This window comes from Chryseobacterium artocarpi (assembly GCF_001684975.1).
Classification (GTDB): domain Bacteria; phylum Bacteroidota; class Bacteroidia; order Flavobacteriales; family Weeksellaceae; genus Chryseobacterium; species Chryseobacterium artocarpi.
On sequence record NZ_MAYH01000045.1, the window covers coordinates 345,484 to 670,500 of the forward strand.

292 protein-coding genes, 4 tRNA genes and 3 riboswitches (1 of these 299 only partly in view) are annotated in these 325,017 nt (G+C 35.4%); of the genes, 167 read left to right on the top strand and 129 right to left on the bottom strand.

Going from position 1 to position 325,017, the window contains the following annotated elements; translation table 11 throughout:
• Together BBI01_RS16410 and BBI01_RS16415 are read left to right on the top strand one after the other, a co-directional pair.
• On the top strand, positions 1-485 hold the 3' portion of the coding sequence (locus BBI01_RS16410) for a pseudouridine synthase (RefSeq protein ID WP_065395721.1). It extends 211 nt beyond the left edge of the window; only the last 485 of its 696 coding nucleotides appear in the window; its start codon lies off the left edge, out of view; its stop codon occupies positions 483-485.
• 436 nt (positions 486-921) lie between these two features.
• On the top strand, positions 922-1,959 hold the full coding sequence (locus BBI01_RS16415; protein ID WP_065395722.1) for a quinone-dependent dihydroorotate dehydrogenase: 1,038 nt from the start codon (positions 922-924) through the stop codon (positions 1,957-1,959).
• Positions 1,960-2,153: 194 nt separating this feature from the next.
• Here BBI01_RS16415 and BBI01_RS16420 read toward each other — a convergent pair whose 3' ends face one another.
• Both BBI01_RS16420 and BBI01_RS16425 read right to left on the bottom strand, forming a co-directional pair.
• A complete protein-coding gene (locus BBI01_RS16420) occupies positions 2,154-3,044 on the bottom strand; it encodes an alpha/beta hydrolase family protein (RefSeq protein ID WP_065395723.1) in 891 nt (296 codons plus the stop codon).
• A 25-nt stretch (positions 3,045-3,069) separates the two neighbouring features.
• Positions 3,070-4,314 (bottom strand): DUF445 domain-containing protein, encoded by a 1,245-nt coding sequence (locus BBI01_RS16425; RefSeq protein WP_065395724.1) that lies wholly within the window; start codon positions 4,312-4,314, stop codon positions 3,070-3,072.
• Positions 4,315-4,548: 234 nt separating this feature from the next.
• On the opposite strand from BBI01_RS16425, the gene msrB reads away from it, so the two are divergent.
• Both msrB and BBI01_RS16435 read left to right on the top strand, forming a co-directional pair.
• Positions 4,549-5,076, top strand: coding sequence for a peptide-methionine (R)-S-oxide reductase MsrB (gene msrB, locus BBI01_RS16430; protein ID WP_065395725.1), 528 nt, complete (start codon positions 4,549-4,551; stop codon positions 5,074-5,076).
• A 129-nt stretch (positions 5,077-5,205) separates the two neighbouring features.
• A complete protein-coding gene (locus BBI01_RS16435) occupies positions 5,206-5,967 on the top strand; it encodes a murein L,D-transpeptidase catalytic domain family protein (RefSeq protein ID WP_065395726.1) in 762 nt (253 codons plus the stop codon).
• 15 nt (positions 5,968-5,982) lie between these two features.
• Here BBI01_RS16435 and BBI01_RS16440 read toward each other — a convergent pair whose 3' ends face one another.
• Positions 5,983-7,362 carry a sensor histidine kinase gene (locus tag BBI01_RS16440; protein ID WP_065395727.1) on the bottom strand — a complete coding sequence of 460 codons (1,380 nt, stop codon included), beginning with the start codon at positions 7,360-7,362 and terminating at the stop codon, positions 5,983-5,985.
• Positions 7,359-8,045 carry a response regulator transcription factor gene (locus tag BBI01_RS16445; RefSeq protein ID WP_065395728.1) on the bottom strand — a complete coding sequence of 229 codons (687 nt, stop codon included), beginning with the start codon at positions 8,043-8,045 and terminating at the stop codon, positions 7,359-7,361. The genes BBI01_RS16440 and BBI01_RS16445 overlap by 4 nt, the downstream gene beginning before the upstream one ends.
• 240 nt (positions 8,046-8,285) lie before the next feature.
• Between BBI01_RS16445 and BBI01_RS16450 the strand changes: the two genes are divergently transcribed.
• Genes BBI01_RS16450 through BBI01_RS16460 form a run of 3 tightly spaced genes read left to right on the top strand, consistent with a single transcriptional unit; the run spans position 8,286 to position 10,545 of the window.
• Positions 8,286-9,614: a hypothetical protein gene (locus BBI01_RS16450; protein WP_065395729.1), complete on the top strand. Its 1,329-nt coding sequence runs from the start codon at positions 8,286-8,288 to the stop codon at positions 9,612-9,614.
• Positions 9,615-9,625: 11 nt separating this feature from the next.
• Positions 9,626-10,045, top strand: a complete 420-nt coding sequence (locus tag BBI01_RS16455; protein ID WP_065395730.1) for a Dabb family protein — start codon at positions 9,626-9,628, stop codon at positions 10,043-10,045.
• Between the two features lie 20 nt (positions 10,046-10,065).
• The gene (locus BBI01_RS16460) at positions 10,066-10,545 is read left to right on the top strand and encodes a cupin domain-containing protein (protein WP_228394027.1); all 480 of its coding nucleotides are present in this window, start codon (positions 10,066-10,068) and stop codon (positions 10,543-10,545) included.
• 160 nt (positions 10,546-10,705) lie between these two features.
• Here the strand turns inward: BBI01_RS16460 and fabF are convergent, their stop codons facing one another.
• The 4 genes from fabF to BBI01_RS16480 all read right to left on the bottom strand — a co-directional run bounded on the left by fabF (position 10,706) and on the right by BBI01_RS16480 (position 14,558).
• Entirely contained in the window at positions 10,706-11,947 is a 1,242-nt protein-coding gene (gene fabF / locus BBI01_RS16465) for a beta-ketoacyl-ACP synthase II (protein ID WP_065395731.1), read from the bottom strand.
• Between the two features lie 190 nt (positions 11,948-12,137).
• Positions 12,138-13,406, bottom strand: a complete 1,269-nt coding sequence (locus BBI01_RS16470; RefSeq protein ID WP_065395732.1) for an acetyl-CoA C-acetyltransferase — start codon at positions 13,404-13,406, stop codon at positions 12,138-12,140.
• A 10-nt stretch (positions 13,407-13,416) separates the two neighbouring features.
• Entirely contained in the window at positions 13,417-14,022 is a 606-nt protein-coding gene (locus tag BBI01_RS16475; protein ID WP_065395733.1) for a TetR/AcrR family transcriptional regulator, read from the bottom strand.
• Between the two features lie 119 nt (positions 14,023-14,141).
• Positions 14,142-14,558, bottom strand: coding sequence for an OsmC family protein (locus BBI01_RS16480; RefSeq protein ID WP_065395734.1), 417 nt, complete (start codon positions 14,556-14,558; stop codon positions 14,142-14,144).
• 244 nt (positions 14,559-14,802) lie between these two features.
• Here BBI01_RS16480 and BBI01_RS16485 point away from each other — a divergent pair, with 244 nt between their 5' ends.
• The 11 genes from BBI01_RS16485 to BBI01_RS16535 all read left to right on the top strand — a co-directional run bounded on the left by BBI01_RS16485 (position 14,803) and on the right by BBI01_RS16535 (position 33,234).
• Complete coding sequence (locus BBI01_RS16485; protein ID WP_065395735.1) at positions 14,803-15,681, top strand: AraC family transcriptional regulator; 879 nt, start codon at positions 14,803-14,805, stop codon at positions 15,679-15,681.
• A 340-nt stretch (positions 15,682-16,021) separates the two neighbouring features.
• Positions 16,022-18,982, top strand: coding sequence for a SusC/RagA family TonB-linked outer membrane protein (locus tag BBI01_RS16490; RefSeq protein ID WP_083190130.1), 2,961 nt, complete (start codon positions 16,022-16,024; stop codon positions 18,980-18,982).
• Between the two features lie 16 nt (positions 18,983-18,998).
• Entirely contained in the window at positions 18,999-20,627 is a 1,629-nt protein-coding gene (locus BBI01_RS16495; RefSeq protein WP_065395736.1) for a SusD/RagB family nutrient-binding outer membrane lipoprotein, read from the top strand.
• Between the two features lie 161 nt (positions 20,628-20,788).
• Positions 20,789-22,081, top strand: coding sequence for an MFS transporter (locus tag BBI01_RS16500; RefSeq protein ID WP_065395737.1), 1,293 nt, complete (start codon positions 20,789-20,791; stop codon positions 22,079-22,081).
• A gap of 43 nt (positions 22,082-22,124) precedes the next feature.
• Entirely contained in the window at positions 22,125-23,096 is a 972-nt protein-coding gene (locus BBI01_RS16505) for a glycoside hydrolase family 130 protein (RefSeq protein WP_065395738.1), read from the top strand.
• Between the two features lie 121 nt (positions 23,097-23,217).
• A complete protein-coding gene (locus BBI01_RS16510) occupies positions 23,218-25,449 on the top strand; it encodes a GH92 family glycosyl hydrolase (RefSeq protein WP_065395739.1) in 2,232 nt (743 codons plus the stop codon).
• 32 nt (positions 25,450-25,481) lie between these two features.
• Positions 25,482-26,909: a glycoside hydrolase family 125 protein gene (locus BBI01_RS16515; RefSeq protein ID WP_065395740.1), complete on the top strand. Its 1,428-nt coding sequence runs from the start codon at positions 25,482-25,484 to the stop codon at positions 26,907-26,909.
• Between the two features lie 113 nt (positions 26,910-27,022).
• Complete coding sequence (locus BBI01_RS16520; RefSeq protein WP_065395741.1) at positions 27,023-29,425, top strand: endo-beta-N-acetylglucosaminidase H; 2,403 nt, start codon at positions 27,023-27,025, stop codon at positions 29,423-29,425.
• 115 nt (positions 29,426-29,540) lie between these two features.
• A complete protein-coding gene (locus tag BBI01_RS16525; RefSeq protein WP_065395742.1) occupies positions 29,541-30,407 on the top strand; it encodes an ROK family protein in 867 nt (288 codons plus the stop codon).
• Between the two features lie 16 nt (positions 30,408-30,423).
• Positions 30,424-32,706 (top strand): GH92 family glycosyl hydrolase, encoded by a 2,283-nt coding sequence (locus tag BBI01_RS16530; RefSeq protein WP_065395743.1) that lies wholly within the window; start codon positions 30,424-30,426, stop codon positions 32,704-32,706.
• 30 nt (positions 32,707-32,736) lie between these two features.
• Positions 32,737-33,234, top strand: coding sequence for a cupin domain-containing protein (locus tag BBI01_RS16535; RefSeq protein ID WP_065395744.1), 498 nt, complete (start codon positions 32,737-32,739; stop codon positions 33,232-33,234).
• A 251-nt stretch (positions 33,235-33,485) separates the two neighbouring features.
• Here the strand turns inward: BBI01_RS16535 and BBI01_RS16540 are convergent, their stop codons facing one another.
• The 5 genes from BBI01_RS16540 to BBI01_RS16560 all read right to left on the bottom strand — a co-directional run bounded on the left by BBI01_RS16540 (position 33,486) and on the right by BBI01_RS16560 (position 39,723).
• A complete protein-coding gene (locus BBI01_RS16540; protein WP_065395745.1) occupies positions 33,486-36,191 on the bottom strand; it encodes a TonB-dependent receptor domain-containing protein in 2,706 nt (901 codons plus the stop codon).
• A gap of 69 nt (positions 36,192-36,260) precedes the next feature.
• A complete protein-coding gene (locus BBI01_RS16545; RefSeq protein ID WP_065395746.1) occupies positions 36,261-36,623 on the bottom strand; it encodes a hypothetical protein in 363 nt (120 codons plus the stop codon).
• 19 nt (positions 36,624-36,642) lie between these two features.
• A complete protein-coding gene (locus BBI01_RS16550; RefSeq protein WP_065395747.1) occupies positions 36,643-37,287 on the bottom strand; it encodes a hypothetical protein in 645 nt (214 codons plus the stop codon).
• A gap of 72 nt (positions 37,288-37,359) precedes the next feature.
• Positions 37,360-38,046, bottom strand: a complete 687-nt coding sequence (locus BBI01_RS16555) for a response regulator transcription factor (protein ID WP_002982671.1) — start codon at positions 38,044-38,046, stop codon at positions 37,360-37,362.
• 138 nt (positions 38,047-38,184) lie between these two features.
• Positions 38,185-39,723, bottom strand: coding sequence for a sensor histidine kinase (locus BBI01_RS16560; protein ID WP_065395748.1), 1,539 nt, complete (start codon positions 39,721-39,723; stop codon positions 38,185-38,187).
• Positions 39,724-39,923: 200 nt separating this feature from the next.
• On the opposite strand from BBI01_RS16560, the gene BBI01_RS16565 reads away from it, so the two are divergent.
• Positions 39,924-40,421, top strand: coding sequence for an SRPBCC family protein (locus BBI01_RS16565; protein ID WP_065395749.1), 498 nt, complete (start codon positions 39,924-39,926; stop codon positions 40,419-40,421).
• 116 nt (positions 40,422-40,537) lie between these two features.
• On the opposite strand, the gene BBI01_RS16570 is transcribed toward BBI01_RS16565, so the two are convergent.
• From BBI01_RS16570 to BBI01_RS16605, 8 genes are all read right to left on the bottom strand, one after another.
• A complete protein-coding gene (locus tag BBI01_RS16570) occupies positions 40,538-41,365 on the bottom strand; it encodes a hypothetical protein (RefSeq protein WP_065395750.1) in 828 nt (275 codons plus the stop codon).
• 1 nt (position 41,366) lies between these two features.
• Complete coding sequence (locus BBI01_RS16575; protein WP_065395751.1) at positions 41,367-42,206, bottom strand: hypothetical protein; 840 nt, start codon at positions 42,204-42,206, stop codon at positions 41,367-41,369.
• 1 nt (position 42,207) lies between these two features.
• A complete protein-coding gene (locus BBI01_RS16580) occupies positions 42,208-43,095 on the bottom strand; it encodes a hypothetical protein (RefSeq protein ID WP_065395752.1) in 888 nt (295 codons plus the stop codon).
• Positions 43,096-43,649: 554 nt separating this feature from the next.
• Positions 43,650-43,988 carry a hypothetical protein gene (locus tag BBI01_RS16585; RefSeq protein ID WP_065395753.1) on the bottom strand — a complete coding sequence of 113 codons (339 nt, stop codon included), beginning with the start codon at positions 43,986-43,988 and terminating at the stop codon, positions 43,650-43,652.
• Between the two features lie 58 nt (positions 43,989-44,046).
• Positions 44,047-46,092 (bottom strand): S9 family peptidase, encoded by a 2,046-nt coding sequence (locus BBI01_RS16590; RefSeq protein WP_065395754.1) that lies wholly within the window; start codon positions 46,090-46,092, stop codon positions 44,047-44,049.
• A 128-nt stretch (positions 46,093-46,220) separates the two neighbouring features.
• Positions 46,221-48,167, bottom strand: a complete 1,947-nt coding sequence (locus BBI01_RS16595; protein ID WP_065395755.1) for a T9SS type A sorting domain-containing protein — start codon at positions 48,165-48,167, stop codon at positions 46,221-46,223.
• A gap of 170 nt (positions 48,168-48,337) precedes the next feature.
• The gene (locus BBI01_RS16600; RefSeq protein WP_065395995.1) at positions 48,338-49,078 is read right to left on the bottom strand and encodes a uroporphyrinogen-III synthase; all 741 of its coding nucleotides are present in this window, start codon (positions 49,076-49,078) and stop codon (positions 48,338-48,340) included.
• 12 nt (positions 49,079-49,090) lie between these two features.
• Positions 49,091-49,759: a DUF4271 domain-containing protein gene (locus tag BBI01_RS16605; RefSeq protein ID WP_083190132.1), complete on the bottom strand. Its 669-nt coding sequence runs from the start codon at positions 49,757-49,759 to the stop codon at positions 49,091-49,093.
• Between the two features lie 240 nt (positions 49,760-49,999).
• Here BBI01_RS16605 and BBI01_RS16610 point away from each other — a divergent pair, with 240 nt between their 5' ends.
• The 4 genes from BBI01_RS16610 (at position 50,000) to BBI01_RS16625 (ending at position 53,398) form a co-directional block, all read left to right on the top strand.
• On the top strand, positions 50,000-50,716 hold the full coding sequence (locus BBI01_RS16610) for a polyprenol monophosphomannose synthase (RefSeq protein ID WP_065395756.1): 717 nt from the start codon (positions 50,000-50,002) through the stop codon (positions 50,714-50,716).
• Positions 50,713-51,081 carry a DUF4296 domain-containing protein gene (locus tag BBI01_RS16615; protein WP_065395757.1) on the top strand — a complete coding sequence of 123 codons (369 nt, stop codon included), beginning with the start codon at positions 50,713-50,715 and terminating at the stop codon, positions 51,079-51,081. Before BBI01_RS16610 ends, BBI01_RS16615 begins: the two co-directional genes overlap by 4 nt.
• A gap of 66 nt (positions 51,082-51,147) precedes the next feature.
• Positions 51,148-52,278, top strand: coding sequence for a tRNA guanosine(34) transglycosylase Tgt (gene tgt, locus BBI01_RS16620; RefSeq protein ID WP_065395758.1), 1,131 nt, complete (start codon positions 51,148-51,150; stop codon positions 52,276-52,278).
• Positions 52,279-52,285: 7 nt separating this feature from the next.
• Positions 52,286-53,398 carry an LptF/LptG family permease gene (locus tag BBI01_RS16625; protein ID WP_065395759.1) on the top strand — a complete coding sequence of 371 codons (1,113 nt, stop codon included), beginning with the start codon at positions 52,286-52,288 and terminating at the stop codon, positions 53,396-53,398.
• Here the strand turns inward: BBI01_RS16625 and BBI01_RS16630 are convergent.
• Positions 53,392-54,105: a biotin--[acetyl-CoA-carboxylase] ligase gene (locus BBI01_RS16630; protein WP_065395760.1), complete on the bottom strand. Its 714-nt coding sequence runs from the start codon at positions 54,103-54,105 to the stop codon at positions 53,392-53,394. The two genes, BBI01_RS16625 and BBI01_RS16630, sit on opposite strands and share 7 nt — an antisense overlap.
• An 87-nt stretch (positions 54,106-54,192) precedes the next feature.
• Here BBI01_RS16630 and rsfS point away from each other — a divergent pair, with 87 nt between their 5' ends.
• The 5 genes from rsfS to BBI01_RS16655 all read left to right on the top strand — a co-directional run bounded on the left by rsfS (position 54,193) and on the right by BBI01_RS16655 (position 58,873).
• Positions 54,193-54,558 (top strand): ribosome silencing factor, encoded by a 366-nt coding sequence (rsfS, locus tag BBI01_RS16635; RefSeq protein WP_065395761.1) that lies wholly within the window; start codon positions 54,193-54,195, stop codon positions 54,556-54,558.
• Positions 54,559-54,579: 21 nt separating this feature from the next.
• Complete coding sequence (gene ftsH / locus BBI01_RS16640) at positions 54,580-56,601, top strand: ATP-dependent zinc metalloprotease FtsH (RefSeq protein ID WP_065395762.1); 2,022 nt, start codon at positions 54,580-54,582, stop codon at positions 56,599-56,601.
• 135 nt (positions 56,602-56,736) lie between these two features.
• Positions 56,737-57,318 carry an LUD domain-containing protein gene (locus BBI01_RS16645; RefSeq protein WP_065395763.1) on the top strand — a complete coding sequence of 194 codons (582 nt, stop codon included), beginning with the start codon at positions 56,737-56,739 and terminating at the stop codon, positions 57,316-57,318.
• Between the two features lie 24 nt (positions 57,319-57,342).
• Entirely contained in the window at positions 57,343-58,215 is an 873-nt protein-coding gene (locus BBI01_RS16650; RefSeq protein WP_065395764.1) for a phosphatidate cytidylyltransferase, read from the top strand.
• A 4-nt stretch (positions 58,216-58,219) separates the two neighbouring features.
• Positions 58,220-58,873, top strand: a complete 654-nt coding sequence (locus BBI01_RS16655) for a phosphatidylserine decarboxylase family protein (RefSeq protein ID WP_065395765.1) — start codon at positions 58,220-58,222, stop codon at positions 58,871-58,873.
• Positions 58,874-59,012: 139 nt separating this feature from the next.
• Here the strand turns inward: BBI01_RS16655 and BBI01_RS16660 are convergent, their stop codons facing one another.
• The 4 genes from BBI01_RS16660 to BBI01_RS16675 all read right to left on the bottom strand — a co-directional run bounded on the left by BBI01_RS16660 (position 59,013) and on the right by BBI01_RS16675 (position 62,985).
• Positions 59,013-59,363, bottom strand: a complete 351-nt coding sequence (locus tag BBI01_RS16660) for a DUF1801 domain-containing protein (protein ID WP_065395766.1) — start codon at positions 59,361-59,363, stop codon at positions 59,013-59,015.
• Positions 59,364-59,384: 21 nt separating this feature from the next.
• A complete protein-coding gene (locus tag BBI01_RS16665) occupies positions 59,385-61,223 on the bottom strand; it encodes an ABC transporter ATP-binding protein (protein ID WP_065395767.1) in 1,839 nt (612 codons plus the stop codon).
• Positions 61,224-61,567: 344 nt separating this feature from the next.
• Positions 61,568-62,488 (bottom strand): M28 family metallopeptidase, encoded by a 921-nt coding sequence (locus BBI01_RS16670; RefSeq protein WP_065395768.1) that lies wholly within the window; start codon positions 62,486-62,488, stop codon positions 61,568-61,570.
• 107 nt (positions 62,489-62,595) lie between these two features.
• Positions 62,596-62,985: a DUF4293 family protein gene (locus tag BBI01_RS16675; RefSeq protein WP_065395769.1), complete on the bottom strand. Its 390-nt coding sequence runs from the start codon at positions 62,983-62,985 to the stop codon at positions 62,596-62,598.
• Between the two features lie 144 nt (positions 62,986-63,129).
• Here BBI01_RS16675 and rho point away from each other — a divergent pair, with 144 nt between their 5' ends.
• The gene (rho, locus tag BBI01_RS16680) at positions 63,130-64,941 is read left to right on the top strand and encodes a transcription termination factor Rho (RefSeq protein WP_065395770.1); all 1,812 of its coding nucleotides are present in this window, start codon (positions 63,130-63,132) and stop codon (positions 64,939-64,941) included.
• Positions 64,942-65,152: 211 nt separating this feature from the next.
• Positions 65,153-65,749: a superoxide dismutase gene (locus BBI01_RS16685; RefSeq protein ID WP_065395771.1), complete on the top strand. Its 597-nt coding sequence runs from the start codon at positions 65,153-65,155 to the stop codon at positions 65,747-65,749.
• A gap of 67 nt (positions 65,750-65,816) precedes the next feature.
• On the opposite strand, the gene BBI01_RS16690 is transcribed toward BBI01_RS16685, so the two are convergent.
• Together BBI01_RS16690 and BBI01_RS16695 are read right to left on the bottom strand one after the other, a co-directional pair.
• Positions 65,817-66,239, bottom strand: a complete 423-nt coding sequence (locus tag BBI01_RS16690) for a DUF6146 family protein (protein ID WP_065395772.1) — start codon at positions 66,237-66,239, stop codon at positions 65,817-65,819.
• Between the two features lie 51 nt (positions 66,240-66,290).
• Entirely contained in the window at positions 66,291-67,490 is a 1,200-nt protein-coding gene (locus BBI01_RS16695) for an endonuclease/exonuclease/phosphatase family protein (RefSeq protein ID WP_065395773.1), read from the bottom strand.
• Between the two features lie 417 nt (positions 67,491-67,907).
• Between BBI01_RS16695 and BBI01_RS16700 the strand changes: the two genes are divergently transcribed.
• Positions 67,908-70,637, top strand: coding sequence for a carboxypeptidase-like regulatory domain-containing protein (locus tag BBI01_RS16700; RefSeq protein ID WP_065395774.1), 2,730 nt, complete (start codon positions 67,908-67,910; stop codon positions 70,635-70,637).
• A gap of 11 nt (positions 70,638-70,648) precedes the next feature.
• Complete coding sequence (locus tag BBI01_RS16705; protein ID WP_065395775.1) at positions 70,649-72,853, top strand: DUF5689 domain-containing protein; 2,205 nt, start codon at positions 70,649-70,651, stop codon at positions 72,851-72,853.
• A 370-nt stretch (positions 72,854-73,223) separates the two neighbouring features.
• Here the strand turns inward: BBI01_RS16705 and BBI01_RS16710 are convergent, their stop codons facing one another.
• From BBI01_RS16710 to BBI01_RS16730, 5 genes are all read right to left on the bottom strand, one after another.
• A complete protein-coding gene (locus BBI01_RS16710; protein ID WP_228394029.1) occupies positions 73,224-73,694 on the bottom strand; it encodes a DUF6702 family protein in 471 nt (156 codons plus the stop codon).
• 58 nt (positions 73,695-73,752) lie between these two features.
• A complete protein-coding gene (locus BBI01_RS16715; protein WP_065395777.1) occupies positions 73,753-74,505 on the bottom strand; it encodes an LOG family protein in 753 nt (250 codons plus the stop codon).
• 9 nt (positions 74,506-74,514) lie between these two features.
• Positions 74,515-75,228 (bottom strand): nucleotidyltransferase family protein, encoded by a 714-nt coding sequence (locus BBI01_RS16720; RefSeq protein ID WP_065395778.1) that lies wholly within the window; start codon positions 75,226-75,228, stop codon positions 74,515-74,517.
• A gap of 44 nt (positions 75,229-75,272) precedes the next feature.
• Positions 75,273-75,689, bottom strand: coding sequence for a RapZ C-terminal domain-containing protein (locus tag BBI01_RS16725; protein WP_083190134.1), 417 nt, complete (start codon positions 75,687-75,689; stop codon positions 75,273-75,275).
• Between the two features lie 66 nt (positions 75,690-75,755).
• Positions 75,756-76,772, bottom strand: coding sequence for an aminoglycoside phosphotransferase family protein (locus tag BBI01_RS16730; protein WP_065395780.1), 1,017 nt, complete (start codon positions 76,770-76,772; stop codon positions 75,756-75,758).
• Positions 76,773-76,868: 96 nt separating this feature from the next.
• Here BBI01_RS16730 and xrtF point away from each other — a divergent pair, with 96 nt between their 5' ends.
• Complete coding sequence (xrtF, locus tag BBI01_RS16735; RefSeq protein WP_228394030.1) at positions 76,869-77,549, top strand: exosortase family protein XrtF; 681 nt, start codon at positions 76,869-76,871, stop codon at positions 77,547-77,549.
• Positions 77,536-77,979, top strand: a complete 444-nt coding sequence (locus BBI01_RS16740) for an exosortase F system-associated membrane protein (protein WP_065395782.1) — start codon at positions 77,536-77,538, stop codon at positions 77,977-77,979. The genes xrtF and BBI01_RS16740 overlap by 14 nt, the downstream gene beginning before the upstream one ends.
• A 15-nt stretch (positions 77,980-77,994) precedes the next feature.
• On the opposite strand, the gene BBI01_RS16745 is transcribed toward BBI01_RS16740, so the two are convergent.
• From BBI01_RS16745 to BBI01_RS16835, 19 genes are all read right to left on the bottom strand, one after another.
• Complete coding sequence (locus BBI01_RS16745) at positions 77,995-78,993, bottom strand: cation diffusion facilitator family transporter (protein WP_065395783.1); 999 nt, start codon at positions 78,991-78,993, stop codon at positions 77,995-77,997.
• A gap of 57 nt (positions 78,994-79,050) precedes the next feature.
• Positions 79,051-80,040: an aspartate-semialdehyde dehydrogenase gene (locus BBI01_RS16750; RefSeq protein ID WP_065395784.1), complete on the bottom strand. Its 990-nt coding sequence runs from the start codon at positions 80,038-80,040 to the stop codon at positions 79,051-79,053.
• A gap of 67 nt (positions 80,041-80,107) precedes the next feature.
• Positions 80,108-80,545 (bottom strand): hypothetical protein, encoded by a 438-nt coding sequence (locus BBI01_RS16755; protein ID WP_065395785.1) that lies wholly within the window; start codon positions 80,543-80,545, stop codon positions 80,108-80,110.
• Between the two features lie 84 nt (positions 80,546-80,629).
• Positions 80,630-83,200, bottom strand: coding sequence for a TonB-dependent receptor (locus BBI01_RS16760; protein ID WP_065395786.1), 2,571 nt, complete (start codon positions 83,198-83,200; stop codon positions 80,630-80,632).
• A gap of 208 nt (positions 83,201-83,408) precedes the next feature.
• Positions 83,409-84,269 (bottom strand): carboxylating nicotinate-nucleotide diphosphorylase, encoded by an 861-nt coding sequence (gene nadC, locus BBI01_RS16765; protein ID WP_065395787.1) that lies wholly within the window; start codon positions 84,267-84,269, stop codon positions 83,409-83,411.
• Between the two features lie 13 nt (positions 84,270-84,282).
• The gene (gene nadB, locus BBI01_RS16770) at positions 84,283-85,854 is read right to left on the bottom strand and encodes an L-aspartate oxidase (protein WP_065395788.1); all 1,572 of its coding nucleotides are present in this window, start codon (positions 85,852-85,854) and stop codon (positions 84,283-84,285) included.
• 30 nt (positions 85,855-85,884) lie between these two features.
• Complete coding sequence (locus BBI01_RS16775) at positions 85,885-86,511, bottom strand: NAD(P)H-dependent oxidoreductase (protein WP_065395789.1); 627 nt, start codon at positions 86,509-86,511, stop codon at positions 85,885-85,887.
• A 121-nt stretch (positions 86,512-86,632) separates the two neighbouring features.
• Complete coding sequence (locus tag BBI01_RS16780) at positions 86,633-88,894, bottom strand: FIDD domain-containing protein (protein ID WP_065395790.1); 2,262 nt, start codon at positions 88,892-88,894, stop codon at positions 86,633-86,635.
• Between the two features lie 102 nt (positions 88,895-88,996).
• Positions 88,997-91,255: an FIDD domain-containing protein gene (locus tag BBI01_RS16785; protein ID WP_065395791.1), complete on the bottom strand. Its 2,259-nt coding sequence runs from the start codon at positions 91,253-91,255 to the stop codon at positions 88,997-88,999.
• A 162-nt stretch (positions 91,256-91,417) separates the two neighbouring features.
• The gene (rnhA, locus tag BBI01_RS16790; protein ID WP_065395792.1) at positions 91,418-91,894 is read right to left on the bottom strand and encodes a ribonuclease HI; all 477 of its coding nucleotides are present in this window, start codon (positions 91,892-91,894) and stop codon (positions 91,418-91,420) included.
• A 106-nt stretch (positions 91,895-92,000) separates the two neighbouring features.
• The gene (gene dnaB, locus BBI01_RS16795) at positions 92,001-93,587 is read right to left on the bottom strand and encodes a replicative DNA helicase (RefSeq protein WP_065395793.1); all 1,587 of its coding nucleotides are present in this window, start codon (positions 93,585-93,587) and stop codon (positions 92,001-92,003) included.
• Between the two features lie 154 nt (positions 93,588-93,741).
• Positions 93,742-95,880: an FIDD domain-containing protein gene (locus BBI01_RS16800; protein ID WP_065395794.1), complete on the bottom strand. Its 2,139-nt coding sequence runs from the start codon at positions 95,878-95,880 to the stop codon at positions 93,742-93,744.
• Positions 95,881-95,979: 99 nt separating this feature from the next.
• Positions 95,980-98,076 (bottom strand): FIDD domain-containing protein, encoded by a 2,097-nt coding sequence (locus BBI01_RS16805; protein WP_065395795.1) that lies wholly within the window; start codon positions 98,074-98,076, stop codon positions 95,980-95,982.
• 606 nt (positions 98,077-98,682) lie between these two features.
• Positions 98,683-100,770, bottom strand: coding sequence for an FIDD domain-containing protein (locus BBI01_RS16810; protein WP_065395796.1), 2,088 nt, complete (start codon positions 100,768-100,770; stop codon positions 98,683-98,685).
• A 436-nt stretch (positions 100,771-101,206) separates the two neighbouring features.
• Positions 101,207-102,442 carry an MFS transporter gene (locus BBI01_RS16815; RefSeq protein WP_065395797.1) on the bottom strand — a complete coding sequence of 412 codons (1,236 nt, stop codon included), beginning with the start codon at positions 102,440-102,442 and terminating at the stop codon, positions 101,207-101,209.
• Between the two features lie 92 nt (positions 102,443-102,534).
• A complete protein-coding gene (locus tag BBI01_RS16820) occupies positions 102,535-102,897 on the bottom strand; it encodes a hypothetical protein (RefSeq protein ID WP_065395798.1) in 363 nt (120 codons plus the stop codon).
• A gap of 69 nt (positions 102,898-102,966) precedes the next feature.
• Positions 102,967-104,466 (bottom strand): GH3 auxin-responsive promoter family protein, encoded by a 1,500-nt coding sequence (locus BBI01_RS16825; RefSeq protein ID WP_065395799.1) that lies wholly within the window; start codon positions 104,464-104,466, stop codon positions 102,967-102,969.
• Between the two features lie 135 nt (positions 104,467-104,601).
• Positions 104,602-104,904, bottom strand: coding sequence for a hypothetical protein (locus tag BBI01_RS16830; protein WP_065395800.1), 303 nt, complete (start codon positions 104,902-104,904; stop codon positions 104,602-104,604).
• Positions 104,905-105,081: 177 nt separating this feature from the next.
• A complete protein-coding gene (locus tag BBI01_RS16835; protein WP_065395801.1) occupies positions 105,082-105,477 on the bottom strand; it encodes a hypothetical protein in 396 nt (131 codons plus the stop codon).
• Positions 105,478-105,728: 251 nt separating this feature from the next.
• On the opposite strand from BBI01_RS16835, the gene mfd reads away from it, so the two are divergent.
• The 7 genes from mfd to pth all read left to right on the top strand — a co-directional run bounded on the left by mfd (position 105,729) and on the right by pth (position 114,584).
• Complete coding sequence (mfd, locus tag BBI01_RS16840) at positions 105,729-109,097, top strand: transcription-repair coupling factor (RefSeq protein ID WP_065395802.1); 3,369 nt, start codon at positions 105,729-105,731, stop codon at positions 109,095-109,097.
• A gap of 374 nt (positions 109,098-109,471) precedes the next feature.
• Positions 109,472-110,293, top strand: coding sequence for a hypothetical protein (locus tag BBI01_RS16845; RefSeq protein ID WP_065395803.1), 822 nt, complete (start codon positions 109,472-109,474; stop codon positions 110,291-110,293).
• A gap of 7 nt (positions 110,294-110,300) precedes the next feature.
• Entirely contained in the window at positions 110,301-111,113 is an 813-nt protein-coding gene (locus BBI01_RS16850; RefSeq protein WP_065395804.1) for a hypothetical protein, read from the top strand.
• An 8-nt stretch (positions 111,114-111,121) separates the two neighbouring features.
• A complete protein-coding gene (locus tag BBI01_RS16855) occupies positions 111,122-111,859 on the top strand; it encodes a hypothetical protein (RefSeq protein WP_065395805.1) in 738 nt (245 codons plus the stop codon).
• A gap of 152 nt (positions 111,860-112,011) precedes the next feature.
• A complete protein-coding gene (locus BBI01_RS16860) occupies positions 112,012-112,908 on the top strand; it encodes a hypothetical protein (RefSeq protein WP_065395806.1) in 897 nt (298 codons plus the stop codon).
• Positions 112,909-112,995: 87 nt separating this feature from the next.
• Entirely contained in the window at positions 112,996-113,934 is a 939-nt protein-coding gene (locus tag BBI01_RS16865) for a hypothetical protein (protein WP_065395807.1), read from the top strand.
• 86 nt (positions 113,935-114,020) lie between these two features.
• Positions 114,021-114,584, top strand: coding sequence for an aminoacyl-tRNA hydrolase (gene pth / locus BBI01_RS16870; protein WP_065395808.1), 564 nt, complete (start codon positions 114,021-114,023; stop codon positions 114,582-114,584).
• Positions 114,585-114,674: 90 nt separating this feature from the next.
• Here the strand turns inward: pth and BBI01_RS16875 are convergent, their stop codons facing one another.
• From BBI01_RS16875 to BBI01_RS16910, 8 genes are all read right to left on the bottom strand, one after another.
• Complete coding sequence (locus BBI01_RS16875; RefSeq protein WP_262487298.1) at positions 114,675-115,331, bottom strand: carbonic anhydrase; 657 nt, start codon at positions 115,329-115,331, stop codon at positions 114,675-114,677.
• A 39-nt stretch (positions 115,332-115,370) separates the two neighbouring features.
• Positions 115,371-116,963 (bottom strand): SulP family inorganic anion transporter, encoded by a 1,593-nt coding sequence (locus BBI01_RS16880; RefSeq protein ID WP_065395810.1) that lies wholly within the window; start codon positions 116,961-116,963, stop codon positions 115,371-115,373.
• A 147-nt stretch (positions 116,964-117,110) separates the two neighbouring features.
• Positions 117,111-117,410 (bottom strand): hypothetical protein, encoded by a 300-nt coding sequence (locus BBI01_RS16885; RefSeq protein ID WP_065395811.1) that lies wholly within the window; start codon positions 117,408-117,410, stop codon positions 117,111-117,113.
• Positions 117,411-117,432: 22 nt separating this feature from the next.
• The gene (locus tag BBI01_RS16890; RefSeq protein WP_065395812.1) at positions 117,433-118,101 is read right to left on the bottom strand and encodes a carbonic anhydrase; all 669 of its coding nucleotides are present in this window, start codon (positions 118,099-118,101) and stop codon (positions 117,433-117,435) included.
• 672 nt (positions 118,102-118,773) lie between these two features.
• The gene (locus BBI01_RS16895) at positions 118,774-120,264 is read right to left on the bottom strand and encodes a sulfatase-like hydrolase/transferase (protein ID WP_065395813.1); all 1,491 of its coding nucleotides are present in this window, start codon (positions 120,262-120,264) and stop codon (positions 118,774-118,776) included.
• A 516-nt stretch (positions 120,265-120,780) separates the two neighbouring features.
• Positions 120,781-121,335 carry a serine O-acetyltransferase gene (locus BBI01_RS16900; protein WP_065395814.1) on the bottom strand — a complete coding sequence of 185 codons (555 nt, stop codon included), beginning with the start codon at positions 121,333-121,335 and terminating at the stop codon, positions 120,781-120,783.
• An 11-nt stretch (positions 121,336-121,346) separates the two neighbouring features.
• Positions 121,347-122,495, bottom strand: coding sequence for a glycosyltransferase (locus BBI01_RS16905; protein WP_065395815.1), 1,149 nt, complete (start codon positions 122,493-122,495; stop codon positions 121,347-121,349).
• A 38-nt stretch (positions 122,496-122,533) separates the two neighbouring features.
• On the bottom strand, positions 122,534-123,010 hold the full coding sequence (locus BBI01_RS16910) for an acyltransferase (protein ID WP_228394031.1): 477 nt from the start codon (positions 123,008-123,010) through the stop codon (positions 122,534-122,536).
• Between the two features lie 147 nt (positions 123,011-123,157).
• Between BBI01_RS16910 and BBI01_RS16915 the strand changes: the two genes are divergently transcribed.
• The 3 genes from BBI01_RS16915 to BBI01_RS16925 are packed head-to-tail and all read left to right on the top strand — an operon-like array spanning position 123,158 to position 125,150.
• On the top strand, positions 123,158-124,132 hold the full coding sequence (locus BBI01_RS16915; protein WP_083190135.1) for a ketoacyl-ACP synthase III: 975 nt from the start codon (positions 123,158-123,160) through the stop codon (positions 124,130-124,132).
• Positions 124,133-124,158: 26 nt separating this feature from the next.
• The gene (locus BBI01_RS16920; protein WP_065395817.1) at positions 124,159-124,392 is read left to right on the top strand and encodes a phosphopantetheine-binding protein; all 234 of its coding nucleotides are present in this window, start codon (positions 124,159-124,161) and stop codon (positions 124,390-124,392) included.
• Entirely contained in the window at positions 124,392-125,150 is a 759-nt protein-coding gene (locus tag BBI01_RS16925) for an SDR family NAD(P)-dependent oxidoreductase (protein WP_065395818.1), read from the top strand. Before BBI01_RS16920 ends, BBI01_RS16925 begins: the two co-directional genes overlap by 1 nt.
• A 1-nt stretch (position 125,151) precedes the next feature.
• Here BBI01_RS16925 and BBI01_RS16930 read toward each other — a convergent pair whose 3' ends face one another.
• Genes BBI01_RS16930 through BBI01_RS16940 form a run of 3 tightly spaced genes read right to left on the bottom strand, consistent with a single transcriptional unit; the run spans position 125,152 to position 127,675 of the window.
• Positions 125,152-126,309: a glycosyltransferase gene (locus tag BBI01_RS16930; protein WP_065395819.1), complete on the bottom strand. Its 1,158-nt coding sequence runs from the start codon at positions 126,307-126,309 to the stop codon at positions 125,152-125,154.
• On the bottom strand, positions 126,306-127,112 hold the full coding sequence (locus tag BBI01_RS16935; RefSeq protein ID WP_065395820.1) for a glycosyltransferase family 2 protein: 807 nt from the start codon (positions 127,110-127,112) through the stop codon (positions 126,306-126,308). The genes BBI01_RS16930 and BBI01_RS16935 overlap by 4 nt, the downstream gene beginning before the upstream one ends.
• A complete protein-coding gene (locus BBI01_RS16940; protein WP_228394032.1) occupies positions 127,112-127,675 on the bottom strand; it encodes an acyltransferase in 564 nt (187 codons plus the stop codon). The genes BBI01_RS16935 and BBI01_RS16940 overlap by 1 nt, the downstream gene beginning before the upstream one ends.
• 126 nt (positions 127,676-127,801) lie before the next feature.
• Between BBI01_RS16940 and BBI01_RS16945 the strand changes: the two genes are divergently transcribed.
• Complete coding sequence (locus tag BBI01_RS16945; RefSeq protein WP_065395822.1) at positions 127,802-128,845, top strand: acyltransferase family protein; 1,044 nt, start codon at positions 127,802-127,804, stop codon at positions 128,843-128,845.
• A 42-nt stretch (positions 128,846-128,887) separates the two neighbouring features.
• Here the strand turns inward: BBI01_RS16945 and BBI01_RS16950 are convergent, their stop codons facing one another.
• The 20 genes from BBI01_RS16950 to BBI01_RS17045 form a co-directional block, all read right to left on the bottom strand.
• Positions 128,888-129,826: a glycosyltransferase family 2 protein gene (locus BBI01_RS16950; RefSeq protein ID WP_065395823.1), complete on the bottom strand. Its 939-nt coding sequence runs from the start codon at positions 129,824-129,826 to the stop codon at positions 128,888-128,890.
• A 44-nt stretch (positions 129,827-129,870) separates the two neighbouring features.
• Positions 129,871-130,701 carry a glycosyltransferase gene (locus tag BBI01_RS16955; RefSeq protein WP_065395824.1) on the bottom strand — a complete coding sequence of 277 codons (831 nt, stop codon included), beginning with the start codon at positions 130,699-130,701 and terminating at the stop codon, positions 129,871-129,873.
• On the bottom strand, positions 130,698-131,519 hold the full coding sequence (locus BBI01_RS16960) for a glycosyltransferase family 2 protein (RefSeq protein WP_065395825.1): 822 nt from the start codon (positions 131,517-131,519) through the stop codon (positions 130,698-130,700). The genes BBI01_RS16955 and BBI01_RS16960 overlap by 4 nt, the downstream gene beginning before the upstream one ends.
• Before the next feature lie 314 nt (positions 131,520-131,833).
• Complete coding sequence (locus BBI01_RS16965; RefSeq protein WP_065395826.1) at positions 131,834-132,502, bottom strand: NAD-dependent epimerase/dehydratase family protein; 669 nt, start codon at positions 132,500-132,502, stop codon at positions 131,834-131,836.
• A gap of 55 nt (positions 132,503-132,557) precedes the next feature.
• Positions 132,558-133,403 (bottom strand): glycosyltransferase family 2 protein, encoded by an 846-nt coding sequence (locus BBI01_RS16970; protein WP_065395827.1) that lies wholly within the window; start codon positions 133,401-133,403, stop codon positions 132,558-132,560.
• A gap of 2 nt (positions 133,404-133,405) precedes the next feature.
• Positions 133,406-134,521: a glycosyltransferase WbsX family protein gene (locus tag BBI01_RS16975; RefSeq protein ID WP_065395828.1), complete on the bottom strand. Its 1,116-nt coding sequence runs from the start codon at positions 134,519-134,521 to the stop codon at positions 133,406-133,408.
• Positions 134,518-135,630, bottom strand: coding sequence for a glycosyltransferase WbsX family protein (locus tag BBI01_RS16980; protein ID WP_065395829.1), 1,113 nt, complete (start codon positions 135,628-135,630; stop codon positions 134,518-134,520). Before BBI01_RS16980 ends, BBI01_RS16975 begins: the two co-directional genes overlap by 4 nt.
• A 130-nt stretch (positions 135,631-135,760) precedes the next feature.
• Entirely contained in the window at positions 135,761-136,681 is a 921-nt protein-coding gene (locus BBI01_RS16985; protein ID WP_065395830.1) for a glycosyltransferase family 2 protein, read from the bottom strand.
• Between the two features lie 46 nt (positions 136,682-136,727).
• On the bottom strand, positions 136,728-137,828 hold the full coding sequence (locus BBI01_RS16990) for a DegT/DnrJ/EryC1/StrS family aminotransferase (protein WP_065395831.1): 1,101 nt from the start codon (positions 137,826-137,828) through the stop codon (positions 136,728-136,730).
• 37 nt (positions 137,829-137,865) lie between these two features.
• Positions 137,866-139,362 (bottom strand): hypothetical protein, encoded by a 1,497-nt coding sequence (locus tag BBI01_RS16995; protein ID WP_123862162.1) that lies wholly within the window; start codon positions 139,360-139,362, stop codon positions 137,866-137,868.
• A gap of 9 nt (positions 139,363-139,371) precedes the next feature.
• On the bottom strand, positions 139,372-140,325 hold the full coding sequence (locus BBI01_RS17000; protein ID WP_065395833.1) for a glycosyltransferase: 954 nt from the start codon (positions 140,323-140,325) through the stop codon (positions 139,372-139,374).
• A 27-nt stretch (positions 140,326-140,352) separates the two neighbouring features.
• Positions 140,353-140,904: an acyltransferase gene (locus BBI01_RS17005; RefSeq protein ID WP_065395834.1), complete on the bottom strand. Its 552-nt coding sequence runs from the start codon at positions 140,902-140,904 to the stop codon at positions 140,353-140,355.
• Positions 140,894-141,316, bottom strand: a complete 423-nt coding sequence (locus tag BBI01_RS17010; protein WP_065395835.1) for a sugar 3,4-ketoisomerase — start codon at positions 141,314-141,316, stop codon at positions 140,894-140,896. The genes BBI01_RS17005 and BBI01_RS17010 overlap by 11 nt, the downstream gene beginning before the upstream one ends.
• Positions 141,306-141,707, bottom strand: a complete 402-nt coding sequence (locus BBI01_RS17015) for a sugar 3,4-ketoisomerase (protein ID WP_065395836.1) — start codon at positions 141,705-141,707, stop codon at positions 141,306-141,308. Before BBI01_RS17015 ends, BBI01_RS17010 begins: the two co-directional genes overlap by 11 nt.
• Entirely contained in the window at positions 141,704-142,963 is a 1,260-nt protein-coding gene (locus tag BBI01_RS17020; protein WP_065395837.1) for an ABC transporter ATP-binding protein, read from the bottom strand. The genes BBI01_RS17015 and BBI01_RS17020 overlap by 4 nt, the downstream gene beginning before the upstream one ends.
• Before the next feature lie 41 nt (positions 142,964-143,004).
• On the bottom strand, positions 143,005-143,853 hold the full coding sequence (locus BBI01_RS17025) for an ABC transporter permease (protein ID WP_065395838.1): 849 nt from the start codon (positions 143,851-143,853) through the stop codon (positions 143,005-143,007).
• A gap of 173 nt (positions 143,854-144,026) precedes the next feature.
• Positions 144,027-144,890, bottom strand: a complete 864-nt coding sequence (gene rfbA / locus BBI01_RS17030; RefSeq protein WP_065395839.1) for a glucose-1-phosphate thymidylyltransferase RfbA — start codon at positions 144,888-144,890, stop codon at positions 144,027-144,029.
• A 6-nt stretch (positions 144,891-144,896) separates the two neighbouring features.
• Positions 144,897-145,346, bottom strand: coding sequence for a hypothetical protein (locus BBI01_RS17035; RefSeq protein ID WP_065395840.1), 450 nt, complete (start codon positions 145,344-145,346; stop codon positions 144,897-144,899).
• A 7-nt stretch (positions 145,347-145,353) separates the two neighbouring features.
• On the bottom strand, positions 145,354-146,433 hold the full coding sequence (gene rfbB, locus BBI01_RS17040; protein WP_065395841.1) for a dTDP-glucose 4,6-dehydratase: 1,080 nt from the start codon (positions 146,431-146,433) through the stop codon (positions 145,354-145,356).
• Positions 146,434-146,437: 4 nt separating this feature from the next.
• Positions 146,438-147,751, bottom strand: coding sequence for a UDP-glucose dehydrogenase family protein (locus BBI01_RS17045; protein WP_065395842.1), 1,314 nt, complete (start codon positions 147,749-147,751; stop codon positions 146,438-146,440).
• A gap of 215 nt (positions 147,752-147,966) precedes the next feature.
• Here BBI01_RS17045 and rimP point away from each other — a divergent pair, with 215 nt between their 5' ends.
• The 3 genes from rimP (at position 147,967) to infB (ending at position 152,721) form a co-directional block, all read left to right on the top strand.
• Complete coding sequence (gene rimP, locus BBI01_RS17050) at positions 147,967-148,434, top strand: ribosome assembly cofactor RimP (RefSeq protein WP_065395843.1); 468 nt, start codon at positions 147,967-147,969, stop codon at positions 148,432-148,434.
• Positions 148,435-148,450: 16 nt separating this feature from the next.
• A complete protein-coding gene (gene nusA, locus BBI01_RS17055; protein WP_065395844.1) occupies positions 148,451-149,686 on the top strand; it encodes a transcription termination factor NusA in 1,236 nt (411 codons plus the stop codon).
• A 77-nt stretch (positions 149,687-149,763) separates the two neighbouring features.
• A complete protein-coding gene (gene infB / locus BBI01_RS17060; protein WP_065395845.1) occupies positions 149,764-152,721 on the top strand; it encodes a translation initiation factor IF-2 in 2,958 nt (985 codons plus the stop codon).
• 69 nt (positions 152,722-152,790) lie between these two features.
• Here infB and BBI01_RS17065 read toward each other — a convergent pair whose 3' ends face one another.
• The gene (locus BBI01_RS17065) at positions 152,791-153,468 is read right to left on the bottom strand and encodes a hypothetical protein (RefSeq protein ID WP_065395846.1); all 678 of its coding nucleotides are present in this window, start codon (positions 153,466-153,468) and stop codon (positions 152,791-152,793) included.
• Positions 153,469-153,907: 439 nt separating this feature from the next.
• On the opposite strand from BBI01_RS17065, the gene BBI01_RS17070 reads away from it, so the two are divergent.
• From BBI01_RS17070 to pckA, 8 genes are all read left to right on the top strand, one after another.
• A complete protein-coding gene (locus BBI01_RS17070) occupies positions 153,908-156,760 on the top strand; it encodes a SusC/RagA family TonB-linked outer membrane protein (RefSeq protein ID WP_065395847.1) in 2,853 nt (950 codons plus the stop codon).
• A 12-nt stretch (positions 156,761-156,772) separates the two neighbouring features.
• Positions 156,773-158,398: a RagB/SusD family nutrient uptake outer membrane protein gene (locus tag BBI01_RS17075; protein ID WP_065395848.1), complete on the top strand. Its 1,626-nt coding sequence runs from the start codon at positions 156,773-156,775 to the stop codon at positions 158,396-158,398.
• 87 nt (positions 158,399-158,485) lie between these two features.
• Positions 158,486-160,426: a putative porin gene (locus tag BBI01_RS17080; protein ID WP_065395849.1), complete on the top strand. Its 1,941-nt coding sequence runs from the start codon at positions 158,486-158,488 to the stop codon at positions 160,424-160,426.
• Positions 160,427-160,438: 12 nt separating this feature from the next.
• Positions 160,439-162,025 carry a bacillithiol biosynthesis cysteine-adding enzyme BshC gene (gene bshC, locus BBI01_RS17085; RefSeq protein WP_065395850.1) on the top strand — a complete coding sequence of 529 codons (1,587 nt, stop codon included), beginning with the start codon at positions 160,439-160,441 and terminating at the stop codon, positions 162,023-162,025.
• A 38-nt stretch (positions 162,026-162,063) separates the two neighbouring features.
• On the top strand, positions 162,064-164,004 hold the full coding sequence (locus BBI01_RS17090; protein ID WP_065395851.1) for a LysM peptidoglycan-binding domain-containing protein: 1,941 nt from the start codon (positions 162,064-162,066) through the stop codon (positions 164,002-164,004).
• 69 nt (positions 164,005-164,073) lie between these two features.
• Positions 164,074-164,949 carry an ACP S-malonyltransferase gene (gene fabD, locus BBI01_RS17095; RefSeq protein WP_065395852.1) on the top strand — a complete coding sequence of 292 codons (876 nt, stop codon included), beginning with the start codon at positions 164,074-164,076 and terminating at the stop codon, positions 164,947-164,949.
• Between the two features lie 12 nt (positions 164,950-164,961).
• On the top strand, positions 164,962-165,867 hold the full coding sequence (locus BBI01_RS17100) for a GYDIA family GHMP kinase (protein WP_065395853.1): 906 nt from the start codon (positions 164,962-164,964) through the stop codon (positions 165,865-165,867).
• Positions 165,868-165,994: 127 nt separating this feature from the next.
• Complete coding sequence (gene pckA, locus BBI01_RS17105; protein WP_065395854.1) at positions 165,995-167,611, top strand: phosphoenolpyruvate carboxykinase (ATP); 1,617 nt, start codon at positions 165,995-165,997, stop codon at positions 167,609-167,611.
• Positions 167,612-167,794: 183 nt separating this feature from the next.
• Here the strand turns inward: pckA and BBI01_RS17110 are convergent, their stop codons facing one another.
• Complete coding sequence (locus tag BBI01_RS17110; protein WP_065395855.1) at positions 167,795-168,202, bottom strand: type II 3-dehydroquinate dehydratase; 408 nt, start codon at positions 168,200-168,202, stop codon at positions 167,795-167,797.
• 243 nt (positions 168,203-168,445) lie between these two features.
• Positions 168,446-168,542, top strand: a riboswitch (SAM riboswitch).
• Positions 168,543-168,625: 83 nt separating this feature from the next.
• Here BBI01_RS17110 and BBI01_RS17115 point away from each other — a divergent pair.
• The gene (locus BBI01_RS17115; protein ID WP_065395856.1) at positions 168,626-171,571 is read left to right on the top strand and encodes a SusC/RagA family TonB-linked outer membrane protein; all 2,946 of its coding nucleotides are present in this window, start codon (positions 168,626-168,628) and stop codon (positions 171,569-171,571) included.
• A 17-nt stretch (positions 171,572-171,588) separates the two neighbouring features.
• Positions 171,589-173,082, top strand: coding sequence for a RagB/SusD family nutrient uptake outer membrane protein (locus BBI01_RS17120; protein ID WP_065395857.1), 1,494 nt, complete (start codon positions 171,589-171,591; stop codon positions 173,080-173,082).
• Positions 173,083-173,161: 79 nt separating this feature from the next.
• Here BBI01_RS17120 and BBI01_RS17125 read toward each other — a convergent pair whose 3' ends face one another.
• The gene (locus BBI01_RS17125) at positions 173,162-173,626 is read right to left on the bottom strand and encodes a hypothetical protein (RefSeq protein ID WP_065395858.1); all 465 of its coding nucleotides are present in this window, start codon (positions 173,624-173,626) and stop codon (positions 173,162-173,164) included.
• A 67-nt stretch (positions 173,627-173,693) separates the two neighbouring features.
• Entirely contained in the window at positions 173,694-174,269 is a 576-nt protein-coding gene (locus BBI01_RS17130; protein WP_065395859.1) for a hypothetical protein, read from the bottom strand.
• Positions 174,270-174,462: 193 nt separating this feature from the next.
• Between BBI01_RS17130 and BBI01_RS17135 the strand changes: the two genes are divergently transcribed.
• The 19 genes from BBI01_RS17135 to BBI01_RS17225 all read left to right on the top strand — a co-directional run bounded on the left by BBI01_RS17135 (position 174,463) and on the right by BBI01_RS17225 (position 198,652).
• Complete coding sequence (locus BBI01_RS17135; RefSeq protein WP_065395860.1) at positions 174,463-174,789, top strand: DUF6660 family protein; 327 nt, start codon at positions 174,463-174,465, stop codon at positions 174,787-174,789.
• Between the two features lie 139 nt (positions 174,790-174,928).
• A complete protein-coding gene (locus BBI01_RS17140) occupies positions 174,929-179,290 on the top strand; it encodes a CusA/CzcA family heavy metal efflux RND transporter (RefSeq protein WP_083190137.1) in 4,362 nt (1,453 codons plus the stop codon).
• Positions 179,291-179,336: 46 nt separating this feature from the next.
• Entirely contained in the window at positions 179,337-180,566 is a 1,230-nt protein-coding gene (locus BBI01_RS17145; protein WP_065395999.1) for an efflux RND transporter periplasmic adaptor subunit, read from the top strand.
• A 134-nt stretch (positions 180,567-180,700) separates the two neighbouring features.
• Complete coding sequence (locus tag BBI01_RS17150) at positions 180,701-181,582, top strand: bestrophin family protein (protein ID WP_065395861.1); 882 nt, start codon at positions 180,701-180,703, stop codon at positions 181,580-181,582.
• Between the two features lie 13 nt (positions 181,583-181,595).
• Positions 181,596-182,495: a cation diffusion facilitator family transporter gene (locus tag BBI01_RS17155; protein ID WP_065395862.1), complete on the top strand. Its 900-nt coding sequence runs from the start codon at positions 181,596-181,598 to the stop codon at positions 182,493-182,495.
• A 17-nt stretch (positions 182,496-182,512) separates the two neighbouring features.
• Positions 182,513-182,932 (top strand): Fur family transcriptional regulator, encoded by a 420-nt coding sequence (locus BBI01_RS17160; protein ID WP_065395863.1) that lies wholly within the window; start codon positions 182,513-182,515, stop codon positions 182,930-182,932.
• Between the two features lie 44 nt (positions 182,933-182,976).
• The gene (locus BBI01_RS17165; RefSeq protein ID WP_065395864.1) at positions 182,977-184,959 is read left to right on the top strand and encodes a heavy metal translocating P-type ATPase; all 1,983 of its coding nucleotides are present in this window, start codon (positions 182,977-182,979) and stop codon (positions 184,957-184,959) included.
• Positions 184,960-185,546: 587 nt separating this feature from the next.
• Positions 185,547-185,909 (top strand): hypothetical protein, encoded by a 363-nt coding sequence (locus tag BBI01_RS17170; RefSeq protein ID WP_065395865.1) that lies wholly within the window; start codon positions 185,547-185,549, stop codon positions 185,907-185,909.
• Between the two features lie 223 nt (positions 185,910-186,132).
• Positions 186,133-186,405: a YHS domain-containing protein gene (locus BBI01_RS17175; RefSeq protein WP_065395866.1), complete on the top strand. Its 273-nt coding sequence runs from the start codon at positions 186,133-186,135 to the stop codon at positions 186,403-186,405.
• A complete protein-coding gene (locus tag BBI01_RS17180) occupies positions 186,392-187,069 on the top strand; it encodes an SCO family protein (RefSeq protein ID WP_065395867.1) in 678 nt (225 codons plus the stop codon). The genes BBI01_RS17175 and BBI01_RS17180 overlap by 14 nt, the downstream gene beginning before the upstream one ends.
• A 144-nt stretch (positions 187,070-187,213) precedes the next feature.
• Complete coding sequence (locus tag BBI01_RS17185; protein ID WP_065395868.1) at positions 187,214-187,888, top strand: superoxide dismutase; 675 nt, start codon at positions 187,214-187,216, stop codon at positions 187,886-187,888.
• Between the two features lie 4 nt (positions 187,889-187,892).
• The gene (locus BBI01_RS17190; protein WP_083190138.1) at positions 187,893-188,264 is read left to right on the top strand and encodes a hypothetical protein; all 372 of its coding nucleotides are present in this window, start codon (positions 187,893-187,895) and stop codon (positions 188,262-188,264) included.
• A gap of 246 nt (positions 188,265-188,510) precedes the next feature.
• Entirely contained in the window at positions 188,511-189,341 is an 831-nt protein-coding gene (locus BBI01_RS17195; protein WP_065395870.1) for an MbnP family protein, read from the top strand.
• Positions 189,334-190,383: a cytochrome-c peroxidase gene (locus BBI01_RS17200; RefSeq protein ID WP_083190139.1), complete on the top strand. Its 1,050-nt coding sequence runs from the start codon at positions 189,334-189,336 to the stop codon at positions 190,381-190,383. Before BBI01_RS17195 ends, BBI01_RS17200 begins: the two co-directional genes overlap by 8 nt.
• 12 nt (positions 190,384-190,395) lie before the next feature.
• Complete coding sequence (locus BBI01_RS17205) at positions 190,396-191,343, top strand: transporter (protein WP_065395871.1); 948 nt, start codon at positions 190,396-190,398, stop codon at positions 191,341-191,343.
• Positions 191,344-191,590: 247 nt separating this feature from the next.
• A riboswitch (cobalamin riboswitch) is annotated at positions 191,591-191,775 on the top strand.
• A 110-nt stretch (positions 191,776-191,885) separates the two neighbouring features.
• On the top strand, positions 191,886-193,937 hold the full coding sequence (locus BBI01_RS17210; RefSeq protein WP_065395872.1) for a TonB-dependent receptor plug domain-containing protein: 2,052 nt from the start codon (positions 191,886-191,888) through the stop codon (positions 193,935-193,937).
• A complete protein-coding gene (locus BBI01_RS17215) occupies positions 193,934-195,070 on the top strand; it encodes a YncE family protein (RefSeq protein WP_065395873.1) in 1,137 nt (378 codons plus the stop codon). Before BBI01_RS17210 ends, BBI01_RS17215 begins: the two co-directional genes overlap by 4 nt.
• 14 nt (positions 195,071-195,084) lie before the next feature.
• Positions 195,085-196,302 (top strand): cell surface protein, encoded by a 1,218-nt coding sequence (locus tag BBI01_RS17220; protein ID WP_065395874.1) that lies wholly within the window; start codon positions 195,085-195,087, stop codon positions 196,300-196,302.
• A 31-nt stretch (positions 196,303-196,333) separates the two neighbouring features.
• Entirely contained in the window at positions 196,334-198,652 is a 2,319-nt protein-coding gene (locus BBI01_RS17225) for a DUF5074 domain-containing protein (RefSeq protein ID WP_065395875.1), read from the top strand.
• 228 nt (positions 198,653-198,880) lie between these two features.
• Here BBI01_RS17225 and BBI01_RS17230 read toward each other — a convergent pair whose 3' ends face one another.
• The 9 genes from BBI01_RS17230 to BBI01_RS17270 all read right to left on the bottom strand — a co-directional run bounded on the left by BBI01_RS17230 (position 198,881) and on the right by BBI01_RS17270 (position 203,878).
• Positions 198,881-199,660, bottom strand: a complete 780-nt coding sequence (locus BBI01_RS17230) for a T9SS type A sorting domain-containing protein (RefSeq protein ID WP_065395876.1) — start codon at positions 199,658-199,660, stop codon at positions 198,881-198,883.
• A gap of 216 nt (positions 199,661-199,876) precedes the next feature.
• Positions 199,877-200,650 carry a T9SS type A sorting domain-containing protein gene (locus tag BBI01_RS17235; protein ID WP_065395877.1) on the bottom strand — a complete coding sequence of 258 codons (774 nt, stop codon included), beginning with the start codon at positions 200,648-200,650 and terminating at the stop codon, positions 199,877-199,879.
• 298 nt (positions 200,651-200,948) lie between these two features.
• Positions 200,949-201,020, bottom strand: a tRNA-Glu gene (locus tag BBI01_RS17240).
• Positions 201,021-201,085: 65 nt separating this feature from the next.
• Positions 201,086-201,157, bottom strand: a tRNA-Glu gene (locus tag BBI01_RS17245).
• A gap of 81 nt (positions 201,158-201,238) precedes the next feature.
• Positions 201,239-201,310, bottom strand: a tRNA-Glu gene (locus tag BBI01_RS17250).
• A gap of 9 nt (positions 201,311-201,319) precedes the next feature.
• A complete protein-coding gene (gene rpsT, locus BBI01_RS17255; protein ID WP_002983073.1) occupies positions 201,320-201,574 on the bottom strand; it encodes a 30S ribosomal protein S20 in 255 nt (84 codons plus the stop codon).
• 67 nt (positions 201,575-201,641) lie between these two features.
• Positions 201,642-201,962, bottom strand: coding sequence for a hypothetical protein (locus BBI01_RS17260; protein ID WP_065395878.1), 321 nt, complete (start codon positions 201,960-201,962; stop codon positions 201,642-201,644).
• A 499-nt stretch (positions 201,963-202,461) separates the two neighbouring features.
• Positions 202,462-202,533 (bottom strand) — tRNA-Glu (locus BBI01_RS17265).
• Positions 202,534-202,591: 58 nt separating this feature from the next.
• Entirely contained in the window at positions 202,592-203,878 is a 1,287-nt protein-coding gene (locus tag BBI01_RS17270) for an N-acetylmuramoyl-L-alanine amidase family protein (RefSeq protein ID WP_065395879.1), read from the bottom strand.
• Positions 203,879-203,931: 53 nt separating this feature from the next.
• Between BBI01_RS17270 and BBI01_RS17275 the strand changes: the two genes are divergently transcribed.
• The 3 genes from BBI01_RS17275 (at position 203,932) to BBI01_RS17285 (ending at position 207,483) form a co-directional block, all read left to right on the top strand.
• A complete protein-coding gene (locus tag BBI01_RS17275) occupies positions 203,932-206,517 on the top strand; it encodes a putative LPS assembly protein LptD (protein ID WP_065395880.1) in 2,586 nt (861 codons plus the stop codon).
• A 130-nt stretch (positions 206,518-206,647) separates the two neighbouring features.
• Positions 206,648-207,028 (top strand): RidA family protein, encoded by a 381-nt coding sequence (locus BBI01_RS17280; RefSeq protein ID WP_045491236.1) that lies wholly within the window; start codon positions 206,648-206,650, stop codon positions 207,026-207,028.
• Positions 207,028-207,483, top strand: coding sequence for a hypothetical protein (locus BBI01_RS17285; RefSeq protein ID WP_065395881.1), 456 nt, complete (start codon positions 207,028-207,030; stop codon positions 207,481-207,483). The genes BBI01_RS17280 and BBI01_RS17285 overlap by 1 nt, the downstream gene beginning before the upstream one ends.
• A 122-nt stretch (positions 207,484-207,605) precedes the next feature.
• Here the strand turns inward: BBI01_RS17285 and BBI01_RS17290 are convergent, their stop codons facing one another.
• Positions 207,606-209,132: a trypsin-like peptidase domain-containing protein gene (locus tag BBI01_RS17290; RefSeq protein ID WP_065395882.1), complete on the bottom strand. Its 1,527-nt coding sequence runs from the start codon at positions 209,130-209,132 to the stop codon at positions 207,606-207,608.
• A gap of 348 nt (positions 209,133-209,480) precedes the next feature.
• On the opposite strand from BBI01_RS17290, the gene trhO reads away from it, so the two are divergent.
• Together trhO and BBI01_RS17300 are read left to right on the top strand one after the other, a co-directional pair.
• Positions 209,481-210,839: an oxygen-dependent tRNA uridine(34) hydroxylase TrhO gene (trhO, locus tag BBI01_RS17295; RefSeq protein ID WP_065395883.1), complete on the top strand. Its 1,359-nt coding sequence runs from the start codon at positions 209,481-209,483 to the stop codon at positions 210,837-210,839.
• A gap of 14 nt (positions 210,840-210,853) precedes the next feature.
• Positions 210,854-211,429 carry a 5-formyltetrahydrofolate cyclo-ligase gene (locus BBI01_RS17300; protein ID WP_065395884.1) on the top strand — a complete coding sequence of 192 codons (576 nt, stop codon included), beginning with the start codon at positions 210,854-210,856 and terminating at the stop codon, positions 211,427-211,429.
• Here the strand turns inward: BBI01_RS17300 and BBI01_RS17305 are convergent.
• Both BBI01_RS17305 and BBI01_RS17310 read right to left on the bottom strand, forming a co-directional pair.
• Positions 211,378-211,956: a hypothetical protein gene (locus BBI01_RS17305; protein WP_065395885.1), complete on the bottom strand. Its 579-nt coding sequence runs from the start codon at positions 211,954-211,956 to the stop codon at positions 211,378-211,380. The two genes, BBI01_RS17300 and BBI01_RS17305, sit on opposite strands and share 52 nt — an antisense overlap.
• Positions 211,940-213,115 carry a hypothetical protein gene (locus BBI01_RS17310; protein ID WP_065395886.1) on the bottom strand — a complete coding sequence of 392 codons (1,176 nt, stop codon included), beginning with the start codon at positions 213,113-213,115 and terminating at the stop codon, positions 211,940-211,942. The genes BBI01_RS17305 and BBI01_RS17310 overlap by 17 nt, the downstream gene beginning before the upstream one ends.
• Before the next feature lie 183 nt (positions 213,116-213,298).
• On the opposite strand from BBI01_RS17310, the gene BBI01_RS17315 reads away from it, so the two are divergent.
• Positions 213,299-213,628 (top strand): hypothetical protein, encoded by a 330-nt coding sequence (locus BBI01_RS17315; protein ID WP_065395887.1) that lies wholly within the window; start codon positions 213,299-213,301, stop codon positions 213,626-213,628.
• Positions 213,629-213,782: 154 nt separating this feature from the next.
• On the opposite strand, the gene BBI01_RS17320 is transcribed toward BBI01_RS17315, so the two are convergent.
• From BBI01_RS17320 to BBI01_RS17340, 5 genes are all read right to left on the bottom strand, one after another.
• Positions 213,783-214,550, bottom strand: coding sequence for a TrmH family RNA methyltransferase (locus BBI01_RS17320; RefSeq protein ID WP_065395888.1), 768 nt, complete (start codon positions 214,548-214,550; stop codon positions 213,783-213,785).
• Between the two features lie 20 nt (positions 214,551-214,570).
• On the bottom strand, positions 214,571-215,362 hold the full coding sequence (locus BBI01_RS17325; protein WP_165602267.1) for a CPBP family intramembrane glutamic endopeptidase: 792 nt from the start codon (positions 215,360-215,362) through the stop codon (positions 214,571-214,573).
• Positions 215,363-215,452: 90 nt separating this feature from the next.
• Positions 215,453-216,283: a LytTR family DNA-binding domain-containing protein gene (locus BBI01_RS17330; protein WP_065395890.1), complete on the bottom strand. Its 831-nt coding sequence runs from the start codon at positions 216,281-216,283 to the stop codon at positions 215,453-215,455.
• A 54-nt stretch (positions 216,284-216,337) separates the two neighbouring features.
• A complete protein-coding gene (locus BBI01_RS17335; RefSeq protein ID WP_065395891.1) occupies positions 216,338-216,742 on the bottom strand; it encodes a hypothetical protein in 405 nt (134 codons plus the stop codon).
• Positions 216,743-216,755: 13 nt separating this feature from the next.
• On the bottom strand, positions 216,756-218,249 hold the full coding sequence (locus tag BBI01_RS17340; RefSeq protein ID WP_438830674.1) for a DNA recombination protein RmuC: 1,494 nt from the start codon (positions 218,247-218,249) through the stop codon (positions 216,756-216,758).
• Positions 218,250-218,379: 130 nt separating this feature from the next.
• On the opposite strand from BBI01_RS17340, the gene BBI01_RS17345 reads away from it, so the two are divergent.
• The 5 genes from BBI01_RS17345 to BBI01_RS17365 all read left to right on the top strand — a co-directional run bounded on the left by BBI01_RS17345 (position 218,380) and on the right by BBI01_RS17365 (position 226,446).
• Positions 218,380-219,054, top strand: coding sequence for a response regulator transcription factor (locus tag BBI01_RS17345; RefSeq protein WP_065396002.1), 675 nt, complete (start codon positions 218,380-218,382; stop codon positions 219,052-219,054).
• Positions 219,055-220,413, top strand: coding sequence for a HAMP domain-containing sensor histidine kinase (locus tag BBI01_RS17350; protein ID WP_065395892.1), 1,359 nt, complete (start codon positions 219,055-219,057; stop codon positions 220,411-220,413).
• A 488-nt stretch (positions 220,414-220,901) separates the two neighbouring features.
• Positions 220,902-222,176 carry a TolC family protein gene (locus tag BBI01_RS17355; protein ID WP_065395893.1) on the top strand — a complete coding sequence of 425 codons (1,275 nt, stop codon included), beginning with the start codon at positions 220,902-220,904 and terminating at the stop codon, positions 222,174-222,176.
• 62 nt (positions 222,177-222,238) lie between these two features.
• Complete coding sequence (locus tag BBI01_RS17360) at positions 222,239-223,348, top strand: efflux RND transporter periplasmic adaptor subunit (protein WP_065395894.1); 1,110 nt, start codon at positions 222,239-222,241, stop codon at positions 223,346-223,348.
• Positions 223,348-226,446, top strand: a complete 3,099-nt coding sequence (locus tag BBI01_RS17365) for an efflux RND transporter permease subunit (RefSeq protein ID WP_065395895.1) — start codon at positions 223,348-223,350, stop codon at positions 226,444-226,446. Before BBI01_RS17360 ends, BBI01_RS17365 begins: the two co-directional genes overlap by 1 nt.
• A 66-nt stretch (positions 226,447-226,512) precedes the next feature.
• Here the strand turns inward: BBI01_RS17365 and BBI01_RS17370 are convergent, their stop codons facing one another.
• Both BBI01_RS17370 and BBI01_RS22585 read right to left on the bottom strand, forming a co-directional pair.
• Positions 226,513-227,268: a DUF5995 family protein gene (locus tag BBI01_RS17370; RefSeq protein WP_065395896.1), complete on the bottom strand. Its 756-nt coding sequence runs from the start codon at positions 227,266-227,268 to the stop codon at positions 226,513-226,515.
• 69 nt (positions 227,269-227,337) lie between these two features.
• Positions 227,338-227,574, bottom strand: coding sequence for a hypothetical protein (locus tag BBI01_RS22585; protein WP_123862165.1), 237 nt, complete (start codon positions 227,572-227,574; stop codon positions 227,338-227,340).
• Between the two features lie 262 nt (positions 227,575-227,836).
• On the opposite strand from BBI01_RS22585, the gene BBI01_RS22880 reads away from it, so the two are divergent.
• Positions 227,837-228,010 carry a hypothetical protein gene (locus BBI01_RS22880; protein ID WP_165602268.1) on the top strand — a complete coding sequence of 58 codons (174 nt, stop codon included), beginning with the start codon at positions 227,837-227,839 and terminating at the stop codon, positions 228,008-228,010.
• Positions 228,011-228,064: 54 nt separating this feature from the next.
• Here BBI01_RS22880 and BBI01_RS17380 read toward each other — a convergent pair whose 3' ends face one another.
• The 3 genes from BBI01_RS17380 to BBI01_RS17390 form a co-directional block, all read right to left on the bottom strand.
• Positions 228,065-228,532, bottom strand: coding sequence for a YciI family protein (locus BBI01_RS17380; RefSeq protein WP_065395898.1), 468 nt, complete (start codon positions 228,530-228,532; stop codon positions 228,065-228,067).
• Positions 228,533-228,536: 4 nt separating this feature from the next.
• The gene (gene pncB, locus BBI01_RS17385) at positions 228,537-229,715 is read right to left on the bottom strand and encodes a nicotinate phosphoribosyltransferase (RefSeq protein ID WP_065395899.1); all 1,179 of its coding nucleotides are present in this window, start codon (positions 229,713-229,715) and stop codon (positions 228,537-228,539) included.
• A gap of 95 nt (positions 229,716-229,810) precedes the next feature.
• The gene (locus BBI01_RS17390) at positions 229,811-230,287 is read right to left on the bottom strand and encodes a Dps family protein (RefSeq protein ID WP_065395900.1); all 477 of its coding nucleotides are present in this window, start codon (positions 230,285-230,287) and stop codon (positions 229,811-229,813) included.
• A gap of 397 nt (positions 230,288-230,684) precedes the next feature.
• Here BBI01_RS17390 and BBI01_RS17395 point away from each other — a divergent pair, with 397 nt between their 5' ends.
• The 11 genes from BBI01_RS17395 to BBI01_RS17445 all read left to right on the top strand — a co-directional run bounded on the left by BBI01_RS17395 (position 230,685) and on the right by BBI01_RS17445 (position 243,003).
• The gene (locus BBI01_RS17395) at positions 230,685-232,184 is read left to right on the top strand and encodes a DUF8728 domain-containing protein (protein ID WP_065395901.1); all 1,500 of its coding nucleotides are present in this window, start codon (positions 230,685-230,687) and stop codon (positions 232,182-232,184) included.
• Positions 232,185-232,293: 109 nt separating this feature from the next.
• Positions 232,294-232,707 carry a 30S ribosomal protein S12 gene (gene rpsL, locus BBI01_RS17400; RefSeq protein ID WP_002983146.1) on the top strand — a complete coding sequence of 138 codons (414 nt, stop codon included), beginning with the start codon at positions 232,294-232,296 and terminating at the stop codon, positions 232,705-232,707.
• A gap of 23 nt (positions 232,708-232,730) precedes the next feature.
• Positions 232,731-233,207: a 30S ribosomal protein S7 gene (gene rpsG / locus BBI01_RS17405; protein ID WP_027371737.1), complete on the top strand. Its 477-nt coding sequence runs from the start codon at positions 232,731-232,733 to the stop codon at positions 233,205-233,207.
• A gap of 6 nt (positions 233,208-233,213) precedes the next feature.
• A complete protein-coding gene (fusA, locus tag BBI01_RS17410; RefSeq protein ID WP_065395902.1) occupies positions 233,214-235,331 on the top strand; it encodes an elongation factor G in 2,118 nt (705 codons plus the stop codon).
• 16 nt (positions 235,332-235,347) lie between these two features.
• Positions 235,348-235,653: a 30S ribosomal protein S10 gene (gene rpsJ / locus BBI01_RS17415; protein WP_002661363.1), complete on the top strand. Its 306-nt coding sequence runs from the start codon at positions 235,348-235,350 to the stop codon at positions 235,651-235,653.
• A 122-nt stretch (positions 235,654-235,775) separates the two neighbouring features.
• The gene (locus tag BBI01_RS17420) at positions 235,776-236,603 is read left to right on the top strand and encodes a GLPGLI family protein (RefSeq protein WP_065395903.1); all 828 of its coding nucleotides are present in this window, start codon (positions 235,776-235,778) and stop codon (positions 236,601-236,603) included.
• Between the two features lie 73 nt (positions 236,604-236,676).
• The gene (locus tag BBI01_RS17425) at positions 236,677-238,071 is read left to right on the top strand and encodes a leucine-rich repeat domain-containing protein (protein WP_065395904.1); all 1,395 of its coding nucleotides are present in this window, start codon (positions 236,677-236,679) and stop codon (positions 238,069-238,071) included.
• Positions 238,072-238,312: 241 nt separating this feature from the next.
• Positions 238,313-240,319, top strand: a complete 2,007-nt coding sequence (locus tag BBI01_RS17430) for a TonB-dependent receptor domain-containing protein (protein ID WP_065395905.1) — start codon at positions 238,313-238,315, stop codon at positions 240,317-240,319.
• Positions 240,320-240,349: 30 nt separating this feature from the next.
• Positions 240,350-240,970: a hypothetical protein gene (locus BBI01_RS17435; RefSeq protein WP_065395906.1), complete on the top strand. Its 621-nt coding sequence runs from the start codon at positions 240,350-240,352 to the stop codon at positions 240,968-240,970.
• 155 nt (positions 240,971-241,125) lie between these two features.
• A complete protein-coding gene (locus tag BBI01_RS17440) occupies positions 241,126-242,322 on the top strand; it encodes a PepSY-associated TM helix domain-containing protein (protein ID WP_065395907.1) in 1,197 nt (398 codons plus the stop codon).
• A 177-nt stretch (positions 242,323-242,499) separates the two neighbouring features.
• Positions 242,500-243,003, top strand: a complete 504-nt coding sequence (locus BBI01_RS17445; RefSeq protein ID WP_065395908.1) for a low affinity iron permease family protein — start codon at positions 242,500-242,502, stop codon at positions 243,001-243,003.
• A gap of 29 nt (positions 243,004-243,032) precedes the next feature.
• Here the strand turns inward: BBI01_RS17445 and BBI01_RS17450 are convergent, their stop codons facing one another.
• The 6 genes from BBI01_RS17450 to BBI01_RS17475 form a co-directional block, all read right to left on the bottom strand.
• A complete protein-coding gene (locus tag BBI01_RS17450; protein WP_065395909.1) occupies positions 243,033-245,777 on the bottom strand; it encodes a hypothetical protein in 2,745 nt (914 codons plus the stop codon).
• A 111-nt stretch (positions 245,778-245,888) separates the two neighbouring features.
• On the bottom strand, positions 245,889-246,860 hold the full coding sequence (locus BBI01_RS17455; RefSeq protein WP_065395910.1) for a hypothetical protein: 972 nt from the start codon (positions 246,858-246,860) through the stop codon (positions 245,889-245,891).
• A 139-nt stretch (positions 246,861-246,999) separates the two neighbouring features.
• Complete coding sequence (locus BBI01_RS17460) at positions 247,000-247,809, bottom strand: hypothetical protein (RefSeq protein WP_065395911.1); 810 nt, start codon at positions 247,807-247,809, stop codon at positions 247,000-247,002.
• Between the two features lie 8 nt (positions 247,810-247,817).
• Positions 247,818-248,549 carry an MIP/aquaporin family protein gene (locus BBI01_RS17465; protein WP_065395912.1) on the bottom strand — a complete coding sequence of 244 codons (732 nt, stop codon included), beginning with the start codon at positions 248,547-248,549 and terminating at the stop codon, positions 247,818-247,820.
• 24 nt (positions 248,550-248,573) lie between these two features.
• A complete protein-coding gene (gene glpK / locus BBI01_RS17470; RefSeq protein ID WP_065395913.1) occupies positions 248,574-250,070 on the bottom strand; it encodes a glycerol kinase GlpK in 1,497 nt (498 codons plus the stop codon).
• Between the two features lie 10 nt (positions 250,071-250,080).
• Complete coding sequence (locus BBI01_RS17475) at positions 250,081-251,679, bottom strand: glycerol-3-phosphate dehydrogenase/oxidase (RefSeq protein ID WP_065395914.1); 1,599 nt, start codon at positions 251,677-251,679, stop codon at positions 250,081-250,083.
• 116 nt (positions 251,680-251,795) lie between these two features.
• Here BBI01_RS17475 and BBI01_RS17480 point away from each other — a divergent pair, with 116 nt between their 5' ends.
• The 31 genes from BBI01_RS17480 to rplQ all read left to right on the top strand — a co-directional run bounded on the left by BBI01_RS17480 (position 251,796) and on the right by rplQ (position 268,135).
• Complete coding sequence (locus BBI01_RS17480) at positions 251,796-252,557, top strand: DeoR/GlpR family DNA-binding transcription regulator (RefSeq protein ID WP_065395915.1); 762 nt, start codon at positions 251,796-251,798, stop codon at positions 252,555-252,557.
• A gap of 164 nt (positions 252,558-252,721) precedes the next feature.
• Complete coding sequence (locus BBI01_RS17485) at positions 252,722-252,964, top strand: hypothetical protein (protein ID WP_065395916.1); 243 nt, start codon at positions 252,722-252,724, stop codon at positions 252,962-252,964.
• A 75-nt stretch (positions 252,965-253,039) separates the two neighbouring features.
• Positions 253,040-253,855 carry a GLPGLI family protein gene (locus BBI01_RS17490; RefSeq protein WP_065395917.1) on the top strand — a complete coding sequence of 272 codons (816 nt, stop codon included), beginning with the start codon at positions 253,040-253,042 and terminating at the stop codon, positions 253,853-253,855.
• Between the two features lie 473 nt (positions 253,856-254,328).
• Positions 254,329-254,955: a 50S ribosomal protein L3 gene (gene rplC / locus BBI01_RS17495; protein WP_050020602.1), complete on the top strand. Its 627-nt coding sequence runs from the start codon at positions 254,329-254,331 to the stop codon at positions 254,953-254,955.
• Positions 254,946-255,575, top strand: coding sequence for a 50S ribosomal protein L4 (gene rplD / locus BBI01_RS17500; protein ID WP_065395918.1), 630 nt, complete (start codon positions 254,946-254,948; stop codon positions 255,573-255,575). The genes rplC and rplD overlap by 10 nt, the downstream gene beginning before the upstream one ends.
• Before the next feature lie 3 nt (positions 255,576-255,578).
• Entirely contained in the window at positions 255,579-255,869 is a 291-nt protein-coding gene (rplW, locus tag BBI01_RS17505) for a 50S ribosomal protein L23 (RefSeq protein ID WP_045491154.1), read from the top strand.
• A gap of 22 nt (positions 255,870-255,891) precedes the next feature.
• Positions 255,892-256,713 carry a 50S ribosomal protein L2 gene (gene rplB, locus BBI01_RS17510; protein ID WP_027381305.1) on the top strand — a complete coding sequence of 274 codons (822 nt, stop codon included), beginning with the start codon at positions 255,892-255,894 and terminating at the stop codon, positions 256,711-256,713.
• A gap of 2 nt (positions 256,714-256,715) precedes the next feature.
• Positions 256,716-256,994: a 30S ribosomal protein S19 gene (gene rpsS / locus BBI01_RS17515; RefSeq protein WP_002983209.1), complete on the top strand. Its 279-nt coding sequence runs from the start codon at positions 256,716-256,718 to the stop codon at positions 256,992-256,994.
• Between the two features lie 2 nt (positions 256,995-256,996).
• Positions 256,997-257,395, top strand: a complete 399-nt coding sequence (rplV, locus tag BBI01_RS17520) for a 50S ribosomal protein L22 (RefSeq protein WP_029297778.1) — start codon at positions 256,997-256,999, stop codon at positions 257,393-257,395.
• Positions 257,396-257,402: 7 nt separating this feature from the next.
• Complete coding sequence (rpsC, locus tag BBI01_RS17525) at positions 257,403-258,152, top strand: 30S ribosomal protein S3 (protein ID WP_034694675.1); 750 nt, start codon at positions 257,403-257,405, stop codon at positions 258,150-258,152.
• Positions 258,153-258,250: 98 nt separating this feature from the next.
• A complete protein-coding gene (gene rplP, locus BBI01_RS17530; protein ID WP_047096817.1) occupies positions 258,251-258,676 on the top strand; it encodes a 50S ribosomal protein L16 in 426 nt (141 codons plus the stop codon).
• Between the two features lie 12 nt (positions 258,677-258,688).
• The gene (gene rpmC, locus BBI01_RS17535) at positions 258,689-258,874 is read left to right on the top strand and encodes a 50S ribosomal protein L29 (RefSeq protein WP_027381309.1); all 186 of its coding nucleotides are present in this window, start codon (positions 258,689-258,691) and stop codon (positions 258,872-258,874) included.
• 12 nt (positions 258,875-258,886) lie between these two features.
• Positions 258,887-259,141, top strand: coding sequence for a 30S ribosomal protein S17 (rpsQ, locus tag BBI01_RS17540; RefSeq protein ID WP_027387210.1), 255 nt, complete (start codon positions 258,887-258,889; stop codon positions 259,139-259,141).
• Between the two features lie 2 nt (positions 259,142-259,143).
• Complete coding sequence (gene rplN / locus BBI01_RS17545; RefSeq protein ID WP_002983226.1) at positions 259,144-259,512, top strand: 50S ribosomal protein L14; 369 nt, start codon at positions 259,144-259,146, stop codon at positions 259,510-259,512.
• Positions 259,513-259,533: 21 nt separating this feature from the next.
• The gene (gene rplX / locus BBI01_RS17550; protein ID WP_065395919.1) at positions 259,534-259,860 is read left to right on the top strand and encodes a 50S ribosomal protein L24; all 327 of its coding nucleotides are present in this window, start codon (positions 259,534-259,536) and stop codon (positions 259,858-259,860) included.
• A gap of 13 nt (positions 259,861-259,873) precedes the next feature.
• A complete protein-coding gene (gene rplE, locus BBI01_RS17555) occupies positions 259,874-260,425 on the top strand; it encodes a 50S ribosomal protein L5 (protein ID WP_034694682.1) in 552 nt (183 codons plus the stop codon).
• A gap of 3 nt (positions 260,426-260,428) precedes the next feature.
• Complete coding sequence (gene rpsN / locus BBI01_RS17560; protein ID WP_002983233.1) at positions 260,429-260,698, top strand: 30S ribosomal protein S14; 270 nt, start codon at positions 260,429-260,431, stop codon at positions 260,696-260,698.
• A 145-nt stretch (positions 260,699-260,843) separates the two neighbouring features.
• A complete protein-coding gene (rpsH, locus tag BBI01_RS17565; protein ID WP_034694686.1) occupies positions 260,844-261,242 on the top strand; it encodes a 30S ribosomal protein S8 in 399 nt (132 codons plus the stop codon).
• 17 nt (positions 261,243-261,259) lie between these two features.
• Positions 261,260-261,805 carry a 50S ribosomal protein L6 gene (rplF, locus tag BBI01_RS17570; protein ID WP_065395920.1) on the top strand — a complete coding sequence of 182 codons (546 nt, stop codon included), beginning with the start codon at positions 261,260-261,262 and terminating at the stop codon, positions 261,803-261,805.
• Positions 261,806-261,820: 15 nt separating this feature from the next.
• Positions 261,821-262,174 carry a 50S ribosomal protein L18 gene (rplR, locus tag BBI01_RS17575; protein WP_065395921.1) on the top strand — a complete coding sequence of 118 codons (354 nt, stop codon included), beginning with the start codon at positions 261,821-261,823 and terminating at the stop codon, positions 262,172-262,174.
• A 19-nt stretch (positions 262,175-262,193) separates the two neighbouring features.
• Entirely contained in the window at positions 262,194-262,715 is a 522-nt protein-coding gene (gene rpsE / locus BBI01_RS17580) for a 30S ribosomal protein S5 (RefSeq protein WP_065395922.1), read from the top strand.
• Between the two features lie 11 nt (positions 262,716-262,726).
• Positions 262,727-262,903, top strand: a complete 177-nt coding sequence (gene rpmD / locus BBI01_RS17585) for a 50S ribosomal protein L30 (RefSeq protein WP_027371710.1) — start codon at positions 262,727-262,729, stop codon at positions 262,901-262,903.
• Positions 262,904-262,924: 21 nt separating this feature from the next.
• On the top strand, positions 262,925-263,374 hold the full coding sequence (rplO, locus tag BBI01_RS17590) for a 50S ribosomal protein L15 (protein ID WP_065395923.1): 450 nt from the start codon (positions 262,925-262,927) through the stop codon (positions 263,372-263,374).
• Between the two features lie 9 nt (positions 263,375-263,383).
• Positions 263,384-264,763, top strand: coding sequence for a preprotein translocase subunit SecY (secY, locus tag BBI01_RS17595; RefSeq protein ID WP_065395924.1), 1,380 nt, complete (start codon positions 263,384-263,386; stop codon positions 264,761-264,763).
• A 3-nt stretch (positions 264,764-264,766) separates the two neighbouring features.
• Positions 264,767-264,982, top strand: coding sequence for a translation initiation factor IF-1 (infA, locus tag BBI01_RS17600; RefSeq protein WP_034684855.1), 216 nt, complete (start codon positions 264,767-264,769; stop codon positions 264,980-264,982).
• Positions 264,983-265,046: 64 nt separating this feature from the next.
• The gene (gene rpmJ / locus BBI01_RS17605; RefSeq protein ID WP_007839480.1) at positions 265,047-265,163 is read left to right on the top strand and encodes a 50S ribosomal protein L36; all 117 of its coding nucleotides are present in this window, start codon (positions 265,047-265,049) and stop codon (positions 265,161-265,163) included.
• Positions 265,164-265,170: 7 nt separating this feature from the next.
• Positions 265,171-265,548 carry a 30S ribosomal protein S13 gene (rpsM, locus tag BBI01_RS17610; RefSeq protein ID WP_034694696.1) on the top strand — a complete coding sequence of 126 codons (378 nt, stop codon included), beginning with the start codon at positions 265,171-265,173 and terminating at the stop codon, positions 265,546-265,548.
• 12 nt (positions 265,549-265,560) lie between these two features.
• Positions 265,561-265,950, top strand: coding sequence for a 30S ribosomal protein S11 (gene rpsK, locus BBI01_RS17615; protein WP_034694697.1), 390 nt, complete (start codon positions 265,561-265,563; stop codon positions 265,948-265,950).
• A gap of 19 nt (positions 265,951-265,969) precedes the next feature.
• Complete coding sequence (gene rpsD / locus BBI01_RS17620; RefSeq protein WP_065395925.1) at positions 265,970-266,578, top strand: 30S ribosomal protein S4; 609 nt, start codon at positions 265,970-265,972, stop codon at positions 266,576-266,578.
• A gap of 33 nt (positions 266,579-266,611) precedes the next feature.
• Complete coding sequence (locus BBI01_RS17625) at positions 266,612-267,607, top strand: DNA-directed RNA polymerase subunit alpha (RefSeq protein WP_027371705.1); 996 nt, start codon at positions 266,612-266,614, stop codon at positions 267,605-267,607.
• Positions 267,608-267,613: 6 nt separating this feature from the next.
• Positions 267,614-268,135, top strand: coding sequence for a 50S ribosomal protein L17 (gene rplQ / locus BBI01_RS17630; protein ID WP_065395926.1), 522 nt, complete (start codon positions 267,614-267,616; stop codon positions 268,133-268,135).
• A 104-nt stretch (positions 268,136-268,239) separates the two neighbouring features.
• Here the strand turns inward: rplQ and BBI01_RS17635 are convergent, their stop codons facing one another.
• Positions 268,240-268,674 carry a hypothetical protein gene (locus BBI01_RS17635; RefSeq protein ID WP_065395927.1) on the bottom strand — a complete coding sequence of 145 codons (435 nt, stop codon included), beginning with the start codon at positions 268,672-268,674 and terminating at the stop codon, positions 268,240-268,242.
• A gap of 280 nt (positions 268,675-268,954) precedes the next feature.
• On the opposite strand from BBI01_RS17635, the gene eno reads away from it, so the two are divergent.
• Both eno and BBI01_RS17645 read left to right on the top strand, forming a co-directional pair.
• On the top strand, positions 268,955-270,247 hold the full coding sequence (gene eno / locus BBI01_RS17640) for a phosphopyruvate hydratase (RefSeq protein WP_065395928.1): 1,293 nt from the start codon (positions 268,955-268,957) through the stop codon (positions 270,245-270,247).
• An 81-nt stretch (positions 270,248-270,328) separates the two neighbouring features.
• Positions 270,329-271,615 carry a citrate synthase gene (locus BBI01_RS17645; protein WP_065395929.1) on the top strand — a complete coding sequence of 429 codons (1,287 nt, stop codon included), beginning with the start codon at positions 270,329-270,331 and terminating at the stop codon, positions 271,613-271,615.
• Between the two features lie 89 nt (positions 271,616-271,704).
• Here the strand turns inward: BBI01_RS17645 and BBI01_RS22885 are convergent, their stop codons facing one another.
• Entirely contained in the window at positions 271,705-271,869 is a 165-nt protein-coding gene (locus tag BBI01_RS22885; RefSeq protein WP_165602257.1) for a hypothetical protein, read from the bottom strand.
• A gap of 290 nt (positions 271,870-272,159) precedes the next feature.
• On the opposite strand from BBI01_RS22885, the gene BBI01_RS17650 reads away from it, so the two are divergent.
• From BBI01_RS17650 to BBI01_RS17685, 9 genes are read left to right on the top strand one after another with little or no spacing between them, the layout of a single operon-like run.
• On the top strand, positions 272,160-273,074 hold the full coding sequence (locus tag BBI01_RS17650; protein ID WP_065395930.1) for a dimethylarginine dimethylaminohydrolase family protein: 915 nt from the start codon (positions 272,160-272,162) through the stop codon (positions 273,072-273,074).
• 44 nt (positions 273,075-273,118) lie between these two features.
• Positions 273,119-274,042 carry a citrulline utilization hydrolase CtlX gene (gene ctlX / locus BBI01_RS17655; RefSeq protein WP_065395931.1) on the top strand — a complete coding sequence of 308 codons (924 nt, stop codon included), beginning with the start codon at positions 273,119-273,121 and terminating at the stop codon, positions 274,040-274,042.
• 20 nt (positions 274,043-274,062) lie between these two features.
• Entirely contained in the window at positions 274,063-274,422 is a 360-nt protein-coding gene (locus BBI01_RS17660; RefSeq protein ID WP_065395932.1) for an S-adenosylmethionine decarboxylase family protein, read from the top strand.
• A 1-nt stretch (position 274,423) separates the two neighbouring features.
• On the top strand, positions 274,424-275,890 hold the full coding sequence (locus BBI01_RS17665) for a DUF4178 domain-containing protein (protein ID WP_065395933.1): 1,467 nt from the start codon (positions 274,424-274,426) through the stop codon (positions 275,888-275,890).
• 3 nt (positions 275,891-275,893) lie between these two features.
• On the top strand, positions 275,894-276,085 hold the full coding sequence (locus BBI01_RS22390; RefSeq protein ID WP_083190140.1) for a hypothetical protein: 192 nt from the start codon (positions 275,894-275,896) through the stop codon (positions 276,083-276,085).
• 13 nt (positions 276,086-276,098) lie between these two features.
• Entirely contained in the window at positions 276,099-276,314 is a 216-nt protein-coding gene (locus tag BBI01_RS17670) for a DUF350 domain-containing protein (protein WP_065396003.1), read from the top strand.
• Positions 276,307-277,821, top strand: coding sequence for a polyamine aminopropyltransferase (locus BBI01_RS17675; protein ID WP_065395934.1), 1,515 nt, complete (start codon positions 276,307-276,309; stop codon positions 277,819-277,821). The genes BBI01_RS17670 and BBI01_RS17675 overlap by 8 nt, the downstream gene beginning before the upstream one ends.
• Complete coding sequence (locus BBI01_RS17680) at positions 277,796-279,385, top strand: NAD(P)/FAD-dependent oxidoreductase (RefSeq protein WP_185114360.1); 1,590 nt, start codon at positions 277,796-277,798, stop codon at positions 279,383-279,385. The genes BBI01_RS17675 and BBI01_RS17680 overlap by 26 nt, the downstream gene beginning before the upstream one ends.
• 7 nt (positions 279,386-279,392) lie before the next feature.
• Positions 279,393-280,418 (top strand): hypothetical protein, encoded by a 1,026-nt coding sequence (locus BBI01_RS17685; RefSeq protein ID WP_065396004.1) that lies wholly within the window; start codon positions 279,393-279,395, stop codon positions 280,416-280,418.
• A 9-nt stretch (positions 280,419-280,427) separates the two neighbouring features.
• On the opposite strand, the gene BBI01_RS17690 is transcribed toward BBI01_RS17685, so the two are convergent.
• The 6 genes from BBI01_RS17690 to recJ all read right to left on the bottom strand — a co-directional run bounded on the left by BBI01_RS17690 (position 280,428) and on the right by recJ (position 289,009).
• The gene (locus tag BBI01_RS17690) at positions 280,428-281,282 is read right to left on the bottom strand and encodes an alpha/beta hydrolase fold domain-containing protein (protein WP_065395935.1); all 855 of its coding nucleotides are present in this window, start codon (positions 281,280-281,282) and stop codon (positions 280,428-280,430) included.
• Between the two features lie 78 nt (positions 281,283-281,360).
• Positions 281,361-283,619: a TonB-dependent receptor domain-containing protein gene (locus tag BBI01_RS17695; RefSeq protein WP_065395936.1), complete on the bottom strand. Its 2,259-nt coding sequence runs from the start codon at positions 283,617-283,619 to the stop codon at positions 281,361-281,363.
• 44 nt (positions 283,620-283,663) lie between these two features.
• On the bottom strand, positions 283,664-285,943 hold the full coding sequence (locus BBI01_RS17700) for an outer membrane beta-barrel family protein (RefSeq protein ID WP_065395937.1): 2,280 nt from the start codon (positions 285,941-285,943) through the stop codon (positions 283,664-283,666).
• A 241-nt stretch (positions 285,944-286,184) separates the two neighbouring features.
• On the bottom strand, positions 286,185-286,523 hold the full coding sequence (locus tag BBI01_RS17705; RefSeq protein WP_065395938.1) for a DUF3817 domain-containing protein: 339 nt from the start codon (positions 286,521-286,523) through the stop codon (positions 286,185-286,187).
• A gap of 84 nt (positions 286,524-286,607) precedes the next feature.
• Positions 286,608-287,192, bottom strand: coding sequence for a nicotinate (nicotinamide) nucleotide adenylyltransferase (gene nadD / locus BBI01_RS17710; RefSeq protein WP_065395939.1), 585 nt, complete (start codon positions 287,190-287,192; stop codon positions 286,608-286,610).
• A 104-nt stretch (positions 287,193-287,296) separates the two neighbouring features.
• The gene (gene recJ / locus BBI01_RS17715; RefSeq protein ID WP_065395940.1) at positions 287,297-289,009 is read right to left on the bottom strand and encodes a single-stranded-DNA-specific exonuclease RecJ; all 1,713 of its coding nucleotides are present in this window, start codon (positions 289,007-289,009) and stop codon (positions 287,297-287,299) included.
• A gap of 109 nt (positions 289,010-289,118) precedes the next feature.
• Here recJ and BBI01_RS17720 point away from each other — a divergent pair, with 109 nt between their 5' ends.
• Positions 289,119-289,931 (top strand): M48 family metallopeptidase, encoded by an 813-nt coding sequence (locus tag BBI01_RS17720; RefSeq protein WP_065396006.1) that lies wholly within the window; start codon positions 289,119-289,121, stop codon positions 289,929-289,931.
• Between the two features lie 76 nt (positions 289,932-290,007).
• Here the strand turns inward: BBI01_RS17720 and BBI01_RS17725 are convergent, their stop codons facing one another.
• Positions 290,008-291,630, bottom strand: a complete 1,623-nt coding sequence (locus tag BBI01_RS17725) for an ABC-F family ATP-binding cassette domain-containing protein (RefSeq protein ID WP_065395941.1) — start codon at positions 291,628-291,630, stop codon at positions 290,008-290,010.
• Positions 291,631-291,751: 121 nt separating this feature from the next.
• On the opposite strand from BBI01_RS17725, the gene smpB reads away from it, so the two are divergent.
• The 5 genes from smpB (at position 291,752) to BBI01_RS17750 (ending at position 296,572) form a co-directional block, all read left to right on the top strand.
• Positions 291,752-292,210 (top strand): SsrA-binding protein SmpB, encoded by a 459-nt coding sequence (smpB, locus tag BBI01_RS17730; protein WP_034694839.1) that lies wholly within the window; start codon positions 291,752-291,754, stop codon positions 292,208-292,210.
• Positions 292,211-292,287: 77 nt separating this feature from the next.
• Positions 292,288-293,799, top strand: coding sequence for an OmpA family protein (locus BBI01_RS17735; protein WP_065395942.1), 1,512 nt, complete (start codon positions 292,288-292,290; stop codon positions 293,797-293,799).
• A 95-nt stretch (positions 293,800-293,894) separates the two neighbouring features.
• On the top strand, positions 293,895-294,635 hold the full coding sequence (locus BBI01_RS17740; RefSeq protein WP_065395943.1) for a YebC/PmpR family DNA-binding transcriptional regulator: 741 nt from the start codon (positions 293,895-293,897) through the stop codon (positions 294,633-294,635).
• A gap of 141 nt (positions 294,636-294,776) precedes the next feature.
• The gene (locus tag BBI01_RS17745) at positions 294,777-295,601 is read left to right on the top strand and encodes a UDP-2,3-diacylglucosamine diphosphatase (protein ID WP_065395944.1); all 825 of its coding nucleotides are present in this window, start codon (positions 294,777-294,779) and stop codon (positions 295,599-295,601) included.
• A complete protein-coding gene (locus BBI01_RS17750) occupies positions 295,601-296,572 on the top strand; it encodes a glycosyltransferase family protein (RefSeq protein ID WP_065395945.1) in 972 nt (323 codons plus the stop codon). Before BBI01_RS17745 ends, BBI01_RS17750 begins: the two co-directional genes overlap by 1 nt.
• Here the strand turns inward: BBI01_RS17750 and BBI01_RS17755 are convergent.
• Entirely contained in the window at positions 296,561-296,851 is a 291-nt protein-coding gene (locus BBI01_RS17755) for a GNAT family N-acetyltransferase (protein ID WP_065395946.1), read from the bottom strand. The genes BBI01_RS17750 and BBI01_RS17755 overlap by 12 nt on opposite strands.
• A gap of 57 nt (positions 296,852-296,908) precedes the next feature.
• Complete coding sequence (locus tag BBI01_RS17760) at positions 296,909-297,658, bottom strand: RDD family protein (protein WP_065395947.1); 750 nt, start codon at positions 297,656-297,658, stop codon at positions 296,909-296,911.
• A 28-nt stretch (positions 297,659-297,686) separates the two neighbouring features.
• Here BBI01_RS17760 and BBI01_RS17765 point away from each other — a divergent pair, with 28 nt between their 5' ends.
• The 8 genes from BBI01_RS17765 (at position 297,687) to BBI01_RS17800 (ending at position 304,965) form a co-directional block, all read left to right on the top strand.
• On the top strand, positions 297,687-298,670 hold the full coding sequence (locus BBI01_RS17765) for a stage II sporulation protein M (protein WP_065395948.1): 984 nt from the start codon (positions 297,687-297,689) through the stop codon (positions 298,668-298,670).
• Positions 298,654-299,616 carry a DUF4013 domain-containing protein gene (locus BBI01_RS17770; RefSeq protein ID WP_065395949.1) on the top strand — a complete coding sequence of 321 codons (963 nt, stop codon included), beginning with the start codon at positions 298,654-298,656 and terminating at the stop codon, positions 299,614-299,616. The genes BBI01_RS17765 and BBI01_RS17770 overlap by 17 nt, the downstream gene beginning before the upstream one ends.
• On the top strand, positions 299,609-300,397 hold the full coding sequence (locus tag BBI01_RS17775) for a DUF4129 domain-containing protein (protein ID WP_065395950.1): 789 nt from the start codon (positions 299,609-299,611) through the stop codon (positions 300,395-300,397). Before BBI01_RS17770 ends, BBI01_RS17775 begins: the two co-directional genes overlap by 8 nt.
• Positions 300,398-300,408: 11 nt before the next feature.
• Positions 300,409-301,566 carry a DUF4350 family protein gene (locus tag BBI01_RS17780; RefSeq protein WP_065395951.1) on the top strand — a complete coding sequence of 386 codons (1,158 nt, stop codon included), beginning with the start codon at positions 300,409-300,411 and terminating at the stop codon, positions 301,564-301,566.
• A gap of 108 nt (positions 301,567-301,674) precedes the next feature.
• On the top strand, positions 301,675-302,706 hold the full coding sequence (locus BBI01_RS17785; protein ID WP_065395952.1) for an AAA family ATPase: 1,032 nt from the start codon (positions 301,675-301,677) through the stop codon (positions 302,704-302,706).
• Between the two features lie 70 nt (positions 302,707-302,776).
• Positions 302,777-303,127, top strand: a complete 351-nt coding sequence (locus BBI01_RS17790) for a four helix bundle protein (RefSeq protein WP_065395953.1) — start codon at positions 302,777-302,779, stop codon at positions 303,125-303,127.
• A 72-nt stretch (positions 303,128-303,199) separates the two neighbouring features.
• Positions 303,200-304,522: a DUF58 domain-containing protein gene (locus BBI01_RS17795; protein WP_065395954.1), complete on the top strand. Its 1,323-nt coding sequence runs from the start codon at positions 303,200-303,202 to the stop codon at positions 304,520-304,522.
• Positions 304,523-304,545: 23 nt separating this feature from the next.
• Entirely contained in the window at positions 304,546-304,965 is a 420-nt protein-coding gene (locus BBI01_RS17800; protein WP_065395955.1) for an OsmC family protein, read from the top strand.
• A gap of 262 nt (positions 304,966-305,227) precedes the next feature.
• On the opposite strand, the gene BBI01_RS17805 is transcribed toward BBI01_RS17800, so the two are convergent.
• Complete coding sequence (locus BBI01_RS17805; RefSeq protein WP_065395956.1) at positions 305,228-307,843, bottom strand: MGH1-like glycoside hydrolase domain-containing protein; 2,616 nt, start codon at positions 307,841-307,843, stop codon at positions 305,228-305,230.
• A gap of 188 nt (positions 307,844-308,031) precedes the next feature.
• A riboswitch (SAM riboswitch) is annotated at positions 308,032-308,140 on the top strand.
• A 60-nt stretch (positions 308,141-308,200) separates the two neighbouring features.
• Between BBI01_RS17805 and BBI01_RS17810 the strand changes: the two genes are divergently transcribed.
• The 8 genes from BBI01_RS17810 to metF all read left to right on the top strand — a co-directional run bounded on the left by BBI01_RS17810 (position 308,201) and on the right by metF (position 319,138).
• Positions 308,201-309,139, top strand: a complete 939-nt coding sequence (locus BBI01_RS17810) for an alpha/beta fold hydrolase (protein ID WP_065395957.1) — start codon at positions 308,201-308,203, stop codon at positions 309,137-309,139.
• A 4-nt stretch (positions 309,140-309,143) separates the two neighbouring features.
• Positions 309,144-310,682 carry an ACT domain-containing protein gene (locus tag BBI01_RS17815; protein ID WP_065395958.1) on the top strand — a complete coding sequence of 513 codons (1,539 nt, stop codon included), beginning with the start codon at positions 309,144-309,146 and terminating at the stop codon, positions 310,680-310,682.
• A 180-nt stretch (positions 310,683-310,862) separates the two neighbouring features.
• A complete protein-coding gene (locus tag BBI01_RS17820; RefSeq protein WP_065395959.1) occupies positions 310,863-312,023 on the top strand; it encodes an O-succinylhomoserine sulfhydrylase in 1,161 nt (386 codons plus the stop codon).
• Positions 312,024-312,121: 98 nt separating this feature from the next.
• Positions 312,122-313,132: a homocysteine S-methyltransferase family protein gene (locus BBI01_RS17825; protein WP_065395960.1), complete on the top strand. Its 1,011-nt coding sequence runs from the start codon at positions 312,122-312,124 to the stop codon at positions 313,130-313,132.
• 83 nt (positions 313,133-313,215) lie between these two features.
• Positions 313,216-314,298, top strand: coding sequence for a fatty acid desaturase family protein (locus BBI01_RS17830; RefSeq protein ID WP_065395961.1), 1,083 nt, complete (start codon positions 313,216-313,218; stop codon positions 314,296-314,298).
• A 1-nt stretch (position 314,299) separates the two neighbouring features.
• Complete coding sequence (metH, locus tag BBI01_RS17835; RefSeq protein WP_065395962.1) at positions 314,300-316,960, top strand: methionine synthase; 2,661 nt, start codon at positions 314,300-314,302, stop codon at positions 316,958-316,960.
• A 7-nt stretch (positions 316,961-316,967) separates the two neighbouring features.
• Positions 316,968-318,134 (top strand): hypothetical protein, encoded by a 1,167-nt coding sequence (locus tag BBI01_RS17840; protein WP_065395963.1) that lies wholly within the window; start codon positions 316,968-316,970, stop codon positions 318,132-318,134.
• Positions 318,135-318,178: 44 nt separating this feature from the next.
• Positions 318,179-319,138 (top strand): methylenetetrahydrofolate reductase [NAD(P)H], encoded by a 960-nt coding sequence (gene metF / locus BBI01_RS17845; protein ID WP_065395964.1) that lies wholly within the window; start codon positions 318,179-318,181, stop codon positions 319,136-319,138.
• A gap of 51 nt (positions 319,139-319,189) precedes the next feature.
• Here the strand turns inward: metF and BBI01_RS17850 are convergent, their stop codons facing one another.
• On the bottom strand, positions 319,190-319,900 hold the full coding sequence (locus BBI01_RS17850) for a hypothetical protein (protein ID WP_065395965.1): 711 nt from the start codon (positions 319,898-319,900) through the stop codon (positions 319,190-319,192).
• A 96-nt stretch (positions 319,901-319,996) separates the two neighbouring features.
• A complete protein-coding gene (locus tag BBI01_RS17855; RefSeq protein ID WP_065395966.1) occupies positions 319,997-321,148 on the bottom strand; it encodes a hypothetical protein in 1,152 nt (383 codons plus the stop codon).
• Between the two features lie 99 nt (positions 321,149-321,247).
• Here BBI01_RS17855 and folE point away from each other — a divergent pair, with 99 nt between their 5' ends.
• From folE to cysS, 3 genes are all read left to right on the top strand, one after another.
• Positions 321,248-321,913: a GTP cyclohydrolase I FolE gene (gene folE, locus BBI01_RS17860; protein ID WP_065395967.1), complete on the top strand. Its 666-nt coding sequence runs from the start codon at positions 321,248-321,250 to the stop codon at positions 321,911-321,913.
• Between the two features lie 2 nt (positions 321,914-321,915).
• Positions 321,916-322,392, top strand: coding sequence for a hypothetical protein (locus BBI01_RS17865; protein ID WP_065395968.1), 477 nt, complete (start codon positions 321,916-321,918; stop codon positions 322,390-322,392).
• 107 nt (positions 322,393-322,499) lie between these two features.
• Positions 322,500-323,966: a cysteine--tRNA ligase gene (cysS, locus tag BBI01_RS17870; protein ID WP_065395969.1), complete on the top strand. Its 1,467-nt coding sequence runs from the start codon at positions 322,500-322,502 to the stop codon at positions 323,964-323,966.
• Positions 323,967-325,017: the final 1,051 nt, after the last annotated feature.

Sequence of the window (325,017 nt, forward strand, 5' to 3'; positions counted from 1 at the left end):
GAATAATGAGCGAACAGTTTTCATCACGAGAAGTAGAGAAGAAATATCTGGCAATTCTCCGTGGCTGGACAAAAGAAGAAGAAACGATTGATTATGACTTAATTAATGAGAATGAGGTCAAGCAAAATGCTGTTACTTACTATCGCCGTTTGCAGACTTCGGAGATCGATTTACCTTTTTTAAAACATCAGACTTCGAGATATTCTTTGGTAGAAGCCATTCCTGAAACTGGAAGATTTCATCAGCTAAGAAAACATTTTAAACATATTCTGCATCCTATTTTGGGGTGTAGAAAACACGGTTGTAACAAACAAAATAAGTTATGGCTTCAAACATTTGAAATCAACAAAATGACGCTTCACGCTCATCAATTGATTTTTAATCATCCTGTATCTAACGAAAGAATTACGGTAAATGCTACTATAGATGAAGAATTTAAAAGAGTAGGAGATATTCTGAATTTTGATTTGAGCCAGTATTCTTAATCGATAACGAAAAGAAAAAGCAAATCCTAAATCCTTGTCAAGGTTTTAAACCTTGACAAGGATGGTGTTTCTATGTGCCTGAAAAGTATCCCATTTCGTTTAATGAATAGTGGTGGTATTTCTCTGTGCTTATTGTTTTAACACAATGTTCGCAGAGTTTTTATGATTAAATGACTTTTATTTTTCGATCGCTGAGGCACTTCGTTCAGCAAAGATTGATAATGCGTACTTCGCTTAGTGAAACGCCCTTGCGAACCCAATGTTTTTAGGATGGTAATATTTCTTTGCGATGGTAGCGTTAAAAAATATCACTGATTTGTTGAATATATAGTTGTTTTCCAACTTATAGATACTATAGATCACACAATTTGATAAAATATCATAGGTTAATCTATCATTAATTTTAAAATGAGTAATTTTGTAAAACTTTTTTTCAATGTACAAATCGCTCATTCGTCCGATTCTTTTCAAATTTGACCCTGAAGATGTTCATCACTTTACATTTTCAATGCTAAAGAATTTTGGATTTCTTACTAAATTATTTTTCCCAAAACCTATTGAAGACAAACGTCTGGAAAGAGAAGTTTTCGGATTGAAATTTAAGAACCCTGTAGGACTTGCAGCAGGTTTCGATAAAAATGCGACACTTTTTAATGAATTGGGAGATCTAGGGTTCGGATTTGTAGAAATTGGGACTGTGACACCAAGAGCTCAGGCTGGAAATCCTAAAAAGAGACTATTCCGCTTAATAGAAGATGGCGGAATTATCAATAGAATGGGATTCAATAATGATGGTCTTGAGGCAGCCATTGAAAAGCTGAAATCCAATAAAGGAAAAATAATCATCGGTGGAAACATCGGAAAAAATACAGATACAAAACCGGAAAACTATACCCAGGATTATCTGGATTGTTTTGAAGGACTTCATCCGCATGTAGATTATTTTGTACTGAATGTAAGCTGCCCGAATGTGGGAAGCCATGCGAAATTGGAAGATGTAGAATACCTTCGTGAGCTGATCACTGAAGTAAAGAAAATCAATCAGTCGAAATCTGTACAGAAACCCATATTACTGAAAATTGCACCAGACCTTAATCATACTCAATTAGACGAGATTGTTGAGCTTATTGCAGAAACAAAAATTGATGGAGTAATCGTTTCCAATACTTCAGTAAACAGAGAAGGTCTGAAAACTTCAGCTGAAACATTAGCACAGATAGGAAACGGAGGATTAAGCGGAAAACCGATTCGTGAGAGAAGTACAAAAATGATCAAATATCTTTCTGATAAAAGCAACAGAGCATTCCCGATCATTGGAGTAGGAGGAATTCATTCTGCGAAAGATGCTATTGAAAAACTGGATGCCGGTGCAAGTCTGGTTCAGCTATATACCGGGTTTATTTATGAAGGTCCGGAATTGATCAATGAGATCAACAAAGAGATTCTAAAAAGAGCAAGCAGATTGCCAAGATAATATTGAGAGACCGTTTGGTCTCTTTTTTTGTTTTAGCCACTAATGCACGAATTTTCTTTGTTGTGCTTTTGTAAATTCACAAGGATATTCTGCTTCAAAGTGGTTACTTAAAAAGACTGTAATCAATTACGATCTATACTTTTAGAACACATAATAAAAATTTGTGCATCCGTGACAAAATAAAATGTAACTCATTACTTTGACTTTACGATAGAAGAATTTTTAGTGTCAACTGTCAAAGTATAAGAAGGTGAAGAATATGATTTTGGGACTTTAAACTGAAGAATATTTTGGTCTTTGGTTTTTACTTTTTGAGTTTCAAATATACCTTCCCGACAGCTTTCTGTTAGATATTCTTCATAGTTTTTATAATTCCAGTCTTTGGTAAAGTACAGCATTCTATATCCTTTTTCACCGTCACTGGCTCCGCACATGCCGCAGAAATTAAAATTGGAAACCTCTTCAAAATACAGCAGAATTCTGTTTGCATTACTTCCTGATGTATATGAAATCAATTGATTTCCACCTGCCTTATTAATAATGTCATACGTATTGATCTTTTTATTATTTGGTAAGGTCAGATAATTGTTGTAACGATAAATCATATCATTACCGGTGAAAAGCTTTGCGGGATGTACTTTTTTATTCAGTTGAAAATGACCGGAAATAATGTTTTCTTTGGATGAAGAGTGTTCAAAGATGAGAGATTCCTGAGGTGCTAATGTTTGTGCTATCTCATTAGTTTTTTCTATTTTTTGTCGGGATGTAATTTGTTGTTTGAAAATTTTCGAGTTTATTTTTTGCTTATTACCAAAGTTATATAAGGATAGATTTCCATAAAAATCATAGATTCCTGTTAATGGAATTTTCTTCTGATATTTGTCATAATAATACCATCCGTCTACATAATGCTGATACTGGTCACAATCTACAATTCCTGTATAATTAAGCATAATAGTAATAGGAACGCCTGCAATTTCTCCTTTAAAAGTCTGAGAAGAATCAGTCACAGCTTTTAATTCAATCTTTTGACTTTTCCCGAAAAAGAAAAAGGATAGGAAGAGAAGAACAAAAATTTTTTTCATGGTTGTGAAGTCGGTATTTTACTTTTTAGATGAAAAAATGAGCAATTGTGTAAATAATTAATCCAACCAAGCCACCTACGAGAGTTCCGTTTACACGTATAAACTGTAGATCTTTTCCTACTTCCAGTTCCAGCTTTTCACTGAGTTCTTTTCCTTGCCAGTTGCCAACGGTGGTACTGATGAGGTTTCCGAATTGATGTGTATTTTTCAGGATATATTTGTAAGCCGTTACACGAACCCAATGATCAATTTTATTTTGAAGATTTTCATCTGTTTTTAAGTTTTGAGAAAACTCATTCAAATTTTTTGAGAGATAATTTTTGAGAGCAGAATGATCTTCCTGTAATTCTTTCATGAGTGTTTTCTTAATGGAAACCCAGATATCATTGGAATATTCATCAAGTTTATCATTTTTCAGAAGTCCATTTTTAATAGTTTTGAATTCTTCATCCCATTTAGGATCTTCCTTCAGATCTATAGAAAACTCATGTATTTTTTGAGTAATTAATGCTCTTACTTCATGTTCCGGATTTTCCTCAATTTCTTTAAAAAAGTCTGACAGTCCATCGGCAATCTTATCGGCAATCTTATTATCTACAAAAGATGGAATAAACGAGTAGCTTCCTTGCTTTACACGATCTTTGATCATCTCATCATTGGCGATAATATATTCCTTAATTTGTTTTGAGAGATTGGTAACGATTCTTTGATGGTCATTTTTTTCCAAAATATAATTGATTCCGTTTCCTACTACTTTATTAAGTTTAATGTCATCGGTCATATCAGAAACTTTTTTACTGATAAACTGACTTACTGTAGAATCATCAAGTTTGTTGAGAATATCAAGAATGATGTCTGAAATATTTTTGATCAGAATCTCCTGACTTTTTTCCTTTCCAAGCCATTCTCCTACAAAATTGGAAATTTTAAGCTTTTGGATATAAGGACGAATATTTTGTGGCGAAAGGAAGTTACTTACTACAAAACTTCCGAGATTATCACCAAGCCTTTGTTTACTGCTTTCAATCAGATTGGTATGAGGAATAGGAAGCCCGAGCGGATGACGGAATAAAGCGGTTACTGCAAACCAGTCTGCTAAAGCACCTACCATAGCTGCTTCTGCAAAAGCACGTACATAACCGATCCAATGAGAATCATTAGACTTCTGGAGAATTGTCGTAACAATGAAAATAAGAGCCATCAGAACAAATAATCCTGTTGCAAATGCTTTGTATTTTCTGAGTTGTTTTCTTTTTGCTTCGTCATTCATATTCTCAAATTTACTAAATTTGGTTATCAAATCATCCAATATTTGAACCACAATAACCACAAGAGTTTTATTTGAAACACTTTAGAGCAATTAAGGGAGTTTAACATCACGTCTTATAAGTTCACATAAGATGAAAATAAATAATTTTCATAAACTAAATTGGACTTCTTAAACTTAAGTGTTTTCAATATGCTATCACTTTTGTGGTTAAGAAATAAATAATTAAAATTTGTGATGAAATTTTTAGTTTCAATCATCATATTAATCTTTCTGCAGGCTTGTAAGCAGAAACAACAACCCATTAAAATTACTTCTATGGAAAATACAGATGCAAAAAATAATCCATACTATTCAAGAACTGATACCACAAAACTGAATGTTTCCAACGATGAATGGAAAAGAATTCTTGCTCACGATCTTTATGCAATAGCAAGAGAAGCCGCTACTGAAAGGGCTTTTACCGGAAAATACAATGAATTTGATGAAGTGGGAGATTACTATTGTGCTGTTTGTGGAAACCATCTTTTCCGTTCTACCTCCAAATTTGCAAGCAGCTGTGGCTGGCCAAGTTTCTTTGAGGCAGATAAAGAGGGTGTTTATTATAAAAGAGATCAAACCTACGGAATGGATAGGGTAGAAGTGCTTTGTAAGAGATGTGATTCTCATTTAGGGCATGTCTTTGATGACGGTCCAAAGCCTACTGGGCTGAGGTATTGCATGAATTCTGTGAGCCTTGAATTTGTGGGAGATTCACAAAAATAATGAGCTTTATTTCACAGAATCAGGACGTTAAAGTTTCTTAAATTGAGTTAAACTTTGTGGAGTTATAACTCGTTGATAGCTATGTTTTTATAATTTTGCCCCACTAATTTGGAATTAATATATTATTGAATGAAAGGATTTTACGGCGTATTAAGCCTTGTTTACATGGTGTCGACTTCATTCTATCTTTCTCCAAGAACGGTGGTAAAGAATGAAAATTTAAACACAACAAAAACCGAAAAAGTAGCTGAAACGAAATCTGAGAAGAATAAAGCAGCTGTTGCAGTTTCTTCATCAGAAGCATTATACCAATCAATTGAATTTGATCCGGAGCATGAACTTAATTATGAAGTTTTCTCTAAGGCATTAACGGGATTTGAAAATCTTAAAAAAGCAGGATTGCTTACCGATGAGTCGCATTTATTGACTATCTGCGATTTTTCTATGTCTTCTAATACAAAAAGACTTTGGGTAATTGATCTTAATGACAAAAAAGTACTGTTCAACTCATTGGTTGCGCACGGTAAAAATACAGGCGAAGAATTTGCTACGAATTTTTCTAACACGGAAAGTTCGCGGCAGAGCAGCATGGGATTTTATATCACAGATGCAACGTATCAGGGAGACAACGGATACTCATTAAGACTATTGGGAATGGATAAAGGATTCAATGATGCAGCGTATAGAAGAGCTATTGTAATGCATGGAGCAGATTATGTAAGTGATACATTTGCTACAATACATAAGAGAATTGGAAGAAGTTGGGGATGCCCGGCAGTTCCCAGAGAATTATCACAATCCATGATCAATACAATAAAAGGGAGAAATTTACTTTTCATTTATTATCCTGATCAAAATTACCTTTCCTCCTCGGAATGGTTAAAAGCATAAGAAAAAGCAGTCTAATCAGACTGCTTTTTTATTTTTAGATGAAAACTCTATGGTAAATATACTTCCTTTAGAAATCTTCGAATCTACATAAAGGTTTCCACCATGAATTTCTACAATTCTTTTTACAATAGAAAGCCCAATTCCGTTTCCTTTTTCAAAATTTTTATTGGAACCTCTGTAAAACAATTCAAATATTTTTGATAGATCCTGTTCTGATATTCCTATACCATGATCTATAAAACGGATTTTTATAGATTGGCTGTGTGCTTCAATTTCTACACGGCAGCTTTTGTCTTCAGAATATTTACAGGCATTTTCCATAAGATTTGAAAAGGCAACTTGCAGTAGATAAGGGTTGCCATACCAATCATAATTGCTTTCTTCTTCATCATTACTTATATAATTGATCCCGATTTTATAATGGGTGTTTTTTTTAATCAGTGCCAGCTTTGCTTCTGCTAAAATTTCATCTAAACGAATATTGGCAAAACTAATCTGTGAAACGTCATAACTAGCTCTCGCAAAATCTAAAAGTGCTGATGAAAGTTCTGATGCATCATTAGCATCCTGAAGAGCATTGTCAATAGAAAGTTTATAGTCATCCAATGTTACATTCAGCTCTTTCGCAAGTTCCAGTTCTGCAATAAGGATAGAAAGCGGCGTCCGAAATTCATGAGAAATGGTAGTAACAAATTGTTTATGATTGTTAAACGACTTTTCCAGCCTGTTAAAAGTAGAGTTGAACGTTTCTGTAAGTTCGTAAATTTCATCTTTAGCTTTTGGAATATCAAGACGTTTGTTGAGATTATGTTCTGAAATATCACGGATTTGAAGAATGATGTCTTTTAAAGGTTTCAAAGTATAATATGAAAAAAGAAACCCGATAATAAAAATAACAATAACTGAACTGATATAAATGATAATAATATCTTTCTTAAACTCTGCGATATGAGCATTTCCCGTTACATCCACTGCACTTCCGATTATATAATAATCTTCTCCTGCTGATTTGAATTTAATAGCGATGTATTGGCGGTCACCCTGTTGCCAGAATATTCTGTTTTTGTTGGATTTAATGATTTTATCAAGATACTTTTCATTGCTTTTCAATGGTGGAATATCCGTAAATGTCAGATCTTTTTTACTGTTATAAACACTGATATCAGCCTCATTCAATAATTTCTGATTTCTCTGGTGCAGTTCACGGATTTTTTCATCACTGATTCGGACATCAAAAATAAATTCAGAACGCCAGATTACTTTATATCCTAAACGATCATTAAATTCATCTTCCCTGTTTTTTTCAGAAACAACATAAAGGACATAGGCAAACATAAAGAGAATACCTGCTGTAAGGATTGCGTAAATTAATGCTGTTCTGGTTGCTATTTTCATAATTCTGAAGCGAAAATAAATCCTACACCCGGCTTGGTGTGAATAAGTTTAGTATCAAAATTTTTATCAATTTTTTTTCGTAGATAGGCTATGTAGACATCAATGTAGTTGGTTCCGGTATCAAAATGATTTCCCCAAACATTATCGGCAATTTCTTCACGGGTGAGAATTCTTTCCGCATTGCTTACCAGAAAAACAAGGAGTTTGAATTCTTTCGGCGTAAGTTCTATTTCTTCGCTGTTTCTGAAGACACGATTAATTTTTTTATTAATCTTAAGATCATGATATTCCAGATCGTTGAGGTAGGTTTCTTTGGTTTTGTTTGAGCTTCTTTGGAGAATGGCTTTTATTCTGACAAAAAGTTCTCTTATTTCAAAGGGCTTTACCATATAATCATCAGCTCCTGCATCAAATCCTTCTACCTTCTCATCAATTGTTCCTAATGCTGTAAGCATGATAACCGGTAAGTCAGGATATTTCTGTTTAATAAATTTGCATAAATCTATTCCGTTCATTTTGGGAAGCATAATGTCTGTAATTGCCAGATCAAAGGTTAATTTATTAAGCAAAACGACAGCATCTTCCGCGTCTTCTGAAATGTATACCTGATAGTCCTGGCTTTCAAGACCTCGCTTTAATAAACTTGAAACCCGTGAATTATCTTCTATTATTAAAATTCTCATAAGGAAATATTAAGGGTGTTGAAGGCTGATATTCAGGTTAGTATTTTGTTTTTAAAATATTGATTCTCAGATTGCCTTAAGCCCTTTGCAAAGGTATTTCTTATTTTCTTTTTATGGTAACAGATTAACTCTTTTAATAGTTTTCTATAAGATTTCTAATAGTTTTCTAATAACGGTGCCGGCTTTCCCGATCTAATTTTGTCCCGTTGAAATCAACAAAAAAGATTAGAACAGAAAAATATGAAGACAAGATCTTTCAGAACCGGAATCGCTTTATTTGTCCTGTTGGGAATTGCGGGAAAATTAGAAGCTCAGAAAAAAAATGATTTTAATAATCCGGGATTGACTCATTATTTTAATGATGAACATTCACGTTATATTTCCCTGAGCGGTTATGCAGAATTATGGGCAAGATATACCCAGCTTAACCCTGGGAGCCTTATCAATAACGAAGCTAAATCAGATGCTTCCGACCTTTCTCTTCGCAGAGTTCGGGTAAAAATGACGTATAAACCTACTGAAAAATTAATGTTTGTATTACAGGGAGGAACTACTAATGTCAATGTCAATGCAAAAGGTAGTAATTACTTTGATTTATTGGATGCTTATGCAGAATATGCTTTTAGTGATAAAATAGCTTTTGGGGCTGGGCGTTCTACATGGAGAGGACTTTCAAGATTTACCACAGGTCCTTTGAATACACTGCTGTATGATTTACCGGCATATGCGACCTCTAATGCAGGTGCTACCGATTATACTGTACGTGAGCTCAGTGCTTATATTAAAGGGCAGCTTGGTAAATTTGATTATCGATTGGTTGTTGCGGATCCTTATACCATGGCTACTTCAGATCCTAAATTTAATGTGGCTACTTTCAGTAAAAATTCCCCAGGAAAAGATTTTTCAGGTTATTTCAGATATGCTTTTTTGGATAAAGAAAATATTTCAACACCTTTTAATTCAGGTACCTATGTTGGAAAAAAGAATGTGTTGAGTCTGGGAGCAGGTTTTGATTATATCCATAATGCTTTATGGCACCAGGATGCTGCTAAGAATACTGTGAATGATGATATGAAGAGTTTTGCGGTAGACTTGTTTTATGATGCTCCTTTAAATAAAGAGAAAGGAACCTCGGTAAGTGCGTATGGAATGGCAATGCATAACGACTATGGACCTAATTATATCCGCTATGTAGGGACAAACAACCCAGCTACTTCAGTAGACGTCACACAAGCCAGTCTAAACGGTCCCGGAAATGCTATGCCGGTGATTGGAACAGGAAATACCTATTATTTACAATTAGGAGGAACGCTTCCTTATTTAGATAAAGAAAAGAAAAATCTTCAGCTTCAGCCTGCTGTTGGAGTACAGTTGTCCGATTTAAAAGGGCTTCATGATAATGCTGTAGTCTATGATGCAGGAATATCACTATTGATGAATGGAATGTCTTCGAGATTAACCTTTGATGCTCAGAATAGACCTGTCTACGCTAATGATCCTTCGAATAATGCGGTTGTTTCAGATAGAAAATGGCAATTTGTCCTTAAATACAGAATTGATTTTAATTAAAATATATAACTATGGAGAGAAGAAAGTTTTTATTCCGGTCGGTACAGGCTTCAGCTTTGTTACTTATTTCCGGAAATATGTTTGCCTCTGCTTTACCAATGTTTAATCCTATAAAAAAGAAAAAAATGTACTTCCATTATTTATTATTCTGGCTCAGAAAAGACCTTTCGGAGCAAGAAGTTAAAGAGTTTGAAAATTTTTTTGAAGGTCTTAAAAAACTTCCTTACCAGAAAAATCTCCGTTACGGAAAGCCCGCAGCTTCAAGCCCGCGAAATGTTCTGGACAATACGTTTACCTATAATGCATCTATGGAATTTGACAGCCTGGAAGAACTGGAAGCTTATGGGCAACTTCCTGAACATCTTGCATTGGTGCAAAAATACAAACCATTCTTTGAAAGAATGTTAGTTCATGATACTGTATATAATTAAAAATAAAATTTAAATTTATAATGAAAAAAATCATTAAAGGCTTCAGCCTTGTTTTAGCATTAAGCACCGTAGGATTTATGAATGGACAACATAAAAATCATAAAAACGTAAGCGTAACTCCGGAAGAATCTACAGAGTTTATTCCTGCTATAAGATTAATTAATAATCCGGATGGCTCATGCTCTTTCGAAAAAGGAAAGATTCCGACTCTTAAACACATGAATACAACCACTTTCTGGATGAGCAACAAGACAGAAGAATGGGAGAAAAATGCCCATCCTGCTCCCAGAAGGCAGTATGTGATTACCATTAAAGGAAATATCAGATTTAAGGTAACTGATGGCTCTACTTTCATGATTAAACCAGGAGTGGTACTTCTTGCTGAAGACCTTAAAGGAACGGGACACAGCTGGGACATGGTGAAAAGTAAAGAGTGGGAAAGATTATATATTCCTATTGCGGAAAATGCGGATGACTTTTTCGTACGCGACGGACAATAACTTTTAATACAACTCTTTTATAGAGTATATTCGTTATGTTTTGAAGCAGCCAATGGGCTGCTTTTTCTTTATAATAAAATCTGCTTTATCTGCTCAATCAAGGAAACAAAATAAAAATCCCTATGCAAAAGCACAGGGATTAAAAATTATTATTTTAGAACTAGCTGAATTTTTTGAAAACTAAAGTAGCATTATGTCCTCCGAATCCGAAGGCATTACTTAATGCAAAATTGATATCTTTCTCTTTAGCCTCTCCGAATACAATATTAATATCTTTCGGAATAGCCTCATCAATACTATGAAGGTTAATCGTAGGAGGAATAATACCGTTTTCAATAGCTTTAATAGAAAGGATAGCCTCTACAGCTCCTGCGGCTCCCAATAAGTGCCCCGTCATAGACTTTGTAGCACTGATATCAAGATTTTTACTTCCTTTGAATGCTTTGTTGATTGCTTTTAATTCAATAAGATCACCTAATGGAGTAGAAGTTGCATGCGGATTGATATAATCAATGTCTTCCATATTAGCACCTGCTTCTTTTACAGCTAACTGCATGGCTTTGATCGCTCCCACTCCTTCCGGATGAGGTGCTGTCATATGATAGGCATCTGCTGTCATTGCTGCTCCGGCTAATTCTGCATAGATCTTTGCTCCTCTTGCTTTAGCGTGTTCGTATTCTTCAAGAATTAAAGCTCCTGCACCTTCACCCATTACGAAACCGTCTCTATCCGCGTCGTAAGGACGGCTTGCTGTCGCAAAATCATCATTTCTGGTAGACATTGCCTTCATGATAGAGAAACCTCCTATTGAAGCTGGTGTAATGGCTGCTTCGGAACCTCCACTGATGATTACTTTTGCTTTTCCAAGACGAATATAATTGAAAGCATCCATCAATGCTGTATTTCCTGTAGCACATGCAGAAACCGTTGTATAATTGATTCCCTGAAGTCCATATTTCATAGAGATCATTCCTGAAGCCATATTGGCAATAAACTTAGGAACAAAGAAAGGATTGAAACGTGGTGAACCATCACCTTGTGCAAAATCCATTACTTCCTTTTCAAAAGTCCACATTCCGCCTTGCCCTGTTCCCCAGATCACTCCAGTGTCAAATGGATCCATAGTTTCAAGCTCCAGACCTGAATCTTGCAAAGCTTCAGCAGAAGCATACATAGCATATTGTGTAAAGAGATCACTTCTTTTGATCTCGTTGTGATTAAGATATACCTTTGGATCAAAATTTTTCAGCTCACAAGCGAAGTGTACCTTAAATTTTTCCGAATCGAAATGAGTGATTAATCCCGCTCCACTAGCTCCGTTAATGCTATTTTGCCAAAAATCTTCGACATTGTTTCCCAGGGGCGTCACTGCTCCCAATCCTGTAATGACAACTCTTTTCATATTAGTTATTAATTTAAACAGATTAGATTTTCATGCGGTAAATCCGATTTACCCATGCTTCATTTCACGTCTTTCTTCTATCGTTGTGTTTTTGCGTTTGCAATATTATCATTTTAATTTCGCTACGAACGAATATTTTAGTGTATTATTTGTAGCATAACGAATTTTATTTTGAAAAAATCACTATTTCTTACTTTTCTATGATCATCGTTACTCCCTGTCCGCGGGCTGCACATATAGAAATAAAGCCTTTTCCACTACCTTTTTCATTCAAGAGTTTAGCTAATGTTGCGATGATTCTTCCTCCGGTTGCAGCAAAAGGGTGTGCTGCTGCAAGGCTTCCTCCTTTTACATTAAGTTTATTTCTATCAATTTTACCCAGTGCTTTTTCCAATCCGAATTGTTTCGCCAGATCGTCATTTTCCCAGATCTTTATAGTTGCCAGAACCTGTGCGGCAAAAGCTTCATGAATTTCGTAATAATCAAATTCTTCCAGATTCATTCCAGCTTTTTTGAGCATCCTTTCTGCGGCAAATACAGGTGCTAATAATAAATTCTGTCTGTTTTCTACATATTCTATTCCGGCAAGTTCAGAGAAGGTAATGTATGCAAGAATAGGCAGGTTATTGGCTTTTGCCCATTCTTCACTCGCTAGTAAAATAGCCGATGCACCATCTGTAAAAGGCGTAGAATTTCCTGCAGTTAAAGTACCGTTTTGCTTATCAAAGGCAGGTTTTAATTGGGAGAGCTTTTCAAGGCTGGTATCACGGCGTAAGTTATTATCTTTATCCAAGCCGAACGCGGGTGTAATCATATCATCAAAGAATCCTTCATCATATGCATTTGCCATATTCTGATGGCTCTTCAGTGCTAATTCGTCTTGCTCTTCTCTTGAAATATTGTAATATTTTGCTGTAATCTCAGTATGTTCACCCATTACCAATCCTGTTTTAGGTTCCTGCCCTTTATAAGGAATAGGCATCCAGTCTTTCAGTTTTGGACTTAATAGCTGCTTTAGCTTTCCAAAGACAGATTTTTCTTTATTAGCATTTAAAAGAGCTTTTCTCAATCGGGGAGAAGATTCGAATGGAATATTGCTCATTGCCTCTACACCACAAGCGATACCGCTTTCTATTTGCCCTAAAGCTATTTTATTTCCAATGTAAATAGCTGCTTCTATTCCTGTATCACAAGCTTGTTGAAGATCACAGGCAGGTGTAGCAGGGTCTAATGATGTATTCATTACCGTTTCTCTGATGAGGTTACTTTCAGAAATATGTTTGATGACTGCACCGCCGGCAACTTCACCGAGTAATTTGCCTTTTAATTTATATTGATCTATCAATCCGTTAAGAGAAGCCAACAATAGATCCTGGTTTCCTTTTTCTGCGTAGGCTGTATTCATTCTTGCGAAAGGAATTCTGTTGTATCCTACAATTGCTACTTTTTTTGTTTCCATATTGTGTTATTTATAAAGGAAGAATAGTTAATTCATATTCGATTATGTTTTTAATTTTATCTAATGCCTGATTCAGGAATTTTTCGTCATCCATTGTTTTTGAAAGTAAAATACCACCCTCAATAAGCATAATAAATAAAGAAGCATATTCCTCTGCATTTACTGATTTATTCAGTTCTCCGGTTTGTTGCCCCTGTTTTATTACCAAAGAGATTCTTTCAGTCCATAATGTAAAAGATTGCTGAACACATTTTTTAAGGATAGGGAAGGAATCATCTGCTTCCGTTGCTGCATTCATTAACGGGCAACCTCCATTTGAAAATACAGAGCGCCAGTTTTTTCTGTAAAAAGCTACAAAAGCATTAAGTTTTTCCGTTGAGGTTGAATATTGTTCCCCAAGAGATTCATTCATTACTCTGCTTACAAGTCCGGCATTGTATTTATAGACTTCAATAGCTACCTGATCTTTATTCTCAAAGTTTCCATAAATACTTCCCTTGGTCAGCCCGGTTGCCTGGGTAATGTCTGACAGTGAGGTAGCACCATAGCCTTTGGTATTGAACAAAGTTGCTGTTTTCTCAATGATAAATTGTTTTGTCTTTTCTGCCTTTGACATTTTAAGTGCTTAATTATTATGCAAATATACAAAAATATACCAATCGGTATATTTTATTTTAAAATAGAGTCTGAGTACTTAATCAGAACCCAGACTTATTGTATTGGTATCTTTGAATTCTATGCTAAAGTAGCATTCAGAGTAATCTCAAAATTAAAGGCAGCACTTACAGGGCATCCTTCTTCTGCGATTTTAGCAAACTTTTGAAATTCTTCCTCAGAAATTCCAGGAACTTTTGCAGTCAATGTCAATTCTGATTTTGTAATTTTTCCTATGCTTGGGTCAAGAGTGATGACAGAAGTAGTTTTTAACTCTTCAGGGGTATAGCCAGCTTGTGAAAGTTCTGCATCCAGTTTCATCGTGAAACATCCGGCATGAGCAGCTGCCAGTAGCTCCTCAGGGTTGGTCCCTACGCCATCAGCAAAGCGGCTGCTAAAAGAATATTGCGTTTGGTTCAGAGCTGTGCTTTGAGTAGTTAAATGACCTTTACCTTCTTTGATTGTTCCGTTCCAAACGGCTGTTGCATTACGTTTCATACTATTATATTTTATTTAAAATTAATGTGATACTACGTCCTTTTTTGTAAAAAAAGCTTTTAATATTTTATTTAAAGATACAAAAAAGCATAATGCTAAACGCATCTAATTACTTAGAAGAAGCTCATTTATACGTTTCTTATGAAAAAAAGAAAAATGTGTCGTTATATTAATATTATTTTATCAATTTTACGAAGACTTGTACTTTACTCCGAATTATATTAACCTTTTGAAAGTGGGCTGTATGAATGAATTAGAAAATATTCTACGAGAAATAACTCCACTATCTCCTGAAGATAGTTTTTTGGTATTTGACAGAATCAAGGAATCTTTTGAATTTCCATATCATTATCATCCTGAAATTGAGATCAATTTTGTGTACAAAGGGAAAGGTTACCGCAGAATGATAGGAGATCATACAGGAGAAATTGGGAACTTGGAATTGGTATTGGTGGGTCCCAATTTACCACATTGCTGGGCAAATTACAGATGCAAACATAGAAAGACCCACGAAATTACAATACAATTCAATCAGGATTTCTTTAATCAGTTTATGATGCAGAAGAATATCCTTAAGCCGATCAATAATCTGATGAAGGATTCCATAAGAGGGATTCTTTTTTCAACGGAAACTGCTGAGAAACTAAAAGATTCGTTTTTAAATCTTTCCAAGATGAGTAGTTTTGAATCTTTTATAGAAATAATGAAGATTCTCAACGAACTTGCCACAGCAGAAAACAAGACTTTACTATCTTCTTACAGTATAGAGCTTGAAACTTTTGTAGATAATGATAAAATGAAGGTTATTCATGATTTTGTGCATGAAAATTTTGAAAATAAAATAACGCTTGATACCGTTGCTGCGCTCGTGAATATGAGTAATGTAACGTTCAACCGATTTATCAAAAAGAGAACCGGAAAAACATTTATCAATTATCTGAATGAAATAAGAATCAGCTATGCCGCAAGATGGCTGATGGAAAAAAATCTTACCGTTTTTGAAATTGCTTTTGAATCGGGATTTAATAATATTGCTAATTTCAACAAGGTTTTTAAGTCGATTAAAAATACCACTCCTACTGAATTTAGAGAGCAGTTTAAAGGAGTGAAAAAGATTGAATAAGTCTTATTTTAACAGTTATTTTCTCATTTTTTTTGAAAAAATATTAAGATAAATTCTCGTTTTTTTAATGCCGGGAGTGTGTTTTAATGTGTTGGTATTTAGTGTTTTACTGGCAGTTGTTTTTGATTGCTGAAAAAATAATATCGTTTTATGATAAAATAGTATTATATCAGGCTGGTAACAAAATTTAGATTTGTGAATGTGAATTAAATCTTAACAAAACGTTGAATAATTTAATGCAAAAACAATAAAATATTGTTTAAAATTTAATAAAATATTTGCATTCAATTTATAAAGTAATGTCATTGATTCTCAACTAAATCTAACTAATCTAAGCCTTATGAGAAAAGCAGTTATACCGGTTCTATTTGTTTTTTCACTTTCTGCTAATGCACAGGAGAAAAAAGTAACCGATACTACGAAGACAACCGATATTCAGGAGGTCGTAGTCACCTCTTTGGGGGTTAAAAGGCAGTCACGTTCACTTACTTATTCCAGCCAGCAGATTGGCGGAGATGAGCTGACAGAAGTGAAAACGCCTAACCTTTTAAATTCTATCAACGGAAAAGTTTCCAACGTACAAATCAATAGGACCAATGGTGTAGGAAGCTCGGTAAGGGTAATAATGAGAGGTAATAAATCTGTTTCTAATAGCCAGCCTCTTTATGTAATTGATGGGATTCCTATTATAAACGGAACGGGGAAATCAGCGGATATTGGACAGTATTCCAATATGCCGGACCCGGGAGATGTATTAAGTTCCATTAATCCTGATGATATTGAGAGCATCAATTTCCTTAAAGGGGCTTCTGCTTCTGCGTTGTACGGTTCTGCCGGAGGAAATGGAGCCATCTTGATTACGACTAAAAAAGGAAAAATGGGCAAAAGTTCTATTACATATAGCACCAGCCTTACTGTAGAAAGAGCTTATAGCCTTCCAAAACTACAACACAGTTATTTATCATATGATCCATCTGTACCGGATCAGCAGCCTGGGCAATCTATATATAGCTGGGGTGCAAAAGGAGTGTCAAAAGATTATCTTAAAGATTTTCTGCAAACCGGAACTACATGGGTGAACAGCCTTTCCTTCCAATCTGGAAATGAAAAATCAACAAATTATTTCTCTATCGGGAATACAACGAATAAAGGAGTGGTTCCGATGTCTTATTTTGATCAGTATAATATCTCTTTTAGAAATTCAAGTAAGTTTCTGGATGATAAACTGACGTTAGATGCTAATTTTATCGGATCATTACAGGAAAGTAAAAACAGACAGACTCCGGGAGCTTCTTTTTCTCCTTTAACGAGTTTGTACTGGTTGCCAAGAGGCGTAAATTTTGATCAATATGGTCCTGATAATTATACTATTTGGGATAAAACCAGATATTTGCCTGCGCAGAATTGGTGGGAAGTTAATCCAAACGGATCTTTCAAAGGAAATCCGGCAACACAAAATCCTTATTGGATCTTAAATAGAAATCCGGTGACAGTGAGCAATAAAAATGCTTATGGTGCTCTTTCATTATCTTATCAGATCAATCCATGGTTGTCTGCCAGGGTAAGAGGTAATTATAGCTGGAATACATCGGATAGCCAGCGTGATATAGCAGCTTTTTCAGCACCTAGTTTATTGGCGGATGGTGCTAATGGAAGAATGCTTAAAAATATCTATGAAAACTCTTCTACTTACGGAGATGTCTTGCTAATAGGTAGCCCTAAGATAAATGATGCTCTTTCTTTAGATTTTACGGTTGGAGGAAGTATCAATACGACAAGAAACAAAATCACTCAGATTGATAATGCTTATCTGGCTGTTCCGAATCTTTTCGCCGCTAATAATCTTCAATGGAATGTAAACAGGTCACCCGGAGATGGTTATCATAATATTTACACTAATATGAAAAAGCAGGTACAATCTGTATTTGCTAGTGTTTCATTAGGATATAAAAACATGTTTTATGTCGATATGACATTCAGAAATGACTGGGATTCTACGTTAGCTTTGACAGATCAAAAAGGAGTTGATTACGAATCGATAGGGGCAAATGCAATATTATCTTCTATTTTCAAACTTCCGGAAACGATCAACTTCTGGAAAGTAAGAGGGTCATATGCAACTGTCGGATTAGGATTGCCTGCCAATATTTCCAATGCAATGGTAGAATACAGTAAAGGATATACTTATGGAGTAGATGCCGGAACTATTGTATATCCTAAGAGCTCTTTTGCTACGGGAGCTGGTTTTGAAGCTTTACTTCCAAGACCGGAACTTAATAAAACATTTGAAGCCGGAACCGAAATAAGGATGTTAAACAACAGACTAAGCTTTGATATTACTTATTATAATTCCAATACAAGTAACCAGCTGCTGGAAACTTCTATTTCTTCCAATTTAGGAGGGTTGGCACCAGGATCATACTACATTAATGCAGGAAAGATCAGAAATACAGGTTTTGAGTCTTCTTTATCCTATAAAATCTTTAATTCTGAAAAATTTGGCTGGACAACGATGGTGAACGCATCGGCAAACAAAAATAAAATTGTTGAGCTTTTCCCATCAAGTTTGAGTATCAAAGAAGATCAGCTATTCTCATTGACGGGAGGAGGAGATTATACAAGACTTAAACTGGGAGGATCTTTTGGAGATATTTATGGAATAAAATTCAAGAGAGATGATCAGGGACGTATTTTAGTGAATGAAAAAGGAGCTCCATTGGCAGAGGGAACACCAGCCTATCTTGGAAATCCGAACCCTAAATTTATCCTTGGATTTAATAATACATTTAATATCGGTAAAGTTGGAGTTTCCTTCCTTATTGACGGGAAATTTGGAGGGAAAGTTCTTTCTCTTACAGAAAAAGCAAATGACTTATATGGAGTTAGTAAAGCGTCTGCCGATGCAAGAGATGCAGGCGGAGTGTCTATTCCCAATGCTGTATATGCACCGGGAACACCCAATGCAGGTCAGGCTTATACAGGTTTAACAAATCCTCAGGAGTATTATAAGGCTGTAGGTACATCAGAAGGTTATGCAAAAGGAATTGATGAAGCTTATATGTACAGCGCTACAACAATACGTTTACGTCAGGCTTCAGTTTCTTATACTTTTGATATCAATTCAAAATACATGAAAAATGCTACGGTAAGCTTAGTGGGAACTAATTTATTCTTCTTCTACAAAAAAGCACCGTTTGATCCTGAACAAGTTTCCGGGAATACACCTGGAGGGGTAGGAGTAGATTCATTCGGACTGCCGGTTACCCGTTCTATAGGATTATCATTAAAGGCAAACTTCTAACTTTTACAATTACAAAATGAAAATCAATACCATTAAAATATTAACATTCGGAGCAGTAGCATTATTTTCTGCTATAGGATGTACCAATGACTTTGAAGAATATAATCAGGAGAAATTAGGAGGACCTGAAAACTTTTATGCGGATTTTTACGCCATTGTGGATCCTATGAAATCCATACAGAGAGGATTGCAGGCAGATTATCAGCGTTACCCCAATCTAAGTGCAGATATGTACAGTGGAATGTTCAGTACTGCAACTCCATTTAATGGAGGTGTAAATAATCTTACCTATTCTATGGTGGATGACTGGAATAGTAAACTTATTGCTAAGCAACAGGATATTTTCAATTACTCTATCATTATTGATAATACGGCTAAGGTAACCTACAAAGGAGTAGATTTTACAGGAACATTTGCGGTTAAAAAAATTCTGAAAGTGATCACTGCAGCAAGAGTAGCAGATAGCCATGGTCCTGTAGTATACAGTAAATACGAAACTCCAAATGCTAACGGAGTTACTGATTTTGATTCTCAGGAACAAGCGTACAACTATTTCATTGCAGACCTTACATCTGCAATCAATGACTTACAAAAAGTAATAGCAACATCGGCAACAGAAAGTGTAGAAGATAAGTCTGCATTGAAAAAAGCAGATCTGGTATACGGTGGAAGTATGATTAAATGGGCAAAACTTGCCAATTCGCTTAAGCTAAGGCTGGCAATGAGAATGAGCTATGCAGACCCCGCAAAATCAAAACAATATGCAGAAGAAGCATTGTCTTCATCAGCAGGACTGATTACGGAAAATACAGATAATGCTTTAATAAGTGTAGGACAATCTGAGTTGAGTTTTATTATTTATACATATGGAGACTGTATGATAGGAGCACCTTTGATGGCTTACATGAATGGATATAAAGACCCGAGACTTTCAGCGTATGCAATTCCGGCAACGGACACTCAGGTACAAGGAAAGTTTATTGGAATACGTCAGGGAATTGATCTGTTAAATGGTAAAACAACCTATGGCGGATTTTCTCAGCCTCAGGCAAAAGCAGCCTCAGGAGACTATTTCTCATCAACAGATGGTAAACTTAAATTATTCACAGCAGCAGAAACATGGTTTCTGAAAGCAGAAGCAGCCTTGAGAGGATACGCAGGAGCAGGAGATATAAAGACAAACTATCAAACCGGAGTTCAGCAATCCTTTGGAGAATGGGGGAAAAGTGCAGATGTTGTTAGCTATCTTGCCAATACAACAGATACCGAAGCTCCTTATGTGGATCCTAAAAATACAGCCAATAATATAAATGCAGGAGACTCTCAGCTGAGTACCATTACAATTGCATGGAATGACGCAGATTCTAATGAAAGAAAGCTGGAAAGAATCATTACTCAAAAATGGCTTTCTCTTTACCCGAACGGACCTGAAGCATGGGCAGAACAAAGAAGAACAGGGTATCCTATCCTTTTCAAAGTGAGAAAAAATGATAGTGGAGGAGCCATCAGCACAGAAGCAATGATCCGAAGAATTCCATATACGATCAGCACAAAAACTTCACTTTATAATTATCAGCAGGCACTGCAAATGCTTGACGGACCTGATAAAGGAGGAACTAAGCTATGGTGGGATAAAAAATTATAATACCAACATCACTTAACAATACAGAAACATCTCAAAGTCAGATTGCATCTGATTCATTCAGATAGGAGAGTAACGTAGGCTCTCTGATAAATTTATAGTTTCGTTTTTAGCTGAATGAGCTTTGAGATGTTCTCTTTTTCTTTAGAATCTTATTTTTAAATATGGGAAAAAACAACTCCGGAACCCGTCGGATTCAGCCAATTCTCTGGATATCCACATTATATTTTGCGATGGGTGTACCCTTTGTAACCATTAATGCAGTGTCGGGAATCATGTATAAAGACATGGGTGTTTCGGATTCGCAGATCACTTTCTGGACAGCTCTTATTATGTTTTCATGGACATTGAAACCATTCTGGAGCCCTTTTTTGGAGATCTATAAAACCAAAAAATTCTTTGTTGTTTTTACCCAGTTTGCCATGGGAATTCTCTTTGCTTTGGTGGCATTAAGCCTTCCTTTGCATGATTTTTTCAAGTATAGTATTGCTCTTTTTGCTGTCGTTGCATTCTGTGGAGCAACTCATGATGTAGTGGCAGACGGAACTTATATTGGGTTTCTTACCAATAAAGAACAGGCAAAATATATTGGCTGGCAGGGAGCTTTTTATAACCTTGCTAAAATTATCAGTAGTGGAGCATTAGTCTATTTTGCAGGCATTTTAGAAAAAACAAAAGGAGTTACCCATGCATGGATGATCATTATGGCAATCTATGCACTGCTCTTTTTTACATTAGGTATTTATCATTACCTGATTTTGCCGAAAGAGAACAAAGAAGAGGATAAAAAAGATGAAAAAACAGCAGGAAACGTTCGTAAAGAACTGTTGGATATCATTACCTCCTTTTTTACCAAGAAGAATATTCTGTGGTCTGTACTGTTCATTATTTTATACCGTTTTGCAGAAGGTTTTGCTATAAAAATTGCACCATTATTCTTTAAAGCACCAAGAACTTCAGGCGGATTAGGATTATCTACCTCAGATATTGGACTCATTTACGGAACCTACGGATCTGCAGCTTTTATCTTAGGGTCTGTTCTTGCCGGATATTTTATTTCCGCAAGAGGGTTGAAAAAATCTTTGATATGGCTATGTTGTGCATTCAATATTCCTTTTGTGGTTTATGCGCTGTTAGCTCATTATCAGCCGACAGAACTTTTACCTGTAGGAATTGCTGTAGTTGTGGAATATTTCGGCTATGGATTCGGATTTGTGGGATTGATGTTGTATATGATGCAGCAGATTGCGCCAGGAAAACACAAAACAGCCCATTATGCCTTTGCAACAGGAATCATGAACCTTGGAGTAATGATTCCGGGAATGTTCAGTGGGATGATCAGTGACTGGATAGGATATAAAATGTTTTTTATCTGGGTATTGGTCGCTACAATTCCTGCATTCCTTGTGACCTTATTTGTTCCTTTCCCTTATTCAGAAAATCAGAAAGAAGAATAAAATCAATTATTAAATAAAAATTAAATAAAAGTAAAAATACTTTATGACAACTCAATCAGTAATGATTCCTTGGCAGGATCGCCCGGAAGATTGTAATGATATTATGTGGAGGTTTTCGGAAAACCCGATCATTAACAGATATGCTATTCCTACATCGAACAGCGTGTTCAACAGTGCCGTAATTCCTTTTGAAGATGGATTTGCAGGAGTATTCCGTTGCGATAACAAAGCCGTACAGATGAATATTTTTGCAGGGTTCAGTAAAGATGGAATCAATTGGGATATCAATCATGACCCTATTGAAATGAAAGCCGGAAATACTGAAATGATCGAATCTGATTACAAATATGATCCCCGTGTCACATTTATAGAAGACCGTTACTGGATCACATGGTGTAACGGATATAATGGTCCTACCATCGGAATAGGGTATACTTTTGATTTTAAAGAATTTTTCCAGTGTGAAAATGCTTTCCTTCCTTTCAATAGAAACGGAGTGCTTTTTCCAGAGAAAATCAATGGTAAATACGCAATGTTGAGCCGTCCAAGTGATAATGGGCATACTCCTTTTGGAGATATTTATATCAGCTACAGTCCTGATATGAAATACTGGGGAGAACATCGTTGTGTAATGAAAGTAACTCCTTTTGAAGACAGTGCATGGCAATGTACGAAGATCGGGGGAGGTCCGGTTCCAATCAAAACAGATGAAGGATGGTTGCTTTTCTATCACGGAGTAATCAATACCTGCAGAGGATTCAGATATTCAATGGGAGCAGCATTACTTGATCTTGAAGATCCTACAAAAGTATTGTACAGAACAAAACCATATCTATTGGCTCCTGCAGAAGTTTATGAGCTGACAGGTGATGTTCCGAATGTAGTTTTCCCTTGTGCTGCATTAACGGAAGGTGACAAAGTAACAGTATATTACGGTGCAGCCGATACTGTGGTGGCAATTGCCTTTGGTTATATTTCAGAAATCATTGATTTTATGAAAAAGAATTCAATCTAAATCATATAAAGTTTTTTTAACATGTTGAACGCCTTAATTTCTTTCATTTCTGTGATTTTTATTACGGTTTTCATATTTTTAAACCAATTTTATAATTAAAAAAATCTTGACCTCTATTATCATGAAAAAAGAACTGCTTATTTCCCTTTTTACAGCTCTGGTTTTTACGGCAAATGCCCAGCAAAATAAAAATGATGTTTTATCCTGGGTAGACCCTTTTATAGGAACAGGAGGACATGGGCATACGTTTCCGGGAGCAACTACACCCTTTGGAATGATTCAGTTAAGTCCGGATCAGAATACCAAAAGCGGAGACTGGGATTGGTGTTCCGGATATCATTACAGCAGCAAAACGATTATGGGATTCAGTCACAATCACCTGAGTGGAACAGGCTGGGCAGATCTTGGAGATATTTTGGTGATGCCAACAGTAGGACAGGTAAAAATGACTCCCAGATCGGAAGATCAGCCAGGATCAGGATACCGTTCAACATTTAGTCATGATAAAGAAACAGCTTCTCCGGGATATTATTCCGTAATGTTGGATAGCTATGGTGTAAAAGCTGAACTTACAGCTTCTCCAAGAGTAGGATTCCATAAATATACTTTTCCTAAAAGTGAAGAAGCCAATATCATTATTGATCCTACCAATAAAATTTTCGGAAATATTTACCATACTTTGGTGAGTGTAGAAGGGAATAATAAAATAAAAGGGTATTGCTACAGCAATGGCTGGGGCGGAAAAAGATTCGCTTATTTTGTAATGGAATTTTCGAAACCTTTTAAATCTTACGGAGTTTATGCAGAAGGAAAAATTAAAAACAATGAAAAGATTGCATTAGCAAAAGACGCTAAAGCATTTGTAAGGTTCTCTACAGAAGACAGTGAAAGCATCGAAGTAAAAGTATCTTTATCTCCGGTAAGCACAGAGAATGCGCAGGCAAACTTTGACGAAGAAGCCCAAAATGTAGATTTTGAACAAGCGAAACAAACGGCACAAAAAACATGGCGGGATCTTATCGGGAGATTTCAGGTATCAGGAGGTACAGACAGTCAAAGAAAGATTTTCTATACAGGCGTTTATCACACTTTTATAGCTCCTAATCTTTACATGGATACCAACGGAGATTATGTTGCCGCTCAGGAAAACATGAACACGAAATGGTTCACAAATTACAGTACCTATTCCTATTGGGATGGCTTCAGAGCAACACATCCATTGCTTACTATTATGGATCAGAAACATACTAAAGAATTTGCCAATTCTCTGATCAGCAGATATACAGACCGTAAAGATCACATGCCTATCTGGGAGCTTTGTGGTTATGATAATTTCTGTATGTTGGGTTACCACAGTGTTTCTGTAATCTGGGATGCTATTTCCAAAGGAGTACCGGGAATTGATGGTGAAAAAGCTTTTGCTGCGATGAAAGATGCTTCTCTTACCGATAAAATGAGCAGCAGTGATGGTGGTGGAGGTCTTAATGACTATATCAAATTAGGATACAGCCCCTCTGAAAATGGAGCTTCCGTTTCTGCAACTTTAGAATATGCTTACGACGATTGGTGTATCCAGCAATTAGCTGAAAAATTAGGTAAAAAAGAAGAAGCAGAAGTTTATAAGAAACGATCAATGAACTTTCTGAATACGTTCAATAAAGAAAATAACCACTTCTGGCCAAGACAGAAAGACGGAAAATTTATAGCGGATTTTGTACTTAATGACTGGAAAAAGCTTCAGCCACATTGGGTTTCAGGAAACATCTGGGCGTACGACTTCTTCGTTCCGCATCAGATTGACGAGATGATGAATTTATATGGTGGAAAAAAAGGGTTTGAAGAAAAACTTGATAAAACCTTTACAGAAGCTTTAAATATGGAAGGAGAGCAACATGTTGATATTTCAGGATTTATTGGATCTTTAGGGTTTGGAGATGAACCGGGGCATCATGTTCCTTACTTGTATAACTATGCGGGAAGCCCGTACAAAACCCAGAAAATGGTAAAATACATCCGTGATAATATGTATGCTGCAAAACCGGATGGAATTGTCAATAACGAAGACTGCGGACAAATGTCAGCGTGGTATATTTTCTCCTCATTAGGATTCTATCCTGTTACACCAGGGAAACCTGTATATGCTATTGGAGCACCTCAGTTTCCAAAAGCTTCTCTTCAATTGGAAAATGGTAAAACATTCACTGTGATAGCAGATAAAATATCAGATAAAAATATCTACGTTCAGAAAATGTTCCTGAATGGAAAAGAATACAAAAGCTGGGAACTGAACCACTCTGACATTATGAATGGTGGTGAGCTGAGATTTGTAATGGGAAGTAAACCTGTAAAATAAGACTAATAAAAATAAACGAAACAAAAGTATCAATGGAAAGGAGAGATTTTATTAAAACAAGTGCATTGGCAGGAGCCGGATTGCTGTTTACACAAAATGTTTTTGCTAAAAATTTGGTTACGGAAGGTTTTCCTGTAGTTCGTGTACCTAAAGATAAAAGACATTTTACCAGTGAATCCGTGGAAAATGCAATCGTGACTTTTAAAAAGAAAGTTAAAAATAAAGAATTAAGCTGGCTGTTTGAAAACTGCTTTCCAAATACATTGGATACTACCGTTTATTATACTGAAAAAAATGGTACTCCAGATACTTATGTGATTACAGGAGACATTGATGCCATGTGGCTTCGTGACAGCTCTGCACAGGTTTTTCCTTATCTGCAGTTCTCAAAACAGGATGAAAAGCTACACAAGTTAATATCAGGAGTTATTCATAAGCAAACGACATTCATACTGAAAGATCCTTATGCGAATGCGTTTTACAATGATGACAACAAAATAAGTAAGTGGAAAGAATATGACCACACCGATATGAAACCGGGAACCCATGAAAGAAAGTGGGAAATAGATTCATTGTGTTATCCTATCCGTTTAGCATATCACTTCTGGAAAACAACAGGAGACACTAAACCTTTTGATGATAATTGGTTAAAAGGAATTAAACTTACCCTACAGACTTTCATCGAACAGCAAAGAAAGAAAGACCTTGGACCTTACAAATTCGAGCGTACAACTGCTTGGGCAACCGATGGAGTTCCGATGGGAGGATATGGCTATCCTACGAAACCTGTGGGATTGATCAGCTCAATGTTCCGTCCAAGTGATGATGCTACGATCTACGGATTCCTGATCCCTTCCAATTTATTTGCGGTAGTAAGTTTACGCCAGGCAGCAGAAATGGTTTCTCAGATAAAAAATGATAAAGTATTGGCTAAACAGCTTACAGATCTTGCTGATGAGGTAGATGCTGCTATTAAGAAATACGGAATTTATAACCATCCTGAGTATGGAAAAATATATGCTTTTGAAGTAAATGGTTTTGGAAGTTATAACCTGATGGATGACGCCAACTGCCCAAGCTTATTAGGATTACCTTATCTGAATGCTGTAAAGGCAGATGATCCTGTTTATCTGAATACAAGAAAATTTGTATGGTCAGAAAACAATCCGTTCTTCTTTAAAGGTAAGCTGGCAGAAGGAATAGGAGGACCACATATTGGACTTGATATGATCTGGCCAATGAGTATCATTATGAAAGCACTCACTACAAATGATAAGAGTGAAATCAAATGGTGTATTGATACTTTGCAGAAAACACATGGTGGTACAGGTTTCATGCACGAATCCTTCCATAAAGACAATGATAAGAAATTCACCAGAGAATGGTTTGCCTGGTCAAATACCTTATTTGGAGAGCTGCTATGGAAGACCTTTAATGAAAATCCTGAACTGCTGACGTAGATTTTTTTGAATTTATATTGACTTGATTTTTAAGTGCTTCTCTTGATAAAAGAGAAGTGCTTAAGGATACTTATGTCAAATTTTAACACAAAACATTTCCAAAAAATTATATTATGAAAAAAAAATCCCTTCTTATTCCCCTGATGGCAATGATGCTTCATACAGGTTCTCAACTCAATGCACAACAGCTCAATCCGCTTGGAGTTTGCTATGTGGAAGTGAATAACAATAATATGCTGAATGCAGGTTCTTATACACTTCAGAACACAAACAGACAGCTTTTTGACGTTGCAATCATCTTTGCAGCCAATATCAATTATGATGTTTCCAAAAGCAGAGCCTATATTTCAAGTAACAACAACGTTACCAAGGTTCTGAATGATGTAAATACCTATGTGAAACCCCTACAGCAAAAAGGAATTAAAGTTCTTCTCGATATCTTAGGAAATCACCAGGGTGTGGGAATTTCCAATTTCCCAAACCGTGAAGCAGCAAAAGATTTCGCTTTACAGGTTGCCCACACTGTCAATACTTACGGACTGGACGGCGTAGATCTGGATGATGAATACGCTGGATATGGTAACAACGGAACAGGACAGCCTAATAACAGTTCTTTTGTAATGCTCTTACAGGAACTTAGAGCCGCAATGCCTGATAAACTGATCACATTCTATTATTACGGACCAGCAACATCAAGACAAAGTTACAACGGGGATGCAGCCGGAAACTATATCAATTACAGCTGGAATGCCATGTATGGAACCTACAGCGTTCCAAATGTTCCTCCTCTTAATAAAACAAAGCTTTCTCCAGCCGCAATATGGATCCAAAATACCAACTCTGGCTCTACTTCTGCCTCTACACTGGCAAATTTAGCAACAAGTACAAAAAATGATGGCTATGGCGTTTTCATGTGGTATGATTTGGGTTCTGCCAATGTTGCCAACTATCTGAGCACAGGCTCTAATATTCTTTATAACGAAAATACACAGCTCAGCGGACAGTTATATTCTTGGTCCCCAGGGCAAAGCTGTGATCCGCCATTAGGATTGGATGTAAGTAACGTTACAGGAACTTCGGCAAAATTGAATTGGACTTCCAATGGATCTCAAACCTATAATGTTGATTATAAGCCTGCCAATTCAACAGTTTGGACTAATGCAACCACTAATTATTCAGGAAATAATGTAACTATCAATAACCTTACCCTGAATACCGATTACGACTGGAGAATACAATCCAACTGTTCGTCAACATTAACGAGTACTTATCTTTTTGCTCCGAGATTTAATTCAGGAAACGGATGTGCAACTCCTTCAGGGTTAACATCTGGTAGCTATCTCGGAAATACCACCCAATTATCCTGGACAGGAACAGCATCTTCTTATACATTACAATATAAAACAGCTGCGGCAACTACATGGAACGAGGTTCAGAATATTACCACAAATAATTATTCCTTACAAAACCTCACCCCTAATACAAACTATGTATGGAAAGTACAATCTGTCTGTAATGGAGGAACCACAAGCGCTTATTCAGCAGATGGAACATTTAATAGCGGTTTGGCTCCTATCACAAGCCCTGGTCCAAGATCACTTTCCTTCAACGGAAGTACAAATTATCTTAATGCAGGACAATTCAATCTAAGTGGGAATGCTTTGACATTTGAAGGTTGGGTAAAAGTAAATGCTTTTAAAACAGCGTTTCCTAACATTTCATCTGTCATGGGAATTGAAGTAGGAGACAGTAATTCTGCAATGTTAAGATTTGGAGATGGAAATCTTGCCAATAACAAACTTCAGTTTATATTAAGCTTTGGATCATCACAGGTAAAATTAAACAGTAATGCCTCATTTAATACAAACACATGGTATCATATCGCAGCAACATATGATGGAGCGTCCATGAAACTTTATGTGAATGGCAGTCTGGATGCAAGTTCACAGGTAACAGGTAACTTTACTGCTAACGGAATTCTTTATCTTGGAAGAAACTATGATAACTCACGTACAATCAATGGTTCATTGGATGAATTCAGAGTGTGGAAAAGAGCATTGTCTGCTCAGGAAATAATAGATAATAAATGTAATGTAGCTCCCAATTCAACAAATCTTGAAGCCAACTGGAAAATGGATGAAGGAAGCGGAACCGCGGCCTTGGATTCAACTCCAAATACACACTTTGCAACATTGGTGAGTATGACAGATACAAACTGGAAGACAGATGTTCCTTGTACAGCTTTATTATCCACAAGAGAGGCTGATCTATTAAAAGAAAGCGGAGCATATCCAAATCCGGTAAGGAAAGGAAATGACATTCATTTTACAATCAATGACAGTTCTGCTAATGAAGTGGAATTGTATGATAACGCCGGAAAATTATCAAAAAAACAGAATATTAGTCAAAATAATAATACAATCAATACACAGGATTTAATTAGTGGTACTTATATTTACAAAATCACATCATCAAATAATAAAGTCCTGTCGTCAGGTAAGATTATAGTAAAGTAAAATACAGATATAGACTGTTTTAACTAAAATATAGTTAAATTGTAAACAGGCAGACAGGTTGTATATTCTTGTTTGTCTGTTTTCAGTCATAAAGAATTGATTAAAATTAAAAACGATGCAGAATATATTAGGAATTGATATTGGCGGATCACATATTACGCTGGCGCAGGTAAATGCAGAAAAACGAGAAATTATTACTTCAACCTATGTAAGAGAACATGTCAATTCATTTGATGATAAAGAAACTATTTTCTCTGCATGGGTTTCAGCCATTGAAAAAGCAGCTCATGATCTGGTAAAAGATGATCTTATAATCGGAATTGCCATGCCCGGACCCTTCGATTATGAAAACGGAATATCTTTGATGCAGCAAGGAAAGTTTATCGATATTTATCAGGTTAATATTAAAGAAGAATTGGCAAAAAGGTTATCTGTTGATCAGAATCAGATTCATTTTGTGAATGATGCTGCTGCATTTATGGAAGGAGAAGTATTCGGCGGATGTGTCCAGGATTTCAAAAGAGTTTTTGGAATAACACTTGGAACAGGCTTGGGAACTACTTTTTACAACGGAGACACAGCAACCGATGAAGACTTGTGGGATACCGCATTTAAAAATTCAATATCAGAAGATTATCTGGCAACCCGTTGGTTTGTTAATCGCTATGAAGAACTTACCGGTGAGAAAATTTCAGGAACAAAAGATTTATTGGATAAGCCCAAAGAAATTCAGAATCAGATATTTAATGAATATGCCGATTCCTTTTCTGAATTTATCATAAAATACGTAGCTCATTACACTCCCGAAGTGTTAGTTCTAGGAGGGAATATTGCAAAAGCCTATCCTTATTTTGAAGAAAGATTTGTTCAGAACTTAAATAAGAATAATATTAATTTAGAGGTGAAAATTTCTGCTATTTTTGAAGATGCAGCTATTTTAGGAGCCGCAAGCTATGCTTCGAAAAAGGTAACAATAAACTAATAAACGAAACGATATAATGAAGTCAATATTTTCTACTTTCTTTCTACTGTTACAGGGCTTGGCTTTCGGGCAAAACCTATCCCCTGTAGACTATGTAAATCCATTGATGGGAACCCAGTCAAAACCTTCCTTATCAACAGGAAACACTTATCCGGCAGTAGGATTGCCATGGGGAATGAATATCTGGACTCCGCAAACCGGAAAAATGGGTGACGGATGGGCGTATACTTACGATGCAGACAAGATTAAAGGATTCAAGCAAACCCATCAGCCCTCTCCATGGATGAATGATTATGGCGCATTTTCTATCATGCCGGGAGTAGGTAAAGTTAAATTTAAAGAAGATGACAGAGCAAGCTGGTTCAGTCATAAAGCTGAGGTTTCAACTCCCTATTTCTATAGTGTATATCTGGCAGACATCAATGTGACTACAGAGTTTACTCCTACCGAGAGAGCTTCCTTTTTTAAATTTGATTTTCCAAAAACAGACAGTGCTTACGTCGTAATTGATGCTTTAAACAAAGGCTCATACGTTAAGATTCTTCCTAAAGAAAGAAAAATTTTAGGATACACCACCAGATATTCTACAGGTAAGTATGACAATTTTAAAAATTACTTTGTTATCCAGTTTGATAAAGATTTTGAGCTTACAAAAGGCTGGAAAGACGATAAATTTGTTAATTATCAGTTGGAAATTACAAGTGATCACGCGGGAGCGGTAGTAGGTTTTAAACTAAAAGATAAAGAATCGGTGTATGCTAAAGTAGCATCTTCCTTCATTAGCTTTGAGCAGGCAGAGCTGAACCTTAAAAGAGAAATTGGAAACAGAAACTTTGAGCAGGTAAAGACAGATGCTAAAAATATCTGGAATAAAACTTTAGGAAAAATAGAAGTAAAAGGAGGTACAGATCAACAGATGAGAACTTTTTACTCATCTCTGTACAGAACTCTATTCTTTCCACAAAAATTATATGAAATTGATGCTCAGAACAAAGTAAAACACTGGAGCCCATACAATGGTAAAATTCTGGACGGAAAAATGTTTGCAGGAACAGGATTTTGGGATACTTTCCGTGCGTTATACCCTTTCCTGAACCTTGTTTATCCAAGTATTAATATGGAAATGCAGGAAGGGCTAGTGAATGCTTATAAAGAAGGAGGATTTTTGCCGGAATGGAGTAGTCCTGGGTATTCTGATATCATGATTGGGAACAATTCAGCGTCAGTAGTTGCAGATGCTTATATTAAAGGACTTCGTGGTTACGACGTAGAAACCCTTTGGCAGGCAGTAAAACATGGGGCTGATAACGAAGGACCTATAGAAGCCGTAGGGCGTGCAGGAGTAGAATATTACAATAAACTAGGTTATGTTCCTTACGATGTGAAGATTAATGAAAATGCAGCCAGAACATTAGAATATGCTTATGATGATTTTGCTATTTATCAATTAGGAAAAGCGCTGGGAAAACCTGCATCAGAAATTGATATTTATAAAAAAAGAGCGTATAATTACAAAAATCTGTTTGATAAAGAAACAGGCTTGATGCGAGGTAAAAATAAAGACGGTAATTTTCAAAAGCCTTTTAATCCATTTAAGTGGGGAGATGCTTTTACAGAAGGAAACAGCTGGCATTACACATGGTCAGTTTTTCAGGATGTGGATGGTCTTGCCGAGCTGATGGGAGGTAAAAAGAAATTTGAGGCTAAACTGGATGAGGTGTTTTCACTGCCACCTGTTTTTGATGATAGTTATTATGGTGGGGTAATCCACGAGATCAGAGAAATGCAGATTATGAATATGGGACAATATGCTCACGGAAATCAGCCTATTCAGCATATGATTTATTTGTATAATTATGCCGGGGCTCCTTATAAAACACAATATTGGGCAAGACAGGTGATGAACAAATTATACCAGCCGACACCTGATGGATATTGTGGAGATGAAGATAACGGGCAGACTTCTGCATGGTACATTTTCTCGGCTTTAGGTTTTTATCCTGTAACACCGGCAACAGATCAATATGTATTGGGAGCACCATTATTTAAAGAAGCTACCATTCATTTGGAAAACGGAATGAAAATTGAAGTGAAAGCACCGGAAAACAGCGCAGAAAATTTATATGTAAAATCATTGAATGTAAATAAACAGCCTTATTCCAAGAACTGGCTAAGTCATCAGGAACTTATTAAAGGAGCCGTGCTGGATTTTAAAATGGACAGCAAGCCAAATAAAGAGAGAGGATCACAGGAAAAAGACTTCCCGTATTCAATGTCAAAAGAAGAATTAAGAAAATAAATTTTAAATTAGAAATACAATTATAACTGTATGAGTACAGAAAAAAAAGAAATATTCGATAGAGTAGAAGGCATGCTGCAGGCACAAGGTTTTACCATTGCAGCAAAAGATGATACAAGACCATGGGGTGGTTTTTTCGTTATTGATGAAACACAGGCGCAGGATTTTGCCAATCAGTATTTTGATGGGATAGATGTAGAAAACCTGAGAATAGGAGGGAAGCTAAGCCCAAAAATTCTTATTGTAGCTCCCGAAGCCAGACTAAGCTGGCAATATCACCACAGAAGAGCAGAAATCTGGCAGGTCGTTGAAGGAACTGTAGGAATCAAAAGAAGTAACACAGATGAAGAAGGTGAACTTGCAGAATACAAACCGAAAGATCAGATCAAACTTCAGCAAGGCGAAAGACACAGGCTGATTGGTTTATCAGGATGGGGAATTGTAGCTGAGATCTGGCAGCATACAGACGCATCCAACCCTTCAGATGAAGATGATATTGTAAGAGTACAAGATGACTTTGGAAGATAAAATAAAAAGCAGCATCAATTCTGATGCTGCTTTTTTATTTTGGTAAGGAAGCTGGGCACGGGAAGAGGGAAGTTATTGGAGGTTTTATGAAAGGTCATTTTGGGAAATAATCTAATTGTTCAAACTGAAGTGAGCAGATAAAAAATAAACGTTATAGGTTTCAAAAACCTATAACGTTTTACTTATATTAATTTATCGTAGCTAAAGAAGTCTGTCGATGAAGAGTCCCTCCATTCTCCATTTTCCTACTCTTAAAAAGTCACATCCAATCCTACATAGAAATTCGCTTTCATAATAGGAGCATATACCATTCCGCCATCAAAATAATTTCCGAAAGGATTTTTGAAGTCTATAATCGCATTTTTCTGATAATAAGAAGTCAAATTTTCTCCCCCCAAATAAGCTCTAAGCTTCTTGTTGAAGTTTTTTGAAATCTGCGCATTCAATACAGCATAAGAGTTTGAATAAACCGGTAATTGAAACTCTGCAGGATTACCAGCCATATCAGGAAGCCTTTGTTTTCCAACCCAGTTTAAAGTCGTATCAAAACTCCAGAATCCACCCTTATCATTTTTATTGGTAGAATAGGCAAGGTTTACAAATCCTCTGTGTTTTGCCATAAATGGAACCTCTCTTCTTCCATCAATATAATCAGCCTGCACATCATAATATTTATAAGCAAGCCTTACATCAAAGTTTTTGAATGGAGTGAAATCCCACTGAGTCTGGAATGAATTGGCAAATGACTTTCCATCAAGGTTATAGAACGTCAGCTGCTGAGGAGATCTATCCAAATCCACCAATACCTGATCCTGGAAATCTGTTCTGAAAAAATCTGCAATAATGCTGGATTTTCTTCCGAAAAGCTTAAACTCCTGCTGCAAACTTGCTCCATAGTTCCATGCAATTTCTGGCTTTAATCCATAAATATTTCCACCGTTTGGTAAGATATTGATTGCTCTGTTTGATGCAAAATACTGTTGGTTTTCCGCAAATACATTCGCCGTTCTGAATCCTCTTCCCGCAGAAAGTCTTAAAATAGTCTGTGGCGTGAAATCATACTTGAAATTTACCCTTGGTGTAAACTGAGTACCCGCCAGATTATGAAAATCAACCCTTGTTCCTGCTACTAAAGTATATTTTAAACCTGTTAAAGTATATTCAGCAAAAATTCCCGGAACAATTTCGTTTCTCTTCATATTATCAATCAGATAATTCTCTTCATAACCATCATATAAGAAACTTGCACCAGCTTTATATTTATGATTAGTATTTCCAAGAACACTCTCAAATATTAAATTGGAATAATACGTATGCTGTTTTCCTGCATAATTTCTCAAACCAAAAAAACTGTCTTGCTGATGATACACGTACTGGTTCATCCAGCCAATACTTTGGTAAGGTTTTCCCTTAAAGACATATCCTGTTTTATTCCAAACCTGAAATCTTGAAATATCAATACCCACACCGTATGCAGGCTGCTTATCCTGAGCCAGATTTTTATCAAAGCCAATCTGTCCTGCAGTTCTTTCATCTCTGATAAAATTAATTCCAAAGTGAGACCCAAATCCTGACTTTTCAAGATCATTATAATTTAATAAATAAGCTGCGTTGATCTGCGTTCCCTTTGGTCTGTCAAGGAAACCATCATCATTCATATCTGTATTCCCGAATGTTCCGTTTCCGTGAAGTAAAAAAGTCTGTGACCATTTATCATTGATAGGAGAGACATTGGTAATATTGATTTCTGCTCTTCCGTTAAAATCAGAGAAAAGATTCAATGATGTTTCTGGAGTTTTTGCGTTTTTCAGAAGCTCAGTATTGATTTGTCCTGTGATACTCTCGTAGCCATTTGTTACAGTACTTCCTCCTTTTGTTAGCTGAATACTTTCAATCCATCTTCCGGGAATGAAATTTAAACCATATGCAGAAGCCAATCCTCTGATCTCAGGCAATTGTTCCTTTGTCAAACTGGTGTATTTCTGATCCAAACCAAGCATTTTCAGCTGTTTTGTACCCGTTACCGCATTGCTGAAAGATACATCTACTGTTGCATTCGTTTCAAAACTTTCGGATAGATTACAACATGCAGCTTTTAATAGCTCCTTTTTATCAATATTAAAAACAAGCCCTGTTTCTTTTTTACTTACAGAAGTTGCCGCTTTAGAACCGGTTACAACAACACCTTCAATGTTTTTTTCATGTTTGCTCTGAGGTTCATCATTAGAGGGAGTCTGGTGTTCTTTATGACCTTCATGTTTTGTTTCTTCTTCATAATGAACCTTTGGATTAGCTTCCCCAAAAGCAAAATCCCTGTCATACAAACAACAACCCGGCAGCCCGTTATAAACATCATCAGAAGCCTTATACTTTTCATTATCATGCCCTGCATCCGCAATTGATTTTAAAATCTTATCTGATGAGGTTTTTGATGAATCGAAGTTTAAGATAACGGTTTGTTTATCTGCATTCCATTCAGCTAGATCTGCGCCTGCATTTTTAGCTGCTTTTTCAATTCTTGCCTTGCATGAAGCACAGTTTCCCCTTACATAAAACTCATTATCTTTTTTAGCTGGAGCAGCAGTATTGGTATGATGTTCATGGTGAGATTCTGCTTGTTCAGGTTGTAGATCTCTGTCGTATAAACAACATCCCGGAAGGCTTTTGTAGACATCATCAGAAGCTTTGAATTTTTCATTGTCATGACCAGCTTCTGCCACTTTTTTCAGAATATCATCTGTAGAAACTTTATCTGTTTCTATAGTTAGTGTTTGAAGATCAATAGAATAAACAGCCTTTTTTGCGCCTGCTTTTTTAGCAGCTCCTTCAATTCGGGTTTTGCACATTTCACAGTTTCCTTTTACCTTGAATTGGTTTTTAGAAAAACTTTGAGCTGATATAAATTGTGTAAATAAGAATAATGCACCAAGTATAAACCTGGAAATATATAATTTCATTTTGTTTAAAAGTTTAGATTAATTAAAAAACGATTCATTACATAATATAATGAACGCACAATGCTTTAATTAACCTATTTTAGGCGGTTGCCAAATTTCCTTTAAACGATCTGAAAGATGCGGAGCTGAGTATTGAAACTGTGGATTCTTATTCGTTTTGTAATAAGACAGTTCCAATCTTAGATTTTTTGAAAACGGAGTTTCAATAAAAGTATAGCAGACCACACATGAAGAACAGCAGTCGTCATTACAAGATGATTGTTTTGAATCATCTTTGCCGTCTTTTTTGGAAGAATGATTTTTACAGCAGTCACTCTTTTTAGACTCAGCTTTACAGCATGTATCCTGCATAGATTGAGTATAGAAGCTATCCTTGGGAACTAAGAAAATTCCCAGACAAAATACTATTGCAAGTATGTGAAACAGCTTCATGCCTGCAAAATTACAAAATTTATAGCAATGGATCACCAACTTTTAAGGAACAGTTGTGCCAAGGCTCTCCATGTGCAGGATTTAATTTTGGTTTTTCACCCTTTGCAATATTTTGCGCTGCTGGGGCAGGAGTAGGAGCAGGTGTAGGTTGTACAATGTTTTGCGCAGGTTTAGATGTTGGAGTTGCTTTACTGTTTAATGGCTGTCCTACAGGTATATCACAACGGTGTCCTGGCTGTCCGTGAGGAGGATTCATTCCTGGAGCAGTTTTAGCCAGTCTGGCATTATTTGCAGCTACGAGATTTGCCGGTACTGTATTAGGGTCTACCTGAATAACATTTTTATTTCCGGTGCTGACATTTTGTGGGGAAGGAGTAGCTGCAGGCTGGCTATTTAATGGTTGCCCTACAGCAATATCACAACGGTGCCCTGGCTGTCCGTGTGGAGGATTCATCCCCGGAGCAGTTGCCATGGGTGTAGGAGTTGGGCTGGATTTAATTCCTGCCTGATCCATCAATGCTGTTTTAGACGTATTGTTTATTGCTACTGCGGGTTGCTGAGAACCTGCTTCTTCTTTTATATAAGTTGCTCTTTCATCCTTTTTACAAGAGACTGCTAATAATGATACAGTGATCAAACCTATAAATGTATTCTTCATATCCATTGGTATGAAACAAAATTAGCAAAACATTTTCAATTGTTTTGCTAATTTTATATTTATAATACTATTTTTAGATTAATTTTTCACAAGAAGTCTAAATCCTTCTCCGTGAACGTTGATAATTTCCAATCCTTCGTCATCTTTTAATAATTTACGAAGCTTAGCAATATAAACGTCCATACTTCTTGCTGTAAAATAGTTTTCTTTTTTCCAGATCTTTCTTAAAGCAAGGTCTCTTGGCATGAAATCGTTTCTGTGGATGCAAAGAAGCTTCAATAGTTCGTTTTCTTTAGGAGAAAGTTTATATTCTTTATCACCTACTTTAAGCTGTCTCAGCATAGAATCAAAGAAAATATTGCTGATCTTGAACTGTTCCTGTTCTTCGTTTTCAAGGGTAGAGCTTCTCTGAAGAATAGCTTTAATCTTATATAAAAGAAGTTCAGTGTCAAATGGTTTGGTGATATAATCGTCTGCTCCCAGCTGGTATCCTTTCAGAATGTCTTCTCTCATATTTCTTGCTGTAAGGAATATGATGGGTGTATTTTTATCAATTTTTTTTACGTCTTCAGCTAATGAAAATCCATCCTTCTTAGGCATCATTACATCAAATATACAGATGTCGAATTCATTTTCTGTAAATTCTTTAAGTCCCTGTTCTCCGTCAGTTGCAAGGGTAACTTCAAAATTATTGATTGTTAAATAATCTTTAAGCACCGCTCCGAAACTCTGATCGTCCTCTACTAATAATATTCTGTTGCTCATAACTTTTACTAATTAATAATTAACAATTAAGAATGAACTCACTCACTCTCTCTTCTTATATTTTGTTATTTGGTTTCTTATTTATAATTAATGATGATCAATAAATTTTAAATTATTTATTACCCATCATTTATGCTTTTAGCTCATTGGCAATTTAATCGTAAACGTACTTCCGTTTCCTTTGTGAGAGTCTACAATAATCTGCCCTTTATGTAATTCTACAATCTTTTTAACATAGGAAAGACCTAATCCCTGTCCTTTTACATTGTGAATATTTCCGGTTTCTTCCCTGAAGAATTTTTCGAAAATTTTCGTTTTGTTCTGGGTTTCCATTCCCATTCCTTTATCTGAAATCTCAATTACATACCAATGTCCTTCATTTCTTGTTTCTACATGAATTTCCGGTGCTTCGGGAGAATATTTGTTTGCATTATCCAAAAGGTTGACCAGCATATTCGAGATGTGAAACTCATCTATTTTAAAATTATATTGAGTAGCATTGAATTTTTGGGTAAGCGATCCGTTTCTTTGCTGTACAATCAGGTTGAAAGATTCGGTAGTTCTCTTGATCAATTCTCTTACATTGGTTTCTTTTAGGAATAGCTCTACTTCATTTCTTTCCAGTTTAGACATATTCAGAACATTTTCTACCTGTTTTTTCATCCTCAGGTTTTCCTGTTTGATCAACTCTGAATAATATTTTACTTTGTCCGGATTGGTTGCAATTTTGTCATTTGCCAGAGAATCTGTTGCTACAGAAATGGTTGCCAGTGGAGTTTTGAACTCATGAGACATATTGTTGATGAAATCTGTCTTTACTTCAGCAAGCTTTTTCTGCCTCATCATATAATTGATAGAAATAATATAAATTCCTAAAATAGTTAATAAGGAAAGGAAAGTACCCAACAACATTGGCCAGTTGTTCATTGCCAAAGAATATTCCTTTTTAGGGAAAACCAATGCAAGGCTGTATAAAGTATTGTACTTTTTATCTGTAAAAAGAGGATAGCTGTAAGTATTGCTGTCTTTTTTCTCTTTATAGGCTTTATTGGCAATGCTGGTAAGTTTATTGTCTTTATCAACGATTCCATACCCGAACTTTGCTGTAATTCCTCTGATTTTAAGCTCTTTTGCAATAACTGAGTCAAGGGTGGCTGGATTTACTCTTTGAGCAATCGGAAGGTTGTTTCCGTATACTTTTACGAATTCTTTTACCGCATAATCTCCGGTTTCAATATCCTGATTGATATCTGAAGTAAGAATTTCCCGACTGGTTGTGTCTCTTTTTATTTTGTATGCGGCTTCATCGGTATATAACGTTGTAAGCTTTACAGAATCACCTTTTTTAGAGATAGGAAGCTGCGCATTGGAAATAATATTCTTGGAATAAATGATTTGTCTTTGAGTACCGGAATCTTCTACCTGTTGAATTGTTGTAAGGGAAGGATTTTTGCTGTTGGCAAGAATGGTACTTCTGTTGTCTTTGGTAAGGTATTTATCTGCTTCAATTTCCTCGACGGTTTTTGAAGTGTTTTCCAAAACAGAGTAAACTTTATTTGAAAAATCCTGTTCCAGTACACCGTAATACCCTTTCAGCCAATAAAATTGGAGCGTAACGAAGACAATCAGTGAGATTGTCATAAACACCGAAATTATTGGGATGAATTTATTATTCATTATTTAATTATATATGTTTTGGAAAAATGAATGTTAAAATTAATTGTTTTAAGATTACATAAACAAAAAACGAGCCAAAAAATTATATTTTTTTTCTTAAAAGAGTGTTTTTTAACAATTATTTATGAATGAATAATTACTTGTCATATGAAAAGTCCTGTCAGTAAATAAAACGGTAACTTTAATAAAAATAATTACTTATGGAATCTAATATCGTTTTCAACAAAGATTTTGATTCAGACAGTGTATATGTAATGAAAATTTACAAAGCTGATGTTTCAACAGTGTGGAACTATTTTACCCAATCCGGATTATTGGATCTGTGGTGGGGACCAAGACCCTGGAAATGTGAAACTGTAAAACAAGATTTTAAAGAAGGAGGTATCTGGCATTATGCTATGGTAGGTCCTAACAGTGAAAAGTCTTATTCTCAATCTAAATATGGAGAAATTATGGAGCACAGAAGCTTTGACTGGATGAGTTCTTTCTGTGATGAAAATGGAAATATTAATAAAGATTTTCCCAGCTCCAATTGGTTATTTGGATTTACAGGAGTGGAAGAAGGAACGAAAGTAACGGTGAATATTCATTACCAAGCTCAGGAAATTATGAAAAAAATGCTGGATATGGGATTTGAAGAAGGTTTTAAAATGGGATTAAACCAGTTGGAAGAAATTTTAGAAAACTTGAAGAAGTAATGATTTGAACGATTAAAAATGAAGAAGAAAGTAATGACGAAATTAATTTTGTATTATATAAGAACAGAGTACTCCAATGGAATACTCTGTTTTTATTTTTTCATTTTTTGCTAAAACTATAACTTTTCTATACTGATGAATGTTCCGTCTGTAGGAACAATTTTGTAATTATCAGCAACGGTAAGGATAGAAACACCTCCGGATACCTGTACTTTAAGCTGATCGCCTTTATCAAACATTGCCAGAAACTCCATGGTTCCGACTCTGTTGGCTCCGGCTGTAATTAAAATGGCTTCGTTCAAAGAAACATCATTTCTTGCAAGCACATTTCCGTTTTTTAATGCTCTGAAAGAAATCACCGGAGGGCTTACGTGTATTCCTGAGCTTTTTACTTTTAAGCTGATGAGAACTCTGTAAAAGCCAGATTCCTTAAAGGTAAAATTATTAAAATTATTGTTCACCGCTCCCTGAGGATCAATGATTCCAAGCTTATCCGAATCTAGAGAACTGTTGTGAAAACCGAAAGGGACATCTTTTTCTCCACAACCGATAAGAACACAGGTTACTGATGGAAAATCATCTTCTGGTGTTGCCGGATTCATGCTGGCTCTTGTGGTTCTTCCGCCACTTTCATAGAAGGTAGGTTTCCATTTTTCTCCATCATATACAACGACTCTTTTGATGTCTTTTTGATAGAATATCATTCCCTGCATGGTTGGATCATCGTTAAAATGATCTGGTTGATTGATATTGTACAATGGCAGTTCTGTCTCATTATTTACTGTGGAAATCATCATTCCTTTGGATTTGGAAGGATTGTCTTCTTTATTCACCACTGTGAACATTGAATTTGTGCTTGGGTTATTGTTATCTCCCACAATGACTTGGGCAGACGCTATTTTAGCTATTAGCAAAAATGCTGTGAAGTATATTTTTCTGATCATCCTAGTTTAATTTTTCTATGTATAAAAATGTGTCTTTATCACTCATTTTAAAAGTAACTCCTGCTCCTACATTTAATCCTGAATCAGCCTGAATACCTCCTCTTAATCGGATTTTATCGCCAGCTTTAAGAAACTTTGTGGTGGAAAAACTGTTGATGGAATTTGAGCTTCCTGCGGTCACCAGCAATCCTGATAACAAAAAGCTGTTTTCATGAATTTTCTGCCATCCGTCTCCTGAAGCGTTTACATATAAAGCCTGAAGTGAGATAATAGTAGCCGCATTTCCTACTGAAAGCCCTCCCGCATTACTTGATTTTACTGAAGGGTTGATTCTGTAGAAGCCGTCTGAAGGGATCGTTATTTCTCCATCTGTATTGACGGTTAAATTTAAATTGTTGATATTGTTTCGATCCGGATTATTCAAAATTTGAAACTGTAGCGTGGGACGTCCTGTTATTCCAAGTACATTGGCAACAGTCACATCTGCAGAGCCTGATCCAAGGATGCTTAGATTTTTATAATTTTTTATGCTTTTTTCTGTTGCTGCAATCCATCTGTATCCGTCATATTTTACAACGTCTTTTATTTCTTTGCTGTAAAATATCAATCCGTTATCTTCCGGTTTATTCTCATATAAATCTGGTTGTGAAGGATTGTAATGAGGAAGTTGGGTGTGGTTCTCAACATTGGGCAGCATGATTCCTTTAGTATTATTTTCTACCTGTAACATCGCTCGGGGATGTACAGCTTCCGGTCTGTTGCCGATTTTTACCTGAGCAAAAGCCATACTTCCTATAGCTGTTACAATAAATACGTTTAATGCAATGGTTTTCTTAGTCATCTTAATCACTTACTTTGGTAAACATTATTTCTCTTGGATAATATTGGGCTATGTTAGCATTGGTTGCAGCAGTAAGGGTAATTGCTACCGAAACTGTTGCCAATGGAGAATGTATCCTGGAAACGATATAATCACCAGGGTTTAAACGAATTCTGGTTGTTGTAAATGCTGCTGTATTATTATCACCTCCAATTCCAAGGATACCATAATAGTCAGGGAAAAACGTAGAAAGTTTTACTTCGCTGTGAGTTCCGTTACTTTGTTTAAGGTAGGCTCTCAGCTGATACTGTGGACCGCTCGTTAAAGAAACGGCTCCTCCTGTCTTTGAAGGGACATTCAAGTAAATGTCATAAACGCCAGGTTCATTGATGACGAATTTAGCATTGTCATAGCTTCTGTCAACATAAGCTCCTCCGCCAGGAACTACAACAGTTTCTCTTGTAATATTAAGATTATTATAAGATAGCTGCCCGTCTAGCGGAGCACTAAAACTAAGACCCACATGTCGTCCGCAGCCAAGAAGTACACAAACTACACTTGTTTCTTCATTGGCAGTAGACAAAAATCTGGACTGATTCATTTTGAAGTCTGCAGCGGTAGGCTCATTGTTCCATTTGGCTCCGTCATATGAGTAGAAGGTAGCGTGAGTTTTTTCAAACATTATCATTCCTGTCATTTCATTGTCTGAGACCGGAGGATTGTAGAATGGAAGATTCTCCGGCTGTGATACTTCAGGGAGCATCATGCCGAGATTCTTTCCTTCATATTTTCCATCTATCTGTAAAATGGCTTTGTTGTGAATTTCAACGGTAGGATTTTTGGAAATACCTACTTGTGAAAAAGCCAAATTAACAATGAGCAACATCAAAGAAGTGTTAATTTTTTTCATGGTTGATTTCTATTTAAATTTTAATCTGTTTTATCCAGAAGAATTTTTATCGAAATGCATAGTTTTTTTCAGTTTTTAGTTTTTTTATATTTTTCCAAATCTTTTCCTTCCCGGCTCATAATATGAACTGGGGTCTTCACTTGTTTTGTCGTTTTTTTCGAACTTATACATGGTGTGTAAGTTCAAAGAAATTGACCATAATATTCTGAGGGAAATTGACCATAGTAGCAGGTCAAAAGAATGCGGTCTGTAAATGCCTAAAGTACAAATCTAAAATGGTATCAACCAACCATTTTGTGAAATATTATATAGATTACATTGAATGTTGAGAAAATAAAATGATAATACGTTGTAAATGAATTGGTTTAAAATTTTAATTGTATTTATGTTTTTATAACATGTTTTTCTTTTTCTGATTGATTATATCTAAAAAAAAATAGAGATAAGTTTGTGCTTATCTCTATTGTATGCGTAAAATGCTGTTTTTTAGATGCTTTTTTGATAATTAAGACATTCTTTTATTATCAAATTTTCAAATTTCAACATTTTTAAATTTAGATTAATTCCTCCTCCTGAAAGTACTGAATAATCGCTTTTTTCATAAGCAAGGACTGTTCATTAGGTCTTAATTCCGGAAGTTCTTCTAACTTTTCGAATTGAGGCCATCCGTCTTCATAGTGAGTGAATTTATAATATCCAAAAGGTTCAAGCAATCTGCATACTGCAATATGAATGAGATTTACTTTGTCATCCTTTGTATATTTCTGCTGCCCGCTTCCCAGTTCTTGTAAGCCTATTAAAAACAATAAAGTTTCAATAGGAGGATTCTTTTCCGTTTGAAAATTGTCTTCAAAGAACTGTTCTATTTTTTTCCAGTATTCTGCTTCGTTCATATGTTGATATCTGTCACTTTTTATAATGACGATATATTTTTAAAAATTATTGTTTTCCTTAATTATTTTTATCAATCTTCAATAAGAATGCATACTCTAATGCATCTTCTTTTAGTGATTCAAATCTGCCGCTTGCTCCTCCGTGTCCAGAACTCATATCAGTCTTAAATACCAGAATATTATTGTCTGTTTTTAATTCTCTAAGTTTTGCAGTCCATTTTGCTGGTTCCCAATATTGTACCTGAGAATCATGGAATCCTGTTGTGATCAGCATATGTGGGTAATCCTTGGCTTCTACATTATCATAGGGAGAATATTCTTTCATATAATGATAATACTCCTCATCGTTTGGATTTCCCCATTCATCATACTCTCCGGTTGTTAACGGGATTGTATCGTCCAACATTGTAGAAACGACATCCACAAAAGGAACCTGAGCTACAATTCCGTTGAATAATTCAGGCTCGTAGTTAACAACAGCTCCTACTAATAGACCTCCGGCACTTCCACCCATTGCGTAAAGATGTTTTGATGAAGTATAGTTTTCTTTGATTAAATATTTCCCGGCATCAATAAAGTCGAAGAACGTATTTTTCTTGAATAACATTTTTCCATCCTCATACCATTCTCTACCTAGATATTCACCACCTCTGATGTGAGCAATGGCATAAATAAATCCACGGTCAAGGATTGACAATCTTACATTGGAAAAACTTGCATCTACAGTATGTCCATAACTTCCATAACCATATAAAAGAAGAGGAGTATCAGCTGACTTTTTCGTGTCTTTATGATAAACCAAAGAAATAGGAATCTTCGTTTCTCCGTCTCTGGAATCTGCCCAGATTCTTTCTGAAATATAATTTTCAGGAATAAATTTTCCGCCCAAAACTTCCTGTTGCTTCAAGAGCTTGGTCGTTTTGTCTTTCATATTATATTCATAGGTAGAGCTTGGCTGCGTCAAAGAAGTATAACCATAGCGTAAAACTTCAGTGTCAAACTCTAGATTGATTCCTATGTAAGTCGTATAAGTAGGATCAGAGAAAGGAAGATAATGAGATTCCTGTGTTTTTTCGTCAATAATTTTGATTTGAAGTAAACCTCTTTCTCTTTCTTCAAGAACCAGATAATCTTTGAAAATTTCAAAACCTTCCAACAGAACTTCAGCACGGTGAGGGATTACATCCACCCAGTTTTCCATACCACAGTTTTCAATCTTTGTTTTAACGATTTTAAAGTTTGTAGCATCATCAGCATTGGTGATGATATAGAACTCATCTTCGTAATGTTCCACTGAATATTCAAGATCATCAATTCTTGGCTGGATCACCGTCCAGTCTGCAAAAACATTGTCAGAAGGAATAAAGTGATGTTCATCCGAAATTGTGCTTGAGCTTGCGATGAAAATGTATTTTAAAGACTTGGTTTTAAAAACGTTTACGTCAAAAGTTTCGTCTTTTTCATGGAAGATTAGAACATCTTCAGAAGAGTCTGTTCCCAATTGGTGTCTATATACCTGGAATGCGCGAAGGCTTTTATCTTTTCTGATGTAAAAAATATGCTTATTATCATTAGCCCAAACTGCTTTTCCTGTAGTATTAAGGATTTTATCATCAAGGATTTCACCTGTTTTCAGGTTTTTGAAATTTAAGGTATAGATCCTTCTTCCCACATTGTCTGATGAAAACGAAGCTAGTTCATTATTAGGACTTACCGCTACACTTCCGACTTCAAAAAAATCTTCACCTTCTGCTAAAACATTAACGTCAAGTACAATCTCTTCAGAGTTGTCTAAGCTCTTATGTTTTCTACAGAAAATAGGGTATTCTTTGCCTTCTTCATAACGTACAATGTACCAATATTCATTAAAAAAATAAGGCAGAGATTCATCATCCTTTTTATAACGCGCTTTCATCTCTTCGAAAAGCTCTTCCTGAAGCTCTTCGGTATCTTTCATGATGAATTCCTCATAGGCATTTTCCTCTTCAAGATATTTGATGACTTCGGGATTTTCCCTTTCATTAAGCCAGAAGTAATGATCTGTTCTTCTGTCACCATGGATTTCCAGTATTTTTTCTATTTTTTTTGCCTGTGGAGCTTTCATCCTATATTTTTAGTTGTTTGCATTCTGTATATTTTACAGATATGCTATATTCAATGTTAATTCTTGTTCAAATATAAGAAAGGCTACCAAATTTTTGATAGCCTTTTTATTAATATTAGATAGCAGGGTTATTTTTTAATTGCTTTAATTGTTTTTTTACTTCCGTCTTTCATCGTTAAGGTTACAAAATAAAGACCTTCTTTTAAATCATTAAGATAAAGAGAGGCTGTAGGTTTATCTATAGTTTTGACCATTCTTCCTGCAGTATCTGTAATGAAAATTGAATTTACATTAGAAATATCGGATATCGTGAGGATATCATTAAAAGGATTAGGGAACGCTGTAATCTCCTTTCCATTTTTAGAAGTTTCGTGAGTGGATAATATAGAATCATCGTATGCTGAAATTAGGAAATTTCCGTTGTGGCTATATGGATTGTGTTTCCATACACTTATATACAATGCAGTACCAGGAGTCTGTGATGTTAAAAATACAGAAGGATCAAAGCCCTGTTTGCATTCAATTTCAGTTAAAGAAGTGCAATCTCCATTATATACGGTAATTATTGGATCATAAAACGGTGAATCGGGAGCGTCATTTGTTTCTATTGTAAGATTTCCACTTGCTGGAACAATAACTTTAAACCAAACATTGTCTTTTGCCTCTGAATTACAACTAGGTAAAGTACCATCAGTAGAGGCTTCTGCATTGGTAGAAGTAATTACATTTGAATCAAAATCGGGTCCTACTGTTAAAAGTGTTGCCTGGGAGCAGTTATCATTAATAGGTGGGATAGGATCGTAAGTGGAAATTTGAAACTTTCCATCTTCAATATCTTGATCTTTTTTCCAGACACTAATATATATGGTTGTACCTGGTACTTGATCTGTTAGTAATATGGATGAATAATCATAATCAACACTACAACCTATTTCAATTAAAGAATCACATGTGCCGGTATAAGCACTAATGGTTGGGCTATGAAATAAAGATTCGGGAATGTTTTTGGTTACTATTTTTAACTGACCACTTTGAGGGATTACTGCGGTGAACCAAATATTATTAATAGAATATGGGTTACACGAAGGTGGGGTTCCATCACTAGTAGCTTCAAAATTATTGGTAGTGATTGCCCCTGAATCAAAATCAGTTCCTACTGTTAAAGGCTTTGCATTTGAGCAGTCATCATTTGCTGGAGGTATAGGATCATAAGCTGAAATTTGAAACTCCCTGTCGTCTATGTAAGAATCTTCTTTCGATGCACTTATGTAGATGACTGAACCCGGTGTTTGTCCTATTAATGTTATTGTTGAATTCGCATTGGTATTACAATCAATCTCTGTTAAAGAATCGCAGGTACCATTATAGGCAGTAAGTGTAATTCCATAAAGTGATGAATTACTTGTGCTTAATGTAGTGACTTTAAGATTTCCACTTTGAGGAACTACTGCTGTAAACCATATGTTGTTTAATGCATTTGGTGCACATGAAGGAGTTGGACCGTCAGTTGTTGCTCCCGTATTGTCTACGGTGGTTGCTCCAGTTGAAAAATCAACTCCTACTGTTAAAGATTTGGCTTCTGAACAGTTATCATTAGTAGGCGGAAAGGGTTCATAAGCAGAAATTTGGAAATCTCCATTGTCTATTTCTGAATTATATTTCCATACACTTATATATAAAATGGCTCCTGGAGTCTGCCCTGTTAATTGGATCTTTGAAAGACTATTTTCATTACTATAATTATCATCATTACAGCTGACTTGGCTGAGAGAGCCACAGGTTCCACTGTATACGGTAAGTACAGAATCATCAAACGCAGAGTTGTCTATTTTACGTGTTTCTATGGTGATTTTCCCACTTTGAGGTACTACAGCAGTAAACCATACGTTATCTACAGCATCTGAAGCGCAGGAAGGAAGCTCTCCATCAGTCGTAGCTCCTAAATTGCTAGAGGTAACCACACTTGAACTGAAACTTGTTCCTACATTTAGAGAGGTTGCTTCTGAACAATTGTCGTTTTGGGCACTGACAAATACAATTGTCAATAAAAATAGACAAAATAATAATTTTCTCATTCTAAAAGTTTTTTTAAATATATATAAAAAAGACTGTCAATAGGGGAAAGGGGATAATATTCTAACTATTTGATTTTTGCTGTGAAAATGTTAATTCTTGGTTTGTTTTATAATAAAAAAACCATCCTTTCGTACTGAAAAGATGGTTGATTATTTTATAAAAGTAAAGGCTATTTATGAAGAGCTTTTACATATTTCTCAAGAGCCATTGTCATAGAAGGTGTTTCCTTCGTTGGCGCCATTAAATCTACTTTTAGTCCTGCTTCTTCTGCTGCAGCTAAAGTGGTGTTTCCGAAAACTCCTATTTTGGTTTCATCCTGTTTGAAATCCGGGAAGTTTTGTTGCAGAGACTTTATTCCTTGAGGACTGAAGAAAATCAACATGTCATAATCTTTAATGTTGATATCTGTAAGATCACTACATACCGTACGGTACATGATTGCTCTTGTCCATTCTACATTTGCAGAATCTAAAGTTTTTACAATGTCCGGACTTAAAACATCTGAAGATGGCAATAGATATTTTTCAGTTGGAAACTTTTTGAAAAGAGGAAGCAGATCCGAGAAGTTTTTCTCCCCAAAGCTGATTTTTCTTTTTCTGTACACAATATGCTTCTGAAGGTAGTTGGCTATTGCTTCCGACTGGCAGATATATCTCATTGTATCCGGAACTGCAAAACGCAGCTCTTCTGCAAGTCTGAAGTAATGGTCAATCGCATTTTTACTGGTAAAAATGATACCGGTATATTGCGTCAGATCTATTTTCTGAGTTCTGAGCTCTTTATTGTCAACCCCTTCGACGTGGATAAATGGACGGAAATCAATCTTTATTTTTTCCTTCTTCGCTATATCCAGATATGGAGAAGACTCACTAGGCGCTGGTTGAGAAACCAATATAGACTTTATTCTCATCTTTGACATTTATTAAAAAAATAACAACTTCCAAAGCAGTAATAATGGTGCGATTTGGAGCGTGCAAATATACAAAAATTTATAATACCATTTCTCCGGAAGAATCTTGTTCTTGTGAAATAAATAGAAAAAAACTTTGAAAATGAATACAAAAGAAAAGAAGGAGACATAATATAAGAATATTTTATTTCTGTCTATAGGGAAGTAATAATGCGTGATACACAAGATTATTAGTAAAAAAGACAGAATAAAATAAAATTTTGTAGAGGTGAAATAAAATATAGTCCATTTTTTTCCATCCCCTATACTTTGATAAAATAAAAAACCTAAAGCAGACTTTGTTAAATAAAAAAAGATTACCGCCAATAAAGTATAACCAAACTTATTAAGCTGATATCCTCCAACCTGTAAATCCGCAATATATTTGGGAACTACCGGAATATACTGTGAAATCAGTACAGATAGTGTAAGCGTGATCACACATGAAGTAATGATCCAGCTTGGCAGGTTATTACTGGCATCAAAATACTTTTGAAGCAGAAAATCCTTAAGACTGGCATCTCTTTCTATAATGTTCATCATGAAAACATATAAAAATATACAGCCTACTAGTATAAAAATTACCCAATCATTGTTCTCAGGTATTCTTACATGGTTGATGAAGTTTTGTGATGACGGCAAATTTTAAGTTTTTTATTTTTTTATTTAACGATAAATAACACAACTTGGCATAGATTTTCTTTATTGCTTCACTTATGAAATTTATGCTAAAGTATATTTCCCCAATGATTTTCACACTATTCAAAACTGATAAATAAAGTTCCTGATGTAATGATATAATCTCTGAGTAATATTTTTGCAAAATTATAGATTATTTTGTATAAAATAAAAAGGTTAAATAAACTATCTTTGCAAACTGAAATGAAAAAACTCGTCATCATCCCAACGTATAACGAAAAGGAAAATATTGAAAATATTATTTCCGCGGTTTTTGCATTGGAGGATGACTTTCATATCTTAGTAGTAGATGACTCTTCTCCAGACGGAACAGCAGAAGTAGTAAAAGAATTACAAAGAAAATATTCCCACCACTTACACTTGTCTATAAGGCATATTAAAGACGGTTTGGGAAAAGCATACATTCACGGGTTTAAGTGGGCTATTGAGAATAAATATGACTATATTTTTGAAATGGATGCCGACTTTTCTCATAATCCGAATGATCTCCCTAAACTTTTTGAAGCATGCCTGAATGCTGATATGGCAATCGGGTCCCGTTATTCAAAAGGAGTAAATGTAGTAAACTGGCCTATGGGAAGAGTGCTGCTGTCTTACTTCGCTTCAAAATATGTGAGATTTATTCTAGGACTTCCTATTCATGATACCACAGCCGGTTTTGTTTGTTTCTCACGTAAAGTGCTGGAAGAAATAGGATTAGATAATGTGAAGCTGAAAGGATATGGGTTTCAGATTGAAATGAAATTCAGAGCTTATAAAAAAGGCTTCAAAATTGTAGAAGTTCCTATTATATTTACCAATAGAATTTTAGGAGAAAGCAAAATGAACGGCGGAATTATCCATGAAGCTGTTTTTGGTGTTTTAAATCTGAAATGGAAATCAATTATTAACAGGCTATGAAAAAACTGATCTTTATTTTCGTTTTGCTGACTATGTTTTCATGCAGCGATTATATCGATAAGCCTAAAAACCTGATCGATCAGGATGTGATGGCTGAAGTGATTGCTGATCTTATGATTAATGACCAGGCTATTTTTACATATCAGGACAAAAACATGGAAGCAGGTACACGTTTCGTTTTGAAATCTCATAACGTAAAACCAAGCGACTTTACAGAAAGTTTCAAATATTACGTGATCAAAGAGAAAATGAACGACATCACAAATAATGCGCAGGAAATTTTACTCAAAAAAGATCCGAAGGCAGAGAAATACGTTAAAGAAAAATTGAAACAAAGCGGAAACACATCCTCTTTTGTACAATAAATAAATGATGAAGTTGGGTTTTCCCAAAAAAGATCGCTGATGGCGGTGAATTAAAATAGTATACAGATGAAATTTTTTAATATAGAAAAAACCTCTGAAGGAAAAGCTAGGGCAGGGGAGATTACTACAGACCACGGAAAGATTCAAACTCCTATTTTTATGCCTGTAGGAACTGTTGCAAGTGTAAAGACAGTTCATCAGAGAGAATTAAAAGAAGACATTAAAGCTCAGATTATTCTGGGAAATACTTACCACCTTTACTTGCGTCCAGGAATGGAAACAATGCAGGATGCCGGTGGATTACATAAATTCATGAACTGGGACCTTCCTATTCTTACAGACTCAGGAGGTTTTCAGGTATTTTCATTAGCAAGTAACAGAAAAATGACAGAAGAAGGTGCGAGATTCAAATCTCACATCGATGGAAGCTATCATATGTTTTCTCCTGAAAGATCAATGGAAATCCAAAGACAGATCGGAGCAGATATTTTCATGGCTTTTGACGAATGTACACCTTATCCTTGCGATTATAACCAGGCAAAATCATCAATGGAGCTTACACACCGTTGGTTGAAGAGATGTATTGAATGGACAAATGATAATCCTGAACTTTACGGACATAAGCAAAGACTTTTTCCAATTGTTCAGGGATCTACATACTCAGATCTTAGAAAAATCTCTGCGGAAGTGATTTCTGAAGCCGGAGCAGAAGGAAATGCTATCGGAGGACTTTCTGTAGGAGAACCTGAAGAAGAAATGTATAGAATTACCGATGAAGTAACAGACATTCTTCCAAAAGAAAAACCAAGATACCTTATGGGTGTAGGGACTCCTTGGAATATCCTTGAATCTATCGGATTGGGAATCGATATGATGGATTGTGTAATGCCGACCAGAAATGCCAGAAACGCAATGCTTTTCACTTGGCAGGGGGTAATGAACCTTAGAAATGAAAAATGGAAGCGTGACTTCTCGCCTTTGGATGAATTCGGAACCAGTTTTGTGGATAAAGAATATTCAAAAGCGTATCTTCGCCACCTCTTTGTTTCCAAAGAATATCTGGCAAAACAGATTGCTTCAATACATAATCTTGCTTTCTATCTTGATCTGGTAAAAGTAGCAAGAGAACACATCCTTGCAGGAGATTTCTATGAGTGGAAAAATTCTGTAGTACCAATTCTTAGACAAAGACTGTAATAAAGATATGCTTAAAATTGTAGACAAATATATTATCAAGAAATACCTTGGAACTTTTAGTTTCATGCTGGTACTATTGTCTATAGTGGTGCTTGTCATCGATGTACAGCAAAAAATCCCAAGGATTGAAAATGCAAAAGCCCTTGATTCAAAGCTTGATCTGGGGTATTTTCTTATTCATTTCTATCCTTTCTGGATCATCAATCTTGTGGTGACATTCCTTTCCATTCTTGTATTTATTACAGTGATTTATTTCACTTCAAGAATGGCAAATAATACTGAAATTGTAGCGATTATCAGTAGTGGAGCAAGTTTTCACAGATTCTCGAAACCTTATTTGTATACATCCATTTTAATTGCAATGATAGCGCTTTTGGTATATCACATGATACTTCCTTGGGCAAATATTAAAAAGAACGAGTTGGAAGCTTATACCTATAATGCAGCCAATAAAGAAAAGATATTGGGAACTGCTCCTGCTTCCTCACAGCTTAGTAAAACCGAATATATCTTTGTAGACTCTTGGAATAAAAGAGAAAAAAGAGGTTCCGGGTTTGTTTATCAGAAGTTTGATAAAGGCAGAAAAATGACGTACGAGCTTAAGGCAAGTGATGTATATTGGGACCAGGAGAAAAAACAGTTTGTCTTAAATAATTACTACGAAAAGACCATTAATAAAGATAATTCAGAAAAATTAGGTAATGGAACAGAGCTTAGGAAAAACTACGGACATGCACCGGAAGAACTTTTCCCGAATGAGCTTTTAGGACAAAATAAAACCACTCCGGAGCTTCTGAAATTTATCGAAAGAGAAAAAGCAAGAGGAAACAGTAATCTGAATTCTTACCTGAATGAACTTCATCAGAGGACTTCTATGCCTGTTTCCATCATTATACTTACTTTCTTGGCACTTTCCCTGTCGTCTCAGAAGAAGAGAGGAGGATTGGGAATTAACCTTGCCATAGGTATTTCATTGGCATTCCTTTTTGTATTCTCATTTGAGGCTTTAAAAGTGGTTTCAGAAAACAAAAGCTTATCACCAGCATTGGCGATGTGGTTGCCGAATCTTGTATTCCTTCCCCTTACCCTTTATCTTTACCTTAAAAGAGCCAATCAGTAAAGGAGTTTTACTTCTTTGTGATAAAAAGAATGCATTCCGTCTTCCAGTTCGATCCAAAGCTCACCTTTGTCATCTGCCTTTCGGATAATGCCATTTTGTCTTTCTTTGTCAATTTCAAAGACAGATATGGTGTCTTTTCTGAAAAGATTTTCATTAAATCTGTCTAAAATTTCCTGGTCATTCGGAATGTTTTTCAGTTTTTCAGAAAGAAATTTATGGTAGCTTAAAGCAAAGTCTTCAAGGTCAAATACCTTACCTGTTTGTGTCAGAAGTGAACCTGCGTTGGATATTTCTTCAAATTTATCCTGAAGAATATTGATCCCGGTTCCGATGATGAAATAATTATTTTGACTAATTTTTTTCTTTTCAATTAGAATTCCTACGATTTTTTTACCTTTAAGGATGATGTCATTCGGCCATTTAATCTTCACATCATTATCAGCCAAATTGGCAAGGAAATCCCTGACAATAATTGCGGTATAATAATTGAATATAAAGTCGGAGCACAGGATGTTTTGGGTATTCACTGCCAGCGTATATGCCAGGTTTTTTCCGGCAGTCTGAGTCCATACATTTCCATACTGACCACGACCTTTTGTTTGATTGAAAGTATGCAATCCAATAAAATCTGAATTTTCATAAAGTAAAAACTTTGATATTTCGTCATTAGTAGAAGAACATTCTTTCAGAGAGAATAGTTGACTCATTTAAGAAAACTTTAAGACATTAAGGGAGTAAAAGTAAGGTTAAAGTAAAGAAAAAACAATAAATTTGCAGATTATAGTATTTTTTTAATGAATAAAACAGCAGAAAAACAAGCACTAATAGATAAAATCGTTGAAGCACTTCAAGATGTAAAAGGTGAAGATATTATGATCTTTGATCTTTCTAATATTGAAAACTCAGTGGCGGAAACGTTCGTAATATGTAGCGGTAACTCGAATACACAGGTTGCGGCATTAGCGGGTAGTGTAGAGAAAAAAGTGAGAAACGATCTTAAAGACAGACCTTGGCACGTAGAAGGTACGGAAAATGCAATGTGGGTATTGGTAGATTACGTTTCGGTAGTGGTTCATATATTTCAAAAAGATGTACGTGAGTACTATGATATAGAAGAGCTTTGGGGTGACGCAGTCATTACCAAAATTGAAAATGAATAATAAAAATTTTAAAAAGTATAAATGAATAACAAAGGATTCAACTGGTTCTTTCCTATTGTAATCGTAGCTCTTTTGCTATATTTTGGCTCCAATTTCTTAGGAGGAGATGTTGCAAAATCTATTGATGAAGATGGTTTCTTTAGAGAAATGCAGGCGGGGAAAGTCCAAAATATAATTATATACAAAGACATAGAGAAAGCTGATGTTTTCCTTACCAAAGAAGCGAAATCAGCAATGGTTTCTAAAACAGCTAAAGAAAACAACCCTCTTTCCGCATTTGAAATGGCTCCTAAAGCAGATTATTCTGTAAAATTTGGAGACCTTCAGCTTTTCCTTCAAAAATTTGAACAAATCAAAGCTACGGATCCTGCTATTAAAACAGCTAAAGATTACGGAGCAGGTAAAAGTCCTTTCGCAGATATTTTAATATCCGCATTGATTTGGATTGCTATCTTAGGATTATTCTACTTCCTTCTGTTCAGAAAGATGGGCGGCGGCGGAGGTCCTGGCGGACAGATCTTCTCTATCGGGAAATCTAAAGCTAAGCTTTTCGACGAAAAAGAAAGAATTCAGGTAACATTTAAAGATGTTGCAGGATTGGAAGGTGCCAAAGAAGAAGTTCAGGAGGTCGTAGACTTCTTAAAGAACTCTGAAAAATATACAAGATTAGGAGGTAAAATTCCTAAAGGAGTATTATTGGTAGGTCCTCCGGGAACAGGTAAAACCTTATTGGCAAAAGCTGTTGCAGGAGAGGCTAAAGTTCCTTTCTTCTCACTTTCAGGATCAGATTTCGTGGAAATGTTTGTTGGGGTAGGAGCTTCAAGAGTAAGAGATCTTTTTGCTCAGGCTAAAGCTAAATCTCCGGCGATTATCTTCATCGATGAAATTGATGCTATCGGACGTGCAAGAGGGAAAAATAATTTCTCAGGCGGAAACGACGAAAGAGAAAATACATTGAACCAGCTTCTTACTGAAATGGATGGTTTCGGTACCGATACAAACGTTATTGTAATGGCTGCAACCAACAGAGCAGATATCCTTGATAAAGCTTTGATGAGAGCAGGACGTTTTGACCGTTCTATCTATGTAGACCTTCCGGAGCTTCATGAAAGAAGACAGATCTTTGATGTTCATTTGAAAAAAATCAAGCTTGATGATAATGTAGACAGAGAATTCCTTGCTAAGCAAACTCCGGGTTTCAGTGGAGCGGATATTGCAAACGTTTGTAACGAAGCAGCGCTTATTGCAGCAAGAAATAATCATACTTCAGTAACAAAACAGGATTTCCTGGATGCTGTAGACAGAATTATCGGTGGTCTTGAAAAGAAAAATAAAGCAATCAAACCTTCTGAAAAGAGAAGAGTAGCTTATCACGAAGCAGGACACGCAACTATTTCATGGTTAGTAGAGCATGCTTCACCACTTTTAAAAGTGACCATCGTTCCAAGAGGGCGTTCATTAGGAGCAGCGTGGTATCTTCCGGAAGAAAGACAGCTTACAACTACTGAGCAGATGCTGGATGAAATGTGTGCAACATTAGGAGGTAGAGCTGCTGAGCAGGTGATCTTCAATAATATTTCAACAGGAGCACTTTCTGACCTGGAAACTGTTACGAAGAGAGCACAGGCAATGGTAACGATCTACGGATTAAGCCCAAATATCGGTAACATTTCTTACTATGACAGTTCAGGGCAGTCTGAATATTCATTCGGAAAACCTTATTCTGAAGAAACAGCCACTAAGATTGATGCAGAGATCAAATCAATTATTGAAAATCAATATGAGAGAGCGATCAGAATTCTTGCGGATAACAAAGATAAGTTGGATGCTCTTGCGAATAAGCTTCTAGAAAAAGAAGTGATCTTCCGTGAAGACTTAGAAGAAATCTTCGGTAAAAGAGCTTGGGATCCTGAATTGACAGAGAAACCGGTTACCAATACAATTCCTGAAAAAGAACAACTGGAAGTATTGGAAACACCTCAGATTAAAGAAAAAGAGGAAGAAAGCGAAATACAGGCACCAGAAAGCCCAACACAGCTTTAAAATCCTTAAAAAATTGGATATATAAAACCTGACAACTTTAAAATTGTCAGGTTTTTTCATATTTAAGGAGATATTTTGAAATCTATTGTAATTTATTTTCTATTTTTGTATAAAGTTGACTAAAAATAGATTAAGTTGAATTTATTCAAGAGGATTGTAAGCAAACTTACCAACCAGCCTGAGGAAGAAGACAAACAGAGCCTGGAAAAGCTAGGGGACTCGCTGAAAAATGCGGATCTTGACTATAAGTTTGCGCAATTATTTACGCATTCGGGAGGATTTTTTAATTATTGTGCAGATGAAGCGGAAGCTCTACAAACTTTAAATCAAATTATCAAAATAGAAGGTATAAACAACCTGTTCTGTTGGGATAAGGAACTTCAGAACTTCTTAAATGTAGTGAAGTCTCCTTACACTTTAGAACTGCAGCCATCCAACGATGCTGCATTTATCACTTGTGAATACCTGATAGCATATGACGGAAGAATTATGCTTTCTCACAATAATATCCTTCATTATCATTCCTCAAGGCTACCTGAGAAAATTATTATCATAGCCAATGTTTCACAGATTGTAAACAACCTGAATGATGCCATGGGGAAAATAAAAAGGAACGGAAATATCAAGAACCTTACTTCCATCAGCGGAAGCCAGTCTAAAATGGATAGTTCTTCGAATTCCAATACAAAATTGTTTTTATTGCTGCTTGAAGATTAAGCACCCACATCTAAATTTTAAATTTTGGACAAAAACCTCATTCAAAGAACCATTTCAGGTCTAGTTTATGTAGCCATTATCATTCTTTGTACGACTCCACTGGGAGTGCAACTTATCAATAGTGTTTTTCCTGATCTTATTCAGCAACAGTATCTTTATCATGGTTTGATAAGTTTCTTGCTGGTTGTAGGAACATGGGAATGCATTAAAATAATGAAATTCGGAAAAGGATATGAAAAATGGGTTGTTTACCCGTTGGTAATTTTCATCTTCTATATCTTTTCCAAAAGATATTTTCACCACGATTTTTTCTTTGACTTCAGATTAAGTGAGATATTAGCACTGGCATTGATTGCGATTGCTGTAGTGACTTTATTTAATTTTCCGAACGAATTGTATTATGACAGCGGGAAACTGATTTTTACGGTCATTTATGTAGCTCTTCCGTTTAGTTTTGCTTTGGGGTTACCAAAGTTCTCAAGTTATGATCATACTTTTTCACTGGAAGTCCTTTTTCTGTTTATTCTGATATGGAGTAGTGATACTTTTGCTTATCTGGTAGGAAAGTTCTTCGGAAAACATAAAATGGCTCCTAAAATCTCACCTAAAAAAACATGGGAAGGATATGCAGGAGGTGTTGTTTTAACATTGGTTTTATCTTACTTCATAGAACATTATCAGCCTGAGCTTCGTGCGAACTGGATGGTAGTCGGATTTTTGGTGGCTGCTTTTGCTCCACTGGGGGATTTGGTAGAGAGTCAATTGAAAAGAAATTTCGGTGTAAAAGACAGTGGAAACATCATTCCGGGACACGGAGGAGTATTAGATAGGCTGGATAGTTTTATTATCTGCGTTCCTGTCGTATATTTGTACTTTATTTTAGAAAAATTTATTTAGTCTCATGAAATTGCATAGAGAATCAAAAGGAACGATTACGGTAGCAACAATACTTTTTCTAGTATTGGGAGCTTTAGCCATTTATTTCCTTAAAATATGGTCATTATTGATCATCATGCCTTTGTTGGTAATTTACTGTCTGGTATTCTGGTTTTTCAGAGTTCCGAACCGTACTATTCTTGACCACAAAGAGAATGTAATAGCTCCGGTTGACGGAAAAGTAGTAATGATCAAGGAAGTGGAAGAAAATGAATTCCTAAAAGGAAAGGCAATTCAGGTTTCTATCTTCATGTCTCCGCTGAATGTACACATTTGTAGATATCCGGTTACTGGAAAAGTAATCTACAAAAAGTACCACCCAGGGAAATATCTGGTAGCCTGGCATGAAAAATCTTCTACAGAGAATGAAAGAACAACAGTAGCTGTAGAAACTGAAACAAACCATAAAGTGGTATTCAGACAGATTGCAGGATATGTAGCGAGAAGGATCGTGTTCTATTGTAATGAAGGAGATAAGGCTAGTGCCGGACATGAATTCGGGTTTATTAAATTCGGGTCAAGAATGGATGTATTCCTGCCTCTAGACACAGAAATCATCTGTAAGATTGGTGACATTACCAAAGGTGGTTTGGATGTGATCGCTAAATTGAAAGATTAAGATTTATAATCATCATACTAAAGACTGTTCTGAAAAGAGCAGTCTTTTTTGTATGTAAACACTAATTACACTAATGGGTTGCACGAATGTCACTAATAAAAAAAACGGAGATTATCTCCGTTTTTTATAGATTAGAAACTTAAGCTTTAATATACTGCTTTATTTCATCTAATAAGCTTAATATAAAGTCTACAGGTAAATCCTCTTCGGCATCTATTAAAAGAATCTTAAACTTCTTTCTGCCATCCTGGGTAAGCTCCGGGTAATCCAGTTTATCACCATGATAGAAACTCAGGTAGTGTTTTTTATATTTTTTGCTGTAATAAAAATAACACAGCATTTTCTTTTTGTATTTGATAAAGGGAAGTCCAAAGCTGAAAGTTTCTGTAATATTTTCAGGATCTGAAGCCAGAATCGTTTCCCGTAAAAAAAGAAGAGTACTTCTTTCAGGCTCTTCGATTCTGTAGAAATACTCTTGTATTGGGTTCATTTTTATATGATTTTAAAAAAATTAGTCAAAGTTTTGTAGCTCAACAAGCTTGTTGTACATTCCCTTTCTGGCAATAAGATCATGGTGTGTTCCTTGTTCTACAATGGTTCCTTTTTCCATTACTACGATCCAGTCTGCCTTTTGGATGGTTGAAAGTCTGTGGGCAATAACAAGAGAGGTTCTGTTCTCCATCATTTTTTCAAGGGCATCCTGAACGAATCTTTCGGATTCTGTATCCAAGGCTGAAGTAGCTTCGTCAAGGATCATGATCGGTGGGTTTTTCAATACAGCTCTTGCGATAGAAACTCTTTGCTTCTGACCTCCGGAAAGTTTATTTCCATCATCTCCGATATTGGTATCATAACCTTCAGAAAGACCGGTGATAAAAGTGTCTGCATTTGCAATTTTGGCAGCAGCAATTACTTCTTCTCTGGTTGCATCAGGTTTACCCATCAGGATGTTATTGTAAACAGAATCATTGAATAATACGGATTCCTGTGTTACCATTCCAAGAAGCTGGCGGTATTCCTGTAATTTTAAATGTTTAATATCTGTTCCGTCAATTAAGATTTCTCCTTCTGAAACATCATAAAATCTGGCTAAGAGATTGGCAATTGTTGTTTTACCACTTCCACTTTGTCCTACTAAAGCAACAGTTTTTCCTTTTGGAATCGTAAGATTGAAGTTTTTAAGGATCAGATTGGCTTTATCATAGTAGAATCCAATGTTCTTAAATTCAATATTATTCTGAAGGGTAGAAATAGAAACAGGTTCTGCAATTTCTTCAATTTTAACATCTGCATCAAGGATTTCCAATACTCTTTTCAGAGAGGCTTCTCCTTTTTGTACGTTAGAAATAGATGAAGATAAAGTTTTTGCCGGTGGTAAGATCTGGAAGAACATTCCTAAAAATACTAAGAAACCTGCTGGTGATAGACTTTGATCAACAATAATCTGTTTTCCTCCATACCATGCAATGATCAAAAAGGTAATAGAACCTAGAAACTCACTCATTGGCGATGCCAATTCCTTCTTTCTTCCCAAGCTCATTGAACTTGAAATCCATCGGTTCATAGATTGCATAAAGCGGCTATCCATGATCTTTTCAGCATTAAATATCTTAATCACCTTTGAAGATTTCAACGTTTCATCTACAATAGAGAAAATAGTTCCCAATTCATGTTGTGCTTCATGAGAATCCTTTTTAAGGCTTTTTCCAATTAAGGCGATCATCGTTCCCATTACAGGAAGTACCAATAAAGAGAAAAGTGTCATTTCCGGACTTACAATAAATAAAGAGATCAAAGTACTGATCAACATAAAAGGAGCGTTGATTAACTCAACTAAACTCCCCAAAATACTTCCTTCAACTTCTCCCACATCATTAGACATACGGGACATCATATCTCCCTTTCTGCTTTCGGTAAAAAAGGAAACAGGTAATGACAGAATTTTTCTGTACATCGCTCCACGCAGATCTTTGGTAACACCTACACGGTAATTGATCAAAAGCAATGCTCCTAAATATCTGAAAACATTTCTTAAAAGGAACATAAAAGCTGTAATAATACACAACCAGGCAAGAACCTTCAGAGAACCGTACTCGGAAACTAAAGATTGTATATAATAAGTGGAATATTGCTTAGCATAAGAGAAGAAGTCTATGATTTCACCGGAATAAACTGGCGCAGCATCTTGTTTTTCTGATTGTATAGTGCCGAAAAGCATCCCTAAAACCGGTAAAATAGTTCCCAGAGAAGCAATCTGAAACACGGAATACAGAATATTGAAAAATAAACTTCCGTAAATATATTTTTGGTGGGGTCTCGCGAACCTCAGAATTTTTTTATACTCGTTCATTCAATGAAAAAATTGGATAGCAAAATTACGCAAAATTAAAAGATAAGACGTTCTTAATCTTGTTTTACTTTAATGGATATGTTTCAAAATATTTGTATTTGTTACAAATGACTGAATTTTAAATGTATAATATCGAAATCCGCATTCTGCATTGATAGGTAAGATGCCTAATTATGGGAAATAGTTTTGCGTAAAAGTATGAAGTAGGAAAGTGGAAGAACACTCAAGGGAAAAGTGTTGAAACCCTTCTGTTTTTAGATGGTATAGCATTTTTTTAGCCACGAATGCACAAATAAAAATAATTCGTGCATTCGTGGCAATTAAAATATAGTATTGAGAAAATTTTAAAATTTCACCTGATCGTTATATTTTGGAGCGAAATTTTTAGGATTCAGTTTTTCCAGCGATTTACCTAAATTATTGATGATCTGCGTCATATTATCAAGGTTTACAACACTCATATCATCCTTTTCATGGTGATAATGAGTTGCTTTTGACATATCAACTGTTGAAAAGGAATGGGCAATAATTTTCTTTTTTACAAAGCTTACATTATCTGAACGGTAAAAAAGCTGTTGTCTGGCATATGGATCAGCATTTATTTTCAATCCATTTACAGCATATTTGTTAAATAGTTCATCAAGATCTGAAAACCCGTCTCCTGTCATGTACAATGCGTTTTTTCCCCATTGAGATTCCGTAGCGACCATTTCAAAATTGAAAAGAGCAGTCATATTATTGTAAATAGGATCAAGATTCTGATCTACAGAAATTGCTTTTGATCCCAGCATTCCTTTTTCTTCTCCATTAAAAGCCATGAAAACCATTGAAAACTCAGGTTTTTTATTTTTGAAATAATCGGCAATACCTACTAAAGTAGTAATTCCGCTGGCATCGTCATCTGCTCCATTATAAATATTGTCACCTTCGTTATTACTGGTCCCGATATGATCAAAATGACCTGAGAATCCTAGAAACTTATTTGCTTTACCCTTTTTTACACCACATACATTGTAGGCAGTTTTTCCTTTGTAATCAAAAGGAATCAGATAAGAATTTCCTGTGCAATATTCAAGGTTGTTTTCTTTGAAAAGATTTGCAATGTAGTGGGCTGCGTTATCGTTTTCAGAAGTTCCGATTTCACGCCCTTTCATTTCGTCAGAGGCAAGTGTTGAAATTACTGTTTTTATTCTTTCCTGTGATACTTCCTGTGCGAAAGTAAAGGCTGAAAACAGAGATAAAGTGAGATAGGTTATTTTTTTCATATGGTGATGATTGATATTATTTTTAATGATTATAAATATCTTGCCGTGTAAAAATAAAAAAACAGCTCCAATAAGGAACTGTTCTCACTCAAAAAATCGTTGTAAGGCTATCGAAGTCTGTCTACAGATTTTACGAGCCTCTCATCTTTACGGACGTATACGTTTGCTATAAGCAGACATATTACCGCAATTAATGGGAAAATCGGCTCAATACCCTTCTCAGGAAAATGAATTCCTCCGGATAAGTTTAGTAACCAGTACGCCAATACACCAATCAACAAAGCGTTTATAATGATGCTGATGGTATTCAGCAAAATTTGTCTTTTTCTGTTTTTGAAACTAAAAATACTTAATGCACCAATGATGACAAGTACTATTGCTCCGATATTAATTACCGGGATAGTGTCTGATAAAACAACATCCTGTCCCGTTATAAAAAGGAAAACAGCAGCTAAAACTGCTAATAAAGTCCATATAGTTTGTATTCTCTGTAGCATTGAATATTAAATTCTTGGCAAAAATAACATAAATTTTGCACAATTCAAAAATAAGTGTAGATTTGCATTATACAATGTACTTGAAAACAAAAGTCACCGGACTTACTTTTCTTACTCACAATTAATTACATTTTTACATTAAATATGTTTAACATAGAAACGTTAAGGTCAAAATCCGTAACGGAACTGACTAAAATCTTAAAGGATTTGGGCGTTAAAGTTGCAAGAAATAGCAATGAAAATGACAAGATCTTTGCAATTCTTGACTTTCAGGCTTCCAACCCAAAAGTCTCAAAAGATTATTTCAACGCCACTGAAACCAGCACAAATACTGAAGAAGCTCCAGCAGAAAAAACTGTAAAGGCTCCGGCAAAAAAGGCTGCCCCAAAGAAAGCACCAGCTAAACCAAGAGTGGCAGCAAAAGCTCAGACAGAACCCGTAGTAGAAGAAAAAGTAGAGGATAAAACGCCGGTTGCTGAAGAAATAAAAGCTGAGGAACCCAAAGCAGAAACAGCTGCAACAACAGACGAAACATCTGCCGCAAATTCAGCTAAAAAGAAAAGAAAAAGAGTTCCTACCAACACTGGTAATACTGAAGTCTCACAAGATAAACCAGAAGCTCCTAAAAACACAGAATCCCAAGAGCCTGCTCAGGCTGAAGAAAAGCCAAACAACCCTCAACAACAGGCTAATAAATCTCCAAGAGGAAACAATCACCCGCAAAACAGCGGAAACCAACATAAAAATCAACATCAGCATCAAAACCAAAATCCTAATCAGAACCAAAACAGGCATTCTGAAAAGGCAGAGGAGCACGCGGACCACAAAAAAGAATTCAACTTTGACGGAATGGTAAGCATTGAAGGTGTGTTGGAAATTTTACCTGATAATTACGGATTCCTACGTTCATCAGACTTTAGCTATATCTCATCTCCTGATGATGTGTATGTTTCTACAGCACAAATCAGAAACTTTGGTTTAAAAACCGGAGATACAGTAAAAGGAATTGTAAGATTACCTAAAGAAGGTGAAAAGTATTTTTCATTATTAAGACCTACAGAAGTTAATGGACGTGATCTAGCGTTTATTAAAGACAGAGTAGCATTTGAATATCTTACACCACTTTTCCCTGAAGAAAAATTCAACCTTGCAGGAAGCGGATCTACTGTTTCTACAAGAATTGTTGATTTGTTTGCACCTATTGGTAAAGGACAAAGAGCAATGATTGTTGCACAGCCTAAAACAGGTAAGACAATGTTGCTTAAAGATATTGCTAACTCTATCGCAGCTAACCACCCGGAAGTATATATGATGGTTCTTCTGATTGACGAACGTCCGGAAGAGGTAACTGATATGGAAAGAAGTGTAAATGCAGAAGTAATTGCCTCTACATTTGACGAAGCAGCAGAAAAACACGTGAAAGTTGCCAACCTTGTTCTTGCAAAAGCACAAAGAATGGTAGAGTGCGGACATGATGTTGTAATTCTGTTAGACTCTATTACCAGATTAGCAAGAGCATACAATACAGTAACTCCTGCATCAGGAAAGGTTCTTTCCGGTGGGGTAGATGCCAATGCACTTCACAAGCCGAAGAGATTCTTTGGAGCTGCTAGAAAAATTGAAGGTGGTGGATCTTTAACGATTATTGCTACTGCTCTTATTGATACAGGTTCTAAAATGGACGAAGTGATCTTTGAAGAATTTAAAGGTACAGGTAACATGGAACTTCAGCTAGACAGAAAAATTGCAAACAGAAGAATTTATCCTGCGATTGACCTGGTTTCATCCAGCACACGTAGAGATGATCTTCTTCTTGACGAAGTTACTTCACAGAGAATGTGGATCTTGAGAAAATATCTTTCTGAGATGAATCCTGTAGAAGCAATGGAATTTGTAGATAAGAACATCAAAGGTACCCTTAATAATGAGGAATTCCTGATGTCTATGAATAAATAAATTTAATTATTGTTAAATAGAAAGCACGTATCGTATTATATGATCCGTGCTTTTTATTTTTAGTCTAAATTCAGGATAGAAAAAATATTTTAAAACTTAATTCATTCTAAATCAATATATCAATGTTAAAGATTTATTAAAGTAATCCCCAATCTTTGATAATACCTTAAATATTGGCTAATTTTGAAGTATAACATTAAAAATAAAGATTATGTCATTTGAATTACCAAAATTAGGATATGCGTACGATGCATTAGAACCTACGATCGATGCAAGAACTATGGAAATCCACTATACGAAGCACCACCAGGCGTATATTGACAACTTAAATAAAGCAATCGAAGGAACTGATCTAGCAGGAAAAACTATTGAAGAGATCTGCCAGACAGGAACTGACAAACCAGCGGTAAGAAACAATGGTGGAGGACACTTCAACCACTCTTTATTCTGGGAAATCTTAACTCCTGGAGGAAGCAAAGAGCCTGTAGGAAACGTAAAAGCTGCTATCGAAAACTATGGTGGTCTTGAAAAATTCAAAAATGATTTTTCTGATGCTGCTAAAACAAGATTCGGTTCAGGATGGGCTTGGCTAGTAAAAAATGCTGACGGTTCAGTATCTGTATCTTCTACTCCAAACCAGGATAACCCATTAATGCCTGTAGCAGACGTTAAAGGAACTCCTGTATTAGGATTAGATGTTTGGGAGCACGCTTATTACTTAAACTACCAAAACAGAAGACCTGACTATGTTTCTGCTTTCTTTGAAGTAGTAAACTGGGATAAAGTAGAGGAATTATTCAACAAATAATTTTCAGCTATTATAAAAATAAAAGGTTCAGAATTTTCTGAACCTTTTTTATTTGTAAATATTAAGATTACCATCTCACAGCATCGCTTCCGGATAATCCGTTCATTCTTAATTTATACTTCCAGTTTACATACACGAAAACCTGATATAGTTTATATTCAAATTTGATCCCGTAATTTTCTTTAGGGTCATAGTCTATTCCTGATTCTATAATGTTTTGATATCTCCCTGAATTGTAATAGCTATTCCATTCATTCACAAGAAATGTATTTTTTGTCTTAAGGTAAGACTCAGAGTACTGGCTGATAGGTTTTGCCACAGCACTAAGAAAGTAATCGAATTGAGTATCAATTACAGTAAGATCCCATTCTCCGTCTTCATTTTTTGAAGGCTTCATTTCATGCTGCTCTTTATCTTTTTTCGGTGTTTTTTGTGAATAACAACTGTAGGGGATAAGAGCAATACATAATAATAGAATAAAATTTTTCATGATTGATTATTTACATAAAAAAAGCACTCCAATAAGAGTGCCTTTCTATATTTATTTTTTAACAAATTCTTTCTGAATTACAGAAACCGCTGGGAAGTGGTCACTGTATCCACCTGTAAATCTGTCTCCGTCCCAAGAACGTAACGGGTATCCTTTCCATTGTCCTTCTTTGTTTACTAAATAAGCAGGAGCATAAATCTCAGCTTTGTAAATACTATAAGTAGGAGTTAATTTTTCTGGAGAATAAAGATTTCTTGAAACAATAATCTGATCAAATAAGTTTGGAGCGTCTCTATAAGCTAAAGAAGCTACACCAGCCTTATATAATTTATACATTAAGTTGTAATAAGGAGTCTTGTCTGATAATTCACTTGGATCACCTACAGCTGCAAGGTGTTTTTTCAAACTTGGGCTTACAGGATCATCGTTATAGTCACCCATTGCGAATAATTTAATTCCTGGATTTTCAGCAGTTACTTTATCCATTTCGTTTTTTAGGACTGTGGCTGCAGTATTTCTTTTAGCAAGAGAAATTGCTTCACCTCCTCTTCTGGAAGGCCAGTGATTCATAAAGATACCTACTTTTTCACCGTCAAGTAATCCTATTGCAATTACAATATCTCTGGTGTATTCTCTTTTTCCGTTTTCATCATAGATCTTGATTTCTTTTTTATAAGAATCAAGTACAGAGAATCTTCCTTTCTGATAAATGATCGCTACATCAATACCTCTGGCATCGTAAGAATTGAAATGTACAATTCCATAATTACTTTTTGCCAACGCAGGTTGTTTGATAAGATCTTCAATAACCTGTCTGTTTTCAACTTCGATTAGTCCGCAGATAGCAGGATTATCGTTGGTGTATTGTCTTCCAAGTTCTGAAATTACCTTAGCTTCATTTGCAAGCTTTTGGTTATAATATTTTGTCCCCCATCTTTTTGGGCTGTTTACAGTAAAATCTTCAGACAGGAACTGTTTTCTGATTACTTTTTTTCCGATTAAAAGATCGTCACTCCATTCTCCCTTGTAATCCTCTGTAGTTTCAAGATACTTCAGAGAGTCTACAGGTACACTTCTGTGAAATTTAGGGTTGGAACGAGGTAAGGTTCCATCAATATAATCCGCGGAAGGAATTGTGTCCCAAAGGTTTTCTACGTTCAGGAATGCGACAGCTGCTCTTCTTACCTGCTTCTGTTGTGAGAAAGCAGTACCAAAGCAAAATATGGCAGCAATGACTAAATATTTTTTCATATTCTTAGTATATTCAAAAAATTGAGGGGGTAAAATTACTAATTTTATATAAGAATAAAGAGTAAAATGATCTGAGTTTAGTTTAAGAAAAAGTTAAGTATCAGATTGAATGATGAAAAGATGAGTATTGAAAGGGATGTTGCTGGATTTATTGATTTTTTTCATCATCTGTGATTTTTTTATGAAATAAGTTATTTGTTTTGGAATTAATAATTTTAATACAGGATCATTATGGTTTCTTTATAGAAAATCATTCTCACCTTTTTGTGATTCATTAAAATTGGGGGATTTTTTTAGGATAATGGAGGTAGGTTAAGAAAAATTAATAGAATAAATAACTAAAAATGTTTGAGTTAATGAAAATAGTCCTAAATTTGTTGCCCCTTAAATAAAGAAGGAGTTAAAAATAAGTTTATTATGATTAAAAAACTATCCCTAATCTCTTTGTTTACGTTAATGCCGGCATCTTTTTACTTTGCGCAAACAACTGTTTATGCGTATGTTAAAGATCAGGATGGTAAGCCTTTAGAGAAAGCAGAAGTAGATCTAGCACAATCCAGCAACGATGTTGCAGCGGATAAAATTGGGTACTTCCAGTTTGTGGATTTAAAACCTGGCCATTATCTTATCACAGTAACAAAACCAAGCTTCGAGTCTAAGATCTTAGAGTTTGATGTGACTGCGGATGAGAAGAGAAAAGATTTAGGTGTTATTACACTTAATTACAACTTAGGATCAGATGCAGGAGTAATAGTTATTGATGATTCAGCAAATGATACCGAAGATGGGGGCTCTTCAATGCAGCCTACGGTAGGGCTTTTAAGCTCAGGAAGAGATGCTTTCCAAAATGTTTCCGCTTTTGAATTAGGTGCTTACTGGTTCAGACCTAGAGGGGTAGACAACAGATTTGAGGATGTATTATTTAACGGGGTTTCCATGTCTAAAAATGATGATGGAAAAATAGACTTTAATAACTGGGGTGGTTTGAACGATGTTACAAGATACCCTTATGAAAATGTAGATAATATCACTCCATCTGAATATACTTTTGGGAATTTAGGTGGGGCTGTTTATTATAATACGAGAGCTTCCAGCTACAGAAAGCAGACTTCACTAGCGTACTCATTTACAAACAGAAGTTATTTGCACAGAGCAATCGCAACTTATTCTTCAGGACTTACTAAAAATGGCTGGGCATTTACATTCTCAGCAAGTAGAAGATGGGGAGACAGAGCTATTCTTGATGGAGTATATCAGGATGCTTACGCTTATTTTGCATCCATTGAAAAGAAATTCAGTGACAGACACTCTATTAACTTAACAGCTTTCGGGTCTCCTACTTACAGAGCTTCAAATTCTCCAAATACACAGGAGGTTTATGACCTTATGGGGAAAAATTATAATTCATACTGGGGATGGCAAGATGGAGAAAAGAGAAACTCTAGAATCAGAAATGTTTATGAACCGGTATTCATGTTGACAGATTACTTAAAAGTAGGTAAAAATTCAAACTGGATTAATACAGTTTCTTATCAGTTCGGTAGTGATGCAAGAAGTAGACTAGATTGGTTCCACGCTGCAGACCCGAATCCAACATATTACAGAAAATTACCAAGCTTCGGACTTTTGACAGCTGATGAATTCAGAGAACAGGCTCAAATCGACTGGAACTATATGTATAATTCCAACCGTTTGAACCTTACCAATATGGATAAGTCTAAGAGAGGAGCTTCTTATACATTGGTAGAAGATGTAAACAAAGACAAAACATTTAATTTTGCATCACACTTTGATACAAGATTGAAAGACAACTGGAAATTGAATATTAACTTCAATTATCAGAACCTTAAATCTGATAATTTTAGAAGAATTAAAGATTTATTAGGAGCTAATTATGCAAATAACCTTAATGCTTTTAATAATGATGTTCAATATAATGTTGATGACCCTAATACGGAAGTTAGAGTAGGAGATAGAACCCAGTATTCTTATGAATTGACTAAAAATCATTACTCATTAAATATTTCAACAGAAGTTGATTTCAATAAATGGAATGTTGTAGCTTCAGTATTCTCATCTTACTCAGAATCTTACAGAGATGGTAAGTTCAGAAGTGCATTGTTTATGGACAACTCAAAAGGAAAGAGTGCTGTTTATAGTGCGTTAGATGCGGGAATTAAAGGAAAAATCACTTACAAAATCAACGGTAAAAACTTTATCGTTTATAATGGAGCTTTATTCAGTTTAGCACCTACATTTAATGAAATCTTTATTAATCCAAGAGTAGGAGACTTCTTAACTCCGGGAGTTAAAAATCAGGTGATTAATTCAAATGATATCAGCTATATCATGAGAGGTCAGATTTTAAAACTTAGAGTTTCAGGGTACTATACCACAATCAGTAATTCTACAGAAATATCAAGATATTATTTAGCTGTTTCTTCTAACAATACAGGATCGTACAATACATTGGTAAATGAGGCTATGAGCGGTGCTGATAAGAGATATATTGGTGCAGAATTAGGGTTCGATGTGAAAGTTACTCCTACCATTAATGCAGTTGGGGTAGCAAGTATAGGTGAATATAAATTTACAAATACACCTAATGTATATACATTTGATGATCTTAATGCATTCAGAAGCTATGGTAAGGCTAATATCAAGGATTATAAAGTAGCCGGAACACCTCAGAAAGCATTTTCTTTAGGCTTAAAATATAATTCACCTAAGTACTGGTGGGTTGGAGCATCTGCCAACTATCTGATGGACCAATATTTGGATTTCTCCGCAATCAATAAAACAGCAGCAATGTACACTATTCCAAATACAGGAGGCATGTTATATGACGGTGTTACACCAGAACTTGTTCAGATGTTGACTGCACAAACGAAATTTGATGATCAGTTTATGTTAAATGCTAATGCCGGTAAATCTTTCCAATTTGGAAAATATAGAGTAGGAGTAAGTATTTCGGTAAATAATATTTTAAATAACAGAAATTATGTAACTGGTGGATTCGAGCAAGGAAGATATGCCAACTTCCCGGATGCACTAGCAGAATACCAGAGAGGAACTCCTTATTTCGGTCCAAAACTATGGTATGACAGAGGAAGAACATTCTTTACTAATGTTTATTTAAGATTCTAATAACAACTAAAATGAAAAAATATAATCCAATTTTAAAATACATTTTTATCACTGCTGCCACTCTATTGTTAACCGTAGGGTGTGTACAGGATGATAATTATGATGAGCCGAATCTTGAAGGTTACCAATGTGTACAGGATTTTCAGGCTAATGTTACCTTAAGTGAATTAAAAAAGAAATTTGCAGAAAATAACCCGGGAAAAGCAGCATATGTTTTCCCTGAAGACAAAACCCCGAATGACTCAAGTGATGATTTGTATATCCAAGGATATGTGACTTCTACAGATGAGACGGGTAATATTTATAAAACAATCTATATTCAGGATGCATTAGAAAACCCTACCCATGGTTTTACAATTAGTGTTGATCTTGTAAGCTCCTATACAAGATTTCCTCAAGGGTCTAAAATTTATGTTAAGCTTAACGGGCTTGCTGTAGGTACTTATGGAAATGTAGTACAGTTAGGTGTAAGAACAGGAAGTGAGTCTGGCGTTAATGCAGTTTCCAGAATTCCTGAAAAAGCAGTCCCTAATATTATTTTCAGATCTTGTACAACAAGAGGAGAAATTAAACCATTAATAAAAACTTTAGCTGAACTTGCAACTAATGAAGACCTTATCGGATGTTTAGTACAGCTACCTGAAGTAGAATTTGATTCAAGATCTTTATGTTCAAACTTCGCGCCTAACGGTCAGACTGTAGACAGAGGTATTGGTGAGAAATTTAATGCTTCTACAAAGAAATATACCTCAACAGCTGTTATAAGAAACAGTGGATACGCTTCATTTGCAAACCAGACCCTGCCTGCTGGAAAAGGAAAGATGACAGGTGTTTACAGTAAGTTTAACAGTACTACTCAGCTTTATATTAACAAAGTTGCCGATTTGGATATGGAAGGAGTAAGTGCGGATGGAATAGATCACCACTTCCCTCGTTTAGACTTACTACCTAATAATCCTTGTAAATTTAGTGATAACGGTCTTACTGCTAAAACAGTGGTTGATGTGAAGCAATTAGCTGCAGGATTAGCTTCAGGTGGTTTGGTTCAGATTACAGGAGACTTCTATGTAAAAGGACAGGTTACTGCTAATGATGAATCAGCCAACTTATTTAAATACCTTTATATTGAAGATGCAACAGGAGGTATTAAAGTAAACATTAATAAGGCTGACCTATACCTTGACAGTAGATTTAAGCTAGGAAAAGATCTTATGATCAAATTGAAAGGACTTTATATTAGAAACGTAAATGGTGAGCTTCAGTTAGGATCTAATGACAGTTCTTCAACAATAGGATACAGAATTAAAGAAGAAGATATTTATCAATATTTATATGATTCTAACGCACCTGCAAGACCAGTAGTAGCTACAGAAAAAATAATTTCTCAGTTGACTATGGCTGATGTTGGAAGATGGATCAAAATTAAAGATGTTGAATTTATTAATGGTGATCTTGGAAGAACATATGCAGAAGGAACAAATACTTCAAACAGAACATTAGAAGACTGTTTCGGAAATAAAATTGATTTAAGAACTAGCGGAAAAGCAACATTCGGAATCAAAACTGCCGGAGCAATTGAAGTTGCTGGAGGAAAAGGAGATATCTATGCTGTTTTAAGTGTTTATAATAATAGTTATCAGTTATGGATTACCCAACTTACAGATGTTCGTTTTAATAATCCAACAAGATGTGATGGTAGCGTTTATACACCACTTCCTGTTATTTATAGTGATAGTTTTGGTGCGGGAGGTTTTGGTGCAGATTGGACTACAGTAAATAAAATAGGACCAAACCAATTCTGGCAATCTATTAATCAGGGTGGAAACGGAAGTAATTATTATGCTTATATGAATGGGAATGCAGGGGGTGCTAATAATAACTTTGCTAATGAAGATTGGTTAATTTCAAAAGCGGTAAGTTTAGTTGGAAAGTCAAAGGCTTCTGTAACCTTTACTTCTGACGTTAGATATTCAGGAAATGCAATCCAGATTTTTGCTACTGATAACTATACAGGTGATGTAGATACTACAACATGGACTCCACTACAGGCAACTTTAGATACTAATACAAGCGCTTTTGGAGACTGGGTATTCTCAGGAAATATAGACTTAAGTGCTTTCATTGGTAAAAATGTAAGAATTGCATTTAAATATACATCTACAACATCCGCTGCTGCAACATGGCAGATTGATGAATTCAAAATTAAAGGAGAATAATTATTATTCCTATACTATCAAAACCGGTTCATTAGAACCGGTTTTTTTATGGATAGACTTGAAACTTTTCATGGTATTACGATCAAAAGTTTTCGTGTTTTTAAAGTTGTATCTTGAATGATTCTCAAATGTAAATAAATTGACAAATGGAATATTTTTGATGTATTAAAATCATATCTATATCAACTAAAATATGATTAATGCTAAGTCTACAGGAATCTTTAATCTATTAAGAGCTAAAACAAGGTTAAATAATAACTTAAAGATCATTCCGATGCGAAAGTATTATGTATGAAGCGGGATTTGGGGATGCTTAGCAAACAAAAAAACCACCGCTAATGCAGTGGTTTTATATTACAAAATTATTTGATTAAAAAGAAACTTCATTCACTTCTTTTCCTCTCTGGAAGTTCATCGTTTTCTGGCTGCCTTTGTAGGCGATATTAACCAGGTTGATTTGCTTCGGAAAAGCGCTTAAAAGGATCGTATTTTTTATCTTTAAGGTATTAATGTCCGAAACCCCTCCGGTCTCAAAATATACCCATACAGTTTCTCCGCTTATCTGACTGCCGGTGAAGGTAATTGTTTTGGGAGCACCATTCACAAATACATCAAAATTATTATTCACGTATTTTTTCACTTCTGCTTCAAATCCGGCTGTGTTCGGATTGATCTTAATTGCATCAGAGATATGGCTTGTATTCATTTTTGTGGTAAACTTCAATGTCTTGCTTCCATCAATATAATCCACCTTGGTCATTGAAGAGAAAAAGTCTACATACATAAAACTCATTAACACAAAAAATGTTAAAATTCCTGATATATATAAAAGTTTTTTCATCTTAATTAATAGATTTACAATCATACTTGTTAGTTATAGTTCACAAATAATATGCCAATTAAAAATTTACATTCACAGAATATTTATCATAAAAAGCCTTAATGTGCGCTACTGCCTCATCTGCAGTGTCTACCACTCTGTAAAGATCAAGATCGTCTTCAGCAATCATTCCTTCTTTTAAGAGAGTTGCCTTGAACCAATCTAATAATCCACCCCAAAATTCACTTCCTACTAATACAATCGGGAATTTACCGATTTTGTTGGTTTGAATAAGAGTAAGTGCTTCAGTCAGTTCATCCAAAGTACCAAAACCTCCAGGCATTACTACGAAACCTTGAGAATATTTCACAAACATTACTTTTCTCACGAAAAAGTAATCAAAGTTCATAGAATAAGACTTATTGATATATGGATTAAAATGTTGCTCAAACGGAAGATCAATATTAAGCCCGATTGATTTACCCTTAGCATTGAAAGCACCTTTGTTTCCAGCTTCCATGATGCCGGGACCACCTCCGGTAATGATTCCAAAACCTAATTTGGTTATTTTTTCAGCAATTTCAACAGCCATTTCGTAGTATCTGTCCTCCGGTTTCAGACGTGCTGAACCAAAAATAGATACACAAGGACCAATCTTGGCAAGTTTTTCATACCCATCCACAAATTCAGCCATGATCTTAAAGACCATCCAGCTGTCTTTGGTGATTGTTTCATCCCATGTTTTTTGTCTGAAGCTGTTGTGTAGCTTTGTTTCGTTAATGTCAAATTCCGGATTCACTAAACTTTCATCCCTAGTTCCATCAATTTCCATTTGCAAAAATTATTTAAAATGTTTTTCGGCTTCTATTACAGATTCCGGTCTTCCGACATCTATCAGAATACTGTCATGTACAAAACCGTGAATATGCTCGGTCTGCATTAAATCCAGATATTCTTCCATAACAGAAAATTTGCCCTTTCTTTTTATTTTTTCAAAGATGACAGGATTGATGCAATGAACACCACTGAAGGCAAGTGCTTTAAACCCTTTGTTGAATTCAGCAAGCCTTTGTTCTCCTGATTGTACATTCAGCCAACCTCTTAAAACCATGTCATCATTGAAAAGGAGTTTTCTCGAACTTTCACGGTCCGAAACTGCTAAAGTAGCAAAATCTTTTATCTTTTTATGATATTCTACCAATGCATTGATGTTTATATTGGTTAAAATATCAGCATTCATGATTAAAAAATCTTCTCCATGATCTAGAAATTTTCTAGCAAAAATCAAGCCGCCTCCGGTTTCCAGTAGTTCGTTGGTTTCATCGGAGATTTCAATTTTACAACCGAATTGATCATTTTTATTTAAAAAATTAACAATCTGATCTCCAAAGTGATGGATGTTGATCACAAAATCCTTTATACCAAAACTTTTAAGATAATTGATATTTCTTTCCAAAAGAGGAATACCATTTACCTTTGCCAGAGCTTTTGGGTGATGGTCTGTAAAGGGCTTCAGTCTGGTACCTTTTCCTGCTGCGAAAATAAGAGCCTTCATATAATATGAGTAATAAATGATAAGTAATGGGTAATGTAAAGATATTACGGATTACTAATGTTCAGTTGTGGTTGTTCGTCGTGGTGAATGGTAACTTCTGTTCCGTTCGGATATTTTTCCTTGATGAATTCAGCAATTTTTATCGCCGAATATACAGATCTGTGTTGCCCGCCAGTACATCCGAAGTTGATTTGAAGATTTTCAAATCCTCTAGCCAGATAATCTTCAATATTAATGGATACAAGAGATTTTATCAGGTCTAAAAACTTTGGCATTTCAGTTTTTGTTTCTAGATACTCCTGAACTCCAATGTCATTACCGGTTTGAGTTTTATATTCTTCAATTCTTCCTGGGTTTAAGATTCCTCTGCAATCAAAAGCAAAGCCGCCTCCGTTTCCTGAATCATCTTTTGGAATTCCTCCTTTCTTGTACGAAAAACTGTGTATGTCGATGTGTAGCATTTTCTTCTTTATTTTTTAGATTTAACCATTAAGGTATTTTAAGTTAGGTAAAAAATGATTTATGAATCAATTTAATATTCTCTCAATTTTTATTTTAGTTTCTTCTAATGTCAATTGCTGAATTACTTTTGTGAGCTCCGGATAATTTTTCATCTCATCCCAGGAAGCCACAAATTGTGTAATATTTTGTATCCCCTGTTCAAGACTGGTAATGAAATGCTGTTTCCTTTGGATCAGTCCTCTGAAGCCATAAGCGCCTAATACCTGAAGAAATCTCATCATTTGAATTGGCTTAACCGAGTCTTTTAGTTGATTTTGGATTTCTTGATTTTCAAACAATTGAACGTAGAAATTTAACATTTCATTTTTAAAATCCTCGGGAAAATTTGCTTTTGCCTGAAATAAGAAAGAAATGACATCATACATCAATGGTCCTTTCATCGCAGACTGGTAATCAATAAATGAAACTTCGTCTTTTGCGTTTACCATTATATTTCTTGCCTGAAAATCACGAATCATAATTCCTTTGGGTTCAAGTTTCTCAACCCGTTCAGCTATTCTTTTAAATTCTTTCAGTAGAGTAGATTTGTTATATTCAAGCTCCAGAACATCCGCAACAAAGTTTTTAAAATAATAAAGATCATGAATAATGGGAAGTTCATCATAACTTTCATATTCAAACGTCTTGGTGAAATCTATTTTTCCTTGAGTTGCAATTTGCAGCTTGAAAAGTTTTTCCAGTGTTTGTTGTACTAAACTTTTTATTCTAGGCGATAGATTTTCCTTAGTAATAATTTCTGAAAGTGTGTTTTCACCTAAAAACTCCTGTATATACATTTTCCTGTCCTCAGAAATAATGAAAATAGAAGGTGTATTAAGTTTCAAATCTGAAAAGACCTTAGAATAATACAGAAAGCTTTCGTTTTCCGGAATATTTTCATTGTAAGTGATGATGTATTTTTCAGAATCTGTTTCGGACAGGAAATTTACTCTCGCCGAACCACTTTGAGCCAGTGTGATAAATTCAGTGGATTTTTTCCCCAGATGGTTTTCAAAAAATCGTTTTGCGTTTTCGGAAGTCATAATATGAAAACAAATATACTAATTTAACATGAGTTGGAAATGGAGAGTTAATTTTGTTTTTAATTAGAATGAAATAGGGGAAAAAGTGGTGTTTGAATGGAGATTTTTATTAATGTTAAGAAGATAATTGTAGTGATTTATCACTTATTAGTGGCTTTTTATAGGATTAATTCCTTTGATAGAACGGTATTTGAACTTTCTCCATTCGGGTTCAGGATATTACATTCGAATTTTTATCTTTGTAGTATGCTAAAGGACTTTAAGCCGGTGTTGGGTATTTTACTTCGTTTCATCATTATTTATTTGGTGTTGCTTTTTGCGTATCAATTTTATCTGAATGGAAGCAAGGATTTCGGATTGGACCCTTTTTCAAGGATTATTGCGAATCAGGTAAATGCTGTACAGAATGTGTTGAATTATCCATCAGCACTTTATGATGATGTGAAAAATGAACAGGTTTGGTTTTACGTAAAAGAACAATATGTAACGCGAATGGTGGAAGGTTGCAATGCAATTTCAGTAATGATATTATTTGTCTCTTTTATTTTTGCTTTTTATAAAGGATCCAAAACTTTTGTTTTTGTAGGGGCAAGCTTGGTTATACTTTATATCATGAACCTTTTGAGAATTGTAGGTTTAAATGTCGTGATGGCTGAGCACAAGGAATACGGAAAAATGTTTCATGATTTTGTGTTTCCGGCTGCAATCTATGGAAGTGTTGTCGTACTTTGGTTGATATGGATTAAATTTTTTGCTTTAAAACATGAAAGTGCTTAACTGGATTTTAATTATTTCAGGAATCTGTGGTCTGATAGGAGTAAGAGGACTGGAAGAGAGTCTTTTTTATGATCCTTTTCTGGGATATTTTCATGAAGCGAATAAGAATATAGAAATTCCATCTTTTGAATGGGGAAAACTAATCTTAGGGCATCTTTTCAGATTTGCTCTGAATCTGTTTTTTTCCTGTCTGATTATTCAAGGGATTTTTAAGAATAAGCAATGGACGATGCAGGGAGCTGTGATGATGATGATCGTTTTTGCTATTGCGTTGCCTATTTATTTTTACTGTATCTATGATCAATTCGGAATAGGGTATCTTTTTTCCTTTTATATGAGAAGGTTTGTGATTCAGCCTTTGATTATTTTACTGATCATTCCCATGTTCTATTATAGGAAGCAGATGTTGGTTAAGAATAAAAAAAGCTAGGATTATTTTTTTCAGTTATTCTGTGGTATGTTTATCTACGCTTGTCACATTTTCAGGAGTCCATTCCACTCTTTTTACGAACTCTTTTTCACGAACAGGGCAGTCTTTGATTTGACAGATGGTGCATGAAATAGGTTTGCAGTCATCCATGTGGAAATTGAATTCAATGCTGCGTTTGATGTTTTTTGCAAGAAGAATAATGACTTTTTCCATTTCACTGTGAGCGTCTCGAAGGTCATAATACCAAGGAAGGGTAATGTGAGCATCTATATGAAGTGAAGCCCCGAATTGCTGAATTTTCATATTGTGTACATCAATCCATTCTATTTGTCTGTTTTCTTCAAGGATTCTGATGACCTGGTTTAAAATTTCCGGGTCTTGCTCATCCATAATTCCGCTTAGCGATTTACGAACGATCTTATAGCCTACAAAGATGATATAAAGCCCAAAAATTAATGCAACAACAGAGTCCAGCCAATAGATCTTTGTAAAATATACGACCACTAAACTCGCCACCACACCCAGTGTTGTAATGGTATCAGATTGAAGATGTTTTCCAGAGGATATAAGCACCAGAGAGTTTTCCTTTTCTCCTTTTTTGATGGAAATATATCCTAAAAGGTAATTGATAACAGCTGTGGCTGCAATGATCCAGATTCCCAGATCAATTTTGCTCAGGGTTTTCCCTACGATAAGACTGTGTACGCCTTCATAGATGATCATAAGCCCTGCAATGGCAATCAAAGCCCCTTCAATACCCGAAGTGACGAATTCTACTTTCCCATGACCATACGGATGGTCTTCATCTTTAGGTTTGGCTGCAAGATGGAGTGAATAAAGCCCCATAAATGCGCTGATAACATTGACAATACTTTCCATTGCATCAGAAAATACAGCATCAGAATTGGTAAGTTTCCAGGCGATGATTTTGCCAACGAAAAGAATGACTCCGAAAGTAGCAATGATCTTCTGGAATCCTATTTTGTCTTTGTGGGTATTCTTCTGGGTTTTCATACTATGTTTGATAAAAAAAAGAATCTCAATTCTGAGACTCTTTTTTATTTTGTTAGTTTATACTAAGTTGTTTGCTACAAGGTATTCTGCAATTTGTACAGCGTTGGTTGCGGCTCCTTTCCTTAGGTTGTCTGCTACAATCCAGAGATTAAGCGTTTTCGGCTGTGAAAGGTCTCGTCTTATTCTTCCTACGAAAACTTCGTCTTTTCCTTCGGAATACAGAGGCATCGGGTAGTGGTTGTTTTTAACGTCATCCATTACTACGACTCCTGGTGTTTCAGATAAAATTTTTCTTACTTCATCCAGTTCAAATTCATTTTCAAACTCGATGTTTACACTTTCTGAGTGACCTCCCTGTACCGGAACTCTTACTGCAGTTGCTGTTAAATTGAATGTATCATCTCCTAAGATTTTCTTAGGCTCTTTCATCAGTTTAATTTCTTCTTTAGTATAATCATCATCAGCGAATACATCACAATGAGGTAATGCATTCTTGAAGATCTGATATGGATATACTTTTTCAGTTTCATTTCCACTGATTTCACCATTTAGCTGATCTACGGCAGCTTTTCCTGTACCTGTTACAGATTGGTAAGTAGAAACAATTACTCTTTTTAAATCATACTTTTTGTTCAAAGGTCCTAAAACCATTACCAACTGAATGGTAGAACAGTTCGGATTTGCAATGATCTTGTCTTCTTTAGTCAATACATCTGCATTGATTTCAGGAACAACCAATTTTTTATCTGGGTCCATTCTCCATGCTGAAGAGTTATCGATTACCGTTACTCCTGCTTCTGCAAATAGAGGTGCAAATTCAAGAGATGTAGAACCGCCCGCAGAGAAAATCGCAATATCCGGTTTGGCAGCTATAGCGTCTTTCATGCTTACGATCGTAAATTCCTTCTGTTTATACTTCACCTTTTTACCTACAGATTTTTCGGATGCTACCGGAATTAATTCTGTTACAGGGAAGTTTCTCTCCTCCAAAACTTTAAGCATAACTTGTCCAACCATTCCTGTTGAACCTACTACAGCTACTTTCATTGATTTAATTAAAAATTTAAGATTAAACTATTTATAAATTATAACGCATATAATTTCTTTGTTTGTTTTAAGCTCCAAAGACTCTTGTCCAAGGGAAAGCGAATGCAAATAAACCTACTGCAATCAATCCCATGATCACAACTCCGATAGAGATGGTATCGTTTGATTTTACTTTTTTGTTAACGATAGTCATTAATACTGCTGCAATAAGCATAGAGAATGGGTGTTCAACATATTGGAATCTTGCATAGGCATCGCTCATTAATGTTCCGGAAGCCAAAGCTGCCTTCACACCAGGTGAAACAAATAATAAGAAAAGTCCTGCTAGAAATTGAACGTGAAAGAAAATCATTGTGAAAAGTGTAGTTTTCTTTAAAAACTTGTTCACTTTTCCACTGAAACCAAACATGGTTGCTAAAAGTGCAATGATAAATAATGTCACTAAAAGTAATTCCAGATATCCGAATCCTTTGTGGGCATTAAGTAAAATCTTGTAAAAATCCATAATCTATTTTTTTTATAGACAAAGATAACAAAAATCCCGGCTCAAAGCCGGGATTCATATTTATAAAATCTAATATTGTGATAATTAGAAGTTGAATGATAGAGTTGCAGTCCAAGTTCTACCGAATCCGAAGAATACCTGGTTAGTTTGGCTAACTCCTTTATAATTACCTGCTGCTTGATAAGCTGCATATTCTTTAGCAAGACCTGCAACAGTTCCACCTTTGATTTCAGCATATTCCTGAGCTGAAAGGTTAGCGTGAGTATTTGTATTTGACTCAGCAATGTATGTTGTATCAAATAAGTTATAAACGTTACCTCTGATCGTGAAATACTGTTTGCTGTTTAGGTTGATTCTATATGATAGACCTAAATCAAATAGGTTGTAGCTTGGTAATTCTAATGTTCCTTTTTGAGCTGCAGCTTGAGTTCTGAAGTTGAACGCATCTAAGCTCGCATATAGGTTGTTCGTATTTCTCCAAGTAGCATCGAAGCTTAGGTTTCTAACAGGTTTTACTGTTACTCCTAAAGCAGCTGTCATCTGTGCAGCATCACCTACTTTTACTTTATCTAAGTATAATGTAGCTTCGTTACTTGTACTTCCTGGGAAGTTAAGAGGTTGGTTTGTACTGTCTTCAAAAAGAGTTGCATTAGCATTTCCTTTATAGTACCAATCTCCTACAGAGAACATACCATTGATGGTTAATACCTTATTAAGAGTATAGTTAGCATCTACTTCTACTCCCATGTGAACCTCATTCAGTCCGTTCATTTCTACATAAGCAGTTTTACCTGCAACAACATCTCTTAGGTTAGATTTTCTAAGGTATCTATCATCCCAAGTTGTTCTGTATATGTTAACGTTAGCATTGAAGTTTGCAGATCTGAATCCATATCCTAATTCTACACCGAAGATTTTTTCGTTTGTAAGATCCGGAGATACGATGTTCTCGTTACTTCTGTATACTGCATTGAAGAATGGTTGTTTCTCATAGTATCCAACATTTCCGAAAACGTTGTGCTGCTCGTTGATGTTATAGTTAACACCTGCTTTAACGTTGTATCCGAAAAGATTTTTGAAACCAGTTTTAGTATTCATGATTTCTCCTCTCTTAGAAGTTGAAACTCCGTCAATAATGAAGTTGTCAATTCTTTGGAATCCTTGGTTAGATACTGACCCTTGAATAAATGCTGAGATTTTATCATTAGTATATTCGAACTGTCCGAAAGCTCCGTACCAAAGTACTTCACCATCGTTACTATATCCGATTCTATTGCTCATAGGATCAATTTTTCCTCCAAATGGGTTCCAGCTAGCTTCTGGTTTAGATACTGCTGTTACCAAGTTAGGTGGAATATTTTTATTGTTTTTATCAATATATCCGCTTGCTCCTAATAAGTCAGTTGCTACCTGATAGTGGTATCCATAGTAATATCTTGCATCAACACCCGCAGAGAACTTAAAGTTATCATTGATAGTGTGGTTGAAGCTTGAAATTAAACCAAACCAGTTGTGTGAATTGATAGATGCGTTTCTGATAAGTACTCCTTTATCTGGTGTAGAAGCTTGGTTAGCTGCAAATACATTATCAAAATTATATAATCCAGTATTCTGATCTCTGAAAGTACTTAAGCTCTTTCCGTTAGCAGTACCGGTAGTGTTTGTTCCTCCACCTCTACCAAAAGAACCATATAATACAGTGTTAAGTTTTGACTTCTCACTCATTGTCCAGTCCCAGTTTAATGACATTACTGGCTTGTGGTAATAGTTTACTCTTGCAGAATATTGTCTTCCGTTCAGATAACCCCAGTCTGAGTTATATTTTCTGTCCGGAGTTCCATCATGATCTGGATTGTATTTAATATAATCGGAAATAGCGATTGCGTATGATCTTTGGTTGTGCCATTGTGGAGCTCCAGTAATTGTAAACTGAAAGTCATGGTTACCTCCTGGCTTTTTGTATCCTACTGCGAAATAGTAGTTGTATCCTTCAAATTTAGTTCCGTCTGCGTACATAGAACCTGCAGTTCTAGACATTAAGAATGAAGAAGACCATCCTTTTTCAGATTTTCCTGTATTGTAAGCGAAAAGAGATTTTACATAGTCATTGTTACCAACTCCTAGAGAAACAACTCCGCCTTGCTTTTTGTCAGCTGCTCTTGTAATGATATTTACAGTACCACCCACAGAAGCAATTGCTAATTTGGATGATCCAAGACCTCTTTGTACCTGCATTGCAGAAGTTACATCAGATAATCCTGCCCAGTTTGACCAGTAAACTGATCCTCCTTCCATATCGTTTACAGGCATACCGTTTACCATTACGGCAATATTGTTTTGGCTAAATCCTCTAATATTCAGTTTAGAGTCACCAAAACCACCTCCACTTTTAGTAGCATAAACGGATGGTGTTGTGTTTAGGATCTCAGGGAATTCCTGGTTACCTAATCTTTCAACAATTTGTGCTTCTTTAATCGTTGAAACTGCTACTGGAGTTTTTCTATCTTTAGCGATATCTGCAACACCAGTTAATACAACTTGTTCAATATCATTGGACTTAATTTTTGTAGAGTCCTGAACTTGTTGAGCATAATAGACACTAGCTGTAGATAAAGTAATTACTGCAGTTAGCATCGATTTGTTGATTAATTTCATAATCGTTAGTAATAATTAGATTTAATTTTCTGCAAAATTCGCAAAATTAAATTTAACTATTATTAACTCAATGTTAATTTTTAATCAGTCTTAATAATATCAAGTATCTGATTCTCAATATTGTAAATAAAAATTGAATTTTTGTATGAAAAAAGTCATGTTATTGAATTTTTAATAAAATAGGACTGTTTTTGTTAAAAATACAACGCTATTTCACTGCTTTGAGACTCAAATCAATATTCTCAGCCGAGTGTGTAAGGGCTCCTACAGATATATATGTAACCCCTGTGGTAGCAATTTCCTTAATCATATCACGGGTAATTCCACCTGATGCTTCGGACTCACATGAACCATTGATCATCTTTACAGCCTGCTTCATTGTTTTAACATCCATGTTATCAAGCATGATTCTGTCAACTTTTGCATTGATTGCTTCCTGTACTTCTTCCAGATTTCTTGTTTCAACCTCGATTTTTAACTTTTTCTTGGTCTTTTTAACATATTCCTTTGCCATTTTTACGGCATTCGTAATGCTTCCGTTGTAATCAATATGATTATCTTTAAGCATGATCATATCATAAAGACCGTATCTGTGATTGGTTCCGCCACCTATTGCAACTGCCCATTTTTCACATATTCTAAAATTCGGAGTTGTTTTTCTTGTATCTAAAAGTTTGGTTTTTGTTCCTACCAATCTTGAATCCCAATCGTGAGTAAGCGTTGCGATCCCGCTCATTCTTTGCATGCAGTTAAGAACAAGCCTTTCTGTAGATAAAATCGATCTTGCACTTCCTGTTACGATAAAAGCGATGTCTCCCACTTTTGCTGCCTCACCATCTTTGATAAATGTTTCAACCTTTAGATTCTTGTCAAAGGTTTTGAAAATGATCTCAGCCAATTCTACTCCTGCAAGGATACAATCATGTTTTACCAAGAGTTTTGCACTTTGCTCCAGCTCTTTTGGAATAGTAGAAAGTGTAGAATGATCACCATCCTGAATATCCTCTTCTAAGGCATTATTTATAAATGTCTTTAATGCTTTATCGGTAACGTAGCTTGGTTTTTTCATTATAATATGTTTTTTAGGCTAGATCTTTATTGTAAAATGCTCCCTTATTTTCTGTCATTTCCATAGATTGGGTAATGATAAGGTGAGCAACGGTAGTTAAGTTTCTTAATTCAGATAATTGTGGTGAAAGAATAGAGTAGTGATAGATTTCATCTACGGCAGCTGCGATTTCCTGATGTTTCTGTAGTGCCATATTCAGACGTCTGTTGCTTCTTACAATTCCTACCAGATCACTCATCATTTCCTGAAGCTGCTTTCTCAGGTAGCTGACAATTACCATTTCATCCATGATTTTCATTCCTTCTTCATTCCATTCCGGAACGGCTTTAAGGTCATCGAAGTTGAAATGATTTTCATTTAAGAGGTTAACGGTTTTCATCGCAGCATTATGTCCGAATACCAACCCTTCAAGAAGAGAGTTTGAAGCAAGTCTGTTGGCTCCGTGTAATCCTGAATTGGTGCATTCTCCTACAGCAAAAAGATTTCTGATGGAAGACTGTCCGTCTCTGTCTACTTCAATTCCTCCCATAAGGTAGTGGCATGCCGGAACTACAGGGATTAATTGTGTGAAAGGATCAATTCCTTCATCCTTACATTTTTTATAAATGTTAGGGAAATGTTCTAAAAATCTTTCTTGGCTCATCTCACGGCAATCCAAACCTACATATTCATCTCCTGAAATCTTCATTTCATTATCGATGGCTCTTGCTACAATATCCCTTGAAGCAAGCTCTTCACGCTCATCATACTTTTGCATGAATTTTTCGCCTCTTTTGGTTCTCAGTTTTGCTCCGTCACCTCGTACTGCTTCAGAAATTAGGAAAAGCATTCCGTCAATCTTGTTGTATAGAGCGGTAGGGTGGAACTGGTAATACTGCATATTGGAAACTTTACCTTTTGCACGTGCTACGAAAGCAATTCCGTCTCCGGTAGCAATAGTAGGATTGGTAGTGTTTTTATAGACATGTCCGGCTCCTCCTGTAGCGACCAGTGTTATTTTAGAGGTGATTTTTTTGATTATTTTGGATTTCTCATCCAGAATATAAGCGCCATAGCAGTGTATGTCTCCTTCATTAAGCTCTTTTCCGGGAACGTGGTGCTGAGTAATGATATCAATTACGTAATGATGATCAAGGATTTCAATATTGGGGCTGTTGTTGGCTGTCTCAAGTAATGCTCTTTCGATTTCGAATCCAGTGATATCTTTATGATGTACGATTCTGTTTTCTGTATGACCTCCTTCTCTTCCTAAGGCAAATTTGCCATTCTTCATATCGAATTGTGCGCCCCATTCTACAATTTCATTGAATCTTGCGGGGGCTTCTTTCACCACCATTTCTACAACATTGCGTTTGTTTTCCCCATCTCCGGCACGCATGGTGTCTTCAATGTGTTTTTCAAAGTTGTCTTTCTGAAAATCTGTAACTACAGCAAGTCCTCCTTGCGCATACTTAGTATTACTTTCGTCTTCATCAGATTTGGTTACAATAATGATTTTGGCATCAGGGAGCTGTTCAGAAACTTTAATGGCATAGGAAAGTCCGGAAATCCCGGAACCAATTACTAATACATCCGCTTTTATCATATGCTGGCTTTAGGTACAATCATTTAAATATTAAATAAATTTAAACAATTTTTCGTTTGGTTTTCTTACTTTTTTCATGTGCTGGAAGTGATCTTCCTCAGAACGGTAGCCTAAAGCGAGGGTGACGGTTACTTTTTCTGTCTCTGAGTTTATGTTCAGAATTTCTTCTATCAGGTCCTGGCGGAAACCTTCCATGGGGCAAGAGTCAATATTTTCAATAGCGGCGGCATACATAAGATTTGCCAATACTATATAAGACTGTTTTTCTGCCCAGTTGAAGATTTCATCCTGTGTTTTTTGATTAATATGCTGGCTGATACTATTTTTGAATGGATCAAGCTGTTCAAGAGAAATTTCTCTTACCTCGGAAATGTGATTGAAATAGCCACGGATATAGCTTTCTTCAATCGTTTTTTTTGAAATAATGACAACAAGGTGAGAACAGGTGGAAATTTGTGATGGATTATAAAAAGCAGGAATTAATTTCTGTTTCATTTCCTCACTTTCTACAATGATGATCTTATAAGGCTGAAGTCCCAAAGAACTTGCAGACAACTTTCCTGACTCAAGAATGTTGTGAAGTGTTTCCTGAGGAATGATCTGATTATTAAATTTTTTTACAGAGTATCTTCTGCTTAAAGCCTCCAAATAGTTCATTGTACAAATTTAAGAATTGAATATGAATAAAGAGTCTTTTAAATGAAATATATCCTCTCAATGAATACAAAAAATCACCCCGAATAGCGGAGTGATCTTTATAATATGAATGAAAATGTGATTAATCTCTGTTTTTAACAATTATCCAGCCTGAAAATTTTACAGGAGTGCTGTTTTTGTTGTTTTCATTCCATGAAACGGAGTACCAGTAATTTCCGGTAGGAACTCTTCTTCCGTTTGCGGTTCCGTCCCATCTGTACTTGTTGTCTTTATTTGCCTGGTAAATCTGAACGCCATATCTGTCATAAATATTTACCTCAAGACCTTTCTTGACTGCTAATGCAGAATAATCGATGGAATCATTGATACCATCATCATTAGGGGTAATTACGTTTACAAGATTAGGTACAGTAATGTTGACTTCAACAGGCTGACAGTTGTAGCTGTCTTTTACATATATCTTTGCTTCTCCTCTTACTACATTAGTAAAAGTATTAGAGTCCTGCCAAAGTACATTATCTATTGAGTATTGGTAAGGTGGTGTTCCTCCTTTTACATATACTGTAACAGTGCTTCCTGAAATATCAATACTTGAAACTACGGGATTTTCTGATGCATAAACAGTAACGGTTTGTACTACGGAACATTCTCTGGTTTTTAATTTTACCCAATAGCTTCCAACGCCTACATTGGTGATTTTCTGAGTTGTTGCACCGGTACTCCATTCGTAAGCATTAAATCCAGGTCCGGCATCTAGTGTTGTTTTGCTTTCCATACAAATTATTTGATCCTTCAGAACCTGGGAATAGGTGGGAGGAATTACTGTCAAAGTAATTTTAGCAATAGAATAACAGCCGGTTGAATTGCTGGTAACTTTTACATATACTACACCACTTGGCGCTATATAAGTCGTGGAATTGGATATTTCATTAGTTCCGTCGATAGCGTCGGTTAAAGAAGGGTAATATTTTTTTGTAGTCCCATTCATTAAAGTAACGCTTGCTGAGGAAAGATTAAAAAGAGCAGTAGATGGATTAGTTTCTATAAAGCAAGATGATATTGGGACATTGTTTACAGTAACTTCAGGGTGAAGTTTTAATGTGACTTTTGCGGTACTTACACATCCTTGGGCGGTGGTCACTTTTACATATATTGTAGCGGGACCTGATGCGTAGGCAAAAGGATTGGTGATTTGGTTTGTTCCGGCATTCAAATCATATAATGTTGGATAGAATTCTTTAGTTACTCCTGTTAATGTGGTTACATCAGCAGCATCGAGATCAAAAGTTGCTGTCCCTGCATTGTTGTTATTACATCCCGTAAGAGTTGCATCGGTTGCGGCAAATGGGGTAGGGGTGAGTTGTATAATTCCATCACCATTATCACAAAGGGTAGATGTGGGGTCTTTTATGACAACCTTGATTGTTGTGTTTCCTGTGTATTGAAAGCTTGATGGATTGGCAATTGGAACAGGATCACCTAATATATAGTAAGTGAAAATATAGTTCCCGGGATTATTTACAAATTGTGAATTATAAGAAGTAAGATCTACGGTACCATGTCCTGTAGCCGGATTTGTACATACGAACGGACTGACGGTGTTGTTTAAAATAGGCACTTTATCTACAAATACTTTAGCATTTTTAATAGAGTGTCTGGCGCTGGCTCCTCCTGTTGCTGCTGAGAATCCAAAATATCCTTGAGTCATTCCCGCCGCATTACCTGAAGGAGCAAAAGACTGATCAACGATAAGGGTGCCATCTATTTTGATCTTAATAATCCAGTTGGTAGGATTACTAAGGTCTGTCTCTCCGTTTACTTCTACGTGTCTGTAAGTATTTCCTACAAAAGGAATGGTCGCATTAAGATCCGGAGAGTGGAATGTGCTTCCGGCAGTATTGTTAAACTCAATATTATTTCCTGCAGTATTATTTGTTCCATATAAAAGATGAACTTTACTCATCTGACCTTCAGTGGTATTGTTGAAGATGTCAAAACCTACCATCAGTCCGGAAGCATTAGCAGGAATTCCTAATCCTCCTCCTGATACGAAGCCTGTAGGAGGGTTAGCAAGATACCAGAATGTGAATCCGTCTCCTCTTCCAAATTGAGTAGTTCCGTTTCCGTCAATTCTAAAATCGAATTCTACTTTCCACTTATCGCAATAGCTCAAAGTAATTGGAGTAGATAACTTAATGGCTCCGTATCGGCTTGTCTGATCAGTAGTAAGCCTTATGAAATCATTATCTACAACAGCATCTGAAACAAGATCCCAGCCTGTAGTACTGACTGGATTTCCAGTAAGTTGGTAAGTTTGTGAAAATGATTTTCCAGGAAGGCAAAATAAAATAGCCAATAAAAAAAAGAGTATATTTTTTTTCATAGAGGAAAAGTTATGGGTTGTTAGTTGTTTTGAATGGTCAAATTGTAATCATGTATTAAATTGAAATATTGATAATTTTTGAATTATGTTTGTTTTAAAGCGTTATTCTCTGTTTTTTACCAATACCCAGCCTGAATATTTGGTTTCTGTATTGGCTTTGTTATTTTCGTTCCATGAAATAGTATACCAGTAAGTTCCTGTAGGTATCCTTTTTCCTGAAGCGGTACCGTCCCATGTGAAGTTTCTTATCTTATTTGCTTCATGGATTTTGTTTCCATATCTGTCATATACCACAAAAAGCAAGTTTCTCTTATAAGCTAATGCGGAATAATCTATAAAATCATTTACATTATCACCATTTGGCGTTATGGCATTGATGAGGTTTGGAATAGTGATCTGAATATGAACAGGTACACAATTGTAGAAATCCTTCACGAAAATTTTTACTTCACCTCGGGCTAAACCTGTGAAAGTATTGGAAGTCTGCCAATCAGCTCCGTTCAGAGAATACTGATATGGTGGAGTTCCTCCTGTTGCATTGACTGTGATTGCATTATTATTAATGTCAACACTTGAAATAACAGGATTGGGAGATGACATTACCTTTACAATCTGAGTGGTATAACAATTTCCGGTTTTTAATTTTACCCAATATTCACCCACTCCTATATTTTTAATAGATGAAGATGTTTCTCCGGTACTCCATAGGTATTCGCTAAAACCAGGACCTGCATCCAGATCCGTTTTTTCTTCAATACAAATAGTTTTATCCTTTAATATTGACGATTTTACTGGGGGAATAACAAAAAGATTGATCTTAGCAAGAGAAAAACAACCGTTTGCATCCGTTACTTTTGCATAAACTGCTGTGCTTACGGACATGTATTGTAGCGGGTTGATAATTTCATTCGTGCCGTTAAGTGCATTGGCAACTGAAGTGTAGTATTTTTTACTGAATCCTGTCGTTAAAGAAGTTACATCGGCTGTTGTCAGATCGAAAACTGCATTGAAGATATTTCCTTCAATAAAACAAGATTGGAGCGTTGCTTCCTTTATAGGTGTTTCAGGATAAAATGTAAGGGTGATTTTTGCCGTGCCTACACACCCTTGCGGGGTTGTTACTTTTACATATACAATTCCTGGAGGGGATGAGTAAGTGTCAGGAAATAGTATTTCATTAGTTCCTGCATTCAGATCATCCAGGGTTTTGTAATATTTTTTACCAACTCCCGGAATATCTGTTACAGCAGCAGAATTAAGATTAAAAATAGCAGTTCCTGCTTTGTTGTTATTACATCCAATGAGTGTTTTATCTTCAGCTTTCAAGGGGGCTAGTGTCAACAGGATTTTTCCATCAGGGTTGTCACAGAGAACACCTGCGTTATCTTTTATGACTACGGTTACAGTTGTATTGGCGTTGAATTGATAATTCGTGGGATTAGAAATAGGAGTGGAGCTTCCTAAAGGATAATAAGTGAAAGTGTAATTTGAAGGATTATTGATAAACTGAGAATTAAAACTTGTCAAATTTACGCTCCCATAGCCTGTGGTAGGGTTGGGGCAGAAAGATTGAGTTGCCGAGTTATTTAAGATAGAAACCTTATCGGTATATATTTTAACATTTTTAATGGAGTGTCTTGATCTTGCAGATCCTGTAGAAGCAGAGAATCCAAAATATCCTACCGTCATTGCAGCAGCTGTACCTGATGGGGCGAAAGTCTGATTACAGATTTGATTTCCGTCAATAGTTATTTTTATGATCCAGTTAGTAGGAGTGTTGGGATCTACTTCTGCGGTTACTTCAACGTGCTTAAAGGTTGTCCCTTGAAAAGGTTGTGTTGAATTCAGATCTGGAGAATGGAAGGAACTTCCCGGAACATTAAAAAACTCTACATTATTGGTGTCACTTGTGTTTGTTACCTGCCCATAGGCAACATGTACTTTGCTCATTGTGGCAGTTGTTGTATTGTTGTAAGTATCAAATCCTACAATAAGTCCAACTGCATTTTGTGAGACTCCTAGTCCCGAACCTAATACACTTGCTACCGGTGGATTGGCGAGATACCAGAATGCAAGCCCATCTCCGTTAAAGGTTTGGTTGGAATCCATTCTGAAATCGAACTCTACCTTCCATTTATCACAATATTTCAAGTTGATAGGTTCATTCAGCCTGATAGAGCCAGATTGACTGGTAGCGTCTGGTGTTAGCTGAACGAAATCACCACTTACCTGTGCAGGAGAAACGGTTGTCCATCCTGTAGCATTTATAGGATTGCCGGTCAGTTGGTAGGTCTGGGCGAATGAATATCCAGATAATAAAAATAAAAGAATAGAAAGATAAAGTGATAAATTTTTATTCATTTAATTGGGATTTAGCATCTTGTAAAGATATTAAATCCAAACTAAAAAATATGTATTTAATGTTAATTTTGTTAAAAAAATTAATTATTATTCAGAAAATAATATTTGTTATGATAAAATAATGAATCTTATCTGCGTATTTGTGAAATTTTATTAATTAAATTAAAATAAAGAGTTATTATCTAATCCTTCAAAATAAGTATCAATTTCGAGATCTGGAGAAGCTGCTGCTGCAACGGCTAGCTTGTCACAAAGCTCGTTCTCAAAATGTCCTGCATGTCCTTTTATCCAGTGCATTTTAGGAGTGTGCTTGTTATATAGCTCAACGAACTGTTTCCAAAGATCTGGGTTTTTTACATTTTTCCAGCCTCTTTTAATCCATCCTGTAATCCAGTTTTGGTTAATCGCATCAGATACATATTTGCTGTCTGTATACACATGGATGTCATTTTCTGTAGACTTCAGTTTTTCCAGAGCGGTGATTACGGCAAGAAGCTCCATTCTGTTATTCGTTGTTTTTCTGAAACCTTTAGAAAATGTCTTCTGATAATTTTTTTCAGGAACGCGCATGAGAATTCCATATCCACCTTTTCCCGGGTTTCCACTGCATGCGCCATCTGTGTAAATTTCGATTTTCAAGCCTGTCTTATAAAATTGAATTATACTAAACTTCTGATATTACAGAAATCATACGAATGTTTTAACGAAGTAATTGTCTGTAAGTATTAATTTAAAAAACTAAAACTTAGAATGGAAAATCATCATCATCATCAAAATCATTCATGGATGATCCAGAAAGTTTTGAGCTGTCAGGGAGATCAAAGGCTGCTCCTGGCTGGATAGTCGTCTTTATTTTATCAAAACCACTTGGTTCTCCGAAGTTAGATGGGTATCCTCCTCCTGCGCCACCATCAAAAGCGGCTTCAATATCTCCGAATTTTGCGAAATGCTTTAAGAAAGACAATCTTACATCGGCTGTAGCACCATTTCTGTGTTTTGCGATAATCAATTCTGCCTGATTTTCAGTTGAGGTTTCCTGTCCTTCCTCATCATTATCCCAAACGGTAATTTTATAATATTCCGGTCTGAAGATGAAAGATACGATATCGGCATCCTGCTCAATCGCTCCGGATTCCCTTAGATCTGAAAGCTGAGGTCTTTTTCCGGGACGGGTCTCCACACTACGTGAAAGCTGAGAAAGTGCAATTACCGGAACATTTAATTCTTTTGCGATTGCCTTTAATGAACGTGAGATCATGGAAATTTCCTGTTCACGGTTTCCTACTCCTTTTCCGCCACTACCGGCAGTCATCAGCTGAAGGTAATCCACCATGATGAGTCTTACCCCATGCTGCATTACAAGTCTTCGGCATTTTGCACGGAAGTCAAATATGGAAAGTGATGGCGTTTCATCAATATATAACGGGGCATTTTCCAATTCAGATACATTAGAGAATAGTCTTTGCCATTCTTCATCGTCAAGAGTTCCTTTTCTCAATTTTTCAGAAGAAATTCTGGTTTCAGAAGCAATCATCCTTGTGATAAGCTGTACTGATGCCATCTCGAGAGAGAATAGTGCCATTGGAATTTTGTGACCTACGGCAATGTTTCTTGCCATTGAAAGAAGGAAAGCCGTTTTTCCCATCGCGGGACGTGCCGCAATGATGATAAGGTCAGAATTCTGCCAACCACCAGTTTCTTTATCTACATCTCTGAATCCTGAAGGAACTCCGGAAAGACCTTGTTTGTCCTTTAGAGACTTAATTGTATCAATTGCTTGTTTTACTAATGAGTTTGCTGTATCGAACCCTTTTTTGATCGTACCATTGGTGATTTCAAAGAAAGATTGTTCAGCTTTATCCAAAAGTTCAAAAACATCAGTTGATTCCTTGTAAGAAGAATCAATTACATTAGCAGAAACATTAATAAGGCTTCTTAAAATATATTTTTCAAGAATAACACGCACGTGGTATTCAATGTGCGCAGATGAACTTACTCCCATAGTCAGATCAATGATGTAATGATCACCGCCAGCCTGGCTTAGTTTGTCTTCTTTTTTTAAATCCTGAATAATGGTCATTAAGTCTACCGGATGATTGCCTTCGTAAAGCTTCAGGATGGTAGAGAAAATGACTTGGTGTCTTGGATCGTAAAATACCTCAGGGGTAAGAAGGTCAATGGAGTGGTCAAGACCTTTTTTGTCAATCAAAAAAGTTCCGATAACAAGTCTTTCGAAATCCACTGCATTGGGAGGCATTTTTCCATCCGCAATAGAAAGTTCTTTTGCAAAGTTTCCGTGTGTAAGGGATGATAATGTTTCTTTCTGCGCCATGGTGCAAAGATAGCTTATTTAAAAAATATTAAGAAAATAGTATTCAACAAATTATTAGCAGTCTTTCGGAAAATACTGTCAATAGGAGATTGAGATTGTTGATAAAAAAAATCACCTCGTGTGAGGTGATTTTTTTATATAAGAGAAAAGTTTCTTATTTATTTTTTACCAATACCCATCCTGAGTATTTTGTTTCGGTATTTTCTTTGTTGTTCTCGTTCCAAGAAATGGTATACCAATAAGTTCCTGTTGCGATTTTCTTGCCTGATGCGGTTCCATCCCAAGTGTAGTTTCTTATTTTGTCTGCTTTATACAATTGGTTTCCGTATCTGTCATATACTGTGAATACAAGATTCTTCTTATATGCTAATGCAGAATAATCTATGACGTCGTTTACGTTATCTCCGTTTGGAGTAATTGCGTTGATCAGATTTGGTACTGTAATCTCCACTTGAATAGGTGTACAGTTGTAAGTATCTTTTACGTATACAAAGTTCTGTCCTCTAGGAAGTCCTGTGAAAGCATTAGAATCTTGCCATGCAACACCGTCTATAGAATATTTGTATGGAGGGTTTCCGCCAGCTACTGTTACTACAATATTGTTATTTGTGATTTCAATATTTGTAACGGCAGGCTGTGTGCTAGGATTTATACGTACTTCCTGAAGAGTGAAACATTTTCCAGTCTGAAGTTTTACCCAGTATGTTCCGATTCCTACATTGTTGATAACCTGTGTCTTTTCACCAGTGCTCCATTCGTAGCTGTCAAAACCAGGACCCGCATCTAATGTCGTTTTAGCCTCAGCACAAATGATTTTGTTTTTTAAAACTGTGGATTTTACCGGAGGAAGTACTGTCAATACGATGTTTGCGATGGTATAACATTGTGTAGCATTGCTTACTCTCGCATATACCGTTGTACTTTCTGTAAGATAAACAGTAGGGTTTGTAATTGGGTTTGTCTGTGTTTTGGCATCGGCTACAGTTTTATAATAGCTTACAAGTGTCCCAGCTGGAATTGGGAATGGAACTCCAATAGCAGCTTTAGTCAGGTCAAAAGTTGAACGTGTGATATCTGTTTCAATGTAACAGTTTTCAATAACAGCATTAGTTACTCTTACAACCGGATGGAATTTTAACGTAATTGTAGTGGTAGCTTTACATCCAAAAGCAGAGATGACTTTTACGTGTACGGTTCCTTCAGGAGCAACGTAATTAGTAGGTTCTAAAATTTCATTAGTTTCCGCATTCATGTCTGCAAGAGTAGGGTAATACTTGATGGTAGCCCCTGCTCCGGAAAATACGGTTGCCGTGGTTAAATCAAATTTAGCTGTACCTTCATTATTGTTGTTACAAGAAAGTAAGGTTGCTGTATTCGCGGTAATGCTGGCATTTACAAATTTAAACTTTCCTGAAATGAAGCATCCGTTTCTAGGGTTGTTCGGATTGCTTGGGTCTTTGTATAAAACCTTGTAATAATAGGTAGTTGTAGCATTTACTGTTTCAATCGTAAGAGCATTGTCTCCTGTGATTACATCGTTAGTATCCTTATAGTAGCTTACTTTGAAGTCCGGGCTGTTTCCATTAAGGATTCCTGCTGAAAGAGTGGAGAAATCAAAAGTGGTTGGAAGTCCGCAGACCATTACTTTGCTTGGGTCTGTTTCTGGTGTTGAAGGGATTCCGGGAGTGATGAATGGGAAAGGAGCTAAAACTGGATCGTTAAATGCAGAACTTAAGCTTGCAGTTCCTGTCCATGTCATAGAGAAACCATCATCGGTGTGATCAAAGTTGTCAACAACCAAATAATAAGTTTCACCTGCTAATACGTTCATGTAAGGGCTCCATTCCTGGGTGTTCATTGTAGATGTGTTAGGTGGCATTGTAGCTGGAGGATTCAATGTCAGACTTAATCCTGTTTCTCCTGAGGCTACTTCCCCATAATAGTTACATCTGATAGGTTGTATGAATTCATGAGCTGCATTTTGTAAAGATGCACATCCATTTGTGGTAGGACCATAAACGGCAAAGTCATAATCATCTGTAAGAACGTTTGATTTGATTTTGAATGCTAAAGTTCCCGGTGTTGAAACGGTGAAAGTATACCAAACAGAATAATGTTCATTACTTGCAAGGCATCCTCCGTTTTTATTCAGTAACTCTATGATTTGTCCAGGACCTGAAGGGGTATAGGAAATATCCGAGTTTCCGCAGATGGGAATCGCTGAAACGCAGTCTGATTGTGAATAGACTGCTTGTGTGATAAATAAAATTAAAAGAAATAGTATTTTTTTCATTGTTTAAAATGATTTTTATGAAACAATCTGAGGTTAACTAGTTTTTATTATAGCAAAAATATGTAAAGCCACCTTAAGCAGCTTTACATATTTAATGAATTATTCTCTGTTTTTTACGGCAATCCATCCTGAAAATTTGAAAGCTGTATTTTTCTTGTTGTTTTCATTCCATGTTAATGAATACCAATATGTCCCAGTTGGGATTTTTTTACCAGCTACGGTTCCGTCCCATTTATATCCGTTGGATTTATCAGCCTGATGGATTTTAACGCCATATCTGTCATAGATACTTAATACAAGATCTTGCTTATCTGCCATTGCGGAATAATCTATAGCGTCGTTTATTCCATCTCCGTTTGGAGTGATAAGGTTGATAAGATTTGGTACCAGAACAGAAATTACAATAGGCTCACAGTCATAAGAATCTTTTACATATACTTTATGTGTTCCTCTTGCAACGTTGTTGAAAGTGCTGGAAGTTTGCCACAGGATATTATCCATAGAATATTGATATTCCGGTGTTCCTCCTATAACGTTCACATTTAAAGTGTTATTTGAGATATCTACATTGGTAATGACAGGTTGCTCAGAAGCATATACTTTTACATTTTGAAGAGTAACGCAATCTCCGGTTTTTAATTTTACCCAATATGATCCAACACCTACATCTCTAATCGATTGAGTGGTAGCGCCAGTGCTCCATTCGTAACCGTTGAAACCAGGTCCTGCATCTAATGTCGTTTTATCTTCCATACAAATGATTTTGTCAGCTAAAACATTAGATTTTACAGGAGGTAATACTTTCAGAGTGATTTTTGCAACGGTATAACATTGACGGTTATCCGAAACTCTTACATATACAACGCCATTTGGAGCAACGTAATTTGTTGCATTTAAAATCTCGTTTGTTGCATCAATCGCATCTGTTAAAGAAGGGAAATATCTTTTTGTAACAATTCCTGTTCCTGGAGTTGTCACCACTGCTTTATCAAGATCAAAAAGTCCTGTTGATGGATTTGTTTCGATGAAGCAAGCTTTAAGTTCAAAGTCTTTTACCTGTACCGGAGCGTAAAGTTCTAAATTGATCTTTGCAATATCAGAACATCCTTGAGGTGTTGTTATTGATACATAAATAACATTTGTTGAAGATAGATATGCATATGGGTTTGTAATTTCGTTGGTGCCTGCGTTCAGGTCTTGCATTGAAGGATAGTACTTCTTTACAACAGTCCATGCAGGATCGTCAAACACATTGGCAGTTGTCAAATCAAATAATGCTGTATTTGCATTATTGTTATTACACATTGTCAATGTTGCGTCCTTTCCTTTAATATTTCCTTGCTTGAATTTGAATTTTCCGATTTCCCTACAGGAATTCATCGGATTGTTCGGATTGATAGGATCTTCATATCGGATACTGTAGAAATAAGTCGTTGTAGTATTTACCGTCTGAGGAGTTGTGATCGAATTGTTTCCGGAAAGAGCCTCGTTTTGGCTGTAGTGGTAACTCACAATAAAGTTGCTGTTTCCGTTTACAATTCCAGAAGTTAAGCTGCTGAAATCAAAAACAGCAGGGTCTGTACAGATGATTACTTCATTCGGATCCGTTGGAGTAGCGTTAGGAACTCCCGGCGGAATGAAAGGATTAGGAGTAAGTGCAGGGTCATTAAATGGAGACGCTAGTGTTGCTGTACCTCCCCATATCATAGAAAATCCGGCAATGTTTATGGAAAAATTGTTAATCAATAAGTAATAGGTTTCTCCTGGTAATACATCCAGATATTTTGCCCATCCGTCAGCGTTTGAACCTGGCTGTCCATAATAATCATAAGGATCCGTTGAAGTCATATTAAGACCTGTAGGGCCGCTTCCTCCCGGTGTTGAACATCTGATAGTGTTTCCTTTGTTGGCACATGTTATGTTGGGTCCCCAAACGTACCAATCGTAATCTGAAGGTGAATTGGGAGTAATAGCAAATGTTAAAGTTCCTGCCGTTGCCACGGTAAATTTGTACCATACAGAATATCTTTCCTCATAGCTACCACAGTTACTTTCAGGTAGTTCTTGAGTTCCGAATCCGTCAGGTGTATAAGATATATTTGAATTACCACAAACGGAAAGAGCATCAACACAATCTGATTGCGAATAGAATGTTTGTGATAAAAATAAGATAAAAAAGAGTAATGCTTTTTTCATTTTAATCAATTTAAAATTTTCAATCCTAGTAAATTGTTTTTTGTTTATATAACTAGTTTTATGTAATAATCAGCTTTTGAATTAATATAATTCTGTGAAGGCTGTATATACAGCATTCTGCCGATTTATTTGCAGGATAGTCAACCAAATACAGGAAGTCTGATACAAGATTTCATCCTTTTCTAAGCAACTCTGAAACAGTGTTCAGATCTTTCTAGGGAGTATCCGGGGGTGTTTTTTAAGATGCTCTAAGAAAAACTTAAAACTATACTCTATACAATGTTATCCGGTTGAAATAAGTGGGGTTTTTATCCAAATGTGGATTGTTGAAAATGGTAAAATTTGTAAAGGTTTATTCATAGATGGGTATTTTATAGCAAATATAAAAAATTATTAATGTTAAATTGAAGATTTTAAAATATATTTAAATAAAACGCTGGATTGTCGTATAATATTGTATTTCTTTTTTTTACAATACATTTAATTTTTATGACGAATGTTTTTTGAGTGGATATTATATTGGCTTGTGGATTGTTAAAATGCAAAAAAAAATCTCAGGTTAAAATATTTAATCTGAGATTTTTAATTATGATAATAAATTTCTTTTTATTCTCTGTTTTTCACCGTGATCCATCCTGAAAATTTAAATGAAGTATTCTTTTTGTTGTTTTCATTCCATGTTAATGAATACCAGTAGGTGGCAGTTGGAACCTTTTTACCAGCAATAGTTCCGTCCCATTTGTAGTCGTTGAATTTATCAGCCTGATAAATCTTATTCCCGTATCTGTCATAAATGCTTAATACAAGATCTTGTTTGTCTGCCAAAGCAGAATAATCTATTACATCATTTATTCCATCTCCGTTTGGAGTAATCATATTTATTAGATTAGGGACAATAACAGAAATTGCTATAGGATCACAATCGTACGAATCTTTTACATATATTTTGTGTGTTCCTCTTGGGGTGTTGGTGAAAGTATTTGAAGACTGCCAATTAATATTATCTATAGAATATTGATACTCAGGGGTACCACCAATAACATTTATGTTTAAAGTATTATTTGAAATCTCCACATTTGTAATTACAGGTTGTTCAGAAGCGTATACTTTTACGGTTTGTAGAGTAATACATTTTCCGGTTTTTAATTTTACCCAATATGATCCAACTCCTATATCTCTTATTGACTGAGTAGTGTCACCTGTGCTCCATTCATAACCATCAAACCCAGGTCCGGCGTCTAATACCGTTCTGTCTTCCATACAGATAATTTTATCTTTCAAAACGTTAGACTTTACAGGAGGCAATACTGTTAGAGTAATTTTTGAAATGTTATAACATAGGCGACTGTCAGTTACTCTTACATATACTACACCATTAGGAGCAATGTAAGTCTGTGTGTTAGAGATTTCGTTTGTGGAATTTACAGCATCTGTTAAAGAAGGGAAATATTTTTTTGTAAATGTCCCATTTCCTGGAGGTGTTACTACAGCGGTGCTAAGGTCGAAAAGACCTGTTGATGGATTTGTTTCAATAAAACAAGTTTTGATTTCTGTGTCTTGTACTTGTACCGGAGCATAAAATTCCAGCTTGATTTCTACTATATCAGAACATCCATCTGCTGTTTCTATCAATACGTAGATTGTGTTAGTTGATGATAAATAAGCGTAAGGATTTGTAATTTCATTGGTCCCTGCATTAAGATCTTGTATAGACGGATAGTATTTCTTAGTAACAGTGAATGCCGGATTGTCAAATACATTAGCTGTTGTTAAATCGAAGACCGCAGTATTAGCATTGTTGTTATTACACATTGTCAATGTTGCGTTCTTTCCTTTTATGTTTCCTTGTTTGAATTTGAATTTTCCAATTTGTGTACAGGAATTGATCGGATTATTTGGGTTTACAGGATCCTGATAGCGAATTCTATAGAAATAAGGTGTCGTGGTATTTACATTCGCAGGTGCTGTGATTTCATTGGCTCCGGAAAGGGCATCATTCTGATTATTATGATAAGTGACTATGAAATTGTTGTTTCCGTTTATGATTCCGGAAGTTAGGCTGCTGAGGTCAAAAATGGAAGGGTTTGAACAGATGGTAACCTCATTGGGTTCCAAAGGATTAGCATTAGGTTGTCCAGGTGTAATAAATGGATTAGGAGTAAGCGCTGGATCATTAAATGGCGAGGCTAATAGGGCTGTGCCTCCCCATATCATGGAAAATCCATCAGTATTGCCTGGGGTGTAGTTATTGATTAAGAGATAATAAGTCTCCCCGGGTAATACATCAAGGTATTTTGCCCAACCGTCTGCAGTAAAACCATAGTCGTATAAGTCCGTTGCTGTTGTGTTAAGACCTGTTGGTCCGCTTCCTCCAGGGGTAGAACATCTGATGGTGTTTCCTTTATTGGTACATGTTACATTGGGACCCCAAAGATACCAGTCATAATCTGAAGGAGCATTGGGAGTAATGGCAAACGTTAAAGTTCCTGCTGTTGCTACTGTGAATTTATACCATACAGAATATCTTTCGAGGAAAGAGCCGCAGTTTCCTTCAGGAAGTTCCTGGGTTCCAAATCCATTAGGAGTATAAGATATACTAGAATTACCACAGACGGCAATAGCATCAACGCAGTCAGATTGTGAATAGAATATCTGTGAGAAAAGTAAGATAAAAATAAGTAATGCTTTTTTCATGTTGTTTTTGTTTTAAAAAGTAATGAATATCATTTTTATTAATCCCAAGCTGTTCATATTTTCTTAATTAATATTAGAAAAATGCAGAGCAATAGTATTTGTTAAAAGCTAATCTAAACTGAAAGCTTGAACGAATGTCAGATGTTAAGGGAATAGAAATTTTATCCCAAGAATAATCAGGATTATTAAGATTAAAATAATATTCATGACGAAATAATTTTTATATTCTCAAATATAAAAAAAATACAAACTGAATAGTAAATGCTTGCTAAATAGGTATTTATTTTAAATATTCGCTAATTAAAGTGAATTGTTTGTTGTTGTTTTAATAAAGCTTGATAAAAAATTCTATAAAAAAAATATTTTCATTAATGCTTCAATTAGGATATTGCTTAAGAATGTCTTAAATAATTGATTTTTTAGCCTTCTGTATAGACTAATATTGCATTTTTCTTAATTTAGGATTGGTGCCTCCAACGAGTAAAGCGATCAAAACAGTCATGGTTCCACCAAAAACAACAGATCGTACAACCCCTAATAACTTTGCCATAAGACCACTCTCAAACTGTCCCATTTCATTACTGGACATAATGAATATCGAATTCACACTTAGAACACGTCCTCGGATGTGATCAGGTGTTTTTAATTGTACAATGGTACCTCTGATTACTACAGAAATTCCATCCAGCATTCCACTCATTACAAGGAACATAAAAGAAAGCCAATACAGCTTAGATAAACCAAATCCTATGATGCAAAGCCCAAACCCTGTAACAACGACAAGTAAAATTTTTCCCTGATTTTTCCTTAAAGGAACAATGGATAAAAGAGTAATAATACACATGGAACCAATATCAGAAGCCGCATTCAGTAAACCAAAACCTTCTGCCCCTGAATTTAAAATATCTGTTGCAAATACAGGAATCATTGCAACGGCACCCCCAAAAAGTACAGCAAACATATCAAGACATAATGCACCTAGAATTTCCTTGGTTTTAAAAATATAAGAAATTCCCTCACGCATACTTTCCACAACATTTACTGTTTCTTTTTTGTACTCAGAAAACTGTTTTTTCAGTTGCCAGAAAAATAAAGAAGCAATAAATATCAGAGATAATATGACTACCAATGTCCACTTTACTCCAAAATAGCCAATCAGAATTCCTCCTATCGCATGTCCGCATACCGAAGAAATAAGAAATGTTGCCTGATTCAAGGTTACAGCATTCGGAAGATTCTCTTTTTTTACAATCTTTGGGATCATTGAAGGAACAATAGGTCCAATGAAGGCTCTTGCAATTCCGGTAAAGAAAATAACACTATAAATATAATAAGTAATCTGATGACCAGTAAAATGCATATTTACATTGAGAAACGCAGGAATCAGTAAAAGTCCGATCAGGAAAATATAAGCATAATTGCAGATAAGCAGTAATCTTTTTTTCTCATTCATATCAATAACATGACCTGCATATAATGCACAGCTTACAGCCGGAATCACTTCAGAAAGTCCGATAAGCCCAATGGAAAAAGGGTCTTTTGTCAATTGATATACCCACCATCCCAATAATGTGGCAAGCATTCTGAAAGCTAAAACAATAAAAAATCTCCCGGTAAGAAGGTTTCTGAATTCTATATTTTGTAAAGTTTGTAAGGGGGTAAAGGAAATCATGAACAAAAATAGCCCTAAAAATTTATTTAGGGCTACTCATATCTTGATTTTTAAAAGATATATTAAATATATATCAAAAGATAAAATCTATTTTAGTTTGCTCTTGAAGAACTGATTACAATAGCAGCAACACCGGCAGCTCCAATGATCGTAGCTCCTACAGCAATTCTTGCTTTTCTTGTATCTTTTACCGCAGCCACATTAGACTTAGGAATAATCACTTCTGTACTATCTTTTTTTCCTGCTATACCTACAAGATCATCACCAACAATATTTCTGAATAATATTTTTTGTTTTGGGGACCCGTCTCTCATAGTAACCTTATACACTTTTCCGGCTTCCAGATTAGAATAATTGTTTTTTGAAATATCCTCGCTGTATTTTGTAGTAGCACAAGATGTAATAACAAATAAAGACGTTAATAAAGATGATTTCAACAGTACAGATGCTTTCATTATTTTCGTTTAGTTTTTCAAATTTATAATTTTTTTCGAATATACGTTTTTGGAATTTAAAAAATATCTTTAAAGTTTGTAAATTTCTAATAATTTGGCAATATTTCTGTCATTGGCTAATCTCGGTGTCTTGTTTTGACCACCCAGTTTTCCTTGAGATTTTGCATATTCATGAAAAGCATTCTTCTGAAGCCTTGAAATTTGTAACTTTTGTAAGATATTTCCTGTAATCAGATCATCATAATACGTATTCCTGTTTCTTAGCTGTTGATTCAGTTCATTTCTGAATAGCTCAAGGTCCGAAGGTTCTTTCTCAAACTCTATCAACCATTCATGATAAGGCAGACCTTCCTCAGGATTTACCTGTGGAGCAAGATGAAACTCTGTAATTTGTGCCGGATATTTCTCAAGCGTGGCTTTTATTGCTTCTTCTACCTCAAAAGCAATTACGTGTTCCCCGAATGCTGAAGTGAAGTGTTTAGTTCTTCCACTTACCAAAACCCTGTATGGATTCTTATTAATAAATCTTACCACATCTCCGATGGAATATGCCCACAATCCGGAATTGGTAGTAAGAATAAGTGCATAATCTTTATTGAGCTCAATCTCTCTTAAAGTTAACCTTCTTGCATTTGGTTTTCCATATTCTTCCAATGGAATAAATTCATAGAAAATTCCATGATTGGTTAAAAGTAATAATCCTTCTTTCGTATAATCATCCTGAAAGGCAAAAAATCCTTCAGAAGCTGGAAAAGTTTGAATGATATCTACCTTTCCTCCAAGGAGGTCTTCCATTTTATCACGATAAGGCTCATAATTGACACCTCCAGTCACAATAAGCTGTAGATTAGGAAATAATTGCTTTATTTTCTTTCCGTGTTTCTCTGTCAGTTTCTCAAAGTACATGATCAGCCATGGCGGGATTCCAGAAATAAGAGTCATATTTTCCCGTTCTGTTTCCTCAACGATCTTGTCTACTTTTTCTTCCCAATCTTCCATAATATTGGTCTCCCAGCTTGGCAAACGATTTTTCTGAAGATAATTTGGAATATGGTGGGCTACAATACCTGACAGCCTTCCGGTTTTTATTCCGAAAACTTCCTCAAGTTCCGGACTTCCCTGAAGAAATATCATCTTTCCGTTGACAAAATCTGCATTGTTTTTCTTACTTATATAATGGAAAAGTGCACTTTGAGCTCCTGCGATCTGATATGGCATTCCTTCCTTAGAGATGGGAATATATTTTGATCCTGAAGTGGTACCGGATGTTTTCGCAAAATATTCTGGAGTTTCAGTCCACAGAATATTGGACTGTCCTCTTTTTACCCTTTCAATATAAGGCTTAAGATCCTCATAATCTGCAATAGGAACTCTTTCCTGAAATTCTTTTACAGAATGAATGTTTTCAAAATCATGCTCTCGCCCAAAAAGCGTTTTTTGAGCAGTGTTCACAAGGGAAATTAACAGTTCCTCCTGATTTTTCTCCGAATTATTTTTGAATTCCTCAGCCTTCTGAACGTGTCTTTTTGCCCAGATAAGTGCTGCATTTTTCTTGAAGAAGTTTAACATGGTTCAAATTTATAAATAAGTATAGAATTTGTAGCCATTTTTTACAAAGACAGACATAAAAAAACCGATGAAATGAGTTTCACCGGTTTCTCGAAATTTGATTATGAAAATAACAACTATATGTTGATGTTGTGCTTATTTGTTTACTTTATACCTTTTGTCAGGAGTACCGTCTTTTTTCAGACGCTTGTTTTCCTTATATCTTTTGTCAGGAGTACCGTCCTTTTTCATTTTTGCTGCAGGTTGTGCTGGTTTTACGTCTGCTGGCTTAGCGGTATTTACAGTGGCAGCTTTCGCAGCTTTTGCTTCTACTGGTTTAGTAGCTTTTGCTGTAGTTTTTACAGGAGCTGGAGCGGCACTTTTAGCGGGAGCAGTCTGCTGGGCAGTAGCAAAGCCTAATCCTAAGATTATAGACATTGCAGATAATAATTTTTTCATAAGAATTATTGTTTATTTTTTTGTTGAATAAAGATATACAAAAAGTAGGCTAGAAAATTTGGAATTTTAACCTTAACTAAAGTTTATTACAGCTTAAAAAAAAATTAAACAGGCTGTAAGTAAAAACAAAAACCTGCTTCAAAAGTGAAACAGGCTTTCTTTATATGAATAGAATGTTTATCGTGTACAGTTGGCTGTCCAGGTTTTACCATCTTTCATAAACAGAATCTTTAATTCATTATTGTCAATTCTGATATAAGAGGTTCCCGTAGATCCGATCATTACTAAAGTGTGATCTCCTTGTTGGTTGAACTCTATTCCATTCAGGTCAGGAATACTGTTGGAGAATGCAAAATTATATTTAGTTCCACTGGCAATCTTTGTTACAAATACACTTCCGTTATCTGTACTGATATTGGTAGAACCTCCGTCATTGTAAGATACTTTTCCCTTGTAAGTTCCTGCAAAGAAATCATTATTGGTAGGGTCATCATCTCTGCTACACGACGAAAAAGATAATGCTGTGAAAACCAACAGCATCAAAACTCCTAAGATTTTAATTGCTTTTTTCATAATACTTTACTTTAATGTTTGGTGAGTTTGAAGTGCCAAACATTATGCCACGAGAAAATATCTTGCTTTTTTTAACAGGTAATTAATTAAATTAATAAAAAATTAAGATTTTAATACATAACTCATTCATTTTAAATTCAAAAGTCATGATGCCTCCCTCCAAAGAAAAAAATATCCGTACCTTTGTATAGCATTAAACGGTTTCGGAAAACTCCCGAAATCGCTTTTGTCGTTTTATACCATTACTATTTATGCAGTTAAAATCCATCAACGAAAAGTTTCTTCCAGATTTGATGCAAAAAGAATTCGGGAAAGAAATTTTTGATCAGCTAGAAAATCATCCGCATATTGCTGTGAAAGGAAGTGCAGGATCTTCAGTTTCAGTTTTTGTTGCCGAACTTTTTTTGGTTCAGAAGAAAAATATCCTTTATCTGGTAGATGATAAAGAAGATGCATTGTATGCCAATACGGAAATGGAAGATCTTTTGGGAAAAGAAAAAGTACTGTATTTTCCGGCAACTCATCTTGATCCTTATCAGATTGAAAAAACACAGAATGCCAATTTGGTATTAAGAACCGAAGTATTGAATAAAATCAATTCCGGAAGATCTCCAAAAGTGATTGTGGCTTATGCAGGTGCTTTATCAGAAAAAGTATTAAAGAAAGAAGATTTTAAAGCGATTTCTCACCATATAAAAGTAGGTGATCAGCTTGATTTTGACTTTGTAGATGAATTGCTTAATCATTATCATTTTCAACAGTCAGATTTCGTTTCTGAACCGGGAGAATTTTCTGTGAGAGGAGGAATTGTGGATGTGTTTTCTTATTCTTATGAAAAACCATATAGAATTACCTTCTTTGGAAACGAGGTGGAAAGTATTAAGACATTCGATATAGAAACACAGCTTTCCGTAGATAAAGTAAAGGAATTCCAACTGGTATCCAATATGAATTTCTCTGTTACCGGAAGCAGAGTGTCATTACTGCAATTATTACCTAAGGAAAGCTATGTGGTTTCCAGAAACGGAATGGTGGGAATGCAGAAGATCAGAACATTCTATGAAAAATCTCTGGAGAAATATGAAACTTTAAATAAAGATATTGCTCATAGGGCACCGCAGGAACTTTTTATTTCAGACCAGGAGTTTTTATTTGATTATAAAAAATTTAAAACTGTAGATTTCGGAAGTGCTTCTATTGAAGGCTTGAAGGAAATTTTGGAGGTTAAAATGGAACAGCTTCCACAGCCATCATTCCATAAGAATTTTGAACTTCTGATTGAGGATATGGAAGGGAAGCAGAAAGAAGGGTTTGATACCTGGATCTCTTTCTCTACAGAAAAACAAAAAGAAAGGCTCGAGTCTATTTTTGAAGAGCTGGAACATGAGCTTCCTTTTAAAAGTTTTAAATCTGAACTTCATGAAGGCTTTGTAGATAACGGACATAAATTGTTGGTATACACAGATCATCAGATTTTTGACCGCTACCAGAGATATAAGGCGAAAAATACCTTTGCCAAATCTGAACAGCTTACTCTAAAAGATCTGATGTCTCTTAAAATAGGAGATTATATTGCCCATATCGATCATGGGATCGGTAAGTTTATGGGATTGGTAAAAGTGAATAACGACGGTAAAATTCAGGAATGTTTTAAACTGACTTATAAGAATGGTGATTTGTTATATGTAAGTATTCATTCGTTACATAAAATCTCAAAATATAATGGTCCTGACGGAAAAGAAATTGTATTAAGCAAACTTGGGTCTCCTACCTGGAAGTCCCTGAAACAGAAAACGAAGGCTAAAGTAAAACAGATTGCTTTTGATCTTATTCAATTATACGCTCAGAGAAAAACCGCAAAAGGATTTGCTTATACACCGGATTCTTATCTTCAGAATGAATTGGAAGCAAGTTTTATTTATGAAGATACTCCGGATCAGGAAAAAGCTACCGTGGATGTGAAAAAAGATATGGAAGCGGATACGGTAATGGACAGGCTGGTGTGTGGTGATGTTGGATTCGGTAAAACCGAAGTAGCAATCCGTGCGGCATTTAAAGCGGCTACTGACGGAAAACAGGTTGCTGTCTTGGTGCCAACTACTATTCTTGCTTTCCAGCATTATAGAAGTTTTAAAGAAAGATTAAAGGATTTTCCGGTAAATGTGGCTTATGTGAACCGATTCAGAACAGCAAAACAAAAGTCTGAAACACTGGAAGATCTAAAGAATGGAAAAGTAGATATTATCATTGGAACTCATCAATTGGTAAGCAGTTCTGTGAAATTTAAAGATCTTGGATTGTTGATCATCGATGAAGAACACAAATTTGGAGTTTCAGTAAAAGATAAGTTGAAAACTTTAAAGAATAATGTTGATACGCTTACTTTAACAGCCACTCCGATTCCAAGAACATTGCAGTTTTCCTTAATGGCTGCAAGAGATTTATCCGTTATCAAAACTCCACCGCCCAACAGGCAGCCGGTAGATACACAATTGATAGGATTCAATGAAGAAATTCTTCGCGATGCGGTTTCTTATGAACTTCAACGTGACGGACAGGTTTATTTTATTAATAACAGAATTGAGAATCTGAAAGATATTGCAGGGCTCATTCAGAGATTGGTTCCGGATGCAAGAGTGATTACAGGACATGGACAGATGGATGGAAAGCAGCTTGAAAAAAATGTTCTGGATTTCATGGAAGGGAAATATGATGTTCTTGTTTCTACAACCATTGTAGAAAGTGGAGTGGACGTTCCGAATGCCAATACGATCTTCATTAATGATGCTCAGAGATTTGGAATGGCGGATCTACATCAGATGAGAGGAAGAGTAGGGCGAAGCAATAGAAAGGCATTCTGTTATTTAATTACACCTCCTTATGATATGATGACTTCTGATGCTCGGAAAAGACTGGAAGCTATTGAGCAGTTCTCGGATCTTGGAAGTGGGTTCCAGATTGCCATGAAAGATCTTGAAATTCGTGGAGCCGGAGATTTATTGGGTGCTGAACAAAGTGGTTTTATTAATGAGATGGGATTTGAAACTTATCAGAAATTAATGCAGGAAGCCCTTGAAGAGCTTAAAGATGATGCGGATTTTGAAAATCTGTTTGATAATGAGGAAGATCGTCAGAAACTTTTCAAATCTGTGAAAGATGTAAATATTGATACAGACCTCGAGCTCATGTTGCCAGACTCTTATATTTCGAATACGGAAGAAAGATTACTATTGTATCAGAAAATTGCAGAGATTAATAATGAAAAAGATCTTCATCAGTTTGAACTAGAGTTGATTGACCGTTTCGGTGCATTGCCAAAAGAAGCTGTGAATTTATTGAAAAGTGTTTCTTTAAAATGGCTTGCTGCAGATATTGGTTTTGAGAAAATCGTTATGAAAAATGGAATATTCCTGGGGTATTTCCCAAGCAATCCTCAGGATAAATTCTATCAGACAGACAGATTCAGACATATCATTAATTATTTAACAAGAAACCCGGCAGAAGCTCAGCTGAAAGAAAAATCAGGAAAAGAAGGTAACCAGCTCATGATGAGAAAAGAAAGGGTGAAGAATGTAGATGAGGTAAATGTTTTATTGAAGGCGATTATTGATCATCAATAGATTATTTTCGGACATATAATTTTCTATAATAAGTGTAAAACATATAAAAACTTTAAGTTTTTATATGTTTTTTTATTTTCCTTGTGATTATTATCATGTTTTTGTCTTAAAATACTCATTCTGAAGAGAATTAATAGCCTTTTAATACGGTACAAATCACGTTTTAATGATTAAAAAAGAGGTTGTAATCCTCAGTCCAGAAAGGGTTTGGGACGATTTTTAAATTATAAAAGATGCTAAAAGTAGAGTTATGTAGAAATAATTCTACTTTTTTGTTTGATTAATTCTATCTTGTAATGTGTTTATTTCTATAGGTTTAAAGATATATAACTGGAATTTTTAGGGCTTCAATTTGTACCTTTGTCGTCCTTATTATGAAAAAAATTATATATTGCTTCGCGACCGGACTTTTGTCTTTCTATGCTAACGCACAGGTGGGAATCGGTACATCTAAGCCAAAATCTATGCTTGATGTTAACGGTAAACCTACTCTGAGAAAAGAGCTTAGAGTAGGCGGTACTTCAACTGATGTAGGAAGTGCAGGGTTGAACGGTCAGGTCTTAGTTTCCCAAGGCGAGGGGCGTGCCCCTGTTTGGAAATCATTGAATGTTTCCTTTATGGAAGAGGGACAGTACAAATTGATCAATTCGTATTTGTCTTCAGATCAGATTGGTATTAAAGATTTATCTAATGGTGTTGCTGGTGATAACGTCAACAAAAATAGTGTTGGTGACGATATTTTAGATACAAGCAAAGGAAAATGGGTTAAAATTGCCGGTCTTGCTAATAGTTTTGAGATTAAGAATGGAAAAAACAGGCTTACCTATCAATTTCAGACAGGAGTTGAAATGAAAGCACCTAGAGCTACTACTTCTCAAAACGTGAGATTTGTGTGTGGTGTTTTCAGAAATGGAAAGCTGGTTGCTGTGCGTCCTGATAGAATTGCGACGAACAACAATACAGAGAAGGGAGGTCTGATGGATTATATCTTTACGCTGAGCTATACCGAGCTCAATGTTCCGGTAGGGGTACAGAATCTTGAAATTGCCTGCAGAAAAATATCAACTTCTAATGCACAATCTCAATTTACGATAGGAAGAGATGTTGAAGACTCTAATGGTGCTTCCAATGCATTTACTCTGGAATCTACAATGAAGATCGATGTTATTGAATATGTAACTTATAAATCCAATTAATCAGGTGATGAAAAATATACTATCTGCTTTATTTCTTGCTTTGAGTTTGAGTTTTTCTGCTCAGGTTGGAATTAATACCGAGTCTCCAAAAGCAAAACTTGATGTAAATGGAGATCTGAATTTAAGAGGTAAAATTACTGTTGTCAATAGTGATGGTACTCTTTCACAAGGAAATAATGATCAACTTTTGGTTTCTAGAGGTGAAGGATATTCTCCCATCTGGAAAAGTCTTCGTATCCCTGAATATGAACCAAATAAATTCTATTTAATATTTAATAATTCTTTCTCAGATAGAGAAGGAGTTGAATTTCAGAGTTGGGAACAGTCAAGTCTGACTACATCCAGAGCTGCGACTTTTAATAGAGGAACAGAATTTGGAAATCTTCCTGGATTTAAAAAGATTAATAATTTAACTCAAAAAATCTACATATACAGTGCTCAGAGTAAGGCTTATTTTCAGTTTGAAACAGTAGTACAGGCAAATTTCAGTGGGAATGGAGCTACAGATACCTCTATCGATTACGCTTGTGGGATCTTCGTTGATGATAAACTAATCAATTTAAGACAGAGAAACTTAAAGGCAAGTAGTGCTCAATATCCTTTCCTGACTCATAACCAAATTGGAATCGTAGAAAACCTTACCAAAGGAGAGCATACGGTAAGTGTAGCATGTTCAAAACTTGCTGCATATGGAGATACAAGTAGAAAAATAGCAATAGGTAAGAACACAAATACCAATATCAATGATTTTATTGCACAATCTTCTTTAAAAGTTGATGTATATGAAATCCCACAAGAATTTAAACCTATCATTAATTAAAACATACTATGAAAAAAATATTTTTTGTTCCATTTTTACTGATTGTTGGATTAGTGGATGCGCAGGTGGGAATTAATACTCCAAATCCTGTCAATATGTTAGATGTTAATGGTGATTTAAATGTAAGAAAAGAACTTAGAACTGGTGGTACAGACGCATTGAGAGGTTCTGCAGGAAATGCAGGAGATATTCTGCATAATAATGCAAATATGGCTGCTAACGACTGGAAACCTATTAAAATAGCTGATGGACAAGGAAGTATGTCCGTGTTTTCTTTGAATACGGTAGCTGATCAGACGGGAGTTTCTTTCGATTCTAGTGGTGATGCAATGCCTTATAGTGAGAATGCTCCTTTGACGGGAAACTGGAAAGTATTACCACAGGCAGTAGATACCTTTTCTGTTACAAGTGGAACGAATAAAGTAACATTTTCCTTTCAGACAATAGCACAAAAGATAAATGGGGCTTCATCCGCAAGTTTTGCATGTGGGGTTTTTGTTGATAATGAGCTGAAGGCTGTAAGAACGGATGTTTTACTTGGAGATAGTGGAGCTTATAAAATTTTTAATCTTAATGCAACACTTACAAACCTTACACAAAAAAATAATTATTCTGTTAAAGTAGCTTGTATTAACAGAACCTTGAATAATACAACTCTTGGGATAGGAAGAGCTGTAGATACAGAGGCTCTTAGTGGTGATATGGCACAGTCTGTTTTGACAACATCTGTATTGCAACCTTACTAATTTTTACATTTTATATAATAAATAAGAATCTAAAAACGTTATGTTTTTAGATTTTTTTGTTTATTAACTCTATTCTTTGTGAATTTGTTTGAATTATGTGCCCTCTATTAGTAAAAATTGAATTATATTTGGGCGAGTTAAAAAATTTGTTTATGGCAAAAAACTATTTTCTTAAAATGTTTGCTGGGGCTGCGCTTTTCGGGTTACTGGCGTCATGTAATACAACATCAGACCCCACAGAATCTATTCCTGATCCTGTAGGAGGTCCATCACCCAAAAAGTTCGTAGCAAAGGTTGCTATGGATAATGTCACTCAGGAGGAATATGTTTCAACAACTTCAGGAGTTTTGCAACAGATTACATTTAAGGATGATAATGCACCTACATTTAATTATATAGGGAGCGTAACTTATCAGACTGGTAGTAGTGATCCTGCAAATCAAGATATTAGTCAGGTAACATTTATAAGCCCTGCAACAGGAAGCTTAGATTATACTTTTGATATCGTTCCTGCAGAAAAGGGTAAAATCTTTAGCGCATCGTGTAAAGCGACAGGAGCTACACCGTCATTATCTTATTTAAGTGATTACGCATTTTCTTACGATGTAATAACAAGCAAGCTTACTAAAGTTCTTGAAAAAAGAAAAGATGGGGGAATATCTGCATATAATAAATTCATAGAATATAATTTTGTATACGCAGGAAAAAATGTTTCTCAGGTGATTTGTAAAAAGGGTATTTTAAACAATTTGGGAGCTCCTGATTTTGCGACTGCAAAAACTTCTACTTATAACTTCCAGAATTATGATTCAAATAACAGCCCATTCTCTATGCTTCCTCAAAACTTTTCCCTTATAAGAGGTTTTGTGAATCCGGCGCTTTTCTACAGAATGTCTCCTAATAACCCTACATCTATGTATTTTGAGATGCCGGCGCCCACTCCGTCAGTGAATACAGGACAGAGCTATTCTTATGATAATGAGAGATATCCAGTGGTGGAGAAAAACCAAAAAGTTACATTTACTTATAAGAAATTAGAGGGAATATAACTGTGTTAACCCAATCAGAATATAAATAAGAATATAATTTTAGGCAAAAAAAATTATATTTGTCAAAAAATAATCAATTACCAGGAAATGAAACAAATTTTCTATTTTATCTTACTAATTGCAGGGTTTTCTTCAATCCATTCCTGCAAAGACTTACTAGATGAAGACGGGAATCCACTATTGGATCTTAATAATACAGGAGGACTAAACGGTCCTAGAGCATTATACAGAGAAATTACAGATAAAGATACGATCGCAGAATATCAGTACAGCGGACTTCTTGTAACTAGAGTAATTTCAGACAGTGCTTCCATTACAGACATCATGTACAGTGGTGATAGAATAAGCCAAATCTCTTTCAACGGATTTCTGGATCTGGATGGAAACGGAAAACTAGATAAAGACAGTATTTCTTATACACAGCAATTTAATTATAATAACAAAAATCAGATTGCAATAATCTCTGAAAACCGTTCTATTTACAGAAGACCTGCACCAGTTCCGCCTGCTACTACACCAGGTCCGCAAACTCTCTTGCAAAAAGAGAAAAAGCAATACAGATTGGTATACAGTACCGCTACTGCAAAACTGGATTCTATTGAGATGAAAAGTGGTTTAGATATTCCGGGAACTACTTTTGCTTTTGATAAATACTCTAAAATAGGGTATACGTATGTAGGTGATAATATTTCTAATGTTGTGAAGCACTCTGGAGCTATGTTGCCAGGAGGTTTATTCGGACCAGTAAACTTAAAGCATAACTATGTGTTCTATGAGTATGACAGCCAGATAAGCCCTTTCACATTGGTGCCATTTGCTTATAAAGTTTCAAGACTTGTAGCTACAGATAAGAATGAAAGAGAATCCCTTATGCTTTCTCCAAATAATCCTAAGAGATGGTCTTTCACAAACACTACAGCATTGCCTTATCCACCTTCTGTTGTGAAGAGTACCAATTATGTGTATGATCTTCAGACTTACATGACAAAAGGATACGGTGTCAACTATATCTATAAACCACAATAGAAAAGTTTTTTACAATATTTAAAACTCAATCTTTCTGAGATTGAGTTTTTTTATTTTTTATCCCTTAATTTTGCAAAAAATTTCTGATGAAATATTTAATTGTAGGGCTTGGTAATAAAGGCTCAGAATATGAAAATACACGCCATAATATAGGATTCAAAGTAGCGGAGAAAATTGCTGAAAACCTTGAAGTATCATTCAATACTGCTAATTTTGGATGGATGGCTGAAGGTAAACATAAAGGAAGAAAAGTATTTGTACTTAAGCCGGATACTTATATGAATCTTTCAGGGAATGCCGTAAGATACTGGATGCAGAAAGAAAATATTCCTTTGGAAAATGTTTTGATTGTCACTGATGACCTTGCCCTTCCTTTTGGAACATTAAGGATGAAAGGAAAAGGTTCAGATGCGGGACATAATGGACTTAAAAACATTAATGAAGTATTACAGACGCAAGGGTATGCCAGACTTCGTTTCGGGATCTCTGCAGATTTTTCAGCAGGTAAACAGGTAGATTATGTTTTAGGAACATGGAATGAAGAAGAAACTGAAAAGCTTTCCGAAAGAATTGAAACTTTTGCTAAAGCAAGCCTTTCTTTTGTGTTTGCAGGGCTGAACAATACAATGTCTGCCTTTAACGGAAAATAGATAAAGCTATCACCATAAAATTAAAATAAAGCCCTTCGGAGTTATTCGGAGGGCTTTATATAATGATTTATAATGAGAATTGTATATTTTTTATAACCAGCTTACTGCACCGGTTTCTACGTCATAGTTCGCTCCAACGATTTTAATTTTACCTTCTTTTTCAAGGTTTCTAAGTGTTGAACTCTGCTTACGGATATCCTCGATCGCGTTTTTTACATTCTGGTGATTAAGTCTTTCTAAAAGAGAACTGTTTTTAGATGAGCGTTCTTCATTTTCTTCAATCACTTCATTAATGATAGGATTAAAATGGTTGATCAGGTGATTCAGGTTATCCATTCCAAGACCTTCAATCTGAGCTGCGTCAAGACCTCCTTTCAATGCACCACATTTAGTGTGCCCTAGTACTACAATAAGTTTAGAACCTGCAACATTACAGCCGAATTCCATTGAACCAAGAATATCCTGGTTTACAAAGTTACCTGCAATTCTGATACTAAAAACATCTCCCAACCCCTGGTCAAAAATAAGCTCAGCAGAAGTACGGCTGTCTATACAGCTTAGTACCACAGCAAAAGGCCATTGTCCTTCACGGGTAGCATTTACCTGCTCTAGAAGATCTCTGTTTGCCTTAAGGTTGTTTACAAACCTTTGGTTTCCTTCTTTTAAGAATTCTAATGCTTTTTCAGGAGTAATTGTCGATTGAGTTTCGTATGTATGTGCTTTCATATAATTTAATTGTTTTTGAATTTTAAAATTAAAAATAATAATAATTGATAATAAATAAGATTACATTGCTCTCTTATGAGTGACTAAAATGTGAGAATCCTCACTTCTTTCGTAATCTTTGTATGAAGTTTTAAAACCTAAAAGTTCTACATTGATATCCTGTTCTTTTGCCCTGATATTGGCAAAGTCCTGAATCATTTCCAATACATCAGTTGCAATGTATGAAGTGCTTCTTGCATCAATAAGTACATTAGAATTAGGTTTAATGTTTTTAAGTGTTTTTTTGATTGCTGCTTTATTTAAAAATGAAACTTCTTCAGCCAGCTTGATCTTTATTCCGTCGGCATCATCCAGAATTTCTCTGCTTAGATAATAAGCCCTCTTCATATTTCCCTGAAGAATATAGAAAACAGAAATTGCAAGACCAATTCCAACACCTTTTAATAAATCTGTTGCTACCACAGCTACTACAGTTGCTACAAACGGAATGAACTGGAACTTTCCTAAATGCCAGAAATGTTTGAATGTAGCAGGCTTTGCCAGTTTGTATCCTACTAAGATCAATACAGCTGCTAATGTTGCAAGCGGGATCAGATTTAAAATTACAGGAATGGAAAGAACACAAACCAATAATAATACACCATGAATCATCGCAGATAGTTTAGATGTTGCCCCTGCATTAGCATTCGCAGAACTTCTTACTACTACTGAAGTCATTGGAAGACCTCCGATAAAAGAACTGATTAGGTTCCCGATTCCCTGAGCTTTAAGCTCAAGATTCGTATCTGTAATTCTTCTCTGTTTATCAAGACGGTCAGATGCTTCAATACAAAGTAATGTTTCAATAGAAGCTACAATGGCAATAGTTGCTCCCACTATCCATACCTTTGGATTGGTAAAACCTCCAAAATCAGGCATCGTAATCAGATTTTTGAAGTCGTCCAGAGATTGGGGAACTGGTAACGAAACCAAATGTTCTTTACCGATTGCCAATGAGCTTCCAGATAATTTAAAAAGTTCATTCAAAAGGATTCCAGCCACTACAGCTACTAAAGCTCCAGGAAGCATTTTCATTCTTTTCAGTACGTGTACTTTATCCCATGCAATAAGGATAGCGACAGAAACTAAAGTAACAACGATAGCACCCAAATGAATCGCTCCAAATAATTCTGTAAAATATCCGAAGTTTAAGCCATTATCAAAAATAGATTCATGACCTTCATAATCTTTATCAAATCCTAAAGCATGTGGAATCTGTTTTAGAATAATGATAATTCCTATCGCAGCAAGCATTCCCTCAATCACGTTATTCGGGAAATAGTTGGAAATACTACCTGCTCTTACAAATCCTAAAATCAGCTGTAAAAGTCCTGCAATGATTCCGGCACAAAGGAAAAGTTCAAATGCCCCTAAATCTGTGATGGCAGTTAAAACAATGGCTGTTAAACCTGCTGCAGGTCCTGAAACTGAAATATTTGAATTACTGATGAGTCCTACTACCAGACCTCCCACGATTCCAGAAATAATTCCTGATAATGGCGGTGCGCCTGATGCTAATGCAATTCCTAAACATAGTGGAAGTGCTACTAAAAATACCACGAGTCCTGAAGGGAAATTCTCCTTTATTCCTCCTATTAATGATGTCTTTTTCATGATGTAAAGCTGTGAAAGATAACCGTCCTATTTATTTTTAAATAAGGCAGTTATAAAAGTTTTTTAAAATTTAATTTTTAAAGTACATGTGTATCCGATATCAGTAACTGATATGAATAGGTATCAAAAAAATCTAACTATTAAAAACTAAGCTTCGGGAGGCGGAGAAAATATAGTAAGTAAAGGGGACAGATGAAAAGAATCATCGATCAGTACAAAAGACATTCCCTGAAAATCAGGTTCGGAAAACTTCAGATAATCAAATACATCCAGAGTTTTTGGAAGAGTCTTTTCGTAAACAATAAATGAAGATGGGTGAGAATGTGGTTCTTCTTCGTTCACTATTATATTTGTTCTCAGAATATCCCAGCCTGCCACCGCAGCTATGCTTGGCAGCGCTGTAAAATTCAGAAAAAACGTTAATATAATAATACTCCAGAATTTCATCTCACATTCTTTTTTAGAAAAACTATTTGGTTTTTCTGCTCATTACCCAATCAGAACCCGTAAGGTTGTAGATTTTTTGGATGTCTTTTAAAGTTTTCTCAAAATCGATCTCCAAATCAATAATCTTACCTGTTCTAAGGTCAAATACCCAGCCGTGTACAATAGGTTGTTCTTCTAAGATATATCTTTCCTGTACACAAGCCATTTTAATTACGTTGATGCACTGCTCCTGAACATTAAGTTCTACAAGTCTGTCATAACGCTTGTTTTCGTCCTCGATAGAATCAAGTTCAGCCTGATGCAATCTGTAAACATCACGAATATTTCTCAACCACGGATTTAATAATCCTAAGTCTTGAGGGGTCATCGCTGCTTTTACACCACCACAGTTGTAATGTCCGCAAACAATAATGTGTTTTACTTTAAGATGTTCTACCGCATATTGAATAACTGCTGTGGAACTCATGTCTAAAGTATTAACCACATTGGCAATGTTTCTGTGAACAAATACCTCTCCTGGTTTTGCACCCATCAATTCTTCCGCTGTAGCTCTGCTGTCTGAACATCCGATATACAGATAGTCAGGTGTCTGAGTTTTGGCTAAATTATGGAAGAAATCAGGATCTTCTGCTACTTTTGACTCTACCCATTTTTTGTTGTTTTCGAAAATAACTTCGTACGATTGTGACATAATTCTAAAATTTGTAATTATTTATTTCGTTTAAATTATTTCCAAAATCAATAGACTAAATCAATAATTGTGCAAAAATATACTTTTTGCCGAAGAATTGAAGCGTTTTAACAAAGTTTAATATTAAAATATGCTTAAAATCATGTCTAATATCCCGGTATACTTTGCCTTATATCACTTATTGGCTATTTAATAATCCAAACGTTTAAAAACTTAGATAAAATTACAAAGTATAAATTAAAATCTGTAATTTCAGAATTAAAAAATTTTTAATTTTAAAAAAAATAGAATAAAATTTGTAAGAAATAGTTTGATAATCAGTCGATTTTATATCATAAAAATCATCTAATCTTGAAAAAAATGAATAAATTAAAATCCTGATTTCAAGCCTTTAGTTTATATGCCGGATTTTGATCTTCAGACTTTGTCGCCGTTATTTATCTGGCAGAAAAATAGTTGTTATAAAACGACCCCAAATCGGAGCCGTCTTATTTAAATAAAGATTATTGAGGAGATTGCCATTCTAAAACGACTGTTATTGAAAGTATTAGCAAGCGTGTTGCCAGATTGTTGGTCATCCTTAAAATAGAACCAGGACAAAATTTCAGATATCCTGTGAGTAAGTTGTATTTATTCTGCCGTTTGGGAAAGAATGGGAATCTGTTACTGATGTTAGTCTGTCAGTTTTTCATAATCTATACTCTTCATATTCAAGTTTAAATATTTATTTTCTTCGTTTTTATAATGCTGAGGTACTTCCAGTCCCATATATTTCATGAGCAGAGGGTAGATATAGGTGGTTTGGATCAGTTTAGGATCGCGCCCTGTGATTCTGTATGCAGCAGGTACTTTATCACCATACCATACAAAGAACGGGACCTGTGTGGATTCTTTGGAGTCTATATGCAGTAATTTGTCACCTTGTATTTTAAGACCGTGGTCAGAAGCGTAGATAACTATTGAATTTGTGTTCTTAAGCGTACTGAAAATGTCTTTCATGACATAATCGGTATATTTTATGGAATTGTCATAGCAGTCCATATTTTCGGACTTCCAGTTATCCGGCAGTCTGTTGCATGGGTTAGGATGACTTCCCATAATGTGGAAAACAACGAATTTATGATCTCTTTTTTGAATAACATTTTTTAGTTCCGGGATGATTGCTTCGTCATATCCACTTACCCATTTTTTATTTTTGGCCATTGAGGCGATTGCAGTTATTCCTTTAGCGCTTGCCTGTGTGCTGATCCAGAATGAATTGTAGCCAGCCTGATTGGCAAGATTGACGATATTGTAAGATAATTTATCATAACGGTATCTGAATTCGTCAGGATGTATGCTGGAAAGGATAAGCGGTACACTAAGGTTGGTAATTCCTGCAGGAGAAACTGCCCGATCATAGATCATCATATTTTCAGCTTCCAGATCCGTATAAGGTGTCGTTTTCTTGGAATAGCCGTATAATGACATATTCTGTTTTCTTTCAGATTCTCCAATGATAAGAATAACGTTCTCTATCCCCGGCTGTATTTGTTTTATGCTGAAAACAGGAACATTTTTTTTGATCATACTGATATCTTCCTGAATTTTCAATGCTGTATTGAAATCGGATAAATGATAATATACACTTTTGATCATCTTTCCTCCGCCTTTATTGCTTACATATCTATGCTTAAGAAAAAATGTGAAAGGCATGATCAGCCATAGTAAAGCAATGAACCCGTATCTGAAATTAAATGTAACGGTATCTTTCAGATAATTGACCGAATAGATCAGTAATCCCATAAAAATGAGAAATAAAAAACCTGGTAAAATAAACATATAAGACATGCTTATTGCTTCATTCACATTGGATTCCAATATACTTATCGCCATTCCTACATTAAATCCGGAATGGTAAATAAAATAACAGGATACTGATATCAAAAAATTAAGCCCCAGGAATAGACACAGAATGACAGCAATGATTGATGTATACCTGTTTTTAAAAAGAAATGCGTTAAAAATAAGGAAGGAAGAGAACATGATTCCATACTCGAAAATATTTCTGATACTTTCCCATTTCTCAACCCCGAAAAAGTTGTTAAATATATAAGGGAATGAAAGCAGGAAGCCTGTGAGATAAATTAAAATAATGAGAATGGGAATAGTTTTTTTGAGCATAGTTATTATATGAAGTTGCCTTTACTGTTAAGATAATTGTATAATCTGTCTCAGGAGTTTCCGGTAAGGATAGCTGAAGGTTCAGAATAATGTACTATCTGAAATAAATGAATATCAGATCAAAATACTGTACCCTCTCAAAGGGAAGCTGCCGTAGATCGTCGACGAAGTTTCACAGCAGATTGCTTTTTCTGCTTAGCTTTTTTGCTTTCAGAAAATGAAACTATAGAACGTATAATACAGATAAAAAAGTAGAGTTTTGAAGCGGTATTTTTTTCATCAAAAATTATTTTTTAGTTAATAATTAGGTTGGGGTTGTGTTTTTTAATATTAAGCGGTTTTTTCAGTCTAGGCAACATTGTAAATGGCATCCCCTATTGTAATACAGACAAAGATTATACTTATTATAAGTTAACTATTGTCTTGTTATTGGGGAGCCCAGCAATGCTTTTTTTGCAAATTTAAATGAAATAATTTATGATTGCAATAGATTTTTTACTATAAGTGCTGGATTCACTATACTTTACGGTTGATATAATCTTTTGTAGCGTCGCTTGTAGTGATGATTTTGGCTGGATTTCCTATAACAACAGAATTCGGGGGAACATCGAAGTTGACATAAGAGTTGGGAACGATCAATACATTATTGCCGATCGTTACAGCACCTACAATTACAGCGTTGGCACCTATCCATACTTCATCACCGATAACAGGGGAGCCTTCATTTTTACCCCGGTTCTGCTGACCGATAGTAACCCCTTGTGCAATATTACAGTTTTTTCCGATAATGGTTTTCGGATTGATCACAAGGCTCCCCCAGTGTCCCAGGTAAAAGCCTTCTCCGATCTGCGTTTCAGGATAGATCTGAAATCCGTATTTTATCTGGTAATGTCTTAAAACGATCCGCCAGAACGTATTCAGAAAAGCTTTTTTCTGGTACTTCTGAGCCATTCTCAGAATATAAATGAAATGGAGATTTGGATTAATACACTTTTTCCAAATCTCAAATTTTGAAAGCCACTTTCCACTTTCCCGGTAAAAGTCTTTTTGAATAATTGAATAATCGGTCATAGTCAAGGTTTTTAAACTTCATCAATTATTTTCTGAAGATGCTCTACAGATTTTTCTAAAACAAACGGAAGCTCAGTTTCGGAAATTTGTTTTTTATATTGCTCAGAAACGGACTTATCTGTAAGGAACTTCTTCATCCCTTCATAGATCCCTTCTTCAGAGTTGGGTGTAATATTTCCAAGTTTTCCGTCCTGCAGAAGATCTCTGATTCCTGAAATGTCTGTAGCGGAAATAGGTTTCTTGAGAATAAGGGCCTCCGCAATGATGGTAGGAAAGCCTTCATGGCGTGAAGACATGATATAAAAGTCTGCCTTTTTCATATACGGATAAGGATTGCTGCTGAAGCCAAGCATTTTTGCCGTATCCTGAAGTCCTGATTTATTGAGCTGATCCTGAATATTGTTAAAGTCGTATCCGTCTCCGATGATCAGAAGCTGATGTTTTAATCCTTCGTCGATCAGTTTTTTGTGGATGTTGAGCAGTCTGTCGTAGCCTTTCTGAGGATAAACGGTTCCTACGGTTACAAAGGTAGGGAGATCATTCCGGAAGGGATAATCGTTGACCGTGACATCAGCTTTTCTTAAAGTATCTTCTTTGTCGATCGGGTTATATATTTTGATGACCGATTGCTTTTCAGTGTCATTTTTTGCCAGCTTATGCATACCTTCCTGCAGTTTATTGGAAATCACCAGGATTCTGTTAAATTTAAAGAACTGCCTGATCACTTCCGGAGTATATTCTTTCAGATTGAAGATGTCATTCTGTACCCATATGATCTTTTTCGAATCTTTTTGAGGGCTGGATAGAATTTCACGGTACATTGCATGAATGGCTGCAATCTCTACATCATATTTTTTATTTTTTAAAACAAATTTGTAAAGAAGGGAAGGGAACCAAAGAAACATTTTCTGATAAAGCACCCTGTACGCTTTCACAGGAATATCCTGTGGTCTGTTGGTGGTTATCATTTCTCCTTTCAGAAGATAGTGCAGATTCACCCAGGATGGAACTTCTTTTATATAGAGCCCTGAATAAAGATTGACCAAAAGATCTACTTCATATTTATCAGGAGGAAGATTTTTCAGAAAGTTGATCAAAACTTTTTCAGCACCGCCATGGCGTAAAGAGCCTATACGAATGAGGAGTTTTTTCTTTTTCAATTTGTTTTTGTTTTATAGTTTTTACAAGATTAAAATAATTATTTAATTTTTCTTGCTTTTTTATACTTGTGAGGAAGATTTTCTTTGATATAAGCATCCAGTTTTTTCCTGTCTTTTTCGAGCTCACGGGGGTATTCCGGGCTGTTCTTGAGGACAATATCCCCATAATCTTCAATAGTACAGAGAAACTGGGCAGGATTTCCGATAAATACTGTATTGTCCGGCATAGATTGTGACAATACGGAATTGGCTCCCAAAATACAGTTGTTTCCGATCTGTACATCCTGCATAATCACACAATTCAGTCCGATTGTACAGTTATTGCCGATCTTTATTCTTCCGAGAATCCTCGCGTCCTCATAGCCGGGAAGTTTTCTCAGAAGGGTAGTGGTTCCGCCGTGATTGACAAATCTTACTCCTCCTGCAATATTCACATTGTCACCGATCTCAATAAGGTAGGGTTCCGTTCCGAAATAAATCTTATCCGGCATATTAAAGCTTTTGCCGACCTTCATACCCCTGTATTTCGCGACTTCAAGGCTGGCTCTGTTCAAAAAAGAATGATAGAGGGAGTCTATTTTTAATAGGATTCTAAATATAAAAATCATCACAGGTGTAAATTTGTTTTTATTTACTTTTGCAAAGTAAGAGAATTTATTAATATGATGAAAATTTCAAAAATAGAATATTATCTTCCTCAGCATGTTCTTACCAATGCTGATCTGGAAAAAGACTTTCCAGAGTGGAGTGCTGAGAGAATTCAGGAAAAAGTAGGTATCAGCCAACGCCATATCTCTTCTGACAATGAAACGGTGCTGGATATGGCCATACAGTCTTCAGAAAAGCTTTTTGAAAACTATGACAGGGATAAAGTAGACTTTATCCTGTTCTGTACCCAAAGTCCGGAGTATTTTCTGCCTACAACGGCCTGTATTTTGCAGGACAGATTGGGGCTCAGGAAAAATATCGGGGCTATAGATTTTAACCTTGGCTGTTCAGGGTTTGTGTATGGGCTGGCTTTTGCTAAAGGACTGATTTCAGCAGGAATCGCCAAAAGTATTCTTTTGGTTACTTCAGAAACCTATACCAAGCATATTCATCCTGATGATAAAGGAAACAGGAGTATATTCGGGGACGCTTCCGCTTCTGCAATTGTTGAAAAAGCAGAGGACATCAATGATTATCAGTTCTGTCTGGGAACAGACGGAGGGGGTGCTGAAAACCTTATCGTTAAAAAAGGAGCTTTCAGAAAAGATTTTGAGCTGAATCCCGATCATGAATTCGGTCCTGAAAACATTTACATGAATGGTCCTGAGATCTTTAATTTTACCATTGAAAATATTCCGGGGCTTGTAAAAGAAACCCTTGAAGTGAATGGTATGACGATGGATGATATTGATCATTTCGTTTTTCATCAGGCCAATTCTTTTATGCTGAACTATTTAAGGAAGAAAACCAAAATACCGGCAGAAAAGTTCTATATTGATATGGAAAAAACCGGGAATACGGTATCAGCTACCATTCCTATCGCTCTTAAGAATATGATGGATAAAGGATTGCTGAAAGAAGGAGATAAGGTTTTAATGGCAGGATTTGGAGTAGGATACTCCTGGGGCGCCACTATAATGGAAATATAAGACTAACAACATTTAAAATTATAAATATGAAAACATCCGTTTTTTTAGAAAAACTACAAGAGGAGCTGGAAGAAGATGAAACGCTTACTGTTGAAACCAATTTAAAATCTTTGGAGAGCTATGATTCAATCAGTTTGCTTTCTGTCATTGCATTTGTAGATGAAAACTTCAATAAAAAGGTTGATACCAAACATTTTAAAGATATAGAAACCGTTTCGGATCTGATGAATGCGATAGGAAAAGAAAACTTTGAAGATTAATGGATGCTTTCTCGTTAACCAATAAAACAATTCTTATTACAGGGGCTTCTTCCGGCATCGGGAGAAGCTGTTCTGTTGAATGCAGCAACAGCGGAGCCAATCTGATTCTTGTAGGACGAAATGAGGAAGAGCTGATGAAAACAGCCTCTTTGCTGAATCCCGGAACAAAGGTTGAGATCATTGCTGAAGATATTACTCATTCTGAACGGCTTGAGGCGATCATCGCAGAAAAAGTTGCTGTTTTGGGGAAAGTATCAGGCTTTATACACTGTGCGGGAATAGAGAAGACCTTGCCGCTGAAAAAGCATAGCGTCCAGCTGTATCATGATATATTTGAGATCAATGTCATTGCAGGGTTTGAAATGGCAAAGATCTTGTCTTTAAAAAAATATAAAGAGGAAACTTCCAGCTTTGTATTTATTTCATCTGTCGCCGGTATGGTAGGAGAGGCAGGAAAGGCTGCCTATTCAGCCAGTAAGGGAGCCGTAATTGCCGGGACCCGTTCATTGGCAATGGAACTTTCCAGAGGCAATATCCGTGTCAACAGCATAAGTCCTGCCATGGTCAATACCCCGATTTTGGAAAAAATGTTTGAAGATCTGGGTGAAGATGCTTCATCAGAAATCATAAAAAAGCATCCGTTGGGAATAGGTGAACCTAAAGATGTAGCGAATGCCTGTATTTTTCTTCTCTCCGACGCAGCAAGATGGGTGACGGGTAGCAATCTTGTGATTGACGGAGGATATTCTGCGCAGTAATTTATTGTTTATGAAGAGTTTCTATGATCTCTTCCACACTGTCGAATATCTTTTGGTTGTCAAACTGAGTCTCAACATTTTTAAGATTCTCCCTGATGTGGAGAACCAAATCTGGATCTGTAAGAAAGGCTTTCATTCCTTTATACATCTCATCAACATCATAGTTGATGAGGTATCCTGTTTCCCTGTCTTTGATCATAAGTCCCACATCTCCCACATTGGTCGCGACTATAGGCTTCTGAAGAATCAGTGCTTCGGCGATTACCAAAGGCCATGCTTCAGATTCGGAAGGAAGAACGAAATAATCTGCCTTTTTGATATAAGGATAAGGGTTCATTTGATTTCCTGCTAAAATAAACGTTTTTTCTACGTTATTGTTGGCTGCCTGAGCCCTAAGGTTCTTCATTTCCCCACCATCACCAATGATAACAATGCTATGATGGAAACCTTCATCTATAAGCCTTTTATGAGCTTCAATAAGCTTGTGATAGCCTTTTCTTGAATGCAGTCTGCCGATAGAAACAAAAACAGGTCCTTCAGGGAAGTTTTCCAGTTTTTCTTCCGCCTTGCGTTTGATCTCCTCAATAGGAATAGGGTTGATGATCACACTTTCCGCAGGATAATCCAATTTAGGATAATACTGATGCATCATATCCTTTATTTTGTGGGAGCAGTACACCATATGGTCGAACTGGGGAAAACTTTTTAGTATTCCAGGGACCAACGGCTGAAATTTAGGAACATTGATCTCAGAGTGAAACCATCCTATTTTTTTTGAGTTCTTCTGGGTTGATTTGAGAATAACATCATAATCTCTATAATCCATTCCGATCTCTATATCGAAAGTATCATTGATGATGCGGTCTGCAATAGCAGGGTTTTTCTTCAGCCTTCTGAGCTTGATTCTTCTCGCGATCAGCTGCAGTTTCTGCAATACAGAATTGCTGGAAAAATCTTCTTTTCCGTCCGTAAGGTAAACCTTCCGGATATGCTTGGGAAGTTCATTACGTAATTTTCCCTGATTGAGCGTAAGGCATACGGTCATTTCGTATTTGTCTGTGTCGAGATTGTTGAGAAGTCCCAGCAGAACTTTTTCTACACCTCCCATTTCCATGGAATGGTGTCTGAACAAAATTTTTATTTTTTTATTTAAAGTCATGAGAACTTTCTTATGATTCGTGAAAGCAATGTGTTTTGTTTGTTGAAAATAAAGTCAGGCAGATCATCAATTTTATCAATATCTGTAGCATATAAGCGGTCTGCATTTCTTCTTTTGAGAGCGTTATACAATACAATATGCCAGTTTTTACGTAATATTTCTTTCTTTTTTTTATCCTGGGAAACTCCTTTAGCGTGGGTTCTGTACAGGTAGTTGGATTTTTTTATAAAATAAAAGTCTCCTTTTTCGTATAATTTCAGATAGAGATCCTGATCTACTGATGAGGTAAGGCCGTCATCTATCCCTTCGGTTTGATCATACGTTTTTTTTCTATAAGTGAAAAAGTGAGCAACTTCAAATCTTATATTAAAAAAATTCGGGTCCCTGTTTTTTATTTTTTTTGTGTATGGAAATAGCTTTTCAGGAATCAGTTGTTCATTACAGACGTGAAAAAGAGAATAAGTAGCTACAATATTCTTGTCTGTAAAGGCTTTTATACTTTCTTCTAAGGCTTCAGGCGTTAAAGCATCATCAGGGTCAACAAAGCCGCATATATCACCTGTTGCCAGTTCTGCACATCTTTTTTTAGTATATCCCACTCCTTTATTGACTGTGTTTTCATAAAAGGAAAACCTGGGTTCTCCGGAGATCATTTCTTTTACTGCCCGTTTTTCTGATTCATCAGAGCAATCGTCTACAATAATGACTTCCCAGTTGGTATAGGTCTGGGTCATGATACTATCAAAGCAGTCTTTGAAAAAGAGCGCATTATTATAGTGTGCGATAAGGATGGAGAACTTCATTATTGGTGTGTCTTGAATATTAATTCCTGATGATTGATTACTGTTGTATTGGATGGAATATCTTTATGAATGGTGCTGCCTGCTCCTATAATGCAGTTGTCTCCTATGGTCACTCCTTTCAGCACGGTAACATTACTGCCAAGCCAGCAGTTATTCCCGATTTTGATAGGTGCTGTGGTAAATTCAGAAGAATATAACTTAAAGTTAGGATGAGTCTCATAGGCGTGGTTGTGATCATACAGCTTTACATTCTCACCGAATAGCGTATTGTCACCTATGGAAATGCTGTCCAGACAATTGATAGAGCAAAAATTGTTCATGAAAAAGTTATTTCCGATTTCCAGGCTAGCATTCTGCTGCACAAGAACATGAACATAGTTCCTGAACCTGCCCCCCTCTCCGATACTCACCTTTTTTAAATTTCCATGAAGAATAAAATGGTTGCTGGTCCCAAGCTTTATTTCTTTAAAGGAAACATTAGGGTGTTTTCTGAGAAGTGAAATCTGACTTTTTCGTTGAAGCTTTGCTAGGATTTCATGAAGCATATTTAAATTTGTTTTCACACTTGTAGTTACAAATATAATAATAAATCTTATTTTTGTGCCTTAAAATTAACACTTTAAATGAATAAAACTGTCAGCAGATTGGGGGCAGATGAGTTTTGATAAAGTAAAGCATTTTGTGTTTCTGTGAAGATAGGTCAGATTACATTTACCAGATTTATTGCTGCCATGGCAATTGTCATTTCCCATTTCAATAAAGATCTGTTTTTATATAGAATAGATTATATTTCCAATCTTTTTTTGAGGGCGAATGTGGGAGTCAGCTACTTTTTTATTCTCTCAGGCTTTATTATGATTGTGGCTTACGGTCAGAAGAATAAAATAGACTATTTAGAATTTTATAAGAACAGGTTTGCAAGAATTTATCCATTGTATGTACTTGGGCTTTTGCTGTATTTTATAACAAGATATCATCTTTTTGACGGGTATAAGGTTCTTTTGTACGGATTGGGCATACAAAGCTGGATTCCCGGAGAAGCCATGATCTTAAATTTTCCGGGATGGTCAATTTCAGTAGAATTCTTTTTCTATCTCCTTTTTCCTGTATTGTACAATTATTTTTATTCCAAAAAGAATAAAGCGATCTGGATCTTTGCTATTGTCATCTGGATGGTTACTCAGGTCTTTTCAAACTGGTATCCTACCCTGGGAATATATAAGGGACCCCATACTCAAAGCCACGAATTTCTATATTATTTTCCTATATGGCATGTCAATGAATTTCTGATCGGAAACCTTGCGGGGTTATATTTTATTAAGAATTTCAGGCAAAAGAAGTATGATCTTCACATCCTTCTGCTTTTTCTGCTGGTAATGGTTTCGCTGATGTTCGTTCCGCTGTTTTACCATAATGGTCTGATGGCTTTACTATTTGTACCTGTTATTATTCTGATCTCCTCTAATAGCGGATGGCTCACGAAACTGTTTTCACAAAAGCCATTAGAATATCTTGGTGAGATCAGCTATGCGGTCTACATTACTCATATTCCCATCCTTTATCTGCTTAGGGAGTTTTTAAGAGTACAGCACTACAGCTTTGATATTGATACTGTATTTGTTATCTATATTATTGTAATGCTGATCTGCTCGGCAATTTTCTATCAGTGCATTGAAAAGCCAATGAGGAATATTTTAAGAAAGATCAATTTCAAAAGGAATGAATATCAATGATTTTCAGTTATAAACTAAAAACTTAGTTTATAACTGAGAGTGTCAGAATAAGTGCTTTCTAAAATTGATATTATAAAGTCCTGAGCGCATGCTTGGATAATCTGTCAATAAATATTTGGAGATCATTCCCCATTTTTTCAGAAAAGGAGCGTTGGCGATCAGGAAGCTTCTGTAAACTCTTTTGATATGGAGCCTGATCTCTTCCGGTAGCGTATCTTCACTTTCTGCCCATCTGTTCACTTCCGCCCAGAGTACAACTCTTGTTGAAGCCGGTTTTACTTCCCGGCTGTCTACTTTGGTAATTCTGTTGTTCTCATGTACGCCTCTTACGGCTACAGCACTGTCAATAATTCCCGAATATAAATTCAGGTAATAGGAAAGTCTGAATATAAATTCCGTGTCCTGGTGAAGCCTTAAATGAGGTTTAAAAAAATATTCCATTTTTTTTAGGGAAGTTTTCCGGAGGGTCAGAGCATCCAGACTGAACAGCCCGAAAGTCCCTCTCATATTAAGCAGCCCGGGAAATACATCTCTGGATTGCTGCTTTTGGTAAACGGTCGTTAAACGGTCTCCGAATACTTTGTAATATTGCTCTTTTGCTTTTTCTGAATAATAATGAACTCCAATTGCTCCATAGACACCGTCTACATTGTCATTTTTAAAAAGTTCCTTTTCCGCATCAAAGCGGTTGGGAAGATAGTAATCATCTGCATCCAGGAATGAGATGAAATCTCCTTCCGCTTTTTCTATTCCCAGATTCCTGCTGGCTCCGGCTCCGTGATTACCTTTGTCAGGATGCTGATAAAGCTTTACTCTGCTGTATTTCTCAGCAAGTTCCCGGCAGACCTGCAACGCATTGTCGGGAGATTTATCCTCCACCAGGACTACTTCATAGACTTCTTCAAACTGAAGTGCGGATTCTACAGCCTGGGAAACAAATTTTTCGGCATTATAAACGGGAACAACTACTGAAATTTTCATTTTTAATAAGTGGGAAATATGATACTGAATTCTTTTAACTGCAATTATGTTATTCTAAAGATCTTTTTCATGATAAGACCCAGAACGAAAGGCACACGGGCAATATTATGCTGTAATGTTTTGAAGCGGTCTATCGTAAATCTTGTGCTTTCCGTCATTCCATATTCTGAAAAGTCAACTTCCGGAACAGCCTTATGCTTAAAGGTCGAATTCATTAAATTATACTGATGAACAATCTGGATATACATCTCCTTGCTGTCTTCTATAGAGAAGTTTTTATAATCACGGTAGCTGTTATGAGCTCTTTCTTTCAGCATGGTCTTGAAGTTGTCTACACTTTCTGCCAGACTTACGAACGGATTCGCCACTGCATTGTATACCGTAACTACCGCTTTATGGTTCGGCTGAATAGTAAGCTGATAGCCTCTTCTTAAATCGATAACAAGATCATGTACCGGCTTGAAGTATTCTTGTACTGTTTTTACATAATCCTTATGCAGCATATCATCATTATCCAGCTCGCTGGTGATTACGAATTTTGTCTCTGGAGTGAAAAACTGCGGAATAACTTCTACCGCCTTCGTTTTCATCTCATCAAAATCCTCTACAAAAACAGGTCTGAAAGTGGGATACTCCTCTTGAATCTCTGCAATGATTTTTCTGAATTTTTCTGAAGTATTTACATCAAAAAAGGGAAGCCATACGAAATTCTGATTGGTTTGGTTTTTATAGGAAGGAAGAACGTAGGTTCTGAACAACCTGAATCTGTCATCCAGCCATTCTTCTGTAAGTGGTTTAAAACCCGAACGTGTTTCGTTCCAGCCTCTTGTAGGAACATTGAATCTTGTCATTATAACGTGAACAAACTGACTCATCTAAATAAATTTATTAAAAAGTTATATATTCTATAGGGCTTGCTGCCATATATATTTTCAAGTTTTTTTTCATAAAAGGTTTTTCTGTTCAAGAGCGCAATATAGCTTGGAAAAAACTCATGGAAGAGTGCTTTATGCTTTTCATACACCGTATGGTATATAAACTCTTTTTTGTCATTACTTCCTGTAATTTCTTTGATCATCGAAGTTTCCGGGTGGGATCTGTAGTTGAAAACAGGATAGTCAATTTTGGTGACCGGTTGCTCTCTGTGGGAGGATATCAGCTGGATCCAGAATTCCCAGTCTTCGAAGCCATGTCTTAATTTTTCATCATATATGATCCCTTCATCAAAGTATTTTTTAGCAAACATGGAAGTACAGTATAGTTTGTTTCCCAAAAGCAGTTCTTTAAGAGTGAATTTTTCCTGAAGGTTAGATTTTTTGCTGGTATGTCCGAAGGTTACCGTATCTGAAAATACAATTAACGTTTCCGGTGCCTGATCAAAAACCGCAATCATTTTTTCTAAAGCCTGAGGATTAAGCGTATCATCGGCATCCAAAGGCAGGATATAATCACCTGAAGCATTTCTTATTCCTGTATTTCTCGCTCCTGATAACCCTCTGTTCTCCTGATACACATATTGTATTTTTTCATTTTCAAGCTTGCGGGATACAGCTTCAGTATCATCTGTAGAGCCATCATCTACGATAATACATTCCCAATTGGAATAGGATTGATTTTTAATAGATAGTATGCATTCCTCCAGATATTTTGCATGGTTAAAACATGGAACAATGATGGAGACTTTATTTGCCATTCAATATGTTTTTTTATTGTAAAAGATAACTTAATTCGTTTCCAAAAGCTTTATCTGTATATGCCCTGAAGGTCAAAACTGCATATTTTTTTGTATGTGGGACAGCCCCAGCTGCTCATTTTCTATAGGTGGAACTGTGGTTCCGGTCATTGTAATCATTTGTATTAACTTTTATATTGTGAGGGGAAATATAAATTAAATTTTTGCTTCTGCTGTTTTTTCCGGCAGCATTATCGGTTATAAAGGTATGATTTTTCTTGTATTCAAAAGATTCACACAGTATTTCATACAGATTGGTTATGATTTTTTTATACTCATAAATAAGATGTGAATAATCTGTTCAGGTATTCTTCAGCGGATATCCCCGTAAAAAAAGATTCCGTAAGAGGACTGAATTCAATATTATAATAGGAGCCTTCGTCTATATTTTCATAGACCGCCTTTTTACCAAGGTGAACTTCCAGCCGGGTCAGGATCTCTGACAGGGAATATTGATAAGGGTACGTAAGATTAACGGTTTCATTATTGAGGTCGTCAAGATAGCGTTCCACAAATAATGCAATATCATCTATACCGATCAGGATTCTTCTTGCATGGCTGTAAATGGTGAACCTCTTTTCTGATAAGATAGAGTTTTTAAGAAAGTTAATTAATGTATTCGGGTTTCCTCCACGACCTACAGCATTTCCTACTCTGAAAATGATGAAATTTCTGCATTGCTCTGCAATAATCTTTTCTGCGTTCAGCTTGTGAGCTACATAAGGACTGTCCGCTTTGGTAGGATCATAAATGCTGCATGTGGAAAAATAGATCAGTTTTTTTTCGGGATATTTTCCGATGCTGGATTGTAAAAGGGTGATTTCCCTTTCAAATTCAGAAGGATCTTTTTCCAGTGAATTGGAAACTCCCGATGCAAAATACATTACATCTTCTCTGTCATAAGATCTTACGGCGTTTGCAAGAATTCCATTACCAATAATCATATATTCTTTGTCTCATTAAGCTGCGATTATACTACACTTAGTCCTGTAAAGGCAGTTACAGGTATTTAAAAATTTTAAACAATCCAAGCTTATCACCCAGTTTTGCCCATTTAGATTTTTTTACACGATCCAGCTTATAAAGCAGCTGCTCATATTTGTTTTTTGAAACATAGTTTTGCAGAAAAAGATCTTCAATATTAATGTTTCTTCTTTCAGCCATCTTTATCATTGCTACCCAGTGCCAGAATACGGCCTTTTCCATATTTTGGGTTGTAGAAATACCGTTTTTATGGATTCTGTATAAATAGAGATCTTCGTCTATATATTTTACAGGGGCTGTTTCGCACATCTTCATGTACCAGTCTTTATCTTCAGCGATTTTTAAGAAAGGATCGATACCGGATGTTTTTTCATAGATCCTCTTTTTTAAGGTAGCAAAGCTTGAAATTTCTCCTTTGAAATTATAATAAGACTGGTCTAATGCTGTGATCTGTTTTGCTTTGTGTACTGATTTTGGGTTGAGGTACTCATCACAAAATACCAGATTGGAATATACCAATCCTGCTTCTTCATTCTCTGCATGGGTCTTTACAATAAGCTCCAGTGCCCGAGGTACCAAGGCATCATCTGGATCCAGGAAACCACATATTTCAGATTCAGCGAGTTCTATCAATCTCTTTTTAGTATACCCGATCCCTTTATTTTTTTCATTCTGATGAACCTTGACCCTGGGATCTTTGTCTGCGATTTTTTGTAGAATTTCCAGGGAGTTATCAGTAGAGCCGTCATCCAGGACCACCGCTTCCCAGTCTGTTTCAGTCTGGACCATTAAGCTTTGGTAGCATTCTTCAAAAAAATGTCCATTGTTATAATTGGCGACAAGTACGCTGAATTTACTCATTTCTATTTGTGTTTATTCAATATTTTTTTTAAGGCATTCAGATATCCGAAGCCATATTTTCTGTCCGGTTCCAGTATATTTCCTTCTGCCCATTCGTTCCAGGATTTTACAATTAAGAACAGTTCGGGGTAATCATTCTTATCCTCGAGATAATCTACTGCTTTTTCTACTTGCTTTTCGAATAATTCCGGAGAATTTTTGCCCAGAATGATGCCGTTATAGCCGCTTCTTGGTGTGTTGTCCCAGTTAGGCAATATGCAGGGGAAATTAGGAATATTATGCTCTTCGAACTTTAGGTCTCTGACTACCAGATTGGTATCCTGAATTCTGACTTTCTTTTGCTCTTTCTTCTTGATTCCTACAAGTCCTTTAACCCTGTTCTTGTAATAGTCGTAAGAAGATATATAGCCTTTACTTTGAACGTAAGGTGCCCATGCTTTCTGAAATGCATTGGAAATTTTGCCGTCATATCCCATCGATTGAAAATCTATATCGTCACGAAGCTTATTGGAAGCCATGATATACAGATCATCAAATCCGTTTTTCTTTGCCAGCTCTCTGAATTTTGAGATATAATGAGGGTCTCCGTCATTCAGATGATTCGGATCATAAATGATGAAAACCGGTTTATTATCTACTTTTATGTACCTCTCATCTTTGAAGAAAGGTAAAAGATATTCGAAATGGGCGATCAGGTCCTGCTCATCAGGATATTCCTGTTTTACCAGTATTTTTTCAGAAAGACCATGCCATATCCCTGACCATGTTTCGTTGGCCCAGCAGAAACAAAAGGGGAAGTCTGGTTTTCCTGATTTCAGCACATCGTTGGCAACACGTTCCAGTAATTGCTTACTGTTTCCGAACCAGTAATGATAATAGATAAATCCGTGCACTCCATAGTCTTTGGCCATTTGGGCCTGCTGCTCTCTTACTTCCGGAACACGTAAGTCATAATATCCTAGATCTGCAGGATATATAGGTTGGTCGTGCCCTTCAAACAAAGGTTTGGCCTTGCTTACGTTTGTCCATTCAGTAAACCCTTTTCCCCACCATTCGTTATTTTCTGGAACAGGGTGATATTGGGGAAGGTAAAAAGCAAGTGGTTTTATTTTTTTCATAATTGATCGGAAAATATTTTCTTAACGGATTCCAGATATTGCGTTCCAAATTTCATGTCGGGTTCCAGGTGATTGCCTTCAGCCCATTCATTCCATGCATTAATGAAAATAAAGTTTTCATCTTCGGAATACGGTGTAAAATCTGCCTTCACATTAGAAAGCCAATGTTCAAAATATTCCGGTGTAGAGTCTTCTAAGATCAGAGTGGGATTTTCTCCTCTTCTGGAAGTGTTATCCCATCCCGGTACCAGAGAAGGGTAGAGCTTACAGTGAAAATCTTTTTGAAGGATTAAATTTTCTCCCATCCACTTATAGGGAACTGAGTTGAATCTCTTTTTTACCGGTTGTTTTATAATGCGCCCCTTTATTTTGTCTATAATTGTTCTTTTTGGGGGTACATGTCTTTCCCACATTTCTTTAAATACACTTTTTCTGCGGATCCCAAAAGGTTCGAAATCAACGGCGGCATCAAAGCCATCAACTAGCTGATCCCAGTCTTTTTGATAGGAGAAAACCATATGGCATATATATAATTCCAATCCGGCTTCTTTCGCTTTTTCTCTCCAGCATTTGAGGGTTTCCTGTATATTAGGGAAAACATTAGGTTTATAAATAACAATAACAGGTTTGTTATTTACTTTGATATATCTTGGATCTTTGAAGATAGGCAGAAGAAAATCAATATGATCTTCATCGTCCTGTACAGAATACTTTTGTTCAATCAGTACTTCATGCTCGTTGCCATCCCAACGTCGGGTCCAGTTTTCATTAGCCCAGCAAAGCATGAAAGGTAAATCTTCTTTTGGATTTTTTAATTTTCTGTCAATAGGTTCATGCATTAAGCGTTTCCCATTAAACCAATAATGATAATAACAAAACCCGTAGATTCCATAATGTTTTGCAAGTTGCTCCTGTGCCATTCTTGCTTCTTCCAGTCTCAAGTCATAAAAGCCCAGATCTGATGGAAGATGTGGCTGGTAATGGTTGTCAAATAGAGGTTTTGCTTTTGCGACGTTCGTCCATTCAGTAAACCCTTTTCCCCACCATTCATCGTTTTCCGGGAATGGGTGATATTGTGGTAAATGTATGGCGATTGGTCTTATTTTCATATTTATGTGCTTAAATTATCTGTTTAATAAATATCTGATCGTTTGTTTTCGAAGCAAAATTTTAGCCATTAAAGATTAAAAGATCCTGCTATAATTTTTTAAATACATCATTATTGAGGTAAATATACCGTTACCAGCTTTTATGATAAACTTTTTGAAGATAGAGCAATGTGTTATAAGTAAACTTTCCTACGTTCTTCAAAATTAGCTTTTCAGAAAGTGTTCTGTTTTCGAGTTCTCTGAGAAATTTTTTATGGTCTTCAGTCAGTTTATTTACCTTATAAGCATCATGAATAATTTTTAAAATTTTCTTTTTCATTTCAGGCTGCTCCTTGTGCTTGATATAAATATCAAAGAACGAACTGGATAGAAAATCACTCTTTTTATGAGTGTTGGTGTTATGTATTCTATAGCTGCATGATTGGGTGTTATCATAGATGAAATCATATTTCTGACTTAATCTCAGCCACATATCATAATCTTCAAAGGTTAAGTTTTCATCCCAGCCTCCTATCTCTTTTATTACAGAAGATTTTGTAACACAGGACATTGCGGGAAGAAAATTATAATCCAGTAATCTTTTATAAAAGTTTCCTGATTCAAGACTCAGATACTGATGAAAATAGGGGATGAATGTATTTTGGAAACGTACCGAATTGTCATCAATGATATAAGCATTTGAAAACACCATCGCTTCATGAGGAGATGAGTTTTCAAGTAATGCTACATGCCTTTCTATTTTATCGGGCTCTATAAGGTCATCCAGAGCTATTGTAATGAGATATTTACCTTTTGAAATATTCAATAAGTCATTCAAAGACTTGCAGATCCCTTGATTTTGAGAATGGGTAATAAACTGTATATTCAGTTGGGAATTATCTTTGATCCAATTATTAATAACTTCCACAGAATTATCTTTAGAACAGTCATCACAAATCAGGATCTCTATATTGCGATAGTTCTGAGATTTGAAGCTTTCTAAAGATTCTACAACAAACTGTTGCTGGTTGTAGCTGAGGCATAAAATCGAAACCAGAGGGAGTTCTGTCATGATACTTTACTTTGTTGAATTCAAACTTTTTTTAGCGTTGAAAACCTTAAAATTTGTTTAGAATTTCTATTACTTTTTCAATTTCTTCTGCTGTCATTACAGGTGAAATAGGCAAACTTAATATTTCTTCATGAATTTTTTCACTAATCGGGAAAGATTGCTCATTCCATTCTTTGTAAGCTTGCTGTTTGTGAGGTGGAATTGGGTAATGTATCAGCGTCTGAATTTCGTTTTCCGTCAGATATTTCTGTAATGCATCTCTTTGTGCTGTTCTGATCACGAAAACATGCCAAACGTGCTCTTTTTCATTTTCAGGATATTCCGGAAGTGTGATGGCAGGGTTTTTAATCTCAGAAATGTAACGCTTTGCAATTTGTCTTCTGGTTTCGTTTTCAGAATCTATATATTTTAGTTTTACATCTAAAACGGCTGCCTGAATTTCATCCAACCTTGAGTTGAGTCCCTGGTATATATTGACATATTTTTGATTAGACCCGTAATTGGCCAAAGCTTTTATCGTAGCAGCAAGTTTTTCGTCGTTGGTGGTAACGGCTCCTGCATCTCCAAGAGCGCCAAGGTTTTTCCCGGGATAAAAGCTGAATCCTGCAGCATCTGCCAGATTCCCTGATTTTTTTCCATTCCATTCTGCACCAATGGTTTGAGCATTGTCTTCAATGATCTTCAGATTGTGGGCTTGGGCTAATTGTTGTAATTCCTCAGAAAAGACAATTCTTCCGTACAGATGAACAATGAGAATTCCTTTGGTTTTTGAAGATATTTTTTCTTTAATTTTTGAGATATCAATATTGTAATTATTAATATCGGGTTCTACAAGTACAGGAACCAATCCGTTATCCGAAACGGCAAGAATAGAAGCAATATAGGTATTGGATGGAACAATAATTTCATCACCCGGGCTCATAATGCCTAATTCTATGTAAGCTCTTAGTATAAGACGTAATGCATCCAAGCCATTGGCTACTCCAATAGCATATTGGGCTCCTATATATTGAGACAAATTTTCTTGAAAGGTTGAAAGCTCCTGTCCCATAAGATACCATCCGGAACGGAAAACCTGGGAAAGTTTTGCTTCAATTTCTTCCTGGTGTAGCAGATTTATTTTTTGAAGGTCTAAGAATTTTATCATTTGTTAATTATTATTAAGTGCTATAATGTTCTATAGGTTATACTTTATGATTAAAAGAATTCTTTTTCAGGATCTGTGAAACTGTTATAAAAGTAATGATAAATATAACACCATATATTAATGAGTTGTTTGTTGACAGCCATGGTCCCTGAAATTGGAAGTACCTCTGAGCGGGAAATCCAAAAAAGTTTTTTGCCGGTAAGGCTTTGTCCAGAAATCCTTCAGGTACATTGATGGTGTACCAGAATCTTGACCATATCAGCTGGAAGGTAAAAATACCAATTAATTGATACTTGCTAAAATCTACTTTCTTTATGGAATCTAGAAACATAAATACAACAAAAGGGAAAAATTGTAAAAACTGTCTTGTTTCTGTCCCTAAAATAAAGAAGATGGAGAAAAGTATTATTATAATTTTCAGAAATGAATCTGCATTTTTTGCGACATAAGAAAAGAATGTATTACGATAGTATATGATCAGAACTACAAATAATCCGTAGTATATAAAATGCGTAATAAGAAACTTTAAAGGAAATGAAAATGCCTGAAACATTAGATTAAACAAAAATTCACCCGACGAAAGAGTCTTCATATCTCTAAAATTCACGGTAAGAAATTTACTTGCAGCAAAGAATGTAATTAAAGTAATTAAAGAAAAAATAAAGTATGGCGAGACGAATCCTTTTCGATTTATATTAAAACCATCGAGCAGTTTTAGAATATATCGGATGGTAAAAAATATAAAAGAATTGACTAATATAAACGTTACCGGAATCAAAAACAGGGCAGACTGTACAGTATAATCCTTATGAGCTAAGGCGACAAACAATTGGTAATTTGAATATAAATAGAAGCCCTCAAATAAAAGACACAACGCAAAAGCTGGATATAAATACTTGTTGAAGTTTTTTTCAATAGCAAGTCCTTTCTCATCAAAGGAAATAAGGCTGGAAGCAATAAGCGATACCGCAATTAAAAAAGTGGTGGGAAAAACAAACATAGATACTATCAGTATGGCTAAAAACGCAGTTCTGTTTTTGATAATATAATAATAGTATAAAATAATCCCGGATGTAAAGCCAAACAGATCCATCAGAATAGGATAGTAGTTTGACAGCTTAAGTATAAAAAAATTGACAAAGAGAAAGCAAAAGCCAAGAATCGTAATATTCTTGCTGTACCCTTTGAACTGTACAATTTTGTAATAAAAGTATAACGCAATGAAAATCGTAAGACCATTCAGTATTGTGAAGATACTCTGAATAGCGTCCAATGTAAAAGTGATTCCAAATAATCGATGGATAAAATGAGCGATTCCAGGCATTAATAATCTGGAAACATAATAGGGATTAAAACTTTGTTCAAAAAAATGGGTTGAAAAATTTTTAACGATCTCGATATAACTTTTTTCATCAAAAATATCTACATATTTGAATGGAAGCCTGTCGTTTGAAAGAAAGGCATACGCCAAGCACAATAGAAATACACCTATTATGTAATATGCAGAAGGGAGTTTTTTAAGTATTGTCAGCATAATAGATCGTTACTGTTTCTCAATATCATTTTTTTCTTTAATAATATAACCCGGACGATCTTTCACTTCTTCGAAGATCCGCCAGATATATTCTGCTATAATACCAAGAGAAAAGAGGATAAGTCCTCCGAAAAAAGAGATAAACAATATAATACTCGTCCATCCTTTAGGCTGTATATCATTTAAAAACGGACTGCCGAAAATTTTAATATAAATATAAAACAGAATAAGCAGGAAGGAAATTAAAGAAACCCAAAGTCCCAGATTAAATATAAATTTTATGGGAAATGAAGAGGATGAAAAAAAGGTGTCCTTTGCCAGGGTTAACTTCTTTTTTAGAGTCCATCTGGATTTTTGATTAACACCCAAAGGTCTTTTATACCCAAAGTGATAAGGATTAAATCCTAATCTTAAGATCTCCGCGACAGTTGATGTATTTCTAGGATGTATTCTTTTGTTAAGAATATCAATTATCTCACGGTCAATGAGAAAAAGATCGGCACCACCTTTAGGAAATTTCACTTCCGTAAGGTTGTTCATTATTTTGTAATAAGTTTCTGAAAAAACTTTGCTTTTCCAGTTGTCATCACGCGTTATTCTGTGAGGTATAATGATCTTTTCTCCCTGAAGCCATATATTGTACATTTCTACAATCGTTTCATAGGGCTGTTGTTCGTCATCTACGATAGGTAAAGCACAGGCTCCTTCAGCAAGAGAAAGTCCTGCAAAAATAGAGTAGTGGCTTGTATAGTTTCTGCTCAGTTGATAAGCTCTTACGTTGCTCTCTTTTTTTTCCAGCTCTAATGCTACTTTGTAAGAATTGTCCAGAGATCCATCATCCATGATGATAAACTCAAAGGGAATATTATTTCGATCTAATAATTCTTTAACATTTTCGTACACGCTTACAATGCGTTTTTCGCTGTAGTAAGAAAGAAGAATTAGAGATAGTTTTTTAGTCATCGTAAGGTGTTTTTTTAAGTGAAAAGATTATGAGCGTTTGATTAATTGTGCATTTTCAAAAAAATACTCATTGCCTGACTCATCTTTCATTTCAAGGTTTATGATCAAACCTGCTGTTGTAATATACCCCTTATGTTGAGCAGGATTGCCATACCACACCGTGTGGGCAGGTATATCTTTTGTAATAACGCTTCCAGCTCCGATTAAAGCATTTTCACCAATAACGTTACCTGCAATAATGGTAGAGTTGGCACCTATGGAAGCTCCTTTTTTGATTAACGTTTTACTGAACTCCAGCGGATATTGCTTCGAGCGTGGAATAAGATCATTGGTGAAAGTAACATTGGGGCCAATAAATACATTGTCCTCAAGCGTTACTCCATCCCAAATCTGTACACCCGGTTTAATGGTTACATTATCTCCGATTTTTACATCGTTCTCGATAAATACATTACAGTTGATGTTGCAGTTATTTCCAATTTCTGCATTCTTTAAAATAACACAGAATTGCCAAACCATAGTGTTTTCACCTATGTTTTCGGTTTGAACATCAGATAAGGGATGAATATTATTTTTCATTTTGTATTGTTAAATAAGCATCATAATTTCTTATGTAGTCATTTTCGTTATAAGTATGGGAAGCCAATACCAGGCAAATAGCACCTGAAGAAAAGTTGATCTCCGAAGCCCAGATTCCCGGAGGAATATGAAGTCCTATATTGGGACGGTTCAGGAAAACCTGTCTTTTGAACTTTCCGTCATCTAATGAAACTTCAAAACTACCACTGGCTGCAATCAGAAACTGATGGCATTCTTTATGAGAATGGGCACCTCTGCTTTCTCCCCCTGCAATGTCATATAAATAGAAAACCCTTTTTACATTAAAAGGAAATGCAGAGTTGTTTTCAACTACCGTAAGGTTTCCTTCATCGAAACTGATTTTACCTAAATCAATAACATTACAATCAAATACTGAAACACTATTTTTCATCGGACAATGTTTTAAATTCTTCAAAGTTTCTTATATAATCGTCTTCATTGTAGGGTTGGTCAGAAACAATCAACGCTAATGAATTGGTTGAAAAGTTTTCCATTCTTCGCCAGAACATTTTAGGAATATATAATCCGTAATAAGATCTGTTTAAAGAAAATCTCTGTTCTTCCTTTCCATTGTGTATCAACACATCAAAGCTTCCGGAAAGGGCAATGATAAACTCCTGCTGCTCCTTGAAAGCGTGGCTGCCTCTTACTTCACCTCCCGGTACATCGTATATCCAATAGGTTCTTTCTATTGGGAAAGGCAATTGATTGGGGTTTTCAAAAAAAGATAAATTTCCTCTTTTGTCGTATATTTTAGGAAGTTCTATTATTTTTGGAATCATGGGGTCTGTACTTTATATTCAAAAAGTGGTCGGGTTACTCCTGGGTAAACATACATTACTGTTCCTACCTTTACATTCTCTACTTCAAATCCTATAAATTCGTCTATACCAAAGAGAAGAATTCTCTGATCTTTTCCAAAGTAAAGCTTGAAATAATAGTTTCCTGCATTGAGAAGTCCTGGCGGGATATCAAATTCTACGGTATATTCTCCAACTTTAGAATCGTTATTCTCGGTAATGAGCTTTCCAACATGGAAAATAACCAGTTCTTCGTAGTTTTTCAATTCGAATGTTGTGTCCAGTGTAATATCCGGGCAATAATTGTGAAAAACCAATTTTACCCGTACTCCGGAGTCAATATCTATAAGATCTCCTTTGATTGGAGATGCGGAAAATTCTTTAATACGAATATTGTCATTGCCTAACGCTTCATTCAAATTACCGTTATAGGTATAAGAACTATCTCTGGCACTACTTTTCTGATATTCTATAATGGTGTTGAGAATGTTCCCCTGATAGTCGATTTGTCCCTGGTTCAAAAGAATTCCTTTTGTACACAATTCTTTAACGGCAGTCATGTTGTGGCTGACAAAAAGTATGGTACGGCCTTCTCCTTTGGTTACATCGTTCATTTTTCCAAGACATTTCTTCTGGAATTCAGCGTCTCCTACAGCCAAAACTTCATCTACGATCAAGATTTCAGATTCCAAATGGGCAGCAACGGCAAAGGCAAGACGAACGTACATTCCTGAGGAGTATCTTTTAACAGGAGTGTCTATGTATCTTTCAACCCCTGAAAAGTCCACAATTTCATCAAATTTTCTTTTGATTTCTTTTCTGGTCATTCCCAAGATCGCTCCGTTAAGAAAAACGTTTTCACGCCCTGTCATTTCCGGGTGAAATCCTGTTCCTACTTCTAGTAAAGAAGCAATTCTTCCATTGGTGTAAATGTTTCCGGTAGTAGGTTTGGTTACTTTACTTAATACTTTTAATAAAGTAGATTTTCCCGCTCCGTTTCTTCCGATTATCCCGACAGCATCTCCCTGCTCAATCTCAAAGTCGATATCACGAAGAGACCATACATAATCTGAAGAACCTTTTGTTGTTCTATCGTTGGCTTCCCCTATTTTCAGATAAGGGTCTTCTTTTCCTCTTATTTTGTACCAGAATCTGTTGAGGTCATGAGAAAGAGTTCCTGTTCCCACTTGTCCCAGACGGTATTGTTTTGATATATTTTCTGCTTTTAAAGACAGCATATTCTTAAGTGAATTTTAAAATTAATAAAAAGTGACTGCTGTTATACTGTGTCCATAAAGGTTTTTTCAACCTTATTGAAGACAACGATGCCTATCATTAAAAGAATAACAATAATAATGGTGCTGATACCAAGCATTGCAGGAGAAAAATCTCCTACGCCAATCCATGCATATTTGAAACATTCAAAAATACCTGTTAAAGGATTGTATAATGCAATCTGTTTAAACACTCCTCTAAGAGCAGAAGTTGGATAAATAACCGGAGTAGCGTACATATAAAGACTTATTCCAAAGCCAAGCAGCATACTCAGATCTTTATATTTTGTGGTGAGTGAGGAGAAAATCATTCCCACTCCTAAGGCAAAAAGGGCCATCAGTATCACCAAAAATGGTGTTGCAAGAACCCAAATGTTAGGATGTACCTGTCCTTTACTCAGATAATAAGCCCAAACAAGAATGAAAAGAATGAGCTGTACTCCAAATCTCATAAGATTGGATATGACAATTGATATAGGTGTTACCAGTCTCGGAAAATACACTTTTCCAAATATTCCGGCATTTCCTGTAAAAGTAGATGAGGTTGCAAGTAGTGAGGATGAAAAATAATTCCAAAGCGTAACACCGCCTAAATAGAATAAAAGGGGAGGAGCTCCATCTGTAGATAGTTGGGCAATTTTTCCGAAGATAATCAGAAAAACGATGGTTGTTAGAATGGGATTGATAAAAAACCATATGGGTCCCAGGATCGTTTGCTTAAAACTGGATACAAAGTCTCTCTTGACGAACATATAGACAAGGTCTTTGTATTTCCAGACTTCTTTCAGCTTCAAGTCAAATAACGAATGATTGGCATCAATCGTTTCAGTCCACTTCTGTTGTGGTTCATTCATCTGTGTAAGGTTTTTACAAATTTATAATAATTAATTCTTACCATATTTTTTAGTTTGTGAATTATTGTTTACATAAACCTAAAAATTACAACTAATATATTGATATTTGTTGTTATGACAAAAAAACTATTGACTGTAAGGTCAATAGTCTGTAAATTTTATAATTTATTTTGTTATTTTTTAACGAGTTGCTTCAGATATTCGCCGTACCCACTTTTGCCATATTTAACTGCTGTTTCCAGTAATTTTTCTTCATTGATAAACTTATTACGGAAAGCAATTTCTTCAATACATCCGATTTTGAACCCTTGTCTCTTTTCAATAACACTTACGAATTCAGATGCATCATGTAGGGAATCAAAGGTGCCTGTGTCTAGCCATGCTGTTCCTCTATCTAGAACACCTACTTCTAATTTTCCATTCTTTAGATAAACATTGTTGATATCTGTGATTTCAAGTTCACCTCTAGCTGAAGGCTGAATGTTTTTAGCGATTTCTACTACATCATTATCATAGAAATAAAGACCTGGAACGGCATAATTTGATTTTGGTTTTAGTGGTTTTTCCTCAATAGAAACAGCTTTGAAATTATCGTCGAATTCTACGACACCATATCTTTCAGGGTCTGCCACGTGATAAGCGAATACAACTCCTCCGCTCGGATTAGTTTTGTTTTTCAGTAAAGCTCCCATTTCAGAGCCATAGAAGATATTATCACCTAAAACAAGAGCAGCGGAGTCATTACCAATAAATTTATCCCCAAGTATAAAAGCTTGAGCAAGTCCATCAGGGCTAGGCTGTACAACATATTCTATATTACATCCAATTTGTGAACCATCACCTAAAAGTTTGATGAAGCCTTCCTGATCATGTGGTGTTGTAATGATAAGGATATCCTTAATTCCTGCTAAAAGTAATGTTGAAAGAGGATAGTAAATCATTGGTTTGTCGTAAACAGGCATCAGTTGCTTGCTTACTGCAATAGTTAGAGGGTAAAGTCTTGTTCCGGATCCTCCGGCTAGTATTATTCCTTTCATCTTTTATTATTTGGTATTTTCTATAGCGTAGTCCATTTGATTCTTAATATTCAAATCTATATCCGGTGTCATTAAAAGTGTAGAATTATTTTTGGATAACTTGCCATTTATACTTTTATGGAACCTGATCAATTCTTTTAAATTGTTTTCTGATATGAAAGAAAATGAACTGTATAATGAAGTTTTAAAATCATCAAAATCAAATTTTCTGATGATTGAGCTGGCTTGTTCTTTTGTCAGTAATTCCTTAGGAGGATCTACCGAGTAATCGAACATTCTAAGCTCTAAATATTCTTTTGCATAATTAATCAATGCTTCTTTGTAATGTGAAACTTCTATAAATTCATCAATCAGTTTTCGTTGAGACGAATTAGACATAGCCGGAGGAGGTGGGATTGACTGTGCACCGACTAAAGAAGTTACAGTTATAAAAAGCAATAGAAAAATATGCTTCATTATCTGATTAGTTATATTGGTTTTCGTAATATTTCTGATAATCTCCGCTGGTTACATTTTCTAACCATTCTTTATTCTCAAGATACCAGTCAATTGTTTTTCCTAAGCCTTCTTCAAAAGTTACAGATGGCTTCCAACCTAAATCTTTATTTAATTTAGTGGCATCAATAGCATAACGCTTATCGTGACCAGGTCTGTCTTTTACAAATGTGATTAACTTTTCAGAATAACCTTCCGGTTTTCCAAGTTTAGCATCCATCTGTTTAATGAGTTCTTTTACAAGATCGATGTTCTGCCATTCGTTGAAACCTCCGATATTGTAAGTTTCTCCTGTTTTTGCTTCATTGAAAATCTGGTGAATAGCTCTGGCGTGATCAATTACAAATAACCAGTCTCTTGTGTATTTTCCATCACCGTAAATTGGTAAAGGTCTTTCGTTGATAATATTTGAAATACAAAGTGGGATCAATTTTTCTGGAAAATGGTTCGGTCCATAGTTGTTTGAACAGTTTGAAACAATGAATGGCATCCCGTAAGTATTTCCATATGATCTCACCAAATGGTCAGATGCTGCTTTAGAAGCCGAGTATGGAGACTGAGGATCATAAGATGTTGTTTCAAGGAAGAACCCTGTTTCACCTAAACTCCCATATACTTCATCTGTAGAAACATGATAGAATAAATTCGTTCTTTTCTCATCAGGGAACCTACCGTGAGTATGATCTGGGTTTAATGTCCAGAATTCTTTGCAAAGATTAAGTAAATTTGCTGTTCCGTTTACGTTGGTATTGATGAATGCCATTGGATCAGTAATACTTCTGTCAACATGACTTTCTGCGGCTAAATGAACTACTGCGTCAGGATTATATTTTTCAAAAACCCTTCTTAGCTCTTCTGGTCTTGTAATATCTGCTTTTTCGAAAACGTAGTTAGGCTCATTTTCGATATCCTTTAAATTCTCAAGGTTTCCTGCGTAAGTAAGTGCATCAAGGTTGATGATCATGCTGCCGGGATTGTTTTTTACAAATTCTCTTACAACATGAGAACCGATAAATCCGGCTCCACCTGTTATGATGATGTTTTTCATTTATTTATTTTGTGATTGTCTTTCTGCCTATGCTTTTATAATAAAACCCGTTCTGTTCAGGGATTTCTAATGGATACATATTCCTTCCATCAAAAATAACTTTATTTTTCATTCTTTTAGCCATAAGCTCGAAATTAGGATTTTTAAATTCCGGCCATTCTGTAGCAATAAGTAGTGCATCTACTTCATCTAAAGCATCATACATCCCTTTGGCGTATTGTATCTTATCTCCAAGTATTTTTTGAACATTGCTTTCTGCAACAGTATCATATGCCACGATTTTTGCGCCTTTCTCAAGTAGAAGAGCAATATTGTCCAAAGAAGATGCTTCTCTGATGTCGTCTGTGTTGGCTTTGAAAGCTAGTCCCCACAATGCAATTTTCTTTCCTTCAAGGTTTCCGTTAAAATATTTTTCAATTTCAGAAACAAGGATTACTTTTTGAGTTGTATTTACATTTTCTGTAGCTTCTAGGATCTGGAAGTTAAAATCTTCTTGCTTACCAGATTTAATAAGCGCTTTTACATCCTTAGGAAAACAGCTTCCGCCATATCCGATTCCAGGGAATAAAAATCTATGCCCGATTCTGTCATCACTCCCCATTCCAAGTCTTACTTTGTCTACATCCGCACCTACTTTTTCACAATAGTTGGCAATCTCATTCATGAAAGTGATTTTTACAGCCAAAAATGAATTGGCAGCATATTTTGTAAGCTCAGATGATTTTTCATCCATGAAAATAATCGGGATTCCGGTATTGGTAAATGGCTGATAAATCTTAGCCATAATATCTTTCGCTTTTTCAGAGCTTGCTCCTACTACAACTCTTGAGGGATTCATTGAGTCTTCAACCGCAAAACCTTCTCTTAAGAATTCAGGATTTGAAACTACGTCAAAAGGAATATTGGTTTTAGCGGAGATGGTTTCTCTTACTTTGTCAGCGGTACCTACAGGTACGGTGCTTTTATTGACAACTACTTTATATTCAGTCATCATCTCACCGATATCATTGGCTACTTTTAATACATAAGAAAGATCAGCTGATCCGTCTTCTCCAGGAGGCGTAGGAAGCGCTAAATAGATAACTTCACTTTTGTCTAAAGCCTCTTTAAGGTTGGTGGTGAAAAATAATCTTTCAGACTGGATGTTTCTAAGGAACATTTCTTCAAGGTTCGGCTCATAGATGGGAACTACGCCGTTTTTCATACCTTCTACTTTTTTTTCATCAATATCAACACAGTATACTGAATTGCCAAGTTCTGCAAGAGTAGTTCCTGTAACTAGCCCTACATAACCTGTTCCTACAATCGTTATATTCAAAATGTTTGTTTTTAAAATTCAAAGACAAAAATAATAAAAATACCTTCATCTGCTTCTTTAATTTAATGTAAATGAATTTCCTTCTATTTGCTTGATAATAAGATAATTTTGCTTTTTTAGAAAAAAAGCGTATATTTGCAATGGATTTACGGAAAAAATGGGAAGGCTTCGCAAGAAAGCCTTTTTTCGTACTGTAAATCAAGATAAAAGAATGTATGGAGTTTAAAAAAAGAATTGAAGAATTATTAAATGAATTCCTTGAAACCAGAAAAGATCTTTTCCTTATTGATCTTAAGATTTCTGCAGGGGATGATATTACAGTGATTTTAGATGGTGATAACGGAGTTTCTTTACAGGATTGCCTTGATGCAAGCCGTGCTATAGAATTCAATATGGATCGTGAAGAACATGATTTTAGCCTTCAGGTAATGTCTGCAGGACTAAGCGAGCCATTAGTAACACCAAGACAGTTCAATAAAAACATAGGAAGAGAGATTGAGGTGATGCTGGAGGATTCTTCAAAAATTGAAGGAGAATTGTCAAAAGTAGACGAAGAGAAAATCACTCTTGTTTTACGTTACCGTAAACCGAAAGACATCGGGAAAGGAAAGGTGGATGTGGAAGAGGAAAAAGAAATTCCTTACACTGAGATCAAAAAGGCATTAGTAGTAATTAAATTTTAAAAAGAAAAAAGAATAGATGGATAATATAGCGTTGATTGAATCCTTTGGTGATTTTAAAGACGAAAAGGGGATCAGTAAAATTGATCTTATGGCAATTATTGAAGATTCACTGAAGACACTTTTGAGAAAAAGATTTGATTCAGATGATCATTTTGATGTAATTGTAAACCCGGATAAAGGAGATTTTCAGATATTTTTAAATAAAACAATTGTAGAGGACGAAATGTCTGAAGATGATGATTTGGAAATTGAAATTTCTGAAGCAAAGAAGATTGACCCTACTTTCGAAGTAGGTGAAGACTTTACAATGGAAATTCCTGTTGCACAATTGGGAAGAAGAAATATTCTTACCCTAAAGCAAATCCTGGCTACAAAACTTCAGGAGCATAATAATGCTATGCTGTATGAACAGTTTAGAGATAAAATTGGTGAAATTGTTGTAGGAGAAATCCACCATATCCGTCACAAGCATGTGATCTTGTTGGATGATGAAGGAAATGAATTTATTTTACCAAAAGAAAATCAAATCCCATCCGATTTCTTTAAAAAGGGTGAGAATATCAGAGCTATTGTTGAAACAGTAGATTTTAAAGGTTCAAAACCACAGATTATTATTTCCAGAACTGCACCTAAATTCCTTGAGAAGTTATTAGAGCTGGAAATTCCTGAAATTCAGGATGGAACAATTATCTTGAAAAAGGTAGTGAGAATTCCTGGAGAAAAGGCAAAGATTGCAGTAGATGCTTATGATGACAGAATTGATCCTGTAGGAGCTTGTGTTGGGGTGAAAGGATCCAGAATTCATGGGGTAGTAAGAGAGTTGAAAAATGAAAACATCGATGTTATTCAGTGGTCTAAAAACCCTGAGATTTTGGTGAAGAGAGCTTTAGGAAATGTTACCATCAATAAAATTGACATCAACGAGGATGCTAACTATGCGTTAGTATATACTCCTGTTGAAGAGATTTCTAAAGTAATTGGAAAACAAGGACAGAATATCAGACTGGCTTCTTGGTTGTCAGGATATGAAATTGATGTTTACAGAGAGTCCAGCGAGGATGACGATGTTGAATTGAGAGAATTTAATGACGATATCGAGCAGTGGATTTTGGATGAGTTTAAGAAAGTAGGACTTACAACTGCAAAATCAGTATTGGATAAAGAAACTGAGAGTCTTTTAAATATGGTAGACCTTGAAGAAGAAACAATCGAAGAGGTTAAACGTATTCTGAGAGAAGAATTTGAAGATTAAGATTTAAAATAAATCTTAATAAACAGTAAAAAAGAAATACTTTAATTTTAAAAATTAAAAAACAGTAAATAATATAGATGCCAAAAATTAGATTAAATAAAGCGGTTAAGGAATTCAACATTTCGATGTCCAGATTAGTAGAATTTTTACAGTCTAGAGGATTCGAGGTTGAAAGCAATCCTAACGCTCAATTGGAAGAATCGGCATATTCTGCATTGGAGGCTGAGTTTGCTAAAGATGGCGAACAACGAAAGGCTTCCCATGAGGTGGTGATCACTAAAGTTCCGGAAGAAAAACTGGAAATTGAAGAAAAGAAAACCCCTGAAGTGATAAGAGCTAAAGCAAATAAACCAGAAACTAAAATTTTAGGTAAAATAGATTTAGAACCTACTAAACCTGAGGTGGAAGAAACCCCTGCTGCTCCTGTAGTAACACCGGTTGAAGAAAAGAAAGAAGAAATCGTGAAACAAGAACCGGAAGTGAAAGCAGTTCCAGAAAAGCAGGAATTTAAGGTTTTGGATAAAATTGATTTGTCTCAGATAGAATCTAGAAATAGACCTGTGAAAAAAGACAAACCAAAAATGGAGGAGAAAAAAGAAGATATAAAACCAGTGGAACCCATAAAAGAAACTCCAAAGCCTGTAGTGGTAGAAGAGAAAAAAGTAGAGACTCCAAAAGCTGAGGCTGAACCAGAATCTCAGGAGCCACAAAAAATTGAAACAGTTTATCAGAAACTTGACGGTCCTAAGATCGTAGGTGAAAAGATCGACTTAACTCAATTTGCACCAAAACCAGGTGCTGGAGCAAAAAAGAAAAGAAAGAGAATTGAAAAACCAGGCGGAGGTCAGAATAACCAAGGTCAAGGTGGAAACAATCAAAACTCTGGAAATAATCAAGGTGGTCAAGGTGGAAACCGTCAACACAATAACAACAATGGTGGTGGACAAGGTGGAAACCGTCAAGGTCAAGGTGGGCAAGGAAACCGTCCTCAAGGTCAAGGTGGACAAGGAGGAAACCGTTTCGGAAATAACCAAGGAGGAAACCGTCCAGGTGGACAAGGTGGTGGATTTAAGAAAGGTGGACAAAATAACAGACCTGGTCAAAGAGTTATGCCAGTTGAATTAACTGACGAACAAGTTAAAAACCAGATCAAGGAAACCTTAGAAAAACTTACCAATAAAGGAGGTAAATCTAAATCTGCAAAACACAGAAAAGATAAGAGAACTTTCCGTAGAGAGCAGGATGAACGTCAGCAGGAGCTTGAAGCACAAGATAGAACGTTAAAAGTTACAGAATTTATTACTGTAGGTGAATTAGCGAGCTTGATGAATGTTTCGCCAACAGAAGTAATCTCTGCTTGTTTCTCACTTGGGGTAATGGTTACCATGAACCAAAGACTAGAAGCAGATACTCTATTATTAGTAGCTGACGAATTTGGATACAAAATTGAATTCTCAGATGCTGATCTTGAAGATACAGATGCAGAAGATGAAGTAGATACTGAAGAAAGCTTAGTATCAAGAGCACCAGTAGTTACTGTAATGGGACACGTTGACCACGGTAAAACTTCATTACTGGATTATGTTAGAAAGACTAACGTAATTGCAGGTGAATCCGGAGGTATTACACAGCATATTGGAGCTTATAACGTGAAATTGGAAAACGGTCAGAGAATTACATTCTTAGATACACCAGGTCACGAAGCCTTTACAGCGATGAGAGCAAGAGGTGCACAGATCACGGATATTGCAATTATTGTAATTGCTGCCGATGATGATGTAATGCCACAGACGAAAGAAGCAATTGCTCACGCGCAAGCTGCAGGTGTACCAATGATTATTGCTATCAACAAGGTTGATAAACCAAATGCTAACCCTGATAACATCCGTCAGCAGCTTTCTGGATTAAACCCGCCGGTTTTAGTAGAAGAATGGGGTGGAAATGTTCAGGCTCAGGAAATTTCTGCTAAATTCGGTAATAATGTAGATGTATTATTGGAGAAAGTTTTATTACAGGCTGAAATGCTTGAACTAAAAGCTAATCCTGACCGTTCAGCGAATGGAGTGGTTATTGAAGCATCTCTTGATAAAGGAAGAGGGTATGTAGCAACTATGTTGGTACAAACCGGAACTTTAAGAGTTGGGGACTATGTAGTAGCAGGTAAAAACCACGGTAAAGTAAAAGCTTTACTTGATGAAAGAGGGAAAAACCTTGCGGAGGCAGGTCCTTCAATTCCTGCAACAATCTTAGGATTAGACGGGGCGCCTACAGCAGGTGATAAATTCCGTGTTTACACTGACGAAAGTGAAGGTAAAGCGATCGCTAATAAGAGAGAGCAGTTACAGAGAGAACTTTCTATCAGAACGAAAAAACATACAACGCTTGAAGAACTAGGTAGACGTATTGCTTTAGGAGAATTCAAAGAATTGAATATTATCCTTAAAGGTGACGTGGATGGTTCTGTAGAGGCATTATCTGACCAGTTACAAAGATTATCAACAGAAGAAATCAGCGTGAAAATTCTTCACTCAGGTGTAGGACAGATCACTGAATCTGATATAAACTTAGCGGCTGCATCTGATGCAATTATAATCGGATTCAATGTGAGAGCTGGTGCTAATGCAAAAGAACTTGCAGACCGTGAAGAAATTGAAATCAGAACATATTCTGTAATTTATAAAGCTATCGATGAAGTAAAAGAAGCAATGGAAGGAATGCTTTCTCCTGAAATTCAGGAGCAGGTAATCGGAAATGTTGAAATCCGTGAGGTATTCAAGATTTCTAAAGTTGGTTCAATTGCAGGTTGTATGGTTCTTACCGGAAAAGTTACAAGACAGTCAAAAGTACGTCTATTGAGAGATGGTATCGTTAAGTTTGATGGAGAGCTTGAAAGCTTGAAGCGTTTCAAAGATGATGTGAAGGAAGTAACGAAAGGTTATGAATGTGGATTGAACTTAAAAGGTTATAATGATATTGAAATCGGAGATATCCTTGAAGTTTACGAAGAAGTAGCTGTTAAGAAAAAGCTGAAATAATTATTCAGATATATTTATAAAAATCCACCTCATTGAGGTGGATTTTTTATTTTAAAGTATAAAATGGTCTTAATTCTGATTAAGGAAGGTAACCAGTTTGGTTAAGTCTTCATCTTTGTCAAACTTAATCTTATTAGATTTGAAGAATGCTGTTAAAGCATCTTTTTTGTCTGGGAATTCTGCTATGATTTCTTTTTGATTTCTTGGCTTTTTTATGAAACCTTTTTCTGTTTTAATGTAGTATACAGGGTCTAGATTACGGAAGTTTGCCGGTTTTTCACTTGCATAACCATTCGCAGCAGGAACAACATCTGTAAATTTGGTTTTAATCTTTTTATATAAAGAGTTCTTACCATTTACAAGTTCAAAAAAATATCCGCTTAATTCATCCAATGTTTCAAGTAATACTATTGTTTGCTTAGGAGATGATACTTCAATTCTTGAAAATTCAGCATTTTTGGGGAGAACTCGAACTTCATTATTTTTTTTAAATTCTATTTCATCCGAATAACTATTATATCGTACAGGTACTTGTTCATAGTTATCTGCAATTTTAGCCATTGTAAAGTCTTTGGTGTAATACGGAGAACCGGCTATTTCTTCATATTTAAATGTTTTACCTGTTGTAGATTTTATACCATCAAATACTGACTGAGTACCTGTGGCTCCATTAACTGAAAGGGTGTTTTGAGCAAAGCTAAAATTAATCCCTGCTAAAACAAATGTGGTTATGATTGTTTTTTTCATTTTTTAAAATTATGAAATTTTGGTTTTATGTCAAAAGTATAAATATAATATTCAAAATGGATATATTGAATTATTTTTTTTTAAGTATATGGGAATTGTAAAGTGGTATGCTGTTTTTTTAAAATGATAATAGATTGTTGTTGGATGATTAATTTTTTACTTTAAAAGACTTGGTTGTGTGGAAATTAACAATGGTATAATTTAGATTTGTTATAAATAATATTTTAATCACTGTTTATTAAGTGTTAAAATTGCTGTTTTTGGTTAATGATGTTAAAATTTATTAAATTAAATCTATCTAATATTATGGATTTCTTTATGTGTAATGGGGAATGGTTGCGATATTATGAATGAAAATGGTGCAATTCGGTGTAAAAAATTTGCCAGTGTTAATATTTATTAACATATTTGCCTCTAAAATATATTAAAATTTGTTAATATGAATGTTAAACTACGTGTATTAACAGCTGGTGTTTTGTTTTTTACAGGACAGGCTGTATTTGCTCAGGAGGGTAAAAAAGACTCCAAAGACAAAGAGACGAAAATTGAGGAAGTAGTTGTTTTGGGGTATAGTAAAACATCCACTAAAGCTAAATCTACATCTTCTTCAATCACTGTTGGAGCAGAAACATTAGAAAACAGACCCAATATTTCTGTTTTAAATTCAATTCAAGGGACAGCTCCCGGAGTTGTTATTAACTCAGGGTCTGGATCTCCAGGTTCAGGAAAATTTAACATATTAATTAGAGGTATGAGTTCCTTAAATGGTTCTACAGATCCTTTATATGTAATCGATGGTGTTATTACTTCCGGATCTCAGTTTAGAAACTTGAACTCATATGATATTGAAACTTTCAGTATTCTAAAAGATGCTCAGGCGACAGCTATTTATGGTAACAGAGCTGCAAATGGGGTTGTTGTAATTACTACAAAAACAGGTAGATTTAATTCTGGTTTAAGGGTTTCTTATGACGCTTTGACTTCTTTTAGTAAAATGCCTGGAGTTAAATATAACATGGCTAGCGGTAAGCAGCTATTACAGATCCAAAAGAACTACCTTACAGGTGATGGAGGAGATATGGATCAGGCAGATATTGATAACTGGAATATAAATACTGATTGGGATAAACAATTTACTCAAATCGGTATTGGACAACAGCATAATATTTCAATTACAGGAGGAGGTGAAAATATCAACAATTTCCTTTCCTTAGGATATTTAGATCAGCAGGGTACTGTTAAGTCTACTGACTTTAAGCGATTTACATTAAGAAATAACCTTAATGGGAAGTCTAAAGATGGTAAATTAACTTTTGGTGCTGTTCTAGGGCTTGGTTACTCGAAAAGAAACCAGCTGGATGATGAAGAAAATTCAGCTATTGCTAATAACCCATTACAGAACCCATTATTCGGAGGGGTACTTTCTTCTACTTATAAAACTCCTTCTCCATATGCAAGCGGACAAGAATTGTTTAACAATATTGGTCAGACCATTAACGGAAATACGCAGTGGATTCTTCAGGATAATATTAATGGAGGAATTAGAAACAAATATACTGAATTAAGTATCTCTGCTAATGCTAATGTCAATTATAAGCTAACAGATTATTTAAGTGTAGGAAATAGAACTGGTATAGAATACAAAGAATACGAAAGAATCTTTGCGAGATCAGCTCAGGGATACCTTGCACTTTCTGTAGCAGCAGGACAAGGAGCTAGATATGCAGGGGTTGAAACATTTACTACTACACAGGATTTAACTGTTAACAGTATTACAAATATTACTTTTAACAAGTCTTTTGGTGATCATACCATTTCAGCTGCGGCTTATATGGATTACATCAAAGCACATGTGAATATTAATTCTCAGACACAAAATGGATTGAATCCATTGCAATGGCAGTTCGGTGCCGGTACTGGATATATTCCATTCAACCCGGATACGCCTAACTTGTACAGACCTTCAGTATCTGCTTCGAAAGTTACCGCTGGAACTTTAGCTTACTTCGGAACGTTAGACTATGATTATAAAGATAAATATGGTGTAAGTGGAGTAGTAAGAAGAGATGGATCTTATCGTTTCCTTCCTACTAACAGATGGGAGACATTCTGGTCAGTAGCTTTACGATGGAATATAGATAAAGAAGATTTCATGGCTAATTCTGGATTCAGATTATTGAAACTTAGGGCTTCAATGGGGACAACTGGAAACCAGAATTTAGGTGTACCTGTTAATAATGTTAACCCATTAGTTCAACTTCCAAATAACTTCCTTGATTTATATAATGGTATTTCAGGATATCAGAATATCCTAGGATATAACTTTGTTAACCTGTCTAATCCTTATTTAAGATGGGAGCAGGTAAAGCAGACCAACGTAGGGGTTGATTTTAACTATAAAGGTATTGTTGAAGGTAGTTTTGATTATTATCAAAAGAGAACTTCAAGAATGTTTAACAACCTACAGAGATCTGCTGTAACAGGATACTGGGACATTAGAGGAAATGATGGTATTCTTGATAACAAAGGAGTTGAAGGGTTAATCAGATACAATGCTATTAAGACTGAAAACACGAAGTTATCATTCTTTGTGAACGGGGCTTATAACTCGAACAAGATTGTTTCCATGAATAATGAGGATATCTCTGATGATATTGCACACGCAATTGGCGGTCCTGCAAACCAGTATATTCTTTATCCATATTTAGGAGTTAATCCAAACAATGGAAACATGTTATTCCTTGATATTAATGACAACATTACAGAGAATCCACAGACATCTGATAGAAGACGTACAGGGAAATCTCCATATGCTAAATTCACAGGAGGTTTTGGATTTAATTTCCAACATAAAGGTTGGTTCTTAGATACATTATTCTCTTTCCAACAAGGAGGATGGATTTATGACAACTTAATGTCATGGGCAATGAACCCTAACTATTCTGATGGAAATAACGTTTCTGCAGACCTTCTTAATGCCTGGACGCCTGATAACAGAAATACAGATGTTCCTGCTTTAGAAGCTGATAATACAGGTAGAGATGGTTCTTCTGACAGATTCTTAAAGAGTACGGATTTCATCAGACTTAAAAATGTTTCTCTAGGGTACTCTTTTACTAAAGATCAGTTAGGAAAATTACCGGTTAGAGGTATTAAAGTATTTGTTCAGGCGGAAAACATTTATACATGGACGAAATGGAAAGGTTTCGATCCTGAGCCTGTAACTACAGCTTCACTAAATGTATATCCTAACCCTAAAACAGTTTCTGTAGGATTAAATGTTGATTTTTAATAGAAAAAAGTTATGAAAAGAATAATAAATACAATATTAACAGTAGCAACGTTATCGACAGTAGGATTCACTCTGAATAGCTGTCAGGATGCATTAGATATTACTCAGGCTGGAGAGCTAAAACCTGAAGATGTATTTACTACTGTTGCTAATTTAAATGATGTCTTAAACGGATCTGTTTATGCGCAATTAGAACCCATTGAAGAAATATATTTTTCTGCAGTATTTACAGACGAAGTAAAGCCTGGACATGGTAGCGGAGGGCAAGAATATGAACTTCACAGACTTTTCTTAGATCCATCTTCTCCAGTTGTTAACTCATCTGCCTCTATAGGTGTTACTCCTCCAAGTTTTGGTATTTGGATGAATGAATATAGAGTAATTAATAGAATTAATAGATTACTTGAAGGTGCACAAAAGATTACTCCTAATACTGCTGCTGAAAAAGCACAGTATAATAGTATTATTGCACAAGCTAGAGCAATGAGAGCTTATTGCTACCTTCAATTAGAAGCGTATTTTGCTCCTGATATGAAAGATCCTAATGGTCTGGGAGTTATTTTAATAAAAGATGTTCCTGCTACAGATGCTAAATTACCAAGATCTAAAAATCAGGATGTATATGACTTTATTAATGCAGATTTAGATTATGCAAGAAGTATACTTACATACTCTGCTACAGCTCCTACAAGATACGCTGTAGGTAAAGCATTCGTAAACTCAGTTACTGCACGTTTTAACTTATATAGAGGTAACATGGCTTTAGCAAAACAATATGCTAAAGAAGTAATTGATAATTCAGGATTGACTTTAACTCCAGCTACTCCAAGTTCTATTCTTATTGATCCATTAAAGCCGGAATTAGGATATCAGCCTGTTGGAAATGTGCCTTGGTCTAATGCTTTTTATCCAAATGCCGGATCTTTTAATCCATATAAAAACATGTGGAATGATACACAAAGAGGAGAAATCATTTTCTCTCTTAACAGACTTGCATTAGGTGCTGGAGCTCCAATTGGTCCAAGATGGAACACAAACAGTTCTAGTATTTCAGGTAACCCAATGTGGAACTGGGGAAGAAATATTTACAATATGTTTACAAACAACGATATAAGAAAATATACTTATGTTGATCCTTCTTCTACGCCAAATGTAAACTGGAATCAGCCGAATGTAAACACACGTTTGGATAGATTAGTTGTTGATAAATACCCTGGTAAAACTGGTTCTGCAACAAGAAATGATATTAAGGTATTTAGACTATCTGAAATGTATTTCATTTTAGCTGAAGCTGAAGCTGCAACTGGAAACCTGGCAGCAGCACAAACGCTAATCCAGCAAGTAAGAAATGCTAGATACTTTGATGCCGTTCCTACTACACCTACTTATACAAGTACTCAGGTAGCGTATGCTGATATCTTAAAAGAGCGTAGAATTGAACTAGCATTGGAAGGACACCGTTACCTAGACTTAAAAAGGTTAGCTGTAGCAGCTGGTGTTTCTATGGATAGAAACGTTACTGATGATGTTATTCCTGCTAAGAATTTACCAAATGGTGATTACAGATATACTTTACCTATTCCAATTAAGGAAATATCTGCAAACCCTAATTGCGTACAAAACCCTGGTTATAACTAAAATATAATCATATTATACACAACCCCTGCTCAAAGCAGGGGTTTTTATTTGCTATTATTTCTTATTTTTGCTGTACAATAATGAATAATGAAGTACATACTTTTCATACTTACTTTCTTTGGCTTTGCTGCACACGCACAGGTTGTTAATACAGCGGATAATAATAAATCTCAGCAAAAACCGGAGGATACACTTGTCATAGACTCAGGAAAAAAAGACTCCTTAAAGATTTTTAAACCAACCATCAATGATTATCAATATCAGACTCAGTTCTCCGAGAGAAAAGTGTTTGATACGGTGATGACATTTGATAAAACCTATATATTTTCACAATATAACAATACAGACAACTTTGGTAGAGTACAACCAGCTAATATCGGGTCAGGATTTAATCCTTTAGTATTTGAAGTGAATGCTGAACAGAACCTTTCATTACTACCTTCCAATAAATCCTACATGATTCTGGGCGCAAATGATGTGAAATATTATGATGTAAAAACTCCGACAGCTGCATTTGTTTATCATAATGCAATGAGGAACGGGGCGGCTTTACGATCTACCTATACTCAAAATATTGGTAAAAGATTCAACTTTGCTTTAGAGTATATGGGACTTCGTTCACAAGGTCTTTACAGAAATGCTTTGTCTGCAAATAACAATACAATATTCTCAGGACACTATACCTCAAAAAGCGGAAACTATGAACTTTTTGCCCACTACATTCACCAAAACATAAATAACCAGGAAAACGGTGGTATTCTAGAGGATGATTTATTTCAATCAGGTAGTAGTGACTATAAAAACAGACAAAACGCTCAGGTCAATTTAGAGTCTAGCAGCTCACAGTTTGCTTACAGAAGATATTATCTAAGCCATCAGTTTACCCCTTTCAATTCAGAAAAATTTCCTTTCAGTATCAGACATACTATTTCTCATCAAGGAAATAAATATTACTATAACCAAGGAACATTAGAAGGATATTGGTATAAAGATCCTGTAGAATTAGTCAATGGATTTCCTTTAACAACAAAGAAATATTCAAGCAACTTCAGCAATACTTTAAGCTTGGTTTTTAACAATGAAAAATTCAAGTTGGATGCCGGAGTTCGTTATCAATCTATTAAACTGGGAATAAGAGACGTTGTTGCATTAAACGGAGTTCCTTTCCCTGAAGAACTTAAAGAAAACAGAATCGGTGCCGTAGGAAATCTGCAGGTAAAACTTTGGGATAAAATTCAATTGAATTCATTCTTAGAATTTTCAAATGGAAGTCAATTTAAAAGTTACCTTAAAACAACCAATAATCTGAAGTTTGAGCCAATAAAAGATTATTTTGTGAATGCAAAAGTAAACTTTCAAAGCGCTTATCCATCATTCAACTATTTGTTAAACACATCCGTTTACAACAAATTCAATTACTATCTTGAAGATGCAAAAAACCAATCCGTGATGGAACTTGGTGGAAGTATAAACCTAAAATGGTTTAAAACAGAAATCTTCGCCAACTATTTCAGAATAGACAATTACACTTATTTTGACAGTAATGCAGCTCCAAAACAGAGCGAAAGTTCATTGAATATTTCTCAGATTGGAGGAGACGCCACATTTAGCTATGGTAAATTCCATTTGAACACAAGATTGCACTTCCAGAATGCTTTGACGAATAAAAATCTTTTGCCAATGCCAAGCTTTATCGGAAGAGCTAACATTTTCTATCAAACATTGGCATTTAAAAAGGCAGCAGAAATCCAGGCTGGGGTAAAAATATATTACTTCTCTAAATTTGGTTCAAGAGATTATTCTCCTATCCTTAACGAATATCTTCTTCCAGATTCAAAAGCGTTCTCCATCGGAGGACAACCTATCGCCGATCTATATATTAATATGAAGGTTAAAAAGATGTTCTTTTTCATAGAAGGACAGCAGATAGGAACCTTTATTTCTCATAACAAAGCATATGCATTTCCACATTATCCGGTGTATGACTTCAGATTGAATATCGGAATTGTGTGGTATCTGTTCAACTAAAAACTATACAGGTTGAAAACAATTAATAAAATATCATTTAACGATATAGAAAGCATACCTCAATTGGTAAAAGATTTTCTGAATCAGACAATTGAGGGTTTTGAAAATAAAACATTTTCTCTAGATAATTTTAGTAATCAGATTTATCTGAAAAAAGATTCCTTTTCAAAAGAGCAAAGAAATATTTTATCAGACGCATTTGAGAAACAACTTGCAGGTCTTTCCCTTTCTTCAGAGCAAGAAGAGAATCTGGAAAATCTTAAGTTGCCCAATACATTCACTATCACAACAGGGCATCAGTTGAATTTGTTTTCAGGACCTGTTTTCTTTGTCTATAAAATATTGCAGACTATTAAAACATGTACCTATCTGAAAGAAAATTTCCCGGATTTCAATTTTGTTCCGGTGTATTGGATGGCTTCAGAAGATCATGATTTTGTAGAAATCAATCATTTTAAAACAGAGAATAATTACTACGAAACAAACGAAAAGTCTGGAGGTCCGGTAGGCAGAATTGAAATTAATGATACCTATTTTACCACAGAGTTTGAAAAAGAATTCAAAGATTCAGTTTTTGGGACAGAATTGATTTTAATGTTGAAAGAAGCTTATAAAGTAGGAAATACTTTAACCCAAGCTATTCAAATTCTGGTGAACCGTATTTTCTCTGAATTTGGACTTCTGATTCTTGATGGAGATTCAAAAGAACTTAAAGAACAGATAAAAGATGTTTTCAAAGACGAATTGCTTCATTTTAGCTTACAGAAAACATCAAAAGAAAAAGTAAACTTTCTGACTGAAAAATATGGAAAAGTTCAGGTGAACCCACGTGAAATTAATCTTTTCTATCTTTCAGAAACGAGAGACAGAATTGATTTCAACGGGCAAAAATATATTGTAGTAGATACAAATATTCAGTTTACAGAAGAAGAAATTCTCAGCGAGCTGGAAAATCACCCTGAAAGATTCAGTCCTAATGCGTTGATGCGTCCGGTATATCAGGAAAAAGTATTGCCCAATCTTGCATACATTGGTGGAAATGCGGAAATCATGTATTGGCTGGAACTTAAAGACTACTTTTCAAAAGTCAATATCCCTTTCCCAATCTTGATTCCAAGGAACTCGATGCTTTTCCTTAAAGAAAAAACATTAGGTAAAATTGAAAAGTTAGACCTTAAAATAGAAGATTTCTTTCAAAACTTTACTGTTATTACCAATCATAAAATTTTAGAAGATAATACGATTTTAAAATTATTAGAAGAGAAAGAACAACTTCTTATTAATAACTTCAATCAATTAAAAGTCTCTGCAGAAACTACCGAGAAATCCTTTGGAAATATGGTGAAAGCAGAAGAGGTAAGACAATTGAAATCATTCAAAAGAATGAAAAAACGTTTGCTTCATGCCGAAAAAATAAAGCAAAGTGAATTATTAGAAAGGCTTGAAAATCTGTTCATAGATGTTCACCCTTCCAAAACATGGCAGGAAAGAGTATATAACTTTAGTGTATTCTTTTCAGATTATGGGTATTCGTGGCTTGAAAATTGTTTGGAAGAGATGGTGGTTCAAGATTCCAAATTAATAATTGTTGCCATTTAATTTTAAAGAAGTATTTTTGTAAATTATAATTATCGAATATGATAAAGAGGTTTTTTATTCTATCCAGTTTATGTATGGTTTTGGGAGTTTCAGCCCAGAAATCACATACGGTTGTACAAGGCGATAACCCTTACAACATTGCAAAAAAGTATGGAATGACTGTAGATGAATTGCTGAAGCTAAACCCAAAGCACAAAGATGGTAAATTGGCTATCGGAGATGTTTTAACTATAAAATCAGAGAAGGCAGTAACTCCGGTTGTAACAAAAACTGTCGTAGCTGAAAAAGTAAATGCCACTGGTGGCGTTGCAGTAGGTAAAATCGTTTTACAACCAAAACAGACCATTTACGGAATCACAAAACAATACAGAATCTCTGAAACTGATTTAAGAAAACTGAATCCTGAACTGGATTCTCACATGAAAATCGGTGACGAAATTACTTTACCTCTTGCTAGCATCAAAAAATATGGTGATCAGCAAACGGTAGTTGCTCCTCCTAAACATGTAGAAGCTCCAGCTCCGGCTGAAAAAGTAGAAACAGCTACACCAGCAGGAGAAGGGGAAGCTTATGTGATTCAGGCTAAAGATAATTATTACAGAATTACTAAGCAGTTTGGTATCAGCCAACAGGATCTTTATGCTTTAAATCCAGGATTGGAAGAAAAAGGCTTAAAACCTGGGGATACCATTAAAATAAAAAGATCAAACCATAACGATACGGTTGTTGAAACAGCCAATCCAAAAGAAAAAATGGATTCAGGGAACGAAAAATCTTCCACTGTTTCCAATAATGTGGTCGTAGGAGATGATTACGTTACTTACACAGTGCAGCAAGGAGATACAGTATTCTCTATTGTGAATAAATTTGGAGTAAGTATTGATGAGTTAATCGCTCTTAACCCTGATCTTTCAAAAGGTTTAAAAGCCGGAATGGTTTTAAAGATCAAAAAACAGGACCCGGCTTATGTTAAGAAAAATGGAGATGCTTTAAGTGTTGTATTGATGCTTCCTTTCGGTTATAGTACCAATGAGACACAATATAGAACTATGGCTCTAGACTTTTTAACGGGTGCTAAACTTGCCATTGAGAGAAATGCAAGAGGCGGGCAGAAACTGGATGTTAAAATTGTAGATTCAGGAAATGAAGCTTCTTTCAAAAATTCTCTGACGCAGATCAATCCTGAAAATACAGACCTTATTATTGGTCCGTTCTTTAAATCTAACGTTATTGACGTTTTAGATTTCACTAAAAATCAAAAAATTCCTGTGGTAGCACCATTTGCAAATACACCGGAATTATATAACTATAGCAATTTGATTATCGTAGAAACGAACAATCAAACCTATGCAGATAAAATCGTAGAAGAAGTAAAAGCAGTATATTCAGATCAGAAGATATATGTAGTGGCAGATTCTAAAAAAGAAAATGCAAATTACATTAAATCAGGACTTGAAAAAGCTGTGAAAAACCCTAATATCGTGATTGTAAATTCCCCTGCGGAAATTCAGTTAGACCAAAATATGATGACAGGACAATCAGCTCCGGTTATTGCAATTTTGGCAAATGATGATATGGGAGATACCTTTGCAAACAAAATCATTAATCTTTCTAAAGAAGTACAAGGAGTAAAAGCATTCAGTATGTTCTATTCTCCGACTTTCGAAAAGAAAGTAGATGAGTTGAGCCAGGCAAGCTTGGTATACCTGATGGACAGAAAGATCAATACTGACGGTAATTTTGAAAAAGAGATTCTTGCAGCTTATAAAAACAAATACTGCAAAACACCACCAAAATATGCCATCGTAGGTTTTGACGTTGTTAATGATATGTTGACAAGAGAAAATAAAAAAGGAGAAATCTTTAAGCAAATGAATAAGGTTCAGACTCAGCTTGCAACAAAATTTGAGTTTGTAAAATCTAAAGCTAATGGAGCTTATGTCAACACAGGTTACAGAGTAATCAGACTAGTACCTTAATGATTTATCTTTGTTTCAAAGATTATTGTTAACATTATAATTATATTTGCATAATATTTAATTCAATACATGAAAGCACTTGTATTTCCAGGGCAGGGTTCTCAGTTCGTAGGAATGGGAAAAGAATTGTATGATTCTAGAAAAGATATTAAAGATCTGATGGAATCTGCCAATGAAATTTTAGGTTTCGACATTCTTTCCATTATGTTTAACGGAACAGATGCGGATCTTAAAAAAACAGAGGTTACCCAGCCTTCAATTTTTATACATTCAGTAGCAGCATTAAAAGCAGTAAACGGGCTTGGAGCTGAAATGGTAGCAGGACACTCTTTAGGAGAATTCTCTGCATTGGTAGCAAACGGCGTTTTATCTTTTGATGATGGTTTGAAATTAGTATCAGAAAGAGCTAAGGCGATGCAGGATGCTTGTGATGCAAATCCAAGCTCTATGGCGGCAATCCTAGGATTAGAAGACGCTAAAGTTGAAGAAATCTGTGCTCAGATCAGTGGAGTAGTAGTTCCGGCAAACTATAACTGTCCGGGACAATTGGTAATTTCAGGAGAAACTCCAGCAGTGGAGGAAGCTTGTGCTAAACTAAAAGAAGCAGGAGCAAAAAGAGCCTTATTGTTGCCTGTAAACGGAGCTTTCCATTCACCATTGATGCAGCCAGCACAGGAAAGATTAGCGGCAGCTATCGAAAAAACAAAATTCAGAAAGGCAACGATTCCTGTATATCAGAATATTACAACTACAGCTGTGACAAACCCTGATGAGATCAAACAAAATCTTATTGCTCAGCTTACAGGTCCTGTAAAATGGACACAATCTGTTCAGAATATGATTAAAGACGGTGCTTCTAATTTCGTAGAAGTTGGACCTGGAAAAACCCTTCAGGGATTAATCAAAAAAATTGACGGATCAGTAGATGCTACTTCTGCAATCTAATTAATAAAAAATATGAACGCGATATTTTCACCGGGCAAGCTTATGCTTACTTCAGAATATTTCGCAATAGATGGAGCTCTTGTCTTAGCGGTACCTACCAAGCTGGGACAAGAGTTTTTCTTTGAAGAAAAGGATGACCATCAATCCTTGATTTTCTGGGAAGCACTCCATCAAAACAAACCTTGGTTGAAAGCTGTCATCGATTATAAAAACTGGCAGATCCTTGAGACCAATATTCCTTCAAGCGCTGAATTCATTTTAAAGACATTAAAGAATGTTCAGCAGCTTTCTACTATTAAATTCAAAAATGATTTTACCTATCATTTAAAAACAAACCTTCAGTTTCCCGCAGACTTTGGTCTTGGAAGCAGTTCTACATTAATGAACAATCTTGCAGAATGGGCTGAAATTGATCCTTTCTATTTGAATACAATCAGTTTAGGAGGAAGCGGATATGATATTGCTGTTGCAAAAGAGAAGTCTGCAGTGCTTTTCCAGAGCAAACCTGAGATTAAATTTGAGAAGGTGGATTTTAATCCTTCATTTAAAAACGAATTAATTTTTATCCATTTAAACCAAAAGCAAGATAGCAGGGAGGGAATCAATCTTTACAAGTCGAAAAATAAATCTCCTGAGTTGATTAATGAATTTTCAGATATTACAAAGAAAATTTTATTATGCAACGAATTGGATAATTTTTCTCGGTTAATGGATGTTCATGAACAAAAAATTTCTGATTTTATTGAAATCCTTACAGTTAAAGAGAGGCTGTTCTCAGATTGCCCTTCTTTTGTCAAAAGTTTAGGTGCTTGGGGCGGAGATTTCGTGATGAGTGCTAAATTTGGGGGTTATAAAGACTATTTTTGGGAGAAAGGTTTTACTACCGTTTTTGAATGGTCAAATATAATTGATTTATAATCAATAATTTACAATCCTGTTTTTTTATTTGTCATTCTGACTTATATCAGTATATTTAAACCACCTTTAACAAATAATTAATATTATTTTTGTTGAAGTCAATAAAGAAATAGAAAATATAAGTAAAATGAAAAACACTAAAATCATCCAGGATTTAGAGAAATTAGGGATTAAAGGAAACTATGAAGTAGTGTATAATCCTTCTTATGAAGAATTATATCAGGCTGAAGTTTCTCCTGAAAATCAGGGGTTTGAGAAAGCGGAACTTACAGAATCGGGCGCGGTATCAGTAAAAACAGGAATTTTCACAGGTCGTTCACCTAAAGACAGATATATTGTTCAGGATGATGTTACAAGAGATACAATTTTCTGGGATGGTAAAGTAAATTTACCAACTACGCCGGAAATTTTCGGGTCTTGTAAAGAATTAGTGATGAGCCAGCTTTCTGAAGCTAAGAAAATCTATGTTGTAGATGCTTTCTGTGGAACGAACGCAGATACGAGACTTAAAGTAAGATTCATTGTGGAAGTAGCATGGCAGGCGCATTTTGTTACAAACATGTTCATCCGTCCTTCTCATTATGAGCTTGAGAACTTTGGAGAACCAGATTTCACTGTAATCAACGGATCTAAGACAACTAACCCGAACTGGGAAGCTCAAGGATTGAACTCTGAGAACTTTATTATGTTCAACCTTACAGAAAAACTACAGATCATCGGTGGTACTTGGTACGGAGGTGAAATGAAAAAAGGAATGTTTGCAATGATGAACTATTACCTTCCATTAAAAGGTATGGCTTCAATGCACTGTTCTGCGAACGTAGGAGAAAAAGGTGATGTAGCTTTATTCTTTGGTCTTTCAGGAACAGGAAAAACTACTTTGTCAGCAGATCCGAAAAGATACCTTATCGGTGATGACGAGCACGGTTGGGATAACAACGGAGTATTCAACTATGAAGGTGGATGCTATGCTAAAGTAATTGATTTATCAGAAGAAAAAGAACCGGATATTTTCAGAGCAATCAAGAGAGATGCACTTCTTGAAAACGTTGTTATTAACAATGGAGTAGCGGATTATACAGACGGATCTATCACTGAAAATACAAGAGTTTCTTATCCAATCTATCATATTAACAAAATTGTATTACCATCTAAGGCTGGTCATGCGAAAAAGATCGTTTACCTTTCAGCAGATGCATTCGGAGTACTTCCTCCGGTTTCTATCCTGAATGAAGATCAGGCGCAATACCACTTCCTTTGCGGTTATACATCTAAATTAGCAGGTACTGAAAGAGGAATTACTGAACCTCAGCCATCTTTCTCTCCGGCATTTGGTGAGGCGTTCCTTACATTACACCCAACAATGTACTCTAAGACATTGATCGGAAAAATGAAAGAGCACGGAGCTAAAGCTTATTTAGTAAACACAGGTTGGAATGGTACTGGAAAGAGAATTTCTCTAAAAGATACAAGAGCAATCATTGATGCTATCATCGACGGTTCTATTGATAACGCTCCTAAAACTCAGGTTCCAATTATGAATCTTGAAATTCCTACTGAACTTCCGAATGTTTCTAAAGGTATCCTTGATCCTAGAGATACTTATGAGAATACTTCAGAATGGGAAGAAAAAGCGAAAGATCTTGCTTCAAGATATATCAAGAACTTTGAACAGTATTGTGATACTGAAGAAGGCAAGAGATTAATTGCTTCAGGACCTCAATTACAAGAACAAACTATCTAATCAGATAATTATAAATAGAAAGCCTCATCAAAGATGAGGCTTTTTTTATTTTATATCTAGCTGATAACGATGCTTTTGCAGATATTTACGTTGCAAATGCACACATGAAAATAAAGATCTGCTTAATCTGTTAAATCTGCGAGTCAATAATATTATATCTTGTATAGAAAGTGACATTTGTTATTACTTCAAACTAATAATAGCCAACCTGTACCCATCCATCCCAAATCCGGATAAAACAGCATCAGTATTAGCGGCAGTTACAGACTTCTGTCTGAATTCTTCTCTTTTGTATATATTGCTGATATGAACCTCAACTTTAGGCTTTCTAATGTTTTTCAGACAATCTGCAATGGCATAAGAATAATGAGTGAAAGCTCCGGGGTTAATCACAACAGCATCAAAATCATCTTCCTGCAATCTATTAATAATTTCCCCTTCAATATTTGACTGGTAATATTGAATTTCATGAGATACAAATTCGGATTTTAAATTTTCCAAATAAGTTTCCATAGAAACAGTTCCATAGATTTCCGGTTCTCGGGTTCCTAACAGGTTAAGGTTAGGACCATTTATAATCAAAACTTTCATTCTATAAAATTAAAAAGTTTTTTTAATTAAAGGTTAAAAATATTGCTCAGTATGACGTTTGCTTCATTGAATTATTAATAATGATATTTGTCATGTTTAAGAAAGTGATAATTTTTGTAAGTCCTTATTTTAAGGGGTTTTAATATAATCTTATGTTAATTTTTGAAAATTTATCATGAAAAATAAATAAGTCTACTTGTTTTGTAGACTAAAAGTTTATAGCTTTGCAACCATATTTCGATCGGCTTATAAAGAAAGATGGAGGGAACTGACCCTGTGAAGTCTTAACAACCTGCTACGCGCAAGGTGTTACATTCAGCCTTTAAAGGAAAAATAAGCGTTTGGTTTATCGTATCAATCGATGCCCTTTGCTGACTTTTCTGCAAAGGGCAAAATTTTAATATATGATAAATAAAATTGATTATGATTAATAAAAAATTAATTAATTCTAAAATTTGGATACCACCTGTGGCAGCGTTTTTCTTAGGAATTGTAAGTGTTAGCGGGCAGAATTCCAAACCTAAAAAAGATACACTTAAAGAAAAAGAAATCGATGAAGTAGTGGTAGTTGCTTATGGTAAAGCTAAAAGAAATAGCTATACCGGTTCAGTGGCTACTATCTCTAGCGATAAAATTAATAACAGACCGGTAACCAATATTACAAAGGCATTGGACGGACAGGTTCCGGGTGTGCAAATCACAGGTGCTTCAGGGCAGCCAGGTGCTGTTTCTACCATCCGAATCAGAGGAGTTGGTTCTGTAAGTGCTTCAAGTGACCCTTTATATGTAGTAGACGGAATTCCTTTTGATGGAAACTTAAATGCAATAAGCCCAAGTGATATTGAATCTATCAGTGTACTGAAAGATGCTACAGCAAGTGCATTGTATGGTTCAAGAGGAGCAAACGGAATTATCATCATTACTACAAAATCGGGTAAAAAAGGTGAGGCTAAGGTAAATTTAAACATCAGTCAGGGATTCTCTAGCCGAGCAGTAAAAGATTACGAGCAGGTAAATACAGATCAATATTTCCAATTGTATTGGGAAGCGCTTAGAAATGGATATCAGTCTAAGCAGATTTCTGCACAACAGGCAGGGCAAATGGCTTCAGATAATCTTATTTACGGTCCGGGAGGGTTGTCTGTCAATCCTTATGGAGCTAATTATCCTAAACCAGTAGGACCAGACGGAAAATTATTACCGGGAGCAAAACCATTATGGAATGATGACTGGAGAGATATTTTACAAAGAGTAGCTTCCAGAAATCAGGTAGATTTAGATATTAGTGGCGGAAGTGAAAAAAGTAATTATTTCTTTTCATTGGGGTATCTGGATGATAAAGGAATGGCAATTGAATCCGGATTCAAAAGATATAATACCAGATTAAAAATCAATTCTGAAGTAAAAAGCTGGTTGAATGTTGGGGTGAACTTAAGTTATACCAACAGTATTCAGCAGGCACCTCCTTCATCAGATTCTAAAGCAAGTAATATCATTCATGCTGCAAGATCTATTCCTTCATTCTATCCTTATTACGAAAGAAATGATGATGGATCTTATGTATTGGATAAAGAAGGAAATAAAATCTATGATTTTGGAAAATACAGACCTACTGCTGCTCTTCAGAATCAGAATGCTGCTGCAAGTTTACCATTGGACAAAAATGAGAATAAAGAAGATAACTTCTCAGGAAAAGGTTTTATGGAACTTACTTTTCTTCCGGAATTGAAATTCAGATCTAGTTTCTCTGTAGATCTAGTGAATTATAATGGACATCTATATTCCAATCCGCTTTTAGGACAAGGCTCTGAAATCGGAGGTTCGGTGACAAGATCTAATAACAGAACGCTTTCTTATACGACAAGTAATATTTTGACTTACGATAAGAAATTTGGTAAACATCACGTTAATGTCTTAGCGGGACATGAATTTTATAAATACGATTACCAGACTATTTCAGGAACAAGAAATAATTTCTCTCTTCCTTATTACTATGAGCCGGATGCAGCTTCTTTATTGGTAAGCTTCAGTGGAAACAGTGATAAATTAAGCTTATTGAGTTTCCTTGGAAAAGTAGAGTATGATTATGCTAATAAATATTTTATATCAGCTTCAGGAAGAGCGGATGCTTCTTCAAGATTCTCTCCTGATAACAGATGGGGTAGATTCTGGTCAGTAGGAGGTTCATGGAAGATCTCCAATGAAGACTTTATTAAAGATCTTAACTTCTTTAACCTGTTAACATTACGTGCAAGTTATGGAGGACAAGGGAATGATAAACTGCTAAGACCAAACGGACAGCCACTTTACTATGCATATCAGGAATTATACAGAAACTTAAATCTTGCCGGAGAGCCGGGAACAACATTGGAGAAGGCAAGAACTGAAAATCTGAAATGGGAAACCAATCTTAACCTGAATGTAGGACTTGAATTCGCAATTCTTAATAATAGGATTAAAGGTAATATCGAATATTTCCAGAGAAAAAGTCAGGATCTTTTGTTTAACATGCCTGTAGCTCCATCTGTAGGGATTAGCGATTTTCCAGCGAATATCGGAACGATTAAAAATACGGGATTTGAGTTTTCATTATTTACAACCCCTATCAGAAATGATAATTTCCAATGGAATGTAGATTTGAACTTAAGTACTTTGAATAATACAATCACTAAGTTACCTGCGGGTTCTATAGTGTCAGGAACAACTAAACTATTAAGAGAAGGAGGTTCTGTATATGATTTCTTTATCCCGGAATGGGTGGGAGTAGACCCTACTAATGGAAATCCACTATGGAAGACTATTTATCAGGATGCTAATGGTAACTCAGTAGAAGGAACAACTTCAGAATACGGTAAAGCAGTAAAAACATTACAGGGATCTGCATTGCCAAAAGTAACGGGGGGAATCAGTACAAGTATTACGTATAAAAACTTTGATTTTTCAGGATTGCTGACATTTAAGATTGGTGGAAAAATCCTTGATACAGATTATACCTCAATCATGCATAACGGTAGCGCAGGAGGACGTTCATGGAGTGCTGAAATGCTGAACAGATGGACTCCGGAAAATCGTTACACAGATGTTCCTGCTTTAAGTACAACTACGAATAACTGGACGTCAACGTCTTCAAGATTTTTATATTCAGGAACCTATGCAAGGCTTAAAAATGTGAGCTTAGGATATACACTTCCATCTGATTATTTTGAAAAAATAGGACTTAAAAAGTTCAGAATTTATGTACAGGCAGAGAACCTTCTGACTTTCTATAAACATAAAGGAATGGATCCCGAGCAGGCATTGGACGGTACAACATACTACAGATATCCGGCAATGAGAACGATCACTTTTGGTCTTCAGGCAACTCTTTAATCTTTAAAATTGAAACAATGAAAAAATTAAAATATATATCTTTTGCTCTGATTGGATTATGGTCACTGACAAGTTGTGAAAGTGAACTGGATACAGCTCCTACAGATCAATCCAACAGCACGGAAGTTTTTAAAACAGCAGAAAGCGCTGAAACAGTTATCAACGGAACCTGGGCAAAATTCAATAATGACGGGACAACATATGCGAACATTGGTTTTTCAACTGTTATGAGAGCAAGTGATGCAATGGGAAGTGATGTGGCGGTATTGACCAACAAATATGGTTTTGCAACTACTTATACTTTTTCCGAAATGGAAAACAGAACTGCTGGTCGTCCGTTATTTATTTGGGGAATGCTTTATTCTGCAATTAATAACATGAATAATGTTATTGCAAAAATTGATGCGGCAGAAGGAAGCCAGGAAAAAAAGAACCAGGTAAAAGGTCAGGCAAAGGCATTACGTGCTTTCTGTTATCTAAATATTGCAAGCTTTTATCAGTTTAGTTACCTTAAAGATAAATCTGCATTAACGGCTCCGATTTATACAGAACCTTCAGCGATAACTACAGTTGGAAAAAGCAAATCCAGTCTTGAAGATATTTATACTTTGATCAAAAGTGATCTTACAGATGCAGACAATTTATTGAAAGATTACACAAGAAACAATAAGGATAAGATCAACAGAAATGTTGTAAACGGAATTTTAGCGAGAGTTTATCTGAATACCGGAGAATGGAGCAAAGCAGCAGCCTCCGCAAAGATTGCTAAAGAAGGATACCCTTTAATGGCGCCTGAAAAATATAAAGATGGTTTCAATGATATTACCAATGTAGAATGGATCTGGGGACATGCTCAGACTCAGGAACAGTCGGATGCAAGTTATGCTTTCCACTATCTTGATGTATCTTCATCAGGAAGTTATTACTACAGTTTCATGGCTGATCCATACTTTAAAGCTTTATTTGATACCAATGATATCAGATACCAGTTGTTCTCATGGGATAATCTACCTTCAAGAGAAGGATTGCTGAAATATGCGAAATTTAAATTTAAGCCTACCCTTATCGGAGATATCGTATATATGAGAGCCGCTGAAATGTACCTTATTGAGGCTGAAGCAGAGGCAAGAAATGGAAATGTCTCTCAGGCGGTAACAGTTCTGAACCAATTAAAATCAGCAAGACATGCTAATGCTTACAGTGGTTCACTGGCTCAGAATAATGTAGTAGATGAAATTCTCATCGAAAGAAGAAAAGAATTGTTTGGAGAAGGTTTCTCTCTTTCAGATATTATCAGAACACAGGGAACAGTAGTAAGAAAACCTTATGTAGATGCAGAAGGAAAACCTATCAAGGTTCAGATTACGACGCCGAACGGAACTGTAAAAACAGTTGACGGAAGAGGACATTCAATCTTCAATTTCCCTGATAAAACAGAATTTGTACCGAACAGTAAATATTATTTATTCAGTATTCCACAAAAAGAATTTGAGAATAACCCGAATTTATAATCTATAGTCCATAATTAGATTTGATTTTTTAGCCACCGCTTTTGCGGTGGTTTTTATTTTTTGGCAAAAAGTTTTTAAATTATTTACCTCGAGATCTGTAATAGGCCAGAGAATCAAAAGTCTTCATAAATTTATTGAAGCTGATACTCTTTACACTGTCAAATTTTTCTCCTTCCCCAATAAAATAACGGTATTGCAATGATAAGAGCCTTTTATTCGTTCTGATTTTAAACCTATCGGGCATATAAATAGAATTAACTCTTCGTCCTATTTTTGTATTGTCATTGATAAGGTAAATCTGATTCTTGTCAAAGCTTTCTCTTAAAATAGCCCAGTCCTTTTCTGTTAATTTAAATCTAAGAGTATCAGAAGTATCCGGTTCGATCAGAAGATCTGATGTATAAATATCAGTTCCAAGAACTGTAGAAAGGTTTCTAACTGGGGTTAAAATAGTAATGTCATTACCTAATATTTCCTTTTTCTCACACGAAAGTGTAATAAAACAGAAAGATATAAGAAGGGCTTTTATAGTAAAATATTTCATTTAAATGTTGAATGTTTGTAGAGTTATATAAAGAATAAAAAGTAATATCTAAGTCATTAATTTATTTCTAAAACTTAACCTTTATGCTATCATTGATCACAAAATCATCCAGATAAATTTTATACTGTTCGTCTTTCCTGCATTCCTGCATTTTTTGTAACATTTCTAAATTATATGGAGTATTTAAAATATCTCTCATTTTGCTGAAAGAAGTCTTGTATTCCTTATTTAAGACGAAGTTATTATTGAACTTATATTCCAGTTGTTTTGTACTTTTTTTCTTGACGAATATCGCGGTAGGAAACAATGTCTTAATGTCATTTGGCGAAGCACTTGGATTTAAAGAAGAATTGATGGAGTCAATTTGTTTAGAAAAAATCGTTTGTTCTTGGTTGACAAGATATGCATTCACGGGTTTATTCTCTTCAAGTTTTTCACTTCCTGAATGCTTTCCGTCAAAGTTCAATGTTTTGGAGATAATGATCAGGAAATCCTCATTGGTGTTATTATGGAACATCAAGTTGATCTTATTTTCTTTTTTCTCAAACGAATAAGATAATTCTATTCTATCACTATTGTTTTTTGTACAGGAAATAACAAATAATAGAAATGATAGTACAATAAGTTGTTTGAATAATTTCATGGGTAAAATTCGGATGAGATAAATAAGTCTGCTTGATCTTACAAAGGTAAGAACATTATTTGGGGATCACAGAAAGTTAGAAAATGGTATTGGTTTTGGTAACAGATAAAATATAGTTTGAGGGTAAATACTAAAACTGTATTAAAGACTTCAGAATTCATCTGTTTTATAAAAAATCTTTACCTTTGTCACAATGAACTTCTTAAGATGGATATTGGCAATTTATTTCATGGCGTTATCACTGATGCCATGTGAAGATGTGTCCCGTCTTTCTTTGGATTCAGAAGGTCAGAAGATTTCATTAAGTATTCACGGAGCACATTCTACAGAAAACGGAGATATTTGTTCGCCGCTTTGTGCATGCAGCTGCTGCCAGATTACGGTTTCAGCATTTAAAATGGATCCTTTATTGGAAATTCCTGAGCAGGTTCCTGCTTATTTTTCAAAAAAGATCTTATTTCATAAAAACGACTTTGCCTATCAGGTATACGATCCTATCTGGCAACCCCCTAAGATTTAATTTTTATTGATTTTTAGAAAGTTATGCTTTCTAAGCCTACTTGAAACTTTGCAATACCATTGCAGAGGTTTTCAGGATATTTTTGCTGCAGTATTTTATGCTGTTTGCATCTGTTTTCAATATAAATTAAATAAAAATCGTGTTAGATAAAATCATAAAATTCAGTATCAAAAACAAGGTGATCATTGGTGTTATGACCTTGTTGCTGATCATTTGGGGAACATGGAGTGCTACAAAATTACCCATAGATGCGGTGCCTGATATTACCAATAATCAGGTTCAGATCATTACGGCGTGTCCTACATTGGCAGGGCAGGAAGTAGAACAGTTAGTAACCTTTCCCATTGAACAAAGTATTGCCAATGTTCCGGATATTCAGGAAACGAGAAGTATTTCCAGATTCGGACTTTCTGTAATTACCGTAGTTTTTAAAGAGAATGTAGACATCTATTTTGCCAGACAATTGATCAATGAACAATTAAAAAATGCTGTCGAAGAAATACCTAAAGGTGTCGGAACTTCAGAACTGGCTCCCGTAAGTACAGGGCTTGGAGAAGTGTATCAATACATTCTTCACCCTAAAAAAGGAAGCGAAAAGAAATACAATGCCAAAGAACTCAGAACCATGCAGGACTGGATTGTCCGCAGACAACTGAACGGAACACCGGGAGTAGCGGAGATCAACAGTTTCGGAGGCGAATTAAAACAATACGAAGTTGCCATAGATCCTAACAGGTTGAAAGCAATGGGAACAAGTATTACCGAAATTTTTACAGCCCTTGAAAAAAATAATCAGAATACAGGAGGAGCCTATATTGATAAAAAGCCCAATGCCTATTTTATCCGTGGAATTGGGCTTGTAACCTCTCTTGAAGATATCAAAAATATTGCTGTTAAAAATGAAACAGGAAGCGTTCCTATTTTTATAAAAGATGTTGCAGATGTTCGTTTAGGAAGCGCTGTACGTTACGGAGCTTTGACTTATGACGGAAAAGTAGACGCTGTAGGAGGTGTCGTCATGATGCTGAAAGGAGCAAACAGTAATGAAGTTGTAAATAATATCAAAGAAAAAATACCCACCATTCAGAAATCGCTACCTGATGATGTGGTGATAGAACCGTTTTTGGATAGAACAGACTTAGTAGGAAGAGCGATCAGTACCGTTGAGAAAAACCTCATCGAAGGAGCCTTGATTGTCATTTTTGTTCTGGTTATTTTCCTTGGAAATCTGAGAGCCGGGCTTATTGTGGCTTCGGCAATTCCGCTTTCTCTTTTATTTGCCTTGGGAATGATGAATGTCTTCGGAGTAAGTGCCAACCTGATGAGCCTTGGAGCAATAGACTTCGGGCTGATCGTAGACGGAGCAGTTATTATTGTAGAAGCAACCTTACATCATTTAGGCTTAAGAAAATCCACCCGTGCATTGACGCAATCTGAAATGGATGAAGAAGTATTCCTTTCCGCCTCGAAGATCAGAAGCAGTGCAGCATTTGGTGAAATCATTATCCTGATTGTATATATCCCGATCCTTACATTGGCTGGAGTTGAAGGTAAAATGTTTACTCCGATGGCGAAAACTGTAGGATTTGCAATCTTGGGAGCTTTGATTCTTTCATTGACATATATTCCGATGATGAGCGCCTTGTTTTTATCCAAAAAAATATCTCACAAGGAAACATTCTCAGATAAAATGATGAATCGTTTACAAAAGATTTATCAGCCATTATTACACAAAGCAATTAAAGTAAAATATATTGTCGTTTCAGCTACAGCAGTTGTTTTTCTTATATCAGCTTTTACATTTAAAAATATGGGAGGTGAATTTATTCCTCAATTACAGGAAGGAGATTTTGCTTTCCATTGCATATTACCACAGGGAAGCTCACTTAGTCAGAGTATAGAGACTTCAATGCAGGCTTCCAGAATCATTAAACAATTCGATGAGGTGAAAATGGTAGTCGGAAAAACCGGATCTGCGGAAGTTCCTACTGACCCGATGCCGCCCGAAGCTACCGATATGATCGTTGTATTAAAACCACAAAGCGAGTGGAAGACAAAAAAATCTTATAACGAACTGGCAGATGAGATCAGTGAAAAATTAGAAACCATTCCAGGTGTGTTTTTTGAGAAAAATCAGCCTATCCAGATGCGTTTTAATGAATTAATGACCGGGATCAGACAGGATGTAGCCGTAAAGATATTTGGAGAAAACCTTGATTCACTGGCGGTATATGCTGATAAAGTAGGAAAGATTATTCAAACCGTTGATGGAGCTACCGCACCTCAGATTGAAAGAGTGAGCGGACTTCCTCAGATCAATGTACAATATGACAGAACAAGAATTGCCAACTACGGATTAAATATAGAAGATGTAAATAATGCCGTAAGTACAGCCTTTGCAGGAAAATCAGCAGGGCAGGTTTTTGAAAATGAAAGACGTTTTGATCTGGTTGTACGTTTGGACAGTCTTCACAGAACCGATATTTCTGATGTTAATAACTTAATGATTACTTCCGCAACAGGAGCTCAGATTCCTTTATCTCAGGTTGCTAATGTAAGTTACAAGCTCGGTCCGGCACAGATTAGCCGTGAACAAGGGAAGCGTAGAATTGTAATAGGATTTAACGTTAAAGATCGTGATGTTCAAAGTGTGGTGAAAGATATTCAGAGTAAATTAGATAAGGTGAAATTACCTTCAGGATATTACTTTACCTACGGCGGACAGTTCGAAAATCTTCAGGAAGCAAGTAAACGTTTAATGATTGCTGTTCCCGTATCGCTATTGCTTATTTTCATGTTGTTGTATTTTACATTCAAATCATTCAAGCAGGCAGCTTTGATCTTTACAGCTATTCCAATGAGTGCAATTGGGGGTGTATTTGCTTTGATCGTAAGAGATATGCCATTCAGTATCAGTGCAGGAATCGGGTTTATCGCCTTATTCGGAGTTGCGGTCCTTAACGGAATTGTATTGATTGGAACTTTTAATCAGCTTGAAAAAGAAGGAGAAACAGACATTTTAAAACGTGTTTTTGAAGGAACTAAAACAAGGTTGAGACCTGTTCTAATGACCGCTACCGTGGCTTCATTAGGATTCTTACCAATGGCAATTTCCACCGGAGCCGGAGCAGAAGTGCAAAAACCGTTGGCAACAGTTGTGATTGGAGGTTTGGTAACAGCAACGTTCCTTACGCTTTTCGTTTTACCAATGCTTTACATCATCTTTAACACAAAGATTTTGAAAAGAAAAAACAATAACACGCAATCATTCACAATTGTTCTTATTTTAGGATTAATGATGCTGGGGCAAAACTTTAAAGCTCAGTCCAGACCTATTTCCGTAGATGAAGCGGTAGAAATGGCAATGAATAATAACTTAACCTTGCAGTCAAAGGATTTAAGTATAAAATCAGCAGAAGCTTTAAGACCTACGGCGAAAGAACTTCCCAAATTAAGCTTTGATGCTCAGTTAGGACAATACAACAGCCCGAAATTTGACCAGTCTTTTGCCATCTCACAGAGTATTCCTTTCCCGACATTGTTTAAAGCAAGAAAAGAACTCATCAATGAAACCGTTAAGAGTAAACAGATTGAGAAGGAAATAACAGTCAATGAGCTGGTAAAAGACGTTCGTACCTATTATTATCAAATTGAATATCTTCAGTACAACAAAGAAAAACTTACAAGTCTGGCTGATTTTTATGCAGAATTTATCAGAATTGCAACGGTAAGATTTAAAGCTGGAGATATTAAAAAGATTGAAATTAATACAGCAGAAACCCAGAAAGGTGAAATAGATCTGCTGTTAACACAAAATGAAGTATATCTGAATAACGCCTATAAAAATTTAAAAACCCTTCTCAACACCTCAGAAAACCTTGAAGTTCCATTCAAAAAAGATTATGAACCGCTGAAAGCAGAAAACGTACTGGATAGCGCTGTTGTAGCAAACAATCCTACTGTAAAGGCATTCTATCATGAAATGGAAATTGCTGAGAAGAACAAGAAAGTAGAAAAAGCGACAGGGTTGCCGGATTTTAGTCTGGGATATACCAATCAGTCACTGATTGGTTTCCATACCATTAACGGACAGGAGAATTTCTATGATTCGGGGAAACGTTTTCAGTCGGCAACAGTGGGAGTATCTATTCCTTTGACATTTGGAGCTACCAAAGCAAGAATACAGTCGTTGGAATATGAAAAACAGGTTGCGGAAACCAATGCAAAAATGCAGAAGAAACAGCTCACTGCGCAGCTGGAGAATACTTTTAACCAATATCAGCAGGATATACAGCAGTATGATTATTATAACAATCAGGCACTTCCGAATGCAGAGAAAATTGTAAAAGCAGCTCAGTTGGGATATAAAACAGGAGAGATTTCCTATGTTGAATATCTTTTTGCCTTACAAACCGCTACCAACATTCAGTTGAAATACCTGGAATCGATTCAGCAGGTGAATCAGTCTGTAGTGACCATTAATTCAATCATTAATAAATAATATGAAGTCGATTTCAAACGACCTTAGAAAAAATAAAAATTCGAATATGAAACTCAAATATAATATCATATCTCTTGTATTCATCTCTATCTTAGCTATAAGCTGCGGAAAAAAAGAAGCTGCGGAAGAAAAAGCTCCTGAAAAGACAGAACAGAAGGAACATGCACATGAAGAAGTACCACAAACGATTGCCTCCCTTACAGAAGAGCAAATGAAGTCCGTAGGAGTTACCCTTGGACCCATAGAAATGAAAGAACTTACTTCTACCATCAAGGCAAACGGTCTTTTGAGTGTTCCTAACAGTAATAAAGCAACCATCACTTCATTGTATGGCGGAATTATCAAAACCATCAATATCCAGGTGGGAAGTATAGTCAAGAAAGGACAGGTAATAGCAACCATTGCCAATCCGGAATACATCCAGCTGCAGGAAGATTATTTGACCACAAACAGTAGAATTACTTACGCTGAGCAGGAGTTCAGAAGACAAAGAGAACTTTTTGATAACGATGCAGGAGCAAAGAAAAACCTTCAAAGCGCAGATGCAGAATTGAAAACCTTAAGAACCAAAAGAGCATCTCTGTTAAAACAGCTTCAGATGATGGGAATAAGCCCGGGAAGTGTCAATAACGGTAACATGAAATCAGGATTGGTAATCACCGCTCCGATTAGTGGTACGATCAGCAGTATTTCAGCACAGATAGGAAGTTATGTAGATATTTCTTCTCCTGTTGCAACAGTGATTGATAATGGATCTATTCACCTGGATCTTCAGGTATTTGAAAAAGACCTTCCGAAAATGAGAGTAGGGCAGATCGTTCATTTCAAACTGACCAACAATCCGGAAACGGAATACGATGCAAGAATCTATAGTATCGGTTCCTCTTTTGAAAATGAAAGCAAAACCATTTCCATGCATTGCGAAGTAATAGGAAATAAATCAGGATTGATTGATGGAATGAATATCACCGGAATTGTAAGCCTTGATAAAAGTACTACCCCAGCAGTGCCTACCGAAGCCATCGTAGAAGCAGACGGAAAATTCTATGTTTTTATTCAAACCGATAAAAAACCGGAAGAAGAGCATGAAGAGAATGGAAAACCTCATCCTAAAACATTAAACTTTGAAAAAATAGAAGTGGTAAAGGGAACTTCCGATATGGGATATACTGCGATTACGTCCGTAGGAGATATCCCGGACAATGCGAAAATTGTAGTGAAAGGAGCCTTTTTCGTCAATGCTAAGCTGGTGAATTCAGGAGAACATGAACATTAATGAAGGAGATCAGAATCAGTGAAATGTCGATTTTTATGCTTAATTTAGAGCTGCTTACGGAATAGCTTTATTAAGCATAAAAACTGACTGAGGAAAGTAAAGATTATCTTACCCAATTTAATACATGAATCATTATGCTATTAAACAAAAAAATATCAGTCTGGTATTTCATCCGTGAAATAAAATCTCAAATTCTGTTTATAGGAATATTTGCCATTGCCATTGGGCTTTTGGATATGTTACCATGGTTCAGAAAAATTTCACTTCCCTTGAATATTCCGGCACTTCTAGGAACAGCAGTATCATTACTATTGGCATTCCGAACCTCCCAGTCCTACGAAAGATGGTGGGAAGCAAGAACGGTTTGGGGAGCAATTGTAAATGATTCCAGAACATTCATAAGGCTTGTGACTCAGTTCTTGCCTTCGGAAGATCACAAGACAATCAGAGATTTTGCCGAGAGACAGATCATCTGGACGTTTGCTTTGGGTGAATCCCTGAGGAAGCTGCCTTTTTCAGATAAAGTTCAGAAATATCTGGATAAAAATAATATCAATGGGCTCAATATTCCTAATGCCCTTTTAGATGAGCATTCAAAACAGATTAAGGAAGTTTCTGCATCAAAAGGACTGACAGATTTTCAACAGATGCAGTTGAATGATATGGTAACAAGGCTGTGTGACAGCATGGGAAAATGTGAAAGATTAAAGAACACTGTTTTTCCAAGGTCTTACAGCATTTTAGTACATATTTTGATCTATGTATTTGCACTGGTACTTCCATTTGGATTGGATGACTCCCAGCTGACTATAGAAATTATCATTACTTTCCTGATCCCGATTGTATTCATTGCCATAGAAAAAACTTCGATCATAATGCAGGATCCATTTGAAAACAGACCTGTAGATACTCCGGTAACTTCTCTGGCGCAAACAATAGAGATCAATATCAGACAAATGATTGGGGAGCAAAACGTCCCTTTGAAAAAAGAAAATACATCCTATTATGAAATGTAAATAAACATTAAGTATGGAATCCAAAACACAAATACAAACTCCGTCCGCAGCAAGCCGGCATAAAAAAAATCTGCTGATTGTACTTTGTCTTAGCGGGACCTATCTCATCGCTGAGGTTATTGGCGGAATAATTACCAATAGTCTTGCTTTATTAGCAGATGCAGCCCATATGTTGACCGACGTTGTTGGTTTACTGCTGGCTTTTATAGCCATAAAAATAGGAGAGAAAAAAGCAGATTCATCCAGAACGTTTGGGTATTATCGTACAGAAATATTAGCCGCAGTTATTAATGCTGTTGTATTGCTGGGGATTTCCATATATGTATTATTTGAAGCCTATCAGCGTTTTCAGAATCCGCCGGAAGTACAAAGTAAATCTATGTTGATTGTCGCTGGAATCGGATTGCTTGTGAATGTAATTGGAATGATGATTCTAAGAAAAGACTCTGAAGGAAGTTTAAATATGAAAGGAGCTTATTTTGAAGTGCTTTCAGATATGCTAACTTCAGTTGGAGTAATGATTGCCGGAATTATTATGCTCACGACAGGCTGGTACTATGCCGATCCGTTGATTTCGGCAGCCATCGGATTATTAATATTCCCAAGAACATGGAGATTACTGAAAGAAGCCATAAATGTACTGCTGGAAGGAACCCCGAATGATGTAGATATTCATCAGCTCCGTAAATCTTTGGAAGAAACTCCTGGAGTAAAGAATGTTCACGATCTGCATGTGTGGTCGCTCACTTCTAGTGTAAATGCAATGAGCGCTCATATAGTAAAAGATACAGGAACCTCACAGAATCAATTATTAAAAACATTGACAGATACCACCGTTGAAAACTTTAAAATAAACCATACCACTTTTCAGATTGAAGAAGAAGGATACGAAGAAAATGAAGTACATCTGTAAAATTTAAAAAGTTTAAAATGAAAAAAGATATAGAAAACAAACTCATTGATAAAAATACCAAACCTACAAGCATGAGGATTCTGGTGTATGATTTTCTAAGCTCACAAGATGCCGCGTTATCTCTGTCTGAAATAGAAAACCACTTTGAGCATGCAGATAGAATTACAATATACAGAACATTAAAAACCTTTGAAGAAAAAGGAATTGTTCATAGCATACAGGAAAATACAACCACAAAATATAAACTTTGTGATGACGATTGTGATGAGAAAACCCATAAAGACTGGCACCTTCATTTCTATTGTAAAATATGTAAACAGACCACTTGTAAAGAAGATATTTCCTTCCCTGAAAACATACAGACCAATTTCAGAATAGACGAAATAAGACTCTTTGCAAAAGGAATCTGTGAAAATTGTCTTGAAAGTTTGCAATAGCATTGCATCAGTCTCATCATTACATTTGAATAAAAATATCAGTTATGGAAAAGTGCTGTAGTACAACCCCGGAAAAAACAGATCCAAAAGGACACAAACATAATCACTCAGAAGGAGATGGACATGACCATGACGGACACGATCACTCTCACGATACCGGAGATCAGAGTATCTTTCAGATGTTTCTTCCGGCGATCATATCCTTTGTGATTCTGTTATTAGGAATTGCATTCGACAATTATATAAAACCTGCGTGGTTTACAGGCTGGGTTCGTTTGGTATGGTTCCTTGCAGCCTATATTCCTGTCGGATTTCCAGTATTGAAGGACGCTTATAAAAGTATCATCAAAGGAGATGTATTTTCAGAGTTCTTCCTGATGGGAATTGCAACCATTGGTGCCTTTGCTATCGGAGAATATCCCGAAGGAGTTGCTGTAATGCTTTTTTATGCAGTAGGAGAGGTTTTCCAGTCTATGGCGGTGACCAGAGCAAAAGGAAACATCAAAGCTTTATTAGATCAGCGTCCTGATGAGGTAACAATCATGGAGAACAATCAGCCGAAAACCATTAAAGCAAAAGAAACCAAAATAGGAGATGTGATCCAGTTAAAACCTGGTGAAAAACTAGCGCTTGACGGAGAGTTACTATCAGATTCCGCATCATTCAATACAGCGGCATTGACAGGAGAAAGTAAACCGGATACCAAAAATAAAGGTGAAGTAGTATTGGCAGGAATGATCAATATGAACAGCATTGCTCTTGTAAAAGTAACTACAGCATATGAAGATAGTAAACTAAGTAAAATATTAGAACTTGTTCAGAATGCAACAGCTCAAAAAGCCCCTACAGAATTATTTATCAGAAAATTTGCCAAAATTTACACCCCGATTGTAGTATTTCTGGCAATAGGAATCACATTCTTACCTTACTTCTTTGTCAGTGACTATCTGTTCAGAGACTGGTTGTACAGAGCATTGATCTTCCTTGTGATCTCATGCCCTTGTGCTTTGGTAATCTCTATTCCATTAGGATACTTTGGAGGAATTGGAGCAGCCAGCAGAAACGGGATTTTATTTAAAGGAAGTAATTTTCTGGACAGCATAGCAGAGATTCAAAATGTAGTGATGGATAAAACAGGTACCATGACGGAAGGAGTTTTTAAAGTTCAGGAAGTAAACATGGCTTCCGGATTTAATAAAGATGAAATTATGCAGTTGGTCAATCTTCTGGAAAGTAAAAGTACACACCCGGTAGCCACAGCTATTCATAATTATGTTGGAGAGATTAATTATTCTATTCCAATGGAAAACGTGGAAGAAATCGCTGGACATGGGCTGAAAGCAACAGTCAACGGAAAAGAACTTCTGGTAGGAAACTTCAAGCTGATGGATAAATTCAATATCAGCTATGATATCAACCATGCAAATATTGTATACACACTTATTGCTGTAGCTTATGACAAGAAGTTCGCCGGATATATTACCATTGCAGACAGCATTAAAACAGATGCTAAAGAAACTGTAGATAATCTTCACAAAATGGGAGTGAAAGCAACCATGTTGAGCGGAGATAAAGGAACCGTGGTAAAATATGTTGCAGATCAGTTGGGTATTGATAACGCATTTGGAGATCTTTTACCGGAAGACAAAGTGAATAAAGTGAAAGAAATCAAGGCGAAAAATCAGACCGTAGCTTTCGTAGGAGATGGAGTAAATGATGCTCCGGTAGTTGCTTTAAGTGATGTAGGAATAGCAATGGGAGGTCTGGGAAGTGATGCTACTATTGAAACAGCAGATGTCGTTATTCAGGATGATAAGCCAAGCAAAATTCCAATGGCAATTAATATAGGTAAGCAAACGAAAAAAATTGTCTGGCAGAATATTATTCTTGCATTTGCTGTAAAAGCAGTAGTGTTAGTTCTCGGAGCAGGAGGTCTTGCAACAATGTGGGAAGCGGTTTTTGCTGATGTGGGAGTTGCATTGCTGGCAATTTTAAATGCAGTGAGAATTCAAAGAATGAAATTTTAAGAAAACTAAAGAATACAATAAACATTCATCTAAATTATATTTAAAGGCTCTGTTGATTTTCAGCGGAGCTTTTTTGCCACGGATACGCAAATGAATTGATTAGTGCATTAGTGGCAATAAAAAAACACCCCTCAATTTTAGCAGAAATAAAAACCTTTACTCCTTGTACCAAAATCTACAGCAAGAAAAAGCCCCGTTGAAAATCAGCGGAGCTTGACAAGATTAAACTTTTTATAAAGAACTAAATTTTTTGTTTATTGAGCTTTATTATCAAAGTTCAGGATAATATTACAATGATAACAGATACAGTTTTGGTAATTTTATGGGTAACAGATAAGCCAGTTTTTTATTCACATCAGTTCAATTAAAATAACCTGAAGAAGCTTATTGTTTCTCAGCAAACACATATAAAAATTAATGCATTCGTGGCAATTAAAAAATATCCAATGTATTCATAGATTGAATCCTTATTCCTTACAACGGTGTTTTGTATTCCAACAGAACAGGCAGAACAACAAATGACATTCATCATAAACAGAACGGAAAACAATTTTGAAGTAGTATATTTGTAACACAGAACAGAATAATTGAGGTTACTGATTTACATATCCATCATTTTTACCATTGCATTACGCCCAGTTTTGCCATTGGTAAACTACGTGGTAAATTATGATTATATCGTAAAGAACCTTTGTGAAAACAGAGCGATTCCTCAGTCTACCTGCAAAGGAAAGTGTTATGTAAAGAAAGAATTAGCAAAAACTGAAAAGCAGACGGGTAATTCTCAAACCATAAAAATTGCAGGATTAGATGTTTTCCTTTCTCATGATATTCTTTCCTTTTTAGATCAAAAAGAATTTGAACAGCTGGTGATAATACCGGAATCAGGATATGCTGATCTCCATTGTTCAAATTACTTCTCAAGGATTTTCCATCCTCCATTGGTTTAACTTTATTATTAAACTATATTTTTAGTTTGGCGTAATTGCTACCTCAGTAATTAAAGATATTAAATTGATCACTTCGTTTCTTTAGAGAGCCTTTTTCAAATAAATATTATTTGTACTGAGCGAATCTTTATGGAAAACGTAAGGAAGTTTTCATATTGATATTCTATAATGAATTGCTGACCATGACTTTGTTCAATACTATTAATTTCAATGTAACATTAAAATGAAATCTCCGATTATTTTGACTGCTGTGCTGTCAATTTTACTTCTATCGTGTGCAAAAGAACCACAGGTGAAGCACAAGACTAATATGAATTCTTCCAAAGAAAATATGAAGAATGTACAGGTTGTAAATGATGAAGATCCGATCTGCCATATGAAGACGGCACAATTTCTGAAAGATACTGCTGTATATAAAAATAAAACTTACGGTTTCTGTAGCCCATACTGTAAAGAAGAATTCAAAAAAAATCCTGAAAACTATGCCCAAAAATAAACAGACGAATAACAAAGGAAAGGTCATTATCCCGATTGCGGTTATTGCCCTTCTTTTTCTGGGAATAGGGATAGGAATGGGATACTTCAAAAAGAATCTTTATACAGTAATGAAGGTTCCAGATTTCGAACTGACCGATCAGAACAACAAAAAAATCACTAATAAAGATATGCTGGGAAAAGTGTATCTGGTAGAATTTTTTTATAGTCAGTGTCCAACGATATGCCCAGTGATGAACACCAATATGAAGGCTATCCAAAATCAGATCAATAGTTCTGAATTTGGCATCGTATCCATCAGTATTGATCCGGAAAATGATACCCCGGAAGCTTTGAAGGAACATGCAAATAGAATTGGTGCAAAATCTCCTGATTGGCATTTTCTGACAGGAGACAGAACATATATCGGAAATCTGGCGGATAAATTTAATATCTATGTAGGAGACAAAGAAGATGATGCAGAAAGCCTGAACCATAGCGGTATGATTGCTCTTGTGGATCAGGAGGGGAACATTCGTTGCCGATACAATAAAGAAAATATGCCGATCCTATATTACTCAGGATTAAATTATGAAGATCCGGAAGGGAAGAATCCAAGATTGAACGGAAAATACCATCCGGACAGAGAAATTCTGATAGAGGATATTAAGAAGTTATTAAACTAGGATGGAGGAAAGGAAGAAGGAAGCTGAAAGTACCGAAACTTAAGCCACTCTATAGTTGTTTTTAAAACCTAGATTACATTCATCTTCCAACATCAGGTTTCCATCTTTTAGAAGAATATTGTTTAACCATATAACAAAAACATTATGAAGATTATGAAAATAGCTGCTTTAGGGGCAGTATTTGCGGCTCAGTTTACACTGGCTCAGTTTAAGCAGACACCTTTGCCATATGCTTACAATGCATTGGAAGGATCAGTAGATGCGCAAACAATGGAAATACACTATTCAAAACATGGTGCAGCTTATGCCGCTAATTTGAATAAAGCCATTGCAGGAACTCCACAGGAAAAACAAACTTTGATTCAGATTTTGTCTGAAACCTCAAAACTAACTCCTGCAGTAAGAAATAATGCCGGCGGGCACTATAACCACGAACTTTTCTGGACGATCCTTACACCGGAGAAAAATACTCAGCCATCTGCAAAATTAGCAAAGGCTATCAATGAAACATTCGGAAGTCTGGATGCTTTTAAAGAAAAAATGAGCAAAGCCGGAGCAGATCGTTTCGGTTCAGGATGGGCTTGGCTTTCTGTGGATAAAAACGGGAAACTATTCGTTTCTTCTACACCGAATCAGGATAATCCATTGATGGATATTGTAGAAGAAAAAGGAACTCCTATTCTGGGAATTGATGTTTGGGAACATGCTTATTATTTAAAATATCAGAACAAAAGAGCTGATTATCTTTCTGCAATCTGGAATGTGCTGAACTGGAAAGAAGTAAGCAAAAGATATGATGAAGCTTTAAGTAAAAAATAATTTCATGAAATTACTTTACAGCATACTTTTTACCTTTTATATGGTGTTCAGACCTCTGATACCAATGGTAGAGTATGCTGTAAACTATAAGTATATCGTTAATACCCTTTGTGTCAATAAAAGTAAGCCTGAAATTCACTGTAACGGAAAATGTTACCTGAGCAAAGAACTGGCAAAAACAAATAACGATACAGAATCTACCCCGTTCAACAAAGTAAAAAACTCTGGGCAGAAAATCCTTGATATTTATATTCTTCCCGAGATAACAGAACTTATCATTACTGAAAAGATTCCTTTTTTCAATTTCTCTTTTACATACGAAACAGCCTATTCTTTTCTGTTTCTGAAACATATTTTCAGACCACCGGTTTTTTAAGTCTCAACTATTCACGTATAAAATCTTAGCCACAAAAGTTTATTTAATTAAGCGAAAAACGTATAAGCAAAAAGTTCACAAAATTTGAGAATCTCTGATTTTCAAAATAAGCTAAAGTGTTCTTTCAAACTGTTTATGGATAACTCTTAAATAACTTAAGTGTTACAAAATCTTTTGTGGTAAAAAGTGAATGTTTTAAGCATTCAAAATCATCTTATTGTATTTATTCAACTTAAAAAATCAACAATGAAAATTTATAAATTTTTATCATTATTCTTTATTGCCATTACTTTACTTTCCTTTTCATCTTGCTCAAGCAGAGACGATGATGATAATCCACAGGATACAACCCCGGGAAATCTTCAGATCAAATTTGAAAACGGTTTTAATAATTTGGGAAATATTGTCTTGAACCAGACTGTACAAACCTCATCACAAGGGCAAAAGCATAATTTTTCAGCTTTAAAATATGTCATCAGTAATATTACGTTGATCGATGAAAATGGAAAGGAGTTCAGATATAATGAAAATAATCCAGATAAAGGCGCATTTATCATTGATCAGGCAGATGCTGTGGCAGGAGTTGTTTATCTGAACCTGAATGAGATTCCGAAAAATAACTATAAGAAAATAAAATTCGGATTAGGAATCAGCCAGAGTGCTTATTTGTTGGGAATGGACGGACAGGCTGAATTCTGGAACAGAGCAAAACAGAAAGGCATGTCATGGTCTTGGGCAGCAGGTTATGTTTTCGTAAAACTGGAAGGAAAGTATGGAACCGGTTCAGCAACAACTGAGTTTATGAATCACACCGGAAATATGGGTAAAGTGACAGAGAATAATACACCGGATTTATACAGAGAAGTTACTTTGAACTTGCCTACAACAGCAAGAGTAAATGGTAAGATCAGACCCTCTATTCACATTCTTGCAGATCTCAATCAGTTCCTGAGCGGAGAAAAAGCTTTAACACTCACAGAATCTAATGCCATGATGATGGGCTCAAGTCAGCATTTAGTAGATGTGACCAATAATCTGACAAAAATGTTTAAAGTAGACCATGTACACAATGATTAATTTCTTTTTGAAAACAATATTATTTCTTACCGTTGTGCTGCTGGGTTTTGTTTCCTGCTCAGATGAGGTGATGCAGCCTTTGGAGAAAGACGAAGCTTATAATCTTAATTTTCCATCTTACTTCCCGGAAATGACATTCGATCAATCTGCCAATCCGGTAACAAAAAATGGAGTGGAGCTGGGCAGAAAATTGTTCTATGAAGGGAGACTTTCAAGAAATAATACAATTTCATGTGGCTTCTGCCATATTCAGGAAAATGCTTTTACGCATCATGGGCATACAGTAAGCCATGGAGTAGATGACCGAATCGGGATCAGAAATGCACCACCGATTCAAAATATGGCATTCTTAAAAAGATATATGTGGGATGGTGTCATTCATAATTTAAATGAACAGCCTATCATTCCGATGACAGACGTAAATGAAATGGACAGTTCCATGCCGGAAGCGATTTCAAAAATAAAAGATGATCAGAAGTATAAAAAGCTCTTCGCAGCTGCTTACGGCGATGAAAATATTACCGGAGAAAGAATTTTAAAAGCACTATCTCAGTTTATGGCTTCCATGATTTCTGCAGATTCCAAATATGACAGAGTGAAACAAGGCAGAGACAGCTTTACTTCTGAAGAATCCCAGGGAATGACTTTGTTTAATAAAAACTGTGCTTCCTGTCATAGCGGAGGACTTTTTACTGATGAAAGTTTCCGAAATACAGGAATGTATTATAATAATCAGTTTAAGGATGCAGGTCTTTATCGTGTGACTCTGAGTCAAAACGATTGGATGAAATTCAGAGTACCAAGTTTAAGGAATATTGAATATACAGCGCCATACATGCATGACGGAAGATTTTATACACTGGAAGCGGTGCTCAACTTCTATTCTGATAATGTAGAAGATAACCCGAATCTTGATCCGCAGCTGAAGCAGAACAATCACATCGGAATTGCCATGAACAGTCAGGAAAAACAATTGATCATTACCTTCCTGAAAACATTATCTGATAAAAGCTTCATTACCAATCCAAAATTTGCAGAATAATTAAATGTAGACATGAAGAAGATTATTTTAATCATAAGTCTGGTTTTAGGGACAATAAGTCAGGCAAAAACAGTTATAGACAGTGCTTATATTCCTCAGGAATATTTCGGTACAATAGATTTTGATGAGGATTGTGATGCCTGTGGTTGTGCAGCAGGAAACGGATCATCAGGTTTTGAATCCCTATTGAATCCTCAGTTTATCGGAATTAAATATTTTGCCCAACATTATAAAGCAAAAGAAAACCTATTTGTAAAAGACCTTACGCAGGATCAGTATTTTAATACATTACAGCTTTGGGGGAAAATTCCTTTAATTAAAAAATTAAGTGTATATGCAAGTCTGCCCTTCCATTTTCATGAAAAGAAAACGATGCAGGGAGATATAAAGATCAATGGAATTGGAGATCTTAACGTAATGGGAATTTATCAGCTTCTTATTTCTAAAGATAACTTTCATCAGTTAAGCGGAGGTTTGGGTATCAAAGTTCCTTTGGGGAAGTTTGATGAAAAAGGAGCATCAGGAGTCAATCCGAGTTTTCAGCTGGGAACCGGAAGCTGGGATTATCAGGCAGCCCTGAATTATAAATTTCAGAAAAATAAAGTGGCTGTATTAATCAACACAGATTATACCGTAAAAACTGAAAACAAAAAACATTACCGCTTCGGAAACCAATGGAATTATGCTGCTACAGGTTTTTACCAGATCGCAGGGAATGAAAAGACTATTTTTTCAGCAAAAGCCGGACTTCAGGGAGAAGTATATGATCAGAATAAACAGTTTAACGAAGCCTTACCTAATACTTCAGGAAGTGCTTTATATGGAAAACTGGGGTTTGAAGCTTCTTATAAAAAGTTCAGTTTGGGAAGCGAAATTATGCTGCCGGCATATAACAATCTGGCTGGAGGAGATATTGAAGCAAAATCACGTTTCAGTATTTTCTTAAATATTGGAATATAGTAAACATTCAATTTTCTGACTTCAAGACTCAGATTACGATAAGTAAAACGAGGTTATTTCATTTGGGAATAATCTCGTTTTTTATTTCTACAGTGAGCACAACAAAAGTTGAAATATTGTGCAGACAGCTAAAATTAAATTGTTGCTTTATTATATTTAATTTCTGTATCAACAGTCCCTATTCTGATCCATTCTTTTATAATATTGTAAATCATTTTGTTATTTGTGGCATTATATTAATAATTGTCTATCTTTGCCGAAATTTGGTGAGCCATAAAAAGCTCTTAAAAGGGAATCCGGTGAGAATCCGGAACAGACCCGCTGCTGTAAGCTCCGCACCAAAGTTTTTGAAGATTATATTCACTGTTTTTTAATGGGAAGGATTTCAAAAATGGAGTAAGTCAGAAGACCTGCCAGACAATTAAACGTTTGACGCTTTCGTGGAATAAAGCTTAGGACAACAATGATTCTGTGCAGTGAATACTGTGCTTTGTCGTTGCTTTCTTATATCCATTAGCGTCATCATTATCCTAAATGAGCTAATGGTGGCAAAACTGACTACATCTCAACTTTATAAGGTTGTTTTCACATTATGTGTGTTAACATCACAATTTCTGTTTTCCCAATCCAGAAAAAAAGACAGCATTAAGGAAGAAGCTATTAAGACTGTCAATATTTATAAAAAGAATTTTAGAGAAATCATTCCTGTTCAGGTCCTGCAAGGTGAGGAGCTTGAAAGACTGAACAGCCACTCTGTTGCAGATGCACTCCGTTATTTTTCCGGTGTTCAGATTAAAGATTACGGAGGAATGGGTGGTTTGAAGACCGTTAATATCCGAAGTATGGGAAGCCAGCACGTTGGAGTTTTCTATGATGGAATTCAATTAGGAAATGCCCAGAATGGTGTGGTAGATTTAGGGCGGTACTCTCTGGATGATCTTGAAGAAATATCATTATATAACGGGCAGAAAAGTGAAATTTTTCAGCCTGCAAAGGATTTCGGTTCCTCAGGATCTATTTATATGCAGCCAAAAACTCCTGTATTTAAAGGAACAAGAAAAACGAATCTTATCATAAGGGTGAAAAGTGCATCCATTGATCTGTTTAATCCATCTTTCCGTCTTGAGCAAAAGATTTCCGAGAGAATTTCCAGCAGTTTCAGTTCTGAATTTCTACAGAGTGACGGGGTTTATAAGTATCGTTACGGAAAAAAATATTCTAATGGGCAGACCGCTTATGATACGATTGCCAAAAGATATGATTCCGATATTAAAACAAAACGTTTTGAAACATCCGTCAATGGAATTTTAAATAACGGAAACTGGAATGTACGCGGTTATGGCTTTATTTCAGATCGGGGGATTCCCGCACCTATTGTGAACAACCGTTTTGATGCCAGAGGAGCCAGAATGAGAGATGAAAATTATTTTGTACAGGCAAATCTCAGAAAAAAGCTCTTCCCTAAATTTGAAACCCAGCTGAAGGCAAAATTTGCGTATGATTATACTTATTTTAATGATACGGTATTATCACAAGCTGTTTATCCGGCACAAAACACCTATATCCAAAGAGAGGTTTACCTTTCTTCTTCCAATATATATTCTGTCAATTCCAATTGGGATATTAGTTTGAGCGGTGATTTCCAGTTTAATAATATGGATGCCAACTTAAAAAACTTTTCTTTTCCTACCCGATATACAACACTCGTAGCATTGGCTACAACGTATCAGTGGAATCGATTCAAATTTTTAGGAAGCCTTTTAGGAACCTTTACTTTTGAAGAAGTAGAACGTAATTTAAGAGCTGATGACAGAAGAGAGTGGACACCGGCTTTCTTTATGAGCTACCAGCCTGCTGCGATTCCAGAGCTTACCATCAGGGCTTTTCATAAACAGATTTTCAGGCTGCCTACTTTTAATGATTTGTACTATACCAATATCGGGAGTTCTTATCTGAAACCCGAATTTACCTATCAGTATGATCTGGGATTTACCTATCAGAAAAAATATGATAATGCTATCATGAAAGCTTTTTATATAAAGGTTGACGGATATTATAACAGGGTAAAAGATAAGATCGTTGCAATGCCACAACAAAATTTGTTCCGCTGGACGATGCTGAATCTTGGAAGAGTTGAAATTATCGGAGCTGATGTGAATGTTCAGGCTGATGTAATGCTTGGGCAGGTGAAATTGAAACCATTGTTGTCTTATACCTATCAGAGTGCAGTAGATAAGACTAATAAAGGATCGGGAATTGAACAAGGCGATACATTTTATAATAAGCAGATACCTTATATACCCTGGCATACCGGTTCATTTACCCTGATGGCAGATTACAAAGACTGGAGTTTCAACTATAGTACAATCTATGTAGGGAAACGCTATGACGGACAGCTGGATAATATCAGAGCCAATTTTATTCAGCCTTGGTATACGCATGACCTTTCTGTTCAGAAGAAATTTACTCTTGACGGACATCCGTTTAAGATCAATCTTGAAATGAATAATGTTTTTAACCAAAATTATGATGTTGTACGCAACTATCCTATGCCGGGAAGAAATTTTAAACTCTCTTTAAATTTTACATTATGAGAAAGCTGAACTTATATTTTTTATTTTTTGCATTGCTATGCTTTACAGCCTGTCGTACAGATGATACAATCATTCCAATAGAAGTGGTAGACGGTCTTGCTCCGGTTGAAAATACAGCGATCAAAGGATTCTACATCCTTAATGAAGGCAATATGGGAAGTAATAAATGTACACTAGACTTCTTTGATTACACAAAAGGAACTTACTATCGAAATATCTACGCCGAGATCAACCCTGAAGTTATAAAAGAATTGGGTGATGTGGGAAATGACATTAAAATCTATGGAAGCAAACTGTACATCGTGGTTAATGTCTCCAATAAAATAGAAGTCCTGGATGCTAAGACAGCAAAACGTATTAAATCTATTCCTCTTCAGAACTGCAGATATTTAACATTTAAAGGAGGGAAAGCCTATGCAAGTAGTTATGTAGGTCCTGTAGATATCAATCCCAATGCACCCAAAGGAAAAGTAGTGGAAATTGATACCGTATCTCTTTCTGTGCAACGTGAAGCAACGGTAGGATATCAGCCTGAAGAGATTGAAATCGTAGGCAACCAGCTTTTTGTGGCAAATTCAGGAGGCTATATGGTTCCGAATTATGACAAAACGATTTCAGTAATAGACCTGAATACTTTTACAGAAACAAAGAAAATAGATGTAGCGATCAACCTTCACCGTCTTAAAAAAGATAATTACGGAGACCTGTATGTGACATCAAGAGGAGACTATTATGACGTTCCTTCCAATTTATACTTAATTGATGCTGCTACAGGAACTATTAAGAAAAATTTCCATATGGCTGTCAATGAAATGACCATCGTGAATGACAAGCTTTATTTCTATGGAAATGAATTCAATTACAATACCCATACCTACAAAAAAACATTTGGGATCATTGACGTAAAGACCGAGCAGGTGATTTCAAATAGAATTATTGATTCCGAGTATGAATCCATTATCAAAACACCTTACGGGATCGCTGTAAACCCAATCACAGAAGATATTTACATTACGGATGCCCGAAATTATGTATCCATGGGATTTGTGTATTGCTTCGATAAAAATGGAAAGTTTAAATGGAAAACCGAAGGCGGGAATATACCGGCACACTTCGCTTTCTTATATAAATAGTAAAACTGATAAACATGAATAAAAAAACTGTTAATTATGTTATAACCGGACTTTTATCTCTTCTTTTTGCAGGAATGATAGCCTCTTGTAAGCATGACGATGATGAGGTGAAAGCACCTACAGAACCTATTGTGACAGAGCCTTTCAAGGGTTTAGATTCTGCTTATACGATCGAACGTTTCAGAGTATTGAGTATTCCTACGAATATTCCCAATAACATTACCTGGAGCATTAATGACTCTATTATTTCTCAGAATTCTGAGCTGGAATTTATCAGTACCAAAGTAGCTACTTATCCTTTGACTCTAAAGATTGGAAGTACCGGTGAAGTATTTCATTCTAAAATTAAAGTCACAAAAGAAGCCGGTACCATGAGTAAATATATTTCCAATGTACTGGACTTCCGTCCGGCAGTAGGACAGTTTATGAACGAAATTCCTGAATATGAGCCAGGAAATAGTGCTATTGATATACTTGCCAAAGTAAAAAAAGCACTGGTTGGTCCTAATACTTCAGATATAACTCTTGGAGGTTTTGGAGGTTACGTTGTTTTTGGCTTTGATCATACCATTCCGAATAGAGAAGGAAGAGATTTTAAAATCCTTGGGAATGCATTCTTTGGAAACGCAGCTACTGATCCCCGTTCAGGATCTTGTGAGCCGGGAATTATCATGGTTGCCTATGACCGAAATAAAAACGGAAAACCTGATGATAATGAATGGTATGAAATAGCAGGAAGTGAATATTTCAAAAACACAACAATAAAGAATTACAGCATCACTTATTTCAAACCGGATGAAAATAAAACACCTGTCCCAGGAAATCTGGGGTGGAATATAGATGTGGAATATATCAAATGGCAGGATAACCAAGGAAACAATGGATTCAAAACAAAGAATGTCTTCCATTTACAGAGCTATTATCCTCTTTGGATCCCTGGTCCTTCTTATGCTTTCACAGGAACAAGGCTTAAAAATAATTTTTATGACCAAAGCGGTAATGGATCATATTGGGTAGGAAAGTCATATGAATACGGATATGCAGATAATGCTCCCAATCAGGATGAAGCATCGAACATTGATATTTCCTGGGCTGTAGACCAAAGCGGTAAATATGTAAAACTTCCGGGAATCGATTTTGTGAAAGTATATACAGGAATCAATCAGGAAGCTGGAAGGCTGGGAGAGGTTTCTACAGAAGTTTCAGGAGCCTATGATTTACATTTTAAATAAAAATCAATAATTCAACTATAAATTAATAAAAATGAAAAAGTTTTATCTTTTGACCATACTTTTTCTGTTTGCGTTTTTTACGAATGCACAGATCAAAGTACAGGGTGTTCTGAGGAATGATATTCCTGGAACGGCGCAGAGCCAGCTTAGAGCAGCGGCTGCTCCATCAATCAGTTTTTCTGATATTAAATATTGGGTAGGAACCGGTACCAATGAAGCTGCTTTTGTGGTACAGTGGAACGACAGTAAAAATCCTGATGCTTTAGTTTGGGGTTTCAGATGGAATGGAACAGCAACAGGTACAGATATGATCAAAGCGATTGCTAAAGCCGATCAAAGACTTTTTACCTTACTTTATCAAGGAACACCACAGGGAACAGCTGTAGGAGGTTTCGGTTTTGATCTTGACGGACAGAATTTACCAGGTCTGTATTATAACGGAAATACATCTGCTCCGCTTCTTCCTGTAAACGGAATCGTTAATACAACAGCATATAATTTTGATGGTTATACTGCGATTGATACTAATGATCACTGGCAATCTGGTTGGGCAACTAACGGATATTGGTCTTACTGGATTAAAAACCCTGCAAATGCTAATTTCGGATATTCAGGAGTAGGAGCATCTTCCCGTGTACTGCAAAATGGATCATGGGATGTATGGAACTTTAATCCATCATTTAGTACAGTTCCGATTTCTTCAACATTGACACCTGTTTCTCCTTATGTGCCGTCCGCTGCTTTAACAAGTGTGATGAACTTAAGATCAACGAACAGACTGAACAATTATACGAATGGATTCTTTATCGTAAACGAAGAATGGTTTGGGCATACCAACGGATCTGTAAACTTTTTAGACAATAACGGAACCACTGAATACAGAGTGTATAGCAGTGCGAACAATAATCACGCTTTCGGAGCAACTACTCAGTACGGAACCATTTATGGAGACAAATTCTACTTTGTTTCAAAGCAGGCAGCTGATGGGGGTGATACTCAATATACTCCTGGAGGAAGACTTGTTGTGGCAAATGCACAGACTATGGAGAAATTAGCTTCATTCAATGATATCGGTGGAGGAGATGGAAGATCATTTGTCGGGGTGAACGAACATAAAGGATATATCGGAGCCTCTAATGGGATTTATGTATTTAATATTGATAATCTGACAGTAGGAAATCTTATCCCAGGAACAGAAGGAACAGATCTTTACAGTGAACAAATTGGAAATATGATTCGTACTTCAAAACACGTATATGCCGTAAAACAAGGAGTAGGGGTTTTAGTCATTGATCCAAATACAGATACTGTAATTCATACGGTTGCTGGAGACTTCGATTCAGTAGTTCAGGCTAAAGACGGAAGTATTTGGGCAATTCAGCAGCAAGCTGTTGTGAATATCAATGCAGCAACATTTGCAACGCAATCTTACAATATCCCCACTTCAAAGTATGCTAGCTCTTGGGGAGCATGGAATGCAGGAAGTCTTGCAGCTAGTAATACCGAAAATGTATTGTATTGGTTCAAAGCAGGTGCTTTTTGGGGATTGGGAAGCGATATTGTAAAATTTGATGTGACTACCAAAGCATTCAATGAAAGCTTTATTACTATACCTGGGCAGCAGGCAGGAGTTAATAAGCAAAGCCCTTATGGTTCAGCTTTGAGAGTAAATCCGCTAACTGGAGAGCTTATTGTAAATACGACTAACAGTCAATATAACAAGAACTGGGTACATACCTATAATACTAGCGGAACGTTAACGAATACAAGATCATTGACTGATTACTACTGGTTCCCGGCATTAACGGTATTCCCTGATAATACAGCTCCAACAGTAAATAATACATTCCCATCACAGGTTACAGTTGGAAATATTACAACTATTGACCTGAAAACGGTAGTTTCCGATACAGACAACTTCAATTCAGCAATTGTAAAATCAATCAAATCAAATAGTAATTCTTCTGTAGTTTCAGCAACGATCAATGCTAATGATGAATTAGTTTTAACTCCACTTAGTGCAGGAACAGCTGACATTGTAATCAAGTTTAACTCTAATGGAAAACTTGTTGAGAAAACACTTACGGTAAACAGTCTTGGTAATACTTTATCAACGGCTGAGGTTAAAAAATTACAATTTAGTATTTATCCAAATCCGGCAACAGATGTAGTTTATATCAAAACATCTGAAAAAATTCTAAATGTATCTATTTATGATGCTTCAGGAAAATTGGTTAATGCTGAATTCAACAATGGACAGGTAAATGTAAATACATTGCCAAAAGGAGTTTATATTCTAAAAGCTACAACTGATAAATCTGTATATCAGCAAAAAATAGTAAAAAAATAATTTTAGCATAGCTAATTTTTGTTTCACTCTTGCCTCGTTCAATTTTTTGGACGAGGTTTTTGTTTGAAAAAAAGGTATTGTTCTAGTAAAGAATGTTTTCTCATACAATCTTCTTTGAGTTTTTGGATAATATTTCTACCCCGAACAGTTCTATTTTTTCTGTAGAAATGACATAAAACAAAAACGGCAGGCTTAAAAAGCCTGCCGTTTTTTCTGGTTGCAATATTCTTATTTAATCATAATCTTTTGAGAATAAGTTTCTCCTTTTTTAGTCTGAAGAGTCATGATGTAAACTCCACTAGGCTGATTCGTCTCAAATGTATTGGATTGTAATTTTGTACGGAAGACTTCTTTTCCTGATGTATTTACCAATGTTACTTCAGAACCTTCTGCCGGAAGACTCTTATCAAGAGTTACCTGTCCATTTTGGCTCGCCACTTTCATGCTGATGAATGGATCTCTATATTGATATCCATAATAAACTCTAAGTTCACCACCTAAACTCAATAAACCTGCATTTACGTTAATTTTAATACGGTCATAAGGGACATTCATTGTAAGTTCAATTTCTCCTTTACTAGGGTCTGTATCTCCAAGTTTAAGAATCTTGTTAGTTAAGTTTTGATAATCATTATTGGAAACATCACCATTGAATGTCTCAATAGAAACACCTCCTAATACCTGAGCATTTAACGGAGTTCCATTAGAACCAATACCAATAACTAGTTTGTTGGTATAAGTACTGTTTGGGAAAATTAATGTTTGTTCAGTACGTGCCAGTAACCCAACGGATACTTGTAATACAGAATAATCATTTTCGTTAGGTCCAATTGCGTTAAGAGGATTTACCACTCCACAACCTATACAAACACCATATACCTGACTGGTTTGAGCATTTGCATAATACTTGGTAATTTGAGCAGAAGACATTGAGCTCATTAAGAACAAAAATAGGGTAGACATAGCAGCTTTTATTGCCCCTTGTCTCACAAATAAATTGGTTTTCATATGTTGAGATTTTAAGATTTTAGTTTTTTGTAAATTTACATATAAAATGATTATGTTGATATATTTATTTCTTTTTTTTGTGATTTATTAATATTTGATTTAAATAAAAAATTATTATTGTTTTATAGTAAATATAGTTCGGTGTTTTTTACCTTTCTATTAAATATAAAAAAGACAACCTTATATAAATATGATTGCCTTTTCTGTTTTTATTAATTACTTAATGATAATCTTCTTAGAATATGTCTTACCGTCTTTAGTTTGGACAGTCATAAAGTAAACTCCCTCAGTCTGATTAGACTCAAAGGTTTTGGATCTTAATGTAGAACGGAAAACTTCTTTTCCTGAAGTATTAGTCAGTGCTATTTCCGCTCCTTCCAAAGGAATATTCGCATCAAGAGTTACTTGTCCTCCCTGGCTATAAGCCGTAATATTAATTAATGGGTCCTGGTAAGCGTAGTAGATTCTGAACCCTCCACCAAGACTTAGCACACCTCCTGTCAAACCAATCCTTATTCCATCGTAAGGTTTTTCAGGTTTGAACTCTACTGTACCTCTGTTTGGAGTAGCTCCCAGTTTAAGCAAACTGACATCAATTGTTCTGCGGTCTTCGTTAGAAGTTCCGCCATTCATAGTTTCAAGAGTTACACCACTTAATAATTGCACAGATAAAGGAATATTGTCTGTTCCGATACCTACTACCAATCTGGTGTTTGCTCTTAGATCAGGAAAAGTCAATGTCTGTTGGATTCCTCCTAGTAATGCAGTTCCTAATATCATAGTTGAATAATCATCCTGATTGTTTCCAATTGCATTCTGAGGATTCTCAACACGGCATCCTAAACATGCTACGCCAAATACTCCAGAACTTTGAGCGTGGGCATAGATCCTGTTCTGTGCGAATGAGATTGTGCCTGCTGAAAATAGAAATAATGCCATTAATGAAGCTTTCAAAGAGAAGCGGCTTCCCAAAAGTAAATTAATTTTCATGTTATTTATTTTTAAATGAATAGTTTTATTCAAATTTAAGGATTAACATGAAAAGGAAAAAATAATATTTCCAAATATGGTGATTTTTATGAAGATTTAATATTGCTCTATTACAAAATAGGGTAAATACATCTTCAAAGATGACCAAAACTTGGTTCGAAAAACGTATTCTTGAATATTTTAGTGTACAAAGAGTAATAGAATTGATATAAGATCTGTACTATAGAAGTAGATAAATAAGGTAAATAGAGGAGGTAATATAAACAAAAAAAGGACTTTTGAAAAAAGTCCTTTTTAGTAGCCCGTAGGGGAATCGAACCCCTCTTACCAGAATGAAAATCTGAGGTCCTAACCGATAGACGAACGGGCCATCTACCTTCCACTATTGAAATAGTGTGTTAGCTTTTGTTTTTATAAGTATCAACTCTTAGTTTGTAGCCCGTAGGGGAATCGAACCCCTCTTACCAGAATGAAAATCTGAGGTCCTAACCGATAGACGAACGGGCCGGTTAGTTTGTGTTAAAGTATTAGCTTTCTACTTTGTTTTTAAAAACCACTGTAAAAATTCAGTGGCTTTTAAAAATTAAGTAGCCCGTAGGGGAATCGAACCCCTCTTACCAGAATGAAAATCTGAGGTCCTAACCGATAGACGAACGGGCCGCTATACTTTTACGCTAATTTATTAACGTGCTTTGTTAATTTGCTTTTTAAGTTAGCCGCTTTGTTTTTGTGGATAATATTTTTCTTAGCTAATTTATCCAATAAAGCGATAACTTTTGGCAGTTGCTCTGTTGCAGCAGCTTTGTTCTCCTCATTTCTTAAGGCTTTCAATGCTGTTCTAGCAGTCTTGTGATAATATCTATTACGAAGTCTTCTAGTTTCGTTCTGTCTGATTCTCTTTAGTGCTGATTTATGATTTGCCATATCGTTCAAATGTGAGTGCAAAAGTATAAACTATTTTTTAAACTACCAAATTTATTTTTGAGAAATTTTAATTTTCTTCTGAAAGGTACTTTCTAAGCTTATCTATTGCTTGTTCTATTTTTAAATTTTCTTGTTCCTTCTCTATTTTTTTGATCGTATTTCCCAACATGATCAGTGCGTTGTTCCATTCTCCAGTAGTATTGGTGAAAGTAAGTTCATCTATTGTTACTTCAAAAGCAACCCTTTCTCCGGTCCTGTAAAGTCTGAAACTTATTTTATCATCCTTGCCTGTAATCCCGCCTTCATTGATTTGTAAATCATAACTTTTTGGGTTAGAGTGGATTTTCTTAAAAAGCAATTGCGCTTCTTGTATCTTTAAATCCGGCATGATATAAAATTTGATAATCTGCAGTTTCCTGCAGACTGGGGGTTATCAATAATATTTTTCATCAGTGTTACCATATTTGTTTGACCAACTATGGTTATAGTTATTAAAAAACTTTTGCAAATATAATGCTTTTGTGAGATATAACGTATAGAGAATGGTTTTTTAGAGAAAAAGTTGTGTTTTTTTTCTTTGAACAATTGTAAGGTGTTCATTACTAATAATTTCTATTTTTTAATTTTTACTTTGGATTTTAAACTTAAGTAGAAATATCATAAAAATAAGGCTAAAGTAGAGCCGCTGATAGATGTTTTATACCAAATTATGTAGCAAGGAAGTTCTTTATAAACTTATAATATTAAAGAGTTATATAGAGTTGATTTTTCTAAAAAACCTAAAATTTGTAGAGAGCATGTTAAATTCCGGAATTAATCTTTTGAAACTTAGCATAACTGTTTTGAAATAAAAAGGAGAAACGATCTGTATCGTTTCTCCTTTTTTGTAGCCTATAGGGGAATCGAACCCCTGTTGCAAGAATGAAAATCTTGAGTCCTGACCACTAGACGAATAGGCCGAATTTTTGAGGTAGCAAAAGTAGAAAAACCTTTTGGAACCTCAAAATTATTTTTTAATTATTTGTAAACTTTTTGAATCACGGTATTTTTAATTCCTTTGGCTTCAACTTCTTTCTGTAACTTCACAGCATCCTCCAAAGTATATACTTTTCCGTAGGTATAATAGAAAACACCACTGTCTTTCTCTCTTTCTACGTCTTTAAGGTTCTGAAGGATGTAAGAATTTCCATTAAGTTTGTCACCAGTATAAACCTCAATAGTGTAATATCCCATACTTATTTTCTGATTAGGCATAAACCCTACAGCAAAAGCATTTCTGAAACCTGCATCCTTAGCAGATTTAAGATTGATATCCTTTACAGAAGCCATATTCGTTACAGCATAATAATACTTGTATTGTCCGTTCTCCTTAATCGTAAGGATGTAGCTAAGTCCTTTTAGTGCCGGATCGTTTTCATTATATTTATTCGGAGAGCTCATCAGTAATATTCTGAAGTCATTTTTCAGAGGTACTTCTGCTGGTTTCTCGGGTTCTGGCTTTCTGACAGCAATGGAGCCACCAGATTTTCTGTCAATTGCTTTTTTATAATCAATAATAGCATTATAAATACTTTCAGAAATTTCATTCTGTCCTTTTTCTGATGCTATATAGTGACTTTCTTCCGGATGGTTAATAAATCCTGTTTCAATAAGTACCGAAGGCATGGCATTCATACGAAGAACGTGAAGGTTCTTCTGGAAAACACCTCTTGAAAATCTTTTATCTTTATTAACGAAGTTACCTTCTACCAATCCTCCTAAAAGAAGACTGGATTCAAGATATTTACTTTGTTGAAGTTTTAATGCAATCAAGGATTCCGGAGAATCAGGATTGTAAGAACCGAAAATCTGTTTATCTTTCTCATCCAAAAAGATTACGTCATTCTCTCTTTTTGCTACCTCAAGATTTTCATTATTCTGGTTGGGTCCCTGTACATAAGTCTCAGTACCATAAGCAGTAGGTCTTGCTGAGGAATTACAGTGAATGGAGACAAAAAGATCTGCTTTACTTCTGTTGGCAAGATTTGTTCTGTCCGATAAAGATGGATATTCATCAATCTTTCGGGTGTAGATTACCTTGAAGTCTCTGTTTTTCTCGAGCATAGCCCCTACTTTTAATGTAATTGCTAATGTAACATCTTTTTCTGCCACTCTTCCAATGTCAGAATAAGTCCTGTTAGCTCCATGATCACTTCCTCCGTGTCCTGCGTCCAGAACGATAGTAAACTTCTTTTGAGAGAAAATAAAGTTGCTGATTAGAATAAGGAGAAATGATAAAATTATTTTAAAATTTTGTTTGTGCATCTTACAGTTATAAAAATTATATTAATTTTGGGCCTTAATTATATAGCATAAAATTGACCAAAACCGTCCTCAAAAATATATTACAAATTTTAATTATCCTAATTTTTAACAATTTTTTAGCACAGAAAACGCCCGAAAAATTGCCTAAAAATGCGGTTAAAGATACTATTTCCAAAAAGGATACCATAGTCGCAAAAAAAGAAACTTTAGATGACGTACTCCGCACTAAAGCAGATGATCAGCGAAGAGATATCCCTAAGAAAATGACGTTCCTTAACAAGAATGCTCAGGTAAAATACCAGGATATGCAGATTGACGCAGATTATATTTCTATTGATGATAATAAAAATCTGATCTACGCTCGTGGTAAACAAGACTCTTTAGGAAAGATTATAGAACCTGTAATCACTACTCAGGCAGGGAAAAAGTACGAAACCAACGAGTTTAGTTATAATACAAAAACAAAACAGGCAATCGCTTTCAATGCAAGAACAGAAGAAAGTGAGGGGGTAATCATCGCTCAGAAAACTAAAAAGTATAATGATACCGTTTTTGCAATGAGAAACGCAGATTATACTACCGATGATTATTTCATTAAGAAAAAAGATACTGCTGCCGACTACTTTATGAGAGCTTATTATATCAAGCTTATTAAAACCAAAAAGAAATCTCAGATTGTTACCGGTCCTATTCAAATGTATATAGAGAAGGTTCCTACTCCTTTATATCTTCCGTTTGCGATTTTACCATTTTCAGACAAAAGAGCAGCCGGGATTCTTATACCAAGTTTTGGAGAAAGAGAAGATGTAGGTTTCTTCCTGAATGGAATTGGATACTATCAGCCGATAGGTGAGCACTTTGATCTTAAAGTTCTGGCAGATATTTATACCAAAGGTAGCTGGAACGTACGCCCCCAAATGAATTATCAGAAAAAGTACCGTTATTCAGGAACTTTTAATGCTGATATCGGAACAATGGTAAGAGGGATCAAAGGATTGGATGATTACAGTAGAAACAGTACGTATAGAATCAACTGGAGCCACTCGCAGGATTCTAAAGCGAATCCTTTCCTTACGTTTAGTGCTTCGGTAGATGTTGTAAGTACAAAGTTTTATAACAACCCGCTTAACAACAATTATATTTTCAATCAAAACGTTCTGAATACTCAACAGAATTCAACGGTAACACTTACTAAGAGGTTTTTAAAGCTTCCGGTAACTATTACAGGGACGGCTTCATATTCTCAAAACTTTGCAACTGGATTCGCAGATCTTCGTTTGCCACAAATGAACGTTGCTATTAACCAATTTTACCTGTTTAAATCAAAAACTGGGGTAAGACAAGGTCTTATTGAAAATATTACGGTAAATACAGGCTTTAACCTTACCAACTTTGTAAATACTCAAGAGAACGAATTATTCAAAAAAGAGATGTGGGACAAAATGCAGACAGGGCTTAAAAATAATATCTCCCTGGCTACAAATACCACATTGGCAAAATATTTTACTTTTAGTTTAAGTGCTAATATTGACAATGCTTTAACTACAAAAACGCTGAACAGATATTATGATCCTGTGAAAAACGTTACCGTAGATGAAATCAATAAAAACCTTACTGGTTTTTCTACATTTACGACTACCGCAAGTCTTCAGACAACATTGTATGGTATGATGAAATTTAAGAAAGGATCAATAGTGGAAGCGGTAAGACATATGGTGACACCAAGTCTTGGATTTAGCTATTCTCCGGATTTCTCAAGCCCAGGTTTTGGATATTACAGAAACTACTATAATGCAAACGGAGCGCTTACACCTTATTCAATTTTTGAAAAAGGGATTGTAGGAAGCCCATCAATAGGACCTGTTGGAGCATTAAACTTCAGTATCGGAAACAATATTGAAATGAAGGTAAAATCCAAGAGCGATTCTACCGGAGTGAAAAAGGTGAAGATTTTTGAGTCTTTAAATATTACAGGAGGTTATAACTTTGCAGCTAAAGACCATCCTTGGTCTTTGTTCAGTATTAACGGACAGTCTTCTTTCTTTAATAGTAAACTTACCGTAAATACGAGTCTTACTCTTGAACCTTATAAGATTGCATTTAATCCAGGAGAAACTACAGGAATCAGAACGGAGCAGTTCGGGCATTTCAGTGTGCAGGGATTCAATGTGCAGCTTTCATATCCGTTAAGCAGTGAGATCTTTGGAGAAAAGACCGATTATGCTAAAAAATACTCTTCGAAAGGAGAGGTGAGGAATGAAAATTATTATTTTGATGATGATAATTATGCTCGTTTTGATCAGTCATGGACATTAAATGTAAACGCAAACTATGCTTATTCAAAAGGATTAAACAGGTTTGGAAGCAAAATTGCATCAATAGGACTTGACGGAAGTATTAAGCTGACTCCTTACTGGAATATCAACGGAAGTACGCATTATGACCTGGTGACTAAAGAACTTGCATACACAAGGATTGGTTTCTCAAGAGATCAGCGAAGTTTTACAATCAATTTTAACTGGGTTCCATTCGGGCAGTATAAAGTTTATGACTTCTTTATCGGTATCAAAGCCAATATCTTAAGTGATGCGCTTAAGTATAAAGACAGAAGCTTTACCCAGCCTAATGCACCTTTCTAATATCAGATTGGCATTTGTGAATATAAATTTTATATTTGCAACCAAAATAAATTTTAATGAAATTCCCATTGGATATCTTTTTTAAAAGTAAATAATGGCGATTTTATGCATAAAAAATAAATATCCGCATATGAAACAAATAATCAACACGGTGAATGCACCAGCAGCTATCGGACCTTATTCACAAGCTAATATGGCAAACGGAGTTTTGTATATCTCTGGACAGATTCCTGTAGATCCGGCAACGGGTAAGCTGGTAGAAGGAATTGAAAAAGAAACGCACCAGGTAATGAAAAATCTTGAGGCAATTCTTACTGAAGCCGGAATGACGTTTAAAAACGTTGTAAAAGCAACAATTTTCCTTAAAAGTATGGATGACTTTGCTGTAATGAATGATATTTATGCTTCTTATTTAGATGCGGAAAGCTATCCTGCACGTGAAACAGTACAGGTTTCTTGCCTCCCTAAAAATGTGGATATCGAAATTTCTATGATCGCACATCAGGATTAATGAATTTTATAAGAAATACAATTGCGGTGTTAGTGGGTCTTGGTATTGCAGGGCTTATCATTACCCTTGGTATCAGGGTGTTTCCGCAATGGGTTACTTTCGAGGCTTTTGCTCCTTTTGAGCATTGGCAGAGGTTTCTTTTCAGTATGAAAGATGATAAGGCGTTTTTTGGCTTCCTTTTGTTTATTTCCGGACTAGGAACTACCATTGGAGGAGTTGCGACTGCTATCATCGTTAAATATGCCAAAGTTGCCTATGCTATTCTGATTGGTTTTATTATGCTTTTTATCGCAATGTTGGATGTGATTATATTTCCTTATCATCCTACATTCTATAAGATCTCGATCTTTCTTACCTTTTTTCCGTTTTCATGGATTGGCGGTAAGATTGTAGAAGTGATTTACGAACGTAATAAGAAGAAAGAGATTTCAGAGAAAGTAAATAAATCTAAATAGCCAGAGTTCGGGTAAAAGGAATTTATAGTTTCGCACCGATGGTCAATAAATAATTAAAAACCGCTGCAAATATTTGCAGCGGTTTTCTTTGTGATATGAAAATAACTATTGTTTAGTCTTGATTAAGGCATTTTAAATCCTTTTGTATACATTCTTCCGTAATCATCCACAAATTTCACCTGTACATTACCTTGATATTTACTCAAGATGCTTTCGATGTCTTTTTGTGAATTTACAGGCTTACCGTTTACTTCAATGATGATGTAGTTGTCTACAATTCCGATCTTAGCCATTTCGCCTCCTTCAGATACATTTTTAGTAACCACTCCGCTGTTCAATCCGTATTCTGTTTTGAATCTTTCGTTAAGAGGATCAAATTCAGCTCCGATTTTTTCTGTTACGCTAAGGTCTGCTTTAGTTCTGGTAGAAGTACCTCCTTTCTGGTCTCTTAAAGTTACACTAGTTGTAGCTTCTTTACCATTTCTTGAATAAGTTACCTGAACTTTATCACCAGGACGTTTGCTGCCAATTGACATAGATAGATCAGCGAAATCAGTGATGTCGTAGTTATCTATTTTCGTAATGATATCTCCTTTTTTCAATCCAGCATCTTCCGCACCACTATTATCTCCAAATCCTGTTACATATACTCCGCTACCTGACTTAATTGTAGTTTTGTACTGTTTGTTGTAAGCCTGAACCTGTTGATCGTTTGAAAGATCTAGCGATGAAACCCCTAGGAATCCTCTTTGTACGATACCAAATTTCTTAATATCCTCAACGATTTTTCTTGCTAAGTTTGATGGAACGGCAAATCCGTATCCCTGATAATATCCTGTTGTAGATTGGATCGCAGAGTTGATACCGATAAGTTCACCGTTAGTATTTACCAGTGCGCCACCAGAGTTACCCGGGTTAATAGCAGCATCCGTCTGAATAAAACTTTCAATTGGGTTACTTGCTTTCCCCTGGCTTCCTAAAATACCGATTCCTCTTCCTTTAGCAGAAACAATACCTGCTGTTACGGTAGAGTTTAATCCCAATGGGTTTCCTACGGCAAGTACCCATTGCCCAACATCAATATTGTCAGAGTTAGCAAAATTCAAGTAAGGAAGTCCTTTTTCTTCAATCTTTAATAAGGAAATGTCCGTATTCGGGTCAGTTCCTACTAAAGTTGCGATATATGATTTTTTATTGCTTAGTACAACTTCAAGCTTGTTTGCACCAGCCACTACGTGGTTGTTTGAGATAATATAGCCATCAGGAGAGATGATGACACCAGAACCCATTCCTGAAGGCATATTTTCTGGAGCCTGTTGCTTTTGCCTTTGTTGTCCTCTTCCTCCAAATGGATCTCCAAAGAAGAAATCAAATAGATCCTGCTCAGAGGCTCTGCTTGAGGTTCTGCTTTGATAGTTTTTAATAGTAACTACAGCCGGAACGGTTGTCTTAGCTGCCTTTACAAAGTCATCGCCTACTGCTCCAGTATTCATTCCTGCAAATGATGCTGTAGGGGCTGCTGTTGTGAAATAAGATTGATCTCCATTATTAGAGCCATGTCCAAAATATTGTATAGCTCCAACGGTAGTAGCTCCTGAGATTACTCCGACTACTGCAAATGGTAATAGTTTTTTTAAAGTACTCTTCATTGTATATCTTTCTTGTTTATTAATTAATTTCTAATTATTGTTTTTGAGTAAACAAATTTAATGTTAAATAAGTAAGCAATTAGTATGCTATGTTTCAATTTTAACTAAAATTTAACGGGTATTATGTCATTTTATGCATTATGTCATAATTGTTAATGCCAGAGTTAACAAAAATTAAAAAAATATTAAAGGAAATGTGACGGAATATCACTTTGTACTCATACAATCACGAAGTATAATAATATGAAAAAAGTATGACTTACCGAAGCTGTAATTACTCATTGTGTAACATTTATTAAAAATGACTATCTTTGCAAAAATATTTTTCTCACTTAAAACGTTTATAGCATGCAACTGTATAACACCTTAAGCGCAGAAGAAAGAGCTAAACTTATTGATGAAGCTGGTAAGGATCGCCTTACATTGTCTTTCTATGCGTACGCCAAAATTGAAGATCCCCAAAAATTTCGTGACGACTTATTTATAGCCTGGAATGCCCTTGATGCATTAGGTCGTATCTATGTTGCCCATGAAGGAATAAATGCTCAGATGAGTGTTCCTGCAGATCAGTTTGAGGCTTTTCGTGATACGCTGGAAGTATATGACTTTATGAAAGGAATCCGTTTAAATGTAGCAGTAGATCAAGACAATTATTCCTTTTTAAAACTTACGATTAAAGTAAGAAATAAAATTGTAGCTGATGGTCTGAATGATGATACTTTCGATGTTACTAACAAAGGAATTCACTTAAAAGCACAGGAATTCAACAATATGCTTGATGACCCGAACACAATTGTGGTGGATTTCAGAAACCACTATGAAAGTGAAGTCGGTCATTTTGAAGGAGCGATTACTCCGGATGTTGAAAACTTCAGAGAAAGTTTACCAATTATCAATGAACAATTACAGGATTTTAAAGAAGATAAAAACCTTTTGATGTATTGTACAGGAGGAATTCGTTGTGAAAAGGCGAGTGCTTACTTCAAACATCAGGGTTTCAAGAATGTTTATCAGTTGGAAGGCGGAATTATTGAGTATACACGCCAGATAAGAGAAGAGAATATTGAAAGTAAATTCATTGGGAAGAACTTTGTATTTGACCATAGGTTAGGAGAAAGAATTACAGATGATATTATTTCTCAATGTCACCAATGTGGAAAACCTTGTGATAATCATACCAACTGTGCTAACGATGCCTGCCATTTGCTATTCATCCAGTGTGATGAATGTAAGGCTGCTATGGAAAACACTTGTTCTACTGAATGTCTGGAAACTATTCATATGCCTTGGGAAGAGCAGGTGAAGCTTAGAAAAGGGCTACAAGTTGGAAATAAAGTTTTCAGAAAAGGTAAATCTGATGCTTTGAAATTTAAAAATTCAGGAGACTTATCTACTCAACCTTTAGCAAAGGCTGAAACGAAGAATATCAGACAGAAAATTGCTGTTAAGAAAGTATTGGTTGGAAAAGCTGAGCACTATTACTCAAAATCAAAAATCGGACAGTTTTTAATTGAAAATCAAGACTTGTCAATTGGAGATAAAGTTTTAGTTTCAGGACCTACAACTGGTGAACAAGAGCTTAGAATTACTGAGATTTTTGCCAATGGAGGTCCTTGTGAAACAGCAAAAAAAGGAGATCAGATTACTTTTGAGATTCCGTTCAGAATTCGTTTGTCTGACAAATTATACAAAATTCTAGAAGCATAAAAGCATACATTGAGATGTTAAAAGCTGAACTTAGAAAAAAATATATGCAAAAAAGAAAAGCCTTATCTACTGATGAGGCTTTTTTGCTATCTGAAAAGATTTTTGAAAATTTTATAGAGTATTTCAATCCTAAAGAAGGTCAGACAGTGCATATTTTCCTTCCTATTTTGACTAAAAAGGAAATTGATACCCAAATCTTCATTAATTATTTTTTCAAGCATAATATCCGCGTTTTTGTGCCTAAAGTTGTTGGTGATGAACTAGTTAATATTGAAATTTTTAAGGATACAGCTTTTGAAACAAGTCAATGGGGGATTTCTGAACCGGTTTCTAATAAGGATTCTGGAGAGGTTTGTTATGATTATATTATCACGCCGCTTTTATATTGTGATAAAAAAGGAAACAGAGTAGGGTATGGAAAAGGTTTTTATGACGGGCTTTTTCAAAGTATTTTCCCAGAGACAAAAAAAATCGGAGTCAATTATTTTGACCCCGATGAATGTATCGATGATGTCTGGGAAAACGATGTTCCTCTGGACTATTTGGTTACTTCTACAGAAGTACTGTCTTTCTTAAGTGGTTTTGAATAGAAGTCTAAGAAATAGAATTTGAATTCTTTTTTCAGTTTGGATGTTGACAATAATATATACTGTGCGTTTTTCTCAAAGCTTCCCAAAGATTTATTCTTATCGTCAAAATATTCTACATTGAATTTGGCGTAATCTAAAGTATCTTTCTTATAGAATTCTTTATAAACGTTAAGTGAATTTACCTTAGCAGCTTTTACTTTCATGCTGTCCAGTTCTTTAAACATTCTTTTAAAGGTCAAAGAATCCGGTTTGTGAAAATAGCTTTCCATTTGGGAATAAATAAAGCTGTCTACCTCAGTATTTCTGTTGCCGCTTACATAAAGTGTAGAAAGATCAAGAAGCTCCTGAACTTTTTGCTTGGTAATAGAGTTGATAGCCTGCATGCTATCCATTTGTACAGCCGGATAGCTTTTTGTGTTGTTGCTGTTTCTAAGTTTATCTAAATCACTAGCTTCTGTCTTTTTATTACAGGCAAAAAATAAAGTCAGAAGTATAGAGAGGAGTAAAAAATTATTTATTTTTTTCATCTGTAGTTGCAATTTTGAATTTAATGGATACGATCTTACCGTTGTCTTTTTTCATTTCTATTACATTCAGATTTTTGAGGGATGTAGTAGGGGTTGTAACGAGGGTGATATACTTTTGTTTGTCTATTTTTTCAATACCATAAGTGTTGTTGTCATACACCTGATAGATAACCGCATTATTACTGATTAAGTTTTCCAGCTGATTTCTTTTCTGCTTAATAAGGGCTACCTGCTCTTCTGAATTTCCTGTAATATCTTTTCTGGAGAAATAATAAGCAGCCATCTTATAATCATCCGGTTTAAGCTCAATTTTTTCTTCTGCTGGTGCGTTCTCAAGGTTTCTGTTGACTTCCAGCGGTTCATAAAATGCGGCACTGATCTTCATTTTAAGGTTCTTATCCTTGGTGGAATACGAAAAACACTCACCTGGTTTTATTTTATACATCAAAGGAGATTCGTTTTCCTTGATTACCATTATGTCTAATGTGTTAATCACAGAAACACCTCTGTCCTTATCGATAAAGCAATACGTGTAAGTTTTTGAAAAAAGTACGTCTTTAAATCCTAACAAACCTGTTATTGCAATTAAAACGGAAGTAATAAGTGCCCAAGCATTCTTTTTGAAGAAATTTTTCTTAGTTGGAATTGTTGAAATTTCAACTTCATTAGTTGTTGTTGGTTTTTTATTAACGTCTTGGTTTTCAGTGTTTGTTTTTTGTAAATCAACGTTTGTGGGAGTCTGGATTTCAACTTTTTTAGGCTGAATTTCAGTTTTTGGAAGTTCAGGAGTTTCAGAAACTGTTTTTTCCAATTCATTGATCTCTTCTTCTTCCAGATTTTCATTTTCCAATAATAATTCTCCGGCAAAAAGATGCTGCTTCTTGAATTCGTACCATGAGTCGTAACCTGCATAAATACTCAATAAATTAAGCATGTCGATTCTTGGTAATTTGGTAACCGGTGAGTTTTTGAAATACGTGTAAAATGATTTTTCGCTGATGTTACCTTTCGCTTTTTTGCGTAGGTCTTCCTGAAAATATATGATATCTATACCCTTCCACTTGGATATGTCATCCTGCGAAGGGGTATATTCTTTTAAATATTGACCTTGGACATCCTTTTTTAGCTGTTCAAAGTGTAATAGATCTAAATCTGTCAATTTTTTTTAAAATAATTAAATTGTTGATTATCAGTTATGTTTTTTTGTAAAACTATTTTACAAAGGTATTACAATTATTTTTCATAGACAAATTTTCTAACTGCTATACCTTTGTCTTGTTCAAATAACAGAACAGAAGAAAATTTTATAAAACAATATTAACAAAATTAAATTTAATTTATTATGAAAAAGTCATTATTCGTAGCTGCTATCGCTGCAATCTCTCTAGTTGCTTGTAAAAAAACTGACGCTACAGCTACTGAAGGTACAACTGATTCTGCTGCTGCTACTGTAGCTGATTCTGCTGCTACTGTAACTGATTCTGCTGCTAAAGTTGTTGATTCTGCTGCAACTACTGCTGTAGAAGCTACTAAAGATGCTGCTGCTGCTACTACTGCTGCTGGAGCTGAAGTTGCTAAAGATGCTGCTAAAGGTGCTGCTGACGCTGCTAAAGGTGCTGCTGATGCTGCTAAAGGAGCTGCTGATGCTGCTAAAGATGCTGCTAAGAAATAATTCTAGCTTAAGCTTAAAAATAAAAGAACCGTTTCCCTGTGAAACGGTTTTTTTATGCTTTATAGTGAACTCCATTAGATTGTCAATACAAATAGGTGATGAAGGAGGCTTAATATAAATAAAGGAATATAACATCGCTATATTCCTTTAGTATTTATCCTTTCTTTTGTTTTAAAGATTCATAGCAGGTTATTGCTACTGCATTGCTTAGATTCAATGAATCTATACTTCCAGCCATCGGAATCAGAGTGTTTTTTCCTTTTCCAATCCAGAAATCACTTAACCCGGAATGTTCTGTCCCAAATAAAACAGCAGAACGCTGTGTGAAATCTCTTTTATAAAGGTCTTCAGCGGTTTCATCCATCAATGTTGTATAGATATTGAAACTATTTTTCTTAAGAAATTCAAATGTTTCATCATTTTCAGCCTGATAAACTTCCATTCCGAAAAGACAGCCGACGCTGGATCTGATCACATTGGGGTTATAGAAATCAGTTTTTCCATCAGCAACAATCAAGGCATCAATTCCAAATGCTTCACAGCTTCTCAAAATAGCACCTAAATTTCCTGGTTTTTCTACTCCTTCAACGATGATAACAGTAGAATTATCTTTTGGTTTATAGGATGTAAGAGGAGTTTCTTTTGTTTTATATACGCCGATAATCCCTTCAGAACTCCCTCTGTAAGCTATTTTTTCGTAAACTTTATCGCTTACATAATGAACTTTTCCTTGAGGAAGTTTTTCCTTAAAGATATTTTCACAGATAAAGAATTCTACAGGTTCAAAATCATATTGTATAGCTCTTGCATTTTCCTGCTGTCCCTCTACAACAAATACGTTTGATTTTTTACGAAATCTGTTGTCAGTAAGAAGCTTAGTGACATTTTTTATTTTTTCGTTTTGAAAACTTTCTATCAACATTTTGCAAAATTATGCAAAATTTATGATTGAACTTCTCTAGTTTTTATAAAAAGGTTTTTCCAAGTAACCTGAAACGGCTTTTTCTTCTTCTTTTTATCGTAAACCACGATACCTGTAATAAGAATTATAGATAAAAGTTTATAAAGATTTCCGTAAAAGTTTCCGGAAACGTTCTCTGATACATTGAATACTTCCCAATATAGGTTCATGAAAAAGTGTAGAAATATAGCAACCCAGATATTGAAATCTTGTTCAAAATATAACCATGTGAAAAATACAGAACCCAAAAATGTAATGGCAAATATCTCAATAAGTTCTATTGTGTTCTGACTTTGATATAAGTGAACCTGCGCAAATAATAAAGATCCGAATAATATAGAAGAAAGAAATCCCAGTTTAGTAAACCTAAATAATATTCCTATAAGAAAGGCTCTGAATATGATTTCCTCAAAAAACGCTGATGAAATAGTATTAATGAACAGTGATTCAAAATTAATTGTATGTGCTATTTTAAAATGTATTATATATCCAATTAAAATAGGAAGGGTTCCAGTAAAAGCTAGGGTAAAGCCTTTAAATATACTTTTATCTACCGAGAGCAGGTTGAAGATTTTCTTCTGGGGAAATAAAACTTTAAGAGTAATGATTATAGGAATTAAAGTGACAGAGTATGCTAATACATGGGCTAGAGCCTTACTATGAAATAGTTCTTTTATAAAATGTTGTATACTTTTGAAGTAAAACAGATCAAAGAAGTAATAGATTATGAAGCCTAAAATGAAGACTAGAAAGAAACGAATGTTTTTACTCATGTTAATTATTTTGAGCAAAAGTGTATCTTTCCAGGATAGAGAACAATTTAATGTGATGAACATCAAGAAATAGTGACCAATGGCAAACCTTTATGTTCTAAGATGTTGTAATTCGGGAATTATAATTGATATAAAGCTTCTCGATACCGGAATTTCAAAATCTATTTCCGGAAGAAATAATTTATAACCTTGAGCATTACCTTTAATATTCTTTACTTTTCCGATGTTGATGATATAAGAACGGTGACATCTTTTGATTTTTTGGGTTTGTATCTGGGTTAATATATTAGATAAACTTATCCTGAGCCATATTTTTTTAACTGTATTGCTTTCCAAATAATATAAAGTACAGTAGTTTTCCATAGATTGAACACATAGTAAATCATTTTCAGCAATGGTCAGGACTGTATTGTTTGCAGAAATCCTAAGAATAGTATTTATAGAATGTTCTGAAGTTTCAATCTGCTCTAGAGTATTATTTTGGGGTATATCTTTATGAGAATTCAAATAAATATATCTTGATAAAATATAAATAGCAGAAATAGGAATCCCTACAGAAAGGGAATAGAGAAACATATAGCAATAATTTTCGAAACTAAGTGCTACATGACTTATAAATAATGAATTATAGAAATAAGAAAGGGTAGATCCCAGAAATAAAATCAAAAGTATTTTTAAAAGTTCCGAGATGATATTCCAATTTTTAAATCTGGAAGTGCAAAGATCTGAAGCAAAGAAAGAACTTCCAAAAATAATAGTGTAAGGAAAGAGGATAAGGTATTTGTAAGGATGATGAAAACTTTCCGTACCAAATGGCTGGAAAATAATTAAGAAAAGATATACTAAAATTCCTGCTGCCAGAGAGGAAAATAATATCTCTTTTATAGATTGAGATTTAGGATAGGGTGTAAAAGAAAGCATACCTTAGATTTTTACAAATTTTAATTCCTACATTATATAGATATAGGTTTTATGCTAAACTTTCTTAGAAGTAATCATAAGGATAATACTCCCCAATAATAGAGTGAAGCAGCTTGCCATCCAAAGAAAATATCCAGGTCCGTATCCTGTAATAGGAAATTTATGCCCAGCTTCGTTCACTGTAATTTCGCCAACGGATAAATAACAGAATGTAAGCCCAAAGGCAATCAGGCTTATGGCTGCTGATATTTTAGTCTTTTTTAATAAAAGAAAAAAAGCTGCAAAAAAGAGAAGTGGATTTGCCAGCCATGCAATTCCGCCACCATCCATTTCTGCCCAGCCTAATAATGCGCAGGCTAGTCCGCTCATTTCATGATCTTTTGCATATACTGCTGTGAAGGGGAGGGAAGCAAGATAGAGAAGAAGACATATTAATAGGATAAGATTGGATTTTTTCATGGCGTGTTGGTATTTATTCTATTAAATTACTGTTGTCAATGAGGCTTTGAGGGAGATCCTTTTTGTTTTTAATTCCCAATGATTTTAGTTTTTGAGTCTGGATCACAAGATTATCATTTCCGGTGTAAAGTTGCTTATAGGCATCATTGTAAACATTTTTGGCGAGATCAAGATTTCTTCCTACTTTTTCAAGATTATCTACGAACCCTACAAACTTGTCATATAGTTTTGCTCCTCTTTCTGCGATTTCAAGGGAATTTCTGTTCTGGTATTCACGTTTCCAAAGGTCTGCGATCAGTTTTAGGGAAGTAATCAGGTTACTTGGATTAAGGAGAAGAATTCTTCTTTCGTAGGCGTAGTTCCAAAGGTTTTGGTCTGCCTGCATTGCGGCAATATAAGCAGGTTCACTTGGGATGAACATCATCACAAAATCTAGGGATTTTCCATAATCGTCATATGCTTTTTGACTAAGTTGCATGATATGGTTTTTGATGGAACCTAAGTGCTGATTAAGTTTCATCATATAAACATCCTGATCGGTTTCGTCTACCAATTCTGTGAAGGCTGTAAGGGAAACTTTGGAATCTATGATGACATTTCTTTCATCCGGATATTTTACAACAGCATCGGGGCGCATTTTTTTACCGGAAAATTCTGAAAATAAAGCTTTGTTGTCTTCATCACGAAGCTCATGTTCCAGGAAATATTCCCTGCCTTTTACCAATCCTGATTTTTCAAGAATACTTTCCAGAATCATTTCGCCCCAATTTCCCTGAGTTTTACTTTCTCCTTTTAATGCGCGGGTTAATTTTTTAGCATCTTCCGAAATCTGTTGGTTCAGTTCAGCAAGTTCTTTTACTTTTTCAGCAAGAGAGAAACGTTCCTTGTTTTCTTTTTCATATGCTTCGTTGACTTTATTTTTGAGGTCAGCGATTTTCTCCTGAAATGGCTCAAGGATGTTTTTTAAGTTATTTTGATTTAAAGTGGTAAACTTTTCTGTTTTTTCTTCCAGGATTTTATTGGCAAGGTTTTCGAACTGTAGTTTGGATTCGTCCTGAATTTTTGTGATCTCTTCTTTTTGGGTGGTAAGAGATTTTTGCAGGCTTTCATTTTGTGCAGAAAGCTCAGAGTTTTTAGCAAAGAAATTCTGCTTCTCAGCAATAAGGGTTTCTATTTGAGAATCCTGTTTGGTAATTATTTGTTTTTGCTCCTGAAATTGGGCATTCAGTGAAGAATGTTGAGCGGAGATTTTTGCAAATTCATTTTTCAGATCATTCAGAAGATCTTGTTGTTCTATATTTAATTCCTTTTCTTTAGTAAGGTTTTGTGCCAGTTCCTGGATTTTTATATTTGAATTTTCCAGATCAGATTTGTTCTTGATATGTAAGAAATTTAATTCATCAAAAGAACTTCTTGAAACCTTAGACGATTTCAGGGCAAAGTATAAAATAATGGCTCCTAATGCTCCACCCACAATACATCCGATAAGTAAATATGTCATCTCCATTCTTCAAAATTATGAAAAAAGGCTGGAAGTTTGTATCCTGTAATTCTATTCTGAAAACTTTGGATGTGATTCCTCCAACTTCCTTTCTTCAATCAGAATCCTTATATTTATGGGAAATTTCAGAAATATTATGAATATCTTATTGGTAGAGGATGATCAGAGAATTAGTAGTTTCCTCTTGAAAGGGCTTTCTGAGGCGGGACACAATATTACGCTTGCAGATTCCGGAGAAAAAGCCCGCGAAATTCTTCATACCTATGATTTTGATATTATTTTAATGGATATAATGCTTCCCGGATTGGATGGAATGCAGCTTACCCAAATTATAAGATTTAAAGGAAATTATACCCCAATTCTGGTTTTAAGTGCATTGAACAGTCCTGATGATAAAATTAAAATGCTGGATCTGGGAGCAGATGATTATTTGTCTAAACCGTTTCACTTTGAAGAATTGATTTCAAGGATTAAAGCTTTAACAAGGCGTAATAAATTAAGCTATCAGAAAGAAGATAATCTTCTGTCTTGTGGAACAATTACGATCGATACAGATCTTCATAAAGTGACTCAAAATGGTAATGAAATTGAATTTTCTCCTACAGAGTACAAACTTTTTACTTTCCTTATGGAGAATAAAAACAAAGTGTTGAGCAGAACTCAGATTTTGCATAATGTGTGGGGAATTGATTTTGACAGTTCAACGAATGTGGTAGATGTTTACATTTCCTACGTCCGTAACAAAATTGATGAGACAGAGCAGAAGATTATTCATACCGTTAAAGGAACGGGTTATTTAATTAAAGACTAAATGACGCTCAGAAACAGATTTACCCTTATTTCCAGCCTTTCATTTGGAATTGTTTCTATCATTACATCTGCGGTGATATTTTTTGCCTATTATGACAGTACGAAGATCTTTTATTTTGAAAAGCTAAGAAATACGGCTCTTATTTCTGCTATTTATTACCTTGAAAAGGATGAGTTGCCAAAGGATAGACATGCCCAGATCAAAAATGAATATAATCATCTGATCCAGAATAATAGAGTAGCGGTTTATAATCAGAATAATGAAGTAACGTTCGGACAGAATCTGAATGATAAAAACATAAAACTCTCTCATCTTCAGGCTGCAAGAAACAATAACGGAACGCAGTTTATGTCTGATAATCAGTTTTACTATGGAATTTTTTATCCGGATAATCAGGGTGATTTTGTTGTGTTCGTAAAGTCACCGAACGATTCTTTTCAATCACAGATATGGCGACTTTCCATTATTATGCTTTCTGTGCTTATTATCGGATTGCTGGCGATTTATTTTTTGAGCCGTTATCTTTCAAAGGTTGTTTATAAACCGATTTCAAATGTGGTGGAACGTATTAATAAAGTAGATTACAATAATATTTCTACAGCTATTACTTCAACAAATACCAATGACGAGATTGAAGATCTTATCAAATCTTATAATAAACTATTAGGTCGTATCTCAGAAAATGTATTGCTCCAACAGAATTTCATCAATTATGTTTCTCATGAATTTAAAACTCCTTTAGCTGCTATTTCCGGTAATCTTGAAGTTTTTGCTCAAAAAGACAGAACCCCTGAAGAGTATAAAAAGGTAGCCAAAGAATCTTTGGAAAACGTGTATGAAATTGAAAATATACTCAATAATCTTCTTTTAATGTCAGGAATGACGAAGCTTGAATCCTCACACAAGCAGGTAAGAGTGGATGAACTGATCTGGAAGATTTATGAGAAGCTGGAATCTAAAGCAAAAGAGAAAAATTCAACTCTCAAAATAGATCTTCAGGTAGCAAAACCAACTTTGCTTGAGTTACCCGGAAATGAAACTCTTTTATATCTTGCTCTTTATAATATTGTAGAGAACGCTATTAAATATTCCCAGGATGATCCCGTCGTTATTACATTGTTTGAAAATGATAACAGATTGAATATTGAGGTCAAAGATCAAGGGAAAGGAATTGATGGTGAAGATCTTTTGAAAATTACTGATACTTTTTACAGAGGGAAGAATGTGGATGATATTAAAGGAAGCGGGATTGGGTTATCATTATCGAAAAGCATTTTTGATCATCATCATATTGTAATGAAAATTGATTCTACAATAAATGTGGGAACTCGTGTTTTACTTGTGTTTCCTTCAATCTGAGTATTTTAAGTTTTGGCTGAAGCTAATTAGATTTTAAATAAATAGGTAAACGGACTAAAGTCCGTTTCTATTGATGTTTATAAGGCTCTCGCAGGTTTTGCAGATTACGCGGATGTTTGTGGAAAAATATTATTGTGTGAAATGATTTTATTGTGTTATTCGTGTTTAAAAAATCTATTCAGTCTTCTTAATCAGCTAGAACAGCAAATAATTTTATCATCAGAATTGATCTTCCAGTTTTCCATAAATTCGTGTTATTCGTGAAAGCATTGGTGTTATTTGTGTTTAAAACCTGCTAAATCTCCTTAATCAGCGAGCGTATTTAAAAATGCTATCATCAACGCTAATCTCCTACTTCTCTCTATATATAAATTCGTGTTTAAAAAACATTCTAATCAAACTCTAATGTTGAACTAATTGAATTTTAATTTCATTCGAAATTACCTCTAATATTAGACGAATAGCTTTGTAGTCTTAAAATAAAGACCTTGAAGAAAATCTTTTTTACACTATTTTATATTCATTGTTTCAGTTTCTTTTCTGCTCAGATTTCAGACACTTTGAAAATTGACAGAAAGGAAGCTGAAACGATTTTTCTATCCAAAAATCTGGATCTTATTGCTCAGAAACTTGAAATCTCTCAGGCAGAAGCAAGAGCGGTACAGGCTAAATACTGGCCTAATCCTACCTTAAGTATCAGTGAAGTAAATCTTTGGAGAACTTATGATATTGAAGAACAACCTGCCCTTATTGGAAACTGGGGGAAGAATACTCAGATCTCTGCGGAAATAGAGCAGGTGATTCAAACGGCAGGAAAGCGAAGAAAAAATATTGAGCTCCAGAAAATAGAAGTAGAAGGTGAAAAATATGAATTGCAGGAAGTATTACGTGAACTTAAAAAGACGCTGAGAAATACGATTACTGAAATTTTATATAATCAGGAACAGCAGAAAATTTATCAGGGACAAATTTCTTCTATCGAAAAACTAACAAAGTCTTACAATAATCAATTAAACCTTGGGAATATCAGTAAAGCGGAATATATCCGTCTGAAGGCACAGGAAATTGAGTTTAAGAAAAAACTTGTTTCGCTAAAGCAGGAAATTGAAGATCAGCAGGCAGAATTAAAATCTTTGTTGATGATTCCTTCTAATCATTACCTCGTAATTTCAGATGCTTTTACCATGCCGGAGAAGCAGCTTTCGGAAGTTGAATTGACACAATGGTTGGATAAAGCGAAAGAAAATCGTCCGGACATTCTGATCTCCAAGAATAAAGAAAAACACGCGGCAAAGAATCTTGAAATTCAAAATGCAATGAAAACACCTGATGTAGCTGTTTCAATAGGATATGACCGTGGCGGAAATATTATGAAAGATTTTATTGGATTAGGTCTTTCCGTTGATCTTCCCATTTTCGATAGAAATAAAGGAAATATTCAGGAAGCGAAACTTGAGATTGAGAAAAGTAAGAATGAAACCCGTAAAAGTATGCTGAAATCTGAGAATGAAATTGTTTCCGTCTTCAGGAATTATATCCGTACTCAGGAAGTTTCTGAAGAAATAGATGATACTTATGAATCCACACTGGATGGATTGCTGGTAAGCCATGAAAAGAATTTCAGATTAAGAAATATCAGCATGCTGGAATATATGGACTTTCTGGATACCTACATCGGAAATAAGATGATCATTCTGGATACTAAAAAAGAACTCAATCAATACTATGAAAACCTGCAATATGTTGTAGGACAAGACTTATAAGGCATCGTGGTTTTAAAATAAAATTCCTCATTCCCTTATCAAAAACATAAACATCTATAATAATGAACACTACCAAATATATTGCAGTAATATACCTGTCTGCCCTGGTTACGCTTGCAGGCTGTAAAGATCAAAAGCAGAATGCTGAAGCAGAGAAAAGCTATTGTATCAGTAAAGAACTTAAAAAAGATATTAAGCTTGCCAAAGCAGAAATGCTTCCCATCGAAGAAAGTATAACGCTTACCGGAGAGGTAGAAAGTAATTCTGATAAAACAGTACCGTTCGTAAGCCTTGTGGATGGAGTTGTTACAGATACTTATTTCTCTCTTGGAGATTATGTGAAAAAAGGGCAGGTGCTGGCAAGTGTAAAAAGTACAGCGGTGAATGAAATGCAGGACGATACCCAGACATTGCAGGCACAGCTTACAGTTGCGAAAAGAAAACTTGCGTCTGTAGAAGCCATGTATAAAGATGATATAGCCTCTCAAAAAGATCTTCAGGAAGCAAAAGCTGAAGTTACCATATTACAATCTAATATTTCCAAGACCCAGAAAAATATGCAGTTGTATTCCGCGGGAGGAAGTACACTTCAGATTAAAGCACCAGCAGACGGTTATGTTATCACTAAAAATATTTCTAAGGGAATGCCCGTAACGGCTGGCGGAGATCAGCTTTTTACTATTTCCAATTTGGATAAAGTCTGGGTGATGGCGAATGTATATGCTACCAACATGAGACATGTTTATGTAGATCAGCCGGTTGTTGTAAAGACTTTGGCTTATCCTGATGACAGCTTTTCAGGAAAGATCAATAATATTTCGCAGGTTTTTAATGAAAATGAAAGAGTATTAAAGGCGAAAATCATTATGGATAATAACGGAATGAAGCTAAGACCGGGAATGTCAGCCGATGTTGTTTTACCAGTTAACTCCCAGAATAAAAGTGCGCTGGCTATTCCAGCGAAGGCTTTAATCTTTGATAATAACCAAAGCTATGTAGTCGTGTATAAAAAAGATTGTGAATTGGAGATCAGACCAGTGACGGAAATAGCTTCCAATAGCCAATACATCTATGTGGAGGGTAACTTAAACCAAGGTGAAAATGTCATTGCATCCAATGGATTACTGATCTACGAAAACCTGAAAACACAATTAAATAATTCCAAGAAGTAATGCGAAAATTTGTACAGAATATAGTTTCCTTTTCTTTAAAAAACTCATTGATCGTTCTTCTGGGGACTTTCCTTTTGTTGATTGGAGGAATCTATTCCTATATACATACACCCATTGAGGCATTCCCGGATGTTACCAATACAAGAGTAAGGGTAATTACCCAATGGCCCGGAAGAAGTGCAGAAGAAATAGAGAAATTTGTTACCCTTCCGATTTCCAAAGAAATGAATGCCATTCCCAATAAAACATCGGTGCGTTCCATTTCTTTATTTGGATTGTCGGTGGTTACCGTGATTTTTGATGATCATGTCAATGACTTTTATGCACAGCAATATGCTTCCAATAAACTTGGGAATGTAGATTTGCCCAACGGTGCGGAATACAGTATTGAACCTCCATCGGGAGCAACTGGAGAAATTTACAGATACATTATTAAAAGTAAACTTCCGATCAAAGAGGTTACGGCTATTCAGGATTGGGTGGTTGAAAGAGAATTGCTTGCCGTTCCCGGAGTTGCTGATGTTGTGAGTTTTGGTGGTGAAGAAAAAACATATGAAATAAAAATTAATCCTACAGAATTACACAATTATGACCTTTCCCCCCTGGATGTGTATGAAGCAGTTTCGAGGAGTAATATTAATGTAGGAGGAGATGTTGTTGCAAAAGGAGATCAGGCTTATGTAGTGCGGGGGATTGGTCTTTTAGAGAAAAAAGAGGATATTGAAAACATTCAGATTGAAGTAAAAGGTTCTACGCCTATTTTGGTAAAACATGTTGCTGAAGTGAAAATTTCTGCAAAACCAAGATTAGGACAGGTAGGTTATAATAAAGAAAACGATGTTGTAGAAGGAATTGTGATCATGCTTCGTGGTGAAAATCCAAGCGAGGTAATTGCAAGACTTAAAGACAGAATTGAAGAACTGAATGGAGGAGAACTACCCGGTGATGTTCAGATTGTTCCGATTATTGATCGTACTGAGCTGGTGAATACAACTGTAAACACAGTTTCCAAAAACCTGATCGAAGGAGTTATTCTGGTTTCCATCATTGTATTTATATTCCTGTACAATTGGAGAACTACTTTTATTGTGGCTTCAGTAATTCCGTTAGCATTCCTTTTTGCTATTATTATGCTGAAAATTCAGGGACTTCCGGCTAACCTTATTTCTATGGGAGCGCTTGACTTCGGTTTGTTGCTGGAAGGTACGCTTGTCATTGTAGAACATGTATTTGTTGCCCTCGAACTTAAAGCCAAGAAAATAGGACTCAGAAGGTTTAATAAAATTTCCAAGCTGGGAATCATTAAGAAGAGTGCCGGAAGTGTAGCAAGCTATATTTTCTTTGCCTTATTGATTCTGATTGTTGCATTGTTACCAATCTTCTCATTCCAGAAAGTGGAAGGTAAAATGTTCTCACCATTGGCATTTACATTAGGATATGCTTTGCTGGGATCGTTGATTTTGAGTTTAACATATGTTCCGGCAATGTGTAAGCTTTTATTGACTAAAAATATTGAGGAGAAAGAGAACTTTATTTCAAGATTCTTCAGAGTAAATATCTATAGGATTTATGAATTTAGTATTCGTTATAAAAAAGGCTTTGTGATTGGTTTTCTTACTTTATTGGCAATTTGTGGATGGCGATTTTCAAACTATGGATCAGAATTCTTACCTAAGCTTAATGAAGGGGCAATCTATGTACGTGCCACACTTCCGAATAGCGTAAACCTTGATGAATCCGTACGTCTTACCAAAGAAATGAAGGAGATTTTAATGAAATATGATGAAGTGAAATTCGTAATGACCCAAACCGGACGTCCCAATGATGGAACAGACCCTACGGGATTCTTTAATATTGAATTTAATATCCAGTTGAAACCTGAAAAAGAATGGAAGAAAAAGATCTCCAAAGAAGAACTTCTTGAGGAAATGAGAACTTCCCTTGAAAAATATCCGGGAATCAACTTTGGTTTCAGTCAGCCGATTCAGGATAATGTGGAAGAATATGTAGCAGGAGTAAAAGCTCCATTGGTAATTAAAATTTTCGGAAACGATTTATTTGAACTCGAAAATTATGCAAATCAGGTAGCGAACTCCATCAGAACTGTTCCGGGAATTTCAGATGTTAATGTCTTTAAAAATATCGGACTTCCCGAATTGAGAATACAGCTTCATGATTCAAAAATGGCAAAATACGGAGTTTCCACAGCAGATGCACAGGCAGTTATTGAAATGACGATTGGCGGACAGGCAGCGACCAAGTTTTACGAACAGGAAAGAATGTTTGATGTCATGCTGAGATTTGAAAAAGATTATCGTGATACTCCTGAAAAAATGGGAAATATTCTGATCCCGACTCAGGATAATAAAAAAGTACCATTGAAGGAAATTGCAACCATTGATTATCATACCGGACCATCTTTTATTTACCGTGAAGGAAACAGCCGATACATTGGAGTAGGATTTAATATTGAAGGGCGAGATCTGGGAAGTGCTATTAAAGAAGCAAAAGAAAAAGTAGATAAAGATGTGAAACTTCCAAAGAACCATAAAATGACGTGGGCAGGAGAGTTTGAAAGCAAAGAAAGAGCGGCAAAACAATTGACAATGGTAGTTCCAATATCTCTTGTGTTGATTCTAATGTTGTTGTATTTCAACTTCGGAAATGTAAAAGATACTTTGATCTCTTCCATTACACTGGCATTTGCATTCATCGGAGGATTCTTATCACTATGGTTTACGGGAACTATTTTCGGAATCTCTGCAGGAATTGGTTTTATTATCCTTTTTGGGGTGGCTACCATTGACGGTATCGTCCTCATTGGAGTGATGAAAGAAAACCTTCAGAACAGAATGTCTCTTAAAGAAGCAATCTCTGAAGGAGTGAAAAGCAGAATACGTCCGGTGGTAATGATTGCCTTGATGGGTTCCATGGGACTTCTTCCGGCAGCAATGTCCAATGGAATGGGTTCTGAAATCCAAAAACCTTTAGCAATCATGATCGTAGGAGGATTGATTATCTGTATGCTGTTATCATTTACAGTATTACCGATTGTATTTTACTATGCTTATCGAAAAAAGCATAAAGAAGCAATATAGTTTCTTTTTATTTGTTCATTATTTGGTCGGGATCCGTGAGGAAGATCCCGACCTTTTGTTTTTAGATTAAATAGTCTTTGTGGATTCCAGAATCTCAATATTTTTTACAACATCATTACTTTCACATTTCTTAAGTTCTTTGAGAAGGGGAGGAGTAAGGATTTTCGGATTTAAAATCTGTGTGGCTACTTTAGCAGCTGCATAATCTATAATATTGATAACGGATTCTCTCAGGAAATTAGGCGTGTTTGATGCAATGACCGCTGTAGCCCATGAAGTATCTCTTGCTTTTGAGATGGCAAAATCCAATACTGCATTATCTTTTCCGTTAGAAAGCTGATCTATAAGTTGTACAGGGTAGCATATCTTATTCAAAGAATCCTGAACCTTCTGATTAATGGAAGCAATAACATTATTAATATTCTCAAAATCCTTTTTCAGCGGATTGATCTTTCGGTAGGGCATAATGGTTGCTGCTGAGATTCCAAGATCAAGATTGATGTGAGCATTCATCCCCAGGAAAATATGTTGTAATATCAGAAGGTCCTTATTTTTGGTGGCTTCAAAAGCAATATACCATGAATAGGTACATTTCTTTCCTTTGCTGTAGTTTTCCCATGCTTCAAGATATCTTTGGGCAAAAGCAATATCCAGTAGAACCATTCTTGGATTATCTTCAAATTTTTTCTGTTGAATTCCCTTTAAAACCTGAGCGGTCATGATTCTGTAAGTACAGGCAAAATATCCGGCTGTACTTTTGTTTTCCTTGCACCAGATGATAATTTCATCAAGCTTTTTCAGGACTTCTTCAATAGTTTTCATGGTACATTTATTTATTTAAAGATAATAAAAAAGTGAGCCTGATGGCTCACGTTATATATTGTTTTCAGGTTATGGAACGATGATAATCGGATCCGGAAAAGGTTCAAGAATCAACGGTTTGCACATTGCAGCTGGTACACATTGGTTTCCCATGCATATAAAATTTGTCATTGTGGTAGAACCGTCAGGACATCTGATCATAGCTTCACCAGGGCATCCTCCAGGACATGGTGCGGGATATAAATATCCACCAAATACTTCTTTTAGATCTGTTCTCGAAAGCGGAGATAAGTTCAATTTTTTCATGTGATTAATTTTTAATATTAGTTTGGTTTTGTAATAGTCTTATAATGAATAAACTATATCATTTTTTGATCATGTTAAATTAATAAAAATAAATCATTAAATAAAGAAATACTTAAGTGTTATTTTGTTTTTTATTTAATATAATTATTTGAAAGATAGTATTTTGATAATTATATTGTATATTTAATTCAGTTTAAAGAGAAATAAAATAAGAGGTGTCCGAAAATCTTAAAGAGTAGGAATGACTATAATTAAAACAACTATGAAAAACGTAAAAGCTTTAAACAGAAAAGAGTTAAAGTCTATCAATGGTGGTGAGTACACCAACTGTGAAGTTCCATTAGAATATGGAGTTTGCAAGCCAGGGTATACTTTCTGCAGCAATCCATATTGCTGTGTGCAGCCAAGAAGACCTTATATGTGTATTGATTATTAAAAAAGAAAAGAGGCTTTCATTATTGAAAGCCTCTTGTTATTATTGGATGAAGTATTAAGGGTTCTCCTGTGTTACTTCATCATGATGTTTAAGATATAAAGGTAATGCCGCTGAACCATACCATGGGAAGATTTCATAACTGAAAACTCCAGCCTGAACAGCAGGATCTGTTTTTACCCATTGCTCAGCCTCTTCCTTGGATTTTGTATTGAAAATAAACATTCCACGGTAGTTTTCCTTATTCTTTTCCAGAAAAGGTCCTGCCACTACTATTTTACCTTCGTCTGCAAGCTTTTGAATATTCCCCATATGCCCTTTCATCAGTTCTCCCATCTTGGTTTTGTCTTCAATCTTTGCTGTGCCTGTAGTAAGCATCACAATCGTGTAAGCTTTCATGCCATATTTGTCGGCACCTAATGAGGTTGCCAACTCCTGATTAAATTTTGGTTTCTCCTTTTTCTGCTGCGCAAAAGAAATTCCTATAGCAAAAAAGAAAAGAGCAAGGGATATTCTCAGTCTCATACTTTTAGTTTTTTATTCTTAAAAATTCTTTGGCAAGTTCTATCATTTTAGGATCACCAGTATATTTACCATGTTCATCAGAAAGTTTTACCGTAGGAATCCATTCTTTATTGGGAGCCTGTACACCGATAAGTTTCATCACGATGTTCATTGGTTTTAATCCTACATCGTTCGTAAGATTGGTTCCTATTCCGAAAGAAATACCTATTTTTCCTCTGCAGTAATTTGTAATTTCTTCTACTTTTTCAAGATTTAAAGCATCTGAGAAAATAATATACTTAAACATTGGATTAATGCCGTTTTTCTGATAATGAGCAATTGTTTTATCTGCAAATTCTAAAGCATCACCACTGTCATGACGCACACCATCAAAAAGTTTTGCGAATTTTTTATCAAACTGCTGGAAAAATACATCCGTCGTATATGTATCGGAAAGTGCCACTCCAAGATCTCCTCTGTATACATCTACCCAATGTTCAAGGGCTAATTCATTTGCCATTTTAAAACCATATTCCGCAGCATGGAACATAAACCATTCATGAGCATGCGTTCCGATTGGTTTTACACCATACTTCATCGCAAAATGTACATTGGAGCTTCCGATGAAAGTAGACTCTTTTTTCTGAGTTAAAGCTTCCATAACAAGGTTTTGTACCTTATAAGAATGTCTTCTTCTGGTTCCAAACTCTGCAAAAGTAACGCCTAATCTTGCCAGTGAATCTGCTTTTTCAATCGTTTTGCTCATCACTACTTCATTAGAATCTCTTTCCATGTGATTCATCTCGTAATGAAGCTCACTGATTAAAGCCAATAAAGGTACCTCCCAAAGAATAGTTCTGTACCAAAGTCCTTCAACGCTCACGGAAAGATCTCCGCCTTCCTGATGAATTTTTACTTCAGACGGATCATAATGATAGCCTTCAAGGAAATCAAGATACGGAAGATCAATATAAGGACAGGTTCTTGCCATGAATTTCTTTTCATCCTTGGTAAGTTTCAGTTCAGCCATTTTGTTTACAGCTTCTCTTAGAGCTGCAGCAAAGCCTTCCGGAAAGTGATGTTTCCCTCTGTTGATAAATTCATATTTTACAATAGAACCAGGAAATAGTTTTACCACTGCATTCTGCATGGTTATCTTATAGAAATCATTATCTAGGATGGAGTTCAGTCTTACGTCGTTCATAATATGTGTAATTTTAACGCAAATATAAAAAATTAAAATAAAAATCGCCTAAATGTAAGGCGATTTTTTGAAATATTTTGATGATCTTCATTAGCTTATTTCCCCAGATAGGAATTGTACATCCAAACTTCTTTCTCCTGCTCCGTAATATAGTCGCTCATCTGAGAATTGGTTCCCTCATCTCCTGCCTTGTCTGTAATGTCCAAAAGTTCTCTTTGAAGATCAATCACTACTTTGAAAGAGCTTAAGATCTGTTCAACACTTTTCGTACCATCCGTTACCTCTTTACTTTCTTTGATGGTTGCTACTTTTAAATAATCTGAATAGTTGTGAGCTGGGGTAGCACCCAACGTCAGGATTCTTTCAGCAATTTCATCAATCTTTAAAACAAGACTGTTGTAAAGTTCCTCGAACTTTGGGTGAAGAGTGAAAAACTGATCACCTTTGATATTCCAGTGAGAACCTCTTGTATTCTGATAGAACACAGAATAGTTAGCTAAAAGAATATTTAATTTTTCTGAAATGTTTTTGCAGTCGGTTTCTTTAAGTCCGATAATACTAGCGTTTTTCATATGTATATATTTATTTTTTAAAGTTGTGTCTCATCACCGTATTTTAGATTTTTAAAAGAAGATCAGTGCGGTGATTGAATCATTATACCTTCTTATCTATCTCAAATTTACGAAATATTGTGCCGAACTACCCGGTTTGTTAATAGAAGATAACTATGAGAAAGTTTTTTAAAATAGTTTAGATGTATTGGGATGTGTACCTTAAAAATAATAATAGAAATGTCGCTTTGAGGAATAATTATTTTGGATATGCAGGTTTACCAGAGATGATGCTTATCTTTGAAACTTATATCTATCATTAATCATGAAAGCACTCCAAAATATAAGATTACGAAGTTTTTTATGGTCTTTTATTGTTTTTTTCTCTGTTTGTCTGTTTTACTATATCAGTTCATCGATGAAAACAGAAGGACATTATACTTATCTTTTGGACGATGCGTACATTCATCTTGCTATCGCGAAGAATTTTGCGTTGTATGATGTCTGGGGAATGACGAAATATCAGTTTTCCTCTACTTCGTCGTCACCATTATTCACCTATATTCTTAGTTTACTGATTACTCTTTTTGGGAATAATGATCAGATCCCTTTGTATTTCAATATTATTTTCAGTGTTGGAATTTTATATTTCCTGTCCACCTATTATGCTGAAGTTCTAAAAGGAGTAAAGGAAACTGTTCTGGCTGTTCTTTTTACTACATTTTTTATTGTGCTTCAGATTAATCTTCTTTCAGGAATGGAGCATGTATTTCAGGTATTTCTGTTTGTTGTGAATATCTTTTGCTTTTCCCATAAAGATCAGAATAAAGCAGCAATGTATGGCTTCTATCTAAGTATTTTATTGATGGGGCTTGTCCGTTTTGAGAGTATGTTTTATTTCGTGATTCTGTCATTTATGTTTGCTTTAATAAGGAAATGGAAAGATGCAATACTCATTTTATTATTAGGATTTATACCGATTATGGCTTTCTGTGCTTACAATTATCAGCAAGACGGATACTTTTTTCCTAACTCTGTAGTTGTGAAGGGAACAAAGCTGAGTCTTGATTCAAATATCGTACAGCAGTTGAAAGTAATCTTACTGGATAACTTTCTGTTGAATGTGAGTTTTTATAAAGTAGGTGTTTTTCCTGTTTTACTTTGCTTTATTGTGGTGTATAGAGATTTCAGAGTAAAGAAAGTACATGATGTATTAAAAGGTAACTTTTTATTGATTGTGTTTTCCTTACTTATGATATGTCATTGCATGTTTGCCGATCTGAAAGGGCATTTGCGTTATGAGGCTTATATCCTTACAGGATTCTGTATGGCTTTGATTCCAAAGCTTAAAGAGCTGTTTACTGATTTCAGAAACTATATTAAAAAAGAAAAATTAATTACCATACTAATTGCTGCCAATGTTTTCCTTCTTATATATAAAGGAGGAGTTGCTCACAAAATAATGATGGGTGGAGGGAAAAACATCTATGAGCAGCAGGTGCAGTCGGCAAAATTCCTGCATCAGTTTTATAATAATTCTAAAGTTGTAGCTAATGATATCGGAGCAATATGTTATTATACCAATATTCATTTGCTTGATATTGCCGGTCTGGGTTCTGTGGAAACGATTCGTTTTAATGAAGGTAAAAAGAAGTTTGACGGAAAGTTTGGAAGTTTTCTTACCCAATATAGTACAGATAATAAATATGATATTGCTGTTGTATATGAAGGTTGGCTTCAGGGATATGTTCCTGCAGGCTGGAAAAAAGCAGCTGTTCTGAAAATTGAAGAAAAAGTAACGGTGGCAAGACTTGAAGTTTCCATCTACGCTATAGATACAAGGAATCTGGAGCAGCTTAAACAAAATATTAAAAAATTTAATTGGAATAAAAACGTTACCGTCACAATCGTTGATTAAATGTAAGTGTCTGTTAATTAATTTTTAATAAAAAAGATTATTTATATACAACTGCTTGTTAATTAAAAAAAAATTACTATTTTTGCACCCTAAAATAAAAAGCAATTAAATGCCTACTATTCAACAATTAGTAAGAAAAGGAAGAGCCACGCTTGCCAAGAAGAGCAAATCGGCTGCCCTTGATTCTTGTCCACAAAGACGTGGTGTATGTACGAGAGTATATACTACTACACCTAAGAAACCTAACTCTGCACTTAGAAAAGTAGCAAGGGTAAGACTTTCAAACGGTAAAGAAGTTAACGCCTATATCCCGGGCGAAGGACACAATCTTCAAGAGCACTCGATAGTATTGGTTAGAGGCGGAAGGGTGAAAGACCTACCGGGAGTACGTTACCACATCGTAAGAGGTGCATTAGACACAGCTGGTGTAAATGGAAGAACTCAGAGAAGATCTAAGTACGGAGCTAAGAGACCTAAACCAGGACAAGCTGCTGCAGCTCCTGCAAAAGGTAAGAAAAAATAATCATTAAATAAGGTACAGAAGCAATGAGAAAGACAAAAGCGAAAAAAAGACCGTTGTTACCAGATCCGAAGTTTAATGATCAATTGGTAACGAGATTCGTAAACAACTTAATGCTAGACGGTAAGAAGTCTATCGCATTCAAAATTTTTTATGATGCATTAGACATCGTAGAAACTAAAAAAGGAGAAACTGAGAAAACAGCCCTTGAAATCTGGAAAGACGCATTAACAAACGTTATGCCTCACGTAGAAGTACGTTCTAGAAGAGTAGGTGGAGCTAACTTCCAGATTCCTATGCCAATCAGAGCTGATAGAAAAATTTCTATGGCAATGAAATGGTTAATTAGCTACTCTAAAAAGAGAAATGATAAGTCTATGGCTTTGAAATTAGCTAATGAAGTTGTAGCTGCTTCAAGAGAAGAAGGTGCAGCTTTCAAAAAGAAAACTGATACTCACAAAATGGCGGAAGCTAACAAAGCGTTTTCACACTTTAAATTCTAATCTGAAATGGGTAGAGATCTTAAATTTACAAGAAATATTGGTATTGCTGCTCACATTGATGCGGGTAAAACTACCACTACAGAAAGGATTTTATTCTATACAGGTGTAAACCACAAAATTGGAGAAGTTCACGACGGTGCTTCTACAATGGACTGGATGGAGCAAGAAGCAGAAAGAGGTATTACTATTACTTCTGCTGCAACTACTTGTTCTTGGAACTTTCCAACAGACCAAGGAAAACCTTTAGCTGATACTAAAGCTTATCACTTCAACATCATCGATACACCGGGACACGTTGACTTCACTGTAGAAGTAAACAGATCTTTAAGAGTATTAGATGGATTGGTATTCTTATTCTCTGCAGTAGATGGAGTAGAGCCTCAGTCTGAAACAAACTGGAGACTTGCTGACAACTACAAAGTTGCGAGAATGGGATTCGTAAACAAAATGGACAGACAAGGTGCTGACTTCCTTAACGTGGTAAACCAGGTTAAAGAAATGTTAGGATCTAACGCAGTTCCAATCGTTTTACCAATCGGTGCTGAAGAAGATTTCAAAGGTGTAGTTGACTTAATTAAAAACAGAGCGATCATCTGGGATGAAGCTGGACAAGGTGCTACTTTCGAGGTAGTTCCAATTCCTGAAGACATGAAAGATGAAGTTCTTGAATATAGAGAGAAATTAGTAGAAGCTGTTTCTGAATATGACGAGACTTTGATGGAGAAATTCTTCGAAGATCCGGATTCAATTACAGAAGAAGAAATCAATGCTGCATTGAGAGCTGCTACTATCGATTTATCTATTATCCCAATGACTTGTGGTTCTTCGTTCAAGAACAAAGGAGTACAGTTTATGTTGGATGCAGTATGTAAATACTTGCCTTCTCCATTGGATAAAGATGATATCAAAGGTACTGACCCAAGAACAGACGCTGAAATTACAAGAAAGCCGTCTGTAGACGAGCCTTTCTCTGCATTAGCATTTAAGATTGCTACTGACCCATTCGTGGGAAGATTAGCATTCTTCAGAGCATATTCTGGAAGACTAGATGCTGGTTCTTATATCTTGAACACTCGTTCAGGAGATAAAGAAAGAATCTCTAGAATCTATCAGATGCACGCTAACAAGCAAAACCCAGTAGAATATATTGAAGCTGGTGATATTGGTGCAGCTGTAGGATTCAAGTCTATCAAAACTGGTGATACAATGTGTGACGAGAAAAACCCAATCGTTCTTGAATCGATGGTTTTCCCTGATCCGGTAATTGGTATCGCTGTTGAGCCTAAAACTAAAGCTGACCAGGATAAAATGGGTAACGCTTTAGCTAAATTGGCTGAAGAAGATCCAACGTTTACGGTAAGAACTGACGAGGCTTCTGGACAAACGATCATCTCTGGTATGGGTGAGCTTCACTTAGATATCATTGTAGACCGTATGAAGAGAGAGTTCAAAGTTGAAGTAAACCAAGGACAACCTCAGGTAGAGTACAAAGAAAACTTAACAAGAGTTGCCAACCACAGAGAGGTTTACAAAAAGCAATCTGGAGGTAAAGGTAAATTTGCTGACATTGTATTTGAACTAGGACCTGCAGACGAAGGTAAAGTTGGTTTAGAATTCATCAATGAGATCAAAGGTGGTAACGTTCCTAGAGAATTCGTTCCTGCAATTGAAAAAGGATTTAAAGCTGCAATGAAGAACGGTCCATTGGCTGGTTTCGAAGTTGAAGGTATTAAAGTTACTCTTAAAGATGGATCTTTCCACGCAGTGGATTCTGATGCACTTTCTTTCGAAATGGCTGCTAAGCTAGGATTTAAAGAAGCTGGTAAAGCTGCTAAACCAGTAATTATGGAGCCTATTATGAAACTGGAAGTTGTAACTCCGGAAGAGTATATGGGTAACATCATTGGTGACCTTAACAAGAGAAGAGGTACAATCAGTGGTCAGGAAGAGAAAAATGGAGCTGTTGTAATCAAAGGTTCTGTTCCACTTTCTGAAATGTTTGGATACGTAACTACTCTAAGAACACTTTCATCAGGAAGAGCTACTTCTTCTATGGAATTAGAGAAGTACCAAGCTACTCCACAAAACGTTGCTGAAGAAATCATAGCTAAAGCAAAAGGTTAATTTTTAAATTAAAGAAATGTCACAAAGAATCAGAATAAAACTAAAATCTTACGATTACAACTTGGTAGACAAGTCTGCTGAGAAAATCGTAAAAACGGTAAAGGCTACTGGTGCTGTTGTAAACGGTCCTATTCCATTACCTACGAATAAGAGAATCTTCACAGTGTTGAGATCTCCGCACGTAAACAAGAAAGCAAGAGAGCAGTTCCAATTATCAGCTCACAAGAGACTAATGGATATCTACTCTTCTTCTTCTAAAACTGTTGATGCTCTAATGAAATTAGAACTTCCTTCAGGTGTAGACGTTGAAATTAAAGTGTGATAACTGCATACTTTGCAATGATTATAGAATCCGTTCCTTTTTAGGGACGGATTTTTTGTTTTAAAGCTAATTGTATTTTAGTATTTCAAACATTCTTGATACTTTTGAATTAAATTAATACCATGAAAAAACTAATACTGATGCTATTCCCCTTATTGTTTAGTGCACAGACCCATCGTTTTATTTACCAGTTTCAGTATAAAACAGATTCATTGGCAAAGGAATTGAGTAAAGACAATATGATTTTGGATATCAATCCTGATGATGTCAAATTTTATCCTTATTCCTACGCCGAAACAGACTCTTTAAATATTATTCGCGGTCAGAGAAGATCGAGATGGGATGATCATCTGCCTGCTCTTATCAGAAAAAAAGATTCTTTTGAAAATACTTCATTGATTTTACTGAATGATCTTTACTCTTTAAAATCAATAGACAAAATGAACTGGAAACTTCTGAATGATACTAAAGTTGACGGACAGTATACACTACAAAAAGCAACGACAACTTTTGGAGGCAGAAAATGGGAGGCATGGTTTTGTAAAGATATCAGTTTAAGTGAAGGACCTTATAAGTTCCGTGGACTTCCGGGGCTGATCTTTGAAGTAGAAGACACTCATAAGAATTATATTTTCAAACTGGCTAAAAGCATGAAACTTCCCAAAACCTATGAAACCCCTTTTCTAGAAAGTTTTATGGGAAAGAAACCTATTCCTGTGAATGATAAGATCATTGCAAAAAAGCAATTGGAACTTTATAATGATCCGTTGCGTGATGTTGCAGAAGCATTTAAATCCAATACCAATCCAGACAATACATTTTATGTTTTAGGAGTACAGATCAAAAGCATAGACCAGCTAAAAGGAATGTCTGATGAACGAAGAAAAATGATTTTAAAAGAAAATAACCCTATCGAGATTGATAAAGCGGTGAAGTATCCTTCGAATTGATTAAAAGAGTACTATTTATCCCTTCATCATTTATCTCTTTTAAATTCAATAACATAAAATAAAGACGATATATATGAGCAGAGAAGTTGAGAGAATTGCAGAATCATATGGTATCAACAAAGACAGTTATTACTGCGAAACCAATAGCTCAGGAGAAGTTATTTCCTTAGAATTATATGAGCCGGAATATGATGAGCTTAGCGATGCTGACAGAGAAAGTCATTTACAATTTGCAGGAACATTAAATAAACTTGAGAGACTTGAAATTTCATTCTATGACTATGAACTTTCCGATCTGAGTTTTCTTTCCAATTTAATAAACCTGAAAGAATTGTCATTAGATTGTAATTCACAATTCTCAAGCCTTGGAGGATTCCTTCATTTAACAGAACTTGAAGCCCTTTACATTCAAGGATCAATAATTGAATCGATTGATGAAATATATACCTTTCACAAACTTGAATATTTAAATATCGGATACAGTAAAATTAAAGATATAAGTTCACTCGAAAAGCTTTCCGGTACTTTGAAAGGTCTTTATTTAAGCGATAACCAGATTGAAGATATATCATGTCTTACCTCATTATATCAACTGGAATATTTTCATGCATCCAAGAATAAGATTACCAATATTCCTGATTTAACAGCTCTAAAAAACCTGAAAGAAATAACATTAAATGATAATAAGATTAAATCTTTTGATGGCTTAAGCAACCTGAAAAACCTAAAGAAAATCGAAGCAAGTGATAACCAGGTTGAGAATATTGACCTGCTTAGCAATCTTAACGGAATAGAAGAACTTTATGTAAGGAATAATCTGATCTCAGATATTTCGTCAGTCCAAAACTTAACCTGTCTTCTCAATCTCGATATTTCAGATAATAAAATTGTCTCTTTATCACCTTTAAATCATCTGAAAAAGTTATCTTTTTTAAGTTGTAATAATAGTAAGATTAAAGATTTCGATCAGCTGAAACTGAGTTCTCAGTTGAAGTTTCTCTATCTGAATAATTGTGGAATTAAAGTCCTACACTTTTTAAATAATCAGACTCAATTAAGTATTTTGTATCTGAATGATAATCATATTTCAGAATTCAATTCATTTAAAAATACGAAAGAACTAAGGCATTTATCTTTGATAAATAATGATATTGAAAAGCCATTTTCCATTGAGTCATATCCTAGTATTCATGTTGTAGATCTTTCCGGAAATAAATTTGGTAATAAGAAGTTCATTCAAGCTTCCGAAGTCAGTGCTGGAGGTACTATTAAAGAACTTTCCGATTTGTATAGAAAACTTACTTTTGGAGAGCTAAAATCCGAGCCTCATAACACGGAACCTGATTTTGTGTATAGAAAATTAGGAAAAGACCATCATCCTTTAGTGTCTGGTATTAGAATAATATTACTTGTCGTTCTCCTGATCATTGTATTGCTAATGATTAAAATGCTGCTTAATCGAATTTAATAATCCCCATCAATAGAAAATCAAATTTACAAGGTGTGAATTTGATTTTTTGTTTTTAATACCCATTCTTTAATACAAAATGGTAATGCTTAAAATTAATATGAATATTTAGTAATGTTTTAATGATAATTGTATTCATATTGTTGATTTTGCATTTCATACAAGGGCTAAGGTGACATATGTCACCTTGTTTTATTTATTTAGAATTATTAAAAATAATAGTTTTGCAAAAAAAATATTGATGATAAGAATAGTATCTTTTTCTTTACTGGTTTTAGGGACAGCTTTCGTAAGCGCTCAAAAAAAGAAAGACTCTTTGAAGAGTAGTAATATTGATGAAGTGGTAATCACAGGATCAGGATATGCTCAAAAAGTAAAAGATGCTCCGGCTACGATTTCTGTAATCAGCCAGGCAGACATTAAAAAAAGAGCTTATAGAGATATTACAGATGCATTGCAGGATATTCCGGGTGTATTTATTACTGGAGGAGGAAGTACCAGTGACTTCTCAATAAGAGGAGCTGAATCTGGGCAAACCCTTGTTTTGATCGATGGTAAAAGAATCAACACCAGAGAAACAAGACCAAATTCTGATGGTCCAGGTATTGAACAGGGATGGATGCCACCATTAGAAACCATTGAAAGAATTGAAGTTGTAAAAGGACCTATGTCTTCTTTATACGGATCGGATGCAATGGGGGGTGTTATCAATATCATCACTAAAAAATTAACAAACAACTGGAGAGGATCTGTTGCAACCAGCTTAATTCAGCAGGTACACAAAGAATCAGGGAACACTTACCAGATCGATGGATATACTGCCGGTTCTTTAATAAAAGACCTTCTTCAGATGAAAATCACTGGAAGCTATTCTGACAGAAATGAAGATAAATTCGTAGGCGGATTTACTGAAAGAGTGATTAAAGCTTTCGGGACAGAATTCAGCCTTACTCCCAATGAAAAGAATGTATTTAAATTAAACTACGACTATAACCGTCAGGAGAGAAACCAGAATCCAGGATATTCATTGGCTCCTAATGCAAAAAGCTCTCGTAACAATTACGAAAGAAACGTTTTGTCGTTAAGCCATAAAGGAGATTATACAAACTTCCATACGAATTCTTATATTCAATATGATAATACCAATAACCCAAACAGGGATATGCGGTATGAAACTTTTCTTGCATACAGCTTGAATAACTTCAATATTAAAAAACACGTTATCAGCTTCGGTGGTGAGTACAGATATGAAAGACTGAATGATTTAGGAAACAAAATTAAATCAGAAGGGGAGATTGTTACCAAACTTACCCGTTGGAACTGGTCTGCTTTTGCAGAAGGAAACTGGAACCTTGTTGATAAACTTCACTTAGTAACAGGTGCCCGTTTAGACAATGATGAAAACTATGGTTCCAACTTTACGCCAAGAGGATATTTAGTATGGAATGTTAATAATAATTTTACCGTAAAAGGAGGTACTTCATGGGGATATAAAGCTCCCGGATTAAGAGCTGTAAACCCAGGTTGGGGACAGGTAACCGGAGGTGGAACTCAGGATGGAGTAATCATCGGTAATAAAGACCTTAAGCCAGAGAAAAGCTTTAACCAGGAAGTTACTGTGATGTTTGAAGACAATAAAAAGGTTATTAATTTAAGCGTAACCGGATTCAATACAGACTTCAAAAATAAGCTGGTAGAAGTAAGGAAATGCAACAATAGTGAAGAATGTAAACAATTTGAAAACATTTACAATCATATCTATGATTTCATTTCAACAAGAGAAAACTTAGGGAAAGCAAACAGCATGGGATTAGAAGCTAACCTTGGAGTAAATGTTAGCAAAAGCATTGTATTAAAAGCCAACTATACCTATACAGATACAAAGATCAAGTCTGATGAGATTCCTGCACTTTACAACAAACCTTATGCAAGAATTCCTAAGCACATGATGAATGCCAATGTTTCATGGAAAGCAAACGACAGCTTTGAATTCTGGACAAGAGGAAACTACAGAAGCGAAAGCCAGCCTGGTGTAAGCAGAGGTAGAGCACAGGAGTTCCCGATTCCTGCATACTTCCTATGGGATCTTGGAACGGTCTACAGATTGAATAAACATGTACGTTTCACTTTTGGAGTTTACAATTTATTAGATAAGAATATACGTAATGATGCATCTGATCCTGCCAACAACTTTGGTTTCAGAATCGATGGTATCAGATATCAGTTCGGAGCGAACTATTTCTTCTAACAATTTTTAAAACCTTAAAATAAAGTATAAATGAAAAGCGCTTACATCAAAACTATCGCAGTAGCATTTGCAACATTTTTCGTTGTTTCATGTTCAGGAGACAAAAAGAAAGGAGTAGATTACAACCAGTTTAAGACGGAGGTAAAACTTACTCCTGAGCAGGAAAAAAGCTTCGATGAGATTACTGCAAAATATCAGCAGTTACAGGAGCAAAACTATCAGGCTGCAAAAGCTCAAGGTGGAAATATGGACCGTGTGGCATTAGGGATCAAAGGTGAAGAACTGAGAGCACAACAGGCTCTTGATATGGCTAAAGTTCTTGATGTTCCGCAAATGGAAAAATTCAACAAATTTGTTGATGAAAATTCAAGAAAAAGACCAAGATATAACAACGAACTATTAGAAAGAATCAAAGGAGAAGCTCAGCTTTCTGAAGACGAATTCAAAGTGGTAAATGCAGCAAATAATGCCTTCGAAAAAGCATTCAGTGATGCTCACGATGTATATCACGGAAATAATGATCTTGCAAAAGAATATTGGGAGAAATTTGATGCCCAAAGAAAAGCAGCTATTCAAAAAGCGTTAACACCTGAGCATTATACAAAGTTCGAAGAAATTGTAAAAGATGTTCAGTTTAAAGGGCGTAAATAATCGATATTAATACCGGTGAAGGCAGAGAAGTACACGGCATAATCGCTCTTGCTTTTTACCTAAATTCGTATTGACTTTTTTAAATTTATTCATATCAATTTAAAAACATTAAGATGGCAAAACTGTCTTAATGTTTTTTGCTGTTAATACCAAAAATGAAAACATTGTTTAAAAGCCTTTACAGGAAAAGACGAAAGAATGAATCAGTCATTAAATATATAATGTGGATTATTCATCTTTGGCTGGGGCTTTTATCAAGTATCGTCGTTTTTGTGATGTGTCTTTCGGGTTGCCTTTATTCATTTAAAAATCAGATTATTGATTTTAGCAACAGAGATAAGGTTTATATCAGTTCAACATCCAGGCAGGTCAGAACTCCTGATCAGATTCAGACAGAATTTTTTAAGCAGGGGAAAGTTGTAACCTCCTTATTAATTCCAGATGATACGGGAAGAAGTTATGTGATCGGTTACAAAGAAAATAATGTAGATAAGAGTACATATTATAATCAATATACGGGGCAGGCTCTTGGGCAGGCAGATGTAGGATCTGGTAAATTTTTTGATGTTGTTCTTGATATTCACAGAAATCTGATGATGGGAAATGTGGGACGCCAGATTTTGGGAGCCGGAGTACTTATGTTTTGTGTATTGCTTATTTCCGGATTGATTCTTTGGTTACCTAAAAAGCTGAAGTTCCTGAAACAGGGATTAACAGTAATGTTCAAGGCGAAATTTCAACGGGTGAATTATGATCTTCATAATACCCTCGGTTTTTACACATTCCTGATGTTGTTTTTCATTGCAGTTACCGGATTGTATGTAACATATCCTTGGGTAAAGAATGGTTTAATCGTCAGTCTGGGAGGAACATCGATTGATAATATTTCAAAAGATACGGATAGTGGAGATGATGCATTCGGTGGGCTTTTGGAAGATATGCTGGAGAAGCAGAATGAAAAGAAAAACCTTAAGGATTCGGAATCTGCTTCCATTGATAAGATTTTGAAACTGGCAGATCAACATCTTCCTTATCGAGCCGTTACAAGCATTGAGTTACCTAATAAGGATAATCCAAGATATGTCGTTATTAAAACCAATACACAAAACCTTTTGGGAATGATGCTCCCGGATGAAGTAACATTTGATAAAACCGGAGTATTTAAAACTAAAGAGCTATTTTCAAATAAACCTTTGAACAAACAATTTACCTCATTAGCAAAACCTCTGCATACGGGAGAGATCATGGGATTACCAAGTATAATTCTCTATTTTATTGTTTCACTTATTGGCTGTTCTTTACCTATTACCGGTTTTCTGATCTGGTGGCACAGGTTTAGAAAAATGAAATAATAGATAATAAGCTAATTACTTTTTTGAGTGAAAAAATAATATCTCTTCAGGAATACTGTTCTTGAAAAATTTACTTGCAGAACTTCTATCCTCAATCTTCCGGATTTTATCTTAATCAATATTATTCCTCTTTGTTCAAGTTAATTTTATACATTTATTATGTAAAACAATTTGATCATGGAGCATAAAAGTAAAAATCTGTTTGAAAAATTTTCTAATTGGGCGGTAAAGTTTACAGGAAGTCCACATGCTTTTCTTGGAGCAATGGCAGTGGTGGTCATCTGGGCGATATCAGGACCATTCTTTGATTACTCCGAAACATGGCAGCTCGTTATCAATACCGGAACTACTATTATTACTTTTTTAATGGTTTTCCTTATTCAAAAAGCGCAGAATAAAGATTCAAAAGCCATCCAGATCAAGCTGAACGAACTCATTGCAGCCCACGAAAAAGCAAGCAACAGAATTGTCGATATTGAAGATCTTACAGAAGCAGAACTGGATCAGCTTCATTATTATTATGAAAATCTGGCTCAATTTGCCAAAAAAGATGCCGATATACATACTTCCCACTCCATAGATGCAGCACAGAGAAATCAGGACTATAAATACGAATTCTTCAAAAGAAAACATGAAGAATGGCTACAGAAAAAAGAACAACAAAAAAAGGAATCACAATGATTCCTTTTTATTGTATATAATATCATTTATTATCTCTTCATGAAATAGCTAAAGTAGCTACAGCTTCCCATCAGGCTTTTCGTTGTCTCAGCATCTGAATACTGGTTTTTCAACTGAGCAAAATAAGTTCTGTACTTTTGGTTTTTAAGATCATCCATCTGTTTTTGGCGGGCATCTTCTTTTTCAGACCATTTAGGATCAGAGTAGTCAATATCTCTTGGAGCTTTTGCTTCATATTGATAATACTTTCCTTGCTCGGCACTTGCCATCTGGAACAAAATTCTTGCTTTTTCCTCCTTGTTGGTTGAAAGTTTAAGAGCCTTCTGATAATAGTTGATAGCAAGGTCAAAATTATCGGGTTCAATATAAGACGTATCAAGGAAGTTCTTGTAGTAATATTTGTAAGGATTACCCTTGTCATTATTCCAGAAGTAGTATTTCCCTCCGTTACTGTTGTCAATATCCATCACAAAAACATGTCGGTAATACCCTAAAATAGAAGTATTGTATAGTAAATTTCCGATAAGCTGGTTGGCTCTCGCAGCTTTCTCATCATTACCATTTCCAATTTTTTTAAGCTGAATCAGAATGTTGGTCAGTTCCAGTTTATTCATATTATCCTTGATGAAAGGGAATTCTGTATAGCCTTCAGACTTCATCGATTCTGCATCAGGGCTTTGATAGCTTTCCCATACATTATGTCCGAAGATCAGACCTGGAATATTATTAAATCCATTGTATTCGGTAGAAGTGTATTTCTTTGGAGTTACTACTTGCCCTTCTTTTTCTGTCCAGTCGTAATTTTCTCTTGGAACCCCGCCAAATTGCTGAGCCTTTTCGTAATATGATTTAGCTTTTTCAAAATCTGCAAGTCTCATCGCTCTGTCTCCGTAAATAGTATTGAAGAAAGCTTCAATATTAGTTACGCTCTTCATGTTTTTAGCAATGATCTGCTGCTCAAACTGAGTCTTATTCGGTTTTATGTAGAAGTCTTCAACACTTTTTACAAGAGTCGAATTAGGATTGTATTGCAGATCCGAAAGCTCATTGTTCATCAGGAAAGATTTTCCGTCCTCACCCTGAAGGAGATAACGGTTTGCCATAACGTCCTTAAGGAAATCTGCTGTAGAAGGAGCATCTCCATAATAATCGTATTCACTATTAACGTTTGCTGTATCCTTTTTCACTTCTTTTTCCACAAAGTATTCGGCATAATCTTTCATCAGGTGATCTTCAAATGCAGCATCAACTTTAGGCTGAGAAACAATATCATTCAGAACTTTCATTCTTTTGATTTCTTCCAGATATTCAGGATTGGTTGTCTTGATTTCGTTCAGGATTTCAGTACTTTCTTTATAGTCTTTCTTTAAAAACTTAAGATAAGCATCTGCAATTTGCCAATACTCATCTTTGGATTTTTCCTTAGTTTTCGAAGTGAATTTTTCAAGAGCATCAAGATAATCTTTAGTATTATCATCATATCCGCCATATCCCGTCGTGTAGAAAGGAATTCTGTTTGGGTTATTTAATAATTCATCATCGCTCTGATCTGCTTTATTTCCGTTTCCGGATGCATCAGATTTAGAACCGCCGAAAAGATTTTTGAAGAACCTTACAATTTTCTGCCAGAAAGAAACCTTTTCCTCCTTTACCTCTTTTGTTTCTGGGGTTGTTTTATCCGTAGCAGTGTCTTTTGAATCTTTAGTCTCAGTATTTCCTCTGTAAACAGATACTCTTCCATACGCATCGGAAGTATAATAATAAGTCGGAAGATAACTTCTTTCCAATTCATTGATACTTCTTACAGCCATTACTTTTAGAATTTCAGAATCAGGGTTGATGTCAAACATCTTTTCCATAATAGGAATAGGATTATTAAAATCTTCATACCCTAAAAGGAAATATGCCATATTCTTTTCCTCATTCGTGTTTGCTCTTTTCATGATATTGCTGAAAGAAGCTGTATCCGAAAGCTTCATGGAGACAAAAGCGGATTCTTTTTTGTCCTTTCTGTTCATGAATACCTGAAAGAAGTTCCAGTTGGCATCACCGTTCATTTCAAGCCCTCTCTGAGCACCGGCTAGCTGATCCAATGCCATATAATAAACCGTACCTTTTAGTTTAACAGGTTCAATATAAGTCTTGAAAGCCTGTAATGCCGCATCATAATTTCTTGTGTAGTGGTTTAGACGTACCAGCTGATATCCGTAACGTTGCTTGATCTCTGGATTTCTGGCTGCATTATATAAAGACGTAAGAGCAGCGATGTTTTTATTATAATCAAGAGAAGTAGCATTTTCTTTGTTCTCATCTCTTCCATAAGAATAAAATGAGTTCTCGGTTTCTACGTAATTGATGCTCATATAAGGCTCTAGATACTTAGCCTCAATTAAATAATCAATTCCTTCTTTGTATTTTTGGTAAAATCCCGTTCCTAGCTTTTGTAAAAGAGGATTTGTCGGAGTTCCGTTTTTAAGAGCATTCAGATCATTCATGCTTATTTTATACACAAGATTCTGAGCCTCTGCATAACTAAGCTGATTGTTAAAATACTTTTTCCATGCCTCGATATTATCATCAGGGATCAATGACGGATTATAATTGCCATAGAACCTGGTGGAGTAAGTATGTAAAAAAGGAAGGTAAGATTTATCCTTAATGATACTTTGTGTAAAAAGATTGAAGTATTCATAATCCGGATCTGACCACGAACAGGCGTCAGATTTTGTATAGAAAAGAGATACAACCGCAAGTGAAAGAATATACTTTTTCATAGGGTTTGTAGTGTTTTTTTAATTTTTTTATATAATAGCTTGTAATTCGGGTGCGGACAGAAATATTTCAGTATATCAATACTTTATCATCTGCCTTTATCTTTAAAAGATTTAAAATTTTCGATCTAACACAAATTTACTATCTAATTGATAATAAATAATATTAAAATGCTGGATTTTTTTCTCCAGAAAGTTGGTCACATCTTCCAATTGTTCATCAGTGATTTCTTCTATCTTTATTTTGAACCCTTTATTCAGGTAGTTTCTAAAATAAAATCCATCCTTCATGATCTCTGCTTCATGATCAGATATCTTTTTGAAATTCGGATTTTCAAGGTCCTTTTTTGATAATGCATTGATCAGTTTATGCTTACCAAGATGATTGGTAATAATTCCCCAGGAATAAATGGGTAAAGCAACCTCTATCTTTTTGATCGGGTAATCTTCCATTTTGGATAGGTAGCTTTTCAAGGTATTTACATCCAGAATAGAATTCTTTTCTGACTTTTCCAGAGGCGAAGAAGTGGAGTAGCACATTAGATAAACCTTGTCCACAGGAGGAATTCCTGTTTGTTTTTTGTCTTTTACCTGATGAAGACGCAAGGTGCAGGTGATGCTTTTTCCTGAAACCTTCTTGAGCTCTTTTAAAAACTTGAAATAATCATCTCGCGTACCGGCTGTCCAGTCACAATCAATCTGAATTTCATTATTGACTTTTAAATGATATTCTTCTGCTTTCTTTTGTACCAGATGATGGATGCTTTCCGCAAGAAATCTAATTTCATCCTGCGAAATGGCTAGCATTGTTTGATTGGTAATAAAAACTGTTGGTACAATCTGTTTATCCGTTTGAAAGCTTTTGTCTTTTGTAATAACAGCAACGGGCTGAAATTTTCCACCGGCTTTGTCTACATCAAAAAACCTTGTGTATAGATAAGGAACAGAAGCTTGGTCTAAAACTTTTTTTTCATCCTGATCCAGCTTAAGATGTGTTTTCCAGTAGTAAAATGTATAAGGATGATTCTCTTTTTTATTGCAGGAAACAATAAAAAATAAAACCCATAAAATCTTTAATACTTTCATCCTGTGTGACGCATGTTTGATTCTTCAAAGGTAAAGATATCTGTTGAACCTATAAATAGTGGAATCCCGGTAATTTTAGGCAAACAAAAAACCACTCCAAAGAGAAGTGGTTTATCTATAATTTAGTTTAAAATCTGAATTAAAAGACTGTTGCAGCCAATTGAATTCTTGCATACTTATTTGAAGGATTCCACATTGCCATCATAGAAACCGGAAGACTGTAATGTTCCGTGATCTTGATAACCTTTCCTGCCTTTACTCCTACATTCACAATATCAAAATTGTTTTTTCCATTTCCATACAGAAAGGTATCTCCGTTCAATGAAAATCCTGCACCTACAAACGCATCCAGATTTACTTTCTGTCCACTGATAACAGGATAGCTCGCCTGAACGTAGGTGGAATATCTATTTTTCTTATAGCTTCCATCCGGCTCCAGAATAACTTCTCCGGCATTCGCTCCTCCATAAAGCATGATGTCTGCTTCAATGTTAATAGGGAATGAAGGTCCGAAAGTATAATTCGTTCTTAAATCAATAATATGAGCTGTTCTTCTCTGTGAATAACTGAAAATATCATCCGCAGCCACCGCCGTATTGATATTCCTGGAATTATAAAGGTCCCACAATCCGATGTAAAAACGTCCGTCAGAATATTGAATATAATAATTGATCTCTTTATAATGAGTGTTGTCCTTGTCATCTGCTAGGGCAGAAGCTCCCCAAATACCTACCTTCCATTTCTTTTCCGCATCCAGAGCATAAGAAAGATTTCCCATGACAACAGGTTTATCTGTAATGATCAAACCTCTCCATAAATGGTTGTTCTGAATATTAGCTGTAAAGTCCAAACGACTTTCTTTGGCTTCTTTTACTTCTCCGTTTTCCTGAGAAAATAATCTTCCTGTGCCTAAAGCAAGCAGGAAGATTCCTTTTAGTATTTTCATCATTTGTGTTTCTATTTTAATATCATGAATAGTAATGCCGCAAGTACAGCTCCTGTAACAGGTCCTACCACAGGAATCCACGCATAACTCCAGTCGCTGCTCCCTTTTACCGGAAGAATGGCATGCATAATTCTTGGAGCAAGATCTCTCGCAGGATTAATAGCATAACCGGTAGTTCCGCCTAAAGAAAGTCCTATTACCCAAACCAGAAAGGCAACGGGTATAGCTCCTACAGTACCCAATCCTACTTTTGCATTAGGATCAGCTTGTAAAGTGATACTTGGATCTGAAATATAAAAAATAACGAATACCAGAACGAATGTTCCAATAATCTCACTGATAAGATTGGATGAAACTTTTCTGATCGCGGGACCTGTACTGAAACAGGCAAGCTTGGCTCCTTCATCTTCCGTTATGGCGAAATGATCTTTATGGAATAGCCACACAAGAAAAGCACCAAGCATTCCTCCAATCATTTGAGCGGCAATATAGGAAGGTACCAAATCCCAGGAAAACTTTCCGGCAGTGGCTAGACCTATAGTTACAGCAGGATTGAGGTGTGCTCCACTTATTGGTCCTGCAACGGTTACTCCAACAAATACGGCTAATGCCCAAGCGGTAGTAATAACGATCCATCCGGAATTGTTTCCTTTGGTATCCTTTAAGACAACATTGGCTACAACACCGTTGCCTAGTAAAATAAGAAGCATCGTCCCGATCACTTCTGCGATAAATGGAGTCATATGTGTATTTTTAAGGTAAGGAAATTAATCTTCTATCCAGCATTGTGCACGAGATACGGCTTTATTCCAGAAATGAACCATGGAAGCTGCTTTTTCTTTCTCCAATTTTGGATGAAAATCTTTATCTACAATCCACTGTGCCTGTATTTCATCAATACTTTTCCAGTAGCCTACTGCAAGCCCGGCAAGGTACGCCGCTCCTAATGCAGTTGTTTCAAGAGTCTTTGGTCTGGTAATTTTAAATCCGAAAAGATCAGACTGTATTTGCATCAGCAGATCGCTGGCAGAAGCACCACCATCTACTCTTAGTTCAAGACTTGCTCTTCCGGAATCTGCCTCCATAGATTTTACAATATCATAAACTTGGAATGCAATTCCTTCCAAAGTAGCTCTTGCAATATGTCCGTCAGTAGTTCCTCTTGTAATACCTACAATCGTTCCACGTGCATACTGATCCCAGTGAGGAGCTCCTAGACCTGTAAGTGCTGGTACAAAGTAAACTCCGCCGTTATCTTCAACGGATGCGGCAAGATCATTCACCTGATTAGAAGAGTGAATCAATTTAAGACCATCTCTCAACCATTGAATCGCAGCACCGCCTACAAATACACTTCCTTCCAAGGCATAATTAACCTCTCCGTTAATCTTCCATGCAACTGTAGTTAAAAGATTGTTTTTTGACGAAACAGCTTCTTTTCCTGTATTCATAAGTAGGAAGCATCCTGTTCCATAAGTATTTTTCACCATTCCTGGCTCTATGCACATCTGCCCAAAAAGAGCTGCCTGTTGGTCGCCTGCAATTCCTGCAATAGGAATCTTGGTAGAGAATAGGGTAGTGGCAGTTTCCCCATATATTTCACTGCTTTGTTTTACTTCAGGGAGAATAGCTTTTGGAATATTAAATAATTCCAATAACTCTTGATCCCATTCCAAAGAATGGATGTTAAGAAGCATTGTTCTGCTGGCATTAGAAACATCCGTGATAAACATTTTTCCGCGGGTAAGTTTCCATACAAGCCATGTATCTACGGTTCCGAAACAAAGTTTTCCAGCTTCAGCTTTCTCTCTTGCTCCTTCTACATTATCAAGAATCCATTTTAGTTTGGTAGCAGAAAAATAAGCGTCCAGAATAAGCCCTGTTTTCTCCTTTATCATTTCTCCATGCCCTTGTTCTTTCAGTTCATCGCAATATTTAGATGTTCTGCGGTCCTGCCAAACGATAGCGTTGTAAATAGGTTCTCCCGTTTCTTTATCCCAAACAATAGTCGTTTCACGCTGATTGGTAATTCCGATTGCTGCAACTTCCAGCCCGGAAATGCCTGCTTTGGCAATAATTTCTGCTGCTACGGATATCTGTGATGACCATATTTCATTCGGGTCATGTTCTACCCATCCCGGAGTTGGGAATATTTGTCTGAAATCTTTTTGAGAGATATATCTTATTTCTCCGCTATGATTGAATAGAATCGCTCTCGAGGAAGTTGTCCCCTGATCTAAAGCGAGTATTAATTTTTCATTCATATATCGTGTATTAATTTAGGTTAATAACTTTAGGTGAATAAGGGATTAATAAATACCCTTTTGCTAATTCAATGAATTCATTTTCTTGTTGCTGTGCCCATTCTTCAGACTTTCCTTTTTCTTCCGCAATGATTCTTGCCACATTATGTGCGCTGTCTATAGCTGCTCTTGCATCTAAGAATAACAAACGAGCTCTTCTGGCAAGAACATCCTCAATAGTCTCTGCCATTTCATTTCTTACAGCCCATACCACTTCTGCTACAGTGAACGGATGATCCGGATGTATTTTCTGTGAAAATCTTGGGTTGCTTTGTTGTAATGCTTTTATGGCAGGAATGTCAGATCCGTATACATATAAATGATTTGTTCTGTCTACTTGTTCAGGCTTTATATTACCATGAATAGAAAGATGTTCAGTTTTGGATGTTGTATTTCCTAATTGATGAACCTGCATGGCTTTGTCAATAGTATCTTCTGCCATCTTTCTGTAGGTAGTCCATTTTCCACCAATAATGGAAATCAATCCTGTATCGGAAGCAATTACTTTATGACTTCTGGAAACCTCTTTTGTACTTTTGCTTCCGTCTTTTGGAGCAGCAAGAGGACGAAGTCCGGCAAATACAGATTTTACATCTTCACGAGTTGGCTTTTTAGATAAATATTGTCTTGCGGTATTTAAAACAAAGCTGATTTCTTCTTCCAACGCACGAGGCTCAAAACTTTCGTCTTTTAAAAGCGTATCTGTGGTTCCTACCAATGCTCTGTCATGCCAAGGTACTACGAATAAAACCCTTCCATCTGAAGTTTTTGGAATCATGATAGCGTCATCACTTTTCAGGAATGATTTGTCCAGTACAAGATGTATACCCTGACTTGGAACCACAAGCTTACCATGCTTAGGATTATTCATATTAAGAATGTCATTCGTGAAAACCCCTGTCGCATTAATAACAACTTTTGCGTAAAGCTGATATTGCTGTTTCGAAAACTGATCTTCTGCAACTACTCCGATGATTTTGTCATGGTCATCTTTCAAAAGGTTAATCACTTTCACATAATTGACAGCACTTCCTCCTTTCTCAATAATCGTTTGTGTTAAATTAATCGCAAGTCTTGAATCATCAAACTGTCCGTCCTGGTAAACAACACCACTTGCTAAATGATTCTGTTCAATAGTGGGTAGCTTTTCAATCGTTTTTGATTTGCTGATGTATTTTGTTTTACCCAAACTTAACTTTCCGGCAAGGAAATCATAAACAGAAAGACCTATTTTATAATAGATTCCGCCCCACCAAGTATAATTAGGAATAATGAAAGACTGGTTTTTTACAATATGCGCTGCATTTTTTGCTAATAAACCTCTTTCCTTTAACGCTTCTTTTACTAATCCTACATCTCCCTGTGCTAAATATCTTACACCACCATGTACAAGTTTAGTACTTCTACTGGATGTCGCTTTTGCAAAGTCATGAGATTCAATTAATAATGTTTTGAATCCTCTGCTTACTGCGTCTAATGCTGAACCTAAACCACTGGCTCCTCCTCCTATGACTATAAAGTCCCATTCTTTTACATTGGTTAATTTACTGAGTTCTTCGTTTCGTTTCATAAATGTTTCGTTTATGTTTCGTTTTCAAATATATAAATTAAAAATGAAAGCAAAAAGAAAATAAATGAAATTTAAATGTTTGAAAAAAAAACGTTAATTTTGAGGAAACGAATAAAATGGAGAAGCTAATTCCAAGGCATGATGAAATATTAAAAGAGCTTGATGAAAAAGGACATATTCTCGTTCAGGATTTGTGTGAAAAGCTGAATGTTTCTTCAGTTACAATTCGAAAGGATCTGAACTATCTCGAAAGTCTGGGGCTTCTTTTTAGAAATCATGGAGGCGCAAGTAAGCAGGTGAGATATGCTTATGAAAAGAATGTTGTTGAAAAAGAAAGTATTAATGTAGAAGCAAAACAAGCGATCGCTAAAGCTGCTTTGCCTTTGATTCAGGAAAATGATAGTATTATCCTGGCTTCAGGAACTACAATGCACTATCTAGCAAGAATGTTGATGGGGTTTGGTCCGCTTACTGTTCTTACATCTTCTTTAAGAGTGGCAATTGAACTTTGTAACAATCCTAATATTAATGTTATTCAATTAGGAGGAGAAGTGAGAAAGAGCTCTACTTCAATTGTAGGTTCCATTTCAGAGGGAATCCTTAAACAATTTTCATGTAACAAACTATTCCTTGGGGTAGACGGGATAGATCTTGAATTTGGGATCAGTACATCCAATGCTGCCGAAGCTCACCTTAATCAGGTAATGATGGAGTGTGCTGATCAGACAGTAGTTCTTGCAGATTCTTCAAAATTAAATAAGAAAGGTTTTGGTAAAATTGCTTCTTTAGATCGGGTGGATTATCTGATTACAGATAATGGTATTTCCTTAGAAGACCAGATCGGATTAGAAGAAGTTGGAGTTAATGTTATAAAATAACCGTAAATACAGATCTTTGGCTAATGTCTTGTTTTGTAAATATTTATGTATTTACAAAATCTTTTAATTATTTTATCATTAAATGGTGATTTTTTTGTTGAAAAATTTGCTTGTTTGCTTTTTTTTTAATTATTTAGTGAAACTAAAACAAAAAAATTATTACCATGAAAAAATTATTCTTAGTGGCAACATTAATGGTTGCTGGTCTGATGAGTGCAAACACAATCACTCCTGAAGTTGAAATTACACAAGAAAATACACTTGCTGTAGAAGCTGTGGAAGCGGAATCTGCTTTTGCATGTGTTTCTGCAACACTTTCCTGTGGAATTGAGGGAGTAGCTTGTGGAGATACAACCGGAGATATTGTAGAAGTTGTTCTTATAGCTGATGCAATATTGTGCCCTTAATTATTAATACGATAATCTATATTATGAAGAGGATTTTAAATCCTCTTTTTTATTAATTAAAAACTGAATTTTTTTATGCAGAAACTTGGAATGGTGTTGTTGTGTTTTTTTCTTACCATTTACGTGAAAAGCCAAAAAGCAGTTAATTTGGATGTGGTGAACTCTCAATATATTTATTTATTGACAAGTCAGAGAGATTCATTGGATGTTGAAAATAGAGGAGAAGAATATTTTGTATTACAAATAGGGAAGGAAAAGTCACAGTTTATGAGTCTGAATTCTTATAAGAGAGATTCTATAACAGCTGCTCTTATTGCTAATAAGTCGTCTGTTTCTAATTTGAATCTGGGGAATATTCCAAAAACTGATTTTGCATTCAGGATAATTAAAGACAGGGGACGCAATAAGATTGATTTTTATGATAAAATAATCAGAGCGGATTTTTCATATGAAGAAACCCCTGCGTTTAAATGGATGATTACTGATGAAAAAAAGAAAATTGGTGATCTGAAATGTCAGGCTGCGCAGCTTGATTATGCCGGACGTCATTATAAAGCTTGGTTTACAAATGATATTCCGGTTTCGGATGGACCATATAAATTTTATGGCTTACCTGGGTTAATTGTGGAGATGGAAGACAGTAAAAATCATTATAAATTTGAATTGTTAAGTTATAAGAATCTTGCAGATGAAAAGCCGCTGTGGATTTCTGAAGGAAAGCTTAATGGAAAAAAAGTTTCTAAAGCCGATTTTTATAGGGCATTAAAAAACAGCCAGGATAATATTATTCAGGAAATTTCGAAAAGTGGGTTCAGTCTTAATCCGAATGCGGAAAGTTTGGTGAGAGAAAAACTGAAGAAACGTAACAATCCTATAGAATTAATACCATAACTTGTGTGGATTATTGATAAATTAAAGCCTGTGAGTGATCATTAGGCTTTGTTTGTTTAGAGATATTTCGTCTTTGCGATTTTTGTTTTTATGAAAGGTGTCAAAAATATTTAGTGGCGCGTCTGAACGATGGTATTTTTGTTGCTGAAAGTTCGAAATGTTTCATTATCGTATAGTTATGGCATTTATTTTGCTTCTTGCTGTAGGCTCTGAATTATTAAAATTAATGTTTGGAGAAAAAAGTGTAATTTTTATGATTGCTTCATTTTGACAAAACTCAATTTGTTTCCGAAAATGCTCTAAATGATTAAAAATCAAAATATTTTAGTTGAAATATTTGTCAGTTACAAAAATATTCATAAATTTGCACACTCATTTTAGGAGCGTAGTGTGCCTATATCAAAAGTAGAAATCACTTCAGACTTCCGAAAAATGGTAGAAAATAAAGGATAAATTTTATTATAATATAAACAATGTCAGGTATTATTGGTAAAAAAATCGGTATGACATCTTTGTTTAACGAAGAAGGAAAAAACATTCCTTGTACAGTTATCCAAGCTGGTCCATGCTCGGTTTTACAGGTCAGAACCTTAGAAAAAGACGGTTATAAAGCTGTTCAGTTAGGTTTCGATGACAAGAGTGAGAAGAACGTTGGTAAAGCGTTAGCTGGTCATTTTAAAAAGGCTGGTTCTGCTCCTAAAGCTAAATTAGTAGAATTCTACAGAGAATTCGTTGATGAAGTGAAAGTAGGAGAAGAAGTAAAAGTTGATTTATTCACTGAAGGTGAATATGTTGACGTAACAGGAACTTCAAAAGGTAAAGGTTTCCAGGGTGTTGTTAAGAGACATGGATTTGGAGGTGTAATGCAGGCAACTCATGGTCAGCACAACAGACTTAGAGCTCCAGGTTCTATCGGTGCTGGTTCAGACCCTTCAAGAGTATTCAAAGGGATGAGAATGGCTGGAAGAATGGGAGGTAAGCAGGTAACTGTTCAAAACCTTCAAGTGTTAAAAGTTGATCAAGAACAAAATCTTTTAGTAGTAAAAGGTGCTGTTCCGGGAGCTAAAAATTCTTATGTAATTATCAGAAAATGGAACTAGTAGTATTAAATACATCAGGAAAAGAGACCGGAAGAAAAGTAACTCTAGACGAAACAGTATTCGGAATTGAGCCAAATCAGCACGCGGTTTACTTAGAAGTTAAACAGTACCTTGCTGCACAAAGACAAGGGACTCATAAAGCTAAAGAAAGAAGCGAAATTACTGCTTCTACTAAGAAGCTTAAGAAGCAAAAAGGATCAGGATCTGCTAGATATGGTGATATTAAATCTCCAACTTTCAGAGGTGGAGGTAGAGTATTCGGACCAAAACCAAGAGACTACAGATTCAAATTGAACAAAGCTCTTAAGAGATTAGCTAAAAAATCTGTTTTATCTCAAAAAATGAGAGACAACAGTATTAAAGTTTTAGAAGATATGAGCTTTGACGCTCCTAAGACTAAAGATTTCATCAATGTATTAAACGCATTGGAACTTAACGGTAAAAAATCTTTATTCGTTCTTCCTGAAGCTAACAAGAATGTGTATTTATCTTCAAGAAACTTACCTAAAGCTAAAGTAATGAACTTCAACGAAATTAGTTCTTACGATTTAGTAAACGCTGGTGAGATCATTTTCTTCGAAGGTGCAGTTGAAAAATTCCAGGAAAATTTAAAGAAATAAGTCATGTCAGTTATTATTAAACCAGTTATTTCAGAAAAGGCTAACTACCTTACAGATTTAAGAGGTACTTATTCTTTCTTAGTTAACCCTAAGGCGAATAAGATCGAGATCAAAAAGGCTGTTGAAGCAGCTTACGGTGTAAAAGTAGCAGACGTTAACACAATGATTTATGCTCCGAAGGTTTCTTCAAAATACACTAAAAAAGGTCTTCAAGTAGGAAAGACAAATAAATTGAAAAAAGCGGTAATCAAACTTGCTGAAGGTGAGGTTATCGATATTTTTGCTGTAAATTAATTATTAATTATAAATAATAGTAATGTCTGTTAGAAAATTAAAACCTATCACCCCGGGACAGAGATTCAGAATTGTAAACAATTTTGAGGAAATTACTACCAACAAACCAGAGAAATCTCTAACAGTTGGTATTAAAAAGTCAGGTGGACGTAACCAAACAGGTAAAATGACCATGCGTTACACCGGAGGTGGACACAAAAAGAAATACAGAATTATTGACTTCAAAAGAAACAAAGCAAACGTTGAAGCAACTGTAAAATCTGTAGAATACGATCCAAACAGAACTGCATTTATCGCTTTATTAGAGTACGCAGACGGAGAGAAGAGATATATCATCGCTCCAAACGGTATCAAAGTTGATCAGAAAGTAGTTTCAGGTGAAAGCGTTGAACCAAATGTAGGTAACGCAATGAAGTTGAAAAACATTCCTTTAGGTACTGTTATTTCTTGTGTTGAAATGAAGCCTGGACAAGGTGCAATTTTAGCAAGAAGTGCTGGTTCTTCAGCTCAATTAACTTCTAGAGATGGTAAATATGCAATCATCAAATTACCTTCAGGAGAATCAAGAATGATCCTTACTGAATGTATGGCAATGATTGGATCAGTTTCCAACTCAGATCACCAATTAACTGTATCAGGTAAGGCTGGTAGAAGCAGATGGTTAGGTAGAAGACCAAGAACAAGAGCGGTTGTAATGAACCCAGTTGATCACCCAATGGGAGGTGGTGAAGGACGTTCTTCAGGAGGTCACCCAAGATCTAGAAACGGTAAACCAGCTAAAGGTTACAAAACTAGAAAGAAAAACAAAGTGTCTAACCGTTACATCGTATCTAAAAGAAAATAATTATGGCAAGATCACTTAAGAAAGGACCGTTCATTCATCATACTTTAGATAAGAAGGTTCAGGCAAATATAGAGTCTGGTAAGAAGACAGTTATCAAAACTTGGTCTAGAGCATCTATGATCTCTCCGGACTTCGTAGGACAAACTATTGCTGTACACAACGGGAAATCTTTTATCCCAGTTTACGTTACAGAAAACATGGTTGGTCACAAGTTAGGCGAATTTTCTCCAACAAGATCTTTCAGAGGTCATGGTGGTAACAAAAACAAAGGAAGCAGATAATCATGGGATCAAGAAAACAAGATAGTTCAATCGCAAGAAAAGAAGCTAACAAAGACGTTGTAAAAGCTTCATTAAATAATTGCCCGTCTTCTCCAAGAAAAATGAGATTAGTTGCTGATATCATTAGAGGAGAGCAGGTAGACAAAGCACTTTACATCCTTAAATATTCTAAGAAAGAAGCTTCTAACAAGTTAGAGAAATTACTTCTTTCAGCTATTGCTAACTGGCAAGTGAAAAACGAAGGAGCTGACATCGAGGAAGCAAACCTTATCGTTAAAGAAATATTCGTGGATAGTGCAAGACAATTGAAGAGACTAAGACCAGCTCCACAAGGTAGAGGGTATAGAATCAGAAAAAGATCTAACCACGTTACATTAATCTTAGGTAATAAAGAAAATTAATCAAGGTATGGGACAGAAGACAAATCCAATTGGTAATAGATTAGGTATCATCAGAGGATGGGATTCTAACTGGTTTGGTGGAAACGATTATGGAGACAGAATCGCTGAAGACTACAAAATCAGAAGATACCTTGAGGCTAGATTATCTAAAGGTGGTATTTCAAAAATCTATATTGAAAGAACACTTAAATTAGTAACAGTTACAATCACTACTGCTAGACCGGGACTTATCATCGGTAAAGGAGGACAGGAAGTTGATAAATTGAAAGAAGAGTTGAAGAAACTTACAGGTAAGGATATTCAAATCAATATTTTCGAAATCAAAAGACCTGAATTAGATGCTGTACTAGTTGCTGATAGTATTTCTAAGCAAATTGAAAACAGAATTTCTTACAGAAGAGCTGTTAAAATGGCAATGGCAAGTACTATGAGAATGGGTGCTGAAGGTATCAAAGTTCAGATCTCTGGTAGATTAAACGGAGCTGAAATGGCAAGATCAGAATCTTTCAAAGAAGGAAGAATTCCATTGTCAACTTTCAGAGCTGATATCGATTACCACTGGGCAGAAGCTCACACTACTTACGGTAGACTAGGTGTAAAAGTTTGGATCATGAAAGGTGAAGTTTACGGTAAAAGAGAACTTTCTCCACTAGTGGGACAACAGAAAAAAGGAGGTCAGTCAGACAGAGGAAATAGAGGAGGAGACAGAGACAACAGAAGACCTAGAAAAAACAACAACAATAACAATAATAATTAAAATTTTAGATTAGAAATTTTGAATTTTAAATTACCGTTACTTTTTTAAAATTAAAAAAAATCTAAAATCTAAAATCTAAAATCTAAAATTTAGAAATTATGTTACAACCAAAAAGAACCAAATTCCGTAGAGTTCACAAGATGAAGATGAAGGGGAATGCCCAAAGAGGTAGTCAACTTGCTTACGGAACTTTTGGGATCAAAGCAACTGAAGGGGCTTGGATCACTGCAAGACAAATTGAAGCGGCTCGTATCGCTGCGACAAGATATATGAAGAGAGAAGGTCAACTATGGATCAAAATCTTCCCAGATAAGCCAATTACTAAAAAACCAGCGGAAGTACGTATGGGTAAAGGTAAAGGTGCTGTTGAATACTGGGTAGCTGTAGTAAAGCCAGGTAAAATTATGTTCGAAGTAGGTGGAGTTCCTTACGAAGTAGCGAAAGAAGCTCTTAGACTTGCTGCACAGAAATTACCAGTAGTTACTAAATTCGTAGTTGCTAACGATTTTGTTAAACCTCTATAATCTTTGAATACAATGAAAAAAGCTGATATTAAAAATCTAAGCGCGGGTGATATTCAAGCTCAATTAACTGAAGCTAAAGCTCAATATTCTAAATTGAAATTGGCTCATGCAATCAGCCCAATTGAAAACCCTATTCAAATCAGAGATTTGAGAAAAACAATCGCAAGACTAAACACTGAGTTAACTAACAAACAATAATTTCATTTTACAATGGATAGAAATTTAAGAAAAGAAAGAATCGGAGTGGTTTCCAGCAATAAAATGGAAAAAACTATTGTTGTTAGTGAAACTACAAGAGTAAAGCACCCGATGTACGGTAAATTCGTTTTGAAAACGAAAAAATATACTGCACACGACGAAAACAACGAATGCACAGAAGGTGATACAGTTCTTATCCAAGAAACTAGACCTATGAGCAAGAGCAAGAGATGGAGATTAGTAAGAATCATTGAAAAAGCTAAGTAATAATGTTACAAACAGAATCAAGATTAAAAGTTGCTGATAATACAGGTGCAAAAGAAGTACTAGTTATCAGAGTTCTGGGAGGAACCAGAAGAAGATATGCTTCAGTTGGTGATAAAATCGTTGTTACGATCAAAGATTCTACACCATCTGGAAACGCTAAAAAAGGTCAGGTATCTAAAGCTGTAGTAGTAAGAACTAAAAAAGCAGTAAGAAGAAAAGATGGTTCATACATCAAGTTCGACGACAATGCTTGTGTATTACTAAACGCAGCGGGAGAAATGAGAGGAACTCGTGTTTTCGGACCAGTTGCTCGTGAGTTGAGAGACAAAGAATATATGAAAATCATTTCATTAGCTCCTGAAGTACTTTAATTTTTAAAATTTTTTAAAGAAATGTCAAAGTTAAAAATAAAAAGAGGAGATAACGTAATCATTACTACTGGTAAGAAAGATATCAAAGGTAAGACTGGTGAAGTTATTGAAGTGATCAAGAAAGAAGGAAGAGACCCTAGAGTAATTGTTGCGGGACTTAACATCATCAAAAAGCACGTTAAGCCTTCAGCTTCTAACCCTCAAGGAGGAATCGTTGAAAAAGAAGCTTCAATTCATATCTCAAACGTAGCTTTAGTTGGTAAAGACGGAAAAGCTATCAAAATCGGTTACAAAATCGAAGGAGATAAGAAAGTAAGAATCAACAAAAAAACGGGTGAAACTTTATAATTTTAAATAACACATGGAATATATAGCAAGACCCAAAAAAGCATATAAAGAGACAATTGTTCCTGCAATGATGGAAGAATTCGGGTATAAGTCAGTAATGCAAGTACCTAAATTAGAGAAAATCGTTGTATCACAAGGTTTAGGTGATGCTACTGCAGACAAAAAAATCATTGATTATGCTGTAGAAGAGCTTACGAATATCACTGGTCAAAAGGCTGTTGGTACGATCTCTAAGAAAGACGAAGCTGCTTTCAAATTGAGAAAAGGGATGCCTGTAGGAGCTAAAGTTACTTTAAGAGGAAATCAAATGTATGAATTCTTAGACAGACTTACTGCTTCAGCTTTACCACGTATTAGAGATTTCTCTGGAATCAAAGCTGATGGTTTCGATGGTAGAGGTAACTATAACTTAGGTATTACTGAGCAAATTATCTTCCCTGAAATCGTAATCGACAAAGTGAAAAAAATCCAAGGGATGGACATCACTTTCGTTACAACTGCGAAGACAGATAAAGAAGCTAAAGCATTATTAACTCACTTCGGTTTACCATTTAAAAAGAACTAAGAAATGGCTAAAGAATCAATGAAAGCGCGTGAGCGCAAAAGAGAAGCACTAGTTGCTAAATACGCTGCTAAAAGACAAGCTCTTAAAGAAGCAGGTGATTACGAAGGTCTTCAAAAATTACCTAAAAATGCTTCTCCTGTAAGATTACACAACAGATGTAAACTAACAGGTAGACCAAGAGGATATATGAGAACGTTTGGTATTTCCAGAGTAACTTTCAGAGAAATGGCTAACAACGGTCTTATCCCAGGTGTAAGAAAAGCTAGTTGGTAATAATTACTAATTAAAAATCGGGACAATTAAGTTGTCAAGATACTAAAGAATAAATATCAGACCGAAGATTTCTGACGTCTGATATTTTAATCTTCAAGTCTTTTCAAAACTGATTGTTCTTTAACCAATAATTTATAAAAGAAAAATGGTAACAGATCCAATTTCAGATTTCCTAACAAGAGTAAGGAACGCACAAAGCGCAGGCCACAAAGTGGTGGAAATTCCTGCATCGAAAATCAAGAAGGAGATTACTAAGATCCTATTTGATCAAGGGTATATCTTAAACTACAAGTTCGAAGATAACGCTGTTCAAGGAGTGATCAAAATCGCTTTAAAGTACGATAAGCAAACTAACAAACCTGCTATTAAGTCTATCCAAAGAGCTTCAAGACCAGGTTTAAGACAGTACAAAGGTTCTACTGAACTTCCAAGAGTACTAAACGGTTTGGGTATTTCTATCATCTCTACTTCTAAAGGAGTAATGACTGACAAGAAAGCTAGAGAAGAGAAAGTAGGCGGTGAAGTAATCTGCTATGTTTATTAATTTTTAATCAGAGGAAAATGTCAAGAATTGGTAAAGCAATTATAACAATTCCAGCTGGAGTTACAATCACTGAAAACAACGGTGTAGTAACTGTAAAAGGAGCAAAAGGAGAACTTTCTCAAGAGCTTACAGCAGGAATTACTATAGAACAAAAAGATGGTGAACTTAACGTAAACAGACCATCTGATTCTAAACAACACAAAGCGCTTCACGGTTTATACAGAGCGTTAATCAACAATATGATTGTTGGTGTAAGTGCAGGTTTCGAAAAGAAACTTGAACTAGTAGGGGTAGGATATAGAGCTTCACACGCAGGTCAAAAACTTGAGTTAGCTTTAGGATTCTCTCACGGTATCGTACTAGAACTTCCAAACGAAGTAAAAGTTGATACATTGACTGAAAAAGGTAAAAACCCAATTATTACTTTAACGTCTCACGACAACCAACTTCTAGGAATGGTAGCTGCAAAGATCCGTTCTTTCAGAAAGCCTGAGCCATACAAAGGAAAAGGTGTAAGATTCGTAGGAGAAATTGTTAGACGTAAAGCTGGTAAATCTGCTTAATAAATTATAAGTATTATGGCATTAAGTAAATTAGAAAAAAGAATAAGAATCAAAAGAAGAGTAAGAGGGAAAATCTCTGGATCTTCTGAATTGCCAAGATTATCTGTATACAAAAGTAATAAGGAAATTTACGCTCAGTTAATCGACGATAAAAGTGGTAAAACTTTAGCATCAGCTTCTTCTAGAGAGAAAGGTGTAGATGCTAAAGGTACTAAGACAGAAGTTTCTGCTGCTGTTGGTAAAGCAATCGCTGCTAAAGCAATCGCTGCAGGAATCGAAAATATTGTATTTGACAGAAACGGATTCGTATACCACGGTAGAGTAAAAGCTCTAGCTGATGGTGCGAGAGAAGCTGGACTTAAATTCTAATCATTAAATTTCGGAAAATATGTTAGGACTAGATAATATAGAAAGAGTAAAACCGGGAGGATTAGAATTAAAAGATCGTCTCGTAGCTGTTAATAGAGTAACAAAAGTAACTAAAGGAGGTAGAGCTTTCGGATTTTCTGCTATTGTTGTAGTAGGAAATGAAGATGGTGTTATCGGTTTTGGTTTAGGAAAATCTAAAGAGGTTGCTTCTGCAATTGCTAAAGCTGTTGAAGACGCTAAGAAAAACCTTGTGAAAGTTCCTGTAATGAACCATACTATTCCTCACCAAACTACTGCTAGATACGGTGGTGCAGATATCTTCTTAAGACCTGCTTCTCACGGTACAGGACTTATCGCCGGAGGTGCGGTAAGAGCGGTATTGGAATCAGCTGGTATTCACGATATCCTTTCAAAATCTAAGGGATCTTCTAACCCTCACAACGTGGTGAAAGCTACTTTCAAAGCGTTATTAGATATCAGAAGACCTGAAGAGATCGCTAGAATGAGAGGAGTTTCTCTAAGTAAAGTGTTTAACGGTTAATAATTAAAACAATGGCAACAATTAAAGTAAAGCAAGTAAGAAGCGCTATTGGTAGAACAAAAACCCAAAAGAGAACGCTTGAAGCATTAGGATTAAAAAAACTTCACCAAGTTGTAGAGCACGAAGCGACTCCTTCTATCTTAGGAATGATCGCTGCTGTAGGTCACTTACTTGAAGTTCAAAAATAATTTTATAAAAGAGAAATTAAAATGAATTTAAATAACATAAAACCAGCTGCAGGATCTACTTTCAACTCAAAAAGAATTGGTAGAGGTCAAGGTACTGGAAAAGGAGGTACTTCAACAAAAGGGCACAAAGGTCAGAAAGCTAGAGCTGGTTATTCTCAGAAAATCGGTTTCGAAGGTGGACAGATGCCTTTACAAAGAAGATTACCTAAATTCGGTTTCAAAAACGTAAACAGAAAAGAGTTTAGAGGAGTTAACCTTGATACTATCCAAACTTTAATCGAGAACAAATCCATCACTGGAGATATCACGAAAGAAGTTTTAGTAGAAAACGGGATAATTTCTAAAAACGAATTAGTGAAAATTATGGGTAGAGGAGAATTGAAATCTGCGGTTTCAATCTCTGCTGACAAATTCACTAAATCTGCTGAAGAGCTTATTGCTAAGGCAGGTGGAAAAGCAATTACCTTATAATACTTACTAATGAAAGAATTTATACAAACACTTAAAAATATTTGGAGTCTTAAAGAATTGAGAGATAAAATTCTCTTCACTTTAGGTATTATCCTTGTGTATAGATTCGCATCTTATATCTCACTTCCCGCAATTAACCTTGCAGAGGTGGGAGATCTCTTAGAGCATTATAAAAATCAAGGCGGTAACAAGCAAGGAGCAGGTCTCCTTGGCTTGCTTTCGTCGTTTACGGGGGGAGCTTTCAGCCACGCTTCCGTAATGGCGTTAGGTATCATGCCTTATATTTCTGCTTCTATTATTGTTCAGTTGATGGGGATGGCTATTCCTTATCTTCAGAAGCTTCAGAAAGATGGAGAGTCAGGTAGAAATACATTGAACCAAATTACAAGATGGTTAACGATCGGAGTTTGTCTAGTACAGGCACCTTCTTACTTAACTTCTATTACTCAATTATTCTTACCATATGCTCAGTTCCAGTCTGCATACTATGTAGAGCCAAATTCAATTATGTTCTGGTTACCAAGTATTGTTATTTTGGTTGCCGGTTCAGTATTTGCAATGTGGTTAGGTGAAAAGATTACCGATAAAGGAATCGGAAATGGTATCTCTATCCTTATTATGGTGGGGATCCTTTCAAGATTACCTGAGGCATTCGTTCAGGAGATGGCCGTGCAGAACGGAAAAGGAGGAATGGGATCTATCATGATCCTTATTGAAGTATTATTCTGGATGTTGGTAGTTCTTTTAGCTGTGATTTTATCAGTAGCTGTAAGAAAAATTCCAATTCAGTATGTAAGCAGAGCTCAAGCAAGAGGAGGTGTAAACAAAAATCTTATGCAGGGAGCAAGACAATGGATTCCATTGAAAGTAAATGCTGCTGGTGTAATGCCAATTATCTTTGCTCAGGCATTGATGTTCGTACCAGGACTATTAACAAAATTCGATGAGTCTAACACTTTTCTTGCAGGTTTCAAGAATGTTTTTAGCTGGCAGTACAATGTATTGTTTGCGCTATTAATTATTATCTTCTCGTTTTTCTATACTGCAATTACAATTCCGGTGAACCAGATGGCTGATGATTTGAAGAGGAATGGTGGTTTAGTACCGAAAGTAAGACCCGGAAAAGAGACAGCAGATTACTTAGATGATATTTTATCAAAAATTACCTTGCCAGGTGCAATTTTTTTATCTATCTTTGCAGTCCTTCCAGCAATTGTGCATGGAAGCTTTGTTCAGACAGATGCGTTTGCCCTATTTTTCGGGGGAACGTCACTATTGATTATGGTAGGTGTAATTTTAGATACAGTTCAACAGATTAATACATATCTGCTGAACCATCATTACGATGGCTTAATGCAATCTAAACTGTCTAGAACGACTGGATATTAATTTATGGCAAAACAAAAACATATTGAACAAGACGGCGTTATAACGGAAGCACTTTCGAACGCTCAGTTCCGTGTAGAACTAGAGAATGGGCATATACTTATCGCTCATATTTCTGGTAAAATGCGAATGCACTATATTAAACTTTTACCTGGTGATAAGGTGAAACTAGAAATGTCTCCTTATGATTTAACAAAAGGGAGGATCACATTTAGATACTAAAAAACATTTAGCCAAATGGAATACTCATTCCATTTGGCATTTGTAAAAAATAAATACTATCAAAATGAAAGTAAGAGCATCAATTAAAAAAAGAAGTGCTGATTGCAAAATTGTACGCAGAAAAGGTGTACTGTTCGTAATCAACAAGAAGAACCCAAAATTTAAACAAAGACAAGGTTAATTAAATTATGGCGAGAATTGCAGGTATTGATTTACCAAAAAACAAAAGAGGAGTTATCGGTTTAACTTACATTTATGGTGTTGGAAGAAGTACTTCTTCTGAAATCCTTAAAGCTGCCGGTATCAGCGAAGACAAAAAAGTCAACGAATGGAATGACGATGAATTGGCTGCAATCAGAACTTACATCCTAGAAAACGTAAAAGTAGAAGGAGAATTAAGATCTGAAGTGCAATTGAACATCAAGAGATTGATGGACATAGGATGCCAACGAGGAATACGTCACAGACTTGGATTACCTTTAAGAGGCCAGAGAACGAAAAACAACTCTAGAACTAGAAAAGGAAAGAGAAAAACTGTTGCTAACAAGAAAAAAGCTAGTAAATAATCGTTAGGAATTATGGCAAAACAAACTAAAGTAGTTAAGAAGAGAAAAGTAAAAGTTGAAGCTATTGGTGAAGCACATATTCAAGCTTCTTTCAATAACATCATCATTTCTTTAACAAATAAAAACGGAGAGGTTATCTCTTGGGCTTCTGCCGGTAAAATGGGATTCAGAGGTTCTAAAAAGAATACTCCATTTGCTGCTCAGATGGCAGCTGAAAATTGCTCTGCTGTAGCTCACGAAGCTGGTTTAAGAAGAGTAAAGGTGTTTGTGAAAGGTCCAGGTGCAGGTAGAGAATCTGCAATCAGATCTATTCACAATTCAGGAATTGAAGTTAGCGAGATCGTTGATGTGACTCCAATGCCACACAACGGATGTAGACCACCAAAAAGAAGAAGAGTTTAATTTTTAGAATTTACCCATTATGGCAAGATATATTGGACCTAAAACTAAGATTGCTAGAAAGTTTGGTGCTGCAATCTACGGAGATGATAAAAACTTCGAAAAGAGAAAAAACCAACCGCCAGGACAACACGGTCCTAACAAAAGAAGAGGTGCTAAAAAATCAGAATATGCAGTTCAGTTAGCTGAAAAACAAAAAGCTAAATATACTTACGGTATTTTAGAAAGACAGTTTGCTAACTTATTTGAAAAAGCACACAGAAGTAAAGGTGTAACAGGTGAAGTTCTATTACAACTTTGTGAGTCAAGATTGGATAACGTTGTATACAGATTTGGGTTTGCTAAAACTAGATCTGGTGCAAGACAATTAGTTTCTCACAGACATATTACTGTAAACGGAGAGATTCTTAATATCCCTTCTTACATAGTAAAAGCTGGTGATGTAATCGCTGTAAGAGAAAAGTCTAAGTCTCTTGAAGTTGTTACCAATGCATTGGCTTCTAAGTCAAACTATGAGTGGTTACAATTCAACGATGAGAAGAAAGAAGGTACCTTCATTTCTGCTCCTGAAAGAATCCAAATTCCGGAAGACATCAAGGAGAACCTTATCGTCGAACTTTACTCTAAATAATTTTTTAATCAAATTTTTGCTCAACCCAATAATATGGCAATTTTACAATTCATAAAACCCGATAAAGTAATTTTACTTAACTCTGATGAATTTAAAGGTCAATTCGAATTCAGACCTTTAGAACCAGGTTTCGGGCTTACAATCGGTAATGCTTTGAGAAGAGTGTTGCTTTCTTCTCTGGAAGGATACGCTATTTCATCTATCAAAATAGAAGGTGTAGAGCACGAATTTTCAACTATTCCAGGAGTAATCGAAGACGTTACCGAAATTATTCTTAACCTAAAGCAGGTAAGATTAAAAGCTGCAGCAGAAGGACAGGCTAATGAGCAGGTTGTTGCTAAAGTTTCAGGTCAAACGATTATTACTGCTGGAGATTTAGGAAAGTCGATCAACGGATTTGAGGTGTTAAACCCGGATTTAGTGATTTGTAACCTAAACAGTGATGTAACTTTCGAGATTACTTTCAATATTGAAAAAGGTAGAGGATATGTTCCTTCAGAACAGAATAAGTCAAACAATGCACCTGTAGGTACTATTGCTATTGACTCCATTTTCACACCGATCAAGAAAGTACAATACAGCATTGAAAATTATCGTGTAGAGCAAAAAACAGACTACGAAAAACTTGTATTAGATATAGAAACTGATGGGTCTATTAGCCCTCAGAACGCTTTAACAGAAGCTTCTAAGATATTAATTTATCACTTCATGTTGTTCTCTGATGAGAGAATCACTCTTGAAACTGAAGCTGTAAAAGCATCTATCCAATATGATGAAGAAACTCTTCATACAAGACAATTACTTAAGTCTAAATTAGCAGATATGGATCTTTCTGTAAGAGCCCTTAACTGTCTAAAAGCAGCTGAAGTAGAAACTCTTGGAGAATTAGTTTCTTACAGTAAGTCTGATTTGATGAAATTCAGAAATTTTGGTAAAAAATCTTTGACAGAACTAGAAGAATTAGTGCATTCAAAAGGTCTTAACTTCGGTTTCGACGTTGCAAAATATAAGTTAGACGCTGATAAATAATTAATAATGAGACACGGTAAAAAATTCAATCACTTAGGAAGAACAGCTTCTCACAGAAGTGCTTTACTTTCTAATATGGCTTGTTCTCTAATTGAGCATAAAAGAATCAACACTACTGTAGCTAAAGCTAAAGCTTTAAGAGTATATGTTGAGCCTCTATTAACAAAAGCAAAAGAAGATACTACACACAACAGAAGAGTAGTATTCTCTTACCTTCAAAATAAATTTGCGGTTGCTGAATTATTCAGAACTGTAGCTCCTAAAATCGCTGAAAGAAACGGTGGTTATACAAGAATCATTAAGACAGGTTTCAGACCAGGTGATGCTGCTGATACTGCTCTTATCGAATTAGTAGATTTCAACGAGCTTTACAACCCTAATGCTGAAGAGAAAAAGACTACAAGAAGAAGCAGAAGATCAACTGCTGCACCTAAAAAAGCTGAAGCAGTAGTTGCTGATGCTCCTGCAGTAGAAGAGAAAGTAGAAGAAGCTAAAGCTGACTCTACTGAAGAAAAAACTGAAGAATAATATTCATTCAGATATAAATTGAAACCCATCCGGATTCCGGATGGGTTTTGTTTTGTATAATATTTTGGTGATGCTTATGCTTTACCATCTATTATATAATTTTGTTAAATTTTTGTTCTTTTAAGCTCAATAATATTATTACCCTGCTCCAGATGTAAGCTATCTCCTTTTACTCTTGCCGTCATATCATCTTTCTTATAGATGGTTTCTTCGCCTTTAGTTTCAGTTTTAGGAAGAGTAAATGTTTTTTTGTTGCTGGTAATAGCTACGGTACTTTCTTTTGGATCATTCTTGAATATCACTTTTACCAATGTTCCGTCAGTTGCTTTGTATACAAAATCAGTTTTCTCAGTTTTTTGCCCGTTTACATCTATTGTGGACGAACTTTGAGTGACAGAATCAATTTTTCCATTGTTGTCAGTAACTACCGTTTCAGTGCTGTCTGTCTTGATTACACTTTTGTTTCCGCTTTCACTTTTCTTGCAGCTTGTAAGAAGTAATGCAGAAGCTGAGACTGCTATTAAAAGTCCTTTTTTCATAATGGTTATTTTTTATGTATCAAATATAAGTTTTTCTTCCATTAGGGAAGATTTTAATTATTTTAATGAAATCAAAAAGCAAACCAATAGCTTTGATTTTAACTGTAAAAATTATATAAAAGTAATCGAACTTTGTATTTTTTTATACTGGATTTAAAAGCAATTGGAATTTATAAATTTAACTAAAATTTAACTGATGATTTGTGGTAAAAGATCCCCTATAAATGCTCCCCAAAAGTTTATTTTTGATTAAATTTGTATAAACTAAAAAAAATAAAAAATGAGTGCAATTTCTTACATAGAAGCAAGACAAATTTTAGATTCCAGAGGTAATCCTACTATTGAAGTGGATGTATTTACAGAAAACGGTGCTATGGGTCGTGCAGCTGTTCCTTCAGGAGCATCTACAGGAGAACATGAGGCTGTAGAATTACGTGACGGAGGTTCAGAATACCAAGGAAAGGGAGTTTTGAAAGCTGTTGAAAATGTAAAAGAAGTAATTGCAGAGAATTTAGTTGGTCAGCCGGTTTTTGAACAAAACTATATCGATCAGATTATGATTGATCTTGATGGAACAACGAATAAAGGAAACCTTGGAGCTAATGCAATCCTTGGAGTTTCTTTAGCCGTGGCTAGAGCTGCAGCTGCTGAGCTTGGAATGCCTCTATATAAATATGTAGGTGGAGTAAATGCAAATACGCTTCCTGTTCCAATGATGAATGTTATCAACGGAGGTTCTCACTCTGATGCTCCTATCGCATTCCAGGAATTTATGATCATGCCGGTAAAAGCAGACTCTTTCTCTCACGCATTGAGAAAAGGAACTGAAATTTTCCACAACCTTAAATCTATCCTTAAAGGAAGAGGTCTTTCTACAGCAGTAGGAGACGAAGGAGGTTTTGCTCCAACTTTCAACGGAACTGAAGATGCTTTGGATACTTTACTTCAGGCAATCGAAAAAGCAGGTTATAAGCCAGGTGACGACATCATGCTAGCATTAGACTGCGCTGCTTCAGAATTCTACAAAGACGGAACTTACGATTATAGAAAATTCGAAGGAGATAAAGGAGCTCACAGATCAAGAGAAGAACAGGTTTCTTACCTTGCTGAATTAGCTGCTAAATATCCAATCATCTCTATCGAAGACGGTATGCAGGAAGATGACTGGGAAGGATGGAAAATGTTAACTGATAAAATCGGTGACAGAGTACAATTAGTAGGTGATGACTTATTTGTAACAAACGTTGACAGGTTATCAAGAGGAGTAAAAGAAGGAATTGCAAATTCAATCCTTGTAAAAGTAAACCAGATTGGTTCTCTTTCTGAAACAATGGCAGCAGTACAGATGGCTCAGAACAACAAGTTCACTTCAGTAATGTCTCACAGATCAGGAGAAACTGAAGATTCTACAATCGCTGATTTAGCAGTAGCAATGAACTGTGGACAGATTAAAACAGGTTCAGCTTCAAGATCAGACAGAATGGCGAAATACAACCAATTATTAAGAATTGAAGAAGCTCTTGGTGAAACTGCAATTTTCCCAGGTTTAGAAGCATTCAAAATTAAAAGATAATCGAATTTATAAATAACGGCAAGCGATAATTTTTGTTTGCCGTATTTTATGGAAAGTAGTATATTTAAAAAAAAATAAATAATGTCAGACAACAAAGTAATATTGAATTACGACGGTAATTCATATGAATATCCAATCGTGGATAGTACTATCGGAGACAGAGGGATTGATATTTCAAAATTAAGAGACCAGACAGGTTTAATCACTCTGGATTTAGGTTACAAAAATACTGGAGCTACTATTAGCGACATCACTTACTTAGACGGAGATAAAGGAGAATTATTCTACAGAGGTTATCCTATCGAGCAAATTGCTGAGAAGTCTAACTTCACTGAAGTAATGTATCTTTTATTACATGGAGAATTACCTACTCAGGATCAATTTACTTCTTTCGACAACAACATTAAAAAATATAACTTCATCGCAGACGAAATGAAAAAGATCATTGATGTTTTCCCTCGTTCTGCTCACCCTATGGGAGTTCTTTCTTCTATGACTTCTGCTTTGACAGCTTTCAACCCGAAGGCAGTTAACGTAAACTCTAAAGAAGAAATGGATCATGCTGCTGAGCTTATGATCGCTAAATTCTCTCACCTTTGTGCTTGGACTTATAGAAAAACTCAAGGTTTACCATTAAACCACGGTGATAATAACCTAAGCTACGTAGAAAACTTCTACAAAATGGCATTCAGATTACCAAACGCAGATTTCGAAATCGATCCGGTAGTTGTAAATGCATTAGATAAATTATTAATTCTTCACGCTGACCACGAACAAAACTGTTCTACTTCTACAGTAAGAATGGTAGGTTCTGCTCACACAGGTCTTTTCGCTTCTATCTCTGCAGGGGTATCAGCTCTTTGGGGACCACTTCACGGTGGTGCTAACCAGGCTGTAATCGAAATGCTTGAACTTATCGAGAAAGATGGTGGTGACGTATCTAAATATGTTGCTAAAGCTAAAGATAAAGGTGATAGCTTCCGTCTAATGGGATTCGGACACAGAGTTTACAAAAACTTCGACCCAAGAGCGAAAATCATCAAGAAAGCTGCTGACGATATCCTTAAAGCATTAGGTATCCAGGATAAAGCTCTTGACATTGCAATGCAGTTAGAAAGAGTAGCACTTGAAGATGAGTACTTCGTAGAAAGAAAACTATATCCAAACGTAGACTTCTATTCAGGTATCATCTACAGAGCATTAGGAATTCCTACAGAAATGTTTACTGTAATGTTTGCATTAGGAAGACTTCCAGGATGGATTTCTCAGTGGAAAGAAATGAGATTGAAAGGAGACCCAATCGGAAGACCAAGACAGGTTTACCAAGGTGCTCAGGAAAGAAACTATATCGATATCGCAAGCAGATAATATTTGCTTTTACCATATCAAAATCCCAAAGCTTGCTTTGGGATTTTTTTATTATAAAAAAACCTGCTTGAAAAAGCAGGTTCTTATATTTATGGACACTGGCATCTGTCACATGTCCAGATATAACACTTACCGTTTTGATCCCATTCGCAACATCTTCTTCCTGTTGAAATAGGAGCACCTCCCATTACAGACTTCTGTTGATCTCTTCCTAGCTTTTGTGCGTTTCTCAGCACTGAATTGTTTTTAGTCATGATTTTGATTTTTGATGTTAATAGTTAAGTTTTAAAAGATATAATCTCGCGAAAATTATATCACTAATATAGGAATTTAAATTATAAAAATATCTGTTTTGTTGTACTTATGTAGATGAAATATAGTAGGTTGTAGATATTTGTATGTGCTGAGTACTGTAGATTGCGTGATAGAAGGGAAAATTTACTAGAGGTCTTCAATTAAAGCATTTAAAATTAATATATAAAATAAACCAAAAGTTTTATAGGTAGAGACCTTTACTTATATTTGTAGTATTGCATAAATCTTTATGAGACTAAACATTAAAAACGAAACGGGTAGGCTGAAGTCTGTAGTACTAGGTCAGCCTAATTCATTGGGACCGGTTCCCACACTAGAGGAAAGTTATGACGCTAAGTCATATTACTCAATCGAGCATAATATTTATCCTAAAGAAGAGGATATCATTAATGAAATGAACGCTTTTGAAGCTGTTCTAAAAAAGTATGACGTAGAAGTATTACGTCCTAGCATCATTGAAGATTACAATCAGGTTTTTTCAAGAGATGTGGCATTTGTAATTGATGATAAGATGATCATTTCAAACGTGATTGCAGACAGAGCAGATGAACAGGAAGCATATAAAAGCGTTTTTGAAAAAGTAGCATGGAGAAAAATTATCAACCTTCCGGAAACAGCACATATTGAAGGTGGAGATGTTATCGTATGGAATGACTTTATTTTCATCGGAACATGCTTCAGCGAAGATTACAGAAACTATAAGACGGCAAGAACCAACGAATATGCCATCGAAATCTTAAAAGAATATTTTCCAAAGAAAAGAATTATCGATCTTGAACTGAAAAAGAATGATAAAGTTCCGTTTGAAGGAATTCTTCACTTAGATTGTACTTTCAATCCAGTAGGGGAAGATAAATGTATTATCTACAAAAATGGATTCGTAGACGAGAGCGATTACCGTTTAATCATTGATATTTTCGGAGAAGAAAACTGTTTCCACATCAATGATGAAGAAATGTTTGAAATGTTCCCAAATATCTTCTCTATCTCTCCTGAAATAGTAGTTTCGGACAAAGCATTCACAAGAATGAACGATCACTTAAGAAACGAATGGGGAATGACTGTTGAAGAAATTCCTTACAGAGAGATCTCTAAAATGGGGGGCTTACTGAGATGTTCTACGATGCCTCTTGTAAGAGAGTAATAATGTAGTAGAGTTTTAAATCCTTTAATTTTTAATTCAAAAAAATGCAAACAACAGATACCGTATTAATGATAGAACCGATTGCATTCGGTTATAATGCAGAGACTGCGAAAAATAATTACTTTCAGGTAGAACAGACAGGTTCCGATATTCAGTCAAAAGCTTTGGCTGAGTTCAATACTTTTGTTGGAATACTGAGAGGAAAAGGAATCAATGTAATCACAATTAAAGATACATTAGATCCTCATACTCCGGATTCTATTTTCCCTAATAACTGGGTAAGCTTCCATAAAGATGGGAAAGTGGTTTTATATCCCATGTTCGCATCCAACAGAAGAGTAGAAAGAAGAGATGATATTCTTGAAAGCATCAAAGCTAAGGGATTTGATATTACTGAAATAGACGACTGGTCTTTTCCGGAAACACAGGGACATTTTCTTGAAGGAACAGGAAGTATGATTTTTGATCACGATAATAAGATTGCTTACGGTTCCGTTTCTTTGAGACTGGATGAGAACTTATTCAGAGAGTTCTGTGAGAAATATGGGTTTACACCAATCGTTTTCCATTCTTATCAGACAGTAGGTACAGAAAGACTTCCAATTTACCATACCAACGTAATGATGTGTGTGGCTGATAAATTTGTCGTTATTTGTCTTGACTGTATCGATGATGAACTGGAAAGAGAAAAAGTAATTGAAACGATTAAAAACTCAGGAAAAGAAATCGTTGAAATCTCTGAAGAACAAATGCAGCAGTTTGCAGGAAATATGCTTCAGGTTCAAAATAAAGCAGGTGAAAAGTTCTTGGTAATGAGCCAAACTGCTTATCAGTCTTTAACACCGGAACAGGTTTCAGCTATTGAAAAATACTGTGAAATCATTTATTCAGACCTTAATACCATTGAAGTAAACGGAGGCGGAAGTGCAAGATGTATGCTTGCAGAAGTATTTCTTCCAAAAAAATAATATATTTACGAAAAAATTAATTGAACCCATTATCAAATAAAGGTTTACATATTCTTCTGACTTTGGAAACAGAGTCAGAAGATTTGTTAATAGACAGCAACAGTTTCCTTGCATTCACAGAGAAGATGTTGGAAACGAAAGAAGTGGAAATCGTAGGGATTACCAATCATATTTTTGAGAATCAAAGTTTTACTTCGGCGGTTTGCCTTAAAGAATCACATCTTTGCATCCATACATGGCCGGAGTTTAAACAGCTTACCTTTGATGTATTTCTTTGTAATTATACTCAGGACAACACGGAAAAGGTAGAGCAGATTGCTGATGAAGTGGTTCAATATTTTAAAGCTAATACCATTCAGAAACACAAAATTTACAGATAAGATGGATCATATTTGTCCCATTTGTAAAACCAATAACAACCAGATGGCAATTGATTTTGTCATTGAAGAATTTATCTGCAGTCATTGTAAAAATCTCATTTCATCAGAAGGAATCTCTGTTAAGAAAAAGAAGGTCAAAGAACCTGTAGAAAATGTTGTATTGGAAGTAGGGCGTAAAGGCATACTTTACGGTACAGAATATTGGGTGATCAATATTGTCATCAAAAAATACGGCTCAGATACCTTTTGGCGGGAATATACCTTGAAAGACCGTGCCGGGAATAACATTTATCTCAGCGAAAGTGATGGACACTGGGTTTTTCTTCGTCAGGGAAATTTTAAATTGACAGAATATCAATATTATGTTGAAGTTGACGGAAAAAACTACAGATGGTATGAAACCACTCCATGCACAGTTCATGCTGCATCCGGCTTTTTTGAAGATAAGCTTCCATTTGGGTTAACTACCTATAAAGAATATGTAAACGGGACGGAAATGGTTTCCTGTGAGCAATACGGAAATGAATTTCAGTTTTTCAAAGGAAATCATATTTCAAAATCTGTAATAAAAAAAGCTTTTGGAATTACAGGAATGCCGTTTTATGCGGGAATAGGGATTGTACAGCCTTTTTATTATAACGTTAAGCAATGTATCAATATCATGGCTATTACAGCTTTATTGATATGTTTACTTCAGCTTTATACTGTTACATCCAGAACTAATCAGACTGTATTTGAACAGACAATCGCTTTTGAGGATGTAAATGACAAAGAACTGGTGAGTAAAAGCTTTACTCTCTCAGGAGGTTCTGCTCCGCTAAAAGTAAATCTTTTCTCTGATGTGGATAACTCCTGGGCAAATGTAGGGCTTGGACTGGTGAATGAAAAGACCAATGAAGTGATTTATGCTACAAAAGATATTGAACGCTATTCAGGTTTTGAAGACGGAGAAAGCTGGAGCGAGGGAAGCCAGAACGAAAATTTCAATATGTGTGGTATTCCTCAGGGAACCTATCATTTTATTGTTTCAGCAGAAAAAGAAGGCGGAGGCAAAAATCCGTTTCAGTCGGGATACAGACCTGAAAATGGAGATTTCTCGGTTATTCAAAATACAACAGGAACTTTCTTTCTTAAAAATGATAAGGATAAAAGTGTCGAAACTTTTACAGATAAAGAGTCCTTGAAAAATGAAATCATATCGAGAACAGGGCTTCAGAATACTGTAAAAGAAATGAATAAAATGGATTCCATACTTGTGAATATGCCTCCTAATTATGATTACACAGCCAATGGTGAGAAAAACCTAAGTGTTAATATAAAAGCAACATGGTTACCGGTTTCATTTTGGAATTTTGGAATTGTGATCTTCATTATGGCTTTGTTTACCGTAGCAAGTTATATCGCTAAACGTATTTTTGAAGGCAGTAAATGGTATAACAGTTCAAATTCACCTTATTCTACTAATTAAGAGATGGAAAGATTAATTAATTATATCAGAGACAACTGGATGCTCTTTGCCATCGGAGGATTTTTCTTAGGATGGTTCGTTTATCTGACATTTACAGGAAATCAATTCTGTGATTGTGCAAAAACGGAAAACTATCGGGACGGAACCACAAGGAGTCATTCCAGAGCAGGATTTTACAGATACTATCACAAATAAAAAAATTAAAACTATGGACAATATTAATCTAATACCTATATTCAATTCAGTTCTATATTCATTCCTGGGAATTGCTATTTTACTGATCTGTTATTTCATCATTGAAAAATTAACGCCGGAAAAAACATGGCATGAGATCGCTCAGAATAAAAATATAGCTCTGGCTATCGTCTTTGGAGCATTTATCATCGGAATTTCAATGATTATAAGCGCTGCAATTCATGGATAAGAAGAGGATTCCTCTTGAACTGCTTTTATTGTTTTCTGTTTTTGTCATTGCGACATGTGGATTGATCTATGAACTGGTGGCTGGTGCATTGGCAAGTTATCTTTTGGGAGACTCTGTCAAACAGTTTTCCTTTATCATTGGCGTCTACCTGTTTTCTATGGGAGTAGGTTCCTACCTGGCAAAATTCATCAAGGGAAACCTTATTGATAAGTTCGTGGAAATTGAAATTCTGGTAGGAATTGTAGGAGGGATAAGTTCCGTGGTGCTATTTATACTATTCAATACGCTGGCTCATTTTGAGGCGGTTCTTTACCTGTTTGTATTTTTTACCGGATGTTTAGTGGGAGTTGAAATCCCGCTGTTGATGAATATTCTTAAAGACAGAATCGGTTTCAAAGATTTAGTGTCTAATGTTTTTGCCTTTGATTATATCGGGGCGCTTTTGGCTTCAATCCTATTTCCGTTGGTGCTTATTCCACATCTTGGAATTGTAAAAACACCTTTATTCTTTGGATTGATCAATGTTTCAATTGCAATATTTCTGTGTTTTTACCTTAAAAAAGAACTTTCAAAGCCTATATTTTTAAAGATAAAATCTATCGGAGCCTTTTTACTGCTTCTTGCTCTTTTTATCTTTTCAGATACCATCCTTTCTTATTCTGAGGAGAAGTTATATGGCGAAAATATTGTTTACACAAAAAGCTCTCCCTATCAAAGAATTGTTTTGACGAGAAATAACAGGGAATTCAGATTATATTTAAATAACAACTTACAGTTTTCTTCTACCGATGAATACCGGTATCATGAAGCATTAGTGCATCCTGCAATGTCAATGGCTAAGAATATTGATAATGTCCTGATCTTGGGTGGCGGTGATGGTTTTGCTGTTCGTGAAGTTCTGAAGTATAAAGATGTAAAAAAAATAACGCTTGTAGATCTTGACGGAGAAATGACTGATTTCTTCAAAACCAATGAAACGATGCGAAGACTGAATCAAAGTTCATTATCAAGCTCCAAAGTTGAAGTTATCAACAAAGATGCTTATATCTGGGTAAAGGAGAACAGGAAGAAATATGATGTCATTATTATAGACTTTCCGGATCCTTCCAACTACAGCTTAGGAAAACTATACTCATTACAATTTTACAAAGAGCTTGAGAGACTGACAACTCCGGAAACTAAAATTGTAGTTCAAACGACTTCGCCTTACTTCGCTCCAAAATCTTTTTGGTGTATAGAAAAAACAATGAACCAGATTTTTCCTTTTACATCAGCATATCACACCTATGTACCATCATTTGGGGAATGGGGATTTTCAATGGCTTCATTTGAGCCTGTTAATAATAAGATTTACAGGAGAATTCCTAATCTGAAGTATTATGATTATGATTTTTCACAATTATCTTACTTTAATAAAGATATGAAAGTCAATGATGTTGAGGTTAACCGTCTGGATAATCAGATATTAGTTCGTTATTTCGATGAAGAGTGGGGAAAAGTACAGTAGGAAAGATTTCCTGAGAACAGTGCTGTTAGGTGGTATGATGCTCCCTTTTCTGCAATACTGTGGAAAGAAGGTGAAGACTCTGTTGCTGAAAATAACCGGAACCGATCATGTTTTGGGACACAAACTATGGGCTAAGGATTTTCCACAATTTTCAGAAGTTATCCACACAAAGTATCTTATTGTTGGCGGTGGAATCTCAGGACTTTCTGCATGCAGATTTTTTAATCAGAATAATGAGAAAGATTATCTTCTGCTGGAAATGGAAAACCATATAGGTGGAAATTCCTCAAACGGACAAAATAAGTTTTCAAAATTTCCTTTGGGAGCTCATTATTTACCTTTGCCCAATAAAGAAAATACGGAAATCATCGAATTTCTAACAGAATGCGGAATCTGCCAAGGAATGGAAGAGACCGGAGAACCTGTTCTGGATGAATATCAGATGACTTTTCCACAGCAGGAAAGACTTTTTTATAAAAATTCATGGCAGAACGACATCGTTCCTCAGAAGGGAATTACAGCTGGAGTTCAGAAAGAGTTTAATCGTTTCTTTAAGTTGATGGATGAAATGCGCCAGAAGAAAGATGCTCTTGGAAATTATTGGTTTGCGATTCCTGTTCATGATTCAAGTAAGGAAGACGAAGCAATAAAGCTGGAAAAGATTCTTTTTAAAGACTGGTTGAAAGAATACGATTATAAGTCTGAGGAGCTGCTTTGGCTGCTGGATTATTCCTGTAGAGATGATTACGGATTAGGAATTGATTACGTTTCTGCTTGGGCTGGGATTCATTATTTTGCAGGAAGGAAAAATAACTGGAGTAAGAAATATAAAGATCAGGTTTTCACTTGGGCAGAAGGAAATGCGAGATTAACAAAGCATTTCGAAAAATATACGGAAGACAAGAAATTATCCGGACATTTGGTGTTTGATGTAAAGATTAATGATAAAGTTGAGGTATTAAGTTTTGATAATACCGGGAAGAAGACAAAGAAAATCATTGCAGAAAAGGTTTTACTTGCAACGCCACAGTTTGTGAATGAACGAATTTTAAATCATAAAAAAGCAGCTTCTTTTCAATATGTTCCATGGCTTTTAACGACTATAGTCTTAAAGAATGAATTTGGAGGAGATGAAGAACTGGCGTGGGATAATGTCATTTACGGATCGTCAGGTTTAGGGTATATTGATGACCAGCATCAGAACCTTAACCAGATTATGGGTGAGAAAGTAATTACTTATTACAGAAGCTTTTCTACCAGCGATTGTAGAAAGGCAAGGAAGAAGTTGTATTCCATGAAAGAAGCAGAATTGAAAACTTTAGTTTTGGATGATCTGAAAAAAGCGCATCCATTGATAGAAGACTTTATTCTTGAAATGCAGTTCCATAAGATAGGACATGCGATGATTGCTCCCATTCCTGATCAGATTTTTGGAGAAAAAACGAAAGCTGCTAAAGAATCTATTGAAGGAAAAATTTTCTTTGCTCATTCAGATCTTTCCGGAATCTCTATTTTTGAAGAAGCTTTTTATCAGGGACTCAGAACAGCCCGACAAATGATGTAAAATGTATATGAAACAACCTTGGATACATAATGCAAAAACAGATTGGTGGTTTATTTTATCACCACCATTTCTGGTATTGCTAATTATTTTTCTGTTTCAGAAACAAATTCAGGGATTGGAAGATCATTATTCCTTTTACACATGGCTGCTGCTCATTGTTTTTGTAGATGTGGCTCACGTGTATTCTACTTTGTTTAAGACTTATTTTGTGAAAGGAGAGCTACAGAAACGAAAGTTACTGTACTTTGGAATTCCTGTTATAAGTTGGGTATTGGGAATTGCATTATTTCAATTTGGAAGCCTGACGTTTTGGTCTGTCTTAGCTTTGATTGCCGTTTTTCATTTTATACGTCAACAGTACGGTTTTATGAGAATTTATGCACGTTTTGAACCTAATAATTGGAGCAAGAGAATAGATGAGGTTGCCGTTTATGCAGCTACCATTTATCCAATGCTATATTGGTTTAAAACTCCACGAGCATTTACCTGGTTTGTAGATAATGAATTTGAATGGTTTAAAACTCTTCCGGATTATGTTAGTTTTATAACTGTTCTGTATGTGATCATTCTTACGGCTTGGGTCACTAAGACAATTGTAGAAGCTTTTAAGACCAAGTCACTTAATATTCCTAAAACCGCTCTCATTTCAGGAACATTCTTTTCCTGGTATTTTGGAATTGTATATTTTAATAATGATCTGCTTTTCACTTTCCTGAATGTTGTTTCCCACGGAATTCCTTACATAGCTTTAGTCTATATCCGTGAAATAGAACAGAAAGGCAATCATCAATTAAACTGGATGAAAATTTTTAAATCCTTTTCAGGAATCTTCCTCTTTGTAGGTATTATTTTATGCTTTGCCCTTTTGGAAGAATTTCTATGGGAAACCCTTGTCTGGAATGAACACTTTTCACTAGATTTTACTGTTTCAGAACATTTATTACAGTTTTTAGTTCCTTTACTGGTAGTTCCACAGCTTACTCATTATCTTTTGGATGGATTTATCTGGAGAAAACCTAAAGGGGCTCACTGAAAGGATCTTTTATTGATCAATTTTCTTTAGAAATGACTCAATTTTCTTCATAAGAAAAATATTATTTGGCTTTTTATCCCAATCCAAATGACCTCCGTTAAATTCATAAGATTCATGGATAATATTATTTTTAGTAAATACCGAATCTAAAATTTTATTCTGGCTTAGAGGGATTACATTATCTGACGTTCCGTAGTAGGAAAGCGTAGGAGATGATTTTGTTGTAATCCAATGAACTGGACTTGCAAATTCAATTGTTGATGTACCGGTAGGTAATATTTTAGGATCAATCAAATGTTTTTCTACAAAAGAATATTCATTATAATTTTTAAATCCAGAATCGGAAAGATCTGCCGGACCTACAATATTAATAACAGCTTTTACATTTTTATCATAATCAAAATAATAAGAGTAAAGCATTGACAAATGTCCGCCTGCACTATTTCCTAAAAGAATCAGTTTGGGAGTATAATTAAGCTTTTTCTTCAATAGAGAAATTACTTCTTGTATATCATTTGTTTGGTTGGGAATACCATATTGCTGGGTAGAAGCTAGTCTGTAATTCATATTGACAAAAATATGATCAGGAAACTTTTCCATCATACAAAGAGTGAAGAATGTAAGTTGAGACTTATTTCCACCATGCCAGCCTCCACCATGAATAATAATGAAGGCGTCTCGTTGTTTTTGAGATTTTGCATCCGGAACATACAGATCCAGCGTTTGATCAGCATTGCTCCCGTAAGAAATATTTTCCTCTTTATTAAAGTTGATACTATTGCCAATAGTTACCTTCTTCTTTTTACATGCTGTGAACAGAGAAATGATCATGACCGTTATAATGTAGACTAAACTTTTTTTCATACAATTAAAGATAAAAAACCTGCCGATAAATCAACAGGTTTGGATACAAAATAATTTGAATATGAAGAAAGATAGTTTCTATCTTGTTCTGCTTTTGATGGAATCGGAAGCTCCTTCGATATCTCTTACTTTTTTAATTTTTTTATTCCCGAAGGTATACGTAAGACTTAAAGTAACGTTTCTTTGATATCGGTTCTGGTGGATGTAATTGTAATTTCCATTGGTCTGATAATCATCGATTTCTACAATATTGGTTTTTAAAATATCATTGGCATTCAGAGCAAAGGTCCAGTCGTTCCAATTTTTCTTAATGCTGATGTCAAGACTTGCTAAACTACGGATCTGTCCCAGCTCAACCTGTTGCTTATCAATGAAGAAGAAATTCACTCCAAGAAACCAAGATTTTGCTTTATCAAGACGGATGGTATTGTTCGTCTGGATCAAAAGGCTGGTAGAATTTATCGTATTATTGTAAATAAGAGGCTTTCCTTCCTCATCTACAAATCGATCTCCGGTAGTAGGGTCCATATCCAGGCTTCCGTTATTTCTGTTATGCTGAGCTCCAATGCTGAAATTGGTAGTCCAGTACTGTTTGAAGAATGATTTCTGGATTCCAATCATTGCAGACATTTCCTGCTTATCTCCAAAGTTCGTTCTGATATATCGTAAAGCAAGATTTTTTCCTACCTCTCCATTAGGATGTTCAGGATATCCCTGCAAAGGAACCTGAGTAATAACATCCTTAATATATGAATGATTTAAAACTACGAAATATGAATTCTTATACATGTACATCAGCTCCTGATTATAAGTTGAAGAAGCCTTTACAAATGGGTTGTTTTGGGTGTAATTATCATCTGTTAGCTTATTCACCACCGGGTTAATTTCCCAGAAGCTTGGTCTTCTCATTCTACTTGAAAATGAATAAGAAAGATTATTCTTATCATTAATGGCATAGTTAAGACTCAGATAAGGAAGGAAATTATTGTAGTTTCTTTCAATTCTTTTAAGAGACTCTACTCCTGCAGGTGGATTATCAGAAGTTCCTAAACTGTTGGTGATCTCATATCTTGCTCCAACTTTTCCGGAAAGTTTATCAGAAAACTTTTTTTCAGCAGTTAGGTAAAAACCATAGATGTTTTCATCATAAACAAAATGATTAGGTGCTGATTTTGGTGGTTTTGAAGGATCAAGAAAATAAGTATCGCTTTTAGTATCGTTATCTGTTTTGGTCTTATTATAATTTCCACCTACAGAAATTGTCAGATCATTTTTAAACTTCTGGATGTAATCTACCATTCCTGAAAAGTTGTTGATAATCTGAGGAAGTTCCTGAAACAGCTGAATAGATTTATTCTTTACAGTTCTGTTGATATCAGATTCAAAAGTATTGTTATCTGTAAACTGAAATCTTTTATAATTCAGATAAGCCGCATTCACATTCAATTTACTGCCTAAAGAATCTGTTTTTAATTCATAATTCAAATTCAGGGAATTATTATATGATCTCGAATCCTCTTTATTTTTAGACCATGTGTAAAAAGTTCCGTCTTTATTGATAATTGTATTAAAGAGATTTACAGTAGAATTGTAGCTTTTATTTGCCCAGGTATTCCAGGATAATGCTAAGTTGCTGTTATCATTTAATTGGTAGTCAATATTCAGATAACCACCAATATTTTTGTTAGGATCATCAATATCACCAGTTGATTCGTTGGATGCTTTGTCACTGCTGTTTTTCAGAGTGTAAGTTTGAGCTTCAATATTCTCGCCACCACTAAGGCTTGCACTTATTCCCAGTTTATCCTTTCTGTAGTTGGCTGAAAAGCTTGCCTGGCTCCCGTTGTACTTAGCTTGTGTGTTTGAAAATCTCATGTTTCCGTTAAGACCATCACTCATTTTTTTCTTTAAAACAATATTGATGATTCCGTCAGAAGATTCTACCTGATATTCACTTCCGGGAACTGTGATCACTTCAATTTTCTGAATATTTTCTGCTGGAGTATTTTTCAGGAATTGTGCCAATGATTCAGCATCCATATTGGATTTTCTTCCGTTGATGAAAATCAGTACATTATTTTTCCCAGCAATTTTCAACGTTTTATCATCTGTTGAGGATAGTAACGGAGTCTGTTTCAAGAGATCAAAAGTAGTATTTCCTTTCGCAACAGGAGAAGCAGAAACATCATAAACCAGACGGTCACTTTGTTTTTTGAATACCTGTTTGGTGATGGTAATACCTTCTATATTTTTGGTTTTTGTCGTGTCAGATTTCTTTTCCTGAGCAAAAGCGTAGGTCCCGAAGATGACAGCTATTGACAAAAGAATGCGTTTCATGTTGTTTTCTTTAAGAGTGGTTAAGTGAAGTAAGTTTTTATAGATTAGGTTCTTGATTTTACAGCGTCATTTGCTGATTTCATTTCCCTTGCTTTTTTCAGTTTCTGATTTCCGAAATTATAAGTAACACCAATGCTTATTAATCTTGGATAATTGAAATTCGTAATGTTATTATACTTTCCGTTCGGCTGTATTCCGTTTACTCTGTAATACCCTTGGTTGAACAAGTCATTAGCTTCCGCAAGAATCGTCCAGTCACCTATAATTTTCTTCAGGCTGATATCTACACTCTGTCTTACACCAATTGTACCACCTTCCATTGCTACCTTACTTCCGAAGAAATAATTTACTCCCAAGAACCAATCCTTTTTCGAAGAAAGACGAATAGTGTTGTTGATGGTAGCAGACATATTATAGTTTTTAACATCAACAATATATGGCTCAAGTTCTTCCGTTTCGTATTCTCCTAATTGAGATGTCGGATCTTCCCAAACTCCACCTGAGTATGTAACGTATCCCAGATTGACAGAATAGTTGGTTGTCCATATATCTTTGAACCAAGATTTGTTCATCCCAAGCGTTAAACTAAGCTCTCTGTTTTTCCCATAATTGGTTCTTATATATCTTAGAAATCTTGTTGTTTCCATGATCATATTTCCATGTTCATCATACATGATCTTTCCGTCCTCATCTCTTTTAGGTTTTGTTGAGGTCCCTTGTAAAGGAAGCAGATCAGAAGCAGCTGCATCTTCTACCATATTAAAGCTGAGGTTAGCATAGAATGCATTTTTGTACATATAATTAAGCTCCTGATTATAGAATTTTGCTGCCAGTACAAAAGGATTATTCTGAGTGTAATTGTTTGGAGTAAAATAAGTTCTGGAAGGGTTCAGTTCCCAGAATCTTGGTCTTCTCACTCTGCTGGAAAAAGTATAGCTTAAATTATGGTCTGAATTGATGGCATAATTTAAATTCAGATAAGGAAGTATGTTATTATAATTTCTTTCAAATGATGTTTTCTCAAGAATCTCTCCATTACTTCTTGTCATTTCATATCTGGCACCTACCTTTCCGGATAACTTTTCAGTCAGCTTTCTGTCATAGTTGATGTAAAGTCCTAAAATATTTTCTTTGTAAATGAAATGATTGGTCTGTTTTGTATCTATTACAAACTCATTATTCTCCAGTCTGTCCTGTCTTGTATCATTGTCAGTATGAGTATGATTATAGCTGATTCCCATTAGCCATGTAGCACCTTTTGAGGTCTTTTTCAGATAATCTATATTAGCAGCATAGTTATTAATGATTTGAGGAACAGATTGTCGTAAAGCAGAATATTTAGGTTGATCCTCTTCCTTCTTATCTTTATCTATATATAAAGGAAAACTCTCATTGAAACTTACTTTATCCCTGTTAAACCATAGGTAAGAAACATTCGAAGTAAGCTTACTGCCTAATGAATCAGTTTTTATTTCATAGTTTAAATTAAAAGAATGATTTCTCGTTTGAGCATCTTCATTATTAACGGTTCTGTCCATTAATATTCCGTTTTGATAATTAGTCATATCCAGAATAGAATTGAAACTCTTGTTATATCTCATATTATAAGAAAGTCCAAGACTTTGATTCTTACTGATCTCATAATCAATATTAAAACCGCCGCCAAAATTTTTATTCGGATCATCATTATACCCGTAAGACTCATTTCTGAAAGTAGAATCTCCGTTGGAAAGAGTATATTTTTGTCTGTCAGTCCAGCTTCCCATTCTGAAATTTGAGTTTCCGGACCATTTTCCCTGTCTGAAATTGAAAGATCCTCCCGCATTAGGATTGTTGTAATAAGCCTGTTCATTCTGCATCTTCATCGTACCATTAAACCCATTATTCTTATTCTTTTTCATCACAATGTTGATGACTCCTTCTTTAGATTCTACCTGAAATTCACTTCCAGGTACAGTAATTACCTCAATCTTCTGGATGTCTTCCGATGGAGTAGACTTCAGCATTTCAATTAATGCCTCAGAATCCATATTCGTCTTTTTATTATTGATATAAATTACCGCATCAGACTTACCAAGAATTTTCAGCGTCTTTCCATCAATACTGGATATCATTGGAGTTTGCTTCAGAAGATTAAAAGTATTTGTTCCCTTAGCAATAGGAGAGGCGGCAACATCATATACAAGACGATCCCCTTGTTTTTTGAAAACCTGTTTCTTGATATTGACAGTCTCAATGGAATTTACCTTCAAACTATCTTTTCTCTGCTGCGCAGTTACAAGTCCTGTGAAAAATAGAGCTGCAATAAAAATTTGAGTTTTCATGATTATTATATTTTAGTTAATAGCTGGTATGGTTTGTTATTTAACATTACAAAGATATATAATAAATTTAGTATCATGCAATACAAAGTACTGAAAAATGTTTTTAAATTAATTTAACTAGCTGATTTACAGCAACTAAAAATTTACGTTAAAATATTGATTGCTTGACCTTTCTGTATAATAAGACAACTGTAACAATAAATTTGTTACAGCAAAAGATGAAATTTTATGAAAAAATAATTTATTCTCTATCGAATTTAGCCAGTTTTTTATCCACCCATACCGTAGCAAAAGGGAAAAATGCAGCTAATAAAGCGAACACAAAATCTTCATCATCCCAGTTATAAATTTTTCTTACAGGAATGCAAAGTAAAAGATAAAGTGTAAAAAATAAACCGTGTAGACTACCAATTACACTAATGAAAATAATAGAATAAAGATTTTCATCATATCGAATCCAGATCATAGCAACACAATATAATAAAACGCATGAAATGGCTTCTGCAAGACAGATCTGTTTAAACCATTTGATGAGTTTTCCCTGTGAGTATTTTGAAAAGAATTTATCAATGAAGTCCATTATTATAGAAATAAGTTGAGAGGTAAAAAGTAAGAGTCTTTCTCTGGCTTCCTGTTTATAACCTCTATTTTTCGTTTTGCAAAATTACTTATAAAAGTTACTTCCATCCAAATATTCAAAAACCTCAGGCGGTAACATGGGTCTTACATTCTTACCATCTTTGATCATGTTTCGGATTTCAGTAGCAGAAAGTTCTATTACCGGAGCTTTGATCATAGAAATATTTTCATGCTGTAAATACTCAGAATCTTTTTTCTCACCTTCAAAAACCCTTGGATAAACAATGATATGATGGTTCTTAATCAGAGTTTCAGAATTTTTCCATTTGTGAAGGCTATCCAGATTATCTTCTCCCATGATTAGACTGAATGAATAGTCAGGATATTTTTCATGAAGGTAAGTAAGCGTATCAATTGTATAACTTGGTTTTGGGAGAGAAAACTCAACATTCGAAGCTCTCATATTCGGATAATTTTTTACTGAAAGCTGTACCATATCAAGTCTGTTGTGATCCTTCAATAGCGATTTCTTATCTTTAAACGGGTTTTGAGGACTTACCACAAACCACAGTTCATCCATATCCGAATTTTCAAGAATATAATTGGCTAAAATAAGATGCCCGATATGTATTGGATTAAAAGATCCGAAAAATAAACCGATTTTTTTCATTTTTTGCTAGGTAGTAGAGAGTGGATGACAGGTAGCGGTAGTTTAGAATATCAATATTTTGATCACAGCCCTTATTACCTGCAACCTAAATCCTGCAAACTTACTTACTCTCTAAATTTTACATCCTTTATATTAAGATAATGAGTCACATTGCCTTTCCAGTGATTTTCTTCCAGAGTAAAAGCAAGATCGAAGTTTCTGTTTTTAAAATCTTCAACAAATTGTCCAAGTTTGAAGCCTACACATTCAATATTTCGTCCGGTAGATTCCTGTTTGATATAAAATTTAAGGTGATTATTATCCTTTCCCATAGTTTTTACATATCCTGAAAGTTTTTGATTGGTCAATGTAAAAATAGGTTTCATATTATGCGGACCAAATGGAGCCAGTTTTCTGTGAAAATTGATAAATTCTCTGTTGATATCATCAACTTTAATTTCAGAATCAATTGTGATAGAAGGTTCTTTTTGATGCTCCTTAATTTTTTCAGAAACAATTCTTTCAAACTTTTCTTTAAAAGCATCAAACTTTTCTTTTTCCATTGATAGTCCGGCAGCAGCATGATGTCCTCCGAATTTCAGGAAGTATTCCGAACATAAATCAAGTGCCTCATGCACGTCAAAATCAGAAACAGATCTTGCAGAAGCTACCATCTCACCGTTATTTCCATCAGTAAAAACCAGAGTAGGTTTATAATAGGTTTCAATAAGTCTAGACGCTACAATCCCGATTACTCCTTTATTCCATTCAGGATGATAAACAATGGTGGTGTGTTTTGTTTCCTGTTGAGATTCTATAATTTGATTCAGGGCAGAAAGGGTAGAGTTCATATCCAGTTCACGCCTTTCATCGTTGAGGTTCATAATGTCATCTACGATTTGATTGGCATGTTTCAGATTATCAGAAACCATCAGTTCTACCGCAGCTTTACCATGTGAAATTCTTCCTGCAGCATTTATTTTTGGTGCAATTTCAAAAACAATGTTGGAAATTTCAAAATGAGAAAGTTTATCTTCAGGAATAAGTAATCTTAGCCCAAGATTTCTGGTTTTTCTCAGAGTTTTAAGTCCCATTTTGGCAAGAACTCTGTTTTCTCCGGTCATTGAAACAATATCCGCAGCAATAGAAATAGCAAGAAGATCCGTCAACTCAAATAATTCAGCTTCCGGAAGTTTATAAATAGTATTCAGACCCTGGCAAAGCTTAAAGCCTACACCACAGCCGGAAAGTTCTTTAAATGGATATCTGCAGTCACTTCTTTTAGGATCAAGTACAGCAGCAGCATTAGGAATTTCCTCACCAGGAAGGTGGTGATCACAGATAATAAAATCTATATCCAGGCTGGAGGCATAATTAATCATATCAAGAGCCTTAATTCCACAATCCAAAGCAATGATTAATGAAAAACCATTTTCCTTGGCAAAATCAATTCCTTCAGTAGAAATTCCGTATCCCTCAGAGTTTCTGTCCGGGATATAATAATCAAGGTATTTTTTCTCAACAATTTTGCTGAGATAAAGGTACATCAAAGCAACAGCTGTGGTTCCGTCCACATCATAATCGCCATATACCAATATTTTTTCACCATTCTCAATCGCAGTTGCAATACGCTCTACAGCTTTCTGCATGTCTGCCATTAAAAACGGACTGTGTATATCGTTAAGGTTTGGTTTGAAAAATTCTCTCGCCTTCTGATAATTGTCAATTCCTCTTAGAACGAGAAGTTTAGATTCAAAAGTGCCAAAACCAAGTGACGAACTTAGTCCGTCCACAACTTCCTCATCGGGTTCGGGCTTGTAAATCCATTTTTGACTCATGTTCACAAAAATAAGGAAAAAAAATAGCATTTTGAATGGATAGAGAATGAAGTTTTGACTTAATAATTGTTAAAAAATGGTTATCTTCGTGCTCCAAATTTAAATGACTATGAAAAAAATTATCGTATGCCTGGCATTTTTAGGCGCAATGAATTCAATCAGTGCACAGAAAATTAATCTTGGTAAAGCTGCCGGAATAGTTTCTAATGGTGCAAAAGCTTTAACTTTTACAAACGAAGACGCTGTTAAATTATCCAAAGAGTCAGTAGATTGGATGGATAAAAACAATCCCGTAGCAGGACCCAAAGATCCTTATACTGTGAGATTGAACAAACTGTTTGGAAAACACAAATCACAAGACGGACTGAATCTGAACTATAAAGTTTATAAAGTGAAAGATATCAATGCTTTTGCTTGTGCAGATGGAAGTGTACGTGTATTTTCTTCTCTAATGGATATCATGACAGATAATGAATTACTAGCCGTAATCGGTCACGAAATTGGACACGTTAAAAATGAAGATACAAAAGATGCCATGAAATCTGCTTATCTTAAAGCAGCAGCATTGGATGCAGCATCGTCTGCTTCTAACGCGGTAGCTACTCTTAACGACAGCCAGGTAGGAAAGATGGCTAATGCATTTCTAGATGCTTCTCACAGCAAAAAACAGGAGTCTGAAGCAGATACTTACTCATATGACTTCATGAAAGCTAATAAATATGATGTAGTAGGAGCTTATACAGCTTTTAAGAAATTAGCATTATTATCGCAAGGAAGTACTCAAACAGGTTTTGAGAAAATGTTTAATTCTCATCCTGACAGTGAAAAAAGAGCTCAGGCAATTAAGAAGAGAGCTGAAAAAGACGGATTATGGAAAGATCCGGGAACAGTAGCTCTTCCAACAACGAAACTTACAAAATAATTATTTTATTTATTGTTTAAACGAAAATACCTCAAAGCAATGCTTTGAGGTATTTTTATATGATTATGTAGTCAGATTAAGAATACATTTTCTCTCTTAATTCCTTTACTTTTTTGTCAGCAAGGTATTCGTCGTAAGTCATTTCTCTATCGATGATTCCGTTTGGAGTCAATTCGATGATTCTGTTACAGACAGTTGACAACATTTCGTGGTCATGAGATGCCAGTAAAAGATTTCCTTTGAAGTTAGACAATGAGTTGTTCAATGTTGTGATACTTTCAAGGTCTAAGTGGTTGGTAGGTTCGTCTAATAATAGGACGTTTGCTTTCTGAAGCATCATTCTGCTAAACATACATCTCATTTTTTCACCCCCTGAAAGTACTTTACAAGATTTTAAAGCTTCATCACCTGAGAATAGCATTCTTCCTAAGAATCCTCTTACGAATTCTTCGTGACGCTCTTCATCGTTCTTAGTGAATTGTCTTAACCAATCAACAAGACTTAAATCTTCCTGGAAAAAGTTAGTGTTATCTAAAGGCATGTGAGACTGGTTTGTCGTAACTCCCCAAGCAACAGTTCCTTTGTCTGCTTCAACGTTTCCAGCCAAAATTTCGAAAAATTCTGTGATTGCTAAAGAGTTTTTCGAAAGTACTGCTACTTTATCTCCTTTTTTAAGGTTTAAGTCAATGTTAGAGAACAATAATTCTCCATCTTTAGTTTTCTCAAGACCTTTTACATCAAGGATCTGATCTCCGGCTTCTCTTTCCATTTCAAAAATGATGGCAGGATATCTTCTTGAAGAAGGCTTAATGTCGTCAATATTTAATTTGTCGATCATTTTCTTTCTTGCAGTAGCTTGTTTAGCCTTAGCAACGTTAGAACTGAATCTAGCAATGAAGTCCTGAAGTTCCTTTTTCTTCTCTTCAGCTTTCTTGTTAGCTTGAGCTCTTTGTCTCGTAGCCAGCTGAGATGCTTGGTACCAGAAAGAGTAGTTACCCGTATAAAGGTTAAGTTTAGAATAATCTAAGTCACCGATGTGCGTACAAACCGTATCTAAGAAGTGACGGTCGTGAGATACAACGATTACTGTGTTTTCATAATCAGCAAGGAAATCTTCTAACCAAGAGATTGTATCAATGTCAAGGTCATTGGTAGGCTCATCCAGGATCAATACATCAGGATTACCGAAAAGTGCCTGAGCCAAAAGAACCTTTACTTTGTCCTTGTTCTCAAGTTCACTCATCATTTGCCAGTGCATGTCATCACTGATTCCTACGTTAGAAAGCATGGTTTGTGCATCTGATTCAGCAGTCCATCCACCCATTTCATCATAGATTACACCTAGTTCTCCAGCTTTAATTCCGTCTTCGTCGGAGAAATCTTCTTTTGCGTATAACGCATCCATTTCCTCCTTTATCTCAAATAATTTTTTGTTACCTCTTAATACCGCTTCAAGAACAGTAAACTGATCATATGCAAAGTGATCCTGCTCCAAAACTGACATTCTTTTTCCTGGTTCCAAAGATACGTGTCCAGTTGTAGGATCCTGCTTTCCTGTTAATATTTTAAGGAATGTAGACTTTCCCGCACCGTTTGCTCCGATAATCCCGTAGCAGTTTCCTTTGGTAAACATAATATTTACCTCGTCAAAAAGAACTCTTTTCCCGAATTGTAAAGATAAGTTAGATACTGTTAACATATAGTTTTGTAAATTTGGCGCAAAAATACAAAAAGAATTTGGGTATTTCGTAATATTATAATAGTCAAGTTTTTAAATGTATCGTATTTTTTATATATTTCATTAACGAAATTTTAAAATGATGAAGATTGAAAAAACAGTTAGTATATTAAATAAAAGAGCCCGTTTTGAATATGAAATTCTTGAAGAGTATGAAGCGGGAATGGTTTTGACAGGTACAGAAATAAAATCTTTACGTTCTTCCAAAGCATCCATCACAGAATCCTTCTGTCAGTTTATTGATGGGGAATTGTACATCATTAACATGATGATTGATGAGTATAAATTGGGAACTTTTTACAACCATAAGACAAAAAGGGAACGGAAATTGCTCTTGCACAAAAAAGAATTGCAAAAACTTGAAAAAAAGTTAAAGGATGCAGGAAACACGATTATACCTTTGAAATTATATATCACTGACCGAGGTAAAGCAAAGGTGCTGATAGCGCTGGGTAGAGGGAAAAAGCTTTTCGATAAAAGAGAGGCGATAAAAGATAGAGAAAATAAACGGAACCTAGACAGAATATTAAAGAAAAGTTAAAAATCATTTGAAAAACTTTGTATATAAAGAAAAATTATATTTATTTTGCATTATCAATTATTTAATCATTTAATTCTATGAAAAATCTAAAATTAGGAATTTCAGCATTGGCGCTTACTGTTGCCTCTACTGTTTTCGCGCAGACTACCAACAATCCGTGGTTGATCGGAGTTGGTGCTCATGCAGAAAACCACGTAGCAGCAAGATCTAAGTTCAGTAATACGTTCTCTGCTAACAATTTGACTAAGAATGTGTTCAATGTGAACAACTATTCTATTACACCTCCGTTATCTAAGTTAACAGTTGCTAGAAACATTGGTAAAGGTTTAGTTATTGACTGGCAGACTTCTGTTGGAAATGTTGAAAACAAAAGATTCAACATGGGGAAAGAATTTTTCCTAATGACAGGTATTGGTTTCCAGGCTAAAGCAGCAGGTCTTTTATGGAACGAAGAATCTTGGTTTGATCCATATTTAAGAGTTGGTGCTAACTATTTAAGACATGACTATACAGGACAATCTTTCCCTGCAAACGGGTTAGATGCTAATGGTAATGTATTAGATTATAGTGTTCCTAACGGAAAAGATGGTAACGAGGCTGGAAAAGCAAACCACTTTGCAGTATCTACAGGTGCTGGTGCTAACTTCTGGGTAACTAAAAACTTCGGTCTTGGTATCCAAGGAGATTACGTAACAACTCCAGGTGATCACTCTTCTGTTGCTAACTTCTGGCAAGCTTCTGCATCTATCTTATTCAGATTCGGAAACAGAGATAGAGATAAAGATGGTATCTTAGATAAAGATGACCTTTGTCCTGATACTCCAGGATTACCAGAATTCCAAGGATGTCCAGATACTGACGGAGATGGAGTTCCAGATAAAGACGATCAATGTCCAGACGTAGCTGGTCCAGTTGAAAACAATGGTTGTCCTTGGCCAGATACAGATGGTGACGGTGTTATCGACAAAGATGATGCTTGTCCTACAGTAGCAGGTCCTGCTGAAAACAACGGTTGTCCTTGGCCAGATACAGACGGTGACGGTATCTTAGATAAAGATGATGCTTGTCCTACTGTTCCAGGTCTTCCAGAATACAACGGATGTCCTAAGCCGAAAGACGTAATCGCTAAAGAAGCTACAGGAGCTCTTAAAGATATCTTGTTCAACTTCAATAAAGCTACAATCAGACCAGAATCTAATGGTAAATTAGATCAAGCTGCTTCAATCATTAAGCAATCTAACGATGGAACGTTCTTAGTAACAGGACATACAGATGCTAAAGGTGCTGCTGCTTACAACTTGAAACTTTCAAGAGAAAGAGCTGCTGCAGTAGTTGCTGCTCTTGAAACTAGAGGTGTTAGCGGAACTCAATTGAAATCTACAGGTGTTGGATCTAGAGACGCTCAAGTTTCTGCAAAAGCTTCTGACGCTGATAGAATCGTTGACAGAAAAGTAGTTGTAGAAGCTGTAAACGGTGCTGCTTGGGATGCACTTAAGAAATCTGATCTAGACGTAGTAGAGAAGAAGACTGTAGTGAAGAAAGGTAAAGCTCCAGCTAAGAAAAAAGCTGCTGCTAAAAAGAAAAAATAATTAATTTTTCTAAATAATGAATACCTCCAATTTTTTTGGAGGTATTTTTTTTTTGTTGACTTTTGAGTAATTTTGTTGAAAATTTTAAAAATAAAATGGGAAGAGCATTTGAATATAGAAAAGCTTCTAAAATGGCCAGATGGGATAAAATGGCTAAAACATTCTCTAAAATCGGTAAAGATATTGCGCTAGCAGTGAAAGCTGGAGGAACAGACCCAGAGTCGAATCCTGCATTGAGAAGATGCATCCAGAATGCGAAAGGAGCAAATATGCCTAAAGATAATGTAGAAAGAGCGATTAAAAAAGCAAGTGGGGCAGATGCTGAAAACTATGAAGAAGTTACTTATGAAGGATATGGGCAAGGTGGAGTTGCTTTCTTTGTGGAATGTACCACAAACAATACCACAAGAACAGTAGCTAATGTAAGAGCTGTTTTTAACAAGTTTGATGGTAACCTTGGTAAAAATGGTGAGCTTGCATTCATCTTCGATAGAAAGGGGATTTTCACAATTGATTTGGCGCAGATTAAAATGGATTGGGATGATTTCGAAATGGAAATGATTGATGGAGGAGCTGAAGATGTAGAAAAAGATGAGGAAGAAGTAATGATTACGACTGCATTTGAAGATTTTGGTTCTTTATCTCACAAACTAGATGAACTTGGAATTGAAGCAAAAAGTGCTGAACTACAAAGAATTCCAAATAATACAAAAGAAGTATCTGCAGAGCAGTTCAAAGCAAACATGAAAATGCTTGAGCGTTTTGAGGACGATGATGATGTTCAGAACGTTTATCACAACATGGAAATTACTGAAGAGCTAATGAACTCTTTATAAAAAATAACATAGCATTCATATACAGTTAATTTTCAATTAGTTTCTTTGTAAAAATGTAGGGAATGTTTTTGATATAGTTCTTTATTAGAAAAATATTCAGGCATTTCATCCAGCAAATTTTAAAAAGCTGAAAATATACAGATGAAAAGAAACGTTGAATTAGTTGTCATATCGGATGTTCATTTGGGAACTTATGGATGTAAGGCTAAGGAATTGCTGAGATATCTCAATTCTATCCAGCCTAAAATGTTAGTGTTGAATGGCGATATTATTGATATCTGGCAATTCAAAAAGTCTTACTTCCCTAAACCTCATTTGAAAGTAATCAGAAAGATTCTTTCATTTGCTACAAAAAATACAGATGTTTATTATATTACAGGGAATCACGATGAGATGTTCCGTAAGTTTACAGACTTCGAATTGGGAAAGCTTAAAGTTTGTAATAAAATCTGTCTTACTATTGATGAAAAAAAGACCTGGATTTTTCATGGTGATGTTTTCGATGCATCGGTCCAGCATTCTAAATGGATTGCCAAACTTGGTGGTAAAGGCTATGATCTTTTAATCATTATCAACAACGTTGTAAATTGGTTTCTCGAGAAAATGGGTAAAGAAAAATATTCATTTTCAAAAAAAATTAAAAACAATGTAAAGAAGGCGGTAAAATATATTGGAGACTTCGAGCTCACCGCTTCAGAATTGGCTATAGATAATCAATACGATTATGTGGTCTGTGGACATATTCATCAACCCCAGATTCGGGAGTTTATTAATAAAAAAGGATCATGTACTTATTTTAATTCCGGAGATTGGATAGAAAACTTATCCGCATTGGAATATAATGATAAAGAATGGAAAATCTTTTACTATGATGATCATAAACATTTATTAAAAGATGATGAATCAGAGGAAATTCCGGAGATGGATAATTCTGCACTTTTGAAAATTGTAACTAATTTTTCCTAATGAAGATCTTGTATGCATTTCAAGGAACTGGCAATGGACACGTCGCCAGAGCACAGGAGATAATACCGATACTCAAAAAGTATGCGTCGGTGGATACATTGATCAGTGGACATCAGTCACAATTAAAGGCTGATTTTGACATTAACTTTCAATATAGAGGCATTTCCCTCCTTTATAATAAAACAGGCGGTTTATCCTATCGTAAAACGTTTACAGAAAATGGTTTTATTGAGGCAGCAAAGACAATAAAGAATCTGGAACTATCTCAATATGATCTGATCATAAATGATTATGAGCCGTTAACGGGCTGGGCATCTAGGTTGAAGAAGCTGCCAATGATTGAACTTAGTCATCAGGCATCTATGAGTTTTACGGAGACGCCCAAACCTCAAAAGAAGGATTTTCTGGGAGAATTGATATTAAAATACTATGTTCCCAGTGAAAGAAAAATAGGGTTTCATTTTGAAAATTATCATCCTCAGATTAAAAAACCTGTAATTCGTAGAAAAATCAGGAATTTAAATCCTTATAAAAAAGGATATTATCTTGTTTATCTTCCTAGCTTTGCTGATGAAAATATTATTAAGATTTTAAGAAAGATTCCCGTAGAATGGAAAGTGTTTTCAAAATATAGTAAGGTTCAGGTAAAGTTAAAGAATATAGAAGTGTTTCCTATTGACGAAACTCAATATCTGAAATATTTTGAAGGTTGTGAGGGAATTTTATGCAATGCGGGCTTTGAAAGTCCAGCCGAAGCTCTTTTCTTAGGTAAAAAACTGTTTGTGATTCCTATTCATAACCAATATGAGCAGGAATGTAATGCCTGTGCTTTGGATAAAATGGGTATTCCCAATTCCAAAGTTTTAAATTTACAGGAAATCATGGAGTGGGTAGCGTCTGATCATCATCTGGATGTGGATTACCCTGATGATATTGAAAATATTCTGGTGAATGAAGTTTTAATTCTTTAGGAAAATATCTTCCACATCATTCATCCTTGTCATAACGGCTCTTGCGTAGGAACAATGAGGGTAAACATTCCAATTGTTTTCTCTGGCAAATTTAATTGCTTCTTCTACTAAATATTTTCCCATTCCTCTTCCCTCAAATTCAGGGTGAACGAGCACAAAGGAAATAATCAGTTTATGATCTTCAGGAAAAATAGTATAGGTTAATCTTCCTACTTCTTTTACTTCATTATTAAGCGTAAGAACACCTCCGTTTCCGGATTTATTATTTTCAAATTTCATAATTCAAACTTTAATGTTAAATATACAAAAATTAAACCGGGAATAATTCTCTGTTTACTAATTATCCTTTCCTGTATAATAGTTGTAATCCTTAATAATGACATTGATGAACTGCCTTTCTGTCATTTTAGTAGGGTCTATTTCCAGTTTCAGAATGCTCTTGATCTTATTGGATAGTTTATTGATGATCTGACGGTCATCCGTTCTCACAGCTTTGGTATAATTATCTTTGATGATTCTCATGTCATTGTCGCTAAGAGCAATAACTTGTGGGAATGAAGGAATGTAGTCTTCATGAATGTTTTCAAGAATAGTATGAGAAATATTAATGTTGTTCTTTAAAGAAATCACAGCTGTACCGGAAGCGATGTCTCCCAAACGTTGATTGTTTTTGGAAACGATCATTGAAATTAAACCTACCGCTCCAGCAAATGATACGTCAACAAGTCTGAATACCCATCTAATCATGTAATCTCCGAAACTTGCCTGATAACCGTCAATCTTTACCACACGTATTTTCATTAGTTTTTTACCAGGAGTTTGCCCTTCCATAAGGCTTTCCAGAACAACGGGGTAGATGTAAGTGGGAAATGTAAGGATTAAATAAACTGCCATTACAGACCATGTGTCCAGACCATTCAAAATATATCCCAAATCCAGAATGTTGAAAAATAAATAAAGCACAATGACCACATAAGCAACCCTTATCAGGAGGTCAATAATGAACGCAAGCATTCTTTCTCCTACACTTGCCGTAGTAAAGTTAATATTTACATTTTGTGATGTATTTATCGCAATTTGAGACATAATTTTTATTATTTTAGCCTTTACAATTATGAGAGAAGTTTATTTCATTAAACAAAATAAAGAAAAATGGTTGGGAATAGAACAGGTTATCGATGGGAAAATTAAAAAAAATCCTGACGACCTGTCTTCGTTGTATATCAACCTGATCAATGATCTTTCTTTTGCCCAAACTTATTATCCTAAAAGCAATACTACGGTTTACCTCAATCATCTTTCTTCTCAGATTTTCCAGAAGATCTATAAAACGAAAAGGGTAGAAGAGAACAGATTGGTTTATTTCTTTAAAACTGAAGTTCCTTTACTGGTTTATCAGTACCGAAGATATTTGCTGTATGCTTTTCTTTTCTTTATCCTGTTCACCTCTATAGGAGTGATTTCTGCTATTTATGATAAGGAATTTGCCAATATCATTCTGGGGGAAAGTTATGTGAATGAAACCATCGAAAATATTAAAAACAACAATGCCGTTGGTATTTACCAAAGTGGTACAACCTGGGGAACAACTATAGGAATCATTTTTAATAATATTCAGGTAGGAGCAAAGTTGTATATTTATGGGATTGCAGGTGGAGTAGGAACTTTGTTTGCTTTGCTGTCAAATAGTGTAATGCTGGGATCCTTTCAATATTTTTTCTATGATTACGGAGCCTTGAAAGACAGTGCAAGAGGTATTTGGCTTCACGGAGTTTTTGAAATTTTTGCAATGGTAGTGGAAGCAATGTGTGGGTTGATTCTTGGTGCTTCTATTTTGTTTCCTAGAACTTTTTCAAGGTTTAATTCTTTTAAAAAAGGATTTCAGGATTCGTTTAAAATATTTTTAAGCACCATTCCATTTACAATCTGTGCCGGAATTATTGAAGGATATGTGACAAGACATGCTTTGAAAATGCCTTTGTTTCTGAATCTGGTAATTATCTTCGGTTCACTTGCATTGATTGGATTCTACTACGTTGTATATCCGTCCATTGTCAATAAAAAAACTAATAAACAGATCAATGATACAATTTTATAAAAAAAGAGATTTTGGAACTTTCATCAGCGACAGTTTCAATTTCTTCAAATTATACGGAAAGAATTATTTAAAAAACTATGCCCTGATCAATGGATTGTTATTGGTTTTAATGGTAGCTATTTTCATTTTTGGGTATAAAGAATTCTTTGTATATTTTTTTGGAGGAAATATTGATGGCGGCAGCTTTTATTTTGAAGAATACTTCTCAAATAATGCAGGATTATTGATTGGAGTGGGAGTTTTAGGGCTGTTGCTATTTATTGTTTTAGTGATTGTCAATTATCTTTATCCCGTGTTTTATCTGAAAAGAATTGCTGAGGGTGCACAGAAAGTAAAAGCAGACGAGATTCTGGCAGATTTTAAGCAGAATGTAGGAAGAATTGCAAAGCTTTGTTTGGGAATGATATTTATTGTGACTCCTATAGCATTATTTGTCATAGGTTTCTCTTATGTTCTGATCCTGATTTTTATCGGAATTTTTCTGATTTTGCTTCTATATCCTACCATATTCAATGTCACTACATTCCTGATGTATGATTATTTCAATTCAAAAAGAGGTTTTTTAGAAAGTTTAAGCTATTCCATACGAGCACAGTTTTCATATCCGAACGGAAGTGAGAAATCTCCGTATTGGAAGTATTGGGGAGCTGCATTTGTAATGTTTATCATTATGTATATTGCAACGTCCATCTTTACACTTGTTCCGATGTTTTTCATGTATGGTTCACTTCTTACTTCTCCTTCAGACAGAGGATTTGAAGAAAATCCTTTTACAGGAATGTTTGGAATTATATTTTCAATATTTTACGGAATATCAATTCTTGTTTCATTTTTTCTTTCAAATCTGATGTACATCAATGCAGGATTGATGTATTATGACAGCCGAACAGACCTTCATCAAAAAGTAGAATTAGAGGAAATAGATACCATTGGCATTAATGAATAAAATTCTTTTTTTCATAGTATTTTTATTGTCTTTTGGCTTTGTACAAGGTCAGGATTCTGCTCCTGTGGATGATTATCTGGGAGATTCATTGAGTACCGAACATTATCATAATATGCTGCGTGCAGATTCTGTGCTGATGAAGAAACCGGTTACAGAAAATGAAGTCTACCCAAAACAGTTCAAAGAAAATGTTCCATCAAGGTATAAAGGAAATGAATTTGATTATTCAGTATCAAAACCAAGAGAATCCTTTTGGCAAAAACTGATGAGGAAAGTAGATAAGATTTTGAGAAGCATTTTTGGCGAGACCGTTTTTGCTAAATCTTCAGAATTTACAGTGGCACTTGTCCGTTTATTCGCTATTATTCTGGTAGGATTTCTTCTATATTTTATCATTAAATATATCCTTGGAAAAGACGGAAATTTTATCTTCGGTAGAAAGAATAAAAAGCTGGATCTTAATGTAGAAGAATTACACGAAAATATCCACGAAATCAATTTCCCTGAAAGCATTGCCAAGTTTGAACATGCCGGAGATTATCGTTCGGCAGTACGTTATCAGTTCTTATTTACTCTTAAAAAACTAAGCGATAAAAAACTAATTAACTGGAATCCTGAAAAAACAAATAAAGACTATGTGTCAGAGTTGAAAGTTCAGGAGCTTAAAAAAGGATTTTCGGAATTATCTTATATCTTCGAATATGTCTGGTACGGAGAATTCAGTATTGATGAGCAAAGCTATCAGAAATTCAAAAACCAATATCAGACATTTAAACCATAACGAATTTAACCATGAATAAAACTTTCAAAATATATGCTGTAATTTTCATCATTGTGATGGTTATTTTGGCGTTGCTTGAAGTTAACAAAAAAGAAACTACAGACTGGCGAAAGAATTTTGATATTAATGGAAAGTCACCATTCGGATTATTTGTTTTTAATAACGAAGCAAAGGACCTTTTCAAGAATAATCTGAAAAAAATTGATCAGGCTCCTTACGAATATTATAGTCAGCACAAGAAAGGAAATCATAACATTCTTGTTATTGAAAAAGAAATTGACGGGGAATCGTGGAAGAAAATAATGGATCAGGTATCCAATGGATCAGATGCGATGCTAATCATAAGTCGTATACCAAGAAATATTTCAGACAGTATTGGTTTCTATGCTTCAGATATATCCTTTGAAGAGGAAAATGTATTGAAGTTTACAGATAAAAAATATCAGAATGATTTTATTAAATTAGATAAGTTTCCTTCAGGAAGAGGATTTTCATTCATCAAGCCAGGTGCAGAGATCCTTGGAAAAACGGTAGAAAAAAAGAATACAGATCAGGCAAACTTCATTAAGGTAAAGTTTGGAAAGGGAACTATTTATGCTCATAGCGAACCTCTTTTCCTTACCAATTACTATCTTTTAAAGCCTGGAAATGTAAAATATACCCAAGATGTTTTTTCTTATCTTCAGGATAGAGAAACGCTTTGGTTTATAGAAAATAAGTCTAATAGGTCAAGCTTCTTTATGAGGTTTATATTGGGAAATCCTGCCTTGAAGTATGCATGGTGGCTATTCCTGGGAGGTCTTGTTCTTTTTATTTTCTTTAATGCTAAAAGAAAACAGAGAATTGTTCCTGTGATAGAACCTTTAAGAAATACCTCGTTAGATTTTGTGAAAAGTATTGGAAATCTTTATCTTCAGGAAGGAGATTTTCATGACATGATGGCAAAGAAAGCCCAATACTTTCTGAATAAAGTAAGAATAGACTTATTGATTGATACCCAAAACCTCGATGAAGAATTTGCTAAAAAACTTCAATTAAAGACAGGGAAAACCATTGAAACAATCAATGAAGCAATCAGCTTGATCAAAAAAGCACAGGATCCCTATGCGAGCGTAATGAAGGAAGATCTAGGAAGGATCAATAAACTGCTTGATGAAATATTTAAATAATATAACAATATCATAATGTAACAGTTTACCAATGATAATTAAATACTATTCTTAAGGAATATAATTGTTACATTGCTATCTTGTTAGATTGGTAAATTAAATTTTATTATGGAAAACCTTGATAACCCAAACACAGAAAATCAAACTTCTATAAATCTCAATAAAAACGAAGAACAGTTTCAGTCGAGAATCGATATGATTGAACTTCGTGCGAGCCTGGATAAAGTAAAAACAGAGATAGGTAAAGTAATAGTAGGACAGGAAAGCATGATCGAACATCTTCTTGCAGCCTTACTTTCCAATGGACACGTTCTTATTGAAGGGGTGCCCGGAGTAGCAAAAACAATTACGGCAAAACTATTGGCAAAAACCATCGATGTTGGTTTCAGCAGAATTCAGTTTACACCGGATCTTATGCCTTCTGATATCTTAGGAACATCGGTGTTCAGCATGAAGAATTCAGAATTTGAATTTAAAAAAGGACCTATTTTCTCCAACTTTATACTGATTGATGAGATCAACAGGTCTCCGGCAAAAACTCAGGCTGCCTTATTTGAGGTAATGGAAGAAAGACAGATTACAATGGATGGCAACCGCTATATCATGGAAGAACCTTTTCTTGTAGTCGCTACACAAAACCCAATTGAACACGAAGGAACTTATAGACTTCCGGAAGCCCAGCTGGACCGTTTTCTTTTTAAAATAAATGTAGGATATCCTAATCTTGAGCAGGAAATAGCAATCATTAAAAATCAACACGAAAGCAAAAGAGAAGATAAAACAGAAGTTGTCAATAAGGTAATCACAGCAGAACAGTTGAAAAACTATCAACATCTGGTAAAGGAAATCATTGTGGAAACCCAATTGATGGAATACATTGCTAAGATTATTATCAACACAAGAGAAAATCAGTTCTTATATCTGGGAGCTTCACCAAGAGCATCATTAGCACTTCTTACCGCTTCCAAAGCATTTGCAGCATTAAGAGGTAGAGATTTTGTAACCCCTGAAGATATTAAAGAAGCAAGCTATGCTGTATTAAGACACAGAGTCATTGTTTCTCCGGAAAGAGAAATGGAAGGATTGACAGCGGATGAAATTATCCGTCAAATATTAGAAGGAATTGAAATACCAAGATAGGTTGCAGATAATAGGTAGAAGGAGGCAGTAGATAGAGTGTAAAGTTTAATTAACGTACGAAATACTATATATGGCAAATTTTAAAGATCTTTTAGTTTGGCAGAAGTCTATTGATTTTATTACTGAAATCTATAAGGCAACAGATACTTTTCCTAAGAATGAATTCTATGGATTAATATCACAGATCAGGAGAGCTGCAGTTTCTATACCGTCCAATATTGCTGAAGGAAATTCAAGAAGAAGTAAACCAGATTATCTACAATTTTTAAAAATATCAAGAGGAAGTTGTGCAGAAGTGGAAACTCAATTAATAATTTCAAAAAATCTCAAATTTTTAAACGAAGAGGATTATTCAAAACTAAATGAAAGGCTAATAGAAATATCTAAAATGTTGAACGGATTAATTAATTCACTACAATAATAACAATTGTGAAAAAGCTAATAAAAACCTTCAGGAACTAAAACCTATAATCTGCAACCTGTAACCTAAAAAATGAAAAACTTATACATCAATACCCGCTTTTTCTTTACACTTATCGGAGTGGGAATACTCTATGTACTTGCATTTTTCTTTCCAGGATTAATGTGGGCAGCTCATATTGTACTGTTGATTTGTTTTCTTGCTTTTATGGTAGATTGTTTACTTGTTTTTAATCAAAAGAATGCGTTACAGGCTCAAAGGATATTACCGGAAAAATTATCTAATGGTGATGAAAACTTTGTAAAGATTGATATTAAAAATAATTACAGTTTTAAGATTACCACTAAGATTATTGATGAAATTCCCTTTCAGTTTCAGAAGAGAGATTTCCTGATTGAAAAAACTGTTCAGGCTGGAGCTAATACTTTCTTTCAATATACTTTGGAACCAAAAGAAAGAGGAGAATATCACTTTGGAAACTTAAATATTTATGTCTCATCTCCATTAGGATTTGTTGCCAGAAGATTTACCTTTCAGAAAGATGCAATGTTACCGTCTTACCCATCTTTTATTCATCTCAGAAAATATGAATTGATGGCATTGCAGAGTGAATTTATGCTGGGAGGAATCAAAAAGATCCGAAAACTGGGACATACCATGGAATTTGAGCAGATCAAAGACTATGTTCCGGGAGACGATATCAGAACGATCAACTGGAAAGCGACTTCAAAGACGAACCGATTAATGGTTAATCAGTTTCAGGATGAAAAATCACAGCGTATTTTTATGCTGATTGATAAAGGAAGAACCATGAAAATGCCTTTCAACGGGTTGAGTCTTTTGGACTATTCCATTAATGCAACGATGGCTTTGTCTCATATTATTCTACGAAAAGGAGATCGAGCAGGGATGATGACTTTCTCCAAAAAAGCAGAAAACAAAATTGCTGCAGACAATAAATCCGGACAGCTGAAAAAAATATCAGAAGCACTTTATAATATTAAAACAGATTTCTTTGAAAGTGATTTCAACAGATTGTATCAGGATGTAAAATATACGATCAATCAACGGAGTCTTATTTTGCTTTTTACCAATTTTGAAACATTGGACGGATTAAACCGCCAGTTGAAATATCTTCGCGGAATAGCAAAGAATCATCTCTTGGTTGTGGTGTTCTTTAAAAACTCAGAATTACAGACTATGATCAACAAGAATCCCGAGAACATGCAGGAAATCTATGATGAAATTGTCGCAGAAAAATTTGAATTTGAAAAGAAACTCATCATTCAGGAGCTTCGTAAATATGGAATTTATACCGTTTATACTCTTCCTGAGAATTTGAATATTGACGTTATCAATAAATATTTGGAGATAAAAGCCAGAGGAATTTTATAATTTTGCAGGAATAATAAGCAACAATGAAAATAACACTTAACAGAATAAACGACGATTTTTTATTTGAATGCACAAATGGGCAGGGAAATTCTATCCTTTTGGACAATACTTCTCAGCCGGGAGCTAAAGGAGTTTCTCCAATGGAAAGCGTATTGATGGCAGTAGCAGGATGCAGCGGAATAGATGTGGTATCCATTTTAAAGAAACAACGTCAGGATATTAAAAGCTTTCAGGCAGAAGTAGAAGGAGAGAGAGTTCAAGTAGATGATGCAAAACCTTTTAAAGCTATTAAAGTGAAATTTCTTTTAGAAGGAGAAATTGACCCGAAGAAAGCGTTAAAAGCAGCAGAGTTATCTTTTGAAAAATATTGTTCTGTATCAAAAACATTGGAACCCAACGTAGAAATAGGATACGAAGTATTCGTTAACGGAGAAAAGATTTAAAACTATAGATGAGGCTTTTAAGCCTCATTTTTTATTTTGTCACGAATGCACGAATGTTTTTATTAAAACCTTTCAACATTAACTTATAAAGTTTTAATAGCAGAATAATATTTAACATTCCCAAAAACTATGTACCTATGTGGTTATATTTTTTACAACATAGGTACATAGTTTTTACAGAAATAAAATTATTTGGGAATTAGTGGCAAAGAAATAGTGTACAAAAAAGAAACCGGATAAAATATCCGGTTTTTATTGTTTACTAGAAGGTAAGTCTAGGTTTTATCAATTTCGCCACAGTGGCTGTCCAGCCTGTTTGGTGAGAAGCTCCTACACCACGCCCGTTATCCCCATGAAAATATTCAAAGAAAGTAATATAGTCTCTAAAATGCTCATCATAATTGAATTTTGGGTTTCCTCCATTAAAGGCACGCTGACCATTTTCATCCCTTAAGAAAATAGAACAAAGTCGTTTGCTGATATTCTGAGCCACTTCATCCAAATTTTTCTTGTCTCCACTTCCCGTTGGGAGTTCTACTTTTAGACTATTTCCATAATAGTAATGAAAACGCTGTAGACTTTCTACGATCAGAAAATTGATAGGAAACCAGATCGGTCCGCGCCAGTTACTATTTCCACCAAACATGCGGCTATCACTTTCCGCAGGAGTATAATACACTACGTTTTCATTACCATGAACCGAGAACACAAACGGATTTTCTTCATATACTTTAGACATTGCACGAATTCCGTAAGAACTTAAAAACTCTTTTTCATCAAGCATTCTCGATAAAACTTTTGTTAATCTGTTTTTACGAAGAATACTCATCAGATGTTTTCTGCCTTGCCCTTCTTCATCCCAATGAGAAACCAATTTTGTCAGTTCCGGTTTATTTTTTAAGATCCATTCCATTCTGGTTTTGAAATTCGGCATCTTTTCCAAAAGGCGGTGATCTACAATTTCAACAGCAAAAAGAGGAATTAATCCAACAATACTTCTTAATCGTAAAGAAACACTATTTCCGTTTCCAAGTTGAAGAACATCATAGAAAAATCCATCTTCCTCATTCCATAATCCTTTTGTTCCTTCACCCAGATTTTCCATAGCTTCCGCGATATACAGATAATGTTCAAAGAACTTTATCGCCATATCTTCATATACCTGATAATACTGAGCCAGTTCCATAGCAATTCGCATCATATTCAGTGCATACATTGCCATCCAGCTGGTTCCGTCTGCCTGTTCAAGATACTGTCCATCTTCTAAAACCATATTTCGGTCGAAAGCACCGATATTATCTAGTCCAAGGAAGCCTCCCCCAAATATATTCTTCCCATTTTTATCCTTTCTGTTCACCCACCAGGTAAAATTCAAAAGAAGTTTCTGGAAGACTTTTTCTAGGAATAATAAATCTGGTTTTCCATTATTCTTTTCATCGATCTTAAAAACTCTGAAGCAAGACCAAGCATGTACAGGCGGATTTACGTCACTCATATTCCATTCATAGGCTGGCAGCTGCCCGTTAGGATGCATATACCATTCCTTGGTAAGAAGTAAAAGTTGACCTTTGGCAAATTCTGCATCAATGATAGATAAAGGAACACAGTGGAAAGCAAGATCCCAGGTTGCGTACCATGGATATTCCCATTTATCGGGCATGGAAATAATATCTTTATTGTGAAGATGGTTCCATTCCGTATTTCTTACATATTCATTAAAGTTTCTTGGAGCTTCAAAATTAGGATCACCTTTCAGCCATTTTCCTATATTGTAGTGGTAAAACTGTTTATTCCAAAGAAGTCCGGCAAAAGCTTGTCTCTGAACATTTTTTTCATCTTCATTCGTCGTATCATTTTGAACTTCATTGTAAAATTCTTCGGCTTCGGCTTTTCTGGTATTAAAAATCTCATCAAAACTTTCAAAAGGTTCAGCAGTGGCTTCAGGGCAAAATCTGAATTCAAAAGTTTCAGATTGTCCGGCACCAATTATTTCATCAATTAAAAAAGAAGCTTTTGTTCCTCTTTCTTCAGGGTTTACCGTATTGCTATGATGAATGATAAAATTATTGATACCATCCTTAAAGTAACTATTTTCAGCCTGAGGAGCTCCATACAGCTTAGGGGTATTGGTTTCATTTTCGCAAAATACCCTTTGATTATTATCCTTTCTTGAATAAAACTTCTTGATAGAAATACTGTCGTGCTCAATATTAATACTTCCGTCATGTGAAGCAAACATTTCAGCTTTATAAGTGTTGTAACCCCATTTCCAGTTATTTCTGAACCATGCCGTTGGTGCAACTACAATAGGTGCGTCCTGCTGACTTCGGTTACAAACTGTTACTCTTGCGAGAATATCATTGTGATCCGCTTTACAGTATTCTATGAAAATATCAAAATAAGCGTCATTATCAAATATCCCAGTATCAAAAATCTCATATTCAGGTTCCTGCTTACTACGTCTTCCGTTTTCCGCTACCAGTTCATCATATGGAAATTCATTGATCGGATACTTATAAACCATCTTCATATAGCTATGAGTAGGTGTATTATCCAGATAATAGAAAATTTCCTTGATGTCTTCACCATGATTTCCCTGAGGATTGCTCAATCCGAAGAAGCGCTCTTTGACAATTTTATCCTTTTTATTCCAAAACGAAAAGGCAAAACAAAAAAGTTGTTTTACATCAGACATTCCGGCAATACCTTCTTCTCCCCAACGGTAAGTATAGCTTTCGGCATTATTATGATTAGTATAGTTCCACGCATTTCCATCGGAACTGTAGTCCTCACGTACATTTCCCCATTGACGGTTACTTACATAAGGTCCCCAGTTTTTCCATTTGGTATCTTGTAATCTTTCCTTTTCGGCGATCATATGTCATCATTTTTCAATACGAAGTTAGTTTTTTTGTAAAATAATTCCAATTCCTTCTATCTGAATAATAATTAATATACCTTTGGAATAGTTGTGTTTAAGGGCTTTTTAAAATATTAAATTAATTTTTTTTTGATTTTAAAAGAAAAGAACTACCTTTGCATCATTCGTTCATTCAAATATTGAAAATGTTATCAAGAAAGGTTGAGGGATTAGACCCTATGAAACCTTAGCAACCCTTTGCGCAAGCAAAGAAGGTGCTACGTTCTACCAAAGTAATTTTTGGACAGATAACTTACTGAAGTTCTTTTCAGCCATTTCCTGTGGCATTTTCAATTGTATTAAAATATAATAGAATTGAAAACAGAACTAAACTATATTAATCTTTCGTATCAAACCTATTCCCAAAAGGAATACAATATCTCGTTGAGCTATGAGCTTTTCGGGAAAGACCTGTTTACGGCTCCCATCATTTTGATTAACCATGCTTTAACCGGAAATTCAACAGTATCTGGTGATAAAGGATGGTGGAAACAATTGGTAGGAAACAATCAGATCGTTGATACAAATAAATACACAGTTCTGTGTTTCAACATTCCAGGAAACGGATACGATCATTTTTTAATTGAAGATTATGAAGATTTCACGCCTTCAGATATAGCCAATATATTTCTGAAAGGATTAGAGGCTTTACATATCAAAAAACTATACGCCATTATTGGAGGTTCCCTTGGTGGAGGAATCGCTTGGGAAATGTTGGCAAAACAACCCAAGCTTGCAGAAATTTTTATTCCTATTGCCTGCGATTACAGAACACATGATTGGCTTCATGCACAGTGTCTGGTTCAGAAATTTTTATTGAATGATAAAGATGAGCCATTACAGAAAGCAAGAATCCATGCGATGCTGTGTTATAGAACTCCTGAGTCACTTAACGACAGATTTCAAAATAAATACAATCAGGATAAACAACGGCTAGAATCCGAAGATTGGCTGATTTATCACGGTAACGCACTTAACGAAAGGTTTAGTTTACAAGCGTACAAGCTGATGAATCATTTGCTGATGAATATAAATACTGATGAAACAGCTTTGGAGAGTATAGAGGCACGAATGCACATGATCTCTGTAGATACAGACCTTTTTTTTTCAGCTTCTGAAATCCGAATGTGTTTTGAGAAATTAAAAGAGAGAAAGAAGGATGTTTCTTACCACGAGATCCAATCTATACACGGGCACGATGCCTTCCTAATGGAATATCAACAATTAAATAATATCATAAAAAACATTTTATAAAGTAATGAAAAATGCTAACGAAATAAAATTTTTGAAGAACAGATCAATCGTCAAATTTGAAGGAGAAGATTTTCTTGGAGAAATAGGAATTGACGGACGAATTTTTAAAGCGCTTACTTTAGCGCGTATCAGTGTGGGAGTAATCTCTCAGCAGGCTATAGAAAACGGAATCTCTATTTTGGTTCACGAAAATGATGCAGAAAAAGCAGTAGCTTGTCTTATTGATGAATTTGAAGAAGAAAGAAAATCAGGCAAAGTATCTCAAATATACAGTATCAACAATGTTTCTGTGATCGGTTTTGTAGCAGAAGATTCCAATAAAGTTTTTGCAGAACTGGCGAGAAATAATGTTTTCCCATTGCTTTTAAATCAAGTGGCAGGAGAAAACAGAGTCAATATTGTTGTGACGTCTTCACAGGATGAGAAAACAAAAAATATCATTGAATCTGAAATATTTAAAAAGCCTAAAACCGTTCATCTTGCCATTATCGGGCATGGAAATGTAGGAAAAACACTGATCCAGCAAGTTCTGGAGTCTTCAGAAGAGATCAAAAGACGTAAAAAAATAGACTTAAAAGTAGTTGCTGTAGCCAATTCAAAGAAAATTGCTTTCAACAAAAAAGGTTTTGATAATAACTGGACAGATGAGGTTTTAACAGCAGAGCGCCCATCAAATGTTGAGGAGCTGATTAATTTCTCCAATGAAAACCAACTGGAGAATCTGATTGTTGTAGATAACACAGCAAGCAAGGATTTTGTGAAAAATTATCAGGCATTGGCTGAAAATGGTTTTGATCTGGTTTCTTCCAATAAAATTTTCAACACTCTTCCTATCGAAGAATACCGAAAACTAAGATATACGTTGAATAAAAAGAACAGACGTTATCTATATGAAACCAATGTAGGAGCAGGTCTTCCATTGATTGATACCATCAAATTATTACACCTTTCAGGAGAAAATATCACAAGAATCAAAGGCGTTTTCTCAGGAACTTTAAGCTATGTTTTCAACAATTTCTCTTTGAGGGATGATAAATTTTCAACGATCATCAATGAAGCTTTGGAGAAAGGATACACAGAACCGGACCCAAGAGAAGATTTGTCAGGAAATGATGTAGCAAGAAAGCTTTTGATTTTGGCTAGAGAACTAGATCTGATCAATGAATTTGAAGATATCAACATTCAAAACCTTGTTCCGGGAAGTTTACTTGAAGTTTCAAAGTCAGAATTCCTTACAAGACTTGAAGAATTAGACGAAGAATATCAAAAGATAAAAGAAAATCAGGAGCCAGGTCATGTATTGAGATATGTAGGTGACTTACATGGTGATTTACAGAAAGACAAAGGCGAATTGGATGTAAAACTGATTTCTGTTCCTGCAACTTCAGCTTTAGGGCAACTGAAAGGTTCAGATTCCATCTTTGAGATTTATACAGAGAGTTATGGGGAAAATCCTATTGTTATCATGGGAGCCGGAGCCGGAGCACAGGTAACAGCAAGAGGAGTATTCGGTGATATCTTAAGACTAAGTGAAACAAAATAATCGTACAAAATAAATCAACAATGTATCAAATGATACCAATCCCGAAGGGGTGATTCAACCAAGGATAGAATAAAATTCTATCAAACATATGAATACAGCATTTTAATAAATATACCAGATTTAAAACGCATCATATTTGGATAACATCATAAGATACATTGTGACATCAATTAAAACTATATGGAAAATTTCGAAACATCAGCAATAAGAACCCAAACGGAGAGATCTCAGTTTGATGAACATTCCACACCGTTATATCTTACATCCAGTTTTATTTTTCAGGATGCTGAAGATATGAGAGCAAGCTTTGCTGAAGAAAAACCTAAAAACCTGTACAGCCGTTTCTCTAACCCGAATGTATCTGAGTTTACAGAGAAGATTGCAAAAATGGAAGGTGCAGAAGCAGGATATGCCTTTGCAACGGGAATGGCAGCCATCTATTCTACATTTGCCGCATTATTAAGTGCTGGAGATCATATTGTAAGCTGCCAGTCTGTTTTTGGATCTACTCACACTTTATTCACAAAGTATTTCCCGAAATGGAATATTGAAACTACCTACTTCAAAGCAGAAGATGCAGAGAATGTAGAACAATATATTCAACCAAATACAAAGATATTATACCTTGAAACGCCTACCAATCCTGCAATTGAGATTCTTGATCTGGAATTTTTTGGAAAGATAGCAAAGAAACATAACCTTATATTTATTGTAGATAATTGTTTTGCAACACCTTACCTTCAGCAGCCAATCAAATATGGTGCGGATGTTGTTGTACATTCTGCAACGAAGCTGATTGACGGACAGGGAAGGGTATTAGGAGGAATTGCAGTAGGAAAAGAAGACCTGATCAGAGAAATTTATCTTTTTGCAAGAAATACAGGACCGGCATTGTCTCCTTTTAATGCATGGGTTTTATCTAAAAGTTTGGAAACATTAGCAATTCGTGTTGAGAAGCATTGTGAAAATGCATTAAAGGTAGCCGAGTTTTTAGAAAGTCACCCTAACGTAGAATTCGTAAAATATCCATTCCTGAAATCCCATCCGAACTATGAAGTAGCTAAAAAGCAGATGAAACTTGGTGGAAATATTGTTGCTTTTGAAATTAAAGGAGGAATAGAAGGCGGAAGAAATTTTCTGAATAAGATACAAATGTGTTCACTTTCGGCAAATCTTGGTGATACAAGAACGATCGTCACACATCCGGCATCTACCACACACTCTAAACTATCAGACGAAGAAAGAAATGAAGTAGGAATTACAGCAGGATTAGTCCGTTGTTCAGTAGGTTTAGAAAACGTAGACGATATCATCGCAGACTTAAAACAAGCCTTAGATTAACCACAAAGAGCCCCAACGGGGCGATTTAACCAAAGATAGAACGAAGTCTTATTAACCAACTATCAAACTATCAGTCTCACTCAACAACTATAAAAGAGATGACAAATATAGAATCACTAAACAAAGCACTCAAAGAACGTATCCTGGTACTGGACGGTGCTATGGGAACTATGCTTCAACGCTATAAGTTTGAAGAAGAAGATTACCGTGGCGAACGTTTCAAAGACTGGGAACATCCGGTAAAAGGAAATAATGATTTGCTTTCTTTGACACAGCCTCAAGCTATTGAAGAAGTTCACAAGAAATACCTGGAAGCAGGAGCTGATATTATTGAAACCAATACATTCTCCGGAACTACCATTGCAATGGCGGATTATCATATGGAAGAACTGGTTTATGAACTGAACTACGAGTCTGCAAAGATTGCCAGAAAAGCCTGTGATGAATATACAGCCAAGAATCCGGATAAACCAAGATTCGTAGCAGGATCAATAGGTCCAACCAACAGAACGGCAAGCTTAAGCCCGGATGTAAATGATCCTGGATACAGAGCTATTACTTTTGAAGAACTGAGAGTCGCTTACAAACAGCAATGTGAAGCATTATTAGACGGAGGTTCAGATATTCTATTGGTAGAAACCATCTTTGACACATTGAATGCTAAAGCTGCTTTGTTTGCGATTGATGAACTTCAGGAAGAAAGAGGAATTAAAATTCCGATCATGGTTTCAGGAACAATCACAGATGCATCAGGAAGAACATTAAGCGGGCAGACTGCTGATGCCTTTCTGATTTCAGTTTCTCATTTGAACTTATTAAGTGTTGGATTCAACTGTGCATTGGGAGCAGATCAATTAACGCCTTACCTGGAAACCTTAGCTCATAATTCAGAATTCTATGTTTCAGCTTACCCGAATGCAGGTTTACCGAATGCTTTTGGAAAATATGATGAAACACCTGAAGATATGGCAAGACAGATCAAGGAATATGTAGAAAAAGGATTGATCAATATTATCGGAGGATGCTGTGGGACCACTCCCGAACATATCAAAGCAATAGCAGAACTGGTAGAAAAGTATGAGCCAAGAAAATTGAAAGAATTTGTCTGATTTGATAGATTTTTTTAATTAAAATCAATAATGGGGGCTGGGTTATAAATATTATCTTTAAGTAAATCACAAAATTTAATATAATGGAAAAGCCGAGTTACTTAAAAGATTCAGACGACGCAAGGTTGTTTAACGAATTGAGAAAGAGAGTAAATCAACGGGTAGAAACCCTTCCTCACAACAGGGATGTTTATATTAAGATTAAAGCAGTGATTTTACCTGCGATCTATATCGGTTTATATTTCTTTGCTCTTTTTAATGCTGAAAAACATTGGGTTTACATTCTGAGCTTTGTTTTTATGGGAATTTCTCTGGTTTTGATTTATTTGAATTTAATTCATGAGGCAGCCCATAATAATATTTTTAAAAGCAAGAAACTGAATAATCTGGTCCTCCACATTTTTGATTTTATAGGAGCCAATTCCTATATCTGGAAGAAAAGACATATCGCAAGCCATCATGCCTATCCGAACGTGGATGGCTGGGATACCGATATTGAGCAGAGTGGTTTACTGCTAATAGTTCCATGGATCAAGGCAAAAGGAATACAAAAGTATCAGCACAGGTTTTTCTTTTTAGTATATCCGTTGTATCTGTTCAACTGGATGTTTATAAGAGACTTTAGGGATTTCTTTGATAATGAAAGAGTGATCTTAAAGACTCAGGGAAAGATACCTGTTGTAGAGAAAGTGAAAATGGTAAGCTATAAACTGTTTTACTTTTTTTATCAGATTGTGATTCCCGTTGTGTTCTTTAAAGTATCAATTGGTCTGGCATTGGGAGCATGGTTTTTACAGGTGATTTCAGCAAGTATTTTTGCTTTATTGCCTTTGCATCCGCTTCCTGATAATGCTTTTCCAAGGTTGAATAAAGATAATGGGCTTCCATTCAGTTGGCTTCGTCATCAGTTGGAAGTAACCAATGATTTAAAAGAAAATAACTGGTTGGTAAGAAATGTATTAGGAAACTTTAATTTCCATGTGGCGCATCATCTTTTTCCCAATTACAGTTATATGTATTACAATGAGATCACAGAAGAAATAGAAGAATTTGCTAAAGAACATGACTTGGCATACAAACGATTTCCGTTGTTAACCGCTTTAGGTAAGCATAGAGATTTATTGAGGCAAAATGCAAATAATGCCTACTATATTTTAGAAGAATAAAATGAAATATTTAAGATTATCAGGTTTAGAACCTCTTATCATAACGCCGGAAAGTAATTTCATCAATGTTGGTGAAAGAACGAATGTTGCCGGTTCCAAAAAATTTTTAAGGCTAATCAAAGAGGAGAAATTCTCCGAAGCATTAGATATTGCCCGCCATCAGGTAGAAGGTGGAGCACAAATTCTGGATGTCAATTTTGATGACGGGTTAATTGACGGTAAAGCATCCATGATCAAATTTCTGAACTTAATTGCATCAGAACCGGATATTGCGAGAATTCCAATCATGGTAGACTCTTCCAAATGGGAAATTCTGGAAGCAGGTCTTCAGGTAGCACAGGGAAAATGTGTGGTAAATTCCATCAGCTTAAAAGAAGGCGAAGAAGAATTTATCAAACATGCTAAAGCTATTAAGAGATATGGAGCTGCGGTAATCGTAATGGCGTTTGATGAGGTAGGGCAGGCTGACAATCTTGAACGAAGAATCGAAATCTCAAAACGATCTTATGATATTCTGGTAAATCAGGTTGATTTTCCGGCAGAAGATATCATTTTCGACTTAAATATCTTTCCGGTAGCTACAGGAATGGATGAGCACAGAAAAAATGCCATTGATTTTATTGAAGCAACACGCTGGGTAAGACAAAACCTTCCTTATGCATCTGTGAGTGGGGGAGTAAGCAACGTTTCTTTCTCTTTCCGTGGAAATGATACGGTAAGAGAAGCAATGCACTCCGTATTCCTTTATCACGCGATTCAGGCTGGAATGAATATCGGAATTGTAAATCCGGCAATGCTGGAAGTTTATGATGAAATCAATAAGGAATTGCTGGAACTTGTAGAAGACGTAATCCTTGACAGGAGAGAAGATGCTACAGAAAGACTTCTGGATTATTCCGAAAAACATAAATCAGTCAAAAAAGAAAAGACTGAAGATTTAGAATGGAGGAACAATCCATTACAGGAAAGAATTACCTACGCTCTGGTAAAAGGAATAGACCGTTTTATCGAAGAAGATGTAGAAGAAGCAAGACAGTTGGCAGAAAGACCGCTTCATGTCATTGAAATTAATCTAATGACCGGTATGGGAGTAGTAGGGGACTTATTCGGAAGCGGAAAAATGTTCCTGCCACAGGTAGTAAAATCGGCAAGGGTAATGAAAAAAGCCGTAGCCTACTTACAGCCTTTTATTGAAGAAGAAAAAGATGGTTCAAAGCCTGCTAATGGTAAAATTCTGATGGCTACCGTAAAAGGTGATGTTCATGACATTGGAAAGAATATTGTAAGTGTAGTTTTAGGTTGTAACAACTACGAAATTGTTGACCTTGGAGTAATGGTTCCTGCTGAAAAAATTATTCAGACTGCTATTGAAGAAAAAGTAGATGTAATCGGGTTAAGCGGATTGATCACTCCGAGTTTGGATGAAATGGTGTACATCGCTTCAGAGCTAGAAAGACAAAATTTAGATTTTCCTTTATTGATAGGTGGCGCAACCACTTCAAAAGCGCATACTGCCGTGAAAATCGATTTAAAATATAAAAATGCCGTTGTTCACGTTAATGATGCTTCAAGAGCCGTAAATGTGGTAAGTTCATTACTGGGAGACAGAAATAAAGAATATGTTTCTGAACTCAAGAACGATTATTCAGATTTCAGAGAGAAATTCCTGAACAGACAAGTCGATAAAGATTATGTCTCTATTGAAGAAGCAAGAGAAAATAAGTTCAAAATAGACTGGGAGAATGAAGAAATTTTCACACCAAATAACTTAGGAATTACTGTTATTGAAAACCAGGATTTAAGAGAATTATTACCTTTCATCGACTGGTCTCCATTCTTTAGAAGCTGGGATCTTCATGGGAAATACCCAAACATCCTGGAAGATGAGGTGGTAGGAATACAGGCAAAAGAATTATTCAAAGATGCTCAGGTGATTTTAAATAGAATCCTGGATGAAAAGTTATTAACAGCAAAAGCAATCTTCGGAATTTTCAAAGCAAATTCCAATGAAACGGATGATATTCTGATTTTTGATGAAAATGACAATGAACAGGCTAAATTTTTAAGCCTAAGACAACAGGCTCAAAGATCAAAAGGGAAAGATTATCTGGCATTAAGCGATTTCATTGCTCCACAAAACTCAGGAAAGACAGACTACATGGGAGCATTTTGTGTAACCACAGGTTTCGGAACTGATGAATTATCCAGTGAATACGAAAAAGCCAATGATGATTATAATTCTATCATGGTAAAAGCATTGGCAGACCGTTTTGCAGAAGCTTATGCTGAATTTTTACATAAAAAAGTAAGAACAGAATATTGGGGCTATGCTGTTCAGGAAGAATTAAGCAATGAAGAACTTATTGCAGAAAAATACAAAGGAATACGTCCTGCTCCTGGTTATCCTGCATGCCCTGACCACCTTGAAAAGAAAACTATTTGGGATCTTTTAAAAGTAGAAGAAAATATAGGAGTATACCTTACAGAAAGCTTAGCGATGTTCCCAACTGCAGCCGTTTCCGGGTATTATTTCGGAAGCCCGCATGCCAAGTATTTCGGACTAGGAAAAATTGCAGAAGACCAGCTTAAAGATTATGCTGACAGAAGAAGTTGTAGCCTTCAGGAAGCTAGGAAATGGTTGTCACCAAATTTAGCAGATTAAAATTGATATGAAGAAAGCATCTAAACTATTACTGATTATTCTAAATATTTTCAGTTTCTGTATTTTATTTGTATTGCTTTACAAAAATGCAACCTTTCTATTTAGTAGTACCTTTGATAAGTTTGTCTATAATTCAGACTATTTTATCAATTATACATCAGGCTTTATAAAAAGAGGATTGGATGGTCAGCTTATTTACGCTGTTACGGTATTAACAGGTTTTTCTCCTATCAATATCTTAAGGACATTATATCTTATCTTTTTTGTTGCACTGTCAGGAATAGTTAGCAATATTTTGTATAAGTCCAAAATATCATTCTTTTATCTTTTTTCACCCTTTCTGTTCTTATTTCCATTTGTTTACTTCCCTTTGTATCATATTTCAAAGGATATGGAAGTGCTTGTAATATCATATTTGGTATTATACCTTTTCATTAATGGTAAATCAAAGCTATTATTAAATATTGCCTTTTCAATAGGAATCCTAGCACATGAATCAATATTTATTTTTCTGTTTTTTCCTCTCTTACTTATTCAGTTATTTTATCAGGGAAAGGGAAGTATTATACAGAAGTTTCTAAACTTTGGAATTACTTTCGCGCCATCTATTGTTGTATTCTTGCTGATATTTCTGAAATTTAATGGTTTGTCAAACAATATTCAGATCATTTATGACTCCTGGAAACCTTATAGTATTTATCTACAAAGCGTACATTTTAATTCCGGATTATTCGACGGGAGACCAAGGCTAATTTCAAATGTAGTAAAAGAGCCTTATAATCTGATTGGTTTAGGATTACTTATAGGAATCAATTTTTTATTTATAACAGCAGGAGGGTATTTATATGCCAAGAAAAATTTCTTGGTATTGCTAGGAATATCTTTACTTCAAATCCTGCCGATTATAGTTCTTTGTGTTGTAGCTTCTGATTTTGGGAGATGGTTCTTTTTATCCAATGCAATTCTGTTGTTTTCCATGTTTTTACTTCAAGAAAAAATGCCGTCAGTGAATTTCTCTTGGGGGAATAGCCACTTTATTATGCGAACCTATGAAATGCTATCATTTCCGATGGTTTGTATCCTTTTTGTGTTGGGAGGAATGCCTTATTTAGGCTTTAATATCTATAGATACTTTTACTCAAACCCATTTAAAATAATTCTTGATTGGCTTTGATGTTTATATAAAGTCATGAAATTATAATATATAAAACTTAATAAATGAAAATTACTGATCATATAAAAAATGCAAACGGAAAAACTTTATTCTCCTTAGAAGTTGTTCCACCACAAAAAGGAATTGGGATTGAAGATCTTTATACAAACATAGATCCATTGATGGAATTCAAACCACCATTCATTGATGTTACCACTTCAAGAGAAGAATACATCTATCTTGATAAAGGTAATGGATTGATGGAGCGCCGTATCACAAGAATGCGTCCCGGAACTCTAGGGATTTGTGCCGCAATTCAACATAAATATAATGTAGATACCGTTCCACACTTACTTTGTGGAGGTTTTACCAAAGAAGAAACAGAATATCTTTTGGTAGACTGTATGTACCTTGGAATTGATAATGTGATGGCATTACGAGGAGATGCTATGAAAGGACATCAGTATTTTGAACCTACTCAGGGAGGACATGCCAGTGCAATGGATCTCGTAAATCAAATCAACGATCTTGGAAGAGGAAAGTATTTACATAATGAGGAACAGGTTTGTGATGAACTCAATAAATTCTGCATTGGAGTAGCAGGCTATCCTGAAAAACATATGGAAGCTCCTTCCATGAATTATGACTTGAAATGGCTGAAGCAAAAAGTAGATGCCGGAGCAGATTATATTGTTACTCAGATGTTCTTTGACAATAAAAAGTACATTGAATTCGTTAAGAAAGCAAGAGAAATGGGAATCACCGTTCCAATCATTCCGGGAATTAAGCCAATTGCTACCAAGAAACACCTGAAAATCTTACCACAGGTATTTAAAATAGATCTTCCGGAAGAGCTGATCAATGAAGTAGAGAATGCAAAAAATAATGAAGCGGTAAAGCAAATCGGAATAGAGTGGGCAATTACCCAATGCAGAGAACTTTTGGATTTTGGAGTTCCTGTGTTACACTTTTACTCAATGGGGAAAAGTGATAATATTAAAAAAATAGCTGGAGAGCTATTCTAATAAAAGTACCAAAAATGAAGAAACCCTGCCAAACGGCAGGGCTTTTATTTTTTATTGATTTAAAAAGTTGACTAGCTTCACCAGATCTTCTTCTTTATTCAGTTTAATAGAATTAGTTTTTAAAAACTGTTGAATTTGTTCCTTTTTATCAGGGAAAAATGCAAATATATCTTTATCCTTTTTAGGCTTTCTGATAAATCCGTTTGGTGTTTTAATATAATAAACAGGATCTAATGTTTTGAAAAACGCTGCTTTGTCTGAAGCATAGGAATTCGCTGCTGGAACAGCATCGTTGAATTTCGTTTTTACTTTCTTATAAAGTTTATTATTTCCGTTAACGAGCTCAAAGAAATATCCACTTAATTCATCCTTAGTCTCTAATAGCACCATTGTACTTTTAGGAGACGAGATTTCAATTCTTGAAAACTGCTCTTCTTTTGGTAAAACAAGTGGCTTGCCATCCTTTTGGTATTCTACTTCATCTGTATAACTATTGTATCTTACAGTTACTTTCTCGTAATTATCGGCTACTTTGGCAAGATGAAATTCTGTTGTGTGATAAGGTGATCCAATAATATCTTCATATCTCAATGCTCTTCCTGCATTTTCTGATTTAACTCCGAATACCGGATGGTCACCTCCAAGGCTACCTACAGATAATGTACTTGAATAACTTGCTCCAGTTCTTCCACCTGGGAGAGCACTTTGCCCGTAAGACAGGCTAAAAGATACTAATAAAGCACCTATAATTACTTTTCTCATTTTTATATGGTTTTATTTTAGTTTTGTGCAATAATACAAATTATTATCATTTCAATAGTGATGAAATGCAATGATTGCAATAAAAAGGCGTCAAAATTACAAAAAAGGATGTCTTTCAAACTCTTTATTTCGATCAAATAAATATCGGTAAGTTGCTAGTTTTCTGGTGACTGTAGTGTCAAGGGTTTCTGCGATTCTGATCATTTTTGGATTAAAATCACCAATCCATTGAAGTTCTGTAATTTTAAAATCCGTATGCTTTCTTAAATGTTGGGTTCCTTCCCAGATCATATAACCATCAATGCCTTTTTTCTGCCATTCAGGGACAACTCCAAAAACAAGTCCAACCATTTTTTCGTTCTTTTTAAACCGCTTTAAAAATAAAAATTTAAGCTTTTCAAAAATTCCGAATTTTCCGTTGAGGTATTTGAACCACTGGTTGAGGTCCGGAAGATTGATCCACATAGCAATCGGGTGAGCATTTTCATAGACAAACCATGAAATATGTTCATTAATGATAGGCTTCATTGTCTTGAACATTTTAAGAACCTTAGACTCCTCCAATTGTTTTCCCTCTCCGTGAGCTGCCCACGCTTTATTATAAATTTCCGTAAAATCTTTTGCAAACTTGGTAAGATTATTCTTTTTCATCGGTTGGGCAGAAATAGCAGGGTTTCTTCTGTTTTTTTCATGAGCAATTGTGAAAATTCTGGAAACTTCAGCGAAAATAGGTCTTGTAAAACATAGCTGCTCAAAATATACCTGAAAGCCATAATTCTCAAAAAGGTCTTTATAGTAAGGAAAATTGTAATTCATTCCATATAAAGGCTCTATAAAACCTTCAGTCAAAAGTCCCCAAAACTTATCCCGTTCTCCGAAATTGATAGGACCATCCATGGCTTCTATTCCTTTTTCCTCAAGCCAGTTTTTGCAATGATCAAAAATGAAATCAGCGGTTTGTTGATCATTGATACAATCAAAGAATCCTAAACCTCCGGTAGGCTGCTTCTGTTCATAGCAATTATTGATAAATACTGCGACTTTGCCTACTATTTTATCATTCTTTTTAAATAGAAATCTTCGGCATTCTCCACTCTTAAAGAATTTATTCTTTTCAGGGTCAAAAATCTCTTCAATATGTTTATCTAGCGGACGAATATAATTTTTGTCATGTTGATAAAGTTGTGCAGGGAATTCCAGAAATTCCTTTCTATGTTCTTTGTTTTGTACTTCTTCGACAATAATCATATTTTTTTATCAGAGTAGGTTATAAAAGATAATGTTTTCATTTAAATTGAATATAGATGAAACGATATTATCCGTATTTTTGCTGCAAATTAAATAAAAATGGTTGATTTTACTGATAACGACGATGATATTTTCACTGGAAAAGAACATACGCCTATAAGGGAAGATGCTTTTGATAAATCGCCACAGGAAAAAATTGAGAAAATTACTGAGCTTTTTGGAGAAATAATGGAAACATTGGGATTGGATATGACAGACGATTCCCTAAAAGATTCCCCAAAGCGTGTTGCTAAAATGTATGTGAACGAAATTTTCGGAGGACTTCTTCCGGAAAACAAACCTGGAATCTCTACATTTTCCAATAAATATAAATATCGCCAAATGCTGGTGGAAAAAGATATCACAGTATATTCTTTCTGCGAACACCACTTTTTACCAATTATAGGAAGAGCACATGTTGCTTATATTTCAAATGGAGAAGTGATTGGTCTTTCAAAAATTAACAGGATTGTGGATTATTATGCAAAAAGACCACAAGTTCAGGAAAGACTTACAATGCAGATTGTAGATGCTTTGAAAGAAGCTTTAGGAACAAAAGATGTAGCGTGTATCATTGATGCAAAACACCTTTGCGTAAACTGTAGAGGAATTAAAGATACGGCAAGTTCCACTATTACAGCAGAATTAAGCGGTATTTTCAGAACAAACCCTATCACAAGACAGGAGTTCTTACATTACGTAGGAAGCCATGCAAAGTTAGATTAAAAATGGTCTCACAAATCATAAAGAAAAATATCAGACTTCTTTCCGAAAAGTTCAATCATGAAATATCTTATTACGAAAATGGGGTACTAATTAAAAGCGAAAAGAATTTTATTGAAATTATTCCACAGCATCAAAAGAAACTTTTAGTTAAATATAATATTGAAGATGGAATTGATGAAGTAGAAATCCTTGATTTTGAAATCTATGATTTGCTAATTAACATTTTTAGAAGAAAAGAATTAGAAACAATAGCTTTGAATTTAAGTTTTCCATTAAATTTGAAGGATCTTGAAGAAGAGTTTGGAGATTTAAATAAATTTGAAGAATATTTAATGTCTCTGGTAGAATCCAATACTGATTATATAAACATTGGGGGAAATCGAGTATTGACAGAGTTTTATAAAAATACTCTAATTTTAAGGGATGATATTGGACATGCAAAGTCTAATGTAATAAATTTAAGTAATGATAAAATTTAAAAAAGTTGCCGATAAAATTTTCATCACAACAATTATCTGTTGTGACAGATTTTTATTTTAACTAATTTTTGAATCTTAAAACTATTGAATCTTTTAACAAAAAATAAATGCAATTAAAAATATATAACTCCCTTACAGCGGAGAAAGAAATATTCAAACCTATTTTAGAAGGAAATGTTGGAATGTATGTCTGCGGACCTACCGTATATAGTAATGTACATTTAGGAAACGTAAGAACTTTTCTTTCCTTCGATTTTATTTACCGTACTTTAACGCATTTAGGGTATAAAGTAAGGTATGTAAGAAATATTACAGACGCAGGACACCTTACTGATGATGGAAATGTAGACAACGATAGATTCGTAAAGCAAACCAGATTGGAAAAGCTTGAGCCGATGGAAATCGTACAGAAATATACTGTGGATTTCCATAAAGTTCTGGATATGTTCAATCTACTGCCTCCAAACATTGAACCTACAGCCACAGGGCATATCGTAGAACAAATTGAGTTAACTCAAAAGCTTATTGAAAAAGGTTTTGCCTACGAAAGCAACGGTTCCGTTTACTTTGATGTATTGGAATACAACAAAAGAGGATTGAATTATGGTGAACTTTCAAAACGTAATATAGAAGAACTCTTCGCTAATACACGTGATCTTGATGGACAGGGAGAAAAGAAGAATCCACAGGATTTTGCCCTTTGGAAAAAAGCATCTCCAGCTCACATTATGAGATGGAATTCCCCTTGGGGAGAAGGCTTTCCTGGATGGCATCTTGAATGTACTGCGATGAGTACTAAATATTTAGGTGAAACATTTGACATCCATGGAGGAGGAATGGATTTAAAATTTCCTCACCACGAATGTGAAATTGCACAAGGTAAAGCTTGTAATGATGCAGCGCCGGTAAATTACTGGATGCATGCTAATATGTTGACAATGAATTCTCAACGTATGAGTAAGTCTACGGGGAATTATATCCTTCCAATGCAGTTGGTAACAGGAGAAAATGATTTCTTTGAAAAACCATTCCACCCATCAATTGTACGTTTCTGCTTCCTGCAGGCACACTACAGAAGCGTATTGGATATTTCCAATGATGCCATGATTGCAAGTGAAAAAGGATTTATCAGATTGATGGAAGCTGTAAAAGTATTGAATACCATCACACCTGATGATAACAAAGAATCTGCGTTCAGCCTAACAGAATGGAAGAATAAATGTTATGACGCTTTAACGGATGATTTCAACTCTCCAATCTTGATTGCGCATTTATTTGAAGCCGTAAAATACATTTTCGCTTTAAATGATGGGAAAGAAACAATCTCAACACAAGATCTTGAAGATTTAAAATCTACCTTGAATGCGTTCATATTTGATGTTTTAGGATTACAAACCGTAGAGGAAAATAATAACGAAAAGCTTGATCAGACTTTAAAAGTTTTAATTGAACTTAGAAATCAGGCAAGAAAATCCAAAAACTTTGACCTTTCAGACCAGATCAGAGATAAACTACTTGCTGAAGGCATTGAATTAAAAGATGGAAGAGACGGAACATCATATGTTCTGAATTAAAAATATAAGCATTAGCTTTACAATTATTCCGTAAGAATCTCTTACGGAATTTTTTTATCTACTTTTGAAGTAATATTATATATAGTAACTATCTTTTTGTCTTTATATTCATTCTTCTTTCGTAATTTCCATTTATTTATGAGCTTATTCCCGCTCTCCACTTTTACTCCTCGCGCTTAGCTCTCCATCCCAAAGCCTAAAACCTCTCCAGCGTGTGCTGTGGGATAGCCGTTTCTATCGGGGCTAGGGGAGAAGTGCCTTTAATGAATGATAAGTAATGTAGCGATAGTCTCCACTATAGGCATTCATCACCGTATTAGTTATCTTTTAGTGAACCCAATAATACTTTTACTTTCACCTCTATATAATGTATAATAAGATCAACCATTCATTTTATGAAGGATTAAATCCATTATATATAATATTCCTAAAACATCTATACTTCTCTGCGCAATCCATGCCTATGTATTTAAATAAAATATGCCCAACCACAATCCATTCACTAGAACCGGCTTTAGCCCGTTTACTAAATAAATCTCAACATAGGTTTTAGCCCAAAGATAAAACCCACCCACACTCCAGCCCTCATACTCTTGGATCCCACTCCTTCAAACATATGTTTAAAATTTTTCCACCTTTAAACCAGCTGTTTAGGGTTGAATATGAATTCACCATGAAATTTATGTTAAATAATTTTGTTTTGTGTTGTTATAAGTTGTTATCTTTGCCCCACTGAAAACGAGAGTATCTCAGTAGCGCAGAAGAGCTTTTAACTAAGCAGAGACGATATTACTTCAAAAAGAGAGAAACAAAAAAACTTTGCATATTTTATTAAATAAAAGTTGCGGGTTACAATAAAGTTTGTATCTTTGCAATCCCAATTACGGGAGCGCAGGAGTGGATAGATTAAGGTTTAGAAAGGAGTTAAGGTTACATAAAAAACTTTAAATTTTTCTTTCAAAACATTTGGTCATTACGAAATAAAGTTTTACTTTTGCACTCGCAAATACGGAGCGACACTGACAGAAAGATTGCTTCGTTACAAAGCGGA

Coding starts and splice junctions, on each gene's coding strand:
- BBI01_RS16415 (WP_065395722.1), top strand. CDS start 922: ATGTACAAATCGCTCATTCGTCCGATTCTTTTCAAATTTGACCCTGAA.
- BBI01_RS16420 (WP_065395723.1), bottom strand. CDS start 3,044: ATGAAAAAAATTTTTGTTCTTCTCTTCCTATCCTTTTTCTTTTTCGGG.
- BBI01_RS16425 (WP_065395724.1), bottom strand. CDS start 4,314: ATGAATGACGAAGCAAAAAGAAAACAACTCAGAAAATACAAAGCATTT.
- msrB (WP_065395725.1), top strand. CDS start 4,549: ATGAAATTTTTAGTTTCAATCATCATATTAATCTTTCTGCAGGCTTGT.
- BBI01_RS16435 (WP_065395726.1), top strand. CDS start 5,206: ATGAAAGGATTTTACGGCGTATTAAGCCTTGTTTACATGGTGTCGACT.
- BBI01_RS16440 (WP_065395727.1), bottom strand. CDS start 7,362: ATGAAAATAGCAACCAGAACAGCATTAATTTACGCAATCCTTACAGCA.
- BBI01_RS16445 (WP_065395728.1), bottom strand. CDS start 8,045: ATGAGAATTTTAATAATAGAAGATAATTCACGGGTTTCAAGTTTATTA.
- BBI01_RS16450 (WP_065395729.1), top strand. CDS start 8,286: ATGAAGACAAGATCTTTCAGAACCGGAATCGCTTTATTTGTCCTGTTG.
- BBI01_RS16455 (WP_065395730.1), top strand. CDS start 9,626: ATGGAGAGAAGAAAGTTTTTATTCCGGTCGGTACAGGCTTCAGCTTTG.
- BBI01_RS16460 (WP_228394027.1), top strand. CDS start 10,066: ATGAAAAAAATCATTAAAGGCTTCAGCCTTGTTTTAGCATTAAGCACC.
- fabF (WP_065395731.1), bottom strand. CDS start 11,947: ATGAAAAGAGTTGTCATTACAGGATTGGGAGCAGTGACGCCCCTGGGA.
- BBI01_RS16470 (WP_065395732.1), bottom strand. CDS start 13,406: ATGGAAACAAAAAAAGTAGCAATTGTAGGATACAACAGAATTCCTTTC.
- BBI01_RS16475 (WP_065395733.1), bottom strand. CDS start 14,022: ATGTCAAAGGCAGAAAAGACAAAACAATTTATCATTGAGAAAACAGCA.
- BBI01_RS16480 (WP_065395734.1), bottom strand. CDS start 14,558: ATGAAACGTAATGCAACAGCCGTTTGGAACGGAACAATCAAAGAAGGT.
- BBI01_RS16485 (WP_065395735.1), top strand. CDS start 14,803: ATGAATGAATTAGAAAATATTCTACGAGAAATAACTCCACTATCTCCT.
- BBI01_RS16490 (WP_083190130.1), top strand. CDS start 16,022: ATGAGAAAAGCAGTTATACCGGTTCTATTTGTTTTTTCACTTTCTGCT.
- BBI01_RS16495 (WP_065395736.1), top strand. CDS start 18,999: ATGAAAATCAATACCATTAAAATATTAACATTCGGAGCAGTAGCATTA.
- BBI01_RS16500 (WP_065395737.1), top strand. CDS start 20,789: ATGGGAAAAAACAACTCCGGAACCCGTCGGATTCAGCCAATTCTCTGG.
- BBI01_RS16505 (WP_065395738.1), top strand. CDS start 22,125: ATGACAACTCAATCAGTAATGATTCCTTGGCAGGATCGCCCGGAAGAT.
- BBI01_RS16510 (WP_065395739.1), top strand. CDS start 23,218: ATGAAAAAAGAACTGCTTATTTCCCTTTTTACAGCTCTGGTTTTTACG.
- BBI01_RS16515 (WP_065395740.1), top strand. CDS start 25,482: ATGGAAAGGAGAGATTTTATTAAAACAAGTGCATTGGCAGGAGCCGGA.
- BBI01_RS16520 (WP_065395741.1), top strand. CDS start 27,023: ATGAAAAAAAAATCCCTTCTTATTCCCCTGATGGCAATGATGCTTCAT.
- BBI01_RS16525 (WP_065395742.1), top strand. CDS start 29,541: ATGCAGAATATATTAGGAATTGATATTGGCGGATCACATATTACGCTG.
- BBI01_RS16530 (WP_065395743.1), top strand. CDS start 30,424: ATGAAGTCAATATTTTCTACTTTCTTTCTACTGTTACAGGGCTTGGCT.
- BBI01_RS16535 (WP_065395744.1), top strand. CDS start 32,737: ATGAGTACAGAAAAAAAAGAAATATTCGATAGAGTAGAAGGCATGCTG.
- BBI01_RS16540 (WP_065395745.1), bottom strand. CDS start 36,191: ATGAAATTATATATTTCCAGGTTTATACTTGGTGCATTATTCTTATTT.
- BBI01_RS16545 (WP_065395746.1), bottom strand. CDS start 36,623: ATGAAGCTGTTTCACATACTTGCAATAGTATTTTGTCTGGGAATTTTC.
- BBI01_RS16550 (WP_065395747.1), bottom strand. CDS start 37,287: ATGGATATGAAGAATACATTTATAGGTTTGATCACTGTATCATTATTA.
- BBI01_RS16555 (WP_002982671.1), bottom strand. CDS start 38,046: ATGAGCAACAGAATATTATTAGTAGAGGACGATCAGAGTTTCGGAGCG.
- BBI01_RS16560 (WP_065395748.1), bottom strand. CDS start 39,723: ATGAATAATAAATTCATCCCAATAATTTCGGTGTTTATGACAATCTCA.
- BBI01_RS16565 (WP_065395749.1), top strand. CDS start 39,924: ATGGAATCTAATATCGTTTTCAACAAAGATTTTGATTCAGACAGTGTA.
- BBI01_RS16570 (WP_065395750.1), bottom strand. CDS start 41,365: ATGATCAGAAAAATATACTTCACAGCATTTTTGCTAATAGCTAAAATA.
- BBI01_RS16575 (WP_065395751.1), bottom strand. CDS start 42,206: ATGACTAAGAAAACCATTGCATTAAACGTATTTATTGTAACAGCTATA.
- BBI01_RS16580 (WP_065395752.1), bottom strand. CDS start 43,095: ATGAAAAAAATTAACACTTCTTTGATGTTGCTCATTGTTAATTTGGCT.
- BBI01_RS16585 (WP_065395753.1), bottom strand. CDS start 43,988: ATGAACGAAGCAGAATACTGGAAAAAAATAGAACAGTTCTTTGAAGAC.
- BBI01_RS16590 (WP_065395754.1), bottom strand. CDS start 46,092: ATGAAAGCTCCACAGGCAAAAAAAATAGAAAAAATACTGGAAATCCAT.
- BBI01_RS16595 (WP_065395755.1), bottom strand. CDS start 48,167: ATGAGAAAATTATTATTTTGTCTATTTTTATTGACAATTGTATTTGTC.
- BBI01_RS16600 (WP_065395995.1), bottom strand. CDS start 49,078: ATGAGAATAAAGTCTATATTGGTTTCTCAACCAGCGCCTAGTGAGTCT.
- BBI01_RS16610 (WP_065395756.1), top strand. CDS start 50,000: ATGAAAAAACTCGTCATCATCCCAACGTATAACGAAAAGGAAAATATT.
- BBI01_RS16615 (WP_065395757.1), top strand. CDS start 50,713: ATGAAAAAACTGATCTTTATTTTCGTTTTGCTGACTATGTTTTCATGC.
- tgt (WP_065395758.1), top strand. CDS start 51,148: ATGAAATTTTTTAATATAGAAAAAACCTCTGAAGGAAAAGCTAGGGCA.
- BBI01_RS16625 (WP_065395759.1), top strand. CDS start 52,286: ATGCTTAAAATTGTAGACAAATATATTATCAAGAAATACCTTGGAACT.
- BBI01_RS16630 (WP_065395760.1), bottom strand. CDS start 54,105: ATGAGTCAACTATTCTCTCTGAAAGAATGTTCTTCTACTAATGACGAA.
- rsfS (WP_065395761.1), top strand. CDS start 54,193: ATGAATAAAACAGCAGAAAAACAAGCACTAATAGATAAAATCGTTGAA.
- ftsH (WP_065395762.1), top strand. CDS start 54,580: ATGAATAACAAAGGATTCAACTGGTTCTTTCCTATTGTAATCGTAGCT.
- BBI01_RS16655 (WP_065395765.1), top strand. CDS start 58,220: ATGAAATTGCATAGAGAATCAAAAGGAACGATTACGGTAGCAACAATA.
- BBI01_RS16660 (WP_065395766.1), bottom strand. CDS start 59,363: ATGAACCCAATACAAGAGTATTTCTACAGAATCGAAGAGCCTGAAAGA.
- BBI01_RS16665 (WP_065395767.1), bottom strand. CDS start 61,223: ATGAACGAGTATAAAAAAATTCTGAGGTTCGCGAGACCCCACCAAAAA.
- BBI01_RS16670 (WP_065395768.1), bottom strand. CDS start 62,488: ATGAAAAAAATAACCTATCTCACTTTATCTCTGTTTTCAGCCTTTACT.
- BBI01_RS16675 (WP_065395769.1), bottom strand. CDS start 62,985: ATGCTACAGAGAATACAAACTATATGGACTTTATTAGCAGTTTTAGCT.
- rho (WP_065395770.1), top strand. CDS start 63,130: ATGTTTAACATAGAAACGTTAAGGTCAAAATCCGTAACGGAACTGACT.
- BBI01_RS16685 (WP_065395771.1), top strand. CDS start 65,153: ATGTCATTTGAATTACCAAAATTAGGATATGCGTACGATGCATTAGAA.
- BBI01_RS16690 (WP_065395772.1), bottom strand. CDS start 66,239: ATGAAAAATTTTATTCTATTATTATGTATTGCTCTTATCCCCTACAGT.
- BBI01_RS16695 (WP_065395773.1), bottom strand. CDS start 67,490: ATGAAAAAATATTTAGTCATTGCTGCCATATTTTGCTTTGGTACTGCT.
- BBI01_RS16700 (WP_065395774.1), top strand. CDS start 67,908: ATGATTAAAAAACTATCCCTAATCTCTTTGTTTACGTTAATGCCGGCA.
- BBI01_RS16705 (WP_065395775.1), top strand. CDS start 70,649: ATGAAAAAATATAATCCAATTTTAAAATACATTTTTATCACTGCTGCC.
- BBI01_RS16710 (WP_228394029.1), bottom strand. CDS start 73,694: ATGAAAAAACTTTTATATATATCAGGAATTTTAACATTTTTTGTGTTA.
- BBI01_RS16715 (WP_065395777.1), bottom strand. CDS start 74,505: ATGGAAATTGATGGAACTAGGGATGAAAGTTTAGTGAATCCGGAATTT.
- BBI01_RS16720 (WP_065395778.1), bottom strand. CDS start 75,228: ATGAAGGCTCTTATTTTCGCAGCAGGAAAAGGTACCAGACTGAAGCCC.
- BBI01_RS16725 (WP_083190134.1), bottom strand. CDS start 75,689: ATGCTACACATCGACATACACAGTTTTTCGTACAAGAAAGGAGGAATT.
- BBI01_RS16730 (WP_065395780.1), bottom strand. CDS start 76,772: ATGACTTCCGAAAACGCAAAACGATTTTTTGAAAACCATCTGGGGAAA.
- xrtF (WP_228394030.1), top strand. CDS start 76,869: ATGGAGATTTTTATTAATGTTAAGAAGATAATTGTAGTGATTTATCAC.
- BBI01_RS16740 (WP_065395782.1), top strand. CDS start 77,536: ATGAAAGTGCTTAACTGGATTTTAATTATTTCAGGAATCTGTGGTCTG.
- BBI01_RS16745 (WP_065395783.1), bottom strand. CDS start 78,993: ATGAAAACCCAGAAGAATACCCACAAAGACAAAATAGGATTCCAGAAG.
- BBI01_RS16750 (WP_065395784.1), bottom strand. CDS start 80,040: ATGAAAGTAGCTGTAGTAGGTTCAACAGGAATGGTTGGACAAGTTATG.
- BBI01_RS16755 (WP_065395785.1), bottom strand. CDS start 80,545: ATGGATTTTTACAAGATTTTACTTAATGCCCACAAAGGATTCGGATAT.
- BBI01_RS16760 (WP_065395786.1), bottom strand. CDS start 83,200: ATGAAATTAATCAACAAATCGATGCTAACTGCAGTAATTACTTTATCT.
- nadC (WP_065395787.1), bottom strand. CDS start 84,269: ATGAAAAAACCAAGCTACGTTACCGATAAAGCATTAAAGACATTTATA.
- nadB (WP_065395788.1), bottom strand. CDS start 85,854: ATGATAAAAGCGGATGTATTAGTAATTGGTTCCGGGATTTCCGGACTT.
- BBI01_RS16775 (WP_065395789.1), bottom strand. CDS start 86,511: ATGAACTATTTGGAGGCTTTAAGCAGAAGATACTCTGTAAAAAAATTT.
- BBI01_RS16780 (WP_065395790.1), bottom strand. CDS start 88,894: ATGAAAAAAAATATACTCTTTTTTTTATTGGCTATTTTATTTTGCCTT.
- BBI01_RS16785 (WP_065395791.1), bottom strand. CDS start 91,255: ATGAATAAAAATTTATCACTTTATCTTTCTATTCTTTTATTTTTATTA.
- dnaB (WP_065395793.1), bottom strand. CDS start 93,587: ATGGCGCAGAAAGAAACATTATCATCCCTTACACACGGAAACTTTGCA.
- BBI01_RS16800 (WP_065395794.1), bottom strand. CDS start 95,880: ATGAAAAAAATACTATTTCTTTTAATTTTATTTATCACACAAGCAGTC.
- BBI01_RS16805 (WP_065395795.1), bottom strand. CDS start 98,076: ATGAAAAAAGCATTACTCTTTTTTATCTTATTTTTATCACAAACATTC.
- BBI01_RS16810 (WP_065395796.1), bottom strand. CDS start 100,770: ATGAAAAAAGCATTACTTATTTTTATCTTACTTTTCTCACAGATATTC.
- BBI01_RS16815 (WP_065395797.1), bottom strand. CDS start 102,442: ATGATTTCCTTTACCCCCTTACAAACTTTACAAAATATAGAATTCAGA.
- BBI01_RS16820 (WP_065395798.1), bottom strand. CDS start 102,897: ATGAAAGCATCTGTACTGTTGAAATCATCTTTATTAACGTCTTTATTT.
- BBI01_RS16825 (WP_065395799.1), bottom strand. CDS start 104,466: ATGTTAAACTTCTTCAAGAAAAATGCAGCACTTATCTGGGCAAAAAGA.
- BBI01_RS16830 (WP_065395800.1), bottom strand. CDS start 104,904: ATGAAAAAATTATTATCTGCAATGTCTATAATCTTAGGATTAGGCTTT.
- BBI01_RS16835 (WP_065395801.1), bottom strand. CDS start 105,477: ATGAAAAAAGCAATTAAAATCTTAGGAGTTTTGATGCTGTTGGTTTTC.
- mfd (WP_065395802.1), top strand. CDS start 105,729: ATGCAGTTAAAATCCATCAACGAAAAGTTTCTTCCAGATTTGATGCAA.
- BBI01_RS16845 (WP_065395803.1), top strand. CDS start 109,472: ATGAAAAAAATTATATATTGCTTCGCGACCGGACTTTTGTCTTTCTAT.
- BBI01_RS16850 (WP_065395804.1), top strand. CDS start 110,301: ATGAAAAATATACTATCTGCTTTATTTCTTGCTTTGAGTTTGAGTTTT.
- BBI01_RS16855 (WP_065395805.1), top strand. CDS start 111,122: ATGAAAAAAATATTTTTTGTTCCATTTTTACTGATTGTTGGATTAGTG.
- BBI01_RS16860 (WP_065395806.1), top strand. CDS start 112,012: ATGGCAAAAAACTATTTTCTTAAAATGTTTGCTGGGGCTGCGCTTTTC.
- BBI01_RS16865 (WP_065395807.1), top strand. CDS start 112,996: ATGAAACAAATTTTCTATTTTATCTTACTAATTGCAGGGTTTTCTTCA.
- pth (WP_065395808.1), top strand. CDS start 114,021: ATGAAATATTTAATTGTAGGGCTTGGTAATAAAGGCTCAGAATATGAA.
- BBI01_RS16880 (WP_065395810.1), bottom strand. CDS start 116,963: ATGAAAAAGACATCATTAATAGGAGGAATAAAGGAGAATTTCCCTTCA.
- BBI01_RS16885 (WP_065395811.1), bottom strand. CDS start 117,410: ATGAAATTCTGGAGTATTATTATATTAACGTTTTTTCTGAATTTTACA.
- BBI01_RS16890 (WP_065395812.1), bottom strand. CDS start 118,101: ATGTCACAATCGTACGAAGTTATTTTCGAAAACAACAAAAAATGGGTA.
- BBI01_RS16895 (WP_065395813.1), bottom strand. CDS start 120,264: ATGCTCAAAAAAACTATTCCCATTCTCATTATTTTAATTTATCTCACA.
- BBI01_RS16900 (WP_065395814.1), bottom strand. CDS start 121,335: ATGACCGATTATTCAATTATTCAAAAAGACTTTTACCGGGAAAGTGGA.
- BBI01_RS16910 (WP_228394031.1), bottom strand. CDS start 123,010: ATGAAGGTCGGCAAAAGCTTTAATATGCCGGATAAGATTTATTTCGGA.
- BBI01_RS16915 (WP_083190135.1), top strand. CDS start 123,158: ATGATGAAAATTTCAAAAATAGAATATTATCTTCCTCAGCATGTTCTT.
- BBI01_RS16920 (WP_065395817.1), top strand. CDS start 124,159: ATGAAAACATCCGTTTTTTTAGAAAAACTACAAGAGGAGCTGGAAGAA.
- BBI01_RS16925 (WP_065395818.1), top strand. CDS start 124,392: ATGGATGCTTTCTCGTTAACCAATAAAACAATTCTTATTACAGGGGCT.
- BBI01_RS16930 (WP_065395819.1), bottom strand. CDS start 126,309: ATGACTTTAAATAAAAAAATAAAAATTTTGTTCAGACACCATTCCATG.
- BBI01_RS16935 (WP_065395820.1), bottom strand. CDS start 127,112: ATGAAGTTCTCCATCCTTATCGCACACTATAATAATGCGCTCTTTTTC.
- BBI01_RS16950 (WP_065395823.1), bottom strand. CDS start 129,826: ATGAAAATTTCAGTAGTTGTTCCCGTTTATAATGCCGAAAAATTTGTT.
- BBI01_RS16955 (WP_065395824.1), bottom strand. CDS start 130,701: ATGAGTCAGTTTGTTCACGTTATAATGACAAGATTCAATGTTCCTACA.
- BBI01_RS16960 (WP_065395825.1), bottom strand. CDS start 131,519: ATGGCAAATAAAGTCTCCATCATTGTTCCATGTTTTAACCATGCAAAA.
- BBI01_RS16965 (WP_065395826.1), bottom strand. CDS start 132,502: ATGATTATTGGTAATGGAATTCTTGCAAACGCCGTAAGATCTTATGAC.
- BBI01_RS16970 (WP_065395827.1), bottom strand. CDS start 133,403: ATGAGTAAATTCAGCGTACTTGTCGCCAATTATAACAATGGACATTTT.
- BBI01_RS16975 (WP_065395828.1), bottom strand. CDS start 134,521: ATGAAAAAAATAAAACCACTTGCTTTTTACCTTCCCCAATATCACCCT.
- BBI01_RS16980 (WP_065395829.1), bottom strand. CDS start 135,630: ATGAAAATAAGACCAATCGCCATACATTTACCACAATATCACCCATTC.
- BBI01_RS16985 (WP_065395830.1), bottom strand. CDS start 136,681: ATGACAGAACTCCCTCTGGTTTCGATTTTATGCCTCAGCTACAACCAG.
- BBI01_RS16990 (WP_065395831.1), bottom strand. CDS start 137,828: ATGATAAAATTCTTAGACCTTCAAAAAATAAATCTGCTACACCAGGAA.
- BBI01_RS16995 (WP_123862162.1), bottom strand. CDS start 139,362: ATGCTGACAATACTTAAAAAACTCCCTTCTGCATATTACATAATAGGT.
- BBI01_RS17000 (WP_065395833.1), bottom strand. CDS start 140,325: ATGACTAAAAAACTATCTCTAATTCTTCTTTCTTACTACAGCGAAAAA.
- BBI01_RS17005 (WP_065395834.1), bottom strand. CDS start 140,904: ATGAAAAATAATATTCATCCCTTATCTGATGTTCAAACCGAAAACATA.
- BBI01_RS17010 (WP_065395835.1), bottom strand. CDS start 141,316: ATGAAAAATAGTGTTTCAGTATTTGATTGTAATGTTATTGATTTAGGT.
- BBI01_RS17015 (WP_065395836.1), bottom strand. CDS start 141,707: ATGATTCCAAAAATAATAGAACTTCCTAAAATATACGACAAAAGAGGA.
- BBI01_RS17020 (WP_065395837.1), bottom strand. CDS start 142,963: ATGCTGTCTTTAAAAGCAGAAAATATATCAAAACAATACCGTCTGGGA.
- BBI01_RS17025 (WP_065395838.1), bottom strand. CDS start 143,853: ATGAATGAACCACAACAGAAGTGGACTGAAACGATTGATGCCAATCAT.
- rfbA (WP_065395839.1), bottom strand. CDS start 144,890: ATGAAAGGAATAATACTAGCCGGAGGATCCGGAACAAGACTTTACCCT.
- BBI01_RS17035 (WP_065395840.1), bottom strand. CDS start 145,346: ATGAAGCATATTTTTCTATTGCTTTTTATAACTGTAACTTCTTTAGTC.
- rfbB (WP_065395841.1), bottom strand. CDS start 146,433: ATGAAAAACATCATCATAACAGGTGGAGCCGGATTTATCGGTTCTCAT.
- rimP (WP_065395843.1), top strand. CDS start 147,967: ATGGAGTTTAAAAAAAGAATTGAAGAATTATTAAATGAATTCCTTGAA.
- nusA (WP_065395844.1), top strand. CDS start 148,451: ATGGATAATATAGCGTTGATTGAATCCTTTGGTGATTTTAAAGACGAA.
- infB (WP_065395845.1), top strand. CDS start 149,764: ATGCCAAAAATTAGATTAAATAAAGCGGTTAAGGAATTCAACATTTCG.
- BBI01_RS17065 (WP_065395846.1), bottom strand. CDS start 153,468: ATGAAAAAAACAATCATAACCACATTTGTTTTAGCAGGGATTAATTTT.
- BBI01_RS17070 (WP_065395847.1), top strand. CDS start 153,908: ATGAATGTTAAACTACGTGTATTAACAGCTGGTGTTTTGTTTTTTACA.
- BBI01_RS17075 (WP_065395848.1), top strand. CDS start 156,773: ATGAAAAGAATAATAAATACAATATTAACAGTAGCAACGTTATCGACA.
- BBI01_RS17080 (WP_065395849.1), top strand. CDS start 158,486: ATGAAGTACATACTTTTCATACTTACTTTCTTTGGCTTTGCTGCACAC.
- BBI01_RS17090 (WP_065395851.1), top strand. CDS start 162,064: ATGATAAAGAGGTTTTTTATTCTATCCAGTTTATGTATGGTTTTGGGA.
- fabD (WP_065395852.1), top strand. CDS start 164,074: ATGAAAGCACTTGTATTTCCAGGGCAGGGTTCTCAGTTCGTAGGAATG.
- BBI01_RS17100 (WP_065395853.1), top strand. CDS start 164,962: ATGAACGCGATATTTTCACCGGGCAAGCTTATGCTTACTTCAGAATAT.
- pckA (WP_065395854.1), top strand. CDS start 165,995: ATGAAAAACACTAAAATCATCCAGGATTTAGAGAAATTAGGGATTAAA.
- BBI01_RS17110 (WP_065395855.1), bottom strand. CDS start 168,202: ATGAAAGTTTTGATTATAAATGGTCCTAACCTTAACCTGTTAGGAACC.
- BBI01_RS17115 (WP_065395856.1), top strand. CDS start 168,626: ATGATTAATAAAAAATTAATTAATTCTAAAATTTGGATACCACCTGTG.
- BBI01_RS17120 (WP_065395857.1), top strand. CDS start 171,589: ATGAAAAAATTAAAATATATATCTTTTGCTCTGATTGGATTATGGTCA.
- BBI01_RS17125 (WP_065395858.1), bottom strand. CDS start 173,626: ATGAAATATTTTACTATAAAAGCCCTTCTTATATCTTTCTGTTTTATT.
- BBI01_RS17130 (WP_065395859.1), bottom strand. CDS start 174,269: ATGAAATTATTCAAACAACTTATTGTACTATCATTTCTATTATTTGTT.
- BBI01_RS17135 (WP_065395860.1), top strand. CDS start 174,463: ATGAACTTCTTAAGATGGATATTGGCAATTTATTTCATGGCGTTATCA.
- BBI01_RS17145 (WP_065395999.1), top strand. CDS start 179,337: ATGAAACTCAAATATAATATCATATCTCTTGTATTCATCTCTATCTTA.
- BBI01_RS17150 (WP_065395861.1), top strand. CDS start 180,701: ATGCTATTAAACAAAAAAATATCAGTCTGGTATTTCATCCGTGAAATA.
- BBI01_RS17155 (WP_065395862.1), top strand. CDS start 181,596: ATGGAATCCAAAACACAAATACAAACTCCGTCCGCAGCAAGCCGGCAT.
- BBI01_RS17160 (WP_065395863.1), top strand. CDS start 182,513: ATGAAAAAAGATATAGAAAACAAACTCATTGATAAAAATACCAAACCT.
- BBI01_RS17165 (WP_065395864.1), top strand. CDS start 182,977: ATGGAAAAGTGCTGTAGTACAACCCCGGAAAAAACAGATCCAAAAGGA.
- BBI01_RS17175 (WP_065395866.1), top strand. CDS start 186,133: ATGAAATCTCCGATTATTTTGACTGCTGTGCTGTCAATTTTACTTCTA.
- BBI01_RS17180 (WP_065395867.1), top strand. CDS start 186,392: ATGCCCAAAAATAAACAGACGAATAACAAAGGAAAGGTCATTATCCCG.
- BBI01_RS17185 (WP_065395868.1), top strand. CDS start 187,214: ATGAAGATTATGAAAATAGCTGCTTTAGGGGCAGTATTTGCGGCTCAG.
- BBI01_RS17190 (WP_083190138.1), top strand. CDS start 187,893: ATGAAATTACTTTACAGCATACTTTTTACCTTTTATATGGTGTTCAGA.
- BBI01_RS17195 (WP_065395870.1), top strand. CDS start 188,511: ATGAAAATTTATAAATTTTTATCATTATTCTTTATTGCCATTACTTTA.
- BBI01_RS17200 (WP_083190139.1), top strand. CDS start 189,334: ATGATTAATTTCTTTTTGAAAACAATATTATTTCTTACCGTTGTGCTG.
- BBI01_RS17205 (WP_065395871.1), top strand. CDS start 190,396: ATGAAGAAGATTATTTTAATCATAAGTCTGGTTTTAGGGACAATAAGT.
- BBI01_RS17210 (WP_065395872.1), top strand. CDS start 191,886: ATGGTGGCAAAACTGACTACATCTCAACTTTATAAGGTTGTTTTCACA.
- BBI01_RS17215 (WP_065395873.1), top strand. CDS start 193,934: ATGAGAAAGCTGAACTTATATTTTTTATTTTTTGCATTGCTATGCTTT.
- BBI01_RS17220 (WP_065395874.1), top strand. CDS start 195,085: ATGAATAAAAAAACTGTTAATTATGTTATAACCGGACTTTTATCTCTT.
- BBI01_RS17225 (WP_065395875.1), top strand. CDS start 196,334: ATGAAAAAGTTTTATCTTTTGACCATACTTTTTCTGTTTGCGTTTTTT.
- BBI01_RS17230 (WP_065395876.1), bottom strand. CDS start 199,660: ATGAAAACCAATTTATTTGTGAGACAAGGGGCAATAAAAGCTGCTATG.
- BBI01_RS17235 (WP_065395877.1), bottom strand. CDS start 200,650: ATGAAAATTAATTTACTTTTGGGAAGCCGCTTCTCTTTGAAAGCTTCA.
- rpsT (WP_002983073.1), bottom strand. CDS start 201,574: ATGGCAAATCATAAATCAGCACTAAAGAGAATCAGACAGAACGAAACT.
- BBI01_RS17260 (WP_065395878.1), bottom strand. CDS start 201,962: ATGCCGGATTTAAAGATACAAGAAGCGCAATTGCTTTTTAAGAAAATC.
- BBI01_RS17270 (WP_065395879.1), bottom strand. CDS start 203,878: ATGCACAAACAAAATTTTAAAATAATTTTATCATTTCTCCTTATTCTA.
- BBI01_RS17280 (WP_045491236.1), top strand. CDS start 206,648: ATGAAACAAATAATCAACACGGTGAATGCACCAGCAGCTATCGGACCT.
- BBI01_RS17285 (WP_065395881.1), top strand. CDS start 207,028: ATGAATTTTATAAGAAATACAATTGCGGTGTTAGTGGGTCTTGGTATT.
- BBI01_RS17290 (WP_065395882.1), bottom strand. CDS start 209,132: ATGAAGAGTACTTTAAAAAAACTATTACCATTTGCAGTAGTCGGAGTA.
- trhO (WP_065395883.1), top strand. CDS start 209,481: ATGCAACTGTATAACACCTTAAGCGCAGAAGAAAGAGCTAAACTTATT.
- BBI01_RS17300 (WP_065395884.1), top strand. CDS start 210,854: ATGTTAAAAGCTGAACTTAGAAAAAAATATATGCAAAAAAGAAAAGCC.
- BBI01_RS17305 (WP_065395885.1), bottom strand. CDS start 211,956: ATGAAAAAAATAAATAATTTTTTACTCCTCTCTATACTTCTGACTTTA.
- BBI01_RS17315 (WP_065395887.1), top strand. CDS start 213,299: ATGAAAAAGTCATTATTCGTAGCTGCTATCGCTGCAATCTCTCTAGTT.
- BBI01_RS17320 (WP_065395888.1), bottom strand. CDS start 214,550: ATGTTGATAGAAAGTTTTCAAAACGAAAAAATAAAAAATGTCACTAAG.
- BBI01_RS17325 (WP_165602267.1), bottom strand. CDS start 215,362: ATGAGTAAAAACATTCGTTTCTTTCTAGTCTTCATTTTAGGCTTCATA.
- BBI01_RS17330 (WP_065395890.1), bottom strand. CDS start 216,283: ATGCTTTCTTTTACACCCTATCCTAAATCTCAATCTATAAAAGAGATA.
- BBI01_RS17335 (WP_065395891.1), bottom strand. CDS start 216,742: ATGAAAAAATCCAATCTTATCCTATTAATATGTCTTCTTCTCTATCTT.
- BBI01_RS17340 (WP_438830674.1), bottom strand. CDS start 218,249: ATGGAGATGACATATTTACTTATCGGATGTATTGTGGGTGGAGCATTA.
- BBI01_RS17345 (WP_065396002.1), top strand. CDS start 218,380: ATGAATATCTTATTGGTAGAGGATGATCAGAGAATTAGTAGTTTCCTC.
- BBI01_RS17350 (WP_065395892.1), top strand. CDS start 219,055: ATGACGCTCAGAAACAGATTTACCCTTATTTCCAGCCTTTCATTTGGA.
- BBI01_RS17360 (WP_065395894.1), top strand. CDS start 222,239: ATGAACACTACCAAATATATTGCAGTAATATACCTGTCTGCCCTGGTT.
- BBI01_RS17365 (WP_065395895.1), top strand. CDS start 223,348: ATGCGAAAATTTGTACAGAATATAGTTTCCTTTTCTTTAAAAAACTCA.
- BBI01_RS17370 (WP_065395896.1), bottom strand. CDS start 227,268: ATGAAAACTATTGAAGAAGTCCTGAAAAAGCTTGATGAAATTATCATC.
- BBI01_RS22585 (WP_123862165.1), bottom strand. CDS start 227,574: ATGAAAAAATTGAACTTATCTCCGCTTTCGAGAACAGATCTAAAAGAA.
- BBI01_RS22880 (WP_165602268.1), top strand. CDS start 227,837: ATGAAAAACGTAAAAGCTTTAAACAGAAAAGAGTTAAAGTCTATCAAT.
- BBI01_RS17380 (WP_065395898.1), bottom strand. CDS start 228,532: ATGAGACTGAGAATATCCCTTGCTCTTTTCTTTTTTGCTATAGGAATT.
- pncB (WP_065395899.1), bottom strand. CDS start 229,715: ATGAACGACGTAAGACTGAACTCCATCCTAGATAATGATTTCTATAAG.
- BBI01_RS17390 (WP_065395900.1), bottom strand. CDS start 230,287: ATGAAAAACGCTAGTATTATCGGACTTAAAGAAACCGACTGCAAAAAC.
- BBI01_RS17395 (WP_065395901.1), top strand. CDS start 230,685: ATGAAAACAGAAGGACATTATACTTATCTTTTGGACGATGCGTACATT.
- rpsL (WP_002983146.1), top strand. CDS start 232,294: ATGCCTACTATTCAACAATTAGTAAGAAAAGGAAGAGCCACGCTTGCC.
- rpsG (WP_027371737.1), top strand. CDS start 232,731: ATGAGAAAGACAAAAGCGAAAAAAAGACCGTTGTTACCAGATCCGAAG.
- fusA (WP_065395902.1), top strand. CDS start 233,214: ATGGGTAGAGATCTTAAATTTACAAGAAATATTGGTATTGCTGCTCAC.
- rpsJ (WP_002661363.1), top strand. CDS start 235,348: ATGTCACAAAGAATCAGAATAAAACTAAAATCTTACGATTACAACTTG.
- BBI01_RS17420 (WP_065395903.1), top strand. CDS start 235,776: ATGAAAAAACTAATACTGATGCTATTCCCCTTATTGTTTAGTGCACAG.
- BBI01_RS17425 (WP_065395904.1), top strand. CDS start 236,677: ATGAGCAGAGAAGTTGAGAGAATTGCAGAATCATATGGTATCAACAAA.
- BBI01_RS17430 (WP_065395905.1), top strand. CDS start 238,313: ATGATAAGAATAGTATCTTTTTCTTTACTGGTTTTAGGGACAGCTTTC.
- BBI01_RS17435 (WP_065395906.1), top strand. CDS start 240,350: ATGAAAAGCGCTTACATCAAAACTATCGCAGTAGCATTTGCAACATTT.
- BBI01_RS17440 (WP_065395907.1), top strand. CDS start 241,126: ATGAAAACATTGTTTAAAAGCCTTTACAGGAAAAGACGAAAGAATGAA.
- BBI01_RS17445 (WP_065395908.1), top strand. CDS start 242,500: ATGGAGCATAAAAGTAAAAATCTGTTTGAAAAATTTTCTAATTGGGCG.
- BBI01_RS17450 (WP_065395909.1), bottom strand. CDS start 245,777: ATGAAAAAGTATATTCTTTCACTTGCGGTTGTATCTCTTTTCTATACA.
- BBI01_RS17455 (WP_065395910.1), bottom strand. CDS start 246,860: ATGAAAGTATTAAAGATTTTATGGGTTTTATTTTTTATTGTTTCCTGC.
- BBI01_RS17460 (WP_065395911.1), bottom strand. CDS start 247,809: ATGATGAAAATACTAAAAGGAATCTTCCTGCTTGCTTTAGGCACAGGA.
- BBI01_RS17465 (WP_065395912.1), bottom strand. CDS start 248,549: ATGACTCCATTTATCGCAGAAGTGATCGGGACGATGCTTCTTATTTTA.
- glpK (WP_065395913.1), bottom strand. CDS start 250,070: ATGAATGAAAAATTAATACTCGCTTTAGATCAGGGGACAACTTCCTCG.
- BBI01_RS17475 (WP_065395914.1), bottom strand. CDS start 251,679: ATGAAACGAAACGAAGAACTCAGTAAATTAACCAATGTAAAAGAATGG.
- BBI01_RS17480 (WP_065395915.1), top strand. CDS start 251,796: ATGGAGAAGCTAATTCCAAGGCATGATGAAATATTAAAAGAGCTTGAT.
- BBI01_RS17485 (WP_065395916.1), top strand. CDS start 252,722: ATGAAAAAATTATTCTTAGTGGCAACATTAATGGTTGCTGGTCTGATG.
- BBI01_RS17490 (WP_065395917.1), top strand. CDS start 253,040: ATGCAGAAACTTGGAATGGTGTTGTTGTGTTTTTTTCTTACCATTTAC.
- rplC (WP_050020602.1), top strand. CDS start 254,329: ATGTCAGGTATTATTGGTAAAAAAATCGGTATGACATCTTTGTTTAAC.
- rplD (WP_065395918.1), top strand. CDS start 254,946: ATGGAACTAGTAGTATTAAATACATCAGGAAAAGAGACCGGAAGAAAA.
- rplW (WP_045491154.1), top strand. CDS start 255,579: ATGTCAGTTATTATTAAACCAGTTATTTCAGAAAAGGCTAACTACCTT.
- rplB (WP_027381305.1), top strand. CDS start 255,892: ATGTCTGTTAGAAAATTAAAACCTATCACCCCGGGACAGAGATTCAGA.
- rpsS (WP_002983209.1), top strand. CDS start 256,716: ATGGCAAGATCACTTAAGAAAGGACCGTTCATTCATCATACTTTAGAT.
- rplV (WP_029297778.1), top strand. CDS start 256,997: ATGGGATCAAGAAAACAAGATAGTTCAATCGCAAGAAAAGAAGCTAAC.
- rpsC (WP_034694675.1), top strand. CDS start 257,403: ATGGGACAGAAGACAAATCCAATTGGTAATAGATTAGGTATCATCAGA.
- rplP (WP_047096817.1), top strand. CDS start 258,251: ATGTTACAACCAAAAAGAACCAAATTCCGTAGAGTTCACAAGATGAAG.
- rpmC (WP_027381309.1), top strand. CDS start 258,689: ATGAAAAAAGCTGATATTAAAAATCTAAGCGCGGGTGATATTCAAGCT.
- rpsQ (WP_027387210.1), top strand. CDS start 258,887: ATGGATAGAAATTTAAGAAAAGAAAGAATCGGAGTGGTTTCCAGCAAT.
- rplN (WP_002983226.1), top strand. CDS start 259,144: ATGTTACAAACAGAATCAAGATTAAAAGTTGCTGATAATACAGGTGCA.
- rplX (WP_065395919.1), top strand. CDS start 259,534: ATGTCAAAGTTAAAAATAAAAAGAGGAGATAACGTAATCATTACTACT.
- rplE (WP_034694682.1), top strand. CDS start 259,874: ATGGAATATATAGCAAGACCCAAAAAAGCATATAAAGAGACAATTGTT.
- rpsN (WP_002983233.1), top strand. CDS start 260,429: ATGGCTAAAGAATCAATGAAAGCGCGTGAGCGCAAAAGAGAAGCACTA.
- rpsH (WP_034694686.1), top strand. CDS start 260,844: ATGGTAACAGATCCAATTTCAGATTTCCTAACAAGAGTAAGGAACGCA.
- rplF (WP_065395920.1), top strand. CDS start 261,260: ATGTCAAGAATTGGTAAAGCAATTATAACAATTCCAGCTGGAGTTACA.
- rplR (WP_065395921.1), top strand. CDS start 261,821: ATGGCATTAAGTAAATTAGAAAAAAGAATAAGAATCAAAAGAAGAGTA.
- rpsE (WP_065395922.1), top strand. CDS start 262,194: ATGTTAGGACTAGATAATATAGAAAGAGTAAAACCGGGAGGATTAGAA.
- rpmD (WP_027371710.1), top strand. CDS start 262,727: ATGGCAACAATTAAAGTAAAGCAAGTAAGAAGCGCTATTGGTAGAACA.
- rplO (WP_065395923.1), top strand. CDS start 262,925: ATGAATTTAAATAACATAAAACCAGCTGCAGGATCTACTTTCAACTCA.
- secY (WP_065395924.1), top strand. CDS start 263,384: ATGAAAGAATTTATACAAACACTTAAAAATATTTGGAGTCTTAAAGAA.
- infA (WP_034684855.1), top strand. CDS start 264,767: ATGGCAAAACAAAAACATATTGAACAAGACGGCGTTATAACGGAAGCA.
- rpmJ (WP_007839480.1), top strand. CDS start 265,047: ATGAAAGTAAGAGCATCAATTAAAAAAAGAAGTGCTGATTGCAAAATT.
- rpsM (WP_034694696.1), top strand. CDS start 265,171: ATGGCGAGAATTGCAGGTATTGATTTACCAAAAAACAAAAGAGGAGTT.
- rpsK (WP_034694697.1), top strand. CDS start 265,561: ATGGCAAAACAAACTAAAGTAGTTAAGAAGAGAAAAGTAAAAGTTGAA.
- rpsD (WP_065395925.1), top strand. CDS start 265,970: ATGGCAAGATATATTGGACCTAAAACTAAGATTGCTAGAAAGTTTGGT.
- BBI01_RS17625 (WP_027371705.1), top strand. CDS start 266,612: ATGGCAATTTTACAATTCATAAAACCCGATAAAGTAATTTTACTTAAC.
- rplQ (WP_065395926.1), top strand. CDS start 267,614: ATGAGACACGGTAAAAAATTCAATCACTTAGGAAGAACAGCTTCTCAC.
- BBI01_RS17635 (WP_065395927.1), bottom strand. CDS start 268,674: ATGAAAAAAGGACTTTTAATAGCAGTCTCAGCTTCTGCATTACTTCTT.
- eno (WP_065395928.1), top strand. CDS start 268,955: ATGAGTGCAATTTCTTACATAGAAGCAAGACAAATTTTAGATTCCAGA.
- BBI01_RS17645 (WP_065395929.1), top strand. CDS start 270,329: ATGTCAGACAACAAAGTAATATTGAATTACGACGGTAATTCATATGAA.
- BBI01_RS22885 (WP_165602257.1), bottom strand. CDS start 271,869: ATGACTAAAAACAATTCAGTGCTGAGAAACGCACAAAAGCTAGGAAGA.
- BBI01_RS17650 (WP_065395930.1), top strand. CDS start 272,160: ATGAGACTAAACATTAAAAACGAAACGGGTAGGCTGAAGTCTGTAGTA.
- ctlX (WP_065395931.1), top strand. CDS start 273,119: ATGCAAACAACAGATACCGTATTAATGATAGAACCGATTGCATTCGGT.
- BBI01_RS17665 (WP_065395933.1), top strand. CDS start 274,424: ATGGATCATATTTGTCCCATTTGTAAAACCAATAACAACCAGATGGCA.
- BBI01_RS22390 (WP_083190140.1), top strand. CDS start 275,894: ATGGAAAGATTAATTAATTATATCAGAGACAACTGGATGCTCTTTGCC.
- BBI01_RS17670 (WP_065396003.1), top strand. CDS start 276,099: ATGGACAATATTAATCTAATACCTATATTCAATTCAGTTCTATATTCA.
- BBI01_RS17675 (WP_065395934.1), top strand. CDS start 276,307: ATGGATAAGAAGAGGATTCCTCTTGAACTGCTTTTATTGTTTTCTGTT.
- BBI01_RS17680 (WP_185114360.1), top strand. CDS start 277,796: ATGAAGAGTGGGGAAAAGTACAGTAGGAAAGATTTCCTGAGAACAGTG.
- BBI01_RS17685 (WP_065396004.1), top strand. CDS start 279,393: ATGAAACAACCTTGGATACATAATGCAAAAACAGATTGGTGGTTTATT.
- BBI01_RS17690 (WP_065395935.1), bottom strand. CDS start 281,282: ATGAAAAAAAGTTTAGTCTACATTATAACGGTCATGATCATTTCTCTG.
- BBI01_RS17695 (WP_065395936.1), bottom strand. CDS start 283,619: ATGAAACGCATTCTTTTGTCAATAGCTGTCATCTTCGGGACCTACGCT.
- BBI01_RS17700 (WP_065395937.1), bottom strand. CDS start 285,943: ATGAAAACTCAAATTTTTATTGCAGCTCTATTTTTCACAGGACTTGTA.
- BBI01_RS17705 (WP_065395938.1), bottom strand. CDS start 286,523: ATGGACTTCATTGATAAATTCTTTTCAAAATACTCACAGGGAAAACTC.
- nadD (WP_065395939.1), bottom strand. CDS start 287,192: ATGAAAAAAATCGGTTTATTTTTCGGATCTTTTAATCCAATACATATC.
- recJ (WP_065395940.1), bottom strand. CDS start 289,009: ATGAGTCAAAAATGGATTTACAAGCCCGAACCCGATGAGGAAGTTGTG.
- BBI01_RS17720 (WP_065396006.1), top strand. CDS start 289,119: ATGAAAAAAATTATCGTATGCCTGGCATTTTTAGGCGCAATGAATTCA.
- BBI01_RS17725 (WP_065395941.1), bottom strand. CDS start 291,630: ATGTTAACAGTATCTAACTTATCTTTACAATTCGGGAAAAGAGTTCTT.
- smpB (WP_034694839.1), top strand. CDS start 291,752: ATGAAGATTGAAAAAACAGTTAGTATATTAAATAAAAGAGCCCGTTTT.
- BBI01_RS17735 (WP_065395942.1), top strand. CDS start 292,288: ATGAAAAATCTAAAATTAGGAATTTCAGCATTGGCGCTTACTGTTGCC.
- BBI01_RS17740 (WP_065395943.1), top strand. CDS start 293,895: ATGGGAAGAGCATTTGAATATAGAAAAGCTTCTAAAATGGCCAGATGG.
- BBI01_RS17745 (WP_065395944.1), top strand. CDS start 294,777: ATGAAAAGAAACGTTGAATTAGTTGTCATATCGGATGTTCATTTGGGA.
- BBI01_RS17750 (WP_065395945.1), top strand. CDS start 295,601: ATGAAGATCTTGTATGCATTTCAAGGAACTGGCAATGGACACGTCGCC.
- BBI01_RS17755 (WP_065395946.1), bottom strand. CDS start 296,851: ATGAAATTTGAAAATAATAAATCCGGAAACGGAGGTGTTCTTACGCTT.
- BBI01_RS17760 (WP_065395947.1), bottom strand. CDS start 297,658: ATGTCTCAAATTGCGATAAATACATCACAAAATGTAAATATTAACTTT.
- BBI01_RS17765 (WP_065395948.1), top strand. CDS start 297,687: ATGAGAGAAGTTTATTTCATTAAACAAAATAAAGAAAAATGGTTGGGA.
- BBI01_RS17770 (WP_065395949.1), top strand. CDS start 298,654: ATGATACAATTTTATAAAAAAAGAGATTTTGGAACTTTCATCAGCGAC.
- BBI01_RS17775 (WP_065395950.1), top strand. CDS start 299,609: ATGAATAAAATTCTTTTTTTCATAGTATTTTTATTGTCTTTTGGCTTT.
- BBI01_RS17780 (WP_065395951.1), top strand. CDS start 300,409: ATGAATAAAACTTTCAAAATATATGCTGTAATTTTCATCATTGTGATG.
- BBI01_RS17785 (WP_065395952.1), top strand. CDS start 301,675: ATGGAAAACCTTGATAACCCAAACACAGAAAATCAAACTTCTATAAAT.
- BBI01_RS17790 (WP_065395953.1), top strand. CDS start 302,777: ATGGCAAATTTTAAAGATCTTTTAGTTTGGCAGAAGTCTATTGATTTT.
- BBI01_RS17795 (WP_065395954.1), top strand. CDS start 303,200: ATGAAAAACTTATACATCAATACCCGCTTTTTCTTTACACTTATCGGA.
- BBI01_RS17800 (WP_065395955.1), top strand. CDS start 304,546: ATGAAAATAACACTTAACAGAATAAACGACGATTTTTTATTTGAATGC.
- BBI01_RS17805 (WP_065395956.1), bottom strand. CDS start 307,843: ATGATCGCCGAAAAGGAAAGATTACAAGATACCAAATGGAAAAACTGG.
- BBI01_RS17815 (WP_065395958.1), top strand. CDS start 309,144: ATGAAAAATGCTAACGAAATAAAATTTTTGAAGAACAGATCAATCGTC.
- BBI01_RS17820 (WP_065395959.1), top strand. CDS start 310,863: ATGGAAAATTTCGAAACATCAGCAATAAGAACCCAAACGGAGAGATCT.
- BBI01_RS17825 (WP_065395960.1), top strand. CDS start 312,122: ATGACAAATATAGAATCACTAAACAAAGCACTCAAAGAACGTATCCTG.
- BBI01_RS17830 (WP_065395961.1), top strand. CDS start 313,216: ATGGAAAAGCCGAGTTACTTAAAAGATTCAGACGACGCAAGGTTGTTT.
- metH (WP_065395962.1), top strand. CDS start 314,300: ATGAAATATTTAAGATTATCAGGTTTAGAACCTCTTATCATAACGCCG.
- BBI01_RS17840 (WP_065395963.1), top strand. CDS start 316,968: ATGAAGAAAGCATCTAAACTATTACTGATTATTCTAAATATTTTCAGT.
- metF (WP_065395964.1), top strand. CDS start 318,179: ATGAAAATTACTGATCATATAAAAAATGCAAACGGAAAAACTTTATTC.
- BBI01_RS17850 (WP_065395965.1), bottom strand. CDS start 319,900: ATGAGAAAAGTAATTATAGGTGCTTTATTAGTATCTTTTAGCCTGTCT.
- BBI01_RS17855 (WP_065395966.1), bottom strand. CDS start 321,148: ATGATTATTGTCGAAGAAGTACAAAACAAAGAACATAGAAAGGAATTT.
- folE (WP_065395967.1), top strand. CDS start 321,248: ATGGTTGATTTTACTGATAACGACGATGATATTTTCACTGGAAAAGAA.
- BBI01_RS17865 (WP_065395968.1), top strand. CDS start 321,916: ATGGTCTCACAAATCATAAAGAAAAATATCAGACTTCTTTCCGAAAAG.
- cysS (WP_065395969.1), top strand. CDS start 322,500: ATGCAATTAAAAATATATAACTCCCTTACAGCGGAGAAAGAAATATTC.